We start from the raw sequence: 461,373 nt of genomic DNA, 5'->3' as shown, positions 1-461,373 counted from the left end.
ATCTTATTGTATAAAACCCTTCGTCACTAAGATGTTTCCAATTTTCACCTGCATCACTGCTATAATCAATTCCTTTAAAACCAACTGAAACTAATTCTTTTGCATTACTTCCAGGAATATATTGCACGCAACTTCTGTACCCAGGCGACTTAACGTTTCCAACTATTTGCCAAGTTTTGCCACCGTCAGAAGTTCTAATCTTATTGTTTAAGGAGTCGTTAGGTTTAGTATAATCACCGCCAATAGCAAATCCGTTATTGACATCGTAAAAATCTAAAGAATAGATACCGGTTGTTTGTTTGCCTTGAATTATTGGAGTTTCAAACACTTCCCATGTTTCACCTTTGTCTGGTGAATATAATATTCGGCTTGCCATGCCGCCAGTTGCTACCCAGGTTTCATCGCCAACTATGGCAATATTTGTATCACTTGCTGCAAATGCAGCTTCGCCTTTAATGGCTTTTGGTAACACACTACAAGATAATTTTTTCCAAGTTTTACCTGCATCTCTTGTAATGATGATGCTCATACATTCGTCAGTTGGGTCACCTATGGCAATGCCTTCGTTATCGTTCCAAAAATCTATAGAGTCATAAAACGCTTTTTCATTTTCTTCTTTGTAAACCAATTTTAAAGAATCCTTTGTAACTTTATACAAAAGGGTTGGAGATGCAATACTTAATAAAAATCCGCCTTTTTGAGTTAAAGCCATAGAACGAAAATTTGGAACAATACTGTCGTGTTTTAATTGCATCGAAATAGAAGCAATTTCTTCATCCTTAACGACACTATAATCTGCGCTACCTATTTCACCATTAGATGTTGCAAATCCAAATCCTTCACCATCAATTTCTATTGCTCTTACATTAAGGGTAGAATCTTCCAATAACGTTTTAATTTCAACAATAGAAATCTGACGAGATTTCTTAGGCATTTCATTACAGGAAACTATTCCAAAAGTAATAAGTAAAATAAATAGGTAGCGCATAGAGTTTAATTTTCCTCTAAAATAAAAAAGCAACTTCAATATTTATTTTTATTCTTCAACAAATCAACAATAAATCTTAACTTTGCGCGCTGTTTTAAGTTGAAAGAAAGAGAATTCAAACTTTACTTAAAACATTGAAAATAAAACTATGCGACTACACAGAAATTTATGCTTTGCGGTGATTGACGGACTTCATCTCATCTTTAATGAAGGCGAATATGCTGACAAAGTGGTACAACAACTTTTAAAAAGAGATAAACGTTGGGGAAGTCGCGATCGAGGATTTGTTGCAGAAACGGTTTACCAAATAGTAAGATACAAACGACTTTATGCTGAAATTGCGGATGTCAAAGAACCTTTTGACCGTGATAATTTATGGCGAATTTTTGCCGTTTGGGCAACTTTAAAAGGCATATCATTACCAGACTGGAAATACTTTACAGCCACACCAACTCGTAAAATAAAAGGGCGCTTCGACGAGCTTTCAAAAACTCGAAAATTAAGAGAATCTATACCAGATTGGATGGATGAACTTGGGCTTAAAGAGTTGGGAGAAAACCAATGGACAAAAGAAATAGCAAAGCAGAATGAACAAGCAGACGTTATTCTTAGAGTCAACACTTTAAAAACTACAAAAAAAGACCTTCAGCTAAAATTAGAATCAGAAGACATAGAAACTGAATTTTTACCAAATCATCCTTCGGCATTAAAATTAAAAGAGCGTGCCAATGTGTTTAAAACTGAAGCTTTTAAAAACGGTTGGTTTGAGGTACAAGATGCTTCATCACAATTAGTTGCAGATTTTTTAGATGTAAAACCAGGCATGAAAGTTGTAGATGTTTGCGCAGGTGCAGGCGGAAAAACATTGCATTTAGCATCGTTGATGGAAAATAAAGGGCAAATTATTGCTATGGATATTTACGAAAGTAAATTAAAAAAGCTTAAAGTAAGAGCAAGACGAAATGGAGTGCATAATATTGAGTTAAAAGCAATTGAAAACTCAAAACCAATTAAAAAATTACACGGTAAAGCAGACCGTTTATTAATTGATGCACCGTGTTCTGGATTGGGTGTCTTAAGACGAAATCCTGATGCAAAGTGGAAGTTGCAACCAGAATTTATTGATAATATCAAGAAAACACAATCTGAAGTTTTAGATCAATATTCAAAAATGGTGAAAAATGGCGGGAAAATGGTTTATGCCACCTGTTCTATTTTACCATCTGAAAATGAAAAACAAGTTGAAGCATTTTTAAAAACAGAGACTGGAAGTGATTTTAAACTTGTTAAAGACAAAAAAATATTAGCTCACAAATCTGGTTTTGACGGATTTTATATGGCTTTATTAGAAAAAAATTAAACCCAATTATTATGAAACAAATTTACCTACTATTTTTATTGGTATCGTCATTTGCGTTTTCGCAAATTCCGTCAAATTATTACGATTCCGCCAGCGGTCTTTCTGGTTTTGCTTTAAAAACAGAATTAAAAAATATCACGTCTAATGGGCATATCGCAAGAGGTTATGACCAACTTTATGATGGCAATGGTATTGCTGGCTCTAACGGTTATGAAGATACGCATACAGATGAAATGGTACCTACAGGAAACAATTATGAAAATGATGGTACCATTTTAGACATGTACTCAGAGAATCCATCTGGCACCGACCCATACAATTATACACACGGTAATATGCAATGTGGTAACCAAAGTGCTGAAGGCGATTGCTATAATAGAGAACATATTGTTCCTCAATCTTCGTTTAATAGTGCGTTTCCAATGCAGAGCGATATTCATCATGTAATACCTACTGACGGACGCGTTAACAATTTTCGAGGGAGTTTGCCTTTTGCAAATGTGGCTACTCCAAATTTTACATCCTTAAACGGTTCACAAAGAGGCTCAAGCGGTGTTGTTGGTTATAGTGGAAATGTTTTTGAGCCAATTGACGAATTTAAAGGAGATATTGCACGTGCACTTCTTTATTTTGCTACACGTTACGAAGATACGGTTAACCAATACACAAGTTTCGACATGTTTAATGGCACTAATGATGAAGTGTTTTTTCCTTGGGCAATAACAACATTACTTGATTGGCATAACAATGTTGATCCTGTTGACGAACGTGAGCGTTTACGTAATGAGCAGGCTTATAATTTTCAGAATAATGCTAATCCTTTTGTAGATCATCCAGAATTTGCTAATATGATTTGGAATCCAAGTACTGATACACAAGCGCCAACAGTACCAACAAATTTGGTAACTTCAAACGCAACAACGTCAACTATAGATTTAAGTTGGACGGCTTCAACTGATAATACCGCAGTAACAACTTATGACGTTTTTGTAGATGGTGTATTTAATGTTACCACAAACTCTGCCACTACGACGTTTACTGTAACTGGTTTATCTGCGAATACAAACTACTCGTTTACGCTTTTAGCAAAAGATGGTTCAGGTAACGCGTCTGCACAAAGTTCTCCCGCAACAGGTATGACGTTGGCTGCAACTACCACAACTAACGAGTTATTTTTCTCGGAATATATTGAAGGTTCAAGTAGTAACAAAGCGCTTGAAATCGCAAATTTTACTGGTGTAGCCATTAATAATCTTTCAGCTTACGAATTACGATTGAGTACAAACGGTAATGCAACTTGGACCAATATTTACAATTTTCCATCAAACGCTTCCATTGCAAATGGTGATGTTTATGTCGTTGCAAATGGTGGCTTAAATGCTACTTGTGCTGCAGAAGCAGACAATAATAATAACGCTATTACAAGCTTTAATGGTAACGACGCAATTGGATTGTTTAAAAATGGTACATTGATTGATATTTTGGGAACGCTAGGTGATAATTCGACTTATGCCCAAAACATGACATTGGTAAGAAAACCAGAAATTGCTGGTGGAACTACCGTTTTTAATCTCAACGATTGGAATCAGTTTGCGCAAAACAACTGCGATGATTTAGGAAGTCATACGCAAACACTAAGTTTAGAAGACAACGAATATGTTTATATCAAGATGTTTCCAAATCCAACAAAAGGTAATGAAATTACAGTTGTTTCAAACAAAAATTTAAGTGTTGAGGTTTTTGATGTTTTAGGTAAAAAAGTAAAAACACAAAACATCACAGCTAATCAGAAGAAACTAAATATATCTGGACTTAAAAAAGGTATTTATTTACTTCGATTACATTCTGAAAGCGGAACGATAACAAAGAAATTAATAAGACAATAAATTGAAAGCGACCAATTTGGTCGCTTTTTTTTATTACAATAGAATAAATTATTTCAAAGAATTTAACTCAATTTCACTATTCGAATTAAGTGAAATAATCTTTAGTAAAGCGCAATCGACGTAAATTAAAAATGAATTGAACTTAAAATTCAATTCCGAAATTTTAGAAAAAAACTCAGATAGAAACAAAAAGCTATATTAATTTGTAGATGTCTAAAAATGTAATTGGAGAGATTAATCATGTTTATTAAAAAAAAGAGATTAAATTAACCATCCTAAGAAATCAGAAATACGAATTAGAAAACGAATTAAAATGAAAAAAACTTTATTACTAGTAATAATTGCAAGTTTCGCCTTAAATAGTTTTGCTCAAAAGACAATTGTCTCAAAAAAATATAAGATTACGTTTACTGTGCCTAATGATTTGGAAAAGTACGATACCGAAGCCGAAACCGTTTTAGGATATGAAAATGCTACTGAAGATATGGCTGTTGACATTGAGGTATTTCCTATGAGTGAATGGTCTGCTGAATATATCAATTCTCAAAAAGTAGCTGCTTTAAAAATAGGTCCATTATTAACATTAAAAAACAGTTACCGAGAAGGTTTTGTATGTCCATTAATTAAGACCTCTTATGCAAAATTAACTTACGACCATAGCGAAGACCCAAAAGTACCTGTTTACGTAGTCGCAATTTTAAATAAGAAAGCTGGACTCGTATACGAAGCAACAATTTATAATTATGATCTTGATGAAGCAGCTGGAAAAAAAGTTGCAGAATCTTTTAAATTATTAGATTAATCATCCTTAATAACTCGTGAATAACTACAAATTTTCAATCTGTATTTTATTGAGTTTATAGTCTAAAATAACCTAAATTTACATCTTTAAAACACAACATAATCTTACGTAATGATTCACTTCTTCGGAAACCAAAACAGTAAAGTATTTGCTGTTCAAGCAACAAAAGAATTATCAACAGAAACGACATCTAAATTGGTGTGGTTATTTGGCGACCAACCTAAAATAGAACAAGCATCAATCGATGCTTTTTTTGTTGGGCCACGTGCAGCCATGATAACTCCTTGGAGTACAAATGCTGTTGAAATCACCCAAAACATGGGTATTAAAGGTATCATCCGAATCGAAGAATTTAAAGCTTCAACCATAGATTTCAAAGATTATGACCCAATGATTTCTGAAAAATTTGAAGGTCTAAATCAGGATATTTTTACCATTGACATTAAACCTGAAGCCATTTTAGACATTGAAGATATTTCAGCATACAACCTCAAAGAAGGTTTGTCTTTAAGTGATGAAGAGGTCACATATTTAGAAAGTGTTTCTAAAAAAATTGGTCGTCCATTGACAGATTCTGAAGTGTTTGGTTTTTCACAAGTAAATTCAGAACACTGTCGACATAAAATCTTCAACGGTACTTTTGTTATCGATGGCGAAGAAAAGCCGATGTCACTCTTTAAGATGATTAAAGAAACATCAAAACAAAACCCGAACGATATCGTTTCGGCATACAAAGATAACGTTGCGTTTATCAAAGGTCCAAAAGTGGAACAATTCGCACCAAAACGTGCAGATATCCCGGATTACTACACTACAAAAGAATTTGATTCTGTAATTTCTTTAAAGGCAGAAACACATAATTTCCCAACAACGGTAGAACCGTTTAACGGTGCTGCAACGGGTTCTGGTGGCGAAATTAGAGATAGACTTGCTGGCGGAAAAGGCTCTTTACCATTAGCCGGAACAGCCGTCTATATGACCTCATATTCTCGCTTAGAAGAAGACCGACCATGGGAACAAAAATTTGAAGCCAGAAAATGGCTCTACCAAACACCCATTGATATTTTAATAAAAGCCTCTAACGGTGCATCAGACTTTGGAAATAAGTTTGGACAACCACTAATTTGTGGTTCAGTATTAACTTTTGAACATAAGGAAGACGCCAACCTTAGCGCAGTCGCAGTTTCTCAACCAAGAAGACTCGGCTACGATAAAGTCATCATGCAAGCTGGCGGAATTGGTTATGGAAAAGCTGACCAAGCCTTAAAAGATACTCCAAAAGAAGGTGATAAGATTGTAATTCTCGGTGGCGAAAATTACCGCATCGGAATGGGCGGCGCTGCTGTTTCTTCAGCAGATACTGGCGAATTCTCAACAGGCATTGAATTAAACGCCGTGCAACGTTCTAACCCAGAAATGCAAAAACGTGCGGCCAATGCTGTTCGTGGAATGGTTGAAAGTGACGAAAACCATATAGTTTCTATCCATGACCATGGTGCTGGTGGACATTTAAACTGTCTGTCTGAATTAGTAGAAGATACTGGTGGAAAAATAGACTTAGATAAATTACCTGTTGGTGACCCAACATTATCTGACAAAGAAATAATCGGTAACGAATCTCAAGAACGCATGGGATTAGTTATTGCCGAAAAACATCTCGACACACTTAATAAAATTGCAGAGCGCGAGCGTTCACCAATTTACGAAGTTGGTGATGTTACTAACGACCATAGATTTACTTTTAAATCCAAAACCAAAGGCAACACACCAATGGATTTAGGGCTTGCAGATATGTTTGGTAGCTCGCCAAAAACGGTGATGACCGACAATACTGTTGACCGTAATTATGGCGGAATTTCATACAATCCTGATGATTTTTACACCTATTTAGACCAAGTGCTTCAACTCGAAGCTGTGGCTTGTAAAGATTGGCTAACTAACAAAGTTGACCGTTGCGTTGGTGGCAAAGTAGCTAAACAACAGTGTGCTGGTCTACTACAATTACCGTTAAATAACCTGGGCGTTATGGCACTTGATTACAACGGAAAAGAAGGTATTGCCACGTCAATTGGCCACTCGCCTATTTCAGGATTAATTAATCCTGTTGCTGGTAGTCGTAATAGTATTACCGAAGCCTTGACTAACATTATTTGGGCACCGCTTAAAGACGGATTAAAAAGTGTTTCGTTATCGGCAAACTGGATGTGGCCTTGTAAAAATGAAGGCGAAGATGCGCGTCTGTATGAAGCTGTTAAAGCAGTTTCTGAATTTTCGATTGACTTAGGAATCAACGTTCCTACAGGAAAAGATTCCTTGTCGATGAAGCAAAAATATCCTGATGGAGATGTTATTTCGCCAGGAACAGTAATTATTTCTGCCGCTGCAAATTGTAATGACATTTCCAATGTGATTGAGCCTGTTTTTCAAAAAGGAAAAGGTGATATTTATTACATCAACATTTCGCAAGATGACTATAAATTAGGCGGAAGTAGTTTTGCGCAAATCAAAAATAAAATTGGTAATACAACGCCAAATGTGCAAAGTGCAGACTATGTGAAAACAGTGTTTAACAACATACAGAAATTAATCAACGATAAGAAAATAGTTGCAGGACACGATGTGGCTTCTGGTGGATTGATTACAACTTTATTAGAACTATGCTTCGCCGACAATAACCTTGGAGCAGAATTAGACATCACGGCGCTTCAACAAAAAGATTCCATAAAAGTACTGTTTGCTGAAAATGCAGGTATAGTTTTTCAAGCTGAAGACAATTCGATAGAGACTATACTTTCAGAAGCAAATATCGATTTTCATAACATCGGGAAAGTCACAGAAAGCGATGTGTTGAGCATCATTAATAAAGATGAAGTTTACACAATGACCGTTTCGCGATTAAGAGATATGTGGTACAAAACGTCGTATTTATTAGACCAAAAACAAACGGCAAACGGTTTGGCAAAAGCAAGATTTGAAAACTATGCAACACAACCTTTAGACTATAAATTTCCTTCAAAATTTAATGGAAAGTTGCCTGTCATTTCGAGCGAAGTTGAGAAATCTCGTCCAAAAGCAGCCATCATTCGTGAAAAAGGAAGCAATTCCGAACGCGAAATGGCAAACGCCATGTATCTTGCAGGTTTTGATGTTAAAGACGTGCATATGACCGATTTAATTTCTGGTCGAGAAACTTTAGAAGATATACAGTTTATTGGTGCCGTTGGTGGTTTTAGTAATTCTGATGTATTAGGTTCTGCAAAAGGTTGGGCAGGTGCTTTTAAGTACAATGAAAAAGCAAATAAGGCATTAAAGAATTTTTTCAAGAGAGAAGATACTTTGTCCGTTGGTATATGTAATGGTTGCCAATTGTGGATGGAATTAGACCTCATTAATCCAGACCATGAAAAACATGGAAAAATGACCTACAATGATTCTGGAAAACACGAAAGTGCCTTTACTTCGGTGAAAATCCAAGAAAACAACTCTGTGATGTTATCGACTTTAGCTGGAACAACTCTAGGTGTTTGGATTTCTCATGGTGAAGGAAAATTCAGCTTACCATATACAGAAGACAAATACGATATTGTTGCTAAATATACTTATGATGCGTATCCGCACAATCCAAATGGGTCAGACTTTAATACCGCAATGATGACAGATAAAACAGGTCGTCATTTGGTAACCATGCCTCATATTGAGCGTTCTACATTTTCTTGGAATTGGGCACATTACCCAAAAGATAGAAATGATAAAGTGTCGCCATGGTTAGAAGCTTTTGTAAATGCGCGTTTGTGGATTGAAAAGCATAATTCTTAAAATATAAATTCAAATTTATTAATCTTTTAGTTTCTACTATTAATTTTCATATTTTCGTAATATTGCGTTCCCTAAACTGAAAATTGACTATGACAGAAATTAAAAGACTCTTTGACTTTCCATATCATCAGCTTGAAAATAATCCTAACGATGCCGCTTTAGTTACTAAATATGACGGCAAATGGACACCAATGTCCACACAAGAATATTTAGACAAAGCCAATGCTGTAAGTCGTGCCTTGTTAAAAATGGGTGTTAATAAAGGAGATAAAATTGCTTTAATTTCTTCAACCAATAGAACGGAATGGAACATCATGGACATCGGAACGCTTCAAATTGGAGCGACAAATGTCCCAATTTACCCAACCATTTGTGCAGAAGATTATGAGTATGTTTTAAATCATAGTGAGTCTATTTACTGCTTTATTTCGGACGAAGAAGTTTTAGAAAAAGTCAATAAAATTAAAGCAAATACAAAGCTGAAAGAAGTCTACTCATTTGACCATATTGAAGGTTGTAAGCATTATTCAGAATTATTTGAACTTGGAAAAGATGAAAGCAACCAACCTGAAGTTGAAAACAGAAAAAACAAGGTAGATAAAGACGATTTAGCAACCATAATTTATACATCTGGTACTACTGGAAAACCAAAAGGTGTAATGCTTAGCCATTGGAACATTACAAGTAACGTTTTGGCAAGTTCGCCTCGTGTGCCCTTACCTGAAACTGGCGGCACACGTATTTTAAGCTTTTTACCAATCTGCCATATTTTTGAGCGTGTGCTTATTTACGTTTATCAATACGCTGGCACATCAATTTACTTTGCTGAAGCTTTAGATAAAATTGGAGATAATGCTAAAGAAATTAAGCCAAATCTTATGAGCGTTGTGCCTAGATTACTTGAAAAGGTATTTGACAAAATTATGCTTAAAGGAGAAGAGTTGAGTGGCATTAAAAAAGCGTTGTTCTTTTGGGCTGTAGCTTTAGGCGAAAAATGGGAGCCTTATGGTAAAAACGGAGCTTGGTACGAGTTTAAACTCAAAATTGCCAACAAACTAATTTTTAGTAAATGGCGCGATGCACTTGGTGGTGAACTGTACACTATGGTTTCTGGTAGTGCCGCTCTTCAGCCACGTTTGGCGCGTATTTTTGGTGCTGCAGGAATGCGAGTTATGGAAGGTTATGGTCTTACAGAAACCTCACCTGTAGTTTCTGTTGGGCTTTACAAAAACAATATGTATAAAGTTGGTACAGTCGGTAAGCCAATTGATGGCGTTGAAGTAAAAATTGCTGAAGATGGCGAACTTTTAATAAAAGGACCTAACGTTATGATGGGCTACTATAAGGACCCAGAAAAAACAGCAGAAGTTATGACTGGTGAATATTTTCACACTGGTGATAAAGGTGAAATTACAGAAGATGGTTTCTTGAAGATTACTGGTCGTAAAAAGGAAATGTTTAAAACATCAGGTGGAAAATACATTATCCCAACATTACTTGAAAACGATTTGAAGCAATCATTATTCATAGAACAAGTCATGGTTGTTGGTGAAGGTGAAAAAATGCCATGCGCATTTATTCAACCAAATTTTGATTTTGTTCGCGATTGGATTGCTTTAAAAGGTCATAATATTGGTAGCAGCAATGAGGAAATTTCAACTTCAGAAATTGTTATTGCACGCATCCAAAAAGAAGTAGATAAATACAATGTACACTTTGGTAAGTGGGAACAAATTAAAAAGTTTACTTTAACTAAAGAAGCTTGGACAATTGATGCTGGTCATTTAACGCCAACCATGAAAATGAAACGCAGCGTTATTATGGATATTTACCAAGATTTATACGAAAAAATGTATCGTGGGTAAGTTCATAAATGATTTGAATTAGTTTTTCGCTATCTTACAAAAACTAACTAAATCAATTTTATTATGAAACTAAAAACATTTATCATCGCCGGATTAGTAGGTGGCTTTGTCGATTGGCTATTAGGATGGTTGTTTTACGGTATTTTATTTGCCAATTTTTTTCCACAACCTTCAGAAGATAGCAATGCTCTACTCTACATTACCTTTGGTTGTTTTACGTATGGATTTTTCATCTCGTACATTTATAACAAATTAGCAAACATTGCAACCTTTGCTAGCGGAATGGCAACTGGTGCAGTTATAGGATTGTTTATGGGATTGTTTGCAAATTTCTTCAGAATGGCAGAACAAAATTCTGAAGATTTTCAACTGTTCGCTATAGATGTTGCTATTTCTATTGTTATGGCAGCAATTGTTGGTGCTGTTATAGGCTTTATAAATGGTAAAGTGAAATAAAATTTCGACATATAGTATTAGTGAAACGTCTCAAATTCTGGGGCGTTTTTTTCCGTATTGAAATACTTCAATAAATCATATCAATAACTTAACTATACATTTCTTTTTTTAACAAAAAATACTATGCATGCATAATTTATTTTTAAATACTATGCATGCATAGTATTTTTTATTATATTTGTTACTTCATACGAAAACGATTGAGCTTGAAAGATAAGACTATAGATTACGTACTGAGAACCACATGGTTGGCAGTTAATAAAATGTATAACGAAGAAGCCGCGCAATTTGGTACAACAATGGCAACGGGTTTCGCACTATTAAGTATTGACCCAGAGAAAGGCACGCCTTCAACTTCATTAGGTCCAAAAATGGGAATGGAAGCCACTAGCCTTTCACGTACGTTAAAAACAATGGAAGAAAAAGGTTTAATCGAAAGAAAACCAAATCCAGAAGATGGACGAGGTGTTTTAATCCATTTAACAGAATTCGGAAAAGAAAAACGTGCCTATTCAAGAGACCGCGTTTTAACCTTCAATGAGACGATTAAGGAAAATGTTTCACCCGAGGAATTACAAAATTTTCACAAAGTTACCGAAGTCATTAACCATATGATTTCAAACAAAAAAATATACAAACAAAAAGAACCAGCTATAAAATAATATGAGCAAACGTAGAATTAAAAAAGTAGCAATTGTCGGTTCCGGAATTATGGGAAGCGGTATTGCATGTCATTTTGCCAACATTGGCGTGGATGTTCTTTTATTAGACATTGTTCCTCGGGAACTAACTGATAAAGAAAAAGCAATGGGCTTAACGCTTGAAGATAAAGCGGTAAGAAACAGAATTGTAGATACAGCGCTTCAAACCTCTTTAAAGTCGAAGCCATCTCCTATTTACAACCAGAAATTCGCAAGCAGAATTACCACTGGTAATCTCGAAGACGATATTGCAAAAATCGCAAATGTCGATTGGATTATGGAAGTTGTTGTTGAGCGTCTTGATATTAAACAACAAGTTTTTGAAAATCTTGAAAAACACAGAACGCCAGGAACAATTATTTCATCTAACACATCTGGTATTCCTATTAAGTTTATGAATGAAGGCCGTTCTGAAGATTTCCGTCAGCACTTTGCAGTGACGCATTTCTTTAATCCGCCACGTTATTTAAAGCTATTCGAAGTTGTTCCAGGTCCAGACTGCAAACAAGAAGTGACTGACTTCTTAATGGAATATGGTGAAAAATTCTTAGGAAAAACTTCAGTTTTAGCAAAAGACACTCCTGCTTTTATTGGAAACAGAATAGGCATCTTCGGCATTCAGTCTTTATTTCACCAAGTAAAAGAACTAGGCTTAACGGTTGAAGAAGTTGATAAATTAACCGGTCCAGTTATTGGTCGTCCAAAATCGGCAACCTTCCGTACAGTAGACGTTGTTGGATTAGATACGTTAGTACACGTTGCTAACGGTATTTACGACAATTGCCCAGATGATGAAGCGCATGAGCTTTTCAAACTACCAGATTTCATCGATACGATGATGGAAAACAAATGGTTAGGAAGCAAAACTGGTCAAGGATTTTATAAGAAATCTGTAAATGCAGATGGCAAAAAAGAAATCTTAACGCTCGATTTGGATACGATGGAATATCGTTCTAAAAAACGTGCGTCTTTTGCGACTTTAGAATTAACAAAAACAATCGATAAACCAATTGACCGTTTTAAGGTTTTAGTTGGTGGTAAGGACAAAGCTGGCGAATTCTATAGAAAGAATTTTTCCGCTATGTTTGCTTATGTACAAAATAGAATTCCAGAAATTTCTGATGAGTTATACCGAATTGACGATGCCATGAAAGCTGGTTTCGGTTGGGAAAATGGACCATTCGAAATTTGGGATGCCGTTGGTGTAGAAAAAGGTATCGAACTTATGAAGGCTGAAGGCAAAGAACCTGCAGCTTGGGTTACCGAAATGGTAGCAAAAGGTGAAACGTCTTTCTATACTGTAAAGGATGGCGCAACTTACTATTATGATATTCCTTCAAAATCTCAGGTTAAAAAACCTGGACAAGATGCATTTATCATCTTAGATAATATTCGTAAATCTAACGAAGTATTCAAAAACTCTGGCGTTGTTATAGAAGATATCGGCGACGGAATTATCAACTGTGAATTCCAATCTAAAATGAACACTATAGGTGGTGATGTTTTAGCTGGACTTAATAAAGCAATTGATTTGGCTGAAAAAGATTTTGACGGTTTGGTTGTTGGTAACCAGGGCGCAAACTTCTCAGTTGGTGCAAACATCGGGATGATTTTTATGATGGCTGTTGAGCAAGAGTATGACGAGCTTAACATGGCAATTAAATATTTCCAAGACACGATGATGCGTATGCGTTATTCATCTATTCCTACAATTTCTGCACCTCATGGTATGACGCTTGGTGGTGGTTGTGAGTTATCACTTCACGCTGATAAAGTAGTCGCTGCTGCAGAAACCTATATGGGACTTGTTGAATTTGGCGTTGGTGTAATTCCTGGCGGTGGCGGTTCTAAAGAAATGGCGTTGAGAGCTTCAGACACATTCCGTAAAGGTGATGTGCAGTTAAATGTTCTCCAAGAGTATTTCTTAACTATTGGTATGGCCAAAGTATCGACTTCAGCTTATGAAGCATACGATTTAGGTTTATTACAACAAGGTAAAGATGTTGTTGTGGTTAATAAAGACCGTCAAATTGCTGAAGCTAAAAAGCATGCTAAATTATTAGCTGATGCTGGTTATACGCAACCTGTAAAACGCAATGATGTTTTAGTTTTAGGCAAACAAGCTTTAGGTGCGTTTATGGTAGCAACAGATTCCATGCAGGCCAGTAACTTTATTTCAGAGCACGACCAGAAAATCGCTAACAAGTTAGCTTATGTAATGGCTGGTGGCGATTTATCTGAACCAACAAAAGTATCAGAGCAGTATTTATTAGACATCGAGCGCGAAGCTTTCTTAAGTCTTTGTACGGAACGTAAAACTTTAGAGCGAATACAAGCGATGTTAAAAACTGGTAAACCATTAAGAAACTAAGACAATGAAAACAGCATATATAGTAAAAGGATATAGAACAGCCGTGGGAAAATCCAAAAAAGGCGCGTTCAGATTTAAAAGAGCTGATGAGTTAGCTGCAGAAACCATCTCATATATGATGGAGCAATTACCAGAATTCGATAAAACACGTATCGACGATGTTATTGTTGGTAATGCAATGCCAGAAGGTTCTCAAGGACTAAACATGGCACGTCTCATCTCTCTTATGGGATTAAAAATTGAAGATGTACCTGGTGTAACGGTTAACCGCTTTTGTTCTTCGGGATTAGAAACTATTGGTATGGCCGTCGCAAAAATTCAATCTGGAATGGCAGATTGTATCATTGCTGGTGGTGTAGAGAGTATGAGTTCTGTACCAATGACAGGTTTTAAACCAGAATTAAACTACGATACCGTTGCAGATGGGCACGCCGATTATTACTGGGGAATGGGAAACACTGCTGAAGAAGTGGCAAACAAATTCAATGTGTCTCGTGAAGACCAAGATGAATTTGCTTACAATTCTCATATGAAAGCCTTAAAAGCTTTAGAAGAAAATCGTTTCCAAGACCAAATTGTTCCGATTGAAGTTGAAGAAACCTACATCGATTCCAAAGGAAAAAAGGCGACGCGCACATACACTGTGACTAAAGATGAAGGTCCGCGTAAAGGAACAAGCAAAGAAGCTCTAGCTAAGCTTAGACCTGTTTTCGCTCAAGGCGGAAGCGTTACCGCTGGTAACTCGTCGCAAACAAGTGATGGTGCAGCTTTTGTTATGGTGATGAGTGAAGATATGGTTAAAGAGCTTAATCTTAAACCAATTGCACGAATGGTAAGTTATGCCGCTGCTGGTGTACCACCACGTATTATGGGAATTGGCCCTGTTGCGGCTGTTCCAAAAGCTTTGAAACAAGCTGGACTTAAACAAGACGATATAAAACTTATTGAACTTAATGAAGCCTTTGCTTCACAATCGTTGGCGGTTATTCGCGAACTAGATTTAAATCCAGATATCATTAATGTAAATGGTGGTGCCATTGCTTTAGGTCATCCTCTTGGGTGTACAGGCGCAAAATTATCAGTACAACTTTTTGACGAAATGCGTAAACGAAACATGCAAGGTCAATACGGTATGGTAACCATGTGTGTAGGAACAGGACAAGGTGCTGCTGGAATATTCGAATTTTTAAACTAAGACAAAAGACAACAAAATATAAAAGTTATGGAAGCGACTCAAGAAAAAGAAATCCTTCGCGGCGGACAATTCCTCGTTAAGGAAACCAAATGCGAAGATATCTTCACTCCAGAAGATTTCAACGAAGAACAGACAATGATGAAAGAAGCGGTTATGGAATTTAACGACCGTGAAATCATTGCGCACAGAGAACGTTTTGAAAAGAAAGACTATGCCTTTACAGAAGAATGCATGAAAAAAGCCGGAGAATTAGGATTCTTAGGCGTTGCAGTACCAGAAGAATATGGCGGATTAGGAATGGGCTTTGTGTCTACGATGCTTGTTTGTGACTATATTTCTTCAGGGACGGGTTCTTTTAGTACAGCTTTCGGAGCGCATACAGGTATTGGTACCATGCCAATTACATTATATGGTACGGAAGAGCAAAAGCAAAAATATGTTCCAAAATTAGCTACAGGCGAATGGTTTGGTGCTTACTGTTTAACTGAGCCAGGTGCAGGTTCTGATGCTAACTCCGGTAAGACAACTGCAGAATTAACTGCAGATGGCAAGCACTACAAAATCAACGGTCAAAAAATGTGGATTTCTAACGCAGGTTTCTGCCAGTTATTCATTGTTTTTGCGCGTTTAGAAGATGATAAAAACATTACAGGATTCATCGTTGAGAATGACCCATCAAACGGTATTACTCTTGGCGAAGAAGAGCATAAACTCGGTATTCGTGCAAGTTCTACACGTCAAGTCTTCTTTAACGATTGCTTGGTGCCTGTAGAAAATATGTTAGCTGGCCGTGGCGAAGGTTTCAAAATTGCTATGAATGCCTTAAACGTTGGTCGAATTAAATTAGCAGCAGCGTGTTTAGATTCGCAAAGACGTATCATTACTACAGGTGTACAATACGCAAACGAGCGTAAGCAATTTAAAACACCAATTGCCGATTTTGGAGCTATCAAAGCAAAGATTGCAGAAATGGCAACAAGTGCATATGCTGGTGAATCTGCATCGTACCGAGCTGCAAAAAATATCGAAGACCGTATTGCAATGCGTGTTGCTGCCGGTAATACACATCAAGAAGCAGAGCTTAAAGGTGTTGAAGAGTATGCTATTGAATGTTCAATCTTAAAAGTTGCCGTATCAGAAGATGTACAAAATTGTGCAGATGAAGGAATCCAAATTTTTGGAGGCATGGGCTTCTCTGAAGAAACACCAATGGAAGCGGCTTGGAGAGATGCCCGTATTGCACGTATCTACGAAGGTACTAACGAAATTAATAGAATGCTTTCTGTTGGTATGCTAGTTAAAAAAGCCATGAAAGGTCATGTAGATTTATTAGGTCCTGCAATGAAAGTAGCAGACGAGCTTATGGGAATTCCATCATTTGATGTTCCAAACTATTCAGAATTATTTTCTGAAGAAAAGGAAATGATTGCAAAGCTTAAAAAGGTCTTCTTAATGGTAGCAGGTTCTGCAGTTCAAAAATATGGTCCAGACCTAGAGCAGCATCAACAGCTATTAATGAATGCTTCCAATATCTTAATTGAGATATATATGGCAGAGTCAGCAATATTGAGAGCTGAGAAAAATGCTAAGCGTTTTGGAGAAGACTCTCAAGAAGTACAAATAGCCATGGCAAGATTATACTTATTTAAAGCTGTTGAGATTATTAAGAAAAACGGTATTGAAGGTGTTGTATCTTTTGCTGAAGGCGATGAACAAAAAATGATGCTAATGGGTCTTAAGCGTTTTACTAAATACGCTAACTACCCTAACGTTGTTGCTTTACGTAACACTATAGCAGAAAAAGTAAAAGCAGAAAACAAGTACTGCTTTTAAAATAGAGTGATTAAATCTCATAAAAGGTTTAAGTTTAATTAGATGGAAAAAGTCGGATTGTGGTAATAGCAATTCGACTTTTTTATTTGTGTATATTTAGATTTCAAAAAAACTAAAAGTCTATGAAATCTATAGTCTACCTTCTCTTATTTGCATTTGCAACCACTACTTTAGCACAAAACACCGAAGTCTATCTCTTTGATATTACGAATTCAAACGGAGAATTAGCTTTAACTAATCAACGAAACATATCGAACAACAAAGGCTATGACAACCAACCAAGTTTTTATAACGACAATTTAGTCAGTTTTGTTTCAACAAAAAATGGTCAGACAGATATAGCATTCTACCATTTAAACAAACAAATGGTTTCTTTTGCTAATTCTACACCAAATGGTGGTGAATACTCACCTCTAAAAATTCCAAATTCAAAAGATATATCAGCCGTAAGACTAGATAACGATGGTAAACAACGTTTGTATCGTTACGATTTTAGAACAGGAGAATCTACAGAATTGGTTAAAGATTTAGTAGTAGCCTACTACACTTGGTACGACGAGAGTACAATTGTTGCCGCCGTTATAGAAGAAATCGGACTTAATCTTTATGTTATAGACGTCAATACTGGTAAAAGCCGAAGAGATGCCATTAATGTTGGGCGTTCCTTTCATAAAATACCAAATAGTAAACTGGTAAGTTTTGTAGAAAAACGCGACGATAAATGGACCCTAAAATCACTCAACCCAATTACAAGTGAAACTAGAGACATTATAGAACTCCCAAATAAAACAGAAGATATTTGCTGGCTTATTGATGGAAGCATCGTTATTCCTATAAATAATAGCGTCTATTTATTCAACCCAAAAAAGGACAAACAGTTTAGACTTTTAGCAAATTTTGACGACGATAATCTTCAGAAAATAACCCGTATTGCAACAAATGAAATAGGAACCATGCTGGCCTTAGTTTCAGAAATCTCACCAGAAGAGATTGTGCAACAGCAGTTAGACGCTTATAATGCAAGAGATATAGATGCTTTTATGGCAACATATTCTAACGATATAAAACTTTATAATTTCCCTAACGAGTTACGTACAGAAGGTCAAGAGGCAATGAAAACCTCATACAAAGGCTTTTTTGATAATACAACAGACCTTAACTGTAAAATATTAAAACGCATCGTCACAGGAAACAAAGTTATAGACCACGAATTAGTCACCGCTAATGGAAATACGTTTAAAGCCGTTGCGATTTACGAAGTCGAAAATGGATTGATAAGTAAAGTGACGTTTATAAGGTAGTTATTTACTGCTAATTAGTATTAAATTCTCTTGCGGTGCAATTAGATACTCAGCGCCATCCTTTTTAACTACCGCCATTTCCTCTACCGATATGGTTTTTGTACCACCATCTTCAAGTTTCCATGCATGGAAACCATAAAAGGCGAAAGTCATCCCTTCTTTTATGATTTTTTCTGAAGCTGGTCGCACATGTGACGCTTGCGAACCTCCAAGATTTGGCCCAACATCATGCGCCACATAACCCACAGGATGTCCTGTGCTCCACATCACATAATCCGAGCTAGCTTCTTTCATAAGTACACGTTGTGCTCTATCAACGTCCACACCTTTTACACCAGGTTTCATAGCGGCGAGGGCTGCACGATTTCCTTCCTTTCCACTTTCCCAATAATGCAGAATGTCTTTTGGCGCTTCTGTTTCACCGTCTCTTAAAACATAAGCGAAACGCTGTATATCGCTCACTCAACGGTCGTAAACTTTAATACCAAAATCTATTTGTATGACGTCTCCTGGCATAATTACTTTGTCCGTTGCATGAGAATGTCCTCGGTCAGCACCAGAATTTACATTCGGGTTTTGGTCAGGTGCCCAGCCATCTTTTACACCATATTCTGTCATTTTTTGCTTTAAAAATTTAGCAATATCAGCATCTGTAGATTTGCCTGGAATCACTTGTTTATAGGCTTCAATCTGCCACTCAGCTGTCAACTGTGCCGCTTTACGAAGAATCTCAACTTCTTCTGGTAGTTTTATAGATAGCCATTCGTAAACAACTTCTGTAGATGGCACTAAACGGTTAGAATAATCACCTAATAATTCTTCTAAATTCTGTCGTTGAGAATACGATAGTCCGTCTGCCATAGCATTGCTCTTAGAAGAATTAACAGCTATAGTTTCAAATTCTCTCTCTTTTATAAAATCTACCGCCATAGCCACCGCAGATGTACCACGCTCAACACTCACAACCTCATCGTGAATGTCTAAATCGTCTAAAGCGGTAGCTTCACCAGATGGTGAGAATACTTTAGAATGAAATCCGTTTTCGTCATTATAAAACAAGAACACAGCAGTACCTCCAGCATTTTCGCCGCCTATATGGTCTGCAATAGGGTCGTTATTATTTTCCCTACAAATGACTAACCAACAATTTACTTCTGCATTTTCAAGAGCTTTTGGAAGTAGTGAATTGATACGCTTTTTTCTAATCTCTGGCCAAGGGCTTTCGCCCCAATAGGTTTCCGGATTAATGGTTGATGTATCAGCAGTTTTTGAAACTTTGCCATCAACACAGCTAAAAAATAGAATTACAAGTAATACCAGATAAAATCGTTTCATTTTTTAACTTTATAAAATCTTAACGAAGATACGTATTAATCAAAACTCGTATGAAACACTTTTCAATTTTTCTACTGTTTATGTCCTGCTCACTAATCGCTCAAGAACAAAAACTAGAGCCAAAATTAGAAAACATTAGCTGGATATCTGGCACATGGCATGGTGAAGCTTTTGGTGGAAAAACGGAAGAAATCTGGAGCGAACCTTCTGATGGTTCTATGATAGCGACATTCAAATTAACGGTAGATGGAAAAGTCCAATTCTACGAAATAGAGATTATCAGAGAAATAGAAAACAGTCTTATTCTTCAATTAAAACATTTTAATAACGACCTTAAAGGCTGGGAAACCAAAGACGAAACTGTTGATTTTCCTTTAAAATATATTACCAAAAACAAAGTTGTTTTTGAAGGCATGTCATTTGAAAAAGTTACCGATACAGAGATGAATATTTACGTTGATATTAAAGCGGAAAATAAAGTTGAAACCGTAAAGTTTAACTACAAAAAACAATTACCTGTAAAAAAGCCTGTCAAACAACTTATAGAAGTTAAAAAAGCTGATGTCGCACCAATAATTGATGGAAAAGCTAATGAAGCTATTTGGGGAAAATCGAAGTGGTATCCGATGAATCAATTATGGTTAGGAGAGGCCTATTCAGAAGATGATTTTCAAGGACGCTATAAGCTAGCTTGGACAGAAGATGCCTTATACCTCTTGGCTGAAATTACTGATGATATTCTTCTGGATAAAGAAAAAGACCCATTGAAAGCGTGGTGGGACGATGACTGCTTAGAGATTTTTGTTGACGAAGACAATAGCGGTGGAAATCATCAATTTAATCATAACGCCTTTGCTTATCATATAGCCTTAGATGGTAATGTCGTAGATATGTCAACAGAAAAAAAGGGAATACTTTTCAACTCTCACATAACATCAAAACGAATAACTACAAGAAATCAATCGGTTTGGGAAGTGAAAATTTCTTTATATGATAACACCTATAACGAATCTGGGACTAATTTTCCCGTAAAACTAAGCGCAAATAAAAATATAGGTTTTGCCCTTGCCTATTGCGATAATGATAATAGTGCTACTCGCGAAAACTTTATCGGCTCTGTAAAAGTTGAAGGTGAAGATAAAAACCGTGGCTGGATTGACGCTAGTATTTTTGGCACGCTTTTACTTGTAGACGACTAAAAACAGATTAACGTATTAACAAATCTTTAAACACAAAGCTTTAGCGAAAGCCTTATTTTTAGGCTTCAAAACACTAACTCTCATGAAAAAAATTATTTTAGGACTTGCCTTATTTGGCTTTACAATAAATCAAGCACAAACCGACCCAAAAATCTACGATATCATCGATGCAGTATCAGAAGAGCGTTTAAAAAACGATGTAAAAACCCTTGCGGATTTTGGCACACGTCACACCTTAAGCGACACCTTATCGGACACACGAGGTATTGGCGCAGCACGGCGTTGGATTAAGTCTGAGTTTGATAAAATTTCTAAAGATTGTGATGATTGCTTAGAGGTGTTTTATCAACAAGATTTAGTTGAAAAAGGCCGAAATCAACGTATTGTCAAGGACGTTATGGTAGTTAATGTCGTAGCTATTCAACGCGGCACAAAATATCCAAATCGTTTTATTATTATGAGTGGTGATATCGATTCTCGTGTATCAGACCCAACGGATTTCACTTCAGACTCACCAGGTGCCAACGATAACGCTTCAGGTATGGCTGGCGCTATAGAAGCTGCTCGGGTATTATCTAAATACAAATTTGATAGCAGTATTATCTACGTAGGTCTTTCTGGAGAAGAACAAGGTTTATTTGGTGGTCAAGGATTAGCAAAATATGCCCAAGACAACAATTGGGATATTGTCGGAATTTTAAATAACGACATGATTGGAAATATTAAAGGCGTTGATGGTGTGATTGACAACCGCACATTCAGAATTTTCTCAGAACCAGTACCTGCAAACGAAAGTGAGCGTGCACGTCGTGCAAGACGTTTTTATGGTGGTGAGGTTGATGGTATTTCACGTCAATTGGCGCGCTATGTGCATAAAACCGTTAAGACCTACATGCCAGAAATGAACCCAATGATGGTCTACCGTTTAGACCGATTTGGCCGAGGCGGACATCACAGACCTTTTAACGACGTTGGTTTTGCAGGTATCCGCATTATGGAAGCACACGAAAATTATACGCAACAACATCAAGACATTCGTACAGAAGATGGTATTGATTACGGTGATACATTTGAGCATGTCAACTTTCCATACTGTAAAAAATTAACGGCGGTCAACGCTATAAATTTAGCTAGCATTGCTTCCGCTCCACCTTCTCCAAAAAATGTAGGTATTGGTGGTATTGTTCAGCCTTCTGCAAAATTTAGCTGGGATAAAGTTGATGGCGCTGTAGGTTATAAAATTTATTGGAGAGACACAACATCGCCTACTTGGGACAATAGCCGTTATGTTGGAGATGTTAGTGAATATACTTTGGATGGTATAGTCGTAGATAATTTCTTTTTCGGAGTTGCGGCCGTTGGTAAAGATGGTCACGAAAGTATCGTAGCTTTTCCGAGTAAAATTATAAGATAAAATGAAGCGTCTTTTTCTACCATTTTTAAGTTTAGTATTAGTTGTCTTTGGCTGTTCAAAACAACTAACAGCTCCAAGTTTTATTCAATTTAAGGTTGAAAACGACTCACTATTTGTTATTTCAAAAAATGATTTGGCTTCGCCATTATATATCAAAATTATCGAAAATAAAACTGAAGACACCTTAATCAAACAATTAGAACCTAAAGAACAGTATACCTTGTTTAAGTATACTACTGAAGAAACAGATTCAAATTCAGTTCTAAAAAAATACCAATTTAAAGGTTATTATGGCAGATATCCATTTACCGAATATGATACCAACTTTATTTATACTTTTCCTTTCCAAAAAGGGTACACTTCAAAAATAATTCAAGGTTACGACGGTAGCTTTTCTCATAAAGGCACTTTTTCGTCAAAATGTATAGATTTTGATATGAAAGTTGGGGATACTATTGTTGCTGCTAGAGATGGTATAGTGATTAATGTCGTTACTAAACATAACAAGCAAGGTGTTACCGAAGATTTCAAAAATTATGGGAATTATGTTATGCTTTACCATGAGGATAACACATTTTCACAATACGTACACTTAAAACAATATGGAAGTTTGGTGAAAATTGGTGATTCTGTTAAAGCCAACCAACCAATTGCATTATCAGGTTTTACAGGATGGACAACAATACCGCATTTGCACTTTGGTGTATATAAGCCAGCGGAAAATGGTTTAGTTTCCATTCCTATTATTCTAGATTCTATTTCTGGAAAATCATTAAAACGCAGACAAATCATTAAAAAATTATAATGAAAAACATCTTATTTTCACTATTACTAAGTCTTCCATTATTAGGAATATCGCAAGGCTTAATGTCTGGCAAACAAAACTTTACACGCCAAGATTCTCTACGCGGAAGTATAACAGCAGAACGTGCTTGGTGGGATTTAACCTATTATCACCTCGATGTTGAAGTTAAGCCTGAAGAGAAATTCATTTCAGGAAAAAACACTATAAATTATCGTGTTTTAAAGTCTAAACCAGAGCTTCAAATCGATTTACAAGCGCCAATGAAAATCACGAAAGTAGTTCAAGATAGTGATGAATTAGAGTTTAGAACTGAGGGAAACGCTCATTTTATTAAAGTTGAAAGTGAACAACCTGTAGGTGCTATAAAATCCATAACAATCTATTACGAAGGCTATCCTCGCGAAGCTAAACGTGCTCCTTGGGATGGCGGATTTTCGTGGAAAAAAGACAGCAACGGTAAACATTTTATTGCAACATCTAACCAAGGTTTGGGCGCCAGTGTTTGGTGGCCAAACAAAGACCACATGTATGACGAAGTCGATAGTATGCTCATTAGCGTGACCAATCCTAAAGGCTTAACAAACGTCTCAAACGGCCGGCTAAGAAAACTTGAAGATTTAGGTAATAAAGTAAAGTCTCACTGGTTTGTCAATAACCCAATTAATAATTACGGTGTAAATATTAATATTGGCGATTACGTTAACTTTTCTGAAACCTATCAGGGTGAAAAAGGCGCATTAGATATGGATTATTGGGTGTTAAAGGATAATCTTGAAAAAGCAAAAGAGCACTTTAAAGACGCACCAAAAATGATGAAAGCCTTCGAACATTGGTTTGGTCCTTATCCGTTTTATGAGGATAGTTTTAAACTTGTTGAAGTCCCTTATTTAGGTATGGAACACCAGAGTTCCGTCACCTATGGCAATCAGTTCAAAAAAGGCTATTTGGGAAGAGACTTGTCTGGCACAGGTTGGGGATTAATATTCGATTTTATTATCATTCACGAAGCAGGTCACGAGTGGTTTGCCAATAACATCACCTACAAAGATGCGGCAGATATGTGGATTCACGAAGGATTCACAGCCTATTCGGAAAATCTGTTTTTAGATTATTATTATGGAAAAGAAGCTTCAGCAGATTACGTCATCGGTACGCGAGCTAATATTAGAAATGACAGGCCTGTAATTGGTCAGTATAATTTAAACAACGAAGGCTCTGGGGACATGTATTACAAAGGCGCAAATATGTTGCATACCTTAAGACAGCTGATAGAAGATGACACCCTATGGCGAGAAATTCTACGAGGCTTAAATAAAGAGTTTTATCATCAAACCGTAACTACTGCACAAATTGAAAACTACATAAGTAACAAAACAAAGAAAGATTTATCCGCCTTTTTTAATCAATATCTAAGAGATACACGCATTCCTACTTTAGAATATACAATTGAAGACAATCAACTAAAATATAGGTATGTCAATATTGTAAAGGATTTTGATATGCCTATTGAAGTAAAGATTAATGGAAAACCGCAATGGCTATTTCCAAATTCTGAATGGAAAACCATGGCTATTGAGAATGATGATTTTATAGTCGATAGAGACTTCTACATTAATGTGAGTAAAGTAAAATAGAATGAAGTTTCCAGAGCTTTATTTTCAACGTGATGTAGAATGGTACGATTGGCTCCTCGCTAATCATACTAAGGAAAAAGCGGTTTATCTGGTATTTTACAAACTAGAAACCAAAATACCAACCATGCGTTGGGAAGAGGCTGTAAAAGTTGCGCTTTGCTTTGGATGGATTGATGCTACAGTAAAAAGCCTCGGTGGCGGAAAACGTGTCCAATATTTTACACAACGTAATCCTAAAAGTTCTTGGAGTGCACTTAATAAAAAGTATATCGAAGAATTAGAAGCCGCAGGATTAATCCAAGAGGCAGGTTACAAAATGATTAACCTCGCCAAAAAAACAGGAACTTGGACGGCGATGGATGATGTTGAAAATGGCATTATACCAAATAATCTTCAACAAGCGTTTGATAAAAATCCAAGAGCATTCGAAAACTACCAAAACTTCTCCAAAGGCTACAGAAAAAGTTATCTGTCTTGGTTAAATAGTGCTAAACGCGAAGACACCAAACAAAAAAGAATCGCAGAAATCATAAGACTCTGCGATGCTAATATTAAAAGTCGAGATAACTGGTAACTAAAACATAAGCTTTTTTATATTCTCCATATAACCTCTACTTACCCTAACTACATCTCCATTTTTCATCGTTACATCGTAACTTTTTGTGTACTTATTTAGCTCTTTTACCGCATTGAGATTAATAATAGATGAACGGTGTATTCTTATAAAAATAGATTCATTCAACTTTTCTTCTAGAGTAGAAATTCCATAATTACTAACATAAGTTTTTACTTCAGTCACTAACTTCGAATAATCTCCGTAAGCTTCAATTCTAATTACATCTTCAACTGCAATTGTCACCAATTTGTTTTGGCTCTGGACCAAAATACGTTCAGGATATTTTGGTGTATCCATCAATAAACTTTCTGCTAATGGTCTAGCATTATTGACTTGTACATTTTCTTTCAGTTTGTCTACAGCAATTTTAAAACGTTCTTTAGTATAAGGTTTTAAGAGGTAATCTACGGCATGGACTTCAAAGGCTTTAAGCGCATATTGGTCGTAAGCGGTTGAGAAAATAATTTGAGGCAACTCTTCTAAATGTGTGAGCACATCAAACCCGGTCATTCCTGGCATCTGAATATCTAAAAACACCAAATCAGGTTTAAACTCATTAATAATTTTTACAGCATCAACGCCATTATTGGCTTCACCAAGAAGAATTAATTCTGGGTAGTCTTCTAGGTATTGCTTTATCAACTGACGTCCCGCAGACTCGTCATCAATTATAACTACCTTTTTCATAGAGTAAAGCTAATTTTTAAGCCTTTTGGACTATTATCGCTAAGATTTAAAGTCGTTTGATACATTTTTTCTAAACGCAATTTGGTATTAGTTAACCCTATGCCTTTATCAAAAACCGATAATTTATTTTCAATTCCAATACCAGTATCTGCAATTTCAAAGTGTAATTTATCCTCTTTCTTAAATATTGAAATAGAAATCTCTCCGCCTTCGATTAAAGAAGATAGACCATGCTTTACTGAATTTTCAACCAACGGCTGAAGCAGCATTGGTGGAACCATCTCATCTAGTAAATTCTCTTCAACATTAATACTAACTTTTAAACGTTCTTGGAATCGCTCTTTCTCCAAAGCCAAATACTTATTTACAAACTCTAGCTCTTCCCGCAATGGCACTTTTTCCACTTGAGAAGCTTTTAACTGGTATCTAAACAAATCTGAAAGCTCTGCAATCAGGTATCTCGTTTTTTCATTTTCTGGCGGTACTGATGCGCTTATGGTATTAAAAATATTATAGAGAAAATGTGGATTTAACTGTGCCTTTAATGCTGATAATTCGCTTTTTAAAGCAGCTGTTTTCAACTCGCCTTCAACCTTTAATTTTTGCTGATTCTCCTTGAAATAACGGTAAGCAAAGAAACAACCAAATTGAATCATCATAAATAGTGTTGGGATATACCAATCCCAAACAGAACCTGTGCCAGTTAAGTGGGTTTCACCCATAGCGTCCAGCAATAAATAACGCCATTCTCTAACAAAATATACGGTAATAGGTATAAGGATTACAACAACTGCTATTTGAAGAAGTTTTGGTCTATCTTTTAATAACCTCACTCCCAAGAACCAAATCACGATAGATGCTATAAAATAAAAAAAGTATTGCATACCAGACATGTACCAATACCCTTCAGGATCTGCCCAACCCCAGATACCATCTTCTCTAAACTTCATCATATTGTACCACAATACAATACGATATAAAACGGAAAAGAATAAGTAAAAACCAAAGATGATTCCTAATTCTTTTAATTTAATATTCTTCATAACTGCATTCATATGACTCAAATATAATGTAAGTCTAATCATTAATTAAACAAATAAAGACGAGTTGACCCATAGTCCGATGAATGGACTTGGCAACTCATCACTCTATTTTCCTACTTATCGGTTTAGGCGTGTATAGAATATGTTAATGCTTCAAATTTGCTTCAGAAATTAAAAACAAATTATTATGAAGTCTTTTATTCTCGTACTCCTAAGCTTAGCTTTTGGAATAACATGGTCACAAAATACAATAACCGGTAAGATTGTTACAGAAAACAATCAACCCGTTCAAGCTGCAATTATTTCTCTTTTAGATGTTAAAACCAATGGATTTATTAAAGGAGAACTCTCTAATGAAAAAGGAGAATTTTTATTTAAATCTATTGAGAATGGTAGTTACTATTTACTTATAACTAGTTTGGGATTAAAAGATTACAAGTCGGAGCCTTTTGATTTAGAAAATACTAACAAAACTTTTGAGCAAATAGTAATGCAAGATGATTCTGAAGCTTTAGAAGAAGTAACCATAGTGGCGGAAAGGCCAATGATACAAGTACAAGCAGATAAAACGGTTTTTAACGTTGCTAACACCGTTAATGCTATTGGTGATAATGGATTTGAACTATTACGAAAAGCCCCAGGAATAATTATAGACAACTCAGATAGTATCATTGTAGAAGGAAAAGCAGGTGTATTATTCTACATTGATGATAGACCATCAGTTCTAAGAGGTCAGGACTTGGTTAATTTTTTAAAGACACTCCAAGCTAGCGACATAGACAATATTGAAATTATAACACAACCGTCTTCGCGTTACGATGCTGAAGGTAATGCTGGAATTATCAATATAAAATTAAAACGAGATAAAAGCTTAGGAACCAATGGTAGTATAGCATCTGGACTCACATTTGGAGATTTTGCGAGATACAACAACTCTATATCTTTTAATAATAGAAACAAAAAGACAAGTCTATATGGTACATATAGTAACAATTTTGGTAAGAGTACAAGTTTTATAAACCTTAACCGAACTCAAAATAATATTAACTTTGATGCGCGCTCAAATACTGTTTTTGATAACAATAGTAATAACTTAAGATTGGGGTTTGACTACTATGCAAATGCCAAATCTACATTTGGTATCATAGCCACTGGAAACTTTAGCAACTCCTCATCAGAGACAGATTCGAGAACACCTATCCGACCAATTTCACAGCAAAATCCTGATGAAGTGTTAATCTCAGGAAGTGATTCTGATAATAAAACCTCAAATATTTTTACTAACCTCAACTACCGATTCAAAGACACACTTGGACACTCTTTAAATGTTGATTTGGATTATGGAAAATACAATAGCGAACGTTTCAATTTACAACCCAACCGCTATTTTAATGGAGATGAAACGCAAGTAATCAGTGAAAACGTTGTATTTTTTGATACACCTATTGATATCTCCATCCTTTCTGGACAGGCAGATTACAAACAAAACTTCCTTAAAGGTGTTTTAAGCGCTGGTTTTAAATACTCCAAAGTATATACAGAAAATAGCTTTGATGCCTTTGATAGAACTAACGGTGCAAATGATTTGGATGAATCTCAGTCTAATGATTTTGATTATGACGAGCAAATCTATGCTGCATATTTTAACTACAACAGAAAATTTGAAAAACTAAATATTCAGTTTGGTCTACGAATGGAGAATACAGTTTCTGACGGACAGCTAACAAGTCTTCAAGCTAATCAAAACAATCGTGTAGAGCGCAACTACACCAATTGGTTTCCTAGCGGCGGAATAACGTATCAAGTTAATAGAAAAAACACTTTATCTCTAAACTATAGTAAGCGCATTCAGCGTCCTAATTATCAAAGTTTAAATCCTTTTCAGTACAGAATAGATGAGCTATCTTTCAGACAAGGAAATCCATTTCTCCAGCCTCAATATACAGATAACTTAAAATTATCACACACATACAATTACAGACTAACCACTTCAATCAGCTATACATTTGTTAGTGATTTCTTTGCCCAGATTACAGAAGCAGGGCCAAACAATACCAACTTCATTATCCAAAGAAATGTAGCCAATCAAAAAATTATAAATCTTGGTGTATCGTATCCCACAAAATTTAATGATTGGTGGAATGTATATATAAGTCTCAATGCTTACCGTAGTATTTATGAAGCAACAAATCCAGATTTTGTAGAGACGCAACAAAACACATTAAGTCTTTATGCGCAAAATACTTTCAAGGTCTCGAAAGGGCTTACTGCAGAAATTTCTGGTTGGTTTAACTCGCCATCTGTTTGGGGCGGAACTTATGAGACAGAAAGTTTAGGCGCATTAAACATTGCTTTCCAAAAGCGATTTTTAGATGATAAACTCACTGCCAGATTAGCCTTTAACGATATCTTATTTACATCTCCATGGCGAGGTACTACACAATTTGGAGACTTATTTATTGATGGTAATGGTGGTAACGATAGTAGACAAGTACGCTTTAATCTCACTTACAATTTTGGTAGAGATGAAATTAAAAAAGCTCAAAAAAGAAAAACAGGAATTGAAGACGAAAAAAACAGAATATAACAACTAAAAAATAGAAATTATGAAAACAAGAAACACAATGAAAGTATTAGCAAGTATAGCGTTATTAATGTTTATGAACTTAACATTTGGACAAAACGATTATCTAAAAATCACAAAAAGTGATAAAGAAAATGACTTTATCAAATATCCACCTGGTTCCAGATTTGAGCTTACAAACACAAATAATAATATTGTTTACAGCGACAAATCATCAGAAAAAGAATTTATCATAAATCAAACCTATAAACTCACTGTCTACCCTACTTATAAAAATACCAGTAATATTTATTATTTGAGTAAAGGTAAAATTGAAATAAAAAGTAACGCTGAGTATTTCAAAGCCATAAAAGAGCATAGTACCAAAAAGAAAAACAAACAAGATTATGGGTATTATGAGTATGACATGAACCATTTTACAAAAGGTCTAAAAATGATAAAATCTTTGGAAATTTCAAGCTTAGACACTAAACTATATAATGCAACTTTTAAATTCAACAATGGTGTTGAAGCAAATTATCTAGATGGTAAGATGACTGCAACACAAAACGGTAAAGACTTAAATATTAAAGGTAAATATTTAATCTATTCCGAAGATGGATTAATTAAATTGAGTTTTAGACCAAAAACTGGAGAAACTTGGTGGGTTTTTGAGCCTATAAAAAAATAATTCTTTTGAGTTAGTCAAAAAAAAGTGAAGTCGATTAAATACAATTTCGACTTCACTTTTTAATTTAATAAATAGTAATTTATAATCCATTAATAAAACTACCGTAAGGGTCTTGAAACTGTAGACCTTCTGAATAGCGGTATTTACTTAACTTCTTAAACTGCGTTAAACCCCAAAGAATAAATTCTTTTTCAAAATAGACATCTTCTTTTTCTATGTCTGGCTGATAATCCGCAAGCAAAGTGTCTAGCGGTGTCACCTCATTAAGTTTTGCTTTGTAATCAGCGTCAGTGAGGTTATCTAAAAGCTCAAAACCATCAGAATTGAAGAACCAAGAAATTAAGTCGTCATAAGGTGTTTCTTCGTCTTGTTTCTGAAGTTTTTCTACTTTTGGAAAATACCGTGGAAACAGGGTTTTAATGGCACTGTCTAATAAAGCATTTGCTACAAAATCTGCACCTTCTTGTTCGCCTTCATACACCAATTCTACCTTTCCTGTTATTGCTGGTATAATTCCTGTAAAATCTGATAATCTTACAGATGTATTGGTATCACCGTTTAATAACGCACGACGTTCAGCAGTACTTAATAAATTCTGAAATGCCGTAATACTCATTCTTGCACTCACACCACTTTTTACGTCCACATATTCGCTCTCTCGAGCTTCAAAACTAATTTGCTCTAGTAAATCTTTTGCTAAATCTGGAATATGAATTGCTTCCGACTGACGGTCATCCAATCGCGCTTCTTGTGCTGTTATGGTTCTTGCCGTATCTACATTATCTGGGTAATGCGTCAAAATCTGTGAACCTATTCGGTCTTTTAGAGGTGTTACAATACTACCACGATTGGTATAATCTTCAGGATTTGCTGTAAAAACAAACTGCATATCTAAAGGTAAACGCAATTTAAATCCTCTAATCTGAATATCACCTTCTTGCAGAATATTAAATAATGCAACCTGAATACGCGCTTGTAAATCAGGTAACTCATTAATTACAAAAATGCAACGATTAGCTCTTGGAATCATACCATAATGAATCACTCTATCATCAGCATAACTTAATTTTAAATTGGCCGCTTTTATGGGGTCAACATCACCAATAATATCTGCTACAGTAACATCTGGCGTTGCTAATTTTTCGGCAAAACGTTCGTTTCTATGCAACCAAGTAATTGGTGTATTATCTCCTTTTTCAGCGATTAATTCTGTTGCAAATCTTGAAATGGGTTGTAACGGGTCGTCATTAATTTCGGAACCTTCAACTACCGGAATGTACTCATCTAACAAATTCACCATCATACGTGCTAGACGTGTTTTAGCTTGACCTCGTAATCCTAATAAATTGATATTGTGTCTTGATAAAATCGCACGTTCTAACTCAGGAATCACCGTATTTTCATAACCGTGAATACCATCAAACGTGGTCACTTTATTTTTTATGTTTTCAATTAAATTATCACGCAATTCAACTTTAATAGATTTTGATTGATAACCAGATTGTTTTAATTCTCCTAGTGTCTTTATATTTTTCATTTTCTAGCTTTATCCTTTTATTCTTTTCTTTCTATTATTCTCGTAATCTTCAAAAATCATTTCGCCCAAACCTTTCAATCCTGTATAAAAAGCTTTACCACGATTGGCCTGTGTAAACTCTCTAACAAACTGCATTAAATATGGGTCTTCAGCAATCATAAATGTGGTAATTGGTATGTGCAAACGTCTCGCTTGTTGCGCCATAGCATAACATTTGTTGGTAATATAAGGGTCGAGACCATTAGAGTTTTTATAATACTGACCATCTGGTAGACGCAAACAACTTGGTTTACCATCAGTAATCATAAAAATCTGTTTGTTGGTGTTTCGTTTTCTGCGCAACATATCCATCGCCAATTGCAATCCTGCAACAGTATTAGTATGATAAGGCCCAACTTTGAGATATGGCAAATCTTTAATTTTTATTGGCCAAGCATCGTTTCCGAAAACTAGAATTTCTATAGAGTCTTTTGGATAGCGCGTTGTAATTAATTCCGACAATGCCATGGCGACTTTCTTGGCTGGTGTGATGCGGTCTTCACCATACAAAATCATACTGTGGCTAATGTCTATCATTAACACCGTACTCATTTGGCTTTTGTGCAATGTTTCTTCTACTACCAAATCGTCTTCGGTTAAACTAAAATCCCCAAGACCGTTATTGATTTGTGCATTTCGTAAACTTTCGGTCATCGATACTTTGTCTAAAGCATCTCCAAATTGGTAAGCTCTAAAATCGCCAGTATGCTCATCGCCTATTCCTACGCCTTTACTTTTGTGATTTCCTGCGCCGCTTCGTTTTATTTTCCCAAAAATGTGGTCTAGAGCTTGTTGACGTATGGCACGCTCGGTCTTAGCTGTAATTGCAAATTTACCTTTGCCATCACCTTCACTGTCGCCTTCGCCCGTTGGGTCTATTTCTTCACGGATATACCCTTTATTTTTAAGGTCTTCGACAAAATCATCAATAGTGTAATCTGGTGTGGTGAGCTCGTACTCTTTATCGAGTTGACGCAACCAATCAATAGCTTCATCAAAATCGCCAGATGTATAAGTGATGAGCTCCTTGAAAATTTCAAAAAGCTTTTCAAAAGGCGATTGATTTGGTGCTTCGTAGGTCTTAAATACGAATCCTGATTTTCTTGTTTTCATAGCAGTATAAAAATACCGCTTTTTCAACTCCTAACGAAAGCATTAACATCTCTTTTAGAAATCATCATCTCCACCACCATCATTATCATCTCTAGAACCTTTTTGTCGTTCTTTTTTCTGATTAAATCTATAGACGAAAGATGCATTGATAGTACGTACTCTAAACTGAAATTCGCTATCGCTTCTGAAGGTTTCTGCCTCTGTAAGAGATATACGTTTTCTAGAGTTAAAAACGTCTCTTACATTAAGTGCTATTGTACCATTTCCTTTTAAAACATCTTTACTAAGTGCCATATTAAGAAATAAAATGCTTTTTGTTTCGGTCTGTGCATTATTTCGTGGGCCTCTATAAATGGCGTTAGTCTGAAATTGAAAGTCTTTTGTGAAATCTACTTTTGCACTTAATCTTGAAAAGTAACTGGTATTTTTAGTACCGTAATCTATACCATTAAAAGCACCTTTTGTATTAAATTGAAAGAAGTTAAAACTACCATTAATTTGTAACCATTTTAATGGATTGTAAAGTAGACCAGCCTCAAAACCGATACGCTCATTAGTACTTAAATTTATAGGAATAGTTCTAATGATTGGAATACCATTTGGAGTTTCTTCTCCTGTGTCTTCTTGGATACGCTCAAAGGCATCTGTTTCGTATTGATAGTAAACAGATGTTGTAAAGGTTAAGGTTTTTCCCCACCGTTTTAAGTAACCTAAATCGAAAGCATTTGCAAAAGCAGGATTTAAGCTTGGGTTTCCTTGAAAAATATTGGCCTCACTAGAACGCGATGGAAATGGATTAACAGATCTTCCTCGAGGCCTATTTATTCTTCGATTGTAACCAAATGTAAAGTTTTCAGAATCGTTGATTTCGTAATTTAAATTTAACGTGGGAAACAACCCTGGATATGAGTTATCGAAATCGATGACGACGTCGTTGTTTCCATCGCCTTCAACCGTTCCTGCTAAACGTGTATGCTCAAAACGTAATCCTGCTAAAAAAGAAAATTTACCAAATTTATTTCCGTATTGCGTGTACAATGCATTGATGTCTTCTTTATAGGTAAATATGTTGGTTAAATCTTCGTTTGTAATAAACTCACCACCTGCTGTAGCTTGTTCCGTAACCAAAAAATCTGTGGTCGTCGTTTCAAAATTACCTCGGTATCCAGCTTCAAATTGTGCATTTTCACCAATTGGATACACGTAATCGACCTGTGCTAAAAATTCATTTCCATCTTCTATTGTACGTATAAGTTCAGAAGGTAAAATTTCTTCAGAAGGAAATGTATTTAGCTCATCAATTAAAGCCGTTTCCTCTTGGTCATCAACGCCATATTGAAGGTCTGCTGTAAGTTGATGACCACTATCATTAAATCGATTTATGTAATTTAGAGAAAACTGATAATTGTTATCGTCTTCCGTTTCATATTCGGTTCTAATTCGGTTAAAAGCTAAATCATCATTAGGGTCAAATTCATCCGTATTATTTATAGTTTCATCATCGTCTTTACCATTAGAAATAAAAAATGACCCTGTGATAGACGACTTATCATTTATAAAATATTCTGCTCCGATATTGGTATTAAAGCCAATATCTGATCTATCGAAATCTCTATTTTCTATCACTGTAGGATTTACAACTTGGTTTGAGAAAAACTGATTTCTAAAAAAAGCTTGTCCCGGAGATGTTCTTCTATTATAACTGGTTGTGTTGAAAATATTGAATTTCTCTGTTCGTAGGTTTACATTACCCGTAACACCTGCTCCCCAAGGATAGCGCACAAAAGTCTGTACAGAACCATTAAAACCTAATGTTTTTTCTCGCTTTAAAATAATATTTAAAATACCAGCTGTACCTTCTGCATCGTATCTAGCCGATGGCGATGTTATTACCTCTACACGCTCAATAGCATCTGCAGGAAGTGATTGTAAAGCATCTGTAGAACCAAAACCTGCAATAGCTGATGGCCTACCATTAATCAAAATTCTAACATTACCATTACCACGCAGTGCTATGGCACCATCCGCATCTACTGTTACCGACGGTACATTGCCAAGTGCATCGCCTACTGTGGCGCCGCCAGTGGTTAAATCCTTACCAATATTGTAAACTTTTTTATCTAATCTAATTTGTACTTCGGTTGTTTTTGCTGTTACCACAACTTCGTCTAAAGACTCCGAATCAATCTCTAATTTTACGGTTGGCAAAGTTGTATCTTTTAAAATATTCTGATTTTTTAAGGTCTTTGTTTTAAACCCTATAAACTCAAACTTTACGTCGTATGTACCTGGAGCTACGAGAATACTGTAATTACCATCGATATCGGCAATACCACCAGTAATTACTTTTCCTTCAGGATTTAATACAACTATAGTTGAGTACTCTAACGACCGACCGTTAGATGCCTCTACGACTTTACCCATTATTTTAACTTCACTAGCTTGAGAACGCTCTTGAGCTTGAATAAATGTAAACGTAAAACCTAATAATAATGTTAAAAATTTTTTCATAGCGTTTTGTTGAATTTTCTTTTTGTAAAAGTAAACACCTTATATGACCATGTAAAACCAAAACCTGTAAACGACCATACTTTAAGGTCTAACTGCAGCGATGTTGTTTACAGCGTACTTACTGTCGTTCGGTCTAACTTATTGGCTGTTTCTAGAAATTACTAAAGATTAATCAGCTAAATCCTTATTTTTAAAGCATGAAGGATGTCATTAACTCTAACAAATTTTCGTCTAAGGAATTAGTTTTTATACTATGCCTTAATGTCGTAGTCTTTATCTTTTATGCCTTTGACAAACGAATTCCTGGACTAGAAGCACATCAAATCTTATTCTATTTAAACTTTGCTATTGCAGGTTTAATCATCAATTACTTATTTCTACCAAATTTCCTATACAAGCGCAAATATGTTTTATTTGCCATATTTACAGCAATAATTGCAGTTGCTGTAATACTTGTTGAAGAATTTATTTTAGAAAAAATATTTTATCCAGATACTCGCGGTCGTCGTTTTTCTAATATTTTTTATAATCTGTTGAATACACTACCAACACTTACCATTTTAGTTGGTTTTAAATTTGCGTGGGATGCTTTAACACAGCAGAGAGAAGTTCAGAAATTAAAAAACTCAGTAAAAGAAAGTGAACTTCAATTTTTAAAATCTCAGATTAATCCTCACTTTTTGTTTAATAACATCAATAACTTGTATGCACACGCTATCGAACAGTCACCAAAAACACCCGAAATTATTCTAGAATTATCTGCAGTTTTAAGATATATGCTTTATGAATGTAAAGCAAAATTTGTGCCTTTAGTAAAGGAAATTGAGCAACTTAAAAATTACATTAACCTTAGTAAGTTTCAAGTTGAAGGTCGTGGCACAGTAAATTTTAATGTGGAAGAAATTCCTTCGAATTACAAAATTGCGCCACTTATACTTACAGTGTTTATAGAGAATGCCTTTAAGCATAGCGCATCTAGCCAAACCAAAAATATTTCCATAACTATAAATCTTAAAGTAACTGATACAGGTTATTTAATTTTTGAGTGCTCTAATACTTATAGTGAAGCGTCTAATGTCGATAATTTGCCACACGGCATTGGTTTGAAAAATGTAAAAAAACGATTAGAGCTTATCTACCAAAACAAGCATCAATTAGACATAAAATCAGATAACTCTATCTACGAGGTAAAATTGGAAATTAATCTCAACGAGAATTAATAATGAACTGTATTATCATAGAAGACCAATTACCAGCGCAACGTATTTTAAAAAAATATATCGAAGATGCTAAAAGCTTATCTCTCGTTGGTACATTTTCCGATGCTATAGAAGCACTAGAAACTATAAAAGCACAGCAAGTAAATGTCATTTTTTTAGATATTCATTTACCCAAACTTTCTGGTATTGACTTTTTAAAAAGTCTATCAAATCCTCCAAAAGTTATCTTAACAACTGCTTTCCCAGATTATGCCTTAGAAAGTTACGAACTCAACGTGGTAGACTATCTTTTAAAACCATTTTCTTTTCCGAGGTTTATCCAAGCAATTACTAAGGCATCTCAAATGTTAGAAAGTAATACAAACAATGATTCTATAAATGAACCCAATCAAAAGAAAGAGATTTTTATAAAATCTGGTTACGAACTTGTTCGCCTTAAAATTGACGATATCATTTACATAAAATCTGATGCTGATTATGTAGAAATCTATACAGAAAACAAGAAACTATTATCTTCAGACTCATTAACCGAATGGATAAAACGCCTAGACACTAATCAATTTGCTAGGGTACACAAATCTTACATCATCAACACCAATAAAATTGAAAAGATTATCGGAAATCGTGTATATCTCCAGTACGATAAAAAAATACCTATAGGAAGAGCTTACAAGAGTGATTTTACAAATAAATTTTTAACATAAATACAACTAATATAAAGCCGTCATTCACTAATTTTAGGCTTTACGCAAACTAACCCAAAATTATAATGAAACAATTTTTCTCTATTGTTATGCTTATCTGCGTAACACTTCTTTCTGCACAAGATTTTTCTATGGACATGGTAAAAAACATGAAACCTAGAAATATTGGACCTGGTGGTATGTCTGGTCGTGTAACAGCTATTGATGTTGTAAACAGCAACCCCGACATTATGTATGTTGGTACAGCTTCTGGTGGTCTATGGAAATCGACTTCTGGTGGCATAAAATGGGAACCTATTTTCGATAAAGAATTAACGGCTTCAATCGGAGCAGTAGAAATTCAGCAATCTAACCCAAGTGTCATTTGGGTTGGTACAGGAGAAGGTAATCCTCGTAACTCACTTAATGGCGGTTACGGTATTTACAAATCCCTAGATGGCGGAAAGACATGGATGGCAATGGGATTAGAAAAAACTCGTCATATCCACAGAATAATTGTTGACCCAACAAATCCTGATGTAGTGTATGTTGGCGCCATTGGTTCGCCTTGGGGCGAGCATCCTGAGCGCGGTGTTTTTAAAACGACTGATGGCGGAAAAACGTGGAATAAAATCCTTTTTGCCAATAACAAAACTGGTGTTGCCGATATGGTAATGGACCCAACAAACCCAAATAAATTGTTTGTGGCCATGTGGGAACACAAGCGCGACCCATGGTTTTTTAATTCTGGTGGAAAAGGCTCAGGATTGCATATGACGCATGATGGCGGAAAAACATGGAAAAAATTAACCGATGAAGACGGATTACCAAAAGGAGATTTAGGTCGTATTGGTATTGCGATTGCACCTAACAAACCTAACATCGTTTATGCCTTAGTTGAAGCAAAAAAGAATGCGCTATACAAAAGTGAAGATGGTGGTTTTAGCTGGAAAATGATTAATAATAAAAGTGATATTGGTAACCGACCATTCTATTATTCTGAAATATATGTGGACCCACAAAATGAAAACCGCGTGTACTCCGTGTTTACTTACGTGAATGTTTCTGAAGATGGTGGAAAAAACTTCAATCAATTGATGCCAGCTTATGGCGTAAGCAATGGTGTACATCCAGACCACCATGCGTGGTGGATTCATCCAGAAGACGGAAGTTTTATGATTGATGGCAACGATGGAGGAATGAATATTACCAAAGATGGCGGAAAATCTTGGCGTTTTATTGGCAATTTACCTGTAGCTCAATTCTATCACATTAATGTAGATAACGAGTATCCGTATAATGTTTACGGCGGAATGCAAGATAACGGTTCGTGGCGAGGTCCGGCTTATGTCTGGCGCGCACAAGGCATTAGAAATAGCTATTGGCAAGAAATTAGTTTTGGTGATGGTTTTGATGTGGTACCAGACAGAGAAGATAGCCGTTACGGATGGTCAATGAGTCAGCAAGGAAATGTGACACGGTACGATTGGCAAACAGGAAATAACTACGGCGTAAAACCAACACATCCTGATGCTGATGTGCGTTTAAGATTCAATTGGAATTCAGCCATAAACATCGACCCTTTTGACAATAGCACCATTTACTTCGGAAGTCAGTTTGTGCACAAATCGACCGACAAAGGCGAAACTTGGACCGTAATTTCTCCAGATTTATCTACTAACGACCCAGAAAAACAAAAACAATCCGAAAGTGGTGGACTAACCATGGACGCAACTGGGGCAGAAAATCATTGTACAATTTTAGTGATTGAACCGTCTCCAGTAGAAAAAAATATGCTTTGGGCAGGAACAGACGATGGACGTGTACACTACACCACAAATGGTGGCGAGTCTTGGAACGAAGTTACTAATAACATAAAAGGTTTACCAAAAGGAAGTTGGGTTGCTCAAATAAAAGCGTCTAATAAAAACAAAGGCGAAGCTCTTTTAATAGCTAACGATTATAGACGTTTTAATTACACGCCTTATGCGTATAGAACTAAAAATTATGGTAAAACTTGGGAGCGCATTGTAGATGAAAATGATGTACAAAGTTACACACTGGCCATTGTTGAAGATTTAGAAGAACCAAACTTAATGTTCCTTGGTACAGATGATGGCTTGTATGTCTCTATAAATGCGGGCGAAAAATGGACCAAATGGACAAACGGTTTCCCTACAACCTCTGTAAAAGATTTAGTAATCCATCCACGTGAGCATGATTTAGTGATTGGTACTTTTGGTCGCGCCGCTTGGGTTTTAGATGATATTAGACCGTTAAGAAAGATAGCAAAAAATTCATCGACATTATCTTCAAATATTAAATTATTTAATCCGCCAACGGCGTATCAAGCAGCTTACCAACAACCAACAGGAAGTCGTTTTGGTGCAGATGCCATGTATCATGGCGAAAATAGACCTGGTGGCGCACGATTTGCTTATATGTTTAATCAAAAAGATGCCGTAAAATCTGATATAAAATCAGACGCCAAAAAAGATGATAAAGCCATTAGTGATAAGAAAATCGGAAATGAAGTTAAGTGGGATTCGCTTCAGCTTAAAATTTATGATGGTTCAAGATTAATAAGAACTTTGAAACAAAAAGCACCAAAAGAAAATGGTCTACACCGTTGGACATGGTACATGGATGAGGCTGGTAAAGATAGACCATCTCGTCGTGTAAGAACTTCAAGTCGAGAATCTAGCGGAGTTTCTGTTAAACCAGGAACTTACAAAGCTGTTTTACATTATGGTGACCAATTATCTGAAACAATGATAACTGTTGAGTCTGACCCAAGATTAGAAGTTTCTCAGAAAAACATAAATGAAGTATATGCTGCTTCAAAACAGTTAGAAGATATTTATGATACTTTGGCGAAAGCATCAAAACAACTCGCAGAAAGTAAATCAATAGCTTCAGAGTATCAATCCACTTTAAAAAAATTAGATAAAGAAAAATATAAAATTCAAATAAAGGCTTCGGATTCTGTTGTTAAATCTATAGATAACTTGTTAGATAAATTCTTTGGAAAAAGAGACAGTCGTCAAGGTATTACGCGTAATCCTGAAGTAACAGCATTACAACGACTTGGTACTGCAAGAGGCTATATTTCGGGTAGTCAAAAAGGAATTACCTCAACTGAAATTACACTTATGAATCAGGCTAAAAATGCTGTAAAAGAATTGTTAAGTGAAACAAACGCCTTCTTTAATAACCAATGGAAAGATTATGAAGCAGAAATGAAAACGCTTCAAACTGACCCATTTAAAGAGACCAAAACATTTCAAATAGATTAAATTTATAAAACAGCGCTTTTTTTAAGGCGCTGTTTTTTTTAAAATGAAAAGTAATCCTTTCAAAATAACATTATCAGATAAAATGAGTGTTATTCTTCCAAAAGAATTCACGCAACCATTTTATGAAGCTGGGCAAACTCGTATTAAAGTTAACGCTATTCATAATAATAAGATTATTGAATTTTATGCCGCTTTAAAAAAAGAAAAAACAGGTGATTTTAGAATACATTTCAGTAAAGCGAAACAAAAGGAAATGGATATTTTACCAGGCGATGTTTTTGAGCTTCAATTATTTAAAGACCAATCTAAATATGGCGTAGAACCTTGTGAGGAGTTTGAAGCAGTTATCTTAAGCGATTACAAAGCTTATAAAATTTTTGAAAGCTTTACCGCAGGAAAAAAACGAAGTATTATCTATGCTATAAATCGTTATAAATCTTCCCAAACACGTATTGATAAAACAATTTTATTCACCAATAATATTAAACGAGGTATTTTTGACCCAAAATTATGGCTAAAGAGCTAATCTATTGTTGTATTGAGCTTGCAAATCATTGTTTATGTCTGTAACTTTAACAAAACCAAAAACCAAATACAATGAAATATTTTAAATCAATCTTAATGCTATTAACTGTTATAGCATTTGTATCATGTAAAAATGATAAAAAAACAGAAGAAACAACTACAGAGGTAGAAGTTGAAGAAGTAGAAACTCCTGTAGAACCAAAAAAAATGGTAAGTATTGAGCTTTCTCCAAAAAGTGGAAGTGATGTTAAAGGAAGCGTTGTTTTTAAAGAAGAAAACAATCAGGTAAACTTTATGGCTAAGATGACAGGATTAAGCGAAGGCACGCATGCAATACATATTCACGAATCTGCAGATTGCTCTTCTGAAGATGGAAAATCTGCCGGTGGCCATTGGAATCCAACAGCGCAACCACACGGAAAATGGGGAGACGAAGCAGGTTACCACAAAGGTGATATAGGTAATTTTGAAGTTGGTGCTGATGGCGTTGGTACGATTTCTATGTCAACAGACCAATGGTGTATTGGCTGTGATGACGATACCAAAAATATTTTGGGTAAAGCTATTATCGTACATCAAGGTACAGACGACTTTACCTCTCAACCAAGTGGCGCTGCAGGAGCTAGAGTTAGTTGTGCTGGTATCATAGAGTAATTATAGAACATCATATTTATTATAATAAAAGCTATTGCATTGTCAATAGCTTTTGTATTTTAGGCTAATAATTTAAAAAAAACCAAGTGCATTTAGATTTACTCGTAGAAAAATTTAAGCAAAAAGACGCAGGAGCTTTTGAAACCTTGTACAGTATGTACCACGAAAGTATTCACGGCGTAATTTACAATATAGTAAAAGACGACGCCATTAGCGATGAATTGATGCAAGATGTATTTATCAAAGCTTGGAAAAACGCTGATAAATATTCTTCAAAAAAAGGACGTTTTTTTACGTGGATACTAAATATTGCAAGAAATACAGCGATAGACAAATTGCGCTCTAAAGCATTTAAACAATCCAAACAAAACCTCAATTCTGATTTTTTCGTAGATATAATAACAAGCAACGAAAACCTCGATGCCAAAACAGACGCCATAGGTATAGCTAAATATGTTAAACAACTCGGTGAAAAATGTAAAACCATTATTGAATATTTATACTTTAAAGGTTATACACAAAAAGAAACTGCTGAAGCTATAGACATACCACTTGGTACCGTTAAAACACGAAACAGAAACTGTATTCAACAATTAAGAGAAGCAGTATTATAATTTATGGATATTAAAGTTTACATAGAATCTGGAATTTTAGAACTATACGTCGCAGGACAACTTTCTGAATCTGAAAATGAAGAAGTTTTTCAACATATACAGCAGTATCCTGAATTATTAAGTGAAGTTCTTCAAATTGAAGCAGCAGTTTTAAAATTGACAAAAGCTGTATCACCACGTAGTGTAGATTTTGAAGCTTTAAAAAAGAAGCTAAATCTTAAAGAGAATAAAGTTGTAAATCTTAATAGTAAAAAATCAAATTGGTTAGCCTACACAGGTTGGGCAGCTTCAATTGTTTTAGCTGGTGGACTTTTATGGACTTTAAACACCAATTCTTCACTCCAAAATGAGATTGAAACTGTTTCTATGGAAAAACAACTCTTAGAAATTAAGATTGAAGATGCTCGTAATGATTTAGCAGAAGCTAAAAATTTATTAAATATTCTGCGTGATAGGAATATTGTACCAGTAGATTTAGGCGGACAAGGAAACTTTGAAAACGCTTATGCTAAAGTCTACTGGAACAAAGCAGATAATACCATTTATTTAGATGCGCAAGGTTTACCAAACGCACCTGAAGGTAAAGTATGGCAAGTATGGTCATTAACCTTAAATCCATTAACGCCTACTAGTTTAGGAACCATTGATGATTTTAATAGTGATGACAACAAGATATTTGAAATTGCTAATGCAAATGAAAGTCAAGCCTTTGGTATTACATTAGAGCCAGCTGGCGGAAGCGAATCACCTACCATGGAACAATTACACACACTAGGTGTTGTAAATACCGCACCTTAAAACTTATAAAATATAACTCATAAAAAATGCCGCAAATATGCGGCATTTTTTTTTATAAACTAGTGATTATTCTTAAAAGCGATAGGTTATATTTCCTTTTAAAAAGAATTGTGTTCCTGGTGTAAAATGAATTTCTTCTACAGGATTTACTTCATTTTGAAGTCTAGATTCAGTAGCAAACTGGGTTTCGTTCCACTCCACATCAAATAAATTTTCTATAGCAAAACCTATGGTTATCTTGTTCAGTTTATAATTTAGATTAAAATCGGTAACAACGTAACCTTCGGCCACGATAGAATTATCTTCATTTGCTGGTCTATCATCTAAGTATCTTACTCGCAATCCGCCCGAAAAATTACCCAAATTATTAATCGACAATCCTGAAGTTAAGGTAAAATCTGGAGCGAGAGGAATAAAATCTTCACCATCATTCTCTTCAATAGCTCTTGCTTTTGTAATGGTTGCGTCAGAATCAAAAAATAACCAATTGTTAATTTGATAACGCAATCCTAAATCTAAACCGTAACGTTCAGTTTTTCCGCTTGGCTCAACAATTCCTGCATCGCCAACATAAACAAATTCTTGTTCTAAAAATAAATACCAAGCCGCTGTATTAATTAATAAATCTGGGGTTGGTTTCCAAATAACACCTAAATCTGTTCCGTAAGAACGCGGTAAAATGTCTCTACCTTCATTGCTCACCACTACTCTAGCATCGTTGGAATGAAAGCCTAAACCAGATTTTGCATAAAGTTGAAGGTTATCATTTGCATTGTAAAACAAATTTAGTTTTGGACTGATAATGGCTTTTCTTTCAGACTGTGTTTCAAAAGTTGGTTGTAATTGGTCATTGTATAAAAAGTTAAAATAATCTAGACGCAATGCTGGTGAAATTTTAAATTTTCCGAAGTCAAATGTTGCTTCAACAAAGGCGTTCATGTTGGTCTGATTGATATCACCCAACTGAATATTTTCTAAAGTTTCACGCCTGTTTCTCGTTTTTGATAATTCTACATCATCATTAACATCGTGTCGTAATCCTAAACCTGCAGTAACATCCAATTCAACATCACCTAAAAAGCTAGTGTAGTCCACAGCTGCATTGGCACCAAAAATATTTCTATCTTCTTTTTGACGAATTTGGTCACCATTGATTGGGTCTTCTAGAAAAAATGTAAAATTAGAATACAACTCAAAAGCATACTGCGAGTAAAAAGCATTTGCTGTTAAATTAGTTCTAGAATCAATGGCTTTAAAAAATTCTACATTAACATTGGTTCTGCTGGTTTCTCCGCCTTCGGTAGCATCAATTGCTCCAAAACGCGAGATGCTTCCGTCATCGACAGCACGCTGCGGAATTTGACCAGATGCATCCCAACGACTTGTAAAATGTGATGCGGTAAGTGAAACTTTTGAATTATCGTCTGCGTAAGCCGTATACTTACCAAATAAATTTAAGCGGTTAAAACTTTGAGGTGCTTCAAAAGGTCCATCAGTTTCAATGTATTCAACTGCCATATAAGCATTTTGATTTTTCTTTTTTTCCAATAAATCAAATAAACCTACAGTTCTTACAGTATTAAATTGCCCGACAGAAACATTAATACTACTTTCATTAAGATATTCCTTTGTGCTAAAATCTACATATCCAGCGGTATTAAAATCGCCTTGGTCTGCATAATATCCACCTTTTCCAAAATCTATTTTATTGATGGTTTCTGGAATAATAAAGTGTAAATCACTATATCCTTGTCCGTGTGCGTGAGATACCATATTTACTGGTATTCCGTCAACAGAAATTGAGACATCAGTACCGTGGTCTATATCAAAGCCTCGTAGAAAAATCTGTTCAGCTTTACCGCCACCAGCATGTTGACCGATAAATAAACCCGGAACTTTTCGTAAAATTTCTTGCGAAGAATTTACCGGATTGGTCTGTAAGTCTAATTTTACTTTTGTGGTAAGCGCATTAATCTCTTCGCTTATCACTAATTCTTTAAGCTCAAATGCTTTTTCTGCTAAAACAACCTGAAGTTTTTCTTCATTTTTAACATAAAGTGTTTGAGTTTTATAACCTAAAAGTCCTACGCGTAAAGAGTCTCCAGCTTTTGTATTGTCAATAGTAAATGTACCGTTGATAGCACTATGTGCATGACTTTTAGAGTTTAAATTATAAATATAAGCGGCTTCAAGAGGTTGATTTTTATCATTTACAACTTTACCAGAAAAAATCTGTGCATTTGTAAAATTGAATATAATTAAGCTTATAATAAGTACTAGTTTTTGGTTCATTTTAAGTTTCATTTACAGACTCTGTATTTTAGTTTTCAAAGTTGGACCTAATTCGTAGATAGCAGTTTCTAGCTCTTCTTTTAGTGGTATTACTTTGACCTCCATTCCTTTAGCTTTGTAAATTTCTGCCATATGGTATAACACTTTTGGTTCAGAAGTTCTATCTGCTACAAATTTTTCAGTAATCTCATAAGCTTTATCAATTTGTCCATTTTTAAAATAGCTCCATGCTAAAAAATCATAAGTCTGTGCTGTTGGTCTGTTTTTTACTTCAATCTTTGCAATTTCAATTGCTTTTTCTGTCATAGAAATTTCTTCTGAATAAAGTTCAATGTTGTACTGATTGTACATATCACCATATAAAGCGTTTTCGACTTGAGATTTATAAGCGTTTAATGCATTTTCTTGAAGAACTTTATCGTTTTTAAATTCGGCAATTTCAGCTTTTAATAGTTTATAATCAGGTGCAGTATAGTACGTATCAACGTGATTAAGAATATTTAATGCTTCATCTGGATTTTTTTCGTAAGAATATATAATCCATGCCAAACCTTTTTTTGCATACGCATCATTAGGATTTAACTCTAGCGCTTTTAAAAAATGCTCGTAAGACATTTTAATCTTTCCGGCGTGACCGTAAAAATCTGCCAAATTGGTATAAGACCATTGTTTTAAACCGTTTGTGTTACCAGATTCTGCAATAGATGAAGCGCGCTCCATATATTTAATGGCACTATCTAAATCTCCATTATGGTCTGACCATTTTGAAAGGCGAATGAGATAGTCGAAATCTGAAAAGTCTTTAATTTTATTTAAATACTTCTCAGCTTCTTGGTTATTACCCAATTCTAAATGGGCATCAAACAACATTTTTTGAGTGCTTTTTAGTTTCTCGCCATTAGTTTCAGCTTTTTTTAATAATTCTAAAGCTTCTTTAAATTTATGTTGAGAAATATAATTATGGGCTAAGGCTCTTAAATAACCCGCATTATTGTATACTGTTTTTTCATTAGCAATTTTGAGGTCTTGCTCTGCCAATTTTAAATATTTTATGTTAGCTGTATTATCGAACATACGCGTATAAACGCCGGCACGTTGGAGATAGTAAGGATATTGATTTGGAGTGTTATTAATTTTTGAATTCCAAAAATCGAATTCAGATTTTAAATTTTTATCGTCTTCAACTTCGACTAAAAAAGCTTGATAATCCTTTTTATTTGAAACTTTTTCTGAATCACAGCTAAAAAAATTGAATACTATAAGAATTGCTAAAAATCGTGAGAAGAATGAGGTAGTCATGTGGAAAGTGGTTTTTTGGGTAGTTAAATTAAACTCTAGAACAAAGCAATATTGCCCTAGAGTTAATTGTGTATTTAAAAAGTAATCTAAAATCTTACCAAGGCGTTGCTAAGTAAGGAAAACTAGCTAAAAATGGTTTGTCATTTGCACTTACGTTATCATCTGATAATCCAGGATTTTCTGAAGCTGATAAGCCATTCTCTCCACCAAAAATTAAAATTAATTCTACAGTAATTACATCGTCAGTAAGAGCTCTTCCTGTTAATACATTAGTACCATCAAAAAATGTTGTGGTACCATCTAAAGAAAGATTGAGTACATCTGTTGCTAACAAGCTTGTAAAGGTTGCTGCATCTTGCCCTAAAGCATTTTGGTCTCCTGGATTTGCAAATGCAGGACTTAATGCTGTTAAGTTATTCTGAAACATAGTTTGAAATGCTGCACCTTGCGCAGAAGGTACCGTTGTATTAAAACTATCCTTCATGCCCGAAGACACAAAAACAGTATTAATTGCTGGTCTTCCCATTTGGTCTGCTTGTACAAATGTTCCTGAGAAATCTACTCCTGTATTTCCTCCGTCATCGTCATTACTACAACTTGTAAAGGCAAAGCCTACTAAAATTGCTAATGTTGCTATTTTTATATTTTGAAATTTCATTGTTTATCGTTTTTAATATTATTGTTTTGTTTTAGTTTCGACCCAAGTATTTATTGTACCAGATGTACCTACCATTGATTTTGGCACTTCAACAACTACTGAAAGTACGTTGGTACCAGCAAAAGTGTCGTCTCCTGGATTGTTAAAACTTGTTGCATTACCGGAAATAATTTGTCCGTATTGTGCAAAATCCATAAAAAATGGGTCATCTCTAGGTCCTGCAAAAAACTGCATACCGTTAAAGTTTGCAACTATAGCATCTTGTCCATAAGGTGTAATTGCTACTTGACCAGCTGGGCTACCAGAAGCAATCGTACTATTTAAACCTGTTTGCGATGGTGAAACTGGACCAAAGAAATACATAATTCCGTCTCTCGGAATAGCTTGCATTACTAAATCTTCAACATTGTCTCCAGTGGTGTCGATATTAAATTCGATAAGCGTATTCTCATTAAATGAAGCATTACCTGTAGCTCCAGGCGCTAATAGTCCTTGCGTATTGGCTACAAATACAACGTTATTGCTGTTTTGAGCTTCAAAAGCGTAAAAATCGGTAATGTCACTTGACGTACCTTGTACTGCCGGCGCATCAATGTGGTCGGCTGCAATTGCAATTACGCTGAATACTCCAACGATAGCTGCTAAAATTAAAATTTTCTTTTTTTTCATGGTTATGTTTGTTTTATGTTATACTCCACTTACGTAATTAAATGAAAGGCGGTTTTAAAAAATCAATAATTTCTACAATAGATTAAAAAAAAGACAAGCTTTTGAGAACTAATAATTAAAAAACTATCTTTAACTTTTATTAAAAGCTTATGAATCCTTCAGCCAGTGGATGGATAAAAAAACTACTCACTTTATTACCTTACAGCTCTGTTTTAGATGCTGATACAGACCTGTTTTATAGAGACTTAAAGAAAACAGGTTTTATTTACGGTAGTAATATTTCTTGCCTTTTAAAAGAAATTAATGAAAACGATTTTAATGAAGAAGAGCGCTGTAAAGTCAACCTTATTACTGCGTTTTATTTTATTTTTAATTCTGAAAGAATTGAAGAAGATTTTATTGAATCTGTCATTAACTATTATAAAATAACAGACGAACATAAGCGTTCGTTTCTGTCAGACTTTTTTGGAGAGCCAAGCAGCGATAAGCTTTTAGAGAAAATAATACATAAGCGTATACATATAGATGACAATGTCATCACAAAAAATTTCAACTACTTTCTTATCAATGCCTTTTTATTTATAGACATTATAGGATATTATCATTTTATAACAGAAAATTCTGAAACTAAAGCATACATCAACAACTTTGAATCTGCCTTAGAAACTATAGTTTTTAGCGTTTTAGAATCAAAAGAAAATAAAAGCAATTACGATTATAATCTTATAAAACTATTTGATGCTTCTTTAAAACATAAAAAAGCTCCAAATATTGAAAAGAATGAAGTTGTAAAATCTATTACAAAACCTATAGAAAAAAGCTACGTCGTAGACATAGTATGTATGGCATCTTGGAGCGATAAGCAAATTGATAAAGCTGAATACGTTTATCTTAATCAGCTTCGTGTAGATTTAAATATTGATACCAACACACTCGTTGCATCTATTGATGATATCAATTCTTTTTATCAAGAGAACAGAGATAATATTTCTTTTTTAAGCGCAAAAAATCTTGCTCAAAGTTTTTACGATAACAGTAGTAGCATAGTAACGAGACTTATACAACGAAACAGTAAACGTTTATTAAAAGAGTTATCTCAAAGTAAGGAAGCCATGTTACTTTTATCACAGTCTACAAAAAGAAGTCTTACCGATGAAGAACAGAAAAAAGTACAAAATCAGCTGCTAGACATCTTTAAATCCATACCAAGCTTAGCTATTTTTATGCTACCAGGCGGAATGTTATTATTACCACTTTTTGTAAAATTTATTCCTAAATTATTACCATCTGCTTTTGACGAAAACAGAATTGAAGAGGACGAAATGTAACAAATCATATCTGTACATGACTCATAAATAAAATAATAAAATGATTACCGACTATTATTCTGTTCTTGGTGTTTCAAAAGATGCCGATTTAGAAACCATAAAAAAAGCGTTTAGAAAAAAAATAGCGCTATATCATCCAGAAAACAATAAATCACCAGAAGCAAGAGAAAAATTTGATTTGCTCGTAGAGGCATTCAATGTTTTATCCGACGGAAAAAAACGGGCAGAATATGATAAAATCCTGAACAAAAGGAATTTAAATACGCCAATGGTTATTACACCAAAAGAGGAAAAACAATATGATGACTGGAAAAAAGAAGCAAAGAAAAAGTCTAAAAAATCTTGGGAAACTGACTTAACAGATTTATTGCTCCTAGAATTATTTTTTGATGTAGGCTTTTTAGGATTATTTGGCGAATTTGGTGAAGCAATCGGAGATGGTTTAGGAGATGTTTTTGATTTATTCTAACCAATTTTTAAAGTCCTTTACACGCTCACGAGCCACAATAATATCTTGGTCCTTAAAGTTATTTAACTTTATTTGTAAACGAGAATTGGTATAGCTAACCATATCTCTAATAGCATTAATATTTACGTAAAATTTACGGCTCACTCTAAAGAAAATATGAGGTTCTAATTCGTTTTCTAACTGATCTAAAGTTAAATCTAATACATAATTTCTTCCATCATTTGTGTGGGCATATGTACCTTTATTTTCACTGTAAATACATTCAATATCTTCAATATTAATGAGTTTTAAATGCTGGCCAACTTTTACCGAAAAGCGCTTTTTATATTCACGTTCTATAGGATTTACCAACAAATTTTTAATGTCATTAAAATCTAAAGTCACTGCTTGTTTTTGTGGCGCTCTATTTTTAAACTTGTCTACAGCTGTTTTTAAATCTTCGTCATCTATAGGTTTCAATAAATAATCTATACTATTAAGTTTGAAAGCCTGTAGTGCATACTCGTCATAAGCTGTGGTGAAAATTACAGCAGACTTAATCTCGACAGCATCAAATATTTCAAAAGACAATCCATCACTTAATTGAATATCTAAAAAAATTAAATCTGGATGCGCGTTATTCTTAAACCAATCTACAGCTTCCTCAACAGAATGCAGCATGGTTTTTGCTTCAATATTTAAAACATTTAACATACGCTGTAAGCGTCTTGCAGATGGTTTTTCGTCTTCGATGATTATAACGTTCATAAGGTAAAATTAGAATTTTAAAAATTTATTATTCCCAACGTTTTGGATTGTTTCTTGTAAATTTTTCAAGATTTTTCTTTTCCCATTTCTTGGTAAAAATATCTTGTTGTTTGTAAGCTCGTATTCCTAGTATGACAACAAACAAACCCCAAATAAATATTGTAGAATAATTTAAGGCAAGAATATAATTTGTGTAATCCGAATCTTCAATAATTAATAAGTTCCAAACAATAAATAGTACAGCAACAACATACAATGCCAAATGGAGGTAAAAAGCCTTAATTCTTGAAATTCTCTTCTTAGCTTCGGAAAAATACAATTCCTCTTTTTCTAGATTATTCATAATTATTAAATTTTTCGTACTTCTGGCGCTCTTTTTCCATAAACTCATCAATTTTTCGTTGTTCCCAATTTTTTCCTAAAAAGAAATTAAAACCAAAAACACCGATAAAATGAAACAACAAGCCAATACCCCAGAAAAAAGCTGTAGCATAAGTTCCAAAATTTGTAAATCCATTATTGGCATTAATGCCTATAAGAAGAATTAAAAATAGATTCACAATTATATACGATGCCAGGTGCCAGTAAAACCCAGAGATTGCCTCTACACGTTTTTTTGCTTTTAAATAGGCTTCTTCTTTTCTAAAATCACTTCTATTAGATGATTGTTCTTTGTAAGGTTCTATACTATATTTTTCCATAATTTTTATTTTTTTGAATTGAGTTCTTCCTCCATCAATTGCTCAATTTTTTTCTCTTCCCATTCGTATCCTAATAATTTGGGAAATACAAATACGGAAAACGCATGTATTAATAATAAAACTCCCCAAACAGACCACGTAAATAAAATGTCTAAGCTAAATAATTTTGAAATAAATGCATCCCATGTATCGACATGGTTAGAAAATTTAAATACAGAGATTATAATATTTATTGTAAAATAAACAGCTAAATGAGAGTAAAAGCGTTTTAGTTTTTCTAAACGTAATTTAGCTTTTTCAACTTTTGTGAATACAGTATTATTACTCATGATTCAATAAATTAATTCCAACGGTTATTTTCTTCTTCTTTACGCATAAATTCTTGAATTTTGCGCTCTTCCCATTGACTTCCAAATGCACTATCGTGATAAAATACGCGGTATGCTTGAAAACACAGACTCAAGCCCCAACCGATAATTGGAAACCAAAACCATTGAATTGTGTCGCTTGTATAGCGGTACCAAATAAAAACCAAGAATGGAATAATTAAACAGTAGGAAGCTAGGCTTCCGTAGAAACCTTTGAGTTCGTCTAATCGCTTTCTTGCTTTTACGTAACTTTCGTCGAGTTTGTTTTGTGGTAAATGTGATTGTCTCATGATTGATACTTGTTTTGTGAGCATTGGTATGGCAACTGCAAAATCCTTTGCTCGTTGATTGATGATTACTTTTTTATCGGATAGCAACTTATAACGTTGCTTAATGTTTTCTAAACCCACGCCACTACTCTTTTTTACAATTTGTTTGGGCTGCAAATTATTAAGTACAACAAGGTAACCACCATCTTCATAAATTTTAATATGTAAAGGATTGCTTGTAGTTACAGTGTTATGCTTTACCGCGTTTTCTAAGAGTAATTGCAATGATAACGGTACGACTCTACTTTCTGGGTTTGATGCTTTTTCTGGAATTTCAAAAACTATGCTATCTTCAAAACGCATCTTTAATAAAGACATGTAGGTTTTTGCAAATTTAAGCTCTTCATCTACAGTAATTAAATCTTTGTTTTTTTGTTCTAAAACATAGCGGTACACTTTAGATAAAGAGGTTGTAAATTTTTGAGCACTTTGCGGATTCTCCTCAATAAGACTTGTCAGTACATTTAAACTGTTAAAAAGAAAATGTGGGTCTAATTGGTTCTTTAAAGCATCGAAACGAGCACTTGCCGTACCTGCAATGACCTTTTGTTCTTTAATTTTTGTTTTTTGAAAACGGTTGTAAAAATAAATAACGTAAAAAACCGAAAGAATAGTCAAGGTTATCCACAAACCAAACTGATAGCCTTCCCAACTATCTTGCTCTAAAAATCTATTTATTGAAATTCCATTATAAAGCGTTGAAATTATAAGTCGAAGTAAAAATATCGCAGATAATGTTAAAATTGTTGATCCTAAAATGCCAACAAAAATGCGTTTTGCAACATCAAAAGAACTAAAGTTTAAACTTTTTACATAATCAAAAAAGAGCGTATTTATGTAACTCAACACAAAAGTATATAGCATGGTAAATCCAACATCTTCGTAAAGATGTGTGGTGCTTTTATAGTTAAACAATGTACCAGACACTATGTTAGAGATGACTAAAACGCCACAACCTATTAAAAACACAACTCCTATTTGTTTATAAGACCTTAACATAATATCTATGTTCAATTAATTATTTACAAACTTCTGAAACTTTTATTGCGCGCTCTTTACCCCAATTTGGATGATATTTTGATTCTAGCTTGTAGGAATCAAATAATTTTACAGAGTTTGAAATTGCCTCGCAATAAGGCGCTGTATCTTTACCAAAATATTTAGCACTATTCATTTCCCAATCCGCAGCACCAAAAGCAGCACGAGGATTATTGGGGTCTAATTGTTTGGCTTTTTGGTATAATTCTGAAACTTTTGCGGCGTATTTCATACCGTAAGTCCGTCCGTCAAAAGCTACCCAATTGGTATAAACCTGCGCTTGCATAACTAATAGTTCTGGATTGTTTTCACTAAAAGACATCGCTAAGTCGAGGTGCTTTTGAGCTTTATCTAATTGAGCCTTGAGAATAGTTTCATCCTTTACATTCCAGCTTTTTAAGCTATTTATTTGGGTAATGTAATAATGTGGTAACCAATTATCTTTTTCGGCATTAGCTATGCGTTCAAAAAGGTTCTCAGCTTCTTCAGTTTTATCAGCTTCCCAAAGTTCAAAAGCTTTTTTCATGCCTTTTTCAAAATTAGATTGTGCATTGGTAATTGCTAGAAAAAGTGCAAAACTTAATGTGATAAATTGTTTCATAATGATTGATTTTTGATTGATGTTTAGAACTCAGGTAAGTTTTAAAATTATAATGAAATGGTTATTGTTTTATCGTCGGTTAATTCAAACTTAGCATCTTTCCATTTTGGCGGTCCCATAAAACCTTTAGCATTATTTGAGCAACCGTAATCTTCGCGTGGAATACCCATAAAATTGGTATCAAGCTTTCCATTATCATTTTTATCATGAATAAAAGAAATAGCATAAATTCCAGTTGGAATATCTTTAAAAACAAATGTGCTCTTTTGATTGTTAATCTTTCCTTCGATATCTTTATATCTTTCTGACAAGAATTGATTTTCAGAATTATAAAGACCAACAAGCAGTTTGCCTTTATTATTTTTTAAACCAGAAACATGGACAGTAATGTCATGTGTGTCGTTAGTTTGAGCGTTTGAAATATTACCTTGTAATAAAAGAAAAATTAGTAGTCTAACAATCGTTGTCATGTGTTTTATTATTTATTTAATGTAAATATCCGAAGTTATATCCTTTAAATAAAAGCAATATAACTCAATTGTCGTTTTTTAAGGACGAAATGTAAAAAACAAAAAAAGCACCTAATGTTAGGTGCTTGATGTTTAAAAAATTATTAAAGACAAAAATTTAATTACCGCTTTCATAAGCATTTACAAATTTAAAAGCCTTTTTATTAGTCTGGTTTATCTCCAAAGCTTTTTTGTAATTTTCGTATGCTAATAAGCTATCTCCTTTTTTTACATAGGCATCCGCCAAACTATCAAATGTATTGTCACTTTGTGGATGTAATTTTGTATTCATAACAAAAATGCCAATAGCATCATCATAGTTTTTCTCTCGCAAGTATTTGTAGCCAATTCTGTTAAATTTATACTGATTAATAAATTCACTTACCGAATCTTGTGCTTTAATTTTCAATAAGCCTTCTAAAGCTTTATCAAACTCTTTATCTGCAATATATTCGCTTGGTGTTTTATAAGTATCGGCAACTTTTATATAATCGTAACGAAGACTATCTGGATTGTTTTCAGGTATCTCGGACAGATATCGCGAATTTGTAAAAGGATGCTTTACAAATCTAAGCTTCTTATACAAATCCGGAACAAAAAACTCGTTAGTATCAGTAGCAACTGGTTTGGTTTCAATACCACGCCAATGCATCACTAAATCATTATCTTGATATGAAATCTCAATAACATCATCTGCATTAAATAAATATTTACCAGAAGTTTGTTTTTTAAAATCTTCGGAATAATTTACAGTAGATGAACATGATACAATAACAATTAATAAACAGAATACAAGAAATGAGTGTTTAGATTTCATTTTAAAGATTGGTTTGGTTTATTTGGTTTGAAACAAAAAAGTCTCACTACTAGTGAGACGATTAATTATATTATTTGTTACCTTTTTTTTATAATAATTACATTTCAACTAAAACTTTAGTTTTTGCCCATTGTATTGCAGCTTCCAAACTCTGAAACCTTTGTATTTTTTTATTAAAAAATAAATTTTCAATAACAGTATTCATTATACTTCCTTTTGTTTGGGCTACAACACCATAACCTTTAAGAGAATAACTATTTGTGAAAAATTTAAGCCAATCATTTGGTTTTACTGCGTATGAATTAATACGGTTTGAAATATATACCAAGTCTCGTCCATCTGTATCTAAGAATGAGGTCACGTCATCAACGATAACTTTAGCGTGATTTTCCCATGTGAAAGTGATACCACTATTAATTTCTGAAATCACAAAACCATCAAATATAAAGACGTTACCAAAAGAGTAATTAAGCTCTTTTAGCACGTCATTTAAAAAAAAAGATTCTTTTAAACTTAACATTCAGGTAATTAATAAAAATGATACGTTTTATGATTTTGAATTTAATATTTATTTTAGATATAGCACCATAAAAAAACGCCTAAATTTTATTAGACGTTTTTTTAATAATTAGAAAATGATAATATATTCAAAATTATATTGAGATATTAATGTATCTAAACGCTTAGCTATAAGAGATTCAACCAACTTTTCTTGTTAGAAATTTAGGTCTCTGCTTACTTGACATCCATCAATTCAACATCGAATACCAGTGTTGCATTTGGAGGAATAACACCACCTGCACCAGCACTACCGTAACCTAAATCACTAGGAATTACTAAGCGTGCTTTATCACCAACATTTAAGAGACAAATACCTTCATCCCATCCAGAAATTACTTGACCAACACCAACTTGAAAATCTAATGGCGAATTTCTTTTGTAAGACGAATCAAAAACGGTTCCGTCTGCTAATTGTCCCTTATAGTGTACAGAAACCATGTTACCTTTTTCTGCTTTTTTACCACTTCCTTTTTGTAAGATTTGGTAACGTAAACCTGACTCTGTTTCCTCAAAACCTGCTGCTAATTTGTCTAATTCTGCTTTTTTAGCTTCACGTTCTGCAGAAACTCTTTTTTCTCTTGCGCCTTCAAATGTTCTAAAAGCTTCAACTGCATTAAAATCTTCAGCAGCTTTTCCAACTCGAATAATTTCTAATTTTTCAATCGTATCACCTTGTGCAATCGCATCCACAACATCTTGCCCTTCAACAACATTTCCAAAAACGGTGTGTTTTCCATCTAGCCAATCGGTAGCTATGTGAGTGATAAAAAACTGACTTCCGTTAGTACCTGGACCAGCATTTGCCATAGACAAAATACCAGGTTTGTCGTGTTTTAAATCTGGGTGTATTTCATCATCAAATTTATATCCTGGATTTCCTGTTCCTGTGCCTTGTGGACAACCACCTTGAATCATAAAATCAGGAATTACTCTATGAAATTTTAAACCATCGTAATATGGTGTACCTTGAGGCTTGGCTGAATTTTCTAAATTTCCTTCGGCTAAAGCCACGAAATTACCAACTGTACCAGGTGTTTTTTCAAATTCTAAATTGACTAAAATTTCACCTTTTGGAGTATTAAATTTTGCGTATAATCCGTCTTGCATTGTTCTGTGTTTTATTTAAGGCTGCAAAGATAACAAACTAAGTTGGAAGTGGGAAGCCATAAGTTTGAAGTTGTTTTTTGAATAATAATCTTAGTTTTGCAGAAAAACTAAATTTATGGGATTTTCGCTTTCTAAACTCGTAAGAAAAAACAAAAATAAATCTGCAGATACTGTTGAATCTATTATCAAAGACGTAGAAAATACGCCCTTTGGTGTTTCAGAAAACAACGTGTTATATGCTGGTTTAAATGAGTTAGGTGGTTATTATTTTTTCCAAACCATAGTTGTTGGTCAACTGAATATAAAAACAGCAAATGGCGCAAAATTACTTTTTAAAGGACAAGGCACTGAACTAGAATTGAAATCCGATTCTTCAGAATTTGAGTCTGACTCATCACCAGTAAATGGTCGAAGCATTACCAAAATAGATTTTCAGGTTGAAGAAGATGACATTAAAATTCTACAAGAAAATAAAACCGAAAGCATTACACTAAAAGCCAAAAAGCAGACGATTGTTTTTACTAAGTTTGATGGTGGAAATGATGAGGAGGAATAAATAGAAAATATCTTCAAAACTTAAAATTCTCAGTTAGAGAGTAAAGATTGTAAAATTAAAAACCGAATAACACCTAGTGAATACTGCTTAATAATACCTAATTCGCCACCTCACTAATAAACTTAATACGATACAAGCGGAGTTCTTCGTCATCGTAATCGCCATCAAATTCGTCAATGGCAACATCTATTTTATCGGTTTCAGATTCCATAAAGTAATCGTGAATTTCTTCCTGCTGGTCTTCGTCTAAAATATCTTCAAGGTAGTATGAAATATCAAGTTTTGTGCCTGAAAAAACAATGGCTTCCATCTCTTTTATAAACTCTGACATTTCCATGCCTTTTGCAGATGCAATGTCATCTAGTGGAAGCTTTCTATCCACATTTTGAATGATGTAAAGTTTTAAACCAGAATTACTTCCTGTAGATTTTACAACCATGTCATCTGGTCGCACAATGTCATTTTCTTCAACATACTCTTTAATTAAAGCAACAAAATCACTTCCGTATTTTTTTGCTTTACTCTCACCAACACCATGAACATTAGATAATTCATCAATTGTCACAGGATATTTTAGTGCCATATCTTCTAGCGATGGGTCTTGAAAAATTACAAATGGAGGCACACCTAAACGCTTAGCGCTGGACTTTCGCAAATCTTTAAGCATCTTCATAAGTTTGTCATCTGCAACGCCATTACCGCCAGATTTTGTATTGGTGATGATACTATCATCATCAGTAACATCAAACACGTGGTCTTCTGCCATCATAAAAGATTCAGGCTTTTTCAAAAAAGCTTTTCCTGCATCTGTAATGCGCAACACGCCATAAGTTTCAATATCTTTTTTCAGCAGTTTTGCAACTAAAATTTGACGGATTAAAGCCATCCAATGACGTTTATCCTTATCTTTTCCTGCACCAAAAAATGGCTGTTGGTCTGTTTTGTGCGACGATATTAAGGCGTTAGATTTTCCGACTATCACTTGTACTAAATCCTTCGCTTTATATTTTTGATTGGTTTTTTCAACAACGTCTAAAACAATTTTTACGTCATCTTTGGCTTCTTTCTGTGGTTTTGGATGGCGTACATTGTCGTCCATATCGCCGCCTTCACCTGTTTCATTATCAAATTCTTCGCCAAAGTAATGCAAAATAAATTTTCGTCTAGAAACAGAAGTCTCCGCAAAAGCAACCACTTCTTGCAATAATGCATGACCAATTTCTTGCTCGGCAACTGGCTTTCCTGCCATAAATTTTTCGAGCTTTTCAATATCCTTGTATGCATAATACGCCAAGCAATGACCTTCGCCACCATCTCTACCAGCACGACCAGTTTCTTGGTAGTAACTTTCGATACTTTTGGGTATATCATGATGAATTACAAATCGAACGTCTGGCTTATCAATTCCCATTCCGAAGGCGATTGTAGCAACCACAACATCGGTATCTTCCATCAAAAACATATCTTGATGCTTCACACGCGTTTTGGCATCTAAACCTGCATGATAAGGCACAGCTTTTATGCCATTAACTTGTAAAACTTGTGCTAATTCTTCAACGCGCTTTCGGCTTAAACAATAAATAATACCTGACTTTCCTTCATTTTGTTTTACAAAACGAATAATATCTGCATCTACATTTTTTGTTTTTGGGCGTACTTCGTAATATAGATTTGGCCTATTAAAAGAGGCTTTAAAGGTTACGGCATCATTTTGTATACCTAAACTTTTTAGTATGTCTTCTTGAACTTTTTCGGTTGCTGTAGCAGTTAAACCTACAATTGGAATATTATCACCAATCCGTTTTATTATAGTTTTTAAATTTCGGTATTCTGGTCTAAAATCGTGTCCCCATTCACTGATGCAATGCGCTTCATCAACTGCCATAAAAGATATGGTAACTGACCTTAAGAATTCAACATTTTCTTCTTTTGTTAGAGACTCTGGTGCAACATAAAGTAGTTTTGTAATACCATTACGTATGTCTTCTTTGACGCGTTTTACCTCTGTTTTATTTAAGGACGAATTTAATACGTGAGCCACACCTTCGTGCTCCGAAACTCCTCTAATGGCATCAACCTGATTTTTCATTAAAGCAATTAAAGGCGAAACCACAATTGCGGTACCTTCTTTAATTAAAGCTGGTAATTGGTAGCATAAAGATTTGCCGCCACCAGTTGGCATAATTACAAACGTATTATTGCCTGCAACTACATTTTTTATAACATCCTCTTGCAATCCTTTGAATTCTGAAAATCCAAAGTATTTTTTTAGTTCTGAATGCAAGTCAATTTGTGCAACACTCATTAATCCCTATTCCTAATTTTAATTTACCTTTGCGTGAAGTTTAAAGATAATAAAAATCTTTAATTTAAAACTAAATATAAAAGCTGTTTCTGTTTTGAGTACAAAAGCCTCTATTCTTGATATTGCCAAATCAACAATTACAATGGAAAGTAAAGCCATTGCTAATTTAGTTGATTTACTTACCGAAGATTTTTCTAATGCAACAGAATTGATTTATAATTCTAAGGGTCGTGTTATCATCACCGGAATTGGAAAAAGTGCTATTATAGCTAATAAAATTGTAGCAACTCTAAATTCTACAGGTACACCTGCTGTTTTTATGCATGCGGCAGATGCCATTCATGGTGATTTAGGATTAATTCTCAAAGATGATGTGGTAATTTGTATTTCTAAAAGTGGAAATACTCCTGAAATTAAAGTTTTAGTACCGCTTATTAAAAATGCTAAAAACAAAATGATTGCCATTACAGGCAACAAAGATTCATTTTTAGGGCAAAATGCAGATTATGTTTTAAATGCCTATGTTGAGCAAGAAGCTTGCCCAAATAATTTGGCTCCAACAACAAGTACAACAGCGCAATTGGTTATTGGAGATGCTTTAGCGGTATGTTTATTGAAACTTCGTGGATTTAGCAGCAAAGATTTTGCAAAATATCATCCGGGTGGTGCATTAGGAAAGCGCTTGTACTTGAGAGTTAATGACTTATCATCGGTAAATCAAAAGCCCGAAGTTCAGTTAGATGCCACATTAAAAGAAGTGATAATAGAAATTTCTGAAAAGATGTTGGGTGTCACAGCAGTTACTGAGAATTCTAAAATTGTTGGGATTATTACTGATGGAGATTTAAGACGAATGCTAAGTAAAAGCGACAATATTTCTAATCTTACAGCCAAAGATATAATGGGTAGCAATCCAAAACGTATCGATGAAGATGCTATGGCTGTTGATGCTAAAGAGGTTATGGAAGAATTTGGTATTTCTCAGCTTTTAGTCGAAAACCAAGGAAAATATGCTGGCGTTGTGCATTTGCACGATTTAATTAAAGAAGGCATCATCTAATGGCAAAAAAGAATGTAAATGAGATGTCTTTTTTAGACCATCTCGAAGATTTAAGGTGGCATTTAATACGAAGCACCATAGCCATTCTAATAGGTGGTATTGCGGCTTTCTCAGCAAAAACCTTTGTGTTTGGCGTTCTTATTGATGGTCCTAAAAATCCAAATTTCATTACTTATAGAGTATTATGTAAAATTTCGAAAGCACTCGGATTTGACGAAAGCCTTTGCGTTGACGAAATGCCATTTAGCGTTATTACAACAGGCATGTCAGATAAATTTTCTGTTCATATATGGACGTCTATTACCATCGGTTTTATAATTGCTTTTCCTTATGTACTGTATCAACTATGGAAATTTATAAGTCCCGGACTTCATAAAAACGAACGAAGACATTCTAGAGGTTTCATTATTATTTCTTCATTACTTTTCTTTTTAGGTGTTGTATTTGGATATTATGTTGTGGCGCCACTATCGGTAAACTTTTTAGGTGGTTATGAACTTCTTCCTACTAACGATATCCAAGCCAACCCAACTATAAACTCTTACATCGCGCTTTTAAGGTCTGTGGTATTGGCATGTGGTTTAATTTTTGAATTACCAATAATTATCTACTTCCTAACAAAAGTGGGATTAGTAACTCCAGAATTTTTAAAAAAATATAGAAAACACGCATTGGTCATTGTATTAATTGTTTCGGCAATTATCACACCACCTGACATCGCAAGTCAGGTCATTGTGGCCGTACCAGTGTTAATACTATACCAGATGAGTATTTTTATTTCTAGAATAGTTGTAAGGAATCAAAAGAAAAAAGAACGAAAAGCAAAAGCATAAAATATGTCAGATATCGTAAAAGAATTTAACGAGTACCGTTCTAAAATGAACGATAAAATCTTAGCAGATAATAATAAGATTGTTAAACGCATTTTTAATTTAGACACTAACGCCTTTCAAGAAGGTGCATTAGATGTAAAAACAAAAGAATTATTAGGCTTAGTCGCTTCAGCAGTTTTGCGCTGTGATGATTGCGTGCGTTACCATTTAGAAACGGCTTACAAAGAAGGAATTTCTAAAGCTGAAGTTAGTGAAACTTTAGGAATCGCTACATTAATTGGAGGCACAATTGTAATTCCGCATTTAAGACGTGCTCACGAATATTGGGAAGCGTTGGAAAATCAAGAAGATTAAGCTTTAAAAAAATAGTGTCAGGTTGAGCGCAGTCGAAACCTTTAAAATTAAAATTCAAAAACCCTTCGACTGTGCTCAGGGCAACAGAATTGTACGAAAATTGTATTTTTACCGTTCTAGATTTACAAAAAGCTAAAATGAAATTACACGCCAAAAATTTAATGAAGTCCTACAGCGGACGAAAAGTTGTAAAAGATGTTTCTCTTGAGGTCAATCAAGGCGAAATTGTTGGTTTACTTGGTCCAAACGGTGCTGGTAAAACTACGTCTTTTTACATGATAGTTGGCATTATTAAACCTAACGGCGGTAATATTTATTTAGATGATAAGGAAATTACAAAATTTCCGATGTACAAACGTGCGCAAAATGGTATTGGATATCTAGCGCAAGAAGCCTCCGTTTTTAGAAAGTTAAGTATTGAAGATAATATTCTTAGCGTGTTACAAATGACCAAACTAAGCAAAAAAGAACAGCACGATAAGATGGAGTCGCTAATTGAAGAATTCGGTTTGGGACATATTAGAAAATCGCGTGGCGACTTATTATCGGGTGGCGAACGAAGACGTACGGAAATTGCTCGTGCTTTAGCAACAGACCCAAATTTTATTTTACTCGATGAACCTTTTGCAGGTGTTGACCCAGTTGCGGTAGAAGACATTCAGCGTATTATTGCCAAATTAACGAAAAAGAATATTGGCATCTTAATTACGGACCATAATGTGCAAGAAACCTTGGCAATTACAGACAGAACCTATTTAATGTTTGAAGGTAGTATTCTTAAAGCTGGTGAGCCAGAAGAATTGGCCAACGATGAAATGGTTCGTAAAGTGTATCTCGGTAAAAACTTTGAGCTTCGTAAAAAGAAGTTGGATTTTGAAAATTAGTAGATTTTAACCGCGTCTTCTTTCTAACAACACCATCATCATAAATCCTAAAATGATACGTTCTTTATCGTCTGTATCCATTTCACCTAGTTTTTCAAGACTAAATTTTCTACCAAAAAAAGACGGTTCTTTTTTCAATCTTGCAATAACATTACCCTGATTGTCCTTTAGCGAATAAGAAGGATTAAAAACATAACCTGTTAAACCACCAAGAATAGGAATTTCGCCGAACATTCTATCAAATACCTTTACCCAACCATTATCTTCATTAATTTGGTATTGCAACTGTTGGTGTTGGTCTATTATATGGTATTTAGCTTTCCACATAGATGCCCAACCTTTTCTGGCAATTTTTCCAATCTCTTTTCCATTAGCATCCTTAAAACTATATGCTGCGGAAAAATCTATCCATCTATCGGCCTTGATTTTATAATTTAAAATTGACTTGCTCTCATTATTATAGATACTTATATCTTCTTTGAGTTTAAACATTTTCTGTTTGACATAAGCCACCGTTTTACCAGAAGCATCAACCGCAGAAAAGTCGTTTGAGAAGGTTGTTATATTAAATGTGAATTTAATGGGGAAAACGATGTCAGTCATATTTTTTATATCTTATTCTTCAAGCTTATTGGTTTCACGAAGTAATTTTTTTTGATAACGTCCTTGTACAATATCAACTATCACCAAAACAACTATAACAAAATAGAATGTGGTTTTACTCATCGGTACAATTTCGTTTCCAAATATTTTGAGATGTGCCAAATGACCACCTTCGGTGACAAGCATAATCCCGACTATAAAAAGAATAAATAAACCTAGTACTTCGTACATTCTGTTTTTCGCTAAAAAAGTTGAAATTCGGTCTGCCAAAAACAGCATCAACAATCCACTTGCAACAATGGCAATTGCCATGACTATAAATGCAGAGGTAGAATTTTCTATCTCACTCGTTAGTCCGATGGCGGCTAAAATAGAATCGAAAGAGAAAACCAAATTCATAATTACAATACTAACAATTACAGCGCTTGATGACTTTGTGCCTTTCGATTGGTCTTCAACGTTAACAGTTAAATCTTTCAATGAAATCATATGCCAAATTTCTTTTATCGCAGTGTAAATAATAAATCCACCACCAGCAAGTACAATTAAACTATGGCCATTAAACGCAAACTCCAAAACGTTTTCAATTTCACCTGTTAAAAATGAAAATGGATTCTGAAAATAACCAATCAATGACACCAAAACAAACAGCAATACAATACGTAAACCAATAGCAATTAAAATACCAACTTTTCTAACGCGTTTTCTATCTGCTTCTGGCGCTTTTTTGGATTCTAAAGAAATATAAAGTAGGTTGTCAAAACCTAAAACAGCTTGAAGCATTACAAGCATGAGTAGTGTAAAAATAATTTCAGCCATAACAGTTTATGTGATTGATTTTTGAGTAAATAATGAAATTAAGATATAAGATAATATGACAATTGGCACCGCAATAAATTTAAATACTATAAGTAAAATGATGGTTGCTACTAAAAATAAATATCGCGTGGCGTTTGGCTTAAAAGCCCAAGTTTTAAACTTTAATGCGAATAGCTTAAACTTCGCATTTAACAAATAACAACTTAAAACGGTAATGGCTAGTAACACCCAAACATTCTCAAAAATCGAGGCAACAATAGCACTAAATTGAAATTCTACAATTAAAGGTAAAGACAAGATAAGTAATGTATTTGCTGGCGTTGGCAAACCTTTAAAGTAGGTTTGTTGGTCATCGTCCAAATTAAATTTTGCTAATCGATAACCTGAAGCTAATGTGATTAAAAAACCAAATAATGGAAACAAATTAAATTTCACCTCAATCCATGCCATAGATTCTGACCATGTACTTGTGGCTTCGTAAAAATTTCCGCCACCGAGCGCATCATTTATTAAACCATACATTACCAAACCAGGCACAACACCACTCGTTACCATATCTGCTAACGAATCTAACTGCACACCAAGCTCACTTTGCACATTGAGTTTTCGTGCTAAAAGACCATCAAAAAAATCGAAAAAAATTCCTAAAAACACAAATAATGCAGCACCAACATATTGCCCATTTACAGCAAATAGTATGGCAATACAGCCCGAAAGTAAATTTAGACCAGTTACCAAATTAGGAATATGTCTTTTCATAAGCTTAACTAGTTTTCTGTAAAAATAGAAAAGTTTATCAGTAGTGTACAATTAAAACACAATATCGTTGCTTTTTTAAAGTTTAATAGAAGTAAAATATTGTGCATCTTTGTAAAAAAATTGTTCTTGAAAAATTACATTGTAATTATCCTAGCGTTGTTAACGCTTTCTATTTACGGACAAACCACCAGAAAATATTCTAATGAATTTATGAACATTGGGGTTGATGCTGCTGCGCTTGGGATGAGCAATGCAGTGACCTCTCATACCAGAAACGTCAATTCTGGATATTGGAATCCGGCCGGATTAGTTCATTTAGAAGACAAAGAGCTAGCATTAATGCACTCTAGTTACTTTGCTAATATTGCAAATTACAATTACATTGGTTTTGCCATGCCTATAGATGACCGAAGCGCGGTAGCACTTTCTGTCATTAGGTTTGGGGTCGATGATATTTTAGACACAACTCAGCTTATAGACGAACAAGGAAATATTAATTACGACCGTATAAATGTGTTCTCTACAGCAGATTACGGTGTTACACTATCTTACGCAAGACGATTGCCAATTGATGGATTAAATTATGGCATCAACGCCAAAGTTATTAGACGTATTATTGGGGATTTTGCTTCTGCTTGGGGTTTTGGTTTCGATGCCGGAATACAATTTGAAAGTAAAAACGATTGGAAATTTGGTTTTATGGCTAGGGACATAACAACAACCTATAACTCATGGGCAATCGATGAAGAAGAATTTGAAAAAATAAGCGGTGCCATTGATGGACAAAACCAAACATTACCAGAAAAATCTGAGTTAACATTACCAAAGCTAGAGTTAGGAGTTTCAAAAGAATGGACCTTTCACTACGATTATACATTATTAGCAACCTTTAATCTTAATGCGCGTTTTGCTGAGACCAATGATATTATTTCTACATCATTTGCAAGTTTTGCACCAGCATTAGGGTTTCAATTTGGATATACAGATTTAGTCTTTTTAAGAGCAGGATTAGGAAATTTTCAGAATGAATTACAGATAGATAATTCTGAAAACTTAACCTTTCAACCAAACTTTGGTGTAGGGTTTAAATATAAAGGGATTGAAATAGATTATGCCTTTACCGATATTGGAGATCAAAGCGCGGCTTTATACTCTAATGTGTTCTCTGTAAAGATTGATTTCAGTATCTTTAGATAAAATTATAATTCACTTTTTCATTTAAAATTATTAACACCAGTATTGGTTAAAACAAAAGATTTTTTGTCGAAAGCATCATGTAATAGAAGGCGAGAGGTTTTAATAGTTCTAATATAAATAGGTCTCGATTACGCGCGGCCAGATAGTAAAAACATTACTTTAGTATATGCAGTTAAAATACAGAATAACCATTGTAAGTTTATTCGTTTTAATAAACTCTAGCTTCTCTCAACAATTTCAATTGTCACCTCAGGCAGAAATTTCAGTCCTAACCGTTGGTCAAGGTGTAAACCTTAATGATGCTTTTGGTCATAGTGCCTTTAGAATCAAAGACAGAAGTATTGGTTTAGACGATACATACGGCTACGGAAATTACGATTTTGAAGCACCAAACTTTATACTAAAATTTGCTAGAGGGAAACTCAATTACTTAATCGGAAAAAAAAGTTATAACGATTTTTTTGAAACCTATCGCTTTTACGATAGAACCATTGAAGAACAAAAACTAAATTTATCGCAAGCGCAAAAACAAAAACTTTACAACTACTTAATCAATAATTACAAGCCCGAAAACCGAAAATACCTTTACGATTTTTTCTACGACAATTGCGCTACTAAAATTAGAGATGTAGCAGATATTGCAACAAATAGAAATATTTCATACGCCATCTTAGAAAACGAAACCAATAAAACATTTAGAGATTTAATTCATGAACAAGTTGGCCATAATACTTGGGGAAGTTTTGGTATAGATATAGCTTTAGGTTCTCTTGTGGACAAAGTTGCTACAAAAGAAGAGCAAATGTTTTTACCCAACTATATTTTTAAACATTTTGAAAATGCAAAACTTAATAATCAGCCCTTAGTAAAAAATACAAATACCATATATAAAGCAAGACATTTTGAAGGTTATAAGACACCTTTTTTAGTAAGTCCTTTTTTTATAAATGGTTTACTGGCATTGATAATTCTCTTTATTACTTATAAGAATTATAAAAAATTAACTCGAACTAAGTGGTTAGATATTGTAATTTTTGGTACCACAGGTCTTGCTGGTATTTTTTTGCTTTTACTTTGGTTTGGCACAGACCACATAGCCGCAGGATATAACTATAATTTATTATGGGCCTTTCCCTTAAATCTTTTTGTAATTGGTCAATTGGTCACTAAAAGAATTAAAAATTGGTTTAGAAGTTATTTAAAGTTTCTAGTAATTATGTTATCCCTGATGTGTTTGCATTGGGTAATTGGTGTACAAGTGTTTGCTTTGGCTTTTCTTCCTCTACTCATTGCTTTTATAGTAAGGTATATTTATTTAATCAAATATTACAAAGCAGAATAGCTACTGACCGCGATAATATAATACAGTACTCAGAGTTTTTAAAATTACATTTAAATCAAGGAATGGACTTCTGTGTTTAATATAGTACAAATCGTACTGAAGTTTTGTTAAACTTTCTTCCACTGAACCACCATATCTAGAGTTGACTTGTGCCCAACCTGTTAAACCTGGTTTAATGATATGACGTGTTTCGTAAAAAGGAATGGAGCGCGACAATTCGGCCACAAAAAATGGTCGTTCTGGTCGAGGTCCAATGATGCTCATTTCCCCTTTTAATACATTTATAAACTGTGGAATTTCATCTAATCGAGAACGTCTCAAAAACTTTCCAAAAGTGGTAACACGCACATCGTCTTTTGTTGCCCATTGCGCACCTTTACTCAGTTCTGCATCAGCAACCATAGTTCTAAATTTAAAAATCGTAAAAAGTGTGCTATTTTTTCCTATACGCTCCTGTGTATAAAATAGTGGTCCTTTGTTACCAAAAACATTACCTAAAGCTATAAAAGGAATAATAATAAGCATAAATAAAATACCAGATAAAGAAAATAAAATATCGAAAGTGCGATGAAAAAAACGATATAATTGGTTTTCGTTATTTCGGCTAAACGGAAAGTATTTGTAGAAATCTTTACCAACAAATTGAATAGGCACTTTTTTAGTAACCTCTTCGTAAACCTGAGTATATTCTCTAATCTTAAAACCCCTTTCTAACAAAAGCATAAGTTCATGATAGAGGCTCGTCGAGATATTTTCAGCATTACTTACAGCCACGATGATTTCAGATATTTGTTCGTCAATAATTACATTCGACAAATGGGTAGTTGTATACTCCTTGAGTCCTCTGTATTTAATAGCATCCAAAGTCTTGTCTGCACTATTAATAAATCCAACAAATTGATAATTACTGTCCGCTTTAGTCAGCGTTGAAACCACATTATGAATGTTAGAGAGTTCGCCAACCAATAAAATGCGTTTATGAAATCGTGGTGAAGCAATTAAAGTGTTATAAAGTACACGCCAAAGAAAAACAGAGCCAATTAGCGTTACGTAAAAATATATAATTTGTAATCGGGCTTCTGGTAAAACAGGCGTAATAAATGGTGTTAGTAAATAAAACAACACTACGGTTGACATACAGAGTACAATGTTTTTAAAACTAACATCGAGTTTACTAGCCTGCTGTAAGTCATAAATCTCGAAAATTGTCCCAAAAACTGAAATATAAGAAATAAGCACAATAAGTGGAACCGTATTTTTCGAAGTGATATCTAAATACTCAAATCCAAAATAATTCGATAAAACAAAGATGCCTGAAAAAGCCATAACGATGTCAATGATACGCAAAAGGACTTTACGCTCTGAAATCTCAAAATGAATGGCGTTAGAATGTTTCATTACCAAAAAATGATATCGTAAAGATAATAGACTTCTTTAGAAATCATAAGTTATAGGGTCGCAAAAACTGAAAACCATTTGTGCTTTATCTGTTCCCAGTCATACTGCTCAGCTGTTTCTCTGGCATGTTTAGATAATTGATGCGCTAATTTTGAAGAATTTACAACTGAAATTATAGCTTTTGTCATAGCTTCAATATCATTTTTATCCACTAACAAACCATCTATTTTATCAGAAATTAAGTATGGTAAACCACCAACATTAGTAGATACAATAGGAAATCCAAGCGCCATAGCCTCAATAACACTGATAGGTAAATTATCAAAATTAGTGGTGTTTATAAAAAGGTTATAGTTTTCCGACAAGCGTATCCAATTCTTTTTATCCAATTTTCCTGTAAATGTCACATCAATTTGCCATTTTTTAGCTAGTTGCTTTGCTGTTGCCAAGCTACCATCAGCATCAGGACCAACCATACACAATTGAGCATCACATCCATTTTCTTTCAAACGTTTTAAAACGTATATGGCCATTTTTGGATTATAGATTTCAGAAAATGACCTTACCCAGAGCAACCGAATGTTATCAAAATTCTTCATTATTACAGGGTAATTTTCGATTTGAATGGTATTTGGTATACATTCAATATTCGAATATCCTAGTTGTTCAAATTCAAACTTTAAATATTTGGAAGGTGAAACATTAATATGGCTATGATTAAAAATTAGTTTTGATAGTTTTCGATTATGTTTTAATCGTTCGGGCAAATTTCCACCATGTAAAATCGGAATATAAGACACTCTAAAAATTCTACAAATTTGGCTACAAACCAATGCATAGTAAAAATTTTGCGTACTGTAAGTATCTATTAGTACCGCATCTGCCCATTGAGCATTTTTAATGCAACTCCAAGCCATATCAAACAAACGTAACAACTTATTTGTGTACGATGAAGCATAACGCAAATGGTAGCCTTCAGCCTCTAGTTTTTTACCTAAAACCTGAATGCTAGATAAGTTGCTTTTAGCGTTGTTGATGTTGTTTCCTATGTATAGGAGGTTGGTCATTTAGTAATCAAATATTTTATTAAGAGTCAGACGTAACTTGCTCTTGTAATCGTGTTTTCCCGATTCTGTGCTTTACTGATTTTTTTTCATAAGTAACATTTAATAATGCCAAGGCATATAATACTGCTGGAGCTGCGATACGTATTCCGGAGTGATTTATAGTAGCAAACCAAAAGGCTAAAAACGAAAAGAAAAATATATTCCGTCTGTTATTAGTTCTAAAAGTTAAAGGCTTAAATACAAGTATTAATAAACAAATAATACCAAACAAACCGTGTTCTGAAAGTAATCTACCAACCTCATTATGTGATGGTAGTTTCTGGCCTGTCTCTTCGTGTCGTTTATCTTTTATTCGTGAAGCTCCAAGACCCAAAAAGGGTTGCTCTAAAAATCCATCTATTTCTTCTTCAAAAAGCTGCCAACGTCCTGTCGTTAAGTCTTTCTTTTCACGACCTAAAGAATCCTGATTGGCATAGCGTTTATCAATCAAGCCATAAGTTTGATTAGAACTGATTATCCAAGTAATTCCTAAAATTCCAGCCAACAAAAAAATAGAAACTAATAATGGCACTAAACGTCTTACTCTAATCTTTATAGCTACAGTACCCAAAAACGCTAAAATCACAATACCTGCTACTAGAACACCACCACGACTAAAAGTAATTATAGCCCTAAAGGTCATTGCTCCCAAAATGAGGATATTGAACACTTTAATAAAGACTGTTGGAGATTTTAGTACCAACCGCACAACAACACAAAATATACCTAAACCTAAAATAGTAGATACTTGGTTGGGTCCAAAACCTCCAGATAAAGCAGCATTAGACGCGGTACCACTTAATCTATCTTTAATGGTTGGCGTATATAAAAACAAATAAGTAGTTGTAGAAATTATGGGCAACAAAATATATAATACAATTTTGTGCAATTGCTGATGTGTAACTTTTCGGTCATAACAAAAAAGTGCAGCCAATCCAAGACATATCGGACCACTTAAAACAAAAAAAATGCTTGTTCTAAAATTAGCACCTAAAGACAACGTAAAAGAAGCCACCACAACAGCCGGAACTAACAATACCAAATAAATAAAATAGGCGTAACCTTTGCCAGATACACCTCTATAAAACATCCCAATAAGTACAAATATGATAACCAAATATTTTGAAGACTCATAGGCTAAACCGCCTTTTGTCATTCTGAATAATATCTCAATCCCTGTAAAATAAGCACATGCTAAAAGCACGTTAATGGTTAATTCTTTAGCGCTCGACATAACAATTCGATATAAGAAATATCCCATTATGATGAGGAAGAAAATTTTTGAAAATGGCTTAAATAAATAAAAAACCAAACCCAAACCTATATGTAATAATACAAGTTGTATGTAAGAATCGGTTTTTAAAAAATTAGGCCTCACTGGTATGTAACTAAAATCTCATTATGTATTCTACGTGTATAATGACTAAAGGTAAACGTTTTACTAAAATTTTGAGAACCAGTAAGCAAATCTTCGTAAGATTTATTATCTAATTGTAAAACTTGCTTTAATTGCAATACTAATCCTTCGGATGTTATTGGTGAAATTACAAATCCATTTTGTCGATGATGTATATATTGACCAATAGCCGAAACATTTGATACAATTGGCACGCAACCAAAATTTGAAGCTTCTGCAATGACTTTAGGAAATCCCTCGGAAGCTGAAGTTGGCATTAAAAAAAAATGACTTTTTTTATAGATTTCAAAAACCGAAGTTCTATCCAAATAACCATGAAAAACAAAATGAATACCACAATTTTTAGCCATGGTTTCAAAAGCTAATTTTTCTTCTCCATCACCAACGAGATGTACGTCTCCTACTCTATTTTTTTCTTGGTCTGATAAACCTTTAAAAGCTTCAATAATTCGCTTAACACCTTTTGGTGTTTCTAATCTTCCGACGTAGCAAAAATTTAGTTTTGAATCCAAAAGTTTACTTTGAACAATTTTTTTACCCAAAACGACATCAACATCAGTTAAACAAGGGTTTTCAAAGGTTTTACAATGATGTGGTTGATTTTCCCAAGCCCCATTTATAGTCACTCTTCGTTTTTGTTTTTTCAGCATCCAACGTTGGAAGCGGTAACCTAAAGGCGGCTTTTTTTGATTCCAATTTCCAGCATACTTGTACCATCCTTTCTTTTTTGAAAAAAAAGTGAGATACGGAATTAAGAACACAGCAATACCCGTTGGTGTTCTTAGCTGAAAAGCATCAGCGTCTTTTAAAGCTTTTCGAACTTTACTAATAACTTTAGGAATATAAACAATTGACTTTAACTTACTATAGATAGAGGTGCCTCCAAGAACAGGTAACGCAACAAAATCTATATTTTGCGAGGTATAAGCCATTGTGCTCTTGGGTGCTGTCCCAGCATGTAACATCGCTACATGTGTAATTGAGGTAAAACTATCAGCCAAATGGTTAATTTCATTTACAGTAGGACTCCAACCAACAACTGTTCCGTCTGATGTTTTATAATGCTCGGTATGTGAAATGATGACTAATTTCATTCTTCAATATATTTGACATAACGCTTTATAATCGTTTTCCAATCATGCACTTTTGCCCAGCGTTTTGCATTTTCCGAGTATTTTATTCTGTCATTCAAAATACTATTTACAGCATCTACAAATTCTTCTGAATTGGTACCATCAATCAATAGACCGGACTTGCCATGAGAAATCGCATCCTCAATGCCACAATCTTTTGCACCAATAGTTGGTAAACCAAAATGATTGGCTTCAATAAGCGCTATCCCAAAACCTTCGACATCTCCAGAAGCCGTGGTTTGGCTTAACATCGTAAAAATTTGGGCTGATTTATAAACAGCTACCAATTCACTTTCAGAAACGTGACCCCAAAAAGAAATATGATTTAGAACACCTAATGAAGTTGCTAAGTCCTCGCATTGTTGACGTTCAGTTTCCAAACCAATACAGTGGTAATGTACACCTGGATAAAGTGCCTTTAATTTGGGCAAATGTCTAATGACGTTTGCTTGTCCTTTTCGCTTTGTAACATTTCCTACCGTTAATAATGAAGGTTCGCCAACCAATTCAAAAATCGTCTTTTTATCTAAAGACAGAGGTTTTATCGTATATCCATTAGGAATGACCCTAATATTTTTAAGGTCCAAATACGCTACTAAAGATTTTGTGTAGTTTGAAACTGCTACTACTTTATCAAAGCGTTTGAGCGACCAATTGATAGATTTACGCAATCTTAAATCTGAAAAATTGACTTCGGTACCGTGAATTATAGCTATACGTTCAGCCGAATGAAAAGGTTCTAAAAATGCACCAACCCATAGCGGAAATTTTCCTGAACAGATAAAAACATCCGCAGACTTCAAAAGTTTAAAGCATAGTCTTATACGCTTTAAATACATTAAAAAACGAGGTGAGGTTTTAGCAACACGTTTTAAATTACATTTCAAACCTTTATCAAACTCAAAGTCTTCAAAGCCATTACCACGTTGGTCTGCGATAACTGTAACCTTATAACCTTCTATAACTAAATGCTCTGCTAAATTATAGGCGTGATTTCCAATTCCGCCGGGTAATGGTGGAAATTCTGAAGTTAAAAGAACGATATGTTTTTTTGAAACTGACATTATAATAGTTCAATCTTTGGGCCTTGCTTTAGTTTTTTTGAAGACAAACGCCATGACTTTGTAATCTGAAATATAATTAATGGCGAAAGTATAATGGCAATAACACCACTTAAAACCAACATAGGTTTATGACCCTTATATTTATATGGCACCACGGAAATTGGCACCGTTCGTAGCACAGATAAAAGCGCTCGTTTTCTTCCAAAATAACGTCTATAAAAATACAAGACAGAAGGTATAGGTCTTGGTTGAAACATATTTTTAGTACGAAACGCATCCCAACTTCCCATCTCACGGAGACCACCAGAATTTACTTTTAAATGCAAACGTTTTGCATATGGATTTGAAATGTTTTTATAACCATTTAAAAATGCGCGTAGACCAAACTCTCCGTCACCCATGCGTTGTTTTTCAAACTGCCTATCGAATAGTCCAATGTCTTTAAAAATAGATGTCTTCAAAAGTACATTTCCTGTATCTAATTGGTCACTTATTTTAAAATAATTGTAATGTGCAGGAATGTTATCACCAACTTTAGAAATGGAAACACCAGAAGAGATATCTGCTTTAAAAAAATCCAAAACTTTTAGGTGTTCAAAAACCCAATTGGGTGCTACGCGGCTATCATCATCAAATAATAATATATAATGACCTTGTGCTTTTTTTATGGCAGTATTACGCGCTAACCATAAGGCTTTTTCTTGTTGGTATTCCACTTTTAAATCTAGCTTGTAATCATTATAGAAATCTTTTTGAAAAGGCTCCGATTGGTCAATGACTAAGACTTCAAAATTGGTGTAATCTTGTTGCTCCAAATCGGATAAAACGTCCTTAAGGTACGCATAGCGATTTAATGTGGGAATAATAACAGAAACAAAAGGTTTAGCTTTTAAAAATTCGCTTTCAAAAGTAGAATAATCATCATATGACTTTTGTTCTTCAATAGATATATGGCGTTTAATGGGTGCTGTTTTAAAAAATGCTGATAATTCTTTAAAGGGATTTTTAAAGCTTAAAATTCGAATAAACAAAACATAAATAACCCAAGCCTTGCTAAAGTATTTTCTAGAAAAGACATAATTGTCAAAAACAGAAAGTTCTTCAATTTCAGAAATAGTTTCGGTATAATTAACATATCCGCCTTGAATAGCACGCCAAGATTGGTCATAATCTATTGCTGTATGCGATTTGTATCTAGTATCCTTTTCAAAATTCGAATTAATAAAATCATCTACAACAGGAAAAACCAAATATCCTTTTTTAGTTTTAAGACCAAAATAGTGCGTTGGTTGCAGGTATTTTAGAAAACTAAAGAGCATACTTTTCTAAAGATTTGGGTACACAAAAAATATTAAGCGGTAAATCATTTTCATCTTCAAATAGCCCTAATTTCATGTCATATATGTCATAATCTAAAGTTCGTAAAAATGAGACGATATTTTGGTCATTATTGGTTTCTACAATAACAATTGGGTGATCTTCTTTTAAAATTTTACTTGCGCCTTTTAAAATATCAAGCTCAATGCCGTCTACATCAATTTTAATCAAATCTATATTTTTCATTTTTTCCTCTTCAAGAAAATCATCAAGTGTAACCATTTCAACAGCATATGTTTCAACTGCAGCAGACATGGTTTCTATGTTTGATGAAAATGCACTAGCATAAAGATTTACACTTCCTTTTTTAGAACCGACAGCGAGATTAAAAACTTGAAAATTCTCAGAAAATTTAGCGTTCGATTCGATAGTTTTCTTAATCGTTTGAAATAAATTTTTATTGGGTTCAAAAGCAAAAACTTTTCCTGCAGAAGCAATAGAATCTGCCCAAACACATGCGAGATAGCCAAAATTTGAACCAACATCTAAGACCGTTAAATCATTTCTGTTGGTTTTAAACTTATTGATTAATTCAAAACTATTTCTTAGTAGCGTATTTTCAATTCCCAATTCTTTGGCTTTTGAAGCGATTTTTATTGAAGCTACAAAATTGAAATTCACATGATGCTCACCATAACGATGATTAACTAAGACTTTGGCTATTTTAAATCCTTTTGGTGTGTATAATAGCATTTTCCTCAAGTCTTTTAAAGCCTGAGATTGCCCTATCTTCTGTTTTAAATTTTCAGGAACTAAACTGTATATGTTAACTAAGAGTCTATTCATAAAAATTTATAAATGTTTGTATTTGATTATCGATAGTAAAATCTTTTAAAACACGAGTTCTAGCAGCTTTTTTAATTTGGGATAAATCTAGTTCATCCATACTTAAAACCCTAAATATAGATTCAGCTAATGCATTGGCATCTCTTTTTTTTACTAGGAAACCAGTTGTATTATCAATAATATTTTCTGGCAATCCGCCACCATCTGAAACAACACATAAACAACCCATGGCTTGCGCTTCTAAAACCGCATTGCAAAAGCCTTCAGTATGACTGTATTGCAAATAGATATCCGTGTTTTTTAAATGTTCTAATGTAGTTTCATGCGATAATTTTCCTAAAAAGGAAACTTCATTTTCTAAATCTAATTCATGCAAAGCATAACGCAAGGATTCATATTCTGAGCCTTCACCAATTATAGTATAATTAAACTTCACTCCTTTTTGTTTCAATAGTTGTAAAGCTTCGAGCGTGTAATCCAAGCCTTTAATCCAATGTAGTCTTGCTATTGTTGTAATTTGAATAGGTGGACTCAATTTAAATGCACTAATTGTAAAATCTCTAAAACCTTTGGTATCTATAGCTGGATAGATAATAGCGTTTGGTGTTAAAGGATTTAGCCCATGTTCAAAAGCTTTCTTAAGCATATTTGCTGAAATGGCATGGACTTTATCAACATTCTTAAAGACATCAAGATAGCAGTTCTTATGTTTTAATGGATAGACATCCATATCATAACCACGACAACTTATGGCCATTTTTGCATCAATACTTTTAGCAATATGCTCACTACCAATGGCTAGCGTAGCAAACCCAAAATGTAACCAATCGACTTTTGCTTTTAGTAAATGGGCATTTTTATAACAATTTTTTAGAGTATCAGTAATACGTCTACCTGATGATGTTTCGAGTCTAATAAATTTTAAAATACGCTTTAGATAAAATACCAAACTCAATACTACAAATCCTGTTCGGAATGCTTGTAATATGGGGTTCTTAAAGACTCTCGGCGCATTATAAACTTTACAGGTCGCATAATCCTCGGTATGTTCTCTAACGTATAAAGCAACATCGTACCCGTATTCTATTAATCCGTTAATTTTTGAATTAAAAAAGGTCTCAGAATAAGACGGTGGTTTAGAAAGTACGATGCCTATTTTCATTTAGTTTCTATATAGATTTAAATATAAGGTTTCGTGCAATGCTGTACTCTTTTCAATCGTATAATGATTAGAAGCAAATTTAAACATCTCCTTTGCAAGTTCTGCTCTTTGATTTACATCCATTTGCATCACCATTTCTAAATTACGTTTTAAATCTTCAACAGAATTTGGTTGAAACAAACAATCTTGAAATGGTTGTAAAATATCTTTTATTCCTGAAATTTTAGACCCAAGAACCACACGTCCAGATAACATAGCCTCTATAGGCGCAATAGGTTGTCCTTCCTTACGTCCTTCATCTTTAGTTGGTATTACAAACACATCCGCCAATGCCAAATACGATTTTATATTTTGCCTTTTCCCTGTAAATATAACTTGATTTGATTCGTATTCTTTTCTGAGGTTTACCGCATAATCTGAAGTATCATCTCCTACTATAAAAATCTTTAGTTTAGAGATATTGATTTGTTTTGCGGCTTCTAGTAAAATTTCTATCCCTTTTACGGCTACCAAATTAGCGATGCTTACAACTACAAAATCATTGGGTTTTACTTTGTATTCATCTTGAGCTTTATAAGTCTTTTCTAAAATACCAAAATCACTGACTTTAAGACCTATAGGAATAGGATTCACTTTTTCTTTCATCTCAGAAAAAAACTGTGTTTCCATATCTTTATTAATGGTAACAATGGCTTTGCTTAACTGGCTTCTCCAACGCCAAGCTTTGTTTCCCCAACCCATTGCTTTTTTAGTATATACAAAAGGAATTCCTGCCAATTTAGCCGCTAAAGGCTCCGTAAAGTCCGAACTCCAATGCCAGGAATGGATAATATCGAATTGGTATTTTTTAAAAAACTGTCTGATTTTCCAAATTCGAAATGATAAACTATAAAAAGGCCTATAATTCACTGCAAAAGGAAATATATGGATAGGCACGCCTAAATTTTCAATAGTTTTAAAATAGTCCCCTCGCGTATGCATACAACAAATATGAGGTTCAAATTTTGTTTTGTCTATATGCTTCACCAAATCATATACTACTTTACCGCTGCCAGCCGTATCAAAATTAGGAATGGTGTATAGTAGTTTAATGCGCTTAGCCATTGTTCTGTGTTTGATTAAACTTTGCTAAAACCAATAACATGTTAATGGCATGTGCATTTTGTAATGCGTTTTTATTATAAAATTTATCAATATAAGTTGAAATGATTCCTTCTGGAATCAAGTCTGATAACTTAGATTCATTTAGTACATTTTCTAATTGTTTTCTGTTGTCTTCACCCAAAAATTGAAGCTCCCAATTACGTTGAATATACGGATTACCAGAAATTTGTTTCGCTTCACGTTTCAGTTTATTTAAAACTTTATAGCTAAATATTTTAATTGCTGTTGGCTTGTTGAAATCATATAAATTATATGGCCGCTTATCTTGCCAAGTCAACTTCGCCAATTTTGGATTTCGCTGTTTTATGTAAGCGATTTGGAGTTGTCTGTCTTTCAAATAATCTTCAGGAACTGTACATATAAACTCGCACATTCGGTTATCGTAATAGGGCAAAGTTATTGGTTTATACTTTTCAAAAATTGAAAGATTTACAGACGTCCATCTGGGCGCCCAATATTTAGATTTAAAAGCACGTAATCTTACATTTGTATCTTCAATTTTAATGGTATTTAAGGCTGAAGATATTCGATTGAAAAAGTAGGATTTAAAGTCACCTTCTAATCCCCAAGTTTGCCATAATCTTGAAGCAAATTCTAGCCCACCACGTTTTAGTAATTTATTGCTCAAAAATTCAACTTGGGCCTCATGAGACATCGTTTCACAATTATAGCTATCAAACAAAACATCTCCCCAATGCCCTAAGGAAAATACGTCTCCCATCGATGCAAATTCATCAGCTATGGCCATTTGCCTAGGGCTTGTAAAATCCGAATAACACCCATTCAATTTAGCTAAGTCATCTAGCTTTTTCCATAAATAGCCTTTTTTAATCTTAAAAGATTGAAAATTAAAACCACAAATGGCAGCAATTTGCCTAGCTATTTTAGTTTCAGAATAGCCATTTTCGAATTCGTAACTATAGGATGAAACATCTGCATTGATGTGACATAATGCAGTAGCTTGTGTACGACTATCTAATCCTCCTGACAAGGGTAAAATAATGCGTCTATCATTTGTTTGCTCTTTAATTATAGTTTCAAAAAGAGACGTAAATTCATCTAGAGCTTCATTAAAAGAAATATTTCTAGGTGAATAGTGCCAATTGAAATACGATTCGGAAGTAAGTAATTTATGATGATTATCTAACTCATGAATTGCTGCTGGAGAAAGTATTTTCTTATGCGTCCAATACGTATCTTCTTCTAAGAAAAATCCAATAGCTGCAAAAACACAAATCGCTTTAAAGTCTAATTCGCCTTTAGTTTCTACGAAGACTTCGATGGGACTTGACGGAATGATTGGGTTAGTGATTTTCATATAAAAACAACTGCCCTAATATATAGTTTTTACTACTATTTGCAAGGAATAATCAACGGACATTGTTAACAGTTAACTTTTAACAACTGTGTTGTAGAGGGATATAAATTTTGAAATGTTATTTTTAAAATCAAACTCATTTTTAACAAACTTGTAGGCATTATTTGTAATGCTTTTTAGTTCTGATTCTGAAGTCGAATTAAAATCAATAACAGCCTCTGCAATAGCATCTGTGTTTCGCATAGGGATTAACCAACCTGTTTCTTTATGTTTTACAACCTCAGCCATACCACCACAATTGGTTGAAATTACAGGTAAACCCATGCTCATAGCTTCTAAAACTACGTTTGCTATGCCTTCTCCCAGGCTTGGCAATAACAGAATATCTTGTTTTTTTAAAGCCTTTAATAAATCTTCTTGATTTAGTTGACCAACAAATGATATCGAATCTTCTACGCTTAATTGATGTATTTGAAATAACAATGCCTCTGTTGGTGAAGATGGGCCAATTAAGGTGTAATGCACATTATACCCTTTTTCTTTGAGTTGCTTTATGGCATCTACAGCATATTGATAGCCTTTTTTCCAGTGATTACGACCAACAGAAACTATTCGAATAATCTCTGATTCTTTTTTTTGAAATTCCTCATAAGCTTCAAAGAAAAACTGAGGGAGTGGTGAATATATAACAGTACTTCTATTTGCAATATCTCCATATTGTGAGGCTTTGTCTATAATAGTTTTTGAGACTCCGTGAAATGCATCAACCAAAGGAAAGGTGGCTTTATATTTTTCAGCAAAATCAGGCTCTACAATTGGTGTATAATTGATATGCGCACCACGAAAACTTACAACTATCGGAATCTTAAACGTTGACTTTAAAAATGCATACTTTGGTAAATCTTTTGCCCACTGCAAGTGTAAAATATCTGGCTTGTGCAATAAAATAGGTATACATTTGGAAAGTTTCATAAACTTTGAGTAGTTCGACGCTTCTTTTTTAACTTCCTCTAAAAGTTGAAATAATGCTTTTGGATTGGTGAAAAATAATTTTGTTGCTCGCCATAATGTTATAAAGCTATTTTTTAATTTTGAATTTGGTGTAGAGAAAATTCTAATTGAATTGGAGCTATAATCTACTTTTTGCTTTTGCATTCCAAACAACAAAACCTCATGATGTTGAGACACACCTGCTATCAAACGCTCAATAAACGAAGCACTTGGAATGTTTCCAGAAAAGATAGCTATTTTGAGTCGTTTTTTCAATCTTTAGGTTTTTCAAAAACACCAATTAATGTTGCACTAAAATACTTGGACGGATGCTTAATTAGATAATTGTTTACTCTACCTTTGAATATAAACCTAACGCCTTTGTAAATAATCTTCTGAAATAGATTTAGTTTTTGATGCACAGAAAAAGGGAATCCACCATAATATTGCAAGGTATTTGTAATTAGGTTGTTCCGGTTTGCAAAATCTCTAAAAACACTTTGCTTCATGCACTTAAGATTATGAAGTTTTAAATTTTCATAATCACATAAATAACCATAAACCTGTCTTAAATATCTTTTGTTAGGAACCATAATTAGCATCTTACCACCAGGTTTTAAGTACTTACAATGCAAATCTAAAATCTCATCAAAATTTTCAAAATGCTCTATAAAACCATTTGAAACCACATAGTCATACAATTCCTCAGGTTCATGCGTAGTGAAGTCTGCATTAATGATATTATAGTCCTCAACTCCCATTGTTTTGAAAGCGTCTTCAATTTGCGAAACATTTGAGTTATAATCTAAGCAAGTTGTTTTTACTCCATATTCAGACGCTAAATATGCCAAATAACGTCCTGGATATCCACCAATCTCAATTAATGATTTGTTAGTATTCTTTTTTTCTACAAGCTTATCCCAAAACTGATTGTAAAAAGAGCACACTTTTACAATGTGACTTCTATCCGTATGTTGGGCTTTATAATAGGTTTCCCAATATTCTTTTGTTGTGAGCTTATTTTCGGACATTAAATATATCTATATTGGTGTATGCTCGAGCTTAAGAGCTTGCGTCTAATTTTGTACATTAACTGAAATAATGGTCTACGATTATTAAATGGTAAACTGATAATAAATCGTAAAATTAAAAGTTCAAAACGTTTTATGATGGATTTACTCGTTTTTTCTGCAACTTTCAATAAAATTAAACTTTCATTTTTATAACCTGTAAGATTAACTCGCATAGCTGCATGAAATAGTCGCTCTGCCAATGGTTCAGCATATTTCGCTTCATTAATAAGTCCTGCTTGCCTCAATTTAGATTGCATTGATAGATTTAATTCTAAACAATCTTTCACAAAACGCTCATGATTTTTTGACAGCTCGCTAGCATTTGACAAACCACCATCTGGATTGTCAAAAACGAGATTGACCATTATTTTATTTTCAAAATGTACATTTCTCCTATTTTCAATAGCAACAGTAAAATCATGTAATACGTCTTCTCCATTGAATAAACGAGACCAATACAATCCCTTTTCATAATTCCATAACGGCGCAGATGTATGCCATTTGCGCACCTCAAGTACATTTTTCAGTAAATCATCTACAGTTTCTCGGTTGAGCTTTGAACGATGCAACTTATTAGAATTGCCGTCAATCATGCTTAAACCGTAGGTCATTATCACATCAGGATTTGCTTCAAAAATTTTGACTTGTTGTTCAATTTTATTGGGTAAAAGTTCATCTCCTGCATCTAGATAGTTGATGTACTTTCCGCTAGACTTATCTAAACCCAATTGCCTTGCTAAACCTGGACCTTCGTTTTCTTTATCTATAAAAATTACTGAAGTTGTATTCTTAAACTTATGCTTAACAGTAGTATAATCTACGGTAGAGCCATCGTTAACCACAACAACTTCTATATCTCTATAGGTTTGCGTCAATGCAGAATCTACCGAACGTTCTAACTGTTTGGGATTATTGTAAGTGGGTATGATTACTGAAACTTTAGACATTTAAAACAAGTTTTTGTATAAGTCTAAGTAAGCTTTAACTTCTATTTGATTGATGAGTTTTTTATTCACATTTTTGATTCCAGCCTCAGAAAATTGAGCATATAACTCTTTATTATTTATGAGTTTAATAATCTGTTTAGATGCTAATTCAGGTTCTGAAAATGGAATGGCAAAACCAGACACACCATCTAAAATAGTCTCTGGCATTCCTCCAGAGTCAGATATAATTGCAGGTAAGCCTAAAGATTGCGCTTCTATTGTACTAATTGATAATGATTCTGATTTGCTCAATTGTAAGTAAAAATCGTATTCACCAAGTTGATTGATATACACATCATTTTCAACCTTACCTTTAATAGTTACAACCTCGTGCAAATTGTACTTATCAACCATAAAATAGGCTTCACTGACATCATTTCCTCTACCGTAAATATCGTATTGCACGTCGTATCCTTCTTCAATTAAATACTTCACAACTCTTAGATTTCCTTCAATATTTTTTTCCCATGTCATTCTGAAAGAAGAAACAATTCTAATCTTTTCTGAATTTAGATGTTTAGGCTTAGAATTCTTAGTTTTTATCGACGCAGGAATAATATGAATCTTATCATCTGAAACTCCCCACTTTTGAAGATAGGTTTTCTGATGATTACTCATAACCACAAATGCATCTATACCTTTAGAGTAATGCTTGTAAAAATCTACCCAACGTTGGTCGAACCATGGTCTGAGATAAGTATCACTACCTCTAAGTGTTACAACGAGCTTTGGTCTTTTAGTTGCTTCTATTTCAGAAATTCCTTTGAAATATTTAAACAAAAACGAATGGTGCAAATGCACGACTTCTAACTTTTCTTTTAACCATTTAATTTCCCAATATGATAAGTCCTTGTAGGATTTTGCAAAAAATCCATTGAAACGTTCATACAATCTTTTTGAAAAATATTTTGGAGCAACTTTTACGTTAACCTTAGAATTGTAGTCACTTTTTTTTAGACAATTAACTTCTAAATCTACAGAAGATTCATCATTAAGCAATTCAACCATATCAGAAATATAAGATTGGTTGAATGCTGGAAAATGCTCGAAAAAGAGGTTAACTTTCAATATTAAATTAAATTTAATTAAATATTTTGTGTAATGTACAATATAGTCTAAGCCTAAAAGAAATTCTTAAATCGTTAATTTCCCACAAGGCCATTGACTTACTTTTATACTTTTCTTTACCTTGATAATTCTCGTTTAAGAGTTCAATGGGTTTAGGAAAAAAGAATGGATAAATAGCAAAATTTAGTGGCCGCCACTCTCCAGAAACAATGTCTTTATTACTATCTATACCTGGAAAAGTAGTTGTTAAAAGGTACTTACTACCACTTCGTTTTAGATTTTTAATCGTTTTAACAATATTTACGTATGAAAAATGCACCAAACAATCTCTAACCAATACTAAATCGTGCTTACCTAGATTTGAGGTAATGATATCCATCATTTCAAACTCTATATATTCTGACTGGTATTTTAATTTATTTTCTTCGATAATATCTTCTACAATATCTGCTCCTAGATAGTTAATATTAGATAAATCAACTTTCCGCATCCAATTAAAATCACCACATGGTAAATCTAAAACTGTTGAAATTTTATATTCTTCAAACAAAGAATTTAACTCTGCTATTAAAGTTTGTGTATGTTGCAATTCTGAACCTGGACCAGAAACGCTCTCTTCACTAGACCAAAAATTCTCATCAGCTATAGCATTAAAAGTTTCCTTAATGTTCTTATGCTTGAACTTACTTTTTCTCTTTTTGAGTCTGTAAATTTCAATTAATTCGTATGGTAAAATTGCTTTTATAACCTTTCTAACGCTTTGCATTTATACTATTAATCTTTATTATTCTTTGTGAAATATACTTTTAGTTTTTTGAATAAGTAATCTGTAAAATAAGAATCTCTATATTTTATAAAATTCACTATTGACATTAAAACAATTTTAGGCTTTGAATAACTTCCGAGTTCTATTTTATTTTGGACTTTTAACGCTTTTTTATAATCACTCTCACTAATAATTTGACTGAATTCGTTTTTCATATCAACTAATAAAGCCTTGGAGGCTTTGTACTGACCATAAGCATCTGAAGCTGTCACTGAATTACTAGCAATCACCCTATTCATTGTCACTAGTTTTTTAGGGATACCATGTATTTTAGATTTCAAACAAAATCGTAAAATAAAATCCCAGTCTACATTAAAATTACCATACGTATTTCTGAATTTAAAGTTATTTTTTTCATGAACTGAACGACGCCATAGCATACAAGTATTAACAACTTTCAACTGATTTATATACAAAAATTTGAACAATTCTTCACCTTGCGGAAACTGTTCTCCTCGTAACAGTAAACCTGGAAACATGAGATTTTTTTCAACTCCAGTATATTCTACGATACCAGAAACTAAACCTACGTCTGCATACTTACTTATCACCTCAACTTGCCAAGCAAGACGTTCTGGTACATAGACATCATCTTGCTCTGCCATTGCAAAATATTGACTATTTGGTGACGCATGTTTAATAATTTCATTGAGGTTATTAGCTAATCCTAAATTCTGAGGATGTTCAATTATTTTAATCCTAGAATCATTAAAAGCTAATGCAATATTTTTAGACGCATCAGTTGTGCCATCAATACCTAACAATAGTTCAAAATCAGTAAAGGTTTGAGATAGTAAGCTCTCAATAGTAGCCTTTACGGTCTTTTCGCCATTATAAACAGGAAGTAATATGGTAACCAAAGGAGATTTCATCTTAAGTAAACTTCGCTTTTAGTTTTACTAATCTTGATAGCAAAGGATGAAATCTTTTTTGAAGTTTCTGTCGACATTCTTTATGCAAATAAGGCAACAAGGTATTGTAATAGATGTTATATAAAACCTCCGTTTCATTTAATTTTTCGGACTTATTAATAGCAGATGCTTGAGCAGAATGCAATCTAAATGAGCTTAAATAGGCATCAACAAAACCTATCTTATAAAAAGGCATTAAACGACTCCAAAACTCACAATCTAAGGCTTGCTTTAATTCCTCATTAAAAAAACCAACTTTATCAAAACATGCTTTATCTAAAAGTACACTTGTTGGTTCCCCGATTTTATTTTTTGGGGCGTTTAAGAAATTTCTATCTCTCAAATACTCCTTGCCATCAATTACACCTTCAGAAATCTTTAGATTAAACCAATAGTTATGAAGCGCTCCGTATACGTTTTTAAACTCTAATAGTTGTGGTGTTTCTTTTTCGTATATAAAATGCCGCTTGGCATAAACCATAGCAATATTTGTATCTGAAAGCATCATACCAATTTGCTTTTCAACACAATCTCGCTCTAAGATATCATCTTGAAACAAAAACTTTATATAGTCTCCATTAGCATGTTTTACACAATTATTCCAATTGGCACCTATACCATTAGGCTGATGATTAAAAATATGAATTGGAATATCGTTTTTGGATTTATAATCATTTACGATAGCCAATGTATTATCACTTGAAGCATCATCAGAAATTATTAACTCAAAGTTATTATAAGATTGAGCTAAGGCTGAGTTGATGCACTCTTCTATATAAGATGCGCCATTATAGGTAGGGATACAGATGGAAACTAAAGGTCTATTATCTGTTTTCATCTATATACGTTTTTTGGTGCAAATCACTTTTTAGTTCACCGCTTTTTTTTAATAACCAAGATGCAGATTCATTAGCTGTTTTCTGATAACAAATTTGCTCTTCTGTAAGATTAGAAGGGTCAATATACCAACCACCGTGAATAGCCTGCAAAGGATAATCTGTACGCCAAGCTTTTGTGAAATTTTGTTTTTTATAGGTATAACCCGGTCTATACAAAGCAAAAGTAGTATCAATCTCCGCTTTGTAAGCTTGTGGATGAATCTTAGCTATCCAGAATTGCGCTTCCCATTTTTTAATGGCTTCTGATTGTGGATTAATATCTGGAATATCATCAAGCTTCAGAGAAAAACCAACTTTGGTACGGTCATAAGCTTTATCTAAAAGTTTGATCATGGTTTTTAAAAAATCGTCTGGGCATTCAGCCAACGGAACAATATCTGGGTCAGTAACTACATAATAGCCTTTAGTATATTTTTCCACTAGTTCTCTTTGCTTCCAAAAAGACAAATGACCATTATTAGTAGATAATCTATGAATTTTAACCGCTTCCTCAATGCTATTATAATAGTCTAACAAAGGCTTATAGGATGAGTTATTGTCTAGAATAACAATATTGGTATATCCTCTTTTTTGTAAACTCTCAATAAGCTGTTTAAGATAATAGAGTTGATTAAAGTTATTGATGATGATAGGTATAGACTTGGTATCTCTAATTTGTTTCTTAATTGTTTTATTAAAAATCTGTAGGTAAAATGTCTTAAAGTAATGCTTTACATAATGCTTGAGCTTTGCTATTTTGTTTATAGTAGGCATATACGCTTAGGTTAATGGTTTTACTAAAGTATAGCCTTTACCAAAAAGAACAAAAGATATATAAGCCATTATGATTTTTGCCATGAAAACATACTTACGAATTTTAGAAACTTCAACCAATTGTAAAGCCTCAAAAATTAATGGTTTGGTCTGCTTAGCAAAAGTAGTTTTTTGATGTACTAAAAGTGTTTTATAATACAGTGTTAGTATTTCTAACCACTTCAACTTACCTAAATCACTAAAGCTCAGAAAATGATTTTTTGTGACTCTAGTTTTTACTTTAAGATTAGATTCTATTTTTGAATCTGTAAATATATTTGTCGAAATGGCCTCTTTATGCTTAACTAGGGTTAATAATGGCTCGTTAATAACTGCATAATTATCTGAAACGGATAATGCTTTAATATGAAAATCATACTCTTGAGATTGCTGTAATGATTCGTCAAAAGTTAATTTATTACTTTCAATAAATTCTCTTCTCCAAAGTGGTGCTGTAGTTAACCACGTAATGTTATACAAACAATAATCTTCTAACCGTTGTTTTGAGTCAATGCTTCTGGAACGTAGTCCTAAATCTATATTTGCTTCTTTATCAAACCAATTAGATTGGCACACACAATATGGTGCATCAGGGTTTTCACTAAGAGATTTTAACTGAGCCTCAAGCTTATTAGTATGCATAATATCATCACTGTCAAACCAATTGATAAATTGACCTTTACTTATTGTAAAACCATAATTACGGCAGGCATTTGCACCTTTAGGCAAATGCTCAGGTCGTTTTACATAAATAAATCTTTCATCCTTATGAATATACGTATTTAATAGCTCTTCAGTTTGGTCAGTTGACCCATCATCTACCACAATACATTCCCAATTTTTATTCGTTTGCTCTTGTATAGACTTTAATGTATCACCTATAATATCTGCTCTGTTGTAAGTTGGTATTATTATGGAGATGAGTTGACCTTTAGACATTAGACTAGATTTATGATATTAGTAATATCAGAAATATGTTTCTCTAAACTAAAATTATTCTGAATAAACTCCTTACCGTTTTTTCCATAAATAATTGCTTTATCTTTTGATTTTAATATATCTATAATGTTTTTTGCCATTGTTTCTATATCATTCTCTTCACTTAATAAACCTGTATGCTCATGCAAAACAATATTTGGTATACCTGCATGATGTGTGGATACGATAGGTAAACTAGCAGCACTCGCTTCTAATATAGCAACTGGAGTACCTTCAGAGTCACCATTTTGCGCTAATCGTGAATGTTGTATAAAAACATAACTATCTTCTAAATACTTTTTTTGGGCTTCTTGAGAAATACGACCAGGAAAAAATATTTTATTTTCTAAGCTTAAATCTTTAGCTAACTCTTTTGCGCCATCCAATAAAGGGCCATCACCTGCCATTATCAAATTAGCATCAGGTTCAGATTTGCACACCAAATTAAAAACATTTATTAAGACTAATGGTGCCTTTTTTTCTACAAATCTGCCTACTGCGATGAGTTGTTTATTTTGAAAATGAGGTTGCACTTCAAAAAAACTTTTATCAGGACTGGCTGGAGAATAATGAATTTTAAATTCTGGACAATTGAATAATTTAAGATTAATGCTCATATGCTTAGAAACTACGATAATAAAAGAAGCGTACTCAAAAAGTGAAACATATTTCTCTTTATACTTTTCTAAGATGTTATACATAGATATGTCATATCCAAGTGCTATTGTAACTAAAGGAATATCTAGCGATCTTATAACATCCAGAGTCTCAGCCGCAGTTACCAAGTACTCAGCAAAAACTAAGTCTATTTTTTTATTTTTTAAAATTTTTCTTAAACTATAATCTCTGTAATCGTGGATTTGTAAGCCAAAGATGTTTCTTATCCTATTTTTTAGAACAAAAAAAAATTTTGATAATATATCTTCTTTCTTTCCTTCCAATAAATAAGGTTTATTACCACCATGGATTATCACCTTTTCAAATGGTAAATAATCTATATGATTTCTGATAAATGTTTCTGCTTTATCAGATGATTTCGGGGTTAAAATTGCAACTCTTTTCAAACCGAATAGTAATTATTTAATAATGTCTTGAAATATTCTATCCCATTAGTTCTGGTTTCAATTTCATCTAAATATATTTCTATGTCTCTTATATCGATATTAACTTTTTCACCAATATCTACAAGATTAGTGTTTGCTTTTTTATTAGTGAATATTTCAATTTGCTTTATAATATCTAAAATATCAATACTAGTTTTAGAAGCTATATTTACTGTTTTACTTTCTTTAAAATCTCGAATTAGTTTGTGTACTATATATTTTACATCATCTGCTCCAATCAAATTTCGTTGAGCATTTTTCCAAACATCAAAATTTTGATTATTAGTTATTTTCTCAATTAAGAAATTGATGATTGTATTTGAATTACCATTAAAACCAACAACATTAGATATTCTGCAGATTAAATATTTTGAAAAATTATCTTTAATCAAATTTTCCATATCCAATTTATGTTGTACATATGGTTTACTTAACATTGATGTATTATAGATACTACATGTACTAAAATAGACTAATAAAGAATTCGGATTATTTATAATAGAATCTTCTAATAAATTTCGTTCTCGAAAAAATGCACTCGGACTTGTTTCATTAGAATTAGATACGCCAGACGCAAAAACGACTATACTAGAATCATTTTTATAATTCTGAAATAAGTTTGCCATTAAGCCTTTTCCTATGAGCATTCTCTATTTTTTGAATTAAAACTCTGGTTTTTTAACGATTCCGTAAACACCTGTAATCATCTGTCCTTCTTTAAAAACTACTGCTTGTTTTTTGTCCATTTTAAGCAGAATTTTAATTAATGGTCTTCCAAGGAAAGAAAAAAATTTTCTTTTATTCAAGGACATAGGGCTTCGTCGAATCCATAACCCTAACATTTGCGCCATTGACGCATGCCAACCACCTAACGCATTTATCTGTTTAATATTAAAACCTGTATTACCAAAATGGTGTTCAAGTGCAAAAGGCGTGTATCTGTAAGCGTCAAAAGGTGTTTCGTGTAAACTCCACAAAAAGGGTACTGTAAAAAAAAATGTTCCTCCAGGTTTTAATACTCTAAAAGCCTCGTTTAATAATAGTTCAGGCTCAAAACAATGTTCTAATACTTCTGTGCAAATTGCACAATCAAATTTATTATCCTCAAATGGCATTTCTTTTCCATCCCAAAAAAAATCTGGCTTTATTTTATCATCATATATTATTGCCGTTTCAATGTCTAATCCTGTATACACTTCTACTTCAGAATTTGATAGAATAAAATCTCTGTATGGCATTTTACCGCAGCCTACATCAAGCATATTTCCTTTAAAATCAATTAGAAATTGTTCAATGGCCTTATGTATTGAATTTCTTACATTATAAGTATCCAAGTTTGAGTGATTAAGTTCTATATCTAAAAATTGATTCATAAAATTAAAGGTTGTTCTAGAAAACGTAAACTTAATATTGCATTAAAACCATCTCCAATTAATAAAAAAATTTTTAATTCTCTAATCGGTTGATTAGCCAATTAGTCTTATTCTCCTTATAAATTGCACTTCCATTTTGCCAATAATGCTCTCTAACATTGCTATTAAGTATTCTAAAATGACAAACATCAAATAGTCTAGAAAATACATTTTTTGTAAAACTATCCGAGTAGTAAATATTTAAATGATAATCTCCTTGGTAAAGCTTTAATTCCTTAATTTTAGAGACAAGCCTATATTTACCAATTTCCTCACCAAAGGGAATTTCAGAACTCATCACGAGTTCATGTATAATTGGAACATTATCAGAATTTACAATCTGATAAGACAATGCTGGACTTTGTATTAATTTACCAATATTAATTATTATTTCAATTTCCAAATCTTGGCCATATTCATGAAAACCGATTTTACTAGTTATAACTTTTGCACTTACTACAGAATTATGATTAATCTTTAATGCATCATTCTTATAAAATCTAGACGCATTATTGGTGTTCTTGAGGTAAAAATCTACAGCTTTAAAAGTATCACCTTCAAATACACTTATTCCATTTTCTAATACTATAGCTCTTGTACAAAGATTTTTCACCGCTGCCATATTATGGCTCACAAACAAAACTGTACGACCTTCGCCTCGACTAATGTCTTGCATTTTGCCAACAGCTTTTTTCTGAAACTCGGCATCACCCACGGCTAACACCTCATCAATCACCAAAATATCAGGTTCTAAAAAAGCAGCGACAGCAAAAGCCAAACGCACCGTCATACCTGAAGAATAGCGTTTTACTGGTGTATCAATATAACGCTCACAACCTGAGAATAAAATAATTTCACCAATCTTTTCTGAAATTTCGGCTTTGGTCATTCCTAAAATAGCACCATTAAGATAAATATTTTCGCGACCTGTGAGTTCTTTATGAAATCCTGTACCGACTTCTAGTAATGAAGCAATTCTGCCTTTGGTTTTAATTTCACCTGTAGTTGGTCCGGTAACACGCGATAGAATTTTTAATAATGTAGATTTTCCTGCCCCGTTTTTTCCTATGATGCCAAGGACTTCACCTTGTTTGACTTCAAAATTTATATCTTTTATTGCCCAAACGTAGTTGCTATCGGCTTTTTGGCTTCGGTCATTAACGTCACCCACTTTTAAAAATGGGTCTTCTTTACCTCTTATTTTGTACCAAAAACGTTTCAAGTCGTCTTGTATCGTACCTGTACCAACCAATCCCAAACGGTACTGTTTGCTTAGATTTTCGACTTTTAGTATGGTTTTGGGTGCTGACATAACTTCCTAAACAGTATCTATAAAATTTTTTTCAGTTCTATTAAAAATCACTAAACCTAAAAGTAAAATAAAAATGGTTGAAATACCGGAAAACAATAAACCTTGAGTAGAAATACTCCCTGTTGACAACAACATGTAACGTGCCGCTTCAACAAAATATGCAATAGGGTTATACTCTACCAACCAAGCAAATTGTGGAAGTTTTTCGCGCATCAATTCCAACGGATACATCACTGCCGAAATATACATCAAAAGCTGTATACCAAAATTGAGCAAATATTTTACATCACGGTATTTGGTAACCATAGAAGATATTATCATACCTAAACCCAAACTCAATAAAGCCATAAATACAATAAGTACAGGAAATAATAGGGCTGTTTTGTTTAAGGAGATATCAGCACCTTTTGCGTAATAATACACATAAAAGCCTATAAAAATAAAAAGCTGAATAACCAGTTTAATTAAGTTTGAAATAACCACAGATAAAGGTGAAATTACACGCGGAAAATACACTTTACTATAAATTCCTGCATTAGCATTAAATGTAGATGATGTGGCGTTTAAGCAATTTTTAAAATAATTCCATACCGAGATACCTGCCAAATTAAATAGAAACGGTGGTACAGTGCCTGTTTCTATATTAGCAACTTTGTTAAATATTAAGGTAAACGTTAAGGCTGTAAATAATGGCTGAATCAAATACCATAACGGTCCTAAAACAGTTTGTTTATAAACGGTAACCACATCACGTTTTACAAACAAAAATAACAAGTCTCTGTACTGCCAAATTTCTTTAAAATTGAAATCTATTAGCTTCCGCTTTGCAGAAATTGTGTACAACCAAGTATCGTCTGTTTTGGATTTCAAGCCAGTAGTTATTTAGGGTTGGGCTAATATAGGAATTATAACAAATACATACACTCTACACAAAAGAACTTATCCGTAACAAATCAACAGGTAATCTCTATTTACGCTTAAAAAAACTCTTGATGCGTTTTACAAATCCTGTTTTATCGTTCTCTAGATACGAATCGCCATACGCACCGTAACCATATCCATAACCGTAGCCATAGCCATAACCATAGCCTGCTCCTTTTTTATGCCTATAAAAATTAAGAAGTAAATTAACGTTTTTAAGTTCGCCTTTTTTATGTTTGGCATTCACCATAGACAACATTCCCTTTTTAGTGTAGTTAAGGCGTACCATATATATAGTAGCATCTGCAAATTGGGATAATTCTAAGGCATCAGTCACCAAACCTAATGGTGGTGTGTCTAAAACAATCATATCGTACTTAGACTTTAAATCAGCGATGAGCGTGTGCATACGCTCACTCATTAGTAACTCTGAGGGATTTGGTGGAATTGGACCAGACAATATAATATCTAAATTTGGGATATGTGTTTGGTGGGTAATACCATCTAAATCACTATCATTAATTAAATAATTGACAGCGCCTTTATCATTTTTGACCTCAAAATCATCAAAGATTTTCGGCTTACGCAAATCCAAACCTACCAAAACGGTTTTTTTACCTGACAGCGCATAAACTGTGGCGGTATTTATGGAACAAAAAGTTTTTCCTTCGCCACTAATAGACGAGGTAAACATAAGTGTTTTTGACCCATCAGAGTCTTTCTGGTTTTTATAAATAAATTGTAAACTACTACGTATGGCTCTAAACGATTCTGCAACCGCAGATTTTGGTTTCTCAAAAGCAACCAAATTATTTTTATACTCGTATTTACCCACCAAACCAATGACTGGTAGTTTAGATAAACGCTCTACATCTTCGGAAGTATGGATATTCCGATCTAAAATAAATAGTAAAAAAATAATTAACACAGGTATTATGCCACCAACAACCAACCCCATCATATAATTTAATGATTTTTTTGGCCCTATTGGTCCGTTGTTAATATCTTTTGCAGGGTCAATCATTACTATGTCAGACACGTTTGCAGCTTTAACAATTTCGGCTTCAGACTTTTTAGCTTGATAAATATTATAAGCTTCTTGACTGATATCTAGTTTTCGTTGAATTTTTAAAAATTCTTGTTGTTCTTTTGGAAGTGTTTTTAACTCACTTTCTAATTTTGCAATAGAGGTGTTTAAAGAACCTAATTGTAAATTAACTCCGCGACGTGCCGCATTTATAAGCTCAAAAGCAACATTTTTTTCAGAATCTATTTGTGCATCCAATCGCCGTAATAAAATAGAGCCTTCTCTTGCCGTTTGGGCTTGGTTCTCACGCTGAATTGCCAAAGTTGTAAGCTTACCAATACTATTTAACAAACCTGATTCTTGAATACCTACTGATGTTGGTGCCGCAATATTGGTATAATCATTTTTATTTTGAAGATATTTTTCTAAGCTATTTAAGTAGTTTATTTTAGTACGCTCGACTTGACGCTCATTTTCGTAAATTTTTAATTGCTCAGAAGTAGCTGAAATATCGTCGCTCACATTAAAAACCTTATTGGATGAGCGAAAATCGTCCATCTCTTTATTGACGTCTTGGAGTTTATCATTAACATTCCCCAAAGTGCTGTCTATAAACTTGATGGTATTTGTAGCGTATAAATTTTTGGTACGTAACTCTGTTTCTCTTAAAATTTCTGCGGTTGTGTTTAAATAGTCAACTACCTTAGCTTTATTATTTCCTGATTGCGACAGAGATAAAACTGTAGAACTTCCTTTAAAAAAAGAAACATTTACACTGTTTTGAAATCGAGAAACTAGTGCATCAAAATTTAAAAAATAAATAAAATACTGATTTTCTGTATCTGGATTTCTTCCATTTCGCTTTTTAACCACGCCACTAAAAAAAGGCAACTCAACAGGTGCTCCGTAATTAAAAGTACCTTCAAATAAACCAGGTGTCACCGACACATTTGTCGTACTTCGGTCTGCGTACCGCTGTGCAGTAACTGATTGACGGTCTTCAAAATCATAGATGATTTTAAATTGCGTATCGCTAAGGTGCTTCAATTCTAAAGGCGCACCTAAAAGTTGATATTCATTTTTATCAATCTCAACTTCAAAAGGTGATGCTTTATAAATGTCTATCAAGTGATACTTGCCTTGCTTGAGATATTCAGTGTAAAATTCTAGCGAATCTATGACCAATTCATTATGACTTCTTGTGGCTAAAGTGGTCATAACTTTACCAATCTTACCTGAAACACCGCCCCAATTAAATGAGATACTCGTATTTGCCGTAAAAAATGGGTTTTGTTCTGTTTCTACTGAGACCAAAGCATTTAAGCGGTAAATATTTTGTTTACGTACGTTGATGTAATACGCAACACCTAATCCTATGGCAATGGACACCGCGATTAATATCCAATTATGTAGTATTTTAAATAAGAAGCCTCTAAAGTCGAAAGTGATTCTTCCGCTGCTATCATCAAATTCAATATCGTGGTCTAAATTAGCCATAAACTAGAGTCTATCTATCAATAATATAGTACTGGTAACTACAGTGACAACACCTAAAATTGCCGTAAAGGTTTGCAAACCATTAGTCCCTGTTCCTAATGATTTTTGCACCAATGGGTCAACAATAATAACGTCATTAGGCTGTATATAATAATATGGAGATTTTAACACGTTAACATCAGTTAAATCAACGCGGTGTATTTCTTGTCCGTGCGGATACTGTCTTAAAATGCGCACTTCCTTTCGGTTACCCTCAATAGGAATATCACCTGCATTGGCAATAGCTTCTAATATTGTAGCACGCTCTTGAAATATAACTTGCGAGCCTGTGTTGTTAATTTCACCTAAAGTCGTGTAACGTAAACCTGCCAGTTTTACAGTTACAAATATTTGTGCAAACTCATTAAATTCTTTTTCCAAAAGACGTTTAGAAACTAACGCTTCAATATCTTTTGTAGTCATATTCAACACTTGAAATTCACCCAACTGTGGTATGCGAATATTACCTCTTAAATCAACAGTAAATCCGTCAAAATAAGCGCGCTCTTGAGAACTTGCATCTAATAAACCTTCGCCTGTAGGGTTGAAAATCGTAGCATTTTCTTGGTCTAAAACCTTAATCCTAATATTAAGAATATCATTAATCTGAACGCGGTAAGGCTTTTGCTGCTCAATAACACTAGGTATGGTGTCATTTATATTGCCCTTGTCTTGAAGATATATTAAATCTTTTTGAGGCACACAAGACGTGCATAATAATAGGCTTAAACAAAATAGAGCCAACAAATAACGCATCATATAAAATCAGGTTTACTGACAAATATAATCTAACGCTAGCAATATCAAAATTATTGGTCTCTGAAGTTGGGATTTTTAAATATACAAGTTCAACTTCGAGCGGAAGTCGAGAAGTCTTATTTACTCAAAGCTTCAATTAGTTCTCTACTTTCGTTCGAAATAAAAAAAACAATATACTTCTAAAACTTTCAAATTAAATTTCTCCAATAAATTACCATCTTTGCAGCATGAATTACCTCAACGTCGAAAGCATATCAAAATCATACGGAGAACTAGAACTCTTTAGTGACATTTCCTTTAGCATACACAAAGACCAAAAAATTGCTTTTGTTGCAAAAAATGGAAGTGGAAAAACCTCTATTTTAAACATACTATCTGGAAAAGATGCGCCAGATTCTGGTCAAGTCGTTGTACGTAAAGGGCTAAGGCTGGCGTTTTTAGACCAAGAGCCAAACTTAGACCCAAAACTAACGATTGAAGAAACTATTTTTGCAAGCGACCTGCCAATTTTAAAAGTTATAGAGACTTACGAAAAAACTTTAAAAAATCCTGAAGATACCGAAGCATACCAATTAGCTTTTGAAGCGATGGAACGTCACAACGCTTGGGAATTCGAAACACAATTTCAACAGATACTATCACAATTAAAACTCGACGATTTAACAGTAAAAATTAGTGCGCTTTCCGGTGGGCAAAAAAAACGTTTAGCATTAGCGCAAGCTTTAATCAGCAAACCTGATATTTTAATTTTAGATGAGCCAACCAACCATCTCGATTTAGAAATGATTGAGTGGCTCGAAGATTACTTTGCCAAAACGCAACAAACGCTTTTTATGGTAACGCACGACCGCTATTTTTTAGAACGTGTTTGTAATGAAATTATTGAGCTAGACCACGGCAAAATGCACACCTATAAAGGCAATTACTCTTACTACCTAGAAAAGAAAGAAGAACGTATTGCTAACGAACAAACCGAAGTTGGCAAAGCCAAACAACTCTTTAAAAAAGAGCTCGATTGGATGCGTCGCCAACCAAAAGCACGTACCACAAAATCAAAAAGTCGTATTGACGACTTTTTTGAAATAAAATCTAAAGCACACCAACGCCGAAAAGACCATGTCATTCAGTTAGAAATCAATATGGAACGCTTAGGTAGCAAGATTGTAGAGTTCCACAACGTGTCAAAAGCCTTTAAAAACAAAATAATTTTAGACGGCTTTGATTACACCTTTAAAAAAGGAGAGAGAATTGGTATTATTGGTAAGAATGGTACAGGAAAATCAACATTCCTAAATATGTTAACGCAAACCATTCCGCCAGATGGAGGAAAAATAGTCATTGGCGAAACGGTAAAATTTGGATATTACACCCAAGGCGGAATAAAAGCAAAACCCAATCAAAAAGTGATTGATGTGGTTAGAGATTATGGAGACTACATTCCTTTAGCAAAAGGCCGTCAAATTAGTGCTCAACAATTATTAGAGCGTTTTTTATTCGACCGTAAAAAACAATATGATTTTGTCGAAAAATTAAGTGGTGGCGAGCAAAAACGTTTGTATTTGTGTACAGTTTTAATTCAGAATCCTAATGTTTTAATTCTCGATGAGCCAACAAACGATTTAGATATTGTAACGCTTAATGTTTTAGAAAGCTTTTTATTGGATTTTCCAGGTTGTTTGCTTGTTGTCTCTCATGACCGCTACTTTATGGATAAAATTGTAGACCACTTATTTGTGTTTCAAGGCGAAGGTATTGTCGATGATTTCCCTGGAAATTACACAGATTACAGAGCTTACGAAAGCAGTCAACCCAAGCAAGAAGAAAAAACAGAAAAGCCAGAAAATACAGAAACTGTAAAAAAGAATGAAGCCAATAAATTATCATACAACGAACAAAAAGAATATAAAAACTTAGAATCAAAAATCCGTTCTTTAGAACTTGATAAAAAAGAATTTGAAAAGAAGTTTTTAAATCCAGATTTAACCCAAGATGAAATCACCAAGCTCTCGGAAGAACTTCAAAAAATTATTGATACCATTGAAGAAAAAGAAATGCGTTGGTTTGAGTTGGCGGAAAAATTTGAAAATTAGCAGTTAGCAGTTAGCAGTTAGCAGTTAGCAGTTAGCAGTTAGCAGTTAGCAGTTAGCAGTTAGCAGTTAGCAGTTAGCAGTTAGCAGTTAGCAAAGATGAAAAGAATTAGAATAAAGCAATAAGTAATTAAAAATTAATGTCCCTTATTCGACAAAGTCGTAAGCAACGATTTGCAGAAATAATGAATGAAGAAGCGGAAGTGCAAAGCGAAGCTTTAAGCATGTAGCTTCGAGAATGAATGTTGCGTTAGCAAATGTATTCACGAACTCAAAAATTTGAAATAATTAGAATGTGAGTAATTTCCTCAAATCGTTTTGAACTTTTGGTTCGTTTTGTTTCAAGACAAAATGAACAAAAAACAAAAATATTGTACCAAATATTATCCTACATAAAATTCCTCCTAAACTCCACTAACCAACACGGAGTACATTCTCCTTTTGTATATAACTTCGTAACAAAATGCCTATACGATAAATCGTATTACAAAGATTATGAAAAATTAAAAGCATACAGAAACCAATTGCTTCAATCAAAACAAACAATACACGTTACTGACCTTGGCGCAGGTTCAAAAAAAATGAACCCAACAAAACGCAAAGTGTCTAAAATGGTAAAGAATTCGAGTAGCTCATTAAAAGATTCAAAATTACTTTATAGAATTTCAAAATATTTCAAATTAAAAAACACATTAGAACTAGGAACTTCCCTCGGCGTAGGTACGCAAGCGTTAGTTTTAGGCCATCTAGAAAATAAAATCACAACAATTGAAGGTTGCGCTGAAACCTTCAACTTTACTAAGCAGCAGTTTGAAGCCTTCAAACTTTCAAACATAAACGCAATAAATTCAGATTTTAAAACTGCTATTTCTAATTTAAAAAAAGACAGGTTCGATTGTATTTTCTTTGATGGTCATCACGACAAATCAGCGACCATAGAGTATTTTAATTTACTAATTTCAAAAGCACATAACGATACTGTTTTTATTTTTGATGATATGTATTGGTCTAAGGATATGACTGAAGCTTGGAGGAATATTATTGCTGATAGTCGTGTTACTGTAAGTATCGACATCTTTAATTTGGGTTTTGTGTTTTTCAGAAAAGAGCAACCCAAACAACATTTTAGAATAAGACTGTAACAACTTATTAATTTTAACGTCATATTGAGATAATTGCTTTTACAAACGTTTTATCTTGCGAGAGATTCAGACAAAAAGACCAACCAAACTATGAGTGACAACGTCATCGAAATCCGTAACATTATAAGAGATTTTAAACTCGGACAAGAAACCGTACATGTTTTAAAAGGTATCGATTTAGATATTAAACGTGGCGAATATGTAGCCATAATGGGACCTTCTGGTTCAGGAAAATCGACACTTATGAATCTTTTGGGATGTTTAGACACACCAACCGCAGGTTCGTATTTACTAAACGGAAAAGACGTTAGCCAAATGACGGATGATGAATTGGCAGACATTCGAAACACAGAAATAGGATTCGTTTTTCAAACGTTTAACCTCTTGCCGAGAACTACGGCTTTAGACAACGTTGCATTGCCAATGATATACGCAGGAAAATCAAAAAAAGTGCGCGAAGAAAGAGCAACTGAAGTTTTAACCGATGTTGGTTTAGCTGACCGAATGGACCATAAACCCAATCAGCTTTCTGGTGGTCAACGCCAGCGTGTTGCTGTGGGTCGTGCCTTGGTCAACAAGCCTTCTATCATTTTGGCAGATGAGCCAACAGGTAACCTAGATTCTAAAACTGGTACAGAAATCATGGCGCTTTTTGATGAAATTCATGCAAAAGGAAACACTGTAATCATGGTAACGCACGAAGAGGATATCGCTGCGCACGCCAAACGCGTAATTCGCCTTCGTGATGGAATTATTGAGAGTGATAAGATGAATTAAAAAAAAACTTTGAATTTCTATTAGCTTCACAAATTAGTTGACATTTCCCGAAGGGAAAATAATGAGCTTATAGTTTTCCAAAGATTACTTCGTTTTGCTCATATATTATTGAAATGAATTTCTTTCCTCTTAGGAAAGGTGGATGATTTCATATAAAAAACGAAAACTAACGGAAAGGTCTCTCCAAATAATTATCTATTTTTATATAAATCAAATCGGAAATAATATTTCAATTTAATGCTAACCATTTTAATTTTAGTCGGAATTTACATGTGCGTTAAAGCTATGGCTAAAAATACAGAACGTAAATCTGAAATAAGTCGCAGTAAATTTGGTCGAAGGAGATTTAGAAATTAGCATTCTTATAACACCATCACTTTTCAATTTCAACTTATAAGACCTATTTTTGAGTTTAAAATTTAGAATTCCGAACCTAGAGTATGAAAATCTACACAAAAACAGGAGATAAAGGCACTACTGCCCTATTTGGTGGTACACGAGTTCCCAAACACCATATCCGTATTGAAAGTTATGGTACTATTGACGAGCTCAATTCGCACATTGGACTAATAAGAGACCAAGCCATTGACCAAATGCATAAAAATGTTTTGATGGAAATCCAAGACAGATTGTTTACAGTTGGTGCAATTTTGGCAACTGATCCCGAAAAAGCGACATTGAAAAATGGCAAAGACCGACTGAATATTCCTAAAATTTCTGATGCAGATATTAAGCTTTTGGAAGATAATATGGATAGCATGAATGCTGCTCTTCCACCAATGACGCATTTTGTATTGCCTGGCGGTCATCAAACGGTGTCATTCTGTCACATTGCGCGAACCGTATGTCGTCGAGCGGAACGTTTGGCGAGTCATCTCAATGATTTAGAACCGTTTCAACCAGAAACATTAATGTACATCAACAGACTATCTGACTACCTTTTTGTATTGGCACGGAAGTTGTCTCATGACTTACAAGCTGAAGAAATTAAATGGATTCCGAAAAAGGAAGAATAATAAATTCAGAACAGGATTGGGCAATGCAAAATACCATTCCGAAGATGATTAGGTTATACGTTCTTTAAATAATGAAGTACACATTTATAAATTAAATTCAAATAATTTAATTTTTTCTTGACTTTTTCAACTAAAAATTTATTTTTGCAAAAAATTAAACACCAAAATAAATGTATTGGACATTAGAATTAGCATCGTATTTAAGTGATGCACCTTGGCCAGCAACTAAAGATGAGTTAATCGATTACGCGATTAGAACAGGAGCACCTTTAGAAGTTGTAGAAAATTTACAAGCAATAGAAGATGAAGGTGATTCTTACGATTCTATTGAAGAAATTTGGCCAGATTATCCAACAGACGAAGATTACCTCTGGAATGAGGACGAATATTAATAACATTACATAGTAATAAAAAAGTCTCTTTCGTTATCACGACAATGAGACTTTTTTTGTTTCTAAAGGTTTCAATATACTTTGTACAAAGTGTATATTTGAGAACCTTTCAATATGAAATAAAATTAACGCAATACTCACGTTTTAGTGGGTTTTGAAACAAAACATACAATCACATGGGATTATTAGATTCTGTACTTAAAGTATTTGTTGGAGACAAATCCAAACAAGACGTTAAGTCCATAATGCCAATCGTAGATAAGATAAAAACCTTTGAGAAATCTCTCGAGGCTTTGTCTCATGACGAACTTAGAGCAAAAACAACCGATTTTAAAGCGCAAATAGAATTGGCGCGTCAGCCACTAAACGCACGTATCGATGAGCTTAATGCAAAAGCAGAAGCGACTGAAGATATTGACGAACGCGAAGACATCTATCAAGAAATTGATAAAATTAAAGATGAAATCTACGATATTTCGGAAGCCGTTTTAAACGATATTCTTCCCGAAGCATTTGCCGTAGTTAAAGAAACAGCGAAGCGTTTTGTTAATAACACACAAATCGAAGTTACTGCAAACGCCTATGATAGAGAAATATCAGGTGATAACGATTACGTAACGCTTGAAGGTGATAAAGCCTATTGGGCAAACTCATGGGATGCAGCCGGTAAAGCCATTACATGGGATATGGTACACTACGATGTACAGTTGATTGGTGGTATAGCGATGCACCAAGGAAAAATTGCAGAGATGCAAACTGGTGAAGGTAAAACGCTTGTAGCAACATTGCCTGTGTATTTAAATGCACTTGCTGGTCGTGGCGTTCACTTGGTAACGGTAAACGATTACTTGGCAAAACGAGATAGCGCTTGGATGGCGCCAATATTTCAGTTTCATGGTTTGAGTGTGGATTGTATCGATTACCACAGACCAAATTCCGACGCGCGTCGCAAAGCCTATAATGCTGATATTACTTACGGAACCAATAACGAATTTGGATTTGATTACTTGCGCGATAATATGTCGCACTCGCCAGATGATTTGGTACAACGTCCACACCATTATGCTATTGTCGATGAGGTCGATTCGGTATTAATTGATGATGCGCGTACGCCGTTGATTATTTCTGGACCAATTCCTAAAGGTGATGAACACGAGTTTAACGAACTAAAACCTAAAGTAAGTAGCTTGGTAGAAACGCAACGCAAATACTTGGTTGGTGTTCTTGCTGAAGCAAAAAAATTAATTGCAGAAGGAGATACTAAAGAAGGTGGTTTTCAGTTGTTGAGAGTTTACAGAGGTATTCCAAAAAATAAAGCGTTAATTAAGTTTTTATCTGAGGAAGGTATTAAACAACTTCTTCAAAAGACTGAGAATTTCTATATGCAAGACAATAATAGAGAGATGCCAAAAGTAGATGCAGAACTCTATTATGTTATTGACGAAAAAAATAATCAGGTTGAATTATCTGATAAAGGTGTAGAGTATCTTTCTGGTGCAGACGACCCAAACTTCTTCGTAATGCCAGAAATGGGAACCGAAATCGCAAAGATTGAAGCGAAAGGTCTTTCAACCGAAGAAGAAGCTGCCGAAAAAGAAGAATTATTCCGTGATTTCTCTGTAAAGTCAGAGCGTATCCATACCTTAAATCAGCTTTTAAAAGCCTACGCCTTATTCGAAAAAGATACGCAATATGTGGTCATGGACAACAAAGTAATGATTGTCGATGAGCAAACAGGTCGTATTATGGATGGCCGTCGCTACTCAGACGGATTACACCAAGCGATTGAAGCTAAAGAAAATGTAAAGATTGAAGACGCTACGCAAACATTTGCAACGGTAACACTTCAAAATTATTTCCGTATGTATCGCAAACTATCTGGTATGACAGGTACTGCGGTAACGGAAGCCGGTGAACTTTGGGAAATCTACAAATTAGATGTTGTAGAAATACCTACCAATAAGCCAATTGCGCGTGATGACCGCGAAGATTTAGTTTACAAAACCAAGCGCGAAAAATACAATGCCGTTGTAGACGAAGTAACGAAATTGTCACAACAAGGAAGACCTGTTTTAATAGGTACAACTTCGGTAGATATTTCGGAATTATTAGGAAAGATTTTAGCGCAGCGTAAAATTCCGCATAACGTACTTAACGCCAAGCAGCATAAACGTGAGGCAGATATTGTTGCCGAAGCTGGTAATGCTGGTCAAGTGACCATCGCCACAAACATGGCCGGTCGTGGTACGGATATTAAATTGTCAGAAGAAGTAAAAGCAGCTGGTGGTTTGGCTATCGTTGGTACAGAGCGTCACGATAGTCGTCGTGTCGATAGACAGTTACGAGGTCGTGCTGGTCGTCAAGGTGACCCAGGAAGTTCTCAATTTTATGTGTCTCTCGAAGATAATTTAATGCGTCTTTTTGGTAGTGAACGTATTGCCAAAATGATGGATAAAATGGGCTTAAAAGAAGGCGAAGTGATTCAGCATTCTATGATTTCAAAGTCTATTGAACGTGCACAGAAAAAAGTAGAAGAAAACCAATTTGGAGTTCGTAAGCGTCTATTAGAATATGATGATGTGATGAATGCGCAGCGTGAAGTAGTTTACAAACGTCGTCGTCATGCCTTACATGGAGAACGTTTACGAGTGGATTTGGCAAACATGATTTTTGATACGTCTGAAATTATTACCGAAACTAATAAAGACGCTAACGATTATAAGAATTTTGAATTTGAACTGATTCGTTATTTCTCAATGCCATCGCCAATTTCTGAAGCTGAATTTGCAAAAATGGACGCTCAGAAAATTGCAGGTATTGTTTATAAAGAAGCATTTAAGCACTACCGTGAAAAGATGCAGCGCGCTGCAGATTTAGCATATCCTGTAATCGAGAACGTATACAATACGCAGCGCGATAAGTTTAAGCGTATCGTCGTACCATTTACAGACGGTACAAAAACATTGCAAGTTGTAACAGACTTAGAAAAAGCTTACGAAACCAAAGGTACGCAGCTGATTAATGATTTTGAAAAGAACATTACACTTGCCATTGTAGATGATGCTTGGAAAACCCATTTGCGTAAAATGGATGAGTTAAAGCAGTCTGTACAGTTAGCGGTACATGAGCAAAAAGACCCTTTATTAATTTATAAGTTTGAAGCTTTTGAATTGTTTAAGGTCATGATAGACCAAGTGAATAAAGATGTAATTTCATTCTTGTTTAAAGGCGAAATTCCTCAGGAAACAGCAAACACCATTCAAGAAGCAAAAGCTCGACGACAAGAAAAAACACAAGAGCAAAAAGACGAAATCCAAAACTTAGATGAGCGTGCAGCACAAAGTCGCTCTATTGGTGAAGGTGCTTCTCGTCAGCAACAAGTGGTAGAAACCATTGTACGAGACCAACCAAAAATTGGCCGTAACGACCGTGTAACAATTAAACACGTTATGAGTGGCGAAGCCAAAGAAGTAAAATACAAACAAGCCATTCCGCTAATACAAAAAGGCGAATGGGTTTTGGTAGAATCTTAAACCAAACTATTTTATAGAACTTAAAACCCAATGCTTTGCGTTGGGTTTTGTGTTTTCGATATTTTGTGTTTCGTTTTTTTGGGTTAGATTTATAGATAAATTAAACAACATTTGAGAGTAATTTAACCGAAAGTAAACAAATCGAATGTGATTATTATAATTAAAAAAATATAAAAACGAAATTTGAGCTGTATATTAATAATCGAGGGCAAAAAATTTGATGTGGACGGATTTTTAGAAATTACAAAAATGCAGCCATACGAAAAGCATTTTAAAGGAGAAAAACGTCCTTTCAAAAAGGAAGGCAAGCAACTTGTTTATGAAAAAAATGGCTGTCGATTTGAATTGAGCAACGCAGATTTTAATGATTTTGAAGCCCAGAGAAGAGATACAATCAAATTTCTAAATAAAAATTTTAAGAAACTTAAAAGTATTTACAGTTTCGGACTAAAAATAACCGAAGTTCCAACAATTAGTTTCGGAATTGAAAACCAAATGGCAGATTTTTGGTGTCAAACTGAATTTTTGCAACCAGAATTACTAAAACTGTCCGGTGACCTACATTTTGGAATTGAAATAAGTTTATATCATCCAGCCGTAGAAAATGATTAAAGAAATAAGAAGAAATTTATAAATCAAAAAATATTAAAAGACTTAATTGAATAATGAAGTACAAGAATATTCCATCTGCAATTCACAATTTTGGTCATAGCTTTTTGAGCTATGAAAACTATGTGGATTCTGATTATGTGATTTATAAACTGAATAAAATAAGCAGAAAGAATCATGACATAAAAATTGATTGGAAAACAAAAGAATTCCAACCAAAAATTTTGCTCTCAAAGAGAATAACTAAATCAATTAAGTTTTGGCATGACAATATCAAAAAACACTTTAGCTCTCAAAATGTGGAATTTGACTGCCTAGAAACGTTTGAATTAATCTGGAACATTGGAGAAAGACCAAAAGTTGTAGCTATTGATAATAGAGAAAAAATGTATGGAAAAGAAATAATAAATACTTTATAAAATTAATTGCGAATCAAGCCTAAAAAACGAAATGCCAGAGTTGAACAGAATACAGACCTACGAAAAATTAAATGGCGATGAGATAAAGCCTTCAATTCAAAAATTTACCAAGTTCTTGGAGCGAATTAAAGTATGGAATCCTGACATTGAAAAAAAATTTGAATCACTAGAATGGAAAGAAGAAGATAACGGTTTTGTTTATTTTCCGAGTACTTACTTTGGATTTCACAAAACTGATTTTTCGGAAATTAAAGTACGACCTCATTTATTAGCTTGGACACCTGCAATTGATAAAACTTTTAAAAATAATTGGATTTCTTACGAATTATTGATTGAAACAGGAACGATTCGAAACTTAAAAAACGGAAATTATGAAGAATTTACTTTTGAGTTTATAAAAAAACTAACAAAAGAAATGGCAATGGAATTCAACCAAACTGGAATTTATTTTACAGATGAGGTTCAAGATGGCGAAGATTTTGACGGAATAAGAACAACTGATAGTAATAAACTTTGGAGTTTTGACTATGCGCTAATCCCTAAAAAACTGAAAGAACTTTACGGAGAAAAACCAAAACATTATAATATCAATGAATCTGACAATTGGATTGAATCTTGGAATTCTAACAGTTGGTATGAAAAAATAGATACTACAGACTCACAACAGAGAACTGAAGCTATAAACAAATAAAATTTCAATTGTATTGCTAGCTTTTGCCTGTTCTTAATAATACTTACAGATTTTCTATTCAGTTTGTATTTATTAAATTAAGTTCTTAAATCACGTAACAAACCATATATAAATATGTTGCCTCCAATTATGAAACAAAATCTCTGCCTTGCATTTTTTATAGCGTTTTTAGCTAATTCAGTCACTTCTCAATCGGAATCCATAAAGTTGTTGGTAGATAAAACGAAAGAATTAAATCTTGATATGTGGGATTTGACTACTTATGCAGAAGAAAATCTTAAAGACAATGAAGAATTGGCTAAGTTTTTTTACTATTGGATTGGTTCAAATATTAAGTATGACGACGAAACATTCTCAAAAGTTGTAAGCGGAGAATTAAGTGATGAGAGATTTTGGGAATTACAAGACGAATTTGTTGTTTATGAGAATAGAAAAGGAGTCTGCGCTGGATATGCAAATTTATACAAATGGTTTTTGGATTGGGTAGATATAGAAACCGTTGTAATATCTGGACATATTAGAGATTTAAGAAATCACTACGTGGAATTAGAATCTGATGATAATTTCAGACACGCTTGGAACGCTATTAAACTAAATGATAAATGGCTTTTAGTTGACACCACTTGGGGCACTTCAAATGACCAGGAAATATCCGATTTTTATTTTAACATAAAACCAGAATTATTAATTATCACTCATTATCCAACGGATAACAAATGGCAACTTCTAAAAGAGCCGCTAACTATAGAGCAATTTAATAAATCACAATTTATAAAACCAATATGGTTTAAGATTGGGTTTACACAAGTTCCTAAACTGATGGCAGACGAGAAATTCTATTATTTTACATTTCAGGACTTACCAAATAACAAATGGTCTATAGGTTTTAAAATGAGTGTTGATAATTTGAACTTTGAACCCGTAAGTGACATTGAAGTAATCGACCAAGATGGAATAACTTATTTCCGATTTAGAAAAGCTCAAGTCCCTAATACAGCTTATTTTAAAGTTAATTTAAAAAAGTTTAAAAAAAACGGAGACCAATTATATAAAACTGAACACAAAGATGTAATTAACTTTAGAATTTAAAATTACTGCCGGCAACAATATGCATAATTGACTGCTTAAACTTGCCTACTCGGGAAAATATTTGCAGTTTTTCCAATCAATTTGTATTTCCTAATTTAGTTCTTAGATACTCCGTTAAATCATACAAAAGAACGTTGACAAATTTTTAATGAAAAAGCTAAAACCAATATTAACAATTTTTGTATTAGCGACTGGATTTTTTTTCGTTTTTGGTTTTATTAATAGTTTGTTTGGTTGGTATGGCTATGAGAAATGGAAATACAGAAGAGCAACTCGAGGAAATTTAGATGAGTCTTTAGAACGTAACGTTTTTATTAAGAATTTGGAGTTTGAATTGTTTTCGAATTCTGAGTCTCTAAAATTTAATGCTTTTATAGAAAAAGGATTTACTTATGGAAAACACTCTTCTGAAACCACGGAAATAATTAAAAGCAGAACAAATTACCCTTATCAAGTCTCATTTTCACAAATGGACATTTCTAAAAAGGTTAAGTTTGACCTTTTACCTAACACTAAATTAGACTCAATAGATTACTTTGTTGTTTATCTGCGAAAACCTGAGCTGAAAGACACCTTATTTTTAAAAATAACAAAATGGGAAAATGAAATAGGCAAAGACTCCATTGGCTTAATTAAAATTTATGATAAATACAATATACAATCAGATTAAGAAAAAGGAAAAAAAATCACAGACCAAACCATTACAGTTACTTTGACAAATCATAAAATGAAGCAAACAATTAAAATTTTCTTAACACTTATTTTGACCTTTTCTTTTTTTGGTTGCGAATCTGATTTAAAATTAAGCGGAAATTACAACACTTGCGAAAGAGGACTTTATGGCGAACTTTTTTTAAAAAATGATTCTATGAGATTAGCCACGAGTATGGAATTTGTTTCCGAGTGGCGCAAATACGAAATAAAAAATGACTCTTTTTATCATTTCTCTTTTGGCGAGCCTGTATTTAGAGTAGCAAAAATTAATTTTATAGAAAACAATGCTTTTGAATTAATATATCCGAAAGATAGTGTTCGATATATTTTTAACAAAATGAATATCAAAATTGACAATAATATCACATACGAACAATTTTTTGATAATTTTTATAAGCGGAAACAAGAAATAGATTGTTTTAAAGAATCTGAAAGATAAAAAAGTTGTACAACAAAGAGCTGATAAAACTTACAAGTGAAGTTTTAATTATTTATTTCTAATTTTCGCCAGTTTACTCAAATCATTTCTAATTCTCCATTCAATTAGTATTTACTAATTTAGTCATTGAAACTTTCAACATAATTATAAAGATTCAATGTTATATTCAAAACAAAAAAATGTTTAAATCATTAACATACAGTGGAAATAAATGCAATAACTATTTGTATTTCTCTTTTGATGCCCAATTTTTTGACATTGAAAAAGTGACAGCAGAATTAAATATTAATCCGACGTCTGTTATGATAAAAAAAGAACCAGTTCCCTTATCAACTGCTTGGAAATACCAAATTTATGCAGGTAATGAAATTGATTTAGAAAACCATCTTCAAAAACTGCTTGACATTTTTGAACCTAAAGTAGAAATCATTAACCAACTAAAAAAAAAACATAATTTAACAACAAGACTACAATTTGTAATCGATATTGATATAAACCCAGATGCTTCAACACCTTTTTTTGGACTAGACAAAAGAGCTATCACTTTTTTAGCAAAAACTGAAACCGAAGTAGACTTTGACCTTTATAAAGCTGACACTTTAGGACTTTTACAAAAACTAGATGAATAGAATAAGTTTAAAACACCCTATAAGTATTGAAAAATAATATAATCTTATTAAGCTTTATTTCAGTTTTTGCTTTCGGACAAAAGAAAGTGAAGATTGATGAAAACGTTCTTAAATATGAAATAAAAGACGATTTTAATCGATTTGATGATGTATCTAATTCTGAAAATGATTACGAAAGATTAAGTATAAATTTTAAGAACTCTGAACTAGAAATAAAGAATAGTCAAAGTTCTAAATTTACAGGTGATGATATTTCATTCATAATCAACAATAAACTCGAACTAAAAAGTGTTAGTTATGATTATTGGACAGATTATATTGATTTTAAAAACATAAGAACATATAAGGTAAAAAGTTCTAAACTTATTTTAAATCAAAATCCATTTTTTAAATCGAACGGTTTACGTGGAAAATATATTCTAGAAATTGAACATTATTGGAATGACACCTTAACTAAAACAACTAAATTTAAAGGGAAGTTCAAATCGTTTAAGGGAATTAATAAGACTTCGGCTGATTATTTATGGGTTATGCAACAAAATAAAATGGGTGACGCAATTTTAAATGAGGATGGCATATACTTACGACCAGATAAAATGGCATCATTAAAATCCAACATTAAAGATTTAACTAAAAAAATCAAAGAAATAAAAGTTAATAAGCCCAACAGATTAAAAGCCTATTTAGTGATTGATGAAAACGGAAAAGTAGAAAAAGAATCTATAACCTTTTTAGAATACATAGATAAAGAATTCAAAATGCAAGTTACGGAGTTATTATTTGAATTTACAGAATGGTATCCAGCATGCGTAAATGAAGAAGAGGTTAAATCCCGTATTCCGATAATTATTAAGATAGATTAAAAATATCTTTTCCAGCATGCGTAATTGTTTATGTCAATATCAGCGGTACTATACTAAAATTTTAATAACGTCACCCGTATACCTTCAAAACATCCTATAGAAAAAATACAAATGAAATTAAAAATTAAAATACTATTGATATTTACAGGCTTCTCACAATTAAATTTTGCACGAAATCCTGCGTTGTCTGAGTCTGAATATCGGGATACTACTGTTTATCGGATTTTCTCAATAAACTCTTAAAACTGTAATGATCTAATTGAATCCTATGAGTGTGATTTAAAAAACAAAAATCTTTTTTTATTTATTCCGGGTTCTATAGCTTCACTTGAATACAACAGCGATAAACAAATTGAAAAAAATACGATATCTATTTTCAAGACTATGGTTGCGTAAAACCAAATAGAAAATATCTTACTGAATATAACAAAATGGTATTTAAGTATTTGGCAGAGAATTACGATGATGAATGGATTGGCATAATACGAGAGGACTTATTTGGATTTAATGAATGGAGAGAAAATTATAAGAATAAAAATTAAAAGTTGATTACAAGTAATGATATTTAAGCTATTAATAAAAACTTAAATAAAATCTTTTTATAGAATTTAATGAAACAAAATCTTTTTATAATATCATTTTTACTAACAGTCAATGTATTTGGGCAAAAATCTGATATTGAGATTTTGATTAATCAAATTGCAAAACAAGAAGTTCCAAAACATTTTGATTATTATTATTTAGTTCCTAAAAGTCTGGAGCAAAGAAAAGTAAAGGATTCGCTTCAAAATTATGAAATAAACGAATTGCAACGTATTGATAAAAACTTTCCTCAAAAATTTATAAATACTAAACCTAAAAACGAGATTGTTTCTTGGCAAAAGTATAGTCTAGAAAACGCAAAATTAGTTTCCGTTGAATACGATTATTATAAAACGTTAGCACCACCAAACACTAAAAGAATAAAATTTGTTAGATATAATATTGAGGATAAAGAACTTGACAGTCTGATTGAAAACAAAGAACCATACTCATTAATTGTAAAAAAGAAATGGTTATGGAGTAAAAATAGAATCTGGAAGAATAAAAAATATTATGATGAAGTCATTAATATATGGAAAACGGACGACATAAATAATCCAGAGCAAACTGTTTATTTTCATTTTTCTAAACCAATATTTTCAAAGAATAAAAAATACGCACTAGTTTCAGTATTAAAAAGCAGACGATGTTCAGGAAGTGGATTTACAGCGTTATACAGAAATGATAAAGATATTTGGAACAAAGTGAAAAAATTCAATCGATATGAAACAAAATCTTCTTCTAGCCACATTCCCTGCGAAGATATTAGAATGACTATCCTTGAGTAAAAAAACTAAAGTATTATGTACTTATCTATATAAATACACCTAGCTTTATTTTGGATGCTTTATATCGGTAAATTAGAATTTAGCTTAAGGAATATTTAAAAACTATTAAACATCAAGAAAATGACCAAAAACCTATTCTCCATCTTAATCATAGTATTAAGTTTTTTAAGCTGCAATACAGACTCAAAAACTGAAGCAGAAAAGTTAGACCAACAGAAAAACGAAAACATCAATCTACTCGCCAATCGTTATCTGGAGCTCGGTCGTTTTAGTGGTGTTATTTTAGTTGCTAAAGACGATGCTGTTATTTACAGTAATAGCTTTGGTTATGCTGATTATGAAAATGAGATTCCGTTTTCGGATGACACTGCATTTAAAATTGGTGATGTTTCAGATTTAATTATTTCTCAAATGATTCAGCAATTGGTGAATGATGGGAAACTAGTTTTATCTGAAAAGGTTTCAAAATATGTGTCTGAGTTAGAGTCTGATTTTACGATTGATGAAGTCTTATTTCAAAATTCTGAGAATGAAAATTTCGACTACAACAATTTGATAGTACTGATTGAAGAGGTAAGTGAAAAATCTTTCAAAGAAAATTTAGATGCATTTACTAAAAAATTAGGGTTAGATAACACGTATATAGAAAGAACAAATTCCAATCAAGCGGTTGGATATTTGTATCATAACTATCGTGGCAATGGACTGGAGCTACAAAAGGCAGCAATGTTAAATCCCGAAGACTCGTCAATTAAAAATATGATTATATCATCAGCTACCGATATTTTAAAAATTATTAATTCAGACTCATCAGAAAAAATTGAAATAGATGGTTATCTCAAAAATGACGGATTCAGCTATTCGGTATACAAAAACCCAGAAAGTAATATTTCAACTATTGTTTTGAGTAATCGAAGACATCCTGTGGCTAAAGAGATTTCAGAAGGAATCAAGGCAATTATAAACGATGATACGTATCAAATCCCACTAGCCAGAAAACCATATAAAAACAACAAAAGTTTATTGCCAAATTATGCTGGCATATACAAATTAAACGAAAATATAAATTTAGGAGTATTGCACAAAAATGACAGCCTTTTTGTGATGATGGGATCAAATAAAATACATCTTATTCCGCAATCCGACAATCAATTTTACATGGAGCAAACTGATGCATCCATGCGTTTTGTTAAAGATGAAAATGATATAATAAATGAGGTTATTTTATTGAATGGATTTTTAGACGGAAAAACAATAACGCGAATTAAATAACAAAAAATTAAGAGGCAGTAATGATTTGATTTGTAAGGTTTTTGTATCTTTTTTTATTAAACCTCAATTATGAAAATTTTAATTTTAATTATTTCAACTTTTACGTTGACAATTTCAACCGCTTTTAGTCAGACTGTTTTGGAATTAGAACCAATACAAAGTATGTGTATTACGGGTAAAGGTCCAGGACAAGATGGCGCTATTAATCCGTATTTAGGTAAAGACTCCATAAGTGTTATCGAAAATATTGGTAAAAACGACTTCTCTATTCGTATTCAAAAAGCAGGAAAAATCATTAAAACTTTTTCCATAAAACCAAAAGAGACAAGAAATGTACTGTTGAGAAAAGGAGATGAGCTCTATTTTGACACAGAGAAATCAGCTGTTGCTAAAGTAGATTTCAAAGAAGCTCAGTTTTAAATTAAACAGCATGAAATACACTAAAAATCTAATATTACTTTCGGTTGTATTGCTAACATCTGGTATTACGAATCAAATGTTTTCACAAGACCAAACTTATATCAAAGAATATTTAGAACGTTTCGAAAAATCAAAAGAATACATTTTACTGGTTGCTGAAATGATGCCAGAAAACAAATATGATTTTAGAGCAACTCCAGAATCCATGAGCTTTGAAGAACATTTAATGCATATTACTTGGGCAATGGATTGGCATAGTCAATCTTTAATGGGCGGACGCGATGCCAGAGATTGGAATACTGATACTGAGCTTAAAGTAGACAATAAAAATAAGGATGAAATGATAGCAACCGTTAAAAATACTTTTGATATCACTAAAAATTTCATTTCTAAATTTGACACAAAAAAACTTAATGAAAAATTAGACTATTTTGGTGCGAGTCGTACAAAAAGACAAATACTCATGTTGCTAGCAGACCACATCACAAACCATCGCGCGCAAATGTTGGTTTATTTACGCTTAAACGGAATTAAACCACCGCGTTATGTACTGTATCAGTGAAAAAATGAGATGATTATTAAACTTTGCCGAAAAGGAACTGGAGAGTTTGTTTTAGTGAATTACACAGTTACTGATTTTTTGAAATAACAATTCTCTTTTTACAGGCTTTGTCATGTAATCATTCATACCTAGGTCTAAAACGCGTTTTCGGGTTTCTTCCATGGCATCTGCTGTAACTGCAATTATTGGTGTGTTTTTAATAATTTCACCTAAAGTTCCGCTTCTAATAATTTCAGTAGCTTCATAACCATCCATTATTGGCATTTGTAGGTCCATAAGTATAATATCGTAATTTTCATTTTGTAAAGTATCTATAGCTTCTTGACCATTATTAACCTCCGAAAAGCTAAGGTTAGGAAAACTATTTAATATTTTTCGCATCACCATTTGATTAAGCTTATTATCTTCCACCACAAGTATATGTAATTGGGTTTGTTTTAAATTTTTGTCAGTTTCATTTATGGTTACTGACTTGGAAGCATTTGTAAATGGTATTTCTATAAATACATCTGTGCCTTTATTTTCTAGGCTTTCAATATCTAATTTTCCATCGAAGAGCTTAATAAGATGTTTTACAATAGTTAAACCTAAACCAATACCACCAAAATTACGCTTGTGGTCTTTTCGCATTTGATTAAAACTATCAAAAACACCATATTTTACCTCATCAGTCATACCAACACCTGTATCTGAAATTTGAAATGCAAACTGCGTCTTATTTTCAGGTTGTTCAATACATTTAAGCTTAAAAAAAACGTCGCCACTAGATGTAAACTTTACAGCATTACTCAATACACTATTAATTATTTGTACCAGTCTATCTTCGTCTCCAATAATATTTTGTGGTACCTCTGAGTCCATTTCAAAACTATAATTTAGTCCTTTTTTTTCTGCTTCAAATTTCCAATTATCACTCAGTCGTCGGAGTACTATTGATGGATTAAATTCTTCGTTTTTAAGCTTTATTTGATTTTTTTCAATTTTTTCAAAATCTAAAACACTATTTACATTACTTAATAAGCTTAAAGATGCATTGCGTATTATCTGGTATTTTTCGCGGTCATTAATCGATTTCTTTTTGTCTGCAAGCTCTGTTTCAACAAGACCCATAATTGCGTTAATAGGTGTTCTTAACTCATGACTCATATTAGACATAAAATAAGTTTTGAGTTCGCTGACTTCTTCAGATTTTTTTAAAGCTAAGTTTTGTGATTTCTCCTTTTGTTCTCTGAGTTTTCTTAATAAATTTGTCATGGACAGTGAAAGGAAAATAACCTCAAAACCTGTCCCAAATTTAGAGCTATTTAAAGTATAAAAATTTGAAGGTAATAAGCCTAAATTATTCATCACAAAGCCTAGCAATCCCAGAACAAGAAAAAATATACCAATTGAAAAGTAGATATCTACATTGTATTTTTTATAACGTAAAGTGAACAATGTCGCGAGAATAAGTATAAGGCTCAGTAAACCATTGAGATTACTTAATGGATACGCGTATTCTAGAGTCTTTTGGTTTATAAATACCATCAAAAATAATATAGATATAGCTACATAAATTATTTGATAGAATTTTTGAAAATTTGGTAAGTTTAATTTTACGTTCAAGAAATACTCGCAGTATTTTAATAAAAATAAATTGGTTAGTAAAGCAGAAATTAAAACCATCCTACTATTAATAAAACCACCATTAGGCAAAAAATATTGATGCACAAAACCATCAAGCGATGCTTGCATTAACGCAATAAAAAACACATATAAACCATAATATAAAAAGGCTTTATTTTTTAAACTTCTGTAAAAAAACAAATAGATAAAACCTGCTAATAATAATACACCATAAAATAAACCGAGAAACAACTGCTGCTTATAATTATTAAGAATGTATGCCGTTTCTGTATATAAATTTAAGGGTAAATTAATAGTTTCGCCATCACTTGAAACCTTTAAATAAAAGTCTTGTTGTGAGTTTGATTTTAAAGGAATTTTGAAAACAATCTGTCTATCTTGTACTGCTCTATCTTTAAAAGGAATATTGTCACCATTTTTATATTCTTCGATGGTCTTACCTAAACTATACAAGTTAGCAATGTCAGTTATTGGGCGTGCTGTTTCCAGATAATACATTTTATCTTCGCTTGATGTATTCTCAAGTGTAAACTTTATCCAATAAGTGTCGGATGTAAACCCAAAATCATGATTTTCGGATTTTAAATCTTGGTAATTTAAAAGTTCGTTAGAAACAATTTCCTCGATGGTATAATTGGCCTTACCTACATTTGTAAATTGAGCATAACTGTATAATTTTCCTTCAGAAACTTCAGGATTAAATACAGGTTTTTGGGAGAAAGAAAAAGCTGCTATTATATAAGTTAATAATAGAAAAGGTTTCATAAATAAGGTTAATTCAGTTGTAGATTTTGGGAAAATACACTGCAAAATAATTATAAATAGCTCAACTACAGCAAAGAAAGCAATATATTTTAATTAAAAATTTGAATTATAGGACTCCATTAAAAAAGTACTTTGGGTTAGGGCAATTAGCCTTATAAAAATCCAAATCCTTCAAACTCGATACACCAGGATAGTCTCCTTCATAATTTTGAATATCTATAATAACCTGAAAGTGCAGATGTGGAGGATAATCACCATTGACTTTTGCTGAGCCTAGTGTGGCAATTTGTTGCCCTTTTTTAACAGAACTTCCTTTTACTTTGTTCTTTAATGAAGATAAACTTAAATGTCCATAAAGTGTGTAAAATGTAAATCCTTCGACCTGATGCTTTAAAATTAATGTTGGTCCGTAATCACCATAATTAGAATTATTATTAAAACTATGAAGCGTTCCTTCTAATGGTGCATAGATTGGAGAATTGACTTCAATCCATAAATCTAAACCAAGATGAATATTACGTTCGGTTTCAAGATTTTGCTTGTTAAAATGTTCGCTACGATTATAAATACCGCGTTTTTCTATATATCCACCATGTGCGATTTTAGCATTATTTATTTGAATATGATTCCAAATAAATGATTCAAGCACATCAGAATTTGAAATATTAACATCTGCTAATGCTTTGTTTGAAACGGATAAATCTAAAGCTACAAAATCCGGTGTCGTATAGGCTTTTCCAAGTAAAGGAAATGGACGCAAAGATTTTATTTTAGAGTTAAAATCATTAATAGTCATAAACAAAAAATTTCCATAAAAATACAAATCTATTTTATGGAAAACTGCTATTTATAAGAAAGGATAATGCTGATAAAAAAACTTAGATTTTACTCTAAATAAAGAAATAATTTAATTTGTATTTACAGTACTATACTTTGCATTAATAATAATCGATTTACCAGAAGTACCGTTAACCGTTTTAGTTTTAATAACCTCGTTATTATACTTAGAACGCTCGCCTCTAAACATTAAACTATAATCAACGTTCGGTAATTTTACCCAAGCATCACTATTTTCTAAAACGATATTTAAGTTATTAAAAGTATCCAAAATATTACTAATTGTTAACTCTCCAAAACTTCCATCAATAATATTATTTCCAGATAAATTATCAATCCCAATATTAGAGGAATTTGAGTTTATAGTTAAACTTTGTACACTTTTTAATACAGCATTATCAACATACTTAAGACTTAAAGTTCCGTTTCTCCAATCGTTTACTAATACTTTTGAATATGAAACATTGATGGAAGTGTCGCTTCCATCAATGTTTTGTGCTAATAAATCGGTATAAGATAAATCGCCTTTTGCGTTGTGTACGGCAGTTGCTATCTTAAGCTCACCGTGTCTAACATTTAGTTTTAATTTTGCTTTTTTTGGCATTTTAATTTTTATAACACGCTTAACTCGCGTATCTGCCGTATTAGAACCGCGATTTATCAGTATTGCTTCTCTCCTATTATTTATGGCATCTCTTCGTGCTTCGAGCTCTCTTGCGCGTGCTTCTCTACTTTCTAAAATCGCGGCTTTGCGTTGTTTTTCTATACCTTTCCTTTTATCTCTGATTGCTTCTCGCTGACTTTCTAAGGCTTCTCTTTGGCTTTCCATGGCTTCTGCTTGTTTTTCCATTTCTCTACCAAAACGTTCGCCCCAAGCTTCCATTTTTTTTGCCCAATCTTCACCAAAACGCTCACCGAATTCTTCGCCCCATTTTTCCATATCTTTTCCAAAATTTTTACCGAATTTTTCGCCCCATTTTTCCATATCTTTTGCCCATTTGCCTTCGAATTTTTTTCCGTAGTCTTCTCCCCACTTTTTCATTTTCTCTTCATAGCCAGATTCTGCAAATTTTCTAGCCCAAGCTTCCATGTTTTTTTGAAGTTCTTTTCCGCCTTGTTTTTCGTACTTTTTACTCCATTCGGATAAATACTTTTCGCCTTCTTCTTGATATTTATCGTAATCAAACGTTATTGATTTTACGCCTTCTGGTAATTCTGGTAACTCTGGGAATTCTGGCATTTCTGGCAAACTTGGAAGTTTTGGCATATTTGCTAAATTTGGAATCTCTGGAAATCCTTTTAGCGAAGGAATTTCAGGAATATCAGCCAAATCGAATTCTAAATCTTTTAAGAAATCATCATAATTATCACTTGGGAATAATCCACGACCACGGCTTCCGTTAGAAGAAATAACTACCTTATCTGTTGTAGCATCAAAGTTTAAATTCCAACTTTTTAATGCTTTTTTTAATTCATCTTGTGATAATTTATCACTTTCCAAGTAAGCTTCAATTTCTACTTCGTCCTTGTTCCATGTATCAATTTCTATTTCGACATAGTTTGTATTCAATTCTACAACAACATCTTTATTCACCTTTGCAGATTGAGATGTTTTTAGCTCTGTTTTTTGAGCAAACCCAATAGTGGTGATGAAACACAGGGTTAATAATTTAAGGTTTTTCATGGTTTTTAGTTTTTACTGTTCGTTTTTTGATTAATGCTCAGAAGTTTTAACTTAAGAGCGAGTTTCTATTTATAATAGCAGTGATTAGGTGCGTTGCTCTTTAAAAGAGTCAATATTAAATTCGTCTAATTTTTCTTTAAGTTGCGTTACTAAATTGAGTCGTATCCTTAAATTATCTATTAAAGCTTCAAGGGTTTCGGTATTTGGTCCGTTTTCATTTAGCTCTACAGTTAAATTTTGGTATTCGGTGTTTAAGTCTTTCAATCTTTCAATGTAACCGTCAACTAAATCTTTATTTTCTGGTGTTAATTTTACTTTAGACAATTCTAAATTAATACTCGCTAAATAATAATCTTCGACCTTTTTTAGCTGTGGCGAAAAATCACCCATGGACTTAATTTCTTTGGTTTTTACAACATCATTTGGTATAATAGGCTCAATAGTTTCTTGACCAAAAAAAAGAAAACCACCGTAACTTAGACCAAGCAATACAATGACGCTTGCAGCAATATTTAAAAAACCAAAACCAGTCGATTTTCTTTTTTTAGGCAAAGCTGTTTCTAGCTTTTGTAAAAATCGCTCTTCATGTCCTTGAGACATTTTTGTGCTTTTATCTTCAGGTTGATTTTTAAATAAATCTTTAAGATTCTGTTCCATTTTTTATGGGCTTTAATAATACTTTTAATTTTGCTTTTCCTCTTGATAGTTGGGTGCGTGATGCTACTTCAGAAATATTTAAAATTTCAGAAATTTCTTGATGGTCGTACCCTTCAATTAAATACAACATAATCACATACTTATATTTTTCTGGCAATTGTTCAATGGCAATTTTCACATCCTCAATAGTTACGTCATTAGCTACCGACCAATCGTCATCATTAGCATCCACAACCTTAAGTTGCATCTCGTCAATATCTACCAAACGCTTTTTTTGAGACTTTAAAAAATCAATACTTTTATTTACAACAATCCGTTTTAACCATGCGCCAAAAGTCACCTCTGCTTTATATTGCTCTAATTTTAAAAAAGCCTTTATAAATGCTTCTTGTACCACATCTTCTGCGGCCATTGTATCATTAATAAAACGTTTTGCAACAATGAGCATACCATCGCAATACTGTTTATAAAGCTCTACTTGTGCTTTTCTATCGTTGCGCTTACATTTTTCAATAATGTCTACTTGAAACATTCTTGGCTGGTTTAATTTTGATTGGTTTGTTATAAAGACGACACAAATTTTACAGTGTGACAAAAACTTAAAAAAATTTATTTAAGTTAATTTTAAATCGCTATAGACTATAAATTTAGCGAATTCGTTATATCTTTAATTTTTAAATTATATCCATTAGATTTTATGTTGAAACGCATTCTTATTTTTCTTTCTTTAGCTTTATTAGCACTTTTAATATATTCTGTTTTTTTTGGTAGTCTAAAAACTGTCATTTGGCCTTTAAGTCCAAAAGACACAGCAGCCATTGAGTTAAACGACCTTAAATTAAAGGTAGAATACAACAGACCATCTAAAAGAGACCGTGATGTTTTTGGAGCTTTAGTGCCTTTTGACCAAGTTTGGCGTACTGGTGCAAACGAAGCGACAACTTTTAAAACCAATAAAGATTTAATAATTCAAGGAATGCTTTTACCAAAAGGAAATTATACACTTTGGACAGTACCTATGAAAGATTCTTGGAAAGTCATGTTTAACTCAGGACAATACCAATGGGGCGTTGATGAAACTATGAAGCCAATGTGGAATCCAAATTATGATGTGATAGAGCTTGAAGTTCCTTCTGAAAATTTAGAGAATACAGTTGAAAAATTTACCATTGCATTTGATAATACAACTGGAGATTTGAAGCTAACTTTAGCATGGGACCAAACAAAAATTGAAGTGCCAATTGATGTCGCACCAACTCCAGAAAACAATTAACTAATTTTAAAGTTTTGGCAAAATCTAAAAATAGAAAATCAGCTTTAACTGAAAATGAAGGTATTAAACCACCTGAAAGTTTAAGCAGCGTTTCTGCCAAAGCCATTAAAAATAAGCGCAAAAAACAACCTAGTGCTGATGCATTAGTCAAGGGCATTCTCAATGGTGATATTACGTCCTTGAGCCGTGCTATTACTTTAGTTGAAAGTACAAACTCCACCCATACAAAAAAAGCAAATGATATCATTACCGCTTGCTTGCCACATGCAAACAATTCTATTAGAGTTGGGATTACAGGTGTTCCTGGCGTTGGAAAAAGTACATTTATTGAAGCTTTAGGTATTCATCTTACCAATCAATACAAAAAAGTAGCTGTTTTAGCTGTTGACCCAAGTAGTTCATTAAGTCACGGAAGCATTCTTGGAGATAAAACACGAATGGAAGATTTAGTAAAAGCACCAAATGCCTTTATAAGACCATCCGCTTCAGGTGACTCGCTCGGTGGTGTTGCCCGTAAAACCCGCGAAACTATAATTCTATGCGAAGCAGCTGGGTTTGACACCATTCTCATTGAAACGGTTGGCGTTGGACAAAGTGAAACTGCCGTGCACAGCATGGTAGATTTCTTTTTATTACTAAAACTAGCTGGAGCGGGCGATGAACTTCAAGGCATTAAACGCGGTATTATTGAAATGGCTGATGCAATTGTTATTAATAAAGCCGATGGCGAAAATGTAAAAGCCGCAAAATCTGCCAAACTCGAGTTTAATAGGGCTTTGCACCTTTATCCTGAAAAAGAAAGCGGCTGGTCACCAAAAACAAAGCTTTGTAGCGCCTTACATAATAAAGGTATTTCAGAAATTTGGGAAATGATTGAAACCTATATTTCCGAAACTAAAAACACACATTATTTTCATTACCACCGAACAGAACAGAATAAATTTTGGTTACTCCAAACCATTGAAGAACGATTAAAATCAAACTTTTACGACAAGCCCGAAATTAGAAATGAATTAAAAAAACAAATAGATTTAATCGAAGAAGGAAAGACGACGCCTTTTGCTGCGGCAGAATATTTATTAAATTTATAAACTAGTTTTTGATTTTTACTTGAAAAAAAACTTACAAACAATTCTCTTTAAACCATTCAACTTGCGCTTTAACAGATTCCAAAAGCGTCGTAGTCGGATTGTAATTTAACAACCTACGCGCTTTATCAATATTAGCTTTTGTACGCAATTGGTCACCAGCACGTCTTGGTTTTACAACAATTTTAATAGGTTTACCAATTACTTTAGCTACGGCATCAATGCCATCTTGCGTGGTGTGCTCTACTTCTGTACCTAAGTTTATGATTTCGCCATCAACTTTATTTTCATTTCCAATAACGCTTACAATACCGTCGATGATATCGCCAACGTAAGTAAAACTTCTTAAGTGTGTTGCACTACCTTCAAATAATGGGAAAGATTCATTTTTCAAACCTAAATCAATCAACTTAGTGTACATTTTTTCAGGACGTTCTCTTGGACCAATCACCGAATACAGTCGTAAACTACAAGCCTTCATTTGTTTTTCTCTACTTTTTTGAAGCACCAATTGCTCTGCTGCCAATTTAGTTACTCCGTAGTGCGATGCTGGTTTTGGCGCAATATCTTCTGGGAATGTGGCTTCTAATCCGTAAATGGATGAAGTGCCTATATTTACAAAAAGTTTGAGATTTTCACAGTATAAAGAAAAATCAATAAGATGTTTTGTAGCAATAATATTATTGCTAAAATAATCTTCAAATGTTGATGATTGCGAAATACCTGGTTGCGCAGCAAAGTGAAAAATATACTCAAAATCTGTATCTAGATTTCTGGCAAAATCATCCGAACGCAAATCAACATTTAAAACTTTACCGCCTTTTAATTCTACTGACTTAGCATTTTTAGACTTTAAATCTAAACTATAATAATCCGAAAAATTATCAATTCCAATTACAGAATGCCCAGCATCTAATAAACGTTCCGCACAATGCGAACCAATAAAACCAGCTACTCCTGTAATTAAAATTTTCATAGATTTTGTATCAATTTCATACAAAATAAAGGCTTTTTTAGCTTTAAACAAATACAGCGGATGTCAAATACAAAAAAACAATACATTTGTAGCTTCAACACTAAGTAAAATGCCGAACAAACTCACCATTTTAATTCCTGTTTTTAATGAAGAAGGTAATTTGCTTCGTGTTGAAAAAGAACTATCAAATTTTATAGAATCTGCTAAAATTTCGTCCTCTGTTCTATTCATTAATGACGGTTCAACAGATAAAAGTCAGCAACTTATAAATGATATTTGTGCAAGACAACCGAGGTTTAACTCTATTTCATTAGATAAAAATAGAGGTTTGAGCACAGCACTTAAAGCCGGAATTGATTTTGTAAATACTGAATATGTTGGTTACATCGATGCCGATTTACAAACATCTCCACAAGATTTTAATTTACTCATTCCTTATATTAAAAATTATGCTTTGGTAACAGGTATTAGGTCTAATAGAAAAGATAAGTTCTTAAAAAAAATGTCATCGAAAATTGCAAATAGTATTCGAAAGTTATTTACAAATGATGGTGTTTTAGATACAGGTTGTCCTTTAAAAATTATGCAAACATCTTATGCAAAACAAATACCTATGTTTAAGGGATTACATCGATTTTTACCAGCGATGATTCAGCTTCAAAACGGTAAGGTAAAACAAGTTGCTGTTAGACATTTTCCAAGGATGCATGGCAAAGGTAATTTTGGTTTTTGGAATCGGTCAATTGGTCCATTAACAGACTGTTTTGCATTTTTATGGATGAGACGCAAATACATCAATTACGAGATTAAATATTCTTCAAAACCCGAATAATTTTGAAGGATTGGATACTACTTAGCATAGGCTTTACTGCGCAACTTTTATTTTCGTCACGTTTGATTGTACAATGGTTACAATCCGAAAAGGTAAAAGCTGTAGTAACACCAAAATTATTTTGGATACTTAGTCTTTTTGCTTCCTTTTTACTCTTTATTTATGGGTATTTACGTTCTGATTTTGCCATTATGCTAGGTCAAAGTTTAACCTACTATATTTATATAAGAAATTTACAGCTTCAAAACGAATGGAAAAAAATTAAAAAGGTATTTCAATATTTTTTAATCTCATTTCCAGTTTTTATTGGTATTTATTATTTCAACAATAATAAAATTGATATCGACATTTTATTTTATAATGAAAATATTTCAGCGCAATTATTGCTTTTTGGAATTTTAGCGCAACTCATTTTTGTCCTTAGGTTTGTTTATCAATGGTTGTATTCCGAACAAAAAAAAGAGTCTATTTTACCAAAAGGATTTTGGGTTTTAAGTCTCATTGGCGCATCTCTTATTTTGATATATGCCATCATTAGGAAAGATGTAGTTTTAGGGATTGGACATACGGCAGGGATTTTCATCTATGCAAGAAACTTGTTTTTAAACTCTAAAACCAAATGATTGCTCAAATAGAAAAACATCCAATATTAAGCTTATTTGTATGCACAATCTTATTGCTAGGCTTTAGTTTGTATTTTCTTCCTGTAAGCATTATGGAAGCTCGAAATTTTGTTTCGGCTAGAGAAATGTTAACTGATAATAATTGGTTACTTACTACCTTTAACGGGGAACCAAGGTACCAAAAGCCACCTTTGCCTACATGGATTACAGCGTGTTTTGGTTATCTTTTTGGATACCAAACAGTTTGGGCTTTACGATTTCCCGCTGCTTTAATGGTATTTGTATCGTGTTTAGGTACTTATTTTATATCAAAAGATATATTTCAGAATAAAAATTCGGCATTTATTGTTGCTCTAGTTACGCTAACTTCACTCTATATTGTTGCAATAATATTTGAAGCGCCTTGGGATATTTACGCACATGGTTTTATGATTTTAGCTATTTACGGATTTTTTAAAATACTAACAATTAAAACTTTCCTGGTCAAGTATTACTTACTTTTCGCAATTTGTCTTACTGCTTCAATTTTATCAAAAGGTCCAGTTTCGATATATGTGTTGTTTTTACCTTTTCTAATTTCTTACGGAATTGTTTTTGGATACAAATTGAAATTTAAATTTATTGTAAAATTAATAATATTAATAGCGATAGGTTTTATTGCAGGAAGTAGCTGGTATATATATGTGAGATATGAAGATGCGCAAAGTTTTTCTAAAATAGCAATTGAAGAAACCACACGTTGGAAAAACTACGAAACCAAACCATTTCTCTATTATTGGAACTTTTTTACACAATCGGGTTTATGGACAATACTTGCATTGACTGGTCTTATATTTCCTTATATGAAACGTCGAGTTGAAAATATAAAATCTTATAAATTGGTATTGTGCTGGACGCTTATCGCCATAGTTTTTCTGTCTTTAATCCCTACAAAAAAAACAAGGTACGTGATGCCTGTACTTTTGCCTTTATCATTGGTTATTGGGTTCTATATGAATTTTCAGATTAAAAACTTTAAAAATCTAAAATCTAATTATCATAGATTACCTATTTATGTCACTTTTTCGATTATTGCAAGTGTTGGTTTGGCAATTCCATTTGCCTTGTATTTTGTAGCTGAAGATTATGACTTAAAACTATGGATATTGTTTCTTGTAGGATTTGCTATAATATATTATCTAAGTTCTTTAATTTTTAAATTTTTAAAACATAAGAAATTGAAACTTAGTTTTTATGCAGTTGTTGCATTATATACAAGTTTTGGGATTTTACTCGTTCCGTTCAGTAAGCCTTTAATTAAAGAAAATTTTGAAACTATTCAAGAACTAAATAACCCAGAATTTGAGTTGTATTATTTAGGCTATGCAACACCGGAACAAATTTTCTACAATGGTGATAAAATTCCGAATATTTTAAAAAACATTGAAAATATTACTAAAGGTAAAAAAGAAGTATTTGTATTTACACAGAATTCAGATTTAAACACAATTGAAAAAATCAAAGCTCATTTTGAAGTTTCACTTTATAAAATATATGATTTTAATAGCGATGAAATAAATGCTTCTGGCTATAACACAAGGCTACATCAAAAGCTTTATAAGCTTTCTCCAAAATAAAAGATTGAAATGTATATTGAAATTGAATGTTTATTTTAATGCAAAACGCGATTGCAGATATTTATCTAACTTATAAAATCCAAAACCTGAAAGTGCACCGAATAACATTCCGCTAACGACATCTCCTGGATAATGTACACCAATGTAAATGCGACTATAACCCATTGCAATTGCCCAAATAATTAGTACAAAAGGAATCCATTTATATCGTTTAACGAGCATTAAACTTGTAAATACAGCAACGGCCATTGAGTTAGAAGAGTGTCCAGAAAAATAACCGTGTTGTCCGCCGCACCAGCTTTTTATTAATCTAAACATACCGTCAATTTCTTCGTTATGACACGGTCTTAAACGTTTAACCAATACATTTTTAAAAACATTTGTAATTTGGTCTGTAAATAAAATCATTAGTGCTACAACTAAAAGTGTCAACACAAACATTTTAGTATTTAGCCGCTTATACATTAGATATGCTAAAAGTGCATAAAACGGAATCCAATTAAATTTCGTGGTATAAAACATCCAAAATCCATCCCAAGACTCAGTTCCTAGATTGTTGAGATATAAAAATAATTCGGTATCTAATTGTTGAATTTGCTCTAGCATTACTCGTCGTATCTGGCTACTTCTCTATCGTAAAAATCTGTGGCTTGTTTAATGTAATTCTCTGTCTCGGTCTCTAATTCTTTTTGATCGTGTTGGTCAAATTCCTCAAACCATTCCACCTCATCATTTTCCAAATTTATTATAAATCTAGGAAATTCTGTATGAATGATAAAAATAGCATCTGGATAATCGGTATTATCGCCAAGTATAAATTTTGGAAGTTCCATTTCTTTTAATTTTCGTTTTGCAAAATTAACCGCTTTGTGAGATAATTAAACCTAATATACAATAAAATTGCTGCAGAACTTAATCCTGCTAACAACCCAAGCCAGATTCCTAAACTTCCGTAAACGTCTTCTTTTCCTAAGAAATAGCTTATAGGGAAACCGATTGCCCAATAGGCAATAAACGTTATTAATGTTGGTATGTAGACATCTTGCAGGCCTCTTAAAGCCCCTAAAACTATGACCTGTAAACTATCCGTGATTTGAAATACCGCAGCTGCTAAAAGTAAGGTTGCTGCAATATTCACCACTTCTAGTGTATCTGATGCATCTGTAGGGTCATCTAAATCCACATAAAAATTTGGTAGCGCTTCGTTGAAAACCACAAATACCAATGCAAAGATTACTGCAAACAAAAAGCCCAAGAAAAAGATAGATTCCGCTATACGTTTTAATGCCGAAAAATCCTTTAATCCTTTCTGATTTCCTACTCTAATCATTGCAGCCACACTCAATCCCATAGCCACCATAAAAGTCATTGAAGATAAGTTTAATGCAATTTGATTTGCAGCTTGGGCATTGGCTCCTAGAGTTCCACTTAACCAAATGGCAGCTGTAAAAATTCCGACTTCAAAAAACATTTGCATGGCACTCGGTAACCCAAGATTTATAAGTTTGCGCAATGCTTGATTAGTAAGTTTAAATAATTTAATATTTGTTACGTATGCTTTAGATTTTTGTTTTTTTGCTAATAAAAACCATAAGTAAAATAACATGACAAAACGCGAAACTAATGTGCCAACTGCAGCACCAACTATACCCATCTCAGGAAAACCAAACTTTCCAAAAATTAAAATATAATTGATAGCAACATTAAGTACGTTTGCTAAAATGGTTGCGTACATTGGATATTTAGTCAATGATAAACCATCACTAAATTGTTTAAATGCCTGAAAAATGATTAGTGGTACTAAGGAAAAAGCCACCAAATCTAAATATGGAATGGCTAACTCGACAACCTCTTTTGGTTGATCCATAACATACATTAATGGTTTTGCTATTAAAAGCATTCCAAAAAGTAAAAGTGCCAAAACTGTGCACAAAAATAATCCGTGTTTAAAAGCCGATTTTCCTTTACTAAAATTGCCTTCAGAATCAGCTTCTGCAACCAAAGGTGTTATTGCAGTAGAAAATCCTATGCCGATAGACATCGCAATAAAAATAAAACTATTACCCAGAGATACTGCAGCTAATTCTGCTGCACCTAATTGGCCTACCATTACATTATCTACAAAACTCACAAAGGTATGACCGAGCATCCCCAAAATAACTGGCGTTGCTAGTTTTAAATTATAAGAAAACTCTTTGGTATAGTTTGTTAGAAACATGACGCAAAAATAGAGTTTTGGCTTTGGATACTTTTATTTAAATTAAAAAATAAAAATTCTTAAATTTCTTACTCTACGTCAGGTAACCTGTAACTTCTAAAAGCTCCATAAAATCCAAAAAGAGAAAGGACTACGATAACACCTTCGACAGAAATTAGAGAGACTAATGCACTTATTCCGCCAGTGAGTAATAAAATAATACCAATAACAGTATTACTTACAGAAACATAGTCGGTACGTTGATTACCAGTTGCCATGTCAACAACATATGTTTTTCTGCCTAACCTTACGCCACCATGAGCAATACCTAATAAAAAAAAGGCGATAGGATATATCCAAATTTGTCTTCTCAAAGTTTCTGAAGTTAAAACTAAAATGACTATAACTACTCCAACTACAGAAGCTAAAGTAACAGCTAAAGCCATAGTATTTTTACTAGACTTATCTGCCATTTTACCCCAAAAGGGAGAACTTATTATTGAAGCAATGCCATTAGAAATAATCAAAAGTCCTAGTAAGTAGTTTTCTTTACCAACATACTCTTGAGCTAGTAAAACATAAAATGGTGCCGATAAAGCAGAACATAATAACAATGAACGTGCTATCACAAAATTTCTAAATTGTAAATCTGTTTTTAATAAATTGAATTTTGAAAAAAAACTTTCTTCGGTTTTTGGTTCAGAAATGGTTTCTCCAGGAAATTCTTTAATTCTCGAATAAATAATAGCAGCTACAATCCATGTTAGTGATGCAAAAAAGATAAGGTTGGTATAAAAATTTATGCTAGCATCTTCATTAGATTTATAAATAATATATAAACCAGCTAATAGAACTAAAACCCCAGAAACTGAAACGGTGAAACCACTCAATCTTCCACGTCTCGTTTTTGGAATAGTTTTACCTGTTACATCTTTTGAACTTACAGAGCAAAAACTTCTTGCCAAACTAAACAACACCAAACAAATTACAATAAGCCAACCTGCTGTTTGTCCATTAAAATATATGGTAACTACAGCAATAGCACCAATAGCAAAACATTGCACAAGTGCTCCAAAAACCCAAATCCATTTTCTTATTTTACGCTTTGAAATGTATTTAGTTATTGCAATTTGCGGAATCATAGAACCAGATTCTCTTATGGGAACTATTAAGCTTATTAAGTAAACTGGAGCTCCAACATAACCCATAAGCCAAGTTAAAACAGTCTTTGGATTGCTTAAAGTATCACCGAGTTTGGTAAATGTTAGCGCCAATAAAATCCTAAAGTAGTTTCCAACAACTTTTTTGCAAGCATCTTCTGCTAAATCGGTACAAACACGCTCGTTTGACTCATTATTTAAAAAATTATAAAGTTTGCCAAGCATCTGAGCAGTTTTGTTTTTAGTTAACGGTGCAAAAATAATTTACAAATCAGCTCAAAAATACCTCTGTAAGAATTAATATTAGTTCAGAAAGATTAGTATAAGAGAAAATATGTCAATTTTTAAATGATATAAATTTAACTGAACACTACAAAACAAATGCCGAAGACGATATATTCTTTTGAGCTAAATTATATTCTATAATGATATCATCTACAATTTCTGAAACCGATTTTATATCATGAATTAAACCTGAAATCTGTCCAATTTCTAATTCGCCATCATCTAAATCTCCTTCATACATACCGCGTTTTGCCCTAGCTCTACCTAAAAGTTGCTTTAATTCTTCGGGAGTTGTTCCTTTTTCATATAATGCCGCAACCTCATTATAAAATTTATTTTTAATCAATCGCACTGGCGCTAATTCCTTTAATGTTAATTGTGTATCACCCTCTTTTGCATCTACTACCACTTGTTTAAAAGCTTGATGCGCCGAAGATTCTTCACTCGCTACAAAACGGCTGCCAACTTGTACGCCATCAGCTCCTAAAACCATACAGGCAAGCATGGCTTTTCCTGTAGCAATACCACCAGCTGCAATTAAAGGAATTTTTAATTGTTCTTTAACCATTGGTATTAATGCTAAGGTTGTAGTTTCATCGCGTCCATTATGTCCTCCAGCTTCAAAACCTTCAGCCACAACGGCATTTACACCTGCAGCTTCAGCTTTTAAAGCAAATTTTACACTACTAACTACATGTACAACTGTTATTCCACGTTCTTGCAACCAACTTGTCCAAGTTTTTGGATTTCCTGCTGAGGTAAAAACAATTTTTACATTTTCCTCAACTATAATATTCATTATTTCTTCGATATTGGGATACAACATCGGCACATTGACACCAAAAGGTTTATCGGTTGCCTTTTTACATTTTTGTATATGTTCTCTTAAAACATCTGGATACATAGAGCCAGCACCTATAAGTCCTAATATTCCAGAATTACTAGCAGCTGAAGCCAATCGCCAGCCACTATTCCAAATCATTCCGGCTTGGATAATTGGATATTTTATATTGAAAAGTTGGGTTATTTTGTTTGGCATGAAAAATATTTTGAATGGTAAATTACAAATTATGATTACTTAATGTTTTAATTCAACATTACTAATTATTAAGATATTTAGATTCTTTTCTGTTTGACCTTGAGCTAAATTAAAAAAAGATTAAGCAATGACTCCAGAGCCTAACAACTCATCATCTTTATACCAAGCTACAAATTGCCCTTCGGTAATGGCAGATTGTGGGTTTTCAAACTCAACGTATATTCCAGAATTAATTTTATGCAAAGTTGCGTTTTCTAATGGTTGACGGTATCTAATTCTGGCTTTTATTTTCATGGTTTCGCCTTGATTTAAAGCTAAATCTTCACGTATCCAATGTAATTCAGAATTATTTACAAATAAAACTGACCGCATTAAACCTGGATGGTTTTTGCCTTGACCTGTATAAATTACATTTTCGTTGACATCGGTATCAATAACAAATAAGGGTTCTTCAGTTCCGCCCACAGCTAATCCTTTCCGTTGTCCATTTGTAAAATAGTGTGCACCTTGATGTTTACCTACAATTTTACCATCTTCCTTTGTATAATTAGGTTTTTTAGATTTAAATGCCAACTCAGAATCCTTAGAATTAAATCGTGGAAATGGCTTATGATACAGCTCTAAACTTTCAGGAATCTCAACAATAACACCTTCTTTTGGCTTTAATTGTTGTTGCAGAAAATCTGGTAATTTTACTTTACCAATAAAACACAATCCTTGCGAGTCTTTCTTTTCTGCAGTAATTAAATTTTGAGCCTTGGCAATTTCCCTAACTTCGGGCTTTGTTAATTCTCCAATTGGAAATAATGCTTTTGCCAACTGATTTTGCGATAATTGACATAAGAAATACGATTGGTCTTTATTATTATCTACACCAGCCAAAAGGTGATGTATTTTTTTTGACTCACCATTTTGTTTAATAAGCGAAGTCGAAGTACGACAATAATGACCAGTTGCTACAAAATCTGCTCCCAAATTTAAAGCAATATCCATAAAAACATCAAACTTAATTTCTCTATTACAAAGTACATCTGGATTTGGCGTGCGTCCGTTTTTGTACTCTTTGAACATATAATCTACAATCCGTTCTTTGTATTCTACGCTTAAATCGACAGTTTGAAATGGAATACCAAGTTTGTCAGCTACTAACATAGCGTCATTACTATCCTCGAGCCATGGACATTCGTCTGAAATTGTAACGGAATCATCGTGCCAATTTTTCATAAAAAGACCAATAACCTCGTAACCTTGCTCCTTAAGCAAATATGCTGCAACACTAGAATCTACTCCACCTGAAAGTCCGACTATAACTCGTTTATTTTTCATATTTTTTTATTGCTATCGTGTCTAGAAAAGCTTAGCAAAATTACAAAATAAAAAAGGTAATCTTTTATTGATTACCATTCTTAAAATTAATAATAAATATAGCTATGGGCTATTGTTTTTTATAAATCACTTCGTCTGTATCGTGGTTGACTTTTCGAGTTAAAATTTCATTATTGTAGTATAGCCAAATTCCTGTCTTTAAGTTGTCTTTAAATTTTCCTTTAGCTCGAATATTTTGATTACTGTCGTAGTATATGGTCTCACCGTTGAGCTTATCGTTTTTATATTGAGATTGCTGAAGGAGTTTTCCAGATTCGGAATACATTTTAGAAACACCCTCTAATTGTCCTAACACATAATTTGAAATCTCTGCCACATTCCCATTTGTAAAATACACAGTACGTTTTCCTTGTAATTGACCTTGATTATTATAATTTTCTTCAATCATAATACCGTTAGTTTTATTATGGTAAAAGACCCATTTTCCAATAAAATTTTTGCCATCCATCTTACCTTTACTAACTACTTTACCTTTAGAAGTCATAAAGGTGACATCTGCAATATCATCGTTAATACTAAAGACTTTAATAGCGCTCAAAACACTTTTTTTTCGATTTAATTTGTAATATTTAAACGTATCTATCTCTTTTCCATGGTTAAATTGTCCTTTGTAGCGCAATTGGTTTGTATTGGGAAAATTCTTCTGCCAAACGCCATGGCGCTTGCCATTTTCATCAAGACTATTCACTTCATTCTGAGCAAATAACGATGTTAAAGTTATTATAAATGTAAATCCGAGTAAGTGTTTGTGTTTAATCATTTATTAAATTTGTTAAACAATATGAACAAATAATTTTAATCTTAAACTCAAAAAAATGAAATTTATTTTAAAAAATTTTAAACTATTAACTGTTTTTCTATTTGTAATAGGATTAACAAGTTGTAGTGACGACGACAACAATCCGCCTACAACAACAACGGTTGTTGATGTAGCTGTGGCAAACGGATTTACTTCACTAGCTGCCGCTTTACAAGCGACGGATTTAGTATCTGTACTACAAGGTCCTGGACCTTTTACTGTATTTGCTCCTACAAATGACGCATTTACAGATTTATTAAATACTGCACAATTAGATTTAAACAACTTATCTACAGCAGAGGAAGAATTAGTTAGACAAATACTATTAAACCATGTTATTGTTGGTAGCGAATTAGATGCTACGGCGATTACATCTACAGCACCAAGTTACAGAAATACTGGAGCAAGCGGTGTTGGTAATACAAACCTTAGCTTGTTTTATAATGTAAACGGAAGTACGGTTCAACTTAACGGTGGTTCATCTACAACAGCAGGAGCTAATGTTACTGCGACAAATGTTGAGGCTGACAATGGTGTTATTCACGTGATTGATAAAGTATTAGGATTACCAACAGTAGTTGATATGGCATTAGCAAATCCAGACTTTTCTTCATTAGTCGGTGCACTGACGACATCGACTCCAGGTACTGATTTTGTAACTATTTTATCGACAGAAAATGGTACTCAACCAGCACCTTTTACAATTTTAGCACCAAATAATGCAGCTTTTGCAGCATTAACTGCTACACCATCTGAATCTGAATTGGTTGCAATACTACAACACCATGTTATTGATGGAAATAACGTTCAATCTAGTAATCTAAACCAAAATGGAGATACTATGCCTGAAACACTAGAGGGCGATTTGGTTACTATTACTTTACCAGGAACAAATGGTAATATAGCTAATGTAACTGACGGTTCAGGAAATTCTGATATCGGAATCATAGCAGTGGACGTACAAACTACAAATGGAGTTATCCATGTAGTAAATAAAGTGTTAATACCAAACACTACAAATTAGAAAAATCGAGGCTGATTACCTCATTTTTATATTGATTGATTTAGTTAGTAAGGAGCCTTCCAATTTTGGAAGGCTTTCTTTTTGATTAGGTATGACCGAGTATTCATGCTGAAATGCTTTTTTTAAAACATATCATTCTTTATTAATTATTAAAAAGCATAAAGAAAATTCAAAGAGTATTTTATAGATTACAAATACTGAAAAACATATGTATAAAGCTTTATACTACTAAATTCTTTAAAATACCTAGTGAGTTTTTAACTATAAATAGCTTTGCGACTTATAGCAAAATTAAAACTTCTTGTACGCTATTATTTTTTTCAAATATTTAAATATTAAAAAACCTTCTCTAAAAAAAGAGAAGGTTAATAATTATAATCTTAGATTTCAATTAAAAATCCTAATAGCGATTTATTTCTTTTTAGCTCGCTGTTGTGCTTGTTTTTGTTTTTCGGCCTGCTCCATCATCTCAGCCATTTTCTTCTGAAAACGGTTTTGCTTTTTTGGTTTGCTTTTGCTCACTTCAATCTTAGCAAGTACTTTTTCTTCGTCGATAATATAGTTTTTAATAACCAACATAATACCTATACTAATTAGGTTAGAAATGAAATAGTACAAACTTAAACCTGATGCATAGTTATTAAAGAAAATTAACATCAGTAATGGTGAAAAGTATATCATATACTTCATCATTTTACTCATATCTGGCATACCTTCTTGTGGTGGACCTTGCATCGCCGTTTGCTGACCTGTTGTCATTTTCATGTAAAAGAAAATAGCAATGGCAGCCAAAATTGGGAACAAACTCACGTGGTCACCATAAAATGGAATATTAAAAGGCAATTCTGCGATAGAATCGTAAGAACTCAAATCGTCTGCCCATAAGAAACTTTTTTGACGTAAGTCGAATGCTGTTGGAAAGAACATAAACAAGGCATAAAAAACAGGTATTTGCATTAAACCTGGCAAACAACCACTCAATGGACTTGCACCTGCTTTATTTTGAAGCGCCATTGTTTCTTGCTGCGCTTTTAATTTATTGTCTTTGTATTTTGCTCTTATGGCTTCTAATTCTGGCTTTAGAATTTTCATTTTAGCCTGAGACAAAAACTGCTTGTACTGAACAAATGAAAGTAAAATTTTAACCAAAATGGTCATGACGATAATAGCAATACCGTAAGGTAAGAAACCACTTAAAAACCCAAATAAAGGAATAAATACAGCTTTATTAATCCAACCAAAAATTCCCCAACCAAAAGGAATACTTTCCTCTAGATTTTTGTCGTAACCTTTTAAAATTTTAGCATCTGTTGGCCCATAATACAAGCCCATGTTTGTTGAAAAATTTCCACCTTTAACCACTAATGGCATTTTTGATGCGTATAATTTAGTATATACAGAATCTACTTCTTCATCCTCAACTAAATCCTTTGATGATAAACTCGCAGATTTAAATGGCGAATCAGGCACCATAATACTACTAAAGAAATGCTGACGGTAAGAAATCCAACTCACATCGGACATTACTTCGGCATCATCATTCATTTGAGCCAATTTATCTACTTTATCACCTTCATACTCATATGTTAAACGCGTATATCTGTTTTCGTAAGAAATACTTTGGTCGTGTCGATAGCCTTTTAGTTTCCAATCTAAATTTACTTCTTGAGAGCTATTGACAACACCATCTAATCCTTGAGATTGTATGCTAAAATCTATCATGTAATCATTTGGCTTCAACTCGTAACGGTATTCTAAAAATTTAGATTCTGACACCTTTAACTTCATTGAAACAACTGTATTTTCACCATTTTTTGTCACTTTAGGCTGAAAATAAAGACTCTCTGTATTAAGTGTTCTATTATCGGTTGTAGCAAAGTTGATATTTAAATTGGTGTTTCCGTCTTTTACCAAATAGATAGGCTTGTCGTTATAATCGACAAATTTTTTCAGTTTTACTTCAGCAAGATGACCACCTTTATTGTTGAATTTTAAGCTTAAAACTTCAGTTTCTACTTCTGTCACCGCATCAGTTGCCGATGGTAATGTTGAAGCATATGCAAAAGCACCTAACTTATTACGCAACGCAATTTGCTGAAGCGAATCTGTAGCAGAACCATTTGAATAATCTTCTGCAGTAGTTATTGCTGTAAGAGGTTCGTCTTGTTTGCTAGTTTTAGTTTCGGCTTCAACTTGTTCTGAATCTGCCTTCTTCTGAGCTTCTAATTCTTCTGGTGTTGGTTGATTTTGGTAGAAATACCAAATCATAATTCCGAATAGTAGGATAAATCCAATAATCGAATTGATGTCAAATTTCTTTTCTTCCATATGTAATTCCGCCTTTCGGCTGCGCTCAAGGTAAACTTTAGCGGTCAACGTTTAGTTAAATGATTGTTTGGTCTAGCCCAAAAAGCTTTCCAAACGTTAGTGTTGTGCCAAAGTGACACGATTATTTTTTTATTTATTCTTTTTAAATTTTAATGCCGCCGCAATAAAAGACGCAAATAATGGATGCGGATTGGCAACTGTACTTTTGTATTCTGGATGATACTGCACACCAACAAACCAATTGTGAGTTGGGATTTCTACAATTTCTACCAATCCAGTTTCAGGATTTAATCCTGTGGCTTTAAGTCCTGCTTCTTCAATTTGCGATTTGTAATCGTTATTAAATTCAAATCTGTGTCTGTGACGTTCTTTAATGTTTTCAGAATTGTAAGCTTTATAAGCTTCACTATCTTTTTCGAGTTTACAATCCCAAGAACCCAAACGCATAGTTCCGCCTTTATTTACAACGTTTTTTTGAGATTCCATCAGCGCAATAACAGGATGCGATGTGTGCTCATTCATTTCGGTAGAATTGGCACCTTCAAGTTTTAACACATTGCGTGCATACTCGATAACGGCCATTTGCATACCAAGGCAAATGCCTAAAAACGGAATGTTATTTTCGCGTACAAAACGTACGGCTTCAATTTTACCTTCGATGCCTCGCTCTCCAAAACCTGGTGCGACCAATACACCATCTAAATGGCTCAGTTTTTTCTCGGCATCTTTCACCGTTAAATATTCAGAATGAATAGATTCTACCGTAACTTTTACTTCGTTTTCTGCACCAGCGTGTATAAAGGCTTCTAAAATAGATTTGTATGAATCTTGCAACTCTACATATTTACCAATTAAACCAATAACCACTTCGCCTTTTGGGTTTTTATGTCTATGTAAAAACTGATTCCAAATGGTTAAATCTGGCTTATCGCTATTCAATTTTAATTGTTTTAAAACGACTTTATCTAAGCCTTCTTCGAGCATTAAATTTGGTACTTCATATATTGTTGAAGCATCAATAGATTGTATCACAGCTTCTTGCTTAACGTTGCAAAAACGTGCCAATTTATTTTTGATACTGTCGCTTAACTCATGCTCAGTACGACACACCAAAATATCGGCTTGTACACCACTTTCCATCAATGTCTTTACGCTGTGTTGTGTTGGCTTGGTCTTTAATTCGCCGGCAGCAGATAAAAAAGGCACTAAAGTTAAGTGGATAACGCAGGTGTTGTTATCGCCCAAATCCCATTCTAACTGCCTTACGGCTTCAACATAAGGTAACGACTCAATGTCACCAACGGTTCCGCCAATTTCGGTAATAACAATATCGTAATCTCCAGAATTGCCAAGAATTTGAATCCGGTGTTTAATTTCGTCTGTTATATGCGGAATGACCTGTACCGTTTTTCCTAAAAACTCACCTCGGCGTTCTTTATCGATAACGCTTTGGTAAATACGACCAGTAGTTACATTGTTGGCTTGAGATGTTGGTACGTTTAAGAAACGCTCGTAATGACCTAAATCTAAATCGGTTTCGGCGCCATCATCAGTAACGTAACACTCGCCATGCTCGTAAGGATTCAACGTTCCTGGGTCAATGTTAATGTACGGATCTAATTTTTGAATGGTCGTTCTGTAACCTTGCGCTTGCAATAATTTGGCTAAAGAAGCCGCAATGATGCCTTTTCCAAGAGAAGAAGACACACCGCCGGTTACAAAAATATACTTTGGTTGCGTTGTCATGTTGCGTTATTTACCGTGTTTGGTAGAAGTTTTAAACGCAGGCAAATTTACGAAATTAATTGAGGTATTGGCTAAAAGTTTGGGGTTTGTTTTCTTCGCTTTTTAGGCTTAGAAAATCATTTGACTTTTCGAAAATTTAAAGCTAACTTCGTTTAACGTCTGATATAAATCATCGAAACGACTTCATATTAGTAAAGTTGTAACCAATTTAAGCCTCATTTTCGACCAAACTTTTAAGATTTTCTATAAGAACTTTAGGAGGAATCTTTTTTGTTTCTAATTCTCTATAAATTTGAGGCCAAGAACTATTATCCTTCCATACAATTCCATGATTTTCAATTAAAAACTGTAATACAGGAATATTGTTTTGCTGTAGTTGTTTTGCAACATGACTAGTAATTCTATCAAAATGTTGTAACTGCCATAATGAAACTTCAATATCCCTATTCTGCGCATTAAATTGTTCTGCTAAATCGTGCGCAAGATTTTCATAGTCCACTCTTAAGGGAATAAGACGCTTTACTAAATCATCATATTCTACAGAATTGGACCTTAAAAGGTCACCAACAGTACTTCTACAAGTAGCATAGACTTTTACATTTTTCTGCCAATAATCATAAAGTGTATTGAATAAAATATTATGAAAATCTTCTTGAATATGAAATGGCTCACCATTTTCTAATCGCTTTGGGAACTGACCTTGTCTTAAAATTTGATAAGGAGGCAAATATTTGTCATCATTTAGAATTTCAAAATTATAAGAAACCATATTAATATATTTGATTTCTTTAGAAAGATTAATAATTGAAATAGTCAACTTGCAAACGCCTGGAGCAGAATTTGAAATATACCCAGTCCTAAATTCAAAATCCGGATTATTTTCAATAAAAGAGGATTTAAATTTCTTTTTCTTATTTTTTCCTATCCAATTATTGAATTTTTCCTTTATGTTAAAAACATTATTAGTTATTGCTAAAATTGCACCTGTAACGGTTAGAATAACCAACAATATTTTCAAATCCATAATTAATTACCCTTTAATTAGATTGATTAAAAGTCAAAAGTAATGATTTAAAAAAAATAAAATTATATTATTTTTATCAACAAATAAGTATAAACAAAAAACTGGCTACAACACCGTATATAATTTATTGCTAGTTCTAGCCTACTTACGAAAATCCTCGCGGATTTTCTATTCGGTTTGTATTTACTAATTTAGTTGCTTAACCACGCAACTACTAATAGCCGAAAACTTTAAACGAACCTCAACTAAAATTCCCGTTTAATTCTATAAATAATCTCCTCCAAACCATTTACTTTAATTTCATACATCTGTTGCATCATGTTGCCTAGTTTTCCTTTTGGGAAACCTTTTTGCTTAAACCAGGTGTAGTAATATTCTGGAATATCGACCAAATATTGGTCTTTGTATTTACCAAAGGGCATTTTGTATTTGGCGAGTTCTATTAAAGAGGCTTTATCGGGTTGCAAAAACTATTGGGTTTTAAACGCTTCGTAACGCTTTAATTGTTCCGTGATAAAAGATTGCCATTCGGCTTGTTTTTCTTTATTAATGGAATGATTGGTTTCTTCGTCGTACTGTTGTTGCATCTCGTAAGAGGCTTGGCTAATAGCTTTGTAGATTTTATTAAGCTGATTTTGTAAATGACGAGATGGCTGTAACTCGCTGATGTGTTTTCTAAATTTACGTGCGTGCAATTCGGTTATATTAAAATGCAACTGCTCGTGCTTTAAAATATGTGCGTCTGCCTCATTTGGCTTGTACCAAGATTCTTCTGGATAAAATAAACACTCAACATCTGCTGTAAATTCTGTGATTTTGTTTCCTGTTTTTCCTATGGAGAAACCAAAAGAAATTCCTGAAGCTGTCAATGCTGCCGCATCGGTATTTTTAACAGGTTTACCTTGAAAATCTTCCCAAGTTAAAGGTCTATTCTCGTCCCATGAAAAAGTGATGTCGTCCGCTTTTTGGGCAAAACAACCAATGGAGAAAAAAAGACAAAGGGTTAGGATTTTCAAGATATAAATTATTAATATGTGAGCTAGTTTGTATCGATTAAGATAAATAAAATACCACATTATTCATCTCAAATACAACGTTAAATCAGCGCTGTTATTGTTTTACCTCAACCACCCTTAAATTATCGAACATCACAATATAAGCTGCATCGTTAACATAACCACCAAACGTTTTTTTGATGTAGTGAAAACTATTTTCTAATTGTTCTGTAAGCAAGTCTTCTGGTAAATTAGATAAACCATCTTCCGAAGCTGATAAACGTAACAAAATGTCTAAGGTTAAGTCGAATCCTCGAACAGCATACTTACTTGGAGAAACTTTATATTTCTGTCTGTAAGCCTTTATAAAATCAGCTTCATTGTCTAAATCGTACTCTTTATTAATGGACGGATAATGAAACTTTAAATTTGATAAATGATAATTATTATCTGGTCCGTCGCTTTCAAAAGCGCGACTTTTATCTGTTGTCATTAACACTATTTCTCTTTGATCAACAGATTTTCCATTAATTAGACTAATAACGCTTGCTCCAAAAGAGGTATCATCGGTTTCTAGAAATACAATGTTTTTTCCGTCTTTAAAAATACCATCTAAACGCGTTGGATAAATAAAACTTAAATCCTTACCGTCTTTCATTTCTGTAAAAATCTGCTGAGCCTTTGGAAACTCTCTTTTTAATTGATTACTCACCTCTTTATGTGCTTGGTCTGCGATGATAATCATGTTGACGTAAGACGAATCTGATTTAACAAAATTTATCATTTTTTCCATCAGTATTTTATCCTCTGGAATAGTTTGATATACATTACGCGTTACTTTTGATGGCATCGCTAAAGGAGCAAATATCGGCACATCGTTACGGACCTCGGAAGCAAAACGGTCAAAAGTTTTAGTAAGCATCGGCCCAATTACTGCATCGTAATCCTCAAAATCTTCATCGTTAGTAACTCTTGCAACACGACCTGTATTAGCTTCAGTGTCAAATACTTTTAAGTCAGTTGAAATTCCTATTTTTTTTGCCGAATCTAATGCCATAATAACACCAGAATGGAAATCTAAAGCTGTACTTAATACTCTGTCAGTTTTCATCATTGCCTTGACCTCTTCAATAGAATCCATATCAATTCGGTTGAGTCGGAAAGGCAACAACACTGCTAAGCGTTTTGTTTTTCTGTTGTAAATTGTTTTAGATAAATCAGTTTGAATAACTTTTACTGTATCTTGAAATGCTTTCTTTTTAACCTCAGCGTCTTTAGGTATTTTTAAAACCATACCTTCTTTTAATCCGTCTTTTTTTAATTCAGGATTTAATTTTTCAAGTTCGTCTTGAGTTAAACCCAACTTTACTTTTAACCTGTAAAACCCTTCTTTTGGCTGTACAGCGTAGTAATTATATTTAGACGTGGTCTCTTTTTCTTCGTTATTAGAAATGTTAGGCACATTAAGCTCATCTCCTGGTTGAATGACATCATTCATATTAGGGTTTAAAGCTTCTAATTCTGGCACTGTAATCCCAAATTTATATGCAATACGCCATTTTCCTTCACTTTGCTGAACAGTATATTTCTTTAACGTATTAGATATCGTCTGTTTTGAAACCACAGTTTTAAATCGCGGAATTCGGATACGGTCACCTTTCTTTAAAACTTCAGAATATAATCGTGGATTGGCTTTTTTAATTTCATCCTCACTTACACCATATTGTTGTGATAAACCAAAAAGCGTTTCTTTTCGTTTTACTTTATGCTTTTTATAATCAATAACGGTTCGCGATGGCTCAACAATTTCTTGGTTTGTGACTTTTGAACTTGGTATTATTAAAATGGTATTAACGGCAAAATTTGTTTTTGCATCTGGATTTAAAGCATACAAATCAAACGGTGTGACCAGATATTGCTTTGCAATAGTTTCTATTGTTTCACCAGATTTTACTTTATGCGTTTTGTACTCTTGCGCATAAGCAGAAAGTGAAAAAACAAAAATGATTATCGCTAAAAAATTTTTCATAATACTTATAATTATTGAAATAAATTGAATGCTGAAGCACAAATGGTGCGACTGCAAACGGCCTAATGACCTACTATTCCCATTCAATAGTTGCAGGTGGTTTAGAGCTAATATCATAAACTACTCTATTAACACCTTTTACTTTATTTATAATTTCATTTGAGGTTTTTTGCAAAAACTCATATGGTAAATTTACCCAATCTGCTGTCATTCCGTCTGTACTTTCTACAGCTCTAAGCGCAACACATTTTTCGTAAGTACGCTCATCTCCCATTACGCCAACACTGTTGACTGGCAGTAATATTGCGCCTGCTTGCCAAACCTTATCATACAATCCCCAAGAACGTAAATTGTCTATAAAAACAGCATCAACTTCTTGTAATATACGTACTTTCTCTCTTGTTAGATCACCAAGGATTCGGATTGCTAATCCTGGACCTGGAAATGGATGACGACCGAGAAGTTGCGCATCCATATCCATAGATGCACCAACACGTCTTACTTCATCTTTAAATAATGCTTTTAATGGCTCAACGACTTTAAGCTTCATAAAATCTGGTAAACCTCCTACATTATGATGACTTTTTATCGTTGCACTTGGTCCACCAGTTGCCGATACGCTTTCTATGACATCCGGATAAATGGTGCCTTGTGCTAACCATTTAACATCTTTAATTTCGTTTGCTTCATCATCAAAAACCTCAATAAACACGCGACCTATGGTTTTACGTTTTTCTTCAGGATCACTCTTACCAGCTAAAGCATCCAAAAAGCGTGCCGAAGCATCTACACCTTTAACGTTTAATCCCATGCCTTCGTATTGTTTTAAGACATCTGTAAATTCATTTTTACGTAGCAATCCATTATTTACGAAAATGCAATAGAGATTTTTACCTATTGCTTTGTGCAATAACATCGCAGCTACTGAAGAGTCAACACCACCAGATAATCCGAGAACTACCTTGTCGTTGCCAAGTTTAACTTTTAAATCTTCAACCGTTTCTTCCACAAAAGCATTTGGAGTCCAATCTTGCTCACAATCTGCAATATCAACCAAGAAGTTTTCTAAAAGTTGGCGACCATCAGTAGAATGGTAAACTTCTGGGTGAAATTGGATGGCATAAGTTGGTTCTCCTTCAATTTTATAAGCTGCATTTTCCACATCAGCAGTACTTGCTAAAAGCTTTCCGCCGGTAGGTAATTTTTTTATGGTGTCTGAATGACTCATCCATACTTGGCTGCCTTCAGAAATATTTTTGAAAAAGTCTTCGCCTTCAGCAATGAAATTCAAGTTGGCTCTTCCATATTCTCTAGTGTTTGATTCTGCCACTTCACCGCCGGAAAAATGAGCTAAATATTGCGCACCATAACAAACGGCAAGCATAGGTTTTTTCCCGCGAATATCATCTAATTTAGGATGTAAAACCGCTTCGCCTCTTACCGAATTTGGACTACCAGATAACACTACAGCCTTAAAGCTGTCTGCATCTGAAGGAATTTTGTTATATGGATGAATTTCGCAATAGATATTTAACTCTCTAACGCGACGCGCAATAAGCTGTGTGTATTGCGATCCGAAATCTAAAATAAGTACTTTGTTGTGTTGCATACACAAAAATAGCAATTGATTTTAGATTGACGATTTACGAAATGTGATTTTTGAAGTATTTTTTTTAACAGATTTTTTAAGCTAAAACCTCTAAAGCGTTATAATTGTAAATTCCTTTTTTAGAGGTTCTAAATTTTCGATTAATTCTGGAATAAGTCGGTCTCCAAATTCTAGATATAGCTCTGAGAAATTAGTGTTACGCTCTTGTAAACTATTGTTAGGAAATAGTTGACTTTGCAAGTCCGTTGCTCGTGAAATTTCATCCGCAAGCTTTTTCTTCTGGGCTTTTAGTAATCGTTTTTCTAAATGTTGTAAACCTTTAATTTGCTTTTTTACTTGCGCATCAACAGCACCTATAAAAGATTTATCAGTTTGTTCTGCTAACGCATATAAATCTTGAAATTGTTTTTCAAGATGTTCAATTTGTTCTGTAAAATCGATGTCTATATTTGAGATTTGACGTACGCGTTTGTTAATAAAACTATCACGTTTTAAAAATAAATCTTTATTTGTAATAAGAAGTTTGTCTTGTTTACTTGCTTGTTTTTTGGTTTTTAATAATACCGAATTGCGCAGCAATAATATTGGAAACGTCACTTTCTGTGCTTCAAAATTGCTTTTAAGTTGAAACCAATATGCCATTTCTCCACCGCCGCCGATGTAGCAAAGGTTTGGTAATATCACTTCTTGATACAACGGACGCATAATAACGTTAGGTGAAAAACACTCGGGTTTTTCGTTTAAATGCAATTTCAATTCCTCTTTTGACCAAGAAATTTTGGTATCATTTACGTAAAAGCGATTGTCTTCAAAAACAATGCGTTCACGTAGATTTTTTGTAATGTAGAACAAATTAATTTCACGAGGATTTACTTGAATGTTATAACCTAATTCTTCAATCTTCTCGTTCGTTTCGTTGACCGTTTTAAGACCTGTTTGTTCTATTAATTCCTTTTGCATATGCGGAATAAACAAACGTTTTAATTCGCGGTCATCGGCTTCTAAAACGACTAATCCGTATTCTGCAAAAAGTGCGTTAGCCAAATAGCGTGTCGCATCAGCTAAATTATCGTGTTCTAAATAAGCATTTTTGAACCATTGCTTAAGTTGGTCGGCGTATTTACCTGGTCCGAATTCGGCTGAAATGATTTCATAAACGGCATCTAAACCTTCAGTAGTTAATCGCCCAACTGCGCCAGCATCATTATCCTCAACCTTATTTGGCCATTGAATTTTCTTTCCTTTAAAGTTAAAATAATTGATTTCGTCAAAATCATGGTCTTCCGACGCCATCCAATAGATTGGCACAAAATTATTATCGGGATATGTCTCTTTTAATTGCTTCGCCAAATTGATGGTCGATACAATTTTGTGCAGAAAATATAATGGTCCAGTGAATAAGTTGAGTTGATGACCTGTGGTTATGGTAAAGGTATTTTCAGATTGTAAGCTCTCTATATTTTGAAGGGTTAGTTCTGAAGCATCGAGATTTTTGTATTGATTTTTAAGAGCTTCAACTAAAATAGTTCTCGACTGCGCTCGAACGGACAAGCTTTTTTCTTCCAACTGTGCTTTAAAATTTTCCAACTTAGGAAAACGATTATAAAGCGGTTGCAATTCTGGTTTTTCATCCAAATAATCGCAGATAAACTTAGAAAAATAATTGGTTTCTCTATACGGTAAACAGTCGGTTGGCATTTGTAAACTTAAATTATGGCATAAATATACAGCAAGCATAAATGACAATTGCTAATTTTTAGTTAATATGAATAGCTAAAGCACTTTTTATAACATGCAGTATTTATTTTTACTAGCTTTGATACAAACTAACTAAACTATGCAAAGATTTTTATTAGCGTTACTTTTTATTTTAGCAATTAACCTAGATACATTTTCTCAAAACATACCTTCGCCTGATGAGTTTTTAGGCTATCCCATAGGAACACAATTTAGCAGACATCATCAAGTCATAGATTACTTTAAAGCTGTTGAAAACGTATTACCAAACCAAGTAATGTTAGAAAAATATGGCGAAACTTACGAGCGTCGTCCCTTATATGTTACATATATTTCTAGCGAAGAAAACATTAAAAATCTTGAAAGTATTCGTGAGAATAATTTAAAGAACACAGGTTTACTCAATGGTACTTCTAATAATCCTGAAGTTGCTATCGTTTGGTTAAGTTATAATGTTCATGGTAACGAAGCATCTAGTACCGAAGCGGCGATGCTAACGCTTTACAAACTTTTAACCGAAAAGCAAGATTGGTTAAAAAATACAGTAATTATTATAGACCCATGTATCAATCCTGATGGTCGTGACCGTTATGTTAATTGGTTTAACGAAACGGCAAGTATGCCATACGATATTGACCAACAAGCTAGCGAACATAGCGAACCTTGGCCAGGCGGAAGACCAAATCATTATTTATTTGATTTAAATCGTGATTGGGCTTGGGCAAGTCAGGTTGAATCTGCATCTCGGCTTAAAGTGTACAACAAATGGATGCCACACATTCATGTCGATTTCCATGAGCAAGGCATCAATGAACCGTATTATTTTGCGCCAGCAGCAGAACCATTTCATGAAATTATTTCAGATTTTCAGCGAGATTTTCAAACTGAAATTGGTAAAAACCACGCCAAATATTTTGACAAAGAAGGTTGGTTATTTTTTACCAGAGAACGTTTCGATTTGTTTTATCCAAGTTATGGCGACACGTATCCAACGTACATGGGCGCTATTGGCATGACTTACGAGCAAGGCGGACATGGACGTGCTGGTTTGGGTATTTTAAACGACGAAGGCCATGTATTGACTTTAGTTGAGCGTTTAACGCATCATACGACTACTGGTTTATCTACTGTTGAAATTGCTTCAAAAAATGCCAAACGTTTAAATGACGAGTTTGGGAAATTTTTCGATAATTCAAACTTGAAATACAAGAGTTACGCGCTTTCTGGTAATCCTGATAATATCGAAACTTTAAAAGAGTTATTGACAAAACACGATATTCAATTTGAAAATGGAACTTCTGGTAAAGTCAGCGGTTACAATTATACTACAGGAAATCAAGGCAGTTTAAACACTGATGAAAATACGCTTGTTGTGCATACCAATCAGCCAAAAGGTAAAATGGTAAAAGTGCTATTTGAACCCAATGCGAAACTTACTGACTCATTAACTTATGACATCACAGCTTGGAGTATGCCTTATGCATACGGTTTAGATGCTGTGGCTAGTACATCTAAAATACCAAGTAATGTAAACGCAAAAATCTCTCAAGTTGAGATTTTAAAAGACGCTTATGGTTATGTCAGCGATTGGAATTCTATGAAAGATGCCAAATTTTTAGCATCCCTTTTAAAAGCAAATTTTAGAGTACGTTTTACAGAAAAGCCATTCACATCAAATGGAAAAACCTTCGAACGTGGCTCTTTAATCATCACAAAAGGTGACAATGCAAAGTTGGAGAATATGCAGTCTAAGCTAAATGAAATCGTGAGAAAACACAATAAAACATTAGAGATAATCAATTCAGGCTTTTCACAAACCACACCAGATATTGGCTCGCCAGATATAAAACTCATCAACAAACAGAAAATTGCAATGTTGTCAGGCGAAGGCACATCGTCTTTGAGTTACGGCGCGCTTTGGCACTTTTTTGAGCAGCAATTGCAATATCCTGTAACGGCAATAAAAACCGATGATTTAAGCAGAACTAATCTCAATAAATATAACATACTTATTATGCCAAGTGGATATTATAGTCGCGTTTTGAATGAAGGTAACATGAAAAAACTTAAAGATTGGGTACGTTCTGGCGGAAAAGTAATCGCTATTGATGCTGCATTAAGAAGTTTTGCCGGTAAAGATGGTTTTAGTCTTAAATATAAAAAGAACGAAACCACAGATGAAAATTCAGAATCAAAAAATCTAATACCTTATGCAGAGCGAGAACGAAAAAATGCCAATAATTTAATTACAGGTGCCATTTTTAAAAGTCAGATTGATAACACACATCCGATGGGATTTGGTTACAATAAAGACTATTTCACGTTAAAAATTGGGAGTTCAGCTTATGCGCTTTTAGATAGTGGTTATAATGTTGGTCACATTTCGGACACTAATGTGTTTTCAGGCTTCGCAGGAAAAAATGCACTAAATAATTTAGAAAACACTTTAGTTTTTGGAGAAGAACGCATGGGAAGCGGAAGTTTTATTTATATGGCAGACAATCCATTATTCCGAAGTTTTTGGGAAAACGGAAAACTGTTTTTAGTCAACTCTATTTTTTTTGTAAATAATAATGCTTTCGAATTATAAATAACCGACGTCACTTCGAGTGTCTCGACTTTTTGTCGAGATGTATAGAGAAGCTTTCTAAGTGAGAATGGTTCTCGATATAAATTTTTCTCATTTGAATCGAAAAATTCACTCGAACTGACAACATAGATAAAAAATCATGAATTTCAATCTCGTCCCGATGCTTCGGCAGACAGTCGAGAGATAATTATAACAATCACCAAGCTATGAAACACATAAAATCCATTTGCTTTTTTGTCCTTACCGGACTCGTTTTCTTCGCATGTAAAGAAAATAACAATACTGAAACGGCTTCAGCAACATCAGAACTAAAAGTCGATTATGAAACTTTTGAACTCGATAATGGTTTAAAAGTTCTATTTCATATTGACCGTTCAGACCCAGTTGTTGCCGTGTCTCTAACTGCTCATGTCGGTTCTGCAAGAGAAAAAGAAGGTCGTACAGGTTTTGCCCATTTATTTGAGCATTTACTGTTTTTAGAATCTGAAAACCTTGGTAAAGGTGGACTTGATAAAATGAGTGCGCGTATTGGTGGCTCTGGCGCCAATGGTTCTACTAGTCGTGACCGGACAAATTATTTACAAACGGTACCAAAAGACGCTCTAGAGAAAATGATTTGGGCAGAAGCTGATAAATTAGGCTACTTCATCAACACTGTAACTGAGCCTGTTTTGGCAAAGGAAAAACAAGTCGTAAAAAATGAAAAACGCCAATCTGTAGACAACAGACCTTATGGTCATATGCAATATGTAATTGACAAAAACTTATATCCTCAAGGTCATCCGTATAGCTGGCAAGTAATTGGGTCTTTAGAAGATTTACAAAATGCTACACTTCAAGATGTGAAGGACTTTTTTAACCGATGGTACGTTCCGAATAATGTCATTTTAACGATTGCAGGCGATTTTGATAAAGAGCAGGCAAAACAGTGGGTGAAGAAGTATTTTGATGAAATTCCTCGCGGCGAAAATATACCAGAGTTAGAAAAACAACCTGCAGTTTTAGAAAGTACAAAGCGTTTGTATTATGAAGATAATTTTGCTCGTGCACCACGATTAACCATGGTTTGGCCAGGTGTACCTAATTATCATGAGGATTCTTATGCCTTAAGCGTGTTGAATCAATATTTATCACAAGGGAAAAAAGCTCCATTAGATAAAGTGTTAGTGCAAGATGAACAGCTGACAAGTTTTGTTGGTATGGGTGCATATAATTCTGAAGTTTCTGGACAAATTCAATTAAGTGTAACAGCTTTTGACCAGGTGGATTTGGATGATGTGGCGAAAGCAATAGATAAAGCTTTTAAACAATTTGAAGAAAACGGAATTTCTGAAGATGACCTCAACCGCATCAAAGCTGGTCAAGAAACCAATTTTTATAATGGTTTGTCAAGTGTTTTAGGCAAAGGCGCAAATTTAACACAATATGAGATGTTTGCTGGTGATGCCAGTTTTATCACAAAAGATGTTGAGAATATCTTAGCTGTAACTCCAGAAGATGTGATGCGCGTTTACAACACATACATTAAAAATAAAAACCATATTGCAGTAAGTTTTGTACCAAAAGGTGAAACAAGTATGGCTTTAGAAAATTCTAAATTGGCAGAAGTTGTTGAAGAACAAATTGTGGATGGTGCAGAAGAGTCTTTTGACGCGTCAATCGCAGCCACTTACGAAAAAACACCATCTAGTTTTGATAGAAGCATAGAGCCTCCTTATGGCGAAAGTCCTGATGTAAAAGTACCCGAAGTTTGGAAAGAAAATTTAAACTCTGGGATTAGTGTAGCAGGTATTGAAAATGATGAAGTTCCTTTGGTACGATTCCAAATGAAGATTAAAGGCGGTATGTTGTTAGAAAATAAGGACAAAATCGGAGTTTCTAATTTGATGGCAGAATTAATGACACGAGGCACGAAGAATAAAACCCCAGAACAATTAGAAAACGAAATTGAAAGTTTAGGTGCAAGCATTAGTTCTTACGCAACAGATGATGCGGTATATATTACAGGTAGCTGCTTATCTAAACATTTTGATGCAACTATGGATTTAGTAACAGAAGTTTTACTAGAGCCACGTTGGGACGAAAAAGAATTTGCGCTAGCTAAACAAAGCGTAAAAAGTAGTATACAACGTCAAAAGGCAAACCCAAACGCTATTGCTGCCAACGAATATGCCAAATTACTCTACGGCAAAGACCATATACTTGCACAAAACAATCAAGGAACAGAAGCGTCTGTAGAGTCGATTACAATTGAAGATTTAAAATCTTATTACAATACTAACTTAACTCCAAAATTAGCATCATTAAATGTGGTTGGAGATATTTCTCAAGAAAAAGTAATTTCAAACTTAGAAACCATCAATAAAAAATGGGAAGCTAAAGACGTAACAATTCCAGAATTACCAGAAGTAAAAACGCCAAACAAATCCACCGTATATTTCTACGACGTACCAAATGCAAAGCAATCGCAATTGCGTTTTGGATATCCAGGACCAAAAGCAACTGATGATGATTACTATGCAGCAACTGTCATGAATTACAGACTTGGTGGCGGAGGATTTGCTTCGCAACTTACCCAGCAATTACGAGAAGGAAAAGGTTACACATACGGAATACGCTCAAGCTTTAGTGGAGATGAATTAACCGGTGATTTCCAAATTTCAAGTGGTGTACGAACAAACGTAACTTACGAATCTGCAGCCTTGATTAAAGAAATACTAGAAAATTACGCCAAAGATTTTGATAGCACTGATTTAGAAGTAACAAAAGGATATACTATAAAAAGTAACGCAAGAGCTTTTGAAACTCTTGGTGCAAAATTGCGTATGTTATCTAACATAAGTGAGTTAGGTTACGATGACGATTATGCCAAACAAAGAGAAGCTATTGTAAAATCATTAACTGTTGAAGATATAAAAGGTCTAGCTGGCAAATACCTCAATCCAGACCAAATGATTTACTTGGTTGTTGGCGATGCTAAAACACAACTCGATAAATTAGAAAAACTTGGTTTTGGAAAACCTGTGTTGTTGAATCCTACTTTTAAAGGACTAGACCAGTAAGTCAGTTGAAATTTGAACATGAAAAATAAAAAGCCAATGCAAATGCATTGGCTTTTTAATATATCTAAACCATGAAAGTCTTAAAACATCTCTCTACCTGAGAAATGAAAAGCACCTTCAATAGCCGCATTTTCGTCGCTATCACTTCCGTGAACTGCATTCTCTCCTACAGAGTCAGCATATAATTTACGAATAGTTCCTTCTGCAGCTTCAGCTGGATTTGTAGCTCCAATTAATGCTCTAAAATCTTCAACTGCATTATCTTTTTCTAAGATTGCTGCAACAATAGGACCACGCGTCATAAATTCTACTAATTCTCCAAAGAAAGGACGCTCATTGTGTACAGCGTAAAATTCTTCAGCATCAGCTTTTGTCATTTGCGTTAATTTCATTGCTACTATTCTAAATCCTGCAGCGTTGATTTTTTCTAATATTGCGCCGATGTGTCCTTTTTCAACAGCATCTGGCTTTAACATTGTAAATGTTCTGTTAGTTGCCATATTTTCTTTTTTAGCTTCACCAAAACCCTTGGCGAATTCGCGTGCAAAAATACGCTATTTTATAAAATAAGCAAACAACAATTTTACGTTAATTTTTGGAGTTTTCTTATCTGATTTTGGCCATAAAATAGACTAAAACATTTCAAGGATTTCCTATTAAATTGTATATTGGTCGGCTATGAAACAAGAAGATATCATTGCTATAAAAGCCCTACTAAGTACACCTAAACGAATGGTAATAATTCCACATAGAAATCCTGACGGAGATGCTATGGGTTCCACTTTGGGTTTAATGCATTATTTAAAACTTTATAATCATGATGTTACGGTAATTGCCCCTAACGACTATCCTGATTTTTTAAAATGGATGCCAAGTGAATCATCTGTATTAAAATTTGATGAACAAACCGAGGCGACAATTACACTAATAAACAATGCAGATATTCTGTTTACACTAGATTTTAATGCTTTACATAGAACAGGGCATGAAATGGCAGAAGTTCTTAATAAAGCCGAAGGTTTAAAAATTATGATAGACCATCACCAAGCGCCAGATGATTATGCAGCATACATGTATTCTGATGTAACTATGTCATCAACTTGTGAGATGGTTTATAATTTCATTGAAATGTTAGGCGATACTGATAAAATTTCAGAAGATATTGCAACTTGTATTTATGTTGGTATTATGACAGATACAGGTTCTTTTCGATTTAGGTCTACCACAAACCGTACTCACCAAGTCATTGCATCTTTAATTGAAAAAGGTGCCGATAATACCGAAATTCATAATAAAGTCTATGATACCAATAGCTTTGACAAACTCCAACTATTGGGACGTGCACTACAGAATTTGAAAGTTATACCTGAACTTCATACAGCATACATTACATTATCTCAAGATGAGTTGAATACTTTTAATTTTAAAAAAGGAGACACTGAAGGAATTGTAAACTATGCATTATCTATTAATGGCACAAAATTGGCTGCCATTTTTATTGAGAACACACAAGAAGGCATCATAAAAATATCTTTAAGAAGCAAAGGCGATTTTTCTGTAAATGAATTATCTAGAGCTCATTTTAACGGAGGAGGACACACAAATGCAGCTGGAGGACGCAGCGACTTACCTCTCAATGAAACCGTTGAAAAATTTATTGCTATCTTGCCTGAGTATAAAACCCAACTCGCTTAATGAAACACCTGCTATTATGCTTTATATTAGTTTGTTTATGCTTTGGCTGTAAATCGCCAGAAGCTAGACCACCAGTAACAACTAAATCAGGCTCTTTTATTAAGGAATCTGTTGAGCGTAATAAAAAACTTAACAAAAGAGAACGAGAAAAAATTCAAGAAGTTATTTCCAAAAATCCAAACAAAAACTTTGTGGCTTCCGAAAATGGTTTTTGGTATCATTATAATATTAAAGTTGAGGAAAATTTAAAAACTGCCGAATTTGGAGATAAACTAGAATACACTTACAATATTTCTAATCTCAATAATCAACTTATATACTCAGAAGAAGAACTTGGAGAGCAAGTTTATTACATGGATAAAGAAGAATTATTTTCTGGCTTAAGAGAAGGACTCAAACTTATGAAGCCGAAAGAAGATGTTACTTTTATATTTCCATCACAAAAAGCTTATGGCTATTATGGCGATGAAAAAAAAATTGGTACTAATGTACCATTAATTGTAAACGTAAAATTAAAAACAATAACCCAAAACAATGATTAAAAAAATTTTTATTCCGGTTGTGGCCTTACTTTTATTAGCAACAACAAGCTGTAAACAGCCGCGTTACGATTTAGAAGACGGATTATATGCCGAATTTGTAACAAATATGGATACAATGGTCGCCAAATTGTATTACGAAAAGGCACCAGTTACCGTTGCAAATTTTGTCGCTTTAGCAGAAGGAGAACACCCATTAGTTAAGGAAGAATATAAAGGAAAAAAATACTATAACGGGACTACTTTTCACCGCGTTATGGATAATTTCATGATTCAAGGTGGTGACCCAACTGCAACTGGCAGTGGCGATCCAGGATATAAATTTGAAGATGAATTTAGTAATGATTTAAAACACACAAAGCCAGGTATCTTGTCTATGGCAAACTCAGGACCAAACACTAACGGTTCCCAATTTTTTATTACTGAAAAAGCTACTCAATTCTTAGATGCTTATCAAGCCGATGGCACACTTAAAAAATGTGGACGCTTTCCAGGAGGAGGATGTCACGCAGTATTCGGAGAGCTAGTCTTAGGTTTAGATGTACAGGATTCTATATCTAATGTTAAAGTTGGAGCAGCAAATAAACCAATCGAGGATGTTGTTTTAAAGGAAGTAAATATAATCCGAATTGGTTCTGAAGCTAAAAAGTTCAATGCACCAAAAGTTTTTACAGAAGAACTTCCAAAAATTAAAGAGAGAGTTGCTGCTGCTGAAGAAGAAGCTCGTAAAAAAGCTGAAGAAGAAAAACGTATTACAGAAGAAAAGAAAGCAAAAGCTGCTGCTGAGTTTAAACCTACATTAGATGATTACACTGCAAAAGCTAAATCTTTGCCATCTGGTTTAAAAGTGCACTACTTAAACAAAGGAAATGGTGCAAAACCAAAAACTGGGCAAACGGCAATGATAAATTATCAAGGTTATTTTACAGATGGTAAATTGCTTGATAGTAATTTAAAAGATGTTGAAGAACGTTACGGAATGTTCAATGCTCAAAAATTACAACGCAACATGTATGCTCCAACACCTATGAAGGTAAGCCCAGATGCACCGTTATTTGGTGGGTTTAAAGAGGCTTTAGCATCTATGCGTGTTGGTGATAAAGCATTCTTTTATTTTCCATCGCATTTGGCTTATGGTGAAGCTGGACGCGCACCATTAGTGGAACCTAATACCGATTTAGCATTTATAATAGAGATGGTAGATATTCAGAAGTAATTTTGAAAGTTTATAAAACCAAAAAAGCAGCTATTCTTTAGGATGGCTGCTTTTTTTTTGAATATATTTTTAAATTATTTCTTTTTTGGAATATGTTTCAAAATCTCCAAAACAAACTCCCAGTATTTTTGAGTTGAAGAAATCTGAGCGCGTTCATCTGGCGAGTGCGCGCCTTTAATGTTTGGTCCAAAACTAATCATATCCATTTCAGGATAATTTTGTCCCAATATTCCACATTCTAAACCAGCATGGCAAGCAGCAACGTGCGGTTTTTCTCCATTATTTAAACGCTCGTAAATTGGCACCATCACTTTGAGAATATCAGAATCCATATTTGGAGCCCAACCTGGATAATCTCCAGAAAATTCAACTTCGCATCCAGTCAATTCAAAAGTAGCACGTAACATATTTGCTAAATCGTATTTAGACGTTTCTACCGAGCTTCGGGTTAAACAACCTATTTTTATTTGGCCATTCTTTACAACTACTCTAGCAATATTATTGGAGGTTTCCACCAAATCTGGAATATCTGCACTCATTCTATAAACGCCATTTAATGCTGCGTAAAGTGCTCGTGTTAAACCTTCTTGAACGCCTAAATCCATTATTTTTTTTGGTGTGTTTATTTTAGAAATTTCAATTTCTAAATCCGGTTCCATTGTTTTGTACTCTTTCTTTATAATTTCAGAAAGTGTAGACATTTCAGATTTAAAATGCTCTTCATTTACAGCATCAATTGCAACGATAGCCTCACTTTCTCGTGGAATAGCGTTTCTTAAACTACCGCCATCAATTTCAGAAATACGTAATCCAAATTTTTCAAAACCGTCAAATAGTAAACGATTCATCAACTTGTTGGCATTACCTAAACCTTCGTGAATTTGCATACCGGAATGTCCGCCTTGCAACCCCTTTACAATTATCTGATATCCAATTTTAAACTCAGGAGTTTCTTCTTCGCTATATTCTCTTGTTGCGGTAACATCAACACCACCGGCACAACCAACACCAATCTCGTCATCTTCTTCGGTATCCAAATTCAGAAGAATTTCACCTTTTAACAAACCTCCTTTTAAGCCCATTGCTCCTGTCATTCCTGTTTCTTCATCAATAGTAAACAAAGCTTCTAACGCAGGATGCTCAATAGTTTTACTTTCTAAAACAGCCATTATTGTGGCTACACCAAGACCATTATCAGCGCCGAGCGTGGTGCCATTAGCTTTTACCCAATCACCTTCAACAAACATATCAATGCCTTGTTTGTCGAAATCAAAAATTGTGTCATTATTTTTTTGATGTACCATGTCTAGGTGACTTTGCATCACAATAGGTTTTCTGTCTTCCATTCCTGAAGTTGCAGGTTTTCTGATTATAACATTGCCAACTTCATCTTCAATAGTTTCTAATCCCAAATTAGCTCCAAAGTCTTTCATGAATATTATGACACGTTCCTCTTTTTTTGAAGGTCGCGGAACTGCATTTAAATCTGCAAATTTGTTCCACAATGCCTTTGGCTGTAATTGTCTTATATCTTGATTCATTTTTATCATTTTTTTACAAAAAACAAAGGTAACCAAACTAAAAGTATTTTCTATTTTTGAAACATGCGTATTACAAAAAAAGGAGCTTTACTTGTTTTTTTCGTACTTCAAATCATTGGATTGAAAATTATAAGACATTTTCCGCATTTTGTGGAGAACTATTATAGTAATGGTCTTTATGTTTTTCTATCAAAAGTGATGCGATACACCTTTGGTTGGCTGCCAATTTCTGTTGGAGATGTTTTATATACTTTTGCTGTAATTTATTTATTTCGCTGGATTTGGAAAAATTTTAAACGCATTTACAAAGACACTATCAATTGGTTTCTGGATGTCATAGCAACACTTTCAATAGCTTATTTTGCTTTTCATTTACTTTGGGGTTTAAATTATTACCGTCAACCTTTGCATAAGTCGTTGGACTTAAAAGCTGATTACTCAACTGAAGAACTTATAAATTTCACTCAAAAACTTATTGAAAAATCTAATAAAATTCATGCACTTCTTGCAGATTCGGATAGTATGAAAGTTGTTTTTAATTATTCAAAATCTGAGATATCTGCTAAAGTGCCTCAGAGTTACCAGAAGCTTTCACAAGAATTTCCACACTTAAAATACCATCCAAAAAGTTTAAAAAAATCCCTTTTCACATATCCTTTAACTTACATGGGTTTTTCGGGTTATCTCAATCCATTTACCAATGAAGCCCAAGTTAACGGACTTATTTCATCATACAAATATCCAACAACATCTTGCCACGAAGTCGCTCACCAATTAGGTTATGCTGCAGAAAACGAAGCCAATTTTATTGGTGCTTTAGCGGCTATAAATAATGAGGATTTATATTTTAAATACTCAGGTTATACCTTTGCATTACGCTATTGTTTGGCGGAAGTTTTTAGAAGAAATCCAGAAGTTTATTCCGAATTACTTTCTAAACTAAACCTTGGTATTTTAAAAAATTATCAAGAAGTAAAAGATTTTTGGCAACAGTACCAAACACCGATTGAACCGTTTTTTGAAAAAACTTTTGATACCTTTTTAAAAGCTAACAACCAATCTGCCGGTATGAAAAGCTATAGCTATGTCGTGGCACTTTTGGTGAATTATTTTGATAACAAGCCGCTTTGAAAACGTTAAAAATTCACAATTAAATTTCAGATTTATCCATTAATCTTATCTTTAGAACACTAATTTAACTAACTTATTTATGATTAAAGTTTATCTACGACTGCTCTTATTGATGTGCAGTGTTTCGGTATTTGCTCAAGATTACTTTCCGAGTAATTCTGGCGTAAAATCTGACAACAACAGTAATTACATGGCGTTTACAAATGCTACTATTTACGTGTCTCCTTCTGAAGTTATTAAAAATGGAACACTCTTAATAAAAGACGGAAAAGTAGTCAACGTTGGTAAGTCTGTAAGTCTTCCAAAAAATACGACTAAAGTCGATTTATCTGGCAAATCTATTTATCCTTCTTTTATTGATTTACACACCACATTTGGTGTGGACAAACCAAAACGTGGTGGTAACGGTCCTTCTTATGGACCAAGTCGAAGCGGTTTTTATTGGAATGATCACGTTATGCCAGAGCAAGATGTAATGGCAAGTTTTAAATACGACGCCAAAGAAGCTTCACAACTTCATAAGCTAGGTTTTGGAGTTGTTAATACTCATATGCCAGACGGAATTGTTCGTGGTACTGGTGCGTTAATAGCGCTTAATAACGATGCAGATAATTCTCTACGCGTTGTTGATGGAGAAACCACACAAAATTTCTCTTTTAGTAAAAGTGTAAAATCTCGTCAAAATTATCCGTCTTCAATTATGGGAAGCATGGCATTATTACGTCAAATGTATGATGATGCTAAATGGTACGCCGCAGGAAATGTGGATACGCGCGATTTATCTCTTGAAGCTCTAAATGAAAATAAAAACTTATTACAAATTTTCGAAGCTGGAAGCAGAGCAAATTTACTTAGAGCAGATAAGGTTGGAGACCAAAGCAATATACAATATACTATTGTTGGTGGTGGCGATGAATACGAACGTATTGATGAAGTTAAAGCTACAAATGCCACAATAATTTTACCGATAGATTTTAGAATGGCTTATGATGTTGAAAATCCTTTTTTAGCTTCAACTCTAGCATTAAGTGACATGCGAGCTTGGAATCAGGAACCTCATAACCCAAGACTTTTAGCCGAAAATGGTGTTAGATTTTCACTAACAACGCACGGTCTTAAAAAGAAAAGTAGTTTTAAATCTAATTTAATGAAAGCTATCGAAAGTGGCCTTTCAAAAGAAAAAGCTCTAGAAGCTTTAACAACTATACCTGCACAATTATTAGGAAAAACAGACCTTTTAGGCTCTTTAAAAAAAGGAGCTTATGCTAATTTTTTAATAACCTCTGGTGATGTTTTTGAAAAAGACAGCAAGCTTTACGAAAATTGGGTACAAGGTATGCAGCATATTATTGCTGATATGAATGTAAATGATATTGATGGCGATTATACTTTTAAATTGGCCGGAGATGATTACAAACTCAACATTTCTGGAAGTACAAGTAAAGCGAAAGCAAAAATTGAATCTGGTGAAAAAAGTCTTGGTACAAAAATAGATTACAACGGTGATTGGGTAAATCTTACAATGAAAACCGCTGATAGTACAAAAAATGAATTTGTCAGAGTCGCTGCTAATTCAACGAATAAAAATGTGCTCCGTGGTACAGCAATACTGCCAAACGGAAGTGAATATGTGTTTTTCGCTACAAAAACAGATATTGAATCTTCAGAAAAATCCAAGGATAAATCAAAGGACAAAAAAGATAGTGAGCAACCATTTATGAGTCCACTCACCTATCCTAACATGGCCTACGGTTATACCGAAAAACCAAAAGCTGAAACCCTATTATTTAAGAACGCAACAATTTGGACAAATGAAAGTGAAGGCGTATTGGAAAACACAGATTTACTTATTAAAAATGGAAAAATTGCTAAAATCGGAAAAAATCTCTCAGATGGCAGCGCTAAAATTATTGATGCTAAAGGAAAGCATATTACCGCAGGTGTTATTGATGAGCACTCGCACATAGCAGCCGCTTCAATAAATGAAGGTGGCCAAAATTCATCTGCTGAAGTTACTATTGAAGATGTTATTGATGATGAAGACATAGACATTTACAGAAACTTAGCTGGTGGTGTCACTTCTATTCAAATTTTACATGGCTCGGCAAACCCAATCGGTGGTCGTTCTGCTATTATTAAATTAAAATGGGGAGAATCTGCTGATGGTTATATTTATGACAATTCACCAAAGTTTATAAAGTTTGCTTTAGGTGAAAATGTAAAGCAATCACGTTCTAGCAGAAACGAACGTTTTCCTCAATCTCGAATGGGCGTTGAACAAGTTTTTATTGATTATTTCAGTAGAGCAAAAGCGTATGACGAAGCTAAAAAAAGTGGAAAACCATACAGAAAAGATACCGAAATGGAAGTTTTAGCTGAAATTTTAAATGGTGAGCGCTTTATTTCTTGTCACTCTTATGTTCAAAGCGAAATTAATATGTTAATGAAAGTGGCGGAGCAATTCAACTTTAGAATTAATACATTCACACATATTCTCGAAGGTTACAAAGTCGCTGATAAAATGAAGAAACACGGAGTTGGCGGCTCAACGTTTAGTGATTGGTGGGCTTACAAATATGAAGTAAATGACGCCATTCCATACAACGCAGCAATTATGCACAATGCAGGTGTAACGGTAGCAATAAATAGTGATGACGCAGAAATGTCGCGTCGCCTTAATCAAGAAGCTGCAAAATCTATAAAATATGGTGGCATAAGCGAAGAAGAGGCTTTAAAGTTTGTAACCTTAAATCCTGCGAAATTATTACACATTGATGACCGTGTCGGAAGTCTAAAGGTTGGTAAAGATGCGGATGTTGTATTATGGAGCGACCATCCACTTTCGGTATATACTAAAGCAGAAAAAACAATTATTGAGGGTGTTACATATTTCGATTTAGAGAAAGATAAGCAAATGCGAAAAGCTATTGCTAAAGAAAAAAGCGAATTGATTAATAGAATGCTTCAAGAAAAAAATAAAGGTTTAAAAACGCAACCCGTAAAAAAAGCAGAAAAAGCTTTGTTACATTGCCATTCTGAAGAATCTGGACTTTTAAAAACATATTAAAATGAAAAATATAAAATATATCGCAATTCTCTTACTTTCGATAAGTATTGGTTTTGCTCAACAAACACCAGCACCAAAGCAATCAAAAGATATTGCAATTATGGGTGCTACAGCACACATTGGCAATGGAACTGTTATCGAAAATAGTTTAATTACTTTTTCTGACGGAAAAATAACCAATATCGGTGATGCTAGAACAATGAAAATTAGCACTTCTAATATGGATGTTATAGATGCTTCCGGTAAACATGTTTATCCGGGATTTATCGTCGCTAATGGTACACTTGGTTTGGTTGAAGTTGATGCGGTAAAGGCTTCAAACGATTTATCAGAATTAGGAACTTTTAATCCGCATATTAGAAGTATTATCGCTTATAATGCCGAGTCTAAAATTGTGGAGTCTATGCGACCAAATGGTGTACTCCTTGGACAAGTTGTACCGCGCGGAGGACGCATTACCGGTACATCTTCTATAGTACAATACGATGCTTGGAATTGGGAAGATGCAGCTATTAAAACAGACGATGGTATTCATATGAATTGGCCTTCAAGTTTTTCTCGTGGGCGCTGGTGGCTAGGCGAAGACCCAGCTTTAAAACCAAACAAGAATTATAAAAAACAAGTAAACGAACTTAAGCAATATGTAATTGAAGCCAAAACTCATAACATAAGTTCTAAAAATCCTCGCCATTTACCTTTTGAAGCTATGAAAGGTTTATTTGATGGTTCAAAACGTTTATACATTAATGTTAACGACCAGAAGAGTATTACTGATGCTGTAAATTTTGCTAAAGAAAATGGTATAAATAATATTACAATAGTCGGCGCATACGAAGCAGAAAAAGTTGCCAACTTTCTAAAGCAAAATAACGTTTCAGTATTTTTACAGCGTGTACACTCTAGACCAAATAACAACGATGATGACTATGATTTGCCATATAAGTTGGCAAAGAATTTGGTAGATGCAGGTGTTTTAGTAGCATTAGAACCAAGCGGACAAATGGAACGCATGAACTCTCGTAACCTACCATTTTATGCAGGAACAACAGTTGCTCACGGTTTAACGAAGGAGCAAGCTTTACAATTGATTACTCAAAACCCTGCAAAAATTCTTGGGATTGATAATATGTATGGTACACTTGAAACTGGAAAAAGCGCAACACTTTTTATAAGCGAAGGTGATGCTTTAGATATGAGAACCAATTTAGTTTCCGAAGCGTTTATTGATGGACGAAATGTGAGTCTTGAAACGCACCAAACCGAGTTATGGAAACGCTATTCTAAAAAATTAGAAGAAGAACAAAAGGATTAATAAAAAAAAGGGAACCAATTTGGTTCCCTTTTTTTATAAAATGATATGCTAAATCGTCTTTTGTAATTCAAAAAAATTACTCCACAATTTTAGCACCTTCTGGCATACCGAATATAGCGTCCTTTGGCTTTTCTTCAGAAAGTTTAACATCTGCAAATTCAACAGAGTTTCTTAATTCTATTGGTTGATTATCTTCAACTTTATACCAAGAAATACTTTTTGGTAATACCAAACCATTTATTGTTTGCCAATTATCATATCGGATATAACTAAACTTATCACTTTTTCCGTCTTTTCCAAAAGTAACAGTGTAAGCCAACCATTGCATTTGTCCGGTTTCTTCATTGTAATAAATAATATACTCATCATTAGGAGAAACACCTACACCAGCTTCGTATGAAATTAAAATTCCAGGATAAGTTTTACCTTCAAAAGTAAGCGGCTCAGCATCTTCATAAACAATTCCATCATCGCCTACAATAAATGGCATCGCATAAAAATACATCATTAACCCTTTATAAAACTTTGGGTTTCCATTGTACTCATTTCCGTCTTTTTCATTTACCCAAAGCGTACGACCGTCATAACCCATTGTGTAAGTTGGTGTATCAATCAATTCGGCACGTGTTTTTAAGTTTGTCGTTGTTATTTCAGCACCATTTGGTTTATTCATGGTAAAAGCCAGAGTTTTCATTTTATTCCATTGGTCAATGCCACCGTGTGCATCAAATACTTTAGTAATTTTTTCTGGATAAATGCTTGTTGTAATATCATCCCTGGTTATTTCCTGTATTTCGGTAACTGTTTTTACTTCATTTTTGCAAGAAACAAAAAAGGTTGCGATTGCAAATGCGAATACTAATTTTTTCATTTTATTTATATTAATTGATTTTAGTAATATCATTCAGACGTAAATATTGCTAGAAAATTACACTACTTTTGTTAAGGTATGCATAAAATAATTTCGAGTCCACAAAATCCGTATGTTAAGCAACTGCTTCAGCTTAAAGAAAAGTCGCGCGAGCGTCGCAAATCTGGTTTATTTCTATTAGAAGGGAAACGCGAGCTTTCTCTTGCTATAAAAGGTGGTTACGCTATTGAAACGCTTTTATTTTTTCCAGATTTATTTTCTGAAAGCGAAGCTAAAGCTATGCAGCATTACAATGTACAGATTATTGAAATTTCGAAAGAAGTCTTTCAAAAATTGGCATATCGTGGTACTACTGAAGGTATTATTGCTGTTGGAAAGGCAAAAAGGCATACGCTTGAAGGTTTAAAATTAAAATCAAAAAACCCCTTAATTTTAGTAGCTGAAGCACCTGAAAAACCAGGAAATGTTGGAGCATTATTACGTACTGCTGATGCAGCAAATGTAGATGCTGTTATTATTGCCAACCCAAAATCTGATGTTTATAATCCAAACATCATTCGTTCTAGCGTAGGTTGTGTGTTTACGACTGAAATTGGCGTTGGATCAACTGAAGAGGTTATTGCCTTTTTACAAAAATATAGTTTTAATATTTATGCCGCGATTCTACAAGAATCACAGCCATATCACAAACAAGATTACACGTTACCAACGGCTATTGTTGTTGGCACAGAAGCTACAGGATTAACCCAAAAATGGCGAGACGCAGCGACTCAAAATATTAGTATTCCCATGCAAGGTGTTATCGATTCGATGAATGTTTCTGTCGCGGCAGGAATTCTTATTTTTGAAGCTAAACGGCAACGTGATTTTAAATAGTATTAAGTTCTGTCAGGTTGAGCGCAGTCGAAACCTAAGACTTTCCAACTGCGCTTAAGATGATATTTAAAAGATAAACTAAATGAATTCTGAAACCCTATTTTACATTATCATAGGCATTATCATCATTAATTTTTTAAAAGATAAAATTTTAGACGCTTTAAATGCCAAACATTTTAAAGATAAAGTACCAGACGAATTGTCTGATGTTTATGACGAATCTGAATATAAAAAATCACAAAATTATAAGATTGCAAACTATAGATTTGGCGTTTGGTCTTCATTATTCTCTTTTGTACTTACTTTGAGCTTTCTCTTACTCGATGGTTTTGAGTACGTCGATACTATTGCGAGAAGTTATTCTGAAAATCCAATTATTATTGCTTTATTTTTCTTTGGAATTATTATGCTAGCAAGCGATATTATCACAACACCATTTTCTTATTACAAAACCTTTGTTATTGAAGAAAAATTTGGGTTTAACAAAACCTCCAAAAAGCTTTTCTTTTTAGATAAAATAAAAGGTTTGCTCATGACTGCTATTATTGGTGGCGGATTATTAGCGCTAATTATTTGGTTTTACCAACTGACTCAAGATAATTTTTGGCTCTATGCCTGGGCATTAGTTACCGCATTTACAGTTTTTATGAATATGTTTTACGCAAAGCTCATCGTTCCACTTTTTAACAAACAAACACCTTTAGAAGATGGAGAATTGCGTAACAAAATTTCGGATTATGCCAATTCCGTGGGTTTTAATCTCGATAAGATTTTTGTTATCGATGGTTCTAAACGAAGCACAAAAGCTAACGCTTATTTTTCAGGATTTGGAAGCGAAAAAAGAGTGACACTTTACGATACGTTGATTAACGATTTAAGTGATGAAGAAATTGTTTCTGTATTAGCACATGAGGTTGGTCACTACAAACGTAAACATATCATTTTTAATTTATTAACTGCTATTTTACTAACAGGATTAACACTATATATTTTATCAATTTTCATTTCAAATCCATTACTATCTAATGCTATTGGTGTTGAAATTCCGAGTTTTCATGTTGGTTTGGTAGCTTTTGGGCTGCTTTATGCTCCAATTTCAGAACTTACAGGTTTATCAATGAACTACTTCTCTCGTAAATTTGAATATCAGGCAGACGATTACGCAAAAAACACCTATAAAGCAGAGCCATTAATTTCATCTTTGAAAAAATTATCAAAAAACAGTTTGAGTAATTTAACACCTCATCCTGCTTATGTGTTTGTGCATTATTCGCATCCGACGTTACTACAGCGCATTAAAAAAATGAAAGCTAAATAGTATGAAAAACCTATTGTTTTTTTTCATCTTTATAATTCTTTTCAACTGTAATAAAAACATTGAAGCTAAAAATACAGTCAAAGCTGAACTTGAACATGAAGTCGAAGATAAAGTTGAAGATAAGGTTGATGCAAAGGATGAAATAAAGATTGACAAAGATTTCCTTCTGGGAAAATTCGATTATAAAACACATTTAGATTTTATAAAAGTAGATTCAAAATTAAGCTCAAAAGTCCTTTTTCTTCAAAAAGAAACTTACGTTGCTTTCTTAAAAATGCATACTGTTGCAAAAGCAGAAGAGATTAATCTCATTATCATTTCAGGCACACGCAATTTTGAAGAACAAAAACGCATCTGGAACAGAAAATGGGAGAAATATAAAAACTTATCGCCTGTTGAACGTGCTGAAAAAATTATGGAATATAGTTCTATGCCAGCAACATCTCGTCATCATTGGGGCACAGATTTAGATTTAAATAATCTCAACAATTCTTATTTTGATTCTGGTGAAGGTGAAAAAATCTATGATTGGCTTGTGAAAAACGCCAATGATTATGGGTTTTACCAAGTGTATAACGATAAAATTTCTGGTAGAACAGGTTACAATTTAGAACGCTGGCATTGGTCTTATTTGCCTTTAGCCTCAAAATATTTAAAATCCTATAATTCTCAAATTTCTTACGATGATATTTCGGGCTTTGATGGTGCTGAATATGCAGATAACTTAAAATCGATACAAGATTATGTCAACGGAATTTCAGAAAATGCTAAAAAATTTGAAATTAAAAAATAGACTTCTTTTTTTATCAAATAATTAAGCCAAAAAAGACTTTCTGTTAATACCTTTACAATATGTCTCAGACCACAGTCATCTCATTTTTTAAGTATAAAGGTTTTAAAAACAAATGGCAAGCGCTAGGTCGCATGGGAAGACCGCCACTTTTAAACCAAAACATCACTGGCTTGACCTTTTGGAAAGCTTTGGGTGCAGGTAGCGGAAACGGATTTTCTGTCTGGCCAGATTGGTCTACTTTCGGATTGCTTACCGTTTTTAATTCTGAAGAAGAAGCAAATAATTTTTTAGATTCAGATATTATTAAAGAGTATCAATCCTCTTCAGAAAAGATTAGTCATGTTTTGATGCATTCTATTAAAGCACACGGAAAATGGAGCAAACAAGAGCCTTTTAATGCTGAAGTAAAGTATGACGAATCTCGACCGATTGCAGTCATTACACGAGCCACTATAAAACCAAAATTAGCTTATAAATTCTGGTGCTACGTACCTTCAGTTTCTAAATCTATGGATGGACATGATGGTTTAATTTTTTCTAAAGGTATTGGCGAATGGCCAATATTTATGCAAGCTACATTTTCGTTTTGGAAAAAAGGCGAACACATGATGGCCTACGCTTATAGCAATAAAAAACATTCGGATATGGTTAAAAAAACCAGAGAACTTGGATGGTATTCTGAAGAGTTATTCTCTCGTTTTCATCCTTTTGAAGTTAGAGGGAATTTAATTGATTTCAAGCTTAAACCACCTCGCCATACAAATCAAAATCCTCTGCTTCAATCACTTTGATGGTAGCAAACTCTCCTGTTTTAAGATATGTTTTTGAAGCATCGATTAAAACTTCGTTATCCACATCTGGTGAATCATACTCGGTTCGACCAACAAAATAATTACCTTCTTTACGGTCGATGACAACTTTAAATTCTTGGCCTATTTTCTGCTGATTTAACTCCCATGAAATTTGAGATTGAATTTCCATAATCTCATTTGCTCGCTGAATTTTCACGTCTTCTGGTACATCGTCTTCAAGGTTATAAGCATGCGTATTTTCCTCGTGAGAATAGGTAAAACAACCTAAACGCTCAAAACGCATGTCTTTTACCCAATCGCGTAGCGTTTCAAAATCTTCTTGAGTTTCGCCAGGATAACCAACAATCAACGTAGTTCTAATGGTCATCTCAGGAACTTTTGCTCTAAATTCTTTGAGTAATTTTGTTGTTTTTTCTTTAGTAGTACCACGTCGCATACTTTTCAAAATTGAATCCGAAATATGTTGTAGCGGAATATCTAGATAATTGCAAATTTTCGGTTCACGATTCATAATTTCTAAAACATCCATCGGAAAACCTGTTGGGAATGCGTAGTGCAATCGAATCCACTCAATACCTTCAACTTTTACTAAATTTTCTAGTAATTCGGCTAAGTTTCGCTTTTTATATAAATCTAATCCGTAATATGTTAAATCTTGAGCGATAAGTATTAATTCCTTAACGCCATTTGCTGCTAATTTTTCAGCTTCAGTAAATAAATCTTCAATTGGTGTACTCTTATGTTTACCTCGCATTAACGGAATAGCACAAAAGCTACAGGGTCTATCACAACCTTCAGCAATTTTTAAATATGCGTAGTTTTTTGGTGTTGTGGTTAAACGTTCTCCAATCAGTTCGTGCTTATAATCTGCACCCAAAGCTTTTAATAATCCTGGTAATTCCGTCGTACCAAAATATTGGTCAACATTAGGTATCTCTTTTTCTAAATCTGGTTTATAACGCTCACTTAAACAACCTGTTACAAAAACCTTATCAACTTCACCATCTTCCTTTTTCTGCATATAATGCAGAATAGTATTAACACTTTCTTCCTTGGCATTATTAATAAAACCACAAGTATTAATCACAACCACATTACCTTCTTGCTCATGAACCACATCTTTTCCGCTAGCTTTTAATTGCCCCATTAACACCTCGCTGTCGTAAACATTTTTACTACAACCGAGTGTTACCACATTGATTCTATTCTTCTTAAGAGTTTTTGTACGCATAGTTTTTTAAATCAGCACGCAAAGATACACAATGATTTAGGATATACGATTTTCGAAATCAGAATTGTAATTTTTAAACTATTTTTAATTTAAAGTGTCAAAAGAGAAACCCAAACCGAAATTTGCATGAAACTTTTTAAATTTTTTATCATCTCATTATTATTATTTACTTGCAGTTCTGCGGAAAGTATTCAGCAAGATGAACAAAACGAGGAAAATTCAGAATTATACTTTCCACCATTAAATTCAGACGAATGGGGAACAATCTCAACATCTCAATTAGGATGGAATGAAAATGCAAAACAAGAACTTTTGAATTATCTCGAGAATAGCGATACTGAAGGGTTTATTATTCTTCATGAAGGCAAAATTGCAATTGAATCCTATTTTAATGGCGCTAATCAGTTTACAAATAATCCGTGGTTTTCGGCTGGAAAAACACTTACTGCATTTACATTAAGTATCGCGGAACAGGAAGGTTTTTTAGATATTGAAAACTCATCCAATCTTTATCTAGGTGAAGGTTGGAGTAGTTTAAGTAACCAACAAGAGAATGCTATAAAAGTTAAAAATCACGTAACAATGACAACTGGTCTAGATTACACCGCAGATTTATATTGCACAGACTCTGACTGCATGACATTCTTAGACAATCCAGATAGCTTTTGGTATTACCATAACGCACCATACACTTTAACGCAGTCTATTATTTCTGGTGCGGTCGATGGTAATTTTGACAGCTACTTTAACTCTAAATTAAAAACCATTATTGGTATGCAAGGTACTTGGGTACCATTAGGTTATAACCGTTTTTATGCAAGTACAGCTCGAAGCATGGCAAGATTTGGTTTATTATGTTACAACAAAGGAGTTTGGGATAATACAGAGATTTTAAACGAAAGTTACTTTAACGAAATGACTAACACTTCGCAAACCTTAAACCCTGCTTATGGCTATTTGTGGTGGCTAAATGGGAAATCATCTTTCATTTTACCGAGTTCTGCAACATCATTTAACGGAAAACTTATACCTAATGCTCCAGATGATTTAATAGCAGGTTTAGGTGCTAACGACCAAAAACTTTATATAGTTCCTAGCAAAAAACTAGTGATTATACGTATGGGCGGCAATGGTGGCGAAGGTCAATTAGGACCATCTGGTTATGACAATGCGCTATGGGAAAAAATTTCTGCTATGATAAATTAATTATAATCTTTAGGTGCAATTCTTTCTTTCGAAGCCTGCTCATAAACATAAGCCCATTCTAACAAGAATTTTTCTTGTAAACGCCCTGAGATAAAAGTTAATCCCATTGGTCTTCCATTGTCTTGGTAGCCCATCGGGACTGTTAATGCTGGATATTCTGCTACAGCTGCAAAACCTGCATGGTAATTATTAATGGATAGAAAAGCATCTAATTTTTGACTTCGCATTGGCTTATCAAAAAATTGCTGACCGTTTAGTTTCAAAGTATCTTGAATGCGTTCTAAAAATTGCGCATCGCCTTTATCATCTGAAATACCTTTGAATAAATTTTGTCCATAAGGCATTGAAGTCAAAGAATCTTTTAGGTTGTAAGCCATAAAATCTTCAATCGTTCGCATTGGGATGTCTTTATTGGCATAACTTTCCATATAAGATGGTAAGTCTTTTTTCATATCAAGATTGAGCAATCTTAAAAAGTTTGGTAAGCCTAATTCTTCTTCTTCAATTTCTACAATGATTGCACCTTGCTTTTTTAAGACGTCAAGCGCTTCAACAAATAAGGTGTCTTGCAATAAACGTTTTGGCGCACCGAAACGTTTGCCTTTCAGAGATGCGTTTTTTAATTTTTCATAATAAAAACCGTTATCTAAACGTGCATCAATAGTTTTAGAATCTGAAGTGTCTGGCCCAAAAATAGCATCCAATAAAATAGCATTATCCATCACAGTTTTGGTCATTGGTCCGGCAGTATCTAAAGTTGAAGAAATTGGCACAACACCACTTCTACTGACCAAACCAATCGTTGGTTTTAAACCAACAACCGAGTTACTACTTGCTGGAGACAAGATTGAACCCGACGTTTCGCTACCAATCGCAGCCGCAGCAAAATTTGCCGAAACCGAAACTCCAGAACCAGAACTCGAGCCGCCAGTGTCTATAATTCTACGTCCATAAGGATTCAACGTTTGACCGCCGATGGCAGAATAACCGCTCGGGCAATCTCCACAGAAAAAGTATGCCCATTCACTTAAATTTGCTTTTCCGAGAATTAAAGCGCCTTTAGATTTTAGTTGTTTGGTTAAAAAGGCATCGTCAGTTTTGTTATCTTTTAAAGCTGCCGCACCAGCTGTTGTGACCATGTTTGCGGCATTGATATTATCTTTTAGAAGAATTGGCATTCCGTAAATGGGATGTCCTAAATTATTAGCATTATCATCTTTTTCCTTTGCCTCGTTAATCACATTAGGATTAATTGAGATTACTGAATTTAATGACAAGTCATTTTCTCTATCGAATTTTCTAATACGGTATAAATAGAACTTTGTCAGTTGCTCATAGTTAAATTTCCCATCAGCAATATGCTTTTGAAGCGTCATCATATCACTTTCTAAAACCATTGGTTTTAATCGGTTGTAATCTGCTTCTTTAAAATCTTCCATCAGCGGATTGATGGTCTGCCAGATTTCTGCCTTTGTGATTAATTTAGAATCTAAAACTTTAAATTCTCTAAAGTCTTTAGTAGAAATTGCACTTAAATCATCATCGGTTTTTGTGTTGTCAATTACGGTTTCAGATTCGCTTATTGGAGTACGCGCTTCGTCTGAATTAACATTGCTTTTACAAGAAAAAATAAATAGAACAACTAAAATTGGAAGGTATCTGGTCATGGGTTGTATTTTTTATAAAAATACTAAAACACATGAACATTGATTAATTAGCATAAGGATTAAAACTCATTATAAATTGATAAATCCGCCATTCGAAGAGAAAGAATAAAAATACTATTATGAAAAGGCTTAGTATAAATCTTAAATTGGGTGTTCTTTGTCTCAAAAATTTTAAGCAAAGTAAAATAATTACTAAAAATATTGGCAGAATAAAATAAGAAGAAAATGCAACATAGAACTTCAAATAATTTGGAAATAAAGGGTTTTCAGGTGCCCGAAATAATCCTAAAAAATCAAGGAAATATTTTATAAATACGAACGTTGAATAAGCTAACGTAACAAACAAAATGACTTTTTGAACTTTTTTATTCATTTTAAAAAAATTCGTTCATAATCAATTAAAACTAAAAATGAGATGCTGAAACGAGTTCAGCATGACAAAACGTTGTTTTATCTATTTAAAAAACGAATCCACAAATTCATATTTATTAAAGACTTGCAAGTCTTCAATACCTTCACCAACACCGATATATTTTACTGGAATTTGAAATTGGTCACTAATACCAATAACAACACCACCTTTTGCAGTACCATCTAATTTGGTAACTGCGAGTGATGTGACTTCAGTTGCAGCAGTAAATTGTTTAGCTTGTTCAAAGGCATTTTGACCTGTTGAGCCATCTAAAACTAAAAGCACATCGTGAGGTGCATCGCCAACAACTTTTTGCATGACGCGTTTTACTTTGGTCAACTCATTCATTAAGTTGATTTTATTGTGCAAACGTCCTGCAGTATCAATAATAATAACATCTGCATCTTGGTTAACTCCAGATTGCAACGCATCAAATGCTACAGATGCTGGGTCACTTCCCATTTCTTGACGAATCATTGGTACATCTACTCTATCTGCCCAAACTTGTAATTGGTCTATCGCTGCAGCTCTAAAGGTGTCTGCTGCACCAAGAACGACTTTTAAGCCTTTCTTTTTGAACTGATATGCCAATTTACCTATGGTAGTTGTTTTACCAACACCATTAACACCAACAACCATTAATACGTAAGGCGTTTTTGTGCCATCTGCTTGTGGTGGAAATGTTGGTACAACATAGTCCGTGTCTTCGCCAGAATTGGTTTCTGACAATAAACCCGCGATTTCGTCGCGTAAAATTTGATTTAATTCTGAAGTTCCTAAATATTTGTCTTTGGCAACACGCGCTTCGATACGCTCAATAATCTTCAATGTTGTATTTACACCAACATCGCTGGTTACAAGAATCTCTTCAAGATTATCTAAAACGTCATCATCGACCTTAGATTTACCTGCAACGGCTTTATTCAGCTTATTAAAGAATGATGATTTAGATTTTTCTAGACCTCTATCTAAGGTTTCTTTCTTTTCTGAAGAAAATATTTTTTTAAAAAAACTCATTTTTGATGTGGAGTTGTTTGTTATTTAGTTGATTGTTCTACTGCGTTAGGGATTACTCATCCATTTTTATTTTTCTTGTACGAAATCGTGAATACTTCGTATTTGACGCGGCATCCTTTTTTGCTATTAAAAGCAAAAAAGATACAGCGGAAAGCCCGACCCGTTTCCTGCAAGGTTTTTTTAACCTTGTAGGTATTAAGGGCAACGCCCAAAACAATAATCAACAACCTTGCCTTTGCGTTTGCGCTGCTAAGTTGTCATATTTCAGTCAAATATAGACATAAAAAAACTGCTTTCAAACGAAAGCAGTTTTACAAAACCGTTATTAAATAACGTTTATTTTTTTGCTAAAAAGTCATTGACAAATTCTGGTGCCATTACTGACTCCACAAATGTGTAAGCACCAGTTTTAGGTGACTTTACCATTTTTATAGCTTTTGTCAAACGCTTGCTTCCTGTCTGTAACGACGCTACTGATTTCTTTGCCATACCTCTTCGAGTTATTTGACATTTTCGCTGTCGCGAAAATCTCTAATTATTATTTAATTTCTTTATGAACTGTCATACGCTTAAGTATTGGATTAAATTTTTTAATCTCCATACGGTCTGGCGTATTCTTTTTGTTTTTTGTTGTAATATATCTTGAAGTTCCTGGTTGACCAGAAGCTTTGTGCTCTGTGCACTCTAAGATAACCTGTATTCTATTTCCTTTTTTTGCCATTGTAAATTGACTTTAGCAGAACTGCTATTATTTGTAAAATCCTTTTGCTCTTGCTTCTTTTAACGCAGCAGTAATACCAATTTTATTGATAGTTTTTAATGCTGATGTAGAAACTTTTAATGTTACCCACTTATCTTCCTCAGGAATATAAAAACGCTTTTTTACTAAGTTTGCATCAAACTTGCGTTTTGTTTTATTCATGGCGTGAGATACGTTGTTCCCAACCATCGCTTTTTTTCCAGTAAGTTCACAAACTCTTGACATTGTATTCTTCTTTAAGGTATTCGTGTTTTTTAAACAGGGTGCAAATTTAATTAAAAATTACGTTTCAGCAAATATAAAATTCTAATTTTTTAATATTTCTTTTTGCAGCATCTCAAAAGCTTTGTTTTTAGCTTTTGCTATGGTCTTTTCGCGCTGATTACTAAAGTTAAAAACCTCAGCAAAAACGCTGTCTTTGGTGGCAATACCAATCCAAACTGTACCAACATCTGCATCGGCATCTCCTTTTGATGGTCCAGCATTTCCTGTTGTGCTTATTGCATAATCTGTATCATAAAGCTTTAAAACACCTTTGGCCATGGACTTTGCGACTTCTTCACTTACAACAGAATGTGTTTTTATATCTTCTTTGGATACTCCAAGAATTTTAATCTTAGATTCCGAAGCGTAACTCACCACACTACCTTTAAAGTATTTTGATGCACCTGCATTTGCAGTAATGGCTTGTGAAATACTGCCGCCTGTGCAACTTTCGGCAATAGAAAGTGTTTTGCCCATTTCTGTTAGCTGTTTACCTATTAAAGCTTCTAGTGACAAATCTTCTTCAAAACCTACGAAGATATCAGAGACCAAAGGTTTTAAAGCCTGCACTTGTTTTTCAATTTCAGCTTCTAGTTTTGCTTTATCATTTAATTTTCCTGACAAACGTAATCGTACACGACCGAGACTTGGCAAATAGGCCAATTTTATGAAATCTGGAAGTGTATCTTCAAAACTTTCAATACGCTCTGCTATGACGCTTTCGCCTAAACCATAAGTTAATAAGGTTTTATGCTGAATAAATGGAAAATTAAATTGTTTTTGTAAGTATGGAAGAACTTCATTTTTAATTAATGATTTCATCTCGTAAGGTACACCTGGAAGCGAAACGAATATTTTTCCATTTTTGTTAAATAACATTCCTGGCGCAGTTCCGTATTCATTTTTAAGAACTGTACATTGAGATGGCACCAAAGCCTGAGTTCTATTACTTTCTAAAATAGGTCGTTTTATGTATTTCTTAAAAATATTTTCGACATGAGCTAAAACCTCTTCATTCTCGATTAAAGTGTCGTTAAAATATTCGCAAAGTGTGTGCTTAGTAATATCGTCCTTAGTTGGCCCTAAACCACCTGTAATAATAATGATATCTGCATTTTCTTCGGCTTCTTTTAAAGCTTTTAATATATGTGATTTTTCATCTTGAATGGACGTAATCTGATATACCGAAACTCCAATTTTATTAAGTTCTTTGCCTAAAAAAGCAGAATTGGTATCTACGATTTGCCCAATGAGAATTTCATCGCCAATGGTTATAATTTCTGCATTCATAAATTACAATCCGAAATCTTTTTTCATCTCCTCAACTGTATTGTCGATGGCAGTTAATAAAACTTCCAACTGTGCAGAAACATCTTTATCAGTTTGCTCAAACTTTCCAAAATCCTGAATTTCAATCAGCTGATCATAAACACCCAACTCAAATAAATCTATAGTTGGTTTCATTTTATGTGCTGCTTGGTAGGTTTCTTTATAGTCTTTCGCGGGTACAGAAACACGCAAGCGTTCTGCATCTTCGGGAACTTCTTCTAAAAATGCACCTACTAAAGCAACAACAAAATCTTCGTCATTGTCTGCTAATTCTCTTACGCGGTCTAATTTATAGTGTTGTGCCATTCTTGATAATTCAGGTTGATGATTTGGGATTTACCTCAAAATCAATAGTTAGTATTTTTCTCGTCTTTAAGTCGAAACAAAAGGATTTACTTTACTCGTATTGAAAAAATTTCTTCGTCTTCAATAAAACCTTGCAGCTGATCGTTCGCAAAAACTTTACCAACTCCTGCTGGTGTTCCCGTAAAGATAATGTCTCCTATCTTTAAAGTGAAATATTTTGAAACATATTCGATGATTTCATCAACCTTCCAGAGCATCAATCTAGTATTTCCATCTTGGACGACTTCTCCGTTTTTTATTAATTTGAAGTTGATATCATTGATATTCTTAAAGTTAGTCTTTGGCAACCACTTACCAACAACAGCTGCACCATCAAAAGCTTTTGCTTTTTCCCAAGGTAAGCCTTTTGCTTTTAAATTGGCTTGAAGGTCTCTCGCTGTAAAATCGATACCCAAACCAATTTCGTCGTAATATTTATGGGCGAATTTTTTATCAATGTACTTCCCTACTTTATTAATCTTCACCAAAAGTTCAACCTCATGATGTACATCGTCCGAAAATTCTGGAATAAAAAATGGCTGTTTTTTCAACAGAATTGACGTGTCAGGTTTTAAAAACACAACTGGGTCTGTTGGTTTTTCGTTTTCTAATTCTTCGATATGTGCCGTGTAATTTCGGCCAATGCAAATGAGTTTCATGTTTAGCTTAATTTGTTATTAAACTGACTCAACTTTATCGCCGTAAGAACTTTCTTTGTATAAAGCGGAAAATCAGCATTTAAAATCCAACCAAAATAACCTGGTTCTTGCTCTAATACGTCCAATACTTTTTTGCCTTTATGCTTCCCAAAAGAAAAACATTCTTCGCCTTCTTTATTGTAAACTAAAAAACCCGCGAAATCAGCAAACTTTTTACGTGAACTAAATTCTGCTAAAAAGTTAGCATCATTTTCTAAGTCTTCGTAACGGTCTAATTGTGCTTTTAAAACTTCGTAAGTGGCTTTAGTATCTGCTTCAGCAGTGTGCGCATCTTCTAAATTTTTATCGCAATAAAATTTGTAAGCCGCGGATAATGTGCGTTGCTCCATTTTATGAAATATGGTTTGCACGTCAATAGATTGTCGATTTTTCATATCGAAATCAATTTCGGCACGTAACATCTCTTCAGCTAAAAGCGGAATATCGAAACGGTTAGAATTAAATCCACCTAAATCCGAATCTTTAATGATAGTATGAATCTCCTTCGCCAGTTCTTTAAACGTTGGTGCATCCTTTACATCTTCATCCGAAATACCATGAACAGCAGTCGTTTCTGGCGGAATAGGAATTGTTGGATTTACCTTTTTTGTATACGTTTCTTCTTTTCCATTTGGATGAACTTTAAGTATGGAAATTTCAACAATTCGGTCTTTAGAGATATTTACTCCAGTTGTTTCCAAATCGAAAAAACAAATTGGCTTTTTAAAATTGAGTTGCATAATGTTTATTTATAACACAAAGATAAACAGTTTGATTGTTTTGCACTTGCCAATGTAATAATTAAAAACAATAGAACTGAGAAACTTTTATATTCGTTTTTAAACAAAAAATATAATGGTAATTTGGTACCGAATTTGTCTGCTCTAAATGGGGCATTTACAGAAGCTTACTCAACGACCAAGATTTGCGAGGTGAAGAAGTACGGTTTGCGGGTTTTGGTGTTAGAGAGTTTTAGGTTAGAATTGTATTGCAAACCGACGTTTGACTTTTCATTTTCAAAACACTAACTTCGTTTAACGTTTGATAAAAAATATTGATACGATTTTTTATCAACGGAATATTGTGAGCAATTAAAATGAACATTTGTGAGAAACATTTTCAACCTGATTTTATTAATATTTTTCTTAGCTTCTTGTGGACAGAAAGAAAATGAATCGAACGATAATAAACGTGAAAATTCTGCTCTAACGAATCAAACTGATTTATTTGAATTTAAGATACCTGACACCATTTCTCTTGGAAAGCATATTGGAAGAATAACAAAATATAAGCGGAATAAAAAGCCGAATTACGACTATTTACTATCGGTAATTGTGAGTAATCAATATGAAGATTCAAAAGTCAAAACAGACACTTTTAGCAACGGAACTTTGAATCCGTTTTTTGGAATTAATGGGTTTAAAACTGGAACTCAAGAAATTGAATTAATAATTGAAGAACAAATTCTTGAAACGTCCGAAAAAGACAAAGATTCTCTTTTAGGAATAACGAAATTATATCACCAATATGACGCTCGAATTACAGTCGTCGATGGAGATTTTATATCTGAAACTGAAAAAGAACTATTAGCTAAATTAAAAAATGAGTGAAATAACTGCTCACAACAATGGCTATAATTCATTGCGGTTGAATTCCTTATCGGAATTCACCGCAATTTTGCTATCTTTCTACCACGGCGGAAAGAATCCTACGGATTTTTCCGCAACGAAATCATATCCGAGAACGTTAAGCGAAACACAAAAAGCACAATCCAAAGATTGTGCTTTTTTATTATATATGTCTCAATTCCTATGCCTCGCCACGTGCAGGATAATCTTCTTTTAAAATATATTTTATACCGTCTATTACAGCATCAAATTCTGGTCTGGCAAAAGGCATGGTTTGTACAGAGGACCAATATAACTTTTGGTCTTTGTCAATTAAAAATAAACCTGGCTCAACAAAATGTTTTGGTTCGTTTTTAATACCTTCAGAAATAAATAATCCCCATTTTCGAGCGTCTTCAATAGGAAACTCAAATCCGATAGGAATATTTGGCACATCCCATTTGTCGTAAGCTTCTTTAGCTTTTTCTTCGGTATCACTACTAATTGCAATGACATTAACGCCTAAATCTTCAAACTTATCTAATTTTCCTTGCAACTCTTCTAAATACGTTTTACAAACTGGGCAATGCAACCCTCTATAAACTACAATCATTGTAAAGTTTTCTGGACTTTGCTTGGACAGACTCCAATGCGTGTCGTTAACTAAATCGATATCTAAATTTGGTGTTATTTCTCTTGGCTTTATCATAATTTTTCAATTTTTGTTTTAATAAAATTACATTGAAAGACTAACACAAATTGGTTCAAATCATATTATAACTGACTTGATAAAAAAAGCACAACTTTGTGGGTTGTGCTTTACTGTAATGATGAGATGCTGAATCAAGTTCAGCATGACAAATATTGTTACTCGGATTATATTAGATTTCTCTATCCATATCCCAAGCTTCAAGATAATCTTTTACGGCTTTGACAAATTGTCCGCCAAGTGCGCCATTGACTACACGATGGTCGTAAGAGTGCGATAAGAACATGCGGTAACGGATGCCAATAAAATCGCCTTCCGGAGTTTCAATAACCGCAGGAACTTTTCTAATAGCACCGAGCGCTAAAATTCCTACTTGTGGCTGATTGATAATTGGTGTTCCCATAATGCTACCAAAAGTACCAACATTAGTTACGGTATACGTTCCGCCTTGAATATCGTCTGGGTTTAATTTTCCAACTCTTGCGCGGTTTGCTAAATCATTAACCTTTTTAGCCATACCCAAAAGATTTAATTGGTCAGCGTCTTTAATGACAGGCACAATTAAATTTCCGTCTGGTAACGCTGCAGCCATACCGAGATTGATATGTTTCTTTTTAATGATGCTATCGCCTTGTACAGAGATATTCATCATTGGGAAATCACGCAAGGCTTTCGCCACAGCTTCCATAAATATTGGTGTAAAGGTTAGGTTTTCGCCTTCACGATTTTTAAAGCTATTTTTATGCTTGTTTCTCCAGTTCCAAATATTTGTCACATCAGCTTCAATGAACGATTGCACGTGAGCAGATGTTTGTACAGAATCAACCATATGCTTTGCCACCAATTTGCCCATACGGCTCATTTCCATGATTTCATCATCACCTGAAGCCACAACTGGTGCTGCTTCTTTTGTTGGTTTTTGAACGTGAGTATTTTGCGCTGGTGCTGCTGGTGCAACAGATTCTGCTTTAGGCGCCGAACCACGATTTTCTAAATAGGTCTTAATATCATTTTTAGTGACACGACCATCTTTTCCTGTTCCTGGAACAGAATCTAGTTCCGATTGAGAAATGCCTTCCTCTTTTGCTATATTTTTTACCAATGGCGAATAAAAACGCTCGCCTGTCGATTCAATTGACGTTACCGTTTCTTTAGCTGCAGTTACCGTTTTTGCAACCTCAGCAACTTCTTTTACTGGCTCTTCTGTTGTAGTTTCAGTAGCGGTTGCTTTTACCTCAACTGTATCGCCACCTTCAGTTTCAATAATAGCTATAGTTTGTCCAACTTGAACGACATCATCAACATCAAAAAGTTTTTCGACCAAAACACCATCCACTTCACTTGGCACTTCACTATCTACCTTATCTGTTGCAATTTCTAAAACCGCTTCATCGGCTTCAATAGTTTCTCCAACATCTTTAAGCCATGAGGTTATTGTTGCTTCTGCAACACTTTCTCCCATCTTAGGTAATTTAAGTTCAAACTTTGCCATATCTATAATTTGGTGGTCGTTATTTTATAATTGCGTGCAAAATTAATAAAAAAATGGATTGTTTACTGACAATAGCGTAATATTTAGCTAAAATTTAATAACCTCGCCACGAGCATTTGCACTGTCACTTCCGAGTATAAAATTACGACCTTCTGGCCATATTCTAAATATACTATTGGAGATATTTTTCTGCTTTTGCATCAAATTAATTATTTTTTGAAAGGACAAAAACCTTGCGTCTAATACAATTGTGCTTTGATGTTGAATTGTCTCAGTCGTTTCGACATAAAAAATAGGTTGTTGAAGTTGCTTTTCTAAATTGTTATTTTTAGCATTTGAAACTATAACAGTTTGCGTCGTTTCAATTTCTGAAGCCGAGTTGTTTTGCGGTGCAAATGAAGCCATTTTAATTCCAACGTTTACCAATGCATTCATAATTACATTCGACTTGAAATGTTTTTTATAAAACAAACGCATTGCACCATAAAAACGTTTGGCATATACTTTATCTTTCAGCGTGCTTTCACCTTTAAAGTGAATTACTGACAGATTTCCATAATAATAATTTTGATACCCTTTTTTTAGAATTTTATATGACAAATCGATGTCTTCGCCATACATAAAATAGTCTTCATCAAAACCGCCGACTTCATTATACACTTCAGTTTTTAGAAGCATGAAAGCACCAACAAGAATATCGACATTGCCAATTTCATTAGGATTTAAGCTGCTATAATAGGCATTACCATTGCCAAAAATCTTTTTTAACGCGACGTTTGGCGTTGGAATGTTACGTTTACTTTCGGGTAAAAAAGCACCTGTACCATCTATTAATTGGCAACCAACCATTCCGAGATTAGTCTGGTTATCTGCAAATTTTAGAAGTTCTGTAAAAGCATTTTCAGGAACGACCGTATCTGGGTTAAGAATGCAGACAAAGTCACCTTTTGCTATGGCAACACCACTATTATTTCCTTTTGAAAATCCACTATTATCTTTATTTTCAATGAGAATGACTTTAGGGAAATTCGCTTTTACCATATCACAACTATCGTCAGTAGAATTGTTATCTACTACAATAATTTCGGCATCTAAATTGGATATACTTTTTTGAACACTCAACAAACAAAGCTCTAAAAAATAGCGCACATTATAGTTGAGAATTACGACAGAAAGTTTCAAAACGATTTAGAGTTTTAGTGAAGCTTCAAACGGAACACGGTCGATAATGCTTCGCCCGAGTGTAATTTCATCGGCATATTCAAGCTCGTTTCCAGCAGCGATACCTCTTGCGATTGTTGAGGTCGCAATATTAAAATCTTGCAGTTGTTTAAAGATATAGAAATTTGTGGTATCACCTTCCATTGTTGGACTCATTGCAAAAATAAGTTCTTCAATTTTACCACTTTTTGCTTTAGCTACAAGACTTTCAATATTCAAATCTTGTGGCCCAATACCATCCATTGGTGAAATCTTTCCACCTAAAACATGATACAAACCTCTGAACGAACCTGTACTTTCTATTGCCATAACATCGCGGATATCTTCGACAACGCAAATGAGTTCTTTTTTTCGAAGTGGATTTGTGCAAATCTCGCATAACTCTTGGTCGCTAATATTATGGCAAGATTTACAGAAATTTATCTCTTCACGGACTTTTTGCAAAGCACCTGCCAACAAAAACGATTGCTCTTTAGGTTGGCGCAACAAATGTAAAACCAAACGCAAAGCCGTACGCTTACCTATTCCCGGCAATTGCGACATTTCGTTAACCGCATTTTCTAATAATTTTGAAGAAAATTCCATAATTGCGAAGTTAGGTATTTTTTAATTTTCGAAATGCTATGGATTAGTATTTCTAAAAAGTTTATTTTCGGACCATATAATTTGATTTTTTTGTCAGGTTGAGCGCAGTCGAAACCTATCGGACAACAAAAGCTAAAATAGTTCTCAACTGCGCTCGAACGGACAAACCTTTATCTAAACACAGAAATATGTCTCCAACATCCATCCTACTTTTAATCGCCGCCTATTTTGGTGTATTGGTTTTAATCTCATATTTCACAGGAAAAGAAGACACCAATGCCGCTTTTTTTAAGGCAAACAAATCGGCGCCTTGGTATTTGGTAGCGTTTGGGATGATTGGTGCATCGCTTTCTGGTGTGACATTTATTTCTGTTCCTGGATTAATTGGCGGACAAGAATTTGCCTACATGCAAGGTGTGCTTGGTTTTTTTGTAGGGTATTTTGTTATTGCTTTTGTGTTATTGCCGTTGTATTATCGTTTAAATATCACTTCTATTTATCAATATCTAGAACAACGTTTTGGGATTGTGAGTTACAAAACGGGTGCATTTTTCTTTTTACTCTCACGAGTGACTGGTGCTTCTTTTCGCCTATTTTTGGTAGCTCTCGCCATGCAATATATAGTTTTTGAAGAAATGGGCGTTCCGTTTTGGTTAACGGTTGTAATTTCAATTTTACTCATTTGGATTTACACGTTTAAAGGCGGAATTAAAACCATTATCTGGACAGATACGTTACAAACTCTAGCGATGTTAAGTGCTGTTGGTTTGGCCATATTTCTCATTAATCAGAAATTAGATTGGTCTTATATGGAATTTTTAAATTCTGAAAGCTTTGCCGAAAAAGGACAAATTTTCTTTTTTGATGATGTCAATTCTAAAGAATATTTCTGGAAGTATTTCCTCGGCGGAATTTTCATAACTATCGCCATGACTGGTCTCGACCAAGATATGATGCAAAAAAACCTGACGTGCAAATCTGAAAAAGATGCCAAAAAGAACATGATAAGCATGTCTGTACTTTTAGTGATTGTGAACTTTGCCTTTTTATCTCTCGGCGCATTATTATTTATCTATTCTGAAAAATTTGGAGTTGATATTCCTTTAGTAGATGGACGTGAAAGAACCGATTTATTATTTCCAGAAATTGCAATGAATCAAGGCTTAGGCAAACCTTTAGCAGTCATTTTTATTATTGGTTTAATGGCTGCGGCATACTCAAGTGCCGATTCTGCTTTAACCTCTTTAACGACCTCATTTTCGGTCGATTTTTTAAATATTGAAAAACGACCACAAGCTGAGCAAAAACCACTTCGTAAAAAAGTACACATTGGTGTCTCGATAGTTTTAGTAATTGTGGTAATTATTTTTAATATGCTAGATGGAAGTGTGGTAAGCAACTTGTTTAAATTTGCCACTTTCACATATGGTCCACTTTTAGGGTTGTTTGCATTTGGTATTTTAACCAAGCGTCATATTAGAGATAGATATGCGTGGATAGTCGCACTACTTTCAATCACCATAAGTTTTGGGATAACACTTTTACCAGAATCTGTAATTGGCGCATATCAATTCCATTGGGAAATATTAATTCTTAATGGATTTATCACATTTATAGGATTACTTTTAATTTCGACAAAAACAAATATGAAAAGCGAAAGAGAGATTTCAAAAATCTTAAAAGACGACTCTAAAAAAATAGCTTAATACTGATTGGTTCCTAATAAAACTAAAGTACAGGCGACTTCAGATTCGATATTATTTTCTGATAATAATTTGTAGAATTCTGGATTTTCTGTTCCTGGATTAAAGATAACACGCTTTGGATTTAGACCAATGATGTAATCGTAATACTGTGCTTGTCTTTTTGGGTTTAGGTATAATGTAACCGTATCAACTTTAGAATAATCTAACAAATCCGTATCAATAGTAACACCAACAACTTCACCTTTTCGCATTCCAAAGGCTTTGACATCATGCCCATAACTCACTAATCTTTTAATTGCAATATTAGAGTAACGCTCTGGTTTTAAGGATGCACCGATGACTAATGTTTTCTTTTTCATAGCTAAATTTTGTTAAGATTTGTTAAATCGAGTAACAAGATACGATATTGGTCGTCATACTTACAACAAACTATCATCAATCAATCGATACTGAAAAATACTTTTTTTCGGTATCACAAAACAATCAAATCAATGAAACATTATTTAATGTTAGTGGCTGTGCTATTTTCTTTCGCAGCTTTTTCGCAACCAAACGCAAATTCTGAAATTAAAGACGGCACCATTTCGGGCCGTGTTTTAGACGCAAATCTCAACGAACCTTTACCTTACGTCAACGTAATTATTAAAGACACCAACGATAAAATTATTACTGGTGGTATTACAGACGAAAGCGGGAAATTTTTTATTAGCAAAATTCCTGAAGGAACCGTAAATGTAGACATTACTTACATCGGTTTTAAAACGTTGACACAAACCGTTACTATAGAAAAAGGTAACTATAATATTGACCTTGGCGATGTAAAATTAAACGAAGATGCCGCAGCTTTAGACGAAGTAGTCGTTGTAGCCGAAGTGTCTACCATTCAGCAAAAAATTGACCGTAAAGTTGTTACTATTGGTAAAGATTTAACCACTGCTGGACCAACAGCTTCGGATATAATGAATAATATTCCGTCTGTAAATATGGACGCGCAAACGGGTGCCATTTCGCTTCGTGGAAATGCGAATGTACAAGTAATGGTCGATGGTAAATTATCTAATGTACCAGTGGCGCAATTATTAAGACAAATTCCTTCAACTTCAATTAAACAAATTGAATTAATTACAAATCCTTCTGCAAAATACAATCCTGAAGGCATGAGTGGTATCATCAATATCATTTTATATAAAAACGTAAACATCGGTTTTAACGGTAATCTTAATGTTGGTTTATCTTACCAGATTGAACCGAAATTCAACAGTTCTATTGATGCTAATTACAGAAATGGAAAATTGAATTATTATGGAAGCTATGGTAATAGCTTTTCGGATAATGTCAACGAGGGAATTTTTCAACAACAACAAACAGGAAACATTCAAACTTTAGATATTTTAAATGAAAATAACTCACATTTATACAAATTTGGTATTGACTATTACCTAAATGAAAAACACACACTTTCTGTTTTTACCAACCAAAATGTATTTGACGGAAGTGCTATTGTAGACACAGAATTGTCTAATACAGGAAACAGCAACACACAATTTCAAAGCATTTTAGGCGATAGCGAAAATACAAGTCAGCAATACAATTTTAATTACAAATACGACATTGCAGAAGGCCACAATGTTGAATTAGAAGTGGACCACAATATATTTGATAGCGCATCGGAAACTGACAATTTATTTTCGGGCAACGCGCAAAGACCAAATTTTGTAGAATTTACAGACAATGGCCGGACGAGAACAACTATAAATTTAGATTACGTGTATCCGTTTTCGGAAAGTGCAAAGCTCGAAGCTGGTTTACAAGCGCGTATTTTTGAGAATGACTTAGGCTACAACTCTGACGGTCGAGTAAGAAACATGATGGGCAATTTTGTACCTACAGAAACAGATTTTACTTATTCTAGAGATATTTTTTCTGCCTATGCGAGTTACGGAAAGCAACTCGAAAAATGGTCTTACCAGTTAGGTTTGCGTGCCGAGAGTGTTCAAGTAGATGCGTTTGCCGTAGATACTGATTTATCGAATAACACAAGTACTGATTTTCCATTTGAGAACGACTATTTTCAATTGTATCCATCCATTTTTGTAAATTACAAAGCTTCAGAAAAAAACGCATACCAGTTTAGTGTAAGTCGTCGTGTAGATAGACCAGGTGTTGGTGATGTAAATCCTGTTCCTAATTTTAATACTGCTTTAATTTCAGAATTTGGAAACCCAGAACTATTACCACAATTTACAAATTCGGCAGAATTTAATTTTACAAGAAACCTTGAAAAAGGAAGTATTACGGCTGGTGTATTTTACAGAATTATTGAAGATGAAATTAATCAGGTGGTAATTGTTGACCGTTCAGATTTAACATCGGGTCGCGTTATTTTAACCAGAGGAAATTTTGATACTACAAATGCTTACGGTTTTGAAGTGTCTTCAAATTATAAAGTCACCAAATGGTGGAGTTTAAATGCCAGTTTTGATTTGTACAACCAAAAACAAAAAGGTATTGCAGAATCTATTGACCCAACGTTACCAAACCCGACAGAAAACGATATTGTAACATCGGTTACCGAAGTTGATAATTTAATTATGAACTTTAGAGTCTTCAATAATTTTAAAGTTACTAAACGATTATCCTTATCTGCTTTCGGATTTTTTAGAAACAAGGAAACTGGATTAAATTTTGAAGTTGACCCTATTTACTTTCTAAATCTCGGCTTACGATACAGCTTCTTAGAAGACGAAAGAGCTACCTTTAGCTTAAACTTTAACAACGTATTAGATACGCAAGAAGTAAGCGTATTTAGTGCACGACCAATACCAGCACAAGTTAATTTTGAAGGCGAATTTAAACAAATATTCGCTGGCTTATCTTACCGTTTTGGTGGTGGTAAATACAGAGCAAAATCCAGAAAAAATCGTGACGATAATGAAAAGAATGATGGAGGTTTTTTCTAAACAACACTCATTTAATGGCCTTTATTAATAGTTGATGGTTAGTGTTAGTTAAGGGTTTTTAAACTGAAAACCCAAAGCAATATTGCTTTGGGTTTTTTATTTGGCATATTATTTGATTTTCATGAAAATGTAAGGAAAATCGATACTTATCGACTTACTAAATAGACTGTTACAATTATTTGAGTTAGTCTTCAAAATAAAACATCTTAACAGCTATATAAATCCAAAGGCTCATGCTTTTGGATTTTTTTTGTTAAATACGCGTTAATCTTTAAATCTACAGCAATAAATAGGAAAAACGCACGCTTAAGTAATGATAAGTTTTTAAGTTATTATAATTATGAACTTTGTTTTACAATAAGTGTTAGTTAATTTAGTAATTAAGAAAGCCAAAACTGGGGAGTTTTGGCTTTCTTTTTTTTAAATAATTTTTCTAAGGATTATCTCGAATGTTTATGCTTTATATAATTAGCATATATCATAAAAGTAACCAAAATAGATAGCGACATTAAGCCAACAATTATAATATTTTTTTGTTGAAAGAGATGCTCTTTAAAATTATTGGTTGCAGTAAAAATGAGAAATAAATTTCCGATAAAACATAGAATTACAAATACTATAACTACTATTAAACTTGGATGCGTAAAAAAGTTTTTAGATGATTTACTCATTTTGTATTACCATTTAATTATGACGCTTCCCCAAGTAAAACCACTTCCAAAAGCAGCCAATACAACAGTGTCACCTTCGTTTACTTTTCCTTCTTCCCAAGCCTCGGTTAAAGCTATTGGTATAGATGCTGCTGTTGTATTTCCGTAGCGCATAATATTATTATACACTTGGTCATCTGTAAGTTGAAATTTTTTCTGAATAAATTGAGCGATACGAAGATTGGCCTGATGTGGAATTAGCATGTCAATATCTTCTTTTTGAAGGTTATTTTTTTGTAAACCTTCCATAATTACTTCGCTGAAACGCACGACCGCATTTTTAAATACAAACTGACCGTTCATATAGGGAAAATAACTTTCGTCATCTTTATTATCTTCAGCAATAATATCTGTAACCCAACGTGTGCCCATTCCTGGTGCTTTTACCACTAATTCCTCAGCGTGCTCACCTTGGCTATGTAAATGTGTAGATAATATTCCTTTACTAGTATCTTCTTCTCTGCTTAAAATTGCCGCACCTGCTCCATCTCCAAATATAACAGAAACTCCACGACCACGAGTCGTTTTATCTAATCCGTGACTGTGCAATTCGCTACCAATCACCAAAACGTTTTTATACATTCCGGTTTTTATAAAATTATCGGCTACGGATAAGGCATAAACAAAACCTGAGCATTGATTACGTACATCTAAAGCACCAACTGTTTTTATATCTAAAGCGTGTTGTACTTGTACTCCTGGTCCAGGAAAATACATATCTGGACTCAAAGTCGCAAATATGATAAAATCAATATCGTTTTTATTAATACCTGCACGTTCTATAGCTTGCTTAGCAGCTTTAACGCCCATTGTTGCGGTTGTATCGCCATCTCCAGCTTTTACCCAGCGGCGTTCTTTAATACCTGTGCGTTCGGTAATCCATTCGTCATTTGTATCCATTAATTTAGATAAATCATCATTAGTTACCACATTTTCTGGGACGTATTTACCTAAACCTATAATTTTTGAATTGTACATATTGTATTTTTTAAGCAGGTGACAAATTTAACCATTTAAAAGCATATGAATGAGCCATTCGTTATGCACGCATAACATCCTGAAACAAAACTTAGGTTAATAATTTTAACAATAGATAAACATAAAAAAACTTGTTTTTAGGTAACTTTCATACCTACAATTAATCACTCAAAATAACCTCTATTATGAAAAAATTCTTCACTATTGCTTTTTTGTGTTTTGTTTGCTTAGGTTTTTCTCAAACGAGTTTAAACTACCAGACACCACCAGATGAAATTTTAGAACTCGCAGATGCAGATTTAGCTCCTGGTGTTCTAGTAGATAGTAATGGTGAAAACATGGTTTTACTGTATAGAAATCAATACAAATCTATTGCAGAATTATCTGAAACTGAGATGAGGCTTGCTGGTTTACGTATTAATCCGGTAACAAACATAGGTAGCCGAACTACGTTTTATAATAACCTTAAAGTAAAAAAGGTTTCTGATAAAGATGCAAAACAAGTTAGTGGGTTACCTAATAATCCAAGACTTTCTGGATTTAGTCTTTCTCCAGATGAATCTAAAATTGCCTGCCTTAACACTACTGAAAAAGGTGTAGAAGTTTGGGTGCTTGATATTAAAAGTGCTAGTGTAAAAAAATTGACAGATGCCATTGTTAACGCCAATATGGGAAGTACAATTAGCTGGTTTAAGGACAATAAAAACTTACTAGTTAAAGTGTTACCAAAAGACAGAAAACCATTGATAAACGCTGCAGTTGCAGTACCGACAGGGCCAACAATCTCAGTAAGCGATGGCTCTAAAGCACAAAACAGAACCTACCAAGATTTATTAAAAACACCTAATGACGAATTTAATTTTGAGCAGCTTGCACATTCAGAAATCATGAAGGTTTCTATTGATGGCAAAAGCAAACAATTTTTACCATCGGCAATGTATAGAGGAATTAGTTTTTCGCCCGATGGCAATTATGTAATGATTACTAAAATAAAACGTCCATTTTCATACTTAGTAACTTATTCGCGTTTCCCTTCAGAAAGCATTATTTATGATAGTAAAGGAAACAAAATTGAGACAGTTAATGACGTTCCGTTAGATGAAGTAAGACCAAAAGGATTTATGGCTACACGAACAGGAAAACGCAATATGTCTTGGCGTGCAGACAAACCTTCTACTTTAGTTTGGGTTGAGGCTTTGGATAAAGGCGACCCAGACGTTGATGTAGAATTTAGAGATGCTGTCTATCAAATAGATGCACCATTTAACGAAAACAAAAATCTTATCTTAAAAACCAAACAACGTTTTTCAGGCATTACTTGGGGAAATAATAATACCGCAGTAGCATACGACTATTGGTGGAATACAAGAAACACAAAGACTTATATTTTTAATCCATCAAACCCTAACCAAACACCAAAAATTATTTGGGACAGAAATTACCAAGATGTTTATAGCGACCCGGGTAGTTTTGTAACTTCTAAAAATGAGTTTGGAAGCTACACACTCGATATTGATAACAATAAAATGTACTTAATGGGCGATGGTTATACTAAAGATGGCCAATTCCCTTTTATTGACGAATACAGCTTAGAAACAGATAAAACAAATCGACTCTATACTTCAACTTACACAGACAAGATTGAAAATTTGAACTCCGCTATTGATATGCAAACGGGTGAGATTTTGGTTAGAATTGAATCACCTACAGAATATCCAAATTACTATATCAGAAACATCAAAAAAAATGAACTAAAAGCCATTACAGATTTTGAAAATCCGTTTCAAAGTCTTGCAAAAGTTAATAAGCGAGTCATTACTTACAAACGTGATGATGGTTTAGATTTAGATGGCACTCTCTACTTACCCTTAGATTATGAAGAAGGTAAAAAATATCCTATGATATTATGGGCATATCCACGCGAGTACAAAGACAAAGCAAGTGCTTCTCAAAGTACATCTAATGCTAATGAATTTGTGTATCCATATTGGGGTTCGCCAATTTACTGGGTAACACGCGGTTATGTTGTTTTAGATGATGCTGCTTTTCCAATTGTAGGAGAAGGTAAAGAAGAACCAAACGACTCTTTTAGAACACAGCTTGTAGCAAATGGCAAAGCAGCTATAGATGCTGTAGATAATCTAGGATATATTGATAGAGAACGCGTAGCCGTTGGTGGCCATAGTTATGGAGCGTTTATGACAGCAAATTTACTCTCACATTCCGACATGTATGCTGCAGGAATCGCAAGAAGTGGAGCTTATAACCGAACGTTGACACCTTTTGGATTTCAGAGTGAAGAACGCAGTTACTGGGAAGCTCCAGAAATTTATTACAACATGTCACCATTTATGCATGCTGATAAAATGAAAACACCTTTACTTTTAATACATGGCGTTGCTGACAACAACTCAGGTACTTATCCATTACAAAGTGAGCGCTATTTTAATGCTTTAAAAGGATTGGGTGCGCCAGTTCGGTTAGTGATGTTACCTAAAGAAAGTCATGGATATAGAGCAAAGGAATCTATTATGCACATGCTTTGGGAACAAGACCAATGGCTAGAAAAACACGTAAAAAACAAAAAGAAAGACAATCAAAAGATTGAAAACAAAGAATCTAAAGTAAAAGGTAAATAACAACTTAAACAATTTTAAAAGCCACTTAATAGTTTTAGGTGGCTTTTTTTATGCCATCTTGTCACAGAAATTGAGTTGGTATTTTATTTGTCTACTTAATAATAAAATTAATAATCTTAATTCTAAGTGATGTCAAATTATTTGATATGACAGAATTATAAAAATTATAAAAAAAATGACAAAAGGAAACATTAATGTATCGGTAGAAAACATCTTTCCGTTAATTAAAAAATTCTTGTACAGCGACCACGAAATTTTTCTTCGTGAGCTAATCAGTAATGCAACAGATGCGACTTTAAAGTTAAAGCACTTAACCAACATCGGCGAGTCTAAAGTCGAATATGGCCATCCGCAAGTTGAAGTTAAAATTGATAAGGACAATAAAAAACTTCATATTATTGACCAAGGTTTAGGAATGACAGCTGAAGAGGTTGAAAAATACATTAACCAAGTTGCTTTTTCAGGAGCTGAAGAGTTTCTAGACAAGTACAAAGATTCTGCAAAAGATTCAGGAATTATTGGGCACTTCGGTCTTGGTTTCTATTCGGCATTTATGGTGGCAGATAAGGTTGAGATTATAACTAAATCGCACACTGATGCGCCAGCGGCACACTGGACTTGTGATGGCTCACCACAATACACTCTAGAAGAAGCTGATAAAACAGATAGAGGTACAGAAATTATCCTTCATATTGCTGAAGATTCAACAGAATTTTTAGAAGAAAACCGTATTAGTGCATTACTTTCAAAGTATAATAAGTTTATGCCAGTGCCAATAAAGTTTGGTACAAAAACAGAAACGCTTCCAAAGCCAGAAGACGCAAAAGAAGATGACCCTGCACCTACAAAAGAGGTCGACAATATTATAAACAATCCAAATCCAGCATGGACAAAACAACCAGCAGATCTAGAGGCAGAAGATTATAAAAACTTCTACCGCGAGTTGTACCCAATGCAGTTTGAAGAACCTTTATTCAACATTCATTTGAATGTAGATTATCCGTTTAATTTAACAGGAATCTTATATTTCCCAAAATTAGCTGCGGACATGCAAGTACAGAAAGATAAGATTCAACTGTACCAAAATCAGGTATTTGTTACTGATAATGTTGAAGGTATTGTACCAGATTTTTTAACCATGCTTCGAGGTGTTATTGATTCGCCAGACATTCCTTTGAACGTATCGCGTTCTTACCTACAAGCTGATGGAGCGGTGAAGAAAATTTCTTCTTACATTACACGTAAAGTAGCTGATAAGATGAAGTCTCTTTTTAACAATAATAGAGAAGAATTTGAAGTCAAATGGAACGACATCAAAATCGTCATTGAATACGGAATGCTTTCTGAAGAAAAATTCTTTGAAAAAGCAGATGCTTTTGCTTTATACCCAACAGTTGATGGTAAATTTTACACGTTTGAAGAATTAACAAACGCTATTAAAGCAAAACAGACCGATAAAGATGACAAAATGGTTATTCTTTACGCGTCTAACAAAGATGAGCAACATGCTTATATTGAAGCTGCAAAAGCTAAAGATTACGAAGTTTTATTGTTAGATTCTCCAATTATTTCGCACTTGATGCAAAAATTAGAAACGTCTAAAGAAAATATTTCTTTTGCGCGCGTCGATGCAGACCATATTGATAATTTAATTAAAAAGGACGATACAACAATTTCAAAATTATCTGAAGATGAGCAAAAATCATTAGACGAATTGTTGAAGGAAGTAGTTCCGTCAGAAAAGTTTAGTGTTCAATTAGAAGCAATGGATAGCTCTGCGACGCCGTTTATGATTACGCAACCAGAATTTATGCGTCGTATGAAAGAAATGCAACAAACTGGTGGCGGCGGAATGAACATGTTTGGTAATATGCCAGAAATGTATAATCTCGTCGTAAACACAAATTCTGATTTGGTTGGCGAAATTTTAAACACAAAAACTAAAAAGAAACAAGAACGTTTAATTAATCAAAGTCTAGACTTGGCACGCTTGTCTCAAGGTTTACTTAAAGGTGAAGAGTTGACAAACTTTATAAAGCGCAGTTATGAGATGATTAAGTAATGTCACTTTAATAATTTTATATAAAACCACCCTGTGAAAACTTGGTGGTTTTTTTATGACTATTTCAAACGATAACTTTACGTACTGAAACTTAGCGTTAACTCAATCTCGGTTTTTAAAGCCTTTATATTCAATTAGGTTTACTTCATATTAACTCAAATACATTTATTATGAAAAGTGAATTGAAATTAAGTATTGCATCTCCATGCACAGAAAACTTCAGCAATTTCTCACCAACCGAAAAAGGCGGGTTTTGTGACAGTTGCAGTAAAGAAGTTATTGATTTTACCAAAATGAAAGACGAGCGTATTTTAGAATTTTTCAAAAATTCTAATGAAAATACTTGTGGGGTTTTTAACAGACATCAATTAAAGACTTATGACCAAAAAAATGAAACTTCAAGAACACTGTCTTTGGTTGGCAAAATTGGGATTGCTTGTTTTGCTCTTTTAAGTTTTGGTACAATAACGGCACAAAACACTAAAACAAAAGCAGAAACATCAATTTCTCAGCAAAATGGAGAATTTACAGTTAAAGGAACCGTCAAAGAGGATGGCTTAGTTATTCCTGGTGTAAATATTATTTTACAAGGCACCAAAATTGGTACTGTGACAGATTTTGATGGAAATTTTTTATTTCCCAAAAAATTAAAAAAAGGCGATGTATTGATTTTTAGTTATGTTGGTTACCAATCGCAACGTGTCGTCATTAGTGATAAAAATGCGGCCTCTAATATTTCTCTAAAACTAGATATGGAATTAGACCCAGTTATTATTATGGGCAGCGTTTCTTCAAAAAAAGTATTTAAATCTCGCCACTAAATTTTTTACAAATGAAAAAGGTTCTCTTTCTTATTTTTTTCGGGATTACGTTTTGTGAGGCACAAATATCAGATTTTGAAACTATAGACTTTAACTTGGCTGATAATATAGCCAAGCTCCATAAAGGCGCAAGCCTAAAAGATATGGGGAAACTTGTCTATAACCTCACGCACAAATTGTCTACTGATATCGAAAAATTTAGAGCTATACACACGTGGGTTTGCCAAAACATTACTGGAGATTATTCGCAACACACAAGAGCTTTAAACAAAAGAAGAAGATTAAAAGATAATAATAAAGCATTTCTTATCTGGAACGAAAAATATAAAAAGAGAGCCTTTAAAAAATTAATAAAGCGTAAACGCACCATGTGTACTGGTTACGCATACATAATAAGAGAACTGTGCTTTTTGGCTGGTATAGAAGCTAAAATTATCGATGGATATGCTAGAACTGCAGAATCGAACATCCAAAGTCTAGATTTTGCAAACCATTCATGGAATGCCATAAAACTAAATAACAAATGGTATTTATGCGACGCCACTTGGGCAGCAGGCTATCTAGATGAAAACGCCATGTTTATTGAAGATTATAATGAAGGTTATTTTTTAGCAGACCCTTTATTGTTTTCAAAAAATCACATTCCAATTAAAAGGAAATGGTTGCTGAACAATGAGTTAATTAAATCCGAATTTAATGCAGGACCAATAATTTATGGTGAAGCTTTTACTCACAACGCAACACCCATTTTTCCAGAAAATTTAAAAGTAGAAGCTCAAAAAGGAAGTGCATTAGAGTTTATCTTGAAAGCAAATGATATCAACACTAAAAAAATAAGCCTACTTCACACTTTTAGAAAAGGAGAACGAAAATTAGAAATTGAAAACATTACTTATAAAAATGGATATCTTTCATTTAGTCATAATTTTAAGCATATTGGTTATTACGACGTACATATTCAAATTGAAAATGATATAGTTGCAAGTTACACAATACATGTTACAAAAGCATATTCACAAGTTTTGCCTTAAATATTCAGATTTGGAAATAATTATAGTTTCATCTCAAAAAATGTAACTTTACACAAAAATTTATAGTGCAAAAAGCAAATACTTCACCTTCAAAAACATCTAAACTTCATCCCAGAAACAAACACATTGGTCGTTATAATTTTGAAAACTTGATGAAACATTCACCAGAGCTTAAAGGTTTTTGTAAACTAAATAAGTACGGTGATTTATCTGTAGATTTTTTTAATCCTGAAGCTGTTAAAGCTTTAAACAAAGCATTACTAAAAAGCCATTATAATTTAGAATTTTGGGACGTGCCAAGTCAATTTTTGTGTCCACCCATTCCTGGCAGAGCAGATTACATACACTATTTGGCAGATTTGATTGGTGATACTACAGAAAACCAAAATATAAAAGGTTTAGACATTGGCACAGGAGCAAGCTGCGTCTATCCGTTAATAGGCAATAAATCTTACGGTTGGCAATTTATAGGCACAGACATTGATAAAGAAGCTGTGCAGTGTGCAAAAGAAATTGTGTCTAAAAACAATTTGAGTAAGAGTATAGATATCCGGTTACAAATTAATAAAGCTAATAAGCTTGAAGGTGTTTTAAAACCTGATGAAAAAATTGATTTTGTAATGTGTAATCCGCCATTTCATGCATCTGCAGAAGACGCCAAAAAAGCATCAATGCGAAAATTGAAAAATCTTAAAGGAAAACAACCCCAAAAATTAGTTTTAAATTTTAGCGGTCAGCAAAACGAGCTATGGTGCAAAGGTGGCGAAGTGCGCTTTATTAAAGACCTAATTTTTGAAAGCCGCCGCTTTTCTAAGCAATGCAAATGGTTTACGTCTTTAGTTTCAAAAGCTTCAAATTTGGAAAAAATCTATAAATATTTAGAAACTGTTGAAGCTAGAGAAATTAAAACTATTGACATGGGACAAGGTCAAAAAATTAGCCGTTTTATCGCATGGCGGTTCTAGGATTTTATTTAAACTTCAGTAATTAATCTAGCAAATCATTTAAAGCTGGTTCTAGATTATGAAATTGAAAATAGAAGCCTTCAGCCTCAATTTTTTGAGAACTTACACGCTGACTTTCAAACAAAATAATATGCATATCACCCAATGCTAATTTCATAGCAAATTTTGGAATATTAGGTAAAATTAGTGGTTTGTTTAAAACAGAAGCAGCTACTTTAGTCAATTCTTTATTTGTTACAGGGTTTGGTGCAACGGCGTTGTAAACACCCGTCAAATTTTCGGTAACCGCATAAACAAACATTTTGGCAAGGTCACTAATATGTATCCAACTTTGCCACTGCTCTCCACTACCAAAAGCAGCACCAGCACCAAATTTCATTGGCTTAATAATTTCTGGTAATGCGCCTCCATCTTTTGCCATGACTAAACCAATTCTCAATTTGCAAATATTGAGACCCGAAGACTTAAAATCGTCAACCGCAGCTTCCCATTTTTGAACAACTTCACCCAAAAACGTATCGGAAACGGTATTATAATCTTCAGAATAATAGTTAGTTAAAGACGATGGATAATACCCTATTGCGCTGGCTGAGACAATCTGCTTTATATTGTAATTATTAGCATCAATGGTTTGTTTCAGTAATTTTGCAGTTTCGGTTCTACTATTTAATATGGCGTTGCGGTGTTCTTCCGTCCAACGTTTAGATATTGTTGCTCCAACCATATTAATGATGGCATCAACACCTTCTAAGCAGTTTTTATCAATTTCATTTTTTTGAGGATTCCAATAAAATCCTTTGTAGTTCTCTTGATTTTCTAGCTTAGATTTTGAAGTTGTTAAGTAATTAACCGAAATGTTGTTTGCATGACAAACCTTAACAATTTCGCTACCAATTAAACCTGTTGCGCCTGTTATTAAAACCTTCATAATCTATCTTTTTGTAAAGATACATGAGGTTAAAATGGGGTTACTACAATTTAATTAAGATTTAACGTTTTATGGCTCTAACCATATGGCGTTTATTTGGCGGACCATCAAGTCGTTGTACTTCGAAACCTACAGCTCTCATGGCACGCTTAACAGAGCCTTGAGCAGAATAAGTCGTTAAAATTCCATTTGGTTTTAATGCGTTATACATTATTTTAAAAATAGACTCGTCCCATAAATTGGGTTGAACACGTGGACCAAAAGCATCAAAATATATGACATCAAATTCTGAAATAGTTGTAATGTCTTCAAAGAATTTTATTTCCTTTTTAAACTGAAAATTTTCTTTAATTTTTACTTGTGTTTCCCATGGCGAAGTATGTAGTTTATCAAAGTCTGCTTTATGTGCTGTTGAAATCAATTCAACATAATTTAGTGCTTCAATTTCTTTTGAGGATATGGGATACGCTTCTACTCCAACATAATTAATGTTTAGGTTTTGTTTTTCGGCTTCAATTAGAGTTAAAAAAGCGTTCAATCCTGTGCCGAAACCTATCTCTAAAACATTTATAGTTTGTTGAAAAGATTCAGAAGCAAATTCACTACAAAAGAAAAGCAAACCATTCTTTAAATAGACATGGTTTGCTTCGTTTATGGCACCGTGTTTAGAATGGTATTGCTCATTCCAATCTTCTATCTGAATGGTTTTTGAACCATCGGCTGTTGTAATTATTTTTCGTTTCACTATTTATTTAGTAAAACACCATCGGCTTCAAAAGAATAGGTAACCTCAGGTTCTGTAATTTTAGCAATGTCTTCAGCCGACTTTCCAGCATCTTCGGCATAATGTTTTAAATCATCTACAGATGTTTCGCTCACGTAAGCTTTACCATTAATGACGACTTCTCCAGATGCATCTAAAGGCATAAAAAATCCGTAATCCTTAAAAGTAACTCTTACAATTTCATCGTTACCCATGTCTAACTTCATCCAACAACCCTTTTTTGAGCATACTTCAGTGATTTGACCTTTCATTTTGGCATTTATTGTATCGCCAACTTTCATGTCTTTGTAATAGGTTAACATTCGCTCTGAGGATAAAGCGTCATCATCGTTAATTTTTTCTCCAAAACTTAGATAGGCAATATCTTTTGATGTTTCGGTAGTGATTTCGTCGTTTATTGTATCAGAAGATTTTTTATCATTCTTACAAGACATTACTACAAGAATTAAGACTAATAGGCTTACTATTTTTTTCATATTAAGTGAGTTTAATTGTTGATAATTTATGTAACAAATTTACGAAATTTTAAGGTAATCTTAGGTTTTTGAAGACCTTCATTGTGTACTTTTGCAAAACGAAACTAAACCAATATAAATGAGCACCGATACAGCAAACAGAATTCATATAGAAAAAGCTACAACTTCAAAAATTAGTCAAGTAGATTTTAATAACCTTATGTTTGGTCGTGTATTTACAGACCATATGTTTGTTTGTGATTTTAAAGACGGTAAATGGCAAAAACCACAAATTATGCCTTACCAAGCGATGACTATAGAGCCATCTGCGCGCGTATTTCATTACGGGCAAGCCGTTTTTGAAGGGATGAAAGCCTACAAAGATGAGGATGGTAAAACATTTTTATTTAGACCTCAACAGAATTTTGAACGTATAAATAAGTCTTCTGCGCGTATGGCAATACCAGAATTTCCTCAGAATTATTTTTTTGAAGGCTTAGAAGCTCTTTTAAAATTAGATAACGAATGGATTAAGCCTGGTGTTGGTAGCTCTTTATACTTACGCCCTTTTGTTATAGCTACAGAACCTGCAATTTCAGCTTCGCCAGCAAACGAGTATCGTTTTATGATTATTTGCTCACCTGCAAAAGCTTATTACAACGAGCCTGTACGAGTTTTAATTGCTGAAAAATACAGTCGTTCTGCGGATGGTGGCGTAGGCTTTGCTAAGGCTGCTGGTAATTACGGAGCGCAATTTTTTCCAACAAGTTTGGCTCAGAAAAAGGGATTTCAGCAAATTATTTGGACGGACGCTAGCACACACGATTATTTGGAAGAAGCTGGTACTATGAATATTTTCTTCAGAATTAATGACAAATTAATTACTGCACCAACCAACGATAGAATTTTAGATGGTGTTACACGAAAAAGTGTTATTCAGCTTGCAGAAGACTTAGGCATTGATTGCGAAGTGAGACAAATTACGGTTAAAGAAATTAAAGAAGCTGCAAAAGATGGTAGCTTAAAAGAAATTTTTGGAGCAGGCACTGCGGCGGTTATTAGTCCGGTTTCAGCATTTGAGCACGCTGGAGATGTTTTTGAAATAACAGCAGCAGACAAATCTTACGCTCAACTTTTTAAATCGACATTATTAAATATTCAGCATAATTTATCTGAAGATAAACACGGTTGGAGACATGAAATAAAATAAATTTTTATTTCCTTATTTTATAAAAAAAGTTCCAATTATAATTATTGGAGCTTTTTAATTTTTAAAATATAATAAAATTACTTTTCTAAAATCTCTTTGATGTTTGGCTTAAAATAATTTGGCCCTTTTAAAACTTTTCCATCTTCTCTATAAATTGGTTCTCCGTCTTCTCCTAATTTACTCATATTGCTTTCTTGAATCTCTGCAAATACTTCTTCAATTTTATGTTGTAAACCATGTTCTATTATTGTTCCGCACAAAATGTAAAGCATGTCGCCTAATGCATCTGCTACTTCTACGAGGTCGTTATTATTAGCAGCTTCTAAATATTCTTCGTTTTCTTCGCGCATTAATTTGTAGCGTAATTGGTTTTTTTCCATGCCCAAATGAGCTTTTGGTGTTTCTCTATACCCAATTTTAAATGCCGTATGGAATGCTTTTACTGCTTCAATTTTATCTTGCATATTCTATTAGTCTTTTATAATTGATATGGTTAAATTTGCATAAAAATAAGAAGATGTTTACGACTGGTCAATTAGTTTTTGGAATATTATTTTTTATCGCTTTTTCTATAGTGATTGCGTTTCAGTATCGTAAAGATTTAAAACTTCACAAAAAGTACTATAAAGGCACAATTTGGATTCTTTTGGCTTTTATAGGTTTTATTGGTGCAATTGCTGCAGTTAAATTTCTGCTGATGTAGTTCCTCTATGTAAACTGTTAATTATCGGCTTTTTAATCCTATAAATACCTAGTATTGGGTATTTTTTTGCAGGACGTAGTTTCCTAATTTTGAAAACATTAACTAAATTAAATTTAATCTGTTATGTTTAAAAAACTACTCTTCGCGTTTTTAATTTTCTTCTCAATAAAAGGAAATTCTCAACTTTCAACACTTATAGACGGTATTGTAAATCCTGTAGGAATGGCTCAAAATGGTAATATTCTCTATTTTGGTGCAGTGGGTTCGCAAAAAATTCAGTTTGTAGATACTAGTCAGGCAAATCCAATCTTACAAGATTTGATAACAAACATTGATTTTCCATCAAAATTTGTTGTTATCGGCACAGACCTGTATTTTACTTATGCCTTTTCTACAGTAGCTAAAATAAATTTAACAGAACCAACACCTACCGTAACAAATGTAATTAGTACAGGGAACTCATTTTATGGTATCGCCCAAAAGGACAATTATATTTATGTTTCTGAAAGAAACTCTGGAGAAATTTTAAGATTTGATTACACACAGATAAATCCGACAACCGAAGTTGTTGCTACAGGACTTGGAAATTTTACAAATGACATATCTATTGATGGAGATTACCTCTATGTTTCGAGAGGTTCCGCAAGTATGATTTCGCGTATTAATTTAACTCAGACACCCTTTTTAGTTGAAGATATTGTATCTACAAACAGCCCTTTAGAAGCTAAAGTAAATAATGGTAATTTATATATTTCGGGAAGTAACTACCTTAAAAAGGTAAACCTCTCAAATCTAAGTCAAGAACCTGAAACATTATTATCTGGAGTGACCTCAATTTGGGATATTTCATTTAATGGTACAAATATCTACCTAGCCCAACAAACAGATGGAAGAATTGCGCAACTCGATGAAACGTTTATAGACCCAACCACTAGCCCAGATTATGCCAATTTAGTAGCTCTTTATAATGCAACAGATGGTGCTTCTTGGACAAATAACAGTAATTGGTTAAATGCTACAAAACCTTTGTATAGCTGGCACGGATTAGAAGTTGAAAACAATAGAGTAACCTCATTAAATTTGTTTAATAATAATATTTCTAATTCTCTACCCTCGGAAATTGGCAATCTCTCTGAACTTTTAAATATAGATTTGTCTTTTAATGATTTAACTGGAAGTTTACCTTCAGAATTATTAAACCTCACTAATGTAGACAGATTACTAGTTAGAAATAATAATCTAAGCGGAATAGTACCAGATTTTGAAACTTTGCCTAATCTAATAAATTTAGAAATTGATGGTAATAACTTTCAATTTGGAGATTTAGAACCAAACCATCCAAGCAATACTACAATACCAAATTATGGATATTGGCCACAACAGACCATAAGTCAAGATAATAACTTAACATTGGATTATGGTGAAAATCCAATAATTCAAAGCAATGCCTCAGGCGCTAATAATGTTTATCAATGGTATTTTAATGGCGAATTAATTCCTGGAGAATCTAATGCAGACTTAATTGTAACTAATTTTCAGCAAATTAATGTTGGCCATTATTATTGCGAAATTACAAACACAGCAGTCAATGAACTTGTACTTAGAACCGGCACAACCACTATAAATAGCACTAATGCACCTTTGCCTGTTAATGATCTCATCGAAAATGCAATAGAAGTACCAATTGGTGGTTTTATAGACCAAAATGTAAGGTTAGATCTAGCAACTTCTACTGGCGGTGGTTCTGATTGTGGTGTAGATAGTTTTCAACGGGTGTATTATAAGTTTACAGCTACAGCTAATGGGCCAGTAAACTTAAATCTTAATGATTCTAACTTTCAGAGTGTAAATGCCAATTCTTTTATTATACCATATACTGCACCAAATCTTAACATTACTGATGAAGCTCAATTAACTGTTGTCCCTGGTCTATGCGCATTTGGTTTATTTCAAACTTTTACAGCTGTTGCTGGTCAGAATTATTATGTGCAAGTCTGTAGAAACTTAGATGCTAATCAATTTTCAGATGTCAGTATTTTTGTTCCAGAAGATGTCAATCAAGCAGACAGAGATGCACTTATCAATTTTTATAATAATAATGATGGTCCCAATTGGAATAACAATACCAATTGGAATACTAGCAACGCGGTAGGTTCGTGGTTTGGCTTGGAAGTAGAAAATGGTCGTGTGGTCGGAATCAATCTATCAAATAATAATCTTACAGGTAACACAATTTCAGATTTATTAGCATTAGATAATTTAGCTCTTTTAAATTTGAATAATAACAACATTACTGGTCTTGTTCCAGATTTTTCAACTTTATCACAAATGGATAATTTAGATTTAAGATCAAATAATTTCTCATTTGCAGATTTAGAAACAAATTTTACAGTAAACAATTCTCTAACAACATTTAATTTTAGTCCACAAAAGGAAACTGATACAGAAGAATCTTTTGAAGCCGTTATAGGTAGTGATTATACATTTACAATGACACCTGTAGCTGGGACAAATATTAGTTACCAATGGTACAAAACGTTTCCAGGAAACACCTCTCCTTTTGATGACCCTGTAATTGGCGCAACAAGCAATGTGCTATCAATAACAAATACACAAAGTGAAGATTTGAATGTTTATATCTGTGCTGCAACAAGCCCTTCGATACCAGATTTTAGAATTTTAAGGGCGCCTGTTGAGCTTTTTTCAGACGTAAGCCAAGGAGAACGTGACGCATTAATGGCATTTTATAATGCCTTAGACGGAGATAACTGGACGGATAACACAAATTGGGGATCAACAACTTATGTTAGAGATTGGTCACACGTAATAACAGCAGGAAACAAAGTAGTTGGCATAGATGTTTTTGGAGAAATTGGACTTAATGGCCAGTTACCTTCTGAGATTGACGGTTTAATACATCTCAAAAATTTAAGTCTTGCACTTAACGTAAACCTTTCAGGCCCAATACCAGCTTCAATAGGAAATATTACTACTTTAGAAAGATTACGTTTGCAAGGCACGAGCAACTCAGGAACACTACCAAGTAGCATTGGCAATTTAACAAACCTAGAGGAATTACGCTTAATTGGAAATAACTTTAATGGTGATATTCCAAGTACTTTTAACAACCTGGTAAGTCTTAAAGATTTTTATTTAATAGGAAGTGTTTTTCAATTTAACGGATTATCTAATCTTTTTACAGGAGAATTACCAAGCTTTAGCAACTCACCAGAATTATTTAGTATACGAGTGAGTGGTAATGATTTTTCTGGTGAGTTGGCAGACTATAGTCAATTGCCAAGTTTAAGCACACTTTATGTTGATGAAAACTTATATTCATTTAGCGATTTGTCTGTAAACCAAGCAAACAATGAAACAATAGACTTTTATGTTTTTTCTCCTCAACGAAATAATAGCGAACCTGAAACCGTAAATATTGCTCCAGGAAGTTCAATTACTTTAGATATAAATGGTATGGTTACTACTACGAGATATTTTGAGCGTTTAGATACAGACCAATACCAATGGTTTAAAGATGAAGTGGCTATAAGTGGTGCCAATCAATCAACTTATACCATTAGTAACCCACAAGAATCTGATAGTGGCGTATATTACTGCGAAATAACTAATTCTACTGTAGACGGTTTGGTAGTAAAAAGAGCGGATATTACACTAAACGTAAATGCCTCACTAGGTATCGATGATGTAGAAATATCTAACTTTAAATTATATCCAAATCCTACAACCGATTGGATAACCATATCTGCAAATGCACTACAAAACGCAACAGCAACTATTTATGATTTAAACGGACGATTAGTTCAAAGAAACGCTTTAAAATCTAATACAAATACTGTAAATATTCAAAATTTAACTGCTGGTGTTTATATTATGAAGATTACAACTTCTGAGAATAAAACAGTTACAAAGCGATTTGTGAAGCAATAAACAATTTTGTATTCAATGTTTTAGTAAAATCCAGACCTGTAGTTTTTGGTCTGGATTTTTTATTGCTACCAGAAAACAACTTCGTCTTTATTTTCTTACATTTTATCGGTATTGTACTTTGTCTTAAAAATTAAAGTCTAACTTTTATTCTTAAAATACCCAATAATGGGTATGTTTTTGTTTTAATCCTTTTTGCAAATTTGAAACAACTAACCAACTAAAACCAATAAAATGAAAAACAGATTAATTTATTCCTTTGCTTTTTTTACAATACTAACATTTAATTCTTGTGGACTGTTTGGCAATGATTCTTCTGAATGTGATGAAAAACTTATAAAGCAAACTAAAAAAATTGATGAGTTAAGTGAAAAACTTAGTGACTCAGAAAACGAACTACAATACCGAAACAAACTCGATAGTTTAGCGCAAACGTTCTCAAAAAATACAAAAATTGAGCAATCCATCAAACCTGTAAAAGATATCACCTTACCGAGAACAAACATTGAGCGTTATGACGTATTTGGAGATTTTTCGGTGCAAAATAAATCAATCAATATATTTATTCCTGTTACAGATGAAAATTTAAAAATTAAAAGTTTTACAAATATTTCATCTTCAAATGTGAATGCTATTCTAATAAGAGTCAGTAATAACTCAGACGCGGAAACAAAAAAAACACCAATTACTCATGTAATTGAAGCTAAATTTAAATTTGATGATTTTAATATTTCTTCAGCTAGATTAAATCAAGATAAAAAATTAAAAGTAATGGTGTTGAATGAAAATACAAGAGATATTTCCACACAAACCACTTACTATAAAAAATGCATCGAAAGTGTTAATAGGTATGAAAAATTGGACTGCAGATTACCAACAATAAAACCGTTTAAACCAAATGAAGACGGAGGAGATATTATAACAGGTGGATAATCCTAAAAAAATCATATTTACTATTCTAATTTTCCTTTTGGCTCAACTAACTTTTAGTCAAAAGGAAAATTTAATATTAAAAAAAATTGATTCTCTTTATACTTTAGAGAAGTATAAAAATATTATTGATTTAAATACGTCTGGTCTTTCAGAATTAAATTCTAATTACAAAGCAAAGGCTCTTTTTAAAATTGCCAAATCTTACGAGAATCTAAATAAAGAAGACATTGCCTTAAAATATTATAAAGAGGCTTTAGAAATAGAAAAAGCACTTCGAAATTTCGAAAAAGTCACAGAAATTAATTTAGAGATTTATCTCCTCCTTAACAGCCAAAATAGCTTAAACTCTGAAAAAGACAACTACCTTGAAGAAGTGCACAAATATGCAAGAAGCAAAAAATTAAATAAATGGTTAGCTTCTTATTACGCAAATTACGGAGTTAAATTATATGAGAAAAAATTTGATAAAAATTTAAAGCACAGAAAGGATTCGATTAAAACATATGCCGATTCTTCGAAATATTTTTTTGAAAAGGCACTTGTTCTTGCATTAAAAATAGACAGTATCCAAATGCAAACAAATTTAAATATCAATCTTGCATCTACTTTTTCAAGAAAATACAATGACCAAGACTCAGCAATAGCATTATACGAAAAAGCCCTTAATATTTACTATTCTGACACAATCAATAATAAGAATATAAATACCGAATTCAATATTTTAAATAATCTAGGAAACGCTTATAGAAGAAAAAAAGATTATCAAAATGCACTCAAATTTTACAACAAAGCTGAGAGTTTTAAACTGCCAAAACTAGATAGAAAAAGTAAAAAAATATTATTTTCAAATATAGATGCTACCTATTATTATATGAATGACTGGCAAAATGCTTATGATTATTTATATAAGTATGATTCTATAAAAAATATTATAAATCTTAAAGAACAGAATGCTTCCATAATAGATATTGAAGAAAAATACAATAACGAAAAATTAAGAGCAGACAATTTAGAACTAGAAGCAGAAGACGCTAAAAAAAGAACGTTACTTCTATCTGCTTTAGGCTTTATTATTTTTGGGAGTATTGTATTTCTATTAATTCAAAAAAACACCAAGAAAAAACAAAAACTAGCCGAGCAAGAAAAAGAAATACAAACACAAAAACTAGCTACAGTTTTAAAAGAACAAGAGCTTAATGCAATTGACGCCATGATTGAAGGCCAAGAAAAAGAACGCCAACGCATTGCCAACGACTTGCACGACGATTTAGGCGGATTGATGGCTACCGTAAAGCTTCATTTTAATGCGCTAAAAGACAAAAAATCACCTGAACTTTTCAATAAAACCAACAGTCTAATCGATGAAGCTTACAACAAAGTGCGTTCTGTTGCACATGCAAAAAACTCTGGTGTTATTGCCAAGCACGGACTTTTAAAATCTATAAAGGAAATGGCAAGTAAAATTTCCATTTCAAATAAACTAAACATAGAGGTTATTGATTATGGACTAGATAATCGACTAGAAAACAGCCTAGAACTTACTATTTTTAGAATTACACAAGAACTTGTTTCTAATGCCATAAAACACGCCGAAGCTTCAGAAATAACTATTCATCTAACAAATCATGAGGATAGTATTAACCTCATGGTCGAAGATAATGGAAAAGGTTTTGACACCAGTCAAATCACCAAAACTGCTAAAGGAATGGGCATTGGCAGCATAGACAAACGAGTAGAACACTTAGATGGCAAAATGACCATTGAGTCCGAAAAAAATAAAGGTACAACCGTTATAATAGATATTCCCCTATGATAAGATTAGCCATTGCCGAAGACCATCAATCTCTTATTGATGGTATAGAACTTTTACTTAAGTATGAAGACGACATCGAAATTGTTGGTACTGCTAATGATGGCGAACGTCTGCTCGAAATTGTAAAACTCAAAGAACCTAATATTGTAATTACAGATATTAGAATGCCAAAAAAAGATGGAATAACGGTAACTAAAGAAATTAAAGCACACTTGCCGCACATCAAAGTGTTAGGTTTTACAATGTTTGACCAAGCTGAAGCGATTGAACAAATGATAGCTGCAGGAGCATCAGGTTACCTGTTAAAAAATTCTCCTTTAGAAGAAGTGCTTACTGCAATTAAAACGGTGTACGCTGGCGGAACGTATTTTGATTCTAATTTAAATATAAATACTGAAGACAATCAGAACAAAAAAGCAAAAGGCGATTTAACCAAAAGACAAATTGAAATATTAGCACTTGTAGCTCAAGGTAAAACCTCACGAGAAATTGCCGATGAGTTATTTATTGGAGTACATACAGTAGATACACATCGTAAAAACATGATACGCATATTGGGCCTTCAAGGCAAAGGTGAATTGATGCGTTATGCGCTTGAGAAAAAATATAAATTTTAAAAACTTTTTAATATGAAGATTAAATTAATCATAATTCTTGCGATTTGTTTATGCTCCTGCTCCTCTACAAAATTGAATAGTTATGGTATAAATAAGGAAAATAATTTTGAGAAAATTAAAACTAAAGCTGACTTCAATTATTTAAAAATAACTTCATCTGACATAACAATTCCAAATAGAGCAGATATTAATCCAGATTCTAATGGTTTTGTTTCAGATATTTTAGTAAGTCAATTATTAAAACTACCAGATTATATTGGAAAAATAATTAAGGATAGAAAGAAAAAATTCAAACAGAATTATAGCGCTAAAAATACTCTAGACTTTAAAACTAATCATACAGACACAACTGTCTCTTTACCAGAATTAGAATTTGAACGTTCTATTTTTATTGAAAATGTTAACGACAAAAATCAAGCATTGAAATTAAACTTTAATCCAGTATTAATTGATGATAAAATGTTTGCATTTAAATTAGATGACGCTATTCTTTCGTACTCGAAGGCTAAAACTACATCAAAATACCCTTTTGTTACACTTAACATTATAATTAAATGTTCATATTTTGATAAAGAGTCAGGTGGAATAGATTCAGAGAAAGAAATTGCATCCCAAAATATGGTCATACCTATTGGTATTAATCAAAAATTTAAAACTGTTTATAATGATGTTGTTCTATTATCTGACCCATTTGAAATTTGCGGACTAAAAACTATTGAAATAGAAATCACAGAAATAAACCCATACTATTTAAAACTAGATGAACTAGAAACTAATCTCAATGAAAATTCAGAAAATTTAACCGACATATTAACCAAACTAACTGAATTAATTAAAGCTAAATAATACTTCCTAACTTGTATTGAATCTCAAAAATACCCAATAATGGGTATTTTTTTGTGCCTTTTCAGAAAGTACATTGCACTGCAAACCAATATACTTAACAATGAAAAAGCTATTCAACCAATTTTGCTTAATCCTATTACCATGCTTACTAATATCGTGTGGTAGTCTTGCAGGTTATCAAAACAATCAATCAACCTTTGTCAATTCTATGGCAAAAGTTGGACCGACACAAACCCAAACAACAGATAATGCCGAAATGGCAAAAACTGCGATTAATACGTTTACAACTAGCCTAGGTTACACAAACGTTACCGAAATACCAACTACACAAATAGAAGTTGGTAGAGACACTTTTAAATCCTACGGTTTTAATAATACAGCAAGTATTCTGCAACAAGAGTTAGACCGAAGAAATGGTGTTGGCAGTACAAATCCACAAAGCGCTGCAGTTGTAGCTGCAAACACTAAAGACAATGAAGAAATGGCTGCTAATGCCATTACGTCTTTTACTTCTCAATTGGGACATTCTAATGTTTCAGAATTATCTGACGAAGAACTTTCTGTAGGTATTAAGACTTTTAAATCTTATGGGTTTAATAACACGGCAGGAATTCTTCAAAAAGAAATGGACCAGAGAAAAGGTACGGAAAACAGCACTGAAATTGAAGCAAAATCTGATGTTGCTACAACTGATGACTCTGAACAAACATGGAGTTATTCTAAAACAAGTGAAACCGACGATACAGAAAACGAAAAAGACACTTCTTCTGCACTTGCTGATTTGTCTCAATATGCTAATAAAAGAGAAGCTACACTTGCTGTCTTATCTGAGCAAGAAGCAAAATCAACAGGAAGTAGCACAAACTATGCTGCTCAAAATCAAATTATTGCTTCCGCTGGTAATTCTAAAATAAAAAATGCTGAAGCGAATGCCGATGAGAGCAATGTTATTAATTACAAAAGAAGTTCTGTCTACACCTTAATGTTAGATAACAAAGGAAGACAACATGCTGATGTCATAAGAAACACATTTGGTAACTACGAAACGCCTTCAAAATTTAACGACCATAATATTGGACCATACTTAATAGACATCAACTATAAAGCGAAAGACCATTCTAAAAACATTTCTAGTTTTTTAAGTCAGAACGATATTGCTAAAAAAATAATTTCAAAATGGTTTAATAGAGATGAAAACGGCGCTTTTGATATGTCTTTAGTTGCCGAACGCGGATATTATAACGCTACAGATTTAGATGTACAACTAGCTCAGAACAACGAAAGAGGCGTTAATATTTTGGCTGATGCCGGTGAGGAGCTAATTGGTAACACTTTTATAATTGTAAATGATTACAAATTTACTGACAAAAAAGAAGTGGCTAAAAAAGCTGGTGGATTTTTGAAAGCGCTTTCAAATGTTGCACGAGTTGCAGGATACAGCGATGTTGCAAATGTTGCAGATGTTGCAAACGTTGGCACCCAAGTAGCGGGCAAAGGTTACGTAATTAAAACAACCTCTTACTTATACAAACTTGTTTGGGACGAAAAAACAGCCGCAACTTTTTATAATGAGCATTGGACAGATAAAGAAAATTTTGACCCTTCGAAAGCAGAAGCCTTCAACAACGCAACTAATTACAAACTCAAATATGTTGGTTCTCAAAGTGCATGGGCAGATGTACAAAGTAGCATTTTTTCTAGCAAAAGTGATGTACAACTTGTTGAACGTTCATCTATAAAAGCAACTGATAAAGCACTTGCAAAACTAGAACGTAAATACGAAATCTTTAGAACTAAATCTCCTTTGTTAAGTGGTGACCCGATTACTGCTAAAATTGGTTTAAAAGAAGGACTTAAAAAAGGAGACAAATTTGAAGTTTTAGAACAAGTCTTAGATAAAAACGGAAAAACTACTTACAAACGTGTAGGCATTATTAAAGTAGACAAATCACAAATCTGGGATAACAGATATATGGAACACCTAGAAGGTGAAAATCCAAACAAATACGAGTACACTCTTTTTAGTGGAAAGAAAAACAAATACCAAGCAGGCATGCTCATTAGACAAATAAACTAAACCCTAACTATTATGAATAAATTAAAAACTCTGCTACTAGTAATAACACTAATATTTATTGGTGGTACAGCTGAGGCTCAATGGAAAAAAAACAAAGCCAACAAAGACACAAAAATTTGGCGCTACGATTTAGAATGTGAAGGTATTGGTAAGCTTGGCTCTAAACTTGTAAAAGTTTGGTCATATTCTAAAAACCCCAAACATGCTATCTCTAGAGGAATGAAAAACGCAGTACATGGCATTGTTTTTAAAGGATATTCAGGTGGTGGACAAGGCTGTACATCTTTAAATCCTTTAGTAAAAGACCCAGAAGCAGAACAAAAGTATAAAGACTTTTTTGATGCCTTTTTTGCCGACGGCGGTGAGTATTTAAAATATGTTTCTGCTGCAACAGATGGCAGAATTGCACCTGGAGACAGACTCAAAGTAAGCCGTAGAGAATACAAAATCGGCATAGTCGTAAATGTACTTACAGATATGCTTCGTAAAAGATTAGAAGCCGAAGGCATTGTAAAAAAACTTAACTCAGGATTCTAAAAAACAAACACAAATGAAACTTAATATAATAAAGCTATTAATAATAACTCTATGCATAAGCTGCATTAAAGCAAATGCTCAAGCAAAAAAACCAACTTTAATGGTTGTTCCAAGTGATGCTTGGTGCATAAAAAACGGTTATGTTCAAACCTTTGATAATCAAGGTACCATTGAGCAAATACCAGATTATAAAAAGGCATTTCAAAATGATACTGAAGTGTTACAAGTTATAAGTCAAATTAATGGTATCATGGCAGATAGAGGTTTTCCTCTCAAAAATATGGAAAGCGCTATTAGGTCATTAGCATCAAACCAGGCAGAAGACAATTTAAGAACGTCCAAAAACTCTGGCGCTGGTGTTACTGAAAGTCCTATTGATGCATTAAAAAAAGTCGCAAAAGCAGATATTATTATGCAACTAACATGGACAGTAAATAAAACTGGTCCAAAAAAGTCAATAAATTTTATTCTTCAAGGTTTAGATGGTTATACCGATAAACAGATTGCATCTGCTGAAGGTACTGGAGCGCCATCATTTTCGGCAGAAATACCAGTGTTGTTGTCAGAAGCCGTATTATCACATATGGATAGATTTACAGAACGACTTCAAGCTCATTTCGACGATATGTTTGAGAACGGAAGAGAAATTATCGTAAGAGTACAAACATGGAACGACTGGGAAGAAGATTTAGAATCTGAATTTGATGGTGAAGAATTAGGATATCTAATAGAAGACTGGTTAGCCGCAAATACCGTAAAAGGGAGATTTAGCACTACAGACATGACTGAGAGCATGGCTTTGTTTGAGCAAGTCAGAATTCCGCTTTATAACGATAAAGGTAGAGCCATTGATGCACGGCGTTATATTAGAGATCTATCCAAATATCTCAATGGTGCTCCTTATAACATACCTAATAAAATTGTTATGAAAGGATTAGGAAGAGCCACTTTAATTTTAGGAGGTAAATAATAAAAAAACACAAAATGAAAATTAAAATATACTTATTAGCATTTTTATTATCAGTTATGGTAACTACTAGTGCTCAGCAAAACAGTCAGTATCTTTTGTTAGGTGCTCACGTACCAGAACAAGCAGAAAATATTCCAGGGATTTCAAAACGGATGTTAATCAACAAACTCGGGAAAATAATTACTGAAAATGGCATCTCTGATGATGTCACAAATTCAAGATTTATACTTGTGCCAAATGTTACTGTACTTACAAAAGATGTATTACCAACGGCGCCGCCAAGAGTTGCACTAAATTTAGATATGACATTATATATCGGAGATGGTGAAGGAGGAAATCTTTTTGCTAGCGAATCTTTTGAACTTAAAGGTGTGGGTTCTAATTACAATAAGGCTTTTGTTATGGCTTTAAGACAACTAAAACCAAAAAATCCCAGAATTACTGCTTTTATAGAAAAAGGAAAAACAAAAATTATTGACTATTACAATAATAACTGTAGCGTAATTATAAAAAAAGCTGATCAAGCTGCACGAGTTAATGATTTTGAAGAAGCTGTTGCCATTTTGGGTAACGTACCTGCAGAAAGCACATGTGTTGACAAAACTATAAGACCTTTAAAGACATATTTTGCTTCGTACATTGATTTCGACTGTAAACAAAAACTTAATCTAGCCCGAAACATTTGGAGTGCCAATCAAAATATAGAGTCTGCTAATGAAGCTGCAAGATTACTAATTAATGTAAATCCAAATGCAGCGTGCTTTAATGATGTAAGAACTCTTTTTAGAGAAATCTCAAAACGCTCTAAAGAATTATCTGACAGACCTTGGGAATATAAACTTATGGAATTAGATGTACAACGAAGCCAGGTTGAAGCTGCTAGAGATATAGCTTTAGAACGTGCTAGAAATTTTCCAAATACACTTTCGTATAATATAGGAAGATGGTTTTAAAGGAAAATGGTCAGTTAAAAATCCCCTTTATTGGGGATTTTTAAACGCTAGATATCTATATACTTTGCGAATATGAAAAGCCATGACACACATAAAAAAATTATTATCCTACTAGAACAACTTGCATATTCTGATGAAAAACTAAACACCGAACAACTTTTTAATATTTTAGATAAGATTAGAAATATCTGTTTAGATGAAACAACTATAAATCTGGTAATGTCTTCTCTTAAATCCTTAAGCAAACATCAAATGTTTGATAAGGTAAAAAAACTTACCGATAGAGAAACACAGGTAGTTTTACTAATATCTAAAGGATTAAAAAGCACAGGTATTGCAAAACAATTGAATTTGAGTAAATCAACAATTGAGACACACAGAAAAAATATCCGAAAAAAACTAAATCTTAAGGGTAATGATAGTTTGTTTGCTTTTGCTTTGGTTTTTAGTTTACAAAGCAAATCTCATCAAATTTTGGGGGAAGTTTGATGAGACGCAAGAAAAAAGGCGACCGATTGGTCGCCTTTTTTTATTTTATACCTTTTTTTACTCTTAATTTTTTGTAGGCAAAAAACTATAAGTTTTACTGTACTCTAACATCTGTTCAGCAAAGTCTTTTGGCTGAGTTACTTTTATGGAAATGATTTCACCATTTTTATTCATCTCTGGAACTAAAACTGGATTTACAAAACCACTATAAGGCGCAGAAGTAAACTGTTTGTTTCGTTCCAAAACTTCGGCATGAATATCTTGGTCCACTTTGACACCATAACCTTCGACTAAGGCTTCAACAGCAGCGTAATCACCTTCGGACTTTATGCGCTGAGTTTCTCGTAATAATTGTCCAAATAATTCGTGTAACTTTTCGTAATCGTTGATATTAAAATATGTTTTTCCGTTACGAGTTACTTTTTCAATAACGTTGTCTTCTTTTCCTTTTTCATAAGCCCACGCGCTTACCCATTGGCGATTTCGCATGTGTGCTTCTTCAACATCATCACCTAGATTTAATCTAATTAATTGTGTCATTAAACCATTACGGATATACCCATCAAAAGCGGCCTTACCTACTTTTTCCCAATCGTCAACTAAGCCCAATTCTTCTAATTTTGGACTGTACAAATAATATAAACCTACTAAATCTGCACGGCCTTCTTCTAAAGTAGACGCATAGTTTTTTAAGGTTTCTTTAGTTTCTCCTACTCCAGGATTTAATTGTCCTGAGGCATGACCAATAACTTCATGTAGAGCAGTGTGTAATTTGTCTGCAACTTGTCCATATTCTTCTTCAAGTTTTAACTCCTCTTCATCATGTACAAATTCTTTTAGTCTTCCCGTGCTTCCAGCATTATTGTATGCATTAATAATATTTCCTAGAGAAACAGATTTACTCCCAACTTCTTTACGAATCCAATTGGCATTTGGTAAATTTACGCCAATCGGAGTACTTGGCGATGCATCACCAGCTTCACCTGCAACGGTTACGACTTTGTAAGTAACGCCTACTACGCTGTCTTTTTTATGTTCGTCCATTAATGGGGAATTATCCTCGAACCACTGCGCATTTTCAGACAATACTGCCATTTTTTTAGACATATCAAAATCGTTGATTTGTACAATAGTCTCATAACTTCCGCGGTAACCTAATGGGTCGTTATAGACTTCAATAAAACTATTAATGTAGTCTACATTACCTTCGGTAGCCGCTGTCCATGCAACATTATAATCGTCCCAAGTTTGTAAATCGCCCGTTTTATAGTAATCAATTAATAAACCTATTGCATTGCCTTGCGCTTCGTTTTCCGCAACAGATTTTGCTTTTTCTAACCAATTTATAATTTTATCAATAGCACTTCCGTAAAGTCCTCCAGACTTGTAAACGCGCTCTTTTAATTCGCCATTTTCCTTAACCAATTGCGAGTTTAGACCAAACGATAAAGGTTTGTCTGGATTTGGGGATTTTTTTGCCGCATAAAATTTCTCAACATCGGCATTAGTAACATTTGGCCCATAAAAATTTACCGCAGAAAGTGCGACATTATCAACACCTTTGGCTTGGTTTACCTTTTTACTATCTTCATCATTAAATATAACATCGAAAGCCTTACCGTCTAATTTTGTGCTAGTTTCAGCAAGAAGTGTATTTAAATAGCCTTTATCAAATTCAGGCTTTAACTTATCATTTGAGTAATGGTGATGAATACCGTTACTAAACCATACACGCTTTAAATATTCTTCAAAAGCTTTCCAATTATCTGTGGTTTTATCGCCAGAATAATTGGTATACACATTTTCTAAGGCTCTTCTAATTGCTAAATTATGTCTATAATTTTGGTCCCACATAATATCGCGACCAGCTAAACCAGCTTGCGTTAAATAGTAAACCAATTTTTGTTCTTTAAGTGTTAAGTTTTCCCAACCTGGAATTTGGTAACGCAAAATTTTAATGTCAGCAAACTGCTCTACATTATAATCGAATTCTGATTGCGCCTCGGCAACTTCATTCTGATTTTTTTCTTTATCATCTCCACAAGAAAACAATAGAGATGACACCAAAGCAATACCTAATATTGATTTTAATTTCATTTTTGATTTAATTTTAGTTGTACACAAATGTAACATTTAAAAGACATACCATAAAATTACTATCTTTGATGAGTAACTCAAATCAGCCACGTATGAAAGCCTTAAAATACATACTCTTTCTCCTACTTATTTTATTTATTGGACTCGCTATTTACATTGCTGTACAGCCAAATTCCTTTGAGGTTGAACGCAGTAGAACTATTAATGCTCCTTCAGAAGTTATCTATAATAATGTTATTGATTTTGAAAATTGGGAAACTTGGAATTCTTGGAAAGAAGAAAATCCAGACATAAAAATAATGTTACCTGAAAAAACTGAAGGTATTGGTGGCTCATATACATGGGAAGAAGATGGAGAAACTGGTGTTATGCGAACCATTGATTCAAAACCATTTACATCGATTACGCAAGAAATGCAATTTGGAGATTATCCTAAATCTGATGTTATTTGGACATTTACACCAAATGGAGATGGCACTACTAAAGTAAGCTGGAAAATTTCTGGAAGTGACTTGCCCTTTATGTTTAAAGCATATTTAGCTTTTATGGGCGGAATGGAAAAACAGATTGGTCCACAATACGAAAGAAGTCTGGAGCTTTTAGACCAACAAATACAAAAAGATATTACGGCTTACAACATAAAAATTGATGGTATTACAGAGTACGGCGGTGGTTTTTACATGTATAAAACCACATCGGCTAATAATGCGAATATCAGCCAAATTATGGCCAAACAATATGCCGAAATTTTAAGCTATATGGGAAGTAATAACATTCAGCAAGCAGGAATGCCCTTTACAATTTACGAAGAAATGAACGCCGAAAACGGAAGCATTTTAATGAGCCAAGCCATACCAGTAGCTAATAAAGTTATTGTTACAGGAAGCTCTCAGGTACTTTGCGGGTTTATTCCAAAGACTCGTGCATTAAAAACAACTTTAACAGGAAACTATAGCAATTTACAAGAAGCGTGGTCAGCGACGATGAATTATATTGCCCAAAATAACCTTGAGCAAAGTGAATTAAAACCTTTTGAAATTTACCAAAACGACCCAGGAGAAGTGGCAAACCCTGCAAATTGGATTACCGAAATTTACGTCCCAATAAAAGAATAATGAAATCTGCACTATTAGTATTTTTAGGTGGTGGCATTGGTAGTGTTTTACGATACTTAATTGGCAAGTGGCTTAATAGTTCCCAAACGGGAATACCTTATGGCACATTTTTAGCTAACATTATTGGTAGTTTTCTTATTGGAATAATCATTGGCCTTTTTATTAAACAGCAACTTAACGAACAGCAAACACTATTGTTAGCTACAGGGTTTTGCGGCGGTTTTACAACCTTTTCCACTTTTGCTTATGAAAACCATATGTTTTTAAAATCGGGCGACTTTACCTCTTTTGCGCTTTATACCATTGGAAGTTTTATTGTTGGCTTTTTGGCGGTATTTGGTGGAATTTATTTGGTAAAGTAATCACTTCTTTTTAAACGCTTTTACACCAGCTTCAACGTCTATATCTAAGTAATTTATCCTTGGTACAATTGGGCAACTATATTTTTTATTGTAAGCACAGTAAGGATTATAGGCTTCATTAAAATCTATAGTAATGGTATCACCTTTAGGAATAGACAATCCTATATATCGTCCGCCAGCATAAGATGTTTCACCATTGGTATTGTCTAAAAAAGGTAAAAACAGGTAATCTTTATATTCTTCAGAATTCATGTTATCCTCACCCTGATAAATATTTAATTTATATTCTTTTCCTTTTAAAGTAAAAGTTGCGATACCAAAAACACGTTCTTTAGATAAACGATTTGTTGTGGTTTTCATATTAAACCATTCGGCATTTGGTGTACGTTCTAATTTTGCTTTAACTTTAAACGATTCATCATATTTAAAAAAATCTAAACCTTCAAACGTTTTTAAATCTTTGGGTTTTAATGGCGATTTACTCGCATCTTTAAAATCTGAATTCATCTTTATTTGCCAAGGTGTTTCGCCAATAGTTGCTGGTTTTTTCTGAGCACAGCTATTAAAAGAAATAAAAGCTAAAAAAAGAAGAAAGTATTTCATTTTCTATTATTTTGAATTTCAAAAATACAACTTATACTTTTTTTTTATAGATTTGAAAACAAATCGTACAACACAAACATGAATTTTATCATTTCAACATGTCAACAAAAACAGACTTCTACATATAGAAGACGGACTTATTGTGTGTTGTGATGTAAATTATATTTAACTAACCAAAACCATAAAAAGTCTAGCATTATTTGTTAGACTTTTTGCTTTTAAAAACATTATGAAAAAACTTTATACCAACTACATAAACACCTTTAGAGGATTATCTCCCGAAGTTTGGTGGCTTGCACTTATGACTTTTATAAACAGGTCTGGCACTATGATAATTCCGTTTCTTACTCTTTATTTAAGAGACGATTTAGATATTAATCAGACTAACGTCGCTTGGGTAATGACTTGTTTTGGTTTGGGTTCGGTATTTGGTGTATGGCTTGGAGGAAAGCTTACAGACAAAATTGGCTATTATAAGGTTATGGTAAGAAGCCTTCTTGCAACAGGTTTTTTATTTATTGCCTTACAATTTTTGGGAACGTTTACGCAAATATGTGTCGGAATTTTTATTGTAATGGTCGTCGCAGATACCTTTAGACCTGCCATGTTTGTTGCCATGAGCGTTTACAGTAAACCTGAAAACAAAACACGGTCTGTAACATTAATTAGACTTGCTATTAATTTAGGATTTTCAGCAGGACCAGCTATTGGCGGACTTATTATTGCAAATATTGGCTATAGCGGTTTGTTTTGGGTTGATGGCATTACATGTATTTTGGCCACATTACTATTAATAAATAAACTCAATCCCAGAAAAGCAAAACCTGTTGACGAAATTATTAATGACAACCCAATCTCTGTAAATAAGGACAAACCATACTGGGTTTTCTTTATAGCCATGGTATTTTTTGCATTCATTTTTATGCAATATTTTTCTACAATGCCATTGTATTATAAGGATGTTCATTCTTTAACCGAACCAGAAATTGGATATCTTTTAGGATTGAATGGATTAATCATTTTTCTCATTGAAATGCCTGTAATTTCTTGGCTAGAAAAGTCTAACTTTACAAAAATTGGTTTGACTCTGTTTGGACTAATACTCACTATTTTAAGTTTTGTAGTACTAAATTTAACGCCTTGGCTTGGCATTCTTGTCTTCGGGATTGTATTGATGACCGTTGGCGAGATGATTGGTTTCCCCATGTCTAATGCTTTTGCAATGAAACGTTCTAAACGTGGAAAACAAGGCGAATACCTCGCAATGTACGTTATGGCTTTTTCTATTGCTAGTATATTTTCGCATAATGCAGGTTTGCAAATGTCGGCTTATTTTGGATATGAATTTACCTGGTACTTTATGTGTACGCTCGGTATTTTAGGCGTTTTACTTTTGTTATATTTAAGGCGAATTTTAAAACAAAGTGGAGAACTTGTATAATGAATCTCAATCAAGTTACCATACCATCAATTAATGTTGAAAAAGCCACTAAGTTTTATAAAACTTTAGGACTAAAATTGATTGTTGATGCCTTACCAAGGTACGTGCGGTTTGAATGTCCAAATGGCGAAGCTACATTTTCTATTCATAAAGTTGAAGAGTTACCAAAAGGAAATGGTATAGTCCTTTATTTTGAAGTTGAAAATGTTGAAGAAACCGTAAATCAACTTAAAGAGAAAGATATTGCATTTAAAACCAAAATCCTCGACCAAAGTTGGCTATGGAAAGAAGCAAGACTAAACGATACAGATGGCAACGAACTTATCATTTATCATGCTGGGAAAAACAGGAATAATCCGCCTTGGCGAATTAATTAAATTGAATATGAGAAAAATTTGCATCATTATCTTTGCACTATTCATATCTAGCTGCAACACTTGGGAAAAACAAAATTCTGAAGTAAAAAAAGAATCTGAAAATACTTTTGTAGAGAAGCAATTTCCAAAATTAGAACCTAACCGATATAACGTCGCATTTCTGATTATGGATGGCACTTATAATACAGAATTGACTGCGCCTTACGATATTTTTCAGCATACCATCTTTAGAGAAAATATAAAAGCCATGAACGTATTTACAGTCGCAAATACCGATGCGCCAATAACAACTTTTGAAGGCATAAAAATTTTGTCAGATTTCAATTATTTATCCGACGATTTACCAAAGATTGACATTTTAGTAGTGCCTAGTGCAGAACATCATTTGGACACTGATTTAGATGATAAAGCCATGATTGACTTCGTAAAGAGAGTAGACAAAGAAGCAAAATATGTAACCTCTCACTGTGACGGAGCATTTGTTTTGGCTGAAGCTGGTTTGCTTCAAAACAAAGTATCTACGACATTTCCGAGTGATATAAATAAAATGCGTGAGCGCTACCCAAATTTAGACATTAGAAAAGATATTCTTTTTGTACATGATGGAAAATATATAACCTCGGCTGGCGGTGCCAAATCCTTTGAAGCTGCACTTTACCTCTGCGAATATTTATATGGTAAATAAATTGCTGAAAGTCTTGCTGGTGGACTTGTTATAAATTGGAATTTAGAAAATGTACCACACACTGTAATAAAATAAATTTATTTTAAAGGTTTTATTGCATTGTGGTTTACAGTATGAGATAACACTATTTGGGTTTTTGTTTCTCCATAAACAATCAATTGGTCTATAAACTTTTCAAGGTGCGATTGATTTTTTAAAACGACTTCCATTACAATATTTTCGTTTCCTGTAATACGATAACAATTTACAACCTCATCGTATGTTTTTACTTTTTCTAAAAATGGTTTTAACATACCCATAAAAGCGCGAAGTGTAATGATAGCTTTAAGTTGATATCCCGCAGCGAAAGGTGAAATTATAGTTCTATATGATTGGATAATTTCTGCGTCTTCCATTTTTTTTATACGTTCGGCTACAGCTGGAGAACTAACTCCTACTCGCCTTCCTATATCGGTATTTGTCATACGAGCATTTTCTTGTAAACACTTCAAAATCTGCCAATTAAGTGAATCTATTTTCATTTAAACTTTTTTACAAAAATTAACATACAAATTAAAGTAAAAATACGCAATTACTTTAAATACTAAAGTAGAAACATGAATCTAGTCACTAAATTCGTGTAAAATTGATATTTAAGTGAATTATTCAATACCATCAAATCTTTTAAATATTCCGCTTTATCAAAAAGCAATGGATATTTTTATTTTATCAAGAAGTATTTCTACTTACCTGAGTGATGATTTGTGTATTTTAAATATTGATGGTACTGAAAATAGCGACATTTACTTTACAGGAGATATCATACAACAATCATCTCATTTAGCTCCAGAGATTCTTAATGCAGAGCGCGAACGTTATTCTGAAAAAAAACACAAACACATCGAGAGCCTTAACCGATTGACCTACCGTTTATATAAAAATTGTAAACGTTTAGAAAACACAAAAAGTAACGGTACAGATTATTTGCCTATCCTTAAGAAAGAATTAAAAAAATTTAGAAAGTTACAGCACCATTGGATGTTGACGCTCTAGTCTAATCAAGGATTATTCTTTAAACTTTAGCATTCTTGCATTTGCCATATAACCGTCTTGGAAATTAGCAATTCTCTTATTCCACTCATCTGCAATAATTATTGACTGAAATTTATCCATACTTTCTGTAAGTCTAAGTATATGGTTAAAAGCATTTTTTTTGCTTAAATGGTCTGTATCATCTGTAGCAAAAACTTGAATTTGGCCTAGATGAATCGCATTTTGAAAATATAATTTGGTAATAAAAGCTGGTGTTCCAATAACAATATCTTGTCCGTAATAGATAGCTATTTTTTGTTTCTCAAAATCGTATTTTTCGCTAGCTGCATAAACACGCAAATCCGTATTTGATGTATACTTTAAAAATTCATCGTATAGAGCATTAACCTTTTCTTGATTTTCGACAAGAATTAAAGCTCGAGGCGAATCCTCAAAAGCTTCCGCCTTAAGCTTATTAATAACATGTATTATAAGAGCTGTTGTTTTTCCTAATCCTTTTTGCCCGATGATGTAAGCATCAGCACCACTTTTAATGATTGGTAAAATTTGTTTTTGAAAAGGTAATATTTTATCAATATTATTATGTTCCAAAGACGCTTTCAGTAAAGGATGAAGTTTTTTAAATGACATATTGTTATTTGTTTGCAAATCTAAGGTTTAGAAACAAAAAGACGAGCATCTAGCTCTAGCTTATTTACTTTAATCGTTTTTATTTTACTAAAAGCATCATGTAATGGATTGACAATAATATTAGATTCTGAAAGTAATATTGCTGACGGCACAGCTAATGCTAAATCTTGCTTTTTATCAGCCCATTTACTACCAAATAATTGAGTGGAATAATGCGGTGGATTGTCTCTTAGATGGGCTTTTAATTTTGAAAAATTAGAAATGGTGTTAATTAATTTGTTAGAAATTTCAATCTCTACATAGTACAAATCATCAGGTGCATTTTCTTGATTAAAATGTACTAGAGTCTCCAAAACAGATAAAGATAGACTAGTAGAAAAGTACAACATACGTGTTCCTCTTTTGTTCCATCTGCCACCATATAGTTTGGCGCCTTCTCCCGAAAAATCTTTAATATATTTTTGTTTTGCTATCCTAAATAATTTCATAATTATTAAGAATATACACCATGCTCAACACGACCCAAAATATCTAAAACCATTTTAGTTCCAAAACTAGTATCTAAATAATCTAAGGGTTTTTGGTAGTTTAAATAACGTATTTCTTGATGCAACCACTTTGTAAAAATGTCTATAGAATTAAATACCTCAACACCTTTTGAAATTACTTCTGCAATTTCTAAAATCTGCTCTGTACTGTACACATTAAGCAAATCTTCAGGTTTTTTACGCTGTATGGTTCTATGAGATATATGAATTAAATCACTCATTTTTTCCATGGAAATACCTAACAATTCACTTATAGTAACAATTACAGATTTTGGTAAGCCTTTTCGGCTGATTGAAATCAAATCTAAATCGCTGCTTATGTTATTCTCAAAGTTTGAAGAACCACCCAAAACACTCATGATTTTATCGTACTTTGATTCTAAACCATAAAAGTACTCTGGCTCTAAAGCTAAACTTTTGATATCATCTGAAGATTTATAAGGTTTCATAATAACGACATTTGTCACAAATATAGTTCTTTTTGTCGTGTTTAAAAAACTTTACTTAATCTTTAACATTCAAACCTTTAAAACCGATAATTTAAACAGAAAAGCAGTTTATAACTCATCCCTACCATTAATACTCCAAATAACATCAAAGCAAATTCAAAAAATGGGTTGTTTAAAAATTTAATATATAATTACATATTTCTTCGATACTGTCCACCAACTTCAAATAATGCTGAAGTAATTTGACCTAAAGAACACACCTTACTAACTTCCATTAAAGCTTCAAAAATATTTTGATTGTTCACTGCTTTGTGCTGTAAATCTTTCAATAATTCTGAAGTGTCATGAGCTTCATGTAAATTTTTTAGTGTTTGAATTTGAAACTCCTTCTCTTCTTCCGTAGCTCTAATAACTTCAGCTGGTTGGACTGTTGGAGAACCTTTACTACTTAAAAATGTATTTACGCCAATTATTGGAAATTCACCATTATGCTTCAAGGTTTCATAGTACAAACTTTCTTCTTGTATTTTACTACGTTGGTACATGGTTTCCATTGCACCTAAAACACCTCCGCGTTCTGTTATTCTATCGAATTCTAACAGCACAGCTTCTTCAACTAAATCGGTTAATTCTTCAATAATAAAAGCACCTTGGATTGGGTTTTCATTTTTAGCTAAACCTAATTCCTTATTTATAATTAACTGAATAGCCATGGCACGACGAACAGACTCTTCCGTAGGTGTTGTAATCGCCTCATCATACGCATTAGTATGTAACGAATTACAGTTGTCGTAAATAGCATATAACGCCTGAAGGGTTGTACGGATATCATTAAAATCAATCTCCTGAGCATGTAAACTACGTCCTGAAGTCTGAATGTGGTATTTCAACATTTGCGCTCTTGAATTAGCGTTGTATTTATGCTTTAGTGCCTTTGCCCAAATACGTCTTGCGACACGGCCAATTACAGCATATTCTGGATCAATTCCGTTTGAGAAGAAAAAGGATAAGTTTGGCCCAAACTTATTAATATCCATGCCGCGACTTAGGTAATACTCAACATAAGTAAATCCATTAGAAAGCGTCAATGCCAATTGTGTGATTGGATTTGCACCAGCTTCAGCAATATGATAACCAGAAATAGATACTGAATAAAAATTACGAACAGCATTATCTATAAAATACTCTTGAACATCGCCCATTAAACGCAACGCAAATTCTGTTGAAAAAATACAAGTATTTTGCGCTTGGTCTTCTTTAAGAATATCTGCCTGTACTGTTCCCCTAACTTGAGCAATAGTTTTAGCTTTTATATCTTCATAAACGTCTGCAGGTAAGACTTGGTCGCCAGTAACACCTAAAAGCATTAAGCCCAAACCATCGTTACCTTCTGGCAGATTGCCATTATAGCTTGGTCTAAATTTACCTTTATAGATTGAAGCGATTTTATTTTCAACTTCTTTTTCTAAACCGTTTTCTTTAATGTAAATTTCGCATTGTTGGTCAATGGCTGCATTCATAAAAAAGCCAAGTAACATCGGTGCAGGGCCATTAATAGTCATACTGACAGATGTCATTGGGTCTGCTAGGTTGAAACCAGAATACAATTTCTTTGCATCGTCTAGACAACAGATAGATACACCGGCATTACCAATTTTACCATAAATATCTGGTCTGTAATCTGGGTCGTTTCCGTATAAAGTTACACTATCAAAAGCCGTTGATAGACGCTTTGCAGGCATACCTAGACTTACATAGTGAAAACGTCTATTTGTACGCTCTGGACCACCTTCACCAGCAAACATACGTGTTGGGTCTTCGCCGGTACGTTTAAACGGATATAGCCCTGAAGTATACGGAAACTCACCTGGAACATTTTCTTGCAACGTCCATCTTAAAATATCGCCCCAAGCAGAATACTTTGGAAGCGCTACTTTAGGAATCTGCGTATGTGACAGCGATTCTGTATGTGTTTCAATTTTTATCTCCTTATCTCTAACTTTAAAGGAATAGATTGGATTTTTATAGCGATTTACTTTTTCGTCCCAACCTATAATGACTTCCCAATTGTATGGGTCGAGATTCAGTTTTACGCGGTCGAATTCTTTAATAAGAAGATTTATAAATTCTTTTTCGTTGTCATTCTGAACTTGTTTCAGAATCTCATCTTCATTTAAGCCTAATTTTCCAATGAAAGACCTTTCGACTGCGCTTAAGGTGACATTAGCTACAGAACTAATCGTTTTAAAAATTCCATATAATTTCTGAGCGACTTCAACTTGCGTTAAAGCGGTTTGGTCATAAGCACGATTACTCTCAGCAATTTCAGAAAGGTAACGTGTACGATTGGGTGGAATGACAAAAATCTTCTCGCTCATTTCTTTAGAAATCTCGAAAGTCGATTTTAAATCTGTATCTGTTTTCTCTACAATTTTATCCATTATGGATTTGTAAAGCGTATTCATTCCTGGGTCGTTAAATTGAGAAGCAATTGTCCCAAATACAGGTAAATCGTCTTGATGCACATCCCAAAGATTGTTGTTACGCATGTATTGTTTCTTTACATCGCGCAAAGCATCTAAAGCACCTCTTTTATCGAACTTATTTATAGCAACTAAATCAGCAAAATCTAACATGTCGATTTTTTCAAGTTGCGTGGCAGCACCAAACTCTGGCGTCATTACATATAAAGCAACATCACTGTGCTCCATAATTTCGGTATCAGACTGACCAATACCTGAAGTTTCTAGAATGATTAAATCATATTCAGCAGCTTTTAAAACCTCAATAGCTTCATTTACATATTTTGATAATGCCAAATTAGACTGACGTGTCGCCAAACTGCGCATATACACTCGTGGTGAGTTAATGGCATTCATACGAATTCTATCACCTAAAAGCGCACCACCTGTTTTACGTTTAGAAGGGTCAACAGAAACAAGACCTATTGTTTTTTCAGGAAAATCTATGAGAAAACGTCTTACCAATTCATCTACTAAAGAGGATTTTCCTGCACCTCCAGTTCCTGTGATTCCAAGAACAGGTGTTTTTGATGTTTTATTTTTTTCTTCAATATATTTTAAAGCATCTTTTGCTACTTCAGGAAAATTTTCAGCTGAGGAAATAACTCTAGCAATATCTTTAGGGTTTTTATTCTGAAGTTTTTTGACTTCACCATTTAAACTATCTCCGATAGCAAAATCAGATTTTTCAACCAAATCATTAATCATACCTTGAAGACCAAGCTCTCGACCATCATCTGGAGAATAGATACGCGTAATACCGTAATCCATTAACTCTTTAATCTCTTCGGGAAGAATTACGCCGCCGCCGCCGCCAAAGATTTTTATATGTTCTGCTCCTTTTTCTTTCAAAAGGTCGTACATGTACTTAAAGTATTCGTTATGACCACCTTGGTAAGAAGTCATTGCAATGGCATTAGCATCTTCTTGTATGGCAGTATTTACTACCTCTTCTACACTTCGGTCATGGCCCAAATGAATGACCTCAACACCTGTTGATTGTATGATACGGCGCATGATATTAATAGCTGCATCATGCCCATCGAAGAGTGATGCTGCGGTTACTATACGTATTTTATGTATTGGCTTGTAGGGTGCGACTTGTTCCATTCGTAAAATGTTTGCTTTTTAGAGGTGCAAATTTACTGAAAATATAAAAATCTTTAGCTTTTGTTATGAAATGTTTAATTTAAATAGCTTCAAACAAGCAAAAGACTTAATTCATTTTAAAATCTAAAAATTTTGTTAAATTTTTATATCTTTGTATTTCGCTTTAAATTAAAAATCAAGGTTTTAAGTTTTAAAGTATTGTAATTAATTAATAACCACTAACCAAAAATTTATTTATGAAACAAAAGCTATTATTGGTCTGCTTTTTAGCAAGCGCATTATTTACCTATGCTCAAGACCTACCATCAAACCCAACGCCAGGAAAATGTTATGTTAAATGTATTACAAAAGATACATTTAAAGAAGTAACAGAAACATTTCAATCTTCACCAGAATACACTACTTTAACAGTGCAACCAGCAACATTTAAAACTGTAGAAGAAAGAGTTTTAGTAAAAGAGGCTAGCAAACGTTACGAGTATGTACCTGCTGTTTACGAAACTGTAGAAGTATCTTATCAAAAAAGAGAAGCTACATCTAAATTAAATGTTGTGCCAGCAACTTTTGGTACATCTAGTAACACTTATGAGACTTATCCAAAAACTTCTGGTTGGGAGTATAAGATTCTTGAAGATTGTCCATCAGTAAATAAAGATGACTGTGTGGCTGCTTGTTTTGTTGAGTATCCTGCACAATCTAGAACAGTTAACTTTACAACTTTAGCTGCGGATGCTTCTACTACTAGCGAACCAGTTCCTGGTCGTGATGCTACCTATACAAAGCGTGTCGTCAAGACACCAGCAAGCATGAGAGAAATTGAAATTCCTGCTGAGTACAAAACAATTACAAGACAAGTTGTTGATACTCCAGCGAGAACTGTACCAAGCACAGTAGCTTCAAAAAGTGAAACAATAACAAGAACTGTTTTAGACAAAAAAGGTGGTATTTCTTCTTGGGAAGAAGTTGATTGCGAGTTACTAGACCCTACTGTATTACCAATTTTTTATGAATTAGGAAGCGCTCGTTTAACACCAGCATCTAGAACCGTTATTGACGAAACTATTTTACCAATAATGAACGACAGTAATGTAAGCGTGGAAATTAGAAGTCACACGGATTCTAGAGGAAACGATGCATTTAACCAATCGTTATCTCAACAAAGAGCTAATTCTGTAGTTAACTATTTAGTATCGAAAGGAATCTCTAGAAGCAGATTAACATCTAGAGGTTTTGGAGAAACAAGATTAACAAACAGATGTTCTAATGGTGTTGAGTGTACTGAAGCACAACACAGAAGAAATAGAAGAACAGAGTTTAGAGTTATTAACTCTAACTAATACTCATTTTTTTTAAAATAGAAAAGCACCTTTTAAGGTGCTTTTTTTGTTATAATGTATTGTGGAATTTCTGTGTTTTCTTTTTTTAGCTTTATGCCATATTCTTCAAGGTTATTTTCCATGAACTCAAAGTATTTGTAATGTAATTGCCAATCGTGCAAATCATAAATTTGCTTATTATTACCAGTAATTATTATTGGAATATTTAAAACTTTAGATATTTGATACGTCAAGTCCTTTAAACTTACATTATCGGCTGAAATATCTGTGTCGCTAACCAAAAAATTAGAATCATTATCTCCCCAATCTATTTGATTAGTATCCCAAAAATTGGCGTTCTTTATTTTTAAAATCAGGGCATCAGCTTCAATCGTACTTTTATTAACTGAAAGACCTAGTTTATCTAATATTTTATAATCAATACCGTTTTCAGCCTTCAGTAAAAATCTGTCTATGTATATGGAATAATTTTTATTTAAATTATCAGAAATCTGAATTTGCTTTTCATTTATTTTAGACAAATGCCCCAGAATTTGCTTCAGACTTCCTTCTAATTTTATATGCGTTGTTAAAGTCATAATTTCTAATTCAGATAAGCAGTTATTACTTTCTTTAATTTCTAAATCCTTTTTTGGCAAATAATCTTTAGTGATTTCGGCCTTAGATTTAACAATTTTTAAAAATCTCTTGAGTGGCTTTCTTACACTGTTTTCTTTTAGAAATCTGTTGAGCAAATTCGATTTCAAGTCTGATGGATGTCCTTCCCAGAGCTTTTCACCTTTCGCATTAAATAATATGCCTTGTGGCAATGCTTTTACCTCGAATTTTTTAAAAGTTGCACCATCATTATCAACCACACTAGTCAATAGTGTTGGATTCTTTTTTATAAAGCGCTCAACCAATTCTGGATTTTCCTCAGAAATTGAAATAGCGTGAAAATCTCTTGGATATTGTTGTTGTAAAACAGTGAGTATTTTTTTTGAATACACACAAGGACCACACCAAGTAGCCCAAAAATCTACAAAGTAAAGTTTATTAGATTCTGTTTGTACAATTTTAGATTCTTGTAAAATTTCAGAAACCTCTATCTGGGCATTAATTGAATAGCACAGAGTAAAACACACGAAAAGAAACAGGCTAAGTTTTAAATTTTTCATTCTTATAAATATTATGGCACAAAAATCAAATACCATGCTAAAGTGAAATTTATAAATTTAAATGAGTCAATAATTTATAGTTTTAATGACCACATAACGCCAACAATCTAATTATATTTGGTTAATTATAAAACTTATTTACAACCGCTTATGAAAAAAAAGCTTCTCATTTTATTTACATTAATTACCGCACTATCATGTGCAGAACTTCAACAAGTTGTAAATCAGTTGCCACAAAATACAATTAGCAATGCCGATATTGCTATGGGCTTAAGGCAAGCTCTTGATTTTGGTATAGACAAACAAGTTAGCAAATTAACAGCCAAAGATGGTTTTTTTAAAAATGAATTGGTAAAAATCTTATTACCGGAAGAATTACAAAAAGTAGATAAAACGTTAAGAGATATTGGACTTGGAAATTTAGCAGATGAAGGTTTAAAAGTACTTAACAGAGCTGCTGAAGATGCAGTAAAAACAGCAACACCTATTTTTGTTGATGCCGTAAAAGGCATAACATTTAATGACGCTAAGAATATTTTATTAGGAAATAATGACGCAGCAACACAATATTTAACAAACAGAACAGAAACAGCATTGTATAACGCATTTAAACCAATTATAGACAATTCTTTAAGTAAAGTCGGTGCTGACCGCATATGGGAAAATCTTATAAATAAATATAACCAGATTCCGTTTACATCTAATGTTAATCCAGATTTAACGCAATATGTTACTACTGAGGCTTTAAATGGTGTTTATACTATGATTGCCCTTGAAGAAAAAGAAATAAGAACTCAAATATCATCAAGAACTACGGATTTACTAAAAAAAGTTTTTTCGCTTCAAGATTGATATTCAATATTTTACGTATATTTAATGACCTAATTTTAACCAAAAGTGACTAATCCATCAAAACTTATTAAGAAAAAGCAGAAGCTTAAAAAACGTTACTTAAGACTTGTAGAAGAAGCTTACAACTTTAAGCAAACTAATCACGAACTAAGTGATATTGCAGAATTTAAAGCTTTACAAGTATTACATCGTTTGAATCAGCTTAAGTTTTTAGAAAGAGATTTTTTTGTGCATTCTACTTAAATACTAAGCGTTTTAAAATATTTAAACGCAAATTGTAATCGACTGCCATACCAAGAAAATAATTCTCCATTAACGAGAATAATTTTTTTATCTAAAAATTTAGTTTGAAGCTCATCAATGTGTTTTTCTTTAAAAGGATAAGGCTCACTAGACAAGAATATTATTTTAGCTTTTTGAAGATTTTTATCGTCTAAATCTATTTCAGGGTAACGCTGTAAACCAGAAAATACATTTGTATAATTAGCTTCAAGTAGCATTGCATTGATAAATGTATTTGAACCAGCGACCATCCAAGGTTTTCTCCAAATAAAATAGGCCGCTTTAAGTTTTGGTTGATTTTTAGTTTTTAATTTGAATTGCTTTCGCTCACTTTTGATTTTTGAAATTAATGCTTCAGATTTCACTTCAACCTGAAATAGCTCGCCATACATTTTTATTAATTCAAACGCATCATCGAGATTATAAATATCGCTGATATGAACTGGCGCAATACCTTCTATACCCTCAACAATCTCCAAACTGTTTTCCTCTTTATTACAAAGAATAATATCTGGTTTTAAAGCTTTGATTTTTTCAATATGAATAGATTTTGTTCCGCCAACAACGGTCTTTTCTTTGCGAAGATGTTTTGGGTGAATGCAGAACTTGGTAATACCAATAATTAAAGTCTCTAAACCTAAATCTACCAATAATTCAGTTTGTGACGGCACCAACGAGACGATTCGTTTTGGTGTTTCTATAAGGTTTAATTCTCTATTAAGTTGGTCTTTATAAATCATAATAAAATGGTAAGAGTCCAACTCAGCATGACAAGTGTTTTAAAATTGAAGAATTTGTTTCATTTGCCCTTGTAATTCTTCTGCCTTTTTAGCCGCTGCTTCAGCAAAATTTTCATCTTGAGAAGCGTAAATGATTCCTCTAGAAGAATTAATCAACAAACCTATATTTTTTGTCATCCCATATTTACAAACGTCTTGCAGATTTCCGCCTTGAGCGCCAACTCCTGGAACTAACAAAAAACTATCTGGAATAATATTTCTAATTTCAGCTAAATATTCAGCTTTTGTGGCACCTACAACATACATAAGATTTCTAGAATTCTCCCAAGTTTTTGAAGTTTTTAAAACTTCTTTATACAACTCAGTTCCGTCTACAATTTTTGTCTGAAAATCAAACGCACCTTTATTAGATGTCAATGCCAACAAAATGGTATGTTTATCTTGAAAAGCTAAAAATGGCTCAACCGAATCTTTGCCCATGTAAGGCGCCACGGTGACACTATCAAAACCTAAATCTTCAAAAAAAGCTTTGGCGTACATACTGCTTGTATTACCTATATCGCCTCGTTTAGCATCTGCAATAGTGTAAATTTCAGGGTGATTTTTGTTAAGATAATTTATCGTTTTTTCTAAAGCTTGCCAACCTTTGATACCATAGGCTTCATAAAATGCTGTGTTTGGTTTATAAGCGACACATAGATGGTGTGTTGCATCAATAATAGCTTTATTAAAGGCAAAAATTGGGTCTTCTTTTTCTAATAAATACTTCGGAATTTTATTTAAATCGACATCTAAGCCAATGCATAGAAAGGATTTTTTTCTTTTTATTTCTGAAATTAATTGCTGTGTTGTCATAAGCTTCCTTAATCCTCCGAGGGAGAAAACTGTTTGTATTAAAAAAGCCTCAAAAAGAGGCTGAATATTTAGATGACGTCGTCGTTAGCTTTTAATAACTCTGTATTTTCTGCTAACATTAATTCGTCAATTATTTTTTGAATATCACCATCAATGATGTTTGATAAATCGTATAAGGTTAAATTAATTCTATGATCTGTAACACGTCCTTGCGGATAATTATACGTTCTAATTTTTGCACTACGGTCACCAGAACTAACCATACTTTTTCTTTTCTCAGAATCTGCAGCTTGTTTTTTGGCAAGCTCAATTTCGTATAAACGCGAACGTAAAACCTTTAACGCTTTTTCTAAGTTTTTATGAGATGATTTTTGGTCTTGGCAACTTACAATCATTCCTGTTGGTTCGTGATGTAACTTAATTGCAGAATATGTTGTGTTTACCGACTGACCACCTGGACCAGTTGATGTGGTGCGCTCAATACGTACTTCGGTCATGTCTAATTCTACATCAAATTCTTCAGCTTCTGGTAATACCATAACGGTTGCCGCACTCGTGTGTACACGACCTTGGGTTTCGGTTTGTGGCACACGTTGTACTCGGTGTACACCAGCTTCAAATTTCATGGTACCGTAAACATCTTCTCCAGAAACTTCAAAAATAATTTCTTTGAAACCTCCAGATGTTCCTTCGCTAGTACTTACTACATCAACTGACCAACCTTTTGTACTACAAAATTTGGTATACATACGGTACAAATCACCTGCAAAGATACTAGCTTCGTCTCCACCAGTTCCGGCTCTTACTTCGACCACAACGTTTTTAGCATCGTCTGGGTCTTTTGGTATAAGCATAAACCTTATTTGTTCTTCTAAAGCTGGTAATTGCTCTTTGGATTCCTCTAGCTGCATCTTTGCCATTTCTACCATTTCGGCATCAGAGCCATCATTGATAATTTCTTCAGCTTCGGCAATATTTTCGGTAAGTTCTTTATAAACTTCGCCTTTATCTACAATTTTTTTAAGGTCTTTATATTCTTTAGTGAGCTGTACGTAACGCTTTTGGTCCGCTATAATATCGGGCTGAATTATAAGGTCGTTAATCTCATCGAAACGTTGCTTTACTATTTGAATTTTCTCTAACATCTATCACTTTAATTGGGCGATAAAAATACGATAAATAATCAATTTTGTGTAGTGTTTTCTGGGTTCAAAAAATAAAAATATATAAACATCGTTAATAGTTTATATGCATCGATTCCTAGCTATACTTGCATTTTACAAACCCTTTGTGGCTTGGTCTATAATTGCTAACACTATCATGGCTTTTTTAAGCCCACATATTGTTCCTGGCTTAATTACAAAATTATTTCTCACTGTTTTTGCGTGGTATTACGTCCACGAAACAGCGCAACGCAGAAAATTAACTTTTTATAAAAATTTAGGGATATCTCCACTGAGACTCTTCACTTATATTTATTTAATTGATAGCATTTTTACAATTGTATTTTTAACTGTATTTAAAGAATTTAAATAAGACTAAATGACTAAAAATTACTCTAATGATTTTTGAAATTGATAATGTAGAACTTTACTTTAAAAGCAAAAAAATCTTAAATGGAATTTACCTGAAAGCAGAAACTGGAAAAGTAACTGGAATTTTAGGTAGAAACGGTTGTGGAAAATCAAGTCTTCTAGATATTGCTTTTGGAAATTTAAAACCAAAATACAAACTCGTTAGAATAGATAAAAAACCAATTTTAAAACCACTTTACCTCGCCAAGAATGTAATGTATTTACCACAATACGATTTTGTCCCAAGAAATTTAAAAATTGGAAAATTATTCAAATTATTTAAAATTGACTGGATCAATTTTTCAGACAAGTACAAAAACTTTTCAGCTTACAAAAACCATAAATTTGGTAAACTTTCTGGTGGCGAGCGTCGTTTTATTGAAACTTATTTGGTATTAAAATGTGATAAGGACCTTGTGTTTCTAGACGAACCATTTAATGGCATTTCTCCAATACTTATTGATGATGTGAAAGCATTAATTAACGAGGTTAAAAATAAGAAAATCATTATTCTTACTGACCATAAATACAAGGACGTCATAGAGATAACTGATGAGCTTTATCTCCTAAATAATGACAGCACCTTTTTAATAAAAAACCTCAACCAACTTGAAGATTACGGCTACGTGACTCAGGTTTAGTTAAGCGCTTCGTTACTGTTTTTTAGCTCATCAAGATTTAAAACAAATCCTATACCTAGTAACTGTTTCCATTGTAATTTTGGACCTTCAACGACGATAGTTTCGTTTGTGATTTCATTTTGAGTGACTTCAACTTTAATATCATCGTCATAACGCAAATGCGACCCTAAAATAGCACTGATAAATTTATTGACTTTAAAATCGAAATTTACTTCCCATTCTATATCTATATTTCCAAAATTATGAAGATAATCGGAATACAACCGCGCTAAACTATTAACATTTACATTTTCGAATATTTGATGTTGGTACTGATTTGTAATTAAAATACCAAACTCCGTTCTTACGTTTTCACCTTCCTTTACAATATTTCCATCCATATCATAAATGGCAGGTTGTATACCAAACGCACCAGCATCCGCAAGCCTTTGGTTTAAAACAAATGTACCTTTAAGCGTAATTGGTGATGCGTAAAAAGAAAGCTTCTCTATATGTCTTCCGTACTCTAAACCAGCACCTAAAAACAAATATCCAGGTGCCATAAAACTTGAAATTGGCGGATTATCTGGGTTATTAAAACCTTCGGCAAATTGTGTGTTTAAACTAAATTTACTCGAATAAAACCAGTTGCTTTTTTTGTTTTTAGCATATCCAAAATTAGAAATAATAGAAACTGCATCTTCAGTTTTTCTTAAAGGCTCACGCTCTTGTTTGTTGACTCCAAACTTTACGTTAAATGCAGAATTCCAAAATAGTTTTTCATTTTTATAATTGGCTGAGGCTGTACCGTTAAAAATAGCTGATATAGAATTTGCTCCACCTGCATTCCAATTCGTAAAAGAAACTTGATTAAAGTATAGCCCAATTAGTTTGTTGGTTTTCCATCCAAAATCTTTGGTTTTGTCTTCAACAGGATTTAAAAAAAGATAGTCTGGCTGAGCTGTAATGCGATTTGTAAACGTGCCTGCAACAACGATACAAAGTATTATTGCAAAAAATTTATTCATAAATAATTAATATTCAAACGTACCGTACTTGCTTTTAATTGTGAGCTTTTTGGTGTCAGAAGCTTCTACTCTACCTATAATTTTTGCATCAACATTAAAAGACTTTGAAATTAAAATAATATCTTCGGCAATTTCAGAATCTATATAAATTTCCATACGATGACCACAATTAAAGACTTGATACATTTCTTTCCAGTCCGTTTTAGATTGTTCTTGTATTAATTTGAATAACGGCGGAACGCTAAACATATTATCTTTTACAATATGGAGATTATCTATAAAATGAAGGATTTTTGTTTGTGCGCCTCCAGAACAATGCACCATTCCATGAATGGTTTCAGAATTATATTTTGAAAGTATTTTTTTAATGATTGGCGCATAAGTACGTGTCGGCGACAAAACCAATTTACCAGCATCTATTGGCGAATTTTTTACTGAATCTGTCAATTTTGTATTACCCGAATATACTAAGTCACTCGGAACTGCTGCATCAAAACTTTCAGGATATTTTTCTGATAAATAGTTGTGAAACACATCATGTCGCGCAGAGGTTAAACCATTACTTCCCATTCCGCCGTTATATTCGGTTTCATAAGTTGCTTGGCCAAAACTTTCTAACCCAACGATTACATCTCCTGCTTTTATATTTGCGTTATCAATAACATCACTACGTTTCATACGCGCAGTAACCGTTGAATCTACAATTATTGTACGAACTAAATCTCCAACATCTGCAGTTTCTCCACCAGTAGAGTGTATGGTTACGCCATGAGATTTTAAATCTGTGATTAATTCTTCTGTACCATTTATGATAGCTGAAATTACTTCGCCCGTGATTAAATTTTTATTTCTTCCGATGGTAGAAGACAGCATGATATTATCTGTTGCGCCTACGCATAGTAGGTCATCGATGTTCATGATTAATGCATCTTGAGCGATGCCTTTCCAAACTGACAAATCACCTGTTTCTTTCCAATACATATAGGCCAAAGAAGATTTTGTACCTGCACCATCGGCATGCATGATGAGACAATAATCCTCGTGATTGGTTAAATAATCTGGCACAATTTTGCAAAATGCCTTTGGAAAAAGACCTTTATCAATATTTTTAATGGCATTATGTACGTCTTCTTTAGAAGCCGAAACTCCTCTTTGTGCGTATCTTTTACTAATATCTTGGCTCATGAGTTGTAATGTTGCCTACAAAAATAGTTGAATTAATTTCTTATCTAAAATTGAAACAAAAAAAAGCACCCAAAATTTTGAGTGCTTGTGATATTATATTTCCAATTTTATTCAAAATCTGGCATTATACCATCTTCTATAAAAACAAGCCTATCAAAACCGACATCTACTGGGTCTACATCTGTAATTAAAATATTTTTTTGAGAAACACCATCGTTAGAGGAATTTGTAAAAATTACTTCGGCCTCATTTGGTGTAAAACGACAATCAAAATCATTAGTACCAGCCTGTTTATCGTCAGATAAATCATTTGTTAAACCAGAAGCTCTTTCATATAAAAATATTCTAGAATCTAACTGTCTATAATTTGAGCTTTCGAAACCAGAAACATCGTACCAATACAACACTTTTTGATTGTCTACTGAGATATCTAATCCTCCTGCAGCTCCGTTAACTCCATTTAAAATATTCTCAATTATACTGCCAGAACTATCAATTGTAAATATCGAAACATTATAACCACTAAGATTATTAGTCTTAATAGCAGTAACACTTTCATCTGCGCTTATCGAAACTTCTGTAATTAGACTACCATCTATGGTTTGATACACTTCTTCAAGACCTGTACCATCAACATTGATAGAGTATAAACGGTCAAAATTAGGATAAAGAATTCTTCCGCCGTTTTGCGTCCAAGCAATATCAATTTCTTCTAAATCAAAACCATTAACGGGTACCAAAGATGTAATCTGCTGTTTATTAGAACCATCTAAATCCATAGTAAAAATATGTGTTTCACTTCCATTGTTAGAAAGAAAAGCAATCTTATCTGCAATTGTGTTTTGTCTTGGTCTAAAGCTATTAATAGAAGAAGAAGTTAATTGCAAAACATTACCCTCTGTATCTGTTGAAAAAATTACATTATTTCCATTGACTTTTCGCACAAAAACATGTCTGTTCTGAGGTGCAGATATTGTCTCAAAAACACCAACTTCACTTTGAATTACGTCTTCATTAACTGTATCTTGAGCGCCAACTTGCCAAAAATACCTTATACCAAATCTTAATCCTGTAACATCTAAAATGGTATCGTTAACCGTAGTAAAACTTAGTAATTCATCATCAAAATTATTTCTAAGTTCTATGGTGTAAGTTATATCGTCTTCATCAGGGTCACTACCTATCCAAACTAATTGAGCATCTAGTGCTACATCCGAAGCATTTTCTGCAGGTGTCACCAATATAGGCGTTACAGGAGGTCGGTTGTTAGCCGTCTCGACTTCCATTTCGAAAACCACATTTACTGTAGAGCCTGTTGTTATTTCTACACCTTCAAAAGCTGAAAGATATCCTTCTAATTCTGCTTGAACTGAATATTGCTCAATAGGGATTTGTTCGATAATAAATTCTCCATTTTCATCTGTAAAAACTGTACTAAAACTAGGATTAGTGGATATTTTTACATTCTCTAATGGAACATTACTCCCAGATATAACAACAATACCTGTTAACGTACCTGTTTCGAAATTCTCAATCGGGTCTTCGCTACAACCAAAAAGCAGAACGATTAAACTCAATCCAACCACCTGTCTTAAATAATAACTTATTTTAGTTGTCTTCATTTTTTTTATTATTCTGTTTTTGAGATTTAATATTTGCTTCTCGAAGCTTTTTTAGGTCATTTTTATTTGACTTATCAGAAGCTTTTTCAGCATTCTTTTGACTTTCTATGTTAAGTTTCCGAAGCTCTTCAAGTTCTTTATTTTTTAGTTTTTGTAATTCGCGTTTTTTAGTTTTTTCATAAATAGGTGGTGATAAGTAAAAGTTTAAACCTAATCCAAATCTAAAGAAGTAATCGTCTCTATTACCGCTTACAAAGCCATCAACTTCATCACTAAAAGTTAGGTTGTGCTCTCCAAATATGCTTATACCTAATTTATCTGACACCAAATATTCTAAACCTAATCCATATTGAAGTTTTAAATCTATTTTATTAAAATTATCTCTTGCATTGGCTCCTATGCCCGAATAAACAAAAGGCGTTATATTATCATATGGTAAAATTGTAAATTCTGCATTTACATCAAAAGAAGTGAAACTGTCATCTAAATTTCCATTATTACTTAGTTTAAATTGATTGAGTGACGCATTAACATTTAGATAATCATTTAGATATCGTTTATAACCAATACGACCAAAGATTTCTGGTGTTGGTTCTGGTAAATCCCCATCAAGAATGCTTGTTCCTATACCTAAACTTATAGCTGATTTGCCTCTTCGATCACGATATAATCTATCGAATAGTTTTGTGTCGTCTAGTATATTTTTCTCTTCGTAATATTGTTTTAAAACTTGAGATACCGACTCATTATCTTCATTTTTTGCTAACCAAAGACCATCACTAATTCCCTCTATTACTAAAGAATGTACTGCTTTTTCTATGGCTTCGGTTATTGCTAATTGAATAGGTTCATTTCTTGTAAATCCTGTTTCTGCCTCAAATAGTCTTTGAAAACTAACAAACCTAAAATAACTCGCATCTAATGCTTGCGATAATATAGTCTTAGAAACATAAATAGTTTTTAATATTTCTCCGGTAGATGTAGAAACTGCTCTAAGATAAATAGTCACCCGATCTTGTCTGTACTGTGTTGAGCCACCTATACCAAAATACCGTGCCCCTAATCCACCTGTTACTATATTAGTGTCATATGATACTATTCCGCCTTCTAATAAAATCCCAGCAAATAAAAGTGGTCTAAGACGTTCCGGAGTTGTACCATTTACCTGAGCGTATTCATCCCTTGTAGATTTAATAATTTGTCTTTCATTAAGTAAATTATTTAAATTTTCTCTTTCAGTTGCTATAAACCAATTTGAATCTTCTAAAGCTTTCAACAAAATAGCGGTTGAACCTTGAGTGACAGCTGTACTAAATGTACTACCATTTTCTGTTGGTTTAAATTGACCCGTTTGGTCTCTAAAGTTATAAACACCAACAACAACCTGTTTTTGAGGTTCTGGTAAATTAGTAAGTAACTTACTTACTCTCGTATCTTCTCCAAGTCTAGCTTCTTCCTCATTTATTGGCTGATTAAAATAAGTTCCGCAGCTAAAGATAAATAACATTAAACATAATGATATTATCTGTTTTATTGTTTTCATATTATTGATCTAAGGCAAAGCTAGGTGATTGATTAATTACCTGGTATAATAATTTGGGTCTGGTCACCATTATTGGTATCTAAAATATCTATAACTAAACCTTCGTTAGAGTCGAATATTTCAACAACTAATGAACCAAAAGAAAATGTCCCTGGTGTTAATTCTCCATTAACTCCAAACTGTTGCGTAAATAAAGTCCTAGATAATTGACTTAATAATTGATTATTTAAATTCTCTGTGAATCTGTCTAAATCGCTTCGCTCATCTCTAATACTGTTATCATTAGAATCTGTGAAAGAATTCTGAGCTTGTGCACTTTGTAATAAAAACTGATAATTAAAAGTATCTCCTCCAAAAAACGGATTTACTGGTCTGTAGACAAGTTGCTGAGAAAAACTTTCAGAAATACCAAAAGTGAGAAATAAACCAAATATGATGATTATTTTTTTCATTTTAAAAAATCTAATATTGATTGATATAGTTTTTTTGACGCTCCAAGTTAAGAAAATATCTTGTAACATTAACTATTGCTGCATACGATTGTTGCTTTATGTAATCTTGCTTAGGTTGGGCAAAAAATCGATGTACTATGGTACTACCAACACTTACTTCTATGATAGTACTTCTGCCAAAGCTAAACTGTTCAGTAATCCGTACTACTTCGATTCCATTTATTCCTTTTAATCTATAATTTGAGTAAAACTCAACATAAAAATCTCTTCCAGGTTTTGTTTTTGTATCCTCTATAACAATGCCTCTTATCTTAGAAATATCGTCTTCGGTTACTCTTACTTGTTTTTTTTGTTCTAAGTTTTCATCATCATTTAGGACTACGACTCTATCTTTACCTAGAAGTTTATCCTCGGAATCATAGACTAAAAGAACTACTGTTATTTTGTCTTTTGTATTTTGATTAAAACTAATTTGAGCCAAGGTCTTTTTCTCACTCGGTTGTAAAACAAAACGACCAGATTTTTCGCCTTTGGCAACATTCCCGTTCTCTTTGTTTTTCTTGTAAATAAACATTTCATAGCGCAGACTCATTATTAAATCTGTTTTGCTAAGTCCTGTTCCTTTTATATTAATGACATCTGCCAATTTCTCAATTTCAACCTTAGCGATAATTGAGGTATTAGTTTGTTGCGGAAACAAATTGTATGACACTGCAAGAGTGAGGAAGAGAATTAGTATTTGCGTTTTTGCTTTCAATTTTTTAATTTTTGATGAAATCAAAAACTTCTTACAATAACAGACTGATTGTTACCAGTTACTCTTACTGTTAAAGAATTTGTAAGCTTATTAGCACCGAACTTATCGAACGTTAAATTATTTCCATTCTGTATTACTTGTAGAGCCGTTGACTCCGCATTACCAAAAGAAAAGTTTACTAAATTATTATTATTTCCTCTTTGAATTATGTTTTCTGAAGTGTTTGGTATTAAAGAGGCGCTCTCAATTCGGTTATTATTGCCAATTTGAAGATAACTTATAGAAGATGTTGTAGAATTTGTGTTTGAAATAGAAATATTTCTATCTCCAATTTGTCTAATAATCACAAGATTATCAGAGTTAAGTGATTTATTTAAGTCTTGATTGCCTTTTCTCACATCCTCAATTTGATTTAGCAACAAGTAATTAGAAGTATCCTGTTTATAATTGTAAATATCTGAAACACGCTTAGTTTTTCTATTATCAATCGAAGATTTGTCTTGAGAGAAACTTAAGCTTGTGATAAATGATACAGCTATTAAAAATAAAACGGAATTCTTCATAATTATTCCCTAAAGGTTAAACTAAATATAATAAAAAGAAAGGAGATATTTCACTCCTTTCTTTAATAACTATTTAATGTTGTGTACTAATAAAAACTATTTATACAAAACATTAACTAACTTAACTTTTTAATTACTTTGTAAAGTTGCAGCTAAGTTAGCATTACCTGTTTGAGTAATAGTACTCATGTGTCTTTGGCCAAACTGAGCAGATGCTGCACCGTTACGGTTACCTGTTTGAGTAATAATACTGGTGTTACGAGTACCCATTTGTAAAAGTAAAGCACCGTTATTATTACCTACTTGATCAACATCAGACGTGTTACGGTTACCAATTTGTAAACCGTAAGATTGGTTACGATTACCATCTTGGAACGTATCTGCAACGTTACGGTTACCATCTTGACCTTGAGTAGCAATATTGTTATTACCTTCTTGAACAATGTCAGCATCGTTGTTGTTACCATCTTGGATTTGTAATGACGAGTTGCCATTGCCAAATTGGTGCGCTAATGCATCGTTAGCATTACCGTCCTGATCTATTATACTACCATTACCATTGCCAACTTGAAAATTGTCAGATGAGTTGTTGTTTCCATCTTGGTCTACATCAGAATTGTTGTTGTTACCCCATTGAGTAGTCCATGCAAAGTTACCATTACCAACTTGCGATTGGTCAGCTGTATTTCCATTACCTAATTGACCTGCAGTAAATCCAGTTCCTGTTACCGTAGGGTCAGAAAAACCAGAAATAGCAGCGCTGTTATTATTGCCTTCTTGATATTGCATAGCGCTATTACCATTACCATCTTGGTTAACACCTGCTTCATTATTAGAGCCTTTTTGTGTTTGGTCAGAATCATTATTGTTTCCAACTTGATAAGCTTGTGCAAAACTTCCAGGTACTGCATTTGCCATAGATCTTTGATCTTGCGAAGCCGAGTTACCATTACCATCTTGGTACACTATACCTTCGTTATTATCCCAACGTTGTAATTGGTCAGATGTGTTATTGTTACCAAATTGCTCTGTTGTTGCGCTGTTATCCTCTGCAAAACCAACTCCTTGATCAATTGTGGCGTCATTTCTGTTACCATCTTGTAAAACACTGGCAAAGTTTCTATCACCATCTTGTTCAACTAGCGATACATTACGATTACCCATTTGGTTAACAAAAGTTTGATTGGCAACGCCACCCATAGGGTCCATTTTACCATCTTGATCTACTACTGATTGGTTTTGAGCACCAACCTGAGCTACAAGAGCTAAGTTTCTCTTACCAGTCTGAGTGGTTGTACTGTTGTTTTGCTGTGCAAAAGCTAAGCTCCCACATAACATAAGTGCCGCTGCACTAAAAATCACTTTTTTCATAATAATTGAATTTAATTTAATGGATTAATTAATTATTTTTAAAAATCTCTAAATTTTAATTTTAGATATTTTTTAATTACAAAATTGTATTAATTAGTGGCTACGTTATTGTTTAGAAAAAATTCTATTTCTAAAAAAATATTAGTGTTGGGGGAAACACTTTGTTCACTAAATGTGGGGGAAAATTTTTTTTGGGGGAGGGGGAATTGTGTTGCAATATTTTAATTTTACAACATTTCAAAGATGATAATTATTATTTAAACAGAAAAGTCGATAAACGAGTATTTTGAATTTTCATCGAAAAGACAAAAAATATACATATTTCATAAAATTTCTGGGTAAAAACGTATAATAATTACAAATCTAATAGATTATTCTATAATATGAATAATTTGTAAAATCATGTTATTGTGATGACTTATAGATTAACGGATAACTACTTACGAAAACCTTTTAGTTAACAATCTTTGATATAATGTTGATAACAATTTATAAAATAGAAGTAAATTAAGTTGAGATTCTATGCTTCAAAATGAAAAAAATTTATCTTTGAACTTTCGCTAATTTAACACAACACAAAATGAGCAAATCCAAGTTAGAGTATATTTGGTTAGATGGTTACAAACCAACACAAAACATGAGAAGTAAAACTAAAGTTGAAGAAAACTTTAGTGGCAAATTAGAAGATTGTCCTATATGGTCTTTTGACGGTTCTTCTACAAAACAAGCCGAAGGTGGTTCTTCTGACTGTCTTTTAAAACCAGTTGCTATTTATCCTGACCCAGCAAGAAACGATGGTTATTTAGTAATGACTGAGGTTTTAAATGCAGATGGTACACCACACGAGTCTAATGGTAGAGCTACTATTGATGATGACGACAATGATTTCTGGTTTGGATTTGAACAAGAGTACTTCATTATGGATAAAGATACTCAGCTTCCATTAGGTTTCCCTATTGGTGGATATCCTGGACCACAAGGAATGTATTATTGTTCTGTTGGTGGTCGAAACACCCACGGAAGAGATTTTGTTGAAGAGCATGCCGATTTATGTATTGCTGCTGGTTTAAATTTTGAAGGTATTAATCAAGAAGTTGCTTCTGGTCAATGGGAATTTCAATTATTTGCTAAAGGAGCTAAAAAAGCTGGAGATGAAATCTGGATTGCTCGTTACTTATTAGATAGATTAACAGAACAATATGGTTATTATATTGAATATCATCCAAAACCGGTAAAAGGAGATTGGAATGGTTCTGGTATGCACGCCAATTTCTCTAACACAACACTTAGAACTTGTGGTAGTAGAGAAATTTACGAAAGAATATGTGAAGCATTTAGACCTGTGGTTAAAGAACACATGGCTGTTTACGGTGAATATAACGACCAACGTTTAACTGGTTTACACGAAACAGCGCATGTTGATGATTTTAGTTATGGTATTTCTGATAGAGGTGCTTCGATAAGAATTCCTATAATCACAGTTGAAAAAGGTTGGAAAGGTTGGTTAGAAGACAGACGTCCTGCTTCAAATGGTGATCCTTATAAAATTGCAGGTAGAATTGTAAAAACCGTGAAATCGGCTAACATTTCATAATTATTTGAAAATATAATTTTTTAAAAAAAGCGACTTAAATATTGAGTCGCTTTTTTTATTATATATTTGGATTTATATTTTTAAAAAAACTAATGTTTAAATTATGGGGGATTTATACAGAGTAGTTCTATTATTTTTTATTCTTTTAATAACAGCTAATTCAAAAGCACAAGACAAGAGAAATCCTTGGGCTATTAGTATTGGAATCAATGCCGTAGACTACAATCCAGTTGGTCAACCAGACCCACAAGGCAACTTATTTGATGAGTTTTTTAATGCAAATGACCATTGGAATATTTTTCCGATGCTTACAAAAATTGAAGTCTCTAGGTATTGGAAAAGTCGTATATCATTTGCGACATCTGTTTCTTTTAACGAAATAAGTAAATTTGGTACCAACAAGGATATTAGAACTTTAGTCGAAACACCAAATCTTGTTGACGACTGGGCTTACTATGCTCTAGATGGGTCAATTAATTATAGCTTTACAGACGGAAGAATAACCAGTTTAGAACCATATATTGGTATAGGTGGTGGATACACCTGGCTTAACACTATTGGCTCGGGTACACTTAATGGTTCTCTAGGTATTAAATACTGGTTTACTGAAAAAGTATCCGTAAATCTTCAAAGTACTTACAAACATGTTTTTGAAGATTATGGGTTTAGACATTTTCAGCATTCGCTATCATTTAGTTATAAATTTGGTGGGAAAAAAGATACAGACCGCGATGGTATAATTGATGAAGAAGATACCTGTCCTAACCTACCTGGTCCTATTAAATATAATGGGTGTCCTGACACTGACGGTGATGGTATTGACGATTCTAAAGATAATTGCCCTAAAGTTTCAGGTTTAAAATCTCTAAATGGATGCCCAGATGCTGATGGTGATGGCATAACTGATAAAAATGACCAATGCCCTAATATTCCAGGTATAACTACCTTTAATGGATGTCCTGATACTGACAATGATGACATAATTGACCTAAGGGACAAATGCCCAGAAACAGCTGGGCCAAGAGAAAATTATGGTTGCCCATGGCCTGATACTGACAGTGATGGTGTACCAGACAAAGATGACAAATGCCCAACGGAAGCTGGTACTGCTGCAAATAATGGTTGCAAAGAATTTACGCAAAAAGAGCAGTTGCTCATTAACCAATATGCAAGAGTAATTTTATTTAATCCTGGTAGAACAGAGCTGAAAGAAGAATCGAAAATCAATTTACAAGACATTGTAGTTATAATGAAAAATAATTTAAGTACAAGGTTCTTTATCAACGGTTATACAGATAGTATTGGTTCTAAAGAATTAAATCTTGAGTTATCTAAAAAACGTGCTTTAGCCGTAAAAGATTATTTAGTTTTAAACGGAATAAGCCCAAATAGACTAAAAGCTCAAGGTTTTGGAGAAGAAAATCCTATTGCAACAAATATGGTTATTGAAGGAAGAAGAAAAAACAGAAGAGTTGAGATTGTTTTAGCAAGGTAAATATTTAATAAAAATAATAAAGAAAGAGTGAAGGCATTGTCACTCTTTTTTGGTTTATTTTAATGCTAAAGCCACAAAAATGACGTAAGCCACAAAAAGCAGTATGCCTTTTTTTCTACCAATTTCAAATCGCTTCCCAATAAAAACTAAAGGAATTAAAATAGCCGCAAAACCAATCATCCAAAATATATTGGTAGATAATATTTTAGAAGACTCAACAGCAATAGGTTTTATAATAGCTGTTAATCCTAAAACAGAAGCTATATTAAAAATATTTGAGCCTATTAAATTACCCAATGAAATAGCCTTTTCTTTCTTCAATGCCGCTATCACAGATGCAGCCAATTCTGGCACACTCGTGCCAATTGCTATTACCGTTACAGATATTGCATAATCACTTACGCCAACAGCTTTTGCCAAACCTTTTGCGCCTTCAACCAGCCACTCAGAGCCAAAATACAAACCAGCGGCACCAATTAGTAACCAAGCTCCAATTTTAAAATTCGATACTACTGCCAAACTATCATCAACTGTTTCTGCTAAAGCTAATTTTGTTTTTTTACGAGAATCTGTAATTAATAAAGCAAGAAAAAGTATAAGTGCCAAAAACAGAATAGCTCCTTCGGTTTGAGTTAAAATTTCGTCATTTCTTAAGAAGAAATAAAGTCCAAACGACATTAACATCATCATTGGCCAATTAAGCTTATAAAACTCACGGTCTACTACCAATGGAGAAATTATTGCAGTGATACCTAAAACTAAACCAATATTCGCAATATTAGAGCCAATAACGTTTCCTAAAGCAATATCACTAACGCCATCTAAAGCAGCTTGCAAACTCACCAAAAGTTCGGGTGCAGAAGTCGCAAAAGACACTACCGTCATGCCTATAACGAGTTTAGAAAGCTTTAATTTAAAAGACAAACCAACTGAAGCTCTAACCAAAAAATCGCCGCCAACTACAAGTAGAGCTAAACCAACTATAATGAGTAATACATTCATTTGATATCAATTTTTGCGAAGATACTATTTACAACTGAACTGTGTAATTTTTAAAATATGGAGTTAACATATTTTTAAAAATTCGAGATAAATTTTAGTTAAAAATTGGCAGAAAAAATAGGACTAAAATAAATTTGAAGCTATTAAAATATTTTTAAAATGAAAGCAATAAAATTTAAGATTTTAGCAATAGCACTTCTGGCATTTACAAGTGCTATAAGCTACGGGCAAACTAAAACCACTTTTGAAGATACTGTAGAAATAACCATTGATAAATCTACAACTGATGAAGATTTTAATGGTATAAAAACCATGCTAGAAGAGCATGCTATTTTAGCGGAATTTGAAAATATAAAAAGAAATGAAAACAAAGAAATTACTGCTATATCTATAAGATTATCTTCAGAGAGCGGCCAGCAAACAAGCAGCAGTATCTCAAGCAATAAACCTATTGGTAATATTTCGTTTGGAAGTAAAAATGGAAATCTTTACATAGGTCAAGCCAAAAATAGTGGTGATTTATTTGCGCTATTCAATAATAATAGTTTTAACATGCCATTTGATATGGATTCTATTTTTGGAGGGACGAGGCGTTCTTTAAATCTCAAAGACTTTTTTAATGGAAATTCAAATTTTTTCATTTTTGAAAATGATTCGTTAGATATTGATGCTATTAAAAAGAAATTTCAACAGAATTTTAATTTTAATCAAAATTCACCAAACAATTTCTCTTACTTCTATTCTAATGACAATGACAATGCACCTCAACAAAAATTTAGATTTGTAGATAATCCAGATTTGGAAACACTAATTGTTATTGACGGAAAAATTTCTGATTTTAAAACTTTAGACCGTTTAGCAAAAACTGATAAATTAAAAACAGTCGATATTTTAAAAACCGATGCAGCCATGAGTATATATGGCGACAAAGCAAAGGATGGCGCAATAATTGCTATTACAAAAGACTAATTATTATCATACAAATGAAATCTAAAAAGAGCAGTACTACTACTGCTCTTTTTTATTTCGTTGAATGAAGAAAACTAAATTTTTCGTTAAATAACTATAAAAATAGTTTGTAAACTATAAAAATAGTTATATTTGAAAAGTATTCATTTTCAAAATACAAAACATCATGCAAAAACTCACAAACAAGGAAGAAGAAATCATGCACATTTTATGGCGTTTAGAAAAAGCTTTTGTTAAAGATGTTTTGGCAGAAATTAAAGATGATAAGCCACATTATAATACGCTTTCAACTATTATAAGACATCTTGAAGAAAAAGGTTATGTTGCTTATAATGCTTATGGAAAAACACATCAGTACTACCCGATTGTTAAAAAGGAAGATTACAAGGCAAAGTTTATGAATACTGCAATTGCCAACTATTTTAACAATTCTTATAAAAATATGGTTTCCTTTTTTGCGAAAGAAGAAAAAATTTCTGTGGATGAGCTTAAAGAAATCATTGCATTAATCGAAAAGAAAAAATAAGATGGAATATTTATTAAAATCATCCGCACTGTTTCTGTTAATGTATTTAGGTTACAGCTTGTTTTTAAAAAAAGAAACTTTTTTTAGTCACAACAGATGGTATTTACTCTTTGGAATATTTACTGTAATTGTTTTACCTCTAATAGAAATACCTGTTTACATTCCTGTTGAAGTTTCAGCTACTGAACAAAGTCTTTTACAATTCACTTATATACCAACAGAAATTGCAGAGACAGAAAAACCGTTTAATTGGTTACAGTTGGCCACATATGTTTATTTAGCTGGTGTACTCATTTTTTTATTACAATTTTTACTACAATTTGGGTCGCTTTTATTGTTATTGCTAAAAAATTCTAAAAATAAAGATGGTATTTATACTTATGTTATCGTTAAAAGTTCTATTTCGCCATTTTCATTTTTTAAATGGATAGTTTATAACCCAAATTCATTTTCAGACAAGGAACTTCAACTCATTCTTAATCACGAAAAAGTACACGTGCGTCAATGGCATTCTGTAGATATATTAGTGTCTCGCTTGGCATGTGTTGCATTTTGGTTTAACCCTATTTGTTGGTTATATCATAAATCTATTCAGCAAAATCTAGAATACATTGCCGATAGCGAAACGCAGAATATTTCAAACTCAATAAAAGATTACCAAGCGCTTTTACTTAAAACTAGCATTGGAAAAAAAGACATCAATCTTACATCCAATTTTTATAATTCATTAATCAAAAAACGAATCATTATGTTACAAAAAAATCGTTCAAACTCAGTTAATCGCTGGAAATCTGCCTTAGTTATTCCTTTCTTTATTCTCTTTTTAATGAGCTTTAATACAAAAGAAGTTTACGTAGAGCAACAAATTGTTGAAGACCAACAAAACTTTTTTCAAACTTCATCTACGGAAATTTATTTTACGCCAGAGACAACGGATGAAAGCTTTCAAAAAATTAAAAAGAATTTGAAAGAACAAGGCGTTTCTATGACCATTAAAAAGAAAAAACGCAATGCTCAAGGTTTGCTTACTAATCTAAATATAACTTTTGAATATGAAGGGAATTCTACCAACTACGCAGTAAAAGACAAAAGCGGTATTGCACCTTTTTATTTTAGAAAAAAGAGCGATGGCTCAATGTCAGTCGGTGCTGCCGAAATTATTGAAGTTGTAGAAACTCCAGAAGTTATTGAAATAATAGAAGTCGTTGAAGAACCTGAAATTATTGAAGTAATTGAGGAAGATAGCGATGATAAAACAAAAAAATCTAATGTAATTGTAAAACTCAACGAAAATTCTAAACGCAAAAACAACAATACTTTTATAATTAAAACTGATAGTACTAAAGCTAAAAATACATTTGTATACCGAAAATCTGATGCCACTGAGCCAATTTATATTATAAACGGAAAAGTAGCTACCAAAAAAGAATTAGAAAAGGTAAAGCCAACTGTAATTGACAGAGTTAATGTACTTAAAGGCAAAAAAGCTACAGTAAAATATGGCGATAAAGGAAAAGATGGTGTTGTAGAGATTATTACAAAAGATAAAGCAGCCAAAAGTAGTTCTTGGGGAGTTACTGCGGCTGAAAACAAATCATTCCCGGAATCAACAAAAAAACAATTATTAGAATTTACAGCAGGTGACAAAAATCCAATGATAGTTATTGATGGAAAAAAAGCAACTAAAAAAGACGTTGATAAATTAGATTACAATCAAATAAAATCTATAGCTATTATCAAAGGTGATGAAGCCATAAAGACATACGGAAAAGAAGCAAAAGATGGTGTTGTAATCATCTCATCTAAAAAGGACGAACCTTGGAAAATTGAAACCAGAGTAAACAAAGTAGAATTTTTACCAAGTTCAACAATAGAAGAAGCTGAGGCTTATATTGAATCTAACGACAAACCATTAATTGTAATCAATAATGAAATATTAGGCAATGTTGATGTATCAAAATTAGATGCTGAAATTATAAAAGAAGTTTCTGTAGTAAAAGGAGAAAAGGCATTTGATATGTATGGCGAAAAAGCAGAAAACGGTGCAATTATAATCATTACAAAAGACACTAAAGAATCGCTTGAAAAATTAAAGAATCCTGAATATAAAGTTGAAATTTCGTCTGTCGGGTATTATGATGAAACTAATCCTAAAGAAAATGGAACTTCATATTTTATTTCCAAAATCACTCCAGATTCCGTTATAGACAAGCACGTTAGTCAACTTAAATCTATTGGTATCACTGCTAAAGTTTCAAAATTAAAGCGAAATAAATCTGGTGAAATCGTAAAAATAAAAATAAGTCTTAAAGATGATAATGGTAATGCAAGTAGCGCTGTTTTTGAAAACACAAATGGTATACCAACAATTAACTTTGGAAAACAAGGTAATAACTTAGTTGTATCTTCAAAAAAATTATAAGAAAACAATGAGAATATCTAATACTAAAACAACAATTGCAATCTTATTTATAACCTTTTTATTTTCAACATTTAATTTATTAAACGCTCAAGAAAACGAACTTAAGGAGTTTCAATTTCTAATTTCAAAAGAAGATAATCTTATAAAATTAAAAAGTTTAGAAGGTAGCGCTTGGTTAGATTTGTCTTTTAGTAAAAACAATTACAATCCACAAGCAATTGATGAATATGGTATGACATATCTTCAAAAAGAAAATTTGAAACAAGATAAAAGACTGGCCGATTATTTAATTACTATTATTAAAACTGAAGATGGTTTTGAATTAAAAGGTGTTAAAGGTACAACTTGGACGGATTTAAAATTTTCTTTGCCTGAAGGCAAAACACAAGCCATCAACCAATTTGGAATGGTTAAATAAAAAATCTAGAACATAAAAAAGCCTGAACAGTTGTTCAGGCTTTTTTTATTTAACGATTAACCGTTTTGTTACCATAGTTTCATTATGTTTTACTTTTAATAAGTAAATACCAGCTGCGAGATTTAAATTGGCAGTATTATCACTTCCTAACTGTTGAGTTAATATCTTTCGCCCTTCAATAGTATAAATTTCAAATTTTGAACTTATATCTAATCCTTTAAATGTAATTTTATTTGTAGCTGGGTTTGGATAAAACGAAAAACCAGCTAATTCATTTTCAGAAATACTTAAAGCACCCATCCAAACTTCGCCCTGACGACTTCCCCAAATATAATCTACCAAATCTGGTAAGTCAATTAACGGATTTCTATTACGTTGCCAATTATAAACTACGTTGTTCCTGTTCATTTCATAATCATCAGGAATATCATCTTCGTGCCATTGTAGCAAGACATCTAAATTTCCTAAAGTTCCGTCATCACTGCTATTATTAGAATTTGGGAATCCACTAACTACAGACAAGCCGTTATATCGCAAATCTAGAAATAATACGCTACGTGCCACATCACCTCTAAAACTAACACCAATACCATTTGCTGGGTCAACATTTGCAGGTCCATTATATTCTCTTAAGCCTGAACTTGTAGAAAAATTATTACTATAATTTGCATTACTTCTTCTACTATTTTCTGATGCATCTGCAGCTCTTAATGCATGCGCATCTGAGTTGGCGTGTCGCGTAGAATCTGCTTTGGTAGATATAAAAACATTAATTCCTGTAGCTTCATCATCAAAATCATCCCAGTCGTTAAAATCACCTCTAGAGCGCGGAAATGTGTGTTCTCTATTCCATTTGCCAGCACTAAATGACGAATTCTGAAAATCTAATTTTGAGCGTTCGTCTTCAGTATACAATAACCAAACCTCGTTGCTATTATTTGGGTTTTGGTCAGCTTCTTTTAAAATCGTTGTAACATCTGCATAACTGTGAGTTCGAACTGTGTTTTCATCAGCAATTATTGCTTGTATTGCATCTCTTAAATCTTGACCCGATTTACCAATTAAACTATCGTAATAACCTGCAGGTTGTGTATTTGTCACTTGATTATACGTTGGATTTTTTGGTGTTCCCCAAGGCGCTACTGTAAAATCATTATCAATTACCCTAATTTTTATAAAGTTGTTTGCGGCTACCACTGGCTCAGTCAAACCAGTCATTTCAATAACAAACTCTTCATCACCTTCGTCCAATGTATCATCAACTAAATCTAAAATCGTAGTAGCTGTAGTTTGACCGGTAAATATTGTAATCATAGTATCACCTGTATAATCTGCTGGTGAAAATGTACCGTTAGCTAAAGTAATAGTAATATTTACATCTGAAGCGACAGGTTCATCGGCTGTAAAAGTTATTAAAATGTCTTCTTCTTCACTATAAGAAGTTTGGTCTACTGTAATTTCAACAGCATTGAAAATAATACCGCTTCCATCATTTAATGCTCTTGGTGTTGGTGGTTTAGATTCATAAGTTCCATCTGCTTTTCTTTGTAAAGAATTTGATGTATTTGAGCCTTCAAAATATTGTGTTGTTTCGCCGAGAGCATCAAGTAAGTCCTGATCAACAGGACTTGTGCCACCTGTATCGTAAACCAAAGCATCAACTAAATTAAAATTTGATGTTGCAGGTGTTCTGTCAGGAAAATTAGAAATAGATGTTTGATAAATAGCTAAACCATCGGAACCGTTTTGAAACAAACCATCTGTTAACAACACATTAGGAAATGGAGACACTTTAAGATTTCCCATAACAAATAATCCGTTACTATCTGTTGTGTTACCTGCTAAATCAAAAGTTAAATAACTTAAGTTATTACCTTCTGAAGTATCGTTACCATTAAAAAAAACTAAAATATAACCATCTAAAGAAAAATTAGGTAAAGAATTACCCATAGTATCTAAAGAACGAATCTCAATGAACTCTTCATCGTCAATACTTGGGTCGTTGGCATCAAGCTCATTAATAACTAATGTTTGAGACCACGACAGCGAACAAAATAAAAAAATGAAAATTAGGGGAAAATAACGCATTACTTTTTTTTTGCAAATATACATTTATTACTTAGGCACGTACGTTAAATAAACATTATCAAAATGAAATAAAAATTGAATCCAAAAATTCTAATTATTTTTTAAAAAAAGATGAAAAGAAAGAAAACGAAGGTTTTGAGCATAAATTTTCCCTTGGTTTTAAAAAAAGACATTAAAAACACCCTACAATTGTTTCATTATAAAACAATAACCGAGAAATAAGGTTACACTTATTAATCAAATAGTAGAGTTTTATATTACGTTTTTAAAGTATTAATGTGTTTTAAGTTATAAATACATATTCAAATTCATAGATTTTAGTGAAAGTGTTTGGTAAAAGGGATTTCCTCGATATATATTGAAAACTCAATCAAAAAATTGAAGTAAAATATTAACCTTTAAAACCAAAAAACCATGCTAACTCTCGTAAAAGTAATCGTAGAAATTATTGTTTCTATCTAAAAGAAAAACCAACCAATTAGATGAAATCAAATCAATCAAAAACAAAAACTCAGTGAAATACTGAGTTTTCTTTTTTTAAATATATTTGAACTTTTAATATGGATTATGAAAAAATCAATGTTTAAGTTTTTAGCCAAGTTGAACAAGCTAATTCTTCCATCCTTTACCAAAAAAGAATTGGACTTAACGAAAGCGAAGAAATGGCAACTTGCCGTAATTGGCTGGCGCGCTTATGTTACTATGAATGCTTTGGATTGATTGTTTTTCTATATCACTAAGAAAAATAAATATAAACCCCTAAAACAATTAATACGATTATAAATCCTGATACTTTGCGTGTTTCAATAAACTAATATCTGCTTTAAATATAAGCTCATGCTCATAAGCAATTTTATAGTTAAACTTAGTTATATATTAGAAGTAAAAATATGATATCTATCACCATTTTTAATAAAACAATCATAGGTGACATAAGTCATCATTTACTCAAGAAGTACTTACTAATTTTACACTGTAATTTTAAAATCAACAACGATGAAAACACTTTTAATTCCCGTAGACTTTTCTAGCACTTCTCTTAAAGCACTTGAAGTTGGCGCAACCATAGCTAAACGTATTTCGGCTAAAATAATACTTACTCACATGGTAGGCGTAGAAGAAGGGTATAGTATAGAGCCCAACAATCTTGAACAGGTTGTTTATTATAAAAAATTAATTGGAAAAAAGTTTGAAGAATTTATAGCTCAACCTTTTTTAGAAGGTGTACTTGTAGAACCGCTTCTGCAAAAACAATTAGACTTTTTTGGTATAAATGAGCTTGCAAAAGAGTTAGATGCTAGTCTAATTATTATGGGTTCTCAAGGAAGTAAGGGTATTGCCGAGTTTTTAAAAGGCAGCAATACAGAAAAAGTTGTACGTAACTCTGAAGTACCTGTTCTTGTCGTTAAAGAAAATGAAATCAATTTTGTTCCTGAGCGAATTCTATATGCAAGTGATTTTAATTTAGAAACAGTAGAAGCTTATCATAGAATCATAGAAGTTTCTATGCTTTTAAACGCGCGTATCGAATTCCTATATGTAAATCTATCAGGAAAAGATTTTAAAAGTACTAGCGAAATGGACGAAACGCTACTTCAATTTTTTAAAGCGGTTAAACACCCAGAGCCAGTAAAGGCGATAAAAACAGTAACCCGTTGGTCTGATTATTCTGTTGAAAAAGGTGTAATTAATTATGCCACTTTATCGGGTACAGATATTATTGCAATACCTACACATGGCCGAAAAGGGTTATCTCATATTTTGCAAGGTAGTATTAGTGAAGATGTTGCAAACCACGCAATTAAACCTGTTTTAACAGTAAAAATTTAATTTTATCCCTAAAGTTGAAATTGAAATTAGATATTTATCAAAGCCCTTCTACTAATTTGTTGAGGGCTTTTTTATCTTTAATGAGTATTCGCTTACCGTCTGTAATAATCCAATCTTCTTTTTTAAATGTAGTTAACGTACGTATGCATGCTTCTTTAGCTGTACCAACTACATTGGCTATATCTTCTCGGGTTAATGTCATGGTAATGTAACCCTCATCATCTACTCCAAAATTCTTTTCTAAATATATTAATGCCTCAGCCACTCTTTGTTTAACAGTTTTTTGAGCCATGTTTACGATAATATTATCTGCAAACTTTAAGTCTTTGGCCATATGTTTTAAAATGGCTTTTGTAAATAAAGGATTATTATTAATACTTTCTGAAATATGAGTTTTTGGTATATAGCAAACCTCCATATCGTTTAGGGCTACCGCACTGAGATTTGTTGTTTCTTCTGTAATTACAGAGCGTTGCCCAAGTACTTCTCCCTTGGTGGCAATTTTAACAATGGTATCTTTTCCATTGTCGCTCATCTTTGAAAGCTTAGAGACACCATTACGAACACAAAAAACGCCATTTAGCTTTTCACCTTCAGAAAAAATGGCATCGCCCTTTTTTACGGATTTTGTGATTTTACTATCTGAAATTTTTTTTAATTCTACTTTATTTAGAGCCTTTAACGCATTAAACTGCCTAATAATACAGTTTTCGCACCTGCCTTCGTGATGGTCCTTCATTTATTATATTTAATAAAAAAGTTTTTGGTAATATAATAGCTTTTAGACTCATCTCAAAGCAACAAACAAAGTTTTTAGAGAAGAATTAATTTCAAAAAAGTTACAAAATTACCTTCCCAAATCTGGTCTATCTTCGTAAAAATCTTCAAAGGTTTTATCTGTCTTATAATTGTCTTTTAAAACCTTATATACCATTATAATTATTGACACTTGACCTATGCAAGTAGCATAAAAGACAAGACCAAAAGAAAGATTCATAGTAGCAAAAATAGTAACGGTAATAAGTAGTAAAGTCGTAATAGCTACCCAATGCATTGCGGATAATTTCATGTTTTTTTTTGTTTTAAATTTAATAAAAAAGATTAAACAAAATAAAATTTTGGCTTTCAATTAACAGCGATGACAAATGTCATCTTTTAGGGATAAAGATTATTCAATATTTGTGTTAGATATAATAGTACGTAAGTATCAAACAATTTTTTTTAATGTCTAACCTTACTTGTTTTCATTGTGGTGATGATTGTAAAAACAACATCATTTCTCATCTCGACAAAAGCTTTTGTTGCAATGGCTGCAAAACTGTTTTTGAAATTCTTAATGAAAACGATTTATCATACTATTATGAACTTGAGCAAACGCCAGGAACATCACCAATAACACAACGAGGAAAATTTGATTTTCTTGAAAACGAATCTGTTGTCAATCAACTACTAGAATTTAACGAACAAGGCATACAGGTCGTTTCTTTATTAATACCATCTATACATTGTAGCTCATGCATTTGGGTGTTAGAGAATTTAAATAAACTAAATTCTGCGGTAAGAACAGCACAGGTTAATTTTACGAAGAAAACTGTTCGTATTACCTATTCATCTGATGAAACCAGTTTACAAAATCTTGTCATTTTACTTACAAAGTTAGGCTACGAACCATACATCTCTCTAAATGATGCTGACCAAAAAAAGAAAAACGTTGACCGCAGTTTAATCTACAAACTTGGCGTAGCAGGTTTTGCCTTTGGTAACATCATGTTTTTATCCTTTCCTGAGTATTTTGAAGTCAATGAATTTTGGCTAGAAAAATTTAAACATCTTTTTAGATGGTTAATGTTTGCTTTTGCAGTGCCTGTTGCTGTGTACTCTGGTCGTGATTATTTTATTTCTGCATATAAAGGGCTTCATTCTAAAATACTAAACATAGATGTTCCTATTGCAATAGGGATATCAGTATTATTTATAAGGTCAACTGTAGAAATAATCATGGATTGGGGAACAGGTTTTTTTGATAGCATGGCAGGACTTGTTTTCTTTTTATTACTCGGTAAATTTTTTCAACAAAAAACATACGCTTTCCTTTCTTTTGAACGTGATTACAAATCCTATTTCCCTATTGCAGTAACACGGTTGATTTCTAATGATTCGGCTAAAATTTATACTGAAAGTAAAAAACTTAATAAAAACGAAGAACAAGCTCAAGTGTATGACCTTAAAACTGGAGATAGAATTTTAATTCGTAATGGCGAGTTATTACCGGTCGATGCCATTTTAATAAAAGGAAATGCACTTATCGATTACAGCTTTGTTACTGGCGAGGCTGCGCCAGTTTCAAAAAAATCAGGTGACCAACTTTTTGCTGGCGGAAGACAACAAGCAGGAGCTATTGAAGTAGAAGTCTTAAAATCTGTAGAGCAAAGTTATCTTACGCAGTTATGGTCTAACGAGGTGTTTTCAAAAAACAAACAGTCGCTTTTTGAAACACTTACAGACCGTATAAGCAAACGATTTACTATAAGTCTTTTGGTTATCGCAGTTATTTCGGCAAGTGTTTGGGTATTTATAGATGTTAAAACTGCGCTCAATGTTTTTACAGCGGTTCTCATCGTAGCTTGTCCCTGTGCTATTGCACTTGCAGCACCTTTTACATTAGGAAATTTATTACGCATTTTCGGCCGACACAAATTGTATCTAAAAGACACCTCGGTTATTGAAAAATTAACTCAAATAGATACTGTTGTTTTCGATAAAACAGGAACACTTACTTCTAGTATAAAAAGCACTGCGCATTACGAAGGTATAGAACTTAATAAAGAAGAAAAAATATTACTTATAAGCACTTTACGCGAATCTAACCATCCGCTAAGTCGCTCTTTGTATGAAATTTTAGACGCAAATAACATTAAAACACTTGACCATTTTTATGAAGAAGTGGGTCAAGGTATTGTAGGTGAAGTTGCCAACCACAACATTAAGATAGGTTCGTACAATTTTGTTCAGTCGATAGATAGGACTCAACATAAAGCACATAATCGCACGGCTGTTCATATTAGTTCTGACTCTGAATATAAAGGTTGCTATGTATTTTACAACGAATATAGATATGGCGTAAAAGAAGTGTTTGACCATTTAAAAAACCATCATGAAATTGTAATACTTTCTGGAGATAATGACGGAGAACGAAAACACTTAGAAACACTCTTACCTAAAGGCACTAAAATATTATTTAATCAGAAACCAGAGGACAAACTAAATTATATCAAAAAGCTACAGGAAACGGGCAAAAATGTATTAATGATAGGCGATGGATTAAATGATGCAGGAGCATTGGCACAGAGCAATGTAGGCATTTCAATTTCAGAAAATGTTAATGTTTTTTCACCTGCCTGTGATGGCATTTTAGATGCTAAACAATTTCAACAGATTACACAATTTTTTATGCTCTCGAAAAAGGGAATACAAGTGATTAAATACGCCTTTATATTTTCACTGTTTTACAATTTTATTGGCTTAGGCTTTGCGGTAACAGGGCATTTAAAACCAGTTATTGCTGCCATACTCATGCCTTTAAGCTCTATTAGTATTGTTGTATTTACTACAATTACCACCAATATACTGGCACACCAATTACGTAAAAAAGATTAAAAATGTATACTCTATCCGCTCAAACACCTAACATCAATTCATTTACAACAATAGTTTTTACAGAACCACAGCAAAATGAATTAAAGCTGCTTCGCCTTTTTTATAAAGCAGCAAAAAAATACGAAACTAGCTTTTCTGAATATACATCTTGGGTAAATCAAACCGAAAAAGAACTTATGTCATTTGAAAAAGACATATACCAAAAATCAAACCTCTGCCCTACCATTTCGCATCAATTAAAAAAGAGATTTGACATATACACTAATGTCATTAATCGTTTTGAAAATCAACTAAAAACGTTCTGTGAATTAATAAAAAAAGAAGCTGAAAAAATTCTAAAACAATTAAAAAGTATAAAAATTAAGTCGCAAGTTATGCTAATGTATTTAGTGGTTTAACATAAGGGCTTCGTCTTTAATTTAAAGAGAAAAAAATTAAAAAAAATAAAATTACTGGTGACAAATGTCATCTTTTTTAAAAAGAGATGCTAGTAGTTTTACAGCATAATTAATTCAGATATGAATATCATATATATCCTTCTTTCAATAAGTGTTCTTGTAGCACTAGTTTTTTTTGCAGCATTTATTTTTTCAGTAAAGAAAGGCCAATACGACGACACTTATACGCCATCAGTACGTATGCTTTTTGAAGACGAAGTCATCAAAGAAAAAAAAGAGGCTAGTAATCTTATTTGCAAATCAACTACACTAAAAAATCAATTAAAATAATTATGGAAGTACAACAATTTTATTACGATAATAAAATCGTTCGCAAATTTATTGTCGCTACAATGTTTTGGGGCATTATAGGAATGAGTGTTGGTCTATTACTAGCATTTATGTTTCTATTTCCTAACCTAACAGATGGTATATCATGGTTAAGTTTTGGACGTCTGCGACCACTACATACCAATGCGGTGATTTTTGCTTTTGTAGGTAATGCCATTTTTGCCGGTGTTTATTATTCGACTCAAAGATTACTTAAAGCGCGTATGTGGAAGGACTGGTTAAGTAATTTAAATTTTTGGGGTTGGCAAGCTATTATTGTAGGAGCTGCTATAACGCTTCCATTAGGCTACACGACTTCAAAAGAATACGCTGAGCTAGAGTGGCCTTTTGATATTGCAATTGCATTAATTTGGGTGGCTTTTGGAGCAAACCTTATTGGTACAATTTTTAAAAGGCGTCAACGTCATTTATATGTTGCTATTTGGTTTTACCTAGGCACTTTTGTAACTGTTGCAGTGCTTCATATTGTAAATAGTATCGAGCTTCCTGTCAGTGCTTTAAAAAGTTATTCGGCTTATGCAGGTGTTCAAGATGCTTTGGTGCAATGGTGGTATGGTCATAATGCTGTGGCATTCTTTTTAACCACGCCATTTTTAGGACTGATGTATTATTTTGTTCCTAAAGCTGCTAACAGACCTGTGTATTCCTATAGACTATCGATTGTTCATTTCTGGTCATTAATATTTATTTATATCTGGGCAGGACCACACCATTTATTATATTCAGCACTGCCAGATTGGGCACAAAATTTAGGTGTTGCTTTTTCTGTGATGCTTATTGCACCTTCTTGGGGCGGAATGATTAACGGATTGCTAACACTTCGTGGTGCTTGGGACAAAGTACGTACAGACCCAGTTTTAAAATTCATGGTAGTAGCAATTACTGGATATGGTATGGCAACTTTTGAAGGTCCTATGTTGTCGCTTAAAAATGTAAATGCTATTGCACATTTTAGTGATTGGGTTATTGCCCATGTTCATGTAGGTGCACTAGCATGGAATGGATTCCTCACTTTTGGTATGGTATATTGGATGGTACCAAAATTATTTAAAACGACTTTATGGTCTAACAAACTAGCAAACGCTCATTTCTGGATAGGTACATTAGGTATAATCTTATATGCATTACCAATGTATGTAGCAGGATTTGTACAAGCTTCTATGTGGAAGCAATTCAATCCGGACGGTACATTAACCTATGGTAACTTTTTAGAAACCGTAAGTGAAATAATTCCTATGTACTGGATGCGCGCAATTGGTGGTAGTATGTTTATTGTAGGTGCACTAATTGGAGTATACAACATTATCATGACTGCTAGAGCAGGTTCAAAAGTAACTGACGAACTTGCTGAAGCAGCTCCACTTCAAAGAGTGACTAAAAAACGTACAGCTAAAGAAGGTTATCATACATGGTTAGAAAGACGACCAGTTAAGCTAACGATTTTTGCAACTATCGCAATCCTTATCGGCGGCATGGTACAAATTATTCCTTCCTTAATGGTTGATGATTATGTACCTGTAATCTCTAGCGTTAAACCATATTCACCTCTTGAATTAGAAGGACGAGATATTTACATACGAGAAAGCTGTGTGTCTTGTCACTCACAGATGATTCGTCCTTTTAGAAGTGAAGTAGAACGTTACGGAGAATACTCAAAAGCAGGAGAATATGTTTACGACCATCCATTTCTTTGGGGAAGCAAACGTACAGGACCAGATTTAATGCGGATTGGCGGAAAATATAGCGATAACTGGCATTTAAATCACTTTTACGACCCACAAAGTACATCTTCAGGTTCAATAATGCCTTCTTATAAATGGCTTATTAATAGCGAACTAGACAAAAGTACAACCGAAGACAAAATGAAAGCAATGGTAACCTTAGGAGTTCCTTATACACAAGAAGAAATAGAAAGAGCACAATCATGGATGGACGAACAAGGAACACAGATAGAGAAAAACTTGTATAGCGACCCTGATTTTGCAAAAACTTATGAAGCCGATAAAAAGTATGCTCTAGAAAATGGTGAAGATTTTATAGAAATGCGTAATAGAGAAGTCGTTGCACTTATCGCCTACCTACAGAGACTCGGAACTGATATTAAAATTAAAAATGCGGGTGAAACTGCAACTAACCTAAATCAATAAGCCATGTTGAAATTTGTAAAAGGAAACTTAGAAAATATAGAAGGCGTAGAGATTTATCCAATTATTTCTTTACTCATATTCTTTGTCTTTTTCACCGCTTTGTTTTGGTGGGTATTCACGGCAAAAAAAGCACATATCAAAGAGGTAAGTAATATTCCTCTTGATGATGATACAGTAACTATAAACGGAATAGAATTATGAAATCACTAGCACCTTTACTACGAATCATTGGTTTTTCTATTATTGGATATCTTTTCCTCAACTGGGCAGGAACTACTGGTGACACTTCAATATTTAATGAACAACCGCTAGCTTGGGTTGTTTTAGGTGGCGTCATGTTATTCTACATTGCTGGAGAAGTTTGCGCTGCAGCTTTAAAAAACCTATTATATCAATCTCTTACCGAAGAAGCAAAAAAACGATATGACGAAAAAGAAGTTTTAGCAAAAGCAAATCAATTTAAATGGGTAAAAAATAAATACAAATCACTTCTTGGTAGCAAAGCTATAGAAGAAGAACATGAAATAATTTTAGACCACAATTACGATGGTATTAAAGAATTAGATAATGATTTACCACCATGGTGGAAATACAGTTTCTATGCAACCATTTTATTCGCCATTATATATTTAATTCGTTTTGAGGTGTTTAATGACTACGACCAGGCTGAAGAGTATGAAGCAGCAGTTGCTCAGGCCCAAATTGAAATCGAAGAATGGAAAAAAACAGCCAAAGACCTTGTAGACATTAACACGGTAACGTTACTATCTGATGCTAGTGACCTTAACGCCGGTAAAAATATTTTTGTAACCAACTGTGTTGCATGCCATAAAGCTGATGGTGGCGGAGGAATTGGACCAAATCTTACTGATGATAATTGGATTTTAGGCGGCGGTATTAAAAATGTTTTTAAAACCATATCTGAAGGTGGTCGCGACGGAAAAGGAATGATTGCTTGGAAAACAAATTTGAAACCTTCTGAAATGGCACAAGTAGCTAGTTATGTTCTGTCTCTTCATGGTACAACACCAGCTGAACCAAAAGCACCAGAAGGAGAAATTTGGACAGACCCAAATGCACCAATTGAAGAAGCAAAGATTGAAATTATAGACAGTACTCAGGTCAACATTCTTATAGAAGACCAACCTGTAACTGGAGATATCGTAACAGAAAACAAAGACTAAAATGATTTTGTTAAACGAAATTTCAGAAGCGTTACCCAAGAGTAACCAACCGCTTGTAAAGCAAATCTATAACAAAGCTGGAAAAAAGCTCATGGCCATAGGTTTAAAAAGCGGTGTGGCACTAGCAGACCATATAGCAGCTGGTAAAGCAAAGTTGATGGTAGTACAAGGCGAAATTGATTTTAACACAGAAACGGACAGTTATAGATTAGAGCGCTTTGACTCTTTTGAAATTCCTGAAGACGTAAAACACTCTGTCGTAGGAGTTTTTGATGCCATCTTTCTTTTATTGATTAAAGAATCAAAAAATACTATGCATTCTTAAGAGAAAGAAAATAAAATGGCAGAACAAGGGCAACATAATTTTAGAGATACTATAGGAACGCTTAACGAAGAAGGAAAGCGTGCTTGGGTATTTCCTAAAAAACCAGACGGAAAGTGGTACGAATACCGCAAATACGTTAGTTATGTCCTACTCATATTTTTGTTTTCTGCTCCTTTTTTAAAAATAAATGGCAATCAGTTTTTGATGTTTAATGTCTTAGAAAGACGATTCAATATTTTTGGATTTCCATTTTGGCCACAAGATTTTCATCTGTTTGTTATAATGATGATTATCGGAGTTGTATTTGTCATATTATTTACAGTGGCGTTTGGACGTTTATTTTGTGGTTGGGTATGTCCACAAACAATTTTCATGGAAATGGTGTTTCGTCGTATTGAATATTGGATAGATGGTGATAGAGGAAAACAAGTTCGATTAAAAAAAATGCCATGGAATAAGGAAAAATTAAAAAAGAGAGTCTTAAAATGGAGTATCTTTTTTATTATTTCGTTTTTAATAGCTAACGTGTTTTTGGCCTATTTAATAGGCAGTGATCAATTGATTAGATATATCACAGACGGACCATTTAAGCATGTCAGTACATTGATATCGCTACTCATTTTTACTGGCGTATTTTACTTTGTTTTTGCTTGGTTTAGAGAGCAAGTATGCATAATAGCTTGCCCATACGGAAGATTACAAGGCGTATTACTCGACAATAAGTCTATCGTTGTAGCTTATGACCATAAGCGTGGTGAGAAAGAAAAAGGACGTGCAAAATTTAAAAAAAATGAAGACCGTTCGGTAACCGGAAAAGGAGATTGTATTGATTGTTTTGCTTGTGTGCACGTTTGCCCAACAGGAATAGACATTAGAAATGGTACCCAATTAGAATGTGTCAATTGCACTGCCTGTATCGATGCTTGTGACCATATGATGGAAGCAGTAAATCTTCCTAAAGGTTTAATACGCTATGCCAGCGAAGAAAACATAGAAAAGAAAGCTAAATTCACTTTTACGCCACGATTAAAAGGCTACACTGCTGTCTTAGGCATACTTACGGCAGTATTAATAGGAATGCTTTTTTTAAGAAACGACATTGAAGCTCGCATCTTAAGATTACCTGGACAATTGTACGAGCGCAAAGCAGATAATATAATAAGTAATGTCTACACCTTTAAGCTTGTAAATAAAACAATAGACGATATTGATAATGTTAATTTTAAATTATTATCGCACAAAGGCACAATAAAATTGGTCTCTAACAATGATTTTACAGTTGATGGACAAGGTCTTGCAGAAGGAACTCTGTTTATTGAAATTAATGCCGCTGCTCTTTCGGGTGATAAAGACAGATTGGAGATAGGTGTTTTTAGTGGTGACAAAAAAATAGAAACAACAACGACTGCCTTTTTAGGACCTCGTAGTTATAAATAAAATATGCTAAAGTTCTTCCTGAATTAAGTAAAGGACTAAAACCATAAATTAAAAATGAATTCAGAAAAAAAGAAATGTTGCGAAGGTTGCAAAAAAGGGCAACTAGGAACAAATAAAGCTTGTGAAGCAAAATTAATGTTGCAAAAGCAAGATAAAAATTTAAATCTCACTAAAACTAAAAAGCTATGAAATGGAATTGGGGAAAAGGAATTGTATTAGGTATGCTCGCTTTTATGACATTTATTCTATACATGGTTATAACAATGAGTACTGACAAAAACTATAGTCACGACTTAGTAACAGAAGAATATTACGCTAAAGAAATGGCCTACCAAACCGAAATTGATGCAGAAACTAATATGCAATATTTGAGTACTAAAATTACTGGAAAAAAAACACCAGAAGGTTGGTTATTGAACTTTCCAAAAGAGCTAGAAACACAAATGATTACTGGTAATGTTTTTTTGTACCGACCATCTAATAAAAAACTTGACTTTGAATTACCTTTAAAATTATCTGGACAAAACTTAGTGATACCTGACAATATGTTGCTAGACGGTCGGTGGAATATCACTATAGCATTCAAATTTCAAGATAAAAACTATTTATACAAAGAATCTATAACTTATTAGATGTTTTACGCTGCAATCATATTAGGATTATTAGGGAGTTTCCATTGTGTTGGCATGTGCGGACCTATTGCCTTTTTGTTACCATTGGACCGCAGAAGTAATTCAAAAAAAGTGTTACAATTAGTGAGTTATCATTCCGGTCGATTACTTATGTATAGTGTTCTTGGAGCTCTTTTTGGTGTCTTAGGAAAAAGTCTCAATTTATTCGGGATGCAACAACAAATCTCTATAATTATTGGTGTTTTAATGATTGTTGTTATTATCATGCCTACTAAAATTTTTAATCGGTATAATTTTTCTAAGCCATTATATAAATTTGTTGGTCGAGTAAAAAGTGCTATGGGAAAACAGCTTAAACGTAAAGACCCTGGGACTTTCTTTACATTAGGCTATTTAAATGGTCTTTTACCCTGCGGACTAGTATATATGGCAATATTTGGTGCAATTGCATCACAAGGTGTTATGGAAGGTGCTCTTTATATGTTTTTTTTCGGAATTGGTACCATACCATTAATGACTACTGCTATTTATCTAGGTAATTTTTTAAACAATAACTTAAAAAAACTTATTATAAAAGCCATTCCTGTTCTTGTAGTGATTGTTGGAATATTATTTATTCTCAGAGGTCTAGGATTAGACATTCCTTATATATCACCTTCAGAAATGGTAGCTATTGAGCAAGTTTCTGCAACACATAGTTGTCACTAATACATTAATTTTAAAAAAAATTATTATGAAAACACTATTATCTATACCACTAGTCAATTGGGGAATGGGAGCTATTATCATTGGCGTATTTGCTATTGTTTGCTTTATTATGGCAGCCATAGTATATTCTATGGTAAATACAGATAAAAAGCAGCAAGATTCTAATAGTTCAAGAGCAGAATAATGGATAATTTTATTCTAATACTTATTATTTCAGCAGGACTTATTTTAGTTGTTGGTATGCTTATTATTTCTGCTGGAATGTCCAATATAGCATCTCACCAAAAAGAAGTAATTTCAGAAGATGAAATCACGAGGTCTTAATTAGCAAATTAACACAGAAAAAGCATCACTGAGAAGTGATGCTTTTTTATACATTCAAATTACAATAAGTTTTTATACAGTCATAGAAAATAGTTGCGTGTCTGGTTTCTTCCTTTGTAAGCGCAAATCAAACGGTAGGCATATATTTCTTACAAAAGCTCGACCTTTTTTAGTTACTCTAATTTTTTCAGAATAGATTTCTACTAAACCATCTTTTTCTAATTCTTTAAGTTTTATGAGAACATCAGGAAGCTGATTAAAATATAATGATTCATCTTTCCATGAAGTTTCAAAACCACACATTAAATTAAGAATATGTCTGCGTATCACTAAGTCTTCATCAGTCAAAACGTGTCCTCTGTAAACGGGAATAGTACCTTCATTAACCAATTGCTGATATTCTTCAACATTTTTTACATTCTGAGCAAAACTATACCAACTATCGCTTATAGAAGAAACACCAAGACCTATCATTAATTGCGTTTTACTATCATTGTATCCCATAAAATTTCTATGAATAGTTCCGTTTTCTTGTGCTTTATATAGTTTATCTGTCTTAAGTGAAAAGTGGTCCATGCCAATTTCTACATATCCAGCTTTCAACAACATTTTTTTTCCTATTTCGTATTGTAAACGTTTCTGTGTGGCGTTTGGTAAATCGGTATCTTTAAATCCGCGTTGCCCATTTCCTTTTATCCATGGTACGTGTGCATAGCTATAAAAAGCAATACGGTCTGGGTGTAACTTAATTGTGTTTTTTATTGTATTAACAACATCTTCTTTTGTTTGAAAAGGAAGTCCATAAATAATATCGTGCCCTACAGAATTATAATTTAATTCTCTAGCCGTTAGTGTAGCTTTTTCAACATTTTCAAAAGGTTGTATACGATTTATTGCTTTCTGCACTTTAATATTATAATCTTGTACACCATAACAAACACGAGTAAAGCCATTTTTAGCTAAAATTTTTAAATGGGTTTTTGTTGTGTTATTTGGATGTCCCTCAAAACTAAAATCAATGTGTTCTGCTTTTTTTGCAATTGAAAAAATACCGCTAAGAAGTTTATCCAGATTTTCGGGCGAAAAAAAAGTTGGAGTTCCACCTCCCAAATGAATTTGCTTTATTATAGGCTGTGAGTCGAACAACTTAGTATATAATCTAAACTCATTTATTACAGATTCTATATAGGGTATTTCAACCTCATGATTTTTTGTTATTCGCTTATTACAGCCACAAAATGTGCACATGCTTTCACAAAAAGGTAAATGTATATAAAGACTTATACCTTCAGAACTATTACTTTCATTGAAACTACATATTATATTTTCTTTCCAATTTTTTAAAGAAAATTTTTCATTATCCCAATACGGAACTGTAGGATAACTTGTGTATCGTGGTCCTGATACATTATATTTTGAAACTAAAGTGCACATTTTTTTTATTATTTATTTGTGCAATTTACTAGAGAGATGAAAGAGAAAAGATGACTTTTATCATCCTAGAAAATAGTATTAATAAAACTTGATTTAATCAAAGAAAACAACTCCCTCTCATTAATGGCTTTGGCTTATAAACATAATTTTATATAAGAGAAAACAAAAAAACTCCTTAAACAAGTTGCTTAAGGAGTTTTAAATAAATTGTGACCATGCCAGGATTCAAACCTGGAACCTCTTGAGCCGTAATCAAGTGCGCTATTCAGTTGCGCCACATGGCCGTTTTTAAGTGGGTGCAAATATAATACATTTATTAAAAAACAACCAAACTATTATTTCAAAAAAATGTAATTCTTATTTTTGAAATATGATAAACTCTGAAAATCTTAAGCCTTTTGAATTTCTGTTTGATAAAGAACTTATAGAAAATATTAGCAAAGTAGCTATTATTAAAAATTTTAATAAAAATGATATTATCATAGATATCGGTCAAAAACTGGAGTATGTTCCTTTACTAATCGAGGGAAATATTAAAGTTCTTAGAGAAGATAATGAAGGTGAAGAGCTATTACTTTACGTTTTAGAGCACGGTGATACTTGCGCTATGTCGCTAACGTGTTGCATGTCTACATCTAGCAGTAAAATAAGAGCTGTAGCAGACGAAGAAGCTAAGGTTATAATGATTCCATTAAAACACATGGAAAAGTGGTTTAATACTAACCAAAGTTGGAGAAATTTTATCCTTCAAAGTTATCAGACCAGATTCGATGAAATGCTAGAAACTATTGACACTTTAGCTTTTATGAAAATGGACGAAAGACTTTATAAATATCTCCACGATAAAGTTAAACTAACGTCTTCTACTACATTAAATATAACACATCAAAATATTGCTGAGGATTTACACACTTCTAGAGTTGTAATCTCTAGACTTTTAAAGCAACTTGAAAAAGAGAACAAAATAAAACTCGGCCGTCACAGAATCGAAGTCATCAGCTTTTAGTAACAATTGTAACATAGAGAGAGATTTATAATTCTATTTTTGTACAAAATTTTAAAAATGGAATATATTTTAAATCCTTGGCCATGGTACGTTTCTGGACCTTTAATTGCAATAGTAATGTTTGCTCTACTCTATTTGGACAAAACATTTGGTATGTCCTCAAACTTAAGAACACTATGTTCCATGAGTGGAGCAGGAAAAAAAGTGGAATTTTTCAAATTTGATTGGAGAGCTCAACGGTGGAATCTTGTTGTAGTCCTTGGAGCTATTGTAGGTGGATTTATTGGGCATCATCTACTTTCAAATCCAACAGATATTAATTTAAATCAACAAACTATAAAAGATTTAAATCAATTAGGCTTTGAAAATATCGGGTTATCGCTTTTGCCACCAGAATTATTTAGCTGGGAAAATGTTTTTTCTGTCAAAGGTTTACTCATTTTAATCATTGGAGGATTTTTAGTTGGCTTTGGTACTCGCTATGCTGGTGGTTGCACATCTGGCCATGCTATTACGGGCTTAAGCAGTTTACAGTTGCCTTCACTAATTGCGGTAATTGGTTTTTTTATAGGCGGACTTGTTATGATACATTTAATTTTTCCTTTAATATTTTAGCCATGAGTAAATACATTAAATTTTTAATTATAGGAATATTTTTTGGAATTGTATTGGTAAAATCTGAAGCTGTTTCTTGGTATCGCATTTTTGAGATGTTTAAATTTGAATCTTTTCATATGTATGGAATCATAGGAACCGCTGTTGCCACAGGCGTCATAATCTTACTTATTTCAAAGCAAATAAAACTCAAAACCATAAAAGGTAATTTACTTTCAGTTCCTAAGAAGGAAAAAGGATTTGTACGTTACATTATTGGCGGAAGCATTTTTGGACTTGGCTGGGCTTTGTGCGGCGCTTGTCCAGGGCCAATGTATATTTTAGTAGGCACAGGAGTATTTTCAATTTTTATTGTAATTGCTGCTGCTTTATTAGGTACTTACACATATGGTGTTATTAAAAACAAACTTCCTCATTAATGGAAACAACTGATGTTTTAGGATATATTTGTGCAATTATAGCTGGTGTAATTATGGGGTTAATTGGCGGTGGTGGCTCTATTCTAACAGTTCCTATTCTTGTGTATTTACTTGGCTTTAATCCCATAATAGCTACTGCATATTCATTATTTGTTGTAGGCGCAACTTCAACTGTAGGTGCATTTCAGAGTTTAAAACGAGGTTTGGTAGATTATAAATCAGCCGTAATTTTTGCAATACCGTCAATCATTGGAGTCTATCTCACTAGAAGATTTCTTATCCCGAAGTTGCCCGAAGTCATGATTTCTGTTGGAAACTTTGAAGTGACTAGCCATATTTTCATTATGCTCATCTTTGCGGTTGTAATTTTATTGGCAAGCATTTCTATGATTTTTAAAAAGGAAATACTTGAAGAAACTGATTCAAAAAATAGAAGCTATAATGTATTTACTGTTTTATTACTGGGTCTAGCGACAGGTGTTATTAGTGGTTTTGTAGGCGCTGGAGGTGGTTTTTTAAATATCCCAGTACTTGTGTTTTTTATTAGATTACCAATGAAAACTGCAATAGGAACTTCTTTATTTATCATATCGATTAAATCATTAATTGGCTTTTTAGGCGATATAGAGCACATCAATATAGACTGGATGTTTTTACTCATTTTTACAGCATTTTCAATAGTCGGAATTTTAGTAGGTATTTATCTTTCAAAATTTATCGATGGAAAAAAACTAAAAAAAGGGTTTGGTTATTTTACGCTTATTATGGGAACATACATTATTTTAAAAGAACTTTTATAAGGCTTAAGTGACTTTTGTCACATTGATAAAAATATAAGTTTTGTAAATTTGAATCAAGAAATTAAAAGATTATGAAAATAGAACAATTATATACAGGATGCCTTGCTCAAGGTGCATATTACATAGAGTCCAATGGTGAAGTTGCTATTATAGATCCACTTCGAGAAACACAACAATATATTGATAAAGCCAGAGCTAATAATGCTAAAATTAAATATATTTTTGAAACGCATTTTCATGCCGATTTTGTGTCTGGTCACGTAGATTTAGCAAAAAAAACAGGGGCAACAATCATTTATGGTCCAGGAGCTGAAACAGATTATGACATTTACTCTGCAAAAGATGAAGAAGAATTTAAAATCGGAGCCTTAACCATAAAAGTGCTTCATACACCTGGTCATACATTAGAGTCTTCGACCTATTTACTAATAGATGAAAACGGAAAAGACCATGCCATTTTTTCTGGAGACACCTTATTTCTTGGAGATGTTGGTCGTCCAGATTTAGCAATTAAGTCAGACCTAACTAAAGAAGATTTAGCAGGTATGCTGTATGATTCTTTGAGAAATAAAATTATGCCGTTAGCTGATGATGTTATTGTATATCCTGCGCATGGTGCTGGTTCTGCGTGTGGTAAAAACTTAAGCAAAGAAACAGTAGGTATTTTGGGCGAACAGAAAAAAACCAACTATGCGCTACGTGAAGATATGACCAAAGAAGAATTTATAAAAGAGGTTCTAAGTGGTATAGCACCACCGCCACAGTATTTTGCAAAAAATGCAATGATGAATAAAACTGGCTACTCTACCTTTGAAGAAGTTCTCCAAAAAGGTGATACCCCATTAAGTCCTGAAGATTTTGAGGCGTTAGCCAATCACGAGTCAGCTTTAGTATTAGATGTTCGACCACAATCTGAATATATTAAAGGTCATATCCCAAATTCAATATTTATTGGTCTTAACGGTCAATTTGCACCTTGGGTAGGTGCTTTAATTACAGATATTAAACAGCCTATTATTTTGGTTACTCCAGAAGGTAAAGAAGCTGAAGCAGTCACAAGATTATCTCGTGTTGGTTATGACAACACATTAGGATATTTAAAAGGTGGTATTGATGCTTGGAAAACCGCAGGAAAAGATATTGAAACTTTAAAATCTATTTCTGCAGAAGAATTTGCAGAAAGTGTAAAAAACGATAATGTTAATATCCTTGATGTACGTAAAGATGGTGAATTTAACTCCAAACACTTAGAGGATGCTCAACATTTTGCTTTAGACACTATTAATGAGAATATGAATGAAATAAGTAAAGATAAAACATACCACATTCACTGTGCTGGTGGTTATCGTTCTGTCATTGCTGCTTCTATTTTAAAGGCAAGAGGTTTTACAAAGTTAATTGATGTCGCCGGAGGATTTGGAGCCATTAAAAAAACAGATTTGCCTATGACGGACTTTGTCTGTCCTTCGACATTATAAAAATTTTTAGTTCCATGACATATAAAATCCCGCAAAAGCGGGATTTTTTATTTTTATACTATTTCTGCACTCAAGCCAGCTTGCAAAAGCTTAGAGCAACGTGGTTTTAAGTCTTCATAAGGCCCAGTTTTTACTGTGCACTTTCCTTTGTAATGAACTAAAATTGAGCATTGCTCAGCTTGTTCTGGTGTATGATCGCAAGCATAAATCAATGTATCTATAACATGGTCAAATGTGTTAACGTCGTCATTAAATAAAACAATTTCGTTTTGCTTAACCACTTCTTCTTCAACTAATAATTCTTCTTGGTGCTTTTCTTGATATTCCATTGCCATAAAGTATTATGCTAATTTAAAAAATATTACAATACTAAAACGAACAAAACTCTCATTTAGACATATTTAATACGTTAAAATAACGCCAACTAAAAATAAATGGGCATTTTCAATTAAGAAAATAACCCATTTAGGTTGGGGGAAAAAATGAATCTAGTTACAAGACGTAATAAACGCCCATCCACCAGAAACAAGCTCATATAGATTTCCAAAATATGTAACGCGGTCTCCAATACTATAACTATTACCACTTTGCCATTCTTGAATACCATCACAAGGTCCACTGTTATCTGGATACATAGCTCTTAATGCTATAACATCATTTCCATTAAAATTTCCACTCACACTCGTAGAAAAACAAGCCTGCATGACAGATGTTAAATCTCTTCCTGAAGGTGTTCCTGGGATTTGAACAGCACCATTAGACCCTGAACCTTCATTACCTTGAGAAGATGTAGGGCAGCTTAATCTATCAAACCAATCCGTGTGTCTAAAACCGACAGAATGACCAATTTCGTGGGTAATGACGTGTTCGTTTACGTTGGTTGAAAATTGCTCAATACCATAAATCTGAACAAATTTATTTGGTAACCCTGCGTTTGAAGGAAAACCTGCAACACCACCTGTTCCGCCTGGTGTATTTACAGTATTATCATAAACCACCATATCAGCAGCTTGAAAATTTGTACCAAACGTTAAATTAAACTGTAGCGTCATTCCACTGATATTATTATAATTAGCAATGGCTCTTGATAGTGCCGTTTGCGCTTTAGATGATAAAGCTTGGCTTCCGCCGGTATAACCTAAAATATTTATAGTTTGATTATTTTCACTCACAAGATTAAATGTTCGGTACTGTCTTGTTGTACTAGAAGCATTATTTGCCCATTCGGTTAACTCATCTCTAGTTATTGTAATATCACTACCTATGTAGATGCGCTCTTCCGTGCTGCCATCTGGTAGGTGGAAATCGCCAACAGAAACAACGCCAACATCAATATCTAAGGATTTTATTGAATTTAATAATTCTATATCAGTTACAGCAGTTCTGTTTTCGAGATTTGTTGCGTTGATGATTATATCTTCATCAACTAATAATTCTTCATCCGTGGAAGTGTCTTTTTCGCATGATGCAAAAAATAGCAAAAAGGCAGATAGGCAAACTATCCAAGGCTTCATTAAATTTTTCATTTTAATTTGGGTTTTTGTTAATAATTTGGTTTTAAATGTTTTACGCAAAACAAGACATAAAAATTCCTGAGTGCCAAAATGAAATGGCTCTAAATAGAAATCTAAAATCGAATAATATTATTTACTCTAAGTTACGCTGAGAAAACAAAAAAGGATTACGGAAAAACCGTATTTATTTAACAAATTCTTAACTTTTTTGTTAAAGTTTTAAGTACTTCATCGATATAGGACAGAATCGGCAATAAGTGTTAATTATTGAACATTAATGCTACCCAATTGTTGCGTTTTATTTTTGAAGAAAGTTTTAAGCCATTTAAATTACATTCGGCTTCTATCGTAGAAATATCGTCCTCATAAAATCCACTTAAAAACAATGTACCGTTTTTATCAAGACAGTTTGCATAAGTTGAAATATCTTGAAGTAGAATATTACGGTTGATATTTGCGATGATGATATCGTAAGATTTACCCTCTAAAAGCGAAACATCACCTTCGTAAACCGAAATGTTTCTACAGTCATTCCGTTCTACATTTTCGAGACTGTTTAAGTAACACCAATTGTCAATATCTATTGCATCTAAAGATGAAGCGCCACATTTTTCTGCCAGAATTGCCAATACTCCGGTACCACAACCCATGTCTAAAACAGATTTATTTTTAAAATCATTTTGAAGAATGTGCTGAATCATCATGTGAGTGGTTTCGTGATGACCTGTGCCAAAACTCATTTTTGGTTCTATTACCAAATCAAATTTTGTATTTGGTGTTTCATGAAATGGCGCACGAACTGTTACTAAATCATCAACAACAATAGGATTAAAGTTTTTTTCCCATTCGGCATTCCAGTTGGTTTGTGCAATTTCATTAAAGGTATATTCTATTTTAAATTCGTCTGAACTTAAAATTTGAATATCACTTAAAATAGCATCATGCCACTCTTCTTTTTGAATGTAAGCAGTAACTCCAGTTTCTGTTTCTACAAAACTTTCAAAACCAGCAAATCCCAATTCTGCTATCAAAATTTCTGTTGCAGGTTGCAATGGTGAAACTGTAAAGTTGTAACCAATGTATATGTTGTCTGACATGTATTTTTAATTTGAAATTAATTTTTACGAAGCTGTAAACAAGTAAAGTTTTTAAAACCTCTCTTTTGTTCCTTGTTTTAATAAATGTAGAACCCTGAATTTCTTCTAAGAACTAGCATAATTCCAGCGCGCGTTAGCGATTGAGCAATTGTCGGAGCTCCTCGCAGAGAGCGACTTGCGAAAGCGCGACACTACGGAGCTATTGCGTAGTAGTGTAACGCCCAAATTATGTATCTAAAATGCATTTACGATGGCAAAAAAATCTTCAGCCTTTAGCGATGCGCCACCAATAAGTCCACCATCTACATCTGGTTTAGAAAAAATTTCTTTGGCATTGTTTGGTTTTACACTTCCGCCATAAAGAATTGAAACGTTATTTGCAGTTGTTTCGCCATATTTATCTGTCAAAGTTTTACGGATAAAAGCATGCATATCTTGCGCTTGCTCAGGAGTTGCAGTTTCGCCAGTACCAATAGCCCAAACCGGTTCGTAAGCTAAAACAATGTGATTGAAGGCATCTGCGCTTAAATGAAAAAGGGCGCTTTCTATCTGACTTTTAACTACACTTTCTTCGTTTCCTGCTTTTCTGTCGGATAATTCTTCTCCAAAACAAAAAATTACACGCATATTATTTACTAGTGCTGCATCTACCTTTTTTGCCAAATCTGCATCAGATTCGTTGTAATAAGCACGACGCTCGCTATGACCTAGAATTACGGTTTTAATACCTATACTTGTAAGCATACTTGCACTGACTTCTCCTGTGTAGGCGCCATTTTCGGCAAAATGCATATTTTGTGCAATAACTTCGATATCGTCCAGTCGTAATGCCTCAAAAGCATGCCAAAGATTTGTAAAACTAGGCGCAATCATTACCTCAGCTTCTGAAGTTTGTAGTTGCTTTTTTAAATCTGTAATTAATGATTCGGTTTGAGGTAAATCATTATTCATTTTCCAGTTTCCGGCGACGATATGTTTTCTCATTTTACTATCCTGACCTTCTCAAATGGAAGGAACTATTTGTTAGTTGATTAATATTAAGGTTTCACAAAAATAAGAGTTTAAACTAAGAAAGCTTAACTCTTGTATTAAGAAAAGCCCATTACAAACTTACTAAAGGCAAGGAGCTTTTACTCATACGGAACTCAACTTAGTTTAGCTTTACTCTTGGGTCAAGAAGTCTGTAGATGAAATCTACTAAGATATTTATGATTATGAATAACGTGGCGATAACCAAAACGGCACCCATGATTACGGGCAAATCTAAAGTGTTCAGGGCGTTTACGATTTCTTTTCCGAGGCCATTCCATCCGAAAATATATTCTACAAAAACAGCACCTGCTAACATGGATGCAAACCAACCTGAGATTGCTGTAACTACCGGGTTTAAAGCATTTTTAATGGCGTGATTTTTTATAATCTGAAATTCCGAGAGTCCTTTTGCTCTTGCGGTACGGATGTAATCTTGGCTCATGACTTCGAGTAAAGAATTCCGCATGAGTTGAATAATCACAGCTAATGGTCTTATACCTAAAACTACGGCTGGAAGTATGAGATTTTTCCAACGGATATTAACGTTTTCTCCAAAATCATCTAGCTCGTATAAACTGCCAGTCATTTCTAAATTGGTGTATTTGTGTAATACAAAACCAAATAACCAAGCGAATAGAATAGCACTAAAAAATGAAGGCACACTCATACCAAATGTGCTAAACACTTGAATACTTTTATCTATCCAAGTATCTTTTTTTAATGCGGAAATTACACCGAAAATCAAGCCAAAAATTATAGCGATAGTTATCGCTGAGATAGCCAAAACAAATGTATTTGGCAAGGTATCGCCAATGACTTCGCTGACTTTTTTGCCTTGTTTGGCAAATGATGCTCTTAGGTATGGTAATTTAATAACGGTCGTAGTTTCTCCAATGGTAAATAATGTTGTTGCTGAATATTTACTACTATCTAAAAATGTATAATCGTCGGAGTTTGTTGAATGGAATGATAATGGCGATAAATCATTGAGATAATAAAAATATTGGGTGCTTAATGGTTTATCGAATCCGTATTTCTTTTTAACAGCTTCGACTTGCTCTACAGTTTGGTTTTGTCCCAACATCATTTTTGCCGGGTCGCCAGGTAGAACAGTAAATAATAAAAATATGACTGTAACTACTCCTATTAAAGTGAGAAGAACGTAAAAGGCTTTATTTAGAATGTAGCTGAGCAGAATATTTTAGGCGATTAGAATTAATCATTTTTTAATTTAATTTCAATCAAAGAAGTATAATTGGCATTTTGTTTTTTATTAATTGAGTCTAACACATCACCTTCTTTTCTTTCTTTTAAAACGCTCATGCTTTCGATTTGTGATTCATTCAAAGCTTCAAATTCTTCTTTAGTCGAAATTTGATTATCTATCAAATGTAAAGTTCCATCATCTTTAGGTTGTGGTTCTTCTTCAGGCTCAACTTCTACTAAGTTGATATCCTCAATATCATTCCAATGTGCTTTATTAATTACAGTTCCTTTTTTAAGGATTACAATACCTGGATTGGCTCTTACAATAGTTTTTACAACTTTTTCGTCGCACAAATAGGTCTTAAAATTAAGGTTGTATTGTGTTTTTAGTTGTTGCTTTGCTTCTTCACCAGAAGCCGATAGTCCAATAACTGTATACCCTTTTTTTATGGCTTCGTCCGTAAAAGATTTCAGTTTTGCTAAACCTTCTTTTTCGGCATTATAAATATTATACATGGCAACCATAATAAGATTTTCTTTTTCTAGAAAATAGCTTGTTAAGTTTTCATCACTAGATTCTATAGTAAAATCTTGAATTTTTGGAATAAATCCAGGATCAATTTCATTGGTTTCTACACCAACATATTCGCCGTTTGGCACATCTGGATAACTTCCATTAGTAACAAATTCTTTTTCTTCGCCATTAACATTGAATTTCCATGTATATTCAATAATTGGTTTTTGTGCATCTTCTGGCACTGCCATCTCATCTTGCAAATTATTACCAATTTTATAAGCTCTAAAATCGATTGCTGGCAAATGCATCAATACATGGTAAGCAAACCAAAGTGATGCTATAAAACCTAATAAAGCAATTATAGCATTTGGTAAGGGTTTAAAGATTGGCTTAATATATTTTTGACCTGCGACTAAAATGAGGATTAATACTAATAAAATAACGTCTTTTGTAAAGCTTTCCCAAGGTGTTAATTTAAGTGCATCACCAAAGCAACCACAATCTTTTACCTTATCAAAATATGCAGAATAAAACGTGAGGAATGTAAAAAAGACAATCATTCCTAAGAGCAACCAAATGGTAAATTTTTTCTTATAACCAATTAACAAGAAGATGCCCAACACGACTTCTAAAACAACAACAAATACCGAAATGCCCAGCGCATAAGGTTCTAAAAAAGGCATATTTAACACATCTGTACTAAAATATTCTTGTAGTTTATACGAAAATCCTAGTGGGTCATTCAGTTTAATAAATCCTGAAATGATAAATAATATTCCGACGAAAATCCTACTTATTTGAGTTATGTATTTCATAATCTTATTTTCCTTCTCCTAAATGAATCATTGCAAAAACTGCATAATTAATCATATCTTGATAATTAGCATCAATACCTTCGCTTACAATAGTTTTGCCTGAGTTATCTTCTATTTGTTTAACGCGTAATAATTTTTGTAAAATTAAATCTGTTAAGCTACTTACACGCATATCTCGCCAAGCTTCTCCATAGTCATGGTTTTTGTCTAGCATCAATTGCTTAGTTACCGAGACATGATGGTCGTATAATTCTGTAGCTTGTTTTGTATTCATGTCTGGCTGCTCCACAACACCTTTTTCAAGCTGTATTAAAGCCATGATACAATAATTTATTATGCCTATAAACTCACTTACTTCGCCTTCATCTACTTTTCTAACATCGTTTTGTTGCAAACTACGTATACGCTGTGCTTTTATAAAAATTTGGTCGGTTAAAGATGGTAATCTTAAAATTCGCCATGCACTACCGTAATCACTCATTTTATTAATAAATAAGCTACGGCATTTGGCAATTACAGCATCGTATTGTTTAGAAGTGTTTTGCATTAAATAAAAATAAATTATGCGTAAATTTCGCTTAAATAAATCAGAAGTTCAAGAAAATTGGAATTTGGTTTTTAACAATTGGAATTTATTTAAATATGACAATCAACTGCAAAGGTCAACTTATAGATTTATCGCAACCAAAAGTTATGGCTGTGCTCAATGTTACACCAGATTCTTTTTATGATGGCGGAAGCTACAAAGACGAAAATTCTATTTTATATCAGGTTGAAAAACATCTTTACGCAGGTGCAACTTTTATAGATGTGGGCGGTTATAGCTCGAGACCAGGTGCTGATTTTGTAAGTGAAGATGAAGAATTTAAACGAGTGGTTCCTGTTGTGGAATTAATTTTGAAGCATTTTCCTGAAAGTTTAATATCTATAGACACTTTTAGAAGCGAAGTTGCCAAACAAACAATTGAAGCAGGAGCAGCAATAATTAACGATATTTCTGCCGGAAAACTTGATGAGAAGATGATTGAAACAGTCGGAAATCTTGGCGTGCCTTATATTATGATGCATATGCGTGGCAATCCAAAAACCATGCAAAAACAAACGGATTACCAAGATTTAATTAAGGACATCAACTTTTATTTTGCAGAGCAGATTGCATTAGCACATAAAGCAAAAATCAATGACATTATTATTGACCCAGGTTTTGGGTTTGCTAAAACATTAGAACAAAATTTTAAAATTCTTAATAAACTAAACCTTCTTAAAATAGCAGACAAACCCATTTTAGCTGGAGTATCTAGAAAATCAATGATTTATAAAACTTTAAACACTTCTGCAAAAGAAGCCTTAAATGGCACAACGGCTTTAAATATGATTGCTTTACAAAATGGCGCTTCGATTTTAAGAGTTCATGATGTAAAAGAAGCAGTTGAATGTGTGTCGCTTTACCAACAATTACAAGCAAACTAAAATTTCGATTAGAATATTAAGTCTAAATTCTTAAATTAGCACAAAACCTACCAACTTGAGCGATATCAATATTTTAGATTTTAGATTAATTGACTTCGTCGACGTCTTCCTTGTTGCCATTTTGCTCTACTATATTTACAAATTGGTTAAAGGAACGGTTGCCATCAATATATTTATTGGTATCATAATCATTTACTTAGTTTGGGTAATCACAGATTATCTTAATATGCACTTACTCTATCGTATTGTCGATGGTTTTATGAAAGTAGGGATTATTGCTTTAATCGTAGTTTTTCAGCCCGAAATTCGAAAATTTCTACTTATGGTTGGCTCAACAAATCTATCGGGCAAACGACGTATTTTTAAGAATTTTAATTTTCTAAAAACAGATACCGAAACTACTAACGATGTTGAAGCTATCGTAAATGCGTGCGTAAAAATGGGAACAACCAATACAGGCGCATTAATTGTAATTGAGCGCAATAACAATCTCGATTTCTTAACAAACACAGGTGATGAGATGAACATTACCGTATCGCAACCCATCATAGAAAGTATCTTTTTTAAAAACAGTCCGTTGCACGACGGCGCCATAATTATTGATAATAATACGGTAAAAGCTACACGTGTTATTTTACCTGTAAATAACGAAATAAATATTCCTAAACGTTTTGGTTTACGCCACCGTGCTGCGTTAGGAATATCTGAAAAAACAGATGCGCTAGCCTTAGTGGTTAGTGAAGAAACTGGAACAATTTCTTATGTAAAAGATGCCGAATTTGTAATGTTTGAAAATAAGGAAGACCTTATTGAGAAAATAAAGAAGGATTTGGTGTAATATGAATTGTAAAAACTGCAACAAACCACTTTTAGACACACAAAAGTATTGTGACGAATGTGGCGCAAAAGTCATAAAAAACAGACTAACACCAACAGTACTAGTTCACCAAATCAACGAAGAATTTATATCTATTGACAATAAGTTTTTACAAACATTTGTAAATCTTTATAAAAACCCAGAAGATGTTATTAACAGATATATCGATGGCACGAGAAAAAGATATATCAACGTGTTACAGTATTTTGCTATCGGTTTAACGCTTGCGGGTATTCAGTTTTATATTATGCAGCGTTTTTTCCCTGAGCAATTCGATTTTTCAAACATTTTCAATCAAGAAATAAATGAAAGCAACCAATCGTTTCAGGAAAAATTGAATGAAGTACTGGGCGATGGCGGTAATTTTCAAAGCTTTGCTTATATAATAAGTGTTCCTTTTTCTGCAATTAGTACATGGCTCACCTATAGATTTACAGGATTTAAAAAATTTAATTTCACAGAACACGTTGTAATTAACTTGTATTATTCTGGACAAATTATAATTACAACCTCAATATTTTATATCATCACTAGTGTATTAGGAATTGGTTTAATTTACTCATCTACAATAATTAGTATTACAACATTTTTTTACCAATGCTATGTTTTTAAAAAAGTAACTAACGAAAGTAGTCTTGAAACATTTGCCAAAATTGTAGTTTCTTATTTTGTAATAGCAATCCAAGCCGTTATTTTAATAGTGTTACTTGTTTTAATTTTAGTACTTCTAAAGCTTACCAACATTATTTAAATATGAATTGCAAAAACTGTAAACAAGAATTATCTGAAACTAGTGATTACTGCAATAAGTGTGGTGGTCGTGTTGTACGCAACAGGCTAACTTTTAAAAATCTCTTTGAACACATAACAGAGACTTTTTTCAATTTTGACAATAAGCTTTTACGAACGTTCATTGCGTTATTTAAAACGCCAGAAGATGTCATCGTAAGCTACATAAAAGGCGTACGAAAACGCTATGTAAATCCCATAAGCTATCTGGCATTAACATTGACTGTCGGCGGACTTTATATCATAGTTTTAAATAAATTTTTTCCTGACGCAATGGCTGAAATGAGCAATCCTTATAGTATTAACCAAGCGCAACAAGAAGCCATAAAAGAATCTGTAGGATACACTCAAGAATATTACTCAATTGTGATGGTATTATTTATTCCTTTATATGCCCTTTTTAGTCGTATTGTTTTTATTGGTAAAAAAGAGTTTAATTATACAGAACAGATTGTAATGGCAATGTATATTATTGCCCAATTTTCTTTAATAAGCTCATTTTTAAATCTTATTGCTTTGTCCAGCGGAGTTTCGTCTCAACTACTTGGATTTGTAAGTATTTTTGCCCAAATAGGATACTTTGCATATTGTTATAAGCGTATTTATAAATTAGATTTTGGTGGTATTTTACTGAGAACCTTAATCTTCTTTGGTATTATTGGTGCAATTATGGTAGGTTTTATTATACTTGGAGTAATAGTATTTCTTGTTTTTAGGGATAGTCCTATGGTGGAGAGCTTTATGGAATCACAACGCGCTGTTTACGAAAAAACTCAAACAATTAAAGATTCTATCAACTAAACCGCTTCAGCATTTAAAAACTGAACTTCGTACAAGTTTCTGTAATAACCATTTTCTCTTTCAAGTAAAGATTGATGGTTGCCTATTTCCACAATTTTGCCATCATCCATTACAATAATTTTATCTGCTTTTTGGATGGTTGCCAAGCGGTGTGCAATAATTATTGACGTTCTGCCTTGCGTGATTTTTTCAGTCGCATCTTGCATCAATTGTTCTGAATAGGAATCTACAGAAGATGTGGCTTCATCTAGTATTAAAATACTCGGATTGGTCATGTATGCTCGTAAAAATGAAATCAACTGACGCTGCCCAGAGGATAGCATCACGCCACGTTCTTTTACGTTGTAATGATAACCATTTGGCAAGCTTGAAATAAAGTCGTGAATACCAATAGCCTTTGCCGCATTAACCACATCTTCTTCAGTTATTTCTGGATGATTAAGTGTAATATTGCTCAAAATAGTGTCTGCAAACAAAAATACATCCTGAAGCACAACTGCAATTTGCTCTCGAAGCGATTCTAAGGTAAATTGTCTTATATCGGTACCATCTATTTCAATTTTACCAGAATCAATTTCGTAAAAACGATTCAGTAAATTAATAATAGTCGATTTTCCTGCTCCGGTCGCGCCAACAATAGCTATGGTTTCTCCAGATTTAATTTCGAGATTAATACCTTTTAAAACTTCTTCGCCTTTAACGTATGAAAAACGAACGTTTTCAAGATTAATATTTCCTTCAAAATTATCCGCGGTTAATTTACCATTGTCCGAAATTTGAGATTCTGTATCCAATACTTTAAACACACGGTCAGCAGCGACCATTCCCATTTGTAATGTATTAAATTTATTTGCTATTTGGTTTAATGGTCTAAACAACATAGGAATAAACATCGTAAAAGAAATTAAATCGCCAACAGTGGTATTTGGCACTTGACTCATAATATCATAACCACCAATTAATAGAATTGCTGCCATGGTTAGTGACGATAAAAATTCTGCGATAGGAAAGAAAATTGAATTATACCAAACCGTTTTTAACCAACCGTTTTTGTGGCGTTCGTTAATTTTAATAAAATTTTTATATTCGGTTTTTTCGCGTGTAAAGAGTTGAAGAATTTTCATGCCAGTAACACGTTCTTGTACGAATGAATTAAGGTTAGAAACTTCTGTCCTCACATCTTCAAAAGCACGCTTCATATAACGCTGAAAAATTTTTGTTGCTACGACGATTAACGGTAAAGTAACAAATACTATTAAACTGATTTGTACATTGATGTACAACATAAAACCAGCAACAACAGCCATCTTTAAAATATCGCTAAAAATCATAAATAAACCTTGACCAAAAATATCGGCAATACGCTCCATATCAGTTACTGCTCGTGTAATCAATACTCCAACCGAAGACTTGTCGTAATAGGTCATTTTAAATTTAAGCATGTGCTTAAAGAGCTTAACTCTGATGTCTTTTACAACTGATTGCCCAAGCCAACTGGCATAATAAATAAATAAGAGTTGACAAACCACTTCGAGAACAAGCAAGCCGACCATGAGAATCATGTAAAACATAAATCCTTCTAAAAATCTTGTTTTAATGTTTACGTCAATTGCTTCTTTCAGAACATAAGGTCTTGCAGCTCCAAAAACAGCCAAACCAACCACGCAAATTAACGACAAAACAAATATGCCACGGTATGGTTTTATATAGCTTAATAGTCGTTTAAATAAACTAACGTCAAATATTTTCTTTTGCTCTTTTGCCATGCTTATGCCGAAATTATTTCCGGTATCTCTCTTTTACATTATTATATGTTCTGGATATAAAACCTCTGTCAAATATAAGCCTTTTGCAGGGACAGAAAATCCAGCTTCACCTCTATCTTTGGAAGCTATAATTTTATGCATATCGTCAGGTTTTAGTTTACCTAAACCTACATTGACACAAGTGCCAACTATAGCTCTTACCATGTTTCTTAAAAAACGATCAGCACTTATCGTAAAGGTTAAAATATTGTTTTCTAATTTCCAATGTGCATATTCAATTTTACAGATATAAGTTTTTACGTCAGTATTACTTTTTGAAAAACATTGAAAATCATCATACTCTAACAAAATCTTCGCTGCCTTGTTCATATTTTCAATATTCAAATCTTGATGAATGTAATAGGTATAATTAAAATTAAAGACGTCTTTCTTTAAACTTATTTTATAATCATAGCTACGTTTTATAGCATGAAATCGCACATGCGCGTCGTCTTTAACTTTAAAAATAGACTGAATAGCAATGTCATTTGGTAAAAACGCGTTTAGCCTAAAAGTTAGGTTTTCAGTATCTATGATATCCTCAACATCAAAATGTGCAAACATTTGCGAAGCGTGCACTCCAGTATCTGTGCGGCCAGCACCGGTAATATTAATTTCAGTATTTAGTAATTTTGAGATCGCATCATTGAGTGTACCCTGAACTGTTATAGCATTTGGCTGAATTTGCCATCCATGATATGCAGAACCATTGTATGATAATTGAATAAAATACCTCAAAAACGCGTAACTTTAGAGTTTTAAAAGCTACAAAGATAAAGGTTTTTAATGCTAAAGAAATCCTAAATAATTGTTTAGATTTCTGCTTTCGTGGGAAATTTTTATAAATATCATTTCGACTATTTGAGAATAAACTAATGAAAAAAATACTATTACTTTCTGATACACATAGTCATATCGACGACAATATTTTAAAACATGTAAAACAAGCGGATGAAGTATGGCATGCTGGAGATATAGGCAATTTAGAGGTAACAGATGCAATAAAAAAACTAAAACCTCTGCAAGCGGTTTATGGAAATATTGACGATGCAGAAGCAAGAGCAGAGTTTCCTGAACATAACAGATTTATGTGCGAAAATGTTGATGTTTGGATTACACATATTGGTGGATATCCGCCAAATTACAATAATCGAGTTAGAGATAAGTTAAGGCAAAATCCACCGCGTCTTTTTATTTGTGGGCATTCGCATATTTTAAAAGTGATGCCAGATAAAAAACTAAACTTAATTCACATGAATCCTGGTGCTGTAGGAAAACATGGATTTCATAACGTAAGAACGATGCTTCGTTTTACCATAGATGGCAAAAAAATTGATAATTTAGAAGTAATTGAGTTTCCTAGGTAGAATATTACCCTAAATCTTTTTAAAAAAGAAAAGATTTTTTACTCACTTTAAAACCATAAAATATATTCTGAATTTTATTTGTTGTTTGAGGTAATTACAAGTTTTTTATAAAAAATAAAAATCTCGGAGCTTTCACTCCGAGATTTTTCGCACTAATACTACTAAGATTTTAGGTGTTTATCGTAATCTATCTACAGATTTTACAAGATCTTCGTCCTTTTTAATTGCCTTATTTGCTAAGACTAAAAACACGATAGAAAAAACAGGAAGAATCATCCCAATACCTTTCTCAGAAACTTCAGTTTCTCCAGATAAACTTAGAGATTGATACACGAACACTCCTAGTAAAATAAAGTTTAATATTATATTAAGTCGTCCCAAAACAAATTGAGACTTTCTATTTTTAAAACTAAATATCGATATCAAAGATAATAAAGCAGAACCTAAAAACAAGCCCAAATACAAGTAGTTATCCATAGCATATACAAGTTCTTGATTTTCATTTGTATACAAATCAAAAACAAATATTAATCCTGCCGAAATAACAAGAGCCACTAATAAATATAGGGTTTGAATGCGTTGAATCATTATTAATCTTAATATTTAAAGCACAAAATTAGCAGTTTATTTTTAAATGATATCTGTATTTTTAAATAAAAATTGTATTATTGCAATAGAGATGTAATAATCAAACTATTGCATTTCTATTCTTCCGATTAAATTTCTCATTTTCTTTTACTGAATTTCATTAGAAAATTTTAATTAATCAAATCCAATATTATAATATTTTACACACATACTAATGTTTGAAATTTCACAGTTAAAAGCAAAAAAACTGCCTGAATTACAGGAAATTGCTAAACAACTAAAAGTCCCAAAGTACCGCTCTTTAAAAAAATTAGATTTAGTTTATCAAATCTTAGATTACCAAGCGGCAAATCCTAACGCTGTTAAGGCGGTAACTGCAACAGACAACGCTCCTGCAGAAGACAAAAAGACACAAAAACCATCTCCTCAAAAAGAGAAACGTGCACGTGTCCAAAAGCCAAACCAAAACAATTCAAAAGATGAGCAAAAGTCTTTAGAATTTAATGAGGAGAAAAAAGACAATAAAGAAGTGCCTAAAAAGCCTCAGCAACAAAATCAATCTAAAGATTCTAAAAACGACCAAAAACAGCCGCAAAAAAAGGATGATAATCGTCGTAATAATAACCAGAATCAAAAGAACGATAATAAGCGTGGTAAGGACAATAACCACAGAAATAATAATCAAAATAAAAATCAGAATCAAAAAAATAATGGTAATAAGGATAGCAGAAACCGCTATCGTGAGCCAGATTTTGAGTTTGACGCCATCATCGAAAGCGAAGGTGTTTTAGATATCATGCAAGATGGATATGGATTTTTGAGATCTTCAGATTATAACTATTTATCCTCACCAGATGATATCTATGTATCGCAGTCTCAAATACGTTTGTTTGGTCTAAAAACTGGAGATACTGTTCTTGGACATGTTCGTCCGCCAAAAGAAGGTGAAAAATATTTTCCACTTATAAAAGTGAATAAAATTAATGGGCAAAGTCCACAAGTTGTTAGAGACCGTGTTGCTTTTGAACATTTAACGCCTCTTTTTCCAAAAGAGAAATTTAATCTAGCAGAAAAACAAGCAACCATTTCTACCCGTATTATGGACCTCTTTGCTCCTATTGGTAAAGGCCAACGTGGTATGATTGTTTCGCAACCAAAAACTGGTAAAACCATGTTACTTAAAGATGTAGCAAACGCTATTGCGGCTAATCATCCTGAAGTTTATCAAATGATTTTACTTATAGATGAGCGTCCTGAAGAGGTAACAGACATGCAACGTAACGTACGTGGAGAAGTTATTGCTTCGACCTTTGACAAGGAAGCGCATGAGCACGTGAGAATTGCAAATATTGTTTTAGAAAAAGCAAAACGTTTGGTAGAATGTGGTCATGATGTTGTAATTCTTTTAGACTCTATAACACGTTTAGCTCGTGCTTACAATACTGTACAACCGGCTTCTGGTAAAATTTTATCTGGTGGTGTTGATGCCAATGCGTTGCATAAACCTAAACGTTTCTTTGGTGCGGCACGTAATATTGAAAATGGTGGTTCTTTAACCATTATTGCTACAGCATTGACTGAAACTGGCTCAAAAATGGACGAAGTAATTTTTGAAGAATTTAAAGGTACTGGAAACATGGAGTTACAATTAGATCGTAAGATTGCCAACCGTCGTATTTTCCCTGCTATTGATTTAACATCTTCAAGTACACGTAGAGACGATATTTTACTAGATGATTCAACAATTCAAAGAATGTGGGTAATGCGAAAGTATCTTGCAGATATGAATCCTGTTGAGGCCATGGAATTTATTAACGACAGGTTTAAACAAACTAAAAATAACGAGGAATTTTTAATCTCAATGAATGGTTAATAAATCTTTCAATACATAATAAAAAAGGCTTAGAATTAAATTCTAAGCCTTTTTTATTTGGTTATCAACTATAAATTTATCGTTTTAAAGCAAAGTGTGCGCTAAACGTTTTGTTTTCTCCAGTTGTTGGTTCAATATATTGAAGTGTGAACCAATAATCGCTACTCGGCATTAAGTTACCATTGTAGGTGCCATCCCAACCAGGACTAGTAGGACTTAATTGTTTTAACAGTTTTCCGTACCTATCGTGTATATAAATTACTGCGGTTGGCTGCGTGTCAATACCCTTTATTGTCCATGTGTCGTTATTGCCATCACCATTAGGTGTAAAGAATTTGGCATAATCGATTACTGTTACATCTCGTGATAAAATTCCGCACCCATTAACATCTCTAACGTAAATAGTGTGGTCGCCACCAGAAACATTATCAAATTCTCCCAACAATTCCCACGGTCCTAAATCTAAACTGAATTCGTATGTACTATTTCCTGTAGCTGTTGCAATAATCATATTATTCCCTGTAAAGGATTGCGAAGTTATCTCAACATCAAATGTATCTGGGATTCCGCTTTCAATAACCTCAGTCGTATCTGTTTCAGTACACATCGTTACAGTAGAGGTTGATGTGTCTGTAACTACTACACTATATGTTCCTCCTTGTGTAGGAACAATACTTGGTCCAATTTGTGTTGGTAAAACATCACCATTAAAACTCCACTCAAAAGCATAGTCACCTGCAGGTAAACCTGTATCGATTACTGGTGGAATAGGTACAACCGCTTCATCATTACTCGTTAAGCAAAGTGTGTATTGATCATCTAAATCAAATATTGGCTTTAGATTAGTTTGAAGGGTTAATTCTGAAACTTCAAAGCATTCATCTGGTCTTATATTGTTACTTACACGTACGTATACGATTTGTGGATTTGTAAGGTTTTCGTATAAGAAAGGTAATGGATTTTCATTAGCAATGGCATCATCTTCAGTGAAGTGAAAACTTACAGTAACTCCCATTTCATCTTGTGTGTCAATAAGATTTGGAATACGCGAATTTAAATCAAATTGTGTAGAGCCATCATTATCTCCTACTTCGTCACATTCTTCGTAAATATCATCAAAAGCTTCAGCACCATCTAATACTTCTATGTTAAAACTTAAAGTACTTACAGAACAACCTGTATCATTATTGGTAATTGCAACATAAATTATCTGAGGGTTCATCGTATTCTCATAAGGGCTTGCTAAAGCATCTACTAAATCATCAGCATCTTGTTGAGAATCGTGATAGGTTACTGTAAAAAGCGCTGGGTCTTGACCATTTAAAATTTCATCATTTTTACTCTCTAAGTCAAACTCAAATACAAAATCTGTATTATTTTCACATTCCAAAAAGTCTTCAATTACAACATTATCGTCGGGTAGTTGATTCGCATTAAAAGTAACAACGCTACTATTTGGACAAACATCAGCAACCGAATATTCAATACTGTAAGTTTCTCCAGGTGTTCCATTTGTAACTTCTCCTGTTGTAGCATCGATTACAGCGCCATCAGTTGGCAACACATCAAAACTAAACGTTCCACCCATTAAACCTGTAATAGTTACTACTCCTCCATCACAAGTTGGCATTACAGTAAAACTTGCATCATCTTCTGGAAGCACATTTAAAGTTTGTTGTTCTGTTTGAGAACATGTTCCTGATGTCGTATATTCAATTATATAAGAAGTATCAGGTGTCGCATTCGTTACTTCACCTGTAACAGAATCAATAACTGCGCCATCACCTGGTGCTGGGTTAAAGGCAAATGTTCCACCAGCATCTCCAGAAATAGTAGCTGTACCACCATCACAAGTTGGCGTCATTGTAAAACTTGGGTCATCTGCTGTAAGGACTGTAACATCTTGAGATGATGTGTCAGGACATGCACCTGCTGTAGTGTATTCTATTGTATACGTTGTAGCAGATGTACCACCTGTAACTTCACCAGTAGCCGAATTAATAACAGCTCCATCAGTTGGGGTAGGATTTAAAGAAAAAGTTCCGCCTGTATCTCCAGTAATAGTTACAGTACCGCCATCACAAGTTGGTGTAATCGTAAAACTAGCATCATCTAAAGTTAATACTGTAACGTCTTGCATGCTTGTAGTTGGGCAAGTTCCTGATGTAGTATACTGTACTGTATATGTAGTACCAAATGTTCCTCCAGTAACTTCACCAGAAGTAGCGTCAATAACTGCACCATCAGTTGGCATAGGATTGAGGGAAAATGTTCCTCCTGTATCACCAGTAATCGTTGCCGTACCACCATCGCAAGTTGGTGTCATTGTAAAACTAGAATCGTCTGCCGTAATTACAGTGAGGTTTTGCGCTTGGGTTTGTGGACAGGTTCCGTTAGTTGTGTACTCTACAACATAAGTAGTCCCAGATGTTCCTCCAGTGACTTCTCCAGTCGTAGCATCTATAACAGTACCATCAGTTGGAGCTGGATTAAAACTAAAAGTTCCTCCAGTATCACCAGTTATAGTTGCGGTACCACCATCGCACGTTGGTGTTACAGTAAAACTTGAGTCATCTGCTGTAAGTACTGTAACATTTTGTGATGATGTATCAGGACATGAGCCTGCAGTTGTATATTGTACAGTATATGTTGTTGCTGATGTACCATTAGTCACTTCACCTGTAGATGAATCGATAACTGCACCGTCTGTTGGTATTGGGTCAAAGCTAAATGTTCCTCCTGTATCTCCTATAATAGTTGCAATTCCACCATCACATGTCGCTGTCATTGTAAAACTTGAATCATCAGCTGTAAGCACTGTTACATCTTGAGATGACGTATCAGGACATGTACCTGCAGTTGTATATTCTATAGTATAAGTTGAACCAGAAGTTCCATTTGTAACTTCTCCTGTTGCTGAATCAATTACTGCACCGTCAGTTGGCACTGGGTTTAAAACAAACGTTCCTCCTATATCACCCGTAATGTTCGCAGTACCACCATCACATGTTGCAGTCATTGTAAAACTAGCATCATCTTGATTTAATACTGTTACGTCTTGAGTACTTGTTGTAGGACAAGCTCCAGAAGTTGCATATTGTACGGTGTATGTTACACCAAATGTTCCACCAGTCACTTCTCCTGTACCAGCATCTATAATTGCTCCATCTGTTGGAACAGGATTTAAGGAAAACGTTCCGCCTGCATCGCCAGTTACAGTTGCTGTACCACCATCGCAAGTTGGTGTCATGGTAAAGCTAGAATCGTCTGCTGTAAGCACTGTAAAGTCTTGAGTAGCTGTTTGAGTGCACAAACCTGACACTGTATATTGAACTGTATAAGTTGTTCCTGACATTCCGTTTGTAACTGTACCTGTATTTGTATCTATGACTGCGGCATCGGTTGGTACTGGATTAAAAGCAAAAGCTCCACCTGTGTCACCAGTGATAGTAGCCGTTGCACCATCGCAAGTAGGTGTTAATGTAAAACTTGCATCAACATCAGAATTTATAACTGTAATATCAAATTCTCCTGTAGCATCACAGGCCATATTAGCATCGTTTTCTACACGAATGTAAATCGTCTCAGTATTGAAAGCCGCCATGTTTGTATAAGGAAAAGTTAGAGCATTATCACCATTTTGAGCATCTGCTAAGGTATTATGGTATGTTACACTCACGCCTGTTTGTACTCCTACAACTGTTGCATTCAATGTTGAAAAATCAAAGTCCCAAAAGCCGTCATTATTATCATCGCAAATATTTTGGTCATCTACTGGATTGACTATAGGAATTGGAGAAAAAGTAATCACCACCTCATCGGTGCTAACACATCCATCCGTAGTGTCAGTTGCCGTTAATAAATAAGTTCCAGAATTTGGAGAACTTACGGTTAAGGTTGGGTTTGTTTCACCCATTATCTCTGTTCCGTCTAAAGACCATTGGTATTCTACTGTAGCAATACCTACATCTCCATCTAATGTTACATCAGGGTCGCCTTCACATAAATCTAAATTAGGCCCTAAATCTAAATCAAATGGTCGATTGGTTGTAACAGTAACATCGTCTGTTACAACTGTTACATCACCATTACAATTAGTATATGTTACTCTTGCCGTATATGTTGTTGAAGGATCAGTTGGGCAAACCTCAAAACTAGCATCAGTACTTAAAACGTTTCCAGCAGAATCTAACCATTCAAATACAACTATACTTGGACCAGCTGGAGTAAAACGCCAAGCCTCTTGAGATGCTGTCCAACCTCCATTTTCATTTGTATTTCTTCCTGGAGGCGCGAAGCCTTCAGTTCCAGCATCATTTTGAATACCCACAACCTTATTATTATTCCAACTGCTACAAAATGGCGCATTTTCAATATATATGTCTATTACATTAGTAGTTTCATAAAACACCGCCATATGTGTTGCTATTTCGCTATTACAATTCCACATTGGAACATTAAAAAAGCTCACTGCCAAAACACGGTTTGGAGCTGTACCGATAATTTCCCATGCAATTTCGTCTGCACCACTACCAACTGAAGGGTCAATATCATGTAAGGGTGTAAAAACATTAACCTCTGCTAAAGCAGGATCAGTATTGTTTGGAATGGTTAAGTTACTTGGGTTAAAATCATTTGAAGTATCTGTGGGATCAACATCAAAACGGATTACACCATTAGAACCAACCTGAAATTGAGTTTCGACGCCACCAAAAAAACAAAGATCAAAGGGTAAATCCTCAACATCATCCCATCTATCATCAATATTGGTATTTACTGAGTTTGTTAGTCCACTAAAAGGAAATGGAGGTACGTAAGGTATACTATTAACAGTATATGTATTTGTTTCTCCTATATCTAAGAAATCAGCAGTTAAAGTAGTACATGTTTCTTCACAAGGTATATCGACATCGGCACCTGCATCTACAGAAGGATTCCCTGGACTTGTTGATCCAATCTGGGCCGTAAGACCTATATCATTAAAACTTGTACAACCAGCACTATCTGTTATGACTAAGGTTACGGAAAAAATACCAATGGTTGTATATTCGTGAGTAACAGTTTCTCCAGTAGCGGTATTACCGTCACCAAAATCCCACAAATAAGTTGCTCCACTGCCATCATTAGAAAACGTACCACTACCGTTAAATGTTATTGTTTCATTTTCATCTGCAACTACAACATTTGCAGCCGTTGTAGTTGGTGAAGTACTGTCTAGATTCGCAGTAATAAATTGACAAGGTTCAAAGCATGAAATATCTGCCGTCCAACCTGTAGTATTACCATTGGAGTTTGAAACCCATTGTACAGTGATACAGCCCGATGTGTTTGTGCTGCTTGGCTCAATAATACCAATACCAGATCCGGCCAAAGTACCCGAAAAAGTACCTAATGACGGTGCTGAAGTATCTGTTCCGTCAAAAAATGAAAGTACATCTGGACCATTTTGTGTATTGAAAGCTGTAAAGTTTAAACGAATTGCTTGACCTGCGCTATCTGGACAAATTGTAATGGTAAAATTTTCATTACTTCCATAATTTGCTGTTGAGCCTCCAGAATCAGTAAAAACACCTGTACACTGATTAAAAGTTCCGTCTTGTATTATCAATTCTTGCGAAATCCCTTGAAAAGATATTGCTAGAATTATTATTGAAAGTATTTTTTTAAACATACTCTTTATGTATTTCTAAAATTGCGGTAATATTTGGATTAAAATTTGCTTATTATCTACTCTAAAGTATTTAGTGTTATCTCGTGAGTAAAAATTGAACCTATATTTTAATGGATTAAAACTATTTATATCAAAATTATAATCTCTCTGTAGTTTAGCATTTATTAAACTAACCTTAGACAGCGGCTGAATTGATGACAAATCTTTATTTTCATATGTAACAATAACAACCCTGTTTCGTAAAATGTTTTTAATTTCTTTTAAACGTGAAGGAATATTATAAACCAAATTCTCAGCCTCATCTCCGTAAGCTTCATCAATAAAAGATTTCTCTTTTGTAGTTAATGGTGCATCTACATTTTTGTTATATGTAATCGGTTTAACTAGTGCTGGATTATGACGCTGCGCATTCAGGCTAAACGCAAAGAAAAACAGCATAAAAGTGAATAGAATATTTTTCATTCTTAAGGAAATATAATTGAGGGTCGGAATTTAATAAAATTTTAACGAATACATTGTTAAATTAATTCATATATCGATATAAGTCGATATTTATCTATATAACAAGTTAAATACTAATAATCCTACCGTTAGAGAAAAAAACCTTCAAACTTCTTTGAAGGTTTATAATGATGAACTAAAGTATTTTAACGTTTTAATGCAAAATGAGCGCTAAACGTTTTTTGTAAGTTAGTTGTTGGTTCTATATATTGTAATGTAAACCAATAATCGCTACTTGGCATAAAGTTACCATTATAAGTGCCATCCCAGCCCGAACTTGTAGGGCTTAGCTGTTTTAACAATTTACCATAGCGGTCATAAATATAAATTGTAGCCGCAGGCTGTGTATCAATGCCTTTAATTGTCCAAGTGTCATTATTTCCATCACCGTTGGGTGTGAAGAATTTTGGGTAATCAATCACTGTGATATCTCTTGTTATAATACCACAACCATTAATATCTCTAACGTAAACGATGTGCTCTCCACCACTAACATTTTCAAATTCGCCAAAATTTTGCCAAGGTCCTAAATCTAAACTGTACTCATAAGTGCTGTTTCCTGTTGCATTAGCAATAATCATATTATTCCCAGTAAATGCTTGACTAGTAACTTCAACATCAAAAATATCTGGTATACCACTTTCTATTACAAGTGCTGAATCAGAAGACATACACATTGTTACTGAAGATGTCGATGTATCAGTAACCACAACTTCGTAAACGCCACCTACTAAAGGCACTATACTTGAGCTAGTTTGTGCAGGTAAAACTACGCCGTCCAAGCTCCACTCAAAGCTGTAATCTAGATTGGATAATCCGGTATCTAAAATTAGGGGAACGTCAACAACAGCTTCGTCATTACTCGTAACACACAAAATATATTCGTCATCTAAATTAAAAATTGGATTTAAATTAGTTTGAAGCGTAACTTCTGCAATATCAAAACATTCTTCAGGTCTTATAACGTTACTCACTCTTGCAAAAATCACTTGAGGATTGGTTAAATTTTCGTACAATAGCGGTAATGGATTTACGTCATTTAATGCGTCATTAAAACTAAAATGATAGCTGATACTAAATGCCATTGGATCTTGACCGTCTAAAACTACAGTGCTTCTCGCATCTAAATCAAACTGTGTAAAACCATCATTATCACCGACTGCATCACATTCCTCATAAACATTATCAATAGCTATGGCGCCTTCATTGATTTCAATATTAAAAGTTATTGTACTTATTGAACAACCTGTAATGTTGTTAGTAATTGCTACAAAAATCGGTTGCGGACTGCTGGTATTTGTATAAGGACTTGTCAGAGCGTCAACCAAATTATCTGCATCGGCTTGTGAGTCATGATACGTCACTGTAAATAGTATTGGGTCTTGACCATTTAATACTTCTGGCGTCTTACTTTCTAAATCAAAATCAAATAAAAAATCTGTATTGTTTTCACATTCAAAATAATCTTCAACTATCGCAGAGTCGTCTGGTAATCCGTTAACTGTTATATCTAATTCTACTATAGCATAGCAGCCATCGGTATTTGTAACTCTCACGAAAATTGTTTCCGATGGATTAGTATTATCATAGGTTTCTGGTGTTGGTATAGCATCGTTTCCTGCCACAGCATCATTATAATTAAAATGATAGCTTGCTGAAACGTTTGTGTCTCCATTAAATATAAATGCTTCGCGCTGTGTTAAGTCGAAAGTTTCAACTAAATCGCCCACGGTAATATCATCGCATAGAATTATTGGGTCTGGATTTAAGTTTGGCATCGGATTTATAGTAACCAATTCAAACTCACCCAAACCAAGACATGAATTATCAACATCACTATCAATTCTGTATGTTATAGTTTGATTAAAAGGCGACGCCGAGTTTACATGATTTGAAATATCTGGTATCGCATTAGTTTCTGCCAAAGCGTCGGCTGTAGTTTCGTAATAAGTCACAGTAATTATTTGCCCAACAGGAAATAATGCAACTATTTGAGGTGTAGCATTACTAAAATCGAAAACCGTAATACCATCAGTAATATTATTATCAACACGTGTATCATCGCACTCTTCATAAGGTAGTATTACAAATCCTGGCGGAATAGAAGTGGTTGACACAAACAAATCTAATTGCGCAATTCTATAACAGCTATCAGTATTTTCAACTCTCACATACAAAGTATCTGGGTTTGATGACGGATCAGTGTTTGGATAGGCTAATATATTTGGTATTGGATTACTTCCAGCTTCTGCTTCTGCTTGAGAAGCATAATAGGTAAACGTTTGGCTTGCTGGGTTATTAGAAATTAATACTTCTGATTCTGTGAGATTAAAGTCCGATATTCCGTCTGTATCAACATCGCATTGTAATAAACTTACCATGTCGGTAATAACTGGCAGAGTATTAACTTGAAGATTGACGACTACTGTAGCAACACAAAGCAGATTATTATCATTTTCAACTCTAGCTACAATTTGTCTATCGTCAGTATATAAATTAGAAATTGCGCCAGTATTGTTGTCAGCATCAGTCTGGTTTAAATGATAAGTCACTGTAAATTGTGTTGGGTCTTGCCCATTTAATATAAAAGTGTCAATATCTGTTGGTCCTAAAGGAAAATCAACAAAACCATTGGTGTCATCTCCATCTGCATCATCATCGCACAATTCGTATGTATAGGTTTGTGGTGTTGGTTGCTCAAAAACATTAATCTGAAATTGTGAAATAGCAAAACAGTCATCACGATTATCTACATTTTCTACACGAACATAAATAACATCACTTTGGTAAGCTACAAGATTTGTGAAAGTATTTGGTAACGCATTGGCCGTTGAACTTAACATGGCATCTGCCAAATCTAAATGAAATGAAACTTCAAACTGTGATGTGCTTTGTGTGCCTAAAGCGATAGGGCGCAATACATCTAAATCAAAATCCCAAAAACCATCGTTATTATCATCACACCTAAATTGATTAGGGATTGTTTCCGCTACTGGTTGATTAAAAACATCTATCGAAAAACTAATTACTTCAAAACAAATATTAGCATTAACATCTGAAACATTTTCTATTCTTACAAAAATCTCATCTTCTTCATAAGCTACAAGATTAGTAAAGGTATCTGGTAATGGATTAGTGATAGAACTTGTAAGTGCATCCGTTTGATCTAAATGAAACGAAACATTATAATCCATTGGGTTTTGTGTTCCTAATACGATGGTTCGCAAAGCGTCTAAGTTAAAATCCCAAAAACCATCATTATTATCATCGCAAATTAGTTGGTCATCGACAGTATTCGCAGTCGGAGTGTTGAACACATTAATATTAAAAGAATCTACACTTGCACAATCTGGATTAATAGAGCTTTCGACTCTTATATAAATAGTTTCTTCTGTGTAAGCTGTAGCATTTTCATACAGACCATTTATTGAATTATTGCCCAATTGAGCATCGTTAATAGTATTATGATAAGTGACATTGACATTGGTCTGGGCACCAATTACTGTCGAATTTAATAATGAAAAGTCAAAATTAAATAAGCCATCGTTATTGTTGTCACATACGTATTGATTATCAACCGTATTAACTATTGGTATTTCTGTAGTGTCTAATATTAAAACATCAGTATCAAAATTCCCAAAATTATCTGTAATTGTAACCTGATATTCCCCTTCATTAGATACTGAAATTATAGACAAACCATCTGTACCTGGAATAGGAACAAAACCGCTACCGTCATTATATTGCCAAGTAAAATCAACAAAAGCAGGGTCATTGTTAGGGTTTGCATCCAAGGTTGTAGATGACATGTCACAAATATTTTGGTCAGGTCCTAAAATGCCATCTACGTTTATAATAGAACAATCTGTAGATCCAGCTCCAGTTGTTCCAAAATTAGTTTGAACTATTTCTATCGTACCATCGCCACCTTCAAAATTTGAAACCAATAAAACATAATATTCACCAGATTGAGCATTTGTAATTGTCATATCTTCAACTGTAGCAAAATCATAGCTACAATCAATAATATTAGTATTTGCGTTTGGATAAAAGCTAGGATCTCCAACATTATCTGGACAGCCATTGGTTGCGCCTGGTGCCGCAGGATCGCAAGCAGCATCTAAGTTGTTACAATTTCCGGTACTTGAAGCAAATGGTCCCCATAAAACAAAATCTACATCTAAGCCTGCACCCATAGTGTCTTCTTGTATAATCTGGAAAACCAAATCACCTGCTTGATCTATTCTTAAAAAAAACCATGCTGGTCGTGGTGCATTTTGCAAACAAGCAATTGAAGAATTAATACTTGTTGTAGCATCATTATTATTTTGAAAGATAAAACTACCCGTATTATCAGCGCAGATAGGTGCAGAGTCATCACATCTTGGACCACCAGGCGTGTTCACTTGAGAATAAGACACCGTAGAAAATATGATAAACAAGAAATAAAAAATGTAGTTTTTTTGCATGCTTTAAGTATTATAAGGATAATTCAAAAAAAAATATAATTATCTCGTATTAATCTGTTAAGATCTGATTATAAATATATACTATATATACAACATGACAATTAATAAAACTCCTACCCTAATTAAACTATATTATTTAATTATCTTTGCGGTCTCATTTTACAACTCATATAAATGAAGATAGATAATGATTTTAATATTGACGCCATTGGCGATGACCATATAGGTTCTGCTAGTGACACGCCGCTTAGAAAAGATGCTTTTAAGTTAAGTAATTCTGAAAAAATTGAAAGTATAAAGGCTGATGTACAACATATTTTAGAAACTTTAGGTTTAGACCTTAACGACGATAGTTTAAAAGGAACACCTAACCGAGTTGCAAAAATGTTTGTAAATGAAATTTTTGGTGGACTACATCCTGACAAAAAACCAAGTGCTTCTACTTTTGAAAATAAGTATAAATACGGCGAAATGCTGGTTGAAAAAAACATTACAGTATATTCAACTTGTGAACACCATTTGCTTCCAATAGTTGGCAAAGCTCATATTGCATACATCTCTAACGGAAGTGTTGTAGGTTTATCTAAAATGAATAGGATTGTAGATTACTACGCCAAGCGACCACAAGTACAAGAGCGATTAACTATTCAAATTGTAAAAGAACTGCAAGAGGTTTTAGGCACCGAAGACGTTGCCTGCGTCATAGATGCTAAACACTTATGTGTAAATTCTAGAGGCATTAGAGATGTAGCAAGCAGCACAGTAACTTCAGAATTTGGTGGAAAATTTAAAACTAAAGAAACGCGTAGAGAGTTTCTCGATTATATTAAATTAGACACTGAGTTTTAAACTTTTTTATTATTCTTAATATCCTAGATAAATTTTATAGCAATGGCACTATACAATACCCAACAAATAAAAATTTACAATTCGCTTTCTGGCGAAAAAGAAATTTTCGAGCCTATTACTAAAGGTTATGTTGGCATGTATGTTTGTGGACCAACTGTTTATAGCAATGTACACTTAGGAAACGTGAGAACCTTTATGTCTTTTGATATGATTTTTAGATATCTTAAGCACCTAGGGTACAAAGTAAGATATGTAAGAAATATTACCGATGCTGGACATTTAGAAAATGACGCAGATGTCGGCGAAGATAAAATCACAAAAAAAGCGCGAGTTGAAGAAATTGAACCTATGGAAGTAGTACAACGCTATACCGTAGATTTTCATAATGTTTTACAGAAACTCAACTTTTTATCTCCAAGTATTGAGCCTACAGCAACAGGTCATATTATTGAGCAGATTGAACTCATTCAAACCATAATTGACAACGGTTTTGCTTACGAAGTAAATGGTTCAGTATATTTTGATGTACATAAATACAATGAATCTAATGAATATGGTATTTTAAGTAAACGGAAGCTTGAGGATTTAATACATAACACCAGAACTTTAGATGGACAATCAGATAAGCGAAATCCTCAAGATTTTGCACTTTGGAAAAAAGCTGAACCAACTCACATTATGCGTTGGCCAAGTCCATGGAGTGACGGTTTTCCGGGTTGGCACTTAGAATGTACAGCAATGAGCACCAAATATTTGGGAGACTCTTTTGATATTCACGGAGGTGGCATGGATTTAAAATTTCCTCACCACGAATGCGAAATTGCTCAAAACCAAGCTGCAAAAGGTCAAGCGCCAGTAAAATACTGGATGCATGCCAATATGTTAGAACTTAACGGTGCACGCATGAGTAAATCGACAGGTAATTATATTAATCCGGCAGAATTATTTTCTGGTGAAAATGATATTATGTCCAAAGGATTTTCTTCTGGTGTCATTCGTTTTTTTATGATGCAAGCCTCATACAGAAGCGTGTTAGATTTAACCAATGATGGATTACTAGCAGCCGAAAAAGGATTTAATCGTTTGATGGAAGCTGTAAAAAATCTTCAAGATATAAAAGCTGGTGACAGCTCAACTCTAAATATTAAGGATTGGCAGCAAAAATGCTATGATGCCATGAATGATGATTTTAACACACCAATTCTTATTGCTCATTTATTTGAGGCGGTTAAACACATCAATCAATTAAAAGAAAATAAAGCAACACTCGTTTTAGAGGATTTAGAACTTCTAAATGTAACTTTAAACAATTTTATTTTTGACGTTTTAGGTTTAGAAAATTCTCAAAATTTTGAAGGCGAAACAGATAAATTAGATGCGACTATTGCGCTTTTAATTAAACTGAGAAAAGAAGCGCGTATTAATAAAGATTTTGCCCTTTCTGACCAAATTAGAGACGAACTTGCAGAAGTAGGCATAACACTTAAAGATAGTCGTGAAGGGACAACCTACTCGGTAAAATAGTTTCTTATTTAACCTTGGCAAAAAAAAGACTTTATAAAAAAGCATGAAAAAAGTACTTATTGCGCCTTTTTTATTTTTAATCAAAATTTATCAAACTTTGATTTCGCCATTAACGCCTGCAACATGCCGTTACCAGCCAACATGCTCTCACTATGCAAAGGAAGCTCTAGAAATCCACGGACTCTTCAAAGGTGGATGGTTAGCAATAAAACGCATTTTTAGCTGTCATCCATTAGGCGGAAAAGGATACGACCCAGTACCAAAAAAAGAAGATTAATATTGTATAATCCGTTTTAGCTTCGACTTCAAAATATTATATTTACTGCTTAAACAGAATATGATATGTACGCTTTAGAGTTTGTTTGGGATCCAATAAAATTTATCGATTTAGGTTTTTTTAAACTTCATTTTTATAGTATGATGTGGATTGTTGCCTTTGTTTTAGGTTTTATAATTACAAAGCGTATCTACAAAAACGAAAATCAATCCGAAGAAGCTTTAGATTCTCTTTTTATCTATTCGGTTATAGGTATTATGCTAGGTGCTCGTTTAGGTCATGTTATTTTTTATCAACCCGAATTAATTACTGATGACTTTTTTAGCATATTTCTTCCTTTTAAATTTAAAGGTGGATTTGAGTTTACGGGCTTTCAAGGTTTAGCAAGTCATGGCGCTGCTATAGCCATGATTATAGCTATGTATATTTATAACAAAAAAGTATTACATAAATCGGTACTTTGGATTTTAGACCGCGTGGTTATTCCCGTGGCATTAGGTGCTGTATTTGTAAGATTAGGAAATTTTATAAATTCTGAAATTATAGGAGATTTTACAGGCACTGATTTTGGTGTAGTATTTAAGCAACTTGGCGAAACAGAACCACGACATCCAGCTCAATTATACGAAGCATTCTTTTATATTTTTGTGTTTTTAATTTTGTTTTACACTTATTGGAAAACAAAAAAATCAGAGCAACAAGGCTTTTTATTTGGATTCTTTTTAGTGCTTTTATTCACTGTTAGGTTTTTTGTAGAAAGTGTTAAGGTAAGTCAAGGCGGATTTTTAGAAGAAAACTTAGGCTTATTTTCAACAGGGCAATGGCTAAGTATTCCGTTTGTTATAATTGGTTTATATTTTATGTTTCTTCATAAGTCAAAAAATAAAACTACGAATGCTTCAAATTAAGATTTTTAGGGCTTCAATTTTAGTTGTTTTAGGCTTTTGTTTCATCTTCAGCTGTAAAGATTCTAACAAGAATCCTTCTTCTGTTTCAAAAGAAATTAAATTCAAAAAAGAAGGTACACTTCAACTTGTAAAAAAAGATTCAGACTCCATTATTCATACTTTAGATATTGAAATTGCAGATGACGAATACCAAACTCAAACAGGCTTGATGTATCGCAATAGTATGGAAACTCATCAAGGCATGCTTTTTATTTTTCCTAATGAAGCTCCACGAAGTTTTTACATGAAAAATACACGTATTCCTTTAGATATTATTTATATCTCTAAGGACAGTAGCATTGTCAGTTTTCAAAAAAATGCAAAACCTTTTGATGAATCTTCTTTACCATCAAACGCAAATGCGCAGTTTGTTTTGGAAGTTAATGCAGGTCTTTCTGAAAAATGGAAGCTTAAAATTGGTGATAAAATTCAATTTTTTAAATAATAGACATGTCAAAATATTTGACTGAAATTTTTAAAAAAACTGGAGTAGTTTTTTTAACTCTTTTTCTTTTTTGCGCTTTTTTAGACGGCAAAGACAAATCTTACATTGGTAAATGGAGAGGAGTTGACAAAGGAGATATTGGTTATTTAACTCTAACAAAAGACAGATATGCCACGTTTGAATTTAGAGGCGAAATCATGGGTGGAATAAATTATGACCATAGCGGAATAAAAGCATCTTTAAAATATAAAATCAGTACCAAAAAGGAACCACATCAAATTAATTTTGTGATTTGGGACAAAAAGAAAGCTGAAGAGGTTGGCAGACTTCGCGGAATCTTTAAAATGATTGACAAAGACAAGATGCAAATGGCTATAAATTTCTCTGGAAGCCAATACAGACCTACTAATTTTAGTGAAGACAGTATCGTTTTTTATCGCGTTTCAGACTAAAAATCAGGAAATATTTTTTTTTACGCAAAAGTAAAAACCACTTGGCAAGAACTGTATCTCAGCATTCTATTTTTTTATATTATATATTTGAAAATAAAATATATAATATGAAACTTTTAAAACAAACTACGTTTATCATCTCTGTATTATTCTTATTAAGTTCATTTACTAAAATTGAAGACAAATCTTATGTTGGTAAATGGAAAGGCGAAGACAAAGGTGATATTGGCTTTTTAATTTTAAGTAAAGAAGGATACGCCACTTTTGAATTTGAAGGTCAAGCCATGGGCGGAAAATCTTATAACCACAAAGGCATTGAAGCTTCTATGAAGTACATAGTTAATACATCATCAAAACCATACGCAATCGACTTTATCATTACAAACTTAAGTAATGATGAAGAGTTAGGCCGCTTAATTGGCATTATAGAAATGAACGATAAAAGCACAATGAAAATGGCATTAACCTTTGGTGGCGGTTCAGAGAGACCTTCAGATTTTAGTCAAGATGCTATAACCTTTAATCGATTTAAAGAATAAATTTTTTGCCAAAATATCAATACAAAAAAAGGCTACCTAATGGTAGCCTTTTTTAATGTATAAAATTAAGAATGATTAAGCCTCCACTTCATCTTCTACAACTTTCTTCTTTAAAGATTCTGCTGCATCACCTTTCTTAGCTGTATCGTACATAATTGGCGTTGCAATAAACACAGATGAATATGTACCAACTACAACACCTACAATTAAGGCGAATAAGAATCCTCTAAGTGAATCTGCACCTAAGAAGAACATAGCTAATAACACCACTAATGTCGTTAACGATGTATTTAACGTTCTACTCAACGTACTGTTTACAGAAGCGTTGATGGTTTTTCCTAAGCTCCAATTTGAGTGTTCGTTTACAAACTCACGAATTCTATCGAATACAACCACGGTATCATTCAGCGAGTAACCAATTACAGTTAATATTGCTGCTATAAACGCTTGGTCAATTTCCATACTAAATGGCATAAACTTCCATGTTAATGAGAAGATACCTAACACGATTAACACATCATGGAAAACCGCTGCTACAGCACCTAATGAGAATTGCCATCTCTTAAAACGAATTAAGATATAAAGGAATACTACAACTAAAGAGCCTAATATTGCCCAAACAGAAGACTTCTGAATATCATCTGCAATCGTAGGACTTACTTTACTCGATAAACGCTTACCTATATTAGCATCTCCAGAGCCATCTAAGAACTCTTGGTATGTAATACCGTCTGGTAAATACGTTAATAATGCATCGTATAATTTACGTTGTACTTCTTCATCTGCTTCTGTAGAGTTATCATCAACTTTATACTTTGTTGAAATTTTTAACTCGTTATCGTTACCAATAGTTTTTACCTCAGCACTTCCAAAAACGGCTGGGTCATTTAATGTTTTAGCAACTTCTTCTGTAGAAACTTCTTGCGCAAAACGAACTTGATATGTACGACCACCCACAAAATCAATACCTGCATCTAATTTATTTGTAAATAACGAAGCAATGCCGGCAGTAATTAAAATAGCAGAAATTACATAAGCAATCTTACGTTTCTTTAAGAAATTAATATTGATATTTTGAAGGAAACCTTTAGTTATTGCTGTAGAGAAATCTAATTTTCCGCCACGACCAACATACCAATCGATTAATAAACGTGTAATAAATATCGCCGTAAATAAAGACGTTAAAATACCGATGATTAACGTTGTTGCGAAACCTTTAATTGGTCCTGTACCAAATACAAATAAGATAATCGCAGTTAAACCAGTGGTAATGTTCGCATCTAAGATTGAAGATAATGCATTAGAGAAACCATCCTTAATAGCTAATTTTTGGTCTTTACCTTTTGCTAATTCTTCTCGGATGCGCTCAAATATAAGTACGTTCGCATCTACCGAAATACCAATAGTAAGTACAATACCGGCAATACCAGGTAAAGTTAATACTGCTCCTAATCCTGAAAGTACTCCAAAGATTAGTAAGATGTTGAATAATAACGCAACATCAGCAAATCCGCCTGCTTTACCGTAGTAAAAAATCATCCATAATAAAACGAATACTAAGGCTAATCCGAAAGATAGCATACCACTATCTATGGCTTCTTGACCTAATGATGGCCCAACCTCATCAGCTTGCACAATCTCAGCCGATGCTGGTAATTTACCTGCTCGTAAAACGTTTGCTAAATCTGTTGCTTCCTCTAAAGTAAAAGAACCTGAAATTTGTGAGTTCCCACCAGAAATTCCTCCAGGAGTTGTAACACCAGGTGCCGAATAAACAATATTATCTAAAACAATAGCAATATTACCTCTAGTTTCGTTAGCTACTTTAGTCATTGCTTCCCAAATCTTAGCACCTTTAGAATCCATTTGCATGCTTACAGCTGGTCTATTACGTGGGTCATAATCCTGGCGAGCGTCAACAATAACACCACCGCTTAATTGTGGTACATCATCTCTATTACTTTTAAGTCCATAAAGCTCAACAAATTCTGAGTCTTTATCTGCTGGTTTTCCCCATGCAAAACGAGCATAACGCTGTTCTACTGGTAATAAATCACGGTTAGCATTTAATTTGTCTAAGACTGCTTGCTTATCTTTTGCTAAAAATACACCAATTACTGGTCCACCTTGACCCAGACTTTGAATACCTAATGGATTTAAATTGTCTTGAACAGCAGTAGAATCGCTTTCTATTTGACCAGTTAAGTCATCAATAACGCTAGACGTAGAATCTGTTTCTTCTGCAGCTTCATCTTGCTCATTTGTTGTGTCTTCAGATGTATCGTCAGTTTTTTGAGCTTCAACCAAACGTTGATTAACTTGTAATAAGAAACCTGCTAAATCTTGAGTTGTATACGTTTCCCAAAACTGTAATTGTGCTGTTTTTGTGATAATATCTACAACACGTTTCTTGTCTTTTGCACCTGGTAATTCTATTAAAATACGACCGCCATCGCCTAAACGTTGAATATTTGGAGACGTTACACCAAAACCATCAATACGATTACGTAAGACTTCAAAAGCCGAAACGATAGACTCATCTACTTTACGTGAAATAATACTCTTCACTTCGTCATCAGACATATTAAAATTAATGTCATCACTTAAGTTACGGTTTGCAAAAATATCTGGAGATGCTAATTTCGTATCGCCTTTAATTTCGTCAAATGCTTCGTAAAAAGACTCCAAATAAGAATCCTGAGAATCTTTTTGTAATTCTTCCGCTTTTTCCAGAGCTTGATTAAAAATTGGGTCTTTACTATTGTTTGCTAATCCTTTTAAAATGTCTTTTACAGAAATTTCAATAATGGCATTGATACCACCTTTTAGGTCCAAACCTAAATTCATGGCATTGTCTTTTACTTCACTATAAGTAAATTGACTTATACCAATATTATAGACTTCTTTGTTATTTAAAGAATCTAAGTAACGTAACTCAGCAGCATTAATTTCCGCGTTGTCTGTGTAGTTAGATTGTGCAAATTGCTTTGCTTCTTTTTCAAGTTGGTTGGCTTTAAATGTAAATGACAATTGGTAAATACTTACCAAGCCAAATAATAAAGCAAACAACTTTACTAATCCTTTGTTTTGCATTGTTTTTGATTTTATGCCAAATTGATGATTGGCAATTGTTTATTTAAATTAAATTGAAAATGATATTTAGTTGTCATTCTAAGCTGTCACACTGAGCGCAGTCGAAGTGTTATTCAGAATCTTATCTGTTTAAACTAAATGCTAAAACTAGTTCAGCATGACAAATAATAGTGTAAGAATATTTTAAACCATAGGTCCGGCGCGAACTTCAGGAATATTATAAGATGTATTGTCTGCTACAAATACACAATGTTTGCATGCATTATAAGCGACTTTGATGTCAATTTGAAGTTTTCCTGCTTCGATTAAAACTGGAAATTTAAAAACATCTGGATTAAACGAACGGTCGCTTTTAAGATTAAGCGTGTAAACTTCAGCAGCTTCAAAATCCCAAGATGATGAAATACCTTGTTCTATATTTAAAACATCAAAATTATACGATTTGTCTTCGCTTTGATTGTTTTTTGAATCGTTGTTGAATGAAATTGCAACAGTTTCAGAAAGTAACTTTTTAATCTGGTGCGTTTCAGAGTTGCTGTAATAAGAAATGCGATACAGACCATCAACAGAAGTTACTGCAATAGCTTCAACACCTACATTATTTAATGTTGAAGAAATCTCATTTAAAGAATGTTGAGTTTCTTCTTCTGTAAAATTGTCTTCAAACTGAATAACAATTTCTTGATTTGCTTTGGGGTTATGGTACTGCTGTACCAAGCCTAATCCTATGAGGCTGAATACAAACGTAAAAAAGTACCACTTTTTTTGCATGCGCCAAATATATAAAAAAAGACCACTTTTCAGTGGTCTTTCAGTATATTTTTTAATGTGAAATCTTCAGATTATAACTCCAACAATCCGTTAGTTTTCTTAACACCTTCTGCACTTGCCTTCATGTGCTCTTTTTCGGCATCACTTAAAGATACGTCAACAATTTTTTCAATTCCGTTACGTCCTAAAATTACTGGCACACCAATACAAAGGTCACTTAAACCATATTCACCATCTAATAATGTAGAGCATGGATAAATTTTCTTTTGGTCGCAAGCAATGGCTTGTACTAAACCAGAAACTGCTGCGCCTGGCGCGTACCAAGCAGATGTTCCTAATAAACCTGTTAATGTTGCGCCGCCAACTTTAGTATCTGCAGCCACTTGCTCTAAACGCTCTTCAGACAAAAATTCTGAAACTTTTATAGAATTACGTGTCGCGTGAGATGTCAATGGCACCATACCTTTATCACTATGTCCACCAATTACCATTCCGTCTACATCACTAATTGGCGCATCTAAAGCTTCTGCCAATCTGTACTTAAAACGTGCCGAGTCTAATGCGCCACCCATACCAATAATTCTATGCTTTGGTAAATCTGTTGTTTTATGCACCAAATAGGTCATTGTATCCATTGGGTTACTTACCACAATTAAAATAGTGTTTGGCGAATGTTCTACTAAACTTGCCGAAACAGATTTTACAATACCAGCGTTGATACCAATTAATTCTTCGCGCGTCATTCCTGGTTTACGAGGAATACCAGACGTAATTACACAAATGTCACTGTTTGCAGTTTTAGAATAATCGCTTGTACTTCCAACAATTTTGGTATCAAAACCGTTTAATGAAGCGGTTTGCATTAAATCCATGGCTTTCCCTTCGGCATAACCTTCTTTTATGTCTAATAAAACGACTTCGGAAGCAAAATTTTTAATTGCGATATACTCGGCACAACTAGCACCTACGGCACCTGCGCCTACTACAGTAACTTTCATATTTTATTATTTTGAATTATTAATTTTTGAAAGTGCAAATTTAAGACTTTACCTCTTAATTGCCATGTTTTAACCACAGTATTAAGATTGTAAAGCCTTAAATTAATTTTTATTTAACAAAACTGAATGCGTTTTCTTTGTTTTATCCTAGTTTTTATCTGAATCCGAAATTGATACCGACTGAAAATGCATTAAATTCTGATATATGATATTCGGCATTAAGTCTAAAAAAACCAAGTTTTAGTTTTGTACCAACTGTTCCTCTAATGGCAGAAATTTCACTAGAGACTGAAAAAGGGTCTGTTATTGTTTGTGATGATACCACGCCATCGGATACTACATAATTTCCTAATAAATCAGAATCAGACGTTCCTTTGATGTACCCAATTCCGCCATAAAAATTGATAACAGGCAATTTGGTGGAAGCGATTGCTTGAAATAACCATGTACTTGTTTCATTTTCTACACGTTGGTTATCACCAGCAATACCAGAAGATTCTGTTAAATCGTAAGAACCAGATAAATTTGTATATGCCACTAACCCTGAAATTGACACTGGCCACACTTTTTCAGCTGGTAGTAATTCAGTCAACTCAAATTGAAGTCCTGCACCATATAAACCAATACTATAGTCATCGGTTTCATATTCTGGAACGTAGCGTAATTTTACTTCTAAACCGCTTCCTAAACCTAATGAGCCTTGCACAAAAGCTGAAGGCACCAAATTTGCACTGGCATCGCCGATACCCGTTGGCAATTCTATTTGCGTGGTTTGATTTCCAAAAATTGGGTCATCATATTCTACTTCCACAAAAATTGCTGGGTCATTATCTCCAAGAATTGTTGCTACATTTTGTATTGGTCCGCCTTGAACAAATTGCACGTTGTTATAATCTGCAGTATTTAATGCGAATTGCTTTGAGTCATCGTTTGCTAAAGATGCGTTGGCAATAACAGAAATTTCGAAACCTAAAAGTGGTTTCACCTTTCCTGAGTTAAACCAATTGGCATTCATGCTATGCATTAAAGCGTTAGTACCAGGTGCAAGATAATCGTTTGTAAAACGCTGAGCGTCATCAACACCAGCGGCTAAAAGCGCATCAATATCGTTTTGGGCTTTTGCTGTAAAAAGCGATAAGCCAAGAGTTGTTAATATTAAAATTTTTTTCATTTTGATATAAATTGATTTGGTTAGTGGTGTAAAATTAAAATTTTCATGATCTTAATTTTAACTCATTTCATTTTTTTATGGTTACTTTTATTTACGCAAAAACAAATCCTTCGGTTTTAAACAAATAAAAAAGTGCCCAAGATTTGGACACTTTTTAAAACACTTAAGCTTAAATTATTTACGCATCAATATTTGCGTAAATAGCGTTTTTCTCAATGAATTCACGACGTGGCGGAACCTCATCACCCATTAACATAGAGAAAATTCGGTCTGCCTCTACACCATTATCAATTTGCACTAAACGCATAGTTCTAAATTCAGGATTCATGGTAGTATCCCAAAGTTGCTCTGCGTTCATCTCACCAAGACCTTTATATCGTTGTATTTTAGCACCATCACCAAAATCTTCTATTATACCATCACGTTCTTTATCTGACCATGCATATTGCTTTTTGGCACCTTTTTTAATCAAATACAACGGTGGTGTTGCAATATAAATGTGACCATTTTCTACTAATTCTTTCATGTATCTAAAAAAGAAGGTTAAGATAAGTGTCGCAATGTGAGAACCATCAATATCGGCATCACACATAATAACCACTTTATGGTATCTTAATTTTGAAAGATTTAATGCTCTTGGGTCTTCTTCTGTTCCAATAGTTACACCAAGCGCCGTAAATATGTTTTTGATTTCTTCATTCTCGAAAACTTTATGTTGCATGGCTTTTTCAACATTGAGAATCTTACCTCTTAATGGCAAAATCGCTTGAAATGCTCTATCACGACCTTGCTTTGCAGTTCCACCTGCCGAATCTCCCTCAACTAGGAATACTTCGCATTTTGCAGGATCTTGCTCAGAACAATCAGACAATTTACCAGGTAAACCACCAATGCTCATTACGGTTTTACGCTGCACCATTTCACGCGCTTTTTGTGCGGCGTGACGTGCTTGTGCGGCCAAAATCACCTTTTGAACAATCGTTTTTGCATCATCAGGATTCTCTTCCAAATAATCCGTTAGCATTTCTGAAACCGCTTGAGAAACGGAAGCCGAAACTTCTCTGTTACCTAATTTTGTTTTTGTCTGACCTTCAAACTGAGGTTCTTGTACTTTTACAGATACAATTGCTGTTAATCCTTCACGGAAATCATCACCGGCAATATCAAATTTCAACTTATCTAACATCCCAGAACCATCCGCATACTTTTTTAATGTATGTGTTAATCCACGGCGAAAACCAGATAAATGTGTTCCACCTTCGTGCGTATTAATATTGTTTACGTAAGAGTGAAGATTTTCAGCATAAGACGTGTTGTAAATCATTGCTACCTCAACCGGCACGCCATTTTTCTCGCCCTCAAAGGCAATGACGTTTTTCATCAACGGTTCACGATTGCCATCTAAGAACTTTACAAATTCTTTTAATCCTTCTTCAGAATGGAATGTTTCACCTTCAAAGGAACCATCCTCTTTTTTGTGACGTCTATCTACTAAATGTATTGTAATTCCTCTATTAAGGTACGCCAATTCTCGCATACGACTTGCCAAAGTATCATAGTTGTACTCTAAAGTTTGGGTAAATATTGTTGGGTCTGGTTTAAAGGTAACCGTAGTACCTCTTTTATCAGTATCACCAGTAGTTTTTACAGGATACATCGCTTTTCCGCGCTCGTACTCTTGCTCGTAAACTTTACCTTCTCTAAATACTGTGGCTTTTAAGTGCTCAGATAATGCGTTAACACAACTTACACCAACACCGTGAAGTCCACCAGAAACTTTATAGGAATCCTTATCAAACTTACCACCAGCACCAATTTTGGTCATGACGACCTCGAGTGCAGATACACCTTCTTTTTTGTGTAAACCTACAGGAATTCCACGACCGTCATCTTCCGTAGTGATAGAATTATCCTCGTTTATAGTTACTGTAATATTATCACAATGACCTGCTAAAGCCTCATCAATAGAGTTGTCTACAACCTCGTAAACCAAGTGGTGTAAACCTCTAACACCAACGTCGCCAATATACATCGATGGACGCATACGCACGTGTTCCATGCCTTCTAAAGCCTGAATGCTGTCTGCTGAATAACCGTGTTCGTTAAAGCTTTCTTTTTTTTCGCTCATATTATTTTGAATAAGATTTAGTTCTTTTAATTTATTATAAAAGGAAGTTCTCGACTGCGCTCGAACCGACATTCATATTGCTCTCAAAATTCTTTTTTTGTAATATTTAATCTACATAAAAAAAGACGCTTTTGCGCCCATTTTGAGTACTATCAAAGTTAAGAAATTAACTAGGTGTTTTAAAGCTTTTTGTTGAATTTGATTAAAAATTATCAACATTTGTTAATTAACTAAAAGTGTCTTAAATCGCTTAAAAACTACCTTAAATTAAATTTTGTCAGTTTTTTTATTTGTCTTAAAATTGAATTACAAAAAAATCCCGCAGAAGCGAGATTTTTGAATTACATTAATTAATATTTATAGAGAATTTCTGCTAAAAATCACTTGAAAAGTATTTCTTAATACGAATCATCATGCACATTTGCAATAGCTCTACCAGAAGGTTCGTTCATATTTTTAAAGGCTTCATCCCATTCTAAGGCAATCGCTGTACTACAGGCTACACTTGCTTCTTGTGGAACGCTTAAAGCCGCTGCATCACTCGGGAAATGTTCTTCAAAAATGGAACGGTAGTAAAACTCCTCTTTATTTAACGGTGTGTTTATTGGGAATCTAAACTTAGCATTTGCTAATTGCTCGTCTGTGACTTCTTTATCTACGATTTCTTTCAAGGTATCAATCCAGCTGTAACCAACACCATCACTAAATTGTTCCTTTTGTCTCCAAGCTACACTTTCAGGTAACATATCTTCAAATGCTTTACGAATCAACCATTTCTCCATGCGTTCGCCATTAATCATTTTATCTTTAGGGTTAATGCGCATCGCAACATCCATAAACTCTTTGTCTAAGAATGGTACACGACCTTCGATTCCCCAAGCCATTAAACTTTTGTTAGCACGAAGACAATCGTACATATGTAATTTGTCTAATTTACGTACGGTTTCTTCATGAAATTCTTGCGCGTTTGGTGCCTTATGGAAGTATAAATAACCGCCAAAGATTTCGTCTGCGCCTTCACCAGACAATACCATTTTTATTCCCATAGATTTTATAACACGTGCCATTAAATACATTGGCGTGCTAGAACGGATTGTGGTAATATCATACGTTTCAATATTATAAATAACATCTTTTATCGCGTCTAATCCTTCCTGAATCGTAAATTTAATTTCGTGATGAACAGTCCCAATATGGTCAGCTACTTTTTGTGCCGCGGCTAAATCTGGAGAACCTTCTAAACCAACAGAAAAACTGTGTAATTGTGGCCACCATGCTTTTTCTTTATCGTCTGCTTCGATACGTTTTTCAGAATATTTTTTTGCAATGGCAGAAGTCACTGAAGAATCTAATCCACCTGATAATAATACGCCATAAGGCACGTCACTCATTAATTGTCTATGAACAGCATCTTCAAGCGCTTGCTTTACTTCTGCAATACTAGTTTCGTTGTCTTTTACAGCTTCATATTCCGCCCAATCACGCTTATACCATTTTACTAATTTTCCATCAGAGCTACTCATGTAATGTCCTGGAGGAAACAATTCAATTTTTGTACAAACACCTTCTAAAGCTTTTAATTCTGAAGCGACATAAAACGTTCCGTCTTTATCCCAACCCATATATAATGGAATAATTCCCATGTGGTCACGAGCTATAAAATATTCGTCTTTTTCAACATCATAAATAGCGAAACCGAAAATACCATTCATATCATCAACAAAATCATGACCTTTTTCTTTGTATAATGCTAAGATAACTTCACAATCACTTTCAGTTTGAAACTTGTAATCTGGAAATTGTGCACGTAACTCTCTATGATTATAGATTTCGCCATTTGCAGCTAAAATTAGTTTTTCATCCGAACTGAAAAGCGGCTGTTTTCCTGATGCTGGATCAACTATTGCCAAACGCTCGTGTGCCATAATTACTTTATCGTCACTATAAATTCCGCTCCAATCTGGACCACGATGTCTAATGGTTTTTGACATTTCTAAAACCTGTGGTCTTAGGTCATCTGTTTTTTGCTTTATATCAAAGGCGCATACAATTCCGCACATAATAATTTATTTTAAGTATTAATTTGATACAAATATGGATTTAAACTTTCATTTATTAAACCTAAAGCGATAATTGTATTTCAATTTAAAACAAAAAATACATCAATTTAAAACAATATGAAATTAAAGTTACCCAATTGACGTTTGTTTACTATCAATATGTAAATTTTAATAATTCTTTACGACGACTACACTATATAACCAATTACTTTTACATTACTAAAAACTACGTATCACTTATGAAAAATTTAAAATTATTTACAACTATCGCATTCGCATTTATGATGTTAGTCTCGTTTAATGTAGATGCACAAAAATTTAGAGGATTAGACAAAAGCCCAATGGATGCTGCTTCAATTGGTCGTGGCAGTAAACAATTAGCTGTTGTTTACTACAGCCGACCGCAACTAAATGGCAGAACTGTTGGAAAAGAACTAGCACCTTTTGGAAAAGTTTGGAGAACAGGCGCAAATGAGGCAACAAAACTTATTTTAAATACAGATATGTCTCTTAACGGTAAAACTTTAGTTGCTGGAACTTACTCATTATTTACAATTCCAGGTGAAAAAGAATGGGAAGTCATTGTAAGCTCTGATGTAAATAATTGGGGTGCTTCTGGTTACAAAGAAGAAAATAAAGTTGCAAGCATTAAAGTTCCTGCAACAATGGGCGACGAATCTCTTGAAGCTTTTTCTATGGCTTTTGAACCTTCTGACGATGGTGTTCATTTACACATGGGTTGGGATAAAGTAAGAGTTGCGGTGCCTTTTAAACAAATGTTTCGCTTGCAAAAAAATTAATACTTCGAAATAACACTTATAAAAAATCTGGTTGAATTTAGTTTCAATCAGATTTTTTTTATTTATAACAATCATTACAAAGAAGGTATATCGCTCCAATTTTCGCCCGTTTTAATTCGCTGTAATTGCATTGTACTAACTCCAAATTGTTTGGCAATAATTCTTAAACGTGTTTTACGATTAGGGTTGTTCAACATCTTTTTTATTAAACGCACATTGTTTTCGGTGAGCTTGGCATAATCCCGAGATCTGTTTTTTAGGGCTTTTATAAAAATTGGATTTTTCGATTGATGTATTTCTTTTTCGCGCTTAGTCGCCCATTTGAGATTAGAAATCTCATTATTAAGTTTGTTATAATCTAAGTGAATAACAAAAGTTTGATTTTCTAAAGGTTCTAAAAAAAAGGTTGCAACTAACTTATGTAAATAATAGCCTTTATACTTTCTTTTTTTGTAACCTCGATAAATAGTTGTTGTATTTGTTTTTACTTTAATATGAGGATATCCGTTTAGAAAGTAAGCCTTTACAAGAACTGGAGTTTCTTCTTTAAATTTTATAAGCCTTCCATAATTAGAAATAAAATAATTTTCACTAGATAAAATATCATCTTCTTCATTAAAAATTATTTGTTTCCATTCCTCGTTTCTTAAATTAATAATACCTGTAAAATTCATAAAATGGGGGATTTTTGATTTTATGGAATGTTTAAATACTTATGTGTTTGGAGCGACACTTTCCATTTAGGATTCGCCATAACATAATCTACAATCTGTGGCATCATCTTATCGCGCTTGCTCCACTCCGGTTGAAGATACAAAAAACATTTGTCATTGACTTTTTCGGCTTGCTCTTCGGCAAATCTAAAATCGTCTTTGTTATAGATAATACATTTTAGCTCATGAGCCTTCGCAAGTACTTCTTCTGTAGGCAATTTGTTCTTTTTTGGTGACAAACAAATCCAATCCCAATCACCGCTTAATTTATATGCACCAGACGTTTCAATGTGTGTTTGCACACCTTTAGCTTTTAACTTTGCTGTTAGCGGATTCATATCCCACATCAAAGGCTCACCACCAGTAACCACAATGGTATTGCTATACTTTACAGCATTTTCAACAATTTTATCGGTTTCTGTTGGAGGATGCAATTCGGCTAACCAACTTTCTTTAACGTCGCACCAATGACATCCTACATCACAACCGCCAATACGAACAAAATACGCAGCAGTGCCTTTGTGATAACCTTCACCCTGTATGGTGTAAAACTCTTCCATCAAAGGTAAAAGCAAACCCTTATCTATTAATTCTTGTCGTTCTCTTCTCGTCATAGCGTGCAAATATATTGATTAGTTCTTAGTTTTCAGTTGCAGGAAACAGTAAATCGTGAACTGTAAACTGTGACTTTGACTGCAAACTATTTAGCTGCAATCACATCAATCTCAATACTTGCGCCACCAGCCAATCCGCCAGCAGCAAAAGTCGTTCGTGCGGGTTTCTTAGTAAAGTATTGTGTGTAAACTGAATTGAATACTTTAAAATCTTCAATATCCTTCAAAATGACTGTACATTTTACCACATCGTCTAAAGATAAATTATGCTGCTTCAGTACATCTTCTATATTTAAAATCACTTGTTTTGTTTCGGCTTCAATTCCACCTTCAACTAATTTACCGGCTTTGTGGTCTTTACCTATTTGCCCAGTTAAAAAGAGTAAATCTTTGGTTTCTACAGCATCACTAAATGGCACATTAGCGCGACTTGGTTCATGAGACTTATGAAAAAGTATTTCGGATTTTGAATCGTTACAAGAAAAATTCAAAATCATAATAAAGAGACATAAAACAGAAATATATTTTGACATGATTTTGATGTTTTTAACTTGATTAAAATTACAGTATTTTTATAAAAATTTTGAGAGAATGAGCAATAAAGACACTTTTATTAAACACATAAACGATGGCAATACCTTTAAAGGCGACTACATTACCCTTGGCGCAGCAATGCTAGACGGCGAAACCATGACCAATGCCTTTGTAAATGTTCCGTTAAAAACCATGAACCGTCACGGTTTAATTGCTGGTGCTACTGGCACAGGAAAAACAAAGACGCTCCAGGTTCTTGCCGAAAATTTATCCGAAAAAGGAATTCCCGTGTTACTCATGGATATTAAAGGCGATTTAAGTGGATTAGCACAACCAAGTCCTGGACATCCAAAAATTGATGAGCGTCACGAAAAGATAGGTTTACCGTTTGATGCTAAAAAATTTCCAGTGGAAATTATGACACTTTCAGAGCAAGATGGTGTGCGTCTTCGTGCTACAATTAGTGAATTTGGCCCAGTTTTAATCTCAAGAATTCTCGATGTTACCGAAACGCAAGCAGGAATTATCTCAGTGATTTTTAAATATTGTGACGACAATCAACTGCCACTTTTAGATATCAAAGATTTCAAAAAAATTCTACAATATGCCACAGGCGAAGGCAAGAAGGAATTTGAAGAAGCTTATGGACGAATTTCAACTGCTTCAACTGGAGCAATCTTAAGAAAACTGATTGAAATTGAACAACAAGGTGGCGATTTATTCTTCGGAGAAACCTCTTTTGATACGGCAGATTTGCAACGTATTGACGAGAATGGTCGTGGTTATATTAATATTATTCGCTTGACGGATATCCAAGATAAACCAAAGTTATTTTCAACTTTTATGTTGAGTTTGTTGGCTGAAATATATTCGACATTTCCAGAACAAGGAGATAGCGGAAGACCGGAACTTATTATGTTTATTGATGAAGCGCATTTGATTTTTAATGAAGCTTCTGATGCACTCTTAAATCAGATTGAAAGTATTGTAAAACTGATTAGAAGTAAAGGTGTTGGATTGTATTTTGTGACTCAAAATCCAACCGATGTTCCTGAAGAAGTGCTCGGTCAATTAGGATTAAAAGTACAGCATGCCTTACGTGCATTCACCGCTAAAGATAGAAAAGCAATTAAGCTCACAGCACAAAATTATCCAGATACCGATTATTACGATACCGCTGAAGTTTTAACCTCATTAGGAATTGGCGAAGCCTTAGTTTCTGCCTTAGACGAAAAAGGAAAACCAACGCCATTGGCAGCTACCATGATGCGAGCGCCAATGAGCCGAATGGATATTTTAACGGACCGAGAATTGAGCCAATTGTTGTCAAACTCTCAATTAGCAAAGAAGTACAACAAAGAGATTGACCGCGAAAGTGCTTACGAAATGCTTAATGAAAAGATTAAGCAAGCTGAAGCCGAAGAGGCAAAAGCAAAAGCTGCTGAAGAAAAAGCGAAGCTTAAAGAAGCAGAATCAAAACGAAAAGCAACTACAAGCCGACGACGTTCAACCAAACAAAACCCATTATTAAAAGTATTGACGAGTCCGACAGTAATTAGAAGCGTTCTCGGAATTTTAACCAAGATGATGCGTTAACTCCTTAATGAAATCTTTAAACGTTTTACTCCTGTTTTTTCTTTTAATAAATTGTGATGCTTCAAAAAAAGAAGACTCAAAGTTATTTGAAGTAAATAGCCAAAATGTGGGTTTGGTCACCGATTCAACATTAGTAAAAGATTTAAAATTTATATTTAAAAACGATTCTATTGTCAATTATAAAGAAGACGACAGCTTTATTGGTGGCTTAAATGCTATTGAAATTTTCGAGAAAAACGGCAATCATTTGTTGAGTATTTACCCAACAGATGCCCTGGATTCTATGGCGAAAATCGACTATATAAAACTTTTGGATAGCCGTTATAAAACTGCAGAAGGTATTTCTAATAACAGCTACTACATCGATATTAAAAATGCTTATAAAATTTCAGAAATTAAAAACGAATTGAATGCACTTTATCTAGAAGTTGATGCCATAAAATCTAGCTTTATAATTGACAAAAAAAAGTTAAAGAAGAGATTTAATTTTGGAGTTAAAATTGATTCGACTCAAATCTCAGATTCGACCCAAGTTGATGTATTTATTAAGTATTTTTGAAAAATAATTCTTCTTAGCATTTCGACTGCGCTCAATGTGACAGAATATATTAAAATTTTACAATGTCTAAAAAATATAAAATTCAAAATTCGCCATTTATTGTTCCAACAACTGACGGCAAAATCATAAAAGAACATTTTGGTAACGCCACAGACGGAAATTCTGAAATCAGTATTGCGCACATGGTTGCGCCAGCTGGTTGGTCTGAGCCGTTTCAGACCCCAGAATTTGATGAGTACACCTTCATCATAAAAGGAAAAAAACAATTTATCATTGATGGCGAAACAATTGTTTTAGAAGCTGGTCAATCTATCAAAGTAGATAAAAACACAAGGCTTCAGTACAGTAATCCGTTTACAGAACCTTGCGAATATTTAGCCATTTGCTTACCAGCATTTTCTATGGAAGCGGTAAATCGCGAAGCCGAGTAAATATGAGTAATTTCATTATAAAATCTATAGGAAACACACTTAATGCAGCAAGCTACATTTCGGCAAGATATGCTTCAAACAAAGCTTTAAAATTGTTTTCTACACCAAGAAAAGGGCGTTATTCTTTAGAACAAGAAAGCTTTATCAAAGATGCCAAAAAAAATACAATTTCTTATCAAGATTTAAGCATCGCTGTTTACCATTGGAAAGGCAAAGGAAAAACAGTGCTTTTAGCTCACGGTTGGGAAAGTAACGCCTCGCGTTGGTCTTATATTTTAGAAAAACTGAAAGATGAAAATTATAACATTATTGCTCTAGATGCACCTGCGCACGGTTTTTCTGACGGTAAATTATTTAATGCTGTGTTGTATTCAAATTGTATTAATGAAGTTGCAAAAATTTACAATCCAGACGTATTAATCGGCCACTCTGTTGGCGGTATGGCAAGTATTTTTTGTTTGTTTCAGAATGATTTACCAAGCGTAAAAAAGCTCGTGAGTTTGGGCGCACCTGCTCATTTTGTTGGTGTTTTTGGCAGATATAAAGATATGATGGGTTATAACAACCGAATTTCTAAAACTATGGATAAGTTGGTTGAAGAACGCTTTGGGATGACTACCGATTATTTTTCGGCTGCAAAATTTATCGAAGATTTAGATGTAGAAACGCTTATCATTCATGATAAAAATGATAAAATAATTCCTTATGAAGATGCACTTCTTTTTCAAAAACATTACAAAAACGGAAATTTAATTACTACAAAAGGCCAAGGTCATGGTTTAAGAGGCGAGTCAACAATTCCTCAAATAATTGAATTTATTAAAGCCTAATCTTTATTGTATTTTTGCTATATGTCAGAAAACTTAACACGTCTCAACAAATTTCTAAGCGAAGCTGGTTATTGCTCACGCCGCGCTGCCGATAAACTTATCGATGCTGGTCGTGTAACAATTAATGACGTGGTTCCAGAAATGGGAACCAAAGTTGCCGAAGGCGACGTAGTTAAAGTAGATGGCGAAGTTATTGGCGAACGCAAACAAGCCTTTACCTATTTGGCCTTTAACAAACCTGTAGGTATCGTTTGCACTACAGATACACGTGTTGAAAAAGATAATATTATCGACTTTATTGGCTATCACAAGCGTATTTTCCCTATCGGTCGTTTAGATAAACCCAGTGAAGGATTAATTCTTCTTACAGATGATGGAGATATCGTAAATAAAATTCTTCGTGCCAGTAATAATCACGAAAAAGAATATGTGGTTACCGTTGACAAGCCAATTTCTCAAACTTTTATTGAGCGTATGGCTGGCGGAATTTACATTGAAGAATTAGGACAACGCACCAAAAAATGTAAGGTAAAACGTATTGACAAATTCACCTTCAGTATTATATTAACACAAGGTTTAAACCGTCAAATTCGTAGAATGTGTGATTATTTGAATTATGAAGTTCAAACTCTTAAGCGCATCCGAATAATGAATATTCACTTGGATGTTCCACTTGGAAAATATCGCGAATTAACAAATGAAGAATTTAAAGAATTGAGTAACCTTATTAGTGAAAGTAAAAAAACGTTTGATGCCAAACAACACAAAAAAAGAAATAATTAATGAGTACTTTATCACCTTTTCATTTGGCAATTCCTGTACATGATTTAGAATTGTGCAGAAATTTCTATACCAACATCTTAAACCTTGAAGAAGGCAGAAGCAGCAGCCATTGGGTCGATTATAATTTTTTTGGACATCAATTAGTTATTCACCTAAGTGATGAGCAAAAACCAGAAGCGCCGACTAATGCTGTTGATGGCAAGGCCGTACCAGTTCCTCATTTTGGCGTGGTTCTACCTTGGGAAAAGTTTCAAGAATTTTCTAAGCTATTGAAATCAAAAGGTATTAATTTTATTATAGAACCGTATATACGCTTTGAAGGTTTAGTTGGCGAACAAGCTACTATGTTCTTTAAAGACCCAAGTGGCAATGCTTTAGAATTTAAAGCTTTTAAAGATTTAAGCCAGCTTTTTGCTAAGTAAGCGTATAATATTTAAGGAATTACCCATATTTTTCATTTTAAAAATTATTTTTGCTGAAAATTTTTAAATATGAAATTTTACTTACATATTCTATTTTTACTGCTAACTATCAATGTTTTTGGTCAGCGAATTTTAGAAGAAAAAATTACCTATTTTAATATTATTGAGCCAAAAGAAAAGCTCGATGCTTCTATAAAAAGCTACGATGTTATTGTAAATATTCCGTACACAATGACAGTTGATGATGTTAAAGCACAATCATTAAAAGATTTTGAAGCTGAAAAAGCTGAATACCAAAATGTACTAAAGCAAAGCAAAATAGATTTTCAATCAAAATTGGATAATCACGATGCCGAAGTTGCCCAAGCAAAAGAAAATTACGAAAGCGAAATGAAGCATTTTAAATCACTTTCGCTTTTAGAGCGTTTAGCATTAACAGATCAAGGCAAAAAACCAGTTTTAAAAACACCTGCAAAACCAACGTATGTTGAACCTCGCAAACCACAATATCAAGAACCTCGTTTGGCAGATTACTTAATTTTTGACAAAGAAGCATTGGAAGATAATATTAAACTAAATGGTTTTGATAAAGGCGAAGGTGTGACATTTACCATTAATATGAGTAAAATGGAGTTTCAAGAAAATGCTGGACAAACTTTTTACAAGCAACCAACTACTTTATCTATTTCTACATCTAATGGAATTATTTCAGAAAAAGTTTTTGGCGACGAGTCTAAGTTTTTAACCGCATCATCTTCAAACACGATTAATTTAAACCGTTACGAAAAAGATAACGTGAATAAGACTTTAGCTGAAATTGAAAAGTATATTAATGAAAATTATGGTTATACACCAGTACAAAAATCGATCTCGATTGAGTTTCCTAAAAACAAAAAACGTGAATACGACGGTTTAGAAAAAGCGAAAATTACTGCGATTTCAGCATTAAGAAAAATGACAAAAAACACATCTGTTGACCGAAGAAATGCAGCAATTGCCGAAATTGAAAAAGCAGAAGCGCTTTGGCAAGCCGAATTAGAAAAGGTAGATTATTCAGATAAAAAGGCAACATATAATGCTGATATTGCTAAATCTATTTTCTTCAACCTTTTAACTATTCAGACACAGTTAGGACAGAAAGAAAAGGCTGAAGCTACTTTATCTGCTTTACAAGACAAGCGCATTGATTTAGATTTAAGTTCTAGTGAAGAAACACGATTAGCTAATTTAGAAACTCAGATATATAAATTATAATGAAAAACTTCTTTACGTTTTTATTGGCACTGAGTTTCAGTATTGGATTCGCACAAGAATTTAAAATTGAATCGAGTACGCAGTTTGAAAAAAACCACGAAAACGAAGTAACTGAGGTTGTGTTTGCAACGCCTTACGGATTTTCGACTTACAGTTATTTAAAAAACGTATTTCTTGATAATCAGAAAGAAATTACAATCACTAAATATGACCAACAGCTTCAACAAGCTGGCACAATACGTTTCAATTTACCAAAGTTAGAACAACGTGCTGCAGATTTAGATAAAGTCATTGAGCTTGAAAAGGATTTGATTTTTATATCTAACTCAATGAGCAAAAAGCAAGGTATTAGAAATATTTATGCTCAGGTTTATAATTTGGAAAGTAACGCAGTTTCAGAATTAAAAATCATTGCGAGTTACCCAATTGAATCGTATTCAAAATCTGGACAAGTTGAAGTAAATGTATCAGAAAACAAACAACAAATTGTGGTTTTGGCGAATATGCCTTTCGTTAAGAAAACCCAAGAAAAAGTAAAGGTTTGGGTTTTTAACACAAATCTTGATGAGCAATGGAACGCGACACATACTATTGGTTTAGATAGCGAACGCGCACACAACCAAGATGTACATGTAGCAAATGATGGTACAGTACATTTGGTAAAACGTCACAAGTATAGTACTAAAAAAGCCACTTCAACTTTAGTAACTATTAATGGCGATAACAAAACTGAAACGTTGATTTCTACGCCGAATTTCTTTGTTAGAAATACAACCTTAGTTAATGTTGGTACAGATAATTTATTGGCAGGTTTTTATTATGAAGGCAAAGTACCTTATGTTAAAAACACTTCTGATGAAGGTAATGAAACTTCGGGAGTGTTTTTATACAGCATCAACGATTCTAAAATTATTGGTCAACACAAATTTATGGTCGATGGTAAACCAGTAAAAGATTTGGCTAGTGTTACGCCTGTATTTACGCACGTTTTTGGTGATGATTTATTCATTGTCGGAGAAAAACAAACCTATAGCAGCAAGTTTAAAGAAGGTAATTCTACAGAGTTAGATTACATGTACACGCATGGACCAACAGCAATTATTCATTTAAACACCAACGGTACTTTAAAGGAAATGAACGTTTTGAACAATGCTAACACTTTTAAAAATGCACAAAGCGAACGCGCATCAGTAGCTGCTTTACCAATGAATGGCGGTGTTAAGTTATTTTATAACAAATCTACATTTACAGTGGCAGGTTTTTATGACAATGCCGAAAAGACAACCTACAACACATTACCCACAAAATATAAAGATAACACGAGTACATCAACATCGTATTTAGTGCCAAAATCATTAAAAGCGGTTGACAACTACAACCTTATTTATTTTGTTGCAACCAACGGGAATAGATATTGGTTAAATAAAATGACTTGGGAATAAAACCTGAAAATATTTAAAAGCAAAGAGCCAGTGGACAAATGTTCTACTGGCTTTTCTTTTAAAATTATTTTAAATTATTCATTCTATTTCTAAGCTTAAAAGGTAAATAAATCAATAAAAATAGAGGAATAACTATCAACTGACCAATCAGAATATAATAGGGCCAATCGCCAAAATAATCTAATAAAGATGCTGATTTTGGTTTTTGATTAAGATAAAAATAGTTGGCATTAAGCAGGTAATTTAAAATCATCATAATTACCACATAAACCTGTAATGCGAAAAATGATTTAAAAACACTTTTTAATCTAGGTTTCATTTTAAAAACAAAAATGAAATAGAAAATAATAATGAGTAATCCGAGATGAACCGTCCAATATCTAAAATAATCGAAACTCGGAAAACCGCCTGAAATATCTGGAGTAATTACACCTTGAAGTGTTCCGCCAATTATCCAAAACAGTAAGATTTCGAACATCCAATAGCTACGATAATGGGTGAAAATAGGGCAAACGAGTGCTAATAGACTACAGAGATACAATGGCAAATCTGTTCTAAAATTATAAGTTCCTTTGGCAATTAGAAAAAGATGATAACTGAATACTATAAGTGAAACAAGACATGCAAAAAGATGAATCGTTTTTTGTTGCTGAAGTAATGCTAACTTTTGTTTTGAAAATCTAATGAAAAGTACAGCAAAAGCTACTGCTAATAAAATTGGAATGATATGCGGTAAACTTCCTATCGTAACTGGATTGTTGATGACAGAAAGTAACGGCTGTAACATTATCTAAAATTATCTATTGTGCTTTCTATGTTGCTCTCTAGCTAACAACGTATTTTTAAGCAACATAGCAATAGTCATTGGACCAACACCACCAGGAACTGGCGTAATAAAACTAGCTTTTTTACTAACGTTTTCAAAATCTACGTCACCTGTGATGTAGTAGCCTTTTTCAGAATCGTCTGGTACACGCGTAATTCCTACATCAATAATAATGGCGTCATCTTTTACCATTTCGGCTTTTAAAAATTTAGGAACACCTAATGCCGAAATAATAATATCTGCTTGTGAAGTAATCTGTGTAATATTTTTTGTGTGACTATGTGTCAATGTCACCGTTGAATTTCCAGGAAAACCCTTACGACCCATCAAAATACTCATCGGACGACCAACGATATGCGAACGTCCAATCACAACTGTATGTTTCCCTTTTGTCTCTACGCCGTAACGGTCTAACAATTCTAAAATACCAAATGGTGTTGCTGGAATAAATGTTGACATATCTAATGCCATTTTTCCAAAATTCATAGGATGAAATCCATCTACATCTTTATCTGGATTTACAGCCATGAGTACCTTTTGCGTATTTATTTGTGGCGGTAACGGCAATTGAATAATAAATCCGTCGATATCATCATCATTATTTAAATCTTCAATTTTATCGAGAAGTTCAATCTCACTAGTTGTGTTAGACATACGAACCATTGTAGATTCAAAACCAACACGTTCGCAGGCACGAACTTTACTGCCAACATAAGTTAAACTAGCACCATCATTTCCAACAATAACTGCGGCTAAATGTGGTACTTTTTCGCCATCGGCTTTCATTTTGTCAACCTCGGCCTTGATTTCGTTTTTTATGTCGTTACTGGTTTTTCTTCCGTCTAAAATTGTCATGTTGTTGTGTTGTTGTTGGTTTTTGTAGGAATTGTATTAACGTGGCATATTTTTCATCATTTGCATCATACGTTTTCCGCCGCCGCCTTGCATCATCTTCATCATTTTACTCATTTGCGTAAATTGCTTTAATAGCTGATTTACTTCTTGTACTGAAGTACCAGAGCCTTTAGCTATTCGTTTTTTACGACTTGCATTCATCAAACTTGGATTAGAGCGCTCATCTGGCGTCATAGAATGTATAATAGCTTCAATACCCTTAAATGCATCGTCATCAATATCTACATCTTTCATCATCTTGCCAGCGCCAGGTATCATGCCAATTAAGTCTTTCATGTTACCCATTTTTTTGATTTGCTGAATCTGCTTTAAGAAATCATCAAACCCAAACTGGTTTTTGGCAATCTTCTTCTGGAGTTTTCGTGCTTCTTGTTCATCGAACTGCTCTTGAGCACGCTCCACAAGAGAAACAACATCTCCCATTCCCAATATTCTGTCTGCCATACGTGATGGATAGAAGACATCAATAGCTTCCATCTTTTCGCCAGTACCAATAAACTTAATTGGTTTGTTAACGACAGATTTAATTGAAATCGCCGCACCACCGCGGGTATCACCATCTAATTTTGTAAGAATTACACCATCAAAATTTAAAACATCATTAAACGCTTTTGCTGTGTTTACAGCATCTTGACCTGTCATAGAATCTACAACAAACAAGGTTTCTTGTGGCTGAATGGCTTTATGAATGTTAGAGATTTCTGTCATCATCGCCTCATCGACAGCCAAACGACCTGCAGTATCGATAATTACCACATTATGTCCGTTAGCTTTTGCGTGTGCAATACCGGCTTGCGAAATCGCTACTGGGTCAGTGTTACCTCTATCACTAAAAACCTCAACACCAATTTGCTCTCCAACTACATGTAATTGGTCTATTGCAGCAGGACGATACACATCACAAGCCACCAATAAAGGTTTTTTTGTTTTTTTATTTTTTAAATAATTAGCAAGTTTACCAGAAAACGTCGTTTTACCAGAACCTTGCAAACCAGACATTAAAATAACGCTTGGTGCGCCGGAAAGATTTAAACCTTCGGCATCGCCACCCATTAATTCTGTAAGCTCATCCTTAACAATTTTAACCATTAATTGTCCAGGCTGAAGCGTAGTTAATACGTTTTGCCCTAAAGCTTTTTCTTTAACAGTATTGGTAAATTGCTTGGCAATTTTAAAGTTAACATCGGCATCTAAAAGCGCACGTCTTACTTCTTTTAAAGTTTCGGCGACATTTACTTCTGTAATACTACCGTGACCTTTTAATACGTGTAACGCTTTATCTAACTTATCACTTAAATTATTGAACATGTTCTTTTTGTATTCAGTTTTGAGTTTATCCCAATAGCTTTTGGGAATAGCCATCAAATTTAATAAGTGGCAAATTTAAGAATTTACGAACGATAATCGAAGGTGTTTCTTCTCCTTTTTTAAACAACTAAAAACAAAAAGAGCCACTTAAAAAGTGACTCTCTTCGAACTAAAACTAAAACTGTAAGCGGTATTTTTCTTTTTCGTTTTAAAAAATCTATTCACAAATTCTATCTAAAGTCATTTGCTCATCGTCTTTATGGAAAATAAGTTGACTAGCTGTACACTCAACAATAGTCCAAACTCCACTTATGGCTTGAATGTTAGCTGCGTTTACGCCATCAAAAGTAACGTCTACATTTCCTGAAGTATTTGTTGAAGTTGACCACGTTGCATTAACGGTTTGGTCATTTTCAGTATTTGTAATAATTAATTCTTGATTGGCATTAAATGTTAATCTGTAAGTTATTAAGTGGTCATCTCCATTAAACTCTGTTACCTTCCATACGCATTCGCTTAATATTCCATCAACGTCTCCTTCGGTACAGTCTGTATTTGTACAGTCTATAATTTTAATAAGCAACTCAAAAACTTGGACTTGCCCTTGAATTTCTACTCTAACATATATAGTTTCAATTAAATTAGTTGAAGTATAATCTTCAGGATTTGAAATTGCGTTTAAGTTTGCCTCCGCGTCGCTTAAAGTGTTGTGATAGCTTACCACATCTGCTGTTGGCGTACAATTATCATATGCAATTGGAAGATTAAAAACTTCGACACCATCATTGTTGTCGTCGCATTGTTCTAAAACCGCATCAAAGCTTTCGAAGCATTGAAAAAGATTACAATCTATTGCATTTAGGAAAACTTCATAAACTTGAAATTCATTATTCAAATCATCAATTCTTAAATATACTGTTCCTGAAACAGATAAGTAATTTGTAGAATTTAGTATTGGCGAATTATTATTTTGGGCATCAGCCTCACTAAAATGAAATGAGTGAGCAAATGACACACCACATGTAATGGTTTCTATAGTTCCTGCATCAAGATTGAAAGATGCTTCGCCAGCATCGTTTGCACATTCTTCTATTTCAAAGGTTATGTTTCCAAAACACTCAAAAGGGCTTGGCTCATTACAATTGTTTACAATTAACTCCACAGGATAAATCATAAATTCTGAAGGGTTATTAAACAAGGCTACTTTTACAAAAACCGTTTGTGGATTAGTAGTGTTTGTATAAGCCGTTGCATTCTGTAACTCATCGGTATTGTTTTCTGCCCCAGAACTTGAAAGATAAAAACCAATTTGAACAGGTACATTTACATTACAATTTGGCACAGCTTCATACATATTAAAAGTGGCAAAACCGTCTGTATCATCATCGCATTTTTCTAAAGTAACACCGTTAGAAGGATAGCATTCAAAAGGGTTTGTATTATCAAAACAATCTTGTTCTAGATGAAGAACTGTACCATCTTTTTCTAATCCGAAAAATCCATCGTGACAATCTGTAACTTCCCAAACTCCTGAAAGTGGTTCGTAATCTCCAGTTAAGTTTAATACTAAAGTTAAACTATTACCTTCTACTCCAATATTCCACTGACCAATAACTACTAAATCGTTGTCTATATTAACTTTAACCGTTCCATCTTCAAAAAAGAGAAATAAATTATTTGTTGTATCTAACAAACTTGTACCTGCAAACCAGTAACACTCTACCAATTCGTTAGATAAATCTTCGGCGTCACAATCGAGGTCACCTTCGCAATGTTTCTCAATAACCATGGTTTGGTTACCTTTGATAAGATATAATTCGTCATCGACACACTCTACCACAAGCCATTCGCCTCCAATATCCTCAAAGTTTGCATTAATGGTAACGATTAAGCCATTATCGGTTTGTGCGATTTCCCAAGTGTAATCATCGGTTAAAACTGTTCCGTCAGTAAATACAATTCCGAATGAAAAGTCATCATTAAACTCAAATTGTAAATCTTCAAATTCAGGAAAACTTGAATACGCTTCAATTTTCCAACGACATTCTTTAAGAGATAATCTTACCTCATCAACATCACAATCGTCTTCATCATCATCGTCACAAGCTTCTGAAGCTGCAACGATGGCATCAGATAATTCAACATTAGAATTGACCTCAAGAGTTTCCCCATTAGCGTACTGAAGCGTTAAAGGAAAATTTAGCGCTACTAAATTAGCATCGTCATCTTCCAAACTATCTAAATACGGATATAATTCGGCGTTAGAATTTATGGTAACAGTGTTTATTATAACAAAGTCAGTATTAAATTCTGAAAATGAAATAGGATAAACAAAATCGATACAATCGATTGAATTTAGCTCAATACAGCTTTCAATAATAGCTTCGAGTTGTGCTTGATTTTCGATAACAGTTTCTGTAAAATCTGCTGAAACTATCGTAATAGGGAATACAAATTCAGGGATTTCGCCTTCAAAACTTTCTAATAGTTCTTCGAGTTCATCTAAACCATCTTCATTCTCTATCGTAATGGTAATGTTTCCGATAGTTACAGTTACTGGTAATTCTACCGAAAAACAACTCGTATTATCGAGCACATCATCATCTGAAGTTGTATTAGCAGAGGTACGTAACATTAGGTTAGACAATGCCGAGTTTGCAGTTATAGTTTCTACAGCATTTGGTAGATTGAGCTGCACAGCTTCGTCCTGACATGAGGCAAAAAAGAGTGAAATTAAAAGGATTAAAATTGAATGTTTAAAGTAGGTTTTCATAATCAATTGGTTTAAGCGATTTATTATAAAACAATCGAAATTGAAAAACTCCTACCTCAAAAAAAATTTTATACATTTAACTCAACCAAATTAACTCATGCCAAAAAACTTAAACGAAAATAGTTGTGCAGAACACGTTTATAGTGCGTTATTTAGAAAGCATTCTAAAAATTTGCACGACTTTTTATATTACAAATTTGGTGATTACCTTAACCCAAAAGATAAGGTACAAGACGCCTTTATAAAATTGTGGGATAATTGTAAAAAAGTACCACCAGAAAAGGCTAAGAGCTTTTTATTTACAACTGCCAACAACTTAATGCTTAACGCAGTTGCACATCAAAAAGTGGTTTTAAAACATCAAAAACTACCACAAAAATTAAGTACAAACGAATCTCCTGAATTTGTACTTGAAGAGAAACAATACAACCAAAAATTACAAAATGCTTTAAACAAGCTTACCGAAGCGCAGCGTGTTGCTTTTTTAATGAATCGGGCTGAAGGTAAACGCTTTAAGGAAATTGCAGCGCTACTAGATATATCTACTAAAGCTGTGGAAAAACGTATCTACGGTGCGTTAAAAAAATTAAGAGAAGAAATTGAAGAAATTTAGTAATCGTAAGAAAGCAAAGGATTGAAGTAGAAAATTGAAATTTTTGAAATGGTAGGAAAAAAACCAACTAAACTGTTATATAAGTAATAATACAACAATGGAAAGAGAAGAACTCATAAAAAAATGGCTAGACCATAATCTTAATACCGAAGAGCAAAACGCTTTTGAGGCTTTAGAGGATTATGAAGTTTTGACTAAACTTTCCAGAGCCACAGAAGGTTATAAAGCTCCATCATACAACTCTGAAGAAGAATTTATTGAATTAAAAACCAAACTTAAAACACAGAAAAAATCATCTGTCCTAAAACCATTGCTTAGAATTGCAGCTGTATTACTTATTGGATTTAGCGTGTTTTATTTTACATCAAATCAAGAAACCGAATTCTCTACGAAAATTGCCCAAACCGAAATTATTACATTACCAGATGAATCTAATGTTGTTTTAAATGCTGCTTCGAGTTTAAGTTTTAACAAAAAAACTTGGGAAGACGAGCGAGAGGTTTCGCTTTATGGAGAAGCTTATTTTAAGGTTTCCAAAGGTTCTAAATTTGAAGTTGTTACCTCAGCAGGTAAAGTTGCAGTTTTGGGTACAGAATTTAACGTAAAACAAAGAGAAAACTATTTTGAAGTAACTTGCTTTGAAGGCTTGGTTGCCGTTACGCACAAAACAAAAACTTTAAAATTAAAACCTGGCGAACGATTTGTTTTTTCGGACACCAACACAAATCTCGAAAAGGAATTACTAACAAAACCAAGTTGGCTAGACGAAGAAAGTAGTTTTAACAGCACGAAATTAAAATATGTATTAGCTGAACTAAAACGTCAGTACAAGATTAAAATCGACAGTAAAGCTATTGATACCAATCAAAATTTCACAGGAAGTTTTACTCACAAAAACCTTGATTTGGCTTTAAAATCAATAACCTTACCTTTAGGTATCAGTTACACTAAACGTAACAATGTTATTGTTTTTAAAGGTGAATAGCTTCAAAAGAAACATACTATATTTTATCGTAGGATTTTCTATGTGTTGCTTTTCGCAATCTAATAAAGCTAAAATACCATTAAAAACCATCTTAAAATCTGTTGAAGAAACTTTTAATGTTAGGATATCTTTTGCTGATGAAACAATAGAAACTATTAGCATTTTACCTCCAAATCAAAATTTTACATTACAGCAAACTTTAGATGATATCAGCAAAAAAACAGGCCTAATATTTAATGTTCTCAACGAACGGTTTATTGCTTTAGAAAAACCAAAAACCAATGACTTGTCTAATGTTAAACTGCAGCGTCTTGATGAAGTTTTTGTCCAAAATTATTTAACCAAAGGAATTTCAAAATCTATTGACGGTACTATTGAAATTTCGCCTCAAAAATTTGGAATTTTACCTGGTTTGAGCGAACCCGATATTTTACAAACCATCCAAACGCTACCAGGAATTACAAGTGTTGACGAACGCATTTCTAATATTAATATTCGTGGTGGTACAAATGACCAAAATTTAATTCTTTATGAAGGAATTAGAATGTACCAAACTGGTCATTTTTTTGGACTTATATCTGCATTTAATCCATATTTAACTCAAAATGTAAATGTCTCTTTAAATGGTACACGTACTAAATATGGTTCTGGCGTTTCAAGCTTAATTAGTATTAATAACGATGACAATATTACCGAAAAAACAAAATCCGGAGCTGGTTTTAATCTGTTAAGTGTAGATGGTTATTCCTCATTTAAACTATCAGACAAAATGGGCTTACAGGTGTCTGCACGTCGTTCATATACAGACGCGCTTTTAACGCCAACTTACGATAATTATTTAGAACGAATTTTTAATAATTCGCAACTTTCAAATAACAATTCACCACAACAGCAACTACAACAAAATGAAAGCTTTTTCTTTTACGATGCAAGCTTAAAATTTTTGTATGATATTGATAAAAAATCAAAATTACGCGTAAATGCAATTACCATTTTTAATCAATTAGATTACAGTGCAAATGATGATTTTAACCAAGGTACTACAAGTAATTTAAGTCAAAAAAGCTACGCCGCTAATGTAACTTATGACCGAAGAATAAACAAAAGCACAGAATTTAACACACAAATTTATTTTTCGAATTATCAGTTATTTGGTAGCAATGTCATTAATCAATCCAATCAAAGCTTAACACAAGAAAATGTAGTTAATGATTTTGGTCTGAGGGCAAATTTTCTTAAATCTGTTGATAACCATTTAAGCATAAATTATGGTTATCAGTTTAACGACATTAGCGTATCTGATTTAGAAGATGTAAGTAATCCTAATTTTAGAAGATTTGAGCGAAATGTTTTATCAACCCATGGCGTTTACGGTGAAGCTGAATTTACTTCTGTTTCAAAAAACACTTATGGTCGCGTAGGATTAAGAGGAAATTATATTGGCAAATTAGATGCATTACTTTTTGAGCCTCGCTTTAGTTTTTCTCAGAAATTTTTATCCTACTTTAAGTTTGAAATTTTAGGTGAGATCAAAAGCCAAAGTATTACTCAGTTTATAGATTTACAACAAGATTTTTTTGGTATAGAAAAGCGTCGCTGGCAGTTATCAAATGGTAATGATGTTCCAATTTTAAAAAGTAACCAATTTTCCGTGGGCATCAACTATAAAAACAATGGCTTACTGGTTAGTGCTGAGGCTTATACTAAAAAGGTATCAGGTATTAGTGCAGAATCGCAAGGGTTTCAAAATCAATTTCAGTTTGTAAACGCTGATGGCGATTATGCCATTAAAGGCATAGACTTTTTATTCAACAAACAATTTAAAAATTTTAGCACGTGGTTTAGTTATTCATTTAGTAAAAACAACTATCGGTTTCAAAGTTTAAATAACAATGAAGAATTTCCAAATAATATAGACATTCAACATGTTATTAATATTTCATCGGCTTATGTTTTAGATAATTTAAAAATTTCAGCGGGTTTAAATTGGCATTCTGGAAGACCTTTTACTGAGCCTTCTGAAAATCAATTTAATTCGGGCACCATACTTTATAAATCACCAAACGATGAACGTATAGAGGATTATATGCGCTTAGATATTTCGGCAAATTATAATTTTGAAGTGGCTAAAAACGTCAATGGAGAAGTTGGTTTTTCTATTTTAAATGTATTTGATGAAGACAACACCATAAATAGATTTTTTACCAGAAATGGAACCGAACCGATTGTGCAAAATAATGAATCAGCCTTAGGTTTTAACCCAAATTTTAGTTTTAGATTAAAATTTTAATGTTTAAAAATTTTTGTCATAACAAAAATATGAGGAAAAGTAATAGCAGCTAAAAAAGAAAAAAAGACACCATAAAATAAATCTTGCTCTTTCACTAAAAATAGTAATAGGATAAAAAGACCAACAACAGACACAAACCAATAAATGAATGATGATTTTAAATAGTTTAAAATCGTCGTTTTATTTACTTCTTTTGACAGATATGAGATTTGGTGAATTACTGATGGTAACGAATGCCATATAACAAAATAAATGGCGAAAGCCCATAACAATGATGCTGTTTTAAATACAATAAAAAATACAACTAAATAGAAAAGTTCTCTAATTGGACTTTTAAACTTTTTATAGTTGAAACCAAACAGCAGCATAAACAATCCCAAACTAGCAAAAAAAGAAATTTTAAGAATAAGTTTCGTTATATATATTTCGGTTATTTGATGAATAATTTCAATACTTTCAACAGCATTAGTATAGAGTAGCAAAAATACTATAGTACAACCATAACTAGTAAAAAGCAGTGTTTTTATAATTTTAGATTTTATAGGTAAATCATGAAAATGTTGCTCTCCAAAATGATACCCGCTAACTAAAACAAATAACATTAATGTCACAGCTGGCACAAAGAAAAAAAGCAAAATTCCTAATAGAACTATGGATACATATATTGTAAGTGTCCTATAAAAACTAAGCTTCTTATTTTTTAAAACAGTTCTAATTATTTTAATGTCATTTGAACCGTGCAGAAGTCCTACAGTTAGAATAAAAAAACAAGCCAAGTAACTTTCAGCTACTGTATTTAAAAATACGGCTAACCAAAGGCTAAGAAATGTAATTACAATATTAAAATTTTGAATATTTTTCAAAATAACACGTCAAATTTAAATTTTGTTTAAAATATTATGTTAAATGTTAAACATTTTATGTTTATCATTTTGTAAATTTACTTAAACAAAATAACTAATCTATAATTATTATGAACAATTTACTCTTTATGCTGGGCGATTTAAAACAAATTGCCACCGATGATTACGTTGGGTTTACATTCTTTGTAGGATGTATGGCGATGATGGCGGCTTCGGCCTTTTTCTTTTTATCAATGGGAAGTTTTGATAAAAAATGGCGAACTTCAATCCTAGTATCTGGTCTCATTACTTTTATTGCAGCAGTGCATTACTGGTATATGAGAGATTATTGGGCTGCTTTTGAAGAATCCCCTACATTTTTTAGATATGTAGATTGGGTTCTCACAGTACCGCTTATGTGTGTTGAATTTTATTTAATCTTAAAAGTAGCTGGAGCTAAGAAGTCTTTAATGTGGCGACTTATCTTTTTATCAGTTGTGATGTTAGTCACTGGATATTTTGGAGAAGCTGTAGATAGAGATAACGCTCAAATTTGGGGCTTAATATCTGGTTTAGCTTATTTCGTAATTGTCTATGATATTTGGTTAGGGCAGGCAAAAAAATTAGCTGTACAAGCAGGTGGAGCAGTTTTAAAAGCACACAAAACATTATGCTGGTTTGTTCTTGTTGGTTGGGCAATTTATCCATTAGGATATATGGCTGGAACTCCAGGTTGGTATGACGGTTTAAATGGCGCTTTCAACATGGATGTAATATACAATATCGGAGATGCTGTAAACAAAATAGGTTTTGGATTGGTGATTTACGGATTAGCAGTAGCTGCTTCTCCTGCAAAACCAACTGATTCTTAATTAGATTTTATTAGTTAAAAATCGATAAGAGACTATCATCACAGGTAGTCTCTTATTTTTTTGATTAGATTTATTAAAATATTCTTCAATTATAATCTTAATGACAGCATCACAACTTAAAGCGTTGAAATATCCAATAGGAACCTTTTCTGCTCCAAAAACAATTTCAAAATCTAATTTAAAAAATTGGATTTCAGATATTGAAGCTTTTCCAAAATCAATTGAAGACATTACAAAAAACCTCAACGAAGTTGAGCTAAATTATAATTACAGACCTGAAGGTTGGACGATAAAACAAGTTGTACATCATTGTGCTGATAGCCATATTAATAGCATTGTAAGATTTAAATTAGCACTTACAGAAGATACGCCAACTATCCGTCCATATTTTGAAGACCGTTGGGCAACTTTAGTTGACTATGAAGATGATATCAATTCAGCAATTCAAATACTTAAAGGTGTGCATCACAAACTTGATACTTTACTTCGTAATTTTACTGAAGACGATTTAAAACGAACGTTTATTCACCCAGAACATGGACAAAGTTTTACTTTGGCCGAAACCATAGGAACCTATGCATGGCATAGCAACCATCATTTGGCCCACATTAAGCAAGCATTAAAATACAAAGGGCAGTTTTAAACTACTTTTAAACCTACATACGTTCTGGGACATCAATACCTAAAACGTTAAATGCATTTTTTATAGTTTCACCAACTTTTTTAGACAAAGCAACTCTAAATGATTTTTCGGTTTCAGAATCTGCCCCTAATATGGATACATTTTGGTAAAATGAATTAAAATCTTTTACCAACTCGTATGTGTAATTAGCCACTAAAGCCGGACTATGTTGTGCTGCAGAATTTTGCACAATAAAAGGAAACTGCTCTAATTGTTTCAAAAGTTGTTTTTCTTTTTCGTGGAGAGACATGTCGACTGAATTTAATGAAACTTGATAATTTGTGTTTGCTTTTCTTAAAATCGACTGAATTCTTGCATACGTATATTGAATAAATGGCCCTGTGTTGCCTTGAAAATCTATAGATTCTTTCGGATCAAAAAGTATGCGTTTTTTTGGGTCAACTTTTAAGATGTAATATTTAAGCGCTCCTAAACCAATAATTTTGTACAGTGATTTTTTCTCGTCTTCAGAATACCCTTCAAGCTTACCAAGTTCATTTGAAATTTCCTCGGCAGTATCTGCCATTTCTTTTATTAAATCATCGGCATCAACAACGGTACCTTCTCTACTCTTCATTTTTCCGCTAGGTAAATCTACCATACCGTAACTTAAATGAAAGAGGTTTTTTGCCCATTCAAAACCTAACTTTTTCAAGATTAAAAACAGCACTTGAAAGTGATAATCTTGCTCATTACCAACAGTATAAACCATACCACCAACATCTGGATAATCTTTAATTCGCTGAATGGCAGTACCAATGTCTTGTGTCATATAAACCGCAGTGCCATCGCTACGAAGAACTATCTTTTCGTCAAGTCCATCGTCAGTTAAATCACACCAAACTGAACCATCTTCTTTCTTAAAAAAAACGCCAGTTTTTAGACCTTCGGTAATAAATTCTTTGCCTAATAAATATGTATCGCTTTCGTAATAATATTTATCAAAATCTACACCTATATTTTTGTAAGTCGCTTCAAAACCATCATAAACCCAACCGTTCATCTTTTTCCAAAGTGAAACAACGGCTTCATCGCCAGCTTCCCATTTACGAAGCATTTCTTGAGCTTCAAGAAGGATTGGGGCATTCTTTTTGGCATCCTCTTCAGATTGACCTTGAACTTTTAAATCTTCAATTTCAGACTTATAAGCTTTATCAAACTCCACATAATACTTTCCAACTAACTTATCGCCTTTTTTTAAGTCTTCGTTAAAAGTCGTTTTTGGTGTTTCTTTTAGCCCATCACTACCGTTTGGAGCAAAACGTGTCCACGCTAACATACTTTTACAAATATGAATACCACGGTCATTAATAATCTGAGTTTTATATACTTTTTTACCTGAAGCCTTTAAGATTTCTGAAACACTATAACCTAGCAAAACGTTACGAATGTGACCTAGATGCAAAGGTTTGTTAGTGTTTGGCGAAGAATACTCTACCATAATGGCTTTATCTTCTATTTTATCTGAGAAACCATAGGTATTTTTATCTAAAATTGAGTTGAAAAAATTGAGATAATATGTGTCGCTGATTTCAACATTTAAAAACCCTTTAACCACATTAAAACCAGAAACTAAATCTACATTATCAACCAAATATTTACCAATCTGCTCTCCAATAACAGCAGGATTACCTTTTACAACGCGTAACATTGGAAAAACCACAACCGTAATATCGCCAGCAAATTCTTTCCGAGTTGCTTGAAATTCTACAGTTTCTAAATCTGCTGAAAAAAGTTTTTTTACAGCTAGTTTAACGTTTTGCTCTAAGATATCCTGAAGATTCATAATTAGTTTTTTTGTCTATTTAACCACCGGCAAAGATAGGCCTTTTATTATTTTATTAACTTTAAAAAAGGTATATATGATTACTTTTATAAAATGACAGTATATTTGAATTAACAGAATAACAAATTAAACTTAATTACTGATAATCAGATTATTATGTAAAAATGCATTTCATCGATAAAAGTGTATTTCTGCCGAAAATTTTACCGTTAATCGAAATAATAAAAATTAATAAAAAACGAAACGTCACTTCGTCTGATTTTTTGGTTTTAAATCCCAAAAATTAGCGAGTTAAATAGTATTTGGTGATTTTTGAGTAAGCTATTATAAATCTTAAGTTGTAATTAACTAAAGAAAACTCTTTCCAATCCCTCTCAGAAAGTTGGCCAAAAAAATTATAAATCTGTGCGTTATAGTCACTGCTTTATGAAGCAACTTTTTATTTATGCCATCTGCCTGTCAGCTATTTTTAGCTTTGCCCAAAATGCAAAGATAGATAGCCTTACCGTGCGTTTAGCATATCAAAATCAGGACTCGACAAAAGTTGAGACATCGTTGCTGCTCATAAATGAGCTTTACAAGCTACAAGATTATAATAAAGCGACATTGTTTATTGCACAGACTTCAGAGTTGTCAAAGTCTTTGAATTACACCAAAGGCCTGGCCGAAACCTCTTATATACAAGCCTTAATTTATGACGCTCAAAATCAACAAAATAAAGCTGTAAGCAATTTTGAATTAGCTCGAGATTATTTCTACAACTCAAAAGACACACTTGGTTTAGCCAAAGTAAATAATAGCCTTGGCGTCATAGAAATTGAACGAGGTAATTATACAAAAGGTCTTCAAAACTCTTTATCTGCAATTTCAATTTTTGAAGAAAAAGACCTTAAAGAAGAACTTAGCAAAGCTTACAATAGTTTAGCAAAAGCTTATTTTAATACAAACAAATTAGAAGAAGCTTTGCTTTATAATAAAAAAGCACTTAGCGTTAGAGAAGAGCTAGATGATATGAAAGGGATGAAAAACACCCTAAAAAATCTAGGTCAACTTTATGCAATCAAAAAAGATTATCGCCTATCCATAGATAGTTATGAGCGTATGCTTAAACTTCTTGATAAGGAAGAAGATAAAAATTTACGAGGCGAAATTATGACTAGCCTTGGTAAATCTTACTTAGCGATTGACCAATTAGACAAAGCATCCGACTATTTAAGAGAAGGATTAGATTATAGCAAAGCCAATAATGACGAATCTGGAATTTTAAAATCTCTGAACGCATACGCCGACTTAAACACGAGAAACAGGCGATTAAAACTTGCAGAAAACCAACTTTACCAAGCTAACGAGCTAGCTCGAAAACTAAAAAATGATGAGGAGCTTCTTTATAATTTAAAACTCAACAGAGATTTAGACGAAAAACGAAACTTTTTTGAAGATGCCTACAATTGGCAAAAGCAATATTTTGCGCTTAAGGAAAAGTTAGACCAGCAAAAACTTGCTGAAAAGGCAATACCTACTCGCGAGATTACAGAGCCAAAAACCATTGAAACTCCATTAATATCTCCAGAACAAAAAGTTAATAAAGACACTTTAATTGATACTGAACCGCAACAGTCAAAAAAGAATACCTTACTTATTTATAGTTTAATTGCAGCACTTGTTTTTGCAATTGCTTTATTAATTTTTAGTTATCTAAAAGGGTCAAAAGACAGCAAAGAAAAAAAGCAGTTTGAAAAGAAAAACAAAAAATTGGCTGCTAAAAACATGCAACTTGAAGAAGTCAACCAAGTAAAAGACAAACTTTTTTCTATTGTATCTCACGATTTAAAAGATTCAATTTCCTCAATCAAAGCATTCTTAGATTTACTTAAAGATGGCGGAATCAGCAAAGAAGAATTTAACGATTTAATACCAGAATTAAGCGAGAATGCTAATAATGCATCATCATTATTGTTCAACTTACTAAACTGGTCTAAGTCGCAAATGCAAAATTTACAACCAAAACCTGAGTTGTTCAATATACAAGAAGTGTTTCAAATTAAAATTTCCTTGATTGAGAAAAAAGTAAATGACAAAGGCATAATTTTAATTGATGAATCTCGAAGAGAATTTGTATTTGCCGACCGAAGCATGCTCGAAATTGTGATTCAAAATTTAATTACAAACGCTGTAAAATTTACTGGTAAAGGCGACGTCATTACTGTTTCTAATCAGGATTACAACGGAAAAGTTTTAATTTGTGTAGAAGATACAGGAATAGGAATCTCTGAAGAAAATCAGAAAAAACTTTTTAATGCTAAAAAGAATTTTACAACTATCGGTACAGAAAATGAAAAAGGCACCGGTCTTGGTCTCACCATCTGTAAAGATTTAGTGGAGTTAAATAATGGTAGAATTTGGGTAGAAAGTACACCAAATATTGGCAGTAAGTTCTTTATTGAGTTGCCCAAAGCTGCGCTACAAGAATAAATAGTAAGTAGCAATATGCTAAATTAATTTTTAGGCAAAAACACCTCAGCCATCATACAACGTGCACTTCCGCCACCACAAGTTTCAATAGTTTCAAGAGAACTTGATAAAATTGGGCAATGTTTCTCAATAGCTGCAATTTGTTGTGGATTTAAACTTTTGTGAGCAGCTTCACTCATAACTAAATACAGTTGATTGTCTTTACCTCGTAACTGCAACATATTCCCAGCAAATTGATGCATCTGAGCTTCTGTAATTGAAATGATTTCCTTTCCATCTTGCTTCAAACTTTTTACAACTTGCTTTCGCTCCTTTTTATCGTCAATTGTGTCCAAACAAATAACAGCAAAATTCTCTGCCAAACACATCATAACATTGGTATGATAAATTGGTAAACGCTCACCATCAACTGTTTGGTTTGCCGTGAAAATTACTGGCGTATATTCAAAATCCTCACAAAATTCTATAAATAAGTCTTCATCGGCTCTTGGTGATAGTGCGCAATAGGCTTTGTCATTTACACGGTCTAAAAGTAAACTTCCAGTACCCTCTAAAAATATACCTTCGTCTTCTGCGGAAGTGTAATCAAAGATGTTTTCAATTTTAAACCCTTCCTTTTCAAGGCGAATAAAAACCTCATCGCGTCTTTCTTTTCTTCGGTTTTCGGCAAACATCGGATAGATTGCAACATTTCCATTACTGTGAAAGCTTACCCAATTGTTAGGAAAAACAGAATCTGGTGTATCCATTAATTCGTCATCATTTTCAACGATTACAGTAATACCAACAGCACGAAGTTTTTCAACAAAAGCATCAAATTCTTGTTGTGCTTTTTTATTTATTTCAACATTTTTTAAATCTAAATCTTCTTGAAAAAAATTATTGACGGCAGTTTGTTCATTCATCCTAAAATTAACAGGGCGAATCATTAATATGGTATCTGTAGTTTGTTGCATAACTTTATTTGAAATGAGACGTAAAATTAGTGATTTTTAAAGTCTGAAAAATGAGTATGAAAAAGTTTTTCTTCTTGAAAATGCTTAAGTTTGAAAATCAACAAAATTCGTTATGAAAAAACTCGTACTTCTATTTTTAATCATTGTGTCTTGCAACAAAAATTCTGAAACTGTAGACTTTGATTTCACAACTCAATTCGAAAAAAGCAATGGATTAGAAACCGCTACATATCAACAAACTATCGATTATTATACTGCACTTGCAGACAAATACAAACAGATTAAAATCGAAGCCATTGGCGAAACAGATGCAGGAGAACCATTGCATATTGTAACACTTAGCCCAAAAGGAAACGATTTTGATTTTGCAGTATTAAGAAGAGACAACCGAATCTTAATGATTAACAACGGTATTCATCCAGGAGAATCAGATGGTATTGACGCCACAATGATGCTTTACAGAGACATTGCTAGTGGTAAAGTTGAAGCGCCAAAAAACACTGTTCTCGTTACCATACCTATCTATAATGTTGGCGGAAGTTTAAACCGAAATTCTGGTACGCGAACTAACCAAAATGGCCCAAAGGCATATGGTTTTAGAGGAAATGCTCGTAATTATGACCTTAACAGAGACTTTATAAAAACAGATACCAAAAATGCTAAAACCTTTTCTGAAATTTATCATCTCGTTAAACCAGATGTCTTTATTGACAATCATGTAAGTAATGGTGCGGATTACCAATATACACTAACACATTTGTTTACACAGCACAACAAACTAGGTGGTGTTTTGGGCAATTATTTACATACCGAAATGATGCCGCAATTAGAGCAAAAACTAGAAGCTAAACAATGGGACATAACTCCATATGTCAACGTTTTTAACAGCACACCAGAAAACGGTTTTTCACAATTTAAAGATTCGCCTCGTTATTCTACAGGCTATACAACATTGTTTAACACATTAGGCATGATGGTAGAAACACACATGCTTAAACCTTACAAACAACGTGTTGAAGGTACTTATGAATTAATGAAAAGTATGATTGAAATTACCGAAGAACAGGGTGAAAAAATTTCGGAATTAAGACAAAAACAACAAAAAACATGGTCTTCAGGAAAAATCTATCCACTTGAATGGAAAATAGATACTACAAAATTTTCGACATTAAGCTTTAAAGGTTTTAAAGGCAATAGAATTGAAAGTGCATTAACAGGAGGAAAACGCTTAAAATATGATGCAACAAAACCATTTACAAAACAAGTAAAATATCAGAACTACTTTACTCCTGTAACGCAAGTTACAATACCTTCAGCATATATCATTCCGCAGGGTATGTATCATGTTATTGAGCGATTAAAACTAAATAATATTGAATTAACCAAACTTAAAAATGACACTATTATTAAAGTTGAAGCCTACATAATAAAAGATTTCAAAACGCGGCAATCGCCATATGAAGGTCATTATTTGCATTACAATACTTCAGCAGAAACAAAGTTAAGTGATGTGAGTTTTAGAGCTGGTGACTATTTTGTAAACACCAGTCAAGATGGAATTAGATATTTGCTTGAAACCTTAGAACCAACGGCGCCAGATTCATTTTTTAATTGGAACTTCTTCGATACCATTTTACAGCAAAAAGAAGGATTTTCTCCTTACGTTTGGGAAGACAAAGCACAACTCATGCTTAAAGCTAATCCAAGATTGCAAGTCAAATTTAATATGAAAAAAAGTCTAGAACCAGACTTTGCAAATAATTGGTATGCCCAATTAGATTGGCTACACAAACAATCTGATAATTATGAGAAAGCACACATGCAGTATCCTATTTACAGATTAAAATAATTTAGATTAGTAATTTGATGTTTGCGTAGCTATTTTCAAGCGCTTTTTGGGTTTTCTTTTTTCCTTTCCATTTTACTTTGGTAATACCTTCTTTTTTCTGAGGTTTTAATTTGCCTTTAGATTCGGTATGCATTTCAAACCAATAGGTGATTTTTATTTTATATCTGCCATTTCGCTTAAATATGTGATACGTTGTTGGTAATGGTTCGCCAAGCTTAAGCCCTTTAACTTTGGTTTCTTCTTCAACTTCTCTTATAGCCGTTTCTTCAATAGTCTCGCCTTTTTCAGTTTTTCCCTTTGGTAAATCCCATTTTCCGTTGCGGTAGATAAATAAAATTTTTCCTTTTTTATTGAATACTTTTCCGCCACCAGCAACTACGTTCGGTAACTTTTTCAGAAATTTTTTAAGGAGTTTTTCTTCATTTTTATCAACAAGATAAACAGCTTTAACGTCTGTTCTATTGAGCATGCGTATAACTTTAGGCAAGTTTACCGACTTTAATAAATACACCTTAAAATCTTTTTCTTTATCTACTTTAGTTGTAAGATAGATGGGCTTGTCTCCAACAAATATGGTATGCATTAATAAGATGAAATTTTATATTAGCTTTTGTAAATGTATACTTTTTTTATAATACTTAACTCTGATTAAAATATTTTGAAATTAAAAACTAGTCATCTTAATTTTCGTTAATTTTACCGCATGATTTTTAATAAAGACATCGCCAAGCAAACGGCAGAAGTTTTACTTCAAATTAATGCCATTAAACTACAACCAAACAATCCATTTACTTGGGCTAGCGGTTGGAAATCGCCAATTTACTGCGACAACAGAATTGTGCTATCATATCCACACATTAGAAATTATGTTAGAGAAACTTTAGCAAGACAAATTGAAGACAAATACGGAAAAATAGACGTCATTGCTGGTGTAGCTACTGGTGCCATTGGTGTTGGAGCTCTTGTTGCAGACTATCTAAATTTACCATTTGTTTACGTAAGACCCGAAGCTAAAAAACACGGTCGCCAAAACCAAGTCGAAGGTTATATAGAAAAAGGACAAAATGTTGTTGTTGTAGAAGATTTAATAAGCACAGGAAAAAGTAGCCTTAATGCCGTTAAGGCTTTAGAAGCGGCCGGAGTCAATGTAAAAGGAATGGTTGCTATATTCTCTTATGGATTTGATGTGGCAAAACAAAATTTTAAAGATGCTAACGTAGAATTACACACATTAGGTAATTACGAAAATTTATTAGAACAAGCCTTAGATACCAAATACATTACTCAAAAAGAACAAGAAATTTTAGCAAATTGGAATGCAAATCCTAGCGAATGGAACGCTATTTGATTATCCGAGACTAAATAAAAAACTATGAAATTAGAATCACCAAAAGTAACTATAGATAAATCTGCAGAAAAAACCTTTGAGTTTTTATCAGAAGTAAAGAATTTTGAAAAACTAATGCCCGAAAACATTAGTAAATTTGAAGTTTTAGACTCTGACAAATTTTTATTTGCCTTAAAAGGAATGCCCGAAATTGTATTGAAGAAAAAGGAGGAAATTCCACATTCAAAAATTGTTTTAGGTGCTGCTGGCGGCAAATTAGATTTTTCTTTATCTGCCGATATTACAGAAATAGAAGACAATCAAAGCGAAGTAAAACTTAATTTTGAGGGCGAATTTAATGCCATGATGGCAATGATGATAAAAGGTCCTATTAATAAATTTTTAGAAACTTTAGCTAAAAATATGCCAGAGGCAGTTTAGTACAATAACTGTATTTCTTTAAGATCAAATTCTTTAACGATATCATCTTCAAGAAGTAAAACTAATTTACCATCATCTGTTATACCTTTGATAAAACCAGAAAATATCTGTTCTGTCGAAGATTTAAAAGTTGACGGTTTTTTTATGCGAAATAACAAAGCTTCGTAATCTTGCTTCAGTTTTGTAAAATTTGGCTCATTTACTTTTTTTAAATAATACTCAATGTGTTTTAAAATAGTATGTAACACTTCGTCTTTATTATAAACAACACCAGTGATAAGCTGCATCGAAGAAGCATTAGGTAAATCGTTAAAAAATTTCTGGTTTACGTTAAGCCCAACGCCAATAACCGAACCATATAACTTATTATTTTTAATAACGTTTTCTATAAGTATACCAGCAATTTTTTTATTTTCTGACAAAATGTCGTTAGGCCATTTAATTTTAATTTTTGGTATTTGTAATTCTAGTAATGCTTTAGAAATCGCTAAAGCTACTGCTATACTTATATAAAACTGGTCTTTTATTTCTAAGTTAGAAACCTCTTTAAATACACTAAACGTAAGGTTTTTAGATGCTTCGGCTTGCCAAGATGTTCCCATTTGCCCACGACCCTGTTTTTGTTCGTCTGCTACAACAACGGTAAAATCTTTTTGTGTTTGCTTAAGGCTCAAAGACTTTAAATAAGCATTAGTAGAGTCGATGGCATTAAGTTTGATTATATACATTAAATCAATGGTATTATTTTATAGATTTCTTATGAGTATTTGGCTTAGCAAGAACTAAAAAAGTAATAACTTTGTATAAATTTAAAACATTTTAATGACAGAAAGAAATAGCAATGCTGATGAACTTATTACAACGATAATAAGCGCTATCGAGGACGTTAAAGGAAAAGAGATTACACTTTTAGATTTAAGAGAAATAGAAAATACCGTTTGCGATTATTTTATAGTATGCGAAGGCACATCTAACACACAAGTTAACGCCATCGTAAATTCCATACAAAAACAAGTTAGCAAATCCATTAAAGATAAACCTTGGCATGTAGAAGGTACAGATAATGCCGAGTGGGTTTTAATGGACTATGTTAACGTAGTTGTGCATGTGTTTCAAAAGCATATCAGAGAATATTATGATATTGAAGGTTTATGGGGCGATGCAAAAACAACTCAAATAGAAACAAGTTTATAAAGAATAACCAATAAAGATTTCCGCAACTGCGGCAGTAATATGGCAAAAGAAAATAAAAATAATTTACCAAATAAAAAACCAAAAGTTAGCCCTTATTGGATATACGGAATCATAATTGCCGTTTTCCTAGGGCTTCAAATATTTGGTGGCAGTGCTTTTGAAAATTCCAGAGAGATAAAAACTTCAGAATTTATTACTTATCTAGAACAGGGTGATGTAAAGGAAGTTGTTATTGTTAGTAATACAAAAACAGCACGTGTTTATCTAACAAAGGAAGCTTTACAAAAAGAAGTACACAAAGACGTTGCGAATAAAAAAGGATTTTTACCTACTGGAAATGTTCCTAATTACACCTTAAAATTTGGTGACCTAGGTAATTTTGAAGATAGAATTGATGAAATCATAACTGAAAATAATCTATCAACATCTAGAAATGCTGATATAGAAAGTAGCGGTTTTAGCGACTTCTTATTGTCTTTATTACCATTTGTTTTAATTATTGGTGTTTGGATATACATTATGCGACGCATGTCTTCTGGCGGTGGTGGCGGAGCTGGTGGGCAAATTTTCAATATTGGAAAATCTAAAGCCAAGCTTTTTGATGAAAAAACAGATACTAAAACTTCTTTTAAAGATGTTGCAGGTTTAGAAGGTGCTAAAGAAGAAGTACAAGAAATTGTAGATTTCTTAAAATTTCCAGAAAAATATACCTCACTTGGTGGAAAAATACCAAAAGGCGCTTTACTTGTTGGACCTCCAGGAACAGGAAAAACCCTATTAGCAAAAGCCGTTGCTGGTGAAGCTAAGGTGCCATTTTTCTCTTTATCTGGCTCTGACTTTGTAGAAATGTTTGTAGGTGTCGGTGCGTCTCGAGTTAGAGATTTATTTAAACAAGCCAAAGAGAAATCTCCTGCAATCATATTTATTGATGAAATTGATGCTATCGGTCGCGCAAGAGGAAAAAATAATTTTTCAGGCTCTAATGATGAGCGTGAAAACACACTAAACCAACTTCTTACAGAAATGGACGGTTTTGGTACAAATACTAACGTTATTGTTTTAGCAGCTACAAACCGTGCTGATGTTTTAGATAGTGCTTTAATGCGTGCTGGACGATTTGATAGACAAATTTACGTTGATTTGCCTGACGTTCGTGAGCGTAAGGAAATCTTTGAAGTACATTTACGTCCGCTGAAAAAAGAAGAAACATTAGATGTTGACTTTTTAGCTAAGCAAACACCTGGATTTTCAGGCGCTGATATTGCAAATGTTTGTAACGAATCTGCTTTAATTGCAGCTCGTAAAGGTAAAAAAGCTGTAAACAAACAAGATTTTTTAGATGCTGTTGACCGTATTGTTGGCGGACTAGAAAAGAAAAATAAAATTATTACACCAGACGAAAAGAAAGCCATCGCTTATCACGAAGCTGGTCATGCCACTGTGAGTTGGATGCTTGAGCATGCTGCACCACTGGTAAAAGTAACTATTGTACCAAGAGGCCAATCCTTAGGTGCAGCATGGTACCTACCAGAAGAACGCTTAATAGTTAGACCTGAGCAAATGCTTGACGAAATGTGTGCCACGATGGGTGGACGTGCGGCAGAAAAGGTGATTTTTAATAAAATATCAACAGGAGCATTAAGTGATTTAGAAAAAGTAACAAAGCAAGCTAGAGCTATGGTAACTGTTTATGGTTTAAGCGATAAAGTTGGTAACGTTACTTACTACGATTCTTCAGGACAACAAACTGGGTTTACAAAGCCTTATAGTGAATTAACTGCAGAATTAATTGATAAAGAAATTTCTGATATAATAGAAACTCAATACCAACGAGCTATTAAATTGTTAGAAGACAACAAAGACAAGCTCACACAACTTGCAGATGTTTTATTAGAAAAAGAAGTGATTTTTAAAGATAATCTTGAAAAAATATTTGGAAAGCGTCCTTTTGAAAAGAATGTTTTAGCTACAGAAGAAGAAGAATAAACACTATATCTTTTCTATGAAAAAACTTAAATTAACCTAGAGTTAGTTTAAGTTTTTTTATATTTGACTAAATCGTCTTAACGATAGATATCAATAGTATTTGTAAATGAGTTTATTCAGAAAACTTTTTGGAGGAAAAACCCCTGATTCCGAAGAAAAAGCTCCCAATGAAGGACGTAGCAAATATATGCCCGAAATTAAACTTCCTGTTGATGAGCGCTTCACAATAAACTTTAAAGCTAACGGAGGAAAATTTCTATACTGTGAAAATATCGAAGAAGTTTACAACAGTTTTGAAAACATACTTGAAGAAAATGATTGGGTAGATAAAAAAGTATTTCTTTTAGACAATCGACTCAAGGATTTATTTAAAGGCTTTGATTTAACACCAACGAAGAAAACTTCTGAAAGCACCTATTTTTTTACAACCTGTGAACATCTAATTTCAGATGATGGTTCTTTATTAATTTCCTCAAAACAGATTGCTGAAAAAAAACTAAAAGAATTACCTGCTAATTTTGTGGTGTATGCCACCACTAGTCAATTGGTAGAAAATATTGGCGAAGGTCTTAAGGGTATTAAAAACAATAATAAGTCTAAAATTCCTACAAATATTACAACAATAAAACACTTTAAAACTACTGGAGATAAAGACTTTTTAACTTATGGAAGCAGTTCCAAAAACTTGTACCTCCTGCTTTTAGAAGATTTATAGATGAAAGAACTTCTAACCCGCGGTATTTCTGGGCTACTATATGTTGCCCTGCTTATTTTAGCCATGTATTGGGAAAATGCGCTAATCGTTGTTCTTTATATTTTCGGTTTTGTAAGTTTAGCGGAGTTTAGAAAGCTTATAAAGCTTAATTCAATACTAATACCAGCTATAATATTTACACTTCTTTATTTTGGTTTCTGGTATTGGTGTATGGTACATAGCTCTAATACAGGTACCAGTGAGGCTATTCAAATATTATTAGTCATTACTATTTTTGTAAATCTCTTTTTAATTAAAGATTTATTTACATTTAATAAAATTCCACTGTTTGAATCTAAAAGATATATTGCAACGACTTTTTATTTATCTAGCGGATTTGTATTTATGTTGCTAATTGCTAACTATCAATCTTTATTTTCGCCAATATTACTTTTGGGGAGTTTTATTTTAGTTTGGGTTAACGATAGTTTTGCATTTATAGTTGGAAAGAATTTTGGAAAGCAGAAGCTTTTTCCAAGCATTTCTCCTAAGAAAACTGTCGAAGGTTTTTTAGGAGGTTTATTTTTTGCATGTGTTGCAAGTTATTTTATTGCCATGTTTACAGACACGTCTTTAAGTTTTACCAGTTGGCTCATTTTATCAATCATTATAAGTGTTTTTGGCACTTTAGGTGATTTAATTGAATCAAAATTTAAGCGTCAGGCCCAAGTTAAAGATAGTGGTGTTATAATGCCGGGTCATGGCGGATTGTTAGACCGATTAGATAGTATTATCTTTGCAGCACCTTTTATTTATTTATTCTTAAGAATTTTAACCTATGTTTCATAAAGAAGGACATAAAATTATACTCATTACACTAGTTGTTGTAGTGCTTGCCATATTTGCAATAGATTATTTTATCGTTAATATAGAGTGGCTTCGTAAAACTCTAATGCTAGTTGTTGTTGTTTTCTTTTTACTTATTCTTCAATTTTTTAGAAACCCTAAGCGTTTTACAAATCTAAATGAAACCCAAGCTGTTTCTCCTGTTGATGGTAAAGTAGTTGTTATAGAAGAAGTTTTTGAGAAAGAAGTATTTAATGAAAAACGAATACAAGTTTCTGTATTTATGTCGCCTTTAAACGTTCATGTTACTCGATATCCTATTTCTGGAAAAGTAACGTATAGCAAATATCATCCAGGAAAATATCTAGTTGCTTGGCATCCTAAAGCTAGTGAAGAGAATGAACGTACCACGGTTGTTGTAGAAAACAGCAATTTCGGAAAAGTACTCTATAGACAAATAGCTGGTGCCTTAGCAAAACGTATTGTTAATTATGCAAAAATTCAAGATGATGCTATACAAGGTGCAGACTCTGGATTTATAAAATTTGGCTCAAGAGTTGATTTATTTTTACCTTTAGATGCAGATATAAAAGTTAGCCTAAATCAAAAAGTTAAAGGAGGCGAGTCTGTGATTGCGGAAATGTAATGAGCCAAAGCGAATTAGACATAGAATTTGAAGCTGCAGTTAAAAGGGTTAATGACCACCAGCATCCTTTTCCTGCTGATTTTTTATTACGCCTCTACGCCTACTACAAAAAAGCCACAAACGACTACGGCAGACCAAGCAGTAAAAAGCAAATAATTAATGCTTTTAAAACTAATGCACTATTTCAGGTAAAAGATATCACCGAAGACGAAGCTAAACGCCAATATATAGATTTGGTAAATCGTTACTTTTTATACGGTAAATAACCCTTAATTTTTACTTACTATGGCATTACCAGATGCACCACTGCGCTTTAAAAATGGAGCGCAAATGAAAAACCGTTTCATGCTTGCACCAATGACCAATACTCAAAGTCATGAAGATGGTAAACTTTCTGATGACGAATACAATTGGTTAACCATGCGCGCCAAAGGTGGTTTTGGTCTAACTATGACCTGTGCATCACATGTGCAATTTATAGGTAAAGGTTTCCCTGGACAACTAGGGATTTATGATGACGCTCAGATTGAAGGTCACCAACGTTTAGCAACAGGCATTAAAGCACACGATAGTTTGGCAGTCGTACAACTACACCATGCAGGTATGCGAACGCCCGAAGAATTAATTAGACAGCAACCCGTTTGCCCATCGCCTATCGAAAAACACAATGCAAGAGGCTTATCTCTAGAAGAAGTCTACCAATTACGAGATGACTTTATTTCAGCAGCTGTGCGTGCACAAAAGAGCGGTTATGATGGTGCAGAAGTTCACGGTGCACATGGTTATATATTAACCCAATTTTTGAGTGCTGAGATTAATAAACGAAACGACCAGTATGGTGGTAGTCTAGAGAATCGTGCACGTTTACTATTTGAAATTGTTAATGGAATCAGAACCGCTTGTGGCAAAGACTTTTTGTTAGGCGTACGTTTGTCGCCTGAGCGTTTTGGTATGCAACTAAGTGAAGTAAAAATCGTTTGTGAGCAATTGATAAACGAGCATGATATTGACTTTTTGGACATCTCACTTTGGGATGTATTTAAACAACCCGAAGAAGCGCAACACCAAAATAAAAGCCTACTTCAACATTTTGTTGATTTGGACTATAAAGATGTAAAATGGACGGTTGCAGGAAAAATTAATACGGGCAAGGACGTATTTGACGTCTTAAATGCTGGTGTAGATTTTGTCTCTATAGGTCGTTCTGCCATTTTACACCATAACTTTCCTAAAAAAGTAATGGCTGACTCAAACTTTAAACCCACCGAAACTCCTGTAAATAAGGACTATTTATACAACGAAGGACTAAGCGACAAATTTGTGACTTACATGAAACATTGGCCAGATTTTGTCAAATAGTTAATTAAAGAAATTAGTCTCTAATCAAAGGCATTGTACTACAACGTAGCAAACCTTCTTGTTTAGCAATCTCAGCATAAGGCACTTCTTCAACTGTAAAACCCTGCTCGCGTAACCATGTGTTTAGACGTGTAAAGTTTTGCTCGGAAATAATCACATCTTCAGAAATGGAGAAGATATTACTATTCATATCGTACATTTCGTCTTTAGTAATTTCAAAAACATTATCTTTTCCAAAGAAATCAACCAACCATTGGTATTCTTTTTCAACTAAAAATCCATTTTTATGAATGATGGCTTTGTCTTTACCTATCGGTTGAAAACAACAGTCTAAATGCAGCGCATTTTCTTTTGGATTTGTGTTCGATTTTCGAAGTTCAAAAGCCTTTACTATTTTATGAGGAAATAATTTTTTTAGCGCCTCAACCGCAGCAGTATTAGTTCGGGCTGTAATAAAATCTGAATAATCTTCACCGGAGTATGTACCCACAAATATATAGTCGTTCCAAGGCATAATATCACCACCTTCAAAATGACATGATTCTGGTAATTTTATAATATTCTCTTTTTTTACTGTTGACCAAATATACTTTGTTGCTTCTATTTCTCTATCTCTATCTGGTAGTATGTTGGCTATAACAATTTTGTCGTCAATGACAAATGAAATATCTCTTGCAAAAATTTGATTGTAATCTTTTATAATTTCTGGCCTGTAAACAGTTACGTCGTACTTAAGCAAAACGTTTTCAACCGCTTGCATTTCTTTAATCATATCCTCTTCTTTTGGATATGTACCTGCCAAAACATGAAGTCTACTTTTTGGGTCATAGCAGTCTTCAACTTTTGGAGTTGGCCCGTTACTTTCTGCAGTACCTAATATCACAGCTCTTAAGCGTGACGTTTCATTTTTAATGTTAAGTTTCATAGATGAAATATTCAGTTTTCACAAAACTAAATTTATAGATGAGAACATGATTGAACAGAAAAAAGCTCCATAATTTCTTATGAAGCTTTTTAAAACTTTTTATCTTTTTTCTATTGGTGTAAAAGACCTTAATGTCTCACCAGTATATAATTGACGTGGACGGCCAATAGGTTCTTTACGCATACGCATTTCTTTCCACTGTGCAATCCAACCTGGTAAACGACCTAATGCAAACATTACAGTAAACATTTCTACAGGTATACCCATAGCACGGTAAATAATTCCAGAGTAGAAATCTACATTTGGATACAGTTTACGGTCTACAAAATATGAGTCTTCTAAAGCTTCTTTTTCTAAACCTTTAGCAATATCCAAAATTGGATCTTCAACACCTAAATCGCTCAATACTTCGTCTGCAGCAACCTTAATAATTTTTGCTCTTGGGTCAAAGTTTTTATAAACACGATGACCAAAGCCCATTAAACGGAAAGGGTCGCTTTTGTCTTTAGCTTTAGCCATATATTTTTTAGTATCTCCACCATCTTCTTTAATTGCTTCAAGCATTTCTAAAACTGCTTGATTTGCTCCACCATGAAGTGGTCCCCAAAGCGCGGAAATACCAGCAGATAAAGATGCGAATAATCCTGCGTGCGAAGAACCTGTAATTCTAACCGTTGAGGTCGAACAATTTTGTTCGTGGTCTGCATGTAGAATTAATAATTTGTCTAATGCGTTAACAAGTATAGAACTTTGAGTGTAATCCTTATTTGGGTTTTTAAACATCATCTTTAAGATGTTTTCTACATATCCTAGATTATCATCGCCATATTCTAACGGTAAACCATTCTTTTTGCGCATTGTCCATGCAACAAGAACAGGAAACTTACCTAAAATACTAACGATTGCCTTATACATGTCCTCTTCTGAATCTACATTAACGGAAGATGGATTAAATGCGGTTAAAGCACTGGTTAAAGAAGATAAAACACCCATTGGGTGAGCTGCCTTTGGAAATGCATCTAAAATCTTTTTTACATCGTCATCAACAACAGCCTGAGATTTAATATCAGAATGAAACTTATCTAATTGAGATTTATTAGGAAGTTCACCAAAAATTAAAAGATAAGCCACCTCTAAAAAATCAGCTTTTTCTGCCAACTCTTCAATAGCATATCCACGATATCTTAGCACACCCTTTTCTCCATCTAAAAATGTAATAGCGCTCTCGCAGCTACCTGTATTTTTATAACCTGGATCAATAGTAATAATACCATTTGTAGCTGCTCGCAAGGCTTTAATATCTATTGCTACCTCATTCTCTGTACCTCTAACCAATGGGAATTCGTGCTTTTCTCCATTAATCTCTAATATCGCTTTATCTGACATCTATAGTTGATTTTTTCTTAAATTTTTCGGATTACGAAATTACGAAATCTACATCGATTTCGAAAGCGTATTTATAACGGTTTTAACAATTCTAGTATTCTTAAAACCTATATAAAATAAGAGCGATTGCCCAATACAGACAATCGCTTATATTTAAAGATAAGAAATTTTAATTCTTAGTTTAGTTTAAAAGCATTTTCTTGAGGAAAATATGCTACACTACCAAGCTCTTCTTCAATGCGTAATAACTGATTGTATTTAGCCATACGGTCGCTTCGAGAAGCTGAACCAGTTTTAATTTGCCCTGTATTTAATGCTACAGCCAAATCTGCAATGGTATTATCTTCGGTTTCCCCAGAACGGTGAGACATTACAGAGGTATAACCTGCATTATGCGCCATGTTTACAGCAGCTATGGTTTCTGTTAATGTACCAATTTGGTTCACTTTAATTAAAATTGAATTGGCTATTCCTTCAGAGATACCTCTACCTAAACGCTCTACATTAGTTACAAATAAATCATCACCAACCAATTGGACTTTATCGCCAATTTTGTCTGTTAGATACTTCCAACCTTGCCAATCATTTTCATCCATACCGTCTTCAATAGAAATAATTGGGTATTTTGAAGCCAGTTCTGCTAAGTAGTCTGCTTGCTCTTGGCTTGTTCTTACTTTTCCGCTGTCTCCTTCAAAAATGGTATAATCGTACTTTCCGTCTTTGTAGAATTCTGCCGCAGCACAATCTAAAGCAATCATAACATCATCACCTAAGTTGTAACCTGCGTTAGCTACTGCTTTTGCAATAGTTTCTAAAGCATCTTCAGTTCCACCAGCAAGGTTTGGTGCAAAACCACCTTCGTCTCCAACGGCAGTACTTAGATTTCTGTCGTGTAATACTTTCTTAAGATGATGAAAAATCTCAGTTCCCATTTGCATAGCATGCGTAAAGTTTTTTGCCTTTACTGGCATTACCATAAATTCTTGAAATGCAATTGGTGCATCTGAGTGAGAACCGCCGTTAATGATATTCATCATTGGTACTGGCAATGTATTTGCCGAAACACCACCAACGTATCTGTATAGTGGCATATTAAGTTCATTAGCTGCTGCTTTTGCGGCTGCTAAAGACACACCTAAAATAGCATTGGCACCTAACTTAGATTTGTTAGGTGTACCATCTAAATCAATCATCATTTGGTCAATGGCATTCTGCTCAAAAACAGAAACGCCTAATAGTTCTTCAGCTATTATAGAATTGACATTATTTACTGCTTTAGAGACACCTTTGCCCATATAAGTATCGCCACCATCACGTAACTCTACAGCTTCGTGCTCGCCAGTCGACGCTCCAGATGGTACAGCAGCACGACCTAAAACGCCGTTTTCTGTAATAACATCTACCTCTACGGTTGGATTTCCTCTACTGTCTAAAATTTGTCTGGCGTGAATGTTGATTATGATACTCATGGGTGATATTTTTTAATATTTATTTTATTATTTATTTGAACGAAATGCTGATACAATCTCGAATTCTCGGAACAGTATGGCAAGCTTCATTTGTCAAATTTACAAAAATGAAGTCCTTAAATTAGGAGATTGATATATTATTACGATAAATTGCTACGAAACGGTTTTCGTAATTGAAAAATGGTAACAAAGCGCTTGATTTGTTACCATTTTTTCATCACTTATTTCTTTATTCGTTCGATAAACTCATCAAACAAATAGGTAGAATCGTTTGGTCCGGGACTTGCTTCTGGATGGTATTGTACAGAAAATACATTTTTGTTTTTCATTTTAATACCTGCAACCGTATTGTCGTTAAGATGCACGTGTGTTATCTCAATATCTGGATGCTTTTCTGTTTCTTCTCTATTGATGGCAAAACCGTGGTTTTGAGAGGTTATTTCTCCTTTACCTGTAATTAAATTTTTTACAGGATGATTTATTCCTCTATGGCCGTTGTGCATTTTGTATGTTGAAATTCCATTTGCTAAAGCAATAATTTGATGCCCTAAGCAAATACCAAAAAGTGGTTTATCTTTTGCGATAACTTCTTTAGCAATAGCTTGAGCTTCTACTAAAGGCTCTGGGTCGCCAGGTCCGTTTGATAAGAAATACCCATCTGGATTAAACGCTTCTAAATCTTCAAATTTTGCATTGTATGGAAATACTTTCACATAAGCATCGCGTTGCGTTAAATTGCGCAAAATATTCTTTTTTATACCTATATCTAAGGCTGCAATTTTATAGGTTGCGTTTTCGTCTCCGACAAAGTAAGGTTCTTTGGTTGAAACTTTTGAAGCCAATTCTAAACCATTCATGCTGGGTTGTTCAGCAAGTTGTTTTTTTAATTCTTCAACATTACCAACTTCAGTGGTAATTACAGCATTCATAGCGCCATTATCTCTAATATAACTTACCAAAGCTCTAGTATCAACATCGGAAATGGCTAAAGTGTTATTTTCTTCAAAGAAAGTTTCTAAGGACTTGTCTCCACCTGGACGTGAATATTCAAAGCTAAAATTCTTACAAATCAAACCTGCAATCTTTACTGAGTCAGATTCGTTTTCAGAATTTTTTGTTCCGTAATTCCCAATATGAGCATTGGTTGTTACCATAAGTTGCCCAAAATAAGAAGGATCAGTAAAAATTTCTTGGTAACCAGTGGTGCCTGTGTTAAAACAAACCTCGCCAAAAGCTGTGCCCTCTTTACCTATAGATTTACCATGAAAAATTGTGCCATCTGCAAGTAAAATTAAGGCTTTTTTTCTTTGTTTATATTTCATGCGCTGAGTTGTGTTTTAAGTTTCGATATAGAAACTTTAGTTATACAAAATTCCAAAAAAAAAGGATAAACTAAAATAGTTTACCCTTTATATTTATTAATGCTTATTAACATTTATTCTTCTTCGTTAGTAGCTTTAGTTTCTACTACTGGAGTAGTAGTAGCTTTCTTTCCACCTCGTCTACTTCTACGAGTTGTCTTCTTCGGCGCTTTATCGGCGTTATAAATCTCGTTGTAATCTACTAACTCAATCATTGCCATATCTGCGTTATCTCCAAGACGATTACCTAATTTGATAATTCTTGTGTAACCACCTGGACGATCTCCTACTTTAGCAGCTACGTCTCTAAACAATTCTGCTACAACATCTTTTTGTCTTAATTTAGAAAATACCAAACGTCTATTGTGTGTAGTATCTTCTTTAGATTTTGTAATCATTGGCTCAACAAATTGCTTCAAAGCTTTTGCTTTTGCAACAGTTGTATTAATACGTTTGTGCTCAATTAAAGAACATGCCATATTAGCTAACATTGCTTTTCTGTGAGCTGTTTTACGACCTAAATGATTGAATTTTTTTCCGTGTCTCATGACTTTTTGTTTATCATCTTGCTTCCAAATCTAGAAAAAGTTTCTAGAGAGCAAAATATGATTAGTTTAATTATTATTAGTCCTTATCTAATTTATATTTGCTTAAATCCATTCCGAAGTTAAGACCTTTTACATTCACTAATTCTTCTAGCTCTGTTAAAGACTTCTTACCAAAATTTCTGAATTTCATTAAATCATTTTTATTGAAAGATACTAAGTCACCTAAAGTGTCTACTTCAGCAGCTTTTAAACAATTAAGCGCACGTACAGACAAATCCATATCAACTAATTTAGTTTTCAATAGCTGACGCATGTGAAGAGATTCTTCATCATAAGTCTCAGTCTGTGCAATTTCATCCGCCTCTAAAGTGATACGCTCGTCTGAGAATAACATGAAGTGGTGAATTAATATTTTTGCTGCTTCAGTTAATGCATCTTTTGGATGAATTGAACCGTCTGTTTGAATTTCGAAAACTAACTTTTCGTAATCCGTTTTTTGCTCAACACGGAAGTTTTCAATTCCGTATTTTACATTTTTTATTGGCGTGTAAATAGAATCCGTAAAAATTGTACCTATTGGTGCTGAAGCCTTTTTGTTTTCTTCTGCTGGTACGTAACCTCTACCTTTTTCAATAGTGATTTCCATATTAACACTCACTTTTGGGTCTAAGTTACAGATAACTAAATCTGTATTTAAAACTTGGAAACCAGAGATAAATTTTTGGAAATCTCCTGCAGTGATTTGCTCTTGACCTGAAATTGATATTGTAACTGTTTCGTTATCAACTTCATCAATTTGACGCTTAAAGTTTACTTGTTTTAAGTTCAAAATCATTTCAGTTACGTCTTCTACTACACCAGAAATTGTTGAGAATTCGTGGTCTACACCTTCGATTCTAACAGATGTAATAGCAAAACCTTCTAATGACGATAACAAAACTCGTCTTAAGGCATTACCAACTGTTAAACCATATCCAGGTTCTAATGGTCTGAATTCGAATTTACCATCGAATTCATTAGAATCTATCATGATTACTTTATCTGGTTTTTGAAAATTTAATATTGCCATAGTTTTCTTCGTTTTAATTGTTATTTGGTTGCGCGGTTTAAAAGTTTGAAGAAGTCCAGTAAACCCTTTGGCCAAATACCAATATGATTAATTATTATTTAGAGTAAAGTTCAACGATAAATTGTTCGTTGATGTTCTCAGGAATTTGAATACGTGCAGGTACAGAAACGTAAGTACCAGATTTCGTATCGTTGTTAAAAGTAATCCACTCATAAACATTACTAGAATTAGCTAATGAATTAGTGATTGCTTCTAAAGATTTAGATTTTTCTCTTACACCAACAACATCACCAGCTTTTAATTGGTAAGAAGGAATGTTTACCTTTTCACCATTTACAGTAATATGTCTGTGAGAAACTAACTGACGTGCAGCGCTTCTTGTTGGAGCAATGCCCATTCTGTAAACTACGTTATCTAAACGAGACTCACATAATTGTAATAATACTTCACCAGTAATACCTTGTGCAGCTGTTGCTCTTTTAAACATATTTCTGAATTGCTTTTCTAAAATACCATAGGTGTACTTAGCTTTTTGCTTTTCCATTAACTGGATTGCGTATTCAGATTTTTTTCCACGACGACGGTTGTTTCCGTGTTGTCCTGGAGGATAATTACGTTTTTCGAAGGCTTTATCATCTCCGAAGATAGCTTCGCCAAATTTACGAGCTATTTTAGTTTTAGGACCAGTATATCTTGCCATTTTAAATTAATTTTGAGAGTGATTCTAGAATTAAGGTCTTAAGCTTATCCTTCTAAATCGTTTACCTCTCGTTGATACTTGTTATTATTTTCGGTTTGCAAAAATACACAAAATAAACTAATCTCAATATAGTTATCGAAATTAGTTTATTTTATGATATTCAACATCTTAAAGATGTCTTAGTTAATCAGATTTATCTGATTATATGTTGTAATTATACACGACGTCTTTTAGGAGGACGACATCCGTTATGCGGCTGTGGTGTAACATCGATAATTTCAGTTACTTCAATACCTGCATTGTGGATGGATCTTATAGCAGATTCTCTACCGTTACCTGGACCTTTTACGTATGCTTTTACTTTCTTTAAACCAGCTTCTTTAGCAACTCCTGCAGCATCTTCTGCAGCTAACTGAGCAGCATAGGGTGTATTCTTTTTTGAACCTCTAAAACCCATTTTACCAGCTGATGACCATGAAATTACGTCACCTTTTTTATTTGTTAAAGATACAATGATGTTATTGAAAGATGCTGTTATATGAGCTTCTCCGACTGCATCAATAATTACTTTACGTTTTTTTGTACTTGACTTTGCCATTTTTTCTTTTAGTTTTTAGTGATTAGTTTATAGTCGCTAGAATCCTAAACCGTATAAATTTCAAACAGATTCCTTCCAACGTCTAAAGACTAAATACTATTTTTACTTAGTTACTTTCTTTTTGTTAGCAACCGTTTTTCTTCTACCTTTTCTTGTACGAGAGTTGTTTTTTGTACGTTGACCCCTTAAAGGAAGTCCAGCTCTGTGACGGATACCTCTGTAACATCCAATGTCCATTAAACGTTTTATGTTTAATTGTGTTTCAGAACGTAACTCACCTTCAATTTTGAAAGTTCCAACAGCATCACGGATTGCTCCGATTTGATCATCTGTCCAGTCTTGTACTTTTGTGCTTTCGTCAACTTTAGCAGTTTCTAAAATTTCTTTAGCACGACTTCTACCTATTCCATAGATATAAGTTAAAGAGATAACTCCTCTTTTTTGTTTTGGTATGTCTACACCTGCAATTCTTGCCATATCTGTTTTAGTTTTTGCACTGAAGTCATTTAATCAATGCGATTTTTAGTTGTTAGAATCCTAAACCAATCGATTTCGAACAGATTCATTTCAGTCTAATAACTAAACGTTTTAGTGTTTATCCTTGTCTTTGTTTAAATCTTGGATTCTTTTTGTTAATTACGTAAAGTCTCCCTTTTCTTCGTACCAATTTACAATCGGCACTTCTCTTTTTAACTGATGCTCTTACTTTCATCTTAATTAATTTTAAAACTCTTTGTGATTTCGACGACGCTCAACCACCAGAGCATTCTTAGTATCTATAAGTTATACGAGCCTTCGTTAAATCATAAGGGCTCATTTCTAATTTTACTTTATCTCCAGGTAATAACTTAATGTAATGCATACGCATTTTACCAGAGATGTGTGCAGTCACGATGTGACCGTTTTCTAATTCTACTCGGAACATTGCATTAGATAATGCTTCTATTATCGTTCCATCTTGTTCTATTGCTGCTTGTTTTGCCATAAATAATTTTTAATGTTTAGTCTTTTTAAAACAAATACCTTGCCCAATTGAGACTAATTCATTTTGTATCTTTTATTGCGCTACTGCTTTTCTATTTTTACCTGATTTCATCAAGCCGTCATAGTGCTTATTTAACAAGTATGAATTTACTTGTTGCATAGTGTCTATTGCAACGCCAACCATAATTAATAATGATGTACCTCCAAAGAATAATGCCCAACCTTGTTGAACTCCAATTAATTTAACGACAAATGCAGGGAAAATTGCAATTAATGCTAAGAAAATAGAACCTGGTAAGGTAATTTGAGACATTATTTTGTCTAAATATTCAGAAGTTTCACTTCCTGGACGAATACCTGGAATAAAACCACCACTACGCTTTAAGTCATCTGCCATTTTGTTTGTTGGAACTGTAATAGCAGTATAGAAATATGTAAATACAATGATTAATAGTGCAAACACTAAGTTATACCAAAATCCGAAGATATCAGAAAAGTTAGCTTGCATCCATTGACCAGCATCAGTATCTTTTAACCATGATGAACCACCGATTAAACCAGGAACAAACATGATTGCTTGTGCAAAGATAATAGGCATTACACCAGAAGCATTGAGCTTTAATGGTAAAAACTGACGAGACCCAAATACGTTTTTCTCATAACCACCAGAAGCCGTTCTACGAGCGTATTGCACTTGTACTTTTCTTACAGCCATTACCAATAAAACAGAAGCTAGTATAATTAAAAACCATATTACAAGTTCTATTAGAATTAACATAAAACCTCCGTTACCTTCAGTTCTTGATGCTGCATTGAGTAAAAATGACTGTGGTAAAGTAGCAATAATACCTACCATAATTAATAGTGATATTCCATTACCAATACCTTTGTCAGTAATTTTTTCACCTAACCACATTGCAAAAATACAACCAGTTACTAAAATTACTATAGATGAGAAATAAAATAAACCTCCAGTACCTAATAAAAATGCACTTTGCGGAATACCTAAACTTGGTAAGCTTACCAAATAACCAGGTGCTTGTACTAAACAAATAGCAATAGTTAACCAACGTGTGATTTGATTAATCTTTTTACGCCCGCTTTCTCCCTCTTTTTGTAGTTTTTGTAAATAAGGAATTGCAATTCCCATTAATTGTACTACAATAGAAGCAGATATGTATGGCATAATACCTAAAGCAAACACAGAGGCGTTTGCAAAAGCGCCACCAGTAAAAGCATTTAATAAACCAAGAATTCCACCATCAGTAGTATTTTGTAAACCGCCTAATTGAGATGCATCAATACCTGGTAAAACTACTTGCGCTCCAAAACGGTAAACAAGTAATAACCCTAGAGTTAAAACTATTCTGTCTTTAAGCTCTGTAATTTTCCAGACGTTTTTTAAAGTATCTATTATTTTCATTCTAATATATCTTATAAAGTTACAGCTTCACCACCAGCAGCTTCAATAGCAGCTTTAGCCGACGCAGTAAATTTATGAGCTTTAACTGTTAATTTTGCTTTTAATTCTCCACGACCTAAAATCTTAACTAATTCGTTTTTACGAGCTAATCTTAATTCTACTAGAGTATCAAAATCTACAGTATCTTTAATTTTCTTTGCTTCTACTAACTCTTGGAGTTTATCTAAGTTTACACCTTGATATTCTACTCTATTGATATTAGTAAAACCAAACTTAGGTACACGACGTTGTAATGGCATTTGACCACCTTCGAATCCTAATTTCTTAGAATAACCAGAACGTGACTTTGCTCCTTTGTGACCACGGGTTGCCGTACCACCTTTTCCAGAACCTTGCCCACGACCAACGCGTTTTCCTTGTCTTTTAACTGAACCTTCTGCAGGTTTTAAATTACTTAAATCCATTGTTAAGTTATATTTTTTAAGCTTCCTCTACAGAAACTAAATGTTCAACTTTCTTAACCATACCAAGGATGTTTGGTGTGGCATCATGCTCTACAACTTGACCGATTTTTTTGAGACCTAAAGCTTCTAATGTAAGCTTTTGTCTTTTAGTACGGTTAATTGCACTCTTAACTTTTTTTACTTTAATCTTCGCCATCTTATCCTAATGATTATCCGTTAAATACTTTTTCAAGTGAAATACCTCTTTCTTTAGCAATAGCGCCTGCATCTCTCAATTGTAATAAAGCATCAAAAGTTGCTTTTACTACATTATGAGGGTTTGAAGATCCTTGAGACTTAGATAATACATCATGTACACCTACGGCTTCAAGAACTGTTCTTACAGCACCACCAGCAATAACACCAGTACCAGGAGCTGCAGGTATAATATTTACTCGTGCACCACCAAATTTACCTTTTTGTTCGTGAGGTAATGTTCCTTTAATAATAGGAATTCTAACTAAATTCTTCTTAGCGTCTTCTACTGCTTTAGCAATTGCTGTAGCAACATCTTTAGATTTACCTAAACCTTGACCTACTACACCTGCTTCGTCACCTACAACAACAATAGCAGAAAAACCAAAAGCTCTACCACCTTTTGTTACTTTAGTTACACGTTGCACGCCTACCAAACGATCTTTTAAATCTAAACCTCCAGGTTTTACAAGCTCTGCGTTTTTATATTTTTGATACATAATGTCTTAAAATTTAAGTCCTGCTTCTCTAGCACCTTCTGCTAATGATTTTACTCTACCGTGGTATAAGTATCCACTTCTATCAAAAGAAATAGTCTCTACACCAGCTTTCAATGCTTTTTCAGCAACTGATTTTCCAACTAAAGTCGCAATCTCAGATTTGTTACCTTTCGAGCCACTTAAGTCTTTATCTCTAGAAGATGCTGCAGCGATAGTTTTACCTGTCACATCATCTACCACTTGAGCATAAATTTCTTTATTACTTCTAAAAACAGATAATCTTGGTCTAGCTTCAGTACCAGATACAATCTTACGAATTCTGCTTTTTATTCTTTGTCTTCTTTCGTTCTTTGTTAATGCCATAACCTTAGTATTAAGCTGATTTACCTGCTTTTCTTCTGATTTCTTCACCAACAAACTTCACACCTTTTCCTTTGTAAGGTTCTGGCTTACGGAAGCCACGGATTTTTGCCGCTACTTGACCTACCAATTGCTTGTCGTGAGAAGTTAATTTTACGATTGGGTTTTTACCCTTTTCAGAAATTGTTTCTATTTTAACTTCTGGAGCTACATCAATGATGATGTTATGCGAAAAACCTAAAGCTAAATCTAATTTTTGTCCTTGGTTAGATGCTCTGTAACCTACACCAACCAATTCTAATTCTTTTGTCCAACCTTTAGACACACCTTCAATCATATTAGCGATTAAAGCTCTGTATAAACCGTGCTTAGACTTGTGTTCTTTCTTTTCAGACTGACGCTCTAATGTGATAGTAGCATCTTCTATTTTGATATCAATACCTGAGTACTCTTGGGTTAACTCACCTAATTTACCTTTTGCAGTAATTATGTTGTCTTTAACTTCAACAGTTACGCCTTCAGGAATTGAAACTGGATTTTTACCTATTCTTGACATAATTTCCTGATTTTAGTAAACGTAACACAATACTTCACCACCAACGTTTTCTCTTTGCGCTTGCTTACCTGTCATTACTCCATGAGAGGTAGAAACAATTGCAATACCTAAACCATTTAAGATTCTTGGCATTTCGTTAGCGCCAGCATACTTACGTAAACCTGGTGTACTGATTCGTTGAATTTTTTTGATTACTGACTCTTTAGTCTCTTTGTTGTACTTAAGGGCAATTTTAATAGTTCCTTGTACAGTAGAGTCGTCAAATTTGTAACTTAAAATATATCCTTGGTCGAATAATATTTTAGTCATCTCTTTCTTTAAGTTAGATGCTGGAATCTCAACCACTCTGTGATTAGCTTTTACAGCATTTCTAACTCTAGTAAGATAATCCGCTATTGGATCTGTATACATAGTTATTAATTTGCGGAATCGGTTTTCGGTTATAGAACTCTTCTAAACCAAACCTGAAACCAATTTATAATTCTTTTTTATTACCAGCTTGCTTTCTTAACACCTGGGATTAATCCTTGATTAGCCATTTCTCTGAACATTACACGAGAAATTCCGAATTGTCTCATATATCCTTTTGGACGTCCGGTTAGCTTACAACGATTATGTTGGCGAATTGGTGAAGCGTTTTTTGGTAACTTTTGTAATGCCTCATAATCTCCAGCTTCTTTTAAAGCTTTACGTTTAGCTGCATATTTAGCTACTGTTTTTGCGCGCTTAACCTCGCGGGCTTTCATTGATTCTTTAGCCATAATTAGTTCTTTTTAAAAGGTAATCCTAGTTCTGTTAAAAGCGATTTTGCTTCCTTATCAGTTTCAGCTGTAGTTACAAATGTTATATCCATTCCTGAAATTCTGTTGATTTTATCAATATCAATTTCTGGAAAGATAATTTGCTCGGTAATACCTAAGTTATAATTTCCACGACCGTCAAAACCTGTAGCCTTAATACCGTTAAAATCTCTAACACGTGGTAAAGCTGAAGTTACTAAACGATCTAAAAACTCATACATATTCTCACCTCTTAACGTGACCATAGCGCCGATTGGCATTCCTTTACGTAATTTAAAAGATGCAACATCTTTTTTAGATAATGTATGAATAGCTTTTTGACCAGATATTTTAGTTAATTCCTCTACTGCATGGTCAACAAGTTTTTTATCAGCAACAGCTGCACCAACACCTCTAGATATAACAATCTTAGTAAGCTTAGGTACTTGCATCACATTTTTGTAACCAAATTCTTCTGTAAGAGCAGTAACAACTCTGTCCTTGTACTCTTGTTTTAATCTTGCAACGTAAGCCATAACTAAATTACTTCATTTGATTTTTTAGAAAATCTCACTTTATTGTCACCATCCATTCTGTAACCTACTCGAGTAGCTTCACCTTTTCCTGTAAGTAAAGATAAATTTGAAACATGAATAGCAGCTTCTTTTTCTACTATACCACCTTGAGGGCTTTGAGCACTTGGCTTCATATGCTTTTTAACCATATTTACACCTTCTACGATGGCTTTGTTTTTTTCTTTTAATACCTTAAGCACTTTACCTTCTGAACCTTTATGGTCTCCAGCAATTACTTTTACAGTATCTCCAGTTTTTATTTTAAGCTTTGTCATTTTTTCTTAATGTATTAAAGCACTTCTGGTGCTAATGATACAATTTTCATGAATTGTTTATCACGAAGCTCTCTTGCTACTGGTCCAAAAACACGTGTACCTCTCATTTCGCCCGTTGGGTTTAATAAAACACATGCATTATCATCAAAACGGATATAAGATCCATCAGGACGTCTAACCTCTTTAGCTGTACGTACAACCACTGCTGTAGAAACAGCACCTTTCTTAATATTACCATTTGGTGTTGCAGCTTTTACTGAAACTACAATTTTATCACCAACTGATGCATAACGTCTTTTTGTACCACCAAGAACACGGATAGTTAAAACTTCCTTTGCTCCTGTATTGTCAGCTACTTTTAATCTTGATTCTTGTTGTACCATAATTACTTCGCTCTTTCAATTATTTCTACTAATCTCCAACATTTAGATTTACTTAAAGGTCGTGTTTCCATAATCTTTACAGTATCTCCGATATTGCAGTCATTTGTTTCGTCATGAGCAACATATTTCTTTGTTTTCAAAACGAATTTTCCATACATAGGATGTTTTACCTTTTTTACTTCGGCAACAACAATAGACTTCTGCATTTTATTGCTAGTCACTACTCCTATACGTTCTTTTCTTAAATTTCTTTTTTCCATCTTTCAGCAGAATACAATTATTGATTGTCTCTATTTGTTAACTCGGTCGCTAATCTTGCTACGGTACGTCTTACGTTACGTAACTGAATAGGATTTTCTAATGGAGATATAGCATGTGCCATTTTTAGGTCTGTATAACTCTTTTTAGTTTCACCAAGTTTTTCTTGTAACTCAGCTGTAGATAGCTGTTTAATTTCTGATTGCTTCATAATACTTTTTATTAAGCTTCGTAATCTCTAGCTATGATAAACTTAGTTTTAACTGGAAGTTTTTGTGCTGCTAAACGCAATGCTTCTTGAGCTACGTCTAATGGCACTCCACTAATTTCAAATAAAACTCGACCTGGTTTTACAACTGCTGCCCAATATTCTACAGCACCTTTACCTTTACCCATACGTACTTCAAGAGGCTTTTTAGTAATAGGCTTGTCTGGAAATATTTTAATCCATAATGACCCTTCTCTCTTCATGTAACGAGTAGCTGCGATACGAGCTGCTTCTATTTGACGTGCAGTAATGAACGTTGAATCTAAGGCTTTAATACCGAAAGTTCCATTTGATAACAAATGACCTCTTCCAGCGTTACCTTTCATACGTCCTTTTTGCTGCTTACGAAATTTTGTTCTTTTAGGCTGTAACATTTTTTCTTCTTTCCTTTAAAAAATTACTTTCTACGACGTTGGTTTCCACCTTTTTTGGTACCGCCACGTCCACCTTTTCCTTTTTGCTTAGAAAGGCCAACTAACGGAGAAAGTTCTCTTTTTCCATAAACTTCACCTTTCATAATCCAAACTTTTACACCTAAACGACCGTAAGTCGTATGTGCTTCAACTAAAGCATAATCGATATCTGCTCTAAAAGTAGATAATGGAATACGACCTTCTTTGTAGTGCTCAGAACGTGCCATTTCAGCTCCATTTAAACGACCACTAATTTGGATTTTGATTCCTTCAGCATTCATACGCATTGCCGCTGCAATAGCCATTTTTATTGCACGTCTATAAGAAATTCTACTTTCAATTTGACGAGCAACACTAGCTGCCACTAAATACGCATCTAACTCAGGTCTCTTAATTTCAAAGATGTTCAATTGAACTTCTTTACCAGTAATCTTTTTAAGCTCTTCTTTTAACTTGTCTACCTCTTGGCCACCTTTTCCGATAATAATACCAGGTCTAGCGGTAGTGATAGTAACGGTTACAAGCTTTAAAGTTCTTTCAATGATTACTCTTGACACACTAGCTTTTGATAAACGAGCGTGAACATATTTTCTAATCTTATCGTCTTCGGCTAACTTGTCTCCATAGTCATTACCACCGTACCAGTTAGATTCCCATCCTCTGATAATACCTAAACGATTTCCGATTGGATTTGTCTTTTGTCCCATATCTCTATCTTAGCTTTGTGTTTTGTTTAATGAATCTACCACTAATGTTACGTGGTTAGATCTTTTTCTAATTCTATGTGCTCTACCTTGAGGTGCTGGACGTAGTCTTTTTAACATTGTACCACCATCTACTCTAATTTCTTTTACAAATAAATTAGCGTCCTCAATATCTGCATCCTCATTTTTAGCTTGCCAGTTTGCAATAGCAGACAATAACAATTTTTCTAAACGACGAGATGCTTCTTTTTGGCTAAATCTAAGAATCATTAGCGCTTTATCCGCCTTTTCACCTCTTACTAAATCCGCTACTAAACGCATTTTTCTTGGTGATGTAGGACAGTTATTTAGCTTAGCAAAAGCAACTTGCTTCTTCTCCGCCTTAATGGCTTCTGCCATTTTGTGTTTACGACTTCCCATGATTCTTATTTTTTACCTTTATTTTTTGCACCTGCATGACCACGGAATGATCTTGTCGGTGAAAACTCTCCTAACTTATGACCTACCATATTCTCAGTAACATATACTGGAACAAATTGTCTTCCATTGTGAACAGCTATAGTTTGACCAACAAAATCTGGAGAAATCATTGATGCTCTAGACCAAGTCTTAATAACTGTCTTTTTGTTTGAAGCTACGTTTTCAGCAACTTTCTTTTCTAATTTATAATGGATGTAAGGTCCTTTTTTTAATGAACGTGCCATACTACTTTCTTAATTATTTCTTTCTACGTTCTACAATGTACTTATTACTTGCTTTAGTTTTAGAACGAGTTCTATAACCCTTAGCAGGAATACCGTTTCTTGATCTTGGGTGTCCACCTGAAGACTTACCTTCACCACCACCCATTGGATGATCAACTGGGTTCATAACCACTGGTCTTGTTCTTGGACGTCTTCCTAACCATCTACTTCTACCTGCTTTACCTGAAACTAATAATTGATGATCAGAATTAGACACTACGCCAATAGTTGCTAAGCAATTAGCTAAGATTAGTCTTGTTTCACCTGATGGTAATTTAACTGTAGCAAATTTACCGTCTCTTGCCATTAATTGAGCAAAAGCACCTGCGCTTCGTGCCATAACAGCACCTTGACCTGGACGCAACTCTATACAAGAGATAATAGTACCTAATGGTATTTCACTTAATGGCATTGCATTTCCTATTTCAGGAGCAATACCTGTTTCTCCAGAAACGATGTTTTGACCTACTTGCAAACCATTTTGAGCGATGACATAACGTTTCTCACCATCTTGGTAATTTAGTAAAGCAATAAATGCCGTTCTGTTTGGATCATACTCGATTGACTTAACTTCTGCAGGAATACCTGGCTTGTTACGCTTAAAATCGATAATACGATACTTTTTCTTGTGACCACCACCAATGTAGCGCATGGTCATTTTTCCTTGACTGTTTCTACCACCAGACCTTTTTTTCGGAACGAGTAAACTCTTTTCCGGCTTATCAGTAGTAATGGCGTCAAATCCATTAACTACTCTAAATCGCTGGGCTGATGTAACTGGTTTTAATTTTCTTACTGACATTGATGTCTAATTACATGTTAGCGTATAAATCTATTGTTTCACCTTCCGCCAGTTGTACAATTGCTTTTTTAACAGCATTTGTTTTACCATGTTGCACACCAGTTTTTGTAAACTTAGTCTTGCGATCTGGACGGACATTAATTGTACGAACTTTTTCAACAGAAACTCCATAAGCAGCTTCTACTGCTTTTTTGATTTCTACCTTGTTCGCCTTTTTATTCACTTGAAAAGCATATGCGTTAAGCACTTCGCTTTGCATTGTTGCTTTTTCTGTGATTATCGGTTTTATTAAGATACTCATCGTTCTATTTACTTAAATTCGTTTCAATTCCTTCTAATGCACCTTCTAAAAGAACAACTTTATTAGCATTCATTATTTTATAAGTGCTTAATTCTGAAGAAGTTACTACTTCAGAGCCTTTTAAATTGCGCGACGACAAATATACATTATTATTTGAGTCACCCAACACAAAGAGTGTTTTTTTGTTTTCTACCTCTAAGGCTTTCAATACATTAACAAAATTCTTTGTCTTTGGTGTATCAAAGTTAAAGTCCTCTAACACAACGATTGACTTGTCATTTGCTTTAATTGATAAGGCAGATTTACGTGCTAAACGCTTAACATTTTTGTTAAGTTTAAACCCGTAATTTCTTGGTCTTGGACCAAACATACGTCCACCACCTTTAAATACACCAGACTTAATAGAACCTGCACGTGCTGTACCTGTTCCTTTTTGTTTTTTAATCTTACGTGTACTACCAGTAATTTCAGCACGCTCTTTAGCTTTATGCGTTCCTTGTCTTTGGTTAGCCAAGAATTGCTTTACATCTAAATATACAGCGTGGTTATTTGGTTCAATAGCGAATACGTCTTTAGAAAGCTCAGCTTTTCTACCCGTATCTTTTCCGTTTATATCTAAAACTGCTATTTTCATTACTTCTGAATAATTACATAAGAGTTTTTGTGTCCTGGAACACAACCTTTAACTACAAGTAAATTCTTTTCTGGAACTACTTTGTAAACTCTTAAATTTTGAACTTTTACTGTGTCTCCACCCATTCTTCCAGCCATCTTCATTCCTTTGAATACTCTCGCAGGATAAGAAGCTGCACCAATAGAACCAGGAGCTCTTAAACGGTTGTGTTGACCATGCGTTGCTTGACCTACACCACCGAAATTATGACGCTTTACGACACCTTGAAAACCTTTACCTTTAGATGTACCTGCTATATCAACAAATTCTCCTTCAGCAAAATGCTCAACTGTGATAGCATCTCCTAATTTGTACTCCGCATCAAAACCTTTGAACTCAGCAACTTTGCGCTTTACAGAAGTACCCGCTTTTTTAGCATGACCTAAGTCTGCTTTAGTAGCGTTTTTCTCTGTCGCGTCATCGAAACCTAATTGTAGTGCACTATAACCGTCCACTTCTTCAGTTCTGACTTGGGTAACGATACATGGTCCAGCTTCGATTACTGTACATGGAATATTCTTTCCATTTTCATCGAAAATGCTGGTCATACCGATTTTTTTTCCAATTAACCCAGACATATTTATTATTTATTAATTATTACTATTTGTTATTCAAAATTCAAGGCTGAAAAATACGTTCCAGCCTTGAATTGTATTTTTGCCGTTTTTCCTTCGCTCGCAGCTCAGGACATGTTTAGTTCAAATTACACTTTGATTTCAACTTCAACTCCACTTGGTAATTCAAGTTTCATTAAAGCATCAATTGTCTTAGAAGATGAAGAGTAAATATCTAATAATCTCTTATAAGAGCTTAATTGAAATTGTTCTCTTGACTTCTTATTTACGTGTGGTGAACGTAATACAGTGAAAATTTTCTTGTGTGTCGGTAATGGAATTGGACCCGTTACTACAGCACCTGTACTTTTTACTGTTTTTACAATCTTATCAGCAGACTTGTCAACTAAATTATGATCGTAAGACTTTAATTTTATTCTAATTTTCTGACTCATTTTCTTTTAGTTTTAAGCTTCTATGCCTTTAGCTGCTTTAATTACTTCTTCTGATATATTTGATGGTGTCTCTGCGTAGTGAGAGAATTCCATAGTAGACGTTGCTCTACCTGAAGATAATGTACGTAACGTTGTAACGTAACCAAACATCTCAGATAACGGCACTGTAGCTTTTACAGTTTTAGCACCTGCTCTATCACCCATATCACTAACTTGACCACGACGACGGTTTAAGTCACCAACGATATCACCCATATTTTCTTCTGGAGTAATAACTTCAAGTTTCATGATTGGCTCCATAATTACAGCTTTAGCAGCTTTAGCAGCATTCTTAAATCCTAACTTAGCAGCTAATTCGAACGATAACTGATCAGAATCCACATCATGATAAGAACCATCTTTAAGTGTCACCTTCATAGCATCAACTTCATAACCCGCTAATGGACCATTTACCATTGCCATTTTGAATCCTTTTTCAATTGAAGGGATAAATTCTTTAGGAACGTTACCACCTTTAATTTCAGAAATAAACTCTAAACCTACTTTACCTTCTTCTGCTGGTTCAACAGTAAATACGATATCTGCGAATTTACCACGACCACCAGATTGTTTTTTATAAACTTCTCTATGGTCTGCTGCACGAGTAATAGCCTCTTTGTATTCAACTTGTGGTTGACCTTGACTTACTTCAACTTTAAACTCACGCTTTAAACGATCCACAATTACATCTAAGTGAAGCTCACCCATTCCCGAAATAATTGTTTGACCTGAAGCCTCATCTGTACGAACTGTAAACGTTGGATCTTCTTCAGCTAATTTAGCTAAGCCCATCCCTAATTTATCAACATCTGCTTTAGTTTTAGGCTCAACCGCGATACCAATTACTGGGTCTGGGAAGTCCATAGATTCTAAAACAATAGGATGTTTTTCGTCAGTTAAAGTATCTCCTGTTTTAATAGATTTAAATCCAACAGCAGCACCAATATCTCCAGCTTCAATAAAATCAATTGCATTTTGCTTATTAGCGTGCATTTGATAGATACGTGAGATACGCTCTTTTTTACCTGAACGATTATTTAATACATAAGAACCCGCATCTAAACGACCTGAATATGCACGGAAGAATGCTAAACGACCTACAAAAGGATCTGTAGCAATCTTAAATGCTAAAGCAGCAAAAGGTTCTTTTACGCTAGGCTTACGAATTTCTTCTTTTTCAGTTTCAGGATTAATACCTTTAATACCTTCTTTATCAATTGGAGAAGGTAAGTAACGACATACAGCATCTAATAAGAACTGTACACCTTTATTTTTGAAAGCAGAACCACAAATCATTGGAATAATAGCCATATCCATTACAGCAGCTCTAAGTGCAGCGTGCACTTCTTCTTCTGTAATTGAATCTTCATCTTCCATAAACTTTTCTAATAAGTTCTCATCGTAAGTTGCAACCTCTTCAATTAATAAAGCTCTATATTTTCTAGCTTCAGCTTTAAGCTCTTCTGGAATTTCGATAACATCAAAAGTTGCCCCTTGAGTTTCATCATGCCATACAATAGCTCTGTTTTTTACTAAATCTATAATACCTTTAAAATCTATCTCGTCACCAATGTTTAAAACGATTGGCACCGCGTTAGACTTCAACATATCTTTGACTTGTTGACAAACCCCTAAAAAATTAGATCCTTGACGGTCCATTTTATTAACGAAACCAATTCTTGGAACTTTATAGTTATCTGCAAGTCTCCAGTTAGTTTCAGATTGTGGCTCAACACCATCAACTGCACTAAATAAGAATACTAAACCATCTAATACACGTAATGAACGGTTTACCTCAACCGTAAAATCTACGTGACCAGGAGTATCAATAATATTAAAGTGGTATCCTTTTGTTTCTGGTGTTGGTTCTCCGTTTTCAATCGGGAACTGCCATGTACAAGTTGTAGCAGCAGAAGTAATTGTAATACCTCTTTCTTGCTCTTGCTCCATCCAGTCCATTGTTGCAGCACCATCGTGCACTTCACCAATTTTATGAGAAACACCTGTATAATAAAGAATACGCTCTGTAGTAGTGGTTTTTCCTGCATCAATATGTGCAGCAATACCTATATTTCTTGTATATTTTAAATCTCTTGCCATTTCTTATTAAAATCTAAAGTGAGAGAATGCTTTGTTTGCTTCTGCCATCTTATGAGTATCAACTCTTTTCTTAACGGCTGCACCTTCTTCTTTAGCAGCAGCTAATACTTCTGATGCTAAACGTTGTGCCATAGATTTTTCGTTTCTTTTGCGAGAATAGTTAATTAACCATTTCATCGCAGTAGATACCTTACGGTCTGGACGAATTTGCATTGGGATTTGAAATGTTGCACCACCAACTCTACGGCTACGTACTTCTACGTGAGGCATAACGTTAGATAAAGCATCTTTCCAAATTTCTAAAGCTGTTTTTTCGTCATCAGTTTTCTTTTCTTCTACGATATCAATTGCATCGTAAAATACTTTAAAAGCCACAGACTTCTTTCCATCCCACATCATCATATTAACGAAACGAGTTACTAACTGGTCGTTAAATTTTGGGTCTGGTAAAAGAGGTCTTTTTTTCGCTTGTCTTTTTCTCATGTCTTCTTCTTAAAGTTCTTTAATTACTTCTTAGGGCGTTTTGCACCATACTTAGATCTACGTTGTGTCCTTCCAGCAACACCTGCTGTATCCAAGGCACCACGAACAATATGGTATCTAACTCCTGGTAAATCTTTAACTCTTCCGCCTCTAACCAATACTATCGAGTGCTCTTGTAAATTGTGACCTTCTCCACCGATGTATGCATTAACCTCGTTTCCGTTTGTTAAACGAACCCTTGCCACCTTACGCATTGCTGAGTTTGGTTTTTTAGGCGTCGTTGTATAAACACGAGTACATACACCACGTCTCTGAGGACACGAATCTAAAGCAGCCGATTTACTCTTCTTGGTTATTTTGGCTCTTCCTTTTCGTACTAATTGTGAAATTGTTGGCATATATTTCTATATAAATTTTTGTTAACCTCTCTTTAGAGGGCTGCAAAGGTAGAAATATATCTGTATAATTCAAATAGTTAAGAACTATTTTTGCAAAGATTTTTTGAATATAAATAACCTACTATACATTTAACCGTATTTTTACGTTATAAATTCGTAAAAACGCATTCAAGAACAATCATGAAAAAGCAGCTATTTTATGTTTTGCTTATCTTCTGTTTTACAAGCTACAATTTATGTAGCGGACAAAATCTTTCTTTAGTTATTATAGGTGAAACAAAAGCTGCTACAAAAGTAATCGATTCATTAAATTACGCTAAACAATTTAAAGATTTTAATACTTTAGACTTAGAAGTAAAAAGTGTAAAATCTAAACTTATTAATGGCGGTTACATTGATTCTAAAATTGAAAAATTAAAAAAAACAGCCGACTCGCTTTATACAGCTCATATATATATAGGAGAAAAAATTGATACCATAAGAGTATTTTTCAAAAATAAATTTAACTCAAAGCTTCTTAAATTTTCTGAAGTAGAAATTTCAACTCACTATTTTGATGTTAGCATAAATAACCTTCAAAAAACATTGAACCAATTAAATAAACGAATTGCTGAACAAGGCGACCCGTTTTCAACCTTACAATTAAAAAATATTAGGAAATCTAGTTCTAAACTGATTGAAGCCGATTTATTTATTAAAACAAATCAAAAGCGTCGGATTGACAAAATAATAGTCAAAGGGTACGAAAAATTCCCAAAGTCTTTCATTAAGCGATTTCTAAAACTTAAAAAAGGACAATCTTTTAATCTTGAAGAAATAAAATCGAAAACTTCAGAATTACAAAATCTAAGATTTGCAAAAGAATCTAAACCACCTGAAGTTCTATTCACTAGCGACTCCACATCTTTATATCTGTATGCTGAAAAAACACGAAGTAATAATTTTGATGGCTACCTAGGTTTTGGCACCAACGAAAATACTGGTAGATTAAATTTTGATGGTTATGTTGATTTGCGATTGATAAATAATTTAAATTATGGCGAATCTTTAAGGCTTTTTTATAAAAGTGACGAAATAGACCAACAAACCTTCGATGTTAATTTAGATGCGCCATATTTATTTGGTTCGCCAATAGGTTTAGAATTAGGGTTGAAGATTTTTAGAAAAGATTCTACATTTTCTACAACGCGCCAACAAGCAAAACTCAATTATCAGATTAATCCAAACAACAGATTAAGTGCTGGTTTAGGTAGCTCGGTTTCTAGTGATTTGCTAAATTCAAATTCGATACTAATTGATGATTATAATTCAAGTTTTTATCAAATAGGATACAATTACATAAAACCTCAATATTACGACCCGTTATTCCCAATCAACTTTTGGTTTGATGTTAATGCGAATTTCGGTAACCGAGCTCAAAACAGCGTCGAAACACAGCAAAACGCTTTCAGCTTAGAAGCATATAAAATTTTCAACCTTAATACTAGAAATAGTTTCTTTATTAGACTGACTGGTGCAACATTAAATTCCGACAATTATTTAGATAATGAATTGTACAGATTTGGTGGCATAAATTCTATTAGAGGTTTTGAAGAAAATAGCTTAGTTGCCAATTTATTTGGAGTTTTAAATACTGAATATAGGTACAGACTGAGCAATTCTATTTATGTACATTCTGTCATTGACGCTGCATATTTTGAAAACGATATCACTCAGTCAAAAACAAAATTGTTTGGCTTTGGTTTTGGTCTGGGTTTGCTTACAAAGGCAGGGCTTTTTAGGTTGAATTATTCTAGCGGAAAAACTGAAAATATTCCTTTCAAATTATCAGATTCCAAAATTCATGTGAGTTTAACTTCAACGTTTTAACACATCAATTTTTTCTTAAGAGTCAATAAAATGGTAAAAAAGCATAAATAATTTAGTAGGTTTGTAAAAAAAGATTAAAATGAAAAAAATTTTACTATCAATTTTATTCATTAATTTATTTTGTAATATTTATTGCCAAAATACTATAGGGACTACATCACTAAATGAAAATGTCACAGATGGTTACACTCTTTTTACAATTCATGAAAAAACTTATTTAATTGATAATTGTGGTCAACTAATTAATTCTTGGACTAGCAACTTTCCTCCTGGAAATGCAGTTTATTTATTAGATGATGGGAGTATTTTACGCGCAGGAAAAACAAGTTCAAATAATGTTCCTATTGGAGGGCAAGGCGGCGTTATAGAAAAATACGATTGGGATGGAAATTTAACTTGGCAATATTTCATAGACACACCTACTCAGAGACAGCATCATGATATATATCCCATGCCAAATGGAAATATTCTAATTTTAGCTGCAGAATTAATGTCTGAAGCAGAAGCTTTACAAGCTGGTAGAAACCCTGCAAATCTATCTAGCTCAAACTTATACAACGAACAAATTATAGAAGTTACGCCAGTTGGCATGTCAGATGCCACTGTAGTTTGGGAATGGAACGTTAAGGATCATCTAATCCAAGATTATGATATGTCTTTAGATAATTTTGGAGTAGTTGCTGATAACCCAAACTTATTAGATATTAATTACACTTCTAGCGGGAGTGATTCAGCAAACTGGTTACATGTAAATTCTATTCAATATGACGAGACATTAGACCAGATTGTTATAAGTAGTCGAAATGTAAGTGAAATATATATTATTGATCATTCGACAACAACAGCTGAGGCTGCAACTGGTAGCGGTGGCATATACGGAAAAGGCGGAGACTTCTTATACCGCTGGGGAAACCCTGAAGCATACAAAAGAGGAACTTCTGCAGACAGAAAGCTATTTGGTCAACATTTCCCTCATTTCATTAGAAATAGTGTTGCGGATAATGGAAAGCTAATTGTATTTAACAACGGTAATGGGAGAAACCCTTCTTTTTCTGAGGTTTACGTATTAAATCCACCTTCAACAAGTCCAGGTTTCTACTCTGATCCGTCTGTAAATACACAACCTTATGGACCTTTAACCCCAGATTATATTTATTCAGCTACTAATCCAGAAGATTTTTATTCTCCAATAATAAGTGGTGCGCAAAGATTATCAAATGGAAATACATTGATAATGGAAGGTACAAAGGGTAAAATTTTTGAAATTGACGCTTCAAATAATATTTTGTGGGAATATATCATCCCAGTAAACGCAAGTAATGGTAACTCACAAAGTCAAGGAACCGATCCTGTTTCTTTTCCAAACAACTCATTTAGAGCTACAAAATATGCTCCTAGTTACTCGGCATTTTCTGGTAGAGATTTAACACCAGGACAACCTATAGAAAGCAATTCGGATATAGCTTCCTGCCTATTCGCTTTAAATAGTGAGTCTTATATTGAAAAAAATATATTGATTTTCCCTAACCCGGTATTAGATTTTGTAAATATTAGTTCAGATTTTTCTATTGAAAAAATCGAAGTATTAAATATTACTGGACAATTGATTACCAATATTAAAAATCAAAATAGACTAGATATTTCGGCTTTAAAAAAAGGCGTTTATTTTTTAAGAATGACTATTGAAGGAAAATTTATAACTAAAAAAATAATTAAAAACTAAGTCTAATCTATTAAAAAATAAAAAACCACTTCTAATATGAAGTGGTTTTTTATTTTTGCAACATGAAAAATGAAACTACCATATTTGGTTTAAGGGCTATTATCGAAGCCATAAATTCTGGAGAGCAAATTGACAAAGTATTTTTGCAAAAAGGACTTCGTGGCGATTTGTTTGGCGAATTAGAACAAGCGATTAGAAAAGTAAAGGTAAATAGTTCATATGTACCTGTAGAAAAATTAAATCGATTATCTAAAGGAAACCATCAAGGTGCTGTAGCCCAAATATCTCCGGTAGCATTTAATGATATTGAAGATTTAGTCATGTCAGTCATTGAGTCAGGTAAAACACCTCTTTTTTTACTATTAGACCAATTAAGTGACGTAAGAAATTTTGGTGCTATTGTTCGTACAGCTGAATGTACTGGTGTTTCGGGGATAATTATTCAGAAAAAAGGTGGTGCCCCAATAAATGGCGATGCTATTAAAACAAGTGCAGGAGCTATTTTTAAAATCCCAATTTGCAAGGTTGACCATATTAAAGATGCTGTTTTTCATATGCAAGCCTCAGGTATTAAAGTGATTGCCGCTACTGAAAAAGCTGATAAACATATTTTTGATGTAGATTTAAAAAAACCTTGTGCAATTATTATGGGTTCTGAAGGACGCGGAATTAACCCATCAGTTTTAAAGGCTGTAGATGAGCACGCTAAACTGCCTATTTTAGGAGAGATTGAATCATTAAATGTTTCTGTGGCTTGTGGCGCTTTTCTATACGAAGCAGTTAGACAAAGAAGTTAGTAGTCTAACTTGATAAGTAATATTCATCTTACTCTTCTTCTGAATTGTTTTTGTAGATATAATTGATATTAATTTGAGGCTTTTTATCTTCTAATTCTCCTAAGATATCATATTCATCTTCAAACTCTATAAAATTACCGTTTTCATCAAAATGCTTCATAAACGGGTCATCTTTTTCATCATAGTTTTCTTCTTCCCAAAGGTATTTTTCGGGCTTAGCGACATTACTTCGAAAAATAAAAGCTAAACACAATCCTGTTAATAATCCGCTTAAGTGTCCTTCCCAAGACATACCATCTTTTATAGGAAACACATACCAAATCATACTTCCGTACAAAAAAATAATTATTAAAGACAAGGCAATTAAACGATAGTACTTTGCAATAATTCCTTTAAAAAACAAGAAACTTACTAGCATATAAATTACGCCGCTTGCTCCAATATGGTTACCATTTTTAGCAATCAACCAAGTCAATAAACCGGAGAGAATCATACCAAAAAACAAAACACGCCAAGCTATTTTTTTGTAGAAAAAAAAGAGTGCCATTGATAGTATTAAGAGCGGAATAGAATTATTGTACAAATGGCTAATACCCGAATGTAAAAATGGACTTGTAAATATGCCTAAAAGTCCATCTACTTCTTTTGGATGAATCCCAAAATTACGAATACCAGAATCGATACGAACCTGATACCAAAACACCAACCAAATAGAAAAAACGAGTAATAGCGGATAGGCAATTACTGAGTTTGAATATCTAAATTGTTGCTGAGACATGTTTGAAATTTACAATAAGGAAGTCAAATTTAAAGCCAATACTTAGTTTTATGAAATATTGTCACACCGATTTAGTAATTTTGATGTTATGAACACGCCATTAGCAGAACGTTTACGCCCAAAAACTCTTGAAGACTATATAAGTCAGACACATCTCGTAGGAAAAGACGGTCCGCTTTACCAACAAATTAAAAGCGGAGTTTTACCATCATTAATCCTTTGGGGTCCACCAGGAATTGGCAAAACCACATTAGCAAATATTATTGCAAACGAATCTGACCGACCATTTTTTAAGCTTAGCGCTATAAATTCTGGTGTAAAAGATATAAGAGATGTAATTGATAAAGCGAAAAAAAGTGGCGGTTTATTTACAGCTAAAAACCCAATTTTGTTTATTGACGAAATTCATCGTTTTAGCAAATCGCAACAAGATTCTTTGCTCGAAGCTGTTGAAAAAGGTTGGGTAACACTAATTGGCGCAACTACGGAGAATCCGAGTTTTGAGGTAATACCTGCACTTCTTTCAAGATGCCAGGTATATATCTTAAATTCATTTAGCAAAAACGATTTAGAACAATTGTTACATCGCGCAATGAAGGAAGACGTTGAGCTTTCAAAAAAGAAAATTACACTTAAAGAAACTGAGCAATTACTAAGACTTTCTGGTGGTGATGCTAGAAAACTACTAAACATTTTTGAACTGATTGTTGCTTCATTTAAAGACGATAAGATTGTAATTACAAACAACGTTGTTTTAAATCAGGTGCAGAATAATACTGCTAGGTATGATAAAACTGGCGAACAGCATTACGATATCATTTCGGCATTTATAAAATCTATTAGAGGCAGCGACCCAAATGCAGCCGTTTATTATTTAGCAAGAATGATTGAAGGCGGTGAAGACGTAAAGTTTATTGCTCGACGAATGCTTATTTTAGCTAGCGAAGATATTGGAAATGCCAACCCTACAGCTTTAGTAATTGCAAATAGCACTTTCCAAGCAGTGTCTGTTATTGGCAATCCTGAATCTAGAATAATTTTAAGTCAATGTGCTACATATTTGGCAAGTTCGCCTAAAAGTAATGCGGCTTACGAAGCTATTGGTCACGCTCAAAAATTAGTCCGCGAAACGGGAGATTTATCTGTACCATTGGCTATAAGAAACGCTCCTACAAAACTCATGAAAGATATAGGTTATGGTGAAAATTATAAATATTCTCATAACTACGAGAACAATTTTGCAGCTCAAGAATTTTTGCCAGAAGAGATTAAAAACACACAGCTTTATCAACCAGGAAACAATGCTCGCGAAAACGCACAGCGACAGTTTTTAAAACAACTCTGGAAGGATAAATATGGATATTAAAATTTAATATTGAGTTTGGTTTTTGTATCGTTTTCAGAATAATACCAGGTATTATCTTCTTTAAAAACAATAGCATCTTTCCCTTTTACAGTAAATACATTTGGTGCTGCTGTTTTTGTAATTACCATAACTACTTTTGGTGATGCGTCCACTAATTGAAATCCATTATCAATAGGCTGCGCATATAATAAGTTTGTATTAATTAAATTTTCTTCTTGCAGAATAGTCTCACTAGATTTGTTTTTTTCCTTTTTAAGATCTAGCTGTTTCACCTTTTCTTTTTCTGCTATTTCTTTATCGGCTATTGCTTTTGCAAGTTCTTTTTGTTTTTTTAAATCTTCTACTTCTTGTTTTAGCCGCTGTACTTCGGCTTGTGCTTTTTGCGTTTCTTCAGTAGTATTTTTAACTTGCTCTGAGGTTGCATTAGTTTGTTTTTTATAACCAACGTTTGGATTAAATTTATATGCATAATTTAAAGCTTTGATACTCTTAAAAGCCTCTTTAATTACTATAGGATAAGCATCAGCGAATTCTTTTACCTTTGTAGAACCTTTTTGAGACAAAAAGATAACATTTCCGTAGCAATCTTTTAATTCAATCTGTACCTTATTTTTTAAAAAACTAGATGATTTTAAAACATCAGCATAAAGTGCTAAACATCTATCATTAAATAACTCTTTTGGTAGCTCTTCTTCATCAAAATAAACTTCAAAACCCTCATTTTTAAAAAGATATCTTGTTAAAGTACTGGTTCGATATTTATCTTTTCCTTTTAGAAAATCAAATTGTAACGGCACCACTACGTATTTGTAATCGTTAATGCTATTTTGTGCAAAGCTCGGTACGGTTAAAGAAAGGGTAATTAGTACGAAAATGATTTTTTTTAACATTGGTAGAGAATTATTCGGGTAAATATAAGGTTTGTTTTAATATCGGTTTTTATAAGATATCTTGCAATGCACTTAAATTTGTTATGCGTTTATAATTATGATAATAATTTTGGTTTTTATAATCGAAATATATCGCATCTAAACCCACGTCAATTGCTCCTTGGACGTCGGCCTCTAAGCTATCTCCTATCATTATGCTTTCACTAGGTTTTGCATTAGCATTTTGCAGCGCGAAATTGAATATTTTGGGGTTGGGTTTTTTTACGCCAACCATTTCAGAATTTGTAACTGTTTCAAAGTAATGCTTCATATTAGATGCTACTAATTTTTTTTCTTGTGCTTCTTCAAATCCGTTTGTAATAATGTGAAGCGTATATCTTTTACTTAAGTAGTTTAAAACGTCATATGTACCTTCAAACACATGGTTAAACGAACTTAAATAGCTTATATAATCTTTTGACAAATCATTAATTAATTTATCTGAAGCAGAAAAGTCAATTGTATCAAAAGCCTCTTTTAATCTACCATAACGGAGTTGAGCTTTAGTTACTTTTTCTTCTCTATATAACTTCCAATATCTTAAATTAATTGGTTCGTAAACTGATAAGAAATCTTCAATATTTATTTCGACCTTATGTAAATCAAATATCTTACCAAAGGTTAATCCTGAGTTTTTATCGAAATCCCATAGGGTGTGGTCTAAATCAAAAAAAACGTGTTTTATATTATTAGTCATCTACTGAATCTAGTATTGCATTAAATATTTCTTTATAACCTGTCCATATGCCTTCATCACTAAAAGTATAATTATGAAACACTGGACTAAAAGTGCCATTAACATTCTTAATTTTATGGATAAACTGCTGTAAATACTGCATTTTATCGAGTTGAGATTTAAATTTTAAAAGAGCAAAATCCATGCAATGGTAAGTATTAATTTGTAGAGGCGTTTGCACTTCGTAATCTAAATCATAGAACAGAAAAGGTGTACATGTACCTGCTCTAAATCCAATATTTTTAATGTAACCCATGGTATGGTCTTGTGCTATCTCGAGTTCTATTGCGCTTCGATAAGTTGATGGTAAGTTTAGTTTTGAATGTGAATTCCTAATGGCCAATAAATCTCTTTTAGTAATATCTTCGAGTTTTAATTTCTCTTTTTTTAAGATTTCAATATTATCTAAAGATAAAAATGAAGCTTTTAAACCAACATTACAATAATCTGCCACTGATTTAATAAGTAATACAAACTTCTTTCTATTAATACTTACATTTTTGTCATAGGTCGAATATCCACCTATTAAAAAGAAAACTGTAAACTTAAAATTAACGCTTTTTTGTCTGTTTATAATCCAATTAAAAGTATCGTAAGGGTCTTTTTTTAGACCAAATAATACTAAAATACGCTGAGAAAATTGTTTTAATTTAAGTTTAGACAAATCGCTTACAGCTCCACCAATATTTCTCAACATTCCTTTTGAAGAGAACTTAAATGAACTTGGTACATCTATAATTGGTGAAACAATATATTTTCTAGTTGGAAATTCATAATCAGGAAAACGATTTTGTAATACTTCCTTTAATTTATATGCCCAAATATCTACAATTGGGTCTTCTAAAAACCCTTCTTTATAAGCCAAACTTTCGGTAACTAAAAAACGGCCGTAATCATCTTTTACATGAGGTAAATATTCTTCGTAACGACTTAAAAGATAAAATGAAGCTGCAAAAATATCATAAGGCAAATCGCTTTGTTCTCCAGCTGCAAAAAAACCTTTGGTATCATCCCAATCGCTCACGATAATATCTAAATCTGACAAGCCTTGCTCAAATAAAAGTGAATGACTTATTACAAAGACCTCTTTACTTAATGGTTTTTTTGTGTAAGACATCTTTAAAGAGTCGTGGGCTATAAACTCTTCAACTTTTGAGGTAAAACCCACATCGATTCCTAAAATACGCTTACAGATATGCTTAAAGGCATAAGTTAATCTAGGTGTTATTTTGTGTGTGTAAACTAAAAGCACTCGACGTATTTCTATATATTATTTTGAAAAGCTAAATTACAAAGCTTATCCTCGCCAAAGTGATAATTACAAATTTGTTTTACAACAGTCCTTCGTCAGCAAAACTAAAATAAGATTGCTCTGTAATTATCAAATGATCCAAAACCTTTATATCTAAACTAATGGCGGCGCGACTCAATTTTTCAGTTATGGCTTTATCTGCTTCGCTAGGTTTTAATGTACCAGACGGATGGTTATGACTTAATATTAAAGATACTGCTGCAACTTCTAGAGCCTGTTTTAAAACCAAACGCACATCGACTAATGTACCTGTAATTCCACCTTTACTCAACAGCATTTTCTGTATTACTTTATTAGAATTATTAAGATATAATATCCAAAACTCTTCGTGAGCTAACTCTCCAATTATTGGCTGCATAATGTCAAACACATCATTGCTACTTTTAATTTTTTCTTGTTTAATAGCATCATCAGATTTACGACGTCTACCTAACTCTAAAGCAGCAGCGATGGTTATTGCTTTTGCTTCGCCAATTCCTTTAAAAGTCATTAATTGTTTAAGAGATAATTTTCCGAGAGCGTTAAGATTATTATCAACACTTGCCAAAATACGCTTACTCAAATCTACCGCACTTTCGTTTCTACTACCAGAACCGATAATAATTGCTACAAGTTCAGCATCGGTTAAACTAGATTTTCCGCGGTCTCTCAATTTCTCTCTTGGTTGGTCATCTTGGGACCAGTTTTTTATTGAAAACGAATTTGAAGAATCTGCCATGCTCTAAAGATAAAAAATTGTAAATTTCAGAGTGAAATAAATTCAAATAATTACACTCAACATGAAATCGTTTTTTGAAAATGGAGTTTACGACGAAATAGTATCTCGGATTGAAAAGATAGACCCAAATACCTCTCCAAATTGGGGTAAAATGAATGCAGGGCAAATGCTACACCACTGCCAAATGCCGTTAAATATTATTTTAGAAAAAAAAGATTACGGCGTAAAACCGAATTGGTTAATTAATATGCTATTTAAAAAATCCATGTATAGCGATAAATTATGGCGAAAAAACATGCCAACAGCACCAAGCTTTAAAATTACGGATGAAAAGAATTTTGAAGTTGAAAAAACTGAGATTTTAAATTTAATTTCTGAACTTAACAACCAAAAAGAACGCGAAGATTGGCAACCACATCCATCATTTGGAAAATTAACCAAAGACCAATGGGGAAAAATGCAATACAAACATTTAGACCATCACTTAAGACAGTTTGGAGTTTAGTTGTTGGTTCTCAGTTATAAGTCGCAGTATTCAGAAATCGAAAATTTAAAATCTATTGTATCCTCCAAAGCAACACCAAGATAATGACATCAACCACATGGTTGACGTTATTAAAACTTATCCATTAGCCACTTTAATTTCAGTAAAAGACAATCAACCGTTTATTACACATTTACCGCTCGTTTACGAGAACAAAAAACTTGTTGGGCATATAGATATATATAATCCTCAAACAAAATTGTTGAAAAATAATAACGAAGTAACTATACTTTTTTCTGGCCCTCAATGTTACATTTCACCAAGTATTTACAGTACAACCCAATTACCAACATGGAACTATATTAAAGTACATTTAAAAGGAAAAGTCACCGCAATTGACAGTAAAGCAGCTTTAAAACAGTCGTTGATAACTATGACCGAATTTTTAGAAGCACCAGACCACAAATATGTTTTAGAACCAGACAATCCTAGGCTTGATAAAAATCTTGATTACATAAAAATGTTCGAAATTGAAATTACCGATTGGGAAGGTAAATTTAAACTCTCACAAGATAAAAAGCCAAGTGATACTAAAGCTGCACGAACCGAACTAATACGAGCTAATCAAGAAAGTGTTAAGGTATTTTTAGATAAAGTCTTCGAACAAAAAAAATAATATGCTAAAACATTTTTTAAAAAAATACTTTCTAATTTTTAAAATCAAAAATAGATTTTCACCTGAAGTACAAATTTCACAACGACAACTCTTTGCGCATTATTCAGATTTAAAAGCTAAAAACAAACCTATAAAATTAGCTAATACTGGTTTTAGAGTGTTTTCTCAATTTGAAGAAGACGGCAAACTGCTTTATATCTTTACTGTACTCGGCATGAAAAACAAAACCTTTGTAGAATTTGGTAGCGATGATGGTATTAATAGCAATTCTGCCAATCTGTATTTCAATTTTGGTTGGCACGGCTTATTTATTGATGCCAACAAACAAAGTATTGAAAGAGGTAAATATTTCTTTAGCAGATATCCGCATAGCTGGTTTTGTCCTCCGAAATTTATTTGTGCGAAAGTAAAAAAATCTAACATTAATAATTTAATTGAAAGTAGCAGCATCAACCTAGACGTTGGTTTTTTATCCATTGATATAGATGGAAACGATTATCATATTTGGGAAGCCATTACCTGCATAAAACCCGATGTGGTTATGATTGAAACCTATATAGAATTTGGTAACATTGATAAAGTAACACCCTATGATGAAAATTTTGTCCCAACTGGAAAACAGCCGCTAAATGTCGGTGCATCTCCAATTGCTATGCAAAAGTTAGCTCACAAAAAAGGGTACAAACTTATAGGTGCTAATGACTATGGGTTTAATCTAATATTTTTAAAAGAGGAATTAATATCTAATATGCTACCAGAAGTAGCTTTAGATTCGGTTTTAAAACATCCCTCGGTTAAAGACAAATCAAAAAAGCACACCTCATAAATGGATACTATCGATTGGATACAAGATTGGTTTCAACAGCATTGCGATGGTGACTGGGAAAAAGACGAAGTTATACAAATTACAAACTTAGCAAATCCGGGTTGGGAAGTTGAGATTGATATTTCTAAAACCTCAATAGCCAATCTCGAAATAAAATGGATTCTCAACGAAATTAATCGCAAAGATTGGTATGGCGTCAAGGTTGAAAATCAGAAATTTTTAGCCGCTGGAGACATTAATAAATTACCTTTTTTATTGAATTTGTTTAGAGATATGATTGAGAAGATTGAAGAAGCTAAATAAAAAAGACATCCCATAAAGTTGCCTAAGTTTTAAATTAATCCTTCTCTTTAACTTCTCGAAGGATAAACACCTTGTAATGCTATAATATAATGCATGCCTAATGTGGGTTGCGTTTTTATATTACTTGTAGCTTTATCGGAATTTACAGCTCTACCTCCACTTTTTTGTCCAAGTTTAATGGAATCCATTCCTGGACCAGTTCCTGAAGATACCGGAACACGACCTCTTAAATCGGGTAAGGCAAAGGTAGTTCTTCCATCACCTCCATAAGTTGTTCCTAAAATCGAGAATAAAGCTGTATGCTGAGAAATTGCTAATAACTGCCCTTCGCATTTAGCCCAACCACGGGGTGCAAAATTTCCTGCAAATAATTTAACCTCACCTATCATGGCATCCTGTGCTTGAGTTGAATTTGTAAAACCTAAAGCCACAAACAATAAAGCCGCACAAAAAAACTTTTTCATAATTAATTGATTTATAATTTATTAAATATAGCAAACTTTTAATAACTTAAAAAAGCAACTTTGATTTATGGCTCAAAAAATTCTCAATTATAATCCAAAAGCATAAATAGACATTTCGAAAATGTTAATAGCAATCTTGAAATAAAATAGAAAATTAACAGCAAAGAATGATATAGCACAAAAAAGGAAAATCAGAAATTATTTTCTAGTGCGATATTGACAAAAAAGATTATTGTAAAAAAAATAGGAGTATTAAAGTTGAGGACACTTTAAATAAAACTTATTATCTTTAAAATATGAAAGATTTAAAAAAAGAAGATATTAGCCAAGACGTATTTGATTTGTATGACGACTATGCGCATAACAAATTAAACCGCAAACAATTTATTGAAAAACTTGGCATCTATGCCGTTGGTGGCTTAACCGTATCATCCTTACTCAGTTTTATGTCTCCTAATTATGTGGATTCTTTACTTGTAAAATCGGATGACCCAACTTTAGATTCTGATTACATCACTTACGATTCTCCAAAAGGAGGCGGAACAATAAAAGGACTTTTATCTAAACCTAAAGGTGCTAAAAAATTACCAGGTGTTATTGTTGTTCACGAAAACAGAGGACTTAATCCATACATTGAAGATGTTGGAAGACGCACCGCTAAAGAAGGCTTTATAAGTTTAGCTCCAGACGCTTTATCACCTTTGGGTGGTTACCCAGGAAATGATGACGATGGTAGAGCCATGCAAAAGAAACGTGACCGAAACGAAATGCTCGAAGATTTTATCGCTGCGTATCATCATTTGAAAAATCATGAGAATTGTACTGGCAAAGTTGGTGTTGTAGGTTTTTGTTTTGGTGGATACATTTCTAATATGATGGCTGTACGCTTACCGAACTTAAGCGCTGCAGTACCTTATTACGGCAGACAACCCGAAGCTGAAGATGCTAAAAAAATTAAAGCACCACTACTTCTACAGTATGGTGAGTTAGACAAGCGTGTTAATGCAGGCTGGCCAGCTTTTGAGAAAATATTGAAAGCAAATAATATAGAACATACTGCTTATATTTATCCAGACGTCAACCACGGTTTTCATAACAATACAACACCGCGTTACGACAAAGAAGCCGCGAATTTATCATGGGAACGAACTATTACCTTTTTTAAGAAGCACTTGAAATAATGAGATAACACTAAAAAAGTTTCGTAACCTCATCAAACTCCAAACCACCATAATTCCCTGAACTCATTAGCAACAAAGCTTTGTTTTCAAAATGTCGAGAGAACAAAAAGTCTTTAAAATCTTGTGGATTGGTATAAATAATTAAATCGTCACGCTCAAAAGCATCAGCAATTTGTTGGTGTGAGACTTCTTTAAGTTTTTTAATTTCTACCGCGTGTGGTGAGTAAAACACGACAGCTTTGTCGGCAGCGTCTAATGCGCCTTTGTACTCTTTTAAAAATTCAGCATTGAGGCTAGAATAGGTGTGCAATTCTAGGCAAGCTAGTAATTCTTTTTCTTTGTATTGTGCTTTTACAGCCTCGGTTGTGGCTTTAACTTTACTTGGTGAATGTGCAAAATCTTTATAAGCTACAGCTGTTTTTGATTCGGCTATTTTTTCCAAACGTTTACTTGCACCTTTAAAGGTAGAAATGGCTTCGTAAAAATCATCTTCATCAACGCCCATGTGTTGGCAAATCCATTTGGCACCAGCTAAATTATTGAGGTTATGCGCACCAAAAACTCCAATTGGCATTGGACCTTCTGGAGTTTCTAAAAGTGTTTCACCATTTTCAACGGTGTACTCAGGTGTTTGGTAAGGTAATTTTCGTATTTGATTTTCAGATGCTTCAACAACACGTTTTACTTCGGCATCTTCTTCATTATAGTTTATGCTACCGCCAAGCACGATGCTATCTACAAAAATGCTAAACTGCTCCACATAATTTTCATATGTTGGAAACACGTTAATATGGTCCCAAGCAATCCCGCTTAACAAGGCAATATTGGGTTTGTACAAATGAAATTTTGGTCGTCTATCAATTGGCGAACTCAAATACTCATCACCTTCGAGTACAATAAAATCGTTGTCTTCGGTAAGTTTTACCATCACATCAAAACCTTCAAGTTGTGCGCCAACCATATAATCGACATCTCTATCATGGTAATGCATTACATGCAAAATCATGGACGTTATAGTTGTTTTTCCGTGACTGCCACCAATAACAACTCGCGTTTTTTCCTTGGATTGCTCGTACAAAAATTCGGGATAACTGTAAATTTTCAAACCTAATTCTTGTGCTTTTAACAGCTCTGGGTTATCAGCTTTGGCATGCATCCCTAAAACAATTGCATCCAAATCTGATGTGATTTTATCTGAAAACCATCCAAACTCCTCAGGTAACAAGCCCTTAGCTTCCAATCTAGATTTTGAAGGGTCAAAAATAGTGTCATCACTTCCTGTGACTTTGTATCCCTTATTATGAAGTGCGATTGCTAAATTGTGCATTGCTGCACCACCGATGGCTATAAAATGTACGTTCATAGGTCAAATATCAAATTACAATTGGCAAATTCCAAATTCCGAGAACTAAAATCTAAAAAAGGATGATGTAATTATTCAAAGTTTGTGCAGAGACTCTTAAATAAAAAATATAATAATTAATTCACTAATTAAAGTTTAAAAACCTCGGCTTTTTCATTTACTGGATAGAAAAACTGGAAGCTATAATTGAGGATTTACTGCCAAGCTATTAAATAATTTTGCTTTTGTATTAAAAAATTTATTTTGAATTTCGATAGCTTTTAATTGTCCTTCAATTAGTTTGGATTCACGAGAATTCACCAAAAACAATGAGCTTTCACCCACTTGAAACTTACGCTCTTCTGCCACTAACATTTGCTGATAATCCCCAACCATTTGTAGTGTAATTTCGTTTTGTGTGACGTAAGATTCTAGCTCCTGCTGAAGTGCGTTAATTTTATTTTCAAGAGTGACGCGTGTAGCGTCAATTTCAAATTCTGTATCACTAAGTTTTATTTTTGCCAGCTTTAAATCACCGCGCTCTTTTCTTAAAAATAAAGGCATACTAATATTTATTCCGCCTTTGTATTCGTCTGTATTTAGAGACCGAGCTATCTCCGGAGTTTCAGTAATAAAGTTATATTCTAAATCTATCTGCGGTAACAACATATTAGCTTTGAGACGGCGTTCTACATCGAGGCTTTCGCGTTTTAAATCTAAAGAACGTAATTTTGGATGGTCGTCTATAACTACATTAATATTTCTTAGTGTATTGATATCAAAAGTTGCATCAACTATTGGCTCTGTATTTACGTCTGGCACAACATTAGGCTGTAACTCCACTGGGATGTTATTATCGAGCCAGAGAAAGGTAGATAATTCTAGTGAAGCTTTCATCATTTTTACACGAGACTGCTCTAAACTTAATTTTCTGCTATTTAAAGCAATACGTGCTTCGGTAGCATCTATTTGTGCATTTTCACCAAGTTCCACACGTCTTAAAATTCCTCGATAGCGTTGTTCTGCATTGGTTAAGAAATTTTGAAATAATTGCAATTCGTTATAAGCTTGCAACCACTTAAAATAGACTTTTGAAGCTTCAAACAAAATATTGTTTACATAAATATCTCTATCTGCTTTGGCTTGTTCTCTGAATAATTTAGCTTGTTTTAAAGAAGCCATTCTAGTGTTTATTAATAATCCACGTGCTACCGGCACTGAAACACCTGCAGAATACAAGCCATCTTGTGGTACAAAAGCTTCGGGATTTAAAAATGTACCAGAATTTTCTTCAAAAGTGGCTTTTAGCTCAATACCAAACCAAGTCGGAATTTTGAATGTACCATTTAGCTTATCAAAATATTCGGTGCCTTTAAATTTCTTTCGGTCATAGTCTACTTCAACTTTTGGATCAAAAGCACCTCTAGATTTTAAAAGCTTAGCTTGACTCTCGTCAATTACTAATTCTGCTTGTTTTACAATAGGATGAAATTTTTTAACATAGCCTAAATACTCATCGAATCGTAACACGTTAAATAAACTATCGGACTGAGAAGTGCTTAAAAAACTAGCACACAAAAAAATAATTGAAAGAAAAATCTTCATGTTTACTACTTTTTTGCCGTTGCCTTGTCTTGTGGTTGATAGTAATTTGGCGGAAAACCATTTAATTGACGCCATAGCTCATACCAGATAGGCACATCTTCTAATAATGCAATTGTATATGCTCCAGAACCGGCGCGTATATCTTTTGGCCATGGATGATCATTTGGGTCTGGTTTTAACAACACTCTAAACTTACCATTAGGACTTATAAAACGTTCAACAGCTACAACTTCTGCCCCATAAGTTCCATAAGACACATTTGGCCAACCACTAAAGACGATGGCAGGCCAACCATCAAACTGAACTCGTACTTTTTCACCTTTATGAATTAAAGGTAAATCTAAAGGCTCTATAAACGTTTCTACAGCTAAGTCAACGTTAGATGGCATAATGCCAACAAGCTTTTCACCTTCTTTAAAGGTTTGTCCGATACCGCCACGGATGGCCGTATTTATAAATCCATCGAAAGGCGCTGTTATATAAAGTAAGCCATTTCTTATAGTATAATTAGTAACTTCATTATCTAATTTTTGAACTTGAGCTTCTGTATCTAATTGATTAGATTGCGCAGTAAATCTCTCGCTTTGTGCCTTTGAAATTTTATCTGCATACTCTGCTTTTAATTTTGAAATTTCAATTTTGCTGTTGATAACTTCGTTTTTACTAGCCAGTAATTTTGCTTCTTGAGATATACGTTTAGCTTCTGCATCTCTTAATTTTATACGAGCATCTTCCACAAGTTTTAAGGCAGTATAGCCATCCGCAAATAGTGATTCAGCACGCTCAAATTTTGTTTCTGCAATTTGCAAATTTGTTTTTGCTGCCTCTAAATCTATGCTGTCTGATTCTACTTTAAGATTTGCTTGAATAATTTTATTTTCTGCTTGTTCCAATTTTAAAGCTCTTTCATTAACTAGAGCTGCAATTCTAGTACCTTGTGCTTTAACCTTTCCTTCATAGGACTCTACAGATAATGCTTTAGCTTCTCTTTGTTTCTTGGTCCGTTCTATTAAGTTTGGGTCAAAATATTCACTTTTTATTTCAGCAATTCTCATAATGGTATCTCCCTTTTTTACTTCATCACCTTCTCTTTTGTACCACTCTTGAATACTTCCAGGAATTGGAGATTGAATAGTTTGAGGACGTTGCCCTGGAGTTAAAGTTGTAACTTCACCTCTACCAGTAATATTCTGTGTCCAAGGTAAAAACAAAACAATAATTGAGACTATAGCAAAACCACCAATAAAACGGCGCAAAAGTTTATAATAGTCTTTATTTAGCACCAATTTCCCAGACTTAAATTGCTCTAAGTCGACACTTTTATTTAATGCGTTACGAGATATATTTAACATAGGACGACTTAATTAATTTTTCCACCATTTAGGTTAATAACTTCAGAGCAACTGCTCACCCATTTTTCGTTAAAACTTACAACTATTAAAGACCATGGCTGATTTTTATCTGTGAGGTATTCCATTATGGCATTAGTCTCTTTTTCTTCAAAATGCTCTAATGGTTCTTCTAATATCAATAATTTTGGTTGTTTTAAAATTGCTCTAGCCAGGAGTATTTTTTTTGCAGCTGAAAATGATATTTGACGCCCTTCAGGATATATAACTGTATCTAAACCGTTTTCAGCTTCTTTGAGATAATCGCTTAATTTTACGGCTTTAGCCACTTGTTCTATATCCTTTGTGGAAACATCTTTATTGCCTAAGGTTAGGTTTTCTCTAATTGTACCTTCAAAAGGAGTTTCGTCGCTAAGTACCATGCCCAAATGTGCTCTATAACTATTAAGCAATAAGTTGCTTAACGAGGTATCATTTAAGAAAATTTTCCCTGAAGTAGGTTGAAGAATTCCTGCAATAATTCTAATTAACGTAGACTTACCAGAACCACTTTCGCCCTTAATTAAAAGTCTACTTTTAGAATCTATTTCGAAAGACACATTAGATAATATAGGCTTGCTTCTATCTGGTACCATATATGAAACATCATCGACTTCAATCTTAAAATCATTATCTATTTCAATAACTTCTCCTGTTTGAGATTCTATTTTCTTGTCTACTATCTGCCCCATTTTTTCGAGACTTGTTAAAACATCGTAGAAAGATTCTAAACCTAAAATTAATTTTTCAACTGAAGCAATTACCAATAAGATGATGATTTCTGCAGCAACAAACTGACCGATATTCATTTCTTGACTAAGCACTAGGAGTCCACCAATAAGTAACAAACCAGCAGTAACCAATACTTTAAAACCAATCATTTGAATAAACTGTATTACCAAAATTTTAAAGTGGCTTTCACGAGCTTTAAGGTATTCTTCAACTAATTTGTCATTTTTATTAACGGCTAAAGTTGTTTTTCCGGATATTTTAAAGCTCATAATAGATCTTGCTACTTCTTGTATCCAGTGAGCAACTCTATATTTCTTTTTAGATTCTAACAAACTTGTTGTCATACCACGCTGAAGAGTAAACTTAAAAACAACATAGATTAAAATGATTAATAATACTCCAAAGGCTATAAAAAATGGATGATAAAATGATAACAATATAAGTGCAAATAAAATTTGCAATACTGCTGCTGGTACATCAATTAATAATTTAGATAGTCCTTTCTGTACGGCTAAAACATCAAAAAAACGGTTTGCAAGCTCAGGCGGATAAAAATTATAAAGTTCGTCCATTCGAATTTTCGGAAAACGATATGTAAATTCAAATGAAGCTCGCATAAACAACCGTTGTTGTACTGTCTCTATAATACGCAATTGCATTAATTGTAAAACACCTACAAACGCTACTGCTATTGTCACTAAAACTACTAATACAATCCAAGATGTACTGACTTGTGCACCTTGTATTAAATTTATTATAGCCTGTATTCCTAGCGGCAATGTAAGGTTAATTAATCCTGAAAAAATGGCGTAGTAAACCACATGAGATAAATCTCTTTTTTCAAGTTTAAGTAATCCTATAAAACGTTGCCAAGGTGTTAAAACAGAAATAGGCTCTTTCATTATTTTGTAGGTTTAATAGCTTTAATAGTTAGTTCTTTAAAAAAATCGGTAGGTGTCACCTCACCATTACAGTCTGTTATAGACATAAAATGTTCGGCTAAAAAATGTTGATGCAATGCACCTTCTACAATGGTACTAGATAAACTTGAGGCAAACTTATAATTAGGATTGTTTTCGAGAATCATATCTCGTAAACGCTGAATGAGGCGCTTGTAAACCACAAAATAACCTTCTTTATTCTCAGTATCTACCTCTTTTGTAAGGTATGATTTTGAGTATTCATTTATAATAATTTGGTTAAGTTTTACCTCATTAATATGCGAAAAATCATAATCTTCCGTAATTGCTCTTGTTACAACCTCAATAGCCTTTAAAAGTTTATCTTCAGCATCAGGAATGTTTGATGTGGCGAAAACCAATTGATATTCTATCCATGCCCAATACCAAGATGTTAAGTACAATAAAAGCTTATGTTTACTTTCAAAATAACGGTAAATTGAACTTTCGTTAGAGCCTATTATTTTTCCTAGTTTTTTAAAGGTAAAACTATCAAAACCAATTTCGTTTATTAATAAAATACTATGCTCAATAATGCGCTTACCTAAGTCCGAAGACTCTGGATCTTTGATGTAAATTTTCTCCGGTACAGAAATCTTTATATTAGATAGAAGACTTTTCATTGTCAATTAATTGATTTGCAAATTTAATAGTATTACTATCATATTTGCGAATAATTAACAAATGTTTAAGTTTTTATAAATTTAGCTTAAACAAAAAGGATTGGATTAATTGCAGTTAGCTCGATAAGATTGCTTTTTTTTCTGCTAAAGCTTGCTTGAAATCTGCACGTATCGCTAACGCCTTTTCGATATAACCTAAGGCTTTTGCTTTATCTTTTCTGTGTTTGTAAATCTGAGCTAAACGGTAATAAGCCCATTCTATAGGTACGCCATCGGCGGCAGAATACTGTTTAATGTAATTTAACAAACAGCTTTCGCCCTTATCTAAATTTACACCATAATCGGCAGAAACTTTTCCAAGTTGGTAATGCAACGCGTTTCTATGATGTTTTTTGTGCGATGCTTCAATTGTTTCCATCGCTTTTTCAGGTTGATTCTGAGATTCGTACAAATTGCTCAATTTTTCATAGCAAGTAATAGAGCCACCAACCTTAACAGCGAGTTTATAATATTTTTCCGCCAATTCCGGTTCGTCATCATACTCATAAATGTACCCTTTGGCTAAATAACCATCAACTTTAGATAACACTTCAAGTTCATTGGCGTACTGCAAAGATTTTTTCTTACTGCCACCGACAACACCTGGCAAACTCATGTACAATTCTACCAAAGCCCAACGCGCATCTATGTGTTTAGGGTCTAATTCTGCTGCTTTTAAAAATGCCGCTTTAATATCGCCAATTATGCCAAGTGCTTTAAGCTTACTAACTGATAAAGCCTTCATTCCTAATGCTCCACCGTATTTGTAATGAAAATTAGCGTTATTTGAATCTAATTTAGTAAGTGCCTTGTATTTTTCTATAGCATTATCCCATTTTTTCTGGTAACCATAAGCATCACCCAAAAGTTCTAATGCTTCTTTATTTAAAGGGTTATTATCTACAAACGTTTTAATTTCCTTTTCAGCTTTTACATACTCTTTTTTTGCTAAAAACGTCTTTGTTTTTTCAATTGGCGTCTGTGCAAAAACCAGTATTGGCATGCAGGCTATTAATATTATTTTCTTTATCATTAATACAAAAATACAATTTTGAATATCAAACATAACATCATTAAATATTGAAAATTTCTTATTATAACCCATCACTCATAAAATGATTAACTTCACTCATCCAAAAGCACTGTTTACTTAATTATGAGTTTTTGGAATGCCTTTTGAAGGTAATTTGCTGAAAAATTACAAACCATGAAATCTCATTTTATCACATTGATATTTATTTGCTTCTCCACATTATTAACTGCTCAACATTCGGATTTTGACTCCGATTGGAACAAGGTTGAAAAACTAGAATCTGAAGGTCTTACAAAATCTGCATCAAAAGTTGTAGATGCTATTTATACAAAGGCCAAGGCCGGAAAAAATTCAGTTCAAATCACAAAGGCGTTATTATTTCAAAGTAAATATTTACAGATACTTGAAGAAGATGCACAACTAAAAATAGTAGAGAATTTTAAAAATGAAATTAAAACTCAAAATACCGTTACACAGCGCATTCTACAGAATCTTTTAGCCAAAATGTACTGGCAGTATTATCAAAACAACAGATACAAATTTTACAATAGGTCTAGAACAAGCGAAAAGCTCGATGATGATTTTAGGACTTGGGATTTAGAAACACTATTTGCTGAAGTTCATCATTATTATCAGTTGTCACTTCAAGATGAAAAATTACTTCAAGCTGAGCCTTTAGAAAAATATTCTGAATTATTAAATGAAGTTAAAGATTCCAAAATTTACAGGCCGACGTTGTTCGATTTTTTAAGTCAAAATGCTTTAGAATTTTACAAGACTTCAGAAAATAGTATTACTCAACCTGCGTACAAATTCATTATTGATAATTCTGATTTTTCTGCGCCCAGCTCAGATTTTATGAACCTGACGGTAGAATATAAAGATTCGGTCAATCTTCAATTAAATGCTTTAAAAATCTATCAACGATTATTGTGTTTTCACCAAAAAGATAAAACCTCAAAGGCATTTATTTCGGCAAATACAGAGCGATTAAATTTTGTTAAGCAACATGCTACATTTCCAAATGTTGATAAAAAAACATTAAGCACATTAAAAACTGAACACAAAGCAATTACGGACAACAAACACTCAAGCTTGTACAGTTTTGAAATGGCAAAACTTTTGGTGGCCCAAGCTTCAAAATACAACGCAAACGATAAGACAACCATTGACTATCGTTGGAAAAATAAAGAAGCTTTAGACATTTGCAACACTACAATTTCAAATTATCCAAAAAGTGATGGCGCAGAAAATTGTGAAGTTTTAAAAGAACAAATCCTCAATCCAAGTTTTAATCTTAAAACCGAAGCGCATTTACCAATAAATAAAGAAGCGTTAATATTGGTTAATTACAAAAATCTTCAAAATTTAAATTTCGAAATCTATCAGGTTTCAAAGTCAAAAAAAGAAGCTTACTTAAAACTGTATCAACCCGAAGAGAAACGGAATTTTCTAAATAAATTAAAAACAAACAGAGCTTTTAAAGCCGAGTTGAAAGACGAAAAAGATTATCAAAATCATAGCATAGAACTTGTTTTACCAGCTTTAGAAAATAGCAATTACATTGTTGCCGCTTATTCAAAAAATGAGGTGTTCTCAACAACAGTTATTCAAGTCACAGATATGGCGTTGATGGAATCACAAGAAGATGACCAAGTTACATATCAGGTGATTAATCGTAATAATGGCGCACCTATTTCTGGTGTAAAAGCAGAACTAAATTATTCTGCGAGGTATGACAGAAATGAGCGTTTGCAAAGGAAATTCACCACTGACTCAGACGGAAAATTTGTATTTAAAAAAGAAAGCCGGACCTATTATGACGTCGTTGTAAAATTAAATAGCGAAAATGATTCGGCAACATTTGGTAACAGTTATATTAATCGTTTTAACGAAAGAAACACCAACAAAAAACCAAATTTTCGCACACATCTAATTACTGACCGAAGCATTTACAGACCAGGACAAACCGTTTATTTTAAAGGCATTGCTACAAAAACCGAAAATAAAAAAACAAATGTTGTAGATAACGCAAATGTAATTGTGACACTTTATGATGTTAATGGACAAGAACTTGGTAAACTCGAAAAACAAACAAATGATTACGGGTCTTTCCACGGCGAATTTATTTTACCAAATGGTGGCTTAACGGGTGAATTTTCAATTAGAACAAATTCTGAAACACTTGGGTATTCATCAAATTACATTTCTGTTGAAGAATACAAACGCCCAAAGTTTAAAACCAAATTTTTACCTGTTACAGAAACCTACCAAGTTAATGATAGCGTTACCGTAAAAGGAAACGCCATTGCTTTTGCTGGTAGCACAATCACTGATGCTAATGTAGTTTATCGTGTTAAACGACAAGTGCAATATCCAAGTTGGTTGTATTGGCGTCGTCCGAGTTACAATTCGTCAGCACAAGAAATCTCTTTTGGTGAAGTAAAAACAAATGCAAAGGGCGAATTTGAAATTACCTTTAAAGCGCAACCCGACGAAAGCGTTTCAAAAGACAATCTGCCTGTCTTTAATTTTGAAATTTCTGCAGATGTTACAGATATTAATGGCGAAACCCGAAGCGCAATAACCACGGTTCGTGTTGGATATCATGCACTGACTGCTAATTTAAGTGTACCGCAACGTCTAGAAGCTTCAGAAAAAGAAGCTATAATCGGAATAAACACTAGCAATCTTAATGGCGAATTTGTTCCTGCAAAAGGCAGTATTAAAGTTTATAAATTAAACGCGCCAGATTATGTGTTGCGCTCACGTCCTTGGCAAGCGCCAGATTATAAATTGCTTAGTGAAACAGAATTTAAATCTAAATTCCCTCATTGGTCTTACAATGACGAGCAACTAATACAAAACTGGAAAAAAGGAAAATTGGAGTTTTCTACAGATTTTAATACTGAAAATTCTAAAGAAATTACTTTAAGACGTATTAAAAACTGGACGTCTGGTACCTACGTTATCATTTTAGAAACTGAAGATAAATTTGGTAACGCCGTCAAAGACCAAGCCTACACATTTTTAGAAAACAAAAAAGATAAAACACTCGCAGAAAGTAAATTGTTTTCAATAAGCTTAGACAAGGAATCGTATCAACCTAATGAATCAGCAACAATAACTTTTGGAAGCGCAGCAGAAAATATTTACGTTTCTATTGATGTTGAAAAACAAGGTAAAATTATTCAATCTAAAATGTATCGATTGAATGACAGTAAAACTGAAATTCAAATTCCAATAACACAAAATGACCTCGGTGGTTTTGTAGTGCATTACAGCTATTCTGCATTTAATAGTTTTACATCGAGTTCGGTAAGAATAAATGTGCCTTATCCAAGTACCGATTTGCAAATTGAAACGAGCACATTTAGAGATAAATTGCAACCTGGACAAGACGAGACTTGGAGCTTTAAAATTAAAGGCTCAAAAGGCGATAAAGTCACTGCCGAAGTTTTAGCCAGCATGTACGATGCGTCTTTAGACGAATTTAAATCTAACAATTGGAGCTTCAATCCTATTAATCGTCCTAACTATTACTCGAGAATAAGCAAAAACAATGTGCTTAGTTACGGAATTGCCAACTTTAGAAATATCAATTATTTTAAAACCACTAAAAACTATAGTTATCAGGGTTTTGACAGTTGGAATTGGTTTGGATTTTATTTTGGAAACGAACGCTTATCTCGTAGAGTTTACAGAAATAGTATTATCGATGCAAAGTCTAAAATAAGCACATCTTACAAAAGCTCAATAAAGAAAAATACTTTTGAAGGTATTGTTACAGATTTAAGCGGAAGCGCATTGCCTGGCGTCAACGTTATAATTAAAGGCACATCAACAGGTACCCAAACTGATTTTGATGGTAAATTTAGTTTGGAAACCAAAAAAGGGCAAACGCTTGTTTTTTCATTTGTAGGTATGAAAAACTTAGAGCATCAAATTAGCAAGGACAATTATTTACAAGTGTCTTTGGCTGAAGATTCTGCATCACTTGATGAAGTTGTAATCACTGGTTACGCTACTACAACTAAAGCAAAATCTTCTGTGAGTAGTGTTAAAGTTGAAGCTGAAATGATGGAATCGGCAAATGCAAGTTTTACACAAACATTATCTGGACAAATTTCTAGTTTAGAAATAACTTCTGATAATTCAGAATCCGAAAATAGCACATTAGTTCAACTAAGAGGAGTAGCAACAATCAAAGGAAATACAGAAGCATTATTTATCATAGATGGCAAACAAGTTAATGAAGATTATTTTAAAAGTCTAAATGCAAATGATATTTTAGAAATTAAAGTTTTGAAGAAAAATGAGGCTTTAGCAATATATGGCGAAAAAGGGAAAAACGGTGTAGTCTTAATTACAACAAAAAATGGTAAAACACGAACAGAAAATATCCAAATCCGTAAAAACCTTCAAGAAACCGCGTTTTTCTTTCCCCAGTTACAAACAGATAAAGATGGTAATGTAAGTTTTAATTTTAAAGCACCAGAAGCTTTAACCAAATGGAAACTACAACTTTTGGCACATACCAAAACCTTAGAAAGTTCTGTCGCACAATTTGAAGCGGTCACTCAAAAAGAATTAATGGTATTGCCAAATGCGCCTCGTTTTTTACGTCAAGGTGATGAAATTACAATTAGTACTAAGATTGCGAATCTTTCGGATAAAAAATTAACTGGAAAAGCGCAATTAATTTTAGAAGATGTAGTAACAGGAAAAGACATCACAGGTAAAATAGTCACTTCGACTTCGCTCAGTGACCAGGAATTTACCGTTGATGCAAAGGGCAATACTTCAAAAGAATGGACTTTAACTATACCTGACGACATTCAAGCTGTACAATACAAAATCATTGCACGCACAGAAGAATTTAGCGACGGCGAACAAAATGTCCTACCTGTTTTAACCAATAGAATGCTGGTAACTGAGAGTTTACCAATGTGGGTTCGAAGTAATCAGAACAAGACGTTTACCTTAGATAAATTAGCTAACAATTCGTCTTCGACCTTAAAAAATCATAAACTCACCCTAGAAATCACGTCAAATCCAGCTTGGTATGCCGTGCAAGCTTTACCGTATTTAATGGAATATCCGTACGAGTGTAACGAGCAAACCTTTAGCCGTTATTATGCGAATGCGTTGGCACAGCATATCACCAAATCAAATCCTAAAATTGAAGCAGTTTTTAACCAATGGAAAAGCACGAATTCTGATGAATTGATTTCAAACTTAGAAAAAAACCAAGAGCTAAAATCGTTGCTCATTGAAGAAACACCTTGGTTGCGAGATGCACAATCCGAAACGGAGCAGAAAAAACGTATTGCCTTATTATTCGATTTAAACAAAATGAACAATGAGCTACAAAGTGCAATACGTAAGCTGAAGAACAATCAGCATAATTCTGGTGCTTGGCCTTGGTTTAATGGTGGACGTGACAACCGATACATCACACAACATATTATTTCTGGTTTTGGACACCTCAAAAAACTATCTGTCACATCGAGCGAAGTCGAAATACAAATGATAGAGAATGCCATCAACTATCTTGATGCAGAATTTGTCAAGGAATACAAAAACCTAAAAAAATACAATCCTAACGTCGATTTAAATAAAGACCATTTATCCTACACGCAATTGCATTATTTATATGTACGTAGTTTTTATCCTGAAATTAAAGCTTCAAACGAAGTCTCTAAAATTATAGAGTATTACAATGGGCAAATCCAAAAATATTGGTTAAAGGGTTCATTGTACGCAAAAGGTTTAATGGCGTTAGTTATGCATAGAAATCAAGATGACAAAACAGCATCTAAAATTTTAAAATCTTTGGAGGAAAATTCTATAATTTCTGAAGAATTAGGCATGTATTGGAAAGAAAATACAGCCTCTTGGTATTGGCACCAAGCACCAATTGAAACACAAGCGCTGATGATTGAAGCGTTTTCTGAAGCAGGTTCTGTAATTCAGAATGAAACGAAGAATCTTGAAATCATTGATAATCTCAAAATCTGGCTCCTAAAAAACAAGCAAACCAATAAATGGGAAACTACAAAAGCAACAACTGAAGCTGTATATGCATTATTACTCCAAGGAAGCGATTGGCTAAGTGTTGAAGACGCTGTAGAAGTTACAGTCGGAAATGAAAAAGTTTTACCTTCAAACTTAGATAATGTAAAAGTCGAAGCAGGAACTGGATATTACAAAACCAGTTGGAATGGCTCTGAAATTAAACCAGAACAATCTAAAGTAACGCTTTTTAAAAAAGGCGAAGGCATAGCTTGGGGCGCATTGTATTGGCAATATTTCGAAGATTTAGATAAAATTACCTCAGCCGAAACACCATTAAAACTAAACAAAAAACTATTTCTTAAAACCAATACTGACCGTGGTGAAGAAATTTCAGAAATTACAAAAAATACCAAACTTAATGTTGGTGATTTAATAAAAGTGAGAATTGAATTACGTAGTGACCGCGATATGGAATTCCTTCATCTTAAAGACATGCGTGCTGCAGGTTTTGAACCTGTAAATGTTCTGTCTCAATACAAATGGCAAGATGGTTTAGGTTATTATGAAAGCACCAAAGATGCTGCAACCAATTTCTTTATTGACTATTTACCAAAAGGGGTTTATGTTTTTGAGTATGATTTAAGAGTAAATAATTCTGGAGATATGAGTAATGGAATAACAACTATCCAGTCCATGTACGCCCCAGAATTTAGCAGTCATTCCGAAGGTATTCGGGTGAAGGTTGACTAAAAAAAAGAGGCTTTAAAGCCTCTTTTTTATTTAATTCTTTTACTAATCAAAGCCAATTGACCCATGTGGTTTGCTTGATGTTCCATTACATGATACCATGCCCAATGATTAGTCACACCATTATTATTTTTAGCAAACCATTTATCGTCTTTTGTCTTTAGTAATTCTTTTGTTTTTGCCCTCACCTCATCGTAAATCATTAAATAATAAGATATTGGTTTGCCAACAAATTCCTCTCTAGCTTTTTCTCCAAGGCTTAACGCTGTTCCCCATTTCTCTTGTTCTTCAGCGTTAAATTGTCTGCCTTCAAATGTGTAAACTTGGTAATATTTTTCTGTTGCAGCTAAATGATAAATCATAGCACCAGGTGTATTTGCATCTTCATCGAGCAAAAAATCAGTGCTTTTTTGGTCCATGTTTTCAACGATTTGGGTAACTCTTTCTTTCAAGCCATCGAGCATCGAAACCATATTACCAATATCTTGAGTATAACCTTTTGGTGGTTTTACGTCGTACTGTGAATAAGAAATTGAAAAAACAGCAATACATAAAATTGTCAAAGAGTGTTTTAAAGTTTGCATTTTATTGTTGATTTAGTTTGGATTAAATATACTTCCAATTATAAATTGTTCTTATAAACTTAACACCAACTTAACGCGTTTTAGGATTTAGGCGGAAACTTTTTAAATACGCGCTCCACCAATTTATTAAAACTTTCTTCTCGTTTTTCGGGTGTATTTCCTAAGTTAGATTGTGTAGTAATTGCTTCCCAAATGACTGCATCTCTGCCGGCATCAACAAATTCAATTTTTACTTGACGCATTGGTCTATTTCCTCCAACAGGAATACCTATAGAAACACCACCACCAACATTTCTACCAGTTCCACCAATACCAACACCAACGTTGCTATTTGGCGAATTAATTACTTCTGAAGTTTGAATATCAATATTGAAACTTGGCGATTCGGATTTAGAATATCCCATCAATTTCATTTTAGAATCGATTGCTGCCAAAAGTCTATTTTCATCTAGCTCATTTAATCCAGATTTAATATCTCCAAAAAAATTATAGGTTTTATACTCGGAAAACTTTACGTTTTTATCATAGTCGTAATCCACATAGGCACCACAAGAACTTAATAAAAATAGTATTAAAAGGAATTTTAAAAATTTCATTTTTATTTTAAAGATACATAAAAATGAAACTCACTTTAAATACTTTAACTATTCTTCTTCCTCAAACAGCTCGTCATATTCGCCACTTTCTTTTAACTCTTGATGTTTTTCGTTAAAAACTTTTGTCATTGAAGATGAGATAATTCCCGTTGGAATTGCAACAATACCTAAACCAATTAGTAATATAAAAAAGGTGAAAAGTCGGCCACCCATTGTTACAGGATATACATCGCCATAACCAACTGTTGTAAGCGTAACGATAGACCACCAAAGGCTATCAAATATAGATGCAAATTTTTCGGGTTGTGCTTCGTGTTCAAAATAATAAATTCCTGTAGCTGCGAAGTATATAAGTATTAAAGTAATAGACATAAAGAGAATTATTTGCTCTTTTGCCACAATCATAGCACGACCAAAATGTTGCATAGCCCGATTGTACCTTACTAACTTTAATAGCCTAAATAAACGCAACAATCTAAATATTCGTAATGAACGTAAATCGAGACCGAAAGTTAAGTAAAATGGTAAAATTGCAAAGAAATCTATAAGCCCAAAAAAGCTGAAAATAAATTTTAATTTTTTATCTGCAATGTAGATTCTAGCTAAGTACTCAGCAGTAAAAATAATTACGCATATAACTTCTATAGAATGAAGAATTTCTCTAGTGTGAGGTTTTAAATCCGGTAAGGTTTCAATAGAAAATGTGATTATTGAAAAAATAATCAAAATTTGAATAAAAATATCGAAAGCTCTACCTAAGGTAGTATCTCTTCCGTCTATTATTTTTTTCAAAAAAGATTTCAAAACCTATGATATTAATCGTTAAGTAGTTTCCAAAGCTTGTCTTTTAACTCTGTGATGCCTTGTTGAGTTACAGATGACATAAACATATAATCTATACGAAGTTCTTTATCCAATTCAGTTTTCATTTCGGCTTTTAATTCTTCATCCAACAAATCTGATTTCGAAATTAATAAAAAACGTTCTTTATCTAACATTTCTGGATTGTAACGTCTCAATTCATCTAAAAGAATTTCGTATTGTTTGGCTATATCATCAGCATCTGCTGGTACTAAAAATAGTAATATTGAATTACGCTCAATGTGTCTTAAAAAATAGTAACCTAACCCTTTGCCTTCCGCTGCTCCTTCAATAATACCAGGAATATCTGCCATTACAAAAGATTTAAATTCGCGATATTTTACAATTCCTAAATTGGGTTTTAAGGTCGTAAATTCATAATCTGCAATCTTAGGTTTTGCAGACGTCATTACCGATAATAATGTTGATTTTCCGGCATTAGGAAAACCTACTAAACCAACATCTGCTAACAACTTTAATTCTAAAGTAATGTGCTTTTCTTCTAATGGAATTCCAGGTTGTGCGTATCGCGGTGTTTGATTGGTTGAACTTTTGAAATGCCAATTGCCTCGACCACCTTTGCCGCCTTCAGCAATAATTCTTTCTTCACCATGCTCGGTAATTTCAAAAAGAACTTCGTTGGTTTCTGTATCTCTTATTACTGTGCCAAGAGGCACCTCAAGATATTCATCTTGCCCATCAGCACCCGTACTTCTGGCAGAACTTCCGTGCTCACCATGACCTGCTCTTATGTGTCTCTTAAATTTAAGGTGCAGTAATGTCCAAAGGTTTTCGTTACCTCTAAGAATTACGTGTCCGCCACGTCCACCATCGCCACCATCTGGTCCGCCTTTGGCATTATATTTTTCGCGATTTAAGTGCGAAGAGCCTTTTCCTCCGTTTCCGGAAGAGACGTGCATTTTTACGTAATCTACAAAGTTGCCTTCAGTCATTCTTAAAGTTAAAAGTTAAGAGTTATAAGTTTTAAGTTGGCTTACTCTTACGCCTAACTTAATTGTAATTATAGAGTATCTAAAACAGTACTCAATCGCGCTGTAATCTCTTCTATGGTACCAACGCCATCAACAGCAATATACTTGTCTTGTGCTGAGTAAAAGTCTGCAACAACAGCGGTTTCATCGTAATAAACTTTAAGCCTATTTCTAATAACACCTTCGTCTGCATCATCAGCTCTACCACTTGTTTTTCCGCGTTCTAATAAACGCTTTACTAAAACTTCATCATGAACTTCTAATGCCACCATGGCATTAATTTGAGAATCTTTTGAGCTCATTAACACGTCTAAGGCTTCAGCTTGAGCGGTTGTTCTTGGAAAACCATCAAAAATAAAACCGTTTGCATCGGTATTTTTTTCAACCTCAGCGTTTAGCATATCAATAGTTACTTCATCCGGAACTAAAGCTCCTTTATCAATATACGATTTTGCTAAAGTGCCTAAAGCTGTTTTGTTTTTTATATTATACCTAAACACATCTCCTGTAGATATATGTACCAAATTGTATTTGTCTTTTAGAAAATTTGCTTGTGTACCTTTGCCTGCTCCTGGAGGACCAAATAATACAATGTTAGTCATGTGTTGTGTTGTTTTGAGTTGATAAACTGCTGGCAAGTCTCTACCTAATCCATTATAATCTAAGCCATAGCCGACGATAAATTTTGAAGGTATTTCTAAACCAACGTAATGTAATTTAAAATCTTTTTTATAAGCTTCTGGTTTGTAAAATAATGTTGCAATTATGAGTTGTTTTACATTTTCGTTCTTAAAGATGCGATGTACCTCTTCGAGCGTATTACCAGAATCTATAATATCTTCAAGAATAACAACAGTTCTGTTTGTTAAGTCTTGTGTTAAACCAATGAGCCTTTGAATATCTTCGGTTGATTTTACACCATCATAAGATGCTAATTTTATAAAAGTCACCTCACATGGATGCGGATACTTTTTTACAAAATCGCTTACAAACATAAAAGAGCCATTTAAAATGCCAACAAAAATGGGCATTTCATCCTTTAAATCTATGGCTACTTTATCCACCATTTTCTGGACGGCATCTTGAATTTCCGCTTCTGAAATAAATGGTTTAAAATATAAATCTTGTAGCTTAACGAGCATGATATTATTTTGAAAGGGCAAAGATAATCATTTGATTGACGAATGACGATTTTTGATTTATGATTTACTAGAGTTCTCTTATTATAATGTATTTTTGTTTTTAAAATAAGTTGAATCTATAAAGATTTCCACTTTCGTGGCAAATGATTATGAATTACTTCTCTTCAGATTTTAAACTCGGTATTTTAGGCGGTGGGCAATTAGGCAAAATGATGCTCTACGTTACCCGAAAATTTGATATTACTACAAAAGTGATTGATTCTAGTGCAGATGCTCCATCACGAATTGCTTGTGATGAATTTGTGCAAGGAGATATTTTAGATTATGACACTGTTTTAGAGTTTGGACGGAGTGTCGATGTACTAACTTTTGAAATAGAAAACGTCAACGTAGATGCTTTGGAAAAGCTGGAAGACGAAGGCAAAAAAGTATTTCCATCTTCAAAAACATTAAGAACCATACAGAATAAAGCAACACAGAAATTATTTTATTTAGATCAAAATATTCCGACAGCGCCTTTTTCAAGATTTGCATATACATCTGAAATTAAAACAGTTTTAGAAAATGACGCTTTAAAATTTCCATTTGTATGGAAAAGTGCACGATTTGGCTATGATGGTCAAGGTGTTAAAGTGGTGAGAAAAGTTCAAGATTTAGAAAACCTCCCAAATGTTGAATGTATTGCTGAAGAATTAATTCCCTTTAAAAACGAACTTTCAGTTATTGTTTCGAGAAATGTTTCTGGAGAAATTAAAACGTATCCTACGGTTGAGATGGAGTTTCATCCCGAAGCCAACCAAGTAGAATACGTTTTGTGCCCAGCACGCTTACCAAAACATATTACAGACAAAGCTGAAAGTGTTGCACTTCAAGTTTCTAAAGCCTTTCAGCATGTTGGGCTTTTAGCTGTTGAAATGTTTTTAACAGAAGAGGACGAAATTCTTGTTAATGAGGTGGCGCCAAGACCACACAATTCTGGTCATCAAAGTATCGAAGGTAATTTTACTTGCCAATTTGAACAGCATATTAGAGCCATTTTAGATTTACCTTTAGGGAATACCGAAAGTAAAGTCGCTAGTGTTATGGTGAATCTCGTTGGTGCCGAAAATCATACAGGTGATGTGGTTTACAAAAATATTGAACAAATCATGGCAATGGATGGCGTTACACCACACATTTATGGGAAAAAACAAACTAGACCTTTCCGTAAAATGGGACACGTGACCATTGTAGATAAAGACATAAACAAAGCACGTGCAGTCGCACAAAGTGTAAAAGAAAGTATAAAAGTAATAAGCAAATAATATGAGCAAAGTAGGCGTAATCATGGGTAGCAAAAGTGACTTACCAGTCATGCAAGATGCTGTAGATATTTTAAAAGGTTTTGATATTGAGGTCGAAGTCGATATTGTATCAGCACATCGTACACCAGAAAAATTATTCGACTATGGAAAAAATGCTCACGAGCGTGGCATAAAAGTAATTATTGCTGGTGCTGGTGGTGCAGCGCATTTACCTGGTATGATAGCCTCATTATCGCCACTTCCTGTAATTGGCGTTCCGGTAAAAAGCAGTAATTCTATTGATGGCTGGGATTCTGTTTTGTCTATTTTACAAATGCCTGGTGGCGTGCCTGTAGCAACTGTAGCTCTGAATGGTGCAAAAAATGCGGGAATTTTAGCAGCACAAATTTTAGGCTCTAGCGACAAATGCGTTTTAGATAAAGTTTTAGTCTATAAAGAAGGCTTAAAAGCAAAGGTTATTGAATCTGCTAAGGATTTGAATGACAACTAAATGCAATTGACAAAAGAAATACTACTACGTTTAATTATTTATCCTTTTTACGCACTTCTATTTTATGGTTTTTGGCAAATGACTTTTGAATCAGCAAATCGTGCCATTGATATTTATGATACCAAAGCAAAGCTCGTAGGGCCAATTGGCTTAATTTTTTCATTGATATATCCAGTAACAGATATTCTAATCGGACTCAAAAAACTTTTTAAAAAAAAATGACAATCCTAAATAAACCCTTCAAAACTCCATACAATACAGCACCATTTTCTTCGATTAAAACTGAAGATTTTATGCCAGCATTTAAAACAGCTATAGAAAAAGCTAGAGCCGAAATTGATGCTATTGTAAATAATTCTGAAGCACCTTCATTCGAAAACACGATTGAAGCATTAGATTATTCAGGTGAAGAATTAGACCGAATTTCAAGTATATTTTTTAATTTGAATTCTGCTGAAACTAACGATGAGATTCAAAAAATCGCTCAAAAAGTTTCGCCTTTATTATCAGAGTTTAGTAATGACATCACACTTAACGAAGATTTATTTAATCGTGTAAAAGCGGTTTACGATTCTAAGTCCAATTTAGAATTAACAACAGAGCAAAGCACACTTCTCGATAAAAAATACAAGAGCTTTTCTAGAAACGGCGCTAATCTTTCTAAAGATAAGAAAGAACGCCTTCGCGAAATTGACAAACAACTGAGCAAGCTAAAATTGAAATTTGGCGAAAATATTTTGGCCGAAACTAACAAGTTTGAAATGTATCTTACGGATGAATCGGATTTATCTGGTTTACCTGATGGTGCAAAAGAAGCAGCAAAACAATTGGCAGAAAGTAAAGACAAAGACGGTTGGCTTATTACTTTAGATTACCCAAGTTATATCCCATTTATGACCTATGCGGATAATCGTGAGTTGAGAGAGAAGCTTTCAAAAGCATTTGGGAGCAAAGGGTTTAAAGGTGATGAACTTGATAACCAAGACAATGTTTTAGAAATTGTAAAACTAAGAAACGAGCGTGCTCAATTATTAGGCTACAAAACACATGCGCATTTTGTATTAGAAGAACGTATGGCAGAATCGCCTAAAAATGTCACCAATTTTTTAAAAGAATTATTAGAAAAAGCGAAACCAGCTGCTACAAATGAATTCAAAAAATTAGAAAATTTCGCAATAGAATTGGACGCCATCGACCAATTACAAAAATGGGATTCAGCTTATTATTCCGAAAAATTAAAACAGAAATTATTCAGTTTGGATGACGAACAATTAAAGCCTTACTTTAAACTAGAAAATGTCATTGATGGCGCTTTTACGGTTGCTGAAAAATTATTCGGCTTACAATTTGAAGAAATTGATACTATAGACAAATATCACGAAGACGTTTTAACCTATAAAGTTGTAGACGCTGATGGCGAATTGGTTTCCGTTTTTTACGCCGACTTTTTCCCAAGAGCAGGAAAACGAAATGGCGCTTGGATGACCTCGTATAAGCCACAAATGATTAAAGATGGTGAAAATCATCGTCCGCATGTATCTATCGTTTGTAATTTTACAAAGCCTACAAAAAGTAAACCTTCGCTCCTAACCTTTAATGAAGTAACGACACTGTTTCATGAATTTGGTCACGCGCTTCACGGTATGCTCGCCAACACAACTTACCCAAGTTTATCAGGTACGAGCGTACACTGGGATTTTGTAGAGTTACCAAGTCAGATTTTAGAAAACTGGTGTTATGAAGAAGAAACACTAAAACTTTTTGCCACACATTACGAAACTGGCGAGGTCATCCCCATGGAACTGATTGAAAAAATAAAAGCGTCTTCAACCTTTCATGAAGGTATGCAAACCCTACGTCAATTGAGTTTTGGACTGTTAGATATGGCTTGGCATGCGCATGAAAATCCATCGGAAATTACTTCTGTAAAAGATTTTGAAGAAAAAGCCTTTGGCGACACTAATTTATATCCTGACGTAAAGGAAAACTGTATGAGTACAGCTTTTGCACATATCTTTCAAGGTGGTTATTCATCTGGTTATTACAGTTACAAATGGGCCGAAGTTTTAGATGCCGATGCGTTTGAGTATTTTAAAGAAGAAGGCATATTTAATAAAACCGTAGCTCAAAAATTTCAGGCATACGTATTATCCCAAGGCGGCACAGAGAAACCAATGACCTTGTATAAAAAGTTTAGAGGTCAAGAACCAAAACCGGAGGCTTTGTTGAAACGAGCTGGATTGTTGAAGTAGTGAATGGTGGAAGTTTTAAACTTTAAAAATCTATTATTTATAACTTCAAAAAAAATTAATGTTGAATTTAAAATAATTAATCTACAACCTCAATAACTTCGCAAGGTTCTTTAAAAACTCGTGTTTTTCCAACTTTTTCAAAGCATTTATTAAATGGTGCTTTATCAAACCAATCTAACGGGTCTTTTCTATGTTTTTTAAACGTTGGAAGCACACCTTTTTCAAGACGTTTTAAAACTGAACGATGTAAATATATTTTTCCATCATTATAGTTTTCGCCATTCTCAGCAAGATATAGTGGAATATCTCTATTCTTTCGTCTGTAAATAAATCCAAAGAAGCTATTTTCTGCGTCGTGTATTTTTCCGTAAATATTTCTTTCGCTAACTTCTACATTATTAAACAAGTCATACGATTTGGCTTTTAACTCATTAATCATCCAATTGATGGACACATCCGAAATCTCATAATTATCAGGATAACCACCACCGACATCGGTGTGCGCTCCCGAAAACCAAACTTCTTTTACAATATCATCTAAAGTTGTGTTTCGTTTCAGTTTTATGTTATTACAACTTGCTAAAACCGGCGTAAAAGCATGAGCCCGATTGTCATCGAGAGATACAGCGTGTAGAACTCTTTTAACGTTGACAAATTGATTGAGATGATTGTCATTTGGCGTACAGAACTTTTCCTTAAAATCTGGAGCAGCCAAAGCTTCGACGCTATCAAACATCCCAAGAACTTCAATATTAACATTTGGTGTAAATTTTATAGCAATTTCGTTTTTGGTTTGCCATGTTCTTATGACGTCGTAAACTCGACGTTGCCTTTCGGTATGTGTGTCGTTATTTCTATAAGCTTTGTACATTTTCTTTATTAACCGAATTTGAGTCATACTATCCAATTCTTTTTCAGGCTCAATCATTCCTGCTGTATGAATAAAATCAGTTAAAATTTGAGAAGTGTAAGCACCACGACTAAAGCCAAAAAGAAAAATTTTATCTCCTTGATTTCTGCGATAACGTTTTATTAAAAAATCGTAAGCTTCTACAACATCACGTTTAACACCAACACCAAAAGCTACACCAGTAAATTTAAAATCTCGTCCGCCACCTACACCAACTGTATAAAAGGTTTCGAGACTGTCACTGACCTTGGCTAAATTTCGTAGCTTATTAATGTTTGTGTTATTTTTTGGGGTATTCCATGTGCCATCAATTAAAACAATCAAATTTTTTGAAATTTCTGTTTTAGCTATTGGCGTCATTAATGGCGCTGTTGACTTGCAACTAACAACGCAAAAAACAACAAAAGATAGAATTACAAAGCGTCTCATTTGAAATAAAGAAGTATAACGAAAAACATTTAATTTAAACTAATGTATAAAAAGTAGATGAAATAGATTGAAATAACTAAACAAGATAAAATCAAGGTTTTTGTAATCATTGTTAAAAGTTTATACTTTCTATCTAACAAAAAATCGATTTTATTTTAAAAATAAACTTTCAAATATTATTGAAAGTTTAAAAATTATAATATATTTGTACTATGGATTATACAGAAGCAAAAGAAAAATTTATAAGTACTTGGGGAAGTTTAGGTTCGCTTTGGGGCATAAATAAAGCCATGGCGCAAATACAAGCTTTGCTTTTTGTATCTACAAAACCCTTGTCTATGGAAGATATTATGGATGACCTTAAAATTTCAAGAGGGAATACCAGCATGAATTTAAGACAACTTATGGATTGGGGAATTGTTACTAAAGTTTTGGTCTCTGGCGAGCGTAAGGAATTCTTTACGACTGAAAAAGACGTACAAGAATTAGCACGAATTATCGCAAAAGAACGCAGTCGCCGTGAAATAAAACCTGTAATTAAAGTTTTAGGCGACGTCTCTTCTATTAAAGATGATGGCACAGAAAAAACAAAAGAATTGATAAAACAAACAAAAGCTTTGCACAATTTAACAAAAGATGCAGACAGTATCATTAACAAGCTTGTAGAGCAAAAACAAAACTGGTTAACGAAGTCTGTTTTTAAAATGATAAAATAGTCTTCTATTTTTTTAAAATTAACTTTCAATAATTTCTGAAAGTTTTAAACATTAAAAACTATGAAATATTTACACAAAACAAACAAAATATTTACCATTCTTGGAATTGGTGTTTCGCTCACATTTTGGGGCGCAATGATTGCATTGCCTGTTCTCGGCTTAGCACAAATAATAATGTGTATCATCATATTTTATCACAGAAAAAACCTAACCAAGAAAACGCTCAAATTGTTTTACGCCTATGTTATCGCGACAATAGGATTAGCTGGAACGTTTAAAACATTAGAAGTTGTAAAAGCTTTAGACACCTTGTCATTAATGTTTATCTGGATGTTTGTTTCCGCTGGGTTGGCTTTTTTTCATCTATACGTTACTTATTTAATAAATAAAGATTATGAACTTTAACCTCATCACATATTGCATCTACTTACCCATTATCATTTTTATAATGGTAAAAATTGGTTGGTTATTCTATAAAAATGGTGAAGTGTTTTTACTCAATCTCTTTCAGAATAACGAAGAACTCGTAAAAAGCATAAATAATCTATTATTAATCGGTTACTATTTAACCAATATTGGATATGCCATTATAACTATTTCAAACTGGGAAAGAATTGACAATCTAATAGAAATGCTCAACTCATTATCCGCAACCATCGGAAAAATAATCTTGCTTCTCGCCTTAATGCATTACAACAATATTTTTTGGCTAAAGCATCTAAATAAATCAAAACTTTTAAATCAATAATTATGGAAAATTCAAAAATTATCATCGGCTACATTATCTATTTACCAATAGTTATTTTTCTAACTATTTACATTTCTAGAATGCTTTTTAAAAACGGAAAACTATTTATGATAGACATTTTTAAAGGCAAAGAAGATATTGCATTGGCAACCAACAAATTATTTGAAATTGGATTTTACCTAATTAATATAGGTTTTGCATTGTATATCATGGAGATATATTATTACAATGGAAATACTGGAATGAGTTACCAAACCCTAATGGAAATTTTGAGTAAAAAGATTGGTGGTTTCACCATTTATTTGGGAGTTATGCTATTCTTTAATCTCTTTTTATTCTTTAGAGGAAGAAAGAAATCTCGTCAATTTACTACAAGAACTTCTAAAATACTTTAATTATGAAAACTATTATCATCGCTGGTGGCACAGGTTTTTTAGGGCAGGTTTTAGAACGGTACTTTGAAGCAAAAAAATACAAAGTAAAAATCTTAACTCGTCAACCAAAAAAAGAGAACCATTTGTATTGGGATGGCAAAAATTTAAATGATTGGCAACATAGTTTAGAAAATGCAGAAGCACTGATAAATCTTGCTGGCAAATCTGTAGATTGTAGATATACCGAAGAAAATAAAAAGAAAATTTATAACTCTCGTATAGATTCTACCAATGTACTTGGTTTAGCTTTAAACTTGTGTGAAAATCCACCAAATTATTGGTTCAATTCATCTACCGCAACCATCTATGAAGATTCCTATTCCAAAGAAATGACTGAAGAAAATGGTGACATTAGCGATGATTTTTCTATGAATATTGCAAAATCTTGGGAGAAATCGTTTAATGAAATTACAAACCCAAAAACACAAAAAGTGGTTATGCGCACATCTATTGTATTTGGGAAACAAGGTGGTGCATATATACTACTAAAACGTTTGGTACAATTAGGTTTGGGAGGAAAGCAGTGGCATGGCAAACAAAAGGTAAGTTGGATTCACGAATTAGATTTTGCTCGTGCTATCGATTTTATAATGACTGAAAATTTAGAAGGTACGTTTAATATCGTCGCTCCCAATCCAACAGACAATCAAACATTGATGAAAACATTAAGAAGCGTGTTAAAAGTCCCTTTTGGGATTTCGCATCCAAAATGGTTATTAGAATTTGGCGCAAAACTCATCGGTACAGAAACAGAACTTGTTTTAAAAAGCCGAAATGTTATTCCTGATAAACTATTAAAAAGCGGCTTCAAGTTTAAACATGACACAATACTTTCCACATTAAAAGCAATATCAAAATAAACATGCGCTATTAAATTTTTATTCTATTTTTGAGTTTCAAATTAATGTCAAAAAATGGCAGAACATAAAATAAATCCTAATACTTGGATAAAGGATTATTCTGATTATCTATTCAATTACACCATCACGCGTGTAAGCGATAGAGAAATTGCCCAAGATTTGGTTCAAGAAACATTTTTGGCCGGACTCAAATCTATGGCAAACTTTAAAGGCGAAGCGACTGAACGAACCTGGTTGGTGGCTATTTTAAAGCGAAAAATTATTGACCATTATCGTAAAATAAATAGCAATAAAGGTAAAGCTGAAGTCCGGATGTCTTACAATAGTGATGCCGAATCTGAAGGCGATTGGTTAGAAGAACGTGTAGCAGACCCATTTGATAAAACAGCCGAAGACACGATTGAAAACACAGAACTTGGTATTGCCATACATAATTGTTTGGGCAAACTTCCCGCGAAGCAAGCCGAAATTTTTAAGATGAAAACACTTTTAAATTACGAAACAGAAGCCATTTGTAATAAAATGGATATAACTGCGTCTAACCTTTGGGTAATTATCCATAGAGCAAGAACTGCTATGGCCAATTGCATGGAAGAAAATTGGTTTTAACTATGACTAAATTAAAATTAAACTGTCACGAGGCAAATCATATTTGTGACAAAAATCAGTATAAAGAAGCTACGTTAAAAGAGAAAATTATTTTAACGATTCACCTAATGTATTGCCGTGCTTGTAGAAAATATACTGCACGAAATACAAAGTTGACAAAACTCATAAAAAATCCTAAAGTAGAAGCTCTAGATAATTCTGCAAAAAGCAAATTACAACAAGCTTTTGATGCCGAATTAAGCAAACAAAAGTAGAGCTAATAACCAAAATACAGGGATAGATTCTACCCAAAACGAGCTATAATATTTAGTTTGTTTTTTTGAAGCAAAAAGAAGACTTAAAAGCGTAAGGCTAATTAAAATAAGAGTTGACAAAATTGGATTGCTACTAGTTTCAGGTTTTAAAAGCTCTAAAAAACAAAAAACAAAAAGTAATAGAACACCTATAATTTTGGTTTTTTTAATGCCAATTTTTTGAGGTATGGTTGCAAGTTTCAAATTATCGTATTGTAAATCTCTAATTTCAAAAGGCAACATTAAAACTATGACCAATACAAATCTTTGAACTAAAGAAATAATCACTTCACTATCTATACCAAGTTCAAAATTTAATAACGGGATTAAAACAGTTACAAAACTCCAAACTAATGCAATAATATATACTTTAACACCTCCTATTTGTCGTAGATTTTGTTGATTATCGAATAACAAACGCTTTGGAACAAAAGGAACTGCATATAAAAAAGTTATTGGCGCCAGAACACAAAGCAGCCACCAAACTTTGGAATTTAGTTGAAATAAAAAATAGCACATCAACACAAAAGCAAATGCAGAAAATAGTTGTATGATTTTCAACTCATTAGTTAAACTTCTATGATGAAATTTTGCCAAACCAAAATACTTTACAAAATTATAGGCTGTGATTGTTGCAAAAAACACGAAATACAGACTATTTTCATCGTAAGGCAAACGGTATTTTAAAAGCGTAATCCACGACATCGCAAAAACCGCCAAAGCCACGTGAATACTACTATTTATATAGAAGCTAAAAATAGATTTAAATACCTTCATCGTGTAAAAATAACCAAAGTGTTAATAACAAGTGGTTTCAGTTAAAAACTTTAATAATCCTTAACTAAAAAAAAGGGCATATTCCGTATTTTTGTACTTCAAAAAAATAAGCTACTTAAAAGAATGGACACAACATCTTTCGCATTAAGACATATCGGGCCAAACCCTGATGAACAAAAGGAAATGCTCAACACTATTGGAGTAACGAGTATTGAACAGCTCATATCAGAAACGGTACCAGCTGACATCAGATTAAAACAAGATTTAGATCTTGAGCCCGCATTGAGCGAGCAAGAGTATTTATCGCACATTTATGAGTTATCTAATCTCAACAAAGTGTATAAATCTTACATCGGCATGGGTTATCATCCAGCTAATCTGCCATCGGTAATTCAGCGTAATATTTTAGAAAATCCAGGATGGTATACTGCCTATACGCCTTACCAAGCAGAGATTGCACAAGGCCGTTTAGAAGCTTTACTTAACTACCAAACTATGGTTATTGATTTAACCGGTATGGAAATGGCAAATGCTTCTCTCCTAGACGAAAGTACTGCCGCAGCAGAAGCCATGAGTTTGTTATATGCTGTAAGAGAAAGAGAACAAAAGAAAGCTGGAGTTTGTAAATTTTTTGTATCAGATTTAGTTTTACCACAAACCATTTCTTTATTGGAGACAAGAGCTATCCCAATTGGGATTGAATTGGTTATTGGTAACGAAGCAGAATATAATTTAAGTAATGAATTTTTTGGTGCTCTTCTTCAATATCCAGGAAAAAACGGACAGATAACAGATATCAAAGGATTTATAGAACGTGCAAATAACGAAGGTATAAAAGTTGCTGTTGCTGCAGATATTTTAAGCTTAATAAAACTCGAAGCTCCAGGAAAGTTCGGTGCTGATGTTGTTGTAGGTACAACACAACGTTTCGGAATTCCGATGGGTTATGGTGGACCACACGCAGCATTTTTTGCAACTAAGGAAAAGTATAAACGAGACGTTCCTGGGCGTATAATTGGCGTAACAAGAGATATTGACGGTAATCGTGCCTTGCGAATGGCACTGCAAACAAGAGAGCAGCACATAAAAAGAGATAAAGCCACTTCAAATATTTGCACAGCACAAGTTTTATTAGCAGTCATGGCTGGAATGTATGCTGTCTATCATGGTCCAAAAGGTTTGGATTTTATTGCAACTAAAGTTCAAAATTCGGCTACAACACTAACCAAAGCGTTAGAACGTTTGGGACTAGAGCAAGCCAATTCACATTACTTCGATACAATTAATATCAAAGCAGATTCTGTCGATGTAAAATACGAAGCTGAAAAACAAAATGTCAACTTTTATTATCCTGATAGTAATACGGTAACAATTTCTTTGAACGAAACCACAACAATTGAAGATTTAAATGTTATCATCTCAATTTTTGAAGCTGTAACAGATAATAAAACTGAAAAAATCACAGAACTTTCTGAAGACAAAACGATACCTGAAGCTCTAAAACGCAAATCAGAATATTTAACTTTTGAAGTCTTTAATTCTTATCATTCCGAAACAGAATTAATGAGATACATAAAACGTTTAGAACGTAAAGATTTAGCGCTAAATCATTCAATGATTTCGTTAGGTTCATGTACAATGAAACTAAATGCTGCTTCAGAAATGCTACCTTTAAGCTGGTACAATTGGGGCAATATGCATCCATTTGCACCACAATACCAAGCCACTGGATACAAATTAATGCTTAATGCATTAGAAAATCAGTTAACAGAAATAACTGGTTTTGCAGGCACGTCATTACAGCCAAATTCTGGTGCACAAGGAGAGTTCGCAGGTTTAATGGTTATTAGAGCATATCACGAGTCTCGTGGTGACCATCATAGAAATATCTGTTTAATTCCATCTTCTGCACACGGAACAAATCCTGCAAGTGCAGTTATGGCAGGCATGAAAGTCGTCGTAACAAAAGCCTCGGAAAATGGAAATATAGACGTTGATGACTTAAGAGAAAAAGCTGAACTTCATAAAGACAATCTTTCTGCTTTAATGGTAACGTATCCATCAACTCATGGTGTATATGAATCTGCCATTAAAGAAATCACGCAAATTATTCATGATTATGGTGGACAAGTTTATATGGATGGTGCAAATATGAATGCCCAAGTAGGACTAACAAATCCTGGAAATATTGGCGCAGATGTTTGTCACCTTAATTTACACAAAACTTTTGCCATACCTCATGGTGGTGGTGGACCTGGTGTAGGGCCAATCTGTGTTGCGGAGCAATTAGTCCCATTTTTACCAGGAAATCCGTTAGTAAAAACTGGTGGACATCAATCAATTACAGCAATATCTGCCGCGCCATTTGGTTCAGCTTTAGCTTGTATTATTTCTTATGGGTACATTAAAATGCTTGGATCTAAAGGTTTAAAAAAATCAACTGAGGTTGCTATTTTAAATGCCAATTACATTAAAGAACGTTTGGAAGGTTATTATCCAACATTATATACTGGCGAAAACGGACGTGCTGCTCACGAGATGATTATTGACTGTCGTGAATTTAAAGAAAAAGGTATTGAAGTTGTAGACATTGCAAAGCGTCTGATGGATTATGGCTTTCATGCCCCAACTGTATCTTTTCCTGTTGCAGGAACCATGATGATTGAGCCAACTGAAAGCGAAAGTAAAGCTGAGATGGACCGTTTTTGTGACGCGATGATTTCTATAAGAGAAGAAATTGATTTAGTTAACAAAGATGAGCCTAACAACGTGCTAAAAAATGCACCACATACCTTACAAATGTTAACTTCTGATGAGTGGTTACTTCCTTATTCAAGAGAAAAAGCAGCGTATCCGCTAGAATTTGTAGCCGACAATAAGTTTTGGCCAACTGTAAGACGTGTAGATGAAGCCTACGGAGACAGAAACTTAATTTGTAGCTGTGCTCCAATTGAAGCTTACGCAGAAGCATAATATCTTATATTAAATAAAAAAAGCATCCAAATACGGATGCTTTTTTTTGTATTGTTTTCAAAGATTTAAGAAATTATTAAGAATTTCGAAAAAATACTCACTTTTATTACTTTATCTATCTTTAAAACATATAATTAATTAGATTAGTTGATTAGATTAAAAATAATAAGTAAACCATGGCGATTAAGATTACAGGAACGGGAAGTTGGATACCAAAGAGTATTGAACGCAATGAAGATTTTCATCAACATGACTTTTTAAATGTTGATGGGTCAAAAATTGAACACCCTAATGAAGTTATTGTAGAAAAATTTAAAGCCATTACTGGTATTAGTGAAAGACGATATGCCGATGTGCAACTAACCTCATCGGATTTGGCGTTTTTGGCGGCACAAAAAGCTATTGATGACGCAAATATAGATATGGAAACGTTAGACTATATCATTTGTGCACATAACTTTGGCGATGTTAAACACAATACTATTCAGAGCGATATTTTACCTTGCTTAGCATCAAGGGTTAAACATAGCTTACGCATAAAAAATCCAAAGTGTGTGGCTTATGATATTCTATTTGGTTGTCCTGGTTGGGTTGAAGGTGTTATACAAGCACAAGCTTACATTAAAGCTGGCATGGCAAAACGTTGCCTTGTCATTGGTAGCGAAACACTTAGCCGCGTTGTAGATAAGCACGATAGAGATTCTATGATATATTCAGATGGTGCAGGTGCTACAATTGTTGAAGCTGTTGAAGGTAATGACGGCATTTTAGCTCACGAAACTGCTTCGTTTACTTACGATGAAGCCTACTATTTATTCTTTGGTAAATCTAACAACAAAGATGACCAAAGTGACACGCGTTACATAAAAATGCACGGTCGTAAAATTTATGAATTTGCGTTGACTAATGTTGCGCAAGCCATGAAAGATTGCTTGGAAAAGAGCGGTGTACCTGTTGGTGATGTCAAGAAAATTTTAATTCATCAGGCTAATGAAAAAATGGACGAAGCCATAGTAAAACGCTTTTACAGATTACATAAAGAAAAGGTTCCTGATGGTGTGATGCCAATGAGCATTCATAAACTCGGAAATAGCTCAGTAGCAACCGTTCCTACGCTATTTGACTTAATAAGAAATAACAAATTAGAAAACCAGCAAATAAACAAAGGTGATGTTATTATTTTTGCAAGTGTAGGTGCTGGTATGCATATTAATGCCATAGTCTACAGGTATTAATAACAAAAATATGTATAAAAAACTTCCTAATAAACGCTATAAACATACTTTAGAGTTTTTAGAAAAACACATTTCGACTTCTGAAACTATTTTAGATTTGGGTGTAGAAAACCCATTTACTAAAATCATGAAAAACCATGGCTATAAAGTTGAAAACACATCGGGTGAAGACTTAGATATTGATACCTCTAAAATCGAAAAATCAGAAGCTACGGTAGTCACTGCTTTTGAAATTTTTGAACATCTACTTTCTCCGTTTACGGTTTTAAAATCGATTAAAGCAAAAAAAATAGTAGCGAGTATTCCTTTGCGTTTATGGTTTTCGCCTGCTTACCGAAGTAAAACAGATAAATGGGATAGACATTACCATGAGTTTGAAGATTGGCAATTAGATTGGTTGCTAGAAAAAACAGGCTGGAAGATTATTGCATCTGGAAAATTCACGAATCCAACTAAAAAAATTGGAATTCGTCCTATTTTACGATGGTTTACGCCGCGATATTATATTGTCTATGCAGAACGCATAAAAAATTCCAATAGTTAAAATCCAAATTCCACAGTCTTATCGTTAGATTTGTGTTCTTGAATTTATCTTTTTTAAAATTTGAAATTTTACATCGTCATACCTGCACATAACGAAGCTGATTGCATTGGTCTTACTTTAAATTCATTAGTCAATCAATCGCTTTTGCCTTCAAAAATTGTGGTGGTTGATGATAATTCTTCAGATGAAACTTCTGAAATTGTAAAGTCTTTTGCTTTAAAATATGATTTTCTTGCGTTCATAAAAACAACATCTTCAGATTTACATTTACCTGGCGCAAAGATTATTAATGCGTTTAACAAAGGACTTCAAAATCTAGATGATAATTACGACGTTATTTGCAAGTTTGATGCAGATTTAATTTTTCCTGAAAATTACTTGGAGCAACTTTCTTTTCATTTTAATTCAAACAAAAAATTGGGAATGGCTGCTGGTTTTTGCTACATCGAGAAAGATGGAAATTGGATATTAGAAAATCTCACCAATAAAGACCACATTAGAGGCGCTTTAAAAGCTTATAGAAAAGAATGCTTTAAAGAAATTGGGCAATTAAAATCGAGTATTGGCTGGGACACCATTGATGAGTTACTTGCTAAATACTATAAGTGGGAATTAAAAACGGACGAAACATTACATGTAAAACATCTAAAACCAACTGGCGCATCATATAACAAAAAATCGAAATACCTTCAAGGTGAAGCGTTTTACAAAATGCGTTATGGTTTTTTGATAACGTTGATTACAGCCTTAAAAATGAGCTATAAAAAGAAAAAGCTAGTCATACTATTTGACTATTCTATAGGTTATTTTAAAGCAATGTTTGGAAGCACAAAACCACTAATTACAAAAGACCAAGGAAAATTTGTCCGCAAATTACGTTGGAAAGGTATGTTCAACAAATTTTCTTATTAATCCAAAACAAACTCTAAAGGCATTCCAGTTGCACCATTCGGAAAACTAATCCCTAACAATGCTGAAATCGTTGGTGCAATATCAGGAATTACTGTTTTTTGTAATGTTTCTCCATGTTTTATTCCTTTTCCAAAGAATAAAAGCGGTACGTGTGTATCGTAGTTGAGTCCACTGCCGTGTGTTGAACCTGTTGGTCCATAAGCAATATGTGCAATGTCGTTGACGATAATAACATCACCAGAACGTTTTTGATTATAACCATTTTGAAGTAAAGCTTCAATACCCGTTGTAAAATTAGTTGAGTTCATCGTTGTAGCCGTATATACTTTTGCGATGTTTGGATAACTTATTTGTTCATCCACCAAATCTTGTTCAACCTTGTGCAAGTCAAAACCGAGTTCTTTTAACTTTGCTTTGTTGAAGAAAATTTGATTATTACTTATGTTTTCAACAATATCAGTTGTGCCGTATTTTTCAATTAAAAACTTAGAAAACTTTTCTTTTCTTGAATTAAAATCTAAATATCCTGATGGTATTTTATTTGACTTTAAATAATTAGGCACGTGAATTGCTCCATGATCCGCAGTTAGAAAAACCGTGTATTCGCCTTTCCCTACAGATTCATCCAAAAATTTAAAAAAGCGTTCTAAATCTTTATCTAGTCTTATGTATGTGTCTTCAACTTCCTTAGAATTGACCCCAAAATTATGACCAACATAATCTGTAGATGAAAAACTTACAGTTAAAATGTCGGTTATATCGTCTGCACCTAAATTTTCACCATTTACTGCTGCGATTGCAAAATCCGTAGTTAAACTATTTCCGTAAGCGGTGGCTTTCAAAATATCAAAACCTCCATTTTCAGATTTCAGCTTATCTAAGTCATAAGGAAAGGTTGCTTTTTCTTTTCCTCTAAAACCACCTTCAAAATTATTATCGTCAGCACCACTTTCAACATAAGTATTAATATTATAATAAGTATCCCAAGTTTTTAAATAAGATTCCGCAGTATCAGAACTATTAAAATCGTTTACCCATGTTGGTAAATTACTTCTGTAAAACGTACTTGTAATCCAGTTTCCTTCGTCTTTACCATGAAACCAATATGCTGCATCCGCAGAATGACCCGCAGGCAATATGGCGCCTCTATCCTTAATTGCTATGCCTATTGTTTTTCCTCGCATCTGCGTAAACAGTTTATTTTCATCTGCAAAAGATGTTGTCAACATTCTATGTGGTGACATTTTTCCGGCAGCAGTACTTGTACCAACAGATTCTACATTAGGGTCACCAGCGCAATACACTATTTCTTTAATGTCTTTATCATACCAATTGTTAGAGATTACGCCATGGTATTTGGGTGTTGTACCTGTAAAAACAGAGGCATGACCTGGACCAGTGTAGGTAGGTACATAATTAAAGTGATTGTTTTTACAATTAAAACCTTCATCAATCATTCGCTTAAATCCTCCATCTCCAAATTTAGAATTGAAACGTGTTAAATAATCATATCGCATCTGGTCAACGACAATACCTACAATTAATTTTGGTGATGACTCTTCAATATTTATAGTATTAGATGTCTTTACAGCTGTTTCTTGAGCATTACAAGATAAAAGCAGTAAACACATTGAAAAAACGAGAGAAATTTTCTGCATAATATTTTCTATTTGAACCACAAAAATAAAGTTTTAATACGCATGTAATTTTAATAAATCATTAATTAACGCGTAGTTTTTTATAATTTAGCATTAATATTTTTCTGAATGACGTATATACATAATATTGGTGCTTATTTTTTAATGATAAAGGACATTTTTCGTAAGCCTACAAAATGGTCTGTGATGCGAACTTTAATTTTAAAAGATATCGATGACCTTATTATTAGTTCTTTAGGAATTGTTGCATTTATTTCATTTTTTGTTGGAGGTGTGGTTGCCATACAAACATCTTTAAACATCTCCAATCCGCTAATACCTAAATACTTAGTAGGTTTTGCCACAAGACAATCAATTATCTTAGAATTTGCACCCACTTTTATATCTATAATAATGGCAGGTAAGGTTGGATCTTTTATTACTTCAAGTATTGGAACAATGCGTGTTACCGAGCAAATTGATGCATTAGAAGTAATGGGAATAAATCCCGTAAACTATCTTGTATTTCCAAAATTTATAGCACTTTCGCTTTATCCTTTTATCATATCTATTGCTATGTTTTTGGGAGTTTTAGGTGGATTAGCTGCTTGTGTTTATGGTGGTTATGGGTCTATGGAAGATTATATTGAAGGTGTACAAACAGATTTTGTGACCTTTCATATTATATATGCTTTTTTAAAGACTTTAATTTTTGCATTTTTACTAGCTACGATTCCATCATTTTACGGCTATTTTATGAAAGGTGGTGCTCTTGAGGTCGGCAAAGCAAGTACAACTTCATTTGTTTGGACGAGTGTGGTAATAATTTTGGCCAATTATTTTTTAACTAGTTTACTTTTAGGCTAATGATAGAGGTTAAGAACTTAGAAAAATCGTTTGGAGACGCGCATATTCTTAAAGGAATAACTACAAGTTTCGATAAAGGAAAAACAAATCTTATCATTGGACAAAGTGGTTCTGGAAAAACCGTTTTTTTAAAATGCCTTTTAGGTCTTTATGAATATGATGCAGGCAGCATCTCTTACGAGGGTCGAGTAATTAGCAGTTTATCTCCAGACGATAAAGGCGATTTAAGGTCTGAAATAGGCATGGTTTTTCAAGGTAGTGCGTTATTTGACTCTATGACTATTGCTGAAAATGTAATGTTTCCGTTACGCATGTTTACAAAGCAGAGTAAAAGTGAAATGGAAGATCGTGTTAACACCGTACTTAATCGTGTAAACTTGGCAGATGCCCACAAAAAAATGCCGAGCGAAGCTTCTGGAGGTATGCAAAAACGTGTTGCCATTGCTAGAGCTATAGTAAATAACCCAAAGTATTTGTTTTGTGATGAACCTAACTCTGGCTTAGACCCAAGAACTTCTATTGTTATTGACAACCTGCTTCAAGAAATTACAGAAGAATATCAAATAACGACCGTTATCAATTCTCACGATATGAACTCTGTAATGGAAATTGGTCAAAAAATCGTTTTTCTTAAAGACGGTCTAAAAGAATGGGAAGGCTCTAAAGACAACATCTTTATTACAGACAACAAAGCCGTTACAGATTTTGTTTATTCTTCAAACTTATTTAAAAAAGTACGAAAGATGTATTTAGAAGAAAATCAGTAATTACCTAATTTACATTTCTTATTACCAAAGGTTCTTTAGCTAACTTTAATTTTAACCATTCTCCAAGTTTTTTAGAATTTTTTAATCTAATCTCAGGTGAGGTTAAAGAATCATTCCATTTAAAACTAAATATTGGTATTGTATCTATTTTTTTAAAATTTGAAGTAAGCTCTTCTGCATAGCTTATAGACTCTAATTCTTCATAATTTATCTTTGCTTCCTTAACAATTTGATCAAAAGGAATTTGGTTTTGCTCTAAACGAGATAATTCTTTGACTTTATTTTCAAGAAAAATAATTTTTTGTCCTTGAGTTAATAAATCTAAAGAGTCTCTAGTACGAAGTTGCTCCATATACTCTAGGTTATTTATCACTCTATTTTTAACCTGATTAATTTCTAATTTTGTATTACCCAAGGAAGAATAAGCTTCGTCTTTTAATCTAAAATCCAGAAAATTACGACTATCTTCAGAAATTTCGTCAGTAGCAAAAGGGCGTAAATATATTACTGATTGGCCGTCTTTTACATATTCGTAAGTCGCATTTTGTTTTATATATCTACTATTTGGTAATGTCTCTAGTTCAGAATTTATAAAATTTCTTGCAGCAGTTTCAAATCGACTTTCTCTAATTACATCTATAAAAGTAAAAATGGCAGGAATCGTAACAACTATTGCTAATATTGAAGCTATCCTAGAAATATTTCTTCTCTTTTTTGAATTTGCATATTTAAGCATTGGAAATTTCAATAATTTCAACACTAAAAACGACGCCAACGCTATAAAAATAGTATTGATTGCAAATAAATACATAGCACCAAAAAAGAAAGACCAATTGCCTTTTGCTAGACCATAACCAGCAGTACACAAAGGCGGCATCAAGGCAGTGGCAATAGCAACACCAAATATTACGGATGCAATAGTTCCTTTTTTACATCTTGCAATAATAAGTGCTAAACCACCAAAAAAAGCAATTAATACGTCTCTAAAATCGGGATGCGTACGGCCTAAAAGCTCAGAAGTATCTTCACTTAAAGGAAAAAAATAAAAAAACAAAAATGCTGTAATTAAACTTAATACAATCATTATCAATAAATTAATTATTGATTTTTTGAGTGTATCGATATCATTTATTGCAATAGAAAGCCCGACACCCAATATTGGTCCCATTAACGGAGAAACTAACATGGCACCAATTACTACAGCTGTTGAATCTGCATTAAGACCAACAGATGCTACAAAAATTGAACATATCAAAATCCACGCTGTTGCACCTTGAAATGAAATATCACTTTTTATAGCATTTATAGTAGTGTCTCTATCTGTATCGTTCCTAAAATCTAAAAGTTCTCTAAAGAAAAAAGATATACTTTGAAATAAGTTTTCTGAACTATCCTTTATACTGCCTGTTGGAGTTGCTTTTACTTTTGGCTCTTTAAACTCTGATTCATCGTCAGAGAAATTAAATTTATTTTCTTCGCTCATAACTTACCCGTATTGTTCGCCGTACTTTTCTTTAACGGCTTGTAAAACCTTTTTAATATCTTGCTCTTTGGCCTTTGGATATATCATTAATACCTCATCTTTATCTACAATAATATAATCCTCTATACCGTCAACAACTACAATTTTATCTTTGCTTGTACGAATCATATTACCTGAAGCATCTTCAACCAAAGTTTTGGCATTTACTACTGCGTTTTCAGATTCATCCTTGTCTAATTTATCGTATAAACTGCCCCAAGTACCAAGGTCGTTCCAATCAAAAGTTGCAGGTATTACAAAGACATTTTTACTTTTTTCCATAATGGCATAATCCACAGAAATGTTTTCAGCTTTACCATAATTGTCTTTGATAAAATCGTGCTCATCTTCTGTATTATAAACCGGAATACCAAGTGCAAATAGTTGAAACAATTCAGGTTGATTATTTTTAAATGTGTTAACTACCGTTTTTACGCTCCACATAAATATTCCAGCATTCCACAGAAAATTACCTTGATTTAAAAATGATTTTGCGGTTTCGTAATCTGGTTTTTCTCTAAATTGATTGACACTTTTAATTTCTGAAGTACTTGTTTTATCAAATTCTATATAACCATAACCTGTATTTGGAAACGTCGGTGTAATACCCAATGTCATTAAGGCGTCATTTTCTGAACAAAAATCGAATGCTGTTTTTACATTTTGCGAAAAAGCAATTTCATCCTCAATCCAATGGTCACTTGGCGCAACAATCATTACAGCATCTGGATTTTCTTTCTGTATTTTTAGCGAAGCATATAAAATACAAGGTGCAGTATTACGCATGGCTGGCTCTAAGACCACTTGTCTCTCGGTTACATTTGGCAATTGTTTAAACACTAAATCGTTATATCGCTCATTGGTGAGAATAAAAATATTTTCTTCGGGAATAAGATTTGCTAAACGTTTAAATGTTTTTTGAATAAGTGTATCGCCAGTTCCCAACATATCATGAAACTGTTTTGGAAAATCTCGTGTACTCACTGGCCAAAATCTTGACCCAATGCCACCTGCCATAAGTATGGCATAATAATTTTTATTCTTCATTATCGTCTTATTCAATCCAAATGGCTTAGGCTTCTTCTAACAATTGAACCTCAGCGTTTGGGTTAAACAAATATAGTTTACCTGAGTTTAACTCTAAACATTCAAATCGTTTTCTTCGCTTTGGACCTTTTTTAAATATTCGTCCATTGTAGAGCTTAAATGTTACACCTTCTGGAATTTCAAAAATAAATGTTTTATCATTTTCTTCGTCATACTGCTTTAAAGCCAAAGCTAAATTTGCATCAGTATCGCTAGATGCTTTAGGATTTTTAAAATGATTGGCTAAAAGAGGCAACAAATCTAAGGGGAAAATCTCTGGATTTAAAAATGGCAAGATTAAATGCTGAAAAGTTTGCTTCCACTCTATTCCGTGTGGCTTAATTTTGTTTCCAAAAGTTTTATAAGCTTTGAGGTGCGCAATTTCATGTATAAGTGTTATCAGAAACCTATATTCGTTTAAGTTTGAATTTATAGTGATTTGATGATTACCACTAGATAGTTTGCGATAATCACCATGTCTCGTTTTACGTTCTTTTTTAACTTTTATAATGAGGTTTTGGTCTTCAATTATAGCTTGAACACCACTTCGAGATTTTATAGGAATATGATTGAGAAAATCGTTTTGCATTTTTACAAAAATAGTACAAAGCATTGATGAACAATATTGAAACAATCCTAATATTTAAATAAATTTTTTGTTGTTTTAATTTTTCTAAATTGCGTCAAACAAAATTCACTATGTCCAATTCCTTAGGATACAACTTAAACAAAACGCTTTGTGTTTATTTTACATTCAGCTTTTTACTCTGTTTAGGTTTAAATTATGGCATCTTAAAAGACTACATATTTTTAGACGCAAATTATTACTTATACACATCTAAACGCGACCCAAATTTTCATGTTGAATTTATTCAAGGCGGAAGACCTTTGTTGGGTTTATGGTGCGAATTTATTTATGGTACAATCAGTAAAACCATAAGTAACTTAAAATGGGTACGCTTATTTGCGTTAGTGACCTCAGTTATATTTTCTACTCAAGTCTTTAGCTATTTACTACAATTAAAAATTAAAATATGGACTGCGGCTCTTTTTTCAATTTTAATTTTAGCCTTACCAGCATTCAGCGTGTACTTTTCTTGGAGTGCAACGGCAGAAATACCCTTACTTTTAATACTAAACTTTTTTGCTGGATATAAGCTGCTTAAAGCGATAAAAGTCAAAAGAAAACAGATTTTGAATTATTGTCTAGTGTTATGCATTGTTTTAATATGTCTATTTTTCTATCAACCTGCGGCAATGGCGTTTCTTCTGCCACCTATTATTTTAATGATTTTTAAAAATGAATTTGAATTGAACCATTGGGTTAAAATTCTTTTTTTTACAATGGTATGTTTTGCTGTGTATTTTATAAGTTTTAAAACAATGCTCCAAGCTTTTGAAATAGAACCATCAGAGCGTACAACACTTAATCTTTTAAGTTTACCAAAAAAAATAGCGAAATTTTTCTTTTTCGAAATTCGCATCCTATTGCAAAATAGTGGCTTTTTAGTTGGTTCAATTATCAGCTTTATCATTGGTACAATTTGTTTTTTTGGCTTTTTGTATGTTAAATATTTCAAAGAAAAAGTAAGCCTATTTTACATTTTCGCAGCTATTTTAATTTTACCGTTAAGCTATGCGCCAAATATTTTATCTAGTCAAGACTATTTTTCAATGCGTACCATCGCACCTACAGCTATAATTATTCTATTTTACCAATTATACTTTGTCCAGTATTTTATAAAAAAAGAGAGCAAAACAAAGTTTGTAATAATTATTCCAATACTATTATTGGTTTTAAGTGCTTATAATCTCAATAGCTATATATGTAATATTCAAGCTATAGAATATAAAACACTCAAAATGAATTTTGAAAAATTCGATATTAAGCCTAATGAAAATTTTAGTATGATTAGACCAGAACGTAATTTCTTGGAAAAAAATGAAATAATTAATAGAAGATTTTCTACTGAATTTGGTTGCCTTTCATCAGTAAATGATTGGTCCGCTCCTTATTTATTCTGCCAATTAAAATGGGAAAACTCTAGGAATTTAGATAAATCTGAAGAATTTTTTTCTCCAAAAAATATTTCTATTTATTCAGAGTCTGAGGCTTACAAAATAAAACCACAAGAAAAAATAATAAATTTGGTAGCTCTATTTAAAACTTCTTTTTCTGTTAATTAATATTATCATTAATATAAAGCCAATCATTTTGCAAGCAACTTACTTTTCCGTCATGACCAAACGTATCTAAAACGGTATGTTTGTAAGGGAAGAAATTAACATGTAAATCAAAAGTATATTTGTAATTTTTTTGTCTAGGAACAACTATTATAAGACGCTTTTTACAAACGCGCTTCAGTTCTTTGAGTGCAAGATTAATATTTACAATATGCTCAATCGTATGCGTACAAATTACGGTATCAAAAGAGTTGTCATCAAATGGAATAGCTTCAATTGTTGCTTCAACATAATTGATATTTTCAGAATTTTCAAGAAAATCAGGAATATTAAAATCAACACCTGTAACAATTAGGCTTTTATCTTCGGCAATTTTTTTTACCAAATAACCACGACCGCAAGAAATATCTAAAATTGTCTTCCCTTTTAAATTATTCAAAATAAACTTAATAGATTTTGTATTTAAATCTGTTTCTCTTTTAATATGTAAATCTTCGGTGGTTTTGTAAAAGTTTTGCATTTCTTCAACGCTAAATTGTGAAGCTTTTGATTTAAACGTCATAAATTTTTTATAATCTTTTTTAAAAAGAAGATAGAAAAATGGAGCCATAAACGCTTTTGAATCTCTTAATAATGGCGGAATAAGATTATCAAAAATCCAATTTATCCGGTTTGTGATGTTTCTAGATAATCTCATTATTTATACTGTTTTAAAATATGATAACGAAATGGCAAACTTATAACATCGATAAACATTCTAATAGAAGAACTAAACAAATTAATAGTGGAAATTTTATTGCCTTGAAATTGTACAGGACTTCTTTTAATTGAAATATTAAACTTATAACATAGATAAATACTCTCTACATCAAAAGCAAATCCATCAATTCTCGTTTTTGAAAAAATTTTATTTGCTGCAAATGCAGTAAATCCTTTAATACCGCATTGGGTATCTCCAACATTCTTTATTGTAAAACTTTTTACAAAAAACGTAAACAATTTACTAGACAGTTTTCTGAGAAATGTCATTGTTACATGATAATCTGAATCTTTGTCTAATCGATTTCCAATACAAACTTCGTAATTATCTTCAAGTAAACTTTGAAGAATTTTGTGTATAACATCTAGTCCATAAGGAATATCGGCATCAGTAAAAATTCTTACTTCACCTGTTGCTGCCAACATACCAGATTTAACAGCATAACCTTTGCCTCTATTTTTTGAATATGAAATGAGTTTGAAATCGTCATCATCAGGTGGAATAATCTTTAATACGGTTTCCGTTTCGTCCGAGCTACCGTCATTCACGATTAGAATCTCAACATCAAAGTCTTGTTTTTCTTTCCAGCGCTTAAGTTTTTCAACTGTATCTTCAATAAACGAAGCAGCATTATAAACTGGGATAATAAGACTTAAATGATGTTGTTGCAATACGATTGAATTAGTTAACTATCAAAAACAGTTTTTATTATTTAACTGCAACAACTTTCGATGATGTGTTTACCTTTAAAACATACAATCCAACTTCAGCATTATTGAGTTTAATTGTTGTGGTTTCAGAGAGACTATCAAAATTTAACTTAGTAAAATTAATTGCTCGACCTCTCATATCAAAAACGCTAATTGACTCATTACCATTAGTATGACTAATATTGAATTGTTGGTCACTTGTTGGGTTTGGATAAATCCTATGTTCTACCAATTCAAAATCTTCATTTGCTAAACTAGCTTGAAAATAAGGTACTGCAAATGCAAAAGCATCATCAGCCACTTCCTGACCTATAAAACGACCTGGTAAATCATCAGCTGGTGGATGAATTCCGCCCCAAATACGAGACAAACTAGTTTGATCAGAAGCATCTCTATAAGTTGCCCATTGTAAGGTTACATCAACAGAAGGTCCTTTTTCAAATACTAAAAATTCATCTTTTTTTGCTACAAATTCTCCAACGCCACCAGGGAAAAATGGGTCACCAGTTAATTTTGTTAAAATTTCTGAGGCCGCTCTTGAAAACGTTGAATGCCCAGAAACATAACCCGCAAATGGTGGTGTTACAAAAGTTGGACGCTGATACGGATACCAATCTTCAGCTAAAATCCAACCAACACCTGCAACATCTGTTGTTGGGTCAGTAATAAAGTCATGACCGCGCCATGTGTATAATTTTATTTTCCCGATATTCTGCCCAAAAAAACCAGCCAATGGGTCGCCTGCTTCAATTTGTTCTATAAAACCAGGTATTAACTTAATTCCTGAAACACTGTAGTTTGGTGCCATTGGGTCAGAACTTTGACCTTGTTCAGCAGCCATATATCGTATTGCGGAGATTGGCCTAATGTAATCATGCCAACCTTTAACACTCCATGCTGAAATTGCTGCATCATGCATGGCACCACCTAGAATAAAATAAGCTTTTACATCCCATTCTAATCCATCTAATATGGCACCTTGACCCTCAAATTGTTTCACGAATTGCGGATGGTCATTTACATAATTTAATATGGTAAACCAATGACCTGGTGGTGTTTCAGAATCTGGACCATCTGCCCAAAATTCAGCTAATACTCTCGCATAATCAGCACGCGGTACAATATTTGGATTATATGGTGTGGATGTGACTGGATTTACAGAATGTCCTGTACTATTATCTCCTCCACTTTCAAAATTATAGAATGAGGGATAGTTTGCAAAATCCGTTGGAAAATTAGCAATATCTGTATTACCAATATTCCCTGGCGAAATATCAATCATCACGCCATCTGTCGGGTCCATATGAGACTGCCAAACAGATACCATTGAAAAACCCCATTTGTATTGTTCGCTCTCAGTATCTTCAGTCGTTGTATTTATTTGCGGTGGTGCTTGCGGATTATGATACACTTTATAGATGTTGCCATCTCTAGTTAGCGTAACAGCATCTTCATCTTTAAGTGCAAAAGGCGCTACATTTCCCCATTCTGGGCTTAAAAATTCTGGCACATTTCCACTAACCACATTTCCTCCTTGATCAATAAATGTATCTAATCCCAAAGGTTGCCAACGGTTTGGGTCAACAACAGGAGGATTATTATTTGATTCTAAATCATACGGTTGGTTAACGGGTTCGTAATAATCATTATCATAACCTGTTAACTCTCGTGAGCCATCTTGTAACCCATAATCTATTAAAGTCTGAGCGACATAATTACCAAATTCTGCTGCATCACCCGAAGTGTAGTCTAAAGAAGTTAATGTTGTATCGTAACCTAAACTATTCATTAATAAATCTATTCTTTCTTGTGTGGCTTCTGCACCAGGAGAATTTTGAAAGCGATAAGAAATTAAGCGATACATTGCATAACTTATTGCTTTTTTAATAGATGCTTCATCTGATTCTAAAGGAGTAAAATCGTCCAAATTACTTGTAAATCCTTGTACAGTATTACCAATTAAATATGGTGTTGCTTTATCATCGTTATATACTGCCCAGACATCATACATTGCAACACTTGTATGAAAAAGATTTCGTGCATGGACTGTAGGCCGAGCAAAATCACCTCTAATAGCGGAAAGTAACACCTCATTCCATAATCTTGAAATTGAAATATTATCTGGTAAATTGTTTGCAGAAAGCGTCACACTCAATGACTCAGATAAACTCGAGCAATTAGTATCTGTCTCAGTAACAGAAACTGTACCTTGAGGTTCAACTTCCCAAAGTACCGTAATCTCATTCGTGCCTTGACCATTTAGAATTTCACCACCTTCAACATGCCAATTTGCTGTTGAACCCGAAGCAATATTATACGAATAAGATTCAACACTGTAATATGAAGTGTTTGCACTACCAATAATAGCTTGAGATGGTAAATATGTACAAGAACCATCATCAATTGTTGCCATCGGATTATAATTACAGGAAATCTCATCGGTGCAACCATACACTTTTTGACTTGGTGTTATATTTAAATTTGAAATTGAAGAACCTTCAACTGCCAAAAACGTAGCATTAATTACTAAAGTACTGTTTGTGTTATCATAAGTTTCAACCAAACCAGAAGGCCAAGTAATTTCTATAGAATTAATAACTGTATCATCATCTAGCCCAAAATAAAGCGCTTGTTGACTCTGACTTAAAAATCCAACACCAGAATTATAACGAATTAAAGTTCTTGCTGGAGTACTCAATTTTACTGATGCTCCAACAGCATTCCTGTTAGATGTTGAACCTTGTAAATTAAGCTTAAAATAATTTTTTGCAGAGGATACATCATCGTAATTAAGTAATAGATTTTCGTATAAAAATATCTTTCCATTACTGTTAGTCACCAGCAAATCAATATCACCATCGTTATCATAATCAAAATCTATAGCTTCAACGCTTACAGAATTTTCATCGAGTCCTAAAGCTGAAGAAACATCTTGAAACATATTACTTCCTTGTGTATTTAAATTGCTGAAATACTTGTTTTGTTCTGCGCCTCGCGAAACTGTTTCAAAACCATTTGCAAAAAATATATCTTCATCTCCATCTAAATCAAAATCCGCAAATCGAGCCAATTTTGACCATTGCGTATTACTGATTCCTAGAGATGCTGAATTTTCTGTAAAGGTATTATCACCATCGTTTGTGTATAAAGCATTATTATCAACACCAGTTACTAGAAAATCAAAAAAACCATCATTGTTATAATCCCCAATCGTTATTCCGGTTTCTCCATTAGTTGTATTGACACCGTAGGCTGCAGCTGAGTTTGAAAAAGCTCCTGATGCGTTTAAAAATAAATCGTTTGTTTGTAATAAGTGATTTGGAGCTAATAAATCCATATTACCATCTAAATCAAAATCGAAAGGTAAAGATGAATAACTGGCCAAGTTTGAATTTATAGGAGCCTGAAGTCCCGTGTCAACCGTGACATTTGTAAATGAGTTATTACCATTGTTTTTATAAAGTTGATTGCTACCGCATGTATTGTAATCATTAATATAAATATCTAATAGCCCATCATTATTATAGTCGAACCACGTTGCGCTCATGTTGCGGCAACTATTTAAATCATCGAAACCAGCAATTGAAGTAATATTTGCAAAAGTACCATTGCCTAAATTTCGCCATAATTGTACTTTAAAAGAATAGGTTAAAAATAAATCTGGATGTCCATCATTATTATAATCACCCCAAGAGGCGCCATTTTTCTGGCCATCTAAACCGTCAAAATCTGCTCCAGCTTCTGCTGGCAATAACAAGTCTGAAAAACCTGCTACTTCGGTAACATCTGTGAATGAGCCATCGTTGTTATTTCTAAATAATCGGCTTAAAGTTTTAGGGGCATTTTCATCATCTGGAGCTTTAGCAACTACAAAAATATCTAAGTCGTTGTCACCATCATAATCTGCAACAGCAACACCGTTATTTTCTTCAAGAATATCTAAGCCAACGTTATCTTCGACTCTACTGAATGTTTGCGCATTAAGTATTTGAGATAAACACCCAAAAACAATGCAAAAAACTAGATGCTTTGTGAGTAATTTCTTCAACATAAAACAATTTTTGACTAATATAAAAATTAGTCTTAAATAATTGTTAATGTCTCGCTTTAATTAACATTGTATCAGACCAAAAACCTAATTTATCGGTAAAGGAATTTACGGCGTAGAATTAGAAACTTGAAGTACTTTTCCGTTGTAAAATTTATTGCTCTTTAAAGCAAATTCTGAAATGTATTCAGCCATTTCTAAAGCCGTTGTTGGAGCTTCGTAACCTGGAAAGGCTTCTTCTAACATTTCGGTTTGTACAGCACCTAATGCCAGTACGTTAAATTGTGGTCCTGTTTCTTTATATTCTTCGGCCAATAATTCAGTTAAAGTTATAACCGCACCTTTACTAGAACTATAGGCTGCTAAACCCGGAAACTTAATACTTCCTTGTATGCCACCCATTGAGCTAATTGTTACTATATGTCCATTACTTTTCATAAATGGTAATGCAATCCGTGTCATTTCTGCAACGCCAAACACGTTGGTTTGGTAGACTTTTGTAAAATCTAGAATCGTTGTCTCCGCAAATGGTTTATTAAGCAACATACCAGCGTTGTTGATGAGGATGTCAATGTGTTTCCATTCATTTTGAACAAAAGTTTCCACTTTCTTGTAATCATCTTCATTGCTTAAGTCAAAAGAAAAACTTGATACATTGTCTAGTTTTAAATCTAAAATTGGTTGACTATTTCTAGATAAAGCCAAAACCTTATGACCTTGATTAGCAAAAAGCTTGACCATCTCAAAACCAATTCCTCGGCTAGTTCCTGTTATTATAATGTGTTTACTCATTGGTTAAAACAATTTCTTTAGCAGGTGCATTAATTAGTTTTTCTAATCCTGGAATAGCCTTATTTATAAAATTAGACATAAAGGTGTAATCCATTATATTAGCTTCATCTCCGACTTTATGATATTGGTCAAAATTAGTGAGGTCACAAGAAGAAATAGTATGACTTGGCACATTGAATTCTTGTACAAATGCGTAATTATCTGAACGTTGGTATAAACTATATTTTTTTGAAACTTCAGAAAATCCGATGAGATTAGAACCTTGATATGCATTAAATTTCTCAGCAAAATTAGACTTATCAAAACCAGTTAAAAATACTTCGTAATCTCTATCTTTAAAAGGCACACCAAGCATTTCAAAATTTATCATGGTATACAAATCTATATCTTGAAATTTAAGTCTTTCAGCTAATGCTTTGGAACCACGTAAACCCATTTCCTCTGCAGAAAATAAAGCAAAAATTACGCTGCGTTTGTTATTTCCTTTATCAGCAAAATATTTAGCAATACTCATTACAGTTGCTGTACCAGTGGCATTATCATTTGCACCATTGGCAATTGAATCGTTCTCCACTTTTTTACCAAAACCTATATGGTCGTAATGGGCACCTATAACGATAAACTCATTTTTCAATTTGTCGTCCGTACCTTCCAAATAACCAACAACATTGTAGCCTGTAATACTGTCTTCTGCTCTACCTTTAAATTTAAATTCATCTAAAAACCCATCAAAATAAGGCTTTACACCGTAAGATTTTAATTGCTTTTCTATATAACTTGCGGCTTTATCAATGCCTTCAGTTCCAGTATTTCTTCCATTTAATTCATCGGAAGCTAAATAGGTGACAATTTCTTTGACTTCTTCTGTAGTAATGGTTATCCCTTCTTTTTCTGCATTTTTAGACGAATCATCTTTCTTGGTTTTACAGCTAAAAACCAGACTAGAAATTACTAAAAGCAATATTATTTTTTTCATATTAAAAATTTTTAAAGACTAAAGATAAAAAAACCTGAATTGAATTAGTTTCAAATCAGGTTTTATGTTTTATAGATTCTAGAACTAATTCAGAATCACATATTCTGAAGGTTTTATTATACCAACATCGTAACAGGATTCTCAATGTATCCTTTTAAAGTTTGAAGAAATTGTGCTCCTGTTGCGCCATCAACCGTTCTGTGGTCGCAAGCTAAAGTTAGTTTCATAGTATTACCAGGTACAACTACTCCGTTTTTAACTACTGGTTTTTGAACGATTGCACCAACAGATAAAATTGCTGAATTTGGCTGATTGATAATTGAAGTAAAACTCTCGATACCAAACATTCCTAAATTAGAAATGGTAAACGTGCTGCCTTCCATTTCCTCTAAAGTCAATTTTTTGTTCCTTGCACGACCAGCATAATCTTTAACTGCTGCGCCAATTTGAGGTAAACTTTGCTCATTTGCAAAACGCACTACTGGTACAACCAAACCGTCTGGTACCGCAACTGCAACACCAATATGTACATGATTATTCATACGCATTTTATCATCAAACCACTGCGAATTAACTTGTGGATGCTGACGTAATGCTAATGCGCAAGCCTTAACAATCATGTCGTTAAAAGAAATCTTTGTGTCTGGCAAAGAGTTGTATTGTGTACGGAATGCGATAGCATTGTCCATATCAAACTCTACATTAAGATAGTAATGTGGTGCTGTAAATTTAGACTTCGCTAAGTTTTTAGCAATAGCTTTACGCATGTTGCTGTTTTTCACCTCATCGAAATCTTCTTGACCTGTAGCCACAAATTTAGCAACTGGTGCAGAAGAAGCTCCTGCCGCAGTTGGCGTAAAGTTTTCAATATCGCGTTTTACAATTCTACCATTTTCTCCAGAACCATTAACTTGACTTAGATTTATACCTTTTTCTTCGGCCATCTTTTTTGCTAATGGAGATGCGAAAATTCTACTATTTGAAGATGAAACCGAAGATGCGGAAGATGTTGAAGTTGTCGTTTCTTCTTTTTTAGTTTCAGCTTTTGGTTCTTCTTTTTTCTTTTCTTCTTTTTTTGACTCAGACTTTGATTCTGATTTTGATTCTGATTTTTTCTCAGAACCGCCACCAACTTTAAAGTTTTTAGCGACATCTGAAACATCTGTTCCTTCGGGTCCAATAATAGCTAGCAGGTCATCAACTTTTGCAGAATCACCTTCTTGTAAACCGATGTGTAATAAAGTTCCTTCGTTAAAAGACTCAAATTCCATCGTTGCCTTATCTGTTTCAATCTCCGCTAAAATATCTCCTTCTTCAACTTTATCGCCTACATTTTTTAACCACGTTGCCACGGTTCCTTCTTCCATTGTATCACTTAAACGTGGCATTGTTACTACAACAACACCTTCAGGTAATTCGACTTCATCAGACGATTCTGAATCATTTTTTGATTCTTCCTCTTTTGAAGACTCAGCATTTTCACTATCATCTGAAACTTCTTCATTACTTTCATTGGTATCGTCTTCTTTTTTTGAAGAACCACCATTTAATAAATCTGAAATATCTTCACCTTCGTCACCAATAATAGCTAAAAGCTCATCAACTTTAGTAGTTTCACCTTCTTGGACACCAATATGAAGTAAGGTACCTTCATGAAATGATTCAAATTCCATCGTGGCTTTATCTGTTTCGATTTCGGCTAAAATATCGCCTTCTTCGATTTTGTCTCCAACGTTTTTTAACCATGATGCAACGGTACCTTCTTCCATGGTATCGCTTAATCTTGGCATGTTAATTACTTCTGCCATTTCTTATTTGATTTTATGGTCTATAAATGGATAATCTTCTTGCTCATAAACAGCATCGTACATAACGTTCTTCTCTGGATATGGGGAATCTTCTGCGAATTTCTCACATTCAGATACTAAGGCTTTTACACGTTTATCGATGACTTTTATTTCATCTTCCGTAGCATATTTTTCTTCGAGAATAATATTCTTAACTTGTGTAATTGGGTCAATTTTCTTGTATTCATTAACCTCATCTTTAGTTCTGTAGTGCTGTGCATCAGACATAGAATGGCCTCTATATCTGTAAGTTTTTACCTCTAAAAATGTTGGTCCACCACCATTTCTTGCTCTTGAAATTGCTTCATCAAAAGCCTCAGCAACTTTAACAGGGTTCATGCCATCAACTGGTCCACAAGGCATTTCGTAACCTAGACCTAATTTCCAAATATCTGTGTGATTAGCGGTACGCTCTACAGAAGTTCCCATTGCATAACCATTGTTTTCACAAACAAAAACGACAGGCAAATTCCAAAGCATAGCTAAGTTAAAAGTTTCGTGAAGTGAACCTTGACGCGCCGCACCGTCACCAAAACAGCAAATAGTTACCGCATCTACATCGTGGTATTTGTCTCCAAATGCAATTCCTGCACCTAAAGGAATTTGTCCACCTACAATTCCGTGACCACCATAAAAACGATGTTCTTTTGAGAAAATGTGCATAGAACCACCAAGACCTTTTGATGTTCCAGTCGCTTTCCCATAGAGCTCAGCCATAACACGTCTTGGGTCAACGCCCATGCCTATTGGCTGTACGTGGTTACGGTAAGCAGTAATCATTTTGTCTTTTGTTAAATCCATTGCATGTAATGCTCCGGCTAAAACAGCTTCTTGTCCGTTATATAAATGAAGAAAACCTCTTACTTTTTGTTGAATGTAAACTGCAGCTAATTTGTCTTCAAACTTTCGCCAAAACAACATGTCCTCATACCATTTTAGGTAAACTTCTTTTGTTACTTTTTTCATCTATTTATTTTCTAAAAATGATTTCCTAGCTTTTATTATAAAGCCGAATAACAAAAATAATATTTTAAGATTTAACCTTTCCTAATATAGAGGTAAAAAATGAAAGGATTTGATTAAAAAAAGTTACGAAAACGTTACAGTACAGAACTTTCAAAAATTAGTGGCAAAAGATTAGCCAATGAATTTGATTTTACCACTTTACCTTCGGCTCCCATAAAATAAATTTCTATAGGTAAATTTTGCTTTACCTCATATTCTGCAATAGCTTGTCGACAAGCGCCACAAGGAGGAATTGGTTTTGAAGTTACTTGATTTTGAGAAGATGCTGTCAATGCCATTTTTAGCATCTTAGCTTTTGGGTATTTTGCGCCAGCGTAATAAATAGCGGTGCGCTCTGCACACAAACCTGATGGATAAGAAGCGTTTTCTTGGTTACTTCCTGAAACTGTTTCACCATTATCTAATAGTATTGCTGCTCCAACATTAAATTTTGAGTAGGGCGAATATGCATTGTTTCGAGCATTAATAGCCTCATTCATTAACTGCTGAACTTCATTAGGAACTTCATCTAAATCTTCATAAACCTGCAACGTTGTTTCAATTTTAAGTTCTTTCATCCCGAATGGTTTTAGACAAAAAAACTACTGCTTTTGGCAATAGTTTTTCTTTTTGTAATTTATTAGTTAAGATTAATACTCTGTGTATTCTCCATCTCCAAAATTAAATGTTAGAGAAAATCGTAATGTATTTTCTAAAGGGCTTTGCACTCTTGAAGCAGAGAACAAATATGATAAATCTAAGTTTATGGTTGTGTACTTAAAACCTGCACCTAAAGCAAAAAATTTACGAGCACCTTTCTCTTCGGATTCATTAAAATACCCAGCTCTTAGCGCAAAAGACTCGTTGTAGGTATATTCTGCACCTAAAGAATAAGTGAATTCTTTTAACTCTTCACTAAATCCGCCTGGCGCATCTCCAAATGATTGAAATATACCAGATAAAAAGCTAACATCGTTACTCTGACCAGCAGTAATTATAGTTGGCTCGTCAGTATCTTGCTGACCATCTCCATCGGTGTCAACAAAACCTAATTCTGGTGGTGTTGGCACCAACAATTTTGAAACTTCTGCTGTAACAGCCAATTTGCTGTTTTGGTCAAAAATAAAATCAAATCCTCCACCTAATCTTAAGTTTGAAGGTTGAAACACATCTTGACCACCATCATCATAACTAAATTTTGGACCTAAATTTTGCAAAGCAAAGCCTAATCGCCAACGGCCGTTAAAGTCATTGTACGCTTCTTCTTCACTTTGATAATAGCCTGTAATGTCTGCACCAAAAGAACTTCCTGCGTTTGCATTTGGGTCAACTTGACCAATACGTAACGCTGATCTAAAATAACGTAATCCAACAGCCATTGAAAACTGATCTGCTAATTTTAGCGAATAAGCAACGTCAACTGCAAATTCGTTTGGTTTAACAGGAATACCTGGTGTTGTAGCATCTTGTGTTAAGACAATTTCACCAAGGCTAAAATATTTAACACTCGCCGAAACTGCACTAAAATCGCTCAACCTGTTATAATAAGTTAAATAACTTATAGAAATATCATTAACTAAACGTGTTAAGTATGGTGTATAACTAACACCTATACCAGATTTTGATTCTGAAAAAGCATATTTTGCAGGATTGTATTGTTGCGAAAATCCATCGACAGATGTTGCAACTCCCATATCGCCCATAGATGCAGAACGCGCATCTGGCGCAACCAACATAAAAGGTATACCTGTGGTAATAACTGAAGATTGATCAGGGAATACAATAGTTTCTTGTGAAAATGAAACATTTGCTGCTACAAATGCCATACATATAATTAAGATTTTTTTCATTCTAGAATTTTCTTTTTCTACTATGGCGATTTGCCAAAAATGTTAACAAATATAATTTAATATTATAGGATTACAAGTTTTTCAATTTTTTCGACCTGCTTATTTAAACGCTGAGATTTTACTTTTAGTTTATAAATGTACACGCCTTTTCCTATTTTATCTCCAAAGTCATCTAATCCGTCCCAAACAATATCTCTAGATAATGTACTTGTAGATTTCCCTGAAGTATTTGTTTGTCCGTTTAAAGTTTTTACAATTTTTCCTGAAACGGTAAAAATTTGTACTGAAATATCTAACACATCACTACTGTTATGATTGAACCAAAATTCTGTATAATCTACAAACGGATTTGGATAATTAAGTACGTTATCAATGACTAGTTCTTCATTATTGTTAAAGACTTCGAATTGAATTTCTGAAGTAGATGAATTATTATAGACATCCCATGCTTTCACTGTTAAAGTATGCATTCCAGGCTCTAAATCTCTAAAAGCAAATGTTACCGTTCCGTTTGTAAAGTCATCTAAAGAAGCTTCATAATAATCATTTAATACAAAGGGATTAGTTTCATCACCATCTAAAATTGCAGTAATGTCATGACCAATTCCACTAGCGGTATTAATGCCATTATCATCTTGAAGTTTTGCTAGTAATGTCGGTGACTCGTTTGTGATTCCGCCAGAAACAAAATTTTCGTCATTCATAAACAGGTTAATTACTGGACCAATATTATCTTCTTCGGCATTTTCATTAATACCACCAACTTGAATATCGAAACTATGACCGGTTTGGTCCTCTAATACATTAGTTCGCTTTGCATAAAAACTTACTTTTCCTTGTCCTACAGGAATACCTACATCTCGAGGCACAACGAAATTGAAGTCGAATTGCCCATTGGTAATAGACGCCTGACCTTTAAATAAAATTTCGCCAAGCGTTGTAAAATCCATAAAAATCACACCATTAGAATCGGCTGTATTATCGTTAGCTAATGTTCTTCGCTGGATATCTTTATCAAAAACGGTCGCTGTTAAAACACCATTGTAATTATTGATGACGTTACCACTTAAATCTACCACTTCACCAGATAATTTTACACGACCCAAGGCTTGTAGCACATCTGTAGTTTGCGTAATTGGCACATCATTAATTCGTGTTAATCGTATACTAGGTCTCGGTACGGCTAACTTCATTGCTGGGTCACCAATAAAATGAACCAAACGTTTTTGAAAACTCCCAGCAATTTGCGGGTCGAGTTTAGTTTGTCTCAAAGCTTCGGCCATTGAAGGATATTCATTTGAGCCATAAGCAAACAAATAATCCTCTAAAACTTCATTATAATTAGTACCAACGGTAACAAAAATTTGGCGCGTCGTGGTTATTAATCCAATAGCACCTCCATTTTTATTCCAATAGGTAAACTCTCCTGCGGTTTGTAAATCAGGATTATCGTATTTGGTATACTCGCAAGTAACCGTTATAAAGCAATTAAATCTACAGTTATTGTTTAGACTTTGTGAGTCATTAATATCGAAAATTCGCTCGTCAGCTAAGCCAAGTTCTCCACCATGGCCAAAATAATTAACCACCAAAACACCAACGTCTATCGCATTTTTAAAGGCATCATTTACATCTGGATAACGGTCTCCGCCAGAAGATGATAATTGCTGAAATGAATCAGCATGCACTTTTATAGAATTGAAAAACGGTTTTTGGGCTCTAACATCAGTTGCAACATCGTCCGTTGTTTGTTGAAGTATGCGCTCAAATGGCTCGTCCACATCGTCTGAAACTAAAAGAATGTTATTTCTCCAACTACCATAAGAGTCATCAGCATAATAAGCTTCAATTTTATCGACAACCACTTTTGCTCGTTGCGGACTATCCACTAACATTCTACCTACAGCAACATCTAGTCTATTAGACGTTGCAAGTGTACCTTCGTTTTCACCCATAACACCATAAAAGTCGTCTGAAATTAAAGAACTTGTTACGCTAGAGCTATTAAGCGAAAACCAAGATGGCACAAAGTTGGTATTATTTCTAATTCTATCTTTATAATCATAAGATGCGTCACCAAACAATCCTAAATATTTTACGCGTTTATCTGGTGAGCTGGCATTGTTGTATACATATCTCACAAAATTTCTAATTGCTGCAATATCTTGACTGCCGGTGCTAAACTCATTATAAATTTCTTGAAGCGTTATTACTTTAACTGTAATATTATTATGTAATCTATTAATATCAGCTAGTCTTTCGGCTTGACCTAAAAAAAGTTGAGGCGTTATTAAAAGATAATCTACATCTTGAAATTGACCTTGCGAATCGGTAAAAATAGTTCCTTTTAAATTCTGGTTTGCAAGTTGCGTATTTACATCTCCTTTAGGGTTTAAAAAGTCATTAACAGAAAATGCTACGTAATTTCGAAGCTCACCTGCTGAAGTTTTAAAGGTAAATTCTGCCTCACTATTTTCATTTTCAAATGTAGAAATATTAAACACATCAGTAACATCCCAAACTTGTCTTACAGCTGAAGCGTTTCCAACATTATATTGCACTACTCCCGAGTTTGTAGCAACATCATCATTTATAAAAAATAGTTGCTCATTTGCATATTGTAGTTGACGCTTTGATTCAACCTTTATATAATCAAGGTAAGCAGAAGCTACAGGATTACCACCGTTATTATACTCTAAGTCAATCTCTAATGTTTCTGAAGATACATTGACCGAATTGTTATAAAGTGCAGTGGTAGCATAAATAAAACTATCTGGATTTATAGGCGAAATATTTACAGTTGTGGATGCACCAGCTGCAGTTACATTCATTGAACTTGGCAATTCGGAAACAGAACCAAAAGCAATTTGAATATTTACAGGTTCTGTTGTTACAATATTAGGAATATCAAACGTGTAGGTCCTTTGTGTTTCGACATCAAATTTATCTCCAAACCAGCGTCGCCCTAATTTTACAAGATTAAATTCATCAACTTCGTAAAAATCATAATTATCAAATGTGTCTATGGTTATATCTGCTGATTGACTTGGTTGCATTGTAGACGTAATTCGCTTTCCTGCACCAGCACTAATATTTATATAATAATACGTTTTGTCTGTATACAGATTTACGTGCGTGTTCTGTTCTTGGTTGAAGCCTTTTGGGCCAACAGCATAAAATAGGATATAATCTTGGTCATCAAAACTTCCATCAGACTCGCCTATTATTTGAATGGCATTTTCTTGTGGGTCTAAAAATTCAGTTTGCGAATTTAGATAAGGTAGCATTTCGCCACCATTTCCATATATTTTAATAGTTCTCGGGTCAACTGAATTAACATCGATACCTAATTGACTTAAAAAGTTTTTAGACAAACGATGCACTCCTGTTGTATCGACATAAAAACGATACCAATCGCCTGAAGCTAAAACAGAATTACTAATATTTGAAAATGATGAATTAGAAGTTCTATTAGCTGAACCCGTTGAGTAATTTACAGTAAAACTAATAACCTTTTTGTAATTGTTACCGTCTTTGATAATAGGATTAATTTCTAAGTAAGCAGAGCGCTTTCCTCTTGCATCAGTGCTCACTAAAAGAGGTTCTACATTGGGTTTTAGATTTTTCAGATTTAAATCTTTTAGTTCAGAAGAAGAAATAGGTTGAAATCTGACATTACTCAATGTTACAGAACTACTGCTTATTTGCGAAGACTCACTCCATTCTGCAAAGTATGTTAATCCCTTATCCTGAGAATAACTGAAATGATTAGCATCAAAAGATGGCACAACTATCTTAGCATAACCAGCTTCTAGAGTTTGTTCACCAATCCAATCAATAGTAAATTGTTTCTGTTGAGCAAAAGCAAATAAACATAAAAATAAAAGTGAAATTGTAAAGCTCCTTTTCATGGTAAATAAACGCACAAGTTCAGTCCTTATTATAAGGCCTTATTTTTTATTTCAAAAGTACAACAATAATTTATTTTACTACTCGTTATTGATGTGTGAATAAAACGGTAAAACAGAATAAAAATCCGTTGTAAGGAACAAAAAACAGGATGAAATGCATATTTTTTTACACTTTATCGGTAAAAAATGTTGTTTGTTTGTCTTTAATTGCTATATTGCACGTCAATTTAAAAAAGAACTTACTTAATCTATAGTTATGAGAAACGTCATAAATTTTAAATTATTAGCAGCTGCTGCCCTAATCGTTACTGCTTTTAGTTGTAAACGCTCATCAAATTCTAGTAATACAGACAGTGCTACTGGTTGGGCTATAAATGACAAACAAGGTGGTTTTCAATACAACACTAAATTTGAAGAACAAGAAACTCCTCCAGGAACAGTTTTTGTAGAAGGTGGAACTTTTACCATGGGTAAAGTACAAGATGACCCAATGCATGATTGGAACAATACGCCAACCCAGCAGCACGTCCAATCATTTTACATTGATGAGGCAGAAATTACCAATGCTAATTATTTAATGTATTTAGATTATCTAAAAAGTGTTTATCCACCAGAAAATCCTGAGTATACAAATATTTATTATGGCGCTTTGCCAGACACTTTGGTGTGGAGAAATCGCTTAGGGTATAATGAGATGATGACAGAAAACTACTTGCGTCACCCTGCATATGGAAATTACCCAGTTGTAGGTGTAAGTTGGATTCAGGCTGTTGAATACGCTAGCTGGAGAACTGACAGAGTTTCTGAAATGACTCTACAAGAAGCAGGTTATTTAGAAAGAGATTCTCAATACACAGCTGAAGCTGGAAGTACATTTAATACAGACACTTACATAAACGCACCTAGTAGAACTTATGGTGGAAATGATAGTATTATCAACCCTGTAAAATCTAGAAGACGTGTACAAGTTAATGCTAAAGGTGATACAATTAATACTTACGCTAAAAGAGAGTCTGGTTTAATCGGACCAAAATATAGATTACCTACAGAAGCAGAATGGGAATATGCTGCATTAGGTATGAGTGAACTTAGAAATTACAATATTTACAGAGGCCGTAAAAAATATCCTTGGGATGGTCAATACACACGTTCTGGTTCAAGAGCTACACGTGGAGACCAATTAGCTAACTTTAAACAAAGTAAAGGAGATTATGGTGGAATTGCAGGTTGGTCTGATGATGGTGCTGACATTACACAAGAGGTAAAATACTACGAGCCTAACGATTTTGGAATTTACGACATGGCAGGTAATGTAGCCGAATGGGTTGCAGATGTTTACCGTCCAATCGTTGATGATGAGTTTAACGATTTCAATTATTACAGAGGTAACACTTATTATAAAAATGAAATCAATGATGATGGAACCGTTAAAATCGTACAAGAAACAGTTTACGACACTTTAAGTAATGGTAAAATTGTTGCTCGTGTTCTACCAGGTGAAATTGCAACTACTGAAATTGATGGAGATGATACTTATCTAAGAACAAATTTTGACCGTAGCGATAACAGAAACTTTAGAGACGGTGACCAAAAATCATCAAGATATTACAGAGATAATTTTGAAGATGGTGAAGATGGAAAATTTGATACACGTAAAATGTACAATTCTCCAAAACACAGAATTGAAAGAGATTCTGCTTCTGGAGAAATCATTAAAGAGTATGACGAGTCAAGTAGAAGAACATCTTTAATCAACGACGAAGCTCGCGTTATTAAAGGTGGTTCATGGAGAGATCGCTCTTATTGGTTAGACCCAGCTCAGAGACGTTATTTCCCACAAGACATGGCAACAGACTACATCGGATTTAGATGTGCTGTTTCTCGTGTAGGCTCAAAAGCTAAAAACGATAAGAAAACAAGAAACTAAATTCAGTTTTAATTTATATAATTTAAAGTCCTAACATTTGTTAGGACTTTTTTATTTTTATAAGATGAATATAAAAGCGCTTTACGAGATATTTTTAGAATATAAATCTGTTTGCACAGATACTCGAAAAATTAAAAAAGGAGATATTTATTTTGCATTAAAAGGAGATAATTTTGATGGCAATACATTTGCGCATCAGGCTCTAGAAGATGGCGCAAATTATTGTGTTATTGACAATGAATCAATAGCCGATGAATCTGAAAAATTTATTCTGGTAAAAGACGCTTTAGCAACATTACAGCAATTAGCTAATTATTATAGAAAAACTTTCAAATTTCCAATCATCGCACTTACAGGAAGCAATGGCAAAACCACGACTAAAGAATTAATAAATAGTGTTTTGTCATCAGAATATAAAGTACGAGCAACCAAAGGCAATTTAAATAATCATATTGGAGTACCACTTACACTACTTAGTTTTGAAACTGATTTAGATTTTGGAATAGTTGAAATGGGTGCAAATCATCAAAAAGAAATTGAATTTTTGTGTAGCATTGCAGAACCAGATTATGGATTAATCACCAATTTTGGAAAAGCCCATTTAGAGGGTTTTGGAGGTGTTGAAGGTGTAATAAAGGGCAAGTCTGAGTTATATGAGTTTATTAAAACAAATAACAAAACAGCCTTTATAAATACAGATGATGCAACACAATTAAAACAAATTAATGACTATAGAAATGTTTCGACCTTTGGAAGCAAGGCAAAAAATGATGCTTACATAGAGTTTAAATCTGCAAATCCTTTTGTTAATGTCATCTATAAAAATTTAGAAATTAAAAGCCAACTTATAGGAAGTTACAACTTCTCTAACATTGCTGTCGCCATAGCAATAGGTCAATATTTTAATTTAAAGTTGTCATCAATAAAATCTACAATTGAAAGCTATAAACCAAACAATAATCGGTCTGAAATTAAACAAATTGGCAGTAACAAAGTTATTTTAGACGCTTACAACGCCAACCCAACAAGTATGCTTGCTGCTCTTTCTAATTTTAAAAATCTAAAAGAAGTTAACAAGTATTTATTTTTAGGAGATATGTTTGAATTAGGAAAAACGGCTAATGAAGAACATCAAGCAATAGTCAATTTTGCACAACATAACTTTGGTGAAAATATCTATTTTATTGGAGAAAACTTTTTTAAAACTAAAACAAATACATCTTCATTAAAATATAAAACGTTTGAAAATTTAAAAAAACATCTTGAAATCACGAAAATTGAAAATGCTTGTATACTTATCAAAGGTTCACGTGGTATGGCTTTAGAAAGGATTTTAGAAATTCTTTAAACTCAGATTTTAATAATTTTTCTTTTGGATAATTATGTTTATTCAAAATAGAAAAACCGATGCTAAAGATAGAAAATATAAAATTTCAGTTTATTTTAATTTAAGCCTTAAAAAATTGAAATTCAAATCTATTCGTTATAATTTATAAATGCAAAAATCTGAACTAATGTTCAGATTTTCTACTACTAGTGGGTCATACTGGATTCGAACCAGTGACTTCTACCCTGTCAAGGTAACACTCTGAACCAACTGAGTTAATGACCCTAATTTGTAATTGTAAATGTAACACAATTGAATAAAATTTGAAGATAAAATTAACAAAACTCTATATTAAGTTTTTTAACTTCAAAATGTTCAAAAAACGAAATACATGGTTCAAAAAGATTACATATTTAGATTTCTCAGAGACTTAAGAAATAACAACTCGAAAGAGTGGATGAACGAAAATCGAGAACGTTACCATACCATGAAAAAAAGATGGTTAGAAGAAATTGAATTAATACTTGAAAGATTCTCTAAGCATGATGATTTTTTTGCAGGTGTTAATCCTAAAAAAACATTAAGTCGTATCAATAACAACAGAAGATTTCATCCTAATAAACCTGTTTACAAAGACCATATTACTTGTTCTCCTGCAGGCAGAAAGCGTTATGACCATTCGACATTTTTTATATCCATAGGTCCTAATAACTCTTTTATTGGTGGTGGCATCTATCACCCATCAAAAGAAAATTTAGATAAAATAAGAGATGCTATTGATTATGAAGGTGTAACACTTCAAAAAATTCTCAACACAAATTCTTTTAAATCGTTTTATGGCGGTTTAAATGAGTACGAGGATAAATTAGTAACATCACCACAAGGATACAATAGCGACCATAAATTTATAAACTTAATAAACCACAAAAGCTATACAGCAACTATAGAATTGACCGAAGACCAAGTGGTTTCAGATAACTTTGTAGATTTAGTTGAAGAAGCCTATCTAAAATTTAAGCCGTTAGATGAATTTTTAGTAAAAGCTATATCTTTTGAAAACTAATTGAAGAATCTTAAGTACCAAGCAAAAAAAAAGTCCATTCAAAAATTTGAATGGACTTTTAATGTTGTGGGCGCGAAGGGATTCGAACCCCTGACCCCTTGGGTGTAAACCAAGTGCTCTGAACCAACTGAGCTACGCGCCCGATAATTGGATTGCAAATATATACTAGTTTTTAATATCTCAAAAGAATTTCAATAAAAAATTTATAAAATTTCTGCAACAACAAATGTGCTACCTCCAACATATATTACATCGTTATTTTTAGCCATATTTTTTGCATCACTTAATGCTTGATTTACTGAAGAGTATACTTTATGATCAAGTTTATTCTTATCAAATTTTGCTGCAAGAATTTCGGCTTCTAATCCTCTTGGGATATCTGGTTTAGCAAGATAATATTTAGCATTTTTTGGAAGTATAGGCATAATCTCATCCAAATTTTTATCCTTTACTACTCCAAAAACAATATGTAATTGTTTATATGCTTCATTAGACAGCTGCTGCATCGTAATAGATAGACCTTCTTTATTGTGCGCTGTATCGCAAATAATTTTTGGGAACTCGCTTAGAACTTGCCACCTTCCTAATAAACTGGTATTTCTGACAACATTTAATAAACCCTGAGATATATGTTTATTTGAAATTTTAAATTTGCTTTCCTTCAAAACATCAACAGCTTTTAATACGGTTTTAATATTATGTTCTTGATATAAACCTTTTAAGTCACTTTCTAATGGTTTAATATCTGATGTGTCTGCAAAATAAATTGAGACACTTTGCTCCTCTGCTTTGGCTTTAAAAACTGGCTTGGTTTCTATATGCGTCTCGCCAATTACAACTGGCGTGTTTGGTTTGATTATACCAGCTTTTTCAAAAGCAATTTTTGCGTGTGTATCTCCAAGAAATTGAGTATGGTCTAGACCAATATTAGTAATTACAGACAACTCTGGCCTAATAATATTTGTAGAATCTAGTCGTCCTCCAAGACCAACTTCAATAATTGCTACATCTACTTTTGATTTGGCAAAATAATCAAAAGCGAGACCGACAGTCATCTCAAAAAAAGAAAGCGTATGCTTTTCTAAAAACAACTTATGCTTTTTTACAAAGCCCATTACAAATTGTTTCGAAATTTCTTTCCCATTAATTTTAATGCGCTCGCGGTAATCTTTTAAATGGGGTGAGGTATACAGGCCTACTTTATAATCTGCTTCTTGAAGTATTGATGCCAACATATGGCTACATGATCCTTTACCATTAGTGCCACCAACATGTATGCTTTTGAATTTTTTATGTGGGTTTTTAAGATGATTTGCCAGTAAAATGGTATTAGACAAATCTTTTTTATAAGCCGATTTTCCTTGCTTTTGGTACATCGGCAATTGGTTGAATAACCAATTTACAGTGTCTTGGTAATTCATTTAATTACTAACATCAAAATTGATACTTACAAAGCCCACTTGTTTTGAAGGCGCATTAGAATCTGCAGGCCATTTATGAGACAAAGCTATTTTTTTTGCAGGCTCTAATAAGCAAGGATGCGTGTTTGTTGAACCTTTTGCACCGGCAGTAGCAGAAACAACTCTACCACTTCTATCGACTTCAATTCTTACAATGACTAAACCATACTCGTTACAATCTTGCTTAAAAATTTTCTTGCTTGGTCTGCCTCTTCCACTTAATCCATATCCTACTCCACCTTTTCCTGGACCTGGACCTCCAAAATAGCTTGGCGCATAAGGATTTCCATCTAATTGTCCTTTATTTCCCGATTTACCATCTGGACCTTCTCCACCTTCATCGTTTCCCTTTGAATTTTTTACACCGCCAATAAGATTGTCAAGTTTTTTTCGTTTTTCAGCATCTTCTTTTTTCTTTTTTTCTTTGGCTTCTCTTTTTAATCGGGCTGTGCGTTCGGCATCAGCTTTTGCTTTGGCTTCTAAAGCTTTTTTCTTTTTTATAGCAATGGCTTCTTCAGATTCTTGTGTAATCACTTCTTCTGATTTGGCCTCAACTTTCTGAGGTTCTGCTTTTTCTGGTTGAGATTCTTGTGCTTCTGCTTTTTTAGGGATATCGGCTTGCTTTGGTTTACTTAACGGTTTATTTCCGCTACCAAAATCATTTGTTCCAAAATTTACCGCAACTCCATATTCTTCTGGTGGGTCTAAGTATTTATGGCCAACTACGAAAAAAAGCAATAGCATAATCAATACAATTAGCGTGGTGACTTTAGCTGAATTCTTTTCGTGTTTTGTTTTTAAATACTTCATTTATAGCATTTTTAAATTTTAAAACGGATGCTACAATTAATCTTTTATTTCTCCGCTTTAAAACGAACTGATGTCGAATAAGGTGCCGTTGTTGGTTGTCCTTGTTGCATCGCTGGCTTTATTTTTGGCAACAAATTTATCACTCGTTGTGTTTCCTGCTCGAGTTTTGGGTGTGCTGCTTTAGCTCTTATATCAATAATCTGACCAGTTTTACTAATCTTAAAATAAATTTTAATTGTTTGGTCAGAAGAAAAGCCTAAAGTTGCCGCTAATTCTTTGTCGAAATTTCGTCCGAAGAACGAACTAATTTTCTGATTCATACAAACTTTTCGGTCTACGTTATTTTTGCCCTCACAACCTGGATAAATTGGGCCTTGTTGGCTCAACTTGAAACCACTATTATCACTGCCGCCACTTTTATTTTTTTCGGCTGCTGCCGCAGCTGCTGCTTTTCTATCGGCTTCTGCTTTTGATGCTTTTGCCGCTGCTGCCATATCTGCACGCTCTTTAGCTTCTCTTGCAGCTTTGGCTTTTGCTAGACGCTCTCGCTCTGCTTTCGCTGCAGCTTCGCGTTCGGCTTTTTCTCTGGCTGCTTTGGCTTTCGCTATTCGGTCTGCTTCTGCCTTACGAGCTCTGTCTCTTTCAGCTTCAGCTTCTTGTTCTTTTTTTGCTTTGGCATCTGCGATGCGTTTGGCTTCAATTTTTTCTTTTCGTTCTTTTTCTAAACGCTCAGCTTCAGCCTTTTCTTTAGCTTCTTTTATTCGTAACGCTTCTTCCTCTTGTTGTGCTAATAATTCTTCCGCAGCTTTTTGTTTAGCCGCTTCTTCTCTGGCTTCTTCTTGTTTCGCAGCTTCAAGTTTTGCAGCTTCAGCTTTAGCTGCCTCTTCCGTTGCTTTTTGTTCTGCTTGCTCTTGCTCAAATTGTTCTTGAGCTTCGGCTTCAGAATTGTCTTCAACTTCTTCTTCAGGAACTTCTTCTGCAACATCATCAATTTCTTCATCTTCAACTTGTTGTTTTGGAGAAACTTCTTTTTCAATATCTTCAGTATTAGAATCTGATTTTGTAGGATTATCAAAAGCTTTAGAATCGCTGATTTCGCTTGGTTCTCCAAAATTTATAGCCACACCATATTCATCAGGAATTTCCTTGTAAGGCGCACCAACCACAAATAATAACAAACCTATAATCAAGATAATTAATCCTGTTATTTTGGCTGAATTACGCTCATGCTTGGTTTCGAGGTATTTCATTTTGGTGGTTTTGAGTTACGGCTAATTCGATTTTACCGCAAGTGTCGATTTTATCTTATTTCTGTTGGCAATATCCATGATAAAAACCACATGTTTTAAGTCTACATCTTGGTCTGAACGAATAGTTATTGTTGGAGAATCTGTCGTACCTACTTTATCTAAAACTGCAGTTTCTAACTGGTCTTTTGGTACTTGTTCTAAATCTACAAAATATTGTAAATCTTTATTGACGCTTACTGATACGTTTTTAGTTTGTGTGGTTTTACTGGTTGAATTTGGCAATAACAAATCAATAGCTTCTGCCGAAACCAATGTGGACGCAATCATAAAAAATATCAGTAACAAGAATACAATATCTGTCATCGATGACATATTGAATTCTGGTGTAACTTTATTTCTTCCTCTTAAATTCATATTAGCTAGGCTCGTTTAAAAGGTCTAAAAACTCTAAAGAATTTGCTTCCATTTGGTAAACAACTTTATTTGTTTTTACCACCAAATGATTGTAAGCAACATAAGCCACAATACCAACAATAAGACCACCAACAGTAGTAGTCATTGCCGTATACAATCCGTCTGCTAGTGTTTTAATATCTATTGATCCACCAGAATTGGCAATTTCAAAAATGGATAAAATCATACCAATTACAGTCCCGAGGAAACCAATCATTGGCGCCGCACCAGAAATGGTCGCTAAAACACTCACATTTTTTTCTAATCCGTAAATTTCTAAACGACCAGCATTTTCTATGGCCATATTAATATCTTCGAGCGGTTTTCCTATTCTCGAAATTCCTTTACTAATCAATCTTGAAACAGGTGAATTTGCCGTTGCACAAAGGTTTTGCGCTGAATCTATTTTACCGTCACTGACGTAATCTCTAATTTGATTCATAAAATTTGAATCGACTTTAGAAGCTTCTTTTATAGCAAAAATACGTTCGAAATAAATGTAAACGGCCGCTATAAATAAAATGAAAAGAATAGCAATAATGATGATTCCTGCTGTTCCTCCAGTAGTTATCAACTCTATAATTGATAATGTTTTTTCAACCGATTCGCCTTCTACTAAAGGCTCTGTTTCTTGAAAAATTGTGTTTAACATAAAAGATGATTTGGTTTTTGTTTAGTTATAACGGTAAAAATTAAATTAACGTGTGTTTAAAATAAAGTTCTTGTAACCATAAAGGCAGCAGCACCAGCAACAAAGCCAATTAAAGCCAACCAAGATATTTTTTTTAGATACCAGAAAAAGTCAATTTTTTCCATACCCATCGCTACAACTCCAGCAGCAGAACCGATGATAAGCATACTTCCACCTGTACCAGCAGAATAAGCTATAAAGTGCCATAGTTGATTATCTAATGGCTCAGAGAACATACCTAAACTTGCTGCAACAAGCGGCACATTATCAATAACCGCAGAACCTACACCGAGCAGCATAACTACTAAATCTGATACAACTGTACCATTGGGTTCTGTGCCAATAAGTCCTACGCTTGTTTTTAAACTGTCAGCAAAATTGAATAGAATTCCAAGAGATTCTAAAGCAGCAACCGCCATTAAAATTCCTAGGAAAAATAAAATACTTGGCATTTCTATTCTAGAGAGTGAGCTATGTACTGGACTGTGAGAATGCTGTCCTAAAGAGTCTTCATTATCTGCTCCTGCTTGTGTCATTGTAAAACGCGAACTCGTATAAATTTCCGCAAAAACAGCTACGACCCCAAGTGCTAACATCATACCAACATAAGGTGGTAAATGCGTTACCACTTTAAAAAATGGTACAGAAACGATAGCTCCCAAGCCTAAAAATAACATTGGAGAACTGAATCTGTGTTTTGGTTTTCCATCGTCTGGTTGTAATTCTAAAGTTCCTTTAAATGGTTTTAAAAATGAAGCAATAAATGTTGGTACGACCATACATAATACTGATGGAACAAATAAGTATAGGAATAATTTTCCTGTAGAAACTTTATCGCCAATCCATAACATTGTCGTCGTTACATCACCGATTGGAGACCATGCACCACCAGCGTTTGCTGCAATAATAATAAGACCAGCATACCAAATACGAACATCTCTATCTTTAACAATTTTCTGTAAGATTGAAATTAAAACAATAGTTGCCGTTAGGTTGTCAATAATCGCAGACAATACAAAAGCTAAACCAGAAAATAACCACAATAATTTTTTACGACTGTTGAAGTTTACTGCCGATTTTATAGTCGAAAATCCATCAAAATAGTCAATGATTTCAACAATAGTCATTGCACCTAGTAGAAACACTAGAATCTCAGCCGTTTTGCCAAGATGATGCAATAATGTTTCTTCCATCATATGCATTTTTTCGTCGTGACTTAGCAATCCAAAATTTTCCATTAATGCATGCTTAGCAGTATCGAACCATTGCGGAAAAGCATCAATACCTAACGAAATTAAAGCCCAACTTATAGCCATCATCACCAAAGCAGGAATGAGCTTATCAATTTTTATAGTATGCTCTAACGTTATGGCCAAATAGCCGATTACAAATACAAGAATTATAATAGTTTCCATAGAATTATATTAATTGTTTTAGTGCAATCTCAAAAGCAGATGCACTGATTTTAGTTTTAGTATTATTTATTGAATATATATTTTGAAGGGCTTTTTTAATAATCTCTGACGTATCTTCGAAAATAGCATCGTCTGTCATTTGCACTTTACGTTCCATAAAATATGCAAAAACTCTTGCCATTCCGCAGTTTGAAATAAAATCTGGAATTAAACTTACCTTTTCATCGGTATGCTCCATTATTGGTCCGAAGAAAATTTCCTTATCCGCAAAAGGCACGTTAGCTCCACAGGATATAACTTCTAAACCAGTATTAATTAATTGGTCTATTTGATTTTGTGTGATTAATCGAGAAGCTGCGCAAGGCGCAAAAACTTCGGCTTTTAAAGACCAGACACGTTTGTTCATTTCTTCAAACGGAATGAGGTTTTCGTTTCCTAAAGTATTTCCGTTTTTAGATAAATACATATCACGAACTTCTTCAAAAGAAAAACCGTTTTCATTAATCAATCCGCCAACACGGTCAATGATACCAACTACTTTTGCACCCATTTGTGCTAGATAAAAAGCTGCTGCGGCACCAACATTACCAAAACCTTGTACTATGGCTCGTTTACCAGCGATACTTTCGTTATGTATATCGTAAAAATGTTTTGTGGCAACTGCAACACCGTAACCGGTAATCATATCAGCAACAGTGTATTTTTTTGAAACGTCTGGAGAATACTGTGGATTTTCAATCACTTTAATAACACCATGACGCAACTGCCCTATTCGGTTGATTTTATCTGCAGCTGTTGGTTTAAAATGACCTTCGAAAACACCTTCTTGCGGATGCCAAACGCCACTATCTTCAGTAATAGGAATAACCTCGTGAATTTCGTCAACGTTTAAGTCGCCACCGGTACCGTAATAGCTTTTCAATAAAGGCGAAACGGCCGCATACCAACGTTCTAAAACGCCTTTTTTTCGTGGGTCGTTTGGGTTAAAATTTATTCCCGATTTTGCACCTCCAATAGCCGGACCAGATACGGTGAATTTTACTTCCATTGTTTTTGCTAAGGATAACACTTCATTCATATCTAATCCTTCACGCATGCGCGTTCCGCCGCCTGCGGCACCACCGCGTAATGAGTTGATGACTGTCCAACCTTCAGCTTCGGTCTCAGGGTCATTCCAATGAAAAACAATTTCAGGAGATTTATTTTCGTATGTATTGAGTAAATCTTTAATTAAAGACATTGATTAGTTTTAGTGGTAACAAATATAAAAAACTCTATTCGCCATTTTGTAAATTATATATTAATTTCTGGGGTGAAATATAACACCTGATGAATGGTCTTTATAAGCTCCGGTTACACTTTTTAAACAGTTGACTTCATTACGAGATTTTAAAACACCTAGCAAACCAAAAATTAGGGCTTCTTTAAATTCTATTATTTCGTTGGAAGGAATGATGATTTTAGACTTTGAGAGTGCTTTAATTCTTTCAATTAAAAAAAAATTATAAGCACCGCCACCCGTGACGATTGCTGAAGATTTTTCAACATTTAAAAATTTTGAAATTTGAAAAGCTACATGTTCAATAACTGTTCTTAAAATGTCTTTGATTTCAAGATTAAAGGAATCAATTTTTGGAAAAACTGAATCTTCAACCCATTCGAATCCGAGAGATTTTGGTGGTTTTTGGTTGTAAAATTTCAAACCATTCAATTCATCTAAAAGCGAAGTTTTTATTGTTCCGCTTGATGCGATTTTGCCTTTATCATCATACTTGAAGCCTAAATTTGAAACGTAATGATTCAATACAATATTTACTGGACAAATATCGAATGCAATGCGTTCTTCATTTTCTTCAAACGAAATATTTGCAAAACCTCCAAGATTAATACAATAATCGTATTCTGAAAACAATAGCTTATCGCCAATAGGCACTAATGGTGCACCTTGTCCACCAAATTCAACATCTTGAACTCTAAAGTCACAAATTAATTTTTGTTGAATTATATCGGCAACAATTTGTTGATTTCCTATTTGATAGGTAAAACCTTCAGCAGGATTATGAAGTGCTGTGTGCCCATGAGAAGCTACGAAATCTAAATTTTCGATTTTGTTTTTTTGTATAAATTCTAAAATTCTTTCGGCTAGGTATAACGAATATTCATCATCTAATTGATTTAATTCACCCTTTGAAAACTTTGTTAATTGCTTTAATTTTTTATTCCATTTTTCAGAATAAGAAACGGTTTCAAATTTTAAAATTTGAAACTTCCACTTTGAATTACAACTAAATTTCGCATATAAAATATCGATTCCGTCAAGAGACGTGCCGGACATAACAGAAACAACATTATAGCTTTTCGTTAACATATATGTAAAATTAATATTATCCATTGAAAATAACACAACAAACCACTATCTTTGCATGGAATTTTTAAGAAATCAACAATAATACTTTTTATATGGACTTTAGCTTAACAGAAGAACATTTAATGATACGCGACGCCGCTCGCGATTTTGCACAAACGGAATTACTTCCTGGTGTTATAGAACGTGATGATAAACAGACGTTTCCGCAAGAATTAGTTCGCAAAATGGGCGAACTTGGTTTCATGGGAATCATGGTTGACCCAAAATACGGCGGAAGCGGAATGGATACTATTTCTTATGTTTTAATTATGGAAGAATTATCTAAAATTGACGCTTCTGCTTCGGTTATGGTTTCTGTAAATAACTCATTAGTTTGTTACGGTCTTGAAGCTTATGGAACAGAGGAGCAAAAACAAAAATACTTAACAAAATTAGCGACCGGTGAGCAAATTGGCGCATTCTGTTTGAGTGAACCAGAAGCTGGTAGTGATGCTACTTCTCAAGCGACTACAGCGATTGACAAGGGTGACCACTATGTAATTAACGGTACAAAAAATTGGATTACAAACGGAGGACGTTCTGACGTTTATTTAGTCATTGCGCAAACCGACAGAGAAAAAGGGCATCGAGGAATCAACGCTTTTATTGTTGAAAAAGGTATGGAAGGTTTTGACATTGGACCAAAAGAAGATAAACTGGGTATCCGAGGAAGTGATACACATACGTTGCAGTTTAACGATGTAAAAGTGCCAAAAGAAAATAGAATAGGTGAGGATGGATTTGGATTTAAATTTGCCATGAAAACATTATCTGGTGGACGAATTGGTATCGCTGCACAAGCGTTAGGAATTGCTTCTGGAGCTTATGAACTAGCTTTAAAATATTCTAAGGAACGTAAAGCTTTTGGTACAGAAATTTGCAACCACCAAGCTATTGCTTTTAAATTGGCTGATATGTACACTGAAATTGAAGCTGCTCGCATGCTAGTAATGAAAGCTGCCTGGGACAAAGACCAAGGAAATAACTACGATATGGCAAGTGCAATGGCGAAGCTTTATGCCAGTAAAGTAGCTATGGAGCAAACGGTTGAAGCGGTCCAAATTCACGGTGGAAACGGTTTTGTAAAAGAATATCACGTAGAGCGTTTAATGCGTGATGCAAAGATTACTCAGATTTATGAAGGTACTTCTGAAATTCAGAAAATTGTAATTTCAAGAGGTGTTATTAAAGGATAATTTATTCTGAAAATTATATATCAAAAAAAGCTTCAAAATTATTTGAAGCTTTTTTTATTGGTTTGAAAGCTCATTAACAACCAATCTAAGTTCTCCATAGGAATATTTATCATCTATTTGATGTTTTAGGTCAGAAAGGTTTTCGAATTTATGTTTGGGAATTAGTTCGAGTAATTCATTGTAATGTTTTTTTGAAATTAAATCCAATGTTTTTACTTCTCCTGTCGGAATGAAACTTGCTAAGTGTCCAAAGATTGTATTTACATTCAATTCGCGTTCTAAAGCTATTTGCTCAGGTGATTTACCAGATTTAAATAATTCTAGAGACAAACGTTTTGTATCTCCTTTTTGACGTTTTGGTTTTTCTTGATGAAAGATTTCAACTTCTCGTGAGGTTAAGATATCGTTTTCATCACAGTACTCACGGATTATTCTTAAAATATCACTGCCGTACTTTTCAACTCGCGTTTTACCAAAACCGTGAACTTCTAATAATTGGTTTTTATTGGTTGGTAAAGTTTCACACATTTCATAAAGAGCTTTTTGCGAAAATATTTGATAGTGAATTAGGTCTTTTTCTCTGGCGATCTCATTTCGGAGTTCTCTAAGCAATTCGAATAGCTCCACATTTATGGTTCCGTCGATGACAGTTTTTCGAGCTTTTTTAGGTTTTTCTTTCTGAAGAAATACAGCTTTTGCTCGTGCTTCTAAAAATATTGAAACATCAAAACCAGTTTTCAATTTTGAAAAGAATAGTGTTTTGGCTGAAATTAATTCTTCAATTGTATCTAAATGCTTTACTAAATCTTTTTCAATGGTTTTATTATCGGTTGTAAAACCTAATTTTTTGAATGACTCTGTAATTCCTGAATTTGAGTGTTCTGAGAAGTAAGAAATTGCTTTTTTGAAACGCTCCTGAATGTCTCTATTTTCCTCAGGTGTTTTATCAGGAACGGAAATAGACTTCAGTTGAGCTTTAAAAGCATTTGCTACTTTTAGAAAATTTGTAACGCTATCTTTAATTGTCAATAGCGACTGCTCTATATTTCCTTCGATACTGCCTCTATTTTTGTAATAGATATCTAAACTTCGGCTTATTGGATATAGAAATTTGAAGTAATCAAAAATTTCAGCAATTAGATTATGTTGAAACTCTGATTTGGATCTCAAAAGTTCTTTTTCATCTGGTTGATTATTTTCAGCATTTTTAGTGAAAGAAAGAACACTACTATCTGTTATGATTTGGTTAGAATCAATTTTACTTTTTAGAACTAAACCCTCTAAACTTTTACATCGACTGAGAGCTACATAGGTTTGTCCATGCGCAAAAGCCGCTTGTGCATCTATAATGGCTTTCTCAAAAGTTAATCCTTGACTTTTATGTATCGTAATTGACCAAGCTAAGCGTAATGGCATCTGAGTATAGGATCCAATTTTATTTTCTTTTATGGTCTTTGTTTCTTTATCTAGGGTGTAATTGATGTTTTCCCACTCCTCTGGAGTAACGGTAATATTGTAATCATCACCTGGACATTTAACGATAATTTCGTCTTTATCTAAAAGAATGACTTTACCTATTTTTCCGTTGAAGTAGCGTTTATCAGGTGAGCTATCATTCTTTACAAACATAACCTGTGCTCCTACTTTGAGAACTAGTTCTTCTTTATTGGGATATGAAAACTCTGGAAACTTCCCTTGTATTTTTGCTTTATAGATTTTCGATATTCCTTTTAGCTTTTCTAATTCTGTATTGTTAGTTTTCTCTGCTCTATTGTTGTGTGTCGTTAATGAAATATAGCCTTCATTCTCTATTGGAGTAAAATTAGGCTTGAATCTTTTGTTTAATTCATCTGCAGAAGATTGACTGAGTGTATTTGTTCTAACCTCATTTAAAATATCTATGAACTTAGGATTATCCTGTCTATAGATATGCTTGAGCTCAACTGTGATTGGGTTAGATTGTTTATATGAAATACTACTAAAGAAAAAAACATTGTTGTAATGTTCCTTAAGAATATACCATTCGTTTTCTTTGACAACTGGAGAAAGTTGTTGTAAATCTCCAATCATTAAAACTTGAACACCACCAAAGACTTTAGTTTTATCTCTAAATCGTCGTAGTGTTTTATCAATTCCATCAAGCAGGTCGCCTCTAACCATACTGATCTCATCAATAATAAGTAAGTCAAGTGACCTTAAAATATTAATTTTTGTTTTACTAAACTTTCTATTGAATCCTGAAGTATTTATTTCCTCAGTGGGAATTATAGGTCCAAATGGTAATTGAAAAAAAGAATGTATGGTAACACCTTTAGCATTAATAGCCGCGACACCAGTTGGGGCAACAATGACACATCGCTTTAGTGACTCCTTTTTTAATTTATGAAGAAAAGTGGTTTTACCAGTTCCTGCCTTACCGGTAAGAAAGATATTACGTATAGTATTATTAACGAAGTTCCAGGCTAATTCTAATTCAATATTTTTTTTAATAATATTCATTAGACAAACTTAATAGATATAATCTAAAAAAAATTAAGGCTTTAAAAAATAGTTGTTATGTTAGATTATTGAATAAAAAATCCCCAACAGTTATCTGTTGAGGATTTGTAAATACTGAAGGTATAGTCAGTACAAAAAAGGCGGCGACCTACTCTCCCACGAGTGCAGTACCATCGGCGCAAACGGGCTTAACTTCTCTG

General features: G+C 33.6%; 422 protein-coding genes, 3 tRNA genes and 4 pseudogenes (1 of these 429 only partly in view). 198 read left to right on the top strand and 231 right to left on the bottom strand.

The window, feature by feature from the left end; all coding sequences use genetic code 11:
• A protein-coding gene (locus tag ACFQ1Q_RS13230; RefSeq protein ID WP_386132412.1) for a WD40/YVTN/BNR-like repeat-containing protein crosses the window boundary here: on the bottom strand, nucleotides 1–988 show its 5' portion. The gene continues 65 nt to the left of window position 1, outside the view; only the first 988 of its 1,053 coding nucleotides appear in the window; the start codon lies at nucleotides 986–988; its stop codon lies off the left edge, out of view.
• Between the two features lie 148 nt (nucleotides 989–1,136).
• Between ACFQ1Q_RS13230 and ACFQ1Q_RS13225 the strand changes: the two genes are divergently transcribed.
• The 11 genes from ACFQ1Q_RS13225 (at nucleotide 1,137) to ACFQ1Q_RS13175 (ending at nucleotide 18,574) form a co-directional block, all read left to right on the top strand.
• The gene (locus ACFQ1Q_RS13225; RefSeq protein ID WP_386132409.1) at nucleotides 1,137–2,348 is read left to right on the top strand and encodes an RsmB/NOP family class I SAM-dependent RNA methyltransferase; all 1,212 of its coding nucleotides are present in this window, start codon (nucleotides 1,137–1,139) and stop codon (nucleotides 2,346–2,348) included.
• Between the two features lie 11 nt (nucleotides 2,349–2,359).
• Nucleotides 2,360–4,234, top strand: coding sequence for an endonuclease (locus ACFQ1Q_RS13220; protein WP_386132406.1), 1,875 nt, complete (start codon nucleotides 2,360–2,362; stop codon nucleotides 4,232–4,234).
• A 313-nt stretch (nucleotides 4,235–4,547) separates the two neighbouring features.
• Nucleotides 4,548–5,036, top strand: a complete 489-nt coding sequence (locus ACFQ1Q_RS13215) for a hypothetical protein (protein WP_386132403.1) — start codon at nucleotides 4,548–4,550, stop codon at nucleotides 5,034–5,036.
• Between the two features lie 111 nt (nucleotides 5,037–5,147).
• Nucleotides 5,148–8,852, top strand: coding sequence for a phosphoribosylformylglycinamidine synthase (purL, locus tag ACFQ1Q_RS13210; protein ID WP_386132400.1), 3,705 nt, complete (start codon nucleotides 5,148–5,150; stop codon nucleotides 8,850–8,852).
• Nucleotides 8,853–8,941: 89 nt separating this feature from the next.
• Nucleotides 8,942–10,717, top strand: coding sequence for an AMP-dependent synthetase/ligase (locus ACFQ1Q_RS13205; RefSeq protein WP_386132398.1), 1,776 nt, complete (start codon nucleotides 8,942–8,944; stop codon nucleotides 10,715–10,717).
• 63 nt (nucleotides 10,718–10,780) lie between these two features.
• Complete coding sequence (locus ACFQ1Q_RS13200) at nucleotides 10,781–11,173, top strand: hypothetical protein (protein WP_386132395.1); 393 nt, start codon at nucleotides 10,781–10,783, stop codon at nucleotides 11,171–11,173.
• Nucleotides 11,174–11,379: 206 nt separating this feature from the next.
• Nucleotides 11,380–11,835 (top strand): MarR family winged helix-turn-helix transcriptional regulator, encoded by a 456-nt coding sequence (locus tag ACFQ1Q_RS13195; protein ID WP_386132393.1) that lies wholly within the window; start codon nucleotides 11,380–11,382, stop codon nucleotides 11,833–11,835.
• Between the two features lies 1 nt (nucleotide 11,836).
• Complete coding sequence (locus ACFQ1Q_RS13190; RefSeq protein WP_386132390.1) at nucleotides 11,837–14,245, top strand: 3-hydroxyacyl-CoA dehydrogenase/enoyl-CoA hydratase family protein; 2,409 nt, start codon at nucleotides 11,837–11,839, stop codon at nucleotides 14,243–14,245.
• A gap of 4 nt (nucleotides 14,246–14,249) precedes the next feature.
• Nucleotides 14,250–15,440: an acetyl-CoA C-acyltransferase gene (locus ACFQ1Q_RS13185; RefSeq protein ID WP_386132387.1), complete on the top strand. Its 1,191-nt coding sequence runs from the start codon at nucleotides 14,250–14,252 to the stop codon at nucleotides 15,438–15,440.
• Between the two features lie 27 nt (nucleotides 15,441–15,467).
• On the top strand, nucleotides 15,468–17,273 hold the full coding sequence (locus ACFQ1Q_RS13180) for an acyl-CoA dehydrogenase family protein (RefSeq protein ID WP_386132385.1): 1,806 nt from the start codon (nucleotides 15,468–15,470) through the stop codon (nucleotides 17,271–17,273).
• A 122-nt stretch (nucleotides 17,274–17,395) separates the two neighbouring features.
• Nucleotides 17,396–18,574: a nuclear transport factor 2 family protein gene (locus tag ACFQ1Q_RS13175; RefSeq protein WP_386132383.1), complete on the top strand. Its 1,179-nt coding sequence runs from the start codon at nucleotides 17,396–17,398 to the stop codon at nucleotides 18,572–18,574.
• Here the strand turns inward: ACFQ1Q_RS13175 and ACFQ1Q_RS13170 are convergent.
• Nucleotides 18,575–19,504, bottom strand: a pseudogene (locus tag ACFQ1Q_RS13170) (M24 family metallopeptidase).
• Between the two features lie 455 nt (nucleotides 19,505–19,959).
• Here ACFQ1Q_RS13170 and ACFQ1Q_RS13165 point away from each other — a divergent pair.
• The 5 genes from ACFQ1Q_RS13165 to ACFQ1Q_RS13145 all read left to right on the top strand — a co-directional run bounded on the left by ACFQ1Q_RS13165 (nucleotide 19,960) and on the right by ACFQ1Q_RS13145 (nucleotide 25,535).
• On the top strand, nucleotides 19,960–21,108 hold the full coding sequence (locus ACFQ1Q_RS13165) for a DUF6265 family protein (RefSeq protein WP_386132381.1): 1,149 nt from the start codon (nucleotides 19,960–19,962) through the stop codon (nucleotides 21,106–21,108).
• Between the two features lie 82 nt (nucleotides 21,109–21,190).
• Entirely contained in the window at nucleotides 21,191–22,522 is a 1,332-nt protein-coding gene (locus ACFQ1Q_RS13160; RefSeq protein WP_386132378.1) for a M28 family peptidase, read from the top strand.
• Nucleotide 22,523: 1 nt separating this feature from the next.
• The gene (locus ACFQ1Q_RS13155; protein ID WP_386132376.1) at nucleotides 22,524–23,327 is read left to right on the top strand and encodes a M23 family metallopeptidase; all 804 of its coding nucleotides are present in this window, start codon (nucleotides 22,524–22,526) and stop codon (nucleotides 23,325–23,327) included.
• Nucleotides 23,327–24,961, top strand: coding sequence for a M1 family metallopeptidase (locus ACFQ1Q_RS13150; RefSeq protein ID WP_386132374.1), 1,635 nt, complete (start codon nucleotides 23,327–23,329; stop codon nucleotides 24,959–24,961). The genes ACFQ1Q_RS13155 and ACFQ1Q_RS13150 overlap by 1 nt, the downstream gene beginning before the upstream one ends.
• Nucleotide 24,962: 1 nt before the next feature.
• Nucleotides 24,963–25,535: a YdeI/OmpD-associated family protein gene (locus ACFQ1Q_RS13145; protein WP_386132372.1), complete on the top strand. Its 573-nt coding sequence runs from the start codon at nucleotides 24,963–24,965 to the stop codon at nucleotides 25,533–25,535.
• On the opposite strand, the gene ACFQ1Q_RS13140 is transcribed toward ACFQ1Q_RS13145, so the two are convergent.
• Together ACFQ1Q_RS13140 and ACFQ1Q_RS13135 are read right to left on the bottom strand one after the other, a co-directional pair.
• Complete coding sequence (locus ACFQ1Q_RS13140; RefSeq protein WP_386132369.1) at nucleotides 25,536–26,264, bottom strand: LytR/AlgR family response regulator transcription factor; 729 nt, start codon at nucleotides 26,262–26,264, stop codon at nucleotides 25,536–25,538.
• Nucleotides 26,261–27,307, bottom strand: a complete 1,047-nt coding sequence (locus ACFQ1Q_RS13135) for a sensor histidine kinase (protein WP_386132366.1) — start codon at nucleotides 27,305–27,307, stop codon at nucleotides 26,261–26,263. Before ACFQ1Q_RS13135 ends, ACFQ1Q_RS13140 begins: the two co-directional genes overlap by 4 nt.
• Before the next feature lie 187 nt (nucleotides 27,308–27,494).
• Here ACFQ1Q_RS13135 and ACFQ1Q_RS13130 point away from each other — a divergent pair, with 187 nt between their 5' ends.
• Nucleotides 27,495–29,894, top strand: a complete 2,400-nt coding sequence (locus ACFQ1Q_RS13130) for a TonB-dependent receptor domain-containing protein (protein WP_386132363.1) — start codon at nucleotides 27,495–27,497, stop codon at nucleotides 29,892–29,894.
• A gap of 19 nt (nucleotides 29,895–29,913) precedes the next feature.
• A complete protein-coding gene (locus ACFQ1Q_RS13125; protein WP_386132360.1) occupies nucleotides 29,914–30,561 on the top strand; it encodes a hypothetical protein in 648 nt (215 codons plus the stop codon).
• A gap of 79 nt (nucleotides 30,562–30,640) precedes the next feature.
• On the opposite strand, the gene ACFQ1Q_RS13120 is transcribed toward ACFQ1Q_RS13125, so the two are convergent.
• The 3 genes from ACFQ1Q_RS13120 to ACFQ1Q_RS13110 are packed head-to-tail and all read right to left on the bottom strand — an operon-like array spanning nucleotide 30,641 to nucleotide 35,761.
• A complete protein-coding gene (locus tag ACFQ1Q_RS13120; RefSeq protein ID WP_386132357.1) occupies nucleotides 30,641–32,098 on the bottom strand; it encodes a magnesium chelatase in 1,458 nt (485 codons plus the stop codon).
• 9 nt (nucleotides 32,099–32,107) lie between these two features.
• A complete protein-coding gene (locus tag ACFQ1Q_RS13115; RefSeq protein ID WP_386132354.1) occupies nucleotides 32,108–33,250 on the bottom strand; it encodes a vWA domain-containing protein in 1,143 nt (380 codons plus the stop codon).
• Nucleotides 33,251–33,304: 54 nt separating this feature from the next.
• Entirely contained in the window at nucleotides 33,305–35,761 is a 2,457-nt protein-coding gene (locus ACFQ1Q_RS13110) for an outer membrane beta-barrel protein (protein ID WP_386132350.1), read from the bottom strand.
• 197 nt (nucleotides 35,762–35,958) lie between these two features.
• Here ACFQ1Q_RS13110 and ACFQ1Q_RS13105 point away from each other — a divergent pair, with 197 nt between their 5' ends.
• The 7 genes from ACFQ1Q_RS13105 (at nucleotide 35,959) to ACFQ1Q_RS13075 (ending at nucleotide 43,551) form a co-directional block, all read left to right on the top strand.
• On the top strand, nucleotides 35,959–36,981 hold the full coding sequence (locus ACFQ1Q_RS13105; protein ID WP_386132347.1) for a sensor histidine kinase: 1,023 nt from the start codon (nucleotides 35,959–35,961) through the stop codon (nucleotides 36,979–36,981).
• Nucleotides 36,982–36,983: 2 nt separating this feature from the next.
• A complete protein-coding gene (locus ACFQ1Q_RS13100) occupies nucleotides 36,984–37,685 on the top strand; it encodes a LytR/AlgR family response regulator transcription factor (protein WP_386132344.1) in 702 nt (233 codons plus the stop codon).
• 65 nt (nucleotides 37,686–37,750) lie between these two features.
• A complete protein-coding gene (locus ACFQ1Q_RS13095) occupies nucleotides 37,751–40,960 on the top strand; it encodes a WD40/YVTN/BNR-like repeat-containing protein (protein ID WP_386132341.1) in 3,210 nt (1,069 codons plus the stop codon).
• Nucleotides 40,961–41,003: 43 nt separating this feature from the next.
• The gene (locus ACFQ1Q_RS13090) at nucleotides 41,004–41,486 is read left to right on the top strand and encodes a YdeI/OmpD-associated family protein (RefSeq protein WP_386132339.1); all 483 of its coding nucleotides are present in this window, start codon (nucleotides 41,004–41,006) and stop codon (nucleotides 41,484–41,486) included.
• A 71-nt stretch (nucleotides 41,487–41,557) separates the two neighbouring features.
• Nucleotides 41,558–42,139, top strand: a complete 582-nt coding sequence (locus ACFQ1Q_RS13085; protein WP_386132336.1) for a superoxide dismutase family protein — start codon at nucleotides 41,558–41,560, stop codon at nucleotides 42,137–42,139.
• A gap of 86 nt (nucleotides 42,140–42,225) precedes the next feature.
• Nucleotides 42,226–42,753 (top strand): RNA polymerase sigma factor, encoded by a 528-nt coding sequence (locus ACFQ1Q_RS13080; protein ID WP_386132333.1) that lies wholly within the window; start codon nucleotides 42,226–42,228, stop codon nucleotides 42,751–42,753.
• A gap of 3 nt (nucleotides 42,754–42,756) precedes the next feature.
• Complete coding sequence (locus tag ACFQ1Q_RS13075) at nucleotides 42,757–43,551, top strand: anti-sigma factor (RefSeq protein ID WP_386132331.1); 795 nt, start codon at nucleotides 42,757–42,759, stop codon at nucleotides 43,549–43,551.
• A 72-nt stretch (nucleotides 43,552–43,623) separates the two neighbouring features.
• Here the strand turns inward: ACFQ1Q_RS13075 and ACFQ1Q_RS13070 are convergent, their stop codons facing one another.
• From ACFQ1Q_RS13070 to ACFQ1Q_RS13055, 4 genes and pseudogenes are all read right to left on the bottom strand, one after another.
• Complete coding sequence (locus ACFQ1Q_RS13070; RefSeq protein ID WP_386132328.1) at nucleotides 43,624–45,843, bottom strand: TonB-dependent receptor; 2,220 nt, start codon at nucleotides 45,841–45,843, stop codon at nucleotides 43,624–43,626.
• Between the two features lie 12 nt (nucleotides 45,844–45,855).
• Entirely contained in the window at nucleotides 45,856–47,142 is a 1,287-nt protein-coding gene (locus tag ACFQ1Q_RS13065) for a tetratricopeptide repeat protein (RefSeq protein ID WP_386132325.1), read from the bottom strand.
• 94 nt (nucleotides 47,143–47,236) lie between these two features.
• A pseudogene (locus ACFQ1Q_RS13060) lies at nucleotides 47,237–48,163 on the bottom strand (DUF4331 family protein).
• 33 nt (nucleotides 48,164–48,196) lie between these two features.
• Nucleotides 48,197–48,469, bottom strand: a pseudogene (locus tag ACFQ1Q_RS13055) (DUF4331 family protein); the annotation flags it as partial.
• Nucleotides 48,470–48,618: 149 nt separating this feature from the next.
• On the opposite strand from ACFQ1Q_RS13055, the gene ACFQ1Q_RS13050 reads away from it, so the two are divergent.
• Together ACFQ1Q_RS13050 and ACFQ1Q_RS13045 are read left to right on the top strand one after the other, a co-directional pair.
• Nucleotides 48,619–49,797: an LETM1-related biofilm-associated protein gene (locus tag ACFQ1Q_RS13050; RefSeq protein WP_386132323.1), complete on the top strand. Its 1,179-nt coding sequence runs from the start codon at nucleotides 48,619–48,621 to the stop codon at nucleotides 49,795–49,797.
• Between the two features lie 40 nt (nucleotides 49,798–49,837).
• Nucleotides 49,838–50,266: a DnaJ domain-containing protein gene (locus ACFQ1Q_RS13045; RefSeq protein ID WP_386132320.1), complete on the top strand. Its 429-nt coding sequence runs from the start codon at nucleotides 49,838–49,840 to the stop codon at nucleotides 50,264–50,266.
• On the opposite strand, the gene ACFQ1Q_RS13040 is transcribed toward ACFQ1Q_RS13045, so the two are convergent.
• The 10 genes from ACFQ1Q_RS13040 to ACFQ1Q_RS12995 all read right to left on the bottom strand — a co-directional run bounded on the left by ACFQ1Q_RS13040 (nucleotide 50,258) and on the right by ACFQ1Q_RS12995 (nucleotide 57,044).
• Nucleotides 50,258–51,013, bottom strand: a complete 756-nt coding sequence (locus ACFQ1Q_RS13040; protein ID WP_386132317.1) for a LytR/AlgR family response regulator transcription factor — start codon at nucleotides 51,011–51,013, stop codon at nucleotides 50,258–50,260. The two genes, ACFQ1Q_RS13045 and ACFQ1Q_RS13040, sit on opposite strands and share 9 nt — an antisense overlap.
• Nucleotides 51,014–51,041: 28 nt before the next feature.
• The gene (locus tag ACFQ1Q_RS13035) at nucleotides 51,042–51,356 is read right to left on the bottom strand and encodes a 2TM domain-containing protein (protein WP_386132314.1); all 315 of its coding nucleotides are present in this window, start codon (nucleotides 51,354–51,356) and stop codon (nucleotides 51,042–51,044) included.
• A complete protein-coding gene (locus ACFQ1Q_RS13030) occupies nucleotides 51,349–51,714 on the bottom strand; it encodes a 2TM domain-containing protein (RefSeq protein ID WP_386132312.1) in 366 nt (121 codons plus the stop codon). The genes ACFQ1Q_RS13035 and ACFQ1Q_RS13030 overlap by 8 nt, the downstream gene beginning before the upstream one ends.
• Nucleotides 51,715–51,719: 5 nt before the next feature.
• Nucleotides 51,720–52,043 (bottom strand): 2TM domain-containing protein, encoded by a 324-nt coding sequence (locus ACFQ1Q_RS13025; RefSeq protein ID WP_386132309.1) that lies wholly within the window; start codon nucleotides 52,041–52,043, stop codon nucleotides 51,720–51,722.
• An 11-nt stretch (nucleotides 52,044–52,054) separates the two neighbouring features.
• Nucleotides 52,055–53,410, bottom strand: coding sequence for a histidine kinase (locus tag ACFQ1Q_RS13020; protein WP_386132681.1), 1,356 nt, complete (start codon nucleotides 53,408–53,410; stop codon nucleotides 52,055–52,057).
• Between the two features lie 19 nt (nucleotides 53,411–53,429).
• Nucleotides 53,430–54,050: a tetratricopeptide repeat protein gene (locus ACFQ1Q_RS13015; RefSeq protein WP_386132306.1), complete on the bottom strand. Its 621-nt coding sequence runs from the start codon at nucleotides 54,048–54,050 to the stop codon at nucleotides 53,430–53,432.
• A gap of 47 nt (nucleotides 54,051–54,097) precedes the next feature.
• Nucleotides 54,098–54,520 (bottom strand): DUF2141 domain-containing protein, encoded by a 423-nt coding sequence (locus ACFQ1Q_RS13010; protein ID WP_386132304.1) that lies wholly within the window; start codon nucleotides 54,518–54,520, stop codon nucleotides 54,098–54,100.
• 157 nt (nucleotides 54,521–54,677) lie between these two features.
• Nucleotides 54,678–55,376, bottom strand: coding sequence for a tetratricopeptide repeat protein (locus ACFQ1Q_RS13005; protein ID WP_386132302.1), 699 nt, complete (start codon nucleotides 55,374–55,376; stop codon nucleotides 54,678–54,680).
• A gap of 97 nt (nucleotides 55,377–55,473) precedes the next feature.
• Nucleotides 55,474–55,896: a hypothetical protein gene (locus ACFQ1Q_RS13000; protein WP_386132299.1), complete on the bottom strand. Its 423-nt coding sequence runs from the start codon at nucleotides 55,894–55,896 to the stop codon at nucleotides 55,474–55,476.
• Nucleotides 55,897–56,111: 215 nt separating this feature from the next.
• On the bottom strand, nucleotides 56,112–57,044 hold the full coding sequence (locus tag ACFQ1Q_RS12995) for a peptidylprolyl isomerase (protein ID WP_386132296.1): 933 nt from the start codon (nucleotides 57,042–57,044) through the stop codon (nucleotides 56,112–56,114).
• A 115-nt stretch (nucleotides 57,045–57,159) separates the two neighbouring features.
• Between ACFQ1Q_RS12995 and ACFQ1Q_RS12990 the strand changes: the two genes are divergently transcribed.
• On the top strand, nucleotides 57,160–57,600 hold the full coding sequence (locus ACFQ1Q_RS12990; protein ID WP_386132293.1) for a hypothetical protein: 441 nt from the start codon (nucleotides 57,160–57,162) through the stop codon (nucleotides 57,598–57,600).
• 97 nt (nucleotides 57,601–57,697) lie between these two features.
• On the opposite strand, the gene recQ is transcribed toward ACFQ1Q_RS12990, so the two are convergent.
• The gene (gene recQ / locus ACFQ1Q_RS12985) at nucleotides 57,698–59,905 is read right to left on the bottom strand and encodes a DNA helicase RecQ (protein WP_386132290.1); all 2,208 of its coding nucleotides are present in this window, start codon (nucleotides 59,903–59,905) and stop codon (nucleotides 57,698–57,700) included.
• A gap of 94 nt (nucleotides 59,906–59,999) precedes the next feature.
• Here recQ and ACFQ1Q_RS12980 point away from each other — a divergent pair, with 94 nt between their 5' ends.
• From ACFQ1Q_RS12980 to lptB, 4 genes are all read left to right on the top strand, one after another.
• Nucleotides 60,000–60,965 carry a KpsF/GutQ family sugar-phosphate isomerase gene (locus ACFQ1Q_RS12980; protein WP_386132288.1) on the top strand — a complete coding sequence of 322 codons (966 nt, stop codon included), beginning with the start codon at nucleotides 60,000–60,002 and terminating at the stop codon, nucleotides 60,963–60,965.
• The gene (gene tatC / locus ACFQ1Q_RS12975; RefSeq protein WP_386132286.1) at nucleotides 60,965–61,798 is read left to right on the top strand and encodes a twin-arginine translocase subunit TatC; all 834 of its coding nucleotides are present in this window, start codon (nucleotides 60,965–60,967) and stop codon (nucleotides 61,796–61,798) included. The genes ACFQ1Q_RS12980 and tatC overlap by 1 nt, the downstream gene beginning before the upstream one ends.
• Nucleotides 61,799–61,801: 3 nt before the next feature.
• Nucleotides 61,802–62,152 carry a carboxymuconolactone decarboxylase family protein gene (locus ACFQ1Q_RS12970; protein WP_386132284.1) on the top strand — a complete coding sequence of 117 codons (351 nt, stop codon included), beginning with the start codon at nucleotides 61,802–61,804 and terminating at the stop codon, nucleotides 62,150–62,152.
• Between the two features lie 137 nt (nucleotides 62,153–62,289).
• Nucleotides 62,290–63,036, top strand: a complete 747-nt coding sequence (gene lptB, locus ACFQ1Q_RS12965; RefSeq protein ID WP_386132281.1) for an LPS export ABC transporter ATP-binding protein — start codon at nucleotides 62,290–62,292, stop codon at nucleotides 63,034–63,036.
• 6 nt (nucleotides 63,037–63,042) lie between these two features.
• On the opposite strand, the gene ACFQ1Q_RS12960 is transcribed toward lptB, so the two are convergent.
• From ACFQ1Q_RS12960 to ACFQ1Q_RS12950, 3 genes are read right to left on the bottom strand one after another with little or no spacing between them, the layout of a single operon-like run.
• Entirely contained in the window at nucleotides 63,043–63,639 is a 597-nt protein-coding gene (locus ACFQ1Q_RS12960; protein ID WP_386132279.1) for a hypothetical protein, read from the bottom strand.
• A 12-nt stretch (nucleotides 63,640–63,651) separates the two neighbouring features.
• Nucleotides 63,652–64,458 (bottom strand): TerC family protein, encoded by an 807-nt coding sequence (locus ACFQ1Q_RS12955; protein ID WP_386132277.1) that lies wholly within the window; start codon nucleotides 64,456–64,458, stop codon nucleotides 63,652–63,654.
• A gap of 6 nt (nucleotides 64,459–64,464) precedes the next feature.
• Nucleotides 64,465–65,217 (bottom strand): CDP-alcohol phosphatidyltransferase family protein, encoded by a 753-nt coding sequence (locus tag ACFQ1Q_RS12950; RefSeq protein WP_386132275.1) that lies wholly within the window; start codon nucleotides 65,215–65,217, stop codon nucleotides 64,465–64,467.
• A 126-nt stretch (nucleotides 65,218–65,343) separates the two neighbouring features.
• On the opposite strand from ACFQ1Q_RS12950, the gene ACFQ1Q_RS12945 reads away from it, so the two are divergent.
• Together ACFQ1Q_RS12945 and ACFQ1Q_RS12940 are read left to right on the top strand one after the other, a co-directional pair.
• On the top strand, nucleotides 65,344–66,414 hold the full coding sequence (locus tag ACFQ1Q_RS12945) for a putative type IX sorting system protein PorV2 (RefSeq protein ID WP_386132272.1): 1,071 nt from the start codon (nucleotides 65,344–65,346) through the stop codon (nucleotides 66,412–66,414).
• Between the two features lie 166 nt (nucleotides 66,415–66,580).
• Complete coding sequence (locus ACFQ1Q_RS12940; protein ID WP_386132269.1) at nucleotides 66,581–67,756, top strand: lipoprotein N-acyltransferase Lnb domain-containing protein; 1,176 nt, start codon at nucleotides 66,581–66,583, stop codon at nucleotides 67,754–67,756.
• Here ACFQ1Q_RS12940 and ACFQ1Q_RS12935 read toward each other — a convergent pair whose 3' ends face one another.
• The 26 genes from ACFQ1Q_RS12935 to ACFQ1Q_RS12810 form a co-directional block, all read right to left on the bottom strand.
• The gene (locus ACFQ1Q_RS12935) at nucleotides 67,757–69,154 is read right to left on the bottom strand and encodes a sugar transferase (protein ID WP_386132266.1); all 1,398 of its coding nucleotides are present in this window, start codon (nucleotides 69,152–69,154) and stop codon (nucleotides 67,757–67,759) included.
• A gap of 50 nt (nucleotides 69,155–69,204) precedes the next feature.
• Nucleotides 69,205–70,221, bottom strand: a complete 1,017-nt coding sequence (locus ACFQ1Q_RS12930; protein ID WP_386132263.1) for a glycosyltransferase family 4 protein — start codon at nucleotides 70,219–70,221, stop codon at nucleotides 69,205–69,207.
• A 19-nt stretch (nucleotides 70,222–70,240) separates the two neighbouring features.
• Nucleotides 70,241–71,494: an O-antigen ligase family protein gene (locus ACFQ1Q_RS12925; protein ID WP_386132262.1), complete on the bottom strand. Its 1,254-nt coding sequence runs from the start codon at nucleotides 71,492–71,494 to the stop codon at nucleotides 70,241–70,243.
• Between the two features lie 140 nt (nucleotides 71,495–71,634).
• Nucleotides 71,635–72,771, bottom strand: coding sequence for a glycosyltransferase (locus ACFQ1Q_RS12920; RefSeq protein ID WP_386132259.1), 1,137 nt, complete (start codon nucleotides 72,769–72,771; stop codon nucleotides 71,635–71,637).
• Nucleotides 72,768–73,874, bottom strand: a complete 1,107-nt coding sequence (locus ACFQ1Q_RS12915) for a glycosyltransferase family 4 protein (RefSeq protein ID WP_386132257.1) — start codon at nucleotides 73,872–73,874, stop codon at nucleotides 72,768–72,770. The genes ACFQ1Q_RS12920 and ACFQ1Q_RS12915 overlap by 4 nt, the downstream gene beginning before the upstream one ends.
• Nucleotides 73,874–75,193 (bottom strand): glycosyltransferase family 2 protein, encoded by a 1,320-nt coding sequence (locus ACFQ1Q_RS12910; protein ID WP_386132254.1) that lies wholly within the window; start codon nucleotides 75,191–75,193, stop codon nucleotides 73,874–73,876. Before ACFQ1Q_RS12910 ends, ACFQ1Q_RS12915 begins: the two co-directional genes overlap by 1 nt.
• A complete protein-coding gene (locus ACFQ1Q_RS12905) occupies nucleotides 75,183–76,037 on the bottom strand; it encodes an FkbM family methyltransferase (RefSeq protein WP_386132251.1) in 855 nt (284 codons plus the stop codon). Before ACFQ1Q_RS12905 ends, ACFQ1Q_RS12910 begins: the two co-directional genes overlap by 11 nt.
• A complete protein-coding gene (locus ACFQ1Q_RS12900; protein WP_386132248.1) occupies nucleotides 76,030–77,199 on the bottom strand; it encodes a glycosyltransferase family 4 protein in 1,170 nt (389 codons plus the stop codon). The genes ACFQ1Q_RS12905 and ACFQ1Q_RS12900 overlap by 8 nt, the downstream gene beginning before the upstream one ends.
• The gene (locus ACFQ1Q_RS12895) at nucleotides 77,200–78,303 is read right to left on the bottom strand and encodes a glycosyltransferase (RefSeq protein ID WP_386132245.1); all 1,104 of its coding nucleotides are present in this window, start codon (nucleotides 78,301–78,303) and stop codon (nucleotides 77,200–77,202) included.
• Nucleotides 78,296–79,681 carry an asparagine synthase-related protein gene (locus tag ACFQ1Q_RS12890; RefSeq protein ID WP_386132242.1) on the bottom strand — a complete coding sequence of 462 codons (1,386 nt, stop codon included), beginning with the start codon at nucleotides 79,679–79,681 and terminating at the stop codon, nucleotides 78,296–78,298. The genes ACFQ1Q_RS12895 and ACFQ1Q_RS12890 overlap by 8 nt, the downstream gene beginning before the upstream one ends.
• Before the next feature lie 72 nt (nucleotides 79,682–79,753).
• A complete protein-coding gene (locus ACFQ1Q_RS12885) occupies nucleotides 79,754–80,947 on the bottom strand; it encodes a glycosyltransferase family 4 protein (protein ID WP_386132240.1) in 1,194 nt (397 codons plus the stop codon).
• On the bottom strand, nucleotides 80,944–81,702 hold the full coding sequence (locus tag ACFQ1Q_RS12880) for an SAM-dependent methyltransferase (RefSeq protein WP_386132237.1): 759 nt from the start codon (nucleotides 81,700–81,702) through the stop codon (nucleotides 80,944–80,946). The genes ACFQ1Q_RS12885 and ACFQ1Q_RS12880 overlap by 4 nt, the downstream gene beginning before the upstream one ends.
• Nucleotides 81,702–82,691: a glycosyltransferase family 2 protein gene (locus ACFQ1Q_RS12875; protein ID WP_386132234.1), complete on the bottom strand. Its 990-nt coding sequence runs from the start codon at nucleotides 82,689–82,691 to the stop codon at nucleotides 81,702–81,704. The genes ACFQ1Q_RS12880 and ACFQ1Q_RS12875 overlap by 1 nt, the downstream gene beginning before the upstream one ends.
• Nucleotides 82,692–83,798, bottom strand: coding sequence for a glycosyltransferase family 4 protein (locus ACFQ1Q_RS12870; RefSeq protein ID WP_386132231.1), 1,107 nt, complete (start codon nucleotides 83,796–83,798; stop codon nucleotides 82,692–82,694).
• A gap of 13 nt (nucleotides 83,799–83,811) precedes the next feature.
• Nucleotides 83,812–84,564 (bottom strand): class I SAM-dependent methyltransferase, encoded by a 753-nt coding sequence (locus ACFQ1Q_RS12865; protein WP_386132228.1) that lies wholly within the window; start codon nucleotides 84,562–84,564, stop codon nucleotides 83,812–83,814.
• An 8-nt stretch (nucleotides 84,565–84,572) separates the two neighbouring features.
• Nucleotides 84,573–85,496, bottom strand: a complete 924-nt coding sequence (locus tag ACFQ1Q_RS12860) for a glycosyltransferase family 2 protein (protein WP_386132225.1) — start codon at nucleotides 85,494–85,496, stop codon at nucleotides 84,573–84,575.
• 1 nt (nucleotide 85,497) lies between these two features.
• A complete protein-coding gene (locus ACFQ1Q_RS12855; protein WP_386132223.1) occupies nucleotides 85,498–86,373 on the bottom strand; it encodes a glycosyltransferase family 2 protein in 876 nt (291 codons plus the stop codon).
• Complete coding sequence (locus ACFQ1Q_RS12850; RefSeq protein ID WP_386132220.1) at nucleotides 86,360–87,187, bottom strand: glycosyltransferase family 2 protein; 828 nt, start codon at nucleotides 87,185–87,187, stop codon at nucleotides 86,360–86,362. The genes ACFQ1Q_RS12855 and ACFQ1Q_RS12850 overlap by 14 nt, the downstream gene beginning before the upstream one ends.
• Before the next feature lie 6 nt (nucleotides 87,188–87,193).
• Entirely contained in the window at nucleotides 87,194–88,165 is a 972-nt protein-coding gene (locus ACFQ1Q_RS12845) for a glycosyltransferase family 2 protein (RefSeq protein ID WP_386132217.1), read from the bottom strand.
• Nucleotides 88,165–89,268: a glycosyltransferase family 4 protein gene (locus tag ACFQ1Q_RS12840; protein ID WP_386132214.1), complete on the bottom strand. Its 1,104-nt coding sequence runs from the start codon at nucleotides 89,266–89,268 to the stop codon at nucleotides 88,165–88,167. The genes ACFQ1Q_RS12845 and ACFQ1Q_RS12840 overlap by 1 nt, the downstream gene beginning before the upstream one ends.
• Complete coding sequence (locus tag ACFQ1Q_RS12835; protein ID WP_386132211.1) at nucleotides 89,265–89,954, bottom strand: NAD-dependent epimerase; 690 nt, start codon at nucleotides 89,952–89,954, stop codon at nucleotides 89,265–89,267. Before ACFQ1Q_RS12835 ends, ACFQ1Q_RS12840 begins: the two co-directional genes overlap by 4 nt.
• Nucleotides 89,955–89,969: 15 nt before the next feature.
• Nucleotides 89,970–90,680: a class I SAM-dependent methyltransferase gene (locus ACFQ1Q_RS12830; protein WP_386132209.1), complete on the bottom strand. Its 711-nt coding sequence runs from the start codon at nucleotides 90,678–90,680 to the stop codon at nucleotides 89,970–89,972.
• Between the two features lie 73 nt (nucleotides 90,681–90,753).
• Nucleotides 90,754–92,031, bottom strand: a complete 1,278-nt coding sequence (locus ACFQ1Q_RS12825; protein ID WP_386132207.1) for an ABC transporter ATP-binding protein — start codon at nucleotides 92,029–92,031, stop codon at nucleotides 90,754–90,756.
• 6 nt (nucleotides 92,032–92,037) lie between these two features.
• Complete coding sequence (locus ACFQ1Q_RS12820; protein ID WP_386132204.1) at nucleotides 92,038–92,901, bottom strand: ABC transporter permease; 864 nt, start codon at nucleotides 92,899–92,901, stop codon at nucleotides 92,038–92,040.
• Nucleotides 92,902–92,998: 97 nt separating this feature from the next.
• The gene (locus ACFQ1Q_RS12815) at nucleotides 92,999–95,476 is read right to left on the bottom strand and encodes a GumC family protein (RefSeq protein WP_386132202.1); all 2,478 of its coding nucleotides are present in this window, start codon (nucleotides 95,474–95,476) and stop codon (nucleotides 92,999–93,001) included.
• A gap of 3 nt (nucleotides 95,477–95,479) precedes the next feature.
• The gene (locus tag ACFQ1Q_RS12810) at nucleotides 95,480–96,274 is read right to left on the bottom strand and encodes a polysaccharide biosynthesis/export family protein (protein ID WP_386132200.1); all 795 of its coding nucleotides are present in this window, start codon (nucleotides 96,272–96,274) and stop codon (nucleotides 95,480–95,482) included.
• A 227-nt stretch (nucleotides 96,275–96,501) separates the two neighbouring features.
• Here ACFQ1Q_RS12810 and ACFQ1Q_RS12805 point away from each other — a divergent pair, with 227 nt between their 5' ends.
• From ACFQ1Q_RS12805 to ACFQ1Q_RS12720, 19 genes are all read left to right on the top strand, one after another.
• Complete coding sequence (locus ACFQ1Q_RS12805; protein WP_386132198.1) at nucleotides 96,502–98,364, top strand: ABC-F family ATP-binding cassette domain-containing protein; 1,863 nt, start codon at nucleotides 96,502–96,504, stop codon at nucleotides 98,362–98,364.
• Between the two features lie 368 nt (nucleotides 98,365–98,732).
• A complete protein-coding gene (locus ACFQ1Q_RS12800) occupies nucleotides 98,733–99,503 on the top strand; it encodes an O-methyltransferase (protein WP_386132195.1) in 771 nt (256 codons plus the stop codon).
• Between the two features lie 90 nt (nucleotides 99,504–99,593).
• Entirely contained in the window at nucleotides 99,594–100,280 is a 687-nt protein-coding gene (locus ACFQ1Q_RS12795; RefSeq protein ID WP_386132192.1) for an ABC transporter ATP-binding protein, read from the top strand.
• A gap of 440 nt (nucleotides 100,281–100,720) precedes the next feature.
• Nucleotides 100,721–101,296, top strand: coding sequence for a cob(I)yrinic acid a,c-diamide adenosyltransferase (locus tag ACFQ1Q_RS12790; RefSeq protein ID WP_386132189.1), 576 nt, complete (start codon nucleotides 100,721–100,723; stop codon nucleotides 101,294–101,296).
• 170 nt (nucleotides 101,297–101,466) lie between these two features.
• Nucleotides 101,467–101,688 (top strand): DUF2795 domain-containing protein, encoded by a 222-nt coding sequence (locus ACFQ1Q_RS12785; RefSeq protein WP_008272287.1) that lies wholly within the window; start codon nucleotides 101,467–101,469, stop codon nucleotides 101,686–101,688.
• Between the two features lie 176 nt (nucleotides 101,689–101,864).
• The gene (gene secA, locus ACFQ1Q_RS12780) at nucleotides 101,865–105,221 is read left to right on the top strand and encodes a preprotein translocase subunit SecA (protein ID WP_386132187.1); all 3,357 of its coding nucleotides are present in this window, start codon (nucleotides 101,865–101,867) and stop codon (nucleotides 105,219–105,221) included.
• 183 nt (nucleotides 105,222–105,404) lie between these two features.
• Nucleotides 105,405–105,833 (top strand): hypothetical protein, encoded by a 429-nt coding sequence (locus ACFQ1Q_RS12775; RefSeq protein WP_386132184.1) that lies wholly within the window; start codon nucleotides 105,405–105,407, stop codon nucleotides 105,831–105,833.
• Nucleotides 105,834–105,886: 53 nt separating this feature from the next.
• Entirely contained in the window at nucleotides 105,887–106,249 is a 363-nt protein-coding gene (locus ACFQ1Q_RS12770) for a hypothetical protein (protein WP_386132182.1), read from the top strand.
• A 40-nt stretch (nucleotides 106,250–106,289) separates the two neighbouring features.
• Nucleotides 106,290–106,940: a hypothetical protein gene (locus ACFQ1Q_RS12765; protein ID WP_386132179.1), complete on the top strand. Its 651-nt coding sequence runs from the start codon at nucleotides 106,290–106,292 to the stop codon at nucleotides 106,938–106,940.
• 129 nt (nucleotides 106,941–107,069) lie between these two features.
• Nucleotides 107,070–108,029 (top strand): transglutaminase domain-containing protein, encoded by a 960-nt coding sequence (locus tag ACFQ1Q_RS12760; protein WP_386132176.1) that lies wholly within the window; start codon nucleotides 107,070–107,072, stop codon nucleotides 108,027–108,029.
• A gap of 148 nt (nucleotides 108,030–108,177) precedes the next feature.
• Complete coding sequence (locus ACFQ1Q_RS12755) at nucleotides 108,178–108,699, top strand: hypothetical protein (protein ID WP_386132173.1); 522 nt, start codon at nucleotides 108,178–108,180, stop codon at nucleotides 108,697–108,699.
• 57 nt (nucleotides 108,700–108,756) lie between these two features.
• Nucleotides 108,757–109,182, top strand: a complete 426-nt coding sequence (locus ACFQ1Q_RS12750; RefSeq protein ID WP_386132171.1) for a hypothetical protein — start codon at nucleotides 108,757–108,759, stop codon at nucleotides 109,180–109,182.
• 179 nt (nucleotides 109,183–109,361) lie between these two features.
• The gene (locus ACFQ1Q_RS12745) at nucleotides 109,362–109,811 is read left to right on the top strand and encodes a DUF4279 domain-containing protein (protein WP_386132169.1); all 450 of its coding nucleotides are present in this window, start codon (nucleotides 109,362–109,364) and stop codon (nucleotides 109,809–109,811) included.
• Nucleotides 109,812–109,837: 26 nt separating this feature from the next.
• On the top strand, nucleotides 109,838–110,674 hold the full coding sequence (locus ACFQ1Q_RS12740; protein WP_386132167.1) for a hypothetical protein: 837 nt from the start codon (nucleotides 109,838–109,840) through the stop codon (nucleotides 110,672–110,674).
• A 368-nt stretch (nucleotides 110,675–111,042) separates the two neighbouring features.
• Entirely contained in the window at nucleotides 111,043–111,216 is a 174-nt protein-coding gene (locus ACFQ1Q_RS14185; protein WP_449361591.1) for an FEKKY domain-containing protein, read from the top strand.
• Nucleotides 111,217–111,285: 69 nt separating this feature from the next.
• Nucleotides 111,286–112,044: a hypothetical protein gene (locus ACFQ1Q_RS12735; protein ID WP_386132164.1), complete on the top strand. Its 759-nt coding sequence runs from the start codon at nucleotides 111,286–111,288 to the stop codon at nucleotides 112,042–112,044.
• A 120-nt stretch (nucleotides 112,045–112,164) separates the two neighbouring features.
• Nucleotides 112,165–113,316, top strand: coding sequence for a serine hydrolase domain-containing protein (locus ACFQ1Q_RS12730; RefSeq protein ID WP_386132161.1), 1,152 nt, complete (start codon nucleotides 112,165–112,167; stop codon nucleotides 113,314–113,316).
• Between the two features lie 69 nt (nucleotides 113,317–113,385).
• Nucleotides 113,386–113,736, top strand: coding sequence for a hypothetical protein (locus tag ACFQ1Q_RS12725; protein WP_386132158.1), 351 nt, complete (start codon nucleotides 113,386–113,388; stop codon nucleotides 113,734–113,736).
• 10 nt (nucleotides 113,737–113,746) lie between these two features.
• On the top strand, nucleotides 113,747–114,298 hold the full coding sequence (locus tag ACFQ1Q_RS12720; RefSeq protein WP_386132154.1) for a DinB family protein: 552 nt from the start codon (nucleotides 113,747–113,749) through the stop codon (nucleotides 114,296–114,298).
• Nucleotides 114,299–114,349: 51 nt separating this feature from the next.
• Here ACFQ1Q_RS12720 and ACFQ1Q_RS12715 read toward each other — a convergent pair whose 3' ends face one another.
• The 5 genes from ACFQ1Q_RS12715 to ACFQ1Q_RS12695 form a co-directional block, all read right to left on the bottom strand.
• Nucleotides 114,350–116,689, bottom strand: coding sequence for a hybrid sensor histidine kinase/response regulator (locus tag ACFQ1Q_RS12715; RefSeq protein WP_386132151.1), 2,340 nt, complete (start codon nucleotides 116,687–116,689; stop codon nucleotides 114,350–114,352).
• Between the two features lie 106 nt (nucleotides 116,690–116,795).
• The gene (locus ACFQ1Q_RS12710) at nucleotides 116,796–117,485 is read right to left on the bottom strand and encodes a peptidoglycan DD-metalloendopeptidase family protein (protein WP_386132148.1); all 690 of its coding nucleotides are present in this window, start codon (nucleotides 117,483–117,485) and stop codon (nucleotides 116,796–116,798) included.
• 111 nt (nucleotides 117,486–117,596) lie between these two features.
• Nucleotides 117,597–119,210, bottom strand: a complete 1,614-nt coding sequence (locus tag ACFQ1Q_RS12705; RefSeq protein ID WP_386132145.1) for a hypothetical protein — start codon at nucleotides 119,208–119,210, stop codon at nucleotides 117,597–117,599.
• 84 nt (nucleotides 119,211–119,294) lie between these two features.
• Nucleotides 119,295–119,867 (bottom strand): hypothetical protein, encoded by a 573-nt coding sequence (locus tag ACFQ1Q_RS12700; protein ID WP_386132142.1) that lies wholly within the window; start codon nucleotides 119,865–119,867, stop codon nucleotides 119,295–119,297.
• Entirely contained in the window at nucleotides 119,851–120,399 is a 549-nt protein-coding gene (locus tag ACFQ1Q_RS12695) for an RNA polymerase sigma factor (RefSeq protein ID WP_386132140.1), read from the bottom strand. The genes ACFQ1Q_RS12700 and ACFQ1Q_RS12695 overlap by 17 nt, the downstream gene beginning before the upstream one ends.
• A gap of 165 nt (nucleotides 120,400–120,564) precedes the next feature.
• On the opposite strand from ACFQ1Q_RS12695, the gene ACFQ1Q_RS12690 reads away from it, so the two are divergent.
• Nucleotides 120,565–121,140 (top strand): DUF2911 domain-containing protein, encoded by a 576-nt coding sequence (locus tag ACFQ1Q_RS12690; RefSeq protein WP_386132137.1) that lies wholly within the window; start codon nucleotides 120,565–120,567, stop codon nucleotides 121,138–121,140.
• A gap of 14 nt (nucleotides 121,141–121,154) precedes the next feature.
• Nucleotides 121,155–122,231: a methylmalonyl Co-A mutase-associated GTPase MeaB gene (meaB, locus tag ACFQ1Q_RS12685; RefSeq protein ID WP_386132134.1), complete on the top strand. Its 1,077-nt coding sequence runs from the start codon at nucleotides 121,155–121,157 to the stop codon at nucleotides 122,229–122,231.
• Between the two features lie 31 nt (nucleotides 122,232–122,262).
• Here the strand turns inward: meaB and ACFQ1Q_RS12680 are convergent, their stop codons facing one another.
• Nucleotides 122,263–123,204 (bottom strand): NAD-dependent epimerase/dehydratase family protein, encoded by a 942-nt coding sequence (locus ACFQ1Q_RS12680; RefSeq protein WP_386132130.1) that lies wholly within the window; start codon nucleotides 123,202–123,204, stop codon nucleotides 122,263–122,265.
• 109 nt (nucleotides 123,205–123,313) lie between these two features.
• On the opposite strand from ACFQ1Q_RS12680, the gene ACFQ1Q_RS12675 reads away from it, so the two are divergent.
• Genes ACFQ1Q_RS12675 through ACFQ1Q_RS12665 form a run of 3 tightly spaced genes read left to right on the top strand, consistent with a single transcriptional unit; the run spans nucleotide 123,314 to nucleotide 126,275 of the window.
• Nucleotides 123,314–124,036 carry a glycosyltransferase gene (locus ACFQ1Q_RS12675; protein ID WP_386132127.1) on the top strand — a complete coding sequence of 241 codons (723 nt, stop codon included), beginning with the start codon at nucleotides 123,314–123,316 and terminating at the stop codon, nucleotides 124,034–124,036.
• Between the two features lie 2 nt (nucleotides 124,037–124,038).
• Nucleotides 124,039–124,659: a lipid-A-disaccharide synthase N-terminal domain-containing protein gene (locus tag ACFQ1Q_RS12670; RefSeq protein ID WP_386132124.1), complete on the top strand. Its 621-nt coding sequence runs from the start codon at nucleotides 124,039–124,041 to the stop codon at nucleotides 124,657–124,659.
• On the top strand, nucleotides 124,656–126,275 hold the full coding sequence (locus tag ACFQ1Q_RS12665) for an ArnT family glycosyltransferase (RefSeq protein WP_386132121.1): 1,620 nt from the start codon (nucleotides 124,656–124,658) through the stop codon (nucleotides 126,273–126,275). Before ACFQ1Q_RS12670 ends, ACFQ1Q_RS12665 begins: the two co-directional genes overlap by 4 nt.
• A 30-nt stretch (nucleotides 126,276–126,305) precedes the next feature.
• Here ACFQ1Q_RS12665 and ACFQ1Q_RS12660 read toward each other — a convergent pair whose 3' ends face one another.
• The 7 genes from ACFQ1Q_RS12660 to ACFQ1Q_RS12630 all read right to left on the bottom strand — a co-directional run bounded on the left by ACFQ1Q_RS12660 (nucleotide 126,306) and on the right by ACFQ1Q_RS12630 (nucleotide 133,102).
• Entirely contained in the window at nucleotides 126,306–126,881 is a 576-nt protein-coding gene (locus tag ACFQ1Q_RS12660; protein ID WP_386132119.1) for a phosphatase PAP2 family protein, read from the bottom strand.
• Entirely contained in the window at nucleotides 126,881–127,108 is a 228-nt protein-coding gene (locus ACFQ1Q_RS12655; RefSeq protein ID WP_386132116.1) for a hypothetical protein, read from the bottom strand. Before ACFQ1Q_RS12655 ends, ACFQ1Q_RS12660 begins: the two co-directional genes overlap by 1 nt.
• 5 nt (nucleotides 127,109–127,113) lie before the next feature.
• On the bottom strand, nucleotides 127,114–128,493 hold the full coding sequence (locus ACFQ1Q_RS12650) for an MATE family efflux transporter (protein WP_386132113.1): 1,380 nt from the start codon (nucleotides 128,491–128,493) through the stop codon (nucleotides 127,114–127,116).
• A gap of 68 nt (nucleotides 128,494–128,561) precedes the next feature.
• A complete protein-coding gene (locus ACFQ1Q_RS12645; RefSeq protein ID WP_386132110.1) occupies nucleotides 128,562–129,857 on the bottom strand; it encodes an MFS transporter in 1,296 nt (431 codons plus the stop codon).
• Nucleotides 129,858–130,002: 145 nt separating this feature from the next.
• Nucleotides 130,003–130,956 carry an NAD(P)H-dependent flavin oxidoreductase gene (locus tag ACFQ1Q_RS12640; protein ID WP_386132107.1) on the bottom strand — a complete coding sequence of 318 codons (954 nt, stop codon included), beginning with the start codon at nucleotides 130,954–130,956 and terminating at the stop codon, nucleotides 130,003–130,005.
• Nucleotides 130,957–131,076: 120 nt separating this feature from the next.
• The gene (gene mnmA, locus ACFQ1Q_RS12635) at nucleotides 131,077–132,282 is read right to left on the bottom strand and encodes a tRNA 2-thiouridine(34) synthase MnmA (protein WP_386132103.1); all 1,206 of its coding nucleotides are present in this window, start codon (nucleotides 132,280–132,282) and stop codon (nucleotides 131,077–131,079) included.
• 109 nt (nucleotides 132,283–132,391) lie between these two features.
• Nucleotides 132,392–133,102: a toxin-antitoxin system YwqK family antitoxin gene (locus ACFQ1Q_RS12630; RefSeq protein WP_386132100.1), complete on the bottom strand. Its 711-nt coding sequence runs from the start codon at nucleotides 133,100–133,102 to the stop codon at nucleotides 132,392–132,394.
• Nucleotides 133,103–133,157: 55 nt separating this feature from the next.
• On the opposite strand from ACFQ1Q_RS12630, the gene ACFQ1Q_RS12625 reads away from it, so the two are divergent.
• Nucleotides 133,158–134,165, top strand: coding sequence for a fasciclin domain-containing protein (locus tag ACFQ1Q_RS12625; protein ID WP_386132098.1), 1,008 nt, complete (start codon nucleotides 133,158–133,160; stop codon nucleotides 134,163–134,165).
• Between the two features lie 411 nt (nucleotides 134,166–134,576).
• Here the strand turns inward: ACFQ1Q_RS12625 and yidC are convergent, their stop codons facing one another.
• The 8 genes from yidC to bshC form a co-directional block, all read right to left on the bottom strand.
• The gene (gene yidC / locus ACFQ1Q_RS12620; protein ID WP_386132678.1) at nucleotides 134,577–136,493 is read right to left on the bottom strand and encodes a membrane protein insertase YidC; all 1,917 of its coding nucleotides are present in this window, start codon (nucleotides 136,491–136,493) and stop codon (nucleotides 134,577–134,579) included.
• 129 nt (nucleotides 136,494–136,622) lie between these two features.
• Nucleotides 136,623–138,239, bottom strand: a complete 1,617-nt coding sequence (locus ACFQ1Q_RS12615; RefSeq protein WP_386132096.1) for a CTP synthase — start codon at nucleotides 138,237–138,239, stop codon at nucleotides 136,623–136,625.
• Nucleotides 138,240–138,447: 208 nt separating this feature from the next.
• Nucleotides 138,448–139,263 carry a hypothetical protein gene (locus tag ACFQ1Q_RS12610; RefSeq protein WP_386132094.1) on the bottom strand — a complete coding sequence of 272 codons (816 nt, stop codon included), beginning with the start codon at nucleotides 139,261–139,263 and terminating at the stop codon, nucleotides 138,448–138,450.
• 245 nt (nucleotides 139,264–139,508) lie between these two features.
• Nucleotides 139,509–139,730, bottom strand: coding sequence for a DUF3820 family protein (locus ACFQ1Q_RS12605; RefSeq protein WP_386132092.1), 222 nt, complete (start codon nucleotides 139,728–139,730; stop codon nucleotides 139,509–139,511).
• Between the two features lie 3 nt (nucleotides 139,731–139,733).
• The gene (locus ACFQ1Q_RS12600) at nucleotides 139,734–140,279 is read right to left on the bottom strand and encodes a DUF922 domain-containing protein (protein WP_386132089.1); all 546 of its coding nucleotides are present in this window, start codon (nucleotides 140,277–140,279) and stop codon (nucleotides 139,734–139,736) included.
• A gap of 94 nt (nucleotides 140,280–140,373) precedes the next feature.
• Nucleotides 140,374–142,287 (bottom strand): LysM peptidoglycan-binding domain-containing protein, encoded by a 1,914-nt coding sequence (locus ACFQ1Q_RS12595; RefSeq protein ID WP_386132087.1) that lies wholly within the window; start codon nucleotides 142,285–142,287, stop codon nucleotides 140,374–140,376.
• A 73-nt stretch (nucleotides 142,288–142,360) separates the two neighbouring features.
• Nucleotides 142,361–143,896 (bottom strand): glutamine-hydrolyzing GMP synthase, encoded by a 1,536-nt coding sequence (guaA, locus tag ACFQ1Q_RS12590; RefSeq protein WP_386132084.1) that lies wholly within the window; start codon nucleotides 143,894–143,896, stop codon nucleotides 142,361–142,363.
• Nucleotides 143,897–143,986: 90 nt separating this feature from the next.
• Nucleotides 143,987–145,594, bottom strand: a complete 1,608-nt coding sequence (gene bshC / locus ACFQ1Q_RS12585; RefSeq protein ID WP_386132081.1) for a bacillithiol biosynthesis cysteine-adding enzyme BshC — start codon at nucleotides 145,592–145,594, stop codon at nucleotides 143,987–143,989.
• Nucleotides 145,595–145,733: 139 nt separating this feature from the next.
• Here bshC and ACFQ1Q_RS12580 point away from each other — a divergent pair, with 139 nt between their 5' ends.
• Both ACFQ1Q_RS12580 and ACFQ1Q_RS12575 read left to right on the top strand, forming a co-directional pair.
• Complete coding sequence (locus ACFQ1Q_RS12580; RefSeq protein WP_386132078.1) at nucleotides 145,734–148,223, top strand: M14 metallopeptidase family protein; 2,490 nt, start codon at nucleotides 145,734–145,736, stop codon at nucleotides 148,221–148,223.
• 206 nt (nucleotides 148,224–148,429) lie between these two features.
• A complete protein-coding gene (locus ACFQ1Q_RS12575) occupies nucleotides 148,430–151,285 on the top strand; it encodes a M16 family metallopeptidase (protein WP_386132075.1) in 2,856 nt (951 codons plus the stop codon).
• An 80-nt stretch (nucleotides 151,286–151,365) separates the two neighbouring features.
• Here the strand turns inward: ACFQ1Q_RS12575 and ACFQ1Q_RS12570 are convergent, their stop codons facing one another.
• Complete coding sequence (locus ACFQ1Q_RS12570) at nucleotides 151,366–151,785, bottom strand: nucleoside-diphosphate kinase (protein WP_386132072.1); 420 nt, start codon at nucleotides 151,783–151,785, stop codon at nucleotides 151,366–151,368.
• 178 nt (nucleotides 151,786–151,963) lie between these two features.
• Here ACFQ1Q_RS12570 and ACFQ1Q_RS12565 point away from each other — a divergent pair, with 178 nt between their 5' ends.
• Genes ACFQ1Q_RS12565 through ACFQ1Q_RS12555 form a run of 3 tightly spaced genes read left to right on the top strand, consistent with a single transcriptional unit; the run spans nucleotide 151,964 to nucleotide 154,735 of the window.
• A complete protein-coding gene (locus ACFQ1Q_RS12565; protein ID WP_386132069.1) occupies nucleotides 151,964–152,980 on the top strand; it encodes a DHH family phosphoesterase in 1,017 nt (338 codons plus the stop codon).
• Nucleotides 152,980–153,522, top strand: a complete 543-nt coding sequence (gene gldI / locus ACFQ1Q_RS12560; RefSeq protein WP_386132066.1) for a gliding motility-associated peptidyl-prolyl isomerase GldI — start codon at nucleotides 152,980–152,982, stop codon at nucleotides 153,520–153,522. The genes ACFQ1Q_RS12565 and gldI overlap by 1 nt, the downstream gene beginning before the upstream one ends.
• Nucleotides 153,515–154,735 (top strand): peptidylprolyl isomerase, encoded by a 1,221-nt coding sequence (locus tag ACFQ1Q_RS12555; RefSeq protein WP_386132063.1) that lies wholly within the window; start codon nucleotides 153,515–153,517, stop codon nucleotides 154,733–154,735. Before gldI ends, ACFQ1Q_RS12555 begins: the two co-directional genes overlap by 8 nt.
• A gap of 74 nt (nucleotides 154,736–154,809) precedes the next feature.
• On the opposite strand, the gene ACFQ1Q_RS12550 is transcribed toward ACFQ1Q_RS12555, so the two are convergent.
• A complete protein-coding gene (locus ACFQ1Q_RS12550) occupies nucleotides 154,810–156,276 on the bottom strand; it encodes an aminoacyl-histidine dipeptidase (RefSeq protein WP_386132060.1) in 1,467 nt (488 codons plus the stop codon).
• 63 nt (nucleotides 156,277–156,339) lie between these two features.
• Here ACFQ1Q_RS12550 and ACFQ1Q_RS12545 point away from each other — a divergent pair, with 63 nt between their 5' ends.
• From ACFQ1Q_RS12545 to ACFQ1Q_RS12535, 3 genes are all read left to right on the top strand, one after another.
• Nucleotides 156,340–157,407: a DUF3810 domain-containing protein gene (locus ACFQ1Q_RS12545; RefSeq protein ID WP_386132056.1), complete on the top strand. Its 1,068-nt coding sequence runs from the start codon at nucleotides 156,340–156,342 to the stop codon at nucleotides 157,405–157,407.
• A gap of 79 nt (nucleotides 157,408–157,486) precedes the next feature.
• Nucleotides 157,487–160,474, top strand: a complete 2,988-nt coding sequence (locus ACFQ1Q_RS12540; RefSeq protein WP_386132053.1) for an amidohydrolase family protein — start codon at nucleotides 157,487–157,489, stop codon at nucleotides 160,472–160,474.
• A gap of 1 nt (nucleotide 160,475) precedes the next feature.
• Complete coding sequence (locus ACFQ1Q_RS12535; protein ID WP_386132050.1) at nucleotides 160,476–161,786, top strand: amidohydrolase family protein; 1,311 nt, start codon at nucleotides 160,476–160,478, stop codon at nucleotides 161,784–161,786.
• 76 nt (nucleotides 161,787–161,862) lie between these two features.
• On the opposite strand, the gene ACFQ1Q_RS12530 is transcribed toward ACFQ1Q_RS12535, so the two are convergent.
• Complete coding sequence (locus tag ACFQ1Q_RS12530) at nucleotides 161,863–162,657, bottom strand: DUF6503 family protein (protein WP_386132045.1); 795 nt, start codon at nucleotides 162,655–162,657, stop codon at nucleotides 161,863–161,865.
• A gap of 78 nt (nucleotides 162,658–162,735) precedes the next feature.
• On the opposite strand from ACFQ1Q_RS12530, the gene ACFQ1Q_RS12525 reads away from it, so the two are divergent.
• The 4 genes from ACFQ1Q_RS12525 to ACFQ1Q_RS12510 all read left to right on the top strand — a co-directional run bounded on the left by ACFQ1Q_RS12525 (nucleotide 162,736) and on the right by ACFQ1Q_RS12510 (nucleotide 166,435).
• Nucleotides 162,736–163,533, top strand: a complete 798-nt coding sequence (locus ACFQ1Q_RS12525; RefSeq protein WP_386132042.1) for a TrmH family RNA methyltransferase — start codon at nucleotides 162,736–162,738, stop codon at nucleotides 163,531–163,533.
• Between the two features lie 82 nt (nucleotides 163,534–163,615).
• A complete protein-coding gene (locus ACFQ1Q_RS12520) occupies nucleotides 163,616–164,851 on the top strand; it encodes a M48 family metallopeptidase (RefSeq protein WP_386132040.1) in 1,236 nt (411 codons plus the stop codon).
• Between the two features lies 1 nt (nucleotide 164,852).
• Nucleotides 164,853–165,644, top strand: coding sequence for a M15 family metallopeptidase (locus tag ACFQ1Q_RS12515; RefSeq protein WP_386132038.1), 792 nt, complete (start codon nucleotides 164,853–164,855; stop codon nucleotides 165,642–165,644).
• A 59-nt stretch (nucleotides 165,645–165,703) separates the two neighbouring features.
• Nucleotides 165,704–166,435, top strand: a complete 732-nt coding sequence (locus tag ACFQ1Q_RS12510) for a hypothetical protein (protein WP_386132035.1) — start codon at nucleotides 165,704–165,706, stop codon at nucleotides 166,433–166,435.
• Here the strand turns inward: ACFQ1Q_RS12510 and rimO are convergent.
• On the bottom strand, nucleotides 166,386–167,687 hold the full coding sequence (gene rimO / locus ACFQ1Q_RS12505) for a 30S ribosomal protein S12 methylthiotransferase RimO (RefSeq protein WP_386132032.1): 1,302 nt from the start codon (nucleotides 167,685–167,687) through the stop codon (nucleotides 166,386–166,388). The two genes, ACFQ1Q_RS12510 and rimO, sit on opposite strands and share 50 nt — an antisense overlap.
• A gap of 126 nt (nucleotides 167,688–167,813) precedes the next feature.
• Between rimO and ACFQ1Q_RS12500 the strand changes: the two genes are divergently transcribed.
• Complete coding sequence (locus tag ACFQ1Q_RS12500; RefSeq protein WP_386132030.1) at nucleotides 167,814–168,893, top strand: serine hydrolase domain-containing protein; 1,080 nt, start codon at nucleotides 167,814–167,816, stop codon at nucleotides 168,891–168,893.
• On the opposite strand, the gene ACFQ1Q_RS12495 is transcribed toward ACFQ1Q_RS12500, so the two are convergent.
• From ACFQ1Q_RS12495 to ACFQ1Q_RS12455, 9 genes are all read right to left on the bottom strand, one after another.
• Nucleotides 168,890–170,560: an amidase family protein gene (locus ACFQ1Q_RS12495; RefSeq protein ID WP_386132028.1), complete on the bottom strand. Its 1,671-nt coding sequence runs from the start codon at nucleotides 170,558–170,560 to the stop codon at nucleotides 168,890–168,892. The two genes, ACFQ1Q_RS12500 and ACFQ1Q_RS12495, sit on opposite strands and share 4 nt — an antisense overlap.
• A gap of 454 nt (nucleotides 170,561–171,014) precedes the next feature.
• Nucleotides 171,015–171,989, bottom strand: a complete 975-nt coding sequence (ftsY, locus tag ACFQ1Q_RS12490; RefSeq protein WP_386132026.1) for a signal recognition particle-docking protein FtsY — start codon at nucleotides 171,987–171,989, stop codon at nucleotides 171,015–171,017.
• A 336-nt stretch (nucleotides 171,990–172,325) separates the two neighbouring features.
• Nucleotides 172,326–172,478, bottom strand: coding sequence for a DUF4295 domain-containing protein (locus tag ACFQ1Q_RS12485; RefSeq protein WP_132702761.1), 153 nt, complete (start codon nucleotides 172,476–172,478; stop codon nucleotides 172,326–172,328).
• Nucleotides 172,479–172,527: 49 nt separating this feature from the next.
• Nucleotides 172,528–172,710, bottom strand: coding sequence for a 50S ribosomal protein L33 (gene rpmG / locus ACFQ1Q_RS12480; protein ID WP_008271040.1), 183 nt, complete (start codon nucleotides 172,708–172,710; stop codon nucleotides 172,528–172,530).
• Between the two features lie 27 nt (nucleotides 172,711–172,737).
• The gene (rpmB, locus tag ACFQ1Q_RS12475; protein WP_073085658.1) at nucleotides 172,738–172,974 is read right to left on the bottom strand and encodes a 50S ribosomal protein L28; all 237 of its coding nucleotides are present in this window, start codon (nucleotides 172,972–172,974) and stop codon (nucleotides 172,738–172,740) included.
• A gap of 81 nt (nucleotides 172,975–173,055) precedes the next feature.
• On the bottom strand, nucleotides 173,056–174,303 hold the full coding sequence (locus tag ACFQ1Q_RS12470) for a competence/damage-inducible protein A (protein WP_386132022.1): 1,248 nt from the start codon (nucleotides 174,301–174,303) through the stop codon (nucleotides 173,056–173,058).
• Nucleotides 174,304–174,306: 3 nt separating this feature from the next.
• Complete coding sequence (locus ACFQ1Q_RS12465) at nucleotides 174,307–174,648, bottom strand: Hpt domain-containing protein (RefSeq protein WP_386132021.1); 342 nt, start codon at nucleotides 174,646–174,648, stop codon at nucleotides 174,307–174,309.
• 86 nt (nucleotides 174,649–174,734) lie between these two features.
• The gene (locus ACFQ1Q_RS12460) at nucleotides 174,735–175,346 is read right to left on the bottom strand and encodes a fumarylacetoacetate hydrolase family protein (protein WP_386132018.1); all 612 of its coding nucleotides are present in this window, start codon (nucleotides 175,344–175,346) and stop codon (nucleotides 174,735–174,737) included.
• 2 nt (nucleotides 175,347–175,348) lie between these two features.
• Nucleotides 175,349–176,125, bottom strand: a complete 777-nt coding sequence (locus ACFQ1Q_RS12455; protein WP_386132016.1) for an exonuclease domain-containing protein — start codon at nucleotides 176,123–176,125, stop codon at nucleotides 175,349–175,351.
• Between the two features lie 366 nt (nucleotides 176,126–176,491).
• On the opposite strand from ACFQ1Q_RS12455, the gene ACFQ1Q_RS12450 reads away from it, so the two are divergent.
• Nucleotides 176,492–176,995 carry a hypothetical protein gene (locus ACFQ1Q_RS12450; RefSeq protein WP_386132014.1) on the top strand — a complete coding sequence of 168 codons (504 nt, stop codon included), beginning with the start codon at nucleotides 176,492–176,494 and terminating at the stop codon, nucleotides 176,993–176,995.
• Between the two features lie 199 nt (nucleotides 176,996–177,194).
• On the opposite strand, the gene ACFQ1Q_RS12445 is transcribed toward ACFQ1Q_RS12450, so the two are convergent.
• From ACFQ1Q_RS12445 to recR, 4 genes are all read right to left on the bottom strand, one after another.
• The gene (locus tag ACFQ1Q_RS12445) at nucleotides 177,195–177,701 is read right to left on the bottom strand and encodes a peroxiredoxin-like family protein (protein WP_386132011.1); all 507 of its coding nucleotides are present in this window, start codon (nucleotides 177,699–177,701) and stop codon (nucleotides 177,195–177,197) included.
• Nucleotides 177,702–177,873: 172 nt separating this feature from the next.
• The gene (locus ACFQ1Q_RS12440; protein ID WP_386132009.1) at nucleotides 177,874–179,193 is read right to left on the bottom strand and encodes a dihydrolipoamide acetyltransferase family protein; all 1,320 of its coding nucleotides are present in this window, start codon (nucleotides 179,191–179,193) and stop codon (nucleotides 177,874–177,876) included.
• Nucleotides 179,194–179,280: 87 nt separating this feature from the next.
• Nucleotides 179,281–180,375, bottom strand: coding sequence for a glycosyltransferase family 2 protein (locus tag ACFQ1Q_RS12435; protein ID WP_386132006.1), 1,095 nt, complete (start codon nucleotides 180,373–180,375; stop codon nucleotides 179,281–179,283).
• Between the two features lie 6 nt (nucleotides 180,376–180,381).
• A complete protein-coding gene (recR, locus tag ACFQ1Q_RS12430; RefSeq protein WP_386132004.1) occupies nucleotides 180,382–180,999 on the bottom strand; it encodes a recombination mediator RecR in 618 nt (205 codons plus the stop codon).
• 188 nt (nucleotides 181,000–181,187) lie between these two features.
• Between recR and ACFQ1Q_RS12425 the strand changes: the two genes are divergently transcribed.
• Entirely contained in the window at nucleotides 181,188–182,705 is a 1,518-nt protein-coding gene (locus tag ACFQ1Q_RS12425; protein ID WP_386132000.1) for a sodium:solute symporter, read from the top strand.
• Here the strand turns inward: ACFQ1Q_RS12425 and ACFQ1Q_RS12420 are convergent.
• Entirely contained in the window at nucleotides 182,702–183,064 is a 363-nt protein-coding gene (locus tag ACFQ1Q_RS12420; RefSeq protein WP_386131998.1) for a CoA-binding protein, read from the bottom strand. The two genes, ACFQ1Q_RS12425 and ACFQ1Q_RS12420, sit on opposite strands and share 4 nt — an antisense overlap.
• Nucleotides 183,065–183,196: 132 nt before the next feature.
• Between ACFQ1Q_RS12420 and ACFQ1Q_RS12415 the strand changes: the two genes are divergently transcribed.
• Entirely contained in the window at nucleotides 183,197–185,665 is a 2,469-nt protein-coding gene (locus ACFQ1Q_RS12415; protein ID WP_386131995.1) for an outer membrane beta-barrel protein, read from the top strand.
• A gap of 677 nt (nucleotides 185,666–186,342) precedes the next feature.
• Here ACFQ1Q_RS12415 and ACFQ1Q_RS12410 read toward each other — a convergent pair.
• Nucleotides 186,343–187,353 (bottom strand): 3-oxoacyl-ACP synthase III family protein, encoded by a 1,011-nt coding sequence (locus tag ACFQ1Q_RS12410; protein WP_386131993.1) that lies wholly within the window; start codon nucleotides 187,351–187,353, stop codon nucleotides 186,343–186,345.
• A gap of 185 nt (nucleotides 187,354–187,538) precedes the next feature.
• Here ACFQ1Q_RS12410 and ACFQ1Q_RS12405 point away from each other — a divergent pair, with 185 nt between their 5' ends.
• From ACFQ1Q_RS12405 to rlmF, 5 genes are all read left to right on the top strand, one after another.
• On the top strand, nucleotides 187,539–189,992 hold the full coding sequence (locus ACFQ1Q_RS12405) for an alpha/beta hydrolase family protein (RefSeq protein WP_386131991.1): 2,454 nt from the start codon (nucleotides 187,539–187,541) through the stop codon (nucleotides 189,990–189,992).
• 175 nt (nucleotides 189,993–190,167) lie between these two features.
• The gene (gene htpG / locus ACFQ1Q_RS12400; protein WP_386131988.1) at nucleotides 190,168–192,054 is read left to right on the top strand and encodes a molecular chaperone HtpG; all 1,887 of its coding nucleotides are present in this window, start codon (nucleotides 190,168–190,170) and stop codon (nucleotides 192,052–192,054) included.
• A 170-nt stretch (nucleotides 192,055–192,224) separates the two neighbouring features.
• Nucleotides 192,225–192,875, top strand: a complete 651-nt coding sequence (locus tag ACFQ1Q_RS12395; protein WP_386131985.1) for a carboxypeptidase-like regulatory domain-containing protein — start codon at nucleotides 192,225–192,227, stop codon at nucleotides 192,873–192,875.
• Nucleotides 192,876–192,886: 11 nt separating this feature from the next.
• A complete protein-coding gene (locus tag ACFQ1Q_RS12390) occupies nucleotides 192,887–193,906 on the top strand; it encodes a transglutaminase domain-containing protein (RefSeq protein ID WP_386131983.1) in 1,020 nt (339 codons plus the stop codon).
• Nucleotides 193,907–193,971: 65 nt separating this feature from the next.
• Nucleotides 193,972–194,871: a 23S rRNA (adenine(1618)-N(6))-methyltransferase RlmF gene (gene rlmF, locus ACFQ1Q_RS12385; protein WP_386131980.1), complete on the top strand. Its 900-nt coding sequence runs from the start codon at nucleotides 193,972–193,974 to the stop codon at nucleotides 194,869–194,871.
• A 22-nt stretch (nucleotides 194,872–194,893) separates the two neighbouring features.
• On the opposite strand, the gene ACFQ1Q_RS12380 is transcribed toward rlmF, so the two are convergent.
• From ACFQ1Q_RS12380 to ACFQ1Q_RS12370, 3 genes are all read right to left on the bottom strand, one after another.
• Complete coding sequence (locus tag ACFQ1Q_RS12380; protein ID WP_386131977.1) at nucleotides 194,894–195,799, bottom strand: TIGR01777 family oxidoreductase; 906 nt, start codon at nucleotides 195,797–195,799, stop codon at nucleotides 194,894–194,896.
• Nucleotides 195,800–195,860: 61 nt separating this feature from the next.
• On the bottom strand, nucleotides 195,861–196,544 hold the full coding sequence (gene mnmD / locus ACFQ1Q_RS12375; protein ID WP_386131975.1) for a tRNA (5-methylaminomethyl-2-thiouridine)(34)-methyltransferase MnmD: 684 nt from the start codon (nucleotides 196,542–196,544) through the stop codon (nucleotides 195,861–195,863).
• Nucleotides 196,544–197,059, bottom strand: a complete 516-nt coding sequence (locus ACFQ1Q_RS12370) for a DUF4920 domain-containing protein (RefSeq protein ID WP_386131972.1) — start codon at nucleotides 197,057–197,059, stop codon at nucleotides 196,544–196,546. Before ACFQ1Q_RS12370 ends, mnmD begins: the two co-directional genes overlap by 1 nt.
• A 118-nt stretch (nucleotides 197,060–197,177) precedes the next feature.
• Between ACFQ1Q_RS12370 and ACFQ1Q_RS12365 the strand changes: the two genes are divergently transcribed.
• A complete protein-coding gene (locus tag ACFQ1Q_RS12365; protein WP_386131970.1) occupies nucleotides 197,178–198,248 on the top strand; it encodes a branched-chain amino acid aminotransferase in 1,071 nt (356 codons plus the stop codon).
• 77 nt (nucleotides 198,249–198,325) lie between these two features.
• Here ACFQ1Q_RS12365 and ACFQ1Q_RS12360 read toward each other — a convergent pair whose 3' ends face one another.
• Entirely contained in the window at nucleotides 198,326–198,712 is a 387-nt protein-coding gene (locus ACFQ1Q_RS12360) for a pyrophosphohydrolase domain-containing protein (protein WP_386131967.1), read from the bottom strand.
• A gap of 53 nt (nucleotides 198,713–198,765) precedes the next feature.
• Between ACFQ1Q_RS12360 and ACFQ1Q_RS12355 the strand changes: the two genes are divergently transcribed.
• From ACFQ1Q_RS12355 to ACFQ1Q_RS12305, 11 genes are all read left to right on the top strand, one after another.
• Nucleotides 198,766–198,951 (top strand): hypothetical protein, encoded by a 186-nt coding sequence (locus ACFQ1Q_RS12355; RefSeq protein ID WP_386131964.1) that lies wholly within the window; start codon nucleotides 198,766–198,768, stop codon nucleotides 198,949–198,951.
• Nucleotides 198,952–199,074: 123 nt separating this feature from the next.
• Entirely contained in the window at nucleotides 199,075–202,899 is a 3,825-nt protein-coding gene (locus tag ACFQ1Q_RS12350; RefSeq protein WP_386131963.1) for a T9SS type A sorting domain-containing protein, read from the top strand.
• A gap of 231 nt (nucleotides 202,900–203,130) precedes the next feature.
• Nucleotides 203,131–203,829, top strand: coding sequence for a hypothetical protein (locus ACFQ1Q_RS12345; protein ID WP_386131960.1), 699 nt, complete (start codon nucleotides 203,131–203,133; stop codon nucleotides 203,827–203,829).
• Between the two features lie 37 nt (nucleotides 203,830–203,866).
• Nucleotides 203,867–205,642: a tetratricopeptide repeat-containing sensor histidine kinase gene (locus ACFQ1Q_RS12340; protein ID WP_386131958.1), complete on the top strand. Its 1,776-nt coding sequence runs from the start codon at nucleotides 203,867–203,869 to the stop codon at nucleotides 205,640–205,642.
• The gene (locus ACFQ1Q_RS12335; RefSeq protein ID WP_386131955.1) at nucleotides 205,639–206,259 is read left to right on the top strand and encodes a response regulator; all 621 of its coding nucleotides are present in this window, start codon (nucleotides 205,639–205,641) and stop codon (nucleotides 206,257–206,259) included. Before ACFQ1Q_RS12340 ends, ACFQ1Q_RS12335 begins: the two co-directional genes overlap by 4 nt.
• A gap of 12 nt (nucleotides 206,260–206,271) precedes the next feature.
• Complete coding sequence (locus ACFQ1Q_RS12330; RefSeq protein WP_386131952.1) at nucleotides 206,272–207,105, top strand: hypothetical protein; 834 nt, start codon at nucleotides 206,272–206,274, stop codon at nucleotides 207,103–207,105.
• A 100-nt stretch (nucleotides 207,106–207,205) separates the two neighbouring features.
• The gene (locus tag ACFQ1Q_RS12325) at nucleotides 207,206–209,182 is read left to right on the top strand and encodes a hypothetical protein (RefSeq protein ID WP_386131950.1); all 1,977 of its coding nucleotides are present in this window, start codon (nucleotides 207,206–207,208) and stop codon (nucleotides 209,180–209,182) included.
• 12 nt (nucleotides 209,183–209,194) lie between these two features.
• Complete coding sequence (locus ACFQ1Q_RS12320) at nucleotides 209,195–209,719, top strand: hypothetical protein (RefSeq protein WP_386131947.1); 525 nt, start codon at nucleotides 209,195–209,197, stop codon at nucleotides 209,717–209,719.
• Nucleotides 209,720–209,732: 13 nt separating this feature from the next.
• Entirely contained in the window at nucleotides 209,733–210,689 is a 957-nt protein-coding gene (locus ACFQ1Q_RS12315; RefSeq protein WP_386131944.1) for a DUF6175 family protein, read from the top strand.
• Between the two features lie 14 nt (nucleotides 210,690–210,703).
• Complete coding sequence (locus tag ACFQ1Q_RS12310) at nucleotides 210,704–211,642, top strand: hypothetical protein (RefSeq protein WP_386131941.1); 939 nt, start codon at nucleotides 210,704–210,706, stop codon at nucleotides 211,640–211,642.
• A gap of 72 nt (nucleotides 211,643–211,714) precedes the next feature.
• Nucleotides 211,715–212,131, top strand: a complete 417-nt coding sequence (locus ACFQ1Q_RS12305; protein ID WP_386131938.1) for a helix-turn-helix transcriptional regulator — start codon at nucleotides 211,715–211,717, stop codon at nucleotides 212,129–212,131.
• 63 nt (nucleotides 212,132–212,194) lie between these two features.
• On the opposite strand, the gene ACFQ1Q_RS12300 is transcribed toward ACFQ1Q_RS12305, so the two are convergent.
• On the bottom strand, nucleotides 212,195–214,228 hold the full coding sequence (locus tag ACFQ1Q_RS12300; RefSeq protein ID WP_386131935.1) for a dipeptidyl-peptidase 3 family protein: 2,034 nt from the start codon (nucleotides 214,226–214,228) through the stop codon (nucleotides 212,195–212,197).
• Nucleotides 214,229–214,296: 68 nt separating this feature from the next.
• Between ACFQ1Q_RS12300 and ACFQ1Q_RS12295 the strand changes: the two genes are divergently transcribed.
• Both ACFQ1Q_RS12295 and crcB read left to right on the top strand, forming a co-directional pair.
• The gene (locus ACFQ1Q_RS12295) at nucleotides 214,297–215,343 is read left to right on the top strand and encodes an SRPBCC family protein (protein ID WP_386131932.1); all 1,047 of its coding nucleotides are present in this window, start codon (nucleotides 214,297–214,299) and stop codon (nucleotides 215,341–215,343) included.
• Entirely contained in the window at nucleotides 215,343–215,705 is a 363-nt protein-coding gene (crcB, locus tag ACFQ1Q_RS12290) for a fluoride efflux transporter CrcB (protein WP_386131930.1), read from the top strand. Before ACFQ1Q_RS12295 ends, crcB begins: the two co-directional genes overlap by 1 nt.
• On the opposite strand, the gene ACFQ1Q_RS12285 is transcribed toward crcB, so the two are convergent.
• Complete coding sequence (locus ACFQ1Q_RS12285) at nucleotides 215,706–216,308, bottom strand: DUF1684 domain-containing protein (RefSeq protein WP_386131927.1); 603 nt, start codon at nucleotides 216,306–216,308, stop codon at nucleotides 215,706–215,708.
• Between the two features lie 229 nt (nucleotides 216,309–216,537).
• Between ACFQ1Q_RS12285 and ACFQ1Q_RS12280 the strand changes: the two genes are divergently transcribed.
• From ACFQ1Q_RS12280 to ACFQ1Q_RS12270, 3 genes and pseudogenes are all read left to right on the top strand, one after another.
• Nucleotides 216,538–217,749 (top strand): MDR family MFS transporter, encoded by a 1,212-nt coding sequence (locus ACFQ1Q_RS12280; RefSeq protein WP_386131924.1) that lies wholly within the window; start codon nucleotides 216,538–216,540, stop codon nucleotides 217,747–217,749.
• Nucleotides 217,749–218,126, top strand: coding sequence for a VOC family protein (locus ACFQ1Q_RS12275; RefSeq protein WP_386131921.1), 378 nt, complete (start codon nucleotides 217,749–217,751; stop codon nucleotides 218,124–218,126). The genes ACFQ1Q_RS12280 and ACFQ1Q_RS12275 overlap by 1 nt, the downstream gene beginning before the upstream one ends.
• A 7-nt stretch (nucleotides 218,127–218,133) precedes the next feature.
• Nucleotides 218,134–218,886 (top strand): annotated as a pseudogene (locus tag ACFQ1Q_RS12270) (DJ-1/PfpI family protein).
• Nucleotides 218,887–218,888: 2 nt separating this feature from the next.
• Here ACFQ1Q_RS12270 and ACFQ1Q_RS12265 read toward each other — a convergent pair.
• Entirely contained in the window at nucleotides 218,889–219,332 is a 444-nt protein-coding gene (locus ACFQ1Q_RS12265; protein ID WP_386131918.1) for an Lrp/AsnC family transcriptional regulator, read from the bottom strand.
• A 115-nt stretch (nucleotides 219,333–219,447) separates the two neighbouring features.
• Between ACFQ1Q_RS12265 and ACFQ1Q_RS12260 the strand changes: the two genes are divergently transcribed.
• Nucleotides 219,448–219,843 (top strand): hypothetical protein, encoded by a 396-nt coding sequence (locus tag ACFQ1Q_RS12260; RefSeq protein WP_386131915.1) that lies wholly within the window; start codon nucleotides 219,448–219,450, stop codon nucleotides 219,841–219,843.
• Between the two features lie 12 nt (nucleotides 219,844–219,855).
• Here ACFQ1Q_RS12260 and ACFQ1Q_RS12255 read toward each other — a convergent pair whose 3' ends face one another.
• The 4 genes from ACFQ1Q_RS12255 to ACFQ1Q_RS12240 form a co-directional block, all read right to left on the bottom strand.
• Nucleotides 219,856–220,473: a DEAD/DEAH box helicase gene (locus tag ACFQ1Q_RS12255; RefSeq protein ID WP_386131912.1), complete on the bottom strand. Its 618-nt coding sequence runs from the start codon at nucleotides 220,471–220,473 to the stop codon at nucleotides 219,856–219,858.
• Nucleotides 220,474–220,493: 20 nt separating this feature from the next.
• Nucleotides 220,494–220,961, bottom strand: a complete 468-nt coding sequence (locus tag ACFQ1Q_RS12250) for an RES family NAD+ phosphorylase (RefSeq protein ID WP_386131909.1) — start codon at nucleotides 220,959–220,961, stop codon at nucleotides 220,494–220,496.
• A 5-nt stretch (nucleotides 220,962–220,966) separates the two neighbouring features.
• Nucleotides 220,967–221,470 carry a type II RES/Xre toxin-antitoxin system antitoxin gene (gene parS, locus ACFQ1Q_RS12245; RefSeq protein WP_386131906.1) on the bottom strand — a complete coding sequence of 168 codons (504 nt, stop codon included), beginning with the start codon at nucleotides 221,468–221,470 and terminating at the stop codon, nucleotides 220,967–220,969.
• Nucleotides 221,471–221,661: 191 nt separating this feature from the next.
• Nucleotides 221,662–225,102 (bottom strand): methylmalonyl-CoA mutase family protein, encoded by a 3,441-nt coding sequence (locus ACFQ1Q_RS12240; protein WP_386131903.1) that lies wholly within the window; start codon nucleotides 225,100–225,102, stop codon nucleotides 221,662–221,664.
• 236 nt (nucleotides 225,103–225,338) lie between these two features.
• Between ACFQ1Q_RS12240 and ACFQ1Q_RS12235 the strand changes: the two genes are divergently transcribed.
• A complete protein-coding gene (locus ACFQ1Q_RS12235; RefSeq protein ID WP_386131900.1) occupies nucleotides 225,339–226,439 on the top strand; it encodes an OmpA family protein in 1,101 nt (366 codons plus the stop codon).
• A 32-nt stretch (nucleotides 226,440–226,471) separates the two neighbouring features.
• On the opposite strand, the gene ACFQ1Q_RS12230 is transcribed toward ACFQ1Q_RS12235, so the two are convergent.
• On the bottom strand, nucleotides 226,472–227,596 hold the full coding sequence (locus tag ACFQ1Q_RS12230) for a TlpA family protein disulfide reductase (protein WP_386131897.1): 1,125 nt from the start codon (nucleotides 227,594–227,596) through the stop codon (nucleotides 226,472–226,474).
• Nucleotides 227,597–227,746: 150 nt separating this feature from the next.
• Between ACFQ1Q_RS12230 and ACFQ1Q_RS12225 the strand changes: the two genes are divergently transcribed.
• The gene (locus ACFQ1Q_RS12225) at nucleotides 227,747–228,448 is read left to right on the top strand and encodes a DUF4197 domain-containing protein (RefSeq protein ID WP_386131894.1); all 702 of its coding nucleotides are present in this window, start codon (nucleotides 227,747–227,749) and stop codon (nucleotides 228,446–228,448) included.
• A 45-nt stretch (nucleotides 228,449–228,493) separates the two neighbouring features.
• Complete coding sequence (locus ACFQ1Q_RS12220; RefSeq protein ID WP_386131892.1) at nucleotides 228,494–228,691, top strand: Lacal_2735 family protein; 198 nt, start codon at nucleotides 228,494–228,496, stop codon at nucleotides 228,689–228,691.
• Here the strand turns inward: ACFQ1Q_RS12220 and ACFQ1Q_RS12215 are convergent.
• From ACFQ1Q_RS12215 to prfA, 3 genes are all read right to left on the bottom strand, one after another.
• On the bottom strand, nucleotides 228,688–229,470 hold the full coding sequence (locus ACFQ1Q_RS12215) for an ABC transporter substrate-binding protein (RefSeq protein WP_386131889.1): 783 nt from the start codon (nucleotides 229,468–229,470) through the stop codon (nucleotides 228,688–228,690). The genes ACFQ1Q_RS12220 and ACFQ1Q_RS12215 overlap by 4 nt on opposite strands.
• 39 nt (nucleotides 229,471–229,509) lie before the next feature.
• Nucleotides 229,510–230,325, bottom strand: coding sequence for an orotidine-5'-phosphate decarboxylase (gene pyrF / locus ACFQ1Q_RS12210; RefSeq protein WP_386131886.1), 816 nt, complete (start codon nucleotides 230,323–230,325; stop codon nucleotides 229,510–229,512).
• 68 nt (nucleotides 230,326–230,393) lie between these two features.
• Nucleotides 230,394–231,470, bottom strand: coding sequence for a peptide chain release factor 1 (gene prfA, locus ACFQ1Q_RS12205; protein ID WP_386131883.1), 1,077 nt, complete (start codon nucleotides 231,468–231,470; stop codon nucleotides 230,394–230,396).
• Nucleotides 231,471–231,886: 416 nt separating this feature from the next.
• Here prfA and ACFQ1Q_RS12200 point away from each other — a divergent pair, with 416 nt between their 5' ends.
• Nucleotides 231,887–232,540, top strand: a complete 654-nt coding sequence (locus tag ACFQ1Q_RS12200; protein WP_386131881.1) for an ATP-binding cassette domain-containing protein — start codon at nucleotides 231,887–231,889, stop codon at nucleotides 232,538–232,540.
• On the opposite strand, the gene ACFQ1Q_RS12195 is transcribed toward ACFQ1Q_RS12200, so the two are convergent.
• The 8 genes from ACFQ1Q_RS12195 to ACFQ1Q_RS12160 all read right to left on the bottom strand — a co-directional run bounded on the left by ACFQ1Q_RS12195 (nucleotide 232,537) and on the right by ACFQ1Q_RS12160 (nucleotide 241,040).
• Nucleotides 232,537–233,547: a DUF3078 domain-containing protein gene (locus ACFQ1Q_RS12195; protein ID WP_386131878.1), complete on the bottom strand. Its 1,011-nt coding sequence runs from the start codon at nucleotides 233,545–233,547 to the stop codon at nucleotides 232,537–232,539. The two genes, ACFQ1Q_RS12200 and ACFQ1Q_RS12195, sit on opposite strands and share 4 nt — an antisense overlap.
• Before the next feature lie 6 nt (nucleotides 233,548–233,553).
• Nucleotides 233,554–234,732: an AIR synthase related protein gene (locus tag ACFQ1Q_RS12190; RefSeq protein ID WP_386131875.1), complete on the bottom strand. Its 1,179-nt coding sequence runs from the start codon at nucleotides 234,730–234,732 to the stop codon at nucleotides 233,554–233,556.
• Between the two features lie 107 nt (nucleotides 234,733–234,839).
• Entirely contained in the window at nucleotides 234,840–236,354 is a 1,515-nt protein-coding gene (locus tag ACFQ1Q_RS12185; protein WP_386131872.1) for a carboxypeptidase regulatory-like domain-containing protein, read from the bottom strand.
• Nucleotides 236,341–237,897 (bottom strand): CsgG/HfaB family protein, encoded by a 1,557-nt coding sequence (locus ACFQ1Q_RS12180; RefSeq protein ID WP_386131869.1) that lies wholly within the window; start codon nucleotides 237,895–237,897, stop codon nucleotides 236,341–236,343. The genes ACFQ1Q_RS12185 and ACFQ1Q_RS12180 overlap by 14 nt, the downstream gene beginning before the upstream one ends.
• Before the next feature lie 32 nt (nucleotides 237,898–237,929).
• On the bottom strand, nucleotides 237,930–238,349 hold the full coding sequence (locus tag ACFQ1Q_RS12175; RefSeq protein ID WP_386131867.1) for a curli production assembly/transport component CsgF: 420 nt from the start codon (nucleotides 238,347–238,349) through the stop codon (nucleotides 237,930–237,932).
• Nucleotides 238,350–238,359: 10 nt separating this feature from the next.
• A complete protein-coding gene (locus ACFQ1Q_RS12170) occupies nucleotides 238,360–239,106 on the bottom strand; it encodes a CsgE family curli-type amyloid fiber assembly protein (RefSeq protein WP_386131864.1) in 747 nt (248 codons plus the stop codon).
• Nucleotides 239,107–239,126: 20 nt separating this feature from the next.
• Nucleotides 239,127–239,669, bottom strand: a complete 543-nt coding sequence (locus ACFQ1Q_RS12165) for a hypothetical protein (RefSeq protein WP_386131862.1) — start codon at nucleotides 239,667–239,669, stop codon at nucleotides 239,127–239,129.
• A gap of 129 nt (nucleotides 239,670–239,798) precedes the next feature.
• The gene (locus ACFQ1Q_RS12160) at nucleotides 239,799–241,040 is read right to left on the bottom strand and encodes a hypothetical protein (RefSeq protein WP_386131859.1); all 1,242 of its coding nucleotides are present in this window, start codon (nucleotides 241,038–241,040) and stop codon (nucleotides 239,799–239,801) included.
• 580 nt (nucleotides 241,041–241,620) lie between these two features.
• Between ACFQ1Q_RS12160 and ACFQ1Q_RS12155 the strand changes: the two genes are divergently transcribed.
• Both ACFQ1Q_RS12155 and ACFQ1Q_RS12150 read left to right on the top strand, forming a co-directional pair.
• Complete coding sequence (locus tag ACFQ1Q_RS12155) at nucleotides 241,621–242,634, top strand: glutamine synthetase beta-grasp domain-containing protein (RefSeq protein WP_386131857.1); 1,014 nt, start codon at nucleotides 241,621–241,623, stop codon at nucleotides 242,632–242,634.
• A gap of 103 nt (nucleotides 242,635–242,737) precedes the next feature.
• On the top strand, nucleotides 242,738–244,129 hold the full coding sequence (locus ACFQ1Q_RS12150; protein ID WP_386131855.1) for an OmpA family protein: 1,392 nt from the start codon (nucleotides 242,738–242,740) through the stop codon (nucleotides 244,127–244,129).
• 54 nt (nucleotides 244,130–244,183) lie between these two features.
• On the opposite strand, the gene ACFQ1Q_RS12145 is transcribed toward ACFQ1Q_RS12150, so the two are convergent.
• Nucleotides 244,184–245,131, bottom strand: a complete 948-nt coding sequence (locus ACFQ1Q_RS12145; protein WP_386131853.1) for a calcium/sodium antiporter — start codon at nucleotides 245,129–245,131, stop codon at nucleotides 244,184–244,186.
• Nucleotides 245,132–245,290: 159 nt separating this feature from the next.
• Here ACFQ1Q_RS12145 and ACFQ1Q_RS12140 point away from each other — a divergent pair, with 159 nt between their 5' ends.
• The 4 genes from ACFQ1Q_RS12140 to ACFQ1Q_RS12125 all read left to right on the top strand — a co-directional run bounded on the left by ACFQ1Q_RS12140 (nucleotide 245,291) and on the right by ACFQ1Q_RS12125 (nucleotide 249,466).
• Nucleotides 245,291–246,100: a hypothetical protein gene (locus ACFQ1Q_RS12140; protein WP_386131850.1), complete on the top strand. Its 810-nt coding sequence runs from the start codon at nucleotides 245,291–245,293 to the stop codon at nucleotides 246,098–246,100.
• Between the two features lie 166 nt (nucleotides 246,101–246,266).
• Nucleotides 246,267–246,626, top strand: coding sequence for a BlaI/MecI/CopY family transcriptional regulator (locus ACFQ1Q_RS12135; protein ID WP_386131848.1), 360 nt, complete (start codon nucleotides 246,267–246,269; stop codon nucleotides 246,624–246,626).
• A gap of 1 nt (nucleotide 246,627) precedes the next feature.
• Nucleotides 246,628–249,048, top strand: coding sequence for a M56 family metallopeptidase (locus ACFQ1Q_RS12130; RefSeq protein WP_386131845.1), 2,421 nt, complete (start codon nucleotides 246,628–246,630; stop codon nucleotides 249,046–249,048).
• 7 nt (nucleotides 249,049–249,055) lie between these two features.
• Nucleotides 249,056–249,466, top strand: coding sequence for a hypothetical protein (locus tag ACFQ1Q_RS12125; RefSeq protein ID WP_386131842.1), 411 nt, complete (start codon nucleotides 249,056–249,058; stop codon nucleotides 249,464–249,466).
• Between the two features lie 45 nt (nucleotides 249,467–249,511).
• Here the strand turns inward: ACFQ1Q_RS12125 and ACFQ1Q_RS12120 are convergent, their stop codons facing one another.
• Entirely contained in the window at nucleotides 249,512–251,554 is a 2,043-nt protein-coding gene (locus ACFQ1Q_RS12120; protein ID WP_386131839.1) for an endonuclease, read from the bottom strand.
• Between the two features lie 567 nt (nucleotides 251,555–252,121).
• On the opposite strand from ACFQ1Q_RS12120, the gene ACFQ1Q_RS12115 reads away from it, so the two are divergent.
• Nucleotides 252,122–252,274 (top strand): SsrA-binding protein, encoded by a 153-nt coding sequence (locus tag ACFQ1Q_RS12115; protein ID WP_386131837.1) that lies wholly within the window; start codon nucleotides 252,122–252,124, stop codon nucleotides 252,272–252,274.
• 276 nt (nucleotides 252,275–252,550) lie between these two features.
• Nucleotides 252,551–253,384, top strand: a complete 834-nt coding sequence (locus ACFQ1Q_RS12110) for a universal stress protein (protein WP_386131835.1) — start codon at nucleotides 252,551–252,553, stop codon at nucleotides 253,382–253,384.
• A 37-nt stretch (nucleotides 253,385–253,421) separates the two neighbouring features.
• Here the strand turns inward: ACFQ1Q_RS12110 and ACFQ1Q_RS12105 are convergent, their stop codons facing one another.
• Nucleotides 253,422–254,123: a Crp/Fnr family transcriptional regulator gene (locus tag ACFQ1Q_RS12105; protein WP_386131833.1), complete on the bottom strand. Its 702-nt coding sequence runs from the start codon at nucleotides 254,121–254,123 to the stop codon at nucleotides 253,422–253,424.
• 108 nt (nucleotides 254,124–254,231) lie between these two features.
• The gene (locus tag ACFQ1Q_RS12100) at nucleotides 254,232–254,453 is read right to left on the bottom strand and encodes a hypothetical protein (RefSeq protein ID WP_386131831.1); all 222 of its coding nucleotides are present in this window, start codon (nucleotides 254,451–254,453) and stop codon (nucleotides 254,232–254,234) included.
• A gap of 155 nt (nucleotides 254,454–254,608) precedes the next feature.
• On the opposite strand from ACFQ1Q_RS12100, the gene ACFQ1Q_RS12095 reads away from it, so the two are divergent.
• The 13 genes from ACFQ1Q_RS12095 to ACFQ1Q_RS12035 all read left to right on the top strand — a co-directional run bounded on the left by ACFQ1Q_RS12095 (nucleotide 254,609) and on the right by ACFQ1Q_RS12035 (nucleotide 264,586).
• Nucleotides 254,609–257,041: a heavy metal translocating P-type ATPase gene (locus ACFQ1Q_RS12095; protein ID WP_386131828.1), complete on the top strand. Its 2,433-nt coding sequence runs from the start codon at nucleotides 254,609–254,611 to the stop codon at nucleotides 257,039–257,041.
• Between the two features lie 2 nt (nucleotides 257,042–257,043).
• On the top strand, nucleotides 257,044–257,439 hold the full coding sequence (locus ACFQ1Q_RS12090) for a hypothetical protein (RefSeq protein ID WP_386131825.1): 396 nt from the start codon (nucleotides 257,044–257,046) through the stop codon (nucleotides 257,437–257,439).
• A 120-nt stretch (nucleotides 257,440–257,559) separates the two neighbouring features.
• The gene (gene ccoS / locus ACFQ1Q_RS12085) at nucleotides 257,560–257,769 is read left to right on the top strand and encodes a cbb3-type cytochrome oxidase assembly protein CcoS (protein ID WP_386131823.1); all 210 of its coding nucleotides are present in this window, start codon (nucleotides 257,560–257,562) and stop codon (nucleotides 257,767–257,769) included.
• Between the two features lie 2 nt (nucleotides 257,770–257,771).
• On the top strand, nucleotides 257,772–259,976 hold the full coding sequence (ccoN, locus tag ACFQ1Q_RS12080) for a cytochrome-c oxidase, cbb3-type subunit I (protein ID WP_386131820.1): 2,205 nt from the start codon (nucleotides 257,772–257,774) through the stop codon (nucleotides 259,974–259,976).
• A 3-nt stretch (nucleotides 259,977–259,979) separates the two neighbouring features.
• Nucleotides 259,980–260,177 carry a cbb3-type cytochrome oxidase subunit 3 gene (locus tag ACFQ1Q_RS12075; protein WP_386131817.1) on the top strand — a complete coding sequence of 66 codons (198 nt, stop codon included), beginning with the start codon at nucleotides 259,980–259,982 and terminating at the stop codon, nucleotides 260,175–260,177.
• Nucleotides 260,174–261,160, top strand: coding sequence for a cbb3-type cytochrome c oxidase N-terminal domain-containing protein (locus ACFQ1Q_RS12070; RefSeq protein ID WP_386131814.1), 987 nt, complete (start codon nucleotides 260,174–260,176; stop codon nucleotides 261,158–261,160). Before ACFQ1Q_RS12075 ends, ACFQ1Q_RS12070 begins: the two co-directional genes overlap by 4 nt.
• 1 nt (nucleotide 261,161) lies before the next feature.
• Nucleotides 261,162–261,485, top strand: coding sequence for a hypothetical protein (locus tag ACFQ1Q_RS12065; RefSeq protein ID WP_386131811.1), 324 nt, complete (start codon nucleotides 261,162–261,164; stop codon nucleotides 261,483–261,485).
• A gap of 15 nt (nucleotides 261,486–261,500) precedes the next feature.
• The gene (gene ccoG / locus ACFQ1Q_RS12060) at nucleotides 261,501–262,922 is read left to right on the top strand and encodes a cytochrome c oxidase accessory protein CcoG (protein ID WP_386131808.1); all 1,422 of its coding nucleotides are present in this window, start codon (nucleotides 261,501–261,503) and stop codon (nucleotides 262,920–262,922) included.
• A 54-nt stretch (nucleotides 262,923–262,976) separates the two neighbouring features.
• Complete coding sequence (locus ACFQ1Q_RS12055; RefSeq protein WP_386131805.1) at nucleotides 262,977–263,111, top strand: hypothetical protein; 135 nt, start codon at nucleotides 262,977–262,979, stop codon at nucleotides 263,109–263,111.
• Nucleotides 263,108–263,554 (top strand): FixH family protein, encoded by a 447-nt coding sequence (locus tag ACFQ1Q_RS12050; protein ID WP_386131802.1) that lies wholly within the window; start codon nucleotides 263,108–263,110, stop codon nucleotides 263,552–263,554. Before ACFQ1Q_RS12055 ends, ACFQ1Q_RS12050 begins: the two co-directional genes overlap by 4 nt.
• Nucleotides 263,555–264,262, top strand: coding sequence for a sulfite exporter TauE/SafE family protein (locus ACFQ1Q_RS12045; protein ID WP_386131799.1), 708 nt, complete (start codon nucleotides 263,555–263,557; stop codon nucleotides 264,260–264,262). It begins immediately after the preceding gene.
• Nucleotides 264,263–264,287: 25 nt separating this feature from the next.
• Nucleotides 264,288–264,446 (top strand): hypothetical protein, encoded by a 159-nt coding sequence (locus tag ACFQ1Q_RS12040; protein ID WP_386131797.1) that lies wholly within the window; start codon nucleotides 264,288–264,290, stop codon nucleotides 264,444–264,446.
• A complete protein-coding gene (locus tag ACFQ1Q_RS12035; RefSeq protein ID WP_386131794.1) occupies nucleotides 264,446–264,586 on the top strand; it encodes a hypothetical protein in 141 nt (46 codons plus the stop codon). The genes ACFQ1Q_RS12040 and ACFQ1Q_RS12035 overlap by 1 nt, the downstream gene beginning before the upstream one ends.
• Nucleotides 264,587–264,658: 72 nt before the next feature.
• Here the strand turns inward: ACFQ1Q_RS12035 and hemN are convergent, their stop codons facing one another.
• The gene (gene hemN, locus ACFQ1Q_RS12030; protein WP_386131791.1) at nucleotides 264,659–266,020 is read right to left on the bottom strand and encodes an oxygen-independent coproporphyrinogen III oxidase; all 1,362 of its coding nucleotides are present in this window, start codon (nucleotides 266,018–266,020) and stop codon (nucleotides 264,659–264,661) included.
• A 210-nt stretch (nucleotides 266,021–266,230) separates the two neighbouring features.
• Nucleotides 266,231–266,304: transfer RNA gene (locus ACFQ1Q_RS12025), tRNA-Arg, on the bottom strand.
• A gap of 86 nt (nucleotides 266,305–266,390) precedes the next feature.
• On the opposite strand from ACFQ1Q_RS12025, the gene ACFQ1Q_RS12020 reads away from it, so the two are divergent.
• The 5 genes from ACFQ1Q_RS12020 to ACFQ1Q_RS12000 all read left to right on the top strand — a co-directional run bounded on the left by ACFQ1Q_RS12020 (nucleotide 266,391) and on the right by ACFQ1Q_RS12000 (nucleotide 270,338).
• Nucleotides 266,391–267,026, top strand: coding sequence for a Crp/Fnr family transcriptional regulator (locus ACFQ1Q_RS12020; RefSeq protein ID WP_386131788.1), 636 nt, complete (start codon nucleotides 266,391–266,393; stop codon nucleotides 267,024–267,026).
• 57 nt (nucleotides 267,027–267,083) lie between these two features.
• Nucleotides 267,084–267,641 carry a YeeE/YedE family protein gene (locus ACFQ1Q_RS12015; protein WP_386131785.1) on the top strand — a complete coding sequence of 186 codons (558 nt, stop codon included), beginning with the start codon at nucleotides 267,084–267,086 and terminating at the stop codon, nucleotides 267,639–267,641.
• A gap of 2 nt (nucleotides 267,642–267,643) precedes the next feature.
• Nucleotides 267,644–268,060, top strand: a complete 417-nt coding sequence (locus ACFQ1Q_RS12010; RefSeq protein WP_386131782.1) for a DUF6691 family protein — start codon at nucleotides 267,644–267,646, stop codon at nucleotides 268,058–268,060.
• Nucleotides 268,060–268,860: a sulfite exporter TauE/SafE family protein gene (locus ACFQ1Q_RS12005; RefSeq protein ID WP_386131779.1), complete on the top strand. Its 801-nt coding sequence runs from the start codon at nucleotides 268,060–268,062 to the stop codon at nucleotides 268,858–268,860. Before ACFQ1Q_RS12010 ends, ACFQ1Q_RS12005 begins: the two co-directional genes overlap by 1 nt.
• 71 nt (nucleotides 268,861–268,931) lie before the next feature.
• Nucleotides 268,932–270,338 (top strand): MBL fold metallo-hydrolase, encoded by a 1,407-nt coding sequence (locus tag ACFQ1Q_RS12000; RefSeq protein ID WP_386131776.1) that lies wholly within the window; start codon nucleotides 268,932–268,934, stop codon nucleotides 270,336–270,338.
• Nucleotides 270,339–270,391: 53 nt separating this feature from the next.
• On the opposite strand, the gene ACFQ1Q_RS11995 is transcribed toward ACFQ1Q_RS12000, so the two are convergent.
• From ACFQ1Q_RS11995 to ACFQ1Q_RS11965, 7 genes are all read right to left on the bottom strand, one after another.
• A complete protein-coding gene (locus ACFQ1Q_RS11995; RefSeq protein ID WP_386131774.1) occupies nucleotides 270,392–270,667 on the bottom strand; it encodes an ATP-dependent Clp protease adaptor ClpS in 276 nt (91 codons plus the stop codon).
• Nucleotides 270,668–270,826: 159 nt separating this feature from the next.
• Entirely contained in the window at nucleotides 270,827–271,864 is a 1,038-nt protein-coding gene (locus ACFQ1Q_RS11990) for a M57 family metalloprotease (RefSeq protein WP_386131771.1), read from the bottom strand.
• 248 nt (nucleotides 271,865–272,112) lie between these two features.
• Nucleotides 272,113–272,949, bottom strand: coding sequence for a 50S ribosomal protein L11 methyltransferase (prmA, locus tag ACFQ1Q_RS11985; protein ID WP_386131768.1), 837 nt, complete (start codon nucleotides 272,947–272,949; stop codon nucleotides 272,113–272,115).
• A 234-nt stretch (nucleotides 272,950–273,183) separates the two neighbouring features.
• Nucleotides 273,184–273,933: a triose-phosphate isomerase gene (tpiA, locus tag ACFQ1Q_RS11980; RefSeq protein WP_386131765.1), complete on the bottom strand. Its 750-nt coding sequence runs from the start codon at nucleotides 273,931–273,933 to the stop codon at nucleotides 273,184–273,186.
• A 166-nt stretch (nucleotides 273,934–274,099) separates the two neighbouring features.
• Nucleotides 274,100–275,176 (bottom strand): ABC transporter permease, encoded by a 1,077-nt coding sequence (locus tag ACFQ1Q_RS11975; RefSeq protein ID WP_386132675.1) that lies wholly within the window; start codon nucleotides 275,174–275,176, stop codon nucleotides 274,100–274,102.
• Nucleotides 275,177–275,196: 20 nt separating this feature from the next.
• Nucleotides 275,197–276,519 (bottom strand): BT_3928 family protein, encoded by a 1,323-nt coding sequence (locus ACFQ1Q_RS11970; RefSeq protein ID WP_386131762.1) that lies wholly within the window; start codon nucleotides 276,517–276,519, stop codon nucleotides 275,197–275,199.
• 4 nt (nucleotides 276,520–276,523) lie between these two features.
• Complete coding sequence (locus ACFQ1Q_RS11965; RefSeq protein WP_386131759.1) at nucleotides 276,524–277,066, bottom strand: DUF1599 domain-containing protein; 543 nt, start codon at nucleotides 277,064–277,066, stop codon at nucleotides 276,524–276,526.
• 95 nt (nucleotides 277,067–277,161) lie between these two features.
• Here ACFQ1Q_RS11965 and folP point away from each other — a divergent pair, with 95 nt between their 5' ends.
• The 4 genes from folP to ACFQ1Q_RS11945 are packed head-to-tail and all read left to right on the top strand — an operon-like array spanning nucleotide 277,162 to nucleotide 280,456.
• Nucleotides 277,162–277,989, top strand: a complete 828-nt coding sequence (gene folP / locus ACFQ1Q_RS11960; protein ID WP_386131756.1) for a dihydropteroate synthase — start codon at nucleotides 277,162–277,164, stop codon at nucleotides 277,987–277,989.
• 55 nt (nucleotides 277,990–278,044) lie between these two features.
• Nucleotides 278,045–278,827: a diadenylate cyclase CdaA gene (gene cdaA / locus ACFQ1Q_RS11955; protein WP_386131753.1), complete on the top strand. Its 783-nt coding sequence runs from the start codon at nucleotides 278,045–278,047 to the stop codon at nucleotides 278,825–278,827.
• A gap of 1 nt (nucleotide 278,828) precedes the next feature.
• The gene (locus ACFQ1Q_RS11950) at nucleotides 278,829–279,617 is read left to right on the top strand and encodes a DUF3667 domain-containing protein (protein ID WP_386131751.1); all 789 of its coding nucleotides are present in this window, start codon (nucleotides 278,829–278,831) and stop codon (nucleotides 279,615–279,617) included.
• A gap of 2 nt (nucleotides 279,618–279,619) precedes the next feature.
• On the top strand, nucleotides 279,620–280,456 hold the full coding sequence (locus ACFQ1Q_RS11945) for a DUF3667 domain-containing protein (protein WP_386131748.1): 837 nt from the start codon (nucleotides 279,620–279,622) through the stop codon (nucleotides 280,454–280,456).
• Here ACFQ1Q_RS11945 and ACFQ1Q_RS11940 read toward each other — a convergent pair.
• Both ACFQ1Q_RS11940 and truA read right to left on the bottom strand, forming a co-directional pair.
• Nucleotides 280,453–282,222 (bottom strand): ABC transporter ATP-binding protein, encoded by a 1,770-nt coding sequence (locus tag ACFQ1Q_RS11940; protein ID WP_386131745.1) that lies wholly within the window; start codon nucleotides 282,220–282,222, stop codon nucleotides 280,453–280,455. The two genes, ACFQ1Q_RS11945 and ACFQ1Q_RS11940, sit on opposite strands and share 4 nt — an antisense overlap.
• A gap of 33 nt (nucleotides 282,223–282,255) precedes the next feature.
• Nucleotides 282,256–282,999: a tRNA pseudouridine(38-40) synthase TruA gene (gene truA / locus ACFQ1Q_RS11935; RefSeq protein ID WP_386131742.1), complete on the bottom strand. Its 744-nt coding sequence runs from the start codon at nucleotides 282,997–282,999 to the stop codon at nucleotides 282,256–282,258.
• 137 nt (nucleotides 283,000–283,136) lie between these two features.
• On the opposite strand from truA, the gene ACFQ1Q_RS11930 reads away from it, so the two are divergent.
• Entirely contained in the window at nucleotides 283,137–283,628 is a 492-nt protein-coding gene (locus tag ACFQ1Q_RS11930) for a metallophosphoesterase family protein (RefSeq protein ID WP_386131739.1), read from the top strand.
• Nucleotides 283,629–283,805: 177 nt separating this feature from the next.
• On the opposite strand, the gene ACFQ1Q_RS11925 is transcribed toward ACFQ1Q_RS11930, so the two are convergent.
• Nucleotides 283,806–284,216, bottom strand: a complete 411-nt coding sequence (locus tag ACFQ1Q_RS11925) for a DUF4293 domain-containing protein (protein WP_386131736.1) — start codon at nucleotides 284,214–284,216, stop codon at nucleotides 283,806–283,808.
• A gap of 214 nt (nucleotides 284,217–284,430) precedes the next feature.
• On the opposite strand from ACFQ1Q_RS11925, the gene rho reads away from it, so the two are divergent.
• Complete coding sequence (rho, locus tag ACFQ1Q_RS11920) at nucleotides 284,431–286,089, top strand: transcription termination factor Rho (protein WP_386131733.1); 1,659 nt, start codon at nucleotides 284,431–284,433, stop codon at nucleotides 286,087–286,089.
• 76 nt (nucleotides 286,090–286,165) lie between these two features.
• On the opposite strand, the gene ACFQ1Q_RS11915 is transcribed toward rho, so the two are convergent.
• The 3 genes from ACFQ1Q_RS11915 to ACFQ1Q_RS11905 form a co-directional block, all read right to left on the bottom strand.
• The gene (locus tag ACFQ1Q_RS11915; protein WP_386131730.1) at nucleotides 286,166–291,760 is read right to left on the bottom strand and encodes a T9SS type B sorting domain-containing protein; all 5,595 of its coding nucleotides are present in this window, start codon (nucleotides 291,758–291,760) and stop codon (nucleotides 286,166–286,168) included.
• Nucleotides 291,761–291,775: 15 nt separating this feature from the next.
• The gene (locus ACFQ1Q_RS11910) at nucleotides 291,776–292,222 is read right to left on the bottom strand and encodes a hypothetical protein (RefSeq protein ID WP_386131727.1); all 447 of its coding nucleotides are present in this window, start codon (nucleotides 292,220–292,222) and stop codon (nucleotides 291,776–291,778) included.
• Between the two features lie 185 nt (nucleotides 292,223–292,407).
• Nucleotides 292,408–296,730, bottom strand: a complete 4,323-nt coding sequence (locus tag ACFQ1Q_RS11905; RefSeq protein ID WP_386131724.1) for a T9SS type B sorting domain-containing protein — start codon at nucleotides 296,728–296,730, stop codon at nucleotides 292,408–292,410.
• A 174-nt stretch (nucleotides 296,731–296,904) separates the two neighbouring features.
• Here ACFQ1Q_RS11905 and folE point away from each other — a divergent pair, with 174 nt between their 5' ends.
• The 7 genes from folE (at nucleotide 296,905) to ACFQ1Q_RS11870 (ending at nucleotide 301,763) form a co-directional block, all read left to right on the top strand.
• Nucleotides 296,905–297,579: a GTP cyclohydrolase I FolE gene (folE, locus tag ACFQ1Q_RS11900; RefSeq protein ID WP_386131721.1), complete on the top strand. Its 675-nt coding sequence runs from the start codon at nucleotides 296,905–296,907 to the stop codon at nucleotides 297,577–297,579.
• A gap of 42 nt (nucleotides 297,580–297,621) precedes the next feature.
• Nucleotides 297,622–299,103: a cysteine--tRNA ligase gene (cysS, locus tag ACFQ1Q_RS11895; protein WP_386131718.1), complete on the top strand. Its 1,482-nt coding sequence runs from the start codon at nucleotides 297,622–297,624 to the stop codon at nucleotides 299,101–299,103.
• A 43-nt stretch (nucleotides 299,104–299,146) separates the two neighbouring features.
• Entirely contained in the window at nucleotides 299,147–299,380 is a 234-nt protein-coding gene (gene yidD / locus ACFQ1Q_RS11890) for a membrane protein insertion efficiency factor YidD (protein WP_386131715.1), read from the top strand.
• A gap of 65 nt (nucleotides 299,381–299,445) precedes the next feature.
• Nucleotides 299,446–300,288, top strand: coding sequence for a prolipoprotein diacylglyceryl transferase (gene lgt, locus ACFQ1Q_RS11885; RefSeq protein ID WP_386131712.1), 843 nt, complete (start codon nucleotides 299,446–299,448; stop codon nucleotides 300,286–300,288).
• Entirely contained in the window at nucleotides 300,275–300,772 is a 498-nt protein-coding gene (locus ACFQ1Q_RS11880; RefSeq protein ID WP_386131709.1) for a DUF192 domain-containing protein, read from the top strand. Before lgt ends, ACFQ1Q_RS11880 begins: the two co-directional genes overlap by 14 nt.
• A gap of 5 nt (nucleotides 300,773–300,777) precedes the next feature.
• Nucleotides 300,778–301,224: a hypothetical protein gene (locus tag ACFQ1Q_RS11875; RefSeq protein WP_386131706.1), complete on the top strand. Its 447-nt coding sequence runs from the start codon at nucleotides 300,778–300,780 to the stop codon at nucleotides 301,222–301,224.
• Nucleotides 301,225–301,331: 107 nt separating this feature from the next.
• Nucleotides 301,332–301,763 carry a hypothetical protein gene (locus ACFQ1Q_RS11870; RefSeq protein WP_386131703.1) on the top strand — a complete coding sequence of 144 codons (432 nt, stop codon included), beginning with the start codon at nucleotides 301,332–301,334 and terminating at the stop codon, nucleotides 301,761–301,763.
• Between the two features lie 75 nt (nucleotides 301,764–301,838).
• Here the strand turns inward: ACFQ1Q_RS11870 and secDF are convergent, their stop codons facing one another.
• From secDF to asnB, 6 genes are all read right to left on the bottom strand, one after another.
• Nucleotides 301,839–304,856, bottom strand: coding sequence for a protein translocase subunit SecDF (gene secDF / locus ACFQ1Q_RS11865; RefSeq protein ID WP_386131701.1), 3,018 nt, complete (start codon nucleotides 304,854–304,856; stop codon nucleotides 301,839–301,841).
• A gap of 183 nt (nucleotides 304,857–305,039) precedes the next feature.
• A complete protein-coding gene (locus ACFQ1Q_RS11860; RefSeq protein ID WP_386131698.1) occupies nucleotides 305,040–305,627 on the bottom strand; it encodes a hypothetical protein in 588 nt (195 codons plus the stop codon).
• Nucleotides 305,628–305,698: 71 nt separating this feature from the next.
• Nucleotides 305,699–306,625: a malate dehydrogenase gene (locus tag ACFQ1Q_RS11855; protein WP_386131695.1), complete on the bottom strand. Its 927-nt coding sequence runs from the start codon at nucleotides 306,623–306,625 to the stop codon at nucleotides 305,699–305,701.
• A gap of 154 nt (nucleotides 306,626–306,779) precedes the next feature.
• The gene (locus tag ACFQ1Q_RS11850; RefSeq protein ID WP_386131692.1) at nucleotides 306,780–307,796 is read right to left on the bottom strand and encodes a DUF6588 family protein; all 1,017 of its coding nucleotides are present in this window, start codon (nucleotides 307,794–307,796) and stop codon (nucleotides 306,780–306,782) included.
• A 178-nt stretch (nucleotides 307,797–307,974) separates the two neighbouring features.
• Nucleotides 307,975–309,924, bottom strand: coding sequence for a DNA topoisomerase (ATP-hydrolyzing) subunit B (gene gyrB / locus ACFQ1Q_RS11845; RefSeq protein ID WP_386131689.1), 1,950 nt, complete (start codon nucleotides 309,922–309,924; stop codon nucleotides 307,975–307,977).
• Nucleotides 309,925–310,322: 398 nt separating this feature from the next.
• Nucleotides 310,323–311,984 carry an asparagine synthase B gene (gene asnB, locus ACFQ1Q_RS11840; protein ID WP_386131686.1) on the bottom strand — a complete coding sequence of 554 codons (1,662 nt, stop codon included), beginning with the start codon at nucleotides 311,982–311,984 and terminating at the stop codon, nucleotides 310,323–310,325.
• Between the two features lie 239 nt (nucleotides 311,985–312,223).
• Between asnB and ACFQ1Q_RS11835 the strand changes: the two genes are divergently transcribed.
• Nucleotides 312,224–312,784 carry a DUF2911 domain-containing protein gene (locus ACFQ1Q_RS11835; protein ID WP_386131683.1) on the top strand — a complete coding sequence of 187 codons (561 nt, stop codon included), beginning with the start codon at nucleotides 312,224–312,226 and terminating at the stop codon, nucleotides 312,782–312,784.
• Nucleotides 312,785–312,858: 74 nt separating this feature from the next.
• On the opposite strand, the gene ACFQ1Q_RS11830 is transcribed toward ACFQ1Q_RS11835, so the two are convergent.
• The 3 genes from ACFQ1Q_RS11830 to ACFQ1Q_RS11820 form a co-directional block, all read right to left on the bottom strand.
• Entirely contained in the window at nucleotides 312,859–313,458 is a 600-nt protein-coding gene (locus ACFQ1Q_RS11830; protein WP_386131680.1) for an HNH endonuclease, read from the bottom strand.
• 20 nt (nucleotides 313,459–313,478) lie between these two features.
• Nucleotides 313,479–314,111: a 7-carboxy-7-deazaguanine synthase QueE gene (locus ACFQ1Q_RS11825; RefSeq protein ID WP_386131677.1), complete on the bottom strand. Its 633-nt coding sequence runs from the start codon at nucleotides 314,109–314,111 to the stop codon at nucleotides 313,479–313,481.
• A gap of 86 nt (nucleotides 314,112–314,197) precedes the next feature.
• The gene (locus ACFQ1Q_RS11820; RefSeq protein ID WP_386131675.1) at nucleotides 314,198–314,644 is read right to left on the bottom strand and encodes a Rid family detoxifying hydrolase; all 447 of its coding nucleotides are present in this window, start codon (nucleotides 314,642–314,644) and stop codon (nucleotides 314,198–314,200) included.
• A gap of 58 nt (nucleotides 314,645–314,702) precedes the next feature.
• Between ACFQ1Q_RS11820 and ACFQ1Q_RS11815 the strand changes: the two genes are divergently transcribed.
• The 8 genes from ACFQ1Q_RS11815 to ACFQ1Q_RS11780 all read left to right on the top strand — a co-directional run bounded on the left by ACFQ1Q_RS11815 (nucleotide 314,703) and on the right by ACFQ1Q_RS11780 (nucleotide 321,962).
• Nucleotides 314,703–316,241, top strand: coding sequence for a helicase HerA-like domain-containing protein (locus ACFQ1Q_RS11815; RefSeq protein ID WP_386131672.1), 1,539 nt, complete (start codon nucleotides 314,703–314,705; stop codon nucleotides 316,239–316,241).
• 7 nt (nucleotides 316,242–316,248) lie between these two features.
• On the top strand, nucleotides 316,249–316,800 hold the full coding sequence (locus ACFQ1Q_RS11810) for a hypothetical protein (protein WP_386131670.1): 552 nt from the start codon (nucleotides 316,249–316,251) through the stop codon (nucleotides 316,798–316,800).
• Between the two features lie 62 nt (nucleotides 316,801–316,862).
• Complete coding sequence (locus tag ACFQ1Q_RS11805) at nucleotides 316,863–317,231, top strand: cupin domain-containing protein (RefSeq protein ID WP_386131667.1); 369 nt, start codon at nucleotides 316,863–316,865, stop codon at nucleotides 317,229–317,231.
• A gap of 2 nt (nucleotides 317,232–317,233) precedes the next feature.
• Nucleotides 317,234–318,061: an alpha/beta fold hydrolase gene (locus ACFQ1Q_RS11800; RefSeq protein WP_386131665.1), complete on the top strand. Its 828-nt coding sequence runs from the start codon at nucleotides 317,234–317,236 to the stop codon at nucleotides 318,059–318,061.
• A gap of 21 nt (nucleotides 318,062–318,082) precedes the next feature.
• Nucleotides 318,083–318,844 (top strand): 23S rRNA pseudouridine(2604) synthase RluF, encoded by a 762-nt coding sequence (rluF, locus tag ACFQ1Q_RS11795; protein ID WP_386131662.1) that lies wholly within the window; start codon nucleotides 318,083–318,085, stop codon nucleotides 318,842–318,844.
• The gene (locus ACFQ1Q_RS11790; protein WP_386131659.1) at nucleotides 318,844–319,266 is read left to right on the top strand and encodes a VOC family protein; all 423 of its coding nucleotides are present in this window, start codon (nucleotides 318,844–318,846) and stop codon (nucleotides 319,264–319,266) included. Before rluF ends, ACFQ1Q_RS11790 begins: the two co-directional genes overlap by 1 nt.
• Nucleotides 319,267–319,335: 69 nt before the next feature.
• A complete protein-coding gene (locus ACFQ1Q_RS11785) occupies nucleotides 319,336–320,520 on the top strand; it encodes a hypothetical protein (protein WP_386131656.1) in 1,185 nt (394 codons plus the stop codon).
• Nucleotides 320,520–321,962, top strand: a complete 1,443-nt coding sequence (locus ACFQ1Q_RS11780; protein WP_386131654.1) for a hypothetical protein — start codon at nucleotides 320,520–320,522, stop codon at nucleotides 321,960–321,962. The genes ACFQ1Q_RS11785 and ACFQ1Q_RS11780 overlap by 1 nt, the downstream gene beginning before the upstream one ends.
• Nucleotides 321,963–322,026: 64 nt before the next feature.
• Here ACFQ1Q_RS11780 and ACFQ1Q_RS11775 read toward each other — a convergent pair whose 3' ends face one another.
• From ACFQ1Q_RS11775 to ACFQ1Q_RS11760, 4 genes are all read right to left on the bottom strand, one after another.
• A complete protein-coding gene (locus ACFQ1Q_RS11775; RefSeq protein WP_386131651.1) occupies nucleotides 322,027–322,749 on the bottom strand; it encodes a YwaF family protein in 723 nt (240 codons plus the stop codon).
• 9 nt (nucleotides 322,750–322,758) lie between these two features.
• Nucleotides 322,759–323,643, bottom strand: coding sequence for a bifunctional 5,10-methylenetetrahydrofolate dehydrogenase/5,10-methenyltetrahydrofolate cyclohydrolase (locus ACFQ1Q_RS11770; protein ID WP_386131648.1), 885 nt, complete (start codon nucleotides 323,641–323,643; stop codon nucleotides 322,759–322,761).
• Between the two features lie 36 nt (nucleotides 323,644–323,679).
• Nucleotides 323,680–325,011 (bottom strand): signal recognition particle protein, encoded by a 1,332-nt coding sequence (gene ffh, locus ACFQ1Q_RS11765; RefSeq protein ID WP_386131645.1) that lies wholly within the window; start codon nucleotides 325,009–325,011, stop codon nucleotides 323,680–323,682.
• Nucleotides 325,012–325,228: 217 nt separating this feature from the next.
• Entirely contained in the window at nucleotides 325,229–327,784 is a 2,556-nt protein-coding gene (locus tag ACFQ1Q_RS11760; RefSeq protein WP_386131643.1) for a hypothetical protein, read from the bottom strand.
• Nucleotides 327,785–327,881: 97 nt separating this feature from the next.
• Here ACFQ1Q_RS11760 and ACFQ1Q_RS11755 point away from each other — a divergent pair, with 97 nt between their 5' ends.
• The 3 genes from ACFQ1Q_RS11755 (at nucleotide 327,882) to ACFQ1Q_RS11745 (ending at nucleotide 331,672) form a co-directional block, all read left to right on the top strand.
• Nucleotides 327,882–328,397, top strand: a complete 516-nt coding sequence (locus ACFQ1Q_RS11755; protein ID WP_386131640.1) for an RNA polymerase sigma factor — start codon at nucleotides 327,882–327,884, stop codon at nucleotides 328,395–328,397.
• A gap of 97 nt (nucleotides 328,398–328,494) precedes the next feature.
• Nucleotides 328,495–329,382 (top strand): FecR family protein, encoded by an 888-nt coding sequence (locus ACFQ1Q_RS11750; protein WP_386131637.1) that lies wholly within the window; start codon nucleotides 328,495–328,497, stop codon nucleotides 329,380–329,382.
• On the top strand, nucleotides 329,357–331,672 hold the full coding sequence (locus tag ACFQ1Q_RS11745; protein WP_386131634.1) for a TonB-dependent receptor plug domain-containing protein: 2,316 nt from the start codon (nucleotides 329,357–329,359) through the stop codon (nucleotides 331,670–331,672). Before ACFQ1Q_RS11750 ends, ACFQ1Q_RS11745 begins: the two co-directional genes overlap by 26 nt.
• Here ACFQ1Q_RS11745 and ACFQ1Q_RS11740 read toward each other — a convergent pair.
• A complete protein-coding gene (locus ACFQ1Q_RS11740; protein ID WP_386131631.1) occupies nucleotides 331,669–332,535 on the bottom strand; it encodes a Brp/Blh family beta-carotene 15,15'-dioxygenase in 867 nt (288 codons plus the stop codon). The two genes, ACFQ1Q_RS11745 and ACFQ1Q_RS11740, sit on opposite strands and share 4 nt — an antisense overlap.
• 110 nt (nucleotides 332,536–332,645) lie before the next feature.
• On the opposite strand from ACFQ1Q_RS11740, the gene ACFQ1Q_RS11735 reads away from it, so the two are divergent.
• Nucleotides 332,646–333,386, top strand: coding sequence for a bacteriorhodopsin-like (locus tag ACFQ1Q_RS11735; protein WP_386131628.1), 741 nt, complete (start codon nucleotides 332,646–332,648; stop codon nucleotides 333,384–333,386).
• A 100-nt stretch (nucleotides 333,387–333,486) separates the two neighbouring features.
• On the top strand, nucleotides 333,487–334,029 hold the full coding sequence (locus ACFQ1Q_RS11730) for a YfiT family bacillithiol transferase (protein WP_386131625.1): 543 nt from the start codon (nucleotides 333,487–333,489) through the stop codon (nucleotides 334,027–334,029).
• A gap of 13 nt (nucleotides 334,030–334,042) precedes the next feature.
• Here the strand turns inward: ACFQ1Q_RS11730 and argS are convergent, their stop codons facing one another.
• Entirely contained in the window at nucleotides 334,043–335,854 is a 1,812-nt protein-coding gene (argS, locus tag ACFQ1Q_RS11725; protein WP_386131622.1) for an arginine--tRNA ligase, read from the bottom strand.
• Nucleotides 335,855–336,280: 426 nt separating this feature from the next.
• On the opposite strand from argS, the gene ACFQ1Q_RS11720 reads away from it, so the two are divergent.
• Nucleotides 336,281–338,326 carry a tetratricopeptide repeat-containing sensor histidine kinase gene (locus ACFQ1Q_RS11720; RefSeq protein WP_386131619.1) on the top strand — a complete coding sequence of 682 codons (2,046 nt, stop codon included), beginning with the start codon at nucleotides 336,281–336,283 and terminating at the stop codon, nucleotides 338,324–338,326.
• A 23-nt stretch (nucleotides 338,327–338,349) separates the two neighbouring features.
• Here ACFQ1Q_RS11720 and ctlX read toward each other — a convergent pair whose 3' ends face one another.
• Nucleotides 338,350–339,282, bottom strand: coding sequence for a citrulline utilization hydrolase CtlX (ctlX, locus tag ACFQ1Q_RS11715; RefSeq protein ID WP_386131616.1), 933 nt, complete (start codon nucleotides 339,280–339,282; stop codon nucleotides 338,350–338,352).
• A 112-nt stretch (nucleotides 339,283–339,394) separates the two neighbouring features.
• On the opposite strand from ctlX, the gene ACFQ1Q_RS11710 reads away from it, so the two are divergent.
• Nucleotides 339,395–341,131 (top strand): M14 family metallopeptidase, encoded by a 1,737-nt coding sequence (locus tag ACFQ1Q_RS11710; protein WP_386131613.1) that lies wholly within the window; start codon nucleotides 339,395–339,397, stop codon nucleotides 341,129–341,131.
• 1 nt (nucleotide 341,132) lies between these two features.
• On the opposite strand, the gene ACFQ1Q_RS11705 is transcribed toward ACFQ1Q_RS11710, so the two are convergent.
• The gene (locus tag ACFQ1Q_RS11705) at nucleotides 341,133–341,714 is read right to left on the bottom strand and encodes an NUDIX hydrolase (protein ID WP_386131610.1); all 582 of its coding nucleotides are present in this window, start codon (nucleotides 341,712–341,714) and stop codon (nucleotides 341,133–341,135) included.
• Between the two features lie 120 nt (nucleotides 341,715–341,834).
• On the opposite strand from ACFQ1Q_RS11705, the gene pyrE reads away from it, so the two are divergent.
• Both pyrE and ACFQ1Q_RS11695 read left to right on the top strand, forming a co-directional pair.
• On the top strand, nucleotides 341,835–342,479 hold the full coding sequence (gene pyrE, locus ACFQ1Q_RS11700) for an orotate phosphoribosyltransferase (protein WP_386131608.1): 645 nt from the start codon (nucleotides 341,835–341,837) through the stop codon (nucleotides 342,477–342,479).
• A 24-nt stretch (nucleotides 342,480–342,503) separates the two neighbouring features.
• Nucleotides 342,504–342,899: an SRPBCC family protein gene (locus ACFQ1Q_RS11695; protein WP_386131606.1), complete on the top strand. Its 396-nt coding sequence runs from the start codon at nucleotides 342,504–342,506 to the stop codon at nucleotides 342,897–342,899.
• On the opposite strand, the gene ACFQ1Q_RS11690 is transcribed toward ACFQ1Q_RS11695, so the two are convergent.
• A complete protein-coding gene (locus tag ACFQ1Q_RS11690) occupies nucleotides 342,896–343,627 on the bottom strand; it encodes a biotin--[acetyl-CoA-carboxylase] ligase (protein ID WP_386131603.1) in 732 nt (243 codons plus the stop codon). The two genes, ACFQ1Q_RS11695 and ACFQ1Q_RS11690, sit on opposite strands and share 4 nt — an antisense overlap.
• A gap of 94 nt (nucleotides 343,628–343,721) precedes the next feature.
• On the opposite strand from ACFQ1Q_RS11690, the gene rsfS reads away from it, so the two are divergent.
• The 7 genes from rsfS (at nucleotide 343,722) to ACFQ1Q_RS11655 (ending at nucleotide 349,624) form a co-directional block, all read left to right on the top strand.
• Nucleotides 343,722–344,093: a ribosome silencing factor gene (gene rsfS / locus ACFQ1Q_RS11685; RefSeq protein WP_386131600.1), complete on the top strand. Its 372-nt coding sequence runs from the start codon at nucleotides 343,722–343,724 to the stop codon at nucleotides 344,091–344,093.
• A gap of 39 nt (nucleotides 344,094–344,132) precedes the next feature.
• Nucleotides 344,133–346,079 carry an ATP-dependent zinc metalloprotease FtsH gene (gene ftsH, locus ACFQ1Q_RS11680; protein ID WP_386131597.1) on the top strand — a complete coding sequence of 649 codons (1,947 nt, stop codon included), beginning with the start codon at nucleotides 344,133–344,135 and terminating at the stop codon, nucleotides 346,077–346,079.
• A gap of 106 nt (nucleotides 346,080–346,185) precedes the next feature.
• Entirely contained in the window at nucleotides 346,186–346,794 is a 609-nt protein-coding gene (locus ACFQ1Q_RS11675) for an LUD domain-containing protein (RefSeq protein WP_386131594.1), read from the top strand.
• On the top strand, nucleotides 346,795–347,622 hold the full coding sequence (locus tag ACFQ1Q_RS11670) for a phosphatidate cytidylyltransferase (protein ID WP_386131591.1): 828 nt from the start codon (nucleotides 346,795–346,797) through the stop codon (nucleotides 347,620–347,622).
• A complete protein-coding gene (locus ACFQ1Q_RS11665; protein ID WP_386131588.1) occupies nucleotides 347,612–348,265 on the top strand; it encodes a phosphatidylserine decarboxylase family protein in 654 nt (217 codons plus the stop codon). Before ACFQ1Q_RS11670 ends, ACFQ1Q_RS11665 begins: the two co-directional genes overlap by 11 nt.
• A complete protein-coding gene (locus tag ACFQ1Q_RS11660) occupies nucleotides 348,265–348,531 on the top strand; it encodes an acyl-CoA-binding protein (RefSeq protein WP_386131585.1) in 267 nt (88 codons plus the stop codon). The genes ACFQ1Q_RS11665 and ACFQ1Q_RS11660 overlap by 1 nt, the downstream gene beginning before the upstream one ends.
• A gap of 19 nt (nucleotides 348,532–348,550) precedes the next feature.
• Entirely contained in the window at nucleotides 348,551–349,624 is a 1,074-nt protein-coding gene (locus ACFQ1Q_RS11655; RefSeq protein WP_386131583.1) for an NADH:flavin oxidoreductase, read from the top strand.
• Between the two features lie 13 nt (nucleotides 349,625–349,637).
• Here the strand turns inward: ACFQ1Q_RS11655 and ACFQ1Q_RS11650 are convergent, their stop codons facing one another.
• The 36 genes from ACFQ1Q_RS11650 to rpsL all read right to left on the bottom strand — a co-directional run bounded on the left by ACFQ1Q_RS11650 (nucleotide 349,638) and on the right by rpsL (nucleotide 372,404).
• Nucleotides 349,638–350,549: a dimethylarginine dimethylaminohydrolase family protein gene (locus tag ACFQ1Q_RS11650; protein ID WP_386131581.1), complete on the bottom strand. Its 912-nt coding sequence runs from the start codon at nucleotides 350,547–350,549 to the stop codon at nucleotides 349,638–349,640.
• A 99-nt stretch (nucleotides 350,550–350,648) separates the two neighbouring features.
• Entirely contained in the window at nucleotides 350,649–351,935 is a 1,287-nt protein-coding gene (locus ACFQ1Q_RS11645) for a citrate synthase (RefSeq protein ID WP_386131579.1), read from the bottom strand.
• Nucleotides 351,936–352,111: 176 nt separating this feature from the next.
• A complete protein-coding gene (gene eno, locus ACFQ1Q_RS11640; protein ID WP_386131577.1) occupies nucleotides 352,112–353,404 on the bottom strand; it encodes a phosphopyruvate hydratase in 1,293 nt (430 codons plus the stop codon).
• Between the two features lie 221 nt (nucleotides 353,405–353,625).
• Complete coding sequence (gene carA / locus ACFQ1Q_RS11635) at nucleotides 353,626–354,726, bottom strand: glutamine-hydrolyzing carbamoyl-phosphate synthase small subunit (protein WP_386131574.1); 1,101 nt, start codon at nucleotides 354,724–354,726, stop codon at nucleotides 353,626–353,628.
• A 113-nt stretch (nucleotides 354,727–354,839) separates the two neighbouring features.
• Entirely contained in the window at nucleotides 354,840–355,313 is a 474-nt protein-coding gene (gene rplQ, locus ACFQ1Q_RS11630) for a 50S ribosomal protein L17 (RefSeq protein WP_386131571.1), read from the bottom strand.
• A 76-nt stretch (nucleotides 355,314–355,389) separates the two neighbouring features.
• Entirely contained in the window at nucleotides 355,390–356,382 is a 993-nt protein-coding gene (locus ACFQ1Q_RS11625; RefSeq protein ID WP_386131569.1) for a DNA-directed RNA polymerase subunit alpha, read from the bottom strand.
• Between the two features lie 94 nt (nucleotides 356,383–356,476).
• Nucleotides 356,477–357,082, bottom strand: coding sequence for a 30S ribosomal protein S4 (rpsD, locus tag ACFQ1Q_RS11620; RefSeq protein ID WP_386131566.1), 606 nt, complete (start codon nucleotides 357,080–357,082; stop codon nucleotides 356,477–356,479).
• A gap of 214 nt (nucleotides 357,083–357,296) precedes the next feature.
• Nucleotides 357,297–357,680, bottom strand: coding sequence for a 30S ribosomal protein S11 (gene rpsK, locus ACFQ1Q_RS11615; RefSeq protein ID WP_386131563.1), 384 nt, complete (start codon nucleotides 357,678–357,680; stop codon nucleotides 357,297–357,299).
• A 102-nt stretch (nucleotides 357,681–357,782) separates the two neighbouring features.
• Complete coding sequence (rpsM, locus tag ACFQ1Q_RS11610) at nucleotides 357,783–358,157, bottom strand: 30S ribosomal protein S13 (protein WP_386131560.1); 375 nt, start codon at nucleotides 358,155–358,157, stop codon at nucleotides 357,783–357,785.
• A 118-nt stretch (nucleotides 358,158–358,275) separates the two neighbouring features.
• Nucleotides 358,276–358,392, bottom strand: coding sequence for a type B 50S ribosomal protein L36 (ykgO, locus tag ACFQ1Q_RS11605; protein ID WP_008269159.1), 117 nt, complete (start codon nucleotides 358,390–358,392; stop codon nucleotides 358,276–358,278).
• A 57-nt stretch (nucleotides 358,393–358,449) separates the two neighbouring features.
• A complete protein-coding gene (infA, locus tag ACFQ1Q_RS11600; RefSeq protein WP_007094967.1) occupies nucleotides 358,450–358,665 on the bottom strand; it encodes a translation initiation factor IF-1 in 216 nt (71 codons plus the stop codon).
• 72 nt (nucleotides 358,666–358,737) lie between these two features.
• Nucleotides 358,738–360,087 carry a preprotein translocase subunit SecY gene (gene secY / locus ACFQ1Q_RS11595; RefSeq protein WP_386131558.1) on the bottom strand — a complete coding sequence of 450 codons (1,350 nt, stop codon included), beginning with the start codon at nucleotides 360,085–360,087 and terminating at the stop codon, nucleotides 358,738–358,740.
• Between the two features lie 11 nt (nucleotides 360,088–360,098).
• Nucleotides 360,099–360,551: a 50S ribosomal protein L15 gene (gene rplO / locus ACFQ1Q_RS11590; RefSeq protein ID WP_386131555.1), complete on the bottom strand. Its 453-nt coding sequence runs from the start codon at nucleotides 360,549–360,551 to the stop codon at nucleotides 360,099–360,101.
• A 16-nt stretch (nucleotides 360,552–360,567) separates the two neighbouring features.
• Entirely contained in the window at nucleotides 360,568–360,747 is a 180-nt protein-coding gene (rpmD, locus tag ACFQ1Q_RS11585; RefSeq protein WP_045468968.1) for a 50S ribosomal protein L30, read from the bottom strand.
• 13 nt (nucleotides 360,748–360,760) lie between these two features.
• Complete coding sequence (rpsE, locus tag ACFQ1Q_RS11580; RefSeq protein WP_386131553.1) at nucleotides 360,761–361,285, bottom strand: 30S ribosomal protein S5; 525 nt, start codon at nucleotides 361,283–361,285, stop codon at nucleotides 360,761–360,763.
• Nucleotides 361,286–361,291: 6 nt separating this feature from the next.
• A complete protein-coding gene (gene rplR / locus ACFQ1Q_RS11575) occupies nucleotides 361,292–361,648 on the bottom strand; it encodes a 50S ribosomal protein L18 (protein WP_386131551.1) in 357 nt (118 codons plus the stop codon).
• Between the two features lie 10 nt (nucleotides 361,649–361,658).
• Nucleotides 361,659–362,201 (bottom strand): 50S ribosomal protein L6, encoded by a 543-nt coding sequence (gene rplF, locus ACFQ1Q_RS11570; RefSeq protein WP_386131548.1) that lies wholly within the window; start codon nucleotides 362,199–362,201, stop codon nucleotides 361,659–361,661.
• 12 nt (nucleotides 362,202–362,213) lie between these two features.
• A complete protein-coding gene (rpsH, locus tag ACFQ1Q_RS11565; RefSeq protein WP_386131545.1) occupies nucleotides 362,214–362,612 on the bottom strand; it encodes a 30S ribosomal protein S8 in 399 nt (132 codons plus the stop codon).
• A gap of 80 nt (nucleotides 362,613–362,692) precedes the next feature.
• On the bottom strand, nucleotides 362,693–362,962 hold the full coding sequence (gene rpsN, locus ACFQ1Q_RS11560) for a 30S ribosomal protein S14 (RefSeq protein WP_042245225.1): 270 nt from the start codon (nucleotides 362,960–362,962) through the stop codon (nucleotides 362,693–362,695).
• A gap of 2 nt (nucleotides 362,963–362,964) precedes the next feature.
• Nucleotides 362,965–363,516 carry a 50S ribosomal protein L5 gene (gene rplE, locus ACFQ1Q_RS11555; protein WP_386131542.1) on the bottom strand — a complete coding sequence of 184 codons (552 nt, stop codon included), beginning with the start codon at nucleotides 363,514–363,516 and terminating at the stop codon, nucleotides 362,965–362,967.
• A 2-nt stretch (nucleotides 363,517–363,518) separates the two neighbouring features.
• Nucleotides 363,519–363,830 carry a 50S ribosomal protein L24 gene (rplX, locus tag ACFQ1Q_RS11550; RefSeq protein WP_386131539.1) on the bottom strand — a complete coding sequence of 104 codons (312 nt, stop codon included), beginning with the start codon at nucleotides 363,828–363,830 and terminating at the stop codon, nucleotides 363,519–363,521.
• 14 nt (nucleotides 363,831–363,844) lie between these two features.
• On the bottom strand, nucleotides 363,845–364,213 hold the full coding sequence (gene rplN / locus ACFQ1Q_RS11545; protein ID WP_188375185.1) for a 50S ribosomal protein L14: 369 nt from the start codon (nucleotides 364,211–364,213) through the stop codon (nucleotides 363,845–363,847).
• A 2-nt stretch (nucleotides 364,214–364,215) separates the two neighbouring features.
• Nucleotides 364,216–364,473, bottom strand: coding sequence for a 30S ribosomal protein S17 (gene rpsQ, locus ACFQ1Q_RS11540; protein WP_006988541.1), 258 nt, complete (start codon nucleotides 364,471–364,473; stop codon nucleotides 364,216–364,218).
• Between the two features lie 17 nt (nucleotides 364,474–364,490).
• A complete protein-coding gene (rpmC, locus tag ACFQ1Q_RS11535) occupies nucleotides 364,491–364,682 on the bottom strand; it encodes a 50S ribosomal protein L29 (protein WP_073085360.1) in 192 nt (63 codons plus the stop codon).
• Nucleotides 364,683–364,693: 11 nt separating this feature from the next.
• Entirely contained in the window at nucleotides 364,694–365,113 is a 420-nt protein-coding gene (gene rplP / locus ACFQ1Q_RS11530) for a 50S ribosomal protein L16 (RefSeq protein WP_386131534.1), read from the bottom strand.
• Nucleotides 365,114–365,136: 23 nt separating this feature from the next.
• Nucleotides 365,137–365,859: a 30S ribosomal protein S3 gene (rpsC, locus tag ACFQ1Q_RS11525; protein WP_386131532.1), complete on the bottom strand. Its 723-nt coding sequence runs from the start codon at nucleotides 365,857–365,859 to the stop codon at nucleotides 365,137–365,139.
• 9 nt (nucleotides 365,860–365,868) lie between these two features.
• A complete protein-coding gene (gene rplV, locus ACFQ1Q_RS11520; protein ID WP_386131529.1) occupies nucleotides 365,869–366,276 on the bottom strand; it encodes a 50S ribosomal protein L22 in 408 nt (135 codons plus the stop codon).
• 5 nt (nucleotides 366,277–366,281) lie between these two features.
• Nucleotides 366,282–366,560, bottom strand: a complete 279-nt coding sequence (gene rpsS, locus ACFQ1Q_RS11515; protein WP_008269180.1) for a 30S ribosomal protein S19 — start codon at nucleotides 366,558–366,560, stop codon at nucleotides 366,282–366,284.
• 13 nt (nucleotides 366,561–366,573) lie between these two features.
• On the bottom strand, nucleotides 366,574–367,401 hold the full coding sequence (gene rplB, locus ACFQ1Q_RS11510) for a 50S ribosomal protein L2 (RefSeq protein WP_386131526.1): 828 nt from the start codon (nucleotides 367,399–367,401) through the stop codon (nucleotides 366,574–366,576).
• Nucleotides 367,402–367,411: 10 nt separating this feature from the next.
• On the bottom strand, nucleotides 367,412–367,702 hold the full coding sequence (gene rplW / locus ACFQ1Q_RS11505) for a 50S ribosomal protein L23 (protein ID WP_386131523.1): 291 nt from the start codon (nucleotides 367,700–367,702) through the stop codon (nucleotides 367,412–367,414).
• A 4-nt stretch (nucleotides 367,703–367,706) separates the two neighbouring features.
• Complete coding sequence (rplD, locus tag ACFQ1Q_RS11500) at nucleotides 367,707–368,336, bottom strand: 50S ribosomal protein L4 (protein ID WP_386131521.1); 630 nt, start codon at nucleotides 368,334–368,336, stop codon at nucleotides 367,707–367,709.
• The gene (gene rplC, locus ACFQ1Q_RS11495) at nucleotides 368,336–368,953 is read right to left on the bottom strand and encodes a 50S ribosomal protein L3 (RefSeq protein ID WP_386131518.1); all 618 of its coding nucleotides are present in this window, start codon (nucleotides 368,951–368,953) and stop codon (nucleotides 368,336–368,338) included. Before rplC ends, rplD begins: the two co-directional genes overlap by 1 nt.
• 125 nt (nucleotides 368,954–369,078) lie before the next feature.
• Entirely contained in the window at nucleotides 369,079–369,384 is a 306-nt protein-coding gene (gene rpsJ, locus ACFQ1Q_RS11490) for a 30S ribosomal protein S10 (RefSeq protein WP_007650482.1), read from the bottom strand.
• Between the two features lie 12 nt (nucleotides 369,385–369,396).
• On the bottom strand, nucleotides 369,397–371,523 hold the full coding sequence (gene fusA / locus ACFQ1Q_RS11485) for an elongation factor G (protein ID WP_386131515.1): 2,127 nt from the start codon (nucleotides 371,521–371,523) through the stop codon (nucleotides 369,397–369,399).
• 6 nt (nucleotides 371,524–371,529) lie between these two features.
• Nucleotides 371,530–372,006: a 30S ribosomal protein S7 gene (rpsG, locus tag ACFQ1Q_RS11480; RefSeq protein WP_386131512.1), complete on the bottom strand. Its 477-nt coding sequence runs from the start codon at nucleotides 372,004–372,006 to the stop codon at nucleotides 371,530–371,532.
• Nucleotides 372,007–372,029: 23 nt separating this feature from the next.
• Nucleotides 372,030–372,404 carry a 30S ribosomal protein S12 gene (gene rpsL / locus ACFQ1Q_RS11475; RefSeq protein WP_008269190.1) on the bottom strand — a complete coding sequence of 125 codons (375 nt, stop codon included), beginning with the start codon at nucleotides 372,402–372,404 and terminating at the stop codon, nucleotides 372,030–372,032.
• 180 nt (nucleotides 372,405–372,584) lie between these two features.
• On the opposite strand from rpsL, the gene ACFQ1Q_RS11470 reads away from it, so the two are divergent.
• The 3 genes from ACFQ1Q_RS11470 to rlmB all read left to right on the top strand — a co-directional run bounded on the left by ACFQ1Q_RS11470 (nucleotide 372,585) and on the right by rlmB (nucleotide 376,793).
• Nucleotides 372,585–374,273 carry a POTRA domain-containing protein gene (locus tag ACFQ1Q_RS11470; protein WP_386131510.1) on the top strand — a complete coding sequence of 563 codons (1,689 nt, stop codon included), beginning with the start codon at nucleotides 372,585–372,587 and terminating at the stop codon, nucleotides 374,271–374,273.
• Nucleotides 374,274–374,352: 79 nt separating this feature from the next.
• On the top strand, nucleotides 374,353–375,996 hold the full coding sequence (locus tag ACFQ1Q_RS11465; protein WP_386131507.1) for an aryl-sulfate sulfotransferase: 1,644 nt from the start codon (nucleotides 374,353–374,355) through the stop codon (nucleotides 375,994–375,996).
• A 62-nt stretch (nucleotides 375,997–376,058) separates the two neighbouring features.
• Nucleotides 376,059–376,793: a 23S rRNA (guanosine(2251)-2'-O)-methyltransferase RlmB gene (rlmB, locus tag ACFQ1Q_RS11460; protein ID WP_386131505.1), complete on the top strand. Its 735-nt coding sequence runs from the start codon at nucleotides 376,059–376,061 to the stop codon at nucleotides 376,791–376,793.
• Between the two features lie 28 nt (nucleotides 376,794–376,821).
• Here the strand turns inward: rlmB and ACFQ1Q_RS11455 are convergent, their stop codons facing one another.
• Nucleotides 376,822–377,571 carry a rhomboid family intramembrane serine protease gene (locus tag ACFQ1Q_RS11455; protein ID WP_386131502.1) on the bottom strand — a complete coding sequence of 250 codons (750 nt, stop codon included), beginning with the start codon at nucleotides 377,569–377,571 and terminating at the stop codon, nucleotides 376,822–376,824.
• A gap of 88 nt (nucleotides 377,572–377,659) precedes the next feature.
• Between ACFQ1Q_RS11455 and ACFQ1Q_RS11450 the strand changes: the two genes are divergently transcribed.
• A complete protein-coding gene (locus tag ACFQ1Q_RS11450; protein WP_386131500.1) occupies nucleotides 377,660–378,937 on the top strand; it encodes a replication-associated recombination protein A in 1,278 nt (425 codons plus the stop codon).
• Here ACFQ1Q_RS11450 and ACFQ1Q_RS11445 read toward each other — a convergent pair.
• The 4 genes from ACFQ1Q_RS11445 to radC all read right to left on the bottom strand — a co-directional run bounded on the left by ACFQ1Q_RS11445 (nucleotide 378,934) and on the right by radC (nucleotide 382,632).
• Nucleotides 378,934–379,827, bottom strand: coding sequence for a hypothetical protein (locus ACFQ1Q_RS11445; protein ID WP_386131497.1), 894 nt, complete (start codon nucleotides 379,825–379,827; stop codon nucleotides 378,934–378,936). The two genes, ACFQ1Q_RS11450 and ACFQ1Q_RS11445, sit on opposite strands and share 4 nt — an antisense overlap.
• A gap of 49 nt (nucleotides 379,828–379,876) precedes the next feature.
• A complete protein-coding gene (locus ACFQ1Q_RS11440; RefSeq protein ID WP_386131494.1) occupies nucleotides 379,877–380,563 on the bottom strand; it encodes a YjjG family noncanonical pyrimidine nucleotidase in 687 nt (228 codons plus the stop codon).
• Nucleotides 380,556–381,854, bottom strand: a complete 1,299-nt coding sequence (locus tag ACFQ1Q_RS11435) for a polysaccharide deacetylase family protein (protein ID WP_386131492.1) — start codon at nucleotides 381,852–381,854, stop codon at nucleotides 380,556–380,558. The genes ACFQ1Q_RS11440 and ACFQ1Q_RS11435 overlap by 8 nt, the downstream gene beginning before the upstream one ends.
• Nucleotides 381,855–381,933: 79 nt before the next feature.
• Entirely contained in the window at nucleotides 381,934–382,632 is a 699-nt protein-coding gene (gene radC, locus ACFQ1Q_RS11430; RefSeq protein WP_386131489.1) for a RadC family protein, read from the bottom strand.
• A gap of 61 nt (nucleotides 382,633–382,693) precedes the next feature.
• Here radC and ACFQ1Q_RS11425 point away from each other — a divergent pair, with 61 nt between their 5' ends.
• Genes ACFQ1Q_RS11425 through ACFQ1Q_RS11410 form a run of 4 tightly spaced genes read left to right on the top strand, consistent with a single transcriptional unit; the run spans nucleotide 382,694 to nucleotide 384,921 of the window.
• Nucleotides 382,694–383,137, top strand: a complete 444-nt coding sequence (locus ACFQ1Q_RS11425) for a DUF1569 domain-containing protein (protein ID WP_386131486.1) — start codon at nucleotides 382,694–382,696, stop codon at nucleotides 383,135–383,137.
• A 55-nt stretch (nucleotides 383,138–383,192) separates the two neighbouring features.
• Complete coding sequence (locus tag ACFQ1Q_RS11420) at nucleotides 383,193–383,792, top strand: FMN-binding negative transcriptional regulator (RefSeq protein WP_386131484.1); 600 nt, start codon at nucleotides 383,193–383,195, stop codon at nucleotides 383,790–383,792.
• A gap of 1 nt (nucleotide 383,793) precedes the next feature.
• Nucleotides 383,794–384,618, top strand: coding sequence for a hypothetical protein (locus ACFQ1Q_RS11415; protein ID WP_386131481.1), 825 nt, complete (start codon nucleotides 383,794–383,796; stop codon nucleotides 384,616–384,618).
• Complete coding sequence (locus tag ACFQ1Q_RS11410) at nucleotides 384,619–384,921, top strand: immunity 53 family protein (protein ID WP_386131478.1); 303 nt, start codon at nucleotides 384,619–384,621, stop codon at nucleotides 384,919–384,921. It begins immediately after the preceding gene.
• 47 nt (nucleotides 384,922–384,968) lie between these two features.
• Here the strand turns inward: ACFQ1Q_RS11410 and ACFQ1Q_RS11405 are convergent, their stop codons facing one another.
• Entirely contained in the window at nucleotides 384,969–385,385 is a 417-nt protein-coding gene (locus ACFQ1Q_RS11405; RefSeq protein ID WP_386131475.1) for a phage tail protein, read from the bottom strand.
• 296 nt (nucleotides 385,386–385,681) lie between these two features.
• Between ACFQ1Q_RS11405 and ACFQ1Q_RS11400 the strand changes: the two genes are divergently transcribed.
• Nucleotides 385,682–386,566, top strand: a complete 885-nt coding sequence (locus ACFQ1Q_RS11400) for a dienelactone hydrolase family protein (protein WP_386131472.1) — start codon at nucleotides 385,682–385,684, stop codon at nucleotides 386,564–386,566.
• Between the two features lie 10 nt (nucleotides 386,567–386,576).
• On the opposite strand, the gene ACFQ1Q_RS11395 is transcribed toward ACFQ1Q_RS11400, so the two are convergent.
• The 6 genes from ACFQ1Q_RS11395 to ACFQ1Q_RS11370 form a co-directional block, all read right to left on the bottom strand.
• Entirely contained in the window at nucleotides 386,577–387,929 is a 1,353-nt protein-coding gene (locus ACFQ1Q_RS11395) for a UDP-N-acetylmuramate--L-alanine ligase (RefSeq protein ID WP_386131469.1), read from the bottom strand.
• A gap of 180 nt (nucleotides 387,930–388,109) precedes the next feature.
• Nucleotides 388,110–389,513 (bottom strand): TolC family protein, encoded by a 1,404-nt coding sequence (locus tag ACFQ1Q_RS11390; RefSeq protein WP_386131466.1) that lies wholly within the window; start codon nucleotides 389,511–389,513, stop codon nucleotides 388,110–388,112.
• Nucleotides 389,514–389,518: 5 nt separating this feature from the next.
• Nucleotides 389,519–390,865: an HlyD family secretion protein gene (locus tag ACFQ1Q_RS11385; protein ID WP_386131462.1), complete on the bottom strand. Its 1,347-nt coding sequence runs from the start codon at nucleotides 390,863–390,865 to the stop codon at nucleotides 389,519–389,521.
• An 8-nt stretch (nucleotides 390,866–390,873) separates the two neighbouring features.
• On the bottom strand, nucleotides 390,874–392,535 hold the full coding sequence (locus tag ACFQ1Q_RS11380) for a peptidase domain-containing ABC transporter (protein ID WP_386131459.1): 1,662 nt from the start codon (nucleotides 392,533–392,535) through the stop codon (nucleotides 390,874–390,876).
• Nucleotides 392,535–393,215 (bottom strand): TetR/AcrR family transcriptional regulator, encoded by a 681-nt coding sequence (locus ACFQ1Q_RS11375; protein WP_386131456.1) that lies wholly within the window; start codon nucleotides 393,213–393,215, stop codon nucleotides 392,535–392,537. The genes ACFQ1Q_RS11380 and ACFQ1Q_RS11375 overlap by 1 nt, the downstream gene beginning before the upstream one ends.
• A 115-nt stretch (nucleotides 393,216–393,330) precedes the next feature.
• On the bottom strand, nucleotides 393,331–394,257 hold the full coding sequence (locus tag ACFQ1Q_RS11370; RefSeq protein WP_386131453.1) for a tetratricopeptide repeat protein: 927 nt from the start codon (nucleotides 394,255–394,257) through the stop codon (nucleotides 393,331–393,333).
• Nucleotides 394,258–394,461: 204 nt separating this feature from the next.
• Here ACFQ1Q_RS11370 and ACFQ1Q_RS11365 point away from each other — a divergent pair, with 204 nt between their 5' ends.
• The gene (locus tag ACFQ1Q_RS11365; protein WP_386131450.1) at nucleotides 394,462–401,055 is read left to right on the top strand and encodes an alpha-2-macroglobulin family protein; all 6,594 of its coding nucleotides are present in this window, start codon (nucleotides 394,462–394,464) and stop codon (nucleotides 401,053–401,055) included.
• 26 nt (nucleotides 401,056–401,081) lie between these two features.
• Here the strand turns inward: ACFQ1Q_RS11365 and ACFQ1Q_RS11360 are convergent, their stop codons facing one another.
• From ACFQ1Q_RS11360 to ACFQ1Q_RS11340, 5 genes are all read right to left on the bottom strand, one after another.
• Nucleotides 401,082–401,636 (bottom strand): DinB family protein, encoded by a 555-nt coding sequence (locus tag ACFQ1Q_RS11360; protein ID WP_386131447.1) that lies wholly within the window; start codon nucleotides 401,634–401,636, stop codon nucleotides 401,082–401,084.
• An 80-nt stretch (nucleotides 401,637–401,716) separates the two neighbouring features.
• The gene (locus ACFQ1Q_RS11355) at nucleotides 401,717–402,232 is read right to left on the bottom strand and encodes a DUF4136 domain-containing protein (RefSeq protein WP_386131444.1); all 516 of its coding nucleotides are present in this window, start codon (nucleotides 402,230–402,232) and stop codon (nucleotides 401,717–401,719) included.
• A 48-nt stretch (nucleotides 402,233–402,280) separates the two neighbouring features.
• The gene (locus tag ACFQ1Q_RS11350) at nucleotides 402,281–403,024 is read right to left on the bottom strand and encodes an ion transporter (RefSeq protein WP_386131442.1); all 744 of its coding nucleotides are present in this window, start codon (nucleotides 403,022–403,024) and stop codon (nucleotides 402,281–402,283) included.
• Nucleotides 403,025–403,047: 23 nt separating this feature from the next.
• Nucleotides 403,048–404,046 (bottom strand): GTPase ObgE, encoded by a 999-nt coding sequence (gene obgE / locus ACFQ1Q_RS11345; protein ID WP_386131439.1) that lies wholly within the window; start codon nucleotides 404,044–404,046, stop codon nucleotides 403,048–403,050.
• Between the two features lie 68 nt (nucleotides 404,047–404,114).
• Entirely contained in the window at nucleotides 404,115–405,227 is a 1,113-nt protein-coding gene (locus tag ACFQ1Q_RS11340; protein ID WP_386131436.1) for an adenylate kinase, read from the bottom strand.
• Nucleotides 405,228–405,376: 149 nt separating this feature from the next.
• Here ACFQ1Q_RS11340 and ACFQ1Q_RS11335 point away from each other — a divergent pair, with 149 nt between their 5' ends.
• From ACFQ1Q_RS11335 to ACFQ1Q_RS11320, 4 genes are read left to right on the top strand one after another with little or no spacing between them, the layout of a single operon-like run.
• Nucleotides 405,377–406,531, top strand: coding sequence for a 5-(carboxyamino)imidazole ribonucleotide synthase (locus ACFQ1Q_RS11335; RefSeq protein ID WP_386131434.1), 1,155 nt, complete (start codon nucleotides 405,377–405,379; stop codon nucleotides 406,529–406,531).
• A 1-nt stretch (nucleotide 406,532) separates the two neighbouring features.
• Entirely contained in the window at nucleotides 406,533–407,021 is a 489-nt protein-coding gene (gene purE, locus ACFQ1Q_RS11330; RefSeq protein ID WP_386131431.1) for a 5-(carboxyamino)imidazole ribonucleotide mutase, read from the top strand.
• Between the two features lie 6 nt (nucleotides 407,022–407,027).
• Nucleotides 407,028–407,243, top strand: a complete 216-nt coding sequence (locus ACFQ1Q_RS11325; protein WP_386131428.1) for a hypothetical protein — start codon at nucleotides 407,028–407,030, stop codon at nucleotides 407,241–407,243.
• Nucleotides 407,240–409,273: a M3 family metallopeptidase gene (locus tag ACFQ1Q_RS11320; protein ID WP_386131425.1), complete on the top strand. Its 2,034-nt coding sequence runs from the start codon at nucleotides 407,240–407,242 to the stop codon at nucleotides 409,271–409,273. Before ACFQ1Q_RS11325 ends, ACFQ1Q_RS11320 begins: the two co-directional genes overlap by 4 nt.
• Nucleotides 409,274–409,349: 76 nt before the next feature.
• Here ACFQ1Q_RS11320 and ACFQ1Q_RS11315 read toward each other — a convergent pair whose 3' ends face one another.
• Nucleotides 409,350–410,543, bottom strand: coding sequence for a T6SS phospholipase effector Tle1-like catalytic domain-containing protein (locus ACFQ1Q_RS11315; protein ID WP_386131423.1), 1,194 nt, complete (start codon nucleotides 410,541–410,543; stop codon nucleotides 409,350–409,352).
• A 281-nt stretch (nucleotides 410,544–410,824) separates the two neighbouring features.
• On the opposite strand from ACFQ1Q_RS11315, the gene ACFQ1Q_RS11310 reads away from it, so the two are divergent.
• The 7 genes from ACFQ1Q_RS11310 to ACFQ1Q_RS11280 are packed head-to-tail and all read left to right on the top strand — an operon-like array spanning nucleotide 410,825 to nucleotide 414,233.
• The gene (locus ACFQ1Q_RS11310) at nucleotides 410,825–411,328 is read left to right on the top strand and encodes a GbsR/MarR family transcriptional regulator (protein WP_386131420.1); all 504 of its coding nucleotides are present in this window, start codon (nucleotides 410,825–410,827) and stop codon (nucleotides 411,326–411,328) included.
• A gap of 60 nt (nucleotides 411,329–411,388) precedes the next feature.
• Nucleotides 411,389–411,733, top strand: a complete 345-nt coding sequence (locus ACFQ1Q_RS11305) for a hypothetical protein (protein ID WP_386131417.1) — start codon at nucleotides 411,389–411,391, stop codon at nucleotides 411,731–411,733.
• A complete protein-coding gene (locus tag ACFQ1Q_RS11300; RefSeq protein ID WP_386131415.1) occupies nucleotides 411,723–412,076 on the top strand; it encodes a hypothetical protein in 354 nt (117 codons plus the stop codon). The genes ACFQ1Q_RS11305 and ACFQ1Q_RS11300 overlap by 11 nt, the downstream gene beginning before the upstream one ends.
• A 2-nt stretch (nucleotides 412,077–412,078) precedes the next feature.
• Nucleotides 412,079–412,471 carry a hypothetical protein gene (locus ACFQ1Q_RS11295; protein ID WP_386131412.1) on the top strand — a complete coding sequence of 131 codons (393 nt, stop codon included), beginning with the start codon at nucleotides 412,079–412,081 and terminating at the stop codon, nucleotides 412,469–412,471.
• Nucleotides 412,472–412,473: 2 nt separating this feature from the next.
• Entirely contained in the window at nucleotides 412,474–413,370 is an 897-nt protein-coding gene (locus tag ACFQ1Q_RS11290; protein ID WP_386131409.1) for a TIGR01777 family oxidoreductase, read from the top strand.
• 54 nt (nucleotides 413,371–413,424) lie between these two features.
• Nucleotides 413,425–413,979: a sigma-70 family RNA polymerase sigma factor gene (locus ACFQ1Q_RS11285; RefSeq protein WP_386131406.1), complete on the top strand. Its 555-nt coding sequence runs from the start codon at nucleotides 413,425–413,427 to the stop codon at nucleotides 413,977–413,979.
• Nucleotides 413,980–413,981: 2 nt separating this feature from the next.
• On the top strand, nucleotides 413,982–414,233 hold the full coding sequence (locus tag ACFQ1Q_RS11280) for a hypothetical protein (protein WP_386131403.1): 252 nt from the start codon (nucleotides 413,982–413,984) through the stop codon (nucleotides 414,231–414,233).
• On the opposite strand, the gene ACFQ1Q_RS11275 is transcribed toward ACFQ1Q_RS11280, so the two are convergent.
• Nucleotides 414,216–415,049 carry a hypothetical protein gene (locus ACFQ1Q_RS11275; protein WP_386131400.1) on the bottom strand — a complete coding sequence of 278 codons (834 nt, stop codon included), beginning with the start codon at nucleotides 415,047–415,049 and terminating at the stop codon, nucleotides 414,216–414,218. The genes ACFQ1Q_RS11280 and ACFQ1Q_RS11275 overlap by 18 nt on opposite strands.
• Nucleotides 415,050–415,172: 123 nt before the next feature.
• On the opposite strand from ACFQ1Q_RS11275, the gene gcvP reads away from it, so the two are divergent.
• The 4 genes from gcvP (at nucleotide 415,173) to ACFQ1Q_RS11255 (ending at nucleotide 420,713) form a co-directional block, all read left to right on the top strand.
• On the top strand, nucleotides 415,173–418,022 hold the full coding sequence (gcvP, locus tag ACFQ1Q_RS11270; RefSeq protein WP_386131398.1) for an aminomethyl-transferring glycine dehydrogenase: 2,850 nt from the start codon (nucleotides 415,173–415,175) through the stop codon (nucleotides 418,020–418,022).
• Between the two features lie 176 nt (nucleotides 418,023–418,198).
• Complete coding sequence (locus ACFQ1Q_RS11265; protein WP_386131395.1) at nucleotides 418,199–419,257, top strand: 3-oxoacyl-ACP synthase III family protein; 1,059 nt, start codon at nucleotides 418,199–418,201, stop codon at nucleotides 419,255–419,257.
• A gap of 10 nt (nucleotides 419,258–419,267) precedes the next feature.
• Nucleotides 419,268–419,801 carry a methyltransferase gene (locus ACFQ1Q_RS11260; protein WP_386131392.1) on the top strand — a complete coding sequence of 178 codons (534 nt, stop codon included), beginning with the start codon at nucleotides 419,268–419,270 and terminating at the stop codon, nucleotides 419,799–419,801.
• A 60-nt stretch (nucleotides 419,802–419,861) separates the two neighbouring features.
• Nucleotides 419,862–420,713, top strand: coding sequence for a glycosyltransferase family 2 protein (locus tag ACFQ1Q_RS11255; protein WP_386131390.1), 852 nt, complete (start codon nucleotides 419,862–419,864; stop codon nucleotides 420,711–420,713).
• On the opposite strand, the gene pafA is transcribed toward ACFQ1Q_RS11255, so the two are convergent.
• Nucleotides 420,710–422,371 (bottom strand): alkaline phosphatase PafA, encoded by a 1,662-nt coding sequence (pafA, locus tag ACFQ1Q_RS11250; RefSeq protein WP_386131387.1) that lies wholly within the window; start codon nucleotides 422,369–422,371, stop codon nucleotides 420,710–420,712. The genes ACFQ1Q_RS11255 and pafA overlap by 4 nt on opposite strands.
• 108 nt (nucleotides 422,372–422,479) lie before the next feature.
• On the opposite strand from pafA, the gene ACFQ1Q_RS11245 reads away from it, so the two are divergent.
• Nucleotides 422,480–423,217, top strand: a complete 738-nt coding sequence (locus ACFQ1Q_RS11245) for an MlaE family ABC transporter permease (RefSeq protein ID WP_386131384.1) — start codon at nucleotides 422,480–422,482, stop codon at nucleotides 423,215–423,217.
• Nucleotides 423,217–423,984 carry an ABC transporter ATP-binding protein gene (locus ACFQ1Q_RS11240; protein ID WP_386131381.1) on the top strand — a complete coding sequence of 256 codons (768 nt, stop codon included), beginning with the start codon at nucleotides 423,217–423,219 and terminating at the stop codon, nucleotides 423,982–423,984. Before ACFQ1Q_RS11245 ends, ACFQ1Q_RS11240 begins: the two co-directional genes overlap by 1 nt.
• Nucleotides 423,985–423,988: 4 nt before the next feature.
• Here ACFQ1Q_RS11240 and ACFQ1Q_RS11235 read toward each other — a convergent pair whose 3' ends face one another.
• From ACFQ1Q_RS11235 to ACFQ1Q_RS11225, 3 genes are read right to left on the bottom strand one after another with little or no spacing between them, the layout of a single operon-like run.
• A complete protein-coding gene (locus ACFQ1Q_RS11235) occupies nucleotides 423,989–425,467 on the bottom strand; it encodes a TIGR00341 family protein (protein WP_386131379.1) in 1,479 nt (492 codons plus the stop codon).
• Nucleotides 425,468–425,470: 3 nt separating this feature from the next.
• Nucleotides 425,471–426,553 (bottom strand): mannose-1-phosphate guanylyltransferase, encoded by a 1,083-nt coding sequence (locus tag ACFQ1Q_RS11230; RefSeq protein ID WP_386131376.1) that lies wholly within the window; start codon nucleotides 426,551–426,553, stop codon nucleotides 425,471–425,473.
• 25 nt (nucleotides 426,554–426,578) lie between these two features.
• Nucleotides 426,579–427,181 (bottom strand): SprT-like domain-containing protein, encoded by a 603-nt coding sequence (locus ACFQ1Q_RS11225; protein ID WP_386131373.1) that lies wholly within the window; start codon nucleotides 427,179–427,181, stop codon nucleotides 426,579–426,581.
• 383 nt (nucleotides 427,182–427,564) lie between these two features.
• On the opposite strand from ACFQ1Q_RS11225, the gene ACFQ1Q_RS11220 reads away from it, so the two are divergent.
• Nucleotides 427,565–428,779 (top strand): hypothetical protein, encoded by a 1,215-nt coding sequence (locus ACFQ1Q_RS11220; protein WP_386131370.1) that lies wholly within the window; start codon nucleotides 427,565–427,567, stop codon nucleotides 428,777–428,779.
• On the opposite strand, the gene ACFQ1Q_RS11215 is transcribed toward ACFQ1Q_RS11220, so the two are convergent.
• The 10 genes from ACFQ1Q_RS11215 to porU all read right to left on the bottom strand — a co-directional run bounded on the left by ACFQ1Q_RS11215 (nucleotide 428,772) and on the right by porU (nucleotide 444,675).
• Nucleotides 428,772–429,473: a class I SAM-dependent methyltransferase gene (locus tag ACFQ1Q_RS11215; RefSeq protein ID WP_386131368.1), complete on the bottom strand. Its 702-nt coding sequence runs from the start codon at nucleotides 429,471–429,473 to the stop codon at nucleotides 428,772–428,774. The genes ACFQ1Q_RS11220 and ACFQ1Q_RS11215 overlap by 8 nt on opposite strands.
• Nucleotides 429,473–430,207, bottom strand: a complete 735-nt coding sequence (locus ACFQ1Q_RS11210) for a glycosyltransferase (RefSeq protein ID WP_386131365.1) — start codon at nucleotides 430,205–430,207, stop codon at nucleotides 429,473–429,475. Before ACFQ1Q_RS11210 ends, ACFQ1Q_RS11215 begins: the two co-directional genes overlap by 1 nt.
• 37 nt (nucleotides 430,208–430,244) lie before the next feature.
• On the bottom strand, nucleotides 430,245–434,297 hold the full coding sequence (locus tag ACFQ1Q_RS11205) for an FG-GAP-like repeat-containing protein (protein ID WP_386131362.1): 4,053 nt from the start codon (nucleotides 434,295–434,297) through the stop codon (nucleotides 430,245–430,247).
• Between the two features lie 105 nt (nucleotides 434,298–434,402).
• Entirely contained in the window at nucleotides 434,403–435,086 is a 684-nt protein-coding gene (locus ACFQ1Q_RS11200; protein ID WP_386131360.1) for an SDR family NAD(P)-dependent oxidoreductase, read from the bottom strand.
• On the bottom strand, nucleotides 435,079–436,062 hold the full coding sequence (locus ACFQ1Q_RS11195; RefSeq protein WP_386131357.1) for a M28 family metallopeptidase: 984 nt from the start codon (nucleotides 436,060–436,062) through the stop codon (nucleotides 435,079–435,081). Before ACFQ1Q_RS11195 ends, ACFQ1Q_RS11200 begins: the two co-directional genes overlap by 8 nt.
• A 116-nt stretch (nucleotides 436,063–436,178) precedes the next feature.
• Complete coding sequence (locus ACFQ1Q_RS11190) at nucleotides 436,179–437,870, bottom strand: pyruvate dehydrogenase complex dihydrolipoamide acetyltransferase (RefSeq protein ID WP_386131354.1); 1,692 nt, start codon at nucleotides 437,868–437,870, stop codon at nucleotides 436,179–436,181.
• 3 nt (nucleotides 437,871–437,873) lie between these two features.
• On the bottom strand, nucleotides 437,874–438,875 hold the full coding sequence (gene pdhA, locus ACFQ1Q_RS11185) for a pyruvate dehydrogenase (acetyl-transferring) E1 component subunit alpha (RefSeq protein ID WP_386131351.1): 1,002 nt from the start codon (nucleotides 438,873–438,875) through the stop codon (nucleotides 437,874–437,876).
• Between the two features lie 134 nt (nucleotides 438,876–439,009).
• Nucleotides 439,010–439,492, bottom strand: coding sequence for a cytidine deaminase (gene cdd, locus ACFQ1Q_RS11180; protein WP_386131348.1), 483 nt, complete (start codon nucleotides 439,490–439,492; stop codon nucleotides 439,010–439,012).
• Between the two features lie 72 nt (nucleotides 439,493–439,564).
• Nucleotides 439,565–440,764 (bottom strand): type IX secretion system outer membrane channel protein PorV, encoded by a 1,200-nt coding sequence (porV, locus tag ACFQ1Q_RS11175; RefSeq protein ID WP_386131345.1) that lies wholly within the window; start codon nucleotides 440,762–440,764, stop codon nucleotides 439,565–439,567.
• 62 nt (nucleotides 440,765–440,826) lie between these two features.
• Nucleotides 440,827–444,675, bottom strand: coding sequence for a type IX secretion system sortase PorU (gene porU, locus ACFQ1Q_RS11170; RefSeq protein WP_386131342.1), 3,849 nt, complete (start codon nucleotides 444,673–444,675; stop codon nucleotides 440,827–440,829).
• A 256-nt stretch (nucleotides 444,676–444,931) separates the two neighbouring features.
• Here porU and gldJ point away from each other — a divergent pair, with 256 nt between their 5' ends.
• Together gldJ and ACFQ1Q_RS11160 are read left to right on the top strand one after the other, a co-directional pair.
• A complete protein-coding gene (gene gldJ, locus ACFQ1Q_RS11165; protein WP_386131339.1) occupies nucleotides 444,932–446,602 on the top strand; it encodes a gliding motility lipoprotein GldJ in 1,671 nt (556 codons plus the stop codon).
• A gap of 64 nt (nucleotides 446,603–446,666) precedes the next feature.
• On the top strand, nucleotides 446,667–447,950 hold the full coding sequence (locus ACFQ1Q_RS11160) for a UDP-N-acetylmuramoyl-tripeptide--D-alanyl-D-alanine ligase (protein ID WP_386131336.1): 1,284 nt from the start codon (nucleotides 446,667–446,669) through the stop codon (nucleotides 447,948–447,950).
• A 189-nt stretch (nucleotides 447,951–448,139) separates the two neighbouring features.
• On the opposite strand, the gene ACFQ1Q_RS11155 is transcribed toward ACFQ1Q_RS11160, so the two are convergent.
• Nucleotides 448,140–448,214, bottom strand: a tRNA-Val gene (locus ACFQ1Q_RS11155).
• 106 nt (nucleotides 448,215–448,320) lie between these two features.
• Here ACFQ1Q_RS11155 and ACFQ1Q_RS11150 point away from each other — a divergent pair.
• Nucleotides 448,321–448,992, top strand: a complete 672-nt coding sequence (locus tag ACFQ1Q_RS11150; RefSeq protein WP_386131333.1) for a DUF2461 domain-containing protein — start codon at nucleotides 448,321–448,323, stop codon at nucleotides 448,990–448,992.
• Nucleotides 448,993–449,059: 67 nt separating this feature from the next.
• Here the strand turns inward: ACFQ1Q_RS11150 and ACFQ1Q_RS11145 are convergent.
• The 9 genes from ACFQ1Q_RS11145 to ACFQ1Q_RS11105 form a co-directional block, all read right to left on the bottom strand.
• Nucleotides 449,060–449,134 (bottom strand) — tRNA-Val (locus ACFQ1Q_RS11145).
• Between the two features lie 61 nt (nucleotides 449,135–449,195).
• Nucleotides 449,196–450,413, bottom strand: a complete 1,218-nt coding sequence (locus tag ACFQ1Q_RS11140) for a bifunctional folylpolyglutamate synthase/dihydrofolate synthase (protein ID WP_386131330.1) — start codon at nucleotides 450,411–450,413, stop codon at nucleotides 449,196–449,198.
• A complete protein-coding gene (locus ACFQ1Q_RS11135; RefSeq protein ID WP_386131328.1) occupies nucleotides 450,414–451,262 on the bottom strand; it encodes an energy transducer TonB in 849 nt (282 codons plus the stop codon).
• Between the two features lie 44 nt (nucleotides 451,263–451,306).
• Nucleotides 451,307–452,512, bottom strand: a complete 1,206-nt coding sequence (gene tolA / locus ACFQ1Q_RS11130) for a cell envelope integrity protein TolA (RefSeq protein WP_386131325.1) — start codon at nucleotides 452,510–452,512, stop codon at nucleotides 451,307–451,309.
• A 21-nt stretch (nucleotides 452,513–452,533) separates the two neighbouring features.
• Nucleotides 452,534–452,926 (bottom strand): ExbD/TolR family protein, encoded by a 393-nt coding sequence (locus ACFQ1Q_RS11125; RefSeq protein ID WP_386131322.1) that lies wholly within the window; start codon nucleotides 452,924–452,926, stop codon nucleotides 452,534–452,536.
• A gap of 1 nt (nucleotide 452,927) precedes the next feature.
• Complete coding sequence (locus ACFQ1Q_RS11120) at nucleotides 452,928–453,617, bottom strand: MotA/TolQ/ExbB proton channel family protein (RefSeq protein ID WP_386131320.1); 690 nt, start codon at nucleotides 453,615–453,617, stop codon at nucleotides 452,928–452,930.
• Between the two features lie 56 nt (nucleotides 453,618–453,673).
• Nucleotides 453,674–455,071 carry a sodium:proton antiporter NhaD gene (nhaD, locus tag ACFQ1Q_RS11115; protein ID WP_386131317.1) on the bottom strand — a complete coding sequence of 466 codons (1,398 nt, stop codon included), beginning with the start codon at nucleotides 455,069–455,071 and terminating at the stop codon, nucleotides 453,674–453,676.
• Nucleotides 455,072–455,075: 4 nt separating this feature from the next.
• On the bottom strand, nucleotides 455,076–456,302 hold the full coding sequence (locus tag ACFQ1Q_RS11110; protein WP_386132672.1) for a Glu/Leu/Phe/Val dehydrogenase dimerization domain-containing protein: 1,227 nt from the start codon (nucleotides 456,300–456,302) through the stop codon (nucleotides 455,076–455,078).
• Nucleotides 456,303–456,371: 69 nt separating this feature from the next.
• Entirely contained in the window at nucleotides 456,372–457,439 is a 1,068-nt protein-coding gene (locus ACFQ1Q_RS11105) for an anhydro-N-acetylmuramic acid kinase (RefSeq protein ID WP_386131314.1), read from the bottom strand.
• A 92-nt stretch (nucleotides 457,440–457,531) separates the two neighbouring features.
• On the opposite strand from ACFQ1Q_RS11105, the gene ACFQ1Q_RS11100 reads away from it, so the two are divergent.
• Complete coding sequence (locus ACFQ1Q_RS11100) at nucleotides 457,532–458,674, top strand: acyl-CoA dehydrogenase (protein ID WP_386131311.1); 1,143 nt, start codon at nucleotides 457,532–457,534, stop codon at nucleotides 458,672–458,674.
• 54 nt (nucleotides 458,675–458,728) lie between these two features.
• Here ACFQ1Q_RS11100 and ACFQ1Q_RS11095 read toward each other — a convergent pair whose 3' ends face one another.
• Nucleotides 458,729–461,173, bottom strand: coding sequence for a helix-turn-helix domain-containing protein (locus ACFQ1Q_RS11095; protein WP_386131309.1), 2,445 nt, complete (start codon nucleotides 461,171–461,173; stop codon nucleotides 458,729–458,731).
• Nucleotides 461,174–461,373: the final 200 nt, after the last annotated feature.

Source organism: Winogradskyella litorisediminis (assembly GCF_042675765.1).
Lineage (GTDB): Bacteria > Bacteroidota > Bacteroidia > Flavobacteriales > Flavobacteriaceae > Winogradskyella > Winogradskyella litorisediminis.
The sequence above is the reverse complement of the archived record's forward strand: the minus strand, read 5'-3'. Positions and strand labels throughout refer to the sequence as shown.

Coding starts and splice junctions, on each gene's coding strand:
- crcB (WP_386131930.1), top strand. CDS start 215,343: ATGAAATCTGCACTATTAGTATTTTTAGGTGGTGGCATTGGTAGTGTT.
- ACFQ1Q_RS12110 (WP_386131835.1), top strand. CDS start 252,551: ATGAAAACACTTTTAATTCCCGTAGACTTTTCTAGCACTTCTCTTAAA.
- rpsK (WP_386131563.1), bottom strand. CDS start 357,680: ATGGCAAAGTCAAGTACAAAAAAACGTAAAGTAATTATTGATGCAGTC.
- ACFQ1Q_RS12830 (WP_386132209.1), bottom strand. CDS start 90,680: ATGAATCAATTTTTAGATATAGAACTTAATCACTCAAACTTGGATACT.
- rsfS (WP_386131600.1), top strand. CDS start 343,722: ATGACAGAAAGAAATAGCAATGCTGATGAACTTATTACAACGATAATA.
- ACFQ1Q_RS12850 (WP_386132220.1), bottom strand. CDS start 87,187: ATGCCTACTATAAACAAAATAGCAAAGCTCAAGCATTATGTAAAGCAT.
- ACFQ1Q_RS12935 (WP_386132266.1), bottom strand. CDS start 69,154: ATGAAACATTCTAACGCCATTCATTTTGAGATTTCAGAGCGTAAAGTC.
- ACFQ1Q_RS12520 (WP_386132040.1), top strand. CDS start 163,616: ATGAATTCTGAAACCCTATTTTACATTATCATAGGCATTATCATCATT.
- rpmD (WP_045468968.1), bottom strand. CDS start 360,747: ATGGCGAAGATTAAAGTAAAAAAAGTTAAGAGTGCAATTAACCGTACT.
- ACFQ1Q_RS12735 (WP_386132164.1), top strand. CDS start 111,286: ATGAAACAAAATCTTTTTATAATATCATTTTTACTAACAGTCAATGTA.
- ACFQ1Q_RS13225 (WP_386132409.1), top strand. CDS start 1,137: ATGCGACTACACAGAAATTTATGCTTTGCGGTGATTGACGGACTTCAT.
- ACFQ1Q_RS12240 (WP_386131903.1), bottom strand. CDS start 225,102: ATGGAACAAGTCGCACCCTACAAGCCAATACATAAAATACGTATAGTA.
- rplQ (WP_386131571.1), bottom strand. CDS start 355,313: ATGAGACACGGAAAAAAATTCAATCATTTAGGTCGTAAAACAGCTCAC.
- ACFQ1Q_RS12150 (WP_386131855.1), top strand. CDS start 242,738: ATGGGGGATTTATACAGAGTAGTTCTATTATTTTTTATTCTTTTAATA.
- ACFQ1Q_RS12760 (WP_386132176.1), top strand. CDS start 107,070: ATGAAACAAAATCTCTGCCTTGCATTTTTTATAGCGTTTTTAGCTAAT.
- rpsQ (WP_006988541.1), bottom strand. CDS start 364,473: ATGGAAAAAAGAAATTTAAGAAAAGAACGTATAGGAGTAGTGACTAGC.
- prfA (WP_386131883.1), bottom strand. CDS start 231,470: ATGTTAGAGAAAATTCAAATAGTAAAGCAACGTTTCGATGAGATTAAC.
- ACFQ1Q_RS11945 (WP_386131748.1), top strand. CDS start 279,620: ATGAATTGCAAAAACTGTAAACAAGAATTATCTGAAACTAGTGATTAC.
- ACFQ1Q_RS11695 (WP_386131606.1), top strand. CDS start 342,504: ATGAAATTAGAATCACCAAAAGTAACTATAGATAAATCTGCAGAAAAA.
- ACFQ1Q_RS11710 (WP_386131613.1), top strand. CDS start 339,395: ATGAAAAAACTCGTACTTCTATTTTTAATCATTGTGTCTTGCAACAAA.
- ACFQ1Q_RS12515 (WP_386132038.1), top strand. CDS start 164,853: ATGAAAAACCTATTGTTTTTTTTCATCTTTATAATTCTTTTCAACTGT.
- ACFQ1Q_RS11830 (WP_386131680.1), bottom strand. CDS start 313,458: ATGAATTTTACAGGTATTATTAATTTAAGAAACGAGGAATGGAAACAA.
- ACFQ1Q_RS12275 (WP_386131921.1), top strand. CDS start 217,749: ATGAATCTCAATCAAGTTACCATACCATCAATTAATGTTGAAAAAGCC.
- ACFQ1Q_RS11160 (WP_386131336.1), top strand. CDS start 446,667: ATGAATATAAAAGCGCTTTACGAGATATTTTTAGAATATAAATCTGTT.
- mnmA (WP_386132103.1), bottom strand. CDS start 132,282: ATGAAAAATAAACGAGTTATAGTCGGACTTTCAGGTGGAGTAGATTCT.
- ACFQ1Q_RS13010 (WP_386132304.1), bottom strand. CDS start 54,520: ATGACAACGATTGTTAGACTACTAATTTTTCTTTTATTACAAGGTAAT.
- ACFQ1Q_RS11095 (WP_386131309.1), bottom strand. CDS start 461,173: ATGAATATTATTAAAAAAAATATTGAATTAGAATTAGCCTGGAACTTC.
- ACFQ1Q_RS11655 (WP_386131583.1), top strand. CDS start 348,551: ATGGCATTACCAGATGCACCACTGCGCTTTAAAAATGGAGCGCAAATG.
- purL (WP_386132400.1), top strand. CDS start 5,148: ATGATTCACTTCTTCGGAAACCAAAACAGTAAAGTATTTGCTGTTCAA.
- rplR (WP_386131551.1), bottom strand. CDS start 361,648: ATGGCATTAACAAAGAACGAAAGAAGACAAAGAATAAAAAGCAGAATT.
- ACFQ1Q_RS11360 (WP_386131447.1), bottom strand. CDS start 401,636: ATGCAAACTTTAAAACACTCTTTGACAATTTTATGTATTGCTGTTTTT.
- ACFQ1Q_RS12000 (WP_386131776.1), top strand. CDS start 268,932: ATGAAAATAGAACAATTATATACAGGATGCCTTGCTCAAGGTGCATAT.
- ACFQ1Q_RS11735 (WP_386131628.1), top strand. CDS start 332,646: ATGAACAATTTACTCTTTATGCTGGGCGATTTAAAACAAATTGCCACC.
- ACFQ1Q_RS11395 (WP_386131469.1), bottom strand. CDS start 387,929: ATGAACGTACATTTTATAGCCATCGGTGGTGCAGCAATGCACAATTTA.
- ACFQ1Q_RS12100 (WP_386131831.1), bottom strand. CDS start 254,453: ATGAAATTATCCGCAATGCATTGGGTAGCTATTACGACTTTACTACTT.
- ACFQ1Q_RS11705 (WP_386131610.1), bottom strand. CDS start 341,714: ATGCATACCATATTTGTTGGAGACAAGCCCATCTATCTTACAACTAAA.
- ACFQ1Q_RS11105 (WP_386131314.1), bottom strand. CDS start 457,439: ATGTTAACGAAAAGCTATAATGTTGTTTCTGTTATGTCCGGCACGTCT.
- ACFQ1Q_RS13085 (WP_386132336.1), top strand. CDS start 41,558: ATGAAATATTTTAAATCAATCTTAATGCTATTAACTGTTATAGCATTT.
- rplX (WP_386131539.1), bottom strand. CDS start 363,830: ATGACAAAGCTTAAAATAAAAACTGGAGATACTGTAAAAGTAATTGCT.
- ACFQ1Q_RS13205 (WP_386132398.1), top strand. CDS start 8,942: ATGACAGAAATTAAAAGACTCTTTGACTTTCCATATCATCAGCTTGAA.
- ACFQ1Q_RS12105 (WP_386131833.1), bottom strand. CDS start 254,123: ATGAAGGACCATCACGAAGGCAGGTGCGAAAACTGTATTATTAGGCAG.
- porU (WP_386131342.1), bottom strand. CDS start 444,675: ATGAAAAGGAGCTTTACAATTTCACTTTTATTTTTATGTTTATTTGCT.
- ACFQ1Q_RS11910 (WP_386131727.1), bottom strand. CDS start 292,222: ATGAAAAATATTCTATTCACTTTTATGCTGTTTTTCTTTGCGTTTAGC.
- ACFQ1Q_RS11720 (WP_386131619.1), top strand. CDS start 336,281: ATGAAGCAACTTTTTATTTATGCCATCTGCCTGTCAGCTATTTTTAGC.
- tatC (WP_386132286.1), top strand. CDS start 60,965: ATGGCAAAAAAGAATGTAAATGAGATGTCTTTTTTAGACCATCTCGAA.
- ACFQ1Q_RS12090 (WP_386131825.1), top strand. CDS start 257,044: ATGTATACTCTATCCGCTCAAACACCTAACATCAATTCATTTACAACA.
- ACFQ1Q_RS13065 (WP_386132325.1), bottom strand. CDS start 47,142: ATGACTACCTCATTCTTCTCACGATTTTTAGCAATTCTTATAGTATTC.
- ACFQ1Q_RS12710 (WP_386132148.1), bottom strand. CDS start 117,485: ATGACTATTAATGATTTTAACTCTAAAATAAAATCTTTGCGTCCATTT.
- ACFQ1Q_RS12950 (WP_386132275.1), bottom strand. CDS start 65,217: ATGAAAAGACATATTCCTAATTTGGTAACTGGTCTAAATTTACTTTCG.
- ACFQ1Q_RS12770 (WP_386132182.1), top strand. CDS start 105,887: ATGAAGTACAAGAATATTCCATCTGCAATTCACAATTTTGGTCATAGC.
- ACFQ1Q_RS11670 (WP_386131591.1), top strand. CDS start 346,795: ATGAAAGAACTTCTAACCCGCGGTATTTCTGGGCTACTATATGTTGCC.
- ACFQ1Q_RS12360 (WP_386131967.1), bottom strand. CDS start 198,712: ATGCAAGATAAAATTGAAGCAGTAAAAGCATTCCATACGGCATTTAAA.
- ACFQ1Q_RS12690 (WP_386132137.1), top strand. CDS start 120,565: ATGTTGAAACGCATTCTTATTTTTCTTTCTTTAGCTTTATTAGCACTT.
- rpsL (WP_008269190.1), bottom strand. CDS start 372,404: ATGCCAACAATTTCACAATTAGTACGAAAAGGAAGAGCCAAAATAACC.
- ACFQ1Q_RS12140 (WP_386131850.1), top strand. CDS start 245,291: ATGAAAGCAATAAAATTTAAGATTTTAGCAATAGCACTTCTGGCATTT.
- ACFQ1Q_RS12230 (WP_386131897.1), bottom strand. CDS start 227,596: ATGAAAAATTTAAAACTTAGCCTGTTTCTTTTCGTGTGTTTTACTCTG.
- rho (WP_386131733.1), top strand. CDS start 284,431: ATGTTTGAAATTTCACAGTTAAAAGCAAAAAAACTGCCTGAATTACAG.
- ACFQ1Q_RS12350 (WP_386131963.1), top strand. CDS start 199,075: ATGTTTAAAAAACTACTCTTCGCGTTTTTAATTTTCTTCTCAATAAAA.
- ACFQ1Q_RS12615 (WP_386132096.1), bottom strand. CDS start 138,239: ATGACAACGCAACCAAAGTATATTTTTGTAACCGGCGGTGTGTCTTCT.
- rlmB (WP_386131505.1), top strand. CDS start 376,059: ATGAAAAATGAAACTACCATATTTGGTTTAAGGGCTATTATCGAAGCC.
- ACFQ1Q_RS11195 (WP_386131357.1), bottom strand. CDS start 436,062: ATGAAAAAAATAATATTGCTTTTAGTAATTTCTAGTCTGGTTTTTAGC.
- ACFQ1Q_RS12545 (WP_386132056.1), top strand. CDS start 156,340: ATGCGTATTACAAAAAAAGGAGCTTTACTTGTTTTTTTCGTACTTCAA.
- ACFQ1Q_RS12725 (WP_386132158.1), top strand. CDS start 113,386: ATGAAAATTTTAATTTTAATTATTTCAACTTTTACGTTGACAATTTCA.
- ACFQ1Q_RS11320 (WP_386131425.1), top strand. CDS start 407,240: ATGACAATCCTAAATAAACCCTTCAAAACTCCATACAATACAGCACCA.
- ACFQ1Q_RS12910 (WP_386132254.1), bottom strand. CDS start 75,193: ATGCTCTTTAGTTTTCTAAAATACCTGCAACCAACGCACTATTTTGGT.
- ACFQ1Q_RS11820 (WP_386131675.1), bottom strand. CDS start 314,644: ATGTCAAAATATATTTCTGTTTTATGTCTCTTTATTATGATTTTGAAT.
- ACFQ1Q_RS11835 (WP_386131683.1), top strand. CDS start 312,224: ATGAAAAATTTAAAATTATTTACAACTATCGCATTCGCATTTATGATG.
- ACFQ1Q_RS12005 (WP_386131779.1), top strand. CDS start 268,060: ATGGAAACAACTGATGTTTTAGGATATATTTGTGCAATTATAGCTGGT.
- rpmC (WP_073085360.1), bottom strand. CDS start 364,682: ATGAAGCAATCAGAAATTAAACAGCTATCTACAGCTGAGTTACAAGAA.
- ACFQ1Q_RS12300 (WP_386131935.1), bottom strand. CDS start 214,228: ATGAAATTAAAATCAATATTAGGTATTGCTTTGGTGTCATCTCTATTG.
- ACFQ1Q_RS11375 (WP_386131456.1), bottom strand. CDS start 393,215: ATGAAAAGTCTTCTATCTAATATAAAGATTTCTGTACCGGAGAAAATT.
- rpmB (WP_073085658.1), bottom strand. CDS start 172,974: ATGTCAAGAGTTTGTGAACTTACTGGAAAAAAAGCGATGGTTGGGAAC.
- ACFQ1Q_RS12705 (WP_386132145.1), bottom strand. CDS start 119,210: ATGAAAAACCTTAAATTATTAACCCTGTGTTTCATCACCACTATTGGG.
- ACFQ1Q_RS12835 (WP_386132211.1), bottom strand. CDS start 89,954: ATGCTCATAGGAAAAGGCTTAATGGCAAACTTATTTCAGAATTATAAA.
- ACFQ1Q_RS12315 (WP_386131944.1), top strand. CDS start 209,733: ATGAAACTTAATATAATAAAGCTATTAATAATAACTCTATGCATAAGC.
- ACFQ1Q_RS11245 (WP_386131384.1), top strand. CDS start 422,480: ATGACGTATATACATAATATTGGTGCTTATTTTTTAATGATAAAGGAC.
- ACFQ1Q_RS11310 (WP_386131420.1), top strand. CDS start 410,825: ATGGATTATACAGAAGCAAAAGAAAAATTTATAAGTACTTGGGGAAGT.
- ACFQ1Q_RS12370 (WP_386131972.1), bottom strand. CDS start 197,059: ATGAAAAAAATAGTAAGCCTATTAGTCTTAATTCTTGTAGTAATGTCT.
- ACFQ1Q_RS12420 (WP_386131998.1), bottom strand. CDS start 183,064: ATGAAAAAGAAAACATTAGTCATCGGTGCATCCTTAAAACCAGAGCGT.
- ACFQ1Q_RS13140 (WP_386132369.1), bottom strand. CDS start 26,264: ATGAAAAAGGTAGTTATAATTGATGACGAGTCTGCGGGACGTCAGTTG.
- ACFQ1Q_RS12160 (WP_386131859.1), bottom strand. CDS start 241,040: ATGAAAAAAGTGATTTTTAGTGCAGCGGCACTTATGTTATGTGGGAGC.
- ACFQ1Q_RS13215 (WP_386132403.1), top strand. CDS start 4,548: ATGAAAAAAACTTTATTACTAGTAATAATTGCAAGTTTCGCCTTAAAT.
- ACFQ1Q_RS11730 (WP_386131625.1), top strand. CDS start 333,487: ATGACAGCATCACAACTTAAAGCGTTGAAATATCCAATAGGAACCTTT.
- pyrE (WP_386131608.1), top strand. CDS start 341,835: ATGATTTTTAATAAAGACATCGCCAAGCAAACGGCAGAAGTTTTACTT.
- ACFQ1Q_RS11925 (WP_386131736.1), bottom strand. CDS start 284,216: ATGATTCAACGCATTCAAACCCTATATTTATTAGTGGCTCTTGTTATT.
- ACFQ1Q_RS13100 (WP_386132344.1), top strand. CDS start 36,984: ATGAACTGTATTATCATAGAAGACCAATTACCAGCGCAACGTATTTTA.
- ACFQ1Q_RS12200 (WP_386131881.1), top strand. CDS start 231,887: ATGATTTTTGAAATTGATAATGTAGAACTTTACTTTAAAAGCAAAAAA.
- ACFQ1Q_RS12865 (WP_386132228.1), bottom strand. CDS start 84,564: ATGCAAAGCGTTAGAAAGGTTATAAAAGCAATTTTACCATACGAATTA.
- ACFQ1Q_RS12345 (WP_386131960.1), top strand. CDS start 203,131: ATGAAAAACAGATTAATTTATTCCTTTGCTTTTTTTACAATACTAACA.
- ACFQ1Q_RS12745 (WP_386132169.1), top strand. CDS start 109,362: ATGTTTAAATCATTAACATACAGTGGAAATAAATGCAATAACTATTTG.
- ACFQ1Q_RS12145 (WP_386131853.1), bottom strand. CDS start 245,131: ATGAATGTATTACTCATTATAGTTGGTTTAGCTCTACTTGTAGTTGGC.
- argS (WP_386131622.1), bottom strand. CDS start 335,854: ATGAATCTTCAGGATATCTTAGAGCAAAACGTTAAACTAGCTGTAAAA.
- ACFQ1Q_RS12460 (WP_386132018.1), bottom strand. CDS start 175,346: ATGAAACTCATTTGCATTGGCCGAAATTACACGGCACATATCGAAGAA.
- htpG (WP_386131988.1), top strand. CDS start 190,168: ATGACAAAAGGAAACATTAATGTATCGGTAGAAAACATCTTTCCGTTA.
- ACFQ1Q_RS12175 (WP_386131867.1), bottom strand. CDS start 238,349: ATGAAAAAAATAATCATCATATTTGGTTTATTTCTCACTTTTGGTATT.
- ACFQ1Q_RS11340 (WP_386131436.1), bottom strand. CDS start 405,227: ATGCTCGTTAAGCTACAAGATTTATATTTTAAACCATTTATTTCAGAA.
- ACFQ1Q_RS11120 (WP_386131320.1), bottom strand. CDS start 453,617: ATGTTAAACACAATTTTTCAAGAAACAGAGCCTTTAGTAGAAGGCGAA.
- porV (WP_386131345.1), bottom strand. CDS start 440,764: ATGAAAAAAATCTTAATTATATGTATGGCATTTGTAGCAGCAAATGTT.
- ACFQ1Q_RS13155 (WP_386132376.1), top strand. CDS start 22,524: ATGAAGCGTCTTTTTCTACCATTTTTAAGTTTAGTATTAGTTGTCTTT.
- ACFQ1Q_RS12355 (WP_386131964.1), top strand. CDS start 198,766: ATGTTTACGACTGGTCAATTAGTTTTTGGAATATTATTTTTTATCGCT.
- ccoG (WP_386131808.1), top strand. CDS start 261,501: ATGGCAGAACAAGGGCAACATAATTTTAGAGATACTATAGGAACGCTT.
- ACFQ1Q_RS13115 (WP_386132354.1), bottom strand. CDS start 33,250: ATGAAAACAAGAAAATCAGGATTCGTATTTAAGACCTACGAAGCACCA.
- ACFQ1Q_RS11240 (WP_386131381.1), top strand. CDS start 423,217: ATGATAGAGGTTAAGAACTTAGAAAAATCGTTTGGAGACGCGCATATT.
- gldJ (WP_386131339.1), top strand. CDS start 444,932: ATGAGAAACGTCATAAATTTTAAATTATTAGCAGCTGCTGCCCTAATC.
- ACFQ1Q_RS11425 (WP_386131486.1), top strand. CDS start 382,694: ATGAAATCGTTTTTTGAAAATGGAGTTTACGACGAAATAGTATCTCGG.
- ACFQ1Q_RS12715 (WP_386132151.1), bottom strand. CDS start 116,689: ATGAAACCTTTTCTATTATTAACTTATATAATAGCAGCTTTTTCTTTC.
- ACFQ1Q_RS12380 (WP_386131977.1), bottom strand. CDS start 195,799: ATGAAGGTTTTAATAACAGGCGCAACAGGTTTAATTGGTAGCGAAATT.
- hemN (WP_386131791.1), bottom strand. CDS start 266,020: ATGTGCACTTTAGTTTCAAAATATAATGTATCAGGACCACGATACACA.
- ACFQ1Q_RS11215 (WP_386131368.1), bottom strand. CDS start 429,473: ATGAGATTATCTAGAAACATCACAAACCGGATAAATTGGATTTTTGAT.
- ftsY (WP_386132026.1), bottom strand. CDS start 171,989: ATGAGTTTTTTTAAAAAAATATTTTCTTCAGAAAAGAAAGAAACCTTA.
- ACFQ1Q_RS11785 (WP_386131656.1), top strand. CDS start 319,336: ATGAAATTTTACTTACATATTCTATTTTTACTGCTAACTATCAATGTT.
- rplD (WP_386131521.1), bottom strand. CDS start 368,336: ATGAAAATAGCAGTTTTAGATATAAACGGAAAAGATACGGGTAGAAAA.
- ACFQ1Q_RS11690 (WP_386131603.1), bottom strand. CDS start 343,627: ATGTATATAATCAAACTTAATGCCATCGACTCTACTAATGCTTATTTA.
- asnB (WP_386131686.1), bottom strand. CDS start 311,984: ATGTGCGGAATTGTATGCGCCTTTGATATAAAGCAAAAAACAGATGAC.
- ACFQ1Q_RS12395 (WP_386131985.1), top strand. CDS start 192,225: ATGAAAAGTGAATTGAAATTAAGTATTGCATCTCCATGCACAGAAAAC.
- rpsJ (WP_007650482.1), bottom strand. CDS start 369,384: ATGAGTCAGAAAATTAGAATAAAATTAAAGTCTTACGATCATAATTTA.
- rplP (WP_386131534.1), bottom strand. CDS start 365,113: ATGTTACAGCCTAAAAGAACAAAATTTCGTAAGCAGCAAAAAGGACGT.
- ACFQ1Q_RS13110 (WP_386132350.1), bottom strand. CDS start 35,761: ATGAAAAAATTTTTAACATTATTATTAGGTTTTACGTTTACATTTATT.
- ACFQ1Q_RS12130 (WP_386131845.1), top strand. CDS start 246,628: ATGGAATATTTATTAAAATCATCCGCACTGTTTCTGTTAATGTATTTA.
- ACFQ1Q_RS11750 (WP_386131637.1), top strand. CDS start 328,495: ATGGAAAGAGAAGAACTCATAAAAAAATGGCTAGACCATAATCTTAAT.
- ACFQ1Q_RS13145 (WP_386132372.1), top strand. CDS start 24,963: ATGAAGTTTCCAGAGCTTTATTTTCAACGTGATGTAGAATGGTACGAT.
- ACFQ1Q_RS12825 (WP_386132207.1), bottom strand. CDS start 92,031: ATGTCAGCACCCAAAACCATACTAAAAGTCGAAAATCTAAGCAAACAG.
- ACFQ1Q_RS12235 (WP_386131900.1), top strand. CDS start 225,339: ATGAAACAAAAGCTATTATTGGTCTGCTTTTTAGCAAGCGCATTATTT.
- ACFQ1Q_RS12445 (WP_386132011.1), bottom strand. CDS start 177,701: ATGATAAAGCCAAGAGAAATAACACCAAATTTAGATATCGATTTAGTT.
- ACFQ1Q_RS12305 (WP_386131938.1), top strand. CDS start 211,715: ATGAAAAGCCATGACACACATAAAAAAATTATTATCCTACTAGAACAA.
- rpsE (WP_386131553.1), bottom strand. CDS start 361,285: ATGTATCAAAAATATAAAAACGCAGAGCTTGTAAAACCTGGAGGTTTA.
- ACFQ1Q_RS12995 (WP_386132296.1), bottom strand. CDS start 57,044: ATGCAAGACGGATTATACGCAAAATTTAATACTCCAAAAGGTGAAATT.
- ACFQ1Q_RS11860 (WP_386131698.1), bottom strand. CDS start 305,627: ATGCAAAAAAAGTGGTACTTTTTTACGTTTGTATTCAGCCTCATAGGA.
- rpsG (WP_386131512.1), bottom strand. CDS start 372,006: ATGAGAAAAAGACAAGCGAAAAAAAGACCTCTTTTACCAGACCCAAAA.
- ACFQ1Q_RS12115 (WP_386131837.1), top strand. CDS start 252,122: ATGAAAAAATCAATGTTTAAGTTTTTAGCCAAGTTGAACAAGCTAATT.
- ACFQ1Q_RS12065 (WP_386131811.1), top strand. CDS start 261,162: ATGATTTTGTTAAACGAAATTTCAGAAGCGTTACCCAAGAGTAACCAA.
- ACFQ1Q_RS11940 (WP_386131745.1), bottom strand. CDS start 282,222: ATGGCAAAAGAGCAAAAGAAAATATTTGACGTTAGTTTATTTAAACGA.
- ACFQ1Q_RS12040 (WP_386131797.1), top strand. CDS start 264,288: ATGAAAACACTATTATCTATACCACTAGTCAATTGGGGAATGGGAGCT.
- ACFQ1Q_RS12900 (WP_386132248.1), bottom strand. CDS start 77,199: ATGAAAATAGGCATCGTACTTTCTAAACCACCGTCTTATTCTGAGACC.
- gcvP (WP_386131398.1), top strand. CDS start 415,173: ATGGACACAACATCTTTCGCATTAAGACATATCGGGCCAAACCCTGAT.
- ACFQ1Q_RS12805 (WP_386132198.1), top strand. CDS start 96,502: ATGAATTACCTCAACGTCGAAAGCATATCAAAATCATACGGAGAACTA.
- ACFQ1Q_RS11235 (WP_386131379.1), bottom strand. CDS start 425,467: ATGAGCGAAGAAAATAAATTTAATTTCTCTGACGATGAATCAGAGTTT.
- ACFQ1Q_RS12990 (WP_386132293.1), top strand. CDS start 57,160: ATGGGATTTTCGCTTTCTAAACTCGTAAGAAAAAACAAAAATAAATCT.
- ACFQ1Q_RS12650 (WP_386132113.1), bottom strand. CDS start 128,493: ATGTTTCTAACAAACTATACCAAAGAGTTTTCTTATAATTTAAAACTA.
- ACFQ1Q_RS12905 (WP_386132251.1), bottom strand. CDS start 76,037: ATGAATAGACTCTTAGTTAACATATACAGTTTAGTTCCTGAAAATTTA.
- ACFQ1Q_RS12035 (WP_386131794.1), top strand. CDS start 264,446: ATGGATAATTTTATTCTAATACTTATTATTTCAGCAGGACTTATTTTA.
- ACFQ1Q_RS11285 (WP_386131406.1), top strand. CDS start 413,425: ATGGCAGAACATAAAATAAATCCTAATACTTGGATAAAGGATTATTCT.
- ccoS (WP_386131823.1), top strand. CDS start 257,560: ATGAATATCATATATATCCTTCTTTCAATAAGTGTTCTTGTAGCACTA.
- ACFQ1Q_RS11880 (WP_386131709.1), top strand. CDS start 300,275: ATGCTTCAAATTAAGATTTTTAGGGCTTCAATTTTAGTTGTTTTAGGC.
- prmA (WP_386131768.1), bottom strand. CDS start 272,949: ATGTCAGACAACATATACATTGGTTACAACTTTACAGTTTCACCATTG.
- lgt (WP_386131712.1), top strand. CDS start 299,446: ATGTACGCTTTAGAGTTTGTTTGGGATCCAATAAAATTTATCGATTTA.
- ACFQ1Q_RS13120 (WP_386132357.1), bottom strand. CDS start 32,098: ATGAAAAATATAAAGACACTAGGAGAATTAAAACAATCTGGTTATCAA.
- ACFQ1Q_RS12970 (WP_386132284.1), top strand. CDS start 61,802: ATGTCAGATATCGTAAAAGAATTTAACGAGTACCGTTCTAAAATGAAC.
- ACFQ1Q_RS13045 (WP_386132320.1), top strand. CDS start 49,838: ATGATTACCGACTATTATTCTGTTCTTGGTGTTTCAAAAGATGCCGAT.
- ACFQ1Q_RS11230 (WP_386131376.1), bottom strand. CDS start 426,553: ATGAAGAATAAAAATTATTATGCCATACTTATGGCAGGTGGCATTGGG.
- secY (WP_386131558.1), bottom strand. CDS start 360,087: ATGAAAATAATAGATACTTTAAAAAACGTCTGGAAAATTACAGAGCTT.
- ACFQ1Q_RS12550 (WP_386132060.1), bottom strand. CDS start 156,276: ATGAATCAAGATATAAGACAATTACAGCCAAAGGCATTGTGGAACAAA.
- ACFQ1Q_RS13030 (WP_386132312.1), bottom strand. CDS start 51,714: ATGGAAAAATATAGTATAGAACCTTACAAAGAACAATCATCTAATAGA.
- ACFQ1Q_RS12310 (WP_386131941.1), top strand. CDS start 210,704: ATGAAAATTAAAATATACTTATTAGCATTTTTATTATCAGTTATGGTA.
- ACFQ1Q_RS11800 (WP_386131665.1), top strand. CDS start 317,234: ATGAGTAATTTCATTATAAAATCTATAGGAAACACACTTAATGCAGCA.
- ACFQ1Q_RS12045 (WP_386131799.1), top strand. CDS start 263,555: ATGTTTTACGCTGCAATCATATTAGGATTATTAGGGAGTTTCCATTGT.
- secDF (WP_386131701.1), bottom strand. CDS start 304,856: ATGCAAAACAAAGGATTAGTAAAGTTGTTTGCTTTATTATTTGGCTTG.
- ACFQ1Q_RS11810 (WP_386131670.1), top strand. CDS start 316,249: ATGAAATCTTTAAACGTTTTACTCCTGTTTTTTCTTTTAATAAATTGT.
- secA (WP_386132187.1), top strand. CDS start 101,865: ATGGGATTATTAGATTCTGTACTTAAAGTATTTGTTGGAGACAAATCC.
- rpsD (WP_386131566.1), bottom strand. CDS start 357,082: ATGGCAAGATATACTGGTCCTAAAACTAAAATAGCTCGTAAATTTGGC.
- ACFQ1Q_RS12280 (WP_386131924.1), top strand. CDS start 216,538: ATGAAAAAACTTTATACCAACTACATAAACACCTTTAGAGGATTATCT.
- pafA (WP_386131387.1), bottom strand. CDS start 422,371: ATGCAGAAAATTTCTCTCGTTTTTTCAATGTGTTTACTGCTTTTATCT.
- ACFQ1Q_RS11400 (WP_386131472.1), top strand. CDS start 385,682: ATGAAAGATTTAAAAAAAGAAGATATTAGCCAAGACGTATTTGATTTG.
- ACFQ1Q_RS12485 (WP_132702761.1), bottom strand. CDS start 172,478: ATGGCAAAGAAATCAGTAGCGTCGTTACAGACAGGAAGCAAGCGTTTG.
- ACFQ1Q_RS12470 (WP_386132022.1), bottom strand. CDS start 174,303: ATGAATGCAGAAATTATAACCATTGGCGATGAAATTCTCATTGGGCAA.
- ACFQ1Q_RS12720 (WP_386132154.1), top strand. CDS start 113,747: ATGAAATACACTAAAAATCTAATATTACTTTCGGTTGTATTGCTAACA.
- ACFQ1Q_RS13180 (WP_386132385.1), top strand. CDS start 15,468: ATGGAAGCGACTCAAGAAAAAGAAATCCTTCGCGGCGGACAATTCCTC.
- ACFQ1Q_RS12610 (WP_386132094.1), bottom strand. CDS start 139,263: ATGGATTTGAAAATATTGTTGGTTATTCTAACCGTTACAGGTGCAATT.
- ACFQ1Q_RS11745 (WP_386131634.1), top strand. CDS start 329,357: ATGTTATTGTTTTTAAAGGTGAATAGCTTCAAAAGAAACATACTATAT.
- rimO (WP_386132032.1), bottom strand. CDS start 167,687: ATGCGTACAAAAACTCTTAAGAAGAATAGAATCAATGTGGTAACACTC.
- folP (WP_386131756.1), top strand. CDS start 277,162: ATGACAATCAACTGCAAAGGTCAACTTATAGATTTATCGCAACCAAAA.
- ACFQ1Q_RS13075 (WP_386132331.1), top strand. CDS start 42,757: ATGGATATTAAAGTTTACATAGAATCTGGAATTTTAGAACTATACGTC.
- ACFQ1Q_RS11205 (WP_386131362.1), bottom strand. CDS start 434,297: ATGTTGAAGAAATTACTCACAAAGCATCTAGTTTTTTGCATTGTTTTT.
- ACFQ1Q_RS11665 (WP_386131588.1), top strand. CDS start 347,612: ATGTTTCATAAAGAAGGACATAAAATTATACTCATTACACTAGTTGTT.
- ACFQ1Q_RS12695 (WP_386132140.1), bottom strand. CDS start 120,399: ATGTTTCAAGTAGACATTATTGAAAAATGTAAGCGCAACGATAGAAAA.
- ACFQ1Q_RS12795 (WP_386132192.1), top strand. CDS start 99,594: ATGAGTGACAACGTCATCGAAATCCGTAACATTATAAGAGATTTTAAA.
- ACFQ1Q_RS11805 (WP_386131667.1), top strand. CDS start 316,863: ATGTCTAAAAAATATAAAATTCAAAATTCGCCATTTATTGTTCCAACA.
- ACFQ1Q_RS11445 (WP_386131497.1), bottom strand. CDS start 379,827: ATGTTAAAAAAAATCATTTTCGTACTAATTACCCTTTCTTTAACCGTA.
- ACFQ1Q_RS12135 (WP_386131848.1), top strand. CDS start 246,267: ATGCAAAAACTCACAAACAAGGAAGAAGAAATCATGCACATTTTATGG.
- ACFQ1Q_RS11780 (WP_386131654.1), top strand. CDS start 320,520: ATGAAAAACTTCTTTACGTTTTTATTGGCACTGAGTTTCAGTATTGGA.
- ACFQ1Q_RS12810 (WP_386132200.1), bottom strand. CDS start 96,274: ATGATGCGTTATTTGTTGGCTCTATTTTGTTTAAGCCTATTATTATGC.
- ACFQ1Q_RS11365 (WP_386131450.1), top strand. CDS start 394,462: ATGAAATCTCATTTTATCACATTGATATTTATTTGCTTCTCCACATTA.
- tpiA (WP_386131765.1), bottom strand. CDS start 273,933: ATGAGAAAACATATCGTCGCCGGAAACTGGAAAATGAATAATGATTTA.
- recQ (WP_386132290.1), bottom strand. CDS start 59,905: ATGAGTGTTGCACAAATTGACTTGCATTCAGAACTAAAAAAATACTTT.
- ACFQ1Q_RS13200 (WP_386132395.1), top strand. CDS start 10,781: ATGAAACTAAAAACATTTATCATCGCCGGATTAGTAGGTGGCTTTGTC.
- rpsS (WP_008269180.1), bottom strand. CDS start 366,560: ATGGCACGTTCATTAAAAAAAGGACCTTACATCCATTATAAATTAGAA.
- ACFQ1Q_RS11815 (WP_386131672.1), top strand. CDS start 314,703: ATGAGCAATAAAGACACTTTTATTAAACACATAAACGATGGCAATACC.
- ACFQ1Q_RS11415 (WP_386131481.1), top strand. CDS start 383,794: ATGCTAAAACATTTTTTAAAAAAATACTTTCTAATTTTTAAAATCAAA.
- rpsH (WP_386131545.1), bottom strand. CDS start 362,612: ATGTATACAGATCCAATAGCGGATTATCTTACTAGAGTTAGAAATGCT.
- cdd (WP_386131348.1), bottom strand. CDS start 439,492: ATGAAAGAACTTAAAATTGAAACAACGTTGCAGGTTTATGAAGATTTA.
- ACFQ1Q_RS13040 (WP_386132317.1), bottom strand. CDS start 51,013: ATGAACGTTATAATCATCGAAGACGAAAAACCATCTGCAAGACGCTTA.
- ACFQ1Q_RS11290 (WP_386131409.1), top strand. CDS start 412,474: ATGAAAACTATTATCATCGCTGGTGGCACAGGTTTTTTAGGGCAGGTT.
- ACFQ1Q_RS12755 (WP_386132173.1), top strand. CDS start 108,178: ATGAAAAAGCTAAAACCAATATTAACAATTTTTGTATTAGCGACTGGA.
- lptB (WP_386132281.1), top strand. CDS start 62,290: ATGAAATTACACGCCAAAAATTTAATGAAGTCCTACAGCGGACGAAAA.
- ACFQ1Q_RS12875 (WP_386132234.1), bottom strand. CDS start 82,691: ATGTCTAAAGTTTCAGTAATCATACCCACTTACAATAATCCCAAACAG.
- ACFQ1Q_RS13125 (WP_386132360.1), top strand. CDS start 29,914: ATGAAAACAAGAAACACAATGAAAGTATTAGCAAGTATAGCGTTATTA.
- ACFQ1Q_RS12495 (WP_386132028.1), bottom strand. CDS start 170,560: ATGACCAGATACCTTCCAATTTTAGTTGTTCTATTTATTTTTTCTTGT.
- ACFQ1Q_RS12070 (WP_386131814.1), top strand. CDS start 260,174: ATGAAATCACTAGCACCTTTACTACGAATCATTGGTTTTTCTATTATT.
- ACFQ1Q_RS12440 (WP_386132009.1), bottom strand. CDS start 179,193: ATGGCAAAGTTTGAACTTAAATTACCTAAGATGGGAGAAAGTGTTGCA.
- ACFQ1Q_RS11915 (WP_386131730.1), bottom strand. CDS start 291,760: ATGTTTAAAAAAATACTTTCAATAATAATTCTAGCAATATCTTTTCAA.
- ACFQ1Q_RS12630 (WP_386132100.1), bottom strand. CDS start 133,102: ATGATTAAACACAAACACTTACTCGGATTTACATTTATAATAACTTTA.
- ACFQ1Q_RS12625 (WP_386132098.1), top strand. CDS start 133,158: ATGAAATTTATTTTAAAAAATTTTAAACTATTAACTGTTTTTCTATTT.
- rluF (WP_386131662.1), top strand. CDS start 318,083: ATGTCAGAAAACTTAACACGTCTCAACAAATTTCTAAGCGAAGCTGGT.
- ACFQ1Q_RS11200 (WP_386131360.1), bottom strand. CDS start 435,086: ATGAGTAAACACATTATAATAACAGGAACTAGCCGAGGAATTGGTTTT.
- rpsN (WP_042245225.1), bottom strand. CDS start 362,962: ATGGCTAAAGAATCAATGAAAGCCCGCGAGGTTAAGCGCGCAAAAACA.
- ACFQ1Q_RS11625 (WP_386131569.1), bottom strand. CDS start 356,382: ATGGCAATATTAAATTTTCAAAAACCAGATAAAGTAATCATGATAGAT.
- ACFQ1Q_RS12215 (WP_386131889.1), bottom strand. CDS start 229,470: ATGATTTATAAAGACCAACTTAATAGAGAATTAAACCTTATAGAAACA.
- ACFQ1Q_RS12265 (WP_386131918.1), bottom strand. CDS start 219,332: ATGAAAATAGATTCACTTAATTGGCAGATTTTGAAGTGTTTACAAGAA.
- ACFQ1Q_RS13015 (WP_386132306.1), bottom strand. CDS start 54,050: ATGAAACAATTTATCACATTAAGTTTTGCACTTTTTCTAGCAATTACC.
- ACFQ1Q_RS12645 (WP_386132110.1), bottom strand. CDS start 129,857: ATGCTTGGCAAACTTTATAATTTTTTAAATAATGAGTCAAACGAGCGT.
- ACFQ1Q_RS12015 (WP_386131785.1), top strand. CDS start 267,084: ATGGAATATATTTTAAATCCTTGGCCATGGTACGTTTCTGGACCTTTA.
- ACFQ1Q_RS11405 (WP_386131475.1), bottom strand. CDS start 385,385: ATGAAAAAGTTTTTTTGTGCGGCTTTATTGTTTGTGGCTTTAGGTTTT.
- ACFQ1Q_RS12020 (WP_386131788.1), top strand. CDS start 266,391: ATGATAAACTCTGAAAATCTTAAGCCTTTTGAATTTCTGTTTGATAAA.
- rpsM (WP_386131560.1), bottom strand. CDS start 358,157: ATGGCAAGAATTGCAGGTGTAGACATACCAAAACAAAAAAGAGGAGTT.
- ACFQ1Q_RS12165 (WP_386131862.1), bottom strand. CDS start 239,669: ATGAAGAATTCCGTTTTATTTTTAATAGCTGTATCATTTATCACAAGC.
- ACFQ1Q_RS11760 (WP_386131643.1), bottom strand. CDS start 327,784: ATGAAAACCTACTTTAAACATTCAATTTTAATCCTTTTAATTTCACTC.
- tolA (WP_386131325.1), bottom strand. CDS start 452,512: ATGAAATACCTCGAAACCAAGCATGAGCGTAATTCAGCCAAAATAACA.
- ACFQ1Q_RS12285 (WP_386131927.1), bottom strand. CDS start 216,308: ATGAAATACTTTCTTCTTTTTTTAGCTTTTATTTCTTTTAATAGCTGT.
- ACFQ1Q_RS13050 (WP_386132323.1), top strand. CDS start 48,619: ATGAATCCTTCAGCCAGTGGATGGATAAAAAAACTACTCACTTTATTA.
- ACFQ1Q_RS11385 (WP_386131462.1), bottom strand. CDS start 390,865: ATGTTAAATATATCTCGTAACGCATTAAATAAAAGTGTCGACTTAGAG.
- ACFQ1Q_RS11440 (WP_386131494.1), bottom strand. CDS start 380,563: ATGACTAATAATATAAAACACGTTTTTTTTGATTTAGACCACACCCTA.
- ACFQ1Q_RS12750 (WP_386132171.1), top strand. CDS start 108,757: ATGAAGCAAACAATTAAAATTTTCTTAACACTTATTTTGACCTTTTCT.
- ACFQ1Q_RS12665 (WP_386132121.1), top strand. CDS start 124,656: ATGATTGCTCAAATAGAAAAACATCCAATATTAAGCTTATTTGTATGC.
- ACFQ1Q_RS11645 (WP_386131579.1), bottom strand. CDS start 351,935: ATGTCAGATAAAGCGATATTAGAGATTAATGGAGAAAAGCACGAATTC.
- ACFQ1Q_RS11265 (WP_386131395.1), top strand. CDS start 418,199: ATGGCGATTAAGATTACAGGAACGGGAAGTTGGATACCAAAGAGTATT.
- ACFQ1Q_RS12845 (WP_386132217.1), bottom strand. CDS start 88,165: ATGTCTAAAGGTCAACTCATCTCCATAATAATACCAACTTACAACAGA.
- ACFQ1Q_RS11300 (WP_386131415.1), top strand. CDS start 411,723: ATGAACTTTAACCTCATCACATATTGCATCTACTTACCCATTATCATT.
- ACFQ1Q_RS12575 (WP_386132075.1), top strand. CDS start 148,430: ATGAAACACATAAAATCCATTTGCTTTTTTGTCCTTACCGGACTCGTT.
- ACFQ1Q_RS13135 (WP_386132366.1), bottom strand. CDS start 27,307: ATGAAGAATATTAAATTAAAAGAATTAGGAATCATCTTTGGTTTTTAC.
- ACFQ1Q_RS13130 (WP_386132363.1), top strand. CDS start 27,495: ATGAAGTCTTTTATTCTCGTACTCCTAAGCTTAGCTTTTGGAATAACA.
- ACFQ1Q_RS12155 (WP_386131857.1), top strand. CDS start 241,621: ATGAGCAAATCCAAGTTAGAGTATATTTGGTTAGATGGTTACAAACCA.
- ACFQ1Q_RS12465 (WP_386132021.1), bottom strand. CDS start 174,648: ATGGCACAACACTATAAATTAGACCGCGTAAGAGAATTAGCAGACAAT.
- rplV (WP_386131529.1), bottom strand. CDS start 366,276: ATGGGAAGTCGTAAACACAAAATGGCAGAAGCCATTAAGGCGGAGAAG.
- ACFQ1Q_RS11390 (WP_386131466.1), bottom strand. CDS start 389,513: ATGAAGATTTTTCTTTCAATTATTTTTTTGTGTGCTAGTTTTTTAAGC.
- ACFQ1Q_RS13185 (WP_386132387.1), top strand. CDS start 14,250: ATGAAAACAGCATATATAGTAAAAGGATATAGAACAGCCGTGGGAAAA.
- ACFQ1Q_RS12120 (WP_386131839.1), bottom strand. CDS start 251,554: ATGCGTTATTTTCCCCTAATTTTCATTTTTTTATTTTGTTCGCTGTCG.
- ACFQ1Q_RS12185 (WP_386131872.1), bottom strand. CDS start 236,354: ATGAAGACAACTAAAATAAGTTATTATTTAAGACAGGTGGTTGGATTG.
- ACFQ1Q_RS12540 (WP_386132053.1), top strand. CDS start 157,487: ATGATTAAAGTTTATCTACGACTGCTCTTATTGATGTGCAGTGTTTCG.
- rplN (WP_188375185.1), bottom strand. CDS start 364,213: ATGGTACAACAAGAATCAAGATTAAAAGTAGCTGACAATACAGGAGCA.
- ACFQ1Q_RS11125 (WP_386131322.1), bottom strand. CDS start 452,926: ATGAATTTAAGAGGAAGAAATAAAGTTACACCAGAATTCAATATGTCA.
- ACFQ1Q_RS11775 (WP_386131651.1), bottom strand. CDS start 322,749: ATGTTACAGCCGTTACTTTCTGTCATCAACAATCCAGTTACGATAGGA.
- rplF (WP_386131548.1), bottom strand. CDS start 362,201: ATGTCAAGAATAGGTAAAAATCCAGTTTCAATTCCTGAAGGCGTAACT.
- ACFQ1Q_RS12525 (WP_386132042.1), top strand. CDS start 162,736: ATGCATAAAATAATTTCGAGTCCACAAAATCCGTATGTTAAGCAACTG.
- ACFQ1Q_RS12955 (WP_386132277.1), bottom strand. CDS start 64,458: ATGGCTGAAATTATTTTTACACTACTCATGCTTGTAATGCTTCAAGCT.
- ACFQ1Q_RS11790 (WP_386131659.1), top strand. CDS start 318,844: ATGAGTACTTTATCACCTTTTCATTTGGCAATTCCTGTACATGATTTA.
- ACFQ1Q_RS13070 (WP_386132328.1), bottom strand. CDS start 45,843: ATGAACCAAAAACTAGTACTTATTATAAGCTTAATTATATTCAATTTT.
- ACFQ1Q_RS11905 (WP_386131724.1), bottom strand. CDS start 296,730: ATGCAAAAAAACTACATTTTTTATTTCTTGTTTATCATATTTTCTACG.
- ACFQ1Q_RS12785 (WP_008272287.1), top strand. CDS start 101,467: ATGTATTGGACATTAGAATTAGCATCGTATTTAAGTGATGCACCTTGG.
- ACFQ1Q_RS12675 (WP_386132127.1), top strand. CDS start 123,314: ATGCCGAACAAACTCACCATTTTAATTCCTGTTTTTAATGAAGAAGGT.
- ACFQ1Q_RS12050 (WP_386131802.1), top strand. CDS start 263,108: ATGAAATGGAATTGGGGAAAAGGAATTGTATTAGGTATGCTCGCTTTT.
- ACFQ1Q_RS11140 (WP_386131330.1), bottom strand. CDS start 450,413: ATGAATTACCAAGACACTGTAAATTGGTTATTCAACCAATTGCCGATG.
- purE (WP_386131431.1), top strand. CDS start 406,533: ATGAGCAAAGTAGGCGTAATCATGGGTAGCAAAAGTGACTTACCAGTC.
- ACFQ1Q_RS13150 (WP_386132374.1), top strand. CDS start 23,327: ATGAAAAACATCTTATTTTCACTATTACTAAGTCTTCCATTATTAGGA.
- ACFQ1Q_RS12815 (WP_386132202.1), bottom strand. CDS start 95,476: ATGGCTAATTTAGACCACGATATTGAATTTGATGATAGCAGCGGAAGA.
- fusA (WP_386131515.1), bottom strand. CDS start 371,523: ATGGCAAGAGATTTAAAATATACAAGAAATATAGGTATTGCTGCACAT.
- ACFQ1Q_RS12250 (WP_386131909.1), bottom strand. CDS start 220,961: ATGAAATTATTTAGGATAGCAAAACAAAAATATATTAAAGATTTTTCG.
- ACFQ1Q_RS13000 (WP_386132299.1), bottom strand. CDS start 55,896: ATGTTAAGTTTAAAAGAATCTTTTTTTTTAAATGACGTGCTAAAAGAG.
- ACFQ1Q_RS13090 (WP_386132339.1), top strand. CDS start 41,004: ATGAAAAGTAATCCTTTCAAAATAACATTATCAGATAAAATGAGTGTT.
- radC (WP_386131489.1), bottom strand. CDS start 382,632: ATGGCAGATTCTTCAAATTCGTTTTCAATAAAAAACTGGTCCCAAGAT.
- ACFQ1Q_RS11650 (WP_386131581.1), bottom strand. CDS start 350,549: ATGAAACTTAACATTAAAAATGAAACGTCACGCTTAAGAGCTGTGATA.
- guaA (WP_386132084.1), bottom strand. CDS start 143,896: ATGCAACACAACAAAGTACTTATTTTAGATTTCGGATCGCAATACACA.
- infA (WP_007094967.1), bottom strand. CDS start 358,665: ATGGCAAAACAAGCAGCAATAGAACAAGATGGAACGATAATAGAAGCA.
- ACFQ1Q_RS12425 (WP_386132000.1), top strand. CDS start 181,188: ATGTCTCCAACATCCATCCTACTTTTAATCGCCGCCTATTTTGGTGTA.
- ACFQ1Q_RS12700 (WP_386132142.1), bottom strand. CDS start 119,867: ATGGAACAGAATCTTAAAGATTTATTTAAAAATCAACCTGAAGATAAA.
- ACFQ1Q_RS12125 (WP_386131842.1), top strand. CDS start 249,056: ATGAGAATATCTAATACTAAAACAACAATTGCAATCTTATTTATAACC.
- ACFQ1Q_RS12920 (WP_386132259.1), bottom strand. CDS start 72,771: ATGAAATTAGTCATCATTTCACATACCGAGCATTATAAAACATCAGAC.
- ACFQ1Q_RS11770 (WP_386131648.1), bottom strand. CDS start 323,643: ATGACAATTTTAGACGGAAGAAAAACCAGTAACGACATAAAAAACGAA.
- folE (WP_386131721.1), top strand. CDS start 296,905: ATGAAGATAGATAATGATTTTAATATTGACGCCATTGGCGATGACCAT.
- rplW (WP_386131523.1), bottom strand. CDS start 367,702: ATGAGTATCTTAATAAAACCGATAATCACAGAAAAAGCAACAATGCAA.
- ACFQ1Q_RS11355 (WP_386131444.1), bottom strand. CDS start 402,232: ATGAAATTTTTAAAATTCCTTTTAATACTATTTTTATTAAGTTCTTGT.
- ACFQ1Q_RS11295 (WP_386131412.1), top strand. CDS start 412,079: ATGGAAAATTCAAAAATTATCATCGGCTACATTATCTATTTACCAATA.
- obgE (WP_386131439.1), bottom strand. CDS start 404,046: ATGACTGAAGGCAACTTTGTAGATTACGTAAAAATGCACGTCTCTTCC.
- pyrF (WP_386131886.1), bottom strand. CDS start 230,325: ATGACAACACAGCAATTAATTTCAGAAATAAAAAGAAAAAAATCCTTT.
- ACFQ1Q_RS12510 (WP_386132035.1), top strand. CDS start 165,704: ATGTCTCAGACCACAGTCATCTCATTTTTTAAGTATAAAGGTTTTAAA.
- ACFQ1Q_RS11450 (WP_386131500.1), top strand. CDS start 377,660: ATGAACACGCCATTAGCAGAACGTTTACGCCCAAAAACTCTTGAAGAC.
- ACFQ1Q_RS12680 (WP_386132130.1), bottom strand. CDS start 123,204: ATGAAAATTTTAATTACAGGAGTAGCTGGTTTTATTGGTTCGCATTGT.
- ACFQ1Q_RS12010 (WP_386131782.1), top strand. CDS start 267,644: ATGAGTAAATACATTAAATTTTTAATTATAGGAATATTTTTTGGAATT.
- ACFQ1Q_RS11150 (WP_386131333.1), top strand. CDS start 448,321: ATGGTTCAAAAAGATTACATATTTAGATTTCTCAGAGACTTAAGAAAT.
- ACFQ1Q_RS11135 (WP_386131328.1), bottom strand. CDS start 451,262: ATGAAGTATTTAAAAACAAAACACGAAAAGAATTCAGCTAAAGTCACC.
- ccoN (WP_386131820.1), top strand. CDS start 257,772: ATGGAAGTACAACAATTTTATTACGATAATAAAATCGTTCGCAAATTT.
- ACFQ1Q_RS11965 (WP_386131759.1), bottom strand. CDS start 277,066: ATGCAAAACACTTCTAAACAATACGATGCTGTAATTGCCAAATGCCGT.
- ACFQ1Q_RS12390 (WP_386131983.1), top strand. CDS start 192,887: ATGAAAAAGGTTCTCTTTCTTATTTTTTTCGGGATTACGTTTTGTGAG.
- ACFQ1Q_RS12295 (WP_386131932.1), top strand. CDS start 214,297: ATGAGTAACTCAAATCAGCCACGTATGAAAGCCTTAAAATACATACTC.
- ACFQ1Q_RS11465 (WP_386131507.1), top strand. CDS start 374,353: ATGAAAAAAATTTTACTATCAATTTTATTCATTAATTTATTTTGTAAT.
- ACFQ1Q_RS12335 (WP_386131955.1), top strand. CDS start 205,639: ATGATAAGATTAGCCATTGCCGAAGACCATCAATCTCTTATTGATGGT.
- ACFQ1Q_RS11660 (WP_386131585.1), top strand. CDS start 348,265: ATGAGCCAAAGCGAATTAGACATAGAATTTGAAGCTGCAGTTAAAAGG.
- ACFQ1Q_RS12225 (WP_386131894.1), top strand. CDS start 227,747: ATGAAAAAAAAGCTTCTCATTTTATTTACATTAATTACCGCACTATCA.
- ACFQ1Q_RS12730 (WP_386132161.1), top strand. CDS start 112,165: ATGACCAAAAACCTATTCTCCATCTTAATCATAGTATTAAGTTTTTTA.
- ACFQ1Q_RS12640 (WP_386132107.1), bottom strand. CDS start 130,956: ATGCCAAACAAAATAACCCAACTTTTCAATATAAAATATCCAATTATC.
- ACFQ1Q_RS11260 (WP_386131392.1), top strand. CDS start 419,268: ATGTATAAAAAACTTCCTAATAAACGCTATAAACATACTTTAGAGTTT.
- ACFQ1Q_RS13095 (WP_386132341.1), top strand. CDS start 37,751: ATGAAACAATTTTTCTCTATTGTTATGCTTATCTGCGTAACACTTCTT.
- ACFQ1Q_RS12790 (WP_386132189.1), top strand. CDS start 100,721: ATGAAAATCTACACAAAAACAGGAGATAAAGGCACTACTGCCCTATTT.
- ACFQ1Q_RS11370 (WP_386131453.1), bottom strand. CDS start 394,257: ATGCCAATACTGGTTTTTGCACAGACGCCAATTGAAAAAACAAAGACG.
- ACFQ1Q_RS12930 (WP_386132263.1), bottom strand. CDS start 70,221: ATGACCAACCTCCTATACATAGGAAACAACATCAACAACGCTAAAAGC.
- ACFQ1Q_RS11275 (WP_386131400.1), bottom strand. CDS start 415,049: ATGAAGGTATTTAAATCTATTTTTAGCTTCTATATAAATAGTAGTATT.
- ctlX (WP_386131616.1), bottom strand. CDS start 339,282: ATGCAACAAACTACAGATACCATATTAATGATTCGCCCTGTTAATTTT.
- ACFQ1Q_RS11410 (WP_386131478.1), top strand. CDS start 384,619: ATGGATACTATCGATTGGATACAAGATTGGTTTCAACAGCATTGCGAT.
- ACFQ1Q_RS12195 (WP_386131878.1), bottom strand. CDS start 233,547: ATGAATAAATTTTTTGCAATAATACTTTGTATCGTTGTTGCAGGCACG.
- rpsC (WP_386131532.1), bottom strand. CDS start 365,859: ATGGGACAAAAGACAAATCCAATCGGAAATCGTTTAGGTATTATCAGA.
- ACFQ1Q_RS13175 (WP_386132383.1), top strand. CDS start 17,396: ATGAAATCTATAGTCTACCTTCTCTTATTTGCATTTGCAACCACTACT.
- ACFQ1Q_RS11190 (WP_386131354.1), bottom strand. CDS start 437,870: ATGGCAGAAGTAATTAACATGCCAAGATTAAGCGATACCATGGAAGAA.
- ftsH (WP_386131597.1), top strand. CDS start 344,133: ATGGCAAAAGAAAATAAAAATAATTTACCAAATAAAAAACCAAAAGTT.
- pdhA (WP_386131351.1), bottom strand. CDS start 438,875: ATGAAAAAAGTAACAAAAGAAGTTTACCTAAAATGGTATGAGGACATG.
- rplC (WP_386131518.1), bottom strand. CDS start 368,953: ATGTCTGGGTTAATTGGAAAAAAAATCGGTATGACCAGCATTTTCGAT.
- yidD (WP_386131715.1), top strand. CDS start 299,147: ATGAAAAAAGTACTTATTGCGCCTTTTTTATTTTTAATCAAAATTTAT.
- ACFQ1Q_RS13165 (WP_386132381.1), top strand. CDS start 19,960: ATGAAACACTTTTCAATTTTTCTACTGTTTATGTCCTGCTCACTAATC.
- ACFQ1Q_RS12365 (WP_386131970.1), top strand. CDS start 197,178: ATGAGCACCGATACAGCAAACAGAATTCATATAGAAAAAGCTACAACT.
- ACFQ1Q_RS12580 (WP_386132078.1), top strand. CDS start 145,734: ATGCAAAGATTTTTATTAGCGTTACTTTTTATTTTAGCAATTAACCTA.
- ACFQ1Q_RS13005 (WP_386132302.1), bottom strand. CDS start 55,376: ATGAAATCTAAACACTCATTTCTTGTATTCTGTTTATTAATTGTTATT.
- ACFQ1Q_RS12325 (WP_386131950.1), top strand. CDS start 207,206: ATGAAAAAGCTATTCAACCAATTTTGCTTAATCCTATTACCATGCTTA.
- ACFQ1Q_RS12570 (WP_386132072.1), bottom strand. CDS start 151,785: ATGGCAACTAACAGAACATTTACAATGTTAAAGCCAGATGCTGTTGAA.
- ACFQ1Q_RS11315 (WP_386131423.1), bottom strand. CDS start 410,543: ATGACGCCAATAGCTAAAACAGAAATTTCAAAAAATTTGATTGTTTTA.
- ACFQ1Q_RS11990 (WP_386131771.1), bottom strand. CDS start 271,864: ATGAAAAATTTAATGAAGCCTTGGATAGTTTGCCTATCTGCCTTTTTG.
- gldI (WP_386132066.1), top strand. CDS start 152,980: ATGAAACACCTGCTATTATGCTTTATATTAGTTTGTTTATGCTTTGGC.
- eno (WP_386131577.1), bottom strand. CDS start 353,404: ATGAGTATCATAATCAACATTCACGCCAGACAAATTTTAGACAGTAGA.
- rplO (WP_386131555.1), bottom strand. CDS start 360,551: ATGGATTTAAGTAATTTAAAACCTGCAGAAGGTTCAGTTAAAAGACAA.
- ykgO (WP_008269159.1), bottom strand. CDS start 358,392: ATGAAAGTAAGAGCATCAGTTAAAAAGAGAAGTGCCGATTGTAAATTG.
- rpmG (WP_008271040.1), bottom strand. CDS start 172,710: ATGGCAAAAAAAGGAAATAGAATACAGGTTATCTTAGAGTGCACAGAG.
- ACFQ1Q_RS13020 (WP_386132681.1), bottom strand. CDS start 53,410: ATGTTAAGGTCTTATAAACAAATAGGAGTTGTGTTTTTAATAGGTTGT.
- ACFQ1Q_RS12455 (WP_386132016.1), bottom strand. CDS start 176,125: ATGCAACTCAATTTTAAAAAGCCAATTTGTTTTTTCGATTTGGAAACA.
- yidC (WP_386132678.1), bottom strand. CDS start 136,493: ATGGAAGAAAAGAAATTTGACATCAATTCGATTATTGGATTTATCCTA.
- ACFQ1Q_RS11455 (WP_386131502.1), bottom strand. CDS start 377,571: ATGTCTCAGCAACAATTTAGATATTCAAACTCAGTAATTGCCTATCCG.
- ACFQ1Q_RS11280 (WP_386131403.1), top strand. CDS start 413,982: ATGACTAAATTAAAATTAAACTGTCACGAGGCAAATCATATTTGTGAC.
- ACFQ1Q_RS12855 (WP_386132223.1), bottom strand. CDS start 86,373: ATGAAAACAGATAATAGACCTTTAGTTTCCATCTGTATCCCTACCTAT.
- ACFQ1Q_RS12075 (WP_386131817.1), top strand. CDS start 259,980: ATGTTGAAATTTGTAAAAGGAAACTTAGAAAATATAGAAGGCGTAGAG.
- ffh (WP_386131645.1), bottom strand. CDS start 325,011: ATGTTCAATAATTTAAGTGATAAGTTAGATAAAGCGTTACACGTATTA.
- ACFQ1Q_RS12535 (WP_386132050.1), top strand. CDS start 160,476: ATGAAAAATATAAAATATATCGCAATTCTCTTACTTTCGATAAGTATT.
- nhaD (WP_386131317.1), bottom strand. CDS start 455,071: ATGGAAACTATTATAATTCTTGTATTTGTAATCGGCTATTTGGCCATA.
- ACFQ1Q_RS11380 (WP_386131459.1), bottom strand. CDS start 392,535: ATGAAAGAGCCTATTTCTGTTTTAACACCTTGGCAACGTTTTATAGGA.
- ACFQ1Q_RS12660 (WP_386132119.1), bottom strand. CDS start 126,881: ATGCTAGAGCAAATTCAACAATTAGATACCGAATTATTTTTATATCTC.
- bshC (WP_386132081.1), bottom strand. CDS start 145,594: ATGCCAACCGACTGTTTACCGTATAGAGAAACCAATTATTTTTCTAAG.
- ACFQ1Q_RS11675 (WP_386131594.1), top strand. CDS start 346,186: ATGAGTTTATTCAGAAAACTTTTTGGAGGAAAAACCCCTGATTCCGAA.
- carA (WP_386131574.1), bottom strand. CDS start 354,726: ATGAAATATAAACAAAGAAAAAAAGCCTTAATTTTACTTGCAGATGGC.
- ACFQ1Q_RS12410 (WP_386131993.1), bottom strand. CDS start 187,353: ATGTACAATTCAAAAATTATAGGTTTAGGTAAATACGTCCCAGAAAAT.
- ACFQ1Q_RS11855 (WP_386131695.1), bottom strand. CDS start 306,625: ATGAAAGTTACTGTAGTAGGCGCAGGTGCCGTAGGTGCTAGTTGTGCC.
- parS (WP_386131906.1), bottom strand. CDS start 221,470: ATGAAACCTTATAAATCTTCAGATGATATCAAAAGTTTAGCTTTAGAG.
- ACFQ1Q_RS12190 (WP_386131875.1), bottom strand. CDS start 234,732: ATGAGCCAAGATATTAGTAAAAGATACGCACAAAGAGGAGTTTCGGCT.
- ACFQ1Q_RS11930 (WP_386131739.1), top strand. CDS start 283,137: ATGAAAAAAATACTATTACTTTCTGATACACATAGTCATATCGACGAC.
- ACFQ1Q_RS11825 (WP_386131677.1), bottom strand. CDS start 314,111: ATGACGAGAAGAGAACGACAAGAATTAATAGATAAGGGTTTGCTTTTA.
- ACFQ1Q_RS12555 (WP_386132063.1), top strand. CDS start 153,515: ATGATTAAAAAAATTTTTATTCCGGTTGTGGCCTTACTTTTATTAGCA.
- ACFQ1Q_RS12915 (WP_386132257.1), bottom strand. CDS start 73,874: ATGTCAGTTTCAAAAAAACATATCGTTCTTTTAACTTCAGAATTTCCA.
- ACFQ1Q_RS13105 (WP_386132347.1), top strand. CDS start 35,959: ATGAAGGATGTCATTAACTCTAACAAATTTTCGTCTAAGGAATTAGTT.
- ACFQ1Q_RS11100 (WP_386131311.1), top strand. CDS start 457,532: ATGGACTTTAGCTTAACAGAAGAACATTTAATGATACGCGACGCCGCT.
- ACFQ1Q_RS11850 (WP_386131692.1), bottom strand. CDS start 307,796: ATGAAAAAAATTTTAATATTAACAACTCTTGGCTTATCGCTTTTTACA.
- ACFQ1Q_RS12565 (WP_386132069.1), top strand. CDS start 151,964: ATGAAACAAGAAGATATCATTGCTATAAAAGCCCTACTAAGTACACCT.
- ACFQ1Q_RS12255 (WP_386131912.1), bottom strand. CDS start 220,473: ATGTCATTTAAAAAACTTCATCCTTTACTGAAAGCGTCTTTGGAACAT.
- ACFQ1Q_RS13035 (WP_386132314.1), bottom strand. CDS start 51,356: ATGAATAATCTAGAAAAAGAGGAATTGTATTTTTCCGAAGCTAAGAAG.
- ACFQ1Q_RS12895 (WP_386132245.1), bottom strand. CDS start 78,303: ATGGCTAAGCGCATTAAACTACTATACACCATTCCTAATTTTGATACG.
- ACFQ1Q_RS11970 (WP_386131762.1), bottom strand. CDS start 276,519: ATGAAATACATAACTCAAATAAGTAGGATTTTCGTCGGAATATTATTT.
- ACFQ1Q_RS12860 (WP_386132225.1), bottom strand. CDS start 85,496: ATGAAATCTCCTTTGGTTACCATATTACTTCCTGTTTATAATGGCGAA.
- ACFQ1Q_RS12500 (WP_386132030.1), top strand. CDS start 167,814: ATGAAACTTTTTAAATTTTTTATCATCTCATTATTATTATTTACTTGC.
- ACFQ1Q_RS12890 (WP_386132242.1), bottom strand. CDS start 79,681: ATGAAAATCACTAACCCAATCATTCCGTCAAGTCCCATCGAAGTCTTC.
- ACFQ1Q_RS12940 (WP_386132269.1), top strand. CDS start 66,581: ATGCAGTTAAAATACAGAATAACCATTGTAAGTTTATTCGTTTTAATA.
- ACFQ1Q_RS11875 (WP_386131706.1), top strand. CDS start 300,778: ATGTCAAAATATTTGACTGAAATTTTTAAAAAAACTGGAGTAGTTTTT.
- ACFQ1Q_RS13190 (WP_386132390.1), top strand. CDS start 11,837: ATGAGCAAACGTAGAATTAAAAAAGTAGCAATTGTCGGTTCCGGAATT.
- ACFQ1Q_RS11335 (WP_386131434.1), top strand. CDS start 405,377: ATGAATTACTTCTCTTCAGATTTTAAACTCGGTATTTTAGGCGGTGGG.
- ACFQ1Q_RS12415 (WP_386131995.1), top strand. CDS start 183,197: ATGAAACATTATTTAATGTTAGTGGCTGTGCTATTTTCTTTCGCAGCT.
- ACFQ1Q_RS12530 (WP_386132045.1), bottom strand. CDS start 162,657: ATGAAAAAATTAGTATTCGCATTTGCAATCGCAACCTTTTTTGTTTCT.
- ACFQ1Q_RS11225 (WP_386131373.1), bottom strand. CDS start 427,181: ATGCAAAACGATTTTCTCAATCATATTCCTATAAAATCTCGAAGTGGT.
- ACFQ1Q_RS13160 (WP_386132378.1), top strand. CDS start 21,191: ATGAAAAAAATTATTTTAGGACTTGCCTTATTTGGCTTTACAATAAAT.
- ACFQ1Q_RS11950 (WP_386131751.1), top strand. CDS start 278,829: ATGAATTGTAAAAACTGCAACAAACCACTTTTAGACACACAAAAGTAT.
- ACFQ1Q_RS13220 (WP_386132406.1), top strand. CDS start 2,360: ATGAAACAAATTTACCTACTATTTTTATTGGTATCGTCATTTGCGTTT.
- ACFQ1Q_RS12095 (WP_386131828.1), top strand. CDS start 254,609: ATGTCTAACCTTACTTGTTTTCATTGTGGTGATGATTGTAAAAACAAC.
- ACFQ1Q_RS12330 (WP_386131952.1), top strand. CDS start 206,272: ATGAAGATTAAATTAATCATAATTCTTGCGATTTGTTTATGCTCCTGC.
- ACFQ1Q_RS12960 (WP_386132279.1), bottom strand. CDS start 63,639: ATGACTGACATCGTTTTCCCCATTAAATTCACATTTAATATAACAACC.
- ACFQ1Q_RS12320 (WP_386131947.1), top strand. CDS start 209,195: ATGAATAAATTAAAAACTCTGCTACTAGTAATAACACTAATATTTATT.
- cysS (WP_386131718.1), top strand. CDS start 297,622: ATGGCACTATACAATACCCAACAAATAAAAATTTACAATTCGCTTTCT.
- recR (WP_386132004.1), bottom strand. CDS start 180,999: ATGGAATTTTCTTCAAAATTATTAGAAAATGCGGTTAACGAAATGTCG.
- ACFQ1Q_RS12595 (WP_386132087.1), bottom strand. CDS start 142,287: ATGAAAAATTTTTTAGCGATAATCATTTTTGTTTTTTCACTTTCTGCT.
- gyrB (WP_386131689.1), bottom strand. CDS start 309,924: ATGAGCGAAAAAAAAGAAAGCTTTAACGAACACGGTTATTCAGCAGAC.
- ACFQ1Q_RS12655 (WP_386132116.1), bottom strand. CDS start 127,108: ATGGAACTTCCAAAATTTATACTTGGCGATAATACCGATTATCCAGAT.
- ACFQ1Q_RS12055 (WP_386131805.1), top strand. CDS start 262,977: ATGAATTCAGAAAAAAAGAAATGTTGCGAAGGTTGCAAAAAAGGGCAA.
- ACFQ1Q_RS12880 (WP_386132237.1), bottom strand. CDS start 81,702: ATGTCCGAAAATAAGCTCACAACAAAAGAATATTGGGAAACCTATTAT.
- ACFQ1Q_RS11470 (WP_386131510.1), top strand. CDS start 372,585: ATGAAAAAGCAGCTATTTTATGTTTTGCTTATCTTCTGTTTTACAAGC.
- rplB (WP_386131526.1), bottom strand. CDS start 367,401: ATGTCAGTAAGAAAATTAAAACCAGTTACATCAGCCCAGCGATTTAGA.
- ACFQ1Q_RS11870 (WP_386131703.1), top strand. CDS start 301,332: ATGAAACTTTTAAAACAAACTACGTTTATCATCTCTGTATTATTCTTA.
- ACFQ1Q_RS12925 (WP_386132262.1), bottom strand. CDS start 71,494: ATGTCGAGCGCTAAAGAATTAACCATTAACGTGCTTTTAGCATGTGCT.
- ACFQ1Q_RS11305 (WP_386131417.1), top strand. CDS start 411,389: ATGAAATATTTACACAAAACAAACAAAATATTTACCATTCTTGGAATT.
- ACFQ1Q_RS13025 (WP_386132309.1), bottom strand. CDS start 52,043: ATGAGTAATAATACTGTATTCACAAAAGTTGAAAAAGCTAAATTACGT.
- rplE (WP_386131542.1), bottom strand. CDS start 363,516: ATGGCTTACGTTGCAAGATTAAAACAAGAGTACAAGGACAGAGTTGTT.
- ACFQ1Q_RS11755 (WP_386131640.1), top strand. CDS start 327,882: ATGCCAAAAAACTTAAACGAAAATAGTTGTGCAGAACACGTTTATAGT.
- ACFQ1Q_RS11995 (WP_386131774.1), bottom strand. CDS start 270,667: ATGGAATATCAAGAAAAGCACCAAGAAGAATTATTAGTTGAAGAAGAA.
- ACFQ1Q_RS12180 (WP_386131869.1), bottom strand. CDS start 237,897: ATGAAAACAATAAAACAGATAATATCATTATGTTTAATGTTATTTATC.
- ACFQ1Q_RS12405 (WP_386131991.1), top strand. CDS start 187,539: ATGAAAAAATTCTTCACTATTGCTTTTTTGTGTTTTGTTTGCTTAGGT.